This window comes from Limnohabitans sp. Jir61 (assembly GCF_003063545.1).
Classification (GTDB): domain Bacteria; phylum Pseudomonadota; class Gammaproteobacteria; order Burkholderiales; family Burkholderiaceae_C; genus Limnohabitans.
The window spans coordinates 281,279-737,105 of sequence record NZ_NESD01000001.1; the positions used below are offsets into that span (position 1 = coordinate 281,279).

General features: G+C 54.8%; 437 protein-coding genes, 8 tRNA genes, 1 pseudogene and 1 riboswitch (2 of these 447 cut by a window edge). Of the genes and pseudogenes, 247 read left to right on the plus strand and 199 right to left on the minus strand.

What is annotated here, in order from left to right; all coding sequences use genetic code 11:
* From recJ to B9Z35_RS01430, 9 genes are all read left to right on the plus strand, one after another.
* A protein-coding gene (gene recJ / locus B9Z35_RS01390; RefSeq protein WP_108281880.1) for a single-stranded-DNA-specific exonuclease RecJ crosses the window boundary here: on the plus strand, positions 1-1,180 show its 3' portion. The gene continues 530 nt to the left of window position 1, outside the view; the window shows 1,180 of its 1,710 coding nt (coding positions 531-1,710); its start codon lies off the left edge, out of view; it ends in the stop codon at positions 1,178-1,180.
* Positions 1,181-1,196: 16 nt separating this feature from the next.
* Positions 1,197-1,958, plus strand: a complete 762-nt coding sequence (locus tag B9Z35_RS01395) for a spermidine synthase (protein ID WP_108281881.1) — start codon at positions 1,197-1,199, stop codon at positions 1,956-1,958.
* A gap of 117 nt (positions 1,959-2,075) precedes the next feature.
* Positions 2,076-2,561 carry a tripartite tricarboxylate transporter TctB family protein gene (locus tag B9Z35_RS01400; protein ID WP_108281882.1) on the plus strand — a complete coding sequence of 162 codons (486 nt, stop codon included), beginning with the start codon at positions 2,076-2,078 and terminating at the stop codon, positions 2,559-2,561.
* Positions 2,562-2,578: 17 nt separating this feature from the next.
* Complete coding sequence (locus B9Z35_RS01405) at positions 2,579-4,090, plus strand: tripartite tricarboxylate transporter permease (RefSeq protein ID WP_108281883.1); 1,512 nt, start codon at positions 2,579-2,581, stop codon at positions 4,088-4,090.
* 102 nt (positions 4,091-4,192) lie between these two features.
* On the plus strand, positions 4,193-5,467 hold the full coding sequence (locus B9Z35_RS01410) for a DUF3422 family protein (protein ID WP_108281884.1): 1,275 nt from the start codon (positions 4,193-4,195) through the stop codon (positions 5,465-5,467).
* Positions 5,464-7,086, plus strand: coding sequence for a gamma-glutamyltransferase family protein (locus tag B9Z35_RS01415; RefSeq protein ID WP_108281885.1), 1,623 nt, complete (start codon positions 5,464-5,466; stop codon positions 7,084-7,086). The genes B9Z35_RS01410 and B9Z35_RS01415 overlap by 4 nt, the downstream gene beginning before the upstream one ends.
* A gap of 40 nt (positions 7,087-7,126) precedes the next feature.
* Positions 7,127-8,920, plus strand: a complete 1,794-nt coding sequence (ggt, locus tag B9Z35_RS01420; RefSeq protein ID WP_233246484.1) for a gamma-glutamyltransferase — start codon at positions 7,127-7,129, stop codon at positions 8,918-8,920.
* Positions 8,913-9,461, plus strand: coding sequence for an EndoU domain-containing protein (locus tag B9Z35_RS01425; RefSeq protein WP_108281886.1), 549 nt, complete (start codon positions 8,913-8,915; stop codon positions 9,459-9,461). Before ggt ends, B9Z35_RS01425 begins: the two co-directional genes overlap by 8 nt.
* 7 nt (positions 9,462-9,468) lie before the next feature.
* Entirely contained in the window at positions 9,469-9,882 is a 414-nt protein-coding gene (locus B9Z35_RS01430; protein WP_108281887.1) for a hypothetical protein, read from the plus strand.
* Between the two features lie 10 nt (positions 9,883-9,892).
* Here B9Z35_RS01430 and B9Z35_RS01435 read toward each other — a convergent pair whose 3' ends face one another.
* Positions 9,893-11,665 (minus strand): cation:proton antiporter, encoded by a 1,773-nt coding sequence (locus tag B9Z35_RS01435; RefSeq protein WP_108281888.1) that lies wholly within the window; start codon positions 11,663-11,665, stop codon positions 9,893-9,895.
* A 91-nt stretch (positions 11,666-11,756) separates the two neighbouring features.
* Here B9Z35_RS01435 and B9Z35_RS01440 point away from each other — a divergent pair, with 91 nt between their 5' ends.
* Positions 11,757-12,665, plus strand: a complete 909-nt coding sequence (locus tag B9Z35_RS01440) for a DMT family transporter (protein WP_108281889.1) — start codon at positions 11,757-11,759, stop codon at positions 12,663-12,665.
* Entirely contained in the window at positions 12,665-13,459 is a 795-nt protein-coding gene (locus tag B9Z35_RS01445; RefSeq protein WP_108281890.1) for an SDR family oxidoreductase, read from the plus strand. The genes B9Z35_RS01440 and B9Z35_RS01445 overlap by 1 nt, the downstream gene beginning before the upstream one ends.
* A 1-nt stretch (position 13,460) precedes the next feature.
* Here B9Z35_RS01445 and B9Z35_RS01450 read toward each other — a convergent pair whose 3' ends face one another.
* Positions 13,461-14,381: a DMT family transporter gene (locus B9Z35_RS01450; protein ID WP_108281891.1), complete on the minus strand. Its 921-nt coding sequence runs from the start codon at positions 14,379-14,381 to the stop codon at positions 13,461-13,463.
* Positions 14,382-14,493: 112 nt separating this feature from the next.
* Here B9Z35_RS01450 and B9Z35_RS01455 point away from each other — a divergent pair, with 112 nt between their 5' ends.
* The gene (locus B9Z35_RS01455) at positions 14,494-15,477 is read left to right on the plus strand and encodes a quinone oxidoreductase (RefSeq protein ID WP_108281892.1); all 984 of its coding nucleotides are present in this window, start codon (positions 14,494-14,496) and stop codon (positions 15,475-15,477) included.
* A 16-nt stretch (positions 15,478-15,493) separates the two neighbouring features.
* Here B9Z35_RS01455 and B9Z35_RS01460 read toward each other — a convergent pair whose 3' ends face one another.
* The 4 genes from B9Z35_RS01460 to B9Z35_RS01475 all read right to left on the minus strand — a co-directional run bounded on the left by B9Z35_RS01460 (position 15,494) and on the right by B9Z35_RS01475 (position 20,754).
* Positions 15,494-16,243 carry a 2OG-Fe dioxygenase family protein gene (locus tag B9Z35_RS01460; protein ID WP_108281893.1) on the minus strand — a complete coding sequence of 250 codons (750 nt, stop codon included), beginning with the start codon at positions 16,241-16,243 and terminating at the stop codon, positions 15,494-15,496.
* Between the two features lie 2 nt (positions 16,244-16,245).
* On the minus strand, positions 16,246-16,746 hold the full coding sequence (lspA, locus tag B9Z35_RS01465) for a signal peptidase II (protein ID WP_108281894.1): 501 nt from the start codon (positions 16,744-16,746) through the stop codon (positions 16,246-16,248).
* A 37-nt stretch (positions 16,747-16,783) separates the two neighbouring features.
* Entirely contained in the window at positions 16,784-19,663 is a 2,880-nt protein-coding gene (gene ileS / locus B9Z35_RS01470; RefSeq protein ID WP_108281895.1) for an isoleucine--tRNA ligase, read from the minus strand.
* A 116-nt stretch (positions 19,664-19,779) separates the two neighbouring features.
* On the minus strand, positions 19,780-20,754 hold the full coding sequence (locus B9Z35_RS01475) for a bifunctional riboflavin kinase/FAD synthetase (RefSeq protein WP_108281896.1): 975 nt from the start codon (positions 20,752-20,754) through the stop codon (positions 19,780-19,782).
* 109 nt (positions 20,755-20,863) lie between these two features.
* Between B9Z35_RS01475 and B9Z35_RS01480 the strand changes: the two genes are divergently transcribed.
* A complete protein-coding gene (locus tag B9Z35_RS01480) occupies positions 20,864-21,421 on the plus strand; it encodes an HNH endonuclease (protein WP_108281897.1) in 558 nt (185 codons plus the stop codon).
* 129 nt (positions 21,422-21,550) lie between these two features.
* On the opposite strand, the gene purN is transcribed toward B9Z35_RS01480, so the two are convergent.
* Both purN and B9Z35_RS01490 read right to left on the minus strand, forming a co-directional pair.
* Positions 21,551-22,141, minus strand: coding sequence for a phosphoribosylglycinamide formyltransferase (gene purN / locus B9Z35_RS01485; RefSeq protein WP_108281898.1), 591 nt, complete (start codon positions 22,139-22,141; stop codon positions 21,551-21,553).
* A gap of 45 nt (positions 22,142-22,186) precedes the next feature.
* Positions 22,187-22,423 carry a DUF1653 domain-containing protein gene (locus B9Z35_RS01490; RefSeq protein WP_108281899.1) on the minus strand — a complete coding sequence of 79 codons (237 nt, stop codon included), beginning with the start codon at positions 22,421-22,423 and terminating at the stop codon, positions 22,187-22,189.
* Between the two features lie 20 nt (positions 22,424-22,443).
* On the opposite strand from B9Z35_RS01490, the gene B9Z35_RS01495 reads away from it, so the two are divergent.
* Positions 22,444-23,778, plus strand: coding sequence for an RsmB/NOP family class I SAM-dependent RNA methyltransferase (locus B9Z35_RS01495; RefSeq protein WP_108281900.1), 1,335 nt, complete (start codon positions 22,444-22,446; stop codon positions 23,776-23,778).
* A 51-nt stretch (positions 23,779-23,829) separates the two neighbouring features.
* Positions 23,830-25,041: an acyl-CoA desaturase gene (locus B9Z35_RS01500; protein WP_108281901.1), complete on the plus strand. Its 1,212-nt coding sequence runs from the start codon at positions 23,830-23,832 to the stop codon at positions 25,039-25,041.
* Between the two features lie 60 nt (positions 25,042-25,101).
* Here B9Z35_RS01500 and rpmG read toward each other — a convergent pair whose 3' ends face one another.
* From rpmG to trxB, 3 genes are all read right to left on the minus strand, one after another.
* The gene (rpmG, locus tag B9Z35_RS01505; protein ID WP_100131508.1) at positions 25,102-25,272 is read right to left on the minus strand and encodes a 50S ribosomal protein L33; all 171 of its coding nucleotides are present in this window, start codon (positions 25,270-25,272) and stop codon (positions 25,102-25,104) included.
* A gap of 25 nt (positions 25,273-25,297) precedes the next feature.
* Positions 25,298-25,531 (minus strand): 50S ribosomal protein L28, encoded by a 234-nt coding sequence (rpmB, locus tag B9Z35_RS01510; protein WP_100131507.1) that lies wholly within the window; start codon positions 25,529-25,531, stop codon positions 25,298-25,300.
* Between the two features lie 114 nt (positions 25,532-25,645).
* Positions 25,646-26,602 carry a thioredoxin-disulfide reductase gene (gene trxB, locus B9Z35_RS01515; protein ID WP_108281902.1) on the minus strand — a complete coding sequence of 319 codons (957 nt, stop codon included), beginning with the start codon at positions 26,600-26,602 and terminating at the stop codon, positions 25,646-25,648.
* Positions 26,603-26,706: 104 nt separating this feature from the next.
* Here trxB and B9Z35_RS13075 point away from each other — a divergent pair, with 104 nt between their 5' ends.
* The 9 genes from B9Z35_RS13075 (at position 26,707) to B9Z35_RS01560 (ending at position 35,969) form a co-directional block, all read left to right on the plus strand.
* A complete protein-coding gene (locus B9Z35_RS13075; protein ID WP_108281903.1) occupies positions 26,707-29,058 on the plus strand; it encodes a DNA translocase FtsK in 2,352 nt (783 codons plus the stop codon).
* A gap of 40 nt (positions 29,059-29,098) precedes the next feature.
* Positions 29,099-29,731, plus strand: coding sequence for an outer membrane lipoprotein chaperone LolA (lolA, locus tag B9Z35_RS01525; protein ID WP_108282771.1), 633 nt, complete (start codon positions 29,099-29,101; stop codon positions 29,729-29,731).
* A gap of 8 nt (positions 29,732-29,739) precedes the next feature.
* Positions 29,740-30,267, plus strand: coding sequence for a DNA-deoxyinosine glycosylase (locus B9Z35_RS01530; RefSeq protein ID WP_108282772.1), 528 nt, complete (start codon positions 29,740-29,742; stop codon positions 30,265-30,267).
* 67 nt (positions 30,268-30,334) lie between these two features.
* Positions 30,335-31,624: a replication-associated recombination protein A gene (locus B9Z35_RS01535; protein WP_233246441.1), complete on the plus strand. Its 1,290-nt coding sequence runs from the start codon at positions 30,335-30,337 to the stop codon at positions 31,622-31,624.
* Between the two features lie 3 nt (positions 31,625-31,627).
* A complete protein-coding gene (locus tag B9Z35_RS01540; protein WP_108281905.1) occupies positions 31,628-32,557 on the plus strand; it encodes a branched-chain amino acid ABC transporter permease in 930 nt (309 codons plus the stop codon).
* Positions 32,558-32,562: 5 nt separating this feature from the next.
* Entirely contained in the window at positions 32,563-33,651 is a 1,089-nt protein-coding gene (locus B9Z35_RS01545; protein ID WP_108282773.1) for an ABC transporter ATP-binding protein, read from the plus strand.
* Positions 33,648-34,430, plus strand: coding sequence for an ABC transporter ATP-binding protein (locus B9Z35_RS01550; protein ID WP_108281906.1), 783 nt, complete (start codon positions 33,648-33,650; stop codon positions 34,428-34,430). Before B9Z35_RS01545 ends, B9Z35_RS01550 begins: the two co-directional genes overlap by 4 nt.
* 1 nt (position 34,431) lies before the next feature.
* Positions 34,432-35,160, plus strand: coding sequence for an ABC transporter ATP-binding protein (locus B9Z35_RS01555; protein WP_108281907.1), 729 nt, complete (start codon positions 34,432-34,434; stop codon positions 35,158-35,160).
* A 5-nt stretch (positions 35,161-35,165) separates the two neighbouring features.
* The gene (locus tag B9Z35_RS01560; protein ID WP_108281908.1) at positions 35,166-35,969 is read left to right on the plus strand and encodes a phytanoyl-CoA dioxygenase family protein; all 804 of its coding nucleotides are present in this window, start codon (positions 35,166-35,168) and stop codon (positions 35,967-35,969) included.
* Positions 35,970-35,986: 17 nt separating this feature from the next.
* On the opposite strand, the gene B9Z35_RS01565 is transcribed toward B9Z35_RS01560, so the two are convergent.
* Genes B9Z35_RS01565 through B9Z35_RS01580 form a run of 4 tightly spaced genes read right to left on the minus strand, consistent with a single transcriptional unit; the run spans position 35,987 to position 39,031 of the window.
* Positions 35,987-36,187, minus strand: coding sequence for a DUF2788 domain-containing protein (locus tag B9Z35_RS01565; protein WP_104801216.1), 201 nt, complete (start codon positions 36,185-36,187; stop codon positions 35,987-35,989).
* A 6-nt stretch (positions 36,188-36,193) separates the two neighbouring features.
* Positions 36,194-36,970, minus strand: a complete 777-nt coding sequence (locus tag B9Z35_RS01570) for a DUF2189 domain-containing protein (RefSeq protein ID WP_108281909.1) — start codon at positions 36,968-36,970, stop codon at positions 36,194-36,196.
* Between the two features lie 5 nt (positions 36,971-36,975).
* Entirely contained in the window at positions 36,976-37,986 is a 1,011-nt protein-coding gene (locus tag B9Z35_RS01575; RefSeq protein ID WP_233246442.1) for a tripartite tricarboxylate transporter substrate binding protein, read from the minus strand.
* 13 nt (positions 37,987-37,999) lie between these two features.
* Positions 38,000-39,031, minus strand: coding sequence for a CDP-6-deoxy-delta-3,4-glucoseen reductase (locus B9Z35_RS01580; RefSeq protein ID WP_108281910.1), 1,032 nt, complete (start codon positions 39,029-39,031; stop codon positions 38,000-38,002).
* Positions 39,032-39,065: 34 nt separating this feature from the next.
* Here B9Z35_RS01580 and B9Z35_RS01585 point away from each other — a divergent pair, with 34 nt between their 5' ends.
* Positions 39,066-39,980: an NAD-dependent epimerase/dehydratase family protein gene (locus B9Z35_RS01585; protein ID WP_108281911.1), complete on the plus strand. Its 915-nt coding sequence runs from the start codon at positions 39,066-39,068 to the stop codon at positions 39,978-39,980.
* 33 nt (positions 39,981-40,013) lie between these two features.
* Here B9Z35_RS01585 and B9Z35_RS01590 read toward each other — a convergent pair whose 3' ends face one another.
* From B9Z35_RS01590 to B9Z35_RS01605, 4 genes are all read right to left on the minus strand, one after another.
* Positions 40,014-41,015: a tripartite tricarboxylate transporter substrate binding protein gene (locus B9Z35_RS01590; protein ID WP_108281912.1), complete on the minus strand. Its 1,002-nt coding sequence runs from the start codon at positions 41,013-41,015 to the stop codon at positions 40,014-40,016.
* A 41-nt stretch (positions 41,016-41,056) separates the two neighbouring features.
* Entirely contained in the window at positions 41,057-42,178 is a 1,122-nt protein-coding gene (locus B9Z35_RS01595; RefSeq protein WP_108282775.1) for an NADH:flavin oxidoreductase/NADH oxidase, read from the minus strand.
* 92 nt (positions 42,179-42,270) lie between these two features.
* Entirely contained in the window at positions 42,271-43,716 is a 1,446-nt protein-coding gene (locus tag B9Z35_RS01600; protein ID WP_108281913.1) for a hypothetical protein, read from the minus strand.
* Between the two features lie 48 nt (positions 43,717-43,764).
* A tRNA-Leu gene (locus tag B9Z35_RS01605) sits at positions 43,765-43,849 on the minus strand.
* A gap of 562 nt (positions 43,850-44,411) precedes the next feature.
* Between B9Z35_RS01605 and B9Z35_RS01610 the strand changes: the two genes are divergently transcribed.
* Positions 44,412-45,668: a VCBS repeat-containing protein gene (locus tag B9Z35_RS01610; protein ID WP_108281914.1), complete on the plus strand. Its 1,257-nt coding sequence runs from the start codon at positions 44,412-44,414 to the stop codon at positions 45,666-45,668.
* A 187-nt stretch (positions 45,669-45,855) separates the two neighbouring features.
* Here the strand turns inward: B9Z35_RS01610 and B9Z35_RS01615 are convergent, their stop codons facing one another.
* Positions 45,856-46,677 carry a hypothetical protein gene (locus B9Z35_RS01615; RefSeq protein WP_108281915.1) on the minus strand — a complete coding sequence of 274 codons (822 nt, stop codon included), beginning with the start codon at positions 46,675-46,677 and terminating at the stop codon, positions 45,856-45,858.
* 127 nt (positions 46,678-46,804) lie between these two features.
* Between B9Z35_RS01615 and B9Z35_RS01620 the strand changes: the two genes are divergently transcribed.
* Both B9Z35_RS01620 and B9Z35_RS01625 read left to right on the plus strand, forming a co-directional pair.
* Positions 46,805-48,790, plus strand: coding sequence for a hypothetical protein (locus B9Z35_RS01620; RefSeq protein ID WP_146178924.1), 1,986 nt, complete (start codon positions 46,805-46,807; stop codon positions 48,788-48,790).
* A 3-nt stretch (positions 48,791-48,793) separates the two neighbouring features.
* Positions 48,794-50,101, plus strand: a complete 1,308-nt coding sequence (locus B9Z35_RS01625; RefSeq protein ID WP_146178925.1) for a hypothetical protein — start codon at positions 48,794-48,796, stop codon at positions 50,099-50,101.
* A gap of 46 nt (positions 50,102-50,147) precedes the next feature.
* Here the strand turns inward: B9Z35_RS01625 and B9Z35_RS01630 are convergent, their stop codons facing one another.
* Complete coding sequence (locus B9Z35_RS01630) at positions 50,148-50,714, minus strand: site-specific integrase (protein WP_108281918.1); 567 nt, start codon at positions 50,712-50,714, stop codon at positions 50,148-50,150.
* Positions 50,715-51,068: 354 nt separating this feature from the next.
* Between B9Z35_RS01630 and B9Z35_RS01635 the strand changes: the two genes are divergently transcribed.
* Positions 51,069-51,344, plus strand: coding sequence for a DUF6876 family protein (locus B9Z35_RS01635; RefSeq protein WP_233246443.1), 276 nt, complete (start codon positions 51,069-51,071; stop codon positions 51,342-51,344).
* Positions 51,345-51,929: 585 nt separating this feature from the next.
* Here B9Z35_RS01635 and B9Z35_RS01640 read toward each other — a convergent pair.
* Positions 51,930-52,250, minus strand: coding sequence for a hypothetical protein (locus tag B9Z35_RS01640; RefSeq protein WP_108281919.1), 321 nt, complete (start codon positions 52,248-52,250; stop codon positions 51,930-51,932).
* Between the two features lie 84 nt (positions 52,251-52,334).
* On the opposite strand from B9Z35_RS01640, the gene B9Z35_RS01645 reads away from it, so the two are divergent.
* The 4 genes from B9Z35_RS01645 (at position 52,335) to B9Z35_RS01660 (ending at position 55,096) form a co-directional block, all read left to right on the plus strand.
* Positions 52,335-52,757 (plus strand): hypothetical protein, encoded by a 423-nt coding sequence (locus B9Z35_RS01645; protein ID WP_108281920.1) that lies wholly within the window; start codon positions 52,335-52,337, stop codon positions 52,755-52,757.
* 105 nt (positions 52,758-52,862) lie between these two features.
* Entirely contained in the window at positions 52,863-53,303 is a 441-nt protein-coding gene (locus B9Z35_RS01650) for a DUF6641 family protein (RefSeq protein WP_108281921.1), read from the plus strand.
* 80 nt (positions 53,304-53,383) lie between these two features.
* Positions 53,384-54,412: a tyrosine-type recombinase/integrase gene (locus B9Z35_RS01655; RefSeq protein ID WP_108281922.1), complete on the plus strand. Its 1,029-nt coding sequence runs from the start codon at positions 53,384-53,386 to the stop codon at positions 54,410-54,412.
* Between the two features lie 123 nt (positions 54,413-54,535).
* The gene (locus tag B9Z35_RS01660) at positions 54,536-55,096 is read left to right on the plus strand and encodes a hypothetical protein (RefSeq protein WP_108281923.1); all 561 of its coding nucleotides are present in this window, start codon (positions 54,536-54,538) and stop codon (positions 55,094-55,096) included.
* A gap of 844 nt (positions 55,097-55,940) precedes the next feature.
* On the opposite strand, the gene B9Z35_RS01665 is transcribed toward B9Z35_RS01660, so the two are convergent.
* Positions 55,941-56,300 (minus strand): polymer-forming cytoskeletal protein, encoded by a 360-nt coding sequence (locus tag B9Z35_RS01665; RefSeq protein WP_108281924.1) that lies wholly within the window; start codon positions 56,298-56,300, stop codon positions 55,941-55,943.
* Positions 56,301-56,304: 4 nt separating this feature from the next.
* Complete coding sequence (locus tag B9Z35_RS01670; protein ID WP_146178926.1) at positions 56,305-56,688, minus strand: hypothetical protein; 384 nt, start codon at positions 56,686-56,688, stop codon at positions 56,305-56,307.
* An 802-nt stretch (positions 56,689-57,490) separates the two neighbouring features.
* On the opposite strand from B9Z35_RS01670, the gene cysM reads away from it, so the two are divergent.
* Both cysM and B9Z35_RS01685 read left to right on the plus strand, forming a co-directional pair.
* On the plus strand, positions 57,491-58,405 hold the full coding sequence (gene cysM, locus B9Z35_RS01680; RefSeq protein WP_108281927.1) for a cysteine synthase CysM: 915 nt from the start codon (positions 57,491-57,493) through the stop codon (positions 58,403-58,405).
* Positions 58,402-58,629 (plus strand): sulfurtransferase TusA family protein, encoded by a 228-nt coding sequence (locus tag B9Z35_RS01685; RefSeq protein WP_108281928.1) that lies wholly within the window; start codon positions 58,402-58,404, stop codon positions 58,627-58,629. The genes cysM and B9Z35_RS01685 overlap by 4 nt, the downstream gene beginning before the upstream one ends.
* Position 58,630: 1 nt before the next feature.
* On the opposite strand, the gene galU is transcribed toward B9Z35_RS01685, so the two are convergent.
* The gene (gene galU, locus B9Z35_RS01690) at positions 58,631-59,515 is read right to left on the minus strand and encodes a UTP--glucose-1-phosphate uridylyltransferase GalU (protein ID WP_108281929.1); all 885 of its coding nucleotides are present in this window, start codon (positions 59,513-59,515) and stop codon (positions 58,631-58,633) included.
* 39 nt (positions 59,516-59,554) lie between these two features.
* The gene (locus tag B9Z35_RS01695) at positions 59,555-62,482 is read right to left on the minus strand and encodes a valine--tRNA ligase (RefSeq protein ID WP_108281930.1); all 2,928 of its coding nucleotides are present in this window, start codon (positions 62,480-62,482) and stop codon (positions 59,555-59,557) included.
* A gap of 174 nt (positions 62,483-62,656) precedes the next feature.
* Here B9Z35_RS01695 and B9Z35_RS01700 point away from each other — a divergent pair, with 174 nt between their 5' ends.
* The 3 genes from B9Z35_RS01700 to queF are packed head-to-tail and all read left to right on the plus strand — an operon-like array spanning position 62,657 to position 65,927.
* On the plus strand, positions 62,657-64,246 hold the full coding sequence (locus B9Z35_RS01700; RefSeq protein WP_108281931.1) for an ABC transporter substrate-binding protein: 1,590 nt from the start codon (positions 62,657-62,659) through the stop codon (positions 64,244-64,246).
* A gap of 53 nt (positions 64,247-64,299) precedes the next feature.
* Positions 64,300-65,073 (plus strand): peroxide stress protein YaaA, encoded by a 774-nt coding sequence (gene yaaA, locus B9Z35_RS01705; protein ID WP_108281932.1) that lies wholly within the window; start codon positions 64,300-64,302, stop codon positions 65,071-65,073.
* A gap of 8 nt (positions 65,074-65,081) precedes the next feature.
* Positions 65,082-65,927 carry an NADPH-dependent 7-cyano-7-deazaguanine reductase QueF gene (queF, locus tag B9Z35_RS01710; protein ID WP_108281933.1) on the plus strand — a complete coding sequence of 282 codons (846 nt, stop codon included), beginning with the start codon at positions 65,082-65,084 and terminating at the stop codon, positions 65,925-65,927.
* Between the two features lie 42 nt (positions 65,928-65,969).
* Here the strand turns inward: queF and B9Z35_RS01715 are convergent, their stop codons facing one another.
* From B9Z35_RS01715 to argH, 11 genes are all read right to left on the minus strand, one after another.
* Positions 65,970-67,040, minus strand: coding sequence for an HD domain-containing phosphohydrolase (locus B9Z35_RS01715; protein WP_108281934.1), 1,071 nt, complete (start codon positions 67,038-67,040; stop codon positions 65,970-65,972).
* 2 nt (positions 67,041-67,042) lie between these two features.
* Positions 67,043-68,464: a sensor histidine kinase gene (locus B9Z35_RS01720; protein WP_108281935.1), complete on the minus strand. Its 1,422-nt coding sequence runs from the start codon at positions 68,462-68,464 to the stop codon at positions 67,043-67,045.
* A 1-nt stretch (position 68,465) separates the two neighbouring features.
* Positions 68,466-69,326 (minus strand): phosphate/phosphite/phosphonate ABC transporter substrate-binding protein, encoded by an 861-nt coding sequence (locus B9Z35_RS01725; RefSeq protein WP_108281936.1) that lies wholly within the window; start codon positions 69,324-69,326, stop codon positions 68,466-68,468.
* A gap of 53 nt (positions 69,327-69,379) precedes the next feature.
* On the minus strand, positions 69,380-70,603 hold the full coding sequence (gene dinB, locus B9Z35_RS01730; RefSeq protein ID WP_108282776.1) for a DNA polymerase IV: 1,224 nt from the start codon (positions 70,601-70,603) through the stop codon (positions 69,380-69,382).
* Between the two features lie 83 nt (positions 70,604-70,686).
* Complete coding sequence (locus B9Z35_RS01735; protein ID WP_108281937.1) at positions 70,687-71,217, minus strand: anti-sigma factor domain-containing protein; 531 nt, start codon at positions 71,215-71,217, stop codon at positions 70,687-70,689.
* Between the two features lie 54 nt (positions 71,218-71,271).
* Positions 71,272-72,426, minus strand: a complete 1,155-nt coding sequence (locus B9Z35_RS01740; RefSeq protein ID WP_108281938.1) for an alpha-hydroxy acid oxidase — start codon at positions 72,424-72,426, stop codon at positions 71,272-71,274.
* A gap of 116 nt (positions 72,427-72,542) precedes the next feature.
* Positions 72,543-73,085: a hypothetical protein gene (locus tag B9Z35_RS01745; RefSeq protein WP_108281939.1), complete on the minus strand. Its 543-nt coding sequence runs from the start codon at positions 73,083-73,085 to the stop codon at positions 72,543-72,545.
* Between the two features lie 6 nt (positions 73,086-73,091).
* The gene (locus tag B9Z35_RS01750; RefSeq protein ID WP_146178927.1) at positions 73,092-74,393 is read right to left on the minus strand and encodes a hypothetical protein; all 1,302 of its coding nucleotides are present in this window, start codon (positions 74,391-74,393) and stop codon (positions 73,092-73,094) included.
* A 60-nt stretch (positions 74,394-74,453) separates the two neighbouring features.
* Positions 74,454-75,392: a 1-phosphofructokinase family hexose kinase gene (locus B9Z35_RS01755; protein WP_108281941.1), complete on the minus strand. Its 939-nt coding sequence runs from the start codon at positions 75,390-75,392 to the stop codon at positions 74,454-74,456.
* Complete coding sequence (locus B9Z35_RS01760; RefSeq protein ID WP_108281942.1) at positions 75,385-75,864, minus strand: DUF2127 domain-containing protein; 480 nt, start codon at positions 75,862-75,864, stop codon at positions 75,385-75,387. Before B9Z35_RS01760 ends, B9Z35_RS01755 begins: the two co-directional genes overlap by 8 nt.
* 1 nt (position 75,865) lies before the next feature.
* Positions 75,866-77,314, minus strand: coding sequence for an argininosuccinate lyase (gene argH / locus B9Z35_RS01765; protein WP_108281943.1), 1,449 nt, complete (start codon positions 77,312-77,314; stop codon positions 75,866-75,868).
* A gap of 228 nt (positions 77,315-77,542) precedes the next feature.
* Between argH and hemC the strand changes: the two genes are divergently transcribed.
* The 4 genes from hemC to B9Z35_RS01785 are packed head-to-tail and all read left to right on the plus strand — an operon-like array spanning position 77,543 to position 81,632.
* Entirely contained in the window at positions 77,543-78,418 is an 876-nt protein-coding gene (gene hemC, locus B9Z35_RS01770) for a hydroxymethylbilane synthase (RefSeq protein WP_233246486.1), read from the plus strand.
* A complete protein-coding gene (locus B9Z35_RS01775) occupies positions 78,399-79,235 on the plus strand; it encodes a uroporphyrinogen-III synthase (protein WP_370444103.1) in 837 nt (278 codons plus the stop codon). The genes hemC and B9Z35_RS01775 overlap by 20 nt, the downstream gene beginning before the upstream one ends.
* Positions 79,232-80,332, plus strand: a complete 1,101-nt coding sequence (locus B9Z35_RS01780) for a uroporphyrinogen-III C-methyltransferase (RefSeq protein ID WP_108281945.1) — start codon at positions 79,232-79,234, stop codon at positions 80,330-80,332. The genes B9Z35_RS01775 and B9Z35_RS01780 overlap by 4 nt, the downstream gene beginning before the upstream one ends.
* A 1-nt stretch (position 80,333) precedes the next feature.
* Positions 80,334-81,632, plus strand: a complete 1,299-nt coding sequence (locus B9Z35_RS01785; protein ID WP_108281946.1) for a heme biosynthesis protein HemY — start codon at positions 80,334-80,336, stop codon at positions 81,630-81,632.
* 167 nt (positions 81,633-81,799) lie between these two features.
* On the opposite strand, the gene B9Z35_RS01790 is transcribed toward B9Z35_RS01785, so the two are convergent.
* A complete protein-coding gene (locus B9Z35_RS01790; RefSeq protein WP_108281947.1) occupies positions 81,800-84,745 on the minus strand; it encodes an Rne/Rng family ribonuclease in 2,946 nt (981 codons plus the stop codon).
* Positions 84,746-85,304: 559 nt separating this feature from the next.
* On the opposite strand from B9Z35_RS01790, the gene B9Z35_RS01795 reads away from it, so the two are divergent.
* From B9Z35_RS01795 to B9Z35_RS01810, 4 genes are read left to right on the plus strand one after another with little or no spacing between them, the layout of a single operon-like run.
* Entirely contained in the window at positions 85,305-86,318 is a 1,014-nt protein-coding gene (locus B9Z35_RS01795) for an RluA family pseudouridine synthase (protein WP_233246444.1), read from the plus strand.
* Positions 86,315-86,980 carry an HAD family hydrolase gene (locus B9Z35_RS01800; RefSeq protein ID WP_108281948.1) on the plus strand — a complete coding sequence of 222 codons (666 nt, stop codon included), beginning with the start codon at positions 86,315-86,317 and terminating at the stop codon, positions 86,978-86,980. The genes B9Z35_RS01795 and B9Z35_RS01800 overlap by 4 nt, the downstream gene beginning before the upstream one ends.
* Before the next feature lie 5 nt (positions 86,981-86,985).
* Positions 86,986-87,369 (plus strand): Rieske 2Fe-2S domain-containing protein, encoded by a 384-nt coding sequence (locus tag B9Z35_RS01805; protein WP_108282779.1) that lies wholly within the window; start codon positions 86,986-86,988, stop codon positions 87,367-87,369.
* Between the two features lie 19 nt (positions 87,370-87,388).
* Positions 87,389-88,357 carry a S49 family peptidase gene (locus B9Z35_RS01810; protein WP_108281949.1) on the plus strand — a complete coding sequence of 323 codons (969 nt, stop codon included), beginning with the start codon at positions 87,389-87,391 and terminating at the stop codon, positions 88,355-88,357.
* A 108-nt stretch (positions 88,358-88,465) separates the two neighbouring features.
* Here the strand turns inward: B9Z35_RS01810 and B9Z35_RS01815 are convergent, their stop codons facing one another.
* Together B9Z35_RS01815 and B9Z35_RS01820 are read right to left on the minus strand one after the other, a co-directional pair.
* Complete coding sequence (locus B9Z35_RS01815; protein ID WP_108281950.1) at positions 88,466-89,236, minus strand: SAM-dependent methyltransferase; 771 nt, start codon at positions 89,234-89,236, stop codon at positions 88,466-88,468.
* Entirely contained in the window at positions 89,233-89,838 is a 606-nt protein-coding gene (locus tag B9Z35_RS01820) for a Maf family nucleotide pyrophosphatase (protein ID WP_108281951.1), read from the minus strand. The genes B9Z35_RS01815 and B9Z35_RS01820 overlap by 4 nt, the downstream gene beginning before the upstream one ends.
* 2 nt (positions 89,839-89,840) lie before the next feature.
* Here B9Z35_RS01820 and B9Z35_RS01825 point away from each other — a divergent pair, with 2 nt between their 5' ends.
* The 21 genes from B9Z35_RS01825 (at position 89,841) to B9Z35_RS01925 (ending at position 107,815) form a co-directional block, all read left to right on the plus strand.
* Positions 89,841-90,404 carry a DUF177 domain-containing protein gene (locus B9Z35_RS01825; protein ID WP_233246445.1) on the plus strand — a complete coding sequence of 188 codons (564 nt, stop codon included), beginning with the start codon at positions 89,841-89,843 and terminating at the stop codon, positions 90,402-90,404.
* Between the two features lie 101 nt (positions 90,405-90,505).
* Positions 90,506-90,688, plus strand: a complete 183-nt coding sequence (gene rpmF, locus B9Z35_RS01830; protein WP_100131470.1) for a 50S ribosomal protein L32 — start codon at positions 90,506-90,508, stop codon at positions 90,686-90,688.
* A 75-nt stretch (positions 90,689-90,763) separates the two neighbouring features.
* Entirely contained in the window at positions 90,764-91,795 is a 1,032-nt protein-coding gene (plsX, locus tag B9Z35_RS01835) for a phosphate acyltransferase PlsX (RefSeq protein WP_108281952.1), read from the plus strand.
* A 12-nt stretch (positions 91,796-91,807) separates the two neighbouring features.
* Positions 91,808-92,809: a beta-ketoacyl-ACP synthase III gene (locus tag B9Z35_RS01840; RefSeq protein ID WP_108281953.1), complete on the plus strand. Its 1,002-nt coding sequence runs from the start codon at positions 91,808-91,810 to the stop codon at positions 92,807-92,809.
* A 40-nt stretch (positions 92,810-92,849) separates the two neighbouring features.
* Positions 92,850-93,800, plus strand: coding sequence for an ACP S-malonyltransferase (gene fabD / locus B9Z35_RS01845; protein WP_108281954.1), 951 nt, complete (start codon positions 92,850-92,852; stop codon positions 93,798-93,800).
* 15 nt (positions 93,801-93,815) lie between these two features.
* On the plus strand, positions 93,816-94,559 hold the full coding sequence (gene fabG / locus B9Z35_RS01850) for a 3-oxoacyl-ACP reductase FabG (protein ID WP_108281955.1): 744 nt from the start codon (positions 93,816-93,818) through the stop codon (positions 94,557-94,559).
* Between the two features lie 91 nt (positions 94,560-94,650).
* Positions 94,651-94,890 carry an acyl carrier protein gene (acpP, locus tag B9Z35_RS01855; protein ID WP_104801359.1) on the plus strand — a complete coding sequence of 80 codons (240 nt, stop codon included), beginning with the start codon at positions 94,651-94,653 and terminating at the stop codon, positions 94,888-94,890.
* A 16-nt stretch (positions 94,891-94,906) separates the two neighbouring features.
* Positions 94,907-96,151 carry a beta-ketoacyl-ACP synthase II gene (gene fabF, locus B9Z35_RS01860; protein WP_108281956.1) on the plus strand — a complete coding sequence of 415 codons (1,245 nt, stop codon included), beginning with the start codon at positions 94,907-94,909 and terminating at the stop codon, positions 96,149-96,151.
* Positions 96,152-96,161: 10 nt separating this feature from the next.
* On the plus strand, positions 96,162-96,596 hold the full coding sequence (locus B9Z35_RS01865) for a hypothetical protein (protein WP_108281957.1): 435 nt from the start codon (positions 96,162-96,164) through the stop codon (positions 96,594-96,596).
* A 14-nt stretch (positions 96,597-96,610) separates the two neighbouring features.
* Complete coding sequence (locus B9Z35_RS01870; protein ID WP_108282781.1) at positions 96,611-98,086, plus strand: DegQ family serine endoprotease; 1,476 nt, start codon at positions 96,611-96,613, stop codon at positions 98,084-98,086.
* 458 nt (positions 98,087-98,544) lie between these two features.
* On the plus strand, positions 98,545-100,353 hold the full coding sequence (gene lepA / locus B9Z35_RS01875; protein WP_108281958.1) for a translation elongation factor 4: 1,809 nt from the start codon (positions 98,545-98,547) through the stop codon (positions 100,351-100,353).
* A complete protein-coding gene (lepB, locus tag B9Z35_RS01880; RefSeq protein WP_108281959.1) occupies positions 100,353-101,348 on the plus strand; it encodes a signal peptidase I in 996 nt (331 codons plus the stop codon). The genes lepA and lepB overlap by 1 nt, the downstream gene beginning before the upstream one ends.
* Positions 101,345-102,064 (plus strand): ribonuclease III, encoded by a 720-nt coding sequence (gene rnc, locus B9Z35_RS01885; protein ID WP_108281960.1) that lies wholly within the window; start codon positions 101,345-101,347, stop codon positions 102,062-102,064. The genes lepB and rnc overlap by 4 nt, the downstream gene beginning before the upstream one ends.
* Positions 102,065-102,194: 130 nt before the next feature.
* Positions 102,195-103,154 carry a GTPase Era gene (gene era / locus B9Z35_RS01890; protein WP_199219774.1) on the plus strand — a complete coding sequence of 320 codons (960 nt, stop codon included), beginning with the start codon at positions 102,195-102,197 and terminating at the stop codon, positions 103,152-103,154.
* A 16-nt stretch (positions 103,155-103,170) separates the two neighbouring features.
* Positions 103,171-103,938, plus strand: a complete 768-nt coding sequence (gene recO / locus B9Z35_RS01895; protein ID WP_108281962.1) for a DNA repair protein RecO — start codon at positions 103,171-103,173, stop codon at positions 103,936-103,938.
* A gap of 8 nt (positions 103,939-103,946) precedes the next feature.
* Positions 103,947-104,696 (plus strand): pyridoxine 5'-phosphate synthase, encoded by a 750-nt coding sequence (locus tag B9Z35_RS01900; protein WP_108281963.1) that lies wholly within the window; start codon positions 103,947-103,949, stop codon positions 104,694-104,696.
* Positions 104,697-104,704: 8 nt separating this feature from the next.
* The gene (acpS, locus tag B9Z35_RS01905) at positions 104,705-105,103 is read left to right on the plus strand and encodes a holo-ACP synthase (protein ID WP_108281964.1); all 399 of its coding nucleotides are present in this window, start codon (positions 104,705-104,707) and stop codon (positions 105,101-105,103) included.
* Between the two features lie 13 nt (positions 105,104-105,116).
* Positions 105,117-106,199: a beta-N-acetylhexosaminidase gene (nagZ, locus tag B9Z35_RS01910; RefSeq protein ID WP_108281965.1), complete on the plus strand. Its 1,083-nt coding sequence runs from the start codon at positions 105,117-105,119 to the stop codon at positions 106,197-106,199.
* 37 nt (positions 106,200-106,236) lie between these two features.
* Positions 106,237-106,440, plus strand: a complete 204-nt coding sequence (locus B9Z35_RS01915) for a hypothetical protein (RefSeq protein WP_108281966.1) — start codon at positions 106,237-106,239, stop codon at positions 106,438-106,440.
* Between the two features lie 22 nt (positions 106,441-106,462).
* A complete protein-coding gene (locus tag B9Z35_RS01920) occupies positions 106,463-107,425 on the plus strand; it encodes a Bug family tripartite tricarboxylate transporter substrate binding protein (RefSeq protein WP_233246446.1) in 963 nt (320 codons plus the stop codon).
* Between the two features lie 3 nt (positions 107,426-107,428).
* On the plus strand, positions 107,429-107,815 hold the full coding sequence (locus tag B9Z35_RS01925; RefSeq protein WP_108281968.1) for a hypothetical protein: 387 nt from the start codon (positions 107,429-107,431) through the stop codon (positions 107,813-107,815).
* A gap of 69 nt (positions 107,816-107,884) precedes the next feature.
* Here the strand turns inward: B9Z35_RS01925 and lysS are convergent, their stop codons facing one another.
* Complete coding sequence (gene lysS, locus B9Z35_RS01930) at positions 107,885-109,426, minus strand: lysine--tRNA ligase (protein WP_108281969.1); 1,542 nt, start codon at positions 109,424-109,426, stop codon at positions 107,885-107,887.
* A gap of 107 nt (positions 109,427-109,533) precedes the next feature.
* Positions 109,534-110,640, minus strand: a complete 1,107-nt coding sequence (locus tag B9Z35_RS01935) for a hypothetical protein (RefSeq protein ID WP_108281970.1) — start codon at positions 110,638-110,640, stop codon at positions 109,534-109,536.
* 80 nt (positions 110,641-110,720) lie between these two features.
* Here B9Z35_RS01935 and B9Z35_RS01940 point away from each other — a divergent pair, with 80 nt between their 5' ends.
* The gene (locus B9Z35_RS01940) at positions 110,721-111,587 is read left to right on the plus strand and encodes a DMT family transporter (protein ID WP_108281971.1); all 867 of its coding nucleotides are present in this window, start codon (positions 110,721-110,723) and stop codon (positions 111,585-111,587) included.
* 114 nt (positions 111,588-111,701) lie between these two features.
* Here the strand turns inward: B9Z35_RS01940 and accD are convergent, their stop codons facing one another.
* The 10 genes from accD to leuC form a co-directional block, all read right to left on the minus strand.
* Positions 111,702-112,574, minus strand: a complete 873-nt coding sequence (accD, locus tag B9Z35_RS01945) for an acetyl-CoA carboxylase, carboxyltransferase subunit beta (protein ID WP_108281972.1) — start codon at positions 112,572-112,574, stop codon at positions 111,702-111,704.
* 62 nt (positions 112,575-112,636) lie between these two features.
* Positions 112,637-113,446 (minus strand): tryptophan synthase subunit alpha, encoded by an 810-nt coding sequence (gene trpA, locus B9Z35_RS01950; protein WP_108282782.1) that lies wholly within the window; start codon positions 113,444-113,446, stop codon positions 112,637-112,639.
* Between the two features lie 8 nt (positions 113,447-113,454).
* On the minus strand, positions 113,455-114,744 hold the full coding sequence (trpB, locus tag B9Z35_RS01955; RefSeq protein ID WP_108281973.1) for a tryptophan synthase subunit beta: 1,290 nt from the start codon (positions 114,742-114,744) through the stop codon (positions 113,455-113,457).
* 65 nt (positions 114,745-114,809) lie between these two features.
* Positions 114,810-115,490 (minus strand): phosphoribosylanthranilate isomerase, encoded by a 681-nt coding sequence (locus B9Z35_RS01960; protein WP_108281974.1) that lies wholly within the window; start codon positions 115,488-115,490, stop codon positions 114,810-114,812.
* Positions 115,487-116,284 carry a tRNA pseudouridine(38-40) synthase TruA gene (gene truA / locus B9Z35_RS01965; RefSeq protein ID WP_108281975.1) on the minus strand — a complete coding sequence of 266 codons (798 nt, stop codon included), beginning with the start codon at positions 116,282-116,284 and terminating at the stop codon, positions 115,487-115,489. The genes B9Z35_RS01960 and truA overlap by 4 nt, the downstream gene beginning before the upstream one ends.
* Before the next feature lie 5 nt (positions 116,285-116,289).
* Positions 116,290-117,831: a FimV family protein gene (locus B9Z35_RS01970; RefSeq protein WP_158268102.1), complete on the minus strand. Its 1,542-nt coding sequence runs from the start codon at positions 117,829-117,831 to the stop codon at positions 116,290-116,292.
* A gap of 123 nt (positions 117,832-117,954) precedes the next feature.
* A complete protein-coding gene (asd, locus tag B9Z35_RS01975) occupies positions 117,955-119,085 on the minus strand; it encodes an aspartate-semialdehyde dehydrogenase (protein ID WP_108281977.1) in 1,131 nt (376 codons plus the stop codon).
* Between the two features lie 319 nt (positions 119,086-119,404).
* Complete coding sequence (gene leuB, locus B9Z35_RS01980) at positions 119,405-120,490, minus strand: 3-isopropylmalate dehydrogenase (protein WP_108281978.1); 1,086 nt, start codon at positions 120,488-120,490, stop codon at positions 119,405-119,407.
* A 21-nt stretch (positions 120,491-120,511) separates the two neighbouring features.
* Complete coding sequence (leuD, locus tag B9Z35_RS01985; protein ID WP_104801555.1) at positions 120,512-121,156, minus strand: 3-isopropylmalate dehydratase small subunit; 645 nt, start codon at positions 121,154-121,156, stop codon at positions 120,512-120,514.
* Between the two features lie 12 nt (positions 121,157-121,168).
* Positions 121,169-122,590 (minus strand): 3-isopropylmalate dehydratase large subunit, encoded by a 1,422-nt coding sequence (gene leuC / locus B9Z35_RS01990; RefSeq protein ID WP_108281979.1) that lies wholly within the window; start codon positions 122,588-122,590, stop codon positions 121,169-121,171.
* A gap of 135 nt (positions 122,591-122,725) precedes the next feature.
* Here leuC and B9Z35_RS01995 point away from each other — a divergent pair, with 135 nt between their 5' ends.
* The gene (locus B9Z35_RS01995; protein WP_108281980.1) at positions 122,726-124,084 is read left to right on the plus strand and encodes a carbohydrate porin; all 1,359 of its coding nucleotides are present in this window, start codon (positions 122,726-122,728) and stop codon (positions 124,082-124,084) included.
* On the opposite strand, the gene B9Z35_RS02000 is transcribed toward B9Z35_RS01995, so the two are convergent.
* Positions 124,081-124,986, minus strand: a complete 906-nt coding sequence (locus tag B9Z35_RS02000; RefSeq protein ID WP_108281981.1) for a LysR family transcriptional regulator — start codon at positions 124,984-124,986, stop codon at positions 124,081-124,083. The genes B9Z35_RS01995 and B9Z35_RS02000 overlap by 4 nt on opposite strands.
* Before the next feature lie 113 nt (positions 124,987-125,099).
* Here B9Z35_RS02000 and B9Z35_RS02005 point away from each other — a divergent pair, with 113 nt between their 5' ends.
* From B9Z35_RS02005 to B9Z35_RS02020, 4 genes are read left to right on the plus strand one after another with little or no spacing between them, the layout of a single operon-like run.
* Complete coding sequence (locus tag B9Z35_RS02005) at positions 125,100-126,287, plus strand: CaiB/BaiF CoA-transferase family protein (protein ID WP_108281982.1); 1,188 nt, start codon at positions 125,100-125,102, stop codon at positions 126,285-126,287.
* On the plus strand, positions 126,284-127,222 hold the full coding sequence (locus B9Z35_RS02010; protein WP_108281983.1) for a hydroxymethylglutaryl-CoA lyase: 939 nt from the start codon (positions 126,284-126,286) through the stop codon (positions 127,220-127,222). Before B9Z35_RS02005 ends, B9Z35_RS02010 begins: the two co-directional genes overlap by 4 nt.
* Entirely contained in the window at positions 127,219-127,611 is a 393-nt protein-coding gene (locus tag B9Z35_RS02015) for a VOC family protein (protein WP_108281984.1), read from the plus strand. Before B9Z35_RS02010 ends, B9Z35_RS02015 begins: the two co-directional genes overlap by 4 nt.
* Positions 127,612-127,641: 30 nt before the next feature.
* Positions 127,642-128,619 (plus strand): tripartite tricarboxylate transporter substrate binding protein, encoded by a 978-nt coding sequence (locus B9Z35_RS02020; RefSeq protein ID WP_108281985.1) that lies wholly within the window; start codon positions 127,642-127,644, stop codon positions 128,617-128,619.
* A gap of 6 nt (positions 128,620-128,625) precedes the next feature.
* Here B9Z35_RS02020 and B9Z35_RS02025 read toward each other — a convergent pair whose 3' ends face one another.
* The 13 genes from B9Z35_RS02025 to B9Z35_RS02085 form a co-directional block, all read right to left on the minus strand.
* Entirely contained in the window at positions 128,626-129,615 is a 990-nt protein-coding gene (locus B9Z35_RS02025; protein ID WP_108281986.1) for a tripartite tricarboxylate transporter substrate binding protein, read from the minus strand.
* Positions 129,616-129,644: 29 nt separating this feature from the next.
* Complete coding sequence (locus tag B9Z35_RS02030) at positions 129,645-130,004, minus strand: cupin domain-containing protein (protein ID WP_108281987.1); 360 nt, start codon at positions 130,002-130,004, stop codon at positions 129,645-129,647.
* Between the two features lie 15 nt (positions 130,005-130,019).
* Positions 130,020-131,015: a zinc-binding alcohol dehydrogenase family protein gene (locus B9Z35_RS02035; protein ID WP_108281988.1), complete on the minus strand. Its 996-nt coding sequence runs from the start codon at positions 131,013-131,015 to the stop codon at positions 130,020-130,022.
* A 23-nt stretch (positions 131,016-131,038) separates the two neighbouring features.
* Complete coding sequence (locus B9Z35_RS02040) at positions 131,039-131,923, minus strand: 3-keto-5-aminohexanoate cleavage protein (protein ID WP_108281989.1); 885 nt, start codon at positions 131,921-131,923, stop codon at positions 131,039-131,041.
* An 18-nt stretch (positions 131,924-131,941) separates the two neighbouring features.
* On the minus strand, positions 131,942-132,709 hold the full coding sequence (locus tag B9Z35_RS02045; protein ID WP_108281990.1) for an SDR family NAD(P)-dependent oxidoreductase: 768 nt from the start codon (positions 132,707-132,709) through the stop codon (positions 131,942-131,944).
* Positions 132,710-132,740: 31 nt separating this feature from the next.
* The gene (locus B9Z35_RS02050; protein ID WP_199219749.1) at positions 132,741-133,646 is read right to left on the minus strand and encodes a dioxygenase; all 906 of its coding nucleotides are present in this window, start codon (positions 133,644-133,646) and stop codon (positions 132,741-132,743) included.
* Positions 133,647-133,658: 12 nt separating this feature from the next.
* Positions 133,659-134,729, minus strand: coding sequence for an amidohydrolase family protein (locus tag B9Z35_RS02055; protein WP_108281991.1), 1,071 nt, complete (start codon positions 134,727-134,729; stop codon positions 133,659-133,661).
* Between the two features lie 22 nt (positions 134,730-134,751).
* Entirely contained in the window at positions 134,752-135,729 is a 978-nt protein-coding gene (locus tag B9Z35_RS02060; RefSeq protein WP_108281992.1) for a tripartite tricarboxylate transporter substrate binding protein, read from the minus strand.
* Between the two features lie 112 nt (positions 135,730-135,841).
* The gene (locus B9Z35_RS02065) at positions 135,842-136,264 is read right to left on the minus strand and encodes a biopolymer transporter ExbD (RefSeq protein WP_108281993.1); all 423 of its coding nucleotides are present in this window, start codon (positions 136,262-136,264) and stop codon (positions 135,842-135,844) included.
* 2 nt (positions 136,265-136,266) lie between these two features.
* Complete coding sequence (locus B9Z35_RS02070; RefSeq protein ID WP_108281994.1) at positions 136,267-136,689, minus strand: biopolymer transporter ExbD; 423 nt, start codon at positions 136,687-136,689, stop codon at positions 136,267-136,269.
* A 3-nt stretch (positions 136,690-136,692) separates the two neighbouring features.
* Positions 136,693-137,430 carry a MotA/TolQ/ExbB proton channel family protein gene (locus B9Z35_RS02075; RefSeq protein ID WP_108281995.1) on the minus strand — a complete coding sequence of 246 codons (738 nt, stop codon included), beginning with the start codon at positions 137,428-137,430 and terminating at the stop codon, positions 136,693-136,695.
* A 39-nt stretch (positions 137,431-137,469) separates the two neighbouring features.
* Positions 137,470-138,084 (minus strand): energy transducer TonB, encoded by a 615-nt coding sequence (locus B9Z35_RS02080; RefSeq protein WP_108281996.1) that lies wholly within the window; start codon positions 138,082-138,084, stop codon positions 137,470-137,472.
* 91 nt (positions 138,085-138,175) lie between these two features.
* Positions 138,176-138,502, minus strand: coding sequence for a polymer-forming cytoskeletal protein (locus tag B9Z35_RS02085; RefSeq protein ID WP_108281997.1), 327 nt, complete (start codon positions 138,500-138,502; stop codon positions 138,176-138,178).
* Between the two features lie 121 nt (positions 138,503-138,623).
* Here B9Z35_RS02085 and B9Z35_RS02090 point away from each other — a divergent pair, with 121 nt between their 5' ends.
* Complete coding sequence (locus tag B9Z35_RS02090; protein ID WP_108282784.1) at positions 138,624-139,250, plus strand: ParA family protein; 627 nt, start codon at positions 138,624-138,626, stop codon at positions 139,248-139,250.
* 21 nt (positions 139,251-139,271) lie between these two features.
* On the opposite strand, the gene B9Z35_RS02095 is transcribed toward B9Z35_RS02090, so the two are convergent.
* The 4 genes from B9Z35_RS02095 to B9Z35_RS02110 form a co-directional block, all read right to left on the minus strand.
* Positions 139,272-139,619: a flagellar protein FlaG gene (locus tag B9Z35_RS02095; protein ID WP_158268103.1), complete on the minus strand. Its 348-nt coding sequence runs from the start codon at positions 139,617-139,619 to the stop codon at positions 139,272-139,274.
* Between the two features lie 103 nt (positions 139,620-139,722).
* Positions 139,723-140,961, minus strand: coding sequence for an ATP-grasp domain-containing protein (locus B9Z35_RS02100; RefSeq protein WP_108281999.1), 1,239 nt, complete (start codon positions 140,959-140,961; stop codon positions 139,723-139,725).
* Positions 140,962-140,975: 14 nt separating this feature from the next.
* Positions 140,976-141,962: a tripartite tricarboxylate transporter substrate binding protein gene (locus B9Z35_RS02105; protein WP_108282000.1), complete on the minus strand. Its 987-nt coding sequence runs from the start codon at positions 141,960-141,962 to the stop codon at positions 140,976-140,978.
* Positions 141,963-142,042: 80 nt separating this feature from the next.
* Complete coding sequence (locus B9Z35_RS02110) at positions 142,043-142,855, minus strand: hypothetical protein (RefSeq protein ID WP_146178929.1); 813 nt, start codon at positions 142,853-142,855, stop codon at positions 142,043-142,045.
* Between the two features lie 398 nt (positions 142,856-143,253).
* Between B9Z35_RS02110 and B9Z35_RS02115 the strand changes: the two genes are divergently transcribed.
* Positions 143,254-143,625, plus strand: coding sequence for a hypothetical protein (locus B9Z35_RS02115; RefSeq protein WP_146178930.1), 372 nt, complete (start codon positions 143,254-143,256; stop codon positions 143,623-143,625).
* A 101-nt stretch (positions 143,626-143,726) separates the two neighbouring features.
* Here B9Z35_RS02115 and acs read toward each other — a convergent pair whose 3' ends face one another.
* The 7 genes from acs to recC all read right to left on the minus strand — a co-directional run bounded on the left by acs (position 143,727) and on the right by recC (position 158,644).
* Positions 143,727-145,691, minus strand: coding sequence for an acetate--CoA ligase (gene acs, locus B9Z35_RS02120; RefSeq protein ID WP_108282004.1), 1,965 nt, complete (start codon positions 145,689-145,691; stop codon positions 143,727-143,729).
* A 135-nt stretch (positions 145,692-145,826) separates the two neighbouring features.
* Entirely contained in the window at positions 145,827-147,260 is a 1,434-nt protein-coding gene (locus tag B9Z35_RS02125) for an EH signature domain-containing protein (protein WP_108282005.1), read from the minus strand.
* Positions 147,261-147,269: 9 nt separating this feature from the next.
* On the minus strand, positions 147,270-148,022 hold the full coding sequence (locus tag B9Z35_RS02130; RefSeq protein ID WP_108282006.1) for an OmpA family protein: 753 nt from the start codon (positions 148,020-148,022) through the stop codon (positions 147,270-147,272).
* A gap of 25 nt (positions 148,023-148,047) precedes the next feature.
* Positions 148,048-149,598, minus strand: a complete 1,551-nt coding sequence (locus B9Z35_RS02135; protein WP_108282007.1) for a hypothetical protein — start codon at positions 149,596-149,598, stop codon at positions 148,048-148,050.
* A 57-nt stretch (positions 149,599-149,655) separates the two neighbouring features.
* Complete coding sequence (gene recD, locus B9Z35_RS02140) at positions 149,656-151,479, minus strand: exodeoxyribonuclease V subunit alpha (RefSeq protein ID WP_108282008.1); 1,824 nt, start codon at positions 151,477-151,479, stop codon at positions 149,656-149,658.
* Positions 151,476-155,084, minus strand: coding sequence for an exodeoxyribonuclease V subunit beta (gene recB / locus B9Z35_RS02145; RefSeq protein WP_108282009.1), 3,609 nt, complete (start codon positions 155,082-155,084; stop codon positions 151,476-151,478). Before recB ends, recD begins: the two co-directional genes overlap by 4 nt.
* Complete coding sequence (gene recC / locus B9Z35_RS02150; protein ID WP_108282010.1) at positions 155,081-158,644, minus strand: exodeoxyribonuclease V subunit gamma; 3,564 nt, start codon at positions 158,642-158,644, stop codon at positions 155,081-155,083. Before recC ends, recB begins: the two co-directional genes overlap by 4 nt.
* A 156-nt stretch (positions 158,645-158,800) precedes the next feature.
* Here recC and B9Z35_RS13010 point away from each other — a divergent pair, with 156 nt between their 5' ends.
* From B9Z35_RS13010 to B9Z35_RS02165, 3 genes are all read left to right on the plus strand, one after another.
* Positions 158,801-159,052, plus strand: a complete 252-nt coding sequence (locus B9Z35_RS13010) for a DUF333 domain-containing protein (protein WP_199219750.1) — start codon at positions 158,801-158,803, stop codon at positions 159,050-159,052.
* Between the two features lie 40 nt (positions 159,053-159,092).
* A complete protein-coding gene (locus B9Z35_RS02160; protein WP_108282011.1) occupies positions 159,093-160,952 on the plus strand; it encodes an AAA family ATPase in 1,860 nt (619 codons plus the stop codon).
* A gap of 137 nt (positions 160,953-161,089) precedes the next feature.
* Positions 161,090-162,424 carry an FAD/NAD(P)-binding oxidoreductase gene (locus B9Z35_RS02165; protein ID WP_108282012.1) on the plus strand — a complete coding sequence of 445 codons (1,335 nt, stop codon included), beginning with the start codon at positions 161,090-161,092 and terminating at the stop codon, positions 162,422-162,424.
* On the opposite strand, the gene B9Z35_RS02170 is transcribed toward B9Z35_RS02165, so the two are convergent.
* On the minus strand, positions 162,421-163,419 hold the full coding sequence (locus B9Z35_RS02170; RefSeq protein ID WP_233246447.1) for a tripartite tricarboxylate transporter substrate binding protein: 999 nt from the start codon (positions 163,417-163,419) through the stop codon (positions 162,421-162,423). The genes B9Z35_RS02165 and B9Z35_RS02170 overlap by 4 nt on opposite strands.
* Before the next feature lie 31 nt (positions 163,420-163,450).
* Between B9Z35_RS02170 and B9Z35_RS02175 the strand changes: the two genes are divergently transcribed.
* From B9Z35_RS02175 to B9Z35_RS02195, 5 genes are all read left to right on the plus strand, one after another.
* Positions 163,451-164,245, plus strand: coding sequence for a class III extradiol ring-cleavage dioxygenase (locus tag B9Z35_RS02175; protein ID WP_233246448.1), 795 nt, complete (start codon positions 163,451-163,453; stop codon positions 164,243-164,245).
* 129 nt (positions 164,246-164,374) lie between these two features.
* Complete coding sequence (locus tag B9Z35_RS02180) at positions 164,375-165,511, plus strand: ABC transporter substrate-binding protein (RefSeq protein ID WP_108282015.1); 1,137 nt, start codon at positions 164,375-164,377, stop codon at positions 165,509-165,511.
* 15 nt (positions 165,512-165,526) lie between these two features.
* Positions 165,527-166,369: a shikimate dehydrogenase gene (locus tag B9Z35_RS02185; RefSeq protein WP_108282016.1), complete on the plus strand. Its 843-nt coding sequence runs from the start codon at positions 165,527-165,529 to the stop codon at positions 166,367-166,369.
* Positions 166,370-166,372: 3 nt separating this feature from the next.
* A complete protein-coding gene (locus B9Z35_RS02190) occupies positions 166,373-167,194 on the plus strand; it encodes an amidohydrolase (protein ID WP_108282017.1) in 822 nt (273 codons plus the stop codon).
* 12 nt (positions 167,195-167,206) lie between these two features.
* A complete protein-coding gene (locus tag B9Z35_RS02195) occupies positions 167,207-167,716 on the plus strand; it encodes a DUF1993 family protein (protein WP_108282019.1) in 510 nt (169 codons plus the stop codon).
* A gap of 3 nt (positions 167,717-167,719) precedes the next feature.
* Here the strand turns inward: B9Z35_RS02195 and B9Z35_RS02200 are convergent, their stop codons facing one another.
* Together B9Z35_RS02200 and B9Z35_RS02205 are read right to left on the minus strand one after the other, a co-directional pair.
* Positions 167,720-170,794 (minus strand): efflux RND transporter permease subunit, encoded by a 3,075-nt coding sequence (locus B9Z35_RS02200; protein WP_108282020.1) that lies wholly within the window; start codon positions 170,792-170,794, stop codon positions 167,720-167,722.
* Complete coding sequence (locus tag B9Z35_RS02205; RefSeq protein WP_108282021.1) at positions 170,791-172,062, minus strand: efflux RND transporter periplasmic adaptor subunit; 1,272 nt, start codon at positions 172,060-172,062, stop codon at positions 170,791-170,793. Before B9Z35_RS02205 ends, B9Z35_RS02200 begins: the two co-directional genes overlap by 4 nt.
* Before the next feature lie 63 nt (positions 172,063-172,125).
* Here B9Z35_RS02205 and B9Z35_RS02210 point away from each other — a divergent pair, with 63 nt between their 5' ends.
* Positions 172,126-172,815 (plus strand): response regulator transcription factor, encoded by a 690-nt coding sequence (locus B9Z35_RS02210; RefSeq protein WP_108282022.1) that lies wholly within the window; start codon positions 172,126-172,128, stop codon positions 172,813-172,815.
* A complete protein-coding gene (locus tag B9Z35_RS02215; protein WP_108282024.1) occupies positions 172,812-174,236 on the plus strand; it encodes a sensor histidine kinase in 1,425 nt (474 codons plus the stop codon). The genes B9Z35_RS02210 and B9Z35_RS02215 overlap by 4 nt, the downstream gene beginning before the upstream one ends.
* Here B9Z35_RS02215 and B9Z35_RS02220 read toward each other — a convergent pair.
* From B9Z35_RS02220 to B9Z35_RS02230, 3 genes are all read right to left on the minus strand, one after another.
* Positions 174,211-174,825, minus strand: a complete 615-nt coding sequence (locus B9Z35_RS02220) for a flavin reductase family protein (RefSeq protein WP_108282786.1) — start codon at positions 174,823-174,825, stop codon at positions 174,211-174,213. The two genes, B9Z35_RS02215 and B9Z35_RS02220, sit on opposite strands and share 26 nt — an antisense overlap.
* Before the next feature lie 69 nt (positions 174,826-174,894).
* On the minus strand, positions 174,895-176,487 hold the full coding sequence (locus tag B9Z35_RS02225) for an ion transporter (protein WP_108282026.1): 1,593 nt from the start codon (positions 176,485-176,487) through the stop codon (positions 174,895-174,897).
* Complete coding sequence (locus B9Z35_RS02230; RefSeq protein ID WP_108282027.1) at positions 176,484-177,299, minus strand: ion transporter; 816 nt, start codon at positions 177,297-177,299, stop codon at positions 176,484-176,486. Before B9Z35_RS02230 ends, B9Z35_RS02225 begins: the two co-directional genes overlap by 4 nt.
* Positions 177,300-177,638: 339 nt before the next feature.
* On the opposite strand from B9Z35_RS02230, the gene B9Z35_RS02235 reads away from it, so the two are divergent.
* The gene (locus tag B9Z35_RS02235) at positions 177,639-178,670 is read left to right on the plus strand and encodes a potassium channel family protein (RefSeq protein ID WP_146178931.1); all 1,032 of its coding nucleotides are present in this window, start codon (positions 177,639-177,641) and stop codon (positions 178,668-178,670) included.
* Positions 178,671-178,728: 58 nt separating this feature from the next.
* Here B9Z35_RS02235 and B9Z35_RS02240 read toward each other — a convergent pair whose 3' ends face one another.
* The 15 genes from B9Z35_RS02240 to B9Z35_RS02315 all read right to left on the minus strand — a co-directional run bounded on the left by B9Z35_RS02240 (position 178,729) and on the right by B9Z35_RS02315 (position 194,264).
* Entirely contained in the window at positions 178,729-179,301 is a 573-nt protein-coding gene (locus B9Z35_RS02240) for a DUF4337 domain-containing protein (RefSeq protein ID WP_108282029.1), read from the minus strand.
* Complete coding sequence (locus B9Z35_RS02245; RefSeq protein ID WP_108282031.1) at positions 179,298-179,525, minus strand: hypothetical protein; 228 nt, start codon at positions 179,523-179,525, stop codon at positions 179,298-179,300. The genes B9Z35_RS02240 and B9Z35_RS02245 overlap by 4 nt, the downstream gene beginning before the upstream one ends.
* An 18-nt stretch (positions 179,526-179,543) precedes the next feature.
* Positions 179,544-180,500 (minus strand): ion transporter, encoded by a 957-nt coding sequence (locus tag B9Z35_RS02250; protein WP_158268104.1) that lies wholly within the window; start codon positions 180,498-180,500, stop codon positions 179,544-179,546.
* A gap of 7 nt (positions 180,501-180,507) precedes the next feature.
* Positions 180,508-181,419 (minus strand): ion transporter, encoded by a 912-nt coding sequence (locus tag B9Z35_RS02255; RefSeq protein ID WP_108282035.1) that lies wholly within the window; start codon positions 181,417-181,419, stop codon positions 180,508-180,510.
* An 84-nt stretch (positions 181,420-181,503) separates the two neighbouring features.
* Complete coding sequence (locus B9Z35_RS02260; RefSeq protein WP_108282037.1) at positions 181,504-183,144, minus strand: ion transporter; 1,641 nt, start codon at positions 183,142-183,144, stop codon at positions 181,504-181,506.
* 8 nt (positions 183,145-183,152) lie between these two features.
* The gene (locus tag B9Z35_RS02265) at positions 183,153-183,728 is read right to left on the minus strand and encodes a hypothetical protein (RefSeq protein ID WP_108282038.1); all 576 of its coding nucleotides are present in this window, start codon (positions 183,726-183,728) and stop codon (positions 183,153-183,155) included.
* A 197-nt stretch (positions 183,729-183,925) separates the two neighbouring features.
* Complete coding sequence (locus B9Z35_RS02270; RefSeq protein WP_108282788.1) at positions 183,926-184,693, minus strand: ABC transporter permease; 768 nt, start codon at positions 184,691-184,693, stop codon at positions 183,926-183,928.
* Between the two features lie 5 nt (positions 184,694-184,698).
* On the minus strand, positions 184,699-185,523 hold the full coding sequence (locus tag B9Z35_RS02275; RefSeq protein ID WP_108282039.1) for an ABC transporter ATP-binding protein: 825 nt from the start codon (positions 185,521-185,523) through the stop codon (positions 184,699-184,701).
* A 15-nt stretch (positions 185,524-185,538) separates the two neighbouring features.
* A complete protein-coding gene (locus tag B9Z35_RS02280; protein ID WP_108282040.1) occupies positions 185,539-186,573 on the minus strand; it encodes an ABC transporter substrate-binding protein in 1,035 nt (344 codons plus the stop codon).
* Between the two features lie 244 nt (positions 186,574-186,817).
* Complete coding sequence (locus B9Z35_RS02290; protein WP_108282042.1) at positions 186,818-187,507, minus strand: TerC family protein; 690 nt, start codon at positions 187,505-187,507, stop codon at positions 186,818-186,820.
* A 210-nt stretch (positions 187,508-187,717) separates the two neighbouring features.
* Positions 187,718-189,205, minus strand: coding sequence for a nucleobase:cation symporter-2 family protein (locus B9Z35_RS02295; RefSeq protein ID WP_108282043.1), 1,488 nt, complete (start codon positions 189,203-189,205; stop codon positions 187,718-187,720).
* Between the two features lie 317 nt (positions 189,206-189,522).
* Positions 189,523-190,773 carry a M20/M25/M40 family metallo-hydrolase gene (locus tag B9Z35_RS02300; RefSeq protein WP_108282044.1) on the minus strand — a complete coding sequence of 417 codons (1,251 nt, stop codon included), beginning with the start codon at positions 190,771-190,773 and terminating at the stop codon, positions 189,523-189,525.
* Between the two features lie 10 nt (positions 190,774-190,783).
* Positions 190,784-192,574: a 2-oxo-4-hydroxy-4-carboxy-5-ureidoimidazoline decarboxylase gene (gene uraD, locus B9Z35_RS02305; protein ID WP_108282045.1), complete on the minus strand. Its 1,791-nt coding sequence runs from the start codon at positions 192,572-192,574 to the stop codon at positions 190,784-190,786.
* A 16-nt stretch (positions 192,575-192,590) separates the two neighbouring features.
* Positions 192,591-193,562 (minus strand): allantoinase PuuE, encoded by a 972-nt coding sequence (puuE, locus tag B9Z35_RS02310; RefSeq protein ID WP_108282046.1) that lies wholly within the window; start codon positions 193,560-193,562, stop codon positions 192,591-192,593.
* A 33-nt stretch (positions 193,563-193,595) separates the two neighbouring features.
* Positions 193,596-194,264 carry a GntR family transcriptional regulator gene (locus tag B9Z35_RS02315; protein ID WP_108282047.1) on the minus strand — a complete coding sequence of 223 codons (669 nt, stop codon included), beginning with the start codon at positions 194,262-194,264 and terminating at the stop codon, positions 193,596-193,598.
* Between the two features lie 108 nt (positions 194,265-194,372).
* Between B9Z35_RS02315 and uraH the strand changes: the two genes are divergently transcribed.
* Both uraH and B9Z35_RS02325 read left to right on the plus strand, forming a co-directional pair.
* The gene (gene uraH, locus B9Z35_RS02320) at positions 194,373-194,729 is read left to right on the plus strand and encodes a hydroxyisourate hydrolase (protein WP_108282048.1); all 357 of its coding nucleotides are present in this window, start codon (positions 194,373-194,375) and stop codon (positions 194,727-194,729) included.
* A 99-nt stretch (positions 194,730-194,828) separates the two neighbouring features.
* Positions 194,829-196,304: an NAD(P)/FAD-dependent oxidoreductase gene (locus B9Z35_RS02325; RefSeq protein WP_108282049.1), complete on the plus strand. Its 1,476-nt coding sequence runs from the start codon at positions 194,829-194,831 to the stop codon at positions 196,302-196,304.
* Positions 196,305-196,310: 6 nt separating this feature from the next.
* On the opposite strand, the gene B9Z35_RS02330 is transcribed toward B9Z35_RS02325, so the two are convergent.
* On the minus strand, positions 196,311-197,129 hold the full coding sequence (locus B9Z35_RS02330) for a PPK2 family polyphosphate kinase (protein WP_108282050.1): 819 nt from the start codon (positions 197,127-197,129) through the stop codon (positions 196,311-196,313).
* A gap of 144 nt (positions 197,130-197,273) precedes the next feature.
* Here B9Z35_RS02330 and xdhA point away from each other — a divergent pair, with 144 nt between their 5' ends.
* The 4 genes from xdhA to B9Z35_RS02350 all read left to right on the plus strand — a co-directional run bounded on the left by xdhA (position 197,274) and on the right by B9Z35_RS02350 (position 203,269).
* Positions 197,274-198,746, plus strand: a complete 1,473-nt coding sequence (xdhA, locus tag B9Z35_RS02335) for a xanthine dehydrogenase small subunit (protein ID WP_108282051.1) — start codon at positions 197,274-197,276, stop codon at positions 198,744-198,746.
* Positions 198,747-201,107 (plus strand): xanthine dehydrogenase molybdopterin binding subunit, encoded by a 2,361-nt coding sequence (gene xdhB, locus B9Z35_RS02340; protein WP_108282052.1) that lies wholly within the window; start codon positions 198,747-198,749, stop codon positions 201,105-201,107. It abuts the gene before it with no gap.
* 7 nt (positions 201,108-201,114) lie between these two features.
* Complete coding sequence (gene xdhC, locus B9Z35_RS02345) at positions 201,115-201,951, plus strand: xanthine dehydrogenase accessory protein XdhC (RefSeq protein ID WP_108282053.1); 837 nt, start codon at positions 201,115-201,117, stop codon at positions 201,949-201,951.
* A 103-nt stretch (positions 201,952-202,054) separates the two neighbouring features.
* On the plus strand, positions 202,055-203,269 hold the full coding sequence (locus B9Z35_RS02350; RefSeq protein ID WP_108282054.1) for a D-amino acid dehydrogenase: 1,215 nt from the start codon (positions 202,055-202,057) through the stop codon (positions 203,267-203,269).
* On the opposite strand, the gene B9Z35_RS12840 is transcribed toward B9Z35_RS02350, so the two are convergent.
* On the minus strand, positions 203,266-204,513 hold the full coding sequence (locus tag B9Z35_RS12840) for a hypothetical protein (protein WP_146178932.1): 1,248 nt from the start codon (positions 204,511-204,513) through the stop codon (positions 203,266-203,268). The genes B9Z35_RS02350 and B9Z35_RS12840 overlap by 4 nt on opposite strands.
* Positions 204,504-204,962 (minus strand): hypothetical protein, encoded by a 459-nt coding sequence (locus tag B9Z35_RS02360; RefSeq protein ID WP_146178933.1) that lies wholly within the window; start codon positions 204,960-204,962, stop codon positions 204,504-204,506. Before B9Z35_RS02360 ends, B9Z35_RS12840 begins: the two co-directional genes overlap by 10 nt.
* A 282-nt stretch (positions 204,963-205,244) precedes the next feature.
* On the opposite strand from B9Z35_RS02360, the gene B9Z35_RS02365 reads away from it, so the two are divergent.
* The 5 genes from B9Z35_RS02365 to B9Z35_RS02385 are packed head-to-tail and all read left to right on the plus strand — an operon-like array spanning position 205,245 to position 209,345.
* Positions 205,245-206,456 (plus strand): urate hydroxylase PuuD, encoded by a 1,212-nt coding sequence (locus B9Z35_RS02365; RefSeq protein WP_108282057.1) that lies wholly within the window; start codon positions 205,245-205,247, stop codon positions 206,454-206,456.
* A 9-nt stretch (positions 206,457-206,465) separates the two neighbouring features.
* Positions 206,466-207,212, plus strand: coding sequence for a molybdate ABC transporter substrate-binding protein (gene modA / locus B9Z35_RS02370; protein WP_108282058.1), 747 nt, complete (start codon positions 206,466-206,468; stop codon positions 207,210-207,212).
* Between the two features lie 9 nt (positions 207,213-207,221).
* Positions 207,222-207,914, plus strand: coding sequence for a molybdate ABC transporter permease subunit (modB, locus tag B9Z35_RS02375; RefSeq protein ID WP_108282059.1), 693 nt, complete (start codon positions 207,222-207,224; stop codon positions 207,912-207,914).
* Complete coding sequence (gene modC / locus B9Z35_RS02380; protein ID WP_108282060.1) at positions 207,911-209,011, plus strand: molybdenum ABC transporter ATP-binding protein; 1,101 nt, start codon at positions 207,911-207,913, stop codon at positions 209,009-209,011. Before modB ends, modC begins: the two co-directional genes overlap by 4 nt.
* 13 nt (positions 209,012-209,024) lie before the next feature.
* Positions 209,025-209,345, plus strand: a complete 321-nt coding sequence (locus tag B9Z35_RS02385; protein ID WP_108282061.1) for a DNA-binding protein — start codon at positions 209,025-209,027, stop codon at positions 209,343-209,345.
* On the opposite strand, the gene B9Z35_RS02390 is transcribed toward B9Z35_RS02385, so the two are convergent.
* The 3 genes from B9Z35_RS02390 to B9Z35_RS02400 form a co-directional block, all read right to left on the minus strand.
* Positions 209,342-210,082, minus strand: coding sequence for an LrgB family protein (locus B9Z35_RS02390; RefSeq protein WP_108282062.1), 741 nt, complete (start codon positions 210,080-210,082; stop codon positions 209,342-209,344). The genes B9Z35_RS02385 and B9Z35_RS02390 overlap by 4 nt on opposite strands.
* Entirely contained in the window at positions 210,075-210,425 is a 351-nt protein-coding gene (locus B9Z35_RS02395; RefSeq protein WP_108282063.1) for a CidA/LrgA family protein, read from the minus strand. The genes B9Z35_RS02390 and B9Z35_RS02395 overlap by 8 nt, the downstream gene beginning before the upstream one ends.
* 67 nt (positions 210,426-210,492) lie before the next feature.
* Positions 210,493-211,896: an 8-oxoguanine deaminase gene (locus B9Z35_RS02400; protein WP_108282064.1), complete on the minus strand. Its 1,404-nt coding sequence runs from the start codon at positions 211,894-211,896 to the stop codon at positions 210,493-210,495.
* 101 nt (positions 211,897-211,997) lie between these two features.
* Here B9Z35_RS02400 and B9Z35_RS02405 point away from each other — a divergent pair, with 101 nt between their 5' ends.
* From B9Z35_RS02405 to B9Z35_RS02445, 9 genes are all read left to right on the plus strand, one after another.
* The gene (locus B9Z35_RS02405; protein ID WP_108282065.1) at positions 211,998-213,062 is read left to right on the plus strand and encodes a tartrate dehydrogenase; all 1,065 of its coding nucleotides are present in this window, start codon (positions 211,998-212,000) and stop codon (positions 213,060-213,062) included.
* A 25-nt stretch (positions 213,063-213,087) separates the two neighbouring features.
* The gene (locus B9Z35_RS02410; RefSeq protein ID WP_108282066.1) at positions 213,088-214,047 is read left to right on the plus strand and encodes a tripartite tricarboxylate transporter substrate binding protein; all 960 of its coding nucleotides are present in this window, start codon (positions 213,088-213,090) and stop codon (positions 214,045-214,047) included.
* A 25-nt stretch (positions 214,048-214,072) separates the two neighbouring features.
* Entirely contained in the window at positions 214,073-215,395 is a 1,323-nt protein-coding gene (locus tag B9Z35_RS02415; protein WP_233246449.1) for a glycerate kinase, read from the plus strand.
* 117 nt (positions 215,396-215,512) lie between these two features.
* Entirely contained in the window at positions 215,513-217,066 is a 1,554-nt protein-coding gene (locus B9Z35_RS02420) for an ABC transporter ATP-binding protein (protein WP_108282067.1), read from the plus strand.
* A complete protein-coding gene (locus tag B9Z35_RS02425) occupies positions 217,053-218,123 on the plus strand; it encodes an ABC transporter permease (RefSeq protein ID WP_108282068.1) in 1,071 nt (356 codons plus the stop codon). Before B9Z35_RS02420 ends, B9Z35_RS02425 begins: the two co-directional genes overlap by 14 nt.
* Positions 218,123-219,040 (plus strand): ABC transporter permease, encoded by a 918-nt coding sequence (locus B9Z35_RS02430; protein ID WP_108282069.1) that lies wholly within the window; start codon positions 218,123-218,125, stop codon positions 219,038-219,040. Before B9Z35_RS02425 ends, B9Z35_RS02430 begins: the two co-directional genes overlap by 1 nt.
* Before the next feature lie 44 nt (positions 219,041-219,084).
* Positions 219,085-220,227 carry a BMP family ABC transporter substrate-binding protein gene (locus B9Z35_RS02435; RefSeq protein ID WP_108282070.1) on the plus strand — a complete coding sequence of 381 codons (1,143 nt, stop codon included), beginning with the start codon at positions 219,085-219,087 and terminating at the stop codon, positions 220,225-220,227.
* A 36-nt stretch (positions 220,228-220,263) separates the two neighbouring features.
* Complete coding sequence (locus B9Z35_RS02440; RefSeq protein ID WP_108282071.1) at positions 220,264-221,085, plus strand: hypothetical protein; 822 nt, start codon at positions 220,264-220,266, stop codon at positions 221,083-221,085.
* Between the two features lie 99 nt (positions 221,086-221,184).
* The gene (locus B9Z35_RS02445) at positions 221,185-222,234 is read left to right on the plus strand and encodes an adenosine deaminase (protein ID WP_108282072.1); all 1,050 of its coding nucleotides are present in this window, start codon (positions 221,185-221,187) and stop codon (positions 222,232-222,234) included.
* Between the two features lie 79 nt (positions 222,235-222,313).
* Here the strand turns inward: B9Z35_RS02445 and B9Z35_RS02450 are convergent, their stop codons facing one another.
* Both B9Z35_RS02450 and B9Z35_RS02455 read right to left on the minus strand, forming a co-directional pair.
* Positions 222,314-223,684: an MmgE/PrpD family protein gene (locus B9Z35_RS02450; protein ID WP_108282073.1), complete on the minus strand. Its 1,371-nt coding sequence runs from the start codon at positions 223,682-223,684 to the stop codon at positions 222,314-222,316.
* 28 nt (positions 223,685-223,712) lie between these two features.
* A complete protein-coding gene (locus B9Z35_RS02455; RefSeq protein WP_108282074.1) occupies positions 223,713-224,687 on the minus strand; it encodes a tripartite tricarboxylate transporter substrate binding protein in 975 nt (324 codons plus the stop codon).
* 116 nt (positions 224,688-224,803) lie between these two features.
* Here B9Z35_RS02455 and dcd point away from each other — a divergent pair, with 116 nt between their 5' ends.
* The 3 genes from dcd to B9Z35_RS02470 are packed head-to-tail and all read left to right on the plus strand — an operon-like array spanning position 224,804 to position 227,723.
* Positions 224,804-225,379, plus strand: a complete 576-nt coding sequence (dcd, locus tag B9Z35_RS02460; RefSeq protein ID WP_100132599.1) for a dCTP deaminase — start codon at positions 224,804-224,806, stop codon at positions 225,377-225,379.
* Positions 225,380-226,213 carry a Rossmann-like and DUF2520 domain-containing protein gene (locus B9Z35_RS02465; RefSeq protein ID WP_108282075.1) on the plus strand — a complete coding sequence of 278 codons (834 nt, stop codon included), beginning with the start codon at positions 225,380-225,382 and terminating at the stop codon, positions 226,211-226,213.
* 37 nt (positions 226,214-226,250) lie between these two features.
* A complete protein-coding gene (locus tag B9Z35_RS02470; protein ID WP_108282790.1) occupies positions 226,251-227,723 on the plus strand; it encodes a DEAD/DEAH box helicase in 1,473 nt (490 codons plus the stop codon).
* A gap of 192 nt (positions 227,724-227,915) precedes the next feature.
* Here B9Z35_RS02470 and B9Z35_RS02475 read toward each other — a convergent pair whose 3' ends face one another.
* The 4 genes from B9Z35_RS02475 to B9Z35_RS02485 form a co-directional block, all read right to left on the minus strand.
* Positions 227,916-228,605, minus strand: a complete 690-nt coding sequence (locus B9Z35_RS02475; RefSeq protein WP_158268105.1) for a transglycosylase domain-containing protein — start codon at positions 228,603-228,605, stop codon at positions 227,916-227,918.
* Positions 228,541-229,047, minus strand: a complete 507-nt coding sequence (locus B9Z35_RS12945; protein ID WP_158268106.1) for a hypothetical protein — start codon at positions 229,045-229,047, stop codon at positions 228,541-228,543. The genes B9Z35_RS02475 and B9Z35_RS12945 overlap by 65 nt, the downstream gene beginning before the upstream one ends.
* A gap of 136 nt (positions 229,048-229,183) precedes the next feature.
* A complete protein-coding gene (locus tag B9Z35_RS02480) occupies positions 229,184-231,982 on the minus strand; it encodes a DNA methyltransferase (RefSeq protein ID WP_108282077.1) in 2,799 nt (932 codons plus the stop codon).
* Between the two features lie 180 nt (positions 231,983-232,162).
* Positions 232,163-232,972, minus strand: a complete 810-nt coding sequence (locus B9Z35_RS02485) for an IclR family transcriptional regulator C-terminal domain-containing protein (protein ID WP_108282078.1) — start codon at positions 232,970-232,972, stop codon at positions 232,163-232,165.
* Positions 232,973-233,070: 98 nt separating this feature from the next.
* Here B9Z35_RS02485 and B9Z35_RS02490 point away from each other — a divergent pair, with 98 nt between their 5' ends.
* Positions 233,071-233,937 (plus strand): shikimate dehydrogenase, encoded by an 867-nt coding sequence (locus B9Z35_RS02490; protein WP_233246450.1) that lies wholly within the window; start codon positions 233,071-233,073, stop codon positions 233,935-233,937.
* A gap of 41 nt (positions 233,938-233,978) precedes the next feature.
* Positions 233,979-234,995 carry a TRAP transporter substrate-binding protein gene (locus B9Z35_RS02495; RefSeq protein ID WP_108282079.1) on the plus strand — a complete coding sequence of 339 codons (1,017 nt, stop codon included), beginning with the start codon at positions 233,979-233,981 and terminating at the stop codon, positions 234,993-234,995.
* A gap of 60 nt (positions 234,996-235,055) precedes the next feature.
* Here the strand turns inward: B9Z35_RS02495 and B9Z35_RS02500 are convergent, their stop codons facing one another.
* A complete protein-coding gene (locus B9Z35_RS02500) occupies positions 235,056-235,913 on the minus strand; it encodes a symmetrical bis(5'-nucleosyl)-tetraphosphatase (RefSeq protein WP_108282080.1) in 858 nt (285 codons plus the stop codon).
* 41 nt (positions 235,914-235,954) lie between these two features.
* Here B9Z35_RS02500 and B9Z35_RS02505 point away from each other — a divergent pair, with 41 nt between their 5' ends.
* Entirely contained in the window at positions 235,955-237,256 is a 1,302-nt protein-coding gene (locus tag B9Z35_RS02505; RefSeq protein ID WP_108282081.1) for a hemolysin family protein, read from the plus strand.
* 9 nt (positions 237,257-237,265) lie between these two features.
* Here the strand turns inward: B9Z35_RS02505 and B9Z35_RS02510 are convergent, their stop codons facing one another.
* Positions 237,266-238,018 (minus strand): trans-aconitate 2-methyltransferase, encoded by a 753-nt coding sequence (locus tag B9Z35_RS02510; protein WP_108282082.1) that lies wholly within the window; start codon positions 238,016-238,018, stop codon positions 237,266-237,268.
* A gap of 86 nt (positions 238,019-238,104) precedes the next feature.
* On the opposite strand from B9Z35_RS02510, the gene B9Z35_RS02515 reads away from it, so the two are divergent.
* The 7 genes from B9Z35_RS02515 to B9Z35_RS02545 are packed head-to-tail and all read left to right on the plus strand — an operon-like array spanning position 238,105 to position 247,347.
* Entirely contained in the window at positions 238,105-239,802 is a 1,698-nt protein-coding gene (locus tag B9Z35_RS02515) for an NADH-ubiquinone oxidoreductase-F iron-sulfur binding region domain-containing protein (protein WP_233246451.1), read from the plus strand.
* Position 239,803: 1 nt separating this feature from the next.
* Positions 239,804-242,731, plus strand: coding sequence for a formate dehydrogenase subunit alpha (gene fdhF / locus B9Z35_RS02520; protein ID WP_108282083.1), 2,928 nt, complete (start codon positions 239,804-239,806; stop codon positions 242,729-242,731).
* 23 nt (positions 242,732-242,754) lie between these two features.
* Positions 242,755-243,939, plus strand: a complete 1,185-nt coding sequence (locus B9Z35_RS02525) for an ABC transporter substrate-binding protein (RefSeq protein ID WP_108282084.1) — start codon at positions 242,755-242,757, stop codon at positions 243,937-243,939.
* 2 nt (positions 243,940-243,941) lie between these two features.
* Positions 243,942-244,862: a branched-chain amino acid ABC transporter permease gene (locus B9Z35_RS02530; protein ID WP_108282085.1), complete on the plus strand. Its 921-nt coding sequence runs from the start codon at positions 243,942-243,944 to the stop codon at positions 244,860-244,862.
* 41 nt (positions 244,863-244,903) lie between these two features.
* Positions 244,904-245,878, plus strand: a complete 975-nt coding sequence (locus B9Z35_RS02535) for a branched-chain amino acid ABC transporter permease (RefSeq protein ID WP_108282086.1) — start codon at positions 244,904-244,906, stop codon at positions 245,876-245,878.
* Positions 245,875-246,633 (plus strand): ABC transporter ATP-binding protein, encoded by a 759-nt coding sequence (locus B9Z35_RS02540; RefSeq protein WP_108282087.1) that lies wholly within the window; start codon positions 245,875-245,877, stop codon positions 246,631-246,633. The genes B9Z35_RS02535 and B9Z35_RS02540 overlap by 4 nt, the downstream gene beginning before the upstream one ends.
* A gap of 3 nt (positions 246,634-246,636) precedes the next feature.
* Positions 246,637-247,347 carry an ABC transporter ATP-binding protein gene (locus B9Z35_RS02545; RefSeq protein WP_108282088.1) on the plus strand — a complete coding sequence of 237 codons (711 nt, stop codon included), beginning with the start codon at positions 246,637-246,639 and terminating at the stop codon, positions 247,345-247,347.
* A gap of 73 nt (positions 247,348-247,420) precedes the next feature.
* Here the strand turns inward: B9Z35_RS02545 and B9Z35_RS02550 are convergent, their stop codons facing one another.
* The 5 genes from B9Z35_RS02550 to B9Z35_RS02570 form a co-directional block, all read right to left on the minus strand.
* On the minus strand, positions 247,421-248,434 hold the full coding sequence (locus B9Z35_RS02550) for a class 1 fructose-bisphosphatase (protein ID WP_108282089.1): 1,014 nt from the start codon (positions 248,432-248,434) through the stop codon (positions 247,421-247,423).
* A 9-nt stretch (positions 248,435-248,443) separates the two neighbouring features.
* Positions 248,444-251,161 (minus strand): aminopeptidase N, encoded by a 2,718-nt coding sequence (pepN, locus tag B9Z35_RS02555; RefSeq protein ID WP_108282090.1) that lies wholly within the window; start codon positions 251,159-251,161, stop codon positions 248,444-248,446.
* An 8-nt stretch (positions 251,162-251,169) separates the two neighbouring features.
* Positions 251,170-252,274 (minus strand): peptide chain release factor 2 gene (gene prfB / locus B9Z35_RS02560; RefSeq protein ID WP_108282091.1). Its coding sequence is split into 2 segments (ribosomal slippage): positions 251,170-252,192 and positions 252,194-252,274, totalling 1,104 coding nucleotides; the frame shifts between segments, so codons are not numbered across the junction.
* Between the two features lie 59 nt (positions 252,275-252,333).
* A complete protein-coding gene (locus tag B9Z35_RS02565; protein ID WP_146178934.1) occupies positions 252,334-252,855 on the minus strand; it encodes a hypothetical protein in 522 nt (173 codons plus the stop codon).
* An 82-nt stretch (positions 252,856-252,937) separates the two neighbouring features.
* A complete protein-coding gene (locus B9Z35_RS02570) occupies positions 252,938-253,843 on the minus strand; it encodes an alpha/beta fold hydrolase (RefSeq protein ID WP_108282793.1) in 906 nt (301 codons plus the stop codon).
* Positions 253,844-253,868: 25 nt separating this feature from the next.
* Here B9Z35_RS02570 and B9Z35_RS02575 point away from each other — a divergent pair, with 25 nt between their 5' ends.
* From B9Z35_RS02575 to plsY, 3 genes are all read left to right on the plus strand, one after another.
* Positions 253,869-255,656 (plus strand): acyl-CoA synthetase, encoded by a 1,788-nt coding sequence (locus B9Z35_RS02575; protein ID WP_233246452.1) that lies wholly within the window; start codon positions 253,869-253,871, stop codon positions 255,654-255,656.
* Between the two features lie 85 nt (positions 255,657-255,741).
* Positions 255,742-256,809 carry an aldo/keto reductase gene (locus tag B9Z35_RS02580; RefSeq protein ID WP_108282093.1) on the plus strand — a complete coding sequence of 356 codons (1,068 nt, stop codon included), beginning with the start codon at positions 255,742-255,744 and terminating at the stop codon, positions 256,807-256,809.
* A 22-nt stretch (positions 256,810-256,831) separates the two neighbouring features.
* Positions 256,832-257,497 carry a glycerol-3-phosphate 1-O-acyltransferase PlsY gene (plsY, locus tag B9Z35_RS02585; RefSeq protein WP_108282094.1) on the plus strand — a complete coding sequence of 222 codons (666 nt, stop codon included), beginning with the start codon at positions 256,832-256,834 and terminating at the stop codon, positions 257,495-257,497.
* Between the two features lie 77 nt (positions 257,498-257,574).
* Here the strand turns inward: plsY and B9Z35_RS02590 are convergent, their stop codons facing one another.
* Positions 257,575-258,060 (minus strand): YajQ family cyclic di-GMP-binding protein, encoded by a 486-nt coding sequence (locus B9Z35_RS02590; protein ID WP_108282095.1) that lies wholly within the window; start codon positions 258,058-258,060, stop codon positions 257,575-257,577.
* 39 nt (positions 258,061-258,099) lie between these two features.
* On the opposite strand from B9Z35_RS02590, the gene murB reads away from it, so the two are divergent.
* On the plus strand, positions 258,100-259,152 hold the full coding sequence (gene murB / locus B9Z35_RS02595; protein ID WP_108282096.1) for a UDP-N-acetylmuramate dehydrogenase: 1,053 nt from the start codon (positions 258,100-258,102) through the stop codon (positions 259,150-259,152).
* Positions 259,153-259,156: 4 nt separating this feature from the next.
* Here the strand turns inward: murB and B9Z35_RS02600 are convergent, their stop codons facing one another.
* From B9Z35_RS02600 to B9Z35_RS02620, 5 genes are all read right to left on the minus strand, one after another.
* Positions 259,157-259,567, minus strand: coding sequence for a low affinity iron permease family protein (locus tag B9Z35_RS02600; RefSeq protein ID WP_108282097.1), 411 nt, complete (start codon positions 259,565-259,567; stop codon positions 259,157-259,159).
* A 91-nt stretch (positions 259,568-259,658) separates the two neighbouring features.
* Entirely contained in the window at positions 259,659-260,996 is a 1,338-nt protein-coding gene (gene argG / locus B9Z35_RS02605; RefSeq protein WP_108282098.1) for an argininosuccinate synthase, read from the minus strand.
* Positions 260,997-261,017: 21 nt separating this feature from the next.
* Positions 261,018-261,335, minus strand: coding sequence for a pyrimidine/purine nucleoside phosphorylase (locus B9Z35_RS02610; protein WP_108282099.1), 318 nt, complete (start codon positions 261,333-261,335; stop codon positions 261,018-261,020).
* Positions 261,336-261,450: 115 nt separating this feature from the next.
* Positions 261,451-261,990 (minus strand): glycine zipper 2TM domain-containing protein, encoded by a 540-nt coding sequence (locus B9Z35_RS02615; RefSeq protein WP_108282100.1) that lies wholly within the window; start codon positions 261,988-261,990, stop codon positions 261,451-261,453.
* A gap of 86 nt (positions 261,991-262,076) precedes the next feature.
* Positions 262,077-262,436, minus strand: a complete 360-nt coding sequence (locus tag B9Z35_RS02620; RefSeq protein ID WP_108282101.1) for an arsenate reductase — start codon at positions 262,434-262,436, stop codon at positions 262,077-262,079.
* A gap of 56 nt (positions 262,437-262,492) precedes the next feature.
* Here B9Z35_RS02620 and folC point away from each other — a divergent pair, with 56 nt between their 5' ends.
* From folC to B9Z35_RS02670, 10 genes are all read left to right on the plus strand, one after another.
* Positions 262,493-263,791, plus strand: coding sequence for a bifunctional tetrahydrofolate synthase/dihydrofolate synthase (gene folC / locus B9Z35_RS02625; RefSeq protein ID WP_108282795.1), 1,299 nt, complete (start codon positions 262,493-262,495; stop codon positions 263,789-263,791).
* Between the two features lie 12 nt (positions 263,792-263,803).
* Entirely contained in the window at positions 263,804-264,586 is a 783-nt protein-coding gene (locus tag B9Z35_RS02630) for an SPOR domain-containing protein (RefSeq protein ID WP_108282102.1), read from the plus strand.
* Between the two features lie 10 nt (positions 264,587-264,596).
* Positions 264,597-265,091: a CvpA family protein gene (locus B9Z35_RS02635; RefSeq protein ID WP_108282103.1), complete on the plus strand. Its 495-nt coding sequence runs from the start codon at positions 264,597-264,599 to the stop codon at positions 265,089-265,091.
* Complete coding sequence (gene purF / locus B9Z35_RS02640) at positions 265,091-266,605, plus strand: amidophosphoribosyltransferase (protein ID WP_108282104.1); 1,515 nt, start codon at positions 265,091-265,093, stop codon at positions 266,603-266,605. The genes B9Z35_RS02635 and purF overlap by 1 nt, the downstream gene beginning before the upstream one ends.
* Positions 266,606-266,612: 7 nt before the next feature.
* A complete protein-coding gene (locus B9Z35_RS02645; protein ID WP_108282105.1) occupies positions 266,613-267,824 on the plus strand; it encodes an O-succinylhomoserine sulfhydrylase in 1,212 nt (403 codons plus the stop codon).
* Between the two features lie 13 nt (positions 267,825-267,837).
* On the plus strand, positions 267,838-269,226 hold the full coding sequence (gene gltX, locus B9Z35_RS02650) for a glutamate--tRNA ligase (protein WP_108282106.1): 1,389 nt from the start codon (positions 267,838-267,840) through the stop codon (positions 269,224-269,226).
* Between the two features lie 34 nt (positions 269,227-269,260).
* Positions 269,261-269,336: transfer RNA gene (locus B9Z35_RS02655), tRNA-Ala, on the plus strand.
* 39 nt (positions 269,337-269,375) lie between these two features.
* A tRNA-Glu gene (locus tag B9Z35_RS02660) sits at positions 269,376-269,451 on the plus strand.
* 58 nt (positions 269,452-269,509) lie between these two features.
* Positions 269,510-269,586 (plus strand) — tRNA-Asp (locus tag B9Z35_RS02665).
* 273 nt (positions 269,587-269,859) lie between these two features.
* On the plus strand, positions 269,860-270,234 hold the full coding sequence (locus B9Z35_RS02670) for an RNA-binding protein (RefSeq protein WP_108282107.1): 375 nt from the start codon (positions 269,860-269,862) through the stop codon (positions 270,232-270,234).
* Between the two features lie 123 nt (positions 270,235-270,357).
* On the opposite strand, the gene B9Z35_RS02675 is transcribed toward B9Z35_RS02670, so the two are convergent.
* The 4 genes from B9Z35_RS02675 to B9Z35_RS02690 all read right to left on the minus strand — a co-directional run bounded on the left by B9Z35_RS02675 (position 270,358) and on the right by B9Z35_RS02690 (position 272,810).
* Positions 270,358-270,885, minus strand: coding sequence for a hypothetical protein (locus B9Z35_RS02675; protein ID WP_108282108.1), 528 nt, complete (start codon positions 270,883-270,885; stop codon positions 270,358-270,360).
* A gap of 82 nt (positions 270,886-270,967) precedes the next feature.
* Positions 270,968-271,225, minus strand: a complete 258-nt coding sequence (locus B9Z35_RS02680) for a hypothetical protein (protein ID WP_233246453.1) — start codon at positions 271,223-271,225, stop codon at positions 270,968-270,970.
* Positions 271,226-271,413: 188 nt separating this feature from the next.
* Positions 271,414-272,307, minus strand: coding sequence for a DMT family transporter (locus B9Z35_RS02685; protein ID WP_108282109.1), 894 nt, complete (start codon positions 272,305-272,307; stop codon positions 271,414-271,416).
* Entirely contained in the window at positions 272,304-272,810 is a 507-nt protein-coding gene (locus tag B9Z35_RS02690; RefSeq protein ID WP_199219752.1) for a methylated-DNA--[protein]-cysteine S-methyltransferase, read from the minus strand. The genes B9Z35_RS02685 and B9Z35_RS02690 overlap by 4 nt, the downstream gene beginning before the upstream one ends.
* 82 nt (positions 272,811-272,892) lie before the next feature.
* On the opposite strand from B9Z35_RS02690, the gene B9Z35_RS02695 reads away from it, so the two are divergent.
* Genes B9Z35_RS02695 through B9Z35_RS02705 form a run of 3 tightly spaced genes read left to right on the plus strand, consistent with a single transcriptional unit; the run spans position 272,893 to position 276,607 of the window.
* Positions 272,893-274,293, plus strand: coding sequence for a phosphomannomutase/phosphoglucomutase (locus B9Z35_RS02695; RefSeq protein ID WP_108282110.1), 1,401 nt, complete (start codon positions 272,893-272,895; stop codon positions 274,291-274,293).
* Positions 274,290-275,309, plus strand: a complete 1,020-nt coding sequence (gene waaC, locus B9Z35_RS02700) for a lipopolysaccharide heptosyltransferase I (RefSeq protein ID WP_233246454.1) — start codon at positions 274,290-274,292, stop codon at positions 275,307-275,309. Before B9Z35_RS02695 ends, waaC begins: the two co-directional genes overlap by 4 nt.
* Entirely contained in the window at positions 275,309-276,607 is a 1,299-nt protein-coding gene (locus B9Z35_RS02705) for a 3-deoxy-D-manno-octulosonic acid transferase (RefSeq protein ID WP_108282111.1), read from the plus strand. Before waaC ends, B9Z35_RS02705 begins: the two co-directional genes overlap by 1 nt.
* Here B9Z35_RS02705 and B9Z35_RS02710 read toward each other — a convergent pair.
* From B9Z35_RS02710 to B9Z35_RS02740, 7 genes are read right to left on the minus strand one after another with little or no spacing between them, the layout of a single operon-like run.
* Positions 276,604-277,983, minus strand: coding sequence for a TolC family outer membrane protein (locus B9Z35_RS02710; protein WP_108282112.1), 1,380 nt, complete (start codon positions 277,981-277,983; stop codon positions 276,604-276,606). The two genes, B9Z35_RS02705 and B9Z35_RS02710, sit on opposite strands and share 4 nt — an antisense overlap.
* A gap of 16 nt (positions 277,984-277,999) precedes the next feature.
* A complete protein-coding gene (locus B9Z35_RS02715; protein WP_108282113.1) occupies positions 278,000-278,341 on the minus strand; it encodes a rhodanese-like domain-containing protein in 342 nt (113 codons plus the stop codon).
* A 9-nt stretch (positions 278,342-278,350) separates the two neighbouring features.
* Positions 278,351-279,007: a protein-L-isoaspartate O-methyltransferase gene (locus tag B9Z35_RS02720; RefSeq protein WP_108282114.1), complete on the minus strand. Its 657-nt coding sequence runs from the start codon at positions 279,005-279,007 to the stop codon at positions 278,351-278,353.
* A gap of 42 nt (positions 279,008-279,049) precedes the next feature.
* Complete coding sequence (locus B9Z35_RS02725) at positions 279,050-282,232, minus strand: efflux RND transporter permease subunit (RefSeq protein WP_108282115.1); 3,183 nt, start codon at positions 282,230-282,232, stop codon at positions 279,050-279,052.
* Positions 282,233-282,247: 15 nt separating this feature from the next.
* Positions 282,248-283,432 carry an efflux RND transporter periplasmic adaptor subunit gene (locus B9Z35_RS02730; RefSeq protein WP_108282116.1) on the minus strand — a complete coding sequence of 395 codons (1,185 nt, stop codon included), beginning with the start codon at positions 283,430-283,432 and terminating at the stop codon, positions 282,248-282,250.
* Complete coding sequence (locus B9Z35_RS02735) at positions 283,429-284,094, minus strand: TetR/AcrR family transcriptional regulator (protein ID WP_108282117.1); 666 nt, start codon at positions 284,092-284,094, stop codon at positions 283,429-283,431. Before B9Z35_RS02735 ends, B9Z35_RS02730 begins: the two co-directional genes overlap by 4 nt.
* Before the next feature lie 34 nt (positions 284,095-284,128).
* Complete coding sequence (locus B9Z35_RS02740; RefSeq protein WP_108282118.1) at positions 284,129-284,926, minus strand: YdcF family protein; 798 nt, start codon at positions 284,924-284,926, stop codon at positions 284,129-284,131.
* 46 nt (positions 284,927-284,972) lie between these two features.
* Between B9Z35_RS02740 and msrA the strand changes: the two genes are divergently transcribed.
* Positions 284,973-285,533, plus strand: a complete 561-nt coding sequence (gene msrA / locus B9Z35_RS02745) for a peptide-methionine (S)-S-oxide reductase MsrA (RefSeq protein WP_108282119.1) — start codon at positions 284,973-284,975, stop codon at positions 285,531-285,533.
* A 45-nt stretch (positions 285,534-285,578) separates the two neighbouring features.
* A complete protein-coding gene (locus B9Z35_RS02750; protein ID WP_158268107.1) occupies positions 285,579-287,666 on the plus strand; it encodes a TonB-dependent receptor in 2,088 nt (695 codons plus the stop codon).
* On the opposite strand, the gene pdxH is transcribed toward B9Z35_RS02750, so the two are convergent.
* On the minus strand, positions 287,663-288,301 hold the full coding sequence (gene pdxH, locus B9Z35_RS02755) for a pyridoxamine 5'-phosphate oxidase (RefSeq protein ID WP_108282121.1): 639 nt from the start codon (positions 288,299-288,301) through the stop codon (positions 287,663-287,665). The two genes, B9Z35_RS02750 and pdxH, sit on opposite strands and share 4 nt — an antisense overlap.
* A gap of 134 nt (positions 288,302-288,435) precedes the next feature.
* On the opposite strand from pdxH, the gene B9Z35_RS02760 reads away from it, so the two are divergent.
* Positions 288,436-288,750 carry a high-potential iron-sulfur protein gene (locus B9Z35_RS02760; RefSeq protein WP_108282122.1) on the plus strand — a complete coding sequence of 105 codons (315 nt, stop codon included), beginning with the start codon at positions 288,436-288,438 and terminating at the stop codon, positions 288,748-288,750.
* Positions 288,751-288,827: 77 nt separating this feature from the next.
* Here B9Z35_RS02760 and gloA read toward each other — a convergent pair whose 3' ends face one another.
* Both gloA and B9Z35_RS02770 read right to left on the minus strand, forming a co-directional pair.
* Positions 288,828-289,217 (minus strand): lactoylglutathione lyase, encoded by a 390-nt coding sequence (gene gloA, locus B9Z35_RS02765; protein ID WP_108282123.1) that lies wholly within the window; start codon positions 289,215-289,217, stop codon positions 288,828-288,830.
* Between the two features lie 4 nt (positions 289,218-289,221).
* Complete coding sequence (locus tag B9Z35_RS02770; protein ID WP_108282124.1) at positions 289,222-289,995, minus strand: enoyl-CoA hydratase-related protein; 774 nt, start codon at positions 289,993-289,995, stop codon at positions 289,222-289,224.
* 69 nt (positions 289,996-290,064) lie between these two features.
* Here B9Z35_RS02770 and B9Z35_RS02775 point away from each other — a divergent pair, with 69 nt between their 5' ends.
* The 3 genes from B9Z35_RS02775 to B9Z35_RS02785 are packed head-to-tail and all read left to right on the plus strand — an operon-like array spanning position 290,065 to position 293,094.
* Complete coding sequence (locus B9Z35_RS02775) at positions 290,065-291,000, plus strand: 2-hydroxyacid dehydrogenase (RefSeq protein ID WP_108282125.1); 936 nt, start codon at positions 290,065-290,067, stop codon at positions 290,998-291,000.
* 13 nt (positions 291,001-291,013) lie between these two features.
* Positions 291,014-292,087 (plus strand): amidohydrolase family protein, encoded by a 1,074-nt coding sequence (locus B9Z35_RS02780; RefSeq protein WP_108282126.1) that lies wholly within the window; start codon positions 291,014-291,016, stop codon positions 292,085-292,087.
* 26 nt (positions 292,088-292,113) lie between these two features.
* The gene (locus B9Z35_RS02785) at positions 292,114-293,094 is read left to right on the plus strand and encodes a tripartite tricarboxylate transporter substrate binding protein (protein ID WP_108282127.1); all 981 of its coding nucleotides are present in this window, start codon (positions 292,114-292,116) and stop codon (positions 293,092-293,094) included.
* Positions 293,095-293,106: 12 nt separating this feature from the next.
* Here B9Z35_RS02785 and B9Z35_RS02790 read toward each other — a convergent pair whose 3' ends face one another.
* Positions 293,107-294,741: an FAD-dependent monooxygenase gene (locus B9Z35_RS02790; protein WP_233246455.1), complete on the minus strand. Its 1,635-nt coding sequence runs from the start codon at positions 294,739-294,741 to the stop codon at positions 293,107-293,109.
* A 137-nt stretch (positions 294,742-294,878) separates the two neighbouring features.
* Here B9Z35_RS02790 and B9Z35_RS02795 point away from each other — a divergent pair, with 137 nt between their 5' ends.
* From B9Z35_RS02795 to B9Z35_RS02835, 9 genes are all read left to right on the plus strand, one after another.
* Entirely contained in the window at positions 294,879-295,598 is a 720-nt protein-coding gene (locus B9Z35_RS02795; protein ID WP_108282129.1) for an alpha/beta fold hydrolase, read from the plus strand.
* Between the two features lie 62 nt (positions 295,599-295,660).
* Positions 295,661-296,434: a GntR family transcriptional regulator gene (locus tag B9Z35_RS02800; RefSeq protein ID WP_108282130.1), complete on the plus strand. Its 774-nt coding sequence runs from the start codon at positions 295,661-295,663 to the stop codon at positions 296,432-296,434.
* 27 nt (positions 296,435-296,461) lie between these two features.
* Positions 296,462-297,628: an ABC transporter substrate-binding protein gene (locus B9Z35_RS02805; protein WP_108282131.1), complete on the plus strand. Its 1,167-nt coding sequence runs from the start codon at positions 296,462-296,464 to the stop codon at positions 297,626-297,628.
* The gene (locus B9Z35_RS02810; RefSeq protein WP_108282132.1) at positions 297,628-298,506 is read left to right on the plus strand and encodes a branched-chain amino acid ABC transporter permease; all 879 of its coding nucleotides are present in this window, start codon (positions 297,628-297,630) and stop codon (positions 298,504-298,506) included. Before B9Z35_RS02805 ends, B9Z35_RS02810 begins: the two co-directional genes overlap by 1 nt.
* On the plus strand, positions 298,503-299,477 hold the full coding sequence (locus B9Z35_RS02815; protein WP_108282133.1) for a branched-chain amino acid ABC transporter permease: 975 nt from the start codon (positions 298,503-298,505) through the stop codon (positions 299,475-299,477). Before B9Z35_RS02810 ends, B9Z35_RS02815 begins: the two co-directional genes overlap by 4 nt.
* The gene (locus B9Z35_RS02820; RefSeq protein WP_108282134.1) at positions 299,474-300,247 is read left to right on the plus strand and encodes an ABC transporter ATP-binding protein; all 774 of its coding nucleotides are present in this window, start codon (positions 299,474-299,476) and stop codon (positions 300,245-300,247) included. The genes B9Z35_RS02815 and B9Z35_RS02820 overlap by 4 nt, the downstream gene beginning before the upstream one ends.
* The gene (locus tag B9Z35_RS02825; protein ID WP_108282135.1) at positions 300,240-300,977 is read left to right on the plus strand and encodes an ABC transporter ATP-binding protein; all 738 of its coding nucleotides are present in this window, start codon (positions 300,240-300,242) and stop codon (positions 300,975-300,977) included. Before B9Z35_RS02820 ends, B9Z35_RS02825 begins: the two co-directional genes overlap by 8 nt.
* Before the next feature lie 21 nt (positions 300,978-300,998).
* Entirely contained in the window at positions 300,999-302,039 is a 1,041-nt protein-coding gene (locus B9Z35_RS02830) for an aromatic ring-hydroxylating dioxygenase subunit alpha (RefSeq protein WP_108282136.1), read from the plus strand.
* Positions 302,036-302,350 carry a 2Fe-2S iron-sulfur cluster binding domain-containing protein gene (locus B9Z35_RS02835; RefSeq protein WP_108282137.1) on the plus strand — a complete coding sequence of 105 codons (315 nt, stop codon included), beginning with the start codon at positions 302,036-302,038 and terminating at the stop codon, positions 302,348-302,350. Before B9Z35_RS02830 ends, B9Z35_RS02835 begins: the two co-directional genes overlap by 4 nt.
* Positions 302,351-302,353: 3 nt before the next feature.
* Here B9Z35_RS02835 and B9Z35_RS02840 read toward each other — a convergent pair whose 3' ends face one another.
* Entirely contained in the window at positions 302,354-304,201 is a 1,848-nt protein-coding gene (locus tag B9Z35_RS02840; protein ID WP_108282799.1) for a DEAD/DEAH box helicase, read from the minus strand.
* 240 nt (positions 304,202-304,441) lie between these two features.
* Between B9Z35_RS02840 and ettA the strand changes: the two genes are divergently transcribed.
* From ettA to B9Z35_RS02860, 4 genes are all read left to right on the plus strand, one after another.
* Entirely contained in the window at positions 304,442-306,109 is a 1,668-nt protein-coding gene (gene ettA / locus B9Z35_RS02845; protein WP_108282138.1) for an energy-dependent translational throttle protein EttA, read from the plus strand.
* Between the two features lie 206 nt (positions 306,110-306,315).
* On the plus strand, positions 306,316-306,945 hold the full coding sequence (locus B9Z35_RS02850; RefSeq protein WP_108282139.1) for a response regulator: 630 nt from the start codon (positions 306,316-306,318) through the stop codon (positions 306,943-306,945).
* Positions 306,946-307,007: 62 nt separating this feature from the next.
* Positions 307,008-308,018: an LLM class flavin-dependent oxidoreductase gene (locus B9Z35_RS02855; RefSeq protein ID WP_108282140.1), complete on the plus strand. Its 1,011-nt coding sequence runs from the start codon at positions 307,008-307,010 to the stop codon at positions 308,016-308,018.
* A gap of 21 nt (positions 308,019-308,039) precedes the next feature.
* On the plus strand, positions 308,040-309,080 hold the full coding sequence (locus tag B9Z35_RS02860; protein ID WP_108282141.1) for a methionine synthase: 1,041 nt from the start codon (positions 308,040-308,042) through the stop codon (positions 309,078-309,080).
* Positions 309,081-309,102: 22 nt separating this feature from the next.
* On the opposite strand, the gene B9Z35_RS02865 is transcribed toward B9Z35_RS02860, so the two are convergent.
* The 7 genes and pseudogenes from B9Z35_RS02865 to B9Z35_RS02895 all read right to left on the minus strand — a co-directional run bounded on the left by B9Z35_RS02865 (position 309,103) and on the right by B9Z35_RS02895 (position 314,356).
* On the minus strand, positions 309,103-309,621 hold the full coding sequence (locus tag B9Z35_RS02865; protein ID WP_104799119.1) for a hemerythrin domain-containing protein: 519 nt from the start codon (positions 309,619-309,621) through the stop codon (positions 309,103-309,105).
* A gap of 157 nt (positions 309,622-309,778) precedes the next feature.
* Positions 309,779-311,110: pseudogene (locus tag B9Z35_RS02870) on the minus strand (MFS transporter); the annotation flags it as partial.
* 6 nt (positions 311,111-311,116) lie between these two features.
* A complete protein-coding gene (gene bktB / locus B9Z35_RS02875; protein ID WP_108282143.1) occupies positions 311,117-312,298 on the minus strand; it encodes a beta-ketothiolase BktB in 1,182 nt (393 codons plus the stop codon).
* Positions 312,299-312,379: 81 nt separating this feature from the next.
* Positions 312,380-313,039 carry an RluA family pseudouridine synthase gene (locus B9Z35_RS02880; protein WP_108282144.1) on the minus strand — a complete coding sequence of 220 codons (660 nt, stop codon included), beginning with the start codon at positions 313,037-313,039 and terminating at the stop codon, positions 312,380-312,382.
* 2 nt (positions 313,040-313,041) lie between these two features.
* Complete coding sequence (locus tag B9Z35_RS02885) at positions 313,042-313,347, minus strand: 2Fe-2S iron-sulfur cluster-binding protein (RefSeq protein ID WP_108282145.1); 306 nt, start codon at positions 313,345-313,347, stop codon at positions 313,042-313,044.
* Between the two features lie 10 nt (positions 313,348-313,357).
* Positions 313,358-313,639 (minus strand): hypothetical protein, encoded by a 282-nt coding sequence (locus B9Z35_RS02890; protein ID WP_108282146.1) that lies wholly within the window; start codon positions 313,637-313,639, stop codon positions 313,358-313,360.
* Between the two features lie 177 nt (positions 313,640-313,816).
* A complete protein-coding gene (locus tag B9Z35_RS02895) occupies positions 313,817-314,356 on the minus strand; it encodes a pseudouridine synthase (protein ID WP_108282147.1) in 540 nt (179 codons plus the stop codon).
* 78 nt (positions 314,357-314,434) lie between these two features.
* Between B9Z35_RS02895 and B9Z35_RS02900 the strand changes: the two genes are divergently transcribed.
* The gene (locus B9Z35_RS02900; protein ID WP_108282148.1) at positions 314,435-315,103 is read left to right on the plus strand and encodes an SOS response-associated peptidase; all 669 of its coding nucleotides are present in this window, start codon (positions 314,435-314,437) and stop codon (positions 315,101-315,103) included.
* On the opposite strand, the gene B9Z35_RS02905 is transcribed toward B9Z35_RS02900, so the two are convergent.
* The 3 genes from B9Z35_RS02905 to B9Z35_RS02915 all read right to left on the minus strand — a co-directional run bounded on the left by B9Z35_RS02905 (position 315,104) and on the right by B9Z35_RS02915 (position 318,300).
* A complete protein-coding gene (locus B9Z35_RS02905) occupies positions 315,104-315,742 on the minus strand; it encodes an NAD(P)H-dependent oxidoreductase (RefSeq protein ID WP_108282149.1) in 639 nt (212 codons plus the stop codon). It abuts the gene before it with no gap.
* Between the two features lie 210 nt (positions 315,743-315,952).
* Positions 315,953-317,752: a glutamine--tRNA ligase/YqeY domain fusion protein gene (locus tag B9Z35_RS02910; protein WP_108282150.1), complete on the minus strand. Its 1,800-nt coding sequence runs from the start codon at positions 317,750-317,752 to the stop codon at positions 315,953-315,955.
* A 65-nt stretch (positions 317,753-317,817) separates the two neighbouring features.
* Entirely contained in the window at positions 317,818-318,300 is a 483-nt protein-coding gene (locus tag B9Z35_RS02915; protein ID WP_108282151.1) for a helix-turn-helix domain-containing protein, read from the minus strand.
* A 177-nt stretch (positions 318,301-318,477) separates the two neighbouring features.
* Here B9Z35_RS02915 and B9Z35_RS02920 point away from each other — a divergent pair, with 177 nt between their 5' ends.
* Positions 318,478-319,335 carry an undecaprenyl-diphosphate phosphatase gene (locus B9Z35_RS02920; RefSeq protein ID WP_108282152.1) on the plus strand — a complete coding sequence of 286 codons (858 nt, stop codon included), beginning with the start codon at positions 318,478-318,480 and terminating at the stop codon, positions 319,333-319,335.
* On the opposite strand, the gene B9Z35_RS02925 is transcribed toward B9Z35_RS02920, so the two are convergent.
* The 4 genes from B9Z35_RS02925 to B9Z35_RS02940 are packed head-to-tail and all read right to left on the minus strand — an operon-like array spanning position 319,336 to position 324,606.
* The gene (locus tag B9Z35_RS02925; RefSeq protein WP_108282153.1) at positions 319,336-320,154 is read right to left on the minus strand and encodes an alpha/beta hydrolase; all 819 of its coding nucleotides are present in this window, start codon (positions 320,152-320,154) and stop codon (positions 319,336-319,338) included.
* Between the two features lie 5 nt (positions 320,155-320,159).
* Positions 320,160-320,987 carry a proteasome-type protease gene (locus tag B9Z35_RS02930; protein ID WP_108282154.1) on the minus strand — a complete coding sequence of 276 codons (828 nt, stop codon included), beginning with the start codon at positions 320,985-320,987 and terminating at the stop codon, positions 320,160-320,162.
* Positions 320,984-323,683, minus strand: coding sequence for a DNA mismatch repair protein MutS (mutS, locus tag B9Z35_RS02935; RefSeq protein ID WP_108282155.1), 2,700 nt, complete (start codon positions 323,681-323,683; stop codon positions 320,984-320,986). The genes B9Z35_RS02930 and mutS overlap by 4 nt, the downstream gene beginning before the upstream one ends.
* A 29-nt stretch (positions 323,684-323,712) precedes the next feature.
* Positions 323,713-324,606, minus strand: coding sequence for an inositol monophosphatase family protein (locus tag B9Z35_RS02940; RefSeq protein ID WP_108282156.1), 894 nt, complete (start codon positions 324,604-324,606; stop codon positions 323,713-323,715).
* Positions 324,607-324,710: 104 nt separating this feature from the next.
* On the opposite strand from B9Z35_RS02940, the gene B9Z35_RS02945 reads away from it, so the two are divergent.
* From B9Z35_RS02945 to B9Z35_RS02955, 3 genes are read left to right on the plus strand one after another with little or no spacing between them, the layout of a single operon-like run.
* Positions 324,711-325,487 carry an RNA methyltransferase gene (locus tag B9Z35_RS02945; RefSeq protein WP_108282157.1) on the plus strand — a complete coding sequence of 259 codons (777 nt, stop codon included), beginning with the start codon at positions 324,711-324,713 and terminating at the stop codon, positions 325,485-325,487.
* Positions 325,488-325,508: 21 nt separating this feature from the next.
* Positions 325,509-326,279, plus strand: a complete 771-nt coding sequence (cysE, locus tag B9Z35_RS02950) for a serine O-acetyltransferase (protein WP_108282158.1) — start codon at positions 325,509-325,511, stop codon at positions 326,277-326,279.
* 4 nt (positions 326,280-326,283) lie between these two features.
* Positions 326,284-326,676, plus strand: a complete 393-nt coding sequence (locus B9Z35_RS02955) for a hypothetical protein (RefSeq protein WP_108282159.1) — start codon at positions 326,284-326,286, stop codon at positions 326,674-326,676.
* A gap of 40 nt (positions 326,677-326,716) precedes the next feature.
* Here the strand turns inward: B9Z35_RS02955 and mog are convergent, their stop codons facing one another.
* Both mog and yjgA read right to left on the minus strand, forming a co-directional pair.
* Entirely contained in the window at positions 326,717-327,337 is a 621-nt protein-coding gene (gene mog / locus B9Z35_RS02960) for a molybdopterin adenylyltransferase (protein ID WP_108282160.1), read from the minus strand.
* The gene (gene yjgA, locus B9Z35_RS02965; protein ID WP_108282161.1) at positions 327,334-328,008 is read right to left on the minus strand and encodes a ribosome biogenesis factor YjgA; all 675 of its coding nucleotides are present in this window, start codon (positions 328,006-328,008) and stop codon (positions 327,334-327,336) included. Before yjgA ends, mog begins: the two co-directional genes overlap by 4 nt.
* A 79-nt stretch (positions 328,009-328,087) precedes the next feature.
* Here yjgA and pmbA point away from each other — a divergent pair, with 79 nt between their 5' ends.
* Positions 328,088-329,476: a metalloprotease PmbA gene (pmbA, locus tag B9Z35_RS02970; protein ID WP_108282162.1), complete on the plus strand. Its 1,389-nt coding sequence runs from the start codon at positions 328,088-328,090 to the stop codon at positions 329,474-329,476.
* On the opposite strand, the gene B9Z35_RS02975 is transcribed toward pmbA, so the two are convergent.
* The gene (locus B9Z35_RS02975; RefSeq protein ID WP_108282163.1) at positions 329,473-330,351 is read right to left on the minus strand and encodes a carboxylesterase; all 879 of its coding nucleotides are present in this window, start codon (positions 330,349-330,351) and stop codon (positions 329,473-329,475) included. The two genes, pmbA and B9Z35_RS02975, sit on opposite strands and share 4 nt — an antisense overlap.
* Between B9Z35_RS02975 and B9Z35_RS02980 the strand changes: the two genes are divergently transcribed.
* Both B9Z35_RS02980 and B9Z35_RS02985 read left to right on the plus strand, forming a co-directional pair.
* Positions 330,350-331,138 (plus strand): DUF4118 domain-containing protein, encoded by a 789-nt coding sequence (locus B9Z35_RS02980; RefSeq protein WP_108282164.1) that lies wholly within the window; start codon positions 330,350-330,352, stop codon positions 331,136-331,138. The genes B9Z35_RS02975 and B9Z35_RS02980 overlap by 2 nt on opposite strands.
* Positions 331,139-331,152: 14 nt before the next feature.
* Positions 331,153-331,911, plus strand: a complete 759-nt coding sequence (locus B9Z35_RS02985) for a MipA/OmpV family protein (protein ID WP_158268108.1) — start codon at positions 331,153-331,155, stop codon at positions 331,909-331,911.
* Positions 331,912-331,917: 6 nt separating this feature from the next.
* Here B9Z35_RS02985 and B9Z35_RS02990 read toward each other — a convergent pair whose 3' ends face one another.
* From B9Z35_RS02990 to ybiB, 5 genes are all read right to left on the minus strand, one after another.
* Positions 331,918-332,364, minus strand: a complete 447-nt coding sequence (locus B9Z35_RS02990; protein WP_108282166.1) for a GatB/YqeY domain-containing protein — start codon at positions 332,362-332,364, stop codon at positions 331,918-331,920.
* Positions 332,365-332,446: 82 nt separating this feature from the next.
* On the minus strand, positions 332,447-332,659 hold the full coding sequence (rpsU, locus tag B9Z35_RS02995; RefSeq protein ID WP_006296472.1) for a 30S ribosomal protein S21: 213 nt from the start codon (positions 332,657-332,659) through the stop codon (positions 332,447-332,449).
* 135 nt (positions 332,660-332,794) lie between these two features.
* A complete protein-coding gene (locus B9Z35_RS03000) occupies positions 332,795-334,045 on the minus strand; it encodes an NAD(P)/FAD-dependent oxidoreductase (RefSeq protein WP_108282167.1) in 1,251 nt (416 codons plus the stop codon).
* 20 nt (positions 334,046-334,065) lie between these two features.
* Positions 334,066-334,848, minus strand: coding sequence for a uroporphyrinogen-III C-methyltransferase (gene cobA / locus B9Z35_RS03005; protein ID WP_108282168.1), 783 nt, complete (start codon positions 334,846-334,848; stop codon positions 334,066-334,068).
* Positions 334,849-334,850: 2 nt separating this feature from the next.
* Positions 334,851-335,753 carry a DNA-binding protein YbiB gene (gene ybiB / locus B9Z35_RS03010; RefSeq protein WP_108282169.1) on the minus strand — a complete coding sequence of 301 codons (903 nt, stop codon included), beginning with the start codon at positions 335,751-335,753 and terminating at the stop codon, positions 334,851-334,853.
* Positions 335,754-336,293: 540 nt separating this feature from the next.
* On the opposite strand from ybiB, the gene B9Z35_RS03020 reads away from it, so the two are divergent.
* The 26 genes from B9Z35_RS03020 (at position 336,294) to B9Z35_RS03145 (ending at position 362,305) form a co-directional block, all read left to right on the plus strand.
* Positions 336,294-336,980: a response regulator transcription factor gene (locus B9Z35_RS03020; protein ID WP_108282171.1), complete on the plus strand. Its 687-nt coding sequence runs from the start codon at positions 336,294-336,296 to the stop codon at positions 336,978-336,980.
* Entirely contained in the window at positions 336,977-338,365 is a 1,389-nt protein-coding gene (locus B9Z35_RS03025) for a cell wall metabolism sensor histidine kinase WalK (protein WP_146178935.1), read from the plus strand. The genes B9Z35_RS03020 and B9Z35_RS03025 overlap by 4 nt, the downstream gene beginning before the upstream one ends.
* Positions 338,366-338,452: 87 nt before the next feature.
* Positions 338,453-340,420 carry a TerB family tellurite resistance protein gene (locus B9Z35_RS03030; RefSeq protein ID WP_108282173.1) on the plus strand — a complete coding sequence of 656 codons (1,968 nt, stop codon included), beginning with the start codon at positions 338,453-338,455 and terminating at the stop codon, positions 340,418-340,420.
* 57 nt (positions 340,421-340,477) lie between these two features.
* Entirely contained in the window at positions 340,478-341,518 is a 1,041-nt protein-coding gene (gene tsaD, locus B9Z35_RS03035) for a tRNA (adenosine(37)-N6)-threonylcarbamoyltransferase complex transferase subunit TsaD (protein ID WP_108282174.1), read from the plus strand.
* Between the two features lie 126 nt (positions 341,519-341,644).
* Positions 341,645-341,908, plus strand: a complete 264-nt coding sequence (rpsO, locus tag B9Z35_RS03040) for a 30S ribosomal protein S15 (RefSeq protein WP_108282175.1) — start codon at positions 341,645-341,647, stop codon at positions 341,906-341,908.
* A gap of 195 nt (positions 341,909-342,103) precedes the next feature.
* Positions 342,104-344,236, plus strand: a complete 2,133-nt coding sequence (gene pnp, locus B9Z35_RS03045; protein ID WP_108282176.1) for a polyribonucleotide nucleotidyltransferase — start codon at positions 342,104-342,106, stop codon at positions 344,234-344,236.
* 28 nt (positions 344,237-344,264) lie between these two features.
* A complete protein-coding gene (locus B9Z35_RS03050) occupies positions 344,265-345,266 on the plus strand; it encodes an NAD(P)H-quinone oxidoreductase (RefSeq protein ID WP_108282800.1) in 1,002 nt (333 codons plus the stop codon).
* Positions 345,266-346,024, plus strand: coding sequence for a triose-phosphate isomerase (gene tpiA / locus B9Z35_RS03055; protein WP_108282177.1), 759 nt, complete (start codon positions 345,266-345,268; stop codon positions 346,022-346,024). The genes B9Z35_RS03050 and tpiA overlap by 1 nt, the downstream gene beginning before the upstream one ends.
* Positions 346,025-346,049: 25 nt before the next feature.
* The gene (gene secG, locus B9Z35_RS03060) at positions 346,050-346,388 is read left to right on the plus strand and encodes a preprotein translocase subunit SecG (protein ID WP_104799153.1); all 339 of its coding nucleotides are present in this window, start codon (positions 346,050-346,052) and stop codon (positions 346,386-346,388) included.
* 108 nt (positions 346,389-346,496) lie between these two features.
* A tRNA-Leu gene (locus B9Z35_RS03065) sits at positions 346,497-346,581 on the plus strand.
* A gap of 88 nt (positions 346,582-346,669) precedes the next feature.
* Positions 346,670-347,029, plus strand: a complete 360-nt coding sequence (locus tag B9Z35_RS03070; RefSeq protein ID WP_108282178.1) for an NADH-quinone oxidoreductase subunit A — start codon at positions 346,670-346,672, stop codon at positions 347,027-347,029.
* Positions 347,030-347,038: 9 nt separating this feature from the next.
* Positions 347,039-347,515 (plus strand): NADH-quinone oxidoreductase subunit B family protein, encoded by a 477-nt coding sequence (locus B9Z35_RS03075; RefSeq protein WP_100132916.1) that lies wholly within the window; start codon positions 347,039-347,041, stop codon positions 347,513-347,515.
* A gap of 13 nt (positions 347,516-347,528) precedes the next feature.
* Positions 347,529-348,140: an NADH-quinone oxidoreductase subunit C gene (locus tag B9Z35_RS03080; RefSeq protein WP_108282179.1), complete on the plus strand. Its 612-nt coding sequence runs from the start codon at positions 347,529-347,531 to the stop codon at positions 348,138-348,140.
* Between the two features lie 2 nt (positions 348,141-348,142).
* The gene (locus B9Z35_RS03085; protein ID WP_108282180.1) at positions 348,143-349,396 is read left to right on the plus strand and encodes an NADH-quinone oxidoreductase subunit D; all 1,254 of its coding nucleotides are present in this window, start codon (positions 348,143-348,145) and stop codon (positions 349,394-349,396) included.
* Positions 349,393-349,908 carry an NADH-quinone oxidoreductase subunit NuoE gene (gene nuoE, locus B9Z35_RS03090; RefSeq protein WP_104799157.1) on the plus strand — a complete coding sequence of 172 codons (516 nt, stop codon included), beginning with the start codon at positions 349,393-349,395 and terminating at the stop codon, positions 349,906-349,908. Before B9Z35_RS03085 ends, nuoE begins: the two co-directional genes overlap by 4 nt.
* 2 nt (positions 349,909-349,910) lie before the next feature.
* On the plus strand, positions 349,911-351,266 hold the full coding sequence (gene nuoF / locus B9Z35_RS03095) for an NADH-quinone oxidoreductase subunit NuoF (protein WP_108282181.1): 1,356 nt from the start codon (positions 349,911-349,913) through the stop codon (positions 351,264-351,266).
* Positions 351,267-351,280: 14 nt separating this feature from the next.
* A complete protein-coding gene (gene nuoG, locus B9Z35_RS03100) occupies positions 351,281-353,377 on the plus strand; it encodes an NADH-quinone oxidoreductase subunit NuoG (protein ID WP_108282182.1) in 2,097 nt (698 codons plus the stop codon).
* Positions 353,377-354,459, plus strand: a complete 1,083-nt coding sequence (gene nuoH, locus B9Z35_RS03105) for an NADH-quinone oxidoreductase subunit NuoH (protein ID WP_108282183.1) — start codon at positions 353,377-353,379, stop codon at positions 354,457-354,459. The genes nuoG and nuoH overlap by 1 nt, the downstream gene beginning before the upstream one ends.
* Before the next feature lie 3 nt (positions 354,460-354,462).
* On the plus strand, positions 354,463-354,975 hold the full coding sequence (nuoI, locus tag B9Z35_RS03110; protein WP_108282184.1) for an NADH-quinone oxidoreductase subunit NuoI: 513 nt from the start codon (positions 354,463-354,465) through the stop codon (positions 354,973-354,975).
* Positions 354,976-354,986: 11 nt separating this feature from the next.
* On the plus strand, positions 354,987-355,745 hold the full coding sequence (locus B9Z35_RS03115) for an NADH-quinone oxidoreductase subunit J (RefSeq protein WP_108282801.1): 759 nt from the start codon (positions 354,987-354,989) through the stop codon (positions 355,743-355,745).
* Positions 355,742-356,050, plus strand: coding sequence for an NADH-quinone oxidoreductase subunit NuoK (nuoK, locus tag B9Z35_RS03120; RefSeq protein ID WP_104799163.1), 309 nt, complete (start codon positions 355,742-355,744; stop codon positions 356,048-356,050). The genes B9Z35_RS03115 and nuoK overlap by 4 nt, the downstream gene beginning before the upstream one ends.
* A 6-nt stretch (positions 356,051-356,056) precedes the next feature.
* Complete coding sequence (gene nuoL / locus B9Z35_RS03125; RefSeq protein ID WP_108282185.1) at positions 356,057-358,090, plus strand: NADH-quinone oxidoreductase subunit L; 2,034 nt, start codon at positions 356,057-356,059, stop codon at positions 358,088-358,090.
* Positions 358,091-358,102: 12 nt separating this feature from the next.
* On the plus strand, positions 358,103-359,581 hold the full coding sequence (locus tag B9Z35_RS03130) for an NADH-quinone oxidoreductase subunit M (protein WP_108282186.1): 1,479 nt from the start codon (positions 358,103-358,105) through the stop codon (positions 359,579-359,581).
* A 15-nt stretch (positions 359,582-359,596) separates the two neighbouring features.
* Complete coding sequence (nuoN, locus tag B9Z35_RS03135) at positions 359,597-361,087, plus strand: NADH-quinone oxidoreductase subunit NuoN (RefSeq protein WP_108282187.1); 1,491 nt, start codon at positions 359,597-359,599, stop codon at positions 361,085-361,087.
* A gap of 45 nt (positions 361,088-361,132) precedes the next feature.
* Positions 361,133-361,723: an NUDIX domain-containing protein gene (locus B9Z35_RS03140; protein ID WP_108282188.1), complete on the plus strand. Its 591-nt coding sequence runs from the start codon at positions 361,133-361,135 to the stop codon at positions 361,721-361,723.
* Between the two features lie 24 nt (positions 361,724-361,747).
* The gene (locus tag B9Z35_RS03145) at positions 361,748-362,305 is read left to right on the plus strand and encodes a DUF1178 family protein (RefSeq protein ID WP_108282189.1); all 558 of its coding nucleotides are present in this window, start codon (positions 361,748-361,750) and stop codon (positions 362,303-362,305) included.
* On the opposite strand, the gene miaA is transcribed toward B9Z35_RS03145, so the two are convergent.
* Genes miaA through mutL form a run of 3 tightly spaced genes read right to left on the minus strand, consistent with a single transcriptional unit; the run spans position 362,286 to position 366,377 of the window.
* Positions 362,286-363,287 (minus strand): tRNA (adenosine(37)-N6)-dimethylallyltransferase MiaA, encoded by a 1,002-nt coding sequence (gene miaA, locus B9Z35_RS03150; RefSeq protein WP_108282190.1) that lies wholly within the window; start codon positions 363,285-363,287, stop codon positions 362,286-362,288. The two genes, B9Z35_RS03145 and miaA, sit on opposite strands and share 20 nt — an antisense overlap.
* Positions 363,280-364,467, minus strand: a complete 1,188-nt coding sequence (locus B9Z35_RS03155) for a multidrug effflux MFS transporter (protein WP_108282191.1) — start codon at positions 364,465-364,467, stop codon at positions 363,280-363,282. The genes miaA and B9Z35_RS03155 overlap by 8 nt, the downstream gene beginning before the upstream one ends.
* Positions 364,467-366,377 (minus strand): DNA mismatch repair endonuclease MutL, encoded by a 1,911-nt coding sequence (mutL, locus tag B9Z35_RS03160; RefSeq protein WP_108282192.1) that lies wholly within the window; start codon positions 366,375-366,377, stop codon positions 364,467-364,469. The genes B9Z35_RS03155 and mutL overlap by 1 nt, the downstream gene beginning before the upstream one ends.
* A gap of 33 nt (positions 366,378-366,410) precedes the next feature.
* Here mutL and B9Z35_RS03165 point away from each other — a divergent pair, with 33 nt between their 5' ends.
* Positions 366,411-367,076, plus strand: coding sequence for a DedA family protein (locus tag B9Z35_RS03165; RefSeq protein WP_108282193.1), 666 nt, complete (start codon positions 366,411-366,413; stop codon positions 367,074-367,076).
* Here the strand turns inward: B9Z35_RS03165 and B9Z35_RS03170 are convergent.
* Genes B9Z35_RS03170 through tsaE form a run of 3 tightly spaced genes read right to left on the minus strand, consistent with a single transcriptional unit; the run spans position 367,073 to position 369,232 of the window.
* On the minus strand, positions 367,073-367,324 hold the full coding sequence (locus B9Z35_RS03170; RefSeq protein WP_108282194.1) for a VF530 family DNA-binding protein: 252 nt from the start codon (positions 367,322-367,324) through the stop codon (positions 367,073-367,075). The genes B9Z35_RS03165 and B9Z35_RS03170 overlap by 4 nt on opposite strands.
* Before the next feature lie 4 nt (positions 367,325-367,328).
* Positions 367,329-368,774, minus strand: coding sequence for an N-acetylmuramoyl-L-alanine amidase (locus B9Z35_RS03175; protein ID WP_108282195.1), 1,446 nt, complete (start codon positions 368,772-368,774; stop codon positions 367,329-367,331).
* Positions 368,771-369,232, minus strand: a complete 462-nt coding sequence (tsaE, locus tag B9Z35_RS03180; protein ID WP_199219781.1) for a tRNA (adenosine(37)-N6)-threonylcarbamoyltransferase complex ATPase subunit type 1 TsaE — start codon at positions 369,230-369,232, stop codon at positions 368,771-368,773. Before tsaE ends, B9Z35_RS03175 begins: the two co-directional genes overlap by 4 nt.
* A 34-nt stretch (positions 369,233-369,266) precedes the next feature.
* Between tsaE and queG the strand changes: the two genes are divergently transcribed.
* Together queG and B9Z35_RS03190 are read left to right on the plus strand one after the other, a co-directional pair.
* Positions 369,267-370,376 (plus strand): tRNA epoxyqueuosine(34) reductase QueG, encoded by a 1,110-nt coding sequence (gene queG, locus B9Z35_RS03185; protein WP_108282197.1) that lies wholly within the window; start codon positions 369,267-369,269, stop codon positions 370,374-370,376.
* 59 nt (positions 370,377-370,435) lie between these two features.
* Positions 370,436-370,768 carry a hypothetical protein gene (locus tag B9Z35_RS03190; RefSeq protein WP_146178936.1) on the plus strand — a complete coding sequence of 111 codons (333 nt, stop codon included), beginning with the start codon at positions 370,436-370,438 and terminating at the stop codon, positions 370,766-370,768.
* A 64-nt stretch (positions 370,769-370,832) separates the two neighbouring features.
* Here B9Z35_RS03190 and B9Z35_RS03195 read toward each other — a convergent pair whose 3' ends face one another.
* Together B9Z35_RS03195 and mltB are read right to left on the minus strand one after the other, a co-directional pair.
* Positions 370,833-371,522 (minus strand): hypothetical protein, encoded by a 690-nt coding sequence (locus B9Z35_RS03195; protein ID WP_146178937.1) that lies wholly within the window; start codon positions 371,520-371,522, stop codon positions 370,833-370,835.
* A gap of 75 nt (positions 371,523-371,597) precedes the next feature.
* Positions 371,598-372,725 (minus strand): lytic murein transglycosylase B, encoded by a 1,128-nt coding sequence (mltB, locus tag B9Z35_RS03200; RefSeq protein WP_108282200.1) that lies wholly within the window; start codon positions 372,723-372,725, stop codon positions 371,598-371,600.
* Between the two features lie 97 nt (positions 372,726-372,822).
* Between mltB and B9Z35_RS03205 the strand changes: the two genes are divergently transcribed.
* The 8 genes from B9Z35_RS03205 to B9Z35_RS03240 all read left to right on the plus strand — a co-directional run bounded on the left by B9Z35_RS03205 (position 372,823) and on the right by B9Z35_RS03240 (position 381,149).
* Entirely contained in the window at positions 372,823-373,776 is a 954-nt protein-coding gene (locus tag B9Z35_RS03205; RefSeq protein ID WP_108282201.1) for a histone deacetylase family protein, read from the plus strand.
* Between the two features lie 3 nt (positions 373,777-373,779).
* The gene (locus tag B9Z35_RS03210) at positions 373,780-375,024 is read left to right on the plus strand and encodes a mechanosensitive ion channel family protein (RefSeq protein ID WP_108282202.1); all 1,245 of its coding nucleotides are present in this window, start codon (positions 373,780-373,782) and stop codon (positions 375,022-375,024) included.
* 122 nt (positions 375,025-375,146) lie between these two features.
* Positions 375,147-375,896, plus strand: a complete 750-nt coding sequence (locus B9Z35_RS03215) for an electron transfer flavoprotein subunit beta/FixA family protein (RefSeq protein ID WP_108282203.1) — start codon at positions 375,147-375,149, stop codon at positions 375,894-375,896.
* Between the two features lie 12 nt (positions 375,897-375,908).
* The gene (locus tag B9Z35_RS03220) at positions 375,909-376,841 is read left to right on the plus strand and encodes an electron transfer flavoprotein subunit alpha/FixB family protein (protein ID WP_108282204.1); all 933 of its coding nucleotides are present in this window, start codon (positions 375,909-375,911) and stop codon (positions 376,839-376,841) included.
* A 64-nt stretch (positions 376,842-376,905) separates the two neighbouring features.
* Positions 376,906-378,696, plus strand: coding sequence for an acyl-CoA dehydrogenase (locus B9Z35_RS03225; protein WP_108282205.1), 1,791 nt, complete (start codon positions 376,906-376,908; stop codon positions 378,694-378,696).
* Between the two features lie 74 nt (positions 378,697-378,770).
* Positions 378,771-379,721 carry a nitronate monooxygenase family protein gene (locus B9Z35_RS03230; protein WP_108282206.1) on the plus strand — a complete coding sequence of 317 codons (951 nt, stop codon included), beginning with the start codon at positions 378,771-378,773 and terminating at the stop codon, positions 379,719-379,721.
* Between the two features lie 22 nt (positions 379,722-379,743).
* Positions 379,744-380,352, plus strand: coding sequence for a hypothetical protein (locus B9Z35_RS12845; RefSeq protein ID WP_146178938.1), 609 nt, complete (start codon positions 379,744-379,746; stop codon positions 380,350-380,352).
* Positions 380,353-380,363: 11 nt separating this feature from the next.
* Complete coding sequence (locus tag B9Z35_RS03240) at positions 380,364-381,149, plus strand: MlaD family protein (RefSeq protein ID WP_108282208.1); 786 nt, start codon at positions 380,364-380,366, stop codon at positions 381,147-381,149.
* A 1-nt stretch (position 381,150) separates the two neighbouring features.
* Here B9Z35_RS03240 and B9Z35_RS03245 read toward each other — a convergent pair whose 3' ends face one another.
* Positions 381,151-384,126 (minus strand): CHAT domain-containing protein, encoded by a 2,976-nt coding sequence (locus B9Z35_RS03245; RefSeq protein ID WP_158268109.1) that lies wholly within the window; start codon positions 384,124-384,126, stop codon positions 381,151-381,153.
* Positions 384,127-384,233: 107 nt separating this feature from the next.
* Positions 384,234-384,677 carry a universal stress protein gene (locus B9Z35_RS03250; RefSeq protein ID WP_108282210.1) on the minus strand — a complete coding sequence of 148 codons (444 nt, stop codon included), beginning with the start codon at positions 384,675-384,677 and terminating at the stop codon, positions 384,234-384,236.
* A gap of 106 nt (positions 384,678-384,783) precedes the next feature.
* On the opposite strand from B9Z35_RS03250, the gene B9Z35_RS03255 reads away from it, so the two are divergent.
* From B9Z35_RS03255 to B9Z35_RS03290, 8 genes are all read left to right on the plus strand, one after another.
* Positions 384,784-387,039 carry a cation-translocating P-type ATPase gene (locus B9Z35_RS03255; protein ID WP_108282211.1) on the plus strand — a complete coding sequence of 752 codons (2,256 nt, stop codon included), beginning with the start codon at positions 384,784-384,786 and terminating at the stop codon, positions 387,037-387,039.
* Positions 387,039-387,176 carry a cbb3-type cytochrome oxidase assembly protein CcoS gene (gene ccoS / locus B9Z35_RS03260; protein WP_108282212.1) on the plus strand — a complete coding sequence of 46 codons (138 nt, stop codon included), beginning with the start codon at positions 387,039-387,041 and terminating at the stop codon, positions 387,174-387,176. Before B9Z35_RS03255 ends, ccoS begins: the two co-directional genes overlap by 1 nt.
* A gap of 62 nt (positions 387,177-387,238) precedes the next feature.
* The gene (gene ccoN / locus B9Z35_RS03265; RefSeq protein WP_108282213.1) at positions 387,239-388,666 is read left to right on the plus strand and encodes a cytochrome-c oxidase, cbb3-type subunit I; all 1,428 of its coding nucleotides are present in this window, start codon (positions 387,239-387,241) and stop codon (positions 388,664-388,666) included.
* Positions 388,667-388,676: 10 nt separating this feature from the next.
* The gene (gene ccoO / locus B9Z35_RS03270; RefSeq protein ID WP_108282214.1) at positions 388,677-389,300 is read left to right on the plus strand and encodes a cytochrome-c oxidase, cbb3-type subunit II; all 624 of its coding nucleotides are present in this window, start codon (positions 388,677-388,679) and stop codon (positions 389,298-389,300) included.
* A 12-nt stretch (positions 389,301-389,312) separates the two neighbouring features.
* Positions 389,313-389,450: a cbb3-type cytochrome c oxidase subunit 3 gene (locus tag B9Z35_RS03275; RefSeq protein WP_108282215.1), complete on the plus strand. Its 138-nt coding sequence runs from the start codon at positions 389,313-389,315 to the stop codon at positions 389,448-389,450.
* 31 nt (positions 389,451-389,481) lie between these two features.
* Positions 389,482-390,399: a cytochrome-c oxidase, cbb3-type subunit III gene (gene ccoP, locus B9Z35_RS03280; RefSeq protein ID WP_108282216.1), complete on the plus strand. Its 918-nt coding sequence runs from the start codon at positions 389,482-389,484 to the stop codon at positions 390,397-390,399.
* A gap of 84 nt (positions 390,400-390,483) precedes the next feature.
* On the plus strand, positions 390,484-391,854 hold the full coding sequence (ccoG, locus tag B9Z35_RS03285; protein ID WP_108282802.1) for a cytochrome c oxidase accessory protein CcoG: 1,371 nt from the start codon (positions 390,484-390,486) through the stop codon (positions 391,852-391,854).
* Positions 391,855-391,860: 6 nt separating this feature from the next.
* Positions 391,861-392,130: a FixH family protein gene (locus B9Z35_RS03290; protein ID WP_108282217.1), complete on the plus strand. Its 270-nt coding sequence runs from the start codon at positions 391,861-391,863 to the stop codon at positions 392,128-392,130.
* A gap of 14 nt (positions 392,131-392,144) precedes the next feature.
* Here B9Z35_RS03290 and fnr read toward each other — a convergent pair whose 3' ends face one another.
* Complete coding sequence (gene fnr / locus B9Z35_RS03295; protein WP_108282218.1) at positions 392,145-392,861, minus strand: fumarate/nitrate reduction transcriptional regulator Fnr; 717 nt, start codon at positions 392,859-392,861, stop codon at positions 392,145-392,147.
* A gap of 88 nt (positions 392,862-392,949) precedes the next feature.
* On the opposite strand from fnr, the gene hemN reads away from it, so the two are divergent.
* Entirely contained in the window at positions 392,950-394,338 is a 1,389-nt protein-coding gene (hemN, locus tag B9Z35_RS03300; RefSeq protein WP_108282219.1) for an oxygen-independent coproporphyrinogen III oxidase, read from the plus strand.
* Entirely contained in the window at positions 394,338-395,051 is a 714-nt protein-coding gene (locus B9Z35_RS03305) for a sulfite exporter TauE/SafE family protein (RefSeq protein ID WP_108282220.1), read from the plus strand. The genes hemN and B9Z35_RS03305 overlap by 1 nt, the downstream gene beginning before the upstream one ends.
* On the opposite strand, the gene B9Z35_RS03310 is transcribed toward B9Z35_RS03305, so the two are convergent.
* The 3 genes from B9Z35_RS03310 to B9Z35_RS03320 all read right to left on the minus strand — a co-directional run bounded on the left by B9Z35_RS03310 (position 395,052) and on the right by B9Z35_RS03320 (position 396,617).
* Entirely contained in the window at positions 395,052-395,867 is an 816-nt protein-coding gene (locus B9Z35_RS03310) for a sulfite exporter TauE/SafE family protein (RefSeq protein WP_199219754.1), read from the minus strand.
* Positions 395,868-396,087: 220 nt separating this feature from the next.
* Positions 396,088-396,393, minus strand: coding sequence for a cell division protein ZapA (locus B9Z35_RS03315; RefSeq protein WP_108282222.1), 306 nt, complete (start codon positions 396,391-396,393; stop codon positions 396,088-396,090).
* A complete protein-coding gene (locus B9Z35_RS03320; protein ID WP_108282803.1) occupies positions 396,390-396,617 on the minus strand; it encodes a DUF904 domain-containing protein in 228 nt (75 codons plus the stop codon). Before B9Z35_RS03320 ends, B9Z35_RS03315 begins: the two co-directional genes overlap by 4 nt.
* Before the next feature lie 35 nt (positions 396,618-396,652).
* Positions 396,653-396,898, plus strand: a riboswitch (cobalamin riboswitch).
* A gap of 74 nt (positions 396,899-396,972) precedes the next feature.
* Here B9Z35_RS03320 and B9Z35_RS03325 point away from each other — a divergent pair.
* The 7 genes from B9Z35_RS03325 to B9Z35_RS03355 are packed head-to-tail and all read left to right on the plus strand — an operon-like array spanning position 396,973 to position 404,395.
* Positions 396,973-398,847: a TonB-dependent receptor domain-containing protein gene (locus B9Z35_RS03325; RefSeq protein ID WP_108282223.1), complete on the plus strand. Its 1,875-nt coding sequence runs from the start codon at positions 396,973-396,975 to the stop codon at positions 398,845-398,847.
* Between the two features lie 5 nt (positions 398,848-398,852).
* Positions 398,853-399,656 (plus strand): ABC transporter substrate-binding protein, encoded by an 804-nt coding sequence (locus tag B9Z35_RS03330; RefSeq protein ID WP_108282224.1) that lies wholly within the window; start codon positions 398,853-398,855, stop codon positions 399,654-399,656.
* Positions 399,649-400,548 (plus strand): ABC transporter substrate-binding protein, encoded by a 900-nt coding sequence (locus B9Z35_RS03335; RefSeq protein ID WP_108282225.1) that lies wholly within the window; start codon positions 399,649-399,651, stop codon positions 400,546-400,548. Before B9Z35_RS03330 ends, B9Z35_RS03335 begins: the two co-directional genes overlap by 8 nt.
* Positions 400,545-401,558 carry an iron ABC transporter permease gene (locus B9Z35_RS03340; RefSeq protein WP_199219755.1) on the plus strand — a complete coding sequence of 338 codons (1,014 nt, stop codon included), beginning with the start codon at positions 400,545-400,547 and terminating at the stop codon, positions 401,556-401,558. The genes B9Z35_RS03335 and B9Z35_RS03340 overlap by 4 nt, the downstream gene beginning before the upstream one ends.
* On the plus strand, positions 401,555-402,328 hold the full coding sequence (locus B9Z35_RS03345; protein ID WP_108282226.1) for an ABC transporter ATP-binding protein: 774 nt from the start codon (positions 401,555-401,557) through the stop codon (positions 402,326-402,328). The genes B9Z35_RS03340 and B9Z35_RS03345 overlap by 4 nt, the downstream gene beginning before the upstream one ends.
* A 15-nt stretch (positions 402,329-402,343) precedes the next feature.
* Positions 402,344-402,913 (plus strand): cob(I)yrinic acid a,c-diamide adenosyltransferase, encoded by a 570-nt coding sequence (gene cobO, locus B9Z35_RS03350; RefSeq protein WP_108282227.1) that lies wholly within the window; start codon positions 402,344-402,346, stop codon positions 402,911-402,913.
* 15 nt (positions 402,914-402,928) lie between these two features.
* Positions 402,929-404,395 (plus strand): cobyric acid synthase, encoded by a 1,467-nt coding sequence (locus tag B9Z35_RS03355; protein WP_108282228.1) that lies wholly within the window; start codon positions 402,929-402,931, stop codon positions 404,393-404,395.
* A 5-nt stretch (positions 404,396-404,400) separates the two neighbouring features.
* On the opposite strand, the gene nth is transcribed toward B9Z35_RS03355, so the two are convergent.
* Entirely contained in the window at positions 404,401-405,039 is a 639-nt protein-coding gene (gene nth, locus B9Z35_RS03360; protein ID WP_108282229.1) for an endonuclease III, read from the minus strand.
* A 33-nt stretch (positions 405,040-405,072) separates the two neighbouring features.
* Here nth and B9Z35_RS03365 point away from each other — a divergent pair, with 33 nt between their 5' ends.
* Positions 405,073-406,263, plus strand: coding sequence for a PLP-dependent aminotransferase family protein (locus B9Z35_RS03365; RefSeq protein ID WP_108282230.1), 1,191 nt, complete (start codon positions 405,073-405,075; stop codon positions 406,261-406,263).
* 117 nt (positions 406,264-406,380) lie between these two features.
* Here B9Z35_RS03365 and gcvH read toward each other — a convergent pair whose 3' ends face one another.
* Both gcvH and B9Z35_RS03375 read right to left on the minus strand, forming a co-directional pair.
* Entirely contained in the window at positions 406,381-406,743 is a 363-nt protein-coding gene (gene gcvH, locus B9Z35_RS03370; RefSeq protein WP_108282231.1) for a glycine cleavage system protein GcvH, read from the minus strand.
* 5 nt (positions 406,744-406,748) lie between these two features.
* Positions 406,749-408,434: an electron transfer flavoprotein-ubiquinone oxidoreductase gene (locus B9Z35_RS03375; RefSeq protein ID WP_108282232.1), complete on the minus strand. Its 1,686-nt coding sequence runs from the start codon at positions 408,432-408,434 to the stop codon at positions 406,749-406,751.
* Positions 408,435-408,533: 99 nt separating this feature from the next.
* Between B9Z35_RS03375 and B9Z35_RS03380 the strand changes: the two genes are divergently transcribed.
* Positions 408,534-409,316, plus strand: coding sequence for an SDR family oxidoreductase (locus B9Z35_RS03380; RefSeq protein ID WP_108282233.1), 783 nt, complete (start codon positions 408,534-408,536; stop codon positions 409,314-409,316).
* Positions 409,313-409,735, plus strand: a complete 423-nt coding sequence (locus B9Z35_RS03385) for a thioesterase family protein (protein WP_108282234.1) — start codon at positions 409,313-409,315, stop codon at positions 409,733-409,735. Before B9Z35_RS03380 ends, B9Z35_RS03385 begins: the two co-directional genes overlap by 4 nt.
* On the opposite strand, the gene B9Z35_RS03390 is transcribed toward B9Z35_RS03385, so the two are convergent.
* From B9Z35_RS03390 to B9Z35_RS03400, 3 genes are read right to left on the minus strand one after another with little or no spacing between them, the layout of a single operon-like run.
* Positions 409,732-410,631 (minus strand): metal-dependent hydrolase, encoded by a 900-nt coding sequence (locus tag B9Z35_RS03390; protein WP_108282235.1) that lies wholly within the window; start codon positions 410,629-410,631, stop codon positions 409,732-409,734. The genes B9Z35_RS03385 and B9Z35_RS03390 overlap by 4 nt on opposite strands.
* Positions 410,632-410,659: 28 nt before the next feature.
* A complete protein-coding gene (locus B9Z35_RS03395) occupies positions 410,660-410,932 on the minus strand; it encodes a YkgJ family cysteine cluster protein (protein ID WP_108282236.1) in 273 nt (90 codons plus the stop codon).
* On the minus strand, positions 410,933-411,517 hold the full coding sequence (locus B9Z35_RS03400) for a peroxidase-related enzyme (RefSeq protein ID WP_108282237.1): 585 nt from the start codon (positions 411,515-411,517) through the stop codon (positions 410,933-410,935).
* Positions 411,518-411,597: 80 nt separating this feature from the next.
* On the opposite strand from B9Z35_RS03400, the gene B9Z35_RS03405 reads away from it, so the two are divergent.
* A complete protein-coding gene (locus B9Z35_RS03405; RefSeq protein WP_108282238.1) occupies positions 411,598-411,996 on the plus strand; it encodes a carboxymuconolactone decarboxylase family protein in 399 nt (132 codons plus the stop codon).
* A 6-nt stretch (positions 411,997-412,002) separates the two neighbouring features.
* Here B9Z35_RS03405 and B9Z35_RS03410 read toward each other — a convergent pair whose 3' ends face one another.
* A complete protein-coding gene (locus B9Z35_RS03410; protein ID WP_108282239.1) occupies positions 412,003-412,554 on the minus strand; it encodes a PAS and helix-turn-helix domain-containing protein in 552 nt (183 codons plus the stop codon).
* A gap of 95 nt (positions 412,555-412,649) precedes the next feature.
* Here B9Z35_RS03410 and B9Z35_RS03415 point away from each other — a divergent pair, with 95 nt between their 5' ends.
* Both B9Z35_RS03415 and B9Z35_RS03420 read left to right on the plus strand, forming a co-directional pair.
* Positions 412,650-413,351, plus strand: a complete 702-nt coding sequence (locus B9Z35_RS03415) for a CoA transferase subunit A (protein WP_104799229.1) — start codon at positions 412,650-412,652, stop codon at positions 413,349-413,351.
* A 10-nt stretch (positions 413,352-413,361) separates the two neighbouring features.
* Positions 413,362-414,000: a 3-oxoacid CoA-transferase subunit B gene (locus tag B9Z35_RS03420; protein ID WP_108282240.1), complete on the plus strand. Its 639-nt coding sequence runs from the start codon at positions 413,362-413,364 to the stop codon at positions 413,998-414,000.
* 64 nt (positions 414,001-414,064) lie between these two features.
* On the opposite strand, the gene B9Z35_RS03425 is transcribed toward B9Z35_RS03420, so the two are convergent.
* Positions 414,065-414,138, minus strand: a tRNA-Gly gene (locus B9Z35_RS03425).
* Positions 414,139-414,352: 214 nt separating this feature from the next.
* On the opposite strand from B9Z35_RS03425, the gene B9Z35_RS12850 reads away from it, so the two are divergent.
* Positions 414,353-416,581: a hypothetical protein gene (locus tag B9Z35_RS12850; RefSeq protein WP_146178939.1), complete on the plus strand. Its 2,229-nt coding sequence runs from the start codon at positions 414,353-414,355 to the stop codon at positions 416,579-416,581.
* Between the two features lie 32 nt (positions 416,582-416,613).
* Here B9Z35_RS12850 and B9Z35_RS12855 read toward each other — a convergent pair whose 3' ends face one another.
* The 6 genes from B9Z35_RS12855 to B9Z35_RS03460 all read right to left on the minus strand — a co-directional run bounded on the left by B9Z35_RS12855 (position 416,614) and on the right by B9Z35_RS03460 (position 423,742).
* Entirely contained in the window at positions 416,614-416,820 is a 207-nt protein-coding gene (locus tag B9Z35_RS12855) for a hypothetical protein (RefSeq protein WP_146178940.1), read from the minus strand.
* 314 nt (positions 416,821-417,134) lie between these two features.
* On the minus strand, positions 417,135-420,149 hold the full coding sequence (locus B9Z35_RS03435; RefSeq protein ID WP_108282242.1) for a plasmid replication protein, CyRepA1 family: 3,015 nt from the start codon (positions 420,147-420,149) through the stop codon (positions 417,135-417,137).
* A 142-nt stretch (positions 420,150-420,291) separates the two neighbouring features.
* Positions 420,292-421,359, minus strand: coding sequence for a site-specific integrase (locus B9Z35_RS03440; protein WP_108282243.1), 1,068 nt, complete (start codon positions 421,357-421,359; stop codon positions 420,292-420,294).
* Between the two features lie 372 nt (positions 421,360-421,731).
* Complete coding sequence (locus B9Z35_RS03450) at positions 421,732-421,938, minus strand: hypothetical protein (RefSeq protein ID WP_108282245.1); 207 nt, start codon at positions 421,936-421,938, stop codon at positions 421,732-421,734.
* Positions 421,939-422,026: 88 nt separating this feature from the next.
* Positions 422,027-422,827 carry a hypothetical protein gene (locus B9Z35_RS03455; protein ID WP_146178941.1) on the minus strand — a complete coding sequence of 267 codons (801 nt, stop codon included), beginning with the start codon at positions 422,825-422,827 and terminating at the stop codon, positions 422,027-422,029.
* 105 nt (positions 422,828-422,932) lie between these two features.
* Complete coding sequence (locus B9Z35_RS03460; protein WP_146178942.1) at positions 422,933-423,742, minus strand: hypothetical protein; 810 nt, start codon at positions 423,740-423,742, stop codon at positions 422,933-422,935.
* A gap of 465 nt (positions 423,743-424,207) precedes the next feature.
* Here B9Z35_RS03460 and B9Z35_RS03465 point away from each other — a divergent pair, with 465 nt between their 5' ends.
* Positions 424,208-424,462 carry a hypothetical protein gene (locus B9Z35_RS03465; RefSeq protein ID WP_146178943.1) on the plus strand — a complete coding sequence of 85 codons (255 nt, stop codon included), beginning with the start codon at positions 424,208-424,210 and terminating at the stop codon, positions 424,460-424,462.
* 51 nt (positions 424,463-424,513) lie between these two features.
* Here the strand turns inward: B9Z35_RS03465 and B9Z35_RS03470 are convergent, their stop codons facing one another.
* On the minus strand, positions 424,514-424,861 hold the full coding sequence (locus B9Z35_RS03470) for a hypothetical protein (RefSeq protein WP_108282249.1): 348 nt from the start codon (positions 424,859-424,861) through the stop codon (positions 424,514-424,516).
* Positions 424,862-424,971: 110 nt separating this feature from the next.
* On the minus strand, positions 424,972-426,450 hold the full coding sequence (locus tag B9Z35_RS03475) for an NAD-dependent succinate-semialdehyde dehydrogenase (RefSeq protein WP_108282250.1): 1,479 nt from the start codon (positions 426,448-426,450) through the stop codon (positions 424,972-424,974).
* An 89-nt stretch (positions 426,451-426,539) separates the two neighbouring features.
* Here B9Z35_RS03475 and alaS point away from each other — a divergent pair, with 89 nt between their 5' ends.
* The 3 genes from alaS to B9Z35_RS03490 all read left to right on the plus strand — a co-directional run bounded on the left by alaS (position 426,540) and on the right by B9Z35_RS03490 (position 431,025).
* On the plus strand, positions 426,540-429,164 hold the full coding sequence (gene alaS, locus B9Z35_RS03480; RefSeq protein WP_108282251.1) for an alanine--tRNA ligase: 2,625 nt from the start codon (positions 426,540-426,542) through the stop codon (positions 429,162-429,164).
* Between the two features lie 5 nt (positions 429,165-429,169).
* Positions 429,170-429,772 (plus strand): TlpA disulfide reductase family protein, encoded by a 603-nt coding sequence (locus B9Z35_RS03485; RefSeq protein WP_158268110.1) that lies wholly within the window; start codon positions 429,170-429,172, stop codon positions 429,770-429,772.
* A 128-nt stretch (positions 429,773-429,900) separates the two neighbouring features.
* Positions 429,901-431,025, plus strand: coding sequence for a transglutaminase-like domain-containing protein (locus tag B9Z35_RS03490; RefSeq protein WP_108282253.1), 1,125 nt, complete (start codon positions 429,901-429,903; stop codon positions 431,023-431,025).
* Between the two features lie 7 nt (positions 431,026-431,032).
* Here the strand turns inward: B9Z35_RS03490 and B9Z35_RS03495 are convergent, their stop codons facing one another.
* Genes B9Z35_RS03495 through B9Z35_RS13020 form a run of 5 tightly spaced genes read right to left on the minus strand, consistent with a single transcriptional unit; the run spans position 431,033 to position 435,702 of the window.
* Positions 431,033-431,929 (minus strand): pseudouridine synthase, encoded by an 897-nt coding sequence (locus tag B9Z35_RS03495; RefSeq protein ID WP_108282254.1) that lies wholly within the window; start codon positions 431,927-431,929, stop codon positions 431,033-431,035.
* Between the two features lie 20 nt (positions 431,930-431,949).
* Positions 431,950-432,675: a tRNA (guanosine(46)-N7)-methyltransferase TrmB gene (gene trmB, locus B9Z35_RS03500; protein WP_108282255.1), complete on the minus strand. Its 726-nt coding sequence runs from the start codon at positions 432,673-432,675 to the stop codon at positions 431,950-431,952.
* A 27-nt stretch (positions 432,676-432,702) separates the two neighbouring features.
* A complete protein-coding gene (gene gluQRS, locus B9Z35_RS03505) occupies positions 432,703-433,626 on the minus strand; it encodes a tRNA glutamyl-Q(34) synthetase GluQRS (RefSeq protein ID WP_233246457.1) in 924 nt (307 codons plus the stop codon).
* Between the two features lie 21 nt (positions 433,627-433,647).
* Positions 433,648-434,715: an NAD(P)/FAD-dependent oxidoreductase gene (locus tag B9Z35_RS13015; RefSeq protein ID WP_199219756.1), complete on the minus strand. Its 1,068-nt coding sequence runs from the start codon at positions 434,713-434,715 to the stop codon at positions 433,648-433,650.
* Between the two features lie 9 nt (positions 434,716-434,724).
* Entirely contained in the window at positions 434,725-435,702 is a 978-nt protein-coding gene (locus tag B9Z35_RS13020; protein ID WP_199219757.1) for a LysR substrate-binding domain-containing protein, read from the minus strand.
* Between the two features lie 113 nt (positions 435,703-435,815).
* Here B9Z35_RS13020 and B9Z35_RS03515 point away from each other — a divergent pair, with 113 nt between their 5' ends.
* The 4 genes from B9Z35_RS03515 (at position 435,816) to B9Z35_RS03530 (ending at position 438,324) form a co-directional block, all read left to right on the plus strand.
* Positions 435,816-436,511 carry a pirin family protein gene (locus B9Z35_RS03515; RefSeq protein ID WP_108282806.1) on the plus strand — a complete coding sequence of 232 codons (696 nt, stop codon included), beginning with the start codon at positions 435,816-435,818 and terminating at the stop codon, positions 436,509-436,511.
* 32 nt (positions 436,512-436,543) lie between these two features.
* The gene (locus B9Z35_RS03520; protein ID WP_108282256.1) at positions 436,544-436,945 is read left to right on the plus strand and encodes a DoxX family protein; all 402 of its coding nucleotides are present in this window, start codon (positions 436,544-436,546) and stop codon (positions 436,943-436,945) included.
* A gap of 51 nt (positions 436,946-436,996) precedes the next feature.
* Entirely contained in the window at positions 436,997-437,530 is a 534-nt protein-coding gene (locus B9Z35_RS03525; RefSeq protein WP_108282257.1) for a flavodoxin family protein, read from the plus strand.
* Positions 437,531-437,625: 95 nt separating this feature from the next.
* Positions 437,626-438,324, plus strand: coding sequence for a DUF599 domain-containing protein (locus B9Z35_RS03530; protein ID WP_108282258.1), 699 nt, complete (start codon positions 437,626-437,628; stop codon positions 438,322-438,324).
* On the opposite strand, the gene B9Z35_RS03535 is transcribed toward B9Z35_RS03530, so the two are convergent.
* Positions 438,290-439,081: a sulfurtransferase gene (locus B9Z35_RS03535; protein WP_108282259.1), complete on the minus strand. Its 792-nt coding sequence runs from the start codon at positions 439,079-439,081 to the stop codon at positions 438,290-438,292. The genes B9Z35_RS03530 and B9Z35_RS03535 overlap by 35 nt on opposite strands.
* Before the next feature lie 42 nt (positions 439,082-439,123).
* Between B9Z35_RS03535 and dnaE the strand changes: the two genes are divergently transcribed.
* The 12 genes from dnaE (at position 439,124) to B9Z35_RS03595 (ending at position 451,252) form a co-directional block, all read left to right on the plus strand.
* Positions 439,124-442,597 (plus strand): DNA polymerase III subunit alpha, encoded by a 3,474-nt coding sequence (gene dnaE, locus B9Z35_RS03540; protein WP_108282260.1) that lies wholly within the window; start codon positions 439,124-439,126, stop codon positions 442,595-442,597.
* An 8-nt stretch (positions 442,598-442,605) separates the two neighbouring features.
* A complete protein-coding gene (gene pgsA / locus B9Z35_RS03545; RefSeq protein WP_108282261.1) occupies positions 442,606-443,169 on the plus strand; it encodes a CDP-diacylglycerol--glycerol-3-phosphate 3-phosphatidyltransferase in 564 nt (187 codons plus the stop codon).
* Positions 443,169-444,056, plus strand: a complete 888-nt coding sequence (locus B9Z35_RS03550) for a DMT family transporter (protein WP_108282262.1) — start codon at positions 443,169-443,171, stop codon at positions 444,054-444,056. The genes pgsA and B9Z35_RS03550 overlap by 1 nt, the downstream gene beginning before the upstream one ends.
* A gap of 17 nt (positions 444,057-444,073) precedes the next feature.
* Positions 444,074-445,159, plus strand: coding sequence for a tartrate dehydrogenase (locus B9Z35_RS03555; protein WP_108282263.1), 1,086 nt, complete (start codon positions 444,074-444,076; stop codon positions 445,157-445,159).
* 140 nt (positions 445,160-445,299) lie between these two features.
* Positions 445,300-445,572, plus strand: a complete 273-nt coding sequence (locus B9Z35_RS03560; protein ID WP_100146174.1) for an HU family DNA-binding protein — start codon at positions 445,300-445,302, stop codon at positions 445,570-445,572.
* Positions 445,573-445,587: 15 nt separating this feature from the next.
* A tRNA-Val gene (locus tag B9Z35_RS03565) sits at positions 445,588-445,663 on the plus strand.
* Between the two features lie 70 nt (positions 445,664-445,733).
* Entirely contained in the window at positions 445,734-447,629 is a 1,896-nt protein-coding gene (locus tag B9Z35_RS03570) for a SurA N-terminal domain-containing protein (protein ID WP_108282264.1), read from the plus strand.
* A gap of 13 nt (positions 447,630-447,642) precedes the next feature.
* Positions 447,643-447,718, plus strand: a tRNA-His gene (locus B9Z35_RS03575).
* A 131-nt stretch (positions 447,719-447,849) separates the two neighbouring features.
* Entirely contained in the window at positions 447,850-448,290 is a 441-nt protein-coding gene (locus B9Z35_RS03580; protein WP_108282265.1) for a LexA family transcriptional regulator, read from the plus strand.
* A 3-nt stretch (positions 448,291-448,293) separates the two neighbouring features.
* Complete coding sequence (locus tag B9Z35_RS03585) at positions 448,294-449,142, plus strand: endonuclease (protein ID WP_108282266.1); 849 nt, start codon at positions 448,294-448,296, stop codon at positions 449,140-449,142.
* Positions 449,139-450,401 (plus strand): Y-family DNA polymerase, encoded by a 1,263-nt coding sequence (locus B9Z35_RS03590; RefSeq protein WP_108282267.1) that lies wholly within the window; start codon positions 449,139-449,141, stop codon positions 450,399-450,401. Before B9Z35_RS03585 ends, B9Z35_RS03590 begins: the two co-directional genes overlap by 4 nt.
* 197 nt (positions 450,402-450,598) lie before the next feature.
* The gene (locus B9Z35_RS03595; protein WP_108282268.1) at positions 450,599-451,252 is read left to right on the plus strand and encodes a cupin domain-containing protein; all 654 of its coding nucleotides are present in this window, start codon (positions 450,599-450,601) and stop codon (positions 451,250-451,252) included.
* A gap of 54 nt (positions 451,253-451,306) precedes the next feature.
* Here B9Z35_RS03595 and B9Z35_RS03600 read toward each other — a convergent pair whose 3' ends face one another.
* Positions 451,307-452,206: a spermidine synthase gene (locus B9Z35_RS03600; protein ID WP_233246458.1), complete on the minus strand. Its 900-nt coding sequence runs from the start codon at positions 452,204-452,206 to the stop codon at positions 451,307-451,309.
* A gap of 171 nt (positions 452,207-452,377) precedes the next feature.
* Here B9Z35_RS03600 and B9Z35_RS03605 point away from each other — a divergent pair, with 171 nt between their 5' ends.
* Together B9Z35_RS03605 and B9Z35_RS03610 are read left to right on the plus strand one after the other, a co-directional pair.
* The gene (locus B9Z35_RS03605) at positions 452,378-453,112 is read left to right on the plus strand and encodes a hypothetical protein (RefSeq protein ID WP_199219758.1); all 735 of its coding nucleotides are present in this window, start codon (positions 452,378-452,380) and stop codon (positions 453,110-453,112) included.
* 21 nt (positions 453,113-453,133) lie between these two features.
* A complete protein-coding gene (locus B9Z35_RS03610; protein ID WP_108282270.1) occupies positions 453,134-454,906 on the plus strand; it encodes an ABC transporter transmembrane domain-containing protein in 1,773 nt (590 codons plus the stop codon).
* A gap of 94 nt (positions 454,907-455,000) precedes the next feature.
* Here B9Z35_RS03610 and B9Z35_RS03615 read toward each other — a convergent pair whose 3' ends face one another.
* Positions 455,001-455,507, minus strand: coding sequence for a MarR family winged helix-turn-helix transcriptional regulator (locus tag B9Z35_RS03615; RefSeq protein ID WP_108282271.1), 507 nt, complete (start codon positions 455,505-455,507; stop codon positions 455,001-455,003).
* Positions 455,508-455,646: 139 nt separating this feature from the next.
* Here B9Z35_RS03615 and badH point away from each other — a divergent pair, with 139 nt between their 5' ends.
* Positions 455,647-455,827: the start of a 2-hydroxycyclohexanecarboxyl-CoA dehydrogenase gene (gene badH / locus B9Z35_RS03620; RefSeq protein ID WP_108282272.1), read on the plus strand. Its footprint extends 587 nt past the window's final position; the window shows 181 of its 768 coding nt (coding positions 1-181); the start codon lies at positions 455,647-455,649; its stop codon lies off the right edge, out of view.

A 455,827-nucleotide genomic window follows, 5' to 3' on the forward strand; every position in this document is an offset into this window, starting at 1 on the left:
CCAACCCGGTTGCACGTTTGAAAGCAAAGCGCTTGCGGGCGTGGGCGTGATGTTTTATGTGTTGCTCGTTTTGCGTGCCGAGTTGCGCAAGCGCGGTGTGTTCACAGCGGAACAACAGCCAAAACTAGACACCTTGTTGCCACTCGTTGCGCTGGGCACAGTGGCCGACGTGGTGAAGCTCGATGCCAACAACCGCCGTTTGGTGGCCCAAGGTTTGGCGCGTGTGCGCAAAGGTCAAATGCCTGCGGGCATGACCGCTTTGTTTGCGGCAGCCGGACGCACCAGTGAGAAATGCACCTCGCAAGATTTTGGTTTTGCCGTGGGCCCGCGTATCAATGCGGCTGGCCGTTTGTCTGACATGACGTTGGGTATTGAATGCCTCACCACCGACGACGTGGGCCGCGCCACCGAGCTGGCCACGCAGCTAGACCGTATCAACCGCGAGCGCCGCGAAATTGAAGGCGACATGCGCGAGCAAGCCCTAGAGCTGGCGCAAGAAATGTTTGATCCCGAAGAAGAGCCGCCCTCAGCCCTGTGCGTGTTCGACCCCGACTTTCACGAAGGCGTGGTGGGCATCGTGGCGGCCAAGCTCAAAGATTTGCACCACCGCCCCACGTTTGTGTTTGCGCCCAGCCAAGCGGCGGGTAAGGGGCATGAGCTGAAGGGTTCAGGTCGCTCTATTCCCGGTTTTCATTTGCGCGATGCACTCGACCTCGTGGCCAAGCGTCACCCCGGTGTGTTGCTGCGCTTTGGCGGTCACGCCATGGCGGCGGGTTGCACTTTGGACGAGGACAGCCTCGCCACCTTTGAAGAAGCCTTGCAACAAGTCGCGCAAGAGTGGCTCGATGAAGCCACTTTGCAACGCCGTCTAGAAACAGACGGCCCCTTGTTGCCCGAATACCGCCGCCCCGAGTTGGCCGACACACTGGCCCGCGAAGTGTGGGGCCAAGGCTTTGCGCCGCCCACGTTCAGCGAAGAGGTCGAAGTGGTGGGGCAGCGCTTGGTGGGCGAAAAGCATTTGGCGCTCAAGCTGCGCCACCAAGGGCAGCCTGTGGATGGCATTTGGTTTGGTCGTGTCGACCCATTGCCCGCGCTGGCGCATTTGGCGTTTCGCCTAGAGGCGGATGAATGGCAGGGCAACAAACGCGTGCGCTTTGTGGTCGAAGGCATGGCTGGATAAAAAACAAAACAACGCAATGGCAACTAAGAAAAAACTCCAACTCCCCGAAGTCAATTTCTCTGACTACGGCGACACCCGCTACCTGCACCTTGGCACGCCGTGGGTGCAAGGCTCGATGAACATTGATAAGCCTTTTGACATCGACCTTGAATACGTGCAACGCATGATGGCGTGGCTTTTGTTTGTGGACATCGACAAAGTGGGCAAGCTGCACGCCATGCAGCTGGGGCTTGGCGCTGCGTCGCTCACTAAGTTTTCGTTCAAGCACCTGCGCATGAAAACCACCGCGATTGAACTCAACCCTCAAGTGGTGGCTGCTTGTCGCCTATGGTTCAAGCTGCCTGCCGACAGCGCGAAGCTGCAAGTGGTGTTGGGCGATGCCGCTGAGGTGGCCAAGCACGACCACTGGCGAGGCCAGATCGACGCACTGCAAGTGGATTTGTACGACCACGAAGCTGCTTCACCTGTGTTGGACAGTGCAGAGTTTTATGCTGACTGCCGCAGTTTGCTCACCGATGATGGCTGTATGACAGTTAACTTGTTTGGCCGCAGTTCAAGCTACGAGCAAAGCTTGGGCAAGATGGCTGCCGCTTTTGGTGCGGATGCGTTGTGGGCCTTCAAGCCCACGCGTGAGGGCAACACCGTCGTGCTGGCGCAGCGCACGCCGAACCATCCCAAGCGTCCCGAATTGATGGCGCGAGCCGAGGCGATTCAAGCGCGTTGGCCTTTGCCTGCGACCAAATGGCTGCGTGTCTTCAAACCCTTGAAAGCCTCATGAAATAAGGGTTTACCCCTTGTTTTTGCCCTGTACAAAATAGGTGTAACCCACATCAAAAGTGCTTCAGGTCGAACTCCATAATTCAACGCATATTTGCTTTTGGATATAGGAGACGAAATGATCAAAAGTCAAAAAGACTTTTTCTCCGGCCTGATGTTCACATTGGTCGGTGGTGGCTTCGCGTGGGGTGCAACCAATTACACGATTGGTACAGGCGCTCGCATGGGCCCTGGCTACTTCCCCATGTTGCTCGGCATATTCTTGGCCGTGTTGGGTGCATTCATCACGTTTTATTCTTTGGTGGAACACACCGAAGACGGTGAACCCATCGGCAAGTTTGCTTGGAAGCCTATCGTGTTCATCTTGGGTGCCAACATTGTGTTTGGCATCTTGTTGGCAGGCTTGCCCAGCTTTGGCGTTCCCGCCATGGGTTTGATCGCTGCTATTTTTGCTTTGGTCATCATCGCCAGTAAAGCGGGTGACACCTTTGTTCTCAAGGAAGTGTTGTTGCTTGCCACCATTTTGTCGGCGGGCAGCTACTTGGCTTTCATCGTGCTGCTTAAATTGCAGATGCCCGTGTGGCCCACCTTCATCACTGGTTGAGCCTGGAGAAATAAAAAATGGATTTGATTGCAAACCTCTCACTAGGCTTTGGCGTAGCCTTCACGCCGATCAACCTGATGTACGCCTTGATCGGCTGTATCTTGGGTACGCTCATTGGCGTGTTGCCAGGCATTGGCCCTGTGGCCACCATCGCGATGTTGCTGCCAGCGACATACGCGTTGCCACCTGTGTCAGCGCTGATCATGTTGGCCGGTATTTATTACGGCGCTCAATACGGTGGTTCAACCACTGCGATTTTGGTGAACTTGCCCGGTGAATCGTCTTCGGTGGTCACCACCATCGACGGTTACCAAATGGCCCGCAAAGGCCGCGCAGGTCCCGCCTTGGCAGCTGCTGGCTTGGGCTCGTTCTTCGCCGGCTCTGTGGGCACTTTGATCTTGGCGGCTTTCGCGCCTCCTTTGACAGAACTCGCGTTCAAGTTCGGCCCTGCTGAATACTTTTCGCTCATGATTTTGGGCTTGGTGGGCGCGGTGGTGTTGGCTTCGGGCTCTTTGCTCAAAGCGATTGCCATGATCGTGTTGGGTCTTTTGATGGGCTTGATCGGTACCGACGTCAACTCTGGTGTCGCACGTTTCAGCTTTGACATCCCAGAACTCACCGACGGCGTCGGCTTCGTGGTGGTGGCGATGGGTGTGTTCGGTTACGGCGAAATCATTTCGAACTTGTCACAACCCGAAGACGAACGTGAAGTGTTCACTGCCAAGGTGGAAGGTTTGTTCCCCACCAAGGAAGACTTCAAGAACATGTTGCCTGCGGTCATTCGCGGTACGGCTTTGGGCTCGTTGCTCGGCGTTTTGCCTGGTGGCGGCGCGTTGTTGGCTGCGTTTGCGGCTTATACGATCGAGAAGAAAACCAAGTTGCGTCCAGGTGAAGTTCCATTCGGTCAAGGCAACATCCGCGGTGTGGCTGCGCCTGAATCGGCCAACAACGCCGGCGCACAAACCTCGTTCATCCCATTGCTCACCTTGGGTATCCCACCCAACGCCGTGATGGCTTTGATGGTGGGTGCGATGACCATTCACAATATCCAACCCGGCCCACAGGTGATGACCAGCAACCCCGAGTTGTTCTGGGGTCTGATTGCCTCGATGTGGATTGGTAACTTGATGCTCGTGATCTTGAACTTGCCATTGATCGGCATGTGGATCAAGTTGTTGTCTGTGCCTTACCGCTTCTTGTTCCCCGCCATCGTGCTGTTCTGCGCGATCGGCGTGTACTCGACCAACAACAACACCTTCGACATCTGGATGGTGGCGGGCTTCGGTTTGGTGGGCTACACCTTCATGAAGCTGGGTGTAGAACCTGCACCTTTGCTGCTGGGCTTCATCCTCGGGCCAATGATGGAAGAAAACCTGCGTCGTGCCCTGTTGCTGTCGCGTGGTGACTGGACAGTGTTTGGTACACGTCCCCTGTCTGCTGGCTTGTTGGCTGCTGCTGCGATGCTCTTGGTGATCGTGCTGTTGCCGTCCATCAAGTCCAAACGCGAAGAAGCCTTCGTGGAAGAGTAATTCAGTTCAAACTGTTTCACCCTCAAACGGCACCTTCGGGTGCCGTTTTACATTGGTCTTCGCTTATATTGAAGCTTGACGAGTTTTCTTGGAAAGACTGCGATGATCGACCATCCCCAACGCTTGGCCCTGCACAACGAAGTGCACGCCCGCCCGCCAGAGCCCATGCAAGCACCGCAGGTGATATCGCGTGTGGTCATGTGGGTGGACCGTGCCAGCGCGCAAGCCAGTCGTGATCATTTGGCGCAACTGTTACGTGACAACCATTTGCCTGCCCCCGATGCCCATACCAATCATGTGCGCATGGATTTAGGTGCGTATCGCCTGCGTTGGGAGCTGCACACTGAGTTTGTGTCGTGGACTTTTATGCGGCCCGTGAGCCCAGATGTCTTTGCGCAACCAGACCCCATGACAGCGGTACAAGCCGTTCCTCAAAAATGGCTGACCCAGTTACCAGGCGAATGCTTGGCGCGTTTGCATGTGTGGCTGTTGCCTTCGTCGACGGTGGACATTCATGAAGACATGCCCAAGGTGCTGCATGACGACACCTTGGTGGCCTCCACCGTGGCTGAAGGTCATGGCGAGGTCTACACCGACTTCCAGTTGCACCCCGATGGCTATTCACGCATTGTGTTGCTCACGGGTTCGCTAACACCGCGTCGTCAAGGTCGCTTGGTGCAGCAAATGCTTGAAATTGAAACCTACCGCATGGCCGCCTTGTTGGGTGTGCCTGCGGCCCGTGAAGCCTCACATGCGTTGGCTGACGCTGAGCGCGAATTGGCTGCATTGGCCAATGCGATTCGCAATGCCAGCAGTGCCGATGAAGCGGGCTTGCTAGATCGCCTCACGCGTTTGGCGGGTGAAGTGGAAGGTCAATACGCCAGCACCCATTCGCGCTTCTCTGCGACTCGCGCTTACTTTGAATTAGTCGATCGCCGCATTCGAGACATTGCTGAATCGCGCATGCCGGGAATGCAAACTATTGCCGAATTCATGGAGCGGCGTTTGTCACCCGCACGTAGTACCTGTGATTGGGCGGCGCGTCGTCAAAACGCTTTGTCTGAGCGCGTCTCTCGCATGAGCAACTTGTTGCGCACCCGCGTTGACTTTGAGCAGCAGCAAAGTAGCCAAGAGTTGCTCACCACCATGAACCAACGCCAAGACGTGCAGCTCAAGTTGCAGTCCACGGTGGAAGGTTTGTCGGTAGCGGCCATCACCTATTACTTCACGGGCTTGGTCAGCTACTTAGCCAAAGGTGCCGAGAAAGTAGGCTGGCCGTTCTCGCCGGATATCACGGCCGCCTGTGCGCTGCCCTTTGTGGGCTTGTTGGTGTGGTTGTCAATGCGTCGTTTGCACAACAAGGTATTCAAAAAATGAACTTCAATTCGCCCAACCCCTACACCTCCACACGCTTGCCTGTGTTTGCGCGCAATGTGGTGTCTACCTCACACCCTTTGGCTGCACAAGCGGGTTTGCGCATGTTGTGGCAAGGCGGCAATGCGGTAGATGCGGCCATCGCCGCTGCGGCTGCCATCACCTTGACCGAGCCAGTGAGTTGCGGCTTGGGCTCGGACGCATTTTGTATTTTGTGGGACGGTCAGCAGCTTCATGGTTTGAATGCATCTGGCACCGCGCCCCAAGCGTGGACGCCTGAGTATTTCAAACGCAAATACGGCGATGGCATTGCCACACCGCCAAAGCGCGGCATGGACTCTGTGACGGTGCCTGGTGCCGTGGCAGGCTGGGTGGCAATGAGCGAGCGCTTTGGCAAGCTGCCCTTTGAAGACCTCTTGCAACCCGCCATCGAGATCGCTGAGCGCGGCTATTTGTTACCCGTGGTGGTGCAACAGAAATGGGCTGCGGCCACGCCAGAGTTGCAATCGCAACCGGGTTTTGCGCAAAACTTTTTGCCTTGGGGGCGTGCACCCAATGTGGGTGAGTTGTTCAAGTTTTCTGCGGCAGCCAAAGGCTTGCGCGCCATTGCGAAGAGTCAGGGTCAAGCCTTGTATGGCGGCGAAATTGCGCAAGCCATTGAAGCGTTTTCTAATCAACACGGCGGCAGCATCACCGCGCGTGATTTTGCCAACTACAAGGCCGAGTGGGTCGCACCCATTGCACAAAACTACCGCGGCTATACGCTGCACGAAATACCTCCGAATGGCCAAGGTATTGCCGCACTCATTGCACTCGGTATCTTGGAACACTTTGACATCGCCAGCATGGCAGTGGATGGTGTGGACTCACAACACTTGCAAATCGAAGCCATGAAGTTGGCTTTTGCAGATGTGTACCGCTACGTGGCCGAACCCTCGGCGATGGACGTCACGCCCGCGCAAATGTTAGACCCCGCGTATTTGAAGCAACGCGCCCAGTTGATCGACATGCAACGAGCACAAGACTTCGGGGCGGGGAACCCCGTCAAGGGCGGCACGATTTACCTCAGCACGGCCGATGAAAACGGCATGATGGTCAGCTTCATTCAAAGCAACTACATGGGCTTTGGCTCAGGCTGTGTGGAGCCAACCTACGGCATCAGCTTACAAAACCGTGGTCATGGTTTCAGCGTGAATGCCAACGGCTTGAATCCAGCCAATTTGGTGGCCCCTGGCAAGCGTCCGTTTCACACCATCATCCCTGCCTTTCTCAGCAAAGACGGAATGCCTGTGATGAGCTATGGCGTCATGGGCGCCAACATGCAGCCGCAAGGCCACATGCAAACACTGGTACGTATGCTTGACTATGGGCAGCACCCTCAAGCCGCATGTGATGCGCCACGCTGGCGCTACAACGCAGGCTTGGAGATCAATGTCGAAGCCTCGCTCCATGCGCAAACAGCAAGTGGTTTGCAAGCGCGGGGTCATCAAGTGGGTGTCATCAATGACAGTTACCAAGACTTTGGTGCAGGCCAATTTATTTGGCGTATGGGTGACCCCAAAGTAGAAGGCTATGTGGCCGCCAGCGATGCACGCCGCGATGGTTTGGCTGCGGGCTTCTGACGTGAGCGCGACGCGCCTCAAGATGCTTCAGCGTGTCAGTATGTGTGTTGCAGTGTTGGTCCTATTGGCCGCTTGCACCTTGCCAATCAATACTGCGCCATTGCAGCCCGAAATTGCAACAGGCTTCACACGCAAAGCGGATGTGGTCACGCAAAAATTTGCAGTGGCCGCTGCCAATCCACTGGCCACGCAAGCAGGCTTTGATGTATTGAAAGCCGGCGGCTCGGCGGTAGATGCTGCCATCACCGTGCAAATGGTGTTGGGCTTGGTGGAGCCGCAATCGAGTGGCATTGGTGGTGGTGCGTTTTTGTTGCACAGCGCAGCGGGTGAGGGGGCAAACAAAGTACAAGCCTTTGATGGCCGCGAGACTGCGCCTGCTGCGGCCACAGAAGACATGCTTCTCAATGCGGAAGGCAAACCGCTTGCGTTTCATTCGGCGATGGTGGGTGGCCGTTCGGTGGGCACGCCCGGTGTGTTGCGCATGTTGGCGCAAGCCCATGCACAACACGGCAAACTGCCGTGGGCTAAGTTGTTTGAACCCGCCATCGCCTTGGCTAGTCAAGGCTTTGCCATCAGTCCGCGCTTGCATGCGCAGCTCAAGGCCGATGCCTATTTGCGTTTAGACCCAACGGCACGCGCCTACTTTTACCAAGCCAATGGCGAGCCTCATGTGGTCGGTCATGTGTTGCGTAACCCAGAACTGGCAGCTGTGCTGCAACGCATTGCTAAGGAGGGTGTGCAAGCGTTTTACAGCGGCGAGGTGGCCGAGGCGCTGGTGCGCAAAGTACAGCAGCACCCCAGCAACCCCGGCCGCTTGGCATTGAGCGACTTGGCCAACTACCAAGCCAAAGAGCGCACGCCTGTTTGCTTTGACCATGCTGCGGCAAGTCGTGTGTACCGCGTGTGTGGTTTCCCGCCACCCAGCTCAGGTGCGATTGCGATTGGCCAAATATTGGGCATGTTGCAGCACACACCTGCGTCGTTGATGTCCTCACCCGCTGAGGCTGTAGACGGCACACCCGACCCGCGTTGGTTGCATCTGTACACCGAGGCTTCACGCTTGGCGTTTGCCGACCGTGCGCAGTATGTGGCCGATCCTGACTTTGCTCCCGCGCCTAGTGGCGAGTGGCAAAGCTTGCTGGCCCCAGCGTATTTGCGCGAGCGTGCCAAACTCATTCGGCCCACGGCCATGCCGCAAGCTTTGCCCGGCGTGCCCGTGCATGCGCAACGCAGCAGCTTTGCACCGATGGTGGATCAGCCCGAGTACGGCACATCGCACATCAGCATCGTTGACGGGTACGGCAATGCCTTGGCCATGACGACCACCATTGAAGATGCGTTTGGCTCACGCCAAATGGTCAAAGGTTTTTTGTTGAATAACGAGCTGACCGATTTCAGCTTTGCGCCCCGCGATGCACAAGGGCGCCCAGTGGCCAACCGTGTGCAGCCCAATAAGCGCCCACGCTCATCGATGTCGCCCACTTTGGTATTTGACAAAGCCACGGGCCAGTTGGTGATGAGTGTGGGTAGTCCTGGCGGCGCAATGATCATTCACTTCACTGCCAAAACTTTGTATGGCGTGTTGAACTGGGGCATGAGCCCGCAGCAAGCCATTGCGCTGCCCAACTTTGGCAGTGTGGGCGGACCACTCGTGTTGGAAGGTGGCCGCTTTGCACCTGCTACGCTTGCGGCCTTGCGCGAGCGCGGGCACGAGGTGAAGGAACTTGCATTGACCAGCGGCCTGCAAGCCGTGGTCAAACAAAACAAGAATGGACAAAACGTGTGGGTGAGCGGTGCTGACCCACGACGCGAAGGTGAGGTGATGGGTGAATAAAGTGATTCGTATCGCAGTGGCTTTGGTGATCGTCGCGCTGTCGGCGTTTTTTTCTTACAAAGCGCCGCACAGTCCCACGCATGCAACGCCGCATGAGAAAACTAAGTCAGTCGCTGAGTTACCCGTCAGCAATTCACCGATTGATTTCAAACACATCATCGGCGCGGATTACAAACGTCACACCGGTGAACCCACAGGCGGTCACACCCTGCTCAACGGCGATGTACGTGTGATTGAAGGCACGGCATCTGCACCCGATGCCACAGGCGTGTACCGCGCCCAAGTGCAAATGGCAGACCCACAGCGCGCAGGGCAGTGGATCACCAAAACCGACCGCAACGGCAACCCCATGCCCAACACCATGTTTCCCAAAGACTGGACAGCGGAGCAAGTGGTGAGCGAAGTGAACGCCGCGTGGTTCAGCCCCACCAAAACTATTCGTGGTGACAAGTGGAGCGCACTTACACCCAGCGGTGTGCGTGTGGAAGGTTACCTGGAGCCCCGGGTCACGGCATACCCCGTTTACAGCAAGCGCCACTGAGCAAGCCATGTCACTGCGCTGCTTCATCCAGACACAAGCACCTGTGCCCGGCACTGGTGCGCAGCCTGTGCACTACACCGCGTGCGAATGGGTGAACGAGGATGGCTCTGTGAATCTGCAGCATCCGCTCAACCGATTTGTGTGTAGTTGGCTCACCAGCGACATGTCTGAGTTGCATCGCTGTGATGAGGTGTTGTATGTGATAGCGCAGATAGAAGCAGCTAATCGCCAAGAATGGTTTGTCGATGGCGACGCATTCACTGTAGATATGCAGATCAACGGTGTGCAGTTCAATCAGAGCAATGTCGCACCAGATGATGCAGCGTATTGGAATCAGCCTGAAGGGCGGTTCACCTTGACTGAGGTGAATACATTATTGCTTGCGTGGCGAGATTATTTATCTGCCTCAGCGCAGCCTTGATAGCTTGCGCTTATAAGCGCGGCTCGATATCGCCTAGTCCCTCTTTGTGCTTCAAAGCATCACGCATGAGCGCGTAGCGCGTCATACGCTGGCCTTGTACCAAACGAATCACACGTTTCAAGGGAATGCCAATGTGGGCCAAGGTTTGGCTGGCGAGCATGAGGCTGCCTTCAATCACTTCGGGCACCACTTCGGCTGCGCCTGCGGCGCGCAGGTCTTCAAGGTGTTCGTCGTCGTGCGTGCGCACGATCACGGGCACATGCGGCGCATGTTCTTTCACCCATGCCAATACCTTCAGAGCAGAAGGTAAGTCGGGGTAAGTCACGGCCACAGCGGCAGCGCGCACCAAGCCTGCAGACATGAGGCTAGAGAAACGAGTCGCGTCACCAAGCTCCACATGATGGCCGTGGTCACGCCCCATTTGCACTTTCTCTGGGTCAGAGTCGAGGGCTACATATGGAATTTTTTCGAGCGTCAACAAATCGGCCAAGTTGTGGCCGCTGCGACCGTAGCCGCACACGATGACGTGGTGCTCAATCTTGAGTGTGCGCTGCGCCATGCCCGTGAGCGCCAATGACTGCAGCAGCCAATCGTTGCTGATCAGACGGTTGACGATGCGGTCGGCGTTCATCACCAAGAACGGCGTGGCAATCATCGACAACACCATCGACGCCAAGATGGGGCTCATCCATGCAGCAGGGATGAGTGAGTTTTGAACGCCGAGCGACAAAAGCACAAAACCGAATTCACCTGCTTGTGCCAGATACAGCGCCGTACGCAAGCTCACACCCGCAGGAGCACCCGTGATACGTGCCAACACAAACACCAAGCCCGCTTTGAGAAACAACGGAACAAGCGACAGCAACAGCACCCAGCCCCAGCTGTCGATCAACACTTCCCAATCGAGCTTCATGCCGATGGTGATGAAGAACAAACCCAGAAGCACATCGTGGAAGGGCCGAATGTCGGCTTCCACCTTGTGTTTGAAATCGGTTTCGGCAATCAGCATGCCTGCCAAAAATGCGCCCATGGCCAGCGATAAGCCTGCCAGCTCGGTGAGCCAAGCCAAGCCTAGCGTCATCAACAACAGGTTGAGCATGAACAGCTCATCGCTCTTGCGGCGTGACACGATGTGCAACCAAGCTCGCATCACGCGTTGGCCACCCCACAGCAGTAAGCCCACCAGCACGGTGGCTTTGAGCATGGCAATGGAAAGCACACGCCAAATGTTGTGCTCACCCATGTCTGCCAGTGCAGGAATCAGGACCAACAGGGGCACTACAGCCAAGTCTTGAAACAGCAACACGCCCATCACGCGTTGACCATGAGGCGACTCCATCTCCACGCGGTCAGACATGAGCTTGACCACAATGGCCGTGCTCGACATAGCCAGCGCGCTACCCAATGCAATCGAGGCTTGCCAACTCAAGCGCCAGATGTAGCCCAACTCTTTGAGCGCAAAACCCACAGCGATGTTGAATAAAAATGCGCCCACCAGCGTGAGCACCACTTGACCCAACCCCAAGCCAAATACCAACTTGCGCATGCGCATGAGCTTAGGCAGGTTGAATTCCAAGCCGATGACGAACATCAAAAACACCACGCCAAACTCGGCCAAGTGTTCCACCGCCACCGAGTCATTGGCCAGCGCCAAAGCGTTAGGACCAATCACCACCCCCGCAAATAAATAGCCCAACATGGCGGGCAAATGCAGCAGACGACACCCTACCACGCTGACGACAGCCGCGCACAAATACAAGAGGGTAAGTTCGAGGGAAGACATACCCCCTGATGGTACTGAGCGTTTGTGACACGCTTGTACGAAGGCCTCACATAAACTCTGGTTTTCTTCAGTGAAAACCACTACTTTTTCCATGCCCCATTCACAACGTCCTGCGCTCTCAGGGCTTTTGCTTGCTACAGCAGGTGCGATTGCCTTCAGCGGCAAAGCCATCATCGTCAAACTGTCTTATTTGTATGGGGTGGATGCGGTCACGGTCATCATGTATCGCATGCTGTTTGCGCTACCGTTTTTCATTGCCATGGGCTTGTGGGCTGAGCGCCAAGTCATTGCGCGTGAGAACCCGCTCACACGTCGCGATGTGATTGACATTGTGGGCCTCGGCTTTGTGGGCTACTACCTGTCGAGCTACTTGGACTTTTTAGGTTTGCAATACATCACGGCCAGTCTTGAGCGACTCATCTTGTATCTCAACCCCACGCTGGTGGTGTTGCTGGGTTGGGCGGTTTACAAAAAACCAATTCACCCCATCCGTATGTTGGCCATGGCCATCAGCTACAGCGGTGTGATGCTGGTGTTCTCACACGAGCTCTCATTGGCTGGCGCGAATGTGGCTTTGGGCAGTAGCTTGGTGTTGGCTAGCGCGGTGAGCTACGCCGTGTACTTGCTCTACAGCGGGCAGTTGGTGCAACGCATTGGCGCCTTGCGATTGGTGGGTTGGGCCACCAGCGTGGCGTGTGTTTGCTGCATTTCTCAGTTTTTGCTGCTGCGTCCCTTGTCTGCGGCCGTGGTGCCTGTGGAGGTGTTGTGGTTGGGTGTGCTCAACGCAGTGGCTTGCACGGTAGCCCCTGTCCTCATGGTGATGATGGCCATTGAACGCATTGGTGCTGCACTGACCGCACAAACTGGCATGATTGGCCCCATGTCCACTATTACCCTTGGGGTGTTGCTGTTGGACGAACCTCTCAACGCTTGGATTGGTCTGGGTACTTTGTTGGTGGTGGGTGGTGTTTTTATTGTTTCGAAATATGGAGCGAAGTGATGGATTTAGGACTCAAAGGCAAATGGGCATTGGTGGGTGGCGCAAGCAAGGGCTTGGGCTTTGGTTGTGCGCAATCACTGGCGCGTGAGGGCGTCAATGTGGTGATCGTCGCGCGCGGTGGTGAAGCGCTAGAAGCTGCAGCTACTGAGCTACGCAAGCTGGGCACCACCATCCTCGCGGTGGCGGCAGACATCACCACAGAGCAAGGGCGTGAAGCCATTTGGACGGTGGCAGGTGGTCCTGGGAAAAACTTTGACATCGTGGTGACCAACGCAGGTGGCCCTCCTCCAGGTGACTTCCGCACGTGGGATCGTGAGGCATGGATCAAAGCGGTAGATGCCAACATGCTCACCCCGATTGAACTCATCAAAGCCACGGTGGACGGCATGGCAGATCGAAAGTTTGGTCGCATCATTAACATCACTTCGAGTGCGGTGAAAGCACCCATCGACATCTTGGGCTTGTCTAACGGTGCGCGTTCGGGTCTTACAGGCTTTGTGGCGGGCGTAGCACGCACACAAAAGCTGGCAGGCAATAACGTGACCATCAACAACCTGTTGCCAGGTAAGTTTGACACCGATCGTTTGGCCACCACGCATAAAGCCGCTGCCGAAAAAACTGGCAAAAGTTTGGCAGACATTCGTGGGGTGCAGCAAGCGCAAATCCCAGCAGGACGCTTTGGTACGCCCGATGAATTTGGTGCGATTTGCGCGTTCTTGTGTTCAGTGCAAGCCGGTTACATGACTGGCCAGAACATCTTGCCCGATGGTGGCCTGTACCCAGGCACGTTCTAAGCTATTTGCGTGACGACACCACGATACCGCTGATGATCAGCGCAAATGCCGCAGCGTGATACACCTGCGGCATTTCGCCGAGGACTAAGGCGGACAAGGTGGCTGTGAACACGGGAATGAGGTTCACAAAAAAGCCAGCGATGTTGGGCCCTACGTTTTGCACGCCCAAGCCCCAAAAGCGGTAGGCCAGAACCGCTGGGCCCACAGACACATAAACCAGCGCAGCCACCAACGGCCAGCTCCAGCGGATGTGTGCATCGGCAATGCCCGTCAGCCCCGCCCACTCCGCACCACTGAACGCGGCTGACCAGAACAAGCCAAACACCATTTGCGCCATCAAAAAGTTGGCCCAGTTGCTACGCGCTTCTGTGGGCTCTTGGGTGCCCGACAACAACCAGCTGTACCAAGACCACGCGGCTGTGGCCATGAGCACAAACACATCGCCGATCACCAAATGCACGTTGGCCAGTGCCTGCCAGTCACCACGACACAGCACCACCATCACACCGAGGATCGACAGCACTGCACCCGTCATTTGCCGCTTGCGCACGGTTTGCTTGAAGAACAACGCACCCACCAGCAACATGAACACAGGCATGCTGGAGCCGACCAAAGTCACGTTGATGGGTGTGGAGGTTTGCAGCGCTAAATACAGAAAGCTGTTGTACAAGCCCACACCCAGCAAACCTAGCAAGGTGTAGCGCTTCCAGTGCGCCCACAAGGGGCTGTCGCGGCGCAACAAGTTGTGCGCCAAAGGCAGCACCAGCACAAAAGCCAAGGCCCAGCGAAAGAAATTGAGGGTGATGGGCGGAATTTGGTCGGCAATCATGCGGCCAATCACAGCGTTGCCTGCCCACAAAAGGGGAGGGATCAATAAAAGCGCCGCATTGCGCGGCGTGAGGGCGTGAGGAACAACTGGCATAAGGGCAAGACTGTACCTGAGCCCCCCAATAACCTGTGCGACAGGAGAGGCACCAATTTCATGGCAGGATTCAGCGTCTGAAAAATTTCACCCATATCTGGAGCATCACCCCATGACCAAAGCAGTCATCATCGAAAAAAACGGCGGCCCTGAAGAACTCAAGCTCATTGACGTGACCGTGGGCCAACCTGGCCCAGGCGAAATTCGCATTCGCCACAAAGCCGTTGGCTTGAACTTCATCGACGTGTACCAACGCAGTGGCGTGTATGCACTGCCCATGCCTTTGCATTTGGGCATGGAAGCCTCCGGCATCATCGAAGCCGTGGGCGAGGGCGTGACCCATTTGAAAGTAGGCGACCGTGCCGCGTATGCCAGCCAGCCACCCGGCAGCTACTGCGAAGAGCGCGTGATGCCCGCCAAGTGCGTGTGCAAATTGCCAGACGCGATTTCGTTTGAAACCGGCGCAGCCATGATGCTCAAAGGTTTGACTGCTCAATATTTGTTGAAGCGCACCTTGCCACAAGGCGGCTTGCACAAGGGTGACTTCATCTTGTTCCACGCAGCCGCTGGTGGTGTGGGCCTGATCGCTTGCCAGTGGGCCAAGGCCTTGGGCTACCAACTGATTGGTACGGCTGGCAGCGATGCCAAGTGCGAATTGGCCAAAGCCAATGGTGCAGCCCACGTCATCAACTACAACACAGAAGACTTCCTTGTGCGTGTGAAAGAAATCACAGGCGGCAAAGGCGTGAAAGTGGTTTACGACTCGGTGGGTAAAGACACGTGGGACAAATCACTGGACTGCTTGGCACCGTTTGGTTTGATGGCCAGCTTTGGTAACGCATCTGGTGCACCAGCACCAATGGCTCCCGGCATCTTGGGCCCTAAGGGTTCGATCTACCTCACACGTCAAACCTTGTTCAGCCACATCGTCACGCGCGAAAGCACGCAAGAAATGGCAGACGATTTGTTTGAAGCCGTGACCAGCGGCAAGGTGAAGATCCACATCGACCAAACTTACCCCTTGGCCGACATTGCCCAAGCGCACCGCGACTTGGAAGCCCGCAAGACCACGGGTTGCACCATCATCACTTTGTGATGACAGCGCAGCGGTTTCAGGCGCTGGGTTCGGCGTCCTGAAACTTGTCTGCGCGGCAGGTGAGCACCAGCGTATCGCGATGACCGCCCTCAGCCAATGGCTGAATGGGCGTGCTTTCGTGAATCATGCGGGTGTCGTCTAACAACATCAACGACCAAGGTTCGCTCAGTGTGAAGCGTTCGCCTTGTGGGCCGTTGGCTTCAAACACGCGGGTCTCGCCGCCTTTGATGTCGGTGCGGTTGACCATGAACACCGCCACAAAATCCACGCCATCGCGATGTGCGCCTTCGGGTGTAGGGCGGCCAATGCCGTCGGTGGTGTCGATGCGGAACTGATGGGCTTCGATGCACCACTTAGTGAGAGGTGTACCGCGTACTTCGCTTGCTGTTTTGGCTAAGGCTGTGAGCAGCTTGGTCCACGCAGGCGTGGCCACCGTGGCCTCGTGCATGGGTTCAAACCAGCGCTCCATGCCGCCGTGCAGCGCGTTGTAGTCGAGGGACTGCCAATGCGCACGATGCGGCACTTGGCTGAGCGTGTTGCGCTCAAACACAAAGCTGCTGTGCAAACGGCGGCGGTAGCGGCCACCGTCTTTGAGGTAGTTGTCGGGCGGCATGTTGTCCCAGCTGGGCGACAGCGCTTGCAGCTCGCTCAATGCACATCCGGCCCATTCAGCCACGCTGGCAGCACTGAGCATGCCGTAGCCTTTTTGAGAAATGGCAGTGTTCAGTTCGGCAATGCCAACTGTTTTTGGGGGAAGTATTTGCATGTTTAGTTTCCGCGGCGCACGCGCAACACTTCATCCAAGATGAGGCAGGCTGCACCCACGGTGATGCCGCTGTCGGCAATGTTGAACGCGGGGAAGTGAATGCCTGCGTAATAAAAATCAAGGAAGTCGATCACGTAGCCGTAAAGCACGCGGTCAATCACATTGCCCACTGCGCCGCCCAAGATGCAGGCGATGGCAAAGCCAAATAGTTTTTGGCCTGAGTGTTTTTTCAGCATCCACACCATCGCCAAGGTTGCCAAAACGCCAAGGCCGGTGAAGAACCAACGCTGCCAGCCACCCGCCGTGGCGAGAAACGAAAACGCAGCGCCTTCGTTGTGCACGCGCACGATGTTGAAAAAGTCAGTGACAGGAAAACCTTCCCCTAGCTGATACGTGCTGACGATGAGCAGTTTGGTGAATTGATCGGCGATCAACACCAACGCGGCAATGCCGAGCCACACCCAATACGAGGTGGTGTTGCGGATGAAGGTGTGGCGTGCCATCTATTGCTTTCGTTGAGTGCTGAGACTTAGACGATGCTTAAGCGAAGTGACGCACTTCACCGTCGCCGTGCAAGTTGCTGTCGCAACGGCCGCACAGGGTTGGGTGAGCGGGGTTGTGGCCCACGTCGTCGCTGTAGTGCCAGCATCGCTCACACTTGGTGGCTTCGCTGGCTTTGACTTCAATGCCAATGCCTGCGCCAGCTTTTTTCACCAAAGTGACTTTGGATGTGATGAACACAAACTTCAAGTCGTCGCCAAGAGATGCAAGTGCGTCAAACAAAACGCCATCGCAATTAATTGTTAGCTCGGCTTGCAGTGATGCGCCCATCAAACCTTCCGTGCGTTTGTTTTCGATTTCTTTGTTAGCTAGTTCACGCACTTGTTGGATGCTGATCCATTTGTCTTTCAGTGCGTTGTTCGTAGCGCCAAGATCAGTGAAGGTCTCCAAGAAGATCGACTCAGACTTGCCAAACGTGGTCCACGCTTCTTCAGCGGTGAAGCTGAGGAACGGGGCCATCCAGCGCAACATGGCGTGGGTGATTTGGTGCAACGCGGTTTGGGCGCTGCGACGAGCGAGCGACTTGGGTGCTGTGGTGTACAGGCGGTCTTTGAGCACGTCCAAATAGAACGCGCCCAAATCTTCCGAGCAGTACAGCTGCAACTTCGACACCACGGGGTGGAACTCATACGCATCGAAGTGCTCGCGAATTTCGGCTTGCACTTGCGCAGCACGAGACAGCGCGTACTTGTCGATTTCCAACAAGTCGTCAAACGCCACGGCGTCTTTGGCTGGGTCAAAGTCGCTCACGTTGGCGAGCAAGAAGCGCAGCGTGTTGCGGATGCGGCGGTACGCATCAACCACGCGGGCCAAGATTTTGTCGTCGATGTTCAGGTCGCCCGAGTAGTCGGTGCTGGCCACCCACAAGCGCACGATCTCGGCGCCCATCTTGTCGCTCACCTCTTGCGGCGCGACGGTGTTGCCCAAGCTCTTGCTCATCTTGCGGCCTTGGCCGTCGGTGGCAAATCCGTGGGTCAGCAGGCCTTTGTAGGGCGCGCGGTCGTACAAGGCGCAGCCGAGCAACAACGAGCTGTGGAACCAGCCACGGTGTTGGTCGTGGCCTTCTAAATACAAGTCGGCTTCTTGACCATCTTCGTGATACGGCTTACGGTCGTAGGCGTCTTTGTGGCTGCCGCGCAGCACGTGTTGGAAGGTCGAACCTGAGTCAAACCACACTTCCAAGATGTCGGTGCTCTTGGTGTAGCTGGCTGCGTCGTCGCCGGGTTGGTTGAGGATGTCTTCCACCGTCACGCGGCTCCATGCTTCGATGCCGCCTTTTTCAACGATGTCTGCCGCTTGGTCCATGATGGCCATGGTGCGTGGGTGCAACTCGCCGCTGTCTTTGTGCAAGAAGAACGGCACGGGCACACCCCAGCTGCGTTGGCGCGAGATGCACCAATCGGGGCGGTTGGCAATCATGTCGCGCAAACGTGCGCGGCCGTTTTCTGGGTAGAAGTGCGTGTCGTCAATCGCTTTCAACGCGAGTTCGCGCAGCGATTTGCTCGACTTGTCGGTGATGAACTTGCCCGTGGTTTTTTCGGTGGTGCTGTCAAACGCATCCATGCGGATGAACCATTGCGCCGCTGCACGGTAGATGACGGGCGTTTTGTGACGCCAGCAATGTGGGTAGCTGTGCGTGATGGTTTGTGTGGCCATCAAGCGGCCTGCGTTTTGCAACGCTTCCAGAATGACGGGCACCGCTTTCCAAATGTGCTGGCCACCGAACAACGGGAAGTCAGCGGCGTATGCGCCGTTGCCTTGCACGGGGTTCAAGATGTCGGTGTACTTCATGCCATTGGCCATGCATGAGTTGAAGTCATCCACGCCGTAGGCAGGTGCGCTGTGCACGATGCCTGTGCCGTCGGTTTCACCCACGTAGTCGGCCAAGAACACGGGGGCGGTGCGTTGGTAGCCAGCGTCCACATGTGACAGTGGGTGGTTGAACTCAATGAGTCCGAGCTTGTCGCCTTTGGCGGTCGCAACAACCTTGCCTTCGAGCTTCCAACGCTCCAAACATTTCTCGACCAACGAAGCCGCGCACAAGAACAAACCACGCTCGGTGTCCACCAACGCGTAGTTGATTTCGGGGTGTATGTTGAGTGCTTGGTTGGCGGGGATGGTCCACGCGGTGGTGGTCCAGATGACGGCGAAAGCTTCTTTGTCGAGCTTGGGCAAACCAAATGCAGCAGCGAGTTTCTCGGGCTGAGCGCACAAGAAGGCCACGTCCAAGGTATCGCTATCCTTATTGGCGTATTCAATTTCAAACTCAGCTAGTGACGAGCCGCAGTCAAAACACCAGTACACGGGCTTCAAGCCGCGGTACACAAAGCCACGTTCCATCACGCGTTTGAAGGCGCGCAGTTGGCCGGCTTCGTTGGCAGGGTCCATGGTGCGGTAGGGGCGCTCCCAGTCGCCCAGCACGCCCAAGCGTTTGAAGTCTTCGCGTTGTTGTTCGATTTGCTCGGTGGCGAAGGCGCGGCTCTTAGCCTGCATGTCGTCGCGGCTGAGTTTGCGACCATGCAGTTTTTCGATGGCGTTCTCGATGGGCAAACCGTGGCAGTCCCAGCCGGGGATGTATTGCGCGTCAAAGCCGCCCAATTGCTTGGACTTGACGATCATGTCCTTCAGCACTTTGTTCAGCGCGTGGCCGATGTGCAGTTTGCCGTTGGCGTAGGGCGGGCCGTCGTGCAACACAAACAGCGGTGCGCCTTGGCGAGCCACGCGCAGTTTTTTGTACAAGCCTTGTTCGTTCCATTGCTTGGCCCAAGCGGGTTCGCGTTTGGGCAAGTCACCACGCATGGGGAACGGGGTGTCCATCATGTTGATGCGGGTGTCAGGGGTCTGGCTTTTGTCAGTCATGGCTATCTCAGGTCGGAGGCATTAAGAGGGGCTGGCTGCTAAACCCAAAAGCGGGGCAGCTCGCTAAATCAGGCAGATGCGGGGCAATGTGCAGCAAGAGGGGGCTGCACGCCCCGTCAAATTCGGGCTGCGAGCCAGGCGCGTGCATCGTCGCAGTCTTTGTGTATGCCTTGCATCAAGGCGTCCAGACCGTCGTACTTCAGCTCGTCGTGTAATTTGTGCAGCAGTTCCACGCGGATGATTTTACCGTAGCCCCCCTCAGCGCCTAGGCTGGCTGGCCAGTCGAGGCAATGGGTTTCTAGCAGCACGCGGCCGCCGTTCACATCGGTCGGGTCAAGCGAGGGGCGAATGCCCAAATTGGCCACACCGGCCAAGGGCTGGTCGGCCAAACCGTGTACCTGCACCACGAAGATGCCGCTGGCAGCAGGCTTCCAGTGGCTAAAGCGCAAATTGAGCGTGCGGCAGTTCAGCTCGCGGCCCAGCTTGCGGCCATGCACCACATGACCCGAAATGGCATAAGGGCGGCCCAGCAACTGCGCCACCTCTTGCATCGCGCCACGGCCCATGGCCTCACGCACGGCAGAGCTGGACACGCGCAGGTTCTTCACCTCGTAGCTGTTCATGCGGGCCACGTCAAAACCGTGCGCTGTGCCTGCGGCGTCCAGCATGGCGTAGTCGCCCGCACGTTTGGCCCCAAAGCGGAAGTCGTCACCCACCAGCACGTATTTCACGCCGAGGCCTTTGACCAGCACGTCTTCGATGAAAGCCTGCGGTTCTTGCGAGGCAAAGCTTTGGTCAAACGGCAGCACCACGCATTGGTCTACACCGCAAGCGGCCAGCTCGTTGAGCTTGTCGCGCAGGGTGGCAATGCGGGCAGGGGCGAGGTCGGGCTGTTGGTGCTGCTTGGCGAAGAAGTCGCGCGGGTGCGGCTCGAACGTCATCACGCAACTGGGCACGCCGCGGTGACGTGCCTCATTTTTCAGCAGGGCCAGCATGGCTTGGTGGCCACGGTGCACGCCGTCAAAGTTGCCAATCGTCAGCGCACAGGCTGAAGCCAATTGGGGGTGATGAAAACCTCGAAAAATTTGCATGGTTTGAGTGTGGGGCGACGAACATAAAACTGTCACCCAATAAAGGTATATTGTCAGCGATAGATGTGCATTCCCGATCGGTCGTTTTAGAAGCGAATGGAGGTGAGGTGTGAAGGTCTTGAAACTGTCTGCCCAAGGGCTACCGCAGTCGTGGATATCGCTGGAAGAAGCGGTTCTCCACTACGCGGCCGACGAAGTACGCTGGGAATCTGGCGGCGAGGTGGCGGTGTTTCATGGCGGCACCAATGCCATCACGGGCCAGCAGTCGATCATCACGGTCAACAGCATCATCGGCACGAAAGGTGTGCCCAAGATCAACCCGTTTGATTTGAAATCGGGTCTGACCAACGACAAGCTTTTCAGTCGCGACCGCAATGTTTGCGCTTACTGCGGCGACCACTTCGTTGAGTCAGAACTCACCCGCGAGCACATTCGCCCCGTGGGCCAAGGCGGCCCCAATGTTTGGATGAATGTGGTGACAGCGTGCAAATCGTGCAACCACCGCAAGGGCAACCGCACGCCCGAGCAAGCGCGTATGCCGCTTCTTTACACACCTTATGAGCCATCGTTGTGGGAGGACTTCATCTTGCGTAACCGCCGTATCTTGGCGGATCAGATGGAGTTTTTGATGGCGCATGTGCCTAAGAGTTCTCGGCTCTTGGCTTAGGTTTTTGCGTTCGCTCTCTCGAGTTGGCTGTTGCTCCGCCGAGAGGCGCATGGCCAGCTTCCTCATGTTGGAGTACCAGAAATCGTCAGCTGGCCATACCCCTCTCAGCTGCGAGTTCCTTCACTCGGACTAATTGGCTAACAACTCCGCCACAGCCTTCGGATAAATCAAATGCTCCTGCGTCAACACCCGCGCAGCCAGTGTGTCTGCGGTGTCGTCAGGCAGCACGGGCACAACCGCCTGCGCGAGGATGGGGCCGTGGTCTAGTTCAGCAGTCACGCGGTGCACAGTGGCTCCGGCAAATTTGCAGCCAGCTTCGATGGCGCGCTCATGCGTGTGCAGGCCGGGGAAGGCGGGCAGTAGCGAGGGGTGGATGTTGAGCAGTCGGCCTTCGTAGTGCGCCACAAAGCCTGGGGTGAGGATGCGCATGAAGCCAGCCAGCACCACAAGGTGGGGCTGGTGTTTGTCGATCTCGGTCATCAAGGCGGCGTCAAAGGCTTCGCGGGGTTGGGGTTCACCTGCGAAGGCTTTGTGGTCGATGACGGCTGTGGCGATGCCGTGTTCTTTGGCAAAGGCCAAGCCTTTGGCATCGGCTTTGTTGCTGATGACGGCGCTGACCTGCGCGTTGAATTGCTTGGCCCAGTTTTGGGCTTGCGCGGTGCGTACGATGGCGGCCATGTTGGAGCCGCCGCCAGAGATCAAGATGACGATGTTTTTCATTGCCGCGAATTATCGCGGGGCTGGCAATACCGCTGCATACAAGGCTTAGTTTGTTTTGACGAAGCGCGGCTGCATCACACCATCAATCAGCACTTGTTCGTTAAACATGGCAGCAGGGCGCACCCACAGGCCGTGTGCGCCGTAAAGGGCGCGGTAGAGGGTCATGGGTTCTAGTGTTTCGCTGTGGCGCACGGTGCCAATCACCTCGTATTGGCCGCCTTTGTAGTGGCGGTAGAGGCCGATGGGAGTTTCTTGCAGTGGGGGGAGGTCTTGGTCGTTCATAGGATGGGACAATACACCCTATGCATCCAAAAGCCCTTGTTGAAGCTTGTACCGAGCTTGTCCGCCTCACTTTGAAGTTTGACCACCCTGCTGATGCGGTGGTGTCTAAGTTTTTCCGTGACTACCGTAAAACCTATGCCTTCGGCCCGCGCGAGCGTGCGGCCTTGGCCGAAACCACCTACAACGTCTTGCGCAACAAGCTGCGCTACGACCACTTTGCGCCTTCGGGCTCTGGCCCCAAAGAGCGCCGCCTGGCCATCCTTGGCTTTGCCCAGCACTTGAAAGACCAAGCGCCTGCCAACAACGCGCCCAAGAGCGCCAAGCACGCCAACAACAGCCCGCTCGACTTTTTGTTCAGCGCGTTGAACAAGCAAGAAGTCGCTTGGCTCGAAGCCTGTGAAGCGGTGAACCCCACCGACCTGATGGAACGTCATCGCCACAATATGCCCGAGTGGTTGGTCGAGCCGCTCAAGGCCCAAGTGGGCGAGGGCTTTTGGCCCTTGGTCGAACGCCTCAACGGCGGTGCACCGTTGGACTTGCGCGTGAACACCTTCACCGACAAACGCGCCGATGTGCAGCATGAGTTGAAGCTCGCCGGCATCAAGGCGGTGGACACACCGTTTTCGCCTTGGGGTTTGCGCATTGAAGGTAAGCCGGCTTTGTCGGGCCTCGACGCGTTTGCGCGTGGTGCGATTGAAGTGCAAGACGAAGGCTCGCAGTTGTTGGCCTTGCTGCTTGATGCCAAGCGCGGCGAGATGGTGGTGGACTTTTGCGCAGGCGCTGGCGGTAAAACGCTGGCCATTGGTGCGTCCATGCGCAGCACCGGCCGCTTGTATGCGTTTGACACATCGGGCCATCGCTTGGAGTCGCTCAAGCCCCGCTTGGCACGCAGCAAGTTGTCAAACGTTCACCCATCTGCCATTGCGCACGAGCGCGACGACCGCGTGAAGCGCCTGAGCGGCAAGATTGATCGCGTGTTGGTAGATGCCCCCTGTTCGGGCCTCGGCACTTTGCGCCGCAACCCTGACCTGAAATGGCGTCAGTCGCCCAAGGCCGTTGAAGAGTTGACAGTCAAGCAAACCTCCATCTTGGCCAGCGCTGCGCGTTTGGTGAAGTCGGGCGGCCGCTTGGTGTACGCCACTTGCAGCGTGTTGCCCGAAGAGAACGAGGCGATTGCCCAGGCCTTCAGTGCAGCCCACCCTAACTTTGTGCCGTTGTCAGCAGCCGACACCCTGACAGAGCTGAAAGTAGCCAATGCAGGCAGTTTGTGTACTACAGACGGTTTGTATTTGCGTCTTTGGCCCCACATACATGCAACAGACGGCTTTTTTGCTGCTGTTTGGGTAGCCAAATAAGGCCCAAAACTTTAAAATTGACAGTTAATTTCCACGAGTTGAAAGACATACATGTTGTTACCCAATTGGGCTTGGCTTGACGCCACGTTGAACTGGCTGAGCTACGGCTTGCTGCATTTTTCTGGCTGGCAAGTCTTCATCGTCACGATGGTGCTCACACACATCACCATCGCCAGCGTGACCATCTATTTGCACCGCCACTCGGCGCACCGTTCGCTTGACTTGCATCCGATTGCGTCGCACTTTTTCCGTTTCTGGTTGTGGCTCACCACGGCCCAAGTGACCAAAGAGTGGACCTCGATTCACCGCAAGCACCACGCAAAGTGCGAGCAAGCGGAAGACCCACACAGCCCTCATGTGCACGGCATCAAAACCGTGTTGTTCACAGGCGCTGAGCTGTACCGCAAAGAAGCTGAGAACCTCGAAACCCTCGAGCGTTTTGGCCACGGCACACCCAACGACTGGATTGAGCGCAACCTGTACACCCCTCACTCGGTTTGGGGCGTGGCCTTGATGCTCATCATCAACTTGGCCCTGTTCGGCGCCTTGGGCCTGACCGTGTGGGCCGTGCAGATGATGTGGATTCCCGTCACAGCGGCTGGCATCATCAATGGCGCAGCGCACTACTGGGGCTACCGCAACTTTGAGGCGCCAGACGCCAGCACCAATATTTCGCCTTGGGGCATCATCATTGGCGGCGAAGAGTTGCACAACAACCACCATACCTACCCCACATCGGCCAAGTTGTCGGTCAAGCCCTATGAGTTCGACTTGGGCTGGTTGTACATCCGTATTTTGGAAACTGTGGGTTTGGCCACGGTCAAAAAGACGCCTCCAAAGCTCGCCTTTGGCGACATCAAGCCAGTGGCCGACGAAAAGACCTTGGAAGCCGTCATTGCCAACCGATACGAAGTGATGGCCAATTACGCCACCCAACTGCGTTTGGCCATGAAACAAGAGCTCGACAAGATGAGCACCTTGCCTGCTGACTCTGTGCTGGCTGCTGCCAAGCGCTGGATGCACCGTGATGCCGAGAAAGTACCAGCTTCGGTGGCGGCTCAATTGGCCCAAGCCCGCGCTGCCTTGCCTGATGTCGACACCATGGTCAAGATGCGTGAAGAGCTGCGCCAGTTGTGGCTCAACACCAACCACAACCGTGCGCAATTGGCGCTTGACCTGCAAGCTTGGTGCAAACGCGCCGAAACCAGCGGCATTGCTGCATTGCAAGAGTTCTCGATGCACTTGCGTGCTGCACGCGTGTAAACACAACGCACAGACAATAAAAAACCCGCCTAGGCGGGTTTTTTATTGGGCCAATCTGAATTACTTCAGTTTGGTTTCCTTGTATTCAACGTGCTTGCGAGCTTTGGGATCAAATTTCATGATCAACATTTTCTCGGGCATTGTTTTCTTGTTTTTGCTGGTCGTGTAGAAGTGACCTGTGCCGGCTGTCGATTCCAGCTTGATTTTTTCGCGTCCGCCTTTGGATGCCATGATCGTGTCCTTTCAGTAACTGGAATTAAGCTTGACCGCGTGAACGCAAGTCAGCCAACACGGCGTCAATGCCGTTTTTGTCGATCAAACGCAGAGCTGCGCTAGAAACGCGCAAGCGAACCCAACGGTTTTCAGTCTCTACCCAGAAACGGCGGTATTGCAGGTTAGGCAAAAAACGGCGTTTTGTCTTGTTGTTTGCGTGGGAAACGTTGTTCCCAGACATTGGGCCTTTGCCCGTTACTTCACATACGCGTGCCATGTGGACACTCCATATCAACGGCGGTCGTTCCCACGAGCGCCTCACCTCGCCAAAAAGGGTGGCGGTAACCCATCTCTTCGCTGAATTCAGCAAAGCCTGAGATTGTAGCGCGTTTTAGTGGGCGCCTTGCTCTAAGAAGCGCTGGGCGTCCAAGGCAGCCATACAGCCCGTGCCGGCGCTGGTAATGGCTTGGCGGTAGATGTTGTCTTGCACGTCGCCCGCCGCAAAGACGCCGGGCACGCTGGTCATGGTGGCAAAGCCCTCTGAGCCGCTTTTGGTCAGCAAATAGCCGTTTTTCATGGCCAGTTGGCCTTCAAAAATGCCGGTATTGGGTGAGTGGCCGATGGCAATGAAGCAGCCTTGGGTGGCGATGTCGCGGGTGCTGCCGTCAGCGGTGCTCTTCAAGCGAATGCCGGTCACGCCTGAGGCGTCACCAAGCACTTCGTCCAAAGTGCTGTTGGTTTCGAGCACGATCTTGCCTGCGGCGACCTTTTCCATGAGCTTGTCGATCATGATGGCTTCGGCCTTGAAGGTGTCGCGGCGGTGCACCAAGTGCACTTTAGAGGCGATGTTGGAGAGGTACAGGGCTTCTTCCACAGCGGTGTTGCCGCCGCCGACCACGCTGACCACTTGGTCGCGGTAGAAGAAACCGTCACACGTGGCGCAGCCCGAGACGCCACGGCCCATGAACGCTTCTTCCGAAGGCAGGCCCAAGTACTTGGCCGAAGCGCCGGTACAAATGATGAGGCTGTCGCAGGTGTAAGTGCCGCTGTCGCCGGTCAAGGTGAAGGGGCGCTTAGAAAAATCGACCTTGTTGATGTGGTCAAACACGATTTGGGTGTTAAAGCGCTCAGCATGTTGCTGAAAGCGTTGCATCAGCTCTGGGCCTTGCACGCCGTTCACATCGGCAGGCCAGTTGTCCACTTCGGTGGTGGTCATGAGTTGGCCGCCTTGGGCCATGCCGGTGATCAACAGAGGCTTCAGGTTGGCGCGGGCTGCGTAAACGGCGGCGGTGTAGCCAGCAGGGCCGGAGCCGAGAATCAAAACTTGGGCGTGTTGGTTGGTAGACATCTGAAGAGGGCAATCAAAGAGACAATAAAGGCAAGATTGTAAGAACCTATCCCTTTACCCCTGACGGTGCATGGTTGCCGCTCGGGTAAGCTCTGCCTCTAGACATGACTTACTCGCTCAATACATTAAAGAACGACCCTCGCGCCTCTGCTGCCGAGGGGGACAACAAGCCCACAGGTTTTCGCCGCTTTGCGCAAGAGATTGCGCTGACGGCAGGCTTTGTGTTCATGACCTTTTGGTTGCTGGCACTGCTGACCCACTCGCCGCTGGACCCTGCATGGACCACCTCGGGTGCGAGTGGCACGGTGCGCAACTTTGGCGGCCGTTTGGGCGCTTTGTTTGGCGATTTGAGCTTTTTCTTACTTGGCTATTCGGTTTGGTGGTGCTATGCCGCAGGCTTGGTGGCATGGTTGTCAGCCTTGGCCAACCGCTTGCGCGACGAAGACGAGCCGGCTCCAGAGCACACAGGCTGGCGCTACACGCGCTTTGCGTTTTGGGCAGGTTTGGCGTTGTTGTTGATTTCCAGTGCGGGCCTAGAGTGGACGCGCATGTACCGCTTTGAAGACCGATTGCCCGGCCACAGCAGTGGTGGCGTTTTGGGCTACCTGGTTGGGCCATCAAGCCTGAACTGGCTGGGCTTCAATGGTTCGGGCTTGATTTTCATTGTGTTTGGCGTGGTCGGTGCTTCGTGGGTGTTCCGTTTTTCATGGGGGCAAACCGCTGAGAACATTGGCGCTTTGCTAGATGGCTTGTACGAAAAATGGCGTGAACGCCGTGAGCGCGAAGAAGATGTGGCCTACGGTTTGGTGGCTGCGCGCGAGCGCGAAGAAGTTGTCTTTGAAGAGCGTGTGGAAATCAAAGAGCATCCGCCCATCACTGTGCATATTGAGCCTGAGATCATCGAAGTGCCCAAGAGCGCACGCGTGGCCAAAGAGCGCCAAAAAACGCTGTTCACCGATGCCGCGACTGACTCGCGTTTGCCGCAAGTCGACTTGTTGGATGACCCGCTGATTCGCCAAGACACTGTGGCCCCCGAAACGCTGGAAATGACCAGTCGCATGATTGAGAAAAAACTCAAAGACTTCGGCGTGGAAGTTCGTGTGGTGGCCGCATCCCCCGGCCCTGTGATTACCCGCTACGAGATTGAGCCCGCCACAGGCGTGAAGGGCTCGCAAGTGTTGAACCTTGCCAAAGATTTGGCGCGCTCACTCTCGCTGGTGTCCATTCGCGTGGTGGAGACCATCCCAGGCAAAAACTACATGGCGTTGGAATTGCCCAATGCCAAGCGACAGTCCATCCGCTTGAGCGAAATTTTGGGCTCTGACGTGTACAACGAATCCAAGTCCATGCTCACCATGGGCTTGGGTAAAGACATTGTGGGCAATCCCATCGTCGCCGACTTGGCCAAGATGCCCCACGTGTTGGTGGCGGGTACGACCGGCTCAGGTAAATCGGTGGGTATCAACGCGATGATTTTGTCCTTGCTCTACAAGGCCGAAGCCCGCGATGTGCGCTTGCTCATGATTGACCCCAAGATGTTGGAGATGTCGGTCTACGAAGGCATTCCACACTTGCTGGCTCCCGTGGTGACCGACATGCGCCAAGCCGCACACGGCTTGAACTGGTGTGTGGGAGAAATGGAAAAACGCTACAAGCTCATGAGTAAGCTGGGCGTTCGTAACCTCGCGGGCTACAACGCCAAGATTGACGAAGCTGCTGCGCGTGAAGAGTTCATCTACAACCCGTTCAGCTTGACACCCGAACAGCCTGAGCCGCTGCAACGCCTTCCACACATCGTGGTGGTCATTGACGAATTGGCCGACTTGATGATGGTGGTGGGTAAGAAGATTGAAGAGCTGATTGCACGCCTCGCCCAAAAGGCGCGTGCTGCCGGTATCCATTTGATTTTGGCCACACAGCGTCCCAGCGTGGACGTGATTACTGGTCTGATCAAAGCCAACATTCCCACACGTATTGCGTTCTCTGTGGGCTCCAAAATTGACAGCCGCACCATCCTTGATCAAATGGGCGCAGAGGCGTTGTTGGGTATGGGTGACATGCTTTACATGGCCAGTGGCACAGGCTTCCCCGTGCGTGTGCACGGCGCGTTTGTGAGCGATGAGGAAGTTCACCGCGTGGTGAATTACTTGAAGAGCCAAGGCGAACCCGACTACATCGAGGGTGTGCTCGAAGGCGGCACGGTCGATGGCGATGGCAACCCATCAGGCCCCGATTTGTTTGGCGAAGTGTCGGCCGAAAAAGACCCGATGTATGACCAAGCGGTTGAGGTGGTGTTGAAGAACCGCAAGGCCAGTATTTCACTGGTGCAACGCCATTTAAAGATTGGCTACAACCGCGCCGCACGTTTGGTGGAAGACATGGAGAAGGCCGGTATGGTCAGCGCCATGAGCAGCAATGGCCAGCGTGAAATTTTGGTGCCCAAACGTGATGAATAAACGCATCGTCATTTCTGCTTGGCGTCATGCGGGTGTGGCGATGGCAGCGTTTGCCCTCAGCACCAGCGTTGTGTGCGCTAGCAGTTTGGACGCGCTAGAAACGTTTTTGAAATCGACCAAAAGTGGCCGCGCTGATTTCACGCAAGTGGTGACACCGCCTGTCAAAGCAGGTCAGACAATGGTGCGCAACAAAACGTCGATTGGCCAGTTTTCATTCATGCGTCCCACGCGTTTTCGTTTCGATTACGTCAAACCTTTTGCGCAAGTCATCGTTGCAGATGGTCAAACCTTGTGGTTGTATGACGCCGACCTAGAGCAGGTGACGGCTCGCAAACAAGCGCAAGCCTTAGGCAGCACACCGGCTGCTTTGGTGGCGACAGCTGTGGATGTGAGTGCGCTGCAAAAAGAGTTCGCTTTAGAAGCTCAAGCCGATAGTGATGGTTTGCAATGGGTTCAAGCCACGCCAAAGAATCGAGAGAGCACCATTCAATCGGTGCGCATGGGTTTGCGTTCCGATGGCGCTCAGGTGAGCCTCAGCAAGCTTGAGATTTTTGATGCAATGGGTCAACGCTCAGTTTTGAGCTTTGAACGCTTTGAGGTGAATCCAGTCAACCTCGGTTTAACGCAGTTCAACTTTGCGGTGCCCAAAGGCGTGAGCGTCATTCGCCCTTGAGTGCGCGCATGACACAGGCCACGCCCGTGTTGCAAGGTTTGCCGCCATTGCTGGATGCCCATACCCGCTTGGTGGTGCTGGGCAGTTTTCCAGGTGTGGCTTCGCTGCGTTCGCAGCAGTACTACGGCCATCCGCAAAACCAGTTTTGGAAAATCATGGCCACGCTGCTCTCACCCAATGCCGCCGAGGTGTTGGCCATGCCTTATGTCGAAAGAGCGCAATGGTTGCTCAGTCAAGGCGTGGGCTTGTGGGATGTGTATGCCCAGTGCGAACGCGTGGGCAGCTTAGACGCCCATATTCAAAACGCGCAGCCCAATGATTTGCTAGGTCTGCGCGAACGTTGCCCTCGCTTAGTCGCAATAGCGCATAACGGCGGTGAAAGCTTCAAGCACGCCAAATTCACCCGCACTTTGAGCCTGCCTGTGCATCGACTGCCGTCAACCAGTCCTGCACATGCCAGTTGGACGTTTGAACGTAAATGCGAGGCTTGGCGTGAGGTACTCGAGGCTGAGGGTTTGTTGGGCTCATTCGCCTGATGTCACAAGGCTAAAGCCAAGCCCTTCGCTACACTCAGAGCATCTAAGCATCAAAGCCTTTCAAAGCGTGTCTTCAACCCACATTCCCCTCGCTGAACGCCTGCGCCCGCGCACGTTGGGTGAAGTCATTGGCCAGCAACACCTGCTGGGCGAGGGCATGGCACTGCGCGTGGCATTTGAATCGGGCCAGCCGCACAGTTGCATTCTGTGGGGGCCGCCTGGTGTGGGCAAAACTACCATCGCCCGTTTGATGGCTGATGCGTTTGATGCACAGTTCTTGTCCATCAGCGCCGTGCTGGGGGGTGTGAAAGAAATTCGTGAGTCGGTTGAGCAGGCGATTGCTGCTCGCGATTCGCTCGATCCCAAGCGCACCATCATGTTTGTGGACGAGGTGCACCGCTTCAACAAAAGCCAGCAAGACGCGTTCTTGCCGCATGTGGAGTCGGGCTTGTTCACTTTCATAGGCGCGACCACCGAGAACCCGTCGTTCGAGGTGAACTCGGCGTTGCTCTCGCGTGCGGCGGTGTATGTGCTGCAGTCGCTCAGTGTGGACGACCTCACGCAAATCATTGCCAAAGCGCAAGCCATTGGTGCCGTGCCTGCTTTGGAAGACGCAGCGCTTGAGCGATTGATTGCCTATGCCGACGGCGATGCACGTCGCTTGCTCAACACGCTTGAGACCTTATCGGTGGCTGCCAACCGCGAGAAGCTCGAAGAAATCAACGACGCATGGCTCATGCGCGTGTTGGGTGAGCGCATGCGCCGCTACGACAAAGGCGGCGAACAGTTTTACGACACCATCAGCGCGCTGCACAAATCGGTGCGCGGCTCTGACCCTGATGCCGCTTTGTATTGGCTGGTGCGCATGCTCGACGGCGGGGCTGAGCCCAAATACATGGCGCGCCGTTTGATTCGCATGGCGGCTGAAGACATTGGCTTGGCTGACCCGCGTGCCTTGCGTCTGGCGTTGGATGCGGCAGAGGTGTACGAGCGTTTGGGCTCGCCCGAAGGCGAGCTGGCGCTGGCCGAGTGCGTGGTGTATTTAGCCGTAGCGCCTAAGTCGAACGCGGTGTACAAGGCCTACAACGAAGCCAAAGCCCTCATCAAAAAAGACGGCACACGCCCCGTGCCCATGCACTTGCGCAACGCCCCGACCAAGATGATGAAAGACATGGATTGGGGCAAAGGCTACCGCTATGCCCATGACGAAGAAGATGGCTTTGCAGCGGGCGAAAACTACATGCCCGAAGGCTTGGAGAATACGGGCTTTTACCGCCCTGTGGAGCGCGGTTTAGAGATCAAAATTGCTGACAAATTGCGCCACTTGCGCGACAAAAACAAACAAGCAGGTAAATAACAAATGGACGTCTTGCTTCAACAAGTCATCAACGGCTTGGTGCTCGGCAGCATGTACGCGCTGGTGGCTTTGGGCTACACCATGGTCTACGGCATCATCAACCTCATCAACTTCGCGCATGGCGAGGTGTTGATGATTGGTGCCTTGTGCAGCTGGTCTGTCATTGGCTTTTTGCAACCGCTCATGCCCGACACACCGGGGTGGGTGTTGCTGCTCATCTCCATGGTGTTAGCTTCCATCGCTGCGGCGGCGCTGAACTTTGCGATTGAAAAAATCGCGTATCGCCCGTTGCGCAATGCACCTAAGTTGGCGCCGCTGATCACTGCCATTGGCATGTCTATCTTGCTGCAGACCCTTGCCATGATTGTGTGGAAGCCTAGCTACAAACCGTTTCCCTCGCTCTTGCCCACTACCCCGTTTGAAATTGGCGAGGCGGTGATCACGCCTACGCAGTTGATGATTTTGGGCCTGACGGTGGTGGCTTTGGCCGTGTTGTCTTGGTTGGTCAACCGCACCAAGCTAGGTCGCGCCATGCGTGCCACAGCAGAGAACCCACGTGTGGCCAGCCTCATGGGCGTGAAGCCAGATGTGGTGATTTCAGCCACCTTCATCATCGGGGCAGTGCTCGCCACCATCGCGGGTGTGATGTGGGCCATGAATTACGGCACAGCACACCATGCGATGGGTTTCTTGCCAGGCCTCAAAGCTTTCACGGCGGCGGTGTTTGGCGGCATTGGCAATTTGGCTGGTGCAGTGGTGGGCGGCTTACTGTTGGGCTTGATCGAGTCGATTGGCTCTGGGTACTTGGGCGACCTCACAGGCGGTGTGCTGGGCAGTCACTACACCGACATCTTGGCTTTCATTGTGTTGATCATCATGCTCACGCTGCGCCCATCGGGCCTGCTGGGTGAGCGCGTGGCAGACAGGGCTTGATCACCATGACGCACAAACTTTTCTCAAATCGTTGGCTCATGGCTGTGCTGTTGTTGGCTTTGCCGCTGCTGCTGCAAAGCTTTGGCAATGCATGGGTGCGTATTGCAGACATGTCCTTGCTGTATGTGCTGCTGGCGCTCGGCTTGAACATTGTGGTGGGCTACGCGGGCTTGCTCGACTTGGGCTACGTGGCCTTCTTTGCCGTGGGCGCTTACATGTTTGCCTTGTTGGCTTCGCCGCATTTGACCGAGGTGTTTCCTTGGGTGGCGGTGATGTTCCCTGATGGGCTGCACCTGAGCTTTTGGTTGGTTCTGCCACTGGCCGCTGGTTTGGCAGGTTTGTTCGGTGTGCTGTTGGGCGCGCCCACATTGAAGCTGCGTGGCGACTACTTGGCCATCGTCACCTTGGGCTTTGGCGAAATCATCCGTGTGTTTTTGAATAACCTTGATAACCCCGTCAACATCACCAACGGGCCGCGAGGGTTGGGTCAGATAGATGCGGTGTCCATCTTTGGCTACTCGCTCTCGAAGCGCTTGGACCTGGGCTTCATCGAGCTGCCGTCTGTCACCTTGTATTACTACCTGTTCCTCACGTTAGTGGTGGTGAGTGTGGTGATTTGTCATCGCTTGGAATACTCACGCATTGGCCGCGCATGGATGGCGATTCGCGAAGACGAGATTGCCGCCAAAGCCATGGGCCTGAACACACGCAACTTGAAGCTCATGGCCTTTGGCATGGGGGCGTCGTTTGGTGGTGTGTCAGGAGCGATGTTTGCATCGTTCCAAAGTTTTGTGTCGCCTGAGTCGTTCAGCCTCATGGAGTCGGTGATGATTGTGGCGATGGTGGTGTTGGGTGGTTTGGGCCATTTGCCGGGCGTGATTTTGGGCGCCGTGTTGCTGGCCGCTTTGCCCGAGGTGCTGCGCTTTGTAGCGGGCCCGATTCAAGAGATGACCGATGGCCGATTGGACGCTGCCATCATGCGCCAGTTGTTAATTGCGTTGGCCATGGTCACCATCATGTTGTGGAAGCCACGCGGTTTGTGGCCCACGCCTGAACATGGCAAAAACCTCAACCCACAAGGAGGTGCGCGATGAGCGACCTCGTGTTGAATGTCTCTGGCATTTCCAAACGCTTTGGTGGTTTACAAGCCTTGAGCGATGTGGGTATGCAGATTGAGCGTGGCCAAGTCTATGGTTTGATTGGCCCCAACGGCGCTGGCAAGACCACGTTCTTCAACGTCATCACAGGCCTGTACACGCCCGACAGCGGCAGCTTTGAATTGGCTGGCAAATCGTATGAGCCCACCGAGGTGCACTTGGTGGCGCAGGCGGGCATTGCACGCACGTTTCAAAACATCCGTTTGTTTGCTGAGATGACTGCGCTCGAAAACGTGATGGTGGGCCGCCATGTACGTACAGGCTCGGGCTTGCTCGGCGCGATTTTTAGAACCGCCAAATTCAAAGCGGAAGAGTTGGCGATCGAGCAGCGCGCGCGTGAGCTGTTGGATTACGTTGGCATTGCCAGCTTGGCAGACTACAAAGCACGCACGCTGAGCTATGGTGACCAACGCCGTTTAGAAATTGCGCGTGCTTTGGCCACCGACCCGCAACTCATTGCGCTCGATGAACCCGCAGCGGGCATGAACGCCACCGAAAAAGTGCAACTGCGTGAGCTGATCGACAAAATTCGCCACGACCACCGCACCGTGCTCTTGATCGAGCACGATGTGAAGTTGGTCATGGGCTTGTGTGACCGAGTGACCGTGCTTGACTACGGCAAGGTGATTGCCCAAGGCACACCGGCCGATGTGCAGCGCGACCCACAAGTGATTGAAGCCTATCTCGGCACGCAATCAGAACATGGGGTGCATTGAGATGAAACATGACAACGCAGCCGTGCTGTTGAGCGTCAACGATGTGAAGGTGGCGTATGGCGGCATTCAAGCCGTCAAAGGCGTGAGCCTAGAGGTGCGCGAAGGTGAGTTGGTTTCGCTTATCGGCTCTAACGGCGCAGGAAAAACCACCACCATGAAAGCCATCACCGGGCTGTTGGCCTTAGGTGGTGGCCACATTGAATTGGCTGGCAAAACGATTGACAGACAAGGCCCTTGGGACTTGGTGCAACAAGGCCTAGCGATGGTCCCAGAAGGCCGTGGCGTGTTCACCCGCATGACTATTGTGGAGAACCTGCAAATGGGTGCGTACATCCGCGATGACAACGCAGCCATTGCCGAAGACATTGAGCGTGTGTTTACCACCTTTCCGCGTTTGAAAGAACGTCGCGATCAATTGGCGGGCACGATGTCGGGTGGTGAGCAACAAATGTTGGCCATGGGCCGTGCGTTGATGAGTCGCCCAAAAGTGCTGTTGCTCGATGAGCCTTCGATGGGCATGTCACCCATCATGGTGGACAAAATTTTTGAAGTGATTCAAGAAGTGTCAGGGCAAGGCGTGACGATTTTGTTGGTAGAGCAAAACGCCAGCCGTGCACTGCAAATTGCCGATCGTGGCTATGTGATGGAGTCAGGGTTGATTACCCTGAGTGGTGATGCGCATGAGATGCTGCATGATCCGAAGGTGCGGGCCGCTTATTTAGGGGAGTGACGACCATGAGCCTGCGACTGAGTTCTGATGACATCGAGCATTACCAATCGCAGGGTTACGTGATACCACGCTACCGACTGGAGCCAGAGCTGTTGCAGTCGTTGCAAGTTGCACTCAACACCCTGATTGCCAACAACCCAGGCGTTCGTCCTGAAAAACTTGTGAGTGCGCACATCGAAGGTCGCAATGACGAAGGCGTGCATGGCAGTCAACGGTTTTTAGAACTCGCGATGCATCCACCCATCGTGGACTTGGTGGAGCAATTGATTGGCCCAGACATCATCTTGTGGGGCTGTCACGTGTTTTGTAAACCTGCCAGCGAAGGCTTCGAGACGCCTTGGCATCAAGACGGTCACTATTGGCCCATTCGTCCTTTGGCTACTTGCACCGTGTGGGTAGCGCTCGAACCCAGCACGCGTGATAACGGATGCTTGCGTGTCATTCCCGGCTCGCATCGCAACAAGACATTGCATGAGCATTTGCACGAAGATCGCCAAGATGTGGTGTTGAACCAGCGTATGGCCGTTGGCACGTTTGATGAAGCTCAGGCGGTGGACTTAGAGTTGCAGCCAGGCGAGATGTCCATGCATGACGTGTACATGATTCACGGCGCGAAAGCCAACACATCGACGCAACGCCGCACGGGTGTGGCCTTGCGTTTCATGCCCGGCAGTTCTTTGTTTGATCGCAACTTGCGCCCAGTCGATGGCAAGTCAGGTGTGCCCGTGAGTTTTGGCACTCGGCCTTTGTGGCTGTTACGTGGGCAAGATCAAACGGGTCACAACGATTTCCAAGTTGGACATCGTTAGTGTGCGTGGGAACGGGTTTAGCCTTCCATCATCCAAATCAAGACTTGTTTGGCGACAAAGCCCAGCATGCCAAACGCAAGTACCAAGAACAACACAAAGGTGCCGAACTTGCCTGCTTTGGATTCACGTGCGAGCTGAAAAATAATGAACAGCATGTACAGCATGAAGCCGCCCACGCCAAAGGTCAGCCCGAATTGGGCGAATTGTTCTTCTGTCATAAAAACTCAGTGGACCGTGGGGTCATAAGAGACCAAGTCCCGATAGGCGTGCCAGCTGGCGTGGCCGAGCATCGGCACCACAGCTAACAAACCTAAGAACGCTGAGCCAATGCCCAGCGCAGTAAATAAACACAACAGCCCAGCCCAGCAGGCCATCGCAAAAGGGTTGACGGACACCACGCGCCAGCTGGTGAGCACCGCTTGTTGCAGTGTGAGCATGGGGTGATCCATGAGCAGCGGGATGGTCACCAAGGTAGAAGCAAACATGGGTGCGGCAATGAGTGCGCTCATGAGCACCCACATCTCAAACAAACCAAAGTGTGATTGCAACACCACTAAGCGTACAAAATCGGCAGGGGTGTGAACGCTGGCGGGCAGCATCCAGTGCACCAAGGCGGCCGAACATACCAGCCAAGCACCGCTGCACAAGGCCAATAGAAAACCAAATTTGATAATGCGCCTGTCGCCGCATGTCCAAACGCGAAATGCATCGGCCAAGGTGGCTTCTTCATCGCGTTCCAAGCGGCGACTGATGTCGTATAAGCCCATGGCCAACAAAGGGGCCACGATCATGCATGCAGACAGCATGGCTGCAATCCACCAAAACTCATGGCGCGCAAACCAAAATAAGCCAGCGCAAACCAGCGCCAAGATCAAGCCATGCGTGACGCCTGCCGTAGGGCAGCGCTCCATGTCTCTCCAAGCCAGCGCAAGCCAGTGGAGGGGCCTAGACATTTCAATGTCTTTGGCTTCGAGATCGGGGTGTGGTGTGATCAGGTTCATGTGACTCAGTCTATACGCGCGCCAGAGCGTTTGATGATGGGGGCCCATTTGACGGATTCGTCTTGAATCAATTTAGCGAATTGTTCAGGCGTTCCACCAACAGGTTCTAAGCCAGCGGCTTTCAGTCGGTCTTTGACGGCTGCATCGTGGATGGCGTCATTCAAGGCGCTGTTGATGCGATCCACTACAGCGCGTGGTGTTCCAGCAGCGACCAACACACCGTTCCAGGCTAAGGCTTCAAAGCCTTTGAGCTCTGGCGCACCGCTTTCTGAAACGGTTGGTACATCTGGCAACAGCGGATAGCGGTGTGCGCTGGTGACGGCTAAATATTTCAAACGCCCTTGTTTCACTTGCGGCGCAATGGCTGTTGGCACTGAAACCATGAATTGCGTTTCACCCGACATGGTGGCCATCACGGCCGGTGGGCTGCCGTTGAAGGGGATGTGCACCGAATAGGTGTTGGTCACCGCCTTGATGTATTCCATCGTCAAGTGCGACGAACTGCCGTTGCCTACCGACGCAAAGTTGTATTTGCCGGGGGCGGCTTTCATCAACGCGATGGCTTCGCGCATTGTGCTCACAGGTACTTGGGCATTGATCGCAATCACATTGGGCTGTGATGTGGTGGTCATCACGGGCTGCAAATCTTTGAGCGGCTGATACGGCAGCTTTGGATAAAGGTGGGGCGCAAATGACAAGGGGCCGTTGTAGGACATGACCCACGTGTAGCCATCGGGGGCTGACTTGGCCACCTCGTTGGTGCCTAGTGTGCCGCCCGCCTGGGGTTTGTTTTCGATGACTACGGTTTGGCCCAAGTTGTCTTTGAGCTTGTCTTGCATCGCCCGCGCAATGACGTCGAGTGACGATCCTGCAGGTGCAACAACGAGCCAACGGATGGGTTTATTAGGAAAGCTTTGAGCTTGAGCAATAGGAATGCAAGACCCTGCAGCCAAACTCGCCATCACAGGTAACAAACGGCACAGGTGTCGGCAAGTGAAGGCGATGAGATCTTGCATGAATTGCCAGTGTTTAGGCTTTGTCTGCCGCAGAGGTGAACGAGTCTGCATAGAACTCGTCCGATGGCAAGCCTGCTTGCGTATAAGTAGCGCGGGCCGAATCCACCACGATGGGCGCACCGCAGGCGTAAACCTGATAGCCGCTGAGGTCGGCGTGGTCTTGCAATACAGCAGCGTGCACAAAGCCTGTGCGGCCGGTCCAGTTGTCTTCAGGCAGGGCATCAGACACCACAGGCACATAGGTGAGGTTGGGCATGGCAGCGGCTTGAGCTTGGACCCAGTCGTTCATGTAGAGGTCGGCAGGGCGACGGCCACCCCAGTAGAGGGTCACAGGGCGTGTGATGCCCTTATGGTGCATATGCTCCAAAATGGCTTTAATAGGCGCAAAGCCTGTGCCAGAGGCCAAGAACACCAAAGGCTTGTCAGAGTCCTCGCGCAAGAAGAAGCTGCCTTGTGGGCCTTCGATGCGTTGGATTTCTTTTTCTTTCATCGCACCAAACACGTGGTCGGTGAACTTACCGCCGGGCATGTGGCGGATGTGCAGCTCAATCGCGGGTGAGCCTTCGACAAAGGTATGCGGTGCATTGGCCATCGAGTAGCTGCGGCGGTCACCGTCGCGCAACAAAAAGTCAACGTACTGGCCTGCATGGAATTTCATCGGGTCGGTGGCGGGCAGTTGCAGCTTGACGATCATCACGTCGTGCGAGGCTTTCTCCAGCGAGACCACACGCACGGGCATCTTCTTGATGGGGAACGCGCCTTCTTCCACCACTTGGCGAGATTCCAACACCACATCGCTGTGCGCGGTGGCGCAGCAGGTCAGGACAAAGCCGTTGGCCGCTTCTTCAGGGCTGAGGGCTTTTTCTTGGTGTTTGCCGTGCGTCACTTCGCCCGAAATCTTTTTGCACTTGCAAGAGCCGCATGCGCCGTCCTTGCAGCCGTAGGGCAGGCCGATGCCTTGGCGCAGGCCAGCAGCCAGCAAGGTTTCGTCAGAAGTGGCGGTGAATGCGCGGCCGCTGGGTTGGACCGTGATGTTGAAACTCATCTTTGGGTATCCTTGAACTTTTATAGGGTGTATTTTGCCTTCCAATCAATTCCCCCTCGGCGCTTTGCCTTCTCGCTTCAAACGCGAGCGTTTGCTCATCATCGGTTGCGGTGATGTGGGCCAGCGCTTGGTGCGAGTGCAGCGCCATGTGCGTGTGGTCGCGCTCACCTCCAGTCCTGAGCGAGTGGGGGCCTTGCGTGCCCAAGGCGTGACGCCTGTGGTGGGTAACTTGGATGAACCAGCTTCACTGCAACGCTTGGCAGGTTGGGCGACGAGGGTGCTGCACTTGGCCCCGCCGCCCTTGCAGGGCAGCACAGACCCGCGGACTTTGGCGCTTACTCGTTTATTGATGCGCCGCAGTGCGCCACGCAGCGTTGTGTATGGCTCGACCAGTGGCGTGTATGGCGACTGTGCAGGCGCGTGGGTGGATGAGAGTCGGATGGTCAACCCCATCACGCCCCGAGCGCAACGCCGTGTAGATGCCGAAGCGCGTGTGCGCCATTTAGGGCGTTTGCGCTCTAGCGCTGTGCGCGTGAGTGTGTTGCGTATTCCCGGCATCTATGCGTCTGACCGCGAGGGCGGCACACCGCGTGAGCGTTTGCTGCGCGGCACGCCCGTGTTGGCGCGTGAGGATGATGTGTTCACCAACCACATCCATGCCGATGACTTGGCGCGCGCCTGCCAGTTGGCGCTGTGGTACGGCAAGCCGCAACGCACGTACAACGTGAATGACGACAGCCAACTCTTGATGGGTGATTACTTTGACATGGCGGCAGGCTTGTATGGTTTGCCCAAGCCTCCACGCATCGGCCGAACGCAAGCGCAAACCGAGCTGCCGGCGATGCAGCTGAGTTTCATGAGCGAGTCGCGCCGCATGGTGAACAAGCGCATGAAGCGCGAGCTGCGTTTGCAGCTGCGCTATGCGCAGGTCGAAGATGGTTTGAGGTGAAACGGCTTGTTCTCCAAGTCGCCCGCACAGGCATCAATCAAACTTGATGTTGCCCGCCTTGATGGCTTTGGCCCAGCTCACAGTGTCGCGGTCTAGCAGCTTGGTGGTGTTTTCTGGCGTGAGGTAACGCACTTCCACACCAGCGGCATCGGCGCGTTGCTTGGTCTCAGGCAGTTCCATGCTGCGCTTCACATCAGCCGACAGCTTTTGCACCACGTCTTTGGGTGTGCCGCTGGCCACATACAAAGCGACCCATGACTCCAACTCAAAGCCACTCAAACCAGCCTCTGCTGCAGTGGGTACTTGGGGCAGCTGTGGGTGGCGTGTTTTGCCGGTGACGGCCAAAGCCTTGAGCTTGCCGCTTTGCACATGGCCCATCACCGAGGGGGGCGTGCTGATGAACACTTGCACTTGACCCGCCAACACGTCTTGAATGGCTTGGCCTGAACCCTTGTAGGGCACGTGCGTCATGTCAATGCCGGTTTGTTGTTTGAAGATTTCCGTGCCGATGTGCGACACCGAGCCATTGCCTTGCGAGGCGTAGTTGAGCTTGCCTGGGTTTTGTTTGGCCCATGCAATGAACTCTTTCAAGTTGTTAGCGGGGACGGACGGGTGCACCGCAATCACGTTGGTGGCCACTGTGATCAGGCCAATGGGCGTGAGATCTTTCAAGTCCCAAGGCAGTTTGTCCATCAGGATGGGGTTGGCAATGTGATAGCCCGAGTAGGACACCAACACGGTGTAGCCATCTTTAGCGCTGCGTGCCACTGTGGAGTAGGCCAAGTTACCGCTGCCACCTGGCTTGTTGTCTACCACCACCGATTGCCCGATGACGCGAGACAAAGGCTCGCTCACCAAGCGGGCGGACGTGTCCACCAAGCCGCCGGGTGGATTGGGTACCACCAAGGTGATGGGCTTGCTGGGGTAAGCATCGGCTTGTGCATGCGCGACCATTGGCGCGAAGAGTGCGCCTGTGGTGACGACGGTGGCGGCGAGCAATGTGGCATTGAGTTTGCTGCGTGTGATGTGCTTCATACCTTGTCTCCTGTTTGTTGTTTATTCTTGGCTTTTAGTTTTTAGCGCTGACCCATTTGCACTGCTTCAAAAATACCCTGCGCTTCACGCGGCATACAACGCCAGTACTGTGGACTGGCTTGTACTTTGCCGTTCAAAGCGGCAGCTGCCTCCCACACCCAGCGGGGTTTGTAGAGGAAGGCGCGGGCTAGTGCAATTAGATCGGCGTCGCCACGCACCAAGATGTCCTCGGCTTGTTGGGGCTCGGTGATCAGTCCAACCGTGATGGTGGGCATGCCTGTCTTTTGCTTGACCAACTTGGCGAAGGGCACTTGGTAGTCGGGGCCGATGGCAATTTTTTGTTGCGCAGCCACGCCGCCTGATGAGATGTGCACAAAGTCTGCGCCTGCGAGTTTGAGGCGCAGAGAGAAGTCGGCCGTTTCTTCAGGTGTCCAGCCGTTATCCACCCAGTCAGACGCAGAGATGCGCATACCCAACGAGCCTTTAAACACCGCACGTACGGCCTCAAAAACTTCCATGGGGAAGCGTGTGCGGTTGTCAAAGTTGCCACCATAGGTATCGGTGCGATGGTTCGCGATCGGCGACAAGAATTGGTGCAACAAATAGCCGTGTGCGCCATGCAGCTCGATGGCTTCAATGCCCATCGCTTCTGCGCGTTGCGCGGCTTTGGCAAAGGCTTGTTTGATGCGCTCAAGGCCTTTGCCATCTAGCTCATGTGGTGCGGTTTCTTGCGCTAAGTGCGGGATGGCAGAGGGTGCTTCTGTGGTCCAGCCGCCTTGTGCTGGGGCCAACAACTGGCCACCTTGCCAAGGTGCTGCGCTCGATGCTTTGCGTCCCGCGTGAGCGAGCTGAATGCACACGGGGACATTGGGAGCCAATTTGCGTGCGCGGTGCAATTTGTCTTTTAAGGCTGCAGCAGTGGCGTCATCCCAGAGACCTAAGCACAAAGGCGTGATGCGACCTTCAGGTACCACGGCTGTGGCCTCGATGATGAACATGGCTGCGCCGCTGTTGAGCAAGCTGCCCCAATGCATCAAATGCCAGTCGGTGGCTTGGCCGTTGTCGGCCGAGTATTGGCACATGGGGGCGACGATGGCGCGGTTGGCCAAATTCAATGGGCCGCGTGGCGAAGTGAGGGTGAATTCAGAAAAGAGGTGGCTCAAGGGAACTCCAAAAACAAAAATGCCTGCGGAAGTGGCAGGCATGCATCGTAAACAGGGTGATGCCAAAAGCGTGGCATCTGGGTGACAAGGCCCTAATCGAGGTCGATATTGAAATCTTCGGGGTTGCCTTTTTCAAGCTTACCGTCTTCTTTGTGAACTTTGTCTTCAAAGTCAGTCAAACGGTTGTTCAGCGCATCCACGTTGTGTTTGATGCCAGCGAGTCGGCCATGAAAGGCATCGTGCATTTGTTCGCGCTTGAGCTTGGCGAGTCGTTGCTGCTCGGCCGCTGTCAAAGGCACACGGGGTGCTGATGGCGCTGCTGTTGTCTTTGTGGCAGCGGATGCAGCAAAGTTGGCCGCGGTTTGTGAGTCACTGCTAGGCGTAGCTGTTGGGAAGTCCACTTTGTTACGCACAACGCCGCCGGAAGGCAGCTGTTCAAAGTGGGATTCAATTTTGCCGTTGTCTACGCCTTGACGATTGGGGCCGGGCGGCGCATCTTGCGGTGCGGCTTGTCGGTTAAGTGAAGCTGCATCTGTCCCCACAGCTTGGTTATTGGGTGTGAAGCCGGGTGTGGGGGTCAGAGCTTGCTTGTTGGCTTGAATACCAAGCTTGGCCACCTGTTGCTCGTTCTTGCCTGTGGCATCCGTAGCAATACTGGCGGTATTTTTGGTGTCCCCATCCTTGCCTAGTGCTTGGCGATTGGGTGCCAAATTGTCTTGGGGTAGGGCTTGCAAATTGGCCGCAGCTGCTGGGCCGTTGTCGATGCCTTGACGGTTAAGTCCGAGGGAATCTTCGGGAATCGCTTGGTTGTTAGCGCCTATTGATTTACCGCCAATGTCTTGTACGTTGGCCGCAATCACATCTGTTGGGATTCCTTGGCGATTGGCTTCAATGGCTTTTTCGCCTGCGATGTTTTGCTTGTTAGCCGCAATGTTGCCGCCACCCACGTTTTGTTGGTTGGCTGCAATGACATCGTTAGGGATGCCTTGGCGATTAGCTTCAATGGCTTTCTCGCCCGCGATGTTTTGCTTGTTGGCAGCTATGTTGCCGTTGCCAACGTTTTGTAGGTTCGCCGCTATGGCATCTGTAGACAAGTTTTGCACATTGGCTGCAATGCCTTTGTCGGCGCCGATGTTTTGCACATTGGCTTGGATGCTGTCTGTGCCAATGTTTTGGATGTTGGTGTCGAGTACGTCTGTTGAGACGCTTTGAACGTTAGCTGGAGCCGTAGCACCTGCAGCAATGGCTTGGCGATTTTGAGCGGCTTTGTCCGCTGCAATTTTTTGGATGTTCGCGTCTTCGGCTGTATCGTCTGTGGCGATATGTTCTGTGTGTTCGGCCAGTGCAGCTGCTAAAGCCTTTTCAGCTTCTAGTGCAGCTAAGGCTTTGTCTTCAAACGCGCGTTTGCGCGCTTCAGTCTCTTCAGCGTCAGAAGTAACGATGTTTTTGGGATTTTTAGCATTGCCAGTGTGCTCAGAAACCGAAACACTGTGCTTTGAGCCACTTCTGACTAAGCCGGAAAAGTCGTCGTCATTCATAAGGTCTGAAAGCGTCGCTATCGAGTCAGGACGGTAAAGCTTTACCGATGGTGCCCGGGGCCGGAATCGAACCGGCACGCCTCGCGGCGGGGGATTTTGAGTCCCCTGCGTCTACCAATTTCACCACCCGGGCACGGGAGAGAAGACCGATATTATGACACAGATTTTTCATCGTTCGGGCTGGCGGTGAGAAAACTTGCGTCATGGTGTGTTGTGGGCGGCTATCAGGATGGGGTGGGCAGTGGTCGGATAGTGCTGGACCCTTTGGGGGCATGCTTGTCTGTTGTATCGGCGCGAGCGGGGCAGGCTTGAGAGGTGGCCGTAGGTGCAGGGATGATTTAGTCCTCTGCATCTATAGGGTGGCTAGCGTTTGTGCGGGTTCAGGCCAAACTCTCAAAATGAGAGTTTGATGGGGCTCAGGTGGCTTAAAAACTCGGTACCGAATTTGTTAGCAAATAAGGTTTGTTAATAATTAAAAACTAACTATGACCCTAGAATTCAATTCAATTCAATTCAATCTGAGACCTATTGAAATAGGACGATTTATGGAAAAAAAGCCTACCAAATGAACGCAATCCAGATTGATAACTTTGTAAAGATTGAAAACTAAGCGTAATCACTAGTCGGAAATTAGTTACGAATCACCTAATAATAATTTATTGTCAAAAAGACGAGTAATTATCCAGGGATTGGCTATGAACGCAAAAAATCTTGCTGTTTTTGTTTTGGTTGCACTTCTTGCTGCTTGCGGTGGAGGTGGTGGTGGTGGTGGCGGCTCCGGAAGTGGAAGTGGAAGTTCTGGCGGAAGTCCTACTTCATCAATTTCAGCAGTAAATAACCAAAGCGGTCTTTATGCTGGCGTAAGTAATTGGGTTGTTGGCGATTTGAACGGTGATGGCCTTGATGATGTTGTCTTTGGAGGATGGAATGGTCCAAGCAATACAGCAAATGTAACGATTTTCATTCAAAATACAGACGGTACCCTAACTGAAAAGACAACTGCATTATTAGATAACAGTGTGTATTCAGGAAGTCAGCGATTATTTATTTCCGATTTCGATCATGATGGTCGCGCTGATATTTGGATACCTGGATTTAACGATGGTTGTGTAGGTGGTTGCACTGCAAATAGCGTAATGTTGTGGGGGACAACAGGAAAATACACAAGACAGGATTTTACGGATGGGCTAGATAGCCATGGCGCATGCTTAGCTGATATGGATGGCGACGGTTACTTAGATATGATTGTTCGTGGCGCTTACGTTTTTGGCCAAACAACTAGTGGTTATTATTTGAATAACCATAACAGAACATTTACTTTTATTCCTAGTTCTCAAGTAACAGCAGGAGCTACGTGCAGTGTAGTAAAAGATCCGGGCAGTAACAACTTTGCAATCTTGCAAGGAAATACAGCTGGTGTAGCCGGATACAGTTCTTACATTTCAGTTCTAGACTCAAATTTAAACTTGATTAACGCAATCGGTGTTACAAGTCATTCAAACGTAGCTAATGACCTAATAAATTCGCAAGCATTAGATGTTAATGGCGATGGGTATATTGACTTCGTGATGGTATTTAATCAAATTGCAGGAGGTGTGGCTGGCGTTAAAGAGGTTTGGCTCAATGATGGTAATGGAGGCTTTGCATATGCATATACGATTGATAGCAGTACAAATAATCAGTATTCAATATTTAAAACGAATTTGGCGGGTCAAGACTATCTGATGTTCGATGCACCAAATGGTGATGCACAGCTGTATAAGTTAAATGCGGGCGCATGGACTCTATTTGGGAAGAGTAGTTTTGATACTATGGCAACCGAAGCTGGAGGACGCCCTGGAGTTGCTGACTGGAGTATTAAGACTGGTTTAGTATATATGAATAGAAATTCAAATAAGATTTATATGATGCAATATGTAAATGGAAATTTTTATACAAAACTATTGCAGTAATGTTGAAAGATTTTAATTTCCTAATAAAAATTAACGAGCTTCATTAATGAGCATTTCGTTATTTCAAGTCCAATTTAATTGGATAACGATATATGAAGGTCAAGAACGCACGATCTAACTCATCGTGCGTTTTTCATTCTGCAACTCTCAAAATGAGAGTTCCCAACGCTACTTACTAGCTTTACATCTAGTTCGGGCGATTAAAAAACATATCTTCGCCAGTGGCTGAGTTCTTCTCATGATCAATTACCCAAGGGTGATCATCCGTAGAAGGAAAAACTCCTTCAGTTGCGTTGGCCATAAGTCTTCTTGCCAATTTCAATGGATCGCTAACTGAATTAGTTAAGGTTCGCCTTTCAGGTGGTGGCACGATAACCCCGCCACCATACTGACGTGACAATTCAGGACACAGCTTGTGTTCGAGTGCAAACTCCCACATGGCTAATTTAGGACGCAATGCTTTTGAGCGAGTCCAATCCGAGTAAACCTTCAACCATCTAGAGATTGATGCATAGGTAATTTTTGTTTCGCCAGATTGGTGAACTGGGGCCGTGCTGAATCTCCAACGATCAAAGCGATCAACATAATTTTCATGCTCACGCAGGATTTTCTCAAACTGGAGTTTGAGTAGCTTTGGATCGAGGTTTAGTGGAATTTCAAGCTTAAGCATTGGCGGCAGGTTGTCATCATCACCATGCTCTACTTTGATGCTTATGTTCTGAATTTCAGTGTATGGAACTTTTTCGGCAAATATTTGGAACCCTTTTTCGTTCCACCACTGCTCGAAGTTAGTCTTTTGCAGATTGCCGAAATCTAGCCAATTTTTTTTAGCTTCATCACTTTTGAACTCGCCTGTACGTTCCATTTCCTGATACCAAGGCGATGATTGCAGGGTGTCAAACCATGCTTCGTATAAGGTTCCACGAGCAAGACGGGCAGCTTGCTCAGGATGCTGCCCAAATGTCCGATCTTCAGGGGGGAGTCCCTTGTAAAAGAACTTATTGGTCATCTGTAGGGAGTTGGTGAAACGCTCAATTACCTGCAAAGCGAATTGACCCTATCCAAATAATTTCCTTACCGGCTGAGAACAAACCAACCTTTTTTAACCCCGTTCTTGCCGGAATAAAGGAAACAAAATGGAAACGATCCAAACTGCAATCGAAAATCAATCTAACTTTGACAGCAACGTAAATACAAGCTGTAACGAAGTTGTATCTCATTCTAATGTCGATAACTCTCAAAATGAGATTTCGTCTCAAGCATCTAACATTTCTATTGCGCCGAATAACGCGGTTGCGGCAGTTAATGTGAATGTTGCAGCTACTGATGACAGCTCATTCATTGCTGGTGACTATGTTGCCGATGAGGTCGCAGTGAAGCAGCAGGCGGCGGCAATGGATGTGGAGCTGGACAACATGAAGCAATCTGCGGCTAATGTTGAAAAACAGTACAAGCTTAGCAACAAGTCACATTACATGCACTTGGTTGAATTGGTGCTGTTCTGGCTTAAGGCGCATTTGATCCAAGGCTACTTGGACACGATCTGCACTTCAAAACTGAGTAAATCGTTCAAAAAGAAAGTTGATCATGGCATCAACTTCGCACCTTTGCTTGCAACGGTATGGGAAGGTGTCGGTAAATCCAGCGTGATGACTAACAAATACAACCGCAACTCTCGTGCGATGAATGTCATTTTGAATGAGTACAACGCCAATCCGCATAAGTATGCAGTCAACACTGTGGATCAATTGGTCGCCTTTGTGGAGGGTAAAGGCGGTATCAGCGGCCTGATTGATACTATGAAAGCGGCGACTGATGAAAACACATCAGACTTTGATTCCGATCTTAAGTTGTGTAAAGCTGCAGTAACTCAAGATGCAGAAACGATTGCAAAACTGGCACAAGAGGGCTTGAAGCACATTCAGAACTCCACCTCATATCCAACTGCGAGCTTTCCTGCAAACGTTGTCTTGAATAAAGACAATTGCTCACTGGTATTGATCAGCAAAACACACAATGGTCAATACGCTGTAGTTGACCAGATCACAGACACAGCGTTGATCAATCAATCGCTTGCAAAGCAATACAGCGGCGATTTCAGCTCGTTTCCTAAATCTTTGCGTGTGATTGCAGAAACCGTAGCAACGCAGTGCCTACCTAACTCGTTGCAACACACATACATGCACTTGATCGAAGAGGCGGGGAAATTCGAAGATGGCGAGAAGCGTCATATTGCACGCCGCCTCATCTACAAATCATCTGAGGGTCAATTTTTGTTGAGCTCGATCCGTACAGACAGTTGTTTGGTGACTGTTGCGAAACCCAAAGAGCAAGTCATTGAAGAGGTTGATTACGATTTGCAATTGTCGTCTGTTGCGCGACGTGATCTGGAGTTGAAAGTCATCAGCCCTCGGATGTTCAAATCCTACAAATTGGAAGATTTGGATGACAAAGACATATTCCCTGCAAATGGCACAAGTTTTTCGCATCAGCTGGTTTTGGAATCTGTTGCGACTGATAAAGACTCAAAAAAAGATCGTATCAATGTGATCATGGATGCTGAGTTAACAAAAGCAGAGTCATTCCGTCAAGTTGACGTTGCTGACTTGAACAATAAAGCGCCGCTGTGGGAACGCACAGTAAGCCCTTCATGGATTCAAGAGTTCAACGCTTGCTTTACTAACAATTGGGTGGAAAGCCATGGAAAACACATCAAACGCCCACACCAAACTGTTTTGGAGCTGGAGTTCAAACGCCGCATTGTTCAAGTTAACTTTTTTAAGAAGGGGGCGGACTACGACTTCGACTTGACGGTTCCTGTTCCTATTTTGGATGGACCTAACTATGGCACTCCTTGTACTGTTTTGAGCAAAGACTTTGCAATGGCAATGCACGCCTTGGGTGATTTGCCTCTAGTTAACGATGTCGTCCTGCAAGTCTTAGAAGGTTTCCTGAAAATTTCGTATGAAACGGATGCTGCTATCTACGAGTTGTATGTTCCGTTCGCAAGCGAGGCGGGTCAACGTTATTCGACAGGCTTTACGAAGTATCAACTGGTGCGTAATCAAGCGTCTCCGGAGGATGACCCTTCTTATCAAACTGAAGCGGAAATGTTGGAGTAAAAAATGGAAGCATTGCATAACACTAACTATGCAATCTACCTCCCTGCGGTTAACACCGGTTATATCTCAACAGTAGCCAGTCCCTTGCCGCAGGGGCGTCGATTTCCATCTGGTTTGATGCCCAAAGACTTGATGTTTTGGGAGCCAAACAATCTCTGGCATTACAGGTATATGCTGCACAGTATTGGGCAGTATTCAGTTGGTAAAGCACCTCATAGTGCAATCAACACGGCAAATCGCAGCCAAAGCACATTGGTTGGTGATAGCGGCGGCTATCAAATTGGCAAAGGGACTTTAAAAGGCTTGAAATACGTTCAAAGCAAGCAGATGAAAGCCGCTGATGCACTTGCAGCATGGCGCAATGAGTCTGCTGCACGTGCATGGATCACAAGCTGGTTATCGTCGGAATGTGACTATGCGATGACGATTGACATGCCCTTGTGGGCCCGTGCAAGTAAAGGTGTCAATTCGCCATTTCATTTGTGCAGCCCTCAAGAATTGATTGCAATGACGGTTCAAAATCTTCATTACATCGATGCATTCAGTCCTGAGCACGTTAAATGGCTCAACGTCATTCAAGGTGGCCCAACAGTTGTTGACGCATTCGCTTGGTGGGATCAAGTTAAATGGTTCCGAAAGGGTGGTTGGGCAATGGCAGGTTCAGCAGGAATGGCTGGTGGATTGTTCAATATGCTTGCCATTTTGTTGATGATGCGTGATAAGAACGCATTTGATGCTGGCCAAGACTGGTTACATGTGCTGGGCGTTTCAACTCCATTTTGGGCAGTGGCATTGACTTCTATTCAAGAAGGTTTGCGTCACACCAATCCGGCATTGAAGGTTAGTTTCGACTCTAGCAGTCCGTTCTTGGATGGTGGCCGTTTTGAAGATGTTGCATTGACTCCAGCTTTTGGCAATTCAACAGCTTCATGGGCTATTAAAAAGGTTAATGCACCGCAGCAGCCCTCATATGCAAATGCCAATTGCACTGTGTCATTTCCTCATCAACAAAGCCCGCTGGGCAAGGTGTTGATGGTGAATGAACTGTGCGTACAGGCTGGTATGTGGCAAAACCGTCAATACGACAGTTTAAGCAATGCATTGCTTACTAATCACAACATTTGGGTTTATCTCGATGCATTCAAACAAGCCAATGACATTGTTGTTGCGCGAAATGCAAATCGCATTCCAGCAGACTACTTGCAATGTTTTGACTTGATCAAACACTTGTTCACTATGACAGGTGACTGGACGATTGAATTGGAAAACAACAAGGCTCTGTTAGACAAGGTCGCGCCGTATTGTTTGTGATGATTCGTCCTTATTAGCTAACTCTCAAAATGAGAGTTAGCTTTTTTCATATCAGTTCAACGGCATTGCGTTTCATATCGTCATTCACATCAATGTATTTCTGAGTGACTGCAATACTGCGATGACCTGCAAGACTTGCCAGCACACGAACGCCAACCCCTTTGGCGGCTAAGTTAGTGATGAAGCTACGGCGCATGGTGTGGCTGCTTGCACCCGCAATGCCCGCATTTCTAAATAACCAGAAAAAGTGCTGCGTCATGCCATTAGAAGTGAATCCTTTTCGCCCTGCTGTAATGAACAAGGGGTGAGTCACATTGACGGGCTGACGTAGGTCTATGTAGTGTTGCAATTCATCGCGTAACTTTTGCGAAACGAAGACAGTACGCGGTTGACGCCCTTTAGTTTGTTCGGCAGTTAACCGAATTTCAGATTTAACGGTCCCATCTGTATTCATTACATCGCTTATTTTGAGACTTGCAATTTCGCCAACACGCATACCTGACCAGTAGCCAGTTAGCAGCATGATGCGATTTCGTAGTGCAAATTTGCGTGATGCAATGTATGCAAGAACTTGTTCAAGTTCTGCTGGGGTGAGGGTTTTTGCTTGTGCCATTTGTTGTGTCCTTTGTATAAATAAAAACGCACGAGCAAGTGTGTTTTCTTAAACAAATAGAAGCGACCAAAACCCGATGCACTGGTGGGTTGAAAAATTCTTAATGGAATCAACGCTGAAAAGAAGAGTGTGATTTTCTTAAGTGCTTGTATTTACCAGCATCCCAAGTGGTCTGTGGGACAAAAGCGACAACGCTGCTGCGATTGCATAAAGCAACGTAGCAGCGTTTTTTCTTGCTCCCGCCATCTACATGCTGCTTTACAAAGATCGTTGCTTGTAGGGCTGATTTGACGTGTTGTTTGTGCCGCACAAATACAGGTCGCAAGTTTGTGCAGCTGAAAAAAAACTGTGTGCATGAAACACTTTGACCCTAAACAACTTGGATTTTTTACAGGTACAACCGCATATCACCTGCATGCCCCACGTGTAGTGCTTACAGATGGAGCCAAATACCTTGCAGAGTACGCAGAAGCGTACTGGTTGATAGATGCGATTGCCAGCTACTTACCAGCACTCATTAATCGAGAGCACTTTGTGGCAGCTTCGCTTGAAGTGAAAAATTCTTCAGCAGTGCTATCGCTGACAGATGGAAATTACAAAGACATTGCCTCCCAACGAATCCCATACTAAGACTTTCCAATGCTCGAAATAACTTTATTTGCTTGCTGGTCAGGTGACTATTGGGTGCTGATGCTAACAAGTGAGTACTAGGTTAACTTGGTCGTGGCATGCCATATCTCTAAGCTTGACGTATAGCTAACTCTGATTTTGAAGTGAGCGTTGCTCACTTGTGCTTGCATGAAACGCATTCTGCGTTTCACTTCGCACATGAATTTTATTGATTTGAAGTAGTAGGAGTCGAATGCGACGCTTGCGTTGCATGAGATGCATTAGGTTCATCTAGATAGATTAGATTGGCCATACGACGGCTATACGCTGGTCAAAACCAAACGCATAGCCATCGTCGTGAAGTTTCATCTGAGTGAGTTGAGTCGTACTGCACGAATGCATTAGAGTTTTACGCAAGACGTATGTATTAAAACTTGCAATCTGCAGCGTGTGCAGCAACTCCTCGGCTTCCACTGTTGGTCACATGTAATGCAAAGGCATGTGCAGTGCGGGGCCATTAGCCGTCATATTACAACCCGCGTTTTTACCCTTTTTTGAGCAGTGGTTTTTCTGCTGTTTTGCTTGTTAGCTATTGTTGCTTTGGGTTTAGTTTTTCTTTTTAATTTTTCGTTTTTTCTCTGCCATTTTTCGAATTACGCTTGTGTTGATGTTCATCACACTGAAACATGATGCATCGGTTATGCGATCCCTAGTGCGTCTGTTGCAGCAATTCTTTTCAAACTCTACTAGAGAGTAAAGCTGCTTAACACTTAGAAATTCTCTGTGTTGTGAAAGTAATTTATGCGCCATTCTTTGTGCTCTAACAACGTTTAGTTTGATGGTGTCAAAAGTTCGATGATTCATTCCGTTGTCACGCAACCAATCTGCCGTCAATGCATCGTCTTTGAAGTTCTTGTATTTGTTCATACAAATATTTATCCCGCACCAAATAAAACCATGTTTTTTCTAATCAAAAGTTAGGTAATTTCACGGCAGTCAATAAATACTTATATGAGATTTATTGAATTCGAAACCAACACAAACGAGGGAAGGCAGTGGACTGCTAACGATGAAACGCAGCAGATAGTGCAGCAGATGGATAGGCAGGACAACATTCGTGCGTTGAATGTTTATTTCCAAGATGTACACATCACCAACGCCGTAAAGGTTCTCGCATCACGTCCCGACTGCAAGTGGTTTTTTAACTTGATGGCTTTAAAGCTGCATCAACTAGATGCTGATGGTGTAAGTGGTGTTTATTTCTGTATGCACAAGCACGGTGACGATTGGCACATATGGTCACTAGACGATGATGACCACGGAATTGCTTACGAACAAGGGGCAAAGGGCACTTTCCCACTTTTAGCAATTGCACTGCGTGCAGTCAACGAAGCTAACTTTTGGCATGTAAGTCTTGCCGAATACGAAATCTAAGCTCTTTAAGAATATCCCGCCAATCTGGCGGGTTTCAGGTTGCGCGGTCAATGCTCTCGATCACATACTTACCTGTGCTTTATCAACATTTGAAAGGAAAAGCACATGGCAACTCTCGCAAGTCTCAAGCTGTCAACAGCACAAAAAGCAACTACTGTTACTGGTGTCCTAATTCGCCGAGCCAAGATGGTCAAGGCACTTGCTGAACAAGTGGCATTAGCTAGGGCGCAGCAAAATGGCGATAGTTATGCAGCTGTTAAATTTCGTAGCGTCGTTGATCCTGATACAGGCGTTCGCAAGTTAGTGGAGTCAACTAAACGAGTTAAGCAATGGTGGTTTGCTACTGACAACGGCAAGATGGCTATCAACATTCGTTATGGCGCACGTATGTTGGAACTGGCCAAGGGGAAGTTTGCAATCGAGGTAGCCAGCGATAAAGAGTTGGTGCCCACCCTAGAAGCACTCAAGACTATCGCTTTGAGTGGTGAGTTAGATGCCGCTATCGAAACTGCGTCTATCAAGCTCCGCGAGGGCTTTGGTAAGTAAATAGCATGTGGGAATGCACTCAGCAATTGCTGGGTGCAGCGTTGCATTCGGCAACAGTAGAGTCTTTTTTTTGAGAGTTTATGACCTACGAGATCCAAACATCCCCGAGCACATTCATCAACACACGCCTGAGTCGTCGAGTAAATATTAAAGGTATTGAATTTCCCGAAGACTTACTTGCTGAATTGATTGCCAACCACATCAACTCAAAAGGCATTATCAGCAAGCCGACCTTTGCCACTGCATTTGAGATTTATATGCGTGAGAGCAATGCGCCAGCTCGTCGCAAGTTCACTGAAAACGCCACCCGCAACTTCAATTACTTTCAAGCCCAGTTTGGGGACTTACCACTTGATGAACTTCGCCACATACATGGCACACAGTTCCGCGATGCCCAGCTAGCTCGTGGTTTAAACCCAACCAGTGTTCGCAAGCAATTCGCCACATTGAACGCTGTACTGAACTTGGCATTCAGACACTTGGACATTGATCGCTTGAGTCCATTCCGCGCGATGTACATACATGGCGTTGGGGACATCAAGCGACACATGGAAACCATCACGCCTGAGCTGCTTCAGTCCGTCAAACAACGCTTGCTTAGCCACGATGCGCCTTACAGACTTATTGGATTAATTCAACTCAATACGGGTCTTCGCTTGTCCGAGCCTATCTTTGCAAGGCTTGAAGACTGTGTGCTTGACCATGAAATACCGCATTTGTGGATTCGCAAAAACTCACTGTCCGACCGTAAAACTAAGTCCAGTATTCGTTGTGTCCCGTTAGTTGGCGTTTCACTTCAAGCTGCCAAAAAGCTCCATGCACTTGCAGTTGACGAAGGCAGCGAATGGTTTGTCCCTCATTACGCTCGTTACAACGGGAGCACCACCTGCTCTGCCACTATGAACAAGTGCTTGCTTGATTTGAACTTTAGAACCCACATGTTTCGTCACGCACTCATTGATCGAATGAAGGCTTGCAATGACATCCCAACTCGGTTGGCTGAGAGCATTACAGGGCATCACAGCGGTGGTTCTGAATTTAATTCGTACGGGACAGTGGGCTACACGCTAGAACAAAAGCTAGCTGTCATAAAGCGAGTCGAAATCTAGTTCGACCCCTATAGCCACCATCGAACTGATGTGTGGCTGTGTCGCACCCATTAATTTGTGTTGAGTAGACTAATTACATTCACATAGTGAACTCCTATATTTCGACTCTTGGTTGGGAAAGTTATGAAACTAGTTGAATTTCTCTGGGCCGCTGAGGCTTTGGATGAAATGCTCAATGCCAAAGACGTGGAGCGTTATGAGAAAGCGTGGATTGATTACCTTCACTACCTTGACCGAGCTTGGAACAAATTGCATGACTATTGCAACGTCAATAAAGTTGGTCAAAAGTACGTCAGCACAGTTGAGCACTTGAGAAAAAAAGATAAGTTGCTTCAATACCTTAAGCAGGCAAGAGATAGCCATGAACACTCAATTCGCGAAGTTGTCGCTGTTGAAGCTGCAAAAACAACTATCACTGGTGGTGTTGGTGGTGCAACTATTGTGCGAGGTGTCATTCATGGCTCAGGCCAGACTCATGGGCTTGTCACAAGTGGCAATGTGGAAATCAAGTTCCACCCAGAGCATTTGGTGGTTATCCCAGTTAGTAGCTGCGGCAACCACTTTGAAGTGCCAACGCAGCATTTAGGACATGCCATTGAGACGAAGCTGCCGCATGAGCTTGCTCGTATGGGCTTGGACTATTACTCTGAAATCGCCAAAAAGATCTTGCCCCAAGGTAACTGAGCCCTAGCAATTTCTTCCATTGCGGCTAGAAATTTCATTCCATCAACCTGCCAGTGCAATGAGCATTTGTTGCCCAATAGCTGTCATTGCACAGTGGCTCTACAGTTTTTGCAGGGGGAGGGGCGTGGGTGTTTGCCAGTCGAGTGCCAACGGTCTACCAACTTGCGTTAAATGGTCATTTGCAGCGTTAAGACAGGATTTTTTGTACAGTTTGCAATACAGAAAAAGTAACCGTTGCGGATACCGTTGCAAACCGTGAAGTAAATCGCAAGTATTACTTTTTTGAGTCCCCTGCGTCTACCAATTTCACCACCCGGGCACGGGAGAGAAGACCGATATTATGACACAGATTTCGTCCCATAAATGAAAAATCTCCCCGTGAATTCATTGCCAGCCTGTTTTTTAGTTTCAAAAATTTTCTGATGGCTCAGTTCAGCGAGGGTCCACTTTTCTTAAACCCTGAAGAACTCTGCTGCCACGGAGCCTGACGTTGCCGACCACACGCGGATTCATCACTTAACTGAGCGGTTAATCTGGCTGCCATCACCCAAGATGGCGTGCCACTGATCTATGTATCGGCACCAAATGGGAAAACTTGTGGGGTGGCGTAAAGATGTCGGTTAAACCGACATGGCGACAGAAGAGGGGATGTCGTAGTCCTCTAAGTCTATAAATTTAGACTAGCTTTAGTGGAAATGTATAGAACTAGCAGCGCAAGATCGAGCTGAACTATCAACCATCAGTAATTCAAGTCAATCTGCTTGGTACCCCCTGCCGCGCCGTGCGTCCATTTTGTCGATACGATTTAGATTGCCAACAGGGCTTTTTTTACTATTTTTAGAAATTAGCGTTGTTTCATCGTGCCAGCAAACTTGCCGCCGCGTTCAATGACTAGTTCACCGTATTCCATGGAGCCCTCTAAGTGACCAGTCGAGTGAATGGTTAACAAATTGCTACAAAAAACTGTTGATTTCAACTCACCTTTGACTTGAATATCCGTGGCAGTACAAGTACCTGACATAACACCATCAGCATCCACGATAAGTTCACGAGCAGTCAACTCTCCATTAAACGACCCGTTGATTACTGCTCTATTTGGGACAACCACAGAACCAGTAAAGCTAACGCCTTTGCCGATAATTAAATCATTTGCTTTGTGTGTGTCTTGTGATTGATCAATCGGAAGTTGTAGGTGTTCGTTCATAGTTTTATTCGTTGGAGTTGATTAAGTGCTGTGGTGTCAAGTCAGGGAACATGGTTCGAAATATTCTGAAAAGTTCATCATCAAGTTTTTCTTTTGTTGACTCATCAATAATTTCAGCATGCATTAATCGCTTCGTAATTACGCACAAATGATCAAAATCAGGTGCAGTTAAAAATCGATTTTGTTGGGCTATTTCTAAAACTTGCTTGCCAAGCAGACCTCGCAATGAGCCAAGTATGGTGTTGATCAACCTAATTTGATGTGAAAGAAACATTTGATGGGCAGTTCGGCTGCCGCCAACAAGTGCTAATAAATTTAATGCTGTTGGTTCGTAGTAATGAGTAACTACTAGTGGCAAAGTAACAGGGGGTTTGAATGACTTGAGCATAAATGGCGATTCAGTCCCCTGCTCGAAAAATAAGCAGATAGTGCATTATGGCTGTTTAATCAATTGCTAGCTATTGGGAGCTTTGACGACTAAATTGAATTCATTGTTAGCAAGAAAGTCCAGCCCATTTGCTCGGACTCAGGTTGCCCTGCGCAACAGTAGAAATTACGCTGTGCGCTTTGGGCTAGAACTTGAAGCAAACGCAAATCGGGTACTTGCTGCTAGCGTGCAAGCTGCAAGAACAAACTGGGGTGCTCAATCCTCAGCCACTCATCAATAGTCTCCGGGTCAGCGCCAGAAAAGAAACTAACTACCCATGAAAAATTAAATGATTCATGGAATAGCCTAAAACACGATTTTTGAGCGCCTAAATCAGTTCCGAGGGGTACTCCATGCCCCCCGCCAAAAACAGCGTCTTGGGTCGTCATGCAGGCTCATCGCACAGGTGCTCTACAGAAAATCTAATCCACCAAATGTGTGAACTATTCCAGTAACTAGCCAGTAACAGTTTGAGAATTTAGCGGGTTGGTTTTGCACAGCGTGAAGGACAATTTTTTGTAACCTTGCTGCTACCCGCATATTTACTTATTAGTACTAAGGGTTTCAACTTTTTGAGTCCCCTGCGTCTACCAATTTCACCACCCGGGCACGGGAGAGAAGAGCAATATTATGGCACAAATTTTTGCTGGTTTTAGCTTGCGTTGAATTTGTGTGTTTTCTTGGCTGCTTGATAGCGCTGTAGGGTTTGACACAAGGCCTTGTGTGGCGTGATGACGCATGACTTATGGCACAGTAACGTACTATGAGTTCACAAAAGAGTTACCCCACGATCGAAGACGCCATTGGTAGGACGCCTTTGGTCGCCCTGCAGCGCATTGGTGCGGCTGACAACGCCAAGCGTGGCAACGTCATTTTGGGCAAGCTGGAAGGCAACAACCCTGCGGGTTCAGTCAAAGACCGTCCTGCTTTGTCCATGATTCAACGCGCCCAAGAGCGCGGTGACATCAAGCCAGGCGACGCACTGATTGAAGCTACCTCTGGCAACACCGGCATTGCTTTAGCGATGGCTGCTGCTATCAAGGGTTATCGCATGGTGCTCATCATGCCCGAGGACTTGTCCATCGAACGTGCGCAAACCATGAAGGCGTTTGGTGCTGAGCTCATCTTGACGCCCAAGAGCGGCGGCATGGAATACGCCCGCGACTTGGCCGAGCGCATGCAAGCCGAAGGCAAAGGTCGCATGCTTGACCAGTTTGCTAACGAAGATAACCCACGCATTCACTATGAAACCACAGGTCCCGAGTTGTGGGAGCAAACACAGGGCCGTATCACGCACTTTGTGAGCGCCATGGGAACGACGGGCACGATCACCGGTGTGTCGCGCTTTTTGAAAGAGAAGAACCCGGCTATTCGCATCATCGGCGCACAGCCTTCCGAGGGGTCTCGCATCCCTGGCATTCGCAAATGGCCGCAAGAATACTTGCCCAAAATCTATGACGCCAGCCATGTGGACGAGTTGGTCTACGTGAGCCAAGACGACGCTGAAGAAATGTGCCGCCGGATAGCCCGTGAAGAGGGTATCTTTGGAGGCATTTCCGCTGCAGGTGCGTGTTGGGTGGCCATGCAAATTGCGCAACATGTCGAGAACGCGACGATTGCCTTCATCGTCTGCGACCGTGGCGACCGTTACTTATCTACAGGCGTATTTCCCTCATGAACATCGACTTAGAAATAGACACGCGCGGTCTGAATTGCCCGTTGCCGATTTTGAAAGCCAAGAAGGCTTTGACTGCCATGGCGAGTGGTCAGGTGCTCAAGGTGGTGTCTACGGATACGGGTTCGGTGCGTGACTTTGCGGCGTTTGCCAAACAAACCGGTAATGAGCTGTTGTCACAAACCACAGAGGGCAGCGACTTCATTCACGTTCTAAAGAGACGTTGAATTACGCGAGGTTGAGTTGTTTGAGGTAGTCGCGGAATTCTGCACCTACTTCGGCGTGCTCTAAGGCCAGCTCGACACTGGCCTGCAAGAAGCCCACTTTGCTGCCGCAGTCGAAGCGTTTGCCTTCGTACGAATACGCCAACACTTTTTCGGTGGCCAACAAACCAGCAATGCCGTCGGTGAGTTGAATCTCGCCTTGCACACCACGTCCGCCAGCGCGGATGCGCTCAAACACCGCTGGCGTCAAGATGTAGCGGCCAGCCACGGTGGTGCGTGAAGGCGCGACTTCGGCTTTGGGCTTCTCCACCATTTTTTGGATATCAACCAGACCATTACCCAAGTCATTACCAGCCACCACACCGTAGCGGTGGACGTGTTCCAACGGCACTTCTTGCACGGCCAGAACAGAAGATTGCGTGCGCGCAAACACGTCAGCCATTTGTTTGAGAACGCCAGGACCGCCTGCTTTCCCGCGCATCAAATCATCAGCTAGCAGCACAGCGAAGGGTTCATTGCCCACTAAACGTTCAGCACACAAGACTGCATGGCCTAACCCGAGTGCACGGGCCTGACGCACATAGACGCATTGCATGTCAGAGGGCTGCACGCTGCGCACGATATCGAGCAAGGCTTGCTTGCCAGCAGCTTCGAGTTCGGTCTCCAATTCGTAGGCCATGTCAAAGTGATCTTCGATGGCGCGTTTGCTGCGACCTGTGACAAAAATCATTTCACGAATGCCTGCCTCATAAGCCTCTTCCACCGCATATTGGATGAGCGGCTTGTCCACCACGGTCAGCATTTCTTTTGGGCTGGCTTTGGTAGCGGGCAAAAAGCGTGTGCCCATGCCTGCGACAGGAAACACGGCTTTGGTGAGTGGTTTAGTCATATGCGTGAATTTGATATTTTTGCCAAGTGTAGCGAAGCTTTATTTCCCTAATTTGACAAGCTGCTCCTGCACCTTGGTCAAGGTGGCGGTGAACTCGGCCACTCGCTTCTTGGCTTCTTCAATCACGGCCGGTGGTGCTTTGGCCACGAAGGCTTCGTTGCTGAGTTTGGTGCCTGCTTTGGTGATTTCGTTTTGCAAGCGTTCCACTTCTTTGCCCAAGCGAATTTTCTCTGCGGCCACATCTACCTCGATGAACAGGCACACACGCAATTCGCCAATCACGGCCACAGGGGCAGCTTGAGCGGCGGCAGACCATTCGGCTTCGTTGTCAAACACTTTGACTTCGCTGAGCTTGGCCAAGGCCTGCAACACAGGCGCGACGCCTTGCATGAAAGCGTGTTCTTCGGCGTTGCCAGCCAGTGCAAACAAAGGCATGCGCGTAGCGGGTGACACACCCATTTCGCCGCGCAAGTTGCGGCAAGCGTCCACCAATGATTTGACGCGTGCCACATGGGCTTCAGCTTGTTCGTCGATGCGTTCAGGCTGGCTCACGGGGTAGGCCGAGATACTGATGGATGCCGTTTTGTCGTCAGCCTTGACGCGACCGGCCATAACAGCCACCGTTTGCCACAGCTCTTCAGTGATGAACGGTGTGATGGGGTGAGCCAAACGCAGGATAGTTTCGAGCGTGCGGATCAGTGTGCGGCGCGTCGCACGTTTTTGTGCATCGTCACCGGTGTTGATTTGCACCTTGGCGATTTCCAAATACCAATCGCAGAACTCGTTCCACACGAAGTCGTAAATCGTGTTGGCCACGTTGTCGAGGCGGTACTCGGCAAAGCCTTTGGCGACTTCCGCTTCCACGCGTTGCAGCTTGGACACAATCCAGCGATCCGCTTGGCTGAAGTTCAAATAGCCGTGTGATGGGCCGCCCACAGCGCATTCTTCTTTGGTGTGTTCTTTGAGGCCGCAGTCTTGGCCTTCGCAGTTCATCAGCACAAAGCGTGAGGCGTTCCACACCTTGTTGCAGAAGTTGCGATAGCCCTCGCAGCGCTTGCTGTCAAAGTTGATGCTGCGGCCCAGTGTGGCCATGGCGGCAAATGTGAAGCGCAGTGCATCTGCACCGTAGGCAGGGATACCCTCTGGAAATTCTTTTTCAGTTTGCTTGCGCACCTTTGGCGCAGTCTCGGGTTTGCGCAGACCTTGAGTGCGTTTTTCGAGGAGTGGTTCGAGCGTGATGCCGTCGATCAAGTCCACAGGGTCAAGCACGTTGCCTTCAGACTTGCTCATCTTCTTGCCTTGAGCATCCAGCACAAGACCGTGGATGTAAACATGCTTGAACGGCACTTTGCCCGTGAAGTGGGTCGTCATCATGATCATGCGGGCAACCCAGAAGAAGATGATGTCGTAGCCGGTGACAAGCACGCTGCTCGGCAGGTATAGGTCATAGTCAGGCGTTTTCTCTGGCCAACCCATGGTGCTGAAAGGCACCAGCGCAGACGAGTACCAAGTGTCCAAAACGTCTTCGTCACGCTTGAGTGTTTTCCCCGGCGCCTTGGCTTGCGCCTCTGCCTCGTCACGCGCCACATACACGTTGCCGTCTTCGTCATACCAAGCTGGAATTTGGTGACCCCACCACAGCTGCCGCGAGATGCACCAGTCTTGGATGTTGTTCATCCACTGGTTGTAGGTGTTGACCCAGTTCTCGGGCACAAAGCTCACTTCGCCAGATTGAACGGCGTCAATGGCTTTTTGCGCGATGCTCTTGCCTGTCGGGTCTTTGTCGCTGACTTTGTTCATGGCGACGAACCATTGGTCAGTCAACATGGGTTCAATCACTTGGCCGGTGCGGGCGCAGCGGGGGACCATGAGTTTGTGTTTCTTCACTTCCACCAAAGCGCCTGCGGCTTCGAGGTCGGCTACGACTGCCTTGCGGGCCACGAAGCGGTCGAGGCCACGGTATTTCTCTGGCGCGTTGTTGTTGATCGTTGCGTCCAAGTTCAGCACGCAGATCATTTCCAACTTATGGCGCTGTCCAACTTGGTAGTCGTTGGTGTCGTGCGCAGGGGTGACCTTCACCACGCCTGTGCCGAAGTCTTTGTCCACGTAATCGTCGGCAATCACGGGGATGGTGCGGCCGCAAAGTGGCAGGTTCACTTGCTTGCCGATGAGGTGTTTGTAGCGCTCGTCTTCGGGGTGCACCATCACGGCCACGTCGCCCAGCAGGGTTTCGGGGCGGGTGGTGGCCACCGTCAAGCTGCCGCTGCCATCGGCCAAGTCATAGCGGATGTGCCACATCGAGCCGTCTTCTTCTTCGCTCTCGACTTCAAGGTCAGACACCGCGCTCATCAGCACCGGGTCCCAGTTGACCAAGCGCTTGCCACGGTAGATCAGGCCTTGTTCGTACAGCTGCACAAAGGTTTCGGTCACGGTTTTGGACAGCTTGGGGTCCATCGTGAAATATTCGCGGCTCCAGTCCACGCTGTCGCCCATGCGGCGCATTTGGCTGGTGATGGTGTTGCCGGACTCTTCTTTCCACTCCCACACCTTGCTCACAAAGTTCTTGCGGGCTTCAGCGGGGCTAGTGCCCATGTCGTGGCGGCTGATGCCTTTGGCTTGCAACTGGCGCTCCACCACGATTTGCGTGGCAATGCCCGCGTGGTCAGTGCCGGGGATCCAAGCCGTGTTGAAGCCCGACATGCGGTGGTAGCGCGTCAAGCTGTCCATGATGGTTTGGTTGAACGCGTGGCCCATGTGCAGGGTGCCGGTTACGTTCGGAGGTGGCAACTGGATAGCAAACGCGGGTGCGTCAGCCGCCGGTGCGCCTGTGCCACGAAAGCCAGCCACGCCGTAGCCGCGTTGTTCCCACTCGGGGCCCCAATGGGCTTCAAGGGCTGCGGGCTCGAACGATTTGGACAAGCCCTCAAGGCCGGGTTGTTCGAGGGGGAAGGCAGGCGTGTTGCTCATAGGACTATTCAGGCAAAAGAAAAACGGCAGGCTTGGTGCTGCCGTTGGGCGCAAGATGCGTCGAATTCGCATTTTACCTAGAGGAAGTCTTAGGCTTTTAATGCGTTGCTATGTGTTGCTTTGCTTAATTTCAATTAAATTACCACTAATAAATTACTTTTAATTGGGTGGTGTATGGGAAAAATCTTGTTGATGGTGTTCGCCGCTTGTTGGAGCATCAACGTGGTGGCTGCGGACAAAACTTTGATTTTTTGTTCAGAAGGTAATCCAGAGTATTTCACCCCTGGATTCAATGTCACGGGTACATCCTTTGATGTGACAGGGCAAATTTATGACCGTTTGGTACGTTTTGAGCAAGGCAGTACGCAGTTAAGACCTTCTCTAGCACAACGATGGACACTGTCGAATGATGGACTCACGTATGTTTTTTCGTTACGACGTGGTGTCAAGTGGCACAGCAATGATAGTTTCAAACCTACACGCGATTTCAATGCGGATGATGTGCTGTTTACGTTGTTACGCCAATGGAAGGCGGAGCATCCTTATCACGACATCACGCGCAGCAAATATCCATATTTCGAAAGCTTGGGCTTGCACAAGTTGTTAAAGAATATTCGAAAGGTGGATGACTACACAGTTGAAATCGTATTAAACCAGCCAGATGCCACATTTGTTTCGAGTTTAGCGATGCAGTGGGCAGGTATGCAGTCTCAAGAATATGCACAAGCCATGTGGCGTGCGGGAACGCCGGAGCGTATAGATCAACAGCCCATCGGCTCTGGCCCCTTCCAATTTGAACGCTATCACGCAGGACGTGAAGTTGTATTTCGCACCTTTGACGCTTATTGGGAAGGGCGCTCTAAGTTGGACGGGTTGATATTTAGCATCACGCCAGACGCATCTGAGCGTTGGAAAAAAATCAAAGAGGGTCAATGTCACGTCATGCCATACCCCAACCCTGCAGAGCTTCCAGAAATGCGGCGGACAAATGGTGTGGTGGTCTTGGAGCAAACGGGCGTGAACATTGGCTATATGGCCTACAACACCAGCAAAAAACCGTTTGATGATGTGCGCGTGCGACGCGCGTTGAACATGGCTATTGATACACGCAAAATATTGCGTCAGGTCTACAAACATACGGCTTTGCCGGCAACCAACCCGATTCCACCCATTCAGTGGGGCTACAACCGTGACATTCAAGACGATGTCTACGCACCTAATCGAGCTAGAGTTTTGTTGCAGGAGGCTGGCTACCCCAACGGCTTTAGTGTGGATCTATGGGCAATGGATGTGCAGCGTCCGTACATGCCGAATGGCGTTTCAGTGGCCAAACTAATTCAAGAAGACTTGGCTGAAGTAGGCGTTAAAGTGAGCGTTAAAACCATTGATTGGTCTGAATACACGCAGCGTTTGCGTACGGGCGAACATGACATGGCCTTGTACGGATGGACGGGAGACAACGGTGACCCTGATAACTTTCTCAACAGCTTGCTGAGTTGTGATGCGGTGGGTGGTAATAACTTGGCAAGATTTTGTAATGCAAGCTATGACGCTTTGGTCAAAAAAGCAAAAGCATCGTCAGATGTGATGGAGCGCACGCATTTGTATGCGCAAGCGCAAGTGATATTTAAAGACCAAGCACCTTGGCTTACCATTGCGCACGCTAACCAATACAAGGTGCTTCGCGCTGAGGTGAAAGGTTTTCACATCACAGCGCTAGGTCGCCACTGGTTTTATGGTGTTGATTTGATTTCCCAACCATGATTCGTTAACACCTCATAATTCAGACTTCTCTCGAGAAGCCTTTTTTGTGACCTATGCTGTTTTTACTCTCACCCGCTAAAGCCCTTGATTACGACACCCCCGCGGGTGCCGTACCGCACACGCAACCTTTGTTTGTGAAGCAGTCGGCCGAGCTGATTGACATCTTGCAAGAAAAAACGCCGAAAGACATTGCTAGCTTGATGAGCCTGAGCGATGCGTTGGCTGGTTTGAATGTGGCGCGCTACCAATCATGGAGTCCAAAATTCACAGAAAAAAACTCCAAACAAGCTGTGCTGGCTTTCAATGGCGATGTCTACGAGGGCTTGAATGCCAAGACCTTGAAGCCCAAAGACTTGGACTGGGCGCAAGCGCATGTGGCCATTTTGAGCGGCCTCTACGGTGTACTGCGCCCACTCGATTGGATGCAGCCTTACAGGCTCGAAATGGGCACGGCCTTAGCCAATGAGAAAGGCAATAACCTCTACAAGTTTTGGGGTGCTCAGATAGCCAACTATTTGAATGAACGTTTGAGTGATGAGCGAGAGCCGATCATTGTGAACTTGGCCTCGCAAGAGTATTTCAAGTCAGTGGATCGCAAAGTTTTGAAAGCTCGTGTCATCGAGTGCGTCTTCGAAGACTACAAAGGCGGCAAGTACAAAATCATCAGCTTCAACGCCAAGCGTGCGCGTGGCTTGATGACGCGCTATGCCGTGACACAGCAAATCAAAACACCTAAGGGCTTGGAAGGTTTCAACCTAGAAGGCTATGCTTTTGATGCAGCGGTATCTGAGCCCGATCGCAAAGTGTTTCGCCGCAAACTGGACTGATGAAATTTATGAACACGCCTGAACAATCGCAGCTGGGCAAATCATCGTCGTATGTGGATCAGTACGACGCGTCTTTGCTGTTTCCGATTCCGCGCCAAGCCAAACGCGATGAAATTGGTGTCCCCGCACAGCCTCCATTTTTTGGCGCTGACTTGTGGACCGCGTATGAGTTGAGCTGGCTCAACACGCGAGGCAAGCCGCAAGTGGCGCTGGCTCGCATCACTGTGCCGGCTGAGTCGACACACATCATCGAAAGCAAATCGTTCAAGCTGTACCTGAACAGCTTTAACAACACGCAAATCGATGACATCGCTGATTTACAAGACCGCCTGCGCCAAGACCTGAGTGCTGCCATTTGGCATGGCGAGCCCGTCAAAGCTAGTGTGGGTGTACAACTCGTCTTGCCCGAAAACTTTGACCGCGAGCCTGTAAATGAACTCGACGGTTTGAGTTTGGACCGTTTGGATTTGGAATGCGATCAGTACCAACCCAACCCTGAGCTGCTCACTGCCAATTTCAATGAAGCGCCAACGACAGAAACCTTGACAAGCAATTTGCTCAAAAGCAATTGCTTGGTCACAGGCCAGCCTGATTGGGGCAGTGTGCGTATCAGCTACACCGGGCCACAAATTGACCAAGCGGGTTTGCTGCGCTACATCGTGAGCTTTAGAAATCACAACGAGTTTCATGAGCAATGCGTGGAGCGCATCTTCATGGACATCACGCGGCGCTGCAAGCCGTTGCGCCTTGAGGTGTATGCGCGTTACACGCGTCGCGGTGGTTTAGATATCAACCCGTGGCGCACCAGCCATCCGCAGGCCATGCCGTCTAACGTGCGCACAGCGCGTCAGTGAACAAGCAATCAAAGAGCGCGAAGAGCCTAGCTCTTTGAAGTTTTAGCCTCGCAAAGCCTTCACAAACACGTCGGTCATCTCGGGGCAAAACAGCTTGCCTTTGTTGCTCAAGATCACGCGTACGGCGTCGGCGGGGCTGCTTTCAGCTTTGGCGTAATCACCTGACTGCAGCTCTTCGTAGGCTTCCACAATCGCCACAATGCGTGCGCCTATGGGAATGTCCTTACCCGACAGTGCATCTGGAAAGCCTGTGCCGTTGAAGTATTCGTGATGTGAGCGAATGATGGCAGCTACCCCCTGCATATCGTCCAATGTGTTGAGTGTTTTCTCCCCCATCGTGGTGTGTGTGCGATACAACTTGGCATCGGCCAGTGGTAATTCGATGAACTTGGTGTTGAGTACTCGATCGCTCAAACCAATCTTGCCGATGTCGTGTAGGAGGCCAGCAATGTAGATCGACTGACATTCGTCGTCGCTTAATCCAGCCAACTTGGCCATCTTCATCGACATCGTGGCCACGCGGCGTGAGTGTGGCAGTAGGTCGGGGCGGCGCAACTCCAAGATGTTGGAGAAGGCCTTGATCGACGCGACATATGCCGCGCGCAAATCTTGCGTCCGTTCTTGCACGCGCGACTCGAGTGTGTCCACCATTTCATTGAGTGACTCTTTTTGTGCGACGGTGAGTGCTTCTAGGCGGTCATGTTCGTTGGCCAGCGTACCGAATGCAATGGCTGATTTGAGCGTGCCCAGCAGTTCTTCGTCGTTCCAAGGCTTGGCGGTGTAGCGGTAAATCGCACCTTGGTTGATGGCATCAATCGCGCCTGACACATCGGATGCGCCTGTGAGCATGAGGCGCATGGTGTGCGGCCATTGCTGACGCACTTTTTCAAGCAGCTCAGTGCCGTTCATGCCTGGCATTTGCATGTCCGAAATGATGACGTTCACAGACTCTTTGGCCAGCAGGTCCAAGGCTTGCTGGCCACTATCGGCGGTGAAGACCTCAAAGCCTTCGAGCGACAACATGCGGCGCAAGGCCGACAAAATATTTGGTTCATCGTCCACGCACAACACTTTGTATTGGCTGGCATCAAATGCATCTTGTGTGTCGCTCATCGTTATCCTTTGGCCGCAGGGCGTTTGATGGGGAGTGTGATTTTGAAGGTGGTACCCACCCCGACCGTGCTGTCTACGGTGAGTGTGCCGCCATGTTGCTGAATGATGTTTTGCGACACCGACAGGCCAAGCCCTGTGCCCGTGCCCGGGTCTTTGGTGGTGAAAAACGGATCGAAGATTTTCTTTAACACGTCGGGTGGAATGCCCGGGCCGTTGTCTTTGACCTCAAACCACACCTGCTGGTCATCGCAGTCGGTGCGAATGTCTATCAAACCCATCTTGCCGTCGGGCATGGCCTGGGCGGCATTGACGATGAGGTTCAAGAACACTTGGTCAATTTGAGCGGGCGCACATTCGACCAAGGGCAATTTGCCTAACTCTAGGCGCACATCGGCCTTATTTTTGAGTTGAATACGGGCAATGTTGAGCGTAGATTTCAATCCAACTTGGATGTCAGATGCCACGTAGTGTGTGGCGGCATTTGTGCGGGCGTAATCTTTCAAGTCTTGAATGATGGTCTTCACGCGGCCCACGCCCTCTTGGGTTTCTTTCACCAAGTTTTGCAAATCGTCGCGGATGAACGCGTAGTTGAGCTTTTTCTTGAGCGCAGCCATGTCAGCGCTGTCGACCTCGGGGGCGTCCAGCACTTTTTCATAGACTGCCAAATACTTTTGCAAGGTGGTGAGGTTGGACGACACATAGCCCACTGGGTTGTTGATTTCGTGAGCCACGCCAGCAGCCAACTCACCGAGCGAAGCCAGTTTTTCAGACTGCACCAAGCGCTTGGTCGCTTCGTCGAGCTTGACTTCAAACATGTGCTCACGCTTGACCACAGTGAAGTAAGCACGCCACAAAAACACACCCAAGATGACGATGCCCGAGAGGACCGACAGCACCGACAGCAATAAGTTTTGTTGCCTCAAACTGCCTAGGTCTGCACTGTCGAGTTCGTTGTAGGTTTGTAGGCGAACCCAGCCCAAGTCCGAGCCCAAATTCACTTTGGCCCAAGTCGTGATGAATGCGTCATCACGTGATTGCAACACCGGTAGCGCTGTTTCTGGTGTGGCAATCCAGTAAGGGTCAAACATCAGGCGCGGCTCTTCACCTGGCGCTCGCTTGAGGGCTGATAGCACCTTGCCTGTGGTGTCAGTCAGCATGACCGATGCCACTTCGGCGTTGGACATGGTTTGCAAAATGCGCGACTCAACCGAGGCGTAGTCTTTGAGCACCATTTGGTCTGCCACGGCTACCACCAAGCCACGCGACAGGTTTTCAGAGGTTTGGTACTTACCTTCCCACAGCAAACTTTTGGATTGGTAATACGCTGCCACGCCCGAGCCAATTTGTAGGAGAGCCAATGCCAGCCCAATCAAGAGAGCGGGCTTGATGCTTTTCCACTGCGCAGACGTTAGGCGATCACGCATATCACGGGCCCGTCAACACCAAAAACTTTTCGAGTTGCAAGGACTCTAAAGGTTTGTAGTTCTTGGCGTAAGTCACGGCTTGGGGTTTGCTGAGGTTGATGCCATCAAGCAACTTGCGACCTTCTTCGTCTTGCGTTAGCTTGAGCATGGCTTTGAGGAAACGTTCGCGCACTGCAGCGGGCACGGATGGGTGCGTCACGATGGGGTGAGGCGTGTAGGCGGGTGTTTCAAACAACACGCGCAACTGCTGGCGTACTTCGGGCGCTTCGTTGTCTAAGGTGTTGTTCACACCACCACCCGCGAGGGCGTCTTTACCGATGACCGAGCGGTACACGTTGCTATGGGTTTTGACGAACACGGGGTTGATGTCAATTTTCTTTTTGGCTAACTCGGCGCGTATCAACAAGGAGGCGGCAAACGCGTTGGGCGCAGGGAAGGTGATGTTTTTCCCTTTCAACTCATCCAAGCTTTTGATGGGGCTGTCTGCACGCACCACCAAGATGCCGGTCAGCAAGTCTTGGCTGTCGGCCAGTAATGGCTGATATTTTTTCTTTTGGTTGGCCAGCACGGCGTGGTACGGGTTGAGAAATACAAACTCAGGTTCGCCTTTGAGTAGTTTTTGCTCGAACTCAGGAATGGTGGCGGACACGCGCAACTCAAAGCACAAACCAGCCTCTTGGCCCACACGTTGCAACAGAGGCGACCATGTGGTGTAAATTTTGGCAGCAGTCAGTTGGGGAACCACATCAAACGTGTAGGTTTTGATGGTGTTTTGTTCGCCCAAACATGCGGAATGCGCCGAGCTGATTAGCAGCAAAGTGGTGGCAATAAAGCCTATGAGATTTTGTTGAAGTGCGCGCATTTGCAAAATCCATTTTTGTTGATATTGTTATTTTCACCTGAGTCGGATGTTTATCACTTTGGCGTTATTTCATCCCCAAATAAGGATTCGGTATAGGGCTGTGTGGGCGCTTCCTCGGCCTTGAGCCCTTGGGCTTGCCAGTCTTCTTGCTTCATCAGTGTGCCCACCCGAACGCCCAATAGACGCAAGCGGCGCTTGAGGTCTACCCGCTTGAGGCATTGGCCCGCTGCGGCTCGAATGGTTTGGGCTTTGTTGACGTAGGTCTCTAGGGTTTGGTCGCGTGTGACGCTTTGAAAATTGTCATAGCGCAGCTTGATGCCAATGGTTTTGCCCACATAGCCTTTGCGCTGCAAATCAGCGGCGACTTGTTCGCACAGCTTGGTGAAGATAGCGCTCAGCGCTTCACGGTCACGCACGGCGTGCAGGTCTTGCTCAAATGTGGTTTCGCGGCTGATGCTGACAGGCTCATTTTCGGTTTCCACGGGGCGATCGTCTTTCCCGTGTGCGGCGTCGTATAGCCATGCGCCGTAGCTTTTGCCAAAGTGCTCCATGAGCCAGTAAAGGTCGCGTTGAGCCAAGTCGCCAATGATGTGAATGTGATGCTTGGCGAGTTTGGCCTCGGCCTTGGGGCCAATGCCATTGATCTTGCGGCAGGGCAGGGGCCAGATCATACTTTCCAAATCTTCGGGTTGAACGATGGAAATGCCGTTGGGTTTGTTGAACTCACTCGCCATTTTGGCTAGCAGTTTGTTGGGCGCAACGCCCACCGAGCAGGTAAGGCCGGTGTCGTCAAAAATCGCTTTTTGTATGAGCCGAGCCAACACGCGCCCGCCCTCGCGTTGCCCGCCTGGCACATGGGTGAAGTCGATGTACACCTCGTCTACGCCCCGGTTTTCCATGAGCGGCGCGATGTCGGTGATGATGGATTTGAAGCGCTGCGAGTAATGGCGGTATTGGTCAAAGTCCACCGGCAGCAATATTGCATCGGGGCACAGCTTGGCCGCCTTCATCACCCCCATCGCCGAGCCCACGCCAAACTGCCGAGCTGCGTAGGTGGCGGTGGTGATAACGCCGCGTCCTGTGTAGCCTGCGATGCGAGGAAAGAAGTCGAGTGGGATTTCGTGCAGCTTGTCTTCTGACCATTCGTAGTCGGGGTGAGCCTCACGCAAGCGGGCCAGCATGTCGTCAATGCGGCGGCGACCGCCGCCAATCACCACGGGCAAGCCTTTGAGTTGCGGGTAGCGCAGCAACTCGACAGAGGCGTAAAACGCATCCATGTCGAGGTGGGCAATGCGGCGTTGCGGAGCGGTGTCAGGAGATGCGGTCACGGATCAAAATCCTCAACCTAGGCTGAGCCGAATCAAATGGCTTTTTGTACCAACCAGCCCTTGAATAACAAAGGCTGACGTGGCTTACCGTCCCGAGGGCCACGGTCTTTGTTTTCGACGCTGATGGCCAACGCGCGTGCGCCTTCGAGTGCCTGTGCCGGCACATCAAGTTGTTGTGTTTTGTAGCGGTCTGTGAGAACGCCCAACAAACGAGGCACATCATCTTCTGCAATCGCCCAAACGTGTAGGGCTTGTTCGCGGCCTTCTTTGACCTCGTTCAAGCGCTGCACTTGCAGCTTTTGATTTTTCGGGTCGTAGGTCAGCAACATGGCGGGCGCTTGCGCCTCATCAAGCAACACCGACACATCGCGTACTTGCGGAATTTCCACCAGCTTGGCTTCTAGGTGGTGAATTTGCGCCTTGAACTGCTCATACATGCTGGCGCTGAACGCCCAGCCGATGAACACCACGAGAGTTAGAAAAATGCTCAGGGCACGCCACCAAGCGCTGACGCCGGTGGGTGCTTTGGGGGTGACTTCAGGGGATGTTGTTTCTTCACTCATCCCTGAAGTGTGCCTCAATCCACATGCCCTGATGCATGCGCCTCAATCAGAGGCTCAAGCTGTTGGGAAGGTGCCTGGCAACAAGATGTTGGTGTTAACGTTTTGGATGTTGGTGTGGCCGCAAAACGCCATGGTCACATCCAACTCTTTGTGGATGATTTGCAGCGCTTTCGTCACGCCTTCTTCACCCATTGCGCCCAAGCCGTAGACCATGGCTCGGCCAATCAGAACGCCACGAGCGCCCAAAGCCCAAGCCTTTAGCACGTCTTGGCCCGAGCGAATGCCGCCGTCCATCCATACCTCAATTTGGTCGCCCACCGCAGCCACGATGGCGGGCAGGGCTTCGATGCTGGACTGAGCGCCGTCCAACTGACGTCCGCCGTGGTTGCTCACCACAATCGCGTCCGCACCGCTTTGCGCGGCCAGCTTGGCGTCTTCCACATCTTGAATGCCTTTGAGGATGAGCTTGCCGCCCCATTGGGCTTTGACCCAAGCCACGTCTTCCCACGACAAGCGTGGGTCAAACTGTTCGTTGGTCCAAGAGGAGAGCGACTTCATGTTGCTCACACCTTTGACGTGGCCGACCAAGTTGCCAAAAGTATGGCGCTTCGTGCCTGCCATCCCGAGGCACCAACGGGGCTTGGTCATCAGGTTGATGATGTTCGCAATGGTGGGGCTTGGTGGCGCAGTCAGGCCGTTTTTCAAGTCTTTGTGGCGCTGGCCAATCACTTGTAAATCAAGGGTCAGCACCAAGGCGCTGCACTTGGCTTTGCGCGCGCGCTCAATCATGTTGGCCATGGCTTCGCGGTCGCGCATCATGTAGAGCTGGTAAATGAATGGGGCGGTGGTGGCAGCGGCAACGTCTTCCATAGAGCAAATGCTCATGGTCGAGAGAATGAATGGAATGCCAAACTTTTCAGCAGCGCGTGCGGCTTTGATTTCGCCGTCGGCGCTTTGCATGCCGGTCAAGCCCACGGGCGCAATCGCCACGGGCATCTTCACATCGAGGCCGACCATCTTGGTGGCGGTGGTGCGGTTTTCCATGTTCACCGCCACGCGCTGGCGCAGCTTGATTTTTTGGAAGTCCTCTTCGTTAGCACGGTAGGTGCCTTCGGTCCAGCTGCCGGAGTCGGCATAGTCATAGAACATGCGGGGCACGCGTTTTTCGGCCAAAACACGCAAGTCTTCGATGTTGGTAATCACGGGCATGGGGTGTCTCCTGTATTTGAGACGGATGGTAGCGGTTGCCTACGATCAAAGACGTGAAAAGTGTACCGTTTGGTTTGAAATTATTTGGGATGGATGCAGTTCGAACTCTTTTTCATTCAAGGACGAACAAAAATCGCGGATGGCGTGGATGTGCCGATAGGGTAGCCATCGTCATCCATTTGGTCTGAATCTAAATGTGTGTCTTCAAACAATTTCAGTTGACCGCCAGCGGGGACAAACAAGACTTTTAAAAGGAACGCTGGGGAAAATGGTGGCGTATCCCCGCTGCTGCCCAGGTAAATGAGTTGAGCAGTAACGCCATTGCCTAAACTAGGGAGTACCCATTCATTGATTTGATAGAGCTGTTGGTATTGCGCGATGCTGTTGGTGCATGCGGCATCGTTGTAAGTCTTGTAATCAAATATTGCTGTGTAGTCGACGGTGAGTTCTAGTGCGGACTTTTTGATGAAATAAACCGTATCTGGACCTCCAGTTGTTAATCCGGAGCCTATGGCGATCGCGATTTCACAAGGCGCCTCGAGAGTCTTCCATTTCCATAAGATATTGCTTAGATCAAATTTTTCGGGAATGGGGTCCGTGCCACCGCCGCCACAGGCAGAAAGCAGCGCAGTGATGACCGTCAGAAGAAACTTCTTCATGTGCTTTTAGTACTGATAGCCGAATCTCAGGCCGATGGCATATCCATTCGACGGAGTTCTTGTTGTAACCGCTGAACTTGTAAGCTCTGTTGCATGCAGAGCTTTGATGAATTGCATGCTGGTGAACACACCTTTTGCCCAATCGTGCCTCCAAGCAAGATTGAGCTGTTTGATGTTTGTTTCCCGTATTTGATTTTTGAAAAAAAAGTCGTAGGACAAGAAAACACTTTGCGTGTAGCGATAAATAGTCTCGCTCAGTCCGATCCCGATCATGTCTTGAGATGAGACCCGCGAGGTGGCTTCGACGGATGTAAATTCTTTTTTAAAGTTGTAGTTCAGATTGCAAGCGCCAACGGCTGCAACATCAGAAAGACAAGTAGCGTCTTGCGATTGGTGAAAACGTGTGAATCTGCCAAAAACTGTCGTTGAGATTGGAAATGACAATGCCGCATAGACAGCTTGGTTGCTCTGTTTTGTCGTTCCAAGTTTGTCGTCGTCGGGTGTGAAAGCGCGATGTGTGCCTTTAATGACCGATAAACGAGCTTCAACTGCATTGTTCAAGTTCAGCACATTGATATTGAATCCGGCTTTCTTATTCGACTCAACAATGTAGGGGTCATTTGGTGAGGGGGCTGGCACAAAATCACCAAATTCTTTTGCTGCGTAATCGAACATGAGTGGCCTATAAACGCCTAATTGGAATTGAGTTAAATATGCTCCCCATGGTTTTCTGACAAACAGCTGGACGCCAGGCGCACCTCCAGTTACATCTCTGAAATTCTGAAAGTTGCAGATGGGCTCTACATCTCTGATCCAGACACTGTCTGCCTCGTACGTGCGACACCAACTTGTTTTGTAGTCAACAACTCCAAACCGAAACCCTAAAAACGGTGAGATATGAGTTTCTATTTGCGCTTCATCAAGTCTGGCGCCTAAGGATTGGTTAGCTTGCGCTTTGAAGCTAAATTTTGTTGAACCCGTCAGAGGTTTGTTGCCTACAACCCAACCATACAAAGACGCGCTCTTGTAGGGGCGTTCGGTATGCGTGTCTGGTAAGAGTAAAAATGATCGTTCATCAACCAAACCTAAATTTGAATCAGTTTCGGTGCTTGCAGAAATACGCCAGGTGTCTACTCCTAGCTGGTAACTCCATTGGGTGTTTGATGTGTCATCTGTGTTTAATAAAGCGTGAGCGCTTGGCCAGCTCAATAAACCGATTAAGAAAAAGCATGTTGTTGCTCCATAGCGCATTAAGCCGTGTAGGGCCAAATGTGATTCACTGATCGCTAGGAGCCAAGATAGACGCATGACGTCTATTTTATTGGTTTATATTAAAAATTAGTTACTTTTAATTATTTAATGGTTGTTTTACAAATACGGGTTTAAAACTAACAGTGGCATCAACTGCGCAATATCGGCAGCTTGGCTTAATGATGTGCCAGGTGCTAACAATGCCGCTGCGCCTGATGCCATGCCGAATTGAAAGGCTTTGCGCAAACTTTCGTCACGATTTAGTGCCCACACCATTGCCGCCACAAAGCTGTCGCCCGCGCCAATGGTGGTTTGCACGTCTACCTTGATGCTGCGCGCGCACCAGTGCTCGCTGGCACTAACGACCATCGCGCCTTCTGCGCCCAGCGAGACCGCCACAATTTCGGCTTGCCCACTTTGAATCAACTGTTGTGCCGCTTCCATTTGGCTAGCTTCATCCGGCAAGGCTTGACCCGTGAGGTCACGCAGCTCACGCAAACTGGGCTTGAATAAATACACCCCTACCTTCAAGGCCTCGGCCAATGCTGGGCCGTTGGCGTCGAGCACCACGCGGACGTTGTGTTGTTTGGCGAGTGTTGTTAAACGTGCATAGAAGTTCTCAGGTACGCCCGGTGCTATGCCACCGCTGATGACCAAAAACTTTTTGGGCATGTGTTTCGCCACAAAGTCAAAGCAAGCTTCGTATTCAGCCGCGGACACATGGGGGCCGGGCAATACAAAGCGGAAGTCGTTGCCGCTCGACGTCTCGTGTGCTGTGAAGCTCTCGCGCGTTTCTTCGGCAATGGGTATGACATGGCAGCGCACTTTTTCGGCGCTCATCAGTTTGTGGTGGCGCTCGCCAGTCACACCGCCTGCCAAATACACAGACACACAGTTGGCACCTAAGCGGTGCAACACACGTGCGACGTTGACGCCACCACCGCCTGGATGTTTGAGGGTGGGGCCGCAACGCATCTTGTGGGTATCGCTCACCTTGTCGATGGTGGTCAATACATCCAAGGCTGGGTTGATGGTGATGGTGAGAATGTCAGTCATGCATTTGATTTTGTTGATGGCGTTGCCATAGGGCGTGCGTGAGGTAGCCCACGATGACTGCATTCAACACCACGATGAAAGCGTTCAACCACGAAGGCTCGCGCACCCAGTGCACCACTTCAAATGGAATATAAATACCGCCCGATAACGCGCCCAAGTACTCGCCCCACACCTTGCTTAACCACAAACCCGTGGCTTCGATGAAGCGCAGTGCAATGTAGGCCGATCCGAGCCCGACCAACATTTGCACATCGGTTTCAGGCAGCAAATCGGCGTAATGCAGTAGCAACGAGGGGTAGTGGCCTTCGGGGTTGAGTCCAAAGCGGCCAATGAGTGTCATTGCAGCTGCACGCGCATCGTGGTGCAGCAGGTCAAGAACACCAATCAAACCTGCCAGTGCGGCCAAGCCTTTGGTCGCTTCAAAGATCGCGATGGCGCGAAGGGCGCTACGCGGATCTTTGATGTCAGACATCTCAGGCGAGGCGTTTGTGATGACGTTCAATCTGTGCCCGCACCTGCACAGGCGCTGTGCCACCCAAGGTGTTACGCGCATTGAGTGAACCATGCAGGCTCAAGCAGTCGTACACATCTTTTTCGATGGCAGGGTGAAAGCTTTGCAGCACTTCCAGTGGCAGCTCAGACAAGTCGCAGTTGTGGCTGGCGGCTGCCTTCACTGCGTGAGCCACGGTCTCGTGGGCATCGCGGAAGGGCTGGCCTTTTTTCACCAAGTAGTCGGCCAAGTCGGTTGCTGTGGCAAAGCCTTTTTTGGCCGCGTCTTCCATGGCTTGGGCGTTGACGGTGATGCCGCCTTCTTTTTGGCTCGTGGCTGGGTTGACTTGGCCGCCCACCATTTCGCTGAAGATGCGCAGGGTGTCTTTGAGTGTGTCCACCGTGTCAAACAAAGGCTCTTTGTCTTCTTGGTTGTCTTTGTTGTAGGCCAGTGGCTGGCCTTTCATCAAGGTGATGAGGCCCATCAAGTGGCCGACCACACGGCCTGTTTTGCCGCGTGCGAGTTCAGGCACGTCTGGGTTTTTCTTCTGCGGCATGATCGAGCTGCCGGTGGTGAAGCGGTCGGCAATTTTGATGAAACCAAAGTTTTGGCTCATCCACAAAATCAACTCTTCCGACATGCGGCTGATGTGCACCATGCACAGGCTGGCGGCGGCGGTGAACTCAATCGCGAAGTCGCGATCGCTCACGCCGTCCAAGCTGTTTTGGCAGACTTGGGCGTTGCCGTGTTCATCGACCATGCCCAGTGTGCGGGCCACGCGTTCGCGGTCCAGTGGGTAGGTGGTGCCAGCCAAAGCGGCGCTGCCCAATGGCAAGCGGTTGGTGCGGCGGCGCACGTCGATCATGCGTTCGGCGTCACGGGCAAACATTTCCACATAGGCCAACAGGTGGTGGGCAAAGCTCACGGGCTGGGCCACTTGCAAGTGGGTGAAGCCGGGCAGGATGACTTCGACGTTTTTCTCGGCCACTTCGACGAGTGACTTTTGCAAATCGACCAACAAGTCGATGATCAGGTCCATCTCGCTGCGCAACCACAGGCGCACGTCGGTGGCCACTTGGTCGTTGCGGCTGCGGCCCGTATGCAGGCGTTTGCCCGCGTCGCCCACCAGTTGGGTAAGGCGCGCTTCGATGTTGAGGTGCACGTCTTCAAGGTCGAGCTTCCACTCGAATTGGCCGGATTCAATTTCAGACCAAATTTGCGCCATTCCTTTTTCAATAGCGGCTTGATCGTCTTTGCCAATGATGCCTTGGTGGCCCAGCATCTCGGCGTGGGCCAAGCTGCCCGTGATGTCGGCTTGCCACAAGCGCTTGTCAAAGAACACACTGGCGGTGTAGCGCTTGACCAACTCGCTCATGGGTTCAGAAAATAGGGCGGACCACGCTTGGGATTTTTTGTCGAGTTGGTTTGTCATATAGGCCAGATTTTATCGGGCTTGCGACGGTTTCCTGCCACGACGTTTTGCTTTCGTCTTGGCAGCGAGCGCTTTCTGCAAGCCAAACGCCAAGGCCCGCCTGCTAACATTTGTCGCAATTGATTTCGCCACGCGCCTCGTGGCCCTGAAAAAGCGAGTTTTGTTTTGTCCACTGCCTCTACTTCCCCTGTTTCCTTGACCATCGCCACCCGCGAAAGCCGCTTGGCCATGTGGCAAGCCGAGCACGTGCAAGCTTTGCTACAGGCTCAAGGCCACAGCGTGGCGCTGTTGGGCATGACCACACAGGGTGATCAAATCCTGGACCGCAGTCTCAGCAAAGTAGGCGGCAAGGGCTTGTTTGTGAAAGAACTTGAAGTTGCATTGGAAGAAGGCCGCGCCAACTTGGCCGTGCATTCGCTCAAAGACGTGCCCATGGATTTGCCCGAAGGCTTTGACCTGGCCTGCGTGATGGAGCGCGAAGACCCGCGTGATGCGTGGGTGTCGTCCAAATACGCGCACCTCAATGATTTGCCGCAAGGCGCGGTGGTGGGCACGTCTAGCCTGCGTCGCACCGTGCTGCTGCGTGCTCTGCGCCCCGATTTGAAGATCGAGCCCCTGCGTGGCAACCTCGACACCCGTTTGCGCAAGCTCGACGAAGGTCAGTACGACGGCATTGTGTTGGCCGCTGCAGGTCTCAAGCGTTTGGGCTTGGGCGAGCGCATTCGTCACATTTTTGAAACCACCGAAATGTTGCCCGCTGCAGGGCAGGGCGCCTTGGGCATTGAGGTGCGCAGCAACCGCGCCGACGTCGCCCAAGCCTTGGCCCCCTTGGCCGATGCCGCCACATGGCTGACCGTGACCGCCGAGCGTGCCGTGAGCCGCGCCATGGGCGGCAGCTGCTCTATGCCTTTGGCCGCACACGCCACTTTGACAGACGGCGTGCTGCACTTGCAAGCCGCTTGGGGCGACCCATCGGGCGCGCCCGTGTTGCTGCGTGCTGAAGTCAAGCAAGCTTTGAATGCGGCTGACCCTGCTTCGCGCGATGCAGCCAATGCATTGGGCGAATCGGTGGCGGCTCAGTTGCGTGCGCAAGGCGCTCACTAAAACCACCTTGCTGGCCATGCGCGTCATCATCACCCGACCTGCAGGCGATTCGCTCGCGTGGGTCGATGCACTGCAAGCCGCTGGCCACCAATCGCTGGCCTTGCCTTTGATTGATGTAGGCCCCGTGAGCAATTCGCAACCCGTTTTGCAGGCGTGGGCGCAGTGGCCCAACTTTCAAGCAGTAATGTTTGTCAGCGCACAAGCTGTGCGTTATTTCTTTGAATGCCAACCCGCCGCGCTGCAAGGCAGCAACGCCACTTGGACGAACGGCCCGCGCTGTTGGGCCACCGGCCCCGGCACGCACAAAGCCTTGCTGCAAGCGGGTGTGCCCGAGGCGTGCATGGATAGCCCTGCTGCTGATGCCGCGCAGTTTGACTCGGAAGCCTTGTGGCAACGGGTGTCAGCCCAAGTTCAAAGAGGCAAACCTGTGCTCATCGTTCGGGGCTTGGATGTCAACACCCAGCCGGATGCCGCGCTAAATGGCACAGGCCGTGATTGGCTTGCTCAGCAACTGCAAGCCGCGGGCGCATCGGTCCAGTTTGTGGTGGCCTATGAGCGTCGCGCACCCGAGTGGACAGCATCGCAAAGAACGCAAGCTGCCCAAGCCGCGATGGACGGCAGCCTGTGGTGCTTTAGCAGTTCCCAGGCCATCCAGAATTTAGCGCTGGCATTGCCAGCCCAAAGCTGGGTCCGTGCCCGCTGCATCGCCACCCATCCACGCATTGCACAAACTGCGCAGACTTTGGGTTTTGGTGAAATTCATCTGTCTAAACCGTCTCTGGCAGATTTATTAGTCTCATTAGAATCTCTGGCATGAAGCCAGAGCACGACGACACCCACAACCTCCCGCCTTTGGGCCACACCACAGAACCGCTTGCGAGCGCAAGTGAGTTCAACAGCGCGAACACGGACCAGACAACCGACACCAGCAAGTGGCTCACGCGCAGCATCGGCGCTTTGGCGGTGGTCGGCGCTGTGGGCTCGGGTCTGATGTGGGCCAAGCTCTCGGGCATTCAAGAACAACTCGCACGCCAAAGCGCTGACACCGGCAGCCAAGCCGTGGAAGCGCGTGTGACGTCTAAGCAAGCCGAAGAGCTGGCGCGCGAAACTGCGGCACGTTTGGCAGTGACCGATGCCAAGCTCAGCGAAGTGTCTCTGCAACGCAGCCAACTCGAAGAGCTGATGCAAAGCCTCTCACGCTCACGTGACGAAAACTTGGTGGTCGACATCGAGTCTGCCATTCGTTTGGCCCAGCAGCAAGCTCAGCTTACGGGGAGCGTGCAGCCGTTGTTGGCTGCGCTCAACTCTGCTGAGCAACGCTTGACCAAAGTCGCGCAACCGCGCCTCGCGCCCGTGTTGCGTGCTGTGACCCGTGATATCGAACGCATCAAATCCACCGCTGTGGCCGACACGCCTGCACTGTTGTTCAAGCTTGACGAGTTGGTGCGCGTGGTGGACACCTTGCCCATGGTCAACGCGGTGGGTGTGGTCAACAAAGACAAGCCATTGCAACCCGTGCCCGCCACTAGCTGGGCCAAAGCCATCAGCATGAGCTGGTGGGAGAAGGTGTTGTCGGATGTGTGGGATGACGCGCGAAGCCTGATTCGCGTGAGCCGCATCGACAAGCCTGAAGCCAGCATGCTCGCACCCGATCAAAGCTACTTTGTGCGTGAAAACCTGAAGCTGCGTTTGCTCAACGCCCGTTTGGGTTTGTTGGCCCGCCACTTTGATGTGGTGCAGTCCGACATGAAGCAAGCCAACGACGATTTGGCGCATTACTTCGACATGCAAACCCGCCAAGGCCAAACCACTTTGGCGCTGGCGCGTGAGGTGCTGACGCAGTCCAAGCAAATCGAGATTCCGCGCGTGGACGACACCATCGCGGCCCTCACCACTGCTGCAGCGGGGCGCTGACATGAGAGCAGCTTTGTGGTTTGTGGCCTTGTTTGGCGTGGCCGTGGCTTCGGCCTTGTTGGCCGGTGGTAATCAAAGCACGGTCACTGTGTTTTGGTCGCCGTACCGTGTCGACTTGTCGCTCAATTTGGTGTTGCTGGCACTCGTGGTGTTGTTCGTCATGTTGCACTTGGCATGGCGTGCTATGACGGCTTTGTTTGAATTACCGCACCAAGCTCGTCGCTGGCGCTTGCAACAAAAAGAGCGTGCCATGCACGCCGCTTTGTTAGATGCTTTGTCCGAGCTGTGGAGTGGCCGCTATGTGCGTGCCGTGAAGTCGGCCGATAAAGCGCTGGCTTTGGAAAGCCTATTGGCCTCGGTGCGTACCCCTGATGACCCTGCACCTCGTCACGCGCATCAGTTGCGCGCGGTGGCGCATTTGGTGGCTGCTGAAAGTGCGCACGCTTTGCGTGACCGTGACACACGCGTGTCGCACCTGCAAGCCATCATGGCGATGAACCGTGATGAGTCTGGCGAGACCGTGGAAGAAACCATGGAGTCCGCCTACTTGGCCGCTGCTCGTTGGGCTATGAGTGACCGCGATGCACCCGAGGCCATGCGTTGGTTGGATGGACTGCGTCATGGTGCTGCACGCCGTATGCTGGCCTTGCGCATGCGCCTCAAAGCAGCACGCCTAAATCAACAACACCGCACGGCATTAGAGACGGCGCGTTTGTTGTCTAAGCACGGTGCGTTTTCAGAAACCGCAGGTCAAAGCTTGTTACGCGAGTTGGCTGTTTCCAGTTTGAACGAGGCGCATGACAGCGCCCAATTGCAACGCGCGTGGGAAGGCTTAGAAGCTTCTGAGCGCAACCAACCCGAAGTGGTGCTGCATGCTGCACAACGCATGCTCAAACTCAGCGGCGAAGCCACGGCCGTGATGCCTTGGCTCACACCGTTGTGGAACCGCATGGTGCAGCAGCCCGACAGCTGCACACCCGCCATTCGCGAGCGCGTGGCCCAAACCTTGGCCCGTGCTTTGTTGATGTTGCCCACTGACCCCGAGTGGTTGGCAAGCATCGACCGCGCACGTCAAACTTACCCACGCTGGGTGGAGTTGCAGTACTTGGCTGGCATGGTGTGCTGGCATCACGCCTTGTGGGGTAAGGCCCAACAGATGCTGGAGCAAGCTGCACCGCAACTCTCCCATGCCGACATGCAGCGCCAAGCGTGGCGCACCTTGGCTCAATTGGCTGAGCAAAAAGAAGACACGGCACGTGCCCAGTTGTGTTGGAAACGAGCCGCTGAAGTGGCTGCATAAAGCAGCAGTGCTTTAGTCATGCCATCACCTGTACATGGCCGTAGCTGCTGCGCAGCATGTTTTACCTAGAGGGTCAAACATCACTACACACCACAAACAAAAACGGCCTAGATTTCTCTAGGCCGTTTTCTTTTGGGACTCACCACCCCTTGCGGGGTGAGGGTGGTTTACAGATCCTTGCGGGTCTCAACCAACACCAGTGGGCCTTCATCCAAGATCACCAGCGGTGGACGCTCACGTGGCACATGCACGGGCTTAGGCTCGGCTGCGATGGCGGCTTGCACGGCTGCGATGCGTTCTGGATTGGAGTTGACCCATTCCAAACCGCTGCCTTGGGCCACGGCTTGCATGTCGGCCACAGGCAATGTGAACGCTTGAACGCGTGGCATGCCAGAGCGGGCGGGGGCTGCAGGTGCAGCTTGCGGCGCTTCATCACGGGGTGCGTGACGTGGAGCGCGCTCTTGACGCTCAGCACGAGGTTCGCGTTGCTCGCGTGGTTCACGCGGTTGGCGTGGCTCACGTGGTTCGCGGGCTTCTTGTGGCGCTTGCTCGTTTGATGCGTGGTCATGAGCTGCGTGGTCGTGCTCAGCAGTGTGGCCGTTGTCGGCGTGTTCTGCAGAACCTTCTTCACGTGGTGCGCGGTCGCCACGCTCGCGGCGGTCACGGCCGTAGCGGTCGCGTGAGCGGCGCTCACGACGCTCGCCACCGTTCTCGTCGGTTTGCGGGGCTTGGCCTTCAGCAGCTGCTGCGTTGTCGAGCGGCAAGACTTCTGGGTTGCCGTTCTCGTCCAAGCGAGGTGCGCGTTCACGGCGACCCTCGTTGCGCTCGCCGCGTGGGCTGCGTTCGCGACGGCCTTGACCACCTTCACCACGTTCTGCACGATCACCGCGCTCTGCGCGAGGTTCGCGTTGCTCATTACCGCCTTCGGTGCTTTCGCCACGCTCTTCGCGGGCCATGCGCTCGTTGCGTGCTTTGGCGCGTGCTTCGGCTTGGGCTTCAGGTGAGGCGTTGTTGTCGAGGGCGGCTTGGCCTTCGGCATTACGAACTTCACCATTTCGGCCTTCGCCGCGTCCACCGCGGTTGCGGTCTTGGCGTGGAGCGCGACCTTCGCTGCGACCACCTTCACCGCGCTCGGTACGCTCGCCGCGCGCTGGGCGCTCGCCACGGGCCTCAACGCCTTCAGCGTTGCGATCGTTACGGCCTTCAGCGTTGCGACCTTGACCTTCAGGGCGCTCACCGCGCTCGGCACGGTCACCACCACGGCCACCGCGACCACCACGGCCGCCTCGGCCATTGGCGCTGCGGCCATCACGGCGCTCGCCGCGTTCGCCTGGCTTTTTGTCGCCCACGGCTGGCTTGGCTTCTTCTTTTGAGTCGCTGCTGAACAAACCAGTGAACCAACCCCACAATCCGCCCGATTTAGCTTCGGGTGCTTTGGCCGCAGGCTTAGCGCCACGTGCTTGTGCAGGTGCTTTCGTAGGTGCAGCAGGCTTTGGCTCATGTGCTGGCGCAGGTGCATCAGGCAACACGCCTTTGATGACGGGCGTTTGCTTGTTGGTAGGTTCTTGTGAGCGGCGTGTCACGGCGGTTGGGTCTTCAAACTCCTCGGCCATTTTGTAGCTGGCTTCCACGCGGTCGAGGCGTGGGTCGTCGTGTTTGAGACGCTCCAACTTGTAGTTCGGTGTTTCCAGTGTCTTGTTAGGCACGAGCAACACGTTCAAGCGTTGTTGGATTTCAATCTTGGCAATTTCAGTGCGCTTTTCGTTCAACAAGAACGAGGCCACTTCCACCGGCACTTGGGCGTACACGGCGGCCGTGTTGTCCTTCATGGACTCTTCTTGGATGATGCGCAAGATTTGCAGCGCCGAGCTCTCGGTGTCACGCACGTGGCCAGAGCCACCGCAGCGTGGGCAAGGAATCGAAGCACCTTCGCTCAGTGCAGGACGCAGGCGTTGGCGGCTCATTTCCATCAAGCCGAATTTGCTGATGGTGCCAAATTGCACGCGGGCGCGGTCGTGGCGCAAGGCTTCGCGCAAGCGGTTTTCCACGTCACGGCGGTTGCGGCTTTCGTCCATGTCAATGAAGTCGATGACGATCAGGCCGCCCAAGTCGCGCAAGCGCATTTGGCGGGCCACTTCGTCGGCGGCTTCCAGGTTGGTGCGAGTGGCAGTTTCTTCGATGTCGCCGCCTTTGATGGCGCGTGCCGAGTTGACGTCCACCGATACCAACGCTTCGGTGTGGTCAATCACAATCGCGCCGCCTGATGGCAGGTTGACGGTACGGGCATAGGCCGACTCGATTTGGTGTTCGATTTGGAAGCGGCTGAACAGCGGGGTTTCGTCGCTGTAGCGCTTCACGCGAGCGGCGTGCTCAGGCATGACGTGGGCCATGAACTGGTGCGCTTGCTCATAGATGTCATCGGTGTCGATCAAGATGTCGCCGATGTCATGGTTGAAGTAGTCGCGGATGGCACGAATGACCAAGCTGGATTCTTGATAAATCAAGAACGCGCCTTTGGCACCCTTGGCACCATCGATGGCAGTCCACAACTTGAGCAAGTAGTTCAAGTCCCATTGCAACTCGGGGGCGCTGCGGCCAATGCCAGCAGTGCGCGCGATGATGGACATACCTTTGGGGTATTCCAATTGGTCCATCGCTTCTTTGAGTTCTGCGCGGTCGTCGCCCTCGATGCGGCGGCTAACGCCGCCACCACGCGGGTTGTTGGGCATGAGCACGACATAGCGACCGGCCAAGCTGATGAAGGTGGTCAGGGCTGCGCCCTTGTTGCCACGTTCTTCTTTTTCCACTTGGACCAAGAGTTCTTGGCCTTCTTTGATGGCGTCTTGGATACGGGCTTGGCTCGCAGACACGCCTTCGGCGAAATACTGCTTGGAGATTTCTTTGAATGGCAAGAAGCCGTGGCGGTCTTCGCCGTAGTCCACAAAGCAAGCTTCGAGCGAAGGCTCGACGCGGGTCACGACTGCTTTGTAAATGTTGCCTTTGCGCTGTTCGCGACCTTCGATTTCGATTTCATAGTCGAGCAGTTTTTGGCCGTCGACGATGGCCAGGCGGCGTTCTTCCGACTGGGTTGCATTAATGAGCATCCGTTTCATGATGCGGTTCCTTCACGAGTCAAATCATCACAGGCCCATGACGGGCCAACGATGCCTGAGGGACGTCAGAGAACGAAGGGAATTGCCGCTGAGACCGTCGCCTCCACGCTAATCAATGTGAGATCAGCGCAGGGGACGGTGGGTGGGCGCGTGGATAAGGGCAAGAAGTCGCGGTTGTCCTGTTGTCGAGTGCGTGGCTTGATGAGCCGGTGCAGGGGAGACAGGGCTGGTCCAGCTGGCAAGGGTGCGACGCGCAACGCTGCACACAGTCGGTGGCAAAAGCCACTCTGTGCAGAGTTCCATCAACATCAACATTGCCACAACCATCGTTTTTGCTTCTTGCAGTAATCCGTCATGAAGGCTTTTCAAAAGAGCCTCCACAACTTGGGGTATTCCGTTTCAGTGTTTTCTGAGCGTCGGCTCAACTTTTGGGGCGAGGGCCACTCAGTCTCTTGGGTACTGGGTCTGCGTCTCGGGCACAAAAGGGGCATCGACCTTACCGCGTTCGTCAGTACATGGTCTAATCTCTGTTAAATCAAGCACTTAGAGCAAAACGCTGGTGAATCACATTATAGGGGCTTCGGCCCCAACCCCCGCCCCCTCGGTAAAAACACTGACTGTCGACGAAGACTCGGCTGGTCAGCGCCTAGACAACTTCCTCATGCGCCACCTCAAGGGCGTGCCAAAAACCCACGTCTACCGCATCATTCGCTCCGGCGAGGTGCGGGTGAACAAGGGCCGCGCCTCTGCCGAGCAGCGCGTGGAGGCGGGCGATTTGGTGCGCTTGCCGCCGGTGCGCGTGTCCGCCCAAGTGCAGGCCAAGGCTGATGCGCCTGCCCCAGCCCGTGAATTTCCGGTGCTGATGGAGGACGAGGCCATGATGGCCATCGACAAGCCCGCAGGCGTGGCCGTGCACGGTGGCAGTGGCGTGAGCTTTGGTGTGATTGAGCAACTGCGCCGTGCCCGCCCAGCCTCGACCAATTTAGAGCTGGTCCACCGCTTGGACCGCGAAACCTCAGGCGTGCTGCTGGTGGCTAAAAAGCGCAGCGCCCTCAAACACCTTCAAGACCAGTTCCGCGACCGCGAAACAGGCAAAACTTATTTGGCCTTGGTGCTGGGCCTGTGGCCGTCTAACAAGAAGGTGATTGACTCGCCTCTAATGAAATACACCATTCCGAACGGCGTGGGTGAGGGCGAACGCCGTGTCAAAGTGGTGGGCAAGGACGACCCCAATGGCATGCGCTCCATCACGCTCGTGCGTGTGGCACGCACCGTGGGCCCTTACACGCTGCTGGAAGTGACCATCAAAACCGGCCGCACCCACCAAATTCGTGTGCACTTGGCCAGCCAAGGCCACCCGATTGCGGGCGACGACAAATACGGCGACTTCGAACACAACAAACTCTTGCAGAAGATGGGCCTCAAGCGCATGTTCTTGCACGCGTGGCAGCTCAAGTTCCAGCATCCGCAAAGCCACCGCCCCGTCAGCCTGCAAGCGCCGCTGCCGCCGGAGCTGAAAAACTTTGTGGACGGCATTCAGCCACCCATCATTCAACCGCACCTCGACGTATGACCACACGCCCGCGCCAGTTTGATTTGATTGCCTTCGATTGGGATGGCACGCTGTTTGACTCCACGCAAATCATCACCCGCTGCATTCAAGCCGCGGTTGTGGATGTGGGTGGGGTCAAGCCCACAGATGAGGCGGCGTCTTATGTGATTGGCATGGCCCTGATGCCTGCGCTGGCCCATGCCGCACCCGATGTGCCGCATGACAAATATCCGTTGTTGGGCGAGCGCTACCGCTTCCATTACATGAAGCACGCCAACGACATCGCTTTGTTTGAAGGTGTGTTGCCCTTGCTGGCCGCTTTGCGTGAACGACACCACTGGCTCGCCGTGGCCACCGGCAAAAGCCGCCGTGGCTTGGACGACGCTTTGCACACCGCTGAACTCAAAGGCGTGTTTGATGGCTCGCGCACGGCAGACGAAACCGCCGGCAAGCCCCACCCACGCATGCTGCACGAGCTGATGCGTGAGTTTGGCGTAGAGCCCGAGCGCACCTTGATGATTGGCGACACCACACACGACCTGCAAATGGCCGTGAATGCGGGCTGCGCCAGTGTGGGTGTGAGCTATGGTGCGCACGACCACGGCCAGTTTGAACCCTTGAACCCACGATTCATCGCGCACTCTGTGAAGGAGTTGCACGACTGGTTGTTAGCCAATGCTTGATCGCCATGACTGACCTCGCTTCGCAAATCATTCCTCTTTGCAACAGCGCCGATTTGGCCGAAGGTGGCCGAGCTGTGCCGTTTGACGTTGTGTTTGCTGGCCAAACCTGCCGCGCCTTTGCCATCCGCTTTGAAGGCCAGCCCCACGCTTACCTGAACCGCTGCACCCATGTGGCCATGGAAATGGATTTCCAGCCCGACCAGTTCTTTGATGCCTCAGGCCGCTGGCTGATGTGCGCGACCCACGGGGCCGAGTACGCGCCTGACACGGGCGAGTGCGCAGGCGGCCCGTGCCGCGGTGGCTTGGTCAAAATTGACCTCTCTGAGAACGATGGCGTGGTCCACTGGCATACTGCGTACAACTTGAAGCCTTTCGAATTTCTAGATTAATTTGCGAAAACCCACTGACATGTCCGAGTACCACGAAAACCAAGAAAACCCCAGCCACAAAACGGTGTGGGAGCGCGACACCTTGGAGCGCTTGGCGTTTGCTACGCTGGCCGAGCAACGCGCGAGCCGCCGCTGGCGCATCTTTTTCCGCTTTGCATGGTTGGCGCTGATCATTGTTTTGCTGTGGACGGGCGCACACAAGGGCGGCATGGGCGGCTCTAGTCCCAGCCAGCCGCACACCGCTGTGGTGGCCATCAAAGGCGAAATCGCCGATGGGGCAGATGCCAGCGCCGAGTGGGTGGTGACGGCTTTGCGCGCTGCGTTTGAAGACGAAGGTTCGCAAGCGGTGGTGTTGCAAATCAACTCGCCCGGGGGCAGCCCTGTGCAAGCGGGCATCATCAACGACGAAATTCGCCGCTTGAAAGAAAAACACAAGAAGCCCGTGTACGCCGTGGTGGAAGAGTCTTGCGCCTCTGCCGCGTATTACATTGCGGTAGCAGCGGATGAAATTTACGTGGACAAAGCCAGCATCGTGGGCAGCATTGGCGTGCTGATGGACGGTTTTGGCTTCACTGGGTTGATGGATAAGCTGGGCGTTGAGCGTCGCTTAATGACTGCTGGCGTGAACAAGGGTTTCTTAGATCCTTTCAGCCCCCAAACCAAAAATCAACGCGCCCATGCGCAAACCTTGCTGGATCAAATTCATCAACAGTTCATCAAAGTGGTGCGCGAAGGGCGTGGCAAACGTTTGAAAGAAACCCCAGAGTTGTTCAGCGGTTTGTTCTGGAGCGGTGAGCAAGCGGTGGACCTTGGCTTGGCTGATGGTTTGGGTAACCTCGACTACGTGGCCCGCGAAATTGTGAAAGCCGAAGACATCATCGATTACACCCGCCACGACAACGTGGCCGAGCGTCTGGCCAAGCGCTTTGGCGCTGCCATGGGTGAAGGTGCTGTGCGTGCGATGCAAACCATGCCTGCCGTGCGTTGATTCGTGTTGATCCGCGCTGATATTTAAAGAGCTGCGAGCGACTTGGTCGCTTCGGCTCAAAGCAAAAAGGCTCCGAAAGGAGCCTTTTTTCATGATGCCTGTGTCGCGTTATTTACCAATCAAAAACACAGTCGGTTCACCCGAGATTTGGGCCTTGCCCGCACTGCGCCACGCTTGCACAGTTTTGCAGTGCACTTGCATGCTGGCCATGGTCAAGCCGCTGGCGCGGGCCAAGCGGGTGTTGCCTTGCAGGCCGTTGACCAACGCATCCCATAGGGCTTGGTTGCGGTAGGGGGTTTCGATGAACAGTTGAGTTTGGCCGTGTTTGGCCGCGAGGTTTTCCAACTCGCGCAAACGCTGCGTGCGTGCTGCGCCGTCTTGCGGCAAGTAGCCCACAAACGCAAAGTTTTGCCCGTTCAAACCACTGGCTGCCAAGGCTAGCAGCAACGACACAGGGCCAACCAGCGGAACCACGCGAATGCCTAGTTCGTGTGCGGCGCGTACCACCGACGAGCCAGGGTCAGCCACTGCAGGCATGCCCGCTTCGCTGACCAAGCCCACATCGTGGCCAGCCAACGCTGCTTTGAGCATGGGCTTGGCATCAAACTCGCCCGTGTGGTCGCCTTTTTTGTGCACCTCGCGGGGCAGTTCGGTGATGGTGTTTTCTTGAATCGTTTTGGCCAAGGGCACTTGGGCATCGACGCGCTTTAAAAAGGCGCGGGTGCTTTTGGCGTTCTCGGTAATCCAGTGCGTCATGCCCGCTGCCACGCGCAAGGTTTCTTGCGGCAGCACATCGGTGATGGGGGCTTGGGTGTCACAGCCAAAGTCCAGCGGTGTGGGCACGAGGTAGAGCGTGCCTTTTTGCGTACTTGTGGTCATGGCTTCATGGCTCCTAACAAGTCAATGCCAGCGGCACGCAGGAGGCGGGCGGTGCGGATCATGGGCAAGCCAATCAGGGCAGTGGGGTCGTCGTTGTCAATGGCGTCAAGCAGAGCAATGCCTAGGCCTTCGCTTTTGGCGCTACCGGCGCAGTCGTAAGGTTCTTCGGCGCGCAGGTAGGCTTCAATTTCGGCATCGCTCAGCTCGCGAAAGCGCACCTTGATTTGTGCGAGTTCGGTTTGTTCAAAGCCGCTGGCTTGGCACACCACCGACACGGCGGTTTGAAACACCACGGTTTGGCCGCGCATGAGTTGCAGTTGCGACACGGCGCGTTCGTGGGTGCCGGGCTTGCCCAAGGGTTCGCCGTTGAGGTCAGCCACTTGGTCTGAGCCAATCACCACCGCGCTGGGGTGAAGCGCGGCTACGGCTTTGGCTTTGGCCAGCGCCAAGCGGGTGGCGAGGGCTTGCGGGGCTTCGCTAGGTAATGGCGTTTCGTCCACATCGGGGCTGACCACGTCAAAAGGCACGCGCAAACGTTGCAGCAGTTCGCGGCGGTATCGGGAGGTAGAGCCCAAAATCAGGGCGCGTTGTGCAATAGACATGGATGGATTCTCTTACACTGGCGCGCATGCAAAAACCAAAGAACCTTCACAGCCTTGATGTCAAAGCCTTTGCCAAGGCGCAAATGCACCTGGAGGGTGACACCCCCGTGGTTGAATTTGAGCGCTTGGCCGCAGACTGCAGCGGCGAGGTGACGGGCCACGTGACTTGGTCGGCGCAAGGTGCGATTGATCCCGAGCAGCGTGGCAAAGACGATGCTTGGCTGCACCTCGAAGCCAAAGCCACTGTGCCCTTGACCTGCCAACGCTGCTTGCACCCCGTGCCGGTTGAGTTGCTGATTGAGCAAGATTTCCGTTTCGTGGCCGATGAAGCCACAGCTGTGGCCGAAGACGATGAGTCTGAAGAAGACCTCTTGGTGCTGGAAGACAGCTTTGATTTGATGGGGCTGATTGAAGACGAACTGCTGATGAGCTTGCCTTTGGTCCCCATGCATCCAGCGTGTCTGAGTGAGCAGGCGCCAACTTCAAAAGAAGAAGAGGCCATCATGGCCGAAGCCAAACCCAACCCGTTTGCCGTGCTGGCATCGCTCAAAACACGCAAGCACTAAGACCTGAGGAGTTGGGCTATAATTTCAGGCTTCGCGTCACGCTGACCCTTGGTTAGTTAGTGGCCAAACGGTTTACCAACATTTAGTTCCAGGAGCCAATCATGGCTGTTCAACAAAACAAAAAATCTCCTTCCAAGCGCGGCATGCACAACTCGCACACAGCGTTGACAGCTCCCGGCACAGCCGTTGAGCCAACGACTGGTGAAATCCACTTGCGTCATCACATCAGCCCCACCGGTTTCTACCGTGGTCGCAAAGTGTTGAAGACCAAGTCTGAAGCTTAATTACTTCATACCTCATTGGCCCGTGGCTGTCTTTGGCGCCTCGGGCTTTTGTTTTTTTGACGAGAAGAAACCTGCATGACCACTCTTGCTGTTGATTGCATGGGTGGCGACCATGGCCCGCGTGTCACGCTGGTGGCCTGTCGCCGTTTCTTAGATACGCACCCAGACGCCAAACTCTTGTTGGTCGGTCTGCCTGATGCGCTGTCAACTTTCTCCCATCCCCGTGCTCAAGTCGTCGCGGCCTCTGAAGTGGTGGCCATGGACGACCCCATTGAAGTGGCATTGCGCCGCAAAAAAGATTCGTCCATGCGTGTGGCGATTGAGCAAGTCAAGACCGGTGCCGCTCAAGCCGTGGTATCTGCTGGTAACACGGGTGCATTGATGGCGATCGCACGTTATCTTCTTAAAACCATTGACGGCATCGATCGCCCAGCCATTGCGGGCCGCATGCCCGACTTCAAAGGCGGCGGCACGACCATGCTTGATTTGGGTGCCAATGTCGATTGCACGCCGCATCACTTGCTGCAGTTTGCTGTGATGGGTTCTGCCTTGGTGTCGGTGCTCGATAACATCGAAAGCCCCACCGTTGGTTTGTTGAACATCGGCGAAGAAGACATCAAAGGTAACGAAGTTATCAAGAAAACCGGCGAATTGCTGCGAACTGCTGCTAACTCTGGTGATTTGAACTTTTATGGCAATGTCGAAGGCACAGACATTTACCAAGGCACAGTCAATTTGATCGTGTGCGATGGTTTTGTGGGCAACGTGGCCCTGAAAGCCAGCGAAGGCTTAGCGCACAAGATCAGCGAAACGCTTAAAAATTCGTTTACGCACAACATCTTCACGAAAATTGCAGCCATCTTCGCTTATCCTGTGCTTTCTGACTTCAAAGACAAGGTCGACCACCGCCGTTACAACGGTGCGGCCCTGTTGGGGCTCAATGGCATCGTGTTCAAGAGCCATGGATCTGCCGATGATGTAGCCTTTGGTACTGCTTTGAACCGCGCGTATGATGCAGCTCACCATAACTTGCTCGAACGTGTGCGTTCTCGAATTGCCCATGCGGCTCCTTTGTTAGCCCTAGGACAATCAGACGTCTCGGCCTGAGCCACCTGATTAATGACCCTTTTCTCCCGAATCACTGGCACTGGTAGTTTTCTCCCTCCCCGCCGGTTGACCAACGCAGACTTGGTCGCGGAACTTGCCACACAAGGTGTGGAAAGCTCTGACGAATGGATTGTTGAGCGCACAGGCATCCGTGCCCGCCACTTTGCCGCCCCCGAGGTGAGCAGCAGCGACCTGGCCTTTGAAGCTTGCAAGCAAGCCTTAGAAGCCGCGGGTCGCCGCCCCCAAGACATTGACCTCATCATTGTTGCCACATCCACACCCGATATGGTGTTCCCATCGACCGCGGCCATCTTGCAGCACAAACTCGCCCAGTTGGACGAAGATGCAGCTGGCATTGCTGGCGCTCCCGCGTTTGACGTGCAAGCGGTGTGTAGCGGCTTTATTTATGCCCTGACCGTGGCGGATGCCATGATTCGCGCGGGTAACGCCAAGCGTGCCTTGGTGGTGGGTTCTGAAATTTTTTCGCGCTTGCTCGACTTCCAAGACCGCACCACTTGCGTGTTGTTTGGTGACGGCGCTGGCGCTGTGGTGCTGGAGGCTTCTGATACGCCCGGCATTTTGGCGACCGATATTCACGCCGATGGCAAGCATGTGGGCATCTTGTGTGTGCCTGGCCATGTGCGCAACGGCAACATCTTGGGCGACCCTGTGCTCAAGATGGACGGTCAAGCTGTGTTCAAGCTGGCAGTGGGCTTGCTCGAAGGCGCGGCCCGCACCGTGCTGGACAAAGCTGGCTTGACAGAGGCCGACATTGATTGGTTGGTGCCGCACCAAGCCAACATCCGCATCATCCAAAGTACAGCCAAAAAGCTGAAACTACCTATGGAAAAGGTCGTTCTGACCGTTCACGATCATGGCAACACCTCGGCGGCTTCCATTCCGCTGGCGCTGGACAAAGCCGTACGCAGTGGCCAAGTGAAAAAAGGCGAAACCCTCATGCTCGAAGGCGTGGGTGGCGGCTTCACATGGGGTGCGGTGCTGGTCAAGCTGTAAGTCTGCGCAAGACTTGGTGTGACAAACTTCTAAATACGTTATGACTTCATTTGCTTTTGTATTTCCAGGTCAAGGCTCTCAATCCGTCGGCATGCTCGACGCTTGGGGCGACAACCCTGTGGTGGCTCAGACTTTGGCTGAGGCGTCTGACGCTATGGGCGAAGACATTGCCAAGCTGATCCATGAAGGCCCCAAAGAAGCTTTGGGCTTGACCACCAACACGCAACCTGTGATGCTGGTCTCAGCTGTGGCCGCGTATCGTGCTTGGTTGGCCGAAGGTGGCGCCGTGCCTAGCCTGGTGGCTGGCCATTCCTTGGGTGAATACTCCGCCTTGGTCGCTTCTGGCGTGTTGACTTTGGCGCAAGCCGCGCCTTTGGTGCGCTTTCGTGCGCAAGCCATGCAAGAAGCCGTGCCCGTGGGTACAGGCGCCATGGCTGCTATTTTGGGTATGACTGCTGCGCAAGTGATTGCTGGCTGTGCCGAAGCACAAGCCACATTTGGTGCAGGTTCTGCTGAAGTAGTGGAGGCTGTCAACTTCAACGACCCCGGTCAAACCGTGATTGCTGGCAGCAAAGCTGCTGTGGAAAAAGCTTGCGAAGTGCTCAAAGCCAACGGTGCCAAGCGCGCCTTGCCTTTGCCCGTGTCTGCACCTTTCCATTCCAGCTTGATGAAGCCAGCGGCTGAGCGCCTCAAAGAAAAACTCGCCGCCACAAGCTTTGCCGCAGCGCAAATTCCTGTGGTGAACAACATCGACGTGACGGTGGAAACCGACGCCGACCGCATGCGTGACGCCCTCTACCGCCAAGCCTTTGGCCCTGTGCGTTGGGTCGAGTGCGTGGCAGCCATCAAGGCACGCGGCGTGACCACTTTGGTCGAGTGCGGCCCAGGCAAGGTCTTGGCTGGCATGGCCAAGCGCATTGATGCAGATTTAACAGGCTTGCCTTTGTTTGACCCCGCCAGCATGGCCGAAGTCAAAACTGCGCTGGCTTAACCCAAAGAGAAGAACATGAGCGAACACAAACAACACATTGCCTTGGTGACTGGCGCTTCGCGCGGCATCGGTGCAGCCATTGCCCAAGAGTTAGCCCAACAAGGCTATTTGGTCATTGGCACGGCCACGTCAGATGATGGCGCGGCCAAAATTACCCAAGCTTTGTCAGCTCACGCAGGTTGCCGCGGTGCGAACCTGAATGTGAATGACTCAGCTGCGATTGATGCTTTGTTGGAACAAATCACCAAAGACCATGGTGCTTTGCATGTATTGGTGAACAACGCTGGCATCACCCGCGACACCTTGGCCATGCGCATGAAAGATGACGATTGGGATGCTGTGCTCGACACCAACCTCAAAGCCGTGTTCCGCATGTCACGCGCCGTCATGCGCCCCATGATGAAGCAGCGTTATGGCCGCATCATCAGCATCACCAGTGTGGTGGGCGCATCGGGCAACCCCGGTCAAGCCAACTATGCAGCTGCTAAGGCCGGTGTGGCTGGCATGACCCGCGCATTGGCGCGTGAGTTGGGCAGCCGCGGTATCACGGTCAACTGTGTGGCTCCAGGCTTCATCGAAACCGACATGACGGCCTCATTGCCTGAAGAACAACAAAAAGCCTTGCTGGGCCAAATCCCGTTGGGACACCTCGGCAAGCCTGCAGACATTGCACACGCTGTGGCCTATTTGGCGGGCGCGCATGCCAGTTATGTGACGGGCCAAGAACTGCACGTCAACGGTGGCATGTTCATGGCGTAAAGCCATTTGCATCAAAACACACAACAGAATCAATACGGTCAGTCCGTCCGGTTAAAATAGCGGTCTTATTCACAACCCTTAGAGGGAATCCATGAGCGATATCGAACTACGTGTCAAAAAAATCATTGCTGAACAACTCGGCGTTGAAGAGTCTCAAGTTACCAACGAAAAAGCCTTCGTGGCCGATTTAGGTGCTGACTCCCTGGACACAGTGGAATTGGTGATGGCATTGGAAGATGAGTTTGGTATTGAAATCCCAGACGAAGATGCCGAAAAAATCAACACCGTGCAAAACGCGATTGACTACGCGTTGACACACAAAAAAGCCTAACTACTAGGAACACCGCATGAGCCGTCGTCGCGTCGTCGTGACCGGCCTGGGTTGTATCAGCCCCGTGGGTAACACGGTGGCAGACGCTTGGGCCAATCTTTTAGCTGGTAAATCTGGCATTGCCAACATCACGCGCTTCGACGCGTCCGGCATCAATTGCCACTTCGCTGGTGAAGTGAAAGATTTAGACCTTGACCAATACATCCCTCCAAAAGAGGCGCGTGCAATGGACAAGTTCATTCATTACGGCATTGCTGCGGCGGTGCAAGCGGTTCAAGACTCAGGCCTCGCCACTGGCGAAGCCCTGAGCGAAGAAGAAGCGACGCGCATTGGCGTCGTGATTGGCTCTGGCATTGGCGGCTTGCCGCTGATTGAAAGCATGCACGACGAAATGTTGGCCAAAGGCCCACGTCGTATTTCGCCTTTCTTCGTGCCAGCGTCCATCATCAACATGATTTCTGGTCACGTGTCCATGCGTTACGGCTTCAAGGGCCCTAACTTGGCCGTGGTCACAGCCTGCACCACAGGCTTGCACAGCATCGGCGAAGCCGGTCGTCACATTGAGTACGGCGATGCCGACGTGATGATCGCTGGCGGTTCTGAGGGCTGCATGTCGCCCTTAGGCGTGGGTGGCTTTGCCTCCATGCGAGCACTGTCAACCCGCAACGATGACCCTGCGACTGCCTCACGTCCTTGGGACAAAGACCGCGATGGTTTCGTCTTGGGCGAAGGTGCTGGCGTCATGGTGCTCGAAGAATACGAACATGCCAAAAAGCGTGGTGCCAAAATTTACGCTGAACTCGGTGGCTATGGCCTGAGTGCAGATGCGGGTCACATGACCGCACCTAATATGGACGGCCCACGTCGCGCCATGCTGAGCGCTTTGCGTAATGCTGGCGTGAATGCTGATCAAGTGGACTACTTGAACGCACACGGCACATCCACACCGCTGGGCGACATCAACGAAACCAACGCCATCAAGGCTGCCTTGGGCGATCACGCCAAGAAGACGGTGGTCAACTCGACCAAGTCGATGACTGGCCACTTGTTGGGCGGCGCTGGCGGCATTGAGAGTGTGTTTACGGCTTTGGCGATTTATCACCAAAAGAGCCCACCCACCATCAACATCTTCAACCAAGACCCTGAGTGCGACTTGGACTACTGCGCCAACACCGCACGCGACATGAAGATCGATGTGGCTCTCAAAAACAACTTCGGATTTGGCGGCACCAACGGCGCGTTAGTTTTCAAACGCGTCTAAGGCTTTTGCCATGTACAACGCCCCATCGGTTTCATATCCGGTGGGGCGTTGTGCTTTTCAGCATTGGCTTTTTGTTGGGTTTGCCGTGTTCACGTCAGCGGTGCTGTTGGCTTGGGCGCTGAACCAGGGTTTGACTGCAACTTGGTATGTGGCTGTTGCCGCCGCAGTACTCGGCTTACTTTTGGGATGGTGTGCATTGGGTCAAGCAGGCACGCTCACCTGGGATGGCCAAGTGTGGTGTTTGCACGACCAACGCTTAGGTCTCGAAGATGCTTTGGGCGACGTGCATGTGGCGCTTGATGTACAAAAAGCCTTGCTTTTACGCTGGCAACCCACATCTGACAAACTGAATGCAAAACCGCAGTGGTTGTGGTTGGGCTCGCAAGCCTCAGACTACCGTTGGCAAGATTTACGTCGCGCTGTGTACCAGCGCACGGATAAGTGATTAAGGAAACAAACATGGCGCGTCCATTTGTATTGAAACGTTCGCTCTCTCTTGGCGTGTTGTGCGCCTCTTTATGGGCCACAGGCCTGCAAGTAGCTATGGTGCAGCCTGCTGCTGCGCAGATTGTGAAAGGCTTGCCTGACTTCACTGAGTTGGTCGAGCAAGTCGGCCCCTCGGTGGTGAACATCCGAACGCTTGAGAAGGCGGCGACGCGTGAAGCTCAAGGTAACGAGCCCGATGCTGAGATGCAAGAGTTTTTCCGTCGGTTTTTTGGCGTGCCCATGCCCATTCCCAACAATCCCAATGCGCCGCGTCAGCAACGCCGTGGTCAGTCTGAAGAAGCGCAGCCTAGAGGTGTGGGCTCGGGCTTCATTCTGTCGACCGATGGTTTTGTCATGACCAACGCACACGTGGTCGATGGCGCAGACCAAGTGATGGTGACCTTGCCTGATAAACGTGAGTTCAAAGCACGCATCGTGGGCTTAGACAAGCGCACCGACGTCGCTGTGGTGAAGATTGACGCTACTGGCTTGCCAGCTGTAAAGATTGGCGATGTCAACCGACTCAAAGTGGGCGAGTGGGTCATGGCCATTGGTTCGCCTTTCGGTTTGGACAACACGGTGACCGCCGGCATCGTGAGCGCCAAACAACGCGACACGGGTGACTACTTGTCTTTCATTCAAACCGACGTGGCCATCAACCCCGGCAACTCAGGTGGGCCGCTCATCAACATGCGCGGCGAAGTTGTGGGCATCAACAGCCAAATCTATTCGCGTTCTGGCGGCTTCATGGGTATCTCGTTTGCTATTCCTATTGACGAAGCTGTGCGCGTGAGTGAGCAGCTGCGTGCCACAGGCAAAGTACAACGTGGTCGCTTGGGTGTGCAGATCGACCAAGTCAACAAAGAAGTGGCCGAGTCGTTGGGTCTATCCAAAACGCAAGGTGCTTTGGTGCGTGGGGTGGAGCAGGGCTCGCCAGCGGAGAAGGCTGGCATAGAGCCGGGTGACATCATTCTGAAGTTCGAAGGCAAGACCATCGAGAAGTCGACTGACTTGCCTCGTATGGTTGGCAACACGAAGCCGGGCACACGCAGCGCCATTCAGGTTTGGCGTCGTGGCAGCACGAAAGAGATGCACATCACGGTGGGCGAGTTTGAAGCAGATAAGCCTGTCAAGAAAGCGGCTGCTGAAGAAAAACCCCAAGCCAGTAACGTTGCAAAGGTGTTGGGTCTGACAGTGGGTGAATTGACGGATACCCAAAAGAAAGAGCTCAAATTGCGCGGTGGTGTCCGCGTGGATGCTGTTGCAGAGCCTGCTGCACGCGCTGGTATTCAAGAAGGTGATGTGATTTTGGCCTTGGCTAACATCGAAACGCCCAATGTGCAGAGTTTGGAAGCGCTGACTGCCAAACTCGATCGCAGCAAGCCTGTGAGCCTCTTGATTCGTCGAGGTGAGTGGGCGCAGTACACGGTCATACGTCCTGTGCGTTAAATCCCTTTGCGAAAGTCGGAAATAGGGGCATCAAAAAAATATTTTTTTGGGTCACAAAAATAGTTTTTAAGTTGGTGCTTACTAATTTAAATAATGTGTTCAAGCCCTTTTTGTATAGAATCGAGGGGCTGAATGCGTTTTTGCGATATATCGCAAGCCCAAAACTCCACGATACGGGATTGGCTGATCAACTCCACAGGTGTTCCACAGATCACCCACAAGTTGCCCCCAAACCCCTTTGTCAAAATGTTAATAAGTTGTGGATAAATTCATGTTGCGAACCCGCAACGAGGCCTCACATGCGTCGAGGTCTCTATGCAAATCGGGGTTTTTGCCTACAATGAACTCCCAACTTATGCAGTTGCCATTGCTTGTTGGTTCCGGGCGCGTCAGCGAATGACGCGCCCTTTTTTCTTGGCGCTCTCCCTTTGAATTCAATCACTTAAGTGCTCCCGTTGATGAACAACATCAGAAACTTTTCAATCATTGCCCACATCGACCACGGCAAATCAACGCTTGCAGATCGTTTGATTCAGCGTTGCGGAGGACTTGAAGAGCGCGACATGTCTGCGCAAGTTCTCGACTCGATGGACATCGAAAAAGAACGTGGGATAACTATCAAAGCACAGACCGCTGCGTTGCAATACAAAGCGAAAGATGGACAGGTCTACAACCTGAATTTGATCGACACACCGGGTCACGTTGACTTCTCATACGAAGTGTCGCGTTCACTCTCTGCATGCGAAGGTGCGTTGCTTGTTGTCGATGCTTCGCAGGGTGTGGAAGCACAAACGGTTGCTAACTGCTACACCGCACTCGACCTCGGTGTGGAAGTGGTCCCCGTGCTCAACAAAATGGATTTGCCCAACGCAGATCCAGAGAACGCCAAAGCAGAAATTGAAGACGTCATTGGTATTGATGCCACCGACGCTATTCCATGCTCAGCCAAAACAGGCTTGGGAATCGATGAAATCTTAGAAGCCGTGGTGGCCAAAATTCCGCCACCGCAAGGCAACAAAGACGCGCCCCTGCGCGCCATGATCATTGACAGCTGGTTTGACAGCTACGTGGGCGTGGTGATGTTGGTGCGTGTGGTCGATGGTCGTTTGGGTAAAGGCGAGCGTTTCAAGATGATGGCCACCGAGGCCGTCTACAACGCCGACAACCTCGGTGTGTTCACCCCTGCCAACGAGCCACGTCAGTCGCTCGAAGCTGGCCAAGTGGGCTACATCATTGCGGGCATCAAAGAACTGCAAGCCGCCAAGGTGGGCGATACCATCACTTTGGAAAAGAAGCTGCCTAACAACTTAGGCCCAGCAGAGCAAGCCTTGCCTGGCTTTAAAGAAATTCAGCCACAGGTGTTCGCGGGTTTGTACCCCACCGAAGCCAACCAATACGACGGCTTGCGCGATGCGCTGGAAAAGCTCAAGCTCAACGACGCATCGTTGCAATACGAGCCTGAAGTGTCGCAAGCGCTGGGCTTTGGTTTCCGTTGCGGCTTCTTGGGCCTGTTGCACATGGAAATCGTGCAAGAGCGCTTAGAGCGTGAGTTTGACCAAGACCTGATTACCACCGCGCCTAGCGTGGTGTACCAAGTGGTCATGCCCGGTGACGAAGTGGTGATGGTTGAAAACCCATCCAAGATGCCCGACCAAGGCAAGCTGCACGAAATTCGCGAGCCCATCGTGACCGTGCACCTTTACATGCCGCAAGATTACGTGGGCGCAGTGATGACACTGGCCAACCAAAAGCGCGGCATTCAAATGAACATGGCGTACCACGGTCGCCAAGTGATGTTGACGTATGAGATGCCTTTGGGCGAAATCGTGCTTGACTTCTTTGACAAGCTCAAATCGGTCTCGCGCGGCTATGCCTCGATGGACTATGAATTCAAAGAGTACCGCGCCTCTGATGTGGTGAAAGTCGACATCTTGCTCAACGGCGAGAAGGTCGATGCCTTGTCCATCATCGTGCACCGTTCACAGTCACAGTACCGTGGCCGTGCCGTGGTGGCCAAGATGCGCGAGATCATCAGCCGTCAGATGTATGACGTGGCGATTCAAGCCGCCATTGGTGCCAACATCATTGCGCGTGAAACCATCAAGGCTTTGCGCAAGAACGTGCTGGCAAAATGCTACGGCGGCGACATCAGCCGCAAACGCAAGCTGCTTGAGAAGCAAAAAGCAGGTAAGAAGCGCATGAAGCAAATCGGTTCGGTGGAAGTTCCGCAAGAAGCCTTCTTGGCGATCTTGCAGGTGGAGGATTAATGGCTACGTTGACCGCATTCGTACTGGCAGCCTTTGTGGGCTACGCTGGTTCTTGGTATCTGGGCATGATCGAAGGCAACTTTGCCTTGCTCATGTTCATGGCCACCGTCGTCACCGGCATTTACTGGTTGGCCGAGCAGTTCTACTTCTTGCCCCAGCGTAAAGCTGCGGCTGAAGCCCTGCAAGCCCAAGCCGACAAACGCACCGCTGAGTTGAATGCCCAGGGTATTACTCAAACCGATGTAAACGTGACCGAGGCCAAAGAGCGTCTGTACATGCAGCCTTGGTGGCTGGATTGGACAGCGGGCCTGTTCCCCGTCATCGCCGTGGTTTTTGTGTTGCGCTCATTTTTGTTTGAGCCCTTCAAAATTCCATCGGGTTCCATGATTCCCACTTTGCATGTGGGCGACCTGATTTTGGTGAACAAGTTCCACTACGGCGTGCGTCTGCCTGTGCTCAATACCAAGCTGACCGATGGCAACCCTGTGCAGCGCGGCGATGTCATGGTGTTTCGCTACCCACCCAAACCTAGCCTCGATTACATCAAGCGCGTCATTGGCGTGCCCGGTGACGAAGTGGCTTACTTGAACAAGCAGCTCACCATCAACGGTCAACCCGTTGCCAAAGCACCGCGTGCGGATTTCTTTGAGCAAGACAGCATGCGTTACATCACGCAGTTTGAAGAAAAGCTGCCTGTGGGTTCCAAGCCTTCCGAGATGAAGGACATGCGCATCCACAACCTTTTGAACGACAAGGACCGTCCTTCGTTCATTCCGGGTGCGGAAGACTTCGCATTCAAAGACAACTGCCACTACACCGTCGAAGGCGTGACCTGCAAAGTACCAGCTGGCCACTACTTCATGATGGGTGACAACCGCGACAACTCACTCGACTCGCGCTATTGGGGCTTTGTGCCTGAGCAAAACATCGTGGGCAAAGCCTTCTTTGTTTGGATGAACTTTGGCAGCCTCTCGCGCATCGGCGCATTTCAATGACATCGCGCGCACGTTCAGACCGACCCAGCCCGTCTCAACAACAAATCCTTGAGACGCTTCAAGCGCGCTTGGAGTACACCTTTCAAAACCCTGCGTTACTCACGCAGGCGCTGACGCACCGCAGCTTCAGCTCTGACCATTACGAGCGCTTGGAGTTCTTGGGTGACTCGGTGCTCAATTTGGCCGTAGCCAATATGCTCTACAAGCAGCTCGGCACTTTGCCTGAGGGCGACTTGTCCCGCGTGCGCGCCAACTTGGTCAAGCAAGACACTTTGCACCACTTGGCGGTTGAGCTGGGCTTGTCTGGCATCCTGCGTTTGGGCGAGGGCGAGATGAACTCTGGCGGCCAAAAGCGCCCCTCCATCTTGGCTGATGCCCTCGAAGCTGTGTTGGGTGCGGTGTATCTCGACGCAGGTTACGTGGCTGCAGACGCTTTGGTGCAACGCATTTTTGCCAAGGTTGAAATCAACCCCGACATGCAAGCCGTGGGCAAAGACGCCAAAACCGAATTACAAGAATGGCTGCAAGCACGCAAGTTCAAGCTGCCTATCTACCGTGTGGTGGGCACCTTGGGTGCAGCGCACAAACAAACGTTTGATGTGGAATGTGAAGTTCCAGAACTAGCCCGCTGCGAGCGTGGCATTGGCGGCTCGCGCCGCGCAGGAGAGCAAGCCGCCGCAGCAGCCATGCTCCAAGTGATTAAAGAGAATCTATGAACCCCCACGCACATCACTTCGTGTATTCGCTGCCCCCCGAGGGGGCGCTGGCCTCCTTAGAGGCGGCTCGTCAGGAGGCCACAGCATGACCACTCCAAACAACGAACAAACCTTGCAAGACATCGATGCCATGCTGGCTGCCAGCAAAGGCAACCGTGTTGTCGCCAGTCAAGCGGTGGTGGCACCTGCCGACCAACGCTGTGGCCTGATTGCCATCGTGGGCAAACCCAACGTGGGCAAGTCCACCTTGCTCAATGCTTTGGTCGGTCAAAAAATCAGCATCACTTCACGCAAGGCACAAACCACGCGCCACCGCATCACGGGCATGCACACCCAAGGCGCGGCGCAATATGTGTTTGTGGATACGCCCGGTTTTCAAACCATCCACGGCAACGCCTTGAACAAATCGCTCAACAAAGCTGTGCAAGGCGCAGTGGGCGATGTGGACGTGGTGTTCTTGGTGGTCGAGGCGGGTAGCTTTACTTCGGCGGACGAAAAAGTGTTGTCGCTCTTGGCCCCCGGCATTCCCACCATCTTGGTGGCGAACAAGCTCGACACCATGAAGAACCGTCCCGAGATCATGCAGTGGCTGCAGGCCATGCAAGACCGTCATCCCTTTGCCGAAATCGTGCCCATGTCGGCCAAGAACGACAAAGATGTGCAGCGCCTCTTAGGCATTGCCGAAAAATACCTGCCCGAGCAAGCGTGGATGTACGCCGCTGACGAGCTGACCGACCGCAGCGAAAAATTCATGGCCGCCGAAATGGTGCGCGAAAAATTGTTCCGCCTCACCGGTGACGAATTGCCCTACACCTCGACCGTCGTGATCGACAAGTTCGAAGAAGAAAAGGGCAAGACCAAAGGCGTTAAACGCTTGGTGCGCATTGCCGCCACCATCGTGGTCGAACGCGATGGTCACAAAGCCATGGTCATTGGCGACAAAGGCGAGCGCTTGAAGCGCATGGGCATGGAAGCCCGCACCGAGTTGGAAAAACTCTACGACGCCAAAGTGTTCTTAGAGCTGTGGGTCAAAGTGCGCTCGGGTTGGGCCGACGATGCAGCGCGGGTGCGTAGCTTTGGCTACGAGTAAATCCAGCACCTTCACAATGACGCGGGGCATTCCCCGCATCCATGACGAGCCCGCGTTCGTGGTGCACCGCTACGACTGGAGCGAGTCCAGCTTGATTTTGGAAACCTTCACCCGCCACTTTGGTCGAGTGGCTTTGGTGGCCAAAGGCGCTAAAAAACCCACCTCCAACTTTCGCCCTGTGCTGCTGCCTTTGCAGCCGCTGTACGTGAGCTATTCGGGCGATGCCGAAATTCGCACCTTGAAGGGCGCTGAATGGGTGGGCGGCCACATCATGCCCACGGGCGAGGCGCTGCTGTCTGGCTATTACATCAATGAGTTGTTGCTTCGCCTGCTGGCGCGTGATGACCCGCACCCCAACTTGTTTGATCTGTACCGCCAAGTGGTGCAAGTATTGGCCTCGGGCCATGAGGGCACGATAGCCCCCGCACTGCGCGCCTTTGAGCTGCTGCTGTTGCGCGACATCGGCTTCTTGCCCGAGCTCAACGCCCAAACCCTCACGCTTAGCCCTTTGCAGCCCGACGCCTTGTATGTGCTGGTGGCTGAGGGTGGCTTGCGTACCCATAACGCGCAAGACCGCACAGGCCTAGCCGGCAGCGTGTGGTTGCAGCTGCACGACAGCCTGTCTACAGACGCGCCATTCACCGCCACGCTGCGTTTGTGCGCCGAGATGCCACCCGAGCATCGCAACGCCTTGCAGGGCCAGTTACGGGCCTTGCTGCACTACCATTGCGGGGTCAAAACACTGCGCACGCGGCAGATGATGATTGACCTGCAATCCCTTTGATTTACGCAATGTCCAAACACACACAAACAGCCCTGTCGGTCAACCTCAACAAAGTGGCCTTGGTGCGCAACACGCGCCATTTGGGTATTCCCAGCGTCACACGCGCAGCCACGCTGTGCTTAGAGGCGGGCGCTGCGGGTATCACCGTGCACCCACGCCCTGACGAGCGCCACATTCGCGCTGGCGATGTGCACGACTTGGCGACTTTGCTCAAAGCTTGGCCCGACCGCGAGTTCAACATCGAAGGCAACCCGTTTCACAACCTGATGAACTTTGTGCGCCAAGTGCGCCCCCATCAAGTGACCTTTGTGCCCGACAGCGAAGGCCAGTTCACCAGCGACCACGGCTGGACATTTCCGCAAGACGCTGAGCGCTTGAAGCCGCTCATCGACGAAGCTAAAGCTTTGGGTGCGCGTGTGAGCTTGTTCATGGACCCGATCCCTGAAGCGATGGCTGCGGCTAGAGCCGTGGGCGCTGACCGCGTAGAGCTGTACACCGAGACTTATGCCTCGACCTATGGCACACCCCAACAAGCAGACGTGCTGGCCGCCTTCAAAGCCACGGCAGAAGCCGCTTTGGCTGCAGGCCTTGGCATCAACGCCGGCCACGACCTGAACCGCGACAACCTGCACACCTTCCTCACCACCGTGCCCGGCGTGCAAGAGGTGTCGATTGGACACGCCTTGATTGCCGACGCGCTAGAGCTGGGCTACACAGAAACCATTCGCGCGTACAACGCGTGCATGCCGCAGGCTTGAGGCGACGCATGATTTACGGCATCGGCACTGACATTTGCGACATTCGCCGTATCCGTGCGTCTTTAGAAAAGCACGGCGAACGCTTTGCGCAAAAAGTGCTGAGCGACAACGAGCTAAACACTTATCGCGTCCGCAGCGAGCGTTGGCCCGAGCGCGGTGTGCGCTATGTGGCCACACGTTTCTCGGCCAAAGAGGCGTTCAGCAAAGCCATTGGCATGGGCATGCGCATGCCCATGACGTGGCGCTTGTGCGAAGTGGCCAAGCTGCCGAGCGGTCAGCCTACCATCGTGCTGCACGGCGTGCTCAAAGAATGGTTTGAAGCCAAAGGCCTCACCGCCCACGTCAGCGTGAGCGACGAGTCCGACTACGCCACCAGCTACGTGGTGGTTGAAACACACACCGCCTAAGAACATTCGATTTATGTCTCACCACGCCCCCCTCATTCTTGACATCGTAGGCACTCAGCTCACCGCGGCTGACCGCAAGCGCTTGCTGCACCCGCTCACAGGCGGCATCATTTTGTTTGGCCGCAACTGGGCCAATCGCCAACAGCTCACCCAGCTGTGCGCCGACATCAAGGCCGTGCGCTCTGACTTACTCATTTGCGTCGACCATGAAGGCGGGCGCGTGCAGCGCTTTCGCAACGATGGCTTCACGCACATCCCACCCATGCGCGCCTTGGGCGAGCTGTGGATGAAAGACAAAAAGAACCAGCCTGGCAGCGGTGCGATGGCCGCCATGGACGCCGCCACCGCCAGCGGCTACGTGCTGGCCAGCGAGCTGCGTGCGTGCGGTGTGGACTTCAGCTTCACCCCCGTGCTCGACCTCGACCACGGCGAGAGCAGCGTGATTGGCGACCGCTCATTCCACCGCGACCCACGCGTGGCCACCACGCTGGCCAAGAACGTCATGCACGGCTTGTTGTTAGCGGGCATGGCCAACTGCGGCAAACACTTTCCTGGCCACGGCTATGTGAAGGCTGATTCGCATGTGGACATTCCCGTGGACAAGCGCAGCCTCAAAGCCATCTTGGGTGACTGTGCTTTGCCTTACCAATGGCTCACCACCACGCTCAACAGTGTGATGCCCGCCCACGTCATTTATCCCAAGGTCGATGTCTTGCCCGCAGGCTTCTCGCCACGTTGGTTGCAAGACATCTTGCGTGGTCAGTTGCATTTCAATGGTGCGATCTTCAGCGACGATTTGTCGATGGAAGGCGCACGTCGCATTGAAGGCCGCTCGGTCAGCTTTGCCGAAGCCGCAGTGGCTGCGCTGAACGCAGGCTGCGACCTGGTGCTCTTGTGCAACCAAAGCGTTGGCGACGGCCATGCGGTGGACGAGATGCTGGAAGGCTTGACCGAACGCCTCGTTAAAAACCAATGGCACGCCAGTGACGCGAGCGAACAACGCCGTCGCGCACTGCTGCCCAAAACTTCGCCGCTAGCTTGGGACGCGCTGATGACTCACCCCGCATACTTGCGGGCTTTGGACTTGTTGCCTTAAACCGCACACACGTCCACCACCACCCACGAAAGCTCCCATGGCAACGCCCAATTACAACTACGAAAAACGCCAACGCGAGTTAGCCAAGAAGAAGAAAAAAGAAGAAAAGTTGCGCGAGCGTGATGCCCGCAAAACTTCACCCGATGGTGAGTTTGGTCAGAACCCAGACATGAACGCTGAGCCAGACCACAGCCAAAACCCAGATGGCGAAGCGCCTGTCGCGCCTCAAAGCCAACCTTGAGTTTTTAACCAGGAGTTCAGCCGTGTTTCCATCACGTCGTCACCTTGTCGTTTTAGCCTTGGCCTTGAGCTGCTGCTTTGCTGCTGCTCAAAACACCAAGCCCATCAAACTGATGGTCGGCTTTCCGCCCGGCGGTGGCACTGATGCGGTGGCCCGCATCTTGGCTGAAAAACTCAAAGACGAGTTGGGCACCGCCGTGGTGGTCGAGAACAAACCCGGCGCGGGTGGCCAGTTGGCAGCACAAGCTTTGAAGGCCGCATCTGCGGATGGCACAGTGTTGTTCTTGTCGCATGACCACACCATTTCCATCTTGCCTTTGGTGGTCAAGAACCCAGGCTATGAGCCATCGAAAGACTTTGCACCCGTGGCTGGCTTTGCCACGTTTGTGAACGCCTACGCTGTGTCGGGCGGCACACCTGCCAAGACATTCAGCGAATACGTGGCATGGGTCAAAACTCAGGGCGGCAAAGGTGCGGTGGGTATTCCTGCACCAGCCTCCACACCAGAGTTTTTGGTCAAAGTAGTGGGCGACAAGTTCAAGCTCGATTTGGTCTCTGCGCCATATCGCGGCAGCGCACCCATGATGGCTGACATGTTGGGCAATCAAATTGCCGCAGGTGTGGGCTCAGTGCCTGACTTCATCGAGAACCACAAAGCTGGCAAAGTGCGCATCGTTGCTGTGTTGGGTGCTAAGCGCCAAGCCGCATTGCCCGATGTACAGACGTTTGGTGAACTGGGCTTGAGCGGCTTGGACGACATGCCTTACTACGGCATCTTCGCGCCTGTAGGCACACCACAAGCCACCATCAACCAATTTGGCGCGGCCTTGTCCAAAGTGTTGGCCATGCCCGATGTGCATGACCAGCTCACCAAAATGGGCCTGACCGTGGGCTACATGAACTCACACCAGCTCGAGCAACGCGAACGCGCCTACACACAGGTGTGGACCAAGCTCATCAAGAACAGCGGCTTTCAGCCGCAATAAAACATGGCAATACCTTGGCTCTCCGCACTCAAAGTCATCCCATGGGGTGATGTAATTTCTCACGCGCCCAGCGTGCTTGAAAAAGCGCGCGATCTGATGGCCCGCAAACCTGCGGATGTGCCCCCTCACTCGATGGCCACACCCAACGTGCACGACGATGTGCCAAGTTTGGGTGAGTTGAAAAACCGTTTGCTTGCAGCTTCGGTGCAACTCGATGAGTTACAACAGCGCCAAATACAACTCACACAAACCGTGAGCGAGCTGGCCGAGCAAAACGCGGGCTTGGTGTCTGCCGTGAGTGGCTTGCGTCAGACGCTGCGCCTCATGGTGGTTGGGCTGGCGCTGTCTTTTGTGGGCCTAGGCGCTGTGGCGTACAAACTGTTTTTCTAAACTGAACACGCCCAATAAAAAACGCCTCCTAGCGCATCGCTAAGAGGCGTTTTGTTTTGCGCAGCGTGTTTATGCTTCGCGGCGCAATGCGGGGAACAAAATGACGTCGCGGATGCTGGGACTGTCGGTCAACAACATCATCAAGCGGTCAATGCCAATGCCGCAGCCGCCGGTGGGTGGCATGCCGTATTCGAGGGCGCGCACAAAGTCGTGGTCGTAGAACATGGCTTCGTCGTCGCCGCTGTCTTTGGCGGCCACTTGGGCGTGGAAGCGGGCGGCTTGGTCTTCGGCGTCGTTCAACTCGCTAAAGCCATTGCCGAACTCGCGGCCTGTGATGTAGAGCTCAAAGCGCTCGGTCACATCGGGCTTGCTGTCGCTGGCGCGGGCCAAGGGTGAAATCTCGACAGGGTGCTCGCAGATGAAGGTGGGCTGCCACAGCTTGTCTTCCACCGTCTCTTCAAAGTACATCACTTGCAAGCTGGCCAAGCTGCGTGTGCTAAGTTTGTCTTTCTCTTCTTTGAAACCGAGCTTTTGCAAAGCGTTGATCAACCATGTGATGTTGTCCACGTTGTCGCCAGCTTCGGTGTGCTTGAGGATGGCTTCACGGATGGTGAGGCGCTCGAATGGTTGGCTCAGGTCCACAGCTTTGCCGCCGTAGGTGAGTAGCAATGTGCCAGCGGCCTTCATGGCGGCGTCGCGCACCAGCTCTTCGGTGAAGTGCATCAGGTCTTGGTAGTTCCAATACGCGGCGTAGAACTCCATCATGGTGAACTCGGGGTTGTGGCGCACCGAGATACCTTCGTTACGGAAGTTGCGGTTGATCTCAAACACGCGCTCAAAGCCACCCACGATCAAGCGCTTCAAGTACAGCTCAGGCGCGATGCGCAAGAACATTTCTTGGTCCAGCGCGTTGTGGTGTGTGGTGAACGGCTTGGCATTTGCACCGCCTGGGATGGGGTGCAGCATGGGCGTTTCAACTTCGAGGAAGTTGTGTTGCACCATGAAGTCGCGAATACCGCTGACCGCTTTGCTGCGCGCCATGAAGCGTTTGCGTGCGGTTTCGTCCGTCATCAAATCGACGTAGCGTTGACGGTATTTGATCTCTTGGTCAGCCACGCCGTGGAACTTGTCGGGCATGGGGCGCAGGCTCTTGGTCAGCATGCGGATGCTGGTGGCGTGAATCGACAATTCGCCTGTGCGGGTTTTGAACAGCTTGCCTTCGCAAGCCACGATGTCGCCCAAATCCCAGTGTTTGAAATCGGCGTACAGCTCCTCGCTCACGTCATCGCGTGTCACGTAAATCTGGATGCGGCCTGTGCTGTCTTGCAGCGTGGCAAAGCTGGCTTTGCCCATCACGCGCTTGAGCATCATGCGGCCTGCAACTTTGGCGAACTGACCTTCTTCGGTCAACACCTCGGCGGTCTTGTCGCCATGCAGCTCGTGCAAGGTGGCGGCGTGGTGCGCGGGTTTGAAATCGTTGGGGAAGGCAACGCCTTGGCCCGCAGCTTGACGCTCGCGCATGACCTTGAGCTTTTCGCGGCGCTCGGCAATGAGTTGGTTTTCGTCGACGGGAGCGGCTTCTGGCGTGGCGGGGGTGTTGTTGTTAGACATCTAAAGGGGCGTGTGTAGGGAAAGGGCTGCCCAAACGGGAAGAGCAGCAAACCACATATTTTAAGAGTAAGGCGAGTTAGTTAATGAGCTAATGATTTGGAAGGCCATTAGAAGGGGATGTCATTGCTAAAGTAAAAAGAACCTTCGTATCTAAATACTTTTTTTAGAGCGCCTGCAACGTGAATGTTGACTTTTTCATTGTGGTTTAAGAAGTCAATTACATCGTCTTCTGGGTTTAATCCAATCCATACTTTCTTGCTTTTAGCATCCCAGTTTAGGGAAGGTTTACCAATGTCTGAGGACATGTTCGTTTCGTGAAGTAGTTGAAGTGAGATGTACCACTGAACTAAACGATTGAAATTATCTAAGAGCAGAGAAACTTTTTCTTGATTTCTGAAGATGTCTTTGTAAAAAGCATCGCACTCTTTATCCATCCATTCGCAGTTGGCTGTGTGCAGTCTGCCGTAATCTTTTAACGAGGAACTAAAAGCGGTTGCTTTGATAAATCGAATTCTTGAAAAAGCCTCTCTCTTTCGAACGATATATCGTGCGAGATAGTGCTCCGTGTCTAGTTCTGAGCTTTCAATTTTTTCATCTCGAAACATTAGTCGAACAAGGTCAGCGTCTACAACTGAGAGAAGATTAAATTGATATACGGCTGGTGCTTTTTTTCGATTTGGCAATGTAGAAAGTTCATAAGCTTGAGCTTTCATTAACGATGTCACAGCGCTAAAAATTGGTTTGTCGTTCTGAGCTTTACCCGTAGCTTTGTCCATTTCTTGAAAAGCGAAAACCTCAACAGTTGGCACACTTAGCACCTCATTGACGCCCATCGCATTTAGTTCCTCGTGATAGCGCTTAGGCGCTCCCGTCTCCGTTAATTGATGGCTTAGCGCCTTGTCATTTGACCATGTGTGCAATGGCCACCAGTCTGAGTTAGGGTCTTTTAAATTGACATCTCTCGCAAGAAGTGCCCATGCATTTGATTCACTTTTTTTACAACTAATAATTAGCGCGGTGTAAACATCGAGATGCTGAACTTTGCTAACTTTGTATGCAACAAGATCTATTTCGCGTATTGTTTCCTCAGAGTCATCGACATAGTATTTGTTGCTGATCACAGTCCAGCCGCACTTCTTAAGTTCTTGAGCTACTTGGTTTTCTAGCACGAACCCTGTTTTGCGAATTTCTGAGGCAAAGATTGAGCTTTTCATTTTTTAATCAAAAGTGGTTACATATTTTATTTGAATCATTAATGACTAATTTCATTGCAGACGAATAACATCTGTTTCTTATGTCAATGCATTTCTCATCTGTACGCGCCGCATTTCTAACCCTCGTGACGATGCTCGCCTTCGCAGGCAACTCGGTGCTGTGTCGCATGGCGTTGAAGCACACCACGATTGACGCGGCCACGTTCACATCCATTCGCTTGGTGTCGGGGGCGGTGGTGCTTTGGTTGATTGCTCGCTTTGCGCGTGCAGGGCGCACGGGCGCTGGCAACTGGTGGTCGGCGTTGGCTTTGTTTGTGTATGCGGCGGGGTTTTCGTTGGCGTATGTCAGCCTCAGTGCGGCTACGGGGGCGTTGCTGTTGTTTGGCTCGGTGCAGGCCACGATGATTGGCCGTGGCATTTGGCAGGGTGAGCGTTTGGCGCGTTTGCAGTGGCTGGGCCTTGTGCTGGCGTTGGCAGGTTTGGTGGGATTGATGCTGCCGGGTTTGGCTGCGCCACCGTTGCTGGGTGCAGCGCTGATGGTGTTGGCCGGTGCGGCGTGGGGCGTGTATTCGCTGCGCGGCAAAGGCGCGGGTGACCCAACGCTGGTCACAGCGGGTAACTTTTGGCGTGCGGCGGTGCTGGCTTTGGTGCTGAGTGCGGTGATGCAAGCCAGCGCACTTTTAAATGCAAGCTGGGATGCTGAAGGGCTGGCTTATGCCGTGGCTTCGGGCGCTGTCACATCGGGCCTTGGCTACGCGCTTTGGTATTCGGTGCTGCCCGCGCTCAAAGCCACGCAAGCGGCCACCATTCAACTGAGCGTGCCTGTGCTGGCTGCCTTGGGTGGCGTGGCTTTGCTGGGCGAGGTGATGAACGAGCAGTTTGTCTTAGCCTCGGTGGCCACGCTCGGCGGTATTGCACTGGTGATTTGGGGTAAGCGCACAAGTTAAGGCGCCCCAAGAAAAAAGCCACCGCTTTTCAGCGGTGGCCCATCCAACTTAGCCTAGCACCCAATGCAATCATCCAAGGCTACAAAGTGCATCAACCAAGGGCTACATCATATTTCAAGCCACTGCGTCTGCAGGCTGGCGTTGCAACATAGCCAGAGTGCTGGCAATGGTTTTGCGCAGTTCGCGGCGGTCACAAATCATGTCGATGGCGCCTTTTTCTTGCAAGAACTCTGAGCGTTGGAAGCCTTGTGGCAAGGTCACGCGCACGGTGTTTTCAATCACGCGTGGGCCGGCAAAGCCAATCAACGCGTTAGGTTCGGCGATGACCACATCACCCACAAACGCGAAGCCTGCTGACACGCCGCCCATGGTGGGGTCGGTCAAAACGGCGATGTAGGGCAAACCTTTTTTGGCCAAGCGGGTGAGCGAGGCGTTGGTTTTGGCCATTTGCATGAGCGAGAGCAAGCCCTCTTGCATGCGCGCGCCACCCGTGGCGGTGAAGCAAATGAACGGTACTTTTTGTTCGATGGCAGCGTGCACACCGCGCACAAAGCGCTCGCCCACGACCGAGCCCATCGAGCCGCCCATGAAGTCAAATTCAAAACTGGCCACGACCACATTGATGTTGTGCACTGCACCGCCCATGACCACCAAGGCGTCTGTCTCGCCGGTGTTTTGCATGGCTTCTTTGAGGCGCTCGGGGTACTTGCGGCTGTCTTTGAACTTCAAGGCGTCCACAGGCAGCACTTCTTGACCGATTTCATAGCGGCCTTCGGCGTCGAGGAACATGTCCAAACGATCACGGGCGCTCATGCGGTGGTGGTGGCTGCAAGTAGGGCAGACGTTGTGGTTGGCTTGCAAGTCGCTCTTGTAGAGCACGGTTTCGCAGCTGGGGCACTTGACCCACACACCTTCGGGGACGCTACGGCGGTCCGAGGGGTCGGTGTGTTGAATTTTTGGGGGAAGCAGTTTTTCGAGCCAACTCATGGTGAGCCTTTCGTCAGTTCTTTTGGAATCGGTTGATTTTAACGGGCGGGGCCGCTTGTGAGTTAAGCGTCCAAAGCCTTGCGAATACCCGCCAAAAACTCGTGCGCAGCAGCCACTTCTTGGCCTGCTGGCGCGGCTTCGAGTAGCTGAATGATGCGGCTGCCAATCACCACGGCGTCGGCCACGCGGCCCACGGCAGTAGCGGTGGCAGCATCGCGAATGCCAAAGCCCACACCCACGGGGATGTGCACGTGCTGACGAATGCGCGGCAGCATGGCTTCCACGGCATCGGTGTCAAGGTTGCCAGCGCCCGTCACGCCTTTGAGCGAGACGTAATACACATAGCCGCTGGCAATGCGTGCCACTTGCTCCATGCGTTTGTCGGTGCTGGTGGGCGCGAGCAAGAAGATCAGGTCCATGTTGTGCGCGCGTAGGGTGGCGGCAAATTCTTCGCACTCTTCCGGTGGGTAGTCGACGATGAGCACGCCGTCTACGCCAGCGGCAGAAGCATCTTTGACGAACGAATCTGCGCCGTGCTTGAGGTTGTAGCACTCCACGGGGTTGGCGTAGCCCATCAGCACCACGGGGGTGGTGTTGTCGGTCTTGCGGAACTCGCGCACCATATCCAGCACTTGGGCTGTGCCAATGCCAAAACGCAGCGCGGCTTCGCCTGCTTTTTGAATCACAGCGCCGTCGGCCATGGGGTCGCTAAAGGGCACGCCCAGTTCGATGATGTCAGCGCCTGCGTCCACCATGCCGTGCATGAGGGCGGGCGTGATGTTGGCCTGCGGGAAGCCTGCCATCACATAGGGGATGAGGGCTTTGCGGCCTTGGGCTTTTAGGTTTTTAAGGGTGGCGTCAATGCGGCTCATGGTGCGGTTCACTTCACAAATTTCATGGTTTGTTCGGCAGGGCCGCCCTTGACCGTTTGGCCTTGGCAGCTGGGGCGGCAGAAAAAGTCTGCGTTGCTCAGGTCGGCCACCGTGCCAATGTCTTTGTCGCCACGGCCAGAGAGGTTGACCAAGATGGACTGCTCAGGCTTCATGGTCTTGGCCAGCTTCATGGCGTAGGCCACGGCATGGCTCGACTCCAGCGCGGGGATGATGCCCTCGGTGCGGCACAGGTAGTGGAAGGCTTCCAGCGCTTCTTTGTCGGTGACGCCCACGTACTCGGCGCGGCCAATGTCCTTGAGGAATGCGTGCTCGGGGCCCACGCCAGGGTAGTCCAGGCCAGCGCTCACGCTGTGCGTCTCAGTAATTTGGCCGTTCTCGTCTTGCAAGATGTAGGTGCGGTTGCCGTGCAACACACCAGGCGCACCCAGCTGCAACGAGCACGAGTGACGGTCGGTGTCCATGCCTTCGCCAGCGGCTTCTACGCCAATCAGGCGTGTGTTGGCGTGGTTGATGTACGGGTAGAAGATGCCCATGGCATTGCTGCCGCCGCCCACGCAGGCGATGACGGCATCGGGTTGCTGCTCAGCCATTTTCAGGCTCTTGAACATCTCAGGCATTTGCGTGAGGCACTCTTCACCAATCACGCTTTGGAAATCGCGCACCATCATCGGGTAGGGGTGTGGGCCCGCCACCGTTCCGATGATGTAGAAAGTGTTGTCCACGTTGGCTACCCAGTCGCGCATGGCTTCGTTCAAGGCGTCTTTGAGGGTGCGGCTGCCGCTCTCTACAGGCACAACAGTCGCGCCCAAGAGCTTCATGCGGTACACGTTGGGGCTTTGACGCTTGACGTCTTCTGCGCCCATGTAGACCACGCATTCCAAACCGTAGCGTGCGCAAATGGTGGCGGTGGCCACACCGTGTTGGCCTGCGCCGGTTTCGGCAATCACGCGGGGCTTGCCCATGCGCTTGGCAAGCATGGCTTGGCCGATGGTGTTGTTGATTTTGTGAGCGCCGGTGTGGTTCAGATCTTCACGCTTCAAGAAAATTTGCGCACCGCCCATTTCGCGGCTCATGCGGGCTGCGTGGTAAATGGGCGAAGGGCGGCCCACAAAGTGCGCCAACTCGTTTTTGAACTCGGCAATGAAGTCGGGGTCGTGTTGGTATTTGGCGTACGCGTCTTTGAGCTCTTCAATCGCATGGGTCAGCGTTTCGCTGATGAAGCTGCCGCCGTATATGCCAAAGTGGCCTTTGGCGTCGGGTTGTTGGTAGTTCGACATAGGTTGCCTGCAATAGTTGTCTTGAGGCGTCTGCCTCAAGTGCTTCAAAAAAAAGGGAAGGTGGCTTAGAGCGGGTGCTCTGCGTCTGCTGCGCGGACGGCTCTGACGAACTCGTTGATCTTGGCCGCATCTTTGATGCCTTTGGCCGATTCCACGCCAGAGCTCACGTCCACTGCCAATGAATGGCCGTGGTTACGCAGCGCGCGTATGCCATCGGTCACGTTGGCAGCGTTGAGTCCACCAGACAAGACGAGGTGAGCGTTGACGTTTGGAGGAAGCTGTGACCAATTGAATGTTTTGCCGCCGCCGCCGTAACCGTCGACATGGGCGTCGAGCAGCACCGCTTGGGCGTCTGAGTAATCTTGCGCGTATTTTAAGAGGTCGAAAGGTTCTTCGCCCGCAGGGGTTTCTAGCGGTATGCGGGCAGCGCGCATCCAGCGGCGGCCCAAGGTGCGCGCAATCTTGCGGCAGTGGTCAGGTGTTTCATCGCCGTGGAACTGCAGCCACGCGCCCGGCACTTGCACACAGGCGTGGGCAATGGCCTCGGCCGTTTCGTTCACAAACAGCAGCACGGGCGTGACGAAGGCGGGCAGGCGCAAGGCCAGCTCGGCGGCGCGCTCTACCGTCACAGCACGGGGGCTAGGGGCGTACATGACAAAGCCAATGGCATCCACGCCAGCGGCCACGGCGGCGTCGACGTCTTGCTCACGGGTGAGTCCACAAATTTTGATACGCGTGCGGTTCATGGCAATCCATCATACGCAGGGGTACGGTCAGGCAAATCCCACTGTGCGCCGTAGCGGGGGCCCAAGAAATACAAACCATCGGGGCTGAATGTGGGGGCGGCGGCATCGCGGTCGCGGGCGGCCAGCACGTCGGCCATCCACTCCGGCGGTTTGTCGCCACTGCCAATCTTCACAAAGCAGCCCATGAGGTTGCGAATCATGTGGTGCAAAAACGCGCTGGCTTCAAACTCAAAGCGCCACACGGCTGAGTCGGGTTGCGTGCTTTTGCGGGTGATGTCGATGCGCGTCATGGTTTTGACAGGTGTGAGGGCCTGGCAGCTGGAGGCGCGAAACGAGGTGAAGTCGTGCTCGCCCATCAAATACTGCGCGGCTTTTTGCATGGCTTCAAGGTTGAGCGGGCGGTACACCCAGCCCACGCGGCCCACTTCGACGCTGGGGCGAATGGCAGATTCCAGCACCACATAGGCGTAGCGACGCGCAATGGCGCTGCCACGGCAGTGAAATTCACGCGGCATTTCACGCGCCCATTGCACGGCGATGTCGAGAGGCAAATAGCGGTTGGTCCCGCGCACCCATGAGTAGGGTGTGCGTTCGAGCTCGGTGTCAAAGTGGATGACTTGCATGAGGCCGTGCACACCGGCATCGGTGCGGCCAGCACACAAAGTAGAGACAGGGGTTTGGGTGAATTTGGACAACGCTTTTTCAAGCTTGTCCTGCACCGTTTTGCCCGAAGACTGGCTTTGCCAGCCTTCGTAGGCTTGGCCGTTGTAGCTCAAGCCCATCGCAATGCGCATGAGGGTTAGCCTCGTTCAGCCAGCCACTTGAGGGCTTTTTCTTTGTCAACGCCCGAGGCTTCGGTGGCCACTTCTTCCATCAATGCTTTGCTGGTGTGCAGTTGGCCCAAGTTCCACAGCTCGTTGGCCAAATCAATGCGCACTTGGTAAGGGCTGTGGGTGTCGATCTCGGGTTCGTCCAAGTCTAAAGAAATGTTGGGCATTTCCATCGTTGGGCGAGTGGCGTGCACGTCGTGATGCGCATGTGAATCTTCTTGGTGCTCGTGATCGTGAGGATGCTCGTGCGTGTCGTTGACGTGTGTTCTGACATCGTGGACGTAGGCGCGTTCAACAGGCTCTTGGCTATGGTCATGCTCGGGGAGGTCAAGGTTGAACTTGACGTTCAGCGGTGGCAAACCCTGAATGTCGTCTTCATCCTTGTTCGCAGCGCGACGGCGCCATAAGCCGAGCAACACCAGCACGGCAACCAAACTACCTGCGCCGACGGGCGTCAGTGTGTTGTCACGCAATTCATTGAGCCATTCGCCATTGGCTTGGGCTGCACTGGCGGGCACATCCACGGCCAACACGCCCGCACCGGATGCAGCATCAGAGGCGGGCGTCACAGCGCCACCCACAGCGGCGGCTGCAATTTTGCCGAGCTCGGCAATGTTGCGGCTGAGTTCGGCAGCGCGGTTGGCCACATCTTGGGCTTCGCGCTGCTGTGCGATTTTTTCTTCAGCTGCGCTGTCTTTTTTGCCGGGCTTGGCCAATGTCAACTTGTCTTGGTTGGCTTTGGCGTTGTTGTTTTGTACTTTGGCTTCTAGCTTGCCTGCTGCATCGCGGGCCACTTTGGGCACGGTGCCGCCAGGGGCGCGGGCGGCTAGCTCGGCGCGGTAGGCTTCAAAGTCTTTGGTTTGTACTTGGATTGCTTTGCGCGCATCTTCACGCGACACAGCTTTGGCTTCTTGCTCGGTTGGCAACGTGAGCAAAGTGCCTTCTTTCATGCGGTTGACGTTGCCCTCCACAAAAGCGTCGGGGTTGTTGCGCAACAAGGCCACGAGCATTTGTTCTAACGACACGCTGTCGGGAGTTTTGCCGACGGTCAATTCACTGGCGGTATCGCCGCGTTTGACGCGAATGCGGCCTTCTTCATTGGCTTTGAGCGTGGGCATGGCCGATTTGCCACCACGACCATCGGCTGAGCCGGGCATCACAGGAGCCGTTGTTTTTTGGCTGCGGCCATCATCAATGGACAAGCTCACATCACGCAGCAGTCTGCCTGTGGCCCAGCGCAAATCAATCAACAAATCCAAAAAATTGCTGTTGATGGACTGTTTGCTGGTGATTTTTAAATAGGGCCAACCGTGGTCTCGGCGCAACAGTTGCACCTGCACATCTAGGGGTTGGCCGTTGACCATCGGCACTTCTAGCTTTGCAGCTTTGTAAACCTCGGGTGTCGCAATCTTGGCTTCAAGCTCGATTTGTTCGGCGATGGTGATTTCGCTGACATCAATCTCTACGCGCAAAGCCTCGCCCTGCTTGCTTTGTACGACGGGACGACTCAAGGTCAGCGCCTGCGCACTGCCGAAAACCGACAGTGACAGAGCTGCCCACAAAGCAGATCTCTGGAACAAACTTGAAGCTTTACGTTGAACTTGAGTCATAACCAGAGATATTACTTGGTTTTTTTACGCTTCCAAGAGGATGCGCAGCATGCGACGCAATGGCTCGGCAGCGCCCCACAAGAGCTGGTCACCCACGGTGAACGCGCCCAAGTAGTCATTACCCATGGCCATTTTGTGCAAACGGCCCACTGGTACGGTCAAAGTGCCGGTCACGGCTGCGGGTGTCAGGTCACGTTCGCTGATTTCGCGCACGTTAGGCACCACTTTGACCCAGTCGTTGGCGCTGGCCAAGATGCTTTCGATCTCGTCCATCGGCACGTCTTTTTTCAGCTTGATGGTCAAGCCTTGTGAGTGGCAGCGCATCGCGCCAATGCGCACGCACAAACCGTCGATCGGGATAGAGCCCGCAGTGCGGAACGCTGGGTTGCCCAAGATCTTGTTGCACTCAGCGCCGCCCTTCCACTCTTCCTTGCTTTGGCCGTGCTCGACAGGCACGTCGATCCAAGGGATCAAGCTGCCAGCCAAGGCGGTGTTGCGGAAGTTTTTGGTGGGGAACTCAGCGCTGCGCATAGTGGCCGACACTTTGCGGTCGATGTCCAAGATGGCAGAAGAGGGGTTGGCCAAGTCGTCTTTGACGGCATCGTGCAAAGCGCCCATTTGGCTCAGCAATTCGCGCATGTTTTGTGCACCCGCGCCCGAAGCCGCTTGGTAAGTCATGGCGCTGACCCACTCAACCATGTTGTGTTGGAACAAGCCGCCCAAGCCCATCAGCATCAAGCTCACGGTGCAGTTGCCGCCGATCCAGTTTTTGCCGCCTTTGCCCAGCGCGCTGTCTATGACGTTGCGGTTGACGGGGTCCAAGATGATCACGGCATCGTCAGCCATGCGCAGGCTAGAGGCTGCGTCAATCCAGTGGCCGTTCCAGCCCGCTGCGCGCAGCTTGGGGTACACCTCTTTGGTGTAGTCGCCGCCTTGGCAGGTGATGATGATGTCGCAGCGCTTGAGCGCGTCAATGTTGTTGGCGTCTTGGAGCGTGGTTTCGTTCTTGGCTTGCGCGGGGGCTTTGCCACCTGAGTTAGACGTGGAGAAGAACACGGGTTCGATCAGATCGAAATCCTTCTCTTGAACCATGCGGTCGATCAACACTGAGCCGACCATGCCGCGCCAACCGACTAAACCTACTAACTTGCTCATTTTTCAACGCCTTTTCAAATGTAGAAAACAGTGCCAGACCTGACTGTTTGCCCGGCTCGTCTGGCCGGGGGGCGCACGACGAACCGGAGCTGTTTAGCCCTTAATGGTCGTGGTTTTGATGGTGTTCACGCGCGCGAACGCAGCCACCAGTGCGGGGGCTGCGAAGTTCAGAGAGAACGAGCGGGCGTAAAACATGACAACTATTGTAGTGGATGGGGGCTTGTGGCTGGCTGACAGATTTAGAGGATGAACTCTGATTGGGATGTAACGAAAAACGCGCCTCAAAAGGCGCGTTTTTCGTTAGCAAGGTCGCGTTGAATTAACGCAAAGCTTTCACCACCGCATCACCCATCTGAGCGGTACCCACTTTGGTCGTGCCTTCGCTGTAGATGTCGGGGGTGCGCAGGCCTTGGGCCAACACCGCTTTCACAGCTGTCTCAATACGATCAGCCGCTTCGGTTTGGTTCAAGCTAAAGCGCAACATCATCGCGGCGCTGAGGATGGTGGCCAAGGGGTTGGCCACGCCTTTACCAGCGATGTCGGGGGCGCTGCCGTGGCTAGGTTCGTACAAGCCTTGGTTCTTTGAGTTCAAGGAAGCAGAAGGCAACATGCCAATAGAGCCCGTGAGCATGGAGGCTTCGTCGCTCAAGATGTCGCCAAACATATTGCCGGTCACCACCACGTCAAAGCGCTTGGGCTCTTTGACCAGTTGCATGGCTGCGTTATCCACGTACATGTGGTCGAGGGCGATGTCTGGGTACTCTTTGCCCACTTCGCTCACCACGTCTTTCCAGAACTGGAAGGTTTCCAACACGTTGGCTTTATCCACGCTGGTCACGCGGCCTTCGGTGCCTGCGGCTTTGCGCTTGCGGGCGGCTTGGAAAGCCACGTGGGCAATGCGCTCGATCTCGGGCTTGGAGTAGCGCATGGTGTCAAACGCTTCTTCAGCACCTGGGAAGTGGCCATCCGTGGCCACGCGGCGGCCGCGCGGTTGGCCAAAGTAAATATCGCCGGTCAGCTCGCGGATGATCAAAATGTCCAAACCAGAAATCAGCTCAGGCTTCAAGCTTGATGCGCCCACCAACTGCTCGTAGCAAATAGCAGGGCGGAAGTTGGCAAACAAACCCATGTTTTTGCGCAGGCCCAAAATGGCTTGCTCGGGACGCAGTGGGCGGTCGAGGGTGTCGTATTTCCAGTCGCCCACAGCGCCGAACAACACGGCATCAGCATCCATTGCCAACTTGAGGGTGGCTTCTGGCAGGGGGTGGCCATGTGCGTCAAACGCTGCGCCGCCGACCAAGGCTGTTTCGGATTCAAACTTGAGGTCGAGGACGTTCAAGACCTTGACCGCTTCGGCCACGATTTCTGGGCCGATGCCGTCGCCGGGGAGGATTGCGATTTTCATGTGTTGTTCTTCTAAATGGGTTTACATCGTGTGAGCCAACCAAGGCTTGGTGGCCAAGCGCTCGGCTTCAAAGGCCTTGATCTTGTCGGACTGGCGCAGGGTCAGGCCAATGTCATCAAAACCGTTGAGCAAGCAGTATTTGCGGAAGGCTTGCACGTCAAATGGAATGGTCTCGCCTTGTGGGCGCACGATGACTTGGTTCTCAAGGTCAATCGTCAACTCATAGCCTGGGAAGGCATGCACTTCGTTGAACAACAGGTCAATCGCAGCTTCGGGCAACACGATGGGCAGCAAGCCGTTTTTGAAACAGTTGTTAAAGAAAATGTCGGCAAAGCTCGGCGCAATCACAGCGCGGAAGCCGTATTGGTCAATCGCCCAAGGTGCGTGTTCGCGTGACGAGCCGCAGCCAAAGTTCTTGCGGGCCAACAGCACCGACGCGCCTTTGTAGCGGGGCTGGTTCAGCACGAAGTCTGGGTTGGGCTTGCGGCTGGCGGGGTCTTGGCCTGGCTCGCCGTGGTCCAAATAGCGCCACTCGTCAAACAAGTTAGGGCCAAAGCCCGTCTTGCGGATGGACTTCAAAAACTGCTTGGGGATGATGGCGTCGGTGTCGACGTTCTCGCGGTCCATGGGGGCCACGATGCCTTTGTGGAGGGTGAATTTCTGCATGATTTTTATCCCTTAGGCGAACTTGCGCACGTCCACAAAGTGGCCGTGAATGGCAGCAGCAGCAGCCATGGCAGGGCTGACCAAATGCGTGCGGCCACCGTTGCCTTGACGGCCTTCGAAGTTGCGGTTGCTGGTAGAGGCGCAGCGCTCGCCGGGCTCTAAGCGGTCGGCGTTCATGGCCAAACACATGGAGCAGCCGGGCTCGCGCCACTCAAAGCCAGCGGCTTTGAAAATCTCGTGCAGGCCTTCTTTCTCGGCTTGTTCTTTGACCAATCCTGAGCCGGGAACCACCAAGGCGAGCTTGATGTTCTTAGCCACTTTTTGGCCAAGCTTCTTGACCACGGCTGCGGCTTCGCGCATGTCTTCGATGCGGCTGTTGGTGCAAGAGCCAATGAACACTTTGTCTACAAACAAATCGTTCAAAGCTTTGCCTGGTTGCAAGTTCATATACGTCAACGCGCGTTCAATCGCACCGCGCTTGTTGGCGTCTTTTTCTTTGTCTGGGTCAGGCACGATGCCGTTGATGTCGAGCACCATTTCGGGCGACGTGCCCCAAGTGACTTGCGGCAAGATGTCTTCGGCCTTGAGTTCGACCACGGCGTCAAACTTGGCGTCGGGGTCTGAGTGCAAGGTTTTCCAATACGCCACGGCTTGGTCCCATTCCACGCCGGTGGGTGAGAGAGGGCGACCTTTGACGTACTCAATGGTTTTGTCGTCCACCGCCACCAAGCCAGCGCGCGCGCCGCCTTCGATGGCCATGTTGCACACCGTCATTCGGCCTTCCATGCTGAGTGAGCGAATGGCAGAGCCCGCAAACTCAATGGTGTAGCCCGTGCCGCCGGCTGTGCCGATCTTGCCGATGATGGCCAGCACCACGTCTTTGCCAGTCACGCCTTTGGCCAGCGTGCCTTCGACTTTGATGAGCATGTTCTTGGCTTTTTTGGCCAACAGGGTTTGTGTGGCCATGACGTGCTCGACCTCAGAGGTGCCGATGCCGTGGGCCAACGCAGCAAACGCGCCGTGGGTGGAGGTGTGGCTGTCGCCGCACACCACAGTCATGCCGGGCAGGGTGGCGCCGTTTTCAGGGCCAATCACATGGATGATGCCTTGGCGCTTAGACATGAACGGGAAGAACGCGGCAGAGCCGAACTCGGCCATGTTGCTGTCAAGCGTGGTGATTTGTTCTTTGCTGATGGGGTCGGTGATGCCGTCGTAGCCCAGCTCCCAGCCGGTGGTGGGCGTGTTGTGGTCTGCGGTGGCCACGATCGAGCTGACGCGCCAGACCTTGCGGCCCGCTTGGCGAATGCCCTCAAACGCTTGTGGGCTGGTGACTTCGTGCACCAAATGGCGGTCGATATAGAGGATGGATGTGCCATCTTCTTCGGTGTGGACGACGTGCTCGTCCCAAATCTTGTCGTAAAGGGTGCGTCCCATGAGTCTTCCTTAGGTGGAGCCCGCGATTTTATGCGGGAGCAGGCCGCGAATTCACTGAAATGAAATAAAGGCTTCCTACAATGATCCATCGGCGACATCTTGATGTGTTGGCCTTGTCTACTTTTACCCTTGTTCATGCCCCACTTTTTGCTTCAACGACTCACCGCCTGCGTGCTGTGCAGCTTGGCTGCGGCAGGCGCGTGGGCGGAGAAAGTAGAAACTGAAGACACCACGGCCCGTTATCAGCTGACCTACAACTGGCAACACCACGATTCGTTCAGGGCGGCCTACTCAGGCGCGAACAGCCTCTCGCCGCAAAGCGAGCGCATGTACACCTTCAGCACCACCGCTCACTGGGGCTTTCGCCCATGGCAAGACGGTGAGCTGTATTTCAACCCAGAGGTGGCAGCAGGCGTGCCGTTCTCGGGAAACTTGGTGGGCATGGGGGGCTTTACCAATGGCGAGATCACCCGCGCGGGTGGCAGCACGCCCAAGCTCTACCGACAACGCCTGTTTCTGCGCCAAACCTGGAACCACGGCGGCGAGCAAGAACAGATCGAACCTGATTTCAACCAAATGGCAGGGCTGGTCGATAAAAACCGCTTTGTCTTGACCGCAGGCAACTTTTCCACGCTCGACGTGTTTGATGACAACGCCTACGCCAAAGAGCCCCGCACTCAGTTCATGAACTGGGGCAACTGGACTTATGCCTCGTACGACTACGCGGCCGATGCCCGTGGTTTTGGTTGGGGCTTTGCGGGCGAGTGGTACCAAGACAACTGGGTGTTGCGCTTTGGCCGAATGACCGGCCCCAAAGAACCCAACGGCTTGCCCGTGGACTTTGCGATTGGCAAACACTACGGTGACCAAGTGGAAATTGAACGCGGCCACATGTTGGCCGATCAGCCCGGCAAGGTGCGCGTGTTGGCGTGGCGTAACCGCGCGCAAGTGGCGAGCTTCAACGACGCGACGCAATGGCTACAAACACAACAAGGTGTGCAGACTACGCCGCAGGCGTTGATTGCGGTGCGCAGTGGTGAAAAAATCAAATACGGTTTAGGCGTGAACATCGAGCAAGCCATCAGCAATAGCGTGGGCTTCTTCTTGCGTGTCATGAAGGCCGATGGCAAAACTGAAACCTACGCTTTCACCGAAGCCGATGGTTCACTATCCATGGGTTTGGTTTTCAAAGGCGGCTTATGGGGCCGAGCTGACGATACGGTAGGCGTGGCCTTCATGCGTAACACCTTGTCGCCTGAGCGCCGTGGTTTCTTGGCAGCAGGCGGTATGTCTTATTTCATTGGCGACGCATCAGCGAGCTCAGCCACGTCATTGACCTATCAACCAGAACAAATTTTGGAAGCTTTCTACAGCTTTCAAATGACACGCGGCACTTGGCTGACTACCGATTACCAACGCATCCAAAACCCTGCGTATAACGCTGACCGCGGGCCGGTCAATGTGTATGCGATGCGGTTTCACGCTGAGTTCTAACTTCTTTTCAGAGCCGCTAAAAGGAGTTGCGCAGAAGGTGACAGTTCGCGCTTAGGGTTGTAGGCCGCCACCAACTCACGCTGTGCCCATGCGTTTTTGAGGCGAACCACTTTGAGTTGAAGTGCCTGCACTTGGCTGACACAGGCACCTAATGGCAGCACGCCAATGCCTAGGCCTGCGGCAATCATGTGGCACATGGCATCAAAGCTTCTCACCTGAACGCGCATGTGCATGTGCATGCCTTCTTTCTCAGCTACACGTGATGTGAGTTCAAGTAATGAACTACCTTGATTCAAGCCCACAAAGTCGTATTGCAAGCAGGTTTTGAAATCCACGGCTTTGCGTTTGGCCAACGGGTGACTGGCGTGACACAACACGACCAGTTCGTTGGTTTTGAATGGGATGACGCTCAAGCCATCCATCGAGGTTTCATGCGCCAGAACGCCAATGTCGGCAATACCGTCCACCAAGGCGCGGGCAATGTCACCGCTGAGCTGCTCTTCCAGTTCCACCACGATGTCCGAATGGTCAGTTAAAAAATCATGCAGGATGCTGGGCAGGTATTCGGTCAGCGATGACATATTGGCCCACAGCCGCACATGGCCTCGAATGCCTTGCGAGTAATCGCTCAACTCACTGTTGAATCGCTCCAAGCCTTGAAACAAGCGAATGCAGTGTTGCAAGGCCAAGTGACCAGCAGGGGTGAGCTGTACGCCTTTTTTGCTGCGCTCCAAAAGCTGCGAGCCAGTGGCTGATTCAAACTCAGACAAGCGGCGGCTGGCAGCTGACAGTGCCAGGTGGCAGGTCTCGGCCCCTTTGGTGATGCTGCCAGTCTGTGCGACCGCACAAAACAGCCGCAGCGTGACAAAGTCGAACCGGCTTAAGGTGAAGCTCTTTTTCATGGTGTGATTTTCATCCTTCGCGGAATGCGAAGGAAATTCTACTTATTAGCAATTCCTCGCGTTGGGCTTTGTTTTTATAGTGGCCTCATGTTTGATTTATTGACCTTAAAACCATGAGCGCGTTAACTGGATTGAAAGTGGTCGAGTTGGGGCAACTGATTGCGGGCCCCTTCGCAGCCAAAACACTGGCTGATTTCGGCGCAGACGTGGTGAAGATTGAAACGCCCAAGACGGGAGACCCCCTGCGCAAATGGCGCTTGCTCAAAGACGGCACTTCGGTTTGGTGGCAGGTGCAGTCGCGCAACAAGCGCTCGGTGGCCCTTGATTTGAAAGATGCTGCGGCGCAAGACATCGTGCGTCAACTGGTCAAAGACGCGGATGTGTTGATCGAGAACTTCCGTCCAGGCGCGATGGAAGGTTGGGGCTTAGGCCCTGACGAATTGTTGGCCATCAACCCTCGCCTCATCATGTTGCGCATCAGCGGCTATGGACAAACTGGCCCTTACCGAGACAAGCCAGGCTTTGGCGTGGTGGCTGAGGCCATGAGCGGTTTGCGCCATCTCACCGCAGAGCCCGGCCGTGTGCCCGTGCGTGTAGGCGTGAGCATTGGCGACACACTGGCTTCGTTGCATGGGGTGATTGGCATTTTGATGGCGCTGCACGAACGCGAAAAGAGTGGTCAAGGCCAAGTGATTGACGTTGCTTTGTACGAAGCCGTCTTTAACTGCATGGAAAGCTTGCTGCCCGAGTACAGCGCGTTTGGTGCGGTGCGCGAAGCCGCAGGCAGTGCCTTGCCCGGTATTGCACCCAGCAACGCCTATCGTTGCAAAGACGAGGGCTATGTGTTGATCGCAGGCAACGGCGACAGTATTTTCAAACGCCTCATGCACACGTTGGATCGCGACGATTTGGGTAACGATCCGGCACTGACGGACAACGCAGGCCGCGTCAAACGGGTGGCCGAAATCGACGCCGCCATTGGTGCATGGGCTGCGCAGTTGACGGTAGATCAAGTTCTAGAGGCCTTGGACAAAGCGGCAGTGCCTGCTGGGCGTATCTACACCGTGGCCGACATTGCGGCAGACCCACACTATCAAGCGCGCGACATGATTCAACACGTGCAGATGGATGACGGCACTTCGCTGGCTGTGCCCGGCATCATTCCGAAGCTCTCACGCACGCCCGGCAGTCATCGCCGCAACGCGCCAACCATTGGGCAAGACACAGATGCTGTGTTGCATGAAATTGGTTTGACACCTGCGCAAATCCAAGACCTCAAAGACAAAGGAATCGTGGCATGACACGCATTTATTTCAACGAAGTCGTCACGCGTGACGGCTTTCAAATCGAACCCAACTTCATTCCGACCGACGACAAGATCGCGTTGATTGATGCGCTTAGCCAATGCGGCTACGCCAAGATCGAGACGACCTCTTTCACCTCGCCCAAGTCCATCCCCATGCTGCGCGATGCCGAAGAAGTGATGGGGCGCATCCAACGCGTGCCAGGCGTGGAGTACACCGTGCTTGTGCCCAACCTCAGGGGTGCAGAGCGTGCAATGGAATCGCGTGCCGATGAGCTCAATTTGGTCATGTCCACCTCAGAGACGCATAACCTTGCCAATTTGCGAATGACCCGCGCCAAGAGCTTTGCAGCCTTAGAAGATGTGATTAAGCATGTGGATGGCCGCACGCCGATCAACGTGTCACTGTCGGCTTGCTTTGGTTGCCCGATGGAAGGCGATGTGCACTTAGAAGTCGTTCAGCAGTTTGCCCAACGTTTTGCAGACTTAGGTGTGCGTGGCTTGACCATTTGCGACACCACGGGCATGGCTCATCCAGCGCAAGTCAGCCGCATGGTGGAGGTGCTGCAAACACAGTTGCCGCACAAGCAGCTCACTCTGCATTTCCATAACACCCGTGGCATGGGATTGGCCAATGTTTTGGCGGCAGTCCAGGGGGGCATCACTCGTTTTGATGGTTCCTTGGGCGGCTTGGGTGGCTGTCCTTATGCGCCAGGCGCGAGCGGCAATATTTGCAGCGAAGACGCGATTCACATGTTGGATGCCATGGGTTACGACACCGGCATTGATTTGAACAAGTTGCTCAATGTGGCGCGCTATCTGCCAAGCATCGTGGACCACGAAGTACCAAGTCAAGTCGCCAAGGCTGGTCGCATTACTGACCTGCATCCGGCCCCTGACTATGTGCATGAATTGAAAGGAGAGACTGCATGATTGACCACCTCGACCACTTGGTGTTGACCACCTTCAACGAAGACGCTTGCGTGGATTTCTACACACGCGTCATGGGCATGACCTTAGAGAGCTTTGTCGGCGGTACGCCGCCTGTCACGCGTAAGGCGTTCAAGTTCGGCAATCAAAAAATCAATTTGCACGTGCGTGGCAAAGAGTTTGAGCCCAAGGCCCATGTGCCCGTGCCGGGTGCGTTGGACTTGTGCTTCATTGCTTCAATTCCACTTGATGAGGTGATTGCCAAGCTCGGTGCTGCGCAATGGCCGATTGTGGAAGGCCCAGTCATGCGCACAGGCGCAACGCAAAAAATCAGATCGGTCTACGTGCGTGACCCCGACTTGAATTTGATTGAGATTTCAGAACTGGCCTAAAAGGCAGCAAACGAATAACTAGGAGACAACATGAAACGACGTCATTTAATGGCTTTAGGCGCATCGGCAGTGGCTGCAGGCTTGAGCCCCTTGAGTTTTGCGCAAGCCAAATTTCCGCAACGCCCCATCACCTTGGTCGTGCCCACGCCCCCAGGCGGCAGCACAGATTTCACGGCACGTTTGATCGCCGAGCCGCTCACGCGTGCTTTGGGACAATCGGTCATCGTTGACAACAAGCCTGGCGGTTCAGGCAATATTGGCAACCAATTTGTGGCGCGTGCCAAGCCCGATGGCTACACCTTGTTGATGGCCTACAGCGGCTATCAAGTAGGTAACCCGCATTTGTTCAAAGATGCAGGCTGGGAACCCATCAAAGACTTCGTGCCCGTGGCCATGGTCACGCGCGCACCTCAAGTTGTGGTCATTCACCACGCGTTGCCAGTGAACACGTTGCAAGAGCTGGTGGCCTATGCCAAAAAGAATCCAGGCAAGTTGAACTACGCATCATCTGGCAACGGTTCCATTCAACACATTGCAGGTGAGTTGTTCAAGCAGCTCACTGGAACCTTTATCACGCACATCCCTTACCGTGGCTCAGGCCCTGCAGTGCAGGACTTGTTGGCGGGTACGGTGGATTTGCACATCACCACCCCTGCGTCGGTGGTGGCGCATATCAAGTCAGGCCGTTTGCGCGCGTTAGCTGTGACCAGTCCTAAGCGTTTGACGTCATTGCCTGATGTGCCTACCGCCACTGAAGCAGGTCTGAAAGGCTACGACCTTGATTCTTGGTTTGCGTTGTATGCACCTGCGGGCACGCCAGCTGCGGTGGTTCAACAAATCAACGCAGAGGTGAACAAAATTTTGCAAACACCAGAGGTGCGCAAGAAGGCAGAAGACTCAGGCACAGCCGTAGAGGCCATGACACCTGCCCAACTGGGCGAGTTCACACGCAAAGAACTCGACTATTGGGGCAATGTGATCAAGTCAGCCAAGATCACAGCGGATTGATACCGCTTATTCGATGCGAATGCCCGCAGCTTTGACGAGTTGTGCGGCAGCCAAGGTTTCGGCGTCGAGGTATTTTTCAAACGCATCTTGTGGCATGGGCATGCCTGCCGCGCCGAGTTTTTCTAGGCGGTCTTTCACGTCTGGCATGGCCAACACACTCATCACTCCTGCATGCAGTTTTTGCACGATGGGCTTGGGTGTTTTGGCTGTGACAAATAGGCCTACCCAAAATGTGTAGGCTGCGCTCGCGAAACCTGCCTCTGAAATAGAGGGCACATTGGGCAGCAGGGGAGAGCGCGTTGCCGTGCTCACTGCCAAGGCTTGCAGACGGCCACTTTGAATCAAAGGCAAGGCAGACACCAGCGGCGCAAAGAACCAATCGATGCGACCCGATGCCGTTTCGGTCAATGCCTCGGGCGTGCCGCGGTACGGTACATGCTGAGCTTGCACGCCTGCAGCCACGCGAAATTTTTCAGCGTTCATGTGTGTCGCAGAACCATTGCCTGCTGAGGCGTAGTTCAGCACGCCCGGTTGCGCTTTGGCTTTGGCCACCAAGTCAGCCACGTCCTTGTAGCCCTTGCTGGGTGACACCACGATGACGTTGGGCAAACTTGCCAGTGGGCTGATGCCATCAAAGTCTTTCAACGTGTCGTAGCTGAGCTTGGGGTACAGCGCAGGATTGACCACATGGCCCGAGCTATGAACCAACATGGTGTAACCGTCGGAAGGTGCTTTGGCCACTAAGGCTGCACCGACCGTGCCGCCAGCACCGGTTCGGTTGTCGATGACGATTTGCGCGCCCAAGATGGGGCCGAGTTTTTCAGCCACGGTGCGTGCAATCACGTCAGTGCCACTGCCCGCCGTGAAGGGCACGATGAAGGTGATGGTTTTTTCTTTTGGCCATTCCGATTGTGCAAAGCTGGGCAGTGATGAACCTGCTGCTAAAGCAGCGGCCCATTGCAAACTCTGTCGGCGTGTGAAGGGGGCGTTATGCATGGTTTTGTCTCCTGTTGTTTTTTATCGAGTCAAGCAGCGGGGGGATCAAAAGGCATGGCCAACAAGATCCGCGCAACTTGCTGGGTGTGGTTGATGATTTGTCGTTTTTCACCAGGTGCGAATCGGCAGGAATCAAAGGTGTGCAGCACCTCGCGTGTCTCCACGCCGTCGAGTTCACTCACCAAGGTGAGTTCACCTTGCAGCACCACGTAATGCTTTTCAATCGGTGAGCCATCCAATGAGGTGTGACCACCCGGCTTCAAAATGGACATGCCCATCCACAGTTGAACAGCAGGGCCTGCTTCGCGTCCTTGCAGACGTAAACATTGCATGTCGAAGTGGTTGGGTGCAACGTATTCAGGCGCTTGGTTGAGTCGAGTGATGTTCATGGTGTGCTGGAACGATTAAGGGTTGAAGACCACGCGACGGCTCGCGCCGCCCAGCACTTCTTTGTAAACAGCCAACACTTGGTCGAGTGAGAACACCGCATCTGCACTCACTTCGAAGGGGTGCAGCGTGCCTGCTTCAAAGCCTGCACGCATGGCCTCCATGCGGTCGTTGGTTTCGATGCAATTAAGCGCCAAGGTGTCGATGCCCACATAGGTGTGCATGCCGCGGTAGAACGTGAAGATGTCAAACGGCACAGGGCGTTCGATGGTGGAGATAAAAATTTGTGTGGCCCCTTTGGCCATGGCTTTGTTGGCCGCTTCAAAGTAAGGGCTGCCCACGGTGTTGAACACGATGTGTGCGCCTTTGCCATCACTCAACTCACGGATGCGTGCCGCCACATCTTCGGTTTTGGCGTCGATGGCGTGCACGCCTTTGGACGGGCCGTCCCATTCACCGCCGCCGCGTCTCACCGCAATCACGTTGGCACCCGCTTGTGCCGCGAGCTGCACGGCCGCTTGGCCCACCTTTCCGTTGGCACCCATGATGGCCACGGTTTGTCCGCGTTGCGGCATGCCGCTGCGACGAAAGCCTTCATAGGCGGTGATGAAGGGCACACCCACCGAGCCTGCTTCTTCAAAGCTCAAGTTCTTAGGCTTTTCGCGCAAGGCGGCTTCTGGCAACACCAACCAACCTGCATGTGAGCCATCGCGCGTGATGCCCACATCGCCGCCCGAACCCCACACTTCTTTGCCCACCCATGCACTGGGACCATCCACCACCAAGCCTGCAAAGTCGCGGCCAGGTGTGCGCGGAAAAACCGCTTGCGGCATGATGCCCAGAGCGGCCTTCACATCACTCGGGTTCACACCAGCGCTGCGCACGCGCACCAAGGCTTCGCCTTTTTGCAATGCAGGAGGTGATTGTTTTTCAATGGTGGGTGACAGCTCGTCCGCAGAGGCTGCTTTGGCATTCACGCGCACGGCGCGCAAGTCTTCTTTGTGAATCGACATTCTTTGTGTTCCTTGTGTGTGGTTCAAGCGCGGCTAGGCAAATTCAACATGGCGCGTGCTTCGCGTGGGTTGGCCAGTTCGCCGCCTAAGTCGTGGATGATGCGTTTGGCCTTGGTCACCAACTCGGCGTTGCTCTTGGCGAGCACGCCTTTTTCCAAATAGATGTTGTCTTCCATGCCCACGCGCACATGGCCGCCTGCAAACCAAGCTTGCGCGACGATGGGGAATTCAAAGCGGCCAATCCCAAAGGCTGACCAAATCGCGCCTGCAGGCAGCAAGCTGCGGGCGTAGAGCAAGGTTTCGGGTGAAGGTGAAAAACCGTACTTCACCCCTGTGACAAACGTCCACATACCAGGTCCGTCGAGCGTGCCATCGGCAATCAGGTCGCGCGCCAAATGCATGTCGCCTGAGTCAAAAATTTCTAGTTCAGGCTTCACGCCTGCTTCGCGCATGATCTTGGCCATGATGCGTACATTGCGCGGTGTGTTGATGACCACATCGCCACCCGAGTTCATCGTGTTGAGGTCGAGCGAGCAGACATCGGGTTTCAAAATGCGCACATGCTCCACACGCTTTTCGGGTTGCACCAAGGTCGAGCCAGGTGCTGCCACGCGCGGGTCTTCCACGCTCGGAATGAAGCGACCGCCGGGGCCTGTGGTGAGGTTGATGATCAGTTCTGGATTGGCACGACGCACTTTGTCAAACACTTCACGGTAGAGCTCTAACTCCATCGAGGGCTTGCCAGTTTTGGGGTCGCGCACATGGATGTGCACGGCCGCTGCGCCCGCTTCGGCGGCGGCCAAACATTCATCCGCAATTTGTGCGGGTGTGACAGGCAGATGCGGCGTTTGGTCAGGCGTGGTGATGTTGCCGGTGACCGCGCAGGTGAGAAAAGTTTTTTGGCTCATGTCTTGTTCGCTTTCAAATCAAAGATGACGGCCACCATCGACCACGATGCGTGTGCCCGTGACATAACGCATGGTGGTGGCGCAGGCTTGAACCACGGCGGCCACATCGTCTACCGTGCCAATGCGGCGCAGTGGAATCGTGGGGGCGACTTTGTCGTTGAAGTCCGCACCGCGTCCCGGCACAAAGGTAGAGTCCACCACGCCGGGCGAGACCGAGATGACGCGCACGAACGGCGCAAAGGCTTTGGCCAGTGCATCACCCACCACGTCGATGCTGGCTTTGGCAGCCACATAGGCCAAGTTGCTGCCCGTGCCTGTGAAGCCTGCAATGGACGAGATGTTGACGATCAAACCGTCTTCTGATTTTTTGAGCAAAGGCATGAAGGCGCGGATGGTGGCCATCACACCGCGAAAGTTCACTTTCAAAATATCGTCAATCAAGTCGTCGCTCAGCGCGTCTAAATCGGCAGCAGGCACGGCCTTGGTGTAGCCCGCGCTGTTGACCAAGATGTGGACCACGCCACACAGCGCCGCCACTTGGTCTGCCACGGCTTGCAGCGAAGCACTGTCAGTCACTTGGGCTTTGAAGCTCAGGTGTCCAGAGCCAGGCAAAGCAGCTGCTTTGGCCGCAGCCGATTCGGGTGCTTCTGAGTTGTAGAGCAGCACACAACGTGCGCCCAGTTTGGCCAAGCGCTGTGCGCAGGCCAAACCAATGGCACCCGTGCCGCCGGTGATGACGGCGACTTTGCCGGTCAAAGAATCTGTAGGTTCGAAACTAGAGGTCATGGATTTGTTGTTGTTCTGAGGTTGAAGGGCATTACGGAATTGGCGGGTGAGGAAAAGTCATCTCACCCTCAGTCAAGTGAAAGTCATGGGTGAGCGTGGCGTGGGTCTTGCCATTTGCTGTGTGTTCTTGGAAGTCTCCGACCAAAGGGGCCGTCACACCAAACACAGGGTCGCTGGTGAGGTTGTCATCGCCATCAGCAAACACTTGGGTGATCAGCACTTTGTGGCCCGGCGTAGACACCATGAAGTGCAAATGGGCTGGGCGGTTGGGGTGGCGCAGTTGTGCGCGCAGCAAATCGCCGCATGGGCCGTTGGTGGGGACTGGGTAGCCCGCAGGACGCACGGTTTTGAAAAAGTAGGCGCCGTGCGCATCGGTTTTGAAGCGGCCGCGCAGGTTCATGTTTTCTTGTGCATCGTCTTGGTTCTCATACAAGCCGATGGGTGAGGCGTGCCACACGTCCACCGTGGCATTGGCCAAAGGCTTGCCGTGTTTGTCGTACACCACGCCACGCACGTCGAGTGGCATGCCTTGTGTGTTGCCGCGGGCAATGTTGGCGCCGGCTTCGCAAAAAGGGGCATTGGCCCGCCAGAAGGGGCCCAGCAAAGCGGCGTGTGAGGCAGCTTCAGCTTGGGCATGTGCATCGTTGTGATTGGCGGGATTGTTGAGCACCGCCACCAAGGACGACACACCCAGCAAATCGGCAGCCAAGATCACTTCGTTGGTTTTTTCGCCTGTGGCTTGACCGATGTCGATTAAAAATTTCACAGCGCGTTCAAACTCTTCTTCGGTGACTTTGGTCTCCAGAATGAAAGCGTGCAAGTGCGAGGTGAGCGAGGCCATCAGTTCACGCAATCGGGCATCGGGTGTGCGCGACATGGCCTTGAGGACCAGAGGCAAGATAGATTCGGGCGTGGTGGGGAGCGTCACGTTTGACATGGTTGTTTCCTGTTAGGCGCGTCCGAGGATGCGCTGCGCATTGCGGCTTTCAATGGCTGTGAGGTCGTTCATGCTGAAGCCCATGGCCATGAGGCCTTTGACATGGTCGAGCGAGGTGCGGTAAGGGAAGTCGGTACCAAACACCACTTGCGACACATCGACCAAATTCAGCAGCGACAGCAAAGCGCCGGGGTGCGACGCTTGGGCCGTGTCGTAATAGAAGCTGCGCAGGGTGGGCAGCACTTGATCGCTGGGCAAGATCTTGCCGAAGTTGGCGTTGAGCTTGGGCAGCATGACAAGACGCTCCACCAAAAACGGCATCGTGCCGCCCGCATGCGAGAAGATGAACTTGATGTCCTTGCAACGCGTGGCCGTGCCACTGAACAACAAGCTGGTGATGGTGCGCGTGGTGTCGGTGGCGAACTCGATGGTTGAGCCCGGCACGCCTTCTTGCAAGTTTTGACAACACTGCGTGTTGGACGGGTGGGTGTAGACGATCAGCTTGCGACGGTTGATCTCGTCCATGATGGGCGCGAACGCTTTGTCGCCCAGCCACTTGCCGTTGTAGCTGGTGAGCATGGCAATGCCATTGGCTTTGAGCACGTCGCAGCTGTAGGCAATTTCAGCCAGTGCGCCATCGACATCGAGCATGGGAAGCGTGGCAAAGAAGCCAAACTGGTTGGGGTAATCGCGGGCGAGTTGTGCACCGTATTCGTTGCTGATGCGCGCCATGCTGCGCATGGTGGCCACATCACCAAAGCCTGCCGCTGGCGTGGTGGGTGATGTGAGGGTGTAGGTCACACCGGCTTTGGCCATGTCGTCCATGGTTTTGTTGAGCGACCAGTTGCGTGCAGGCGGCTCGGCCAGTTTGCGCGTTTCTAGTTCTTTCAAAAACGCAGGGGCCCACACATGGTGATGCACATCTACCAACGCGCGCTTGGCGTCTGCTGGCATGGGGGCATCTTTGGAGGTGGTGGCACATGATGGCAACACGGTAGCGGCGGTGGCTGTGAGCAAGCCGGTTAAAAAACTGCGACGCGGTGCGCAGTGGTTGCAAGAACTGTCGGTGGTGGTGTGAAACATCGAAGTCTCCTAGAGGTTTGAGTTACTGCGTGAAGTCCACGCGTGTGGCTAACTTTTTGTTCATCGCAATTTCATCAGCAATGACCTTGCTGAACTCTGCAGGTGTTGAAGCTACGGTGGCAAAACCTTGCTCGGCAAACGCGCGTTTGATTTCTGGCTCTTCCAAGAGTTTGCTCACTTCATTGCGCATGCGCGTGACGTGCTCAGCGGGCACGCCCGCTGGAAACCAAAAGCCATACCAAGGTGTGTAGACAAAGCCCTTCACTGCCGCTTCGTCAATGGTGGGCACATCCGGCAACTCGCTCCAACGTTTGCGTGCGGTGATGGCCAAGGCTTTGAGCTTGCCAGCCTTGATCAAAGGCAAAACAGCCGTAGGTGCGCCTATGACAAAGTCGATGCGGCCTGCCACCAAATCGTTGAGCGATTGACTCACGCCTTTGAAGGGCACATGGGTCATCTTCACATCCGCACTGGTGCATAAAAACTCGGCTGCAAAGTGCATCACGTTGCCCACACCGCCTGAGCCGAAGGTGTATTTGCCTGGGTTCGCTTTGGCATCGACCAGCAACTCTTTCAAGTTCTTCACAGGAAGGTCAGGGCGCGCGGCCACCACGAAGCCGACGCTGTTGGCCACCAAGGTGATGGGCGCGAAATCTTTGATGGGGTCGAAGGGCAAGCTCGCTGACACCACGGGCAAACTGGCGTGGCTGGATGAGGTGTTGAGCATCGTGTAGCCATCAGGCGTTGACTTGGCCACCACGTCGGTGCCAATCGCGCCGCCTGCACCGGCTCGGTTGTCAATGACGATGGGTTGCCCTAGGTTCTGCGCCAAGCGGGGGGCAAGCGTGCGGCCAATGAAATCCATCGGGCCGCCCGCTGCATACGGAATGACCATTTTGATGGGGTGATTGGGGTAGTCGCGAGCTGGCGCTGTTTGCGCATTCGTGTTGAATGCTAAGAAGCAAATGCTGAGTACGCCGAAGACTTTGAAGAACCGCATGAAACACCTTTGACACTTGCAAGCGAAGTGAACAGGCGCATGCTATCGGCAGCTTTACGCTGTGCCAGTCACCCGTGCAACACGCGTGACAGGACTTGGTAGTTACCCGAAGTTAAGGCGCGGCAAATTGCTCTGTGCCCACAATGCCAATCTTGGTCAGGCCCTGACGTTGTGCGCTGGCCAACACGCCGGCGACGGCTTCGTACTTGGCTTTGCCTTGCGCCTTGATGTGCAGCTCGGGCTGTGGCTCTTGGGCTTTGGCCTCTAGCAGCAGCGCTTCCAGCGCAGCTCGGTCAGCCAAGGGCTTGCCGTTCCAGTTGACCACGCTGCGTGCATCCACTTCGATGCGAACCACGTTGGGCTTTTTGGTTTGCGGTGTGGCGCTTTGCGGCATGTCGAGGTTGACCGAATGCAGCTGCACCGGGATGGTGATGATGAGCATGATCAGCAGCACCAGCATCACGTCGATCAACGGCGTGGTGTTGATGTCCATCATCACTTCGGGTTCGTCTTGGGTTTGCAGTTTCATCGCCATGCTTATTTCCCCTGCGGGTCCGTTACGAACCTCACCTTGGTCAACCCAGCCACCTGCGCGGCATACAGCACACGGCCCACAGCTTCAAAGTCGGTCTTGGCGTCACCGCGAATTTGCACTTCGGGCTGCGGCGTTTTCTCGGCAAAGGTTTGCAGCTGTTTGATCAGGTCTGCATTGCTGCGCACCGGCGCGTCATACAAATACGCTTGGCCTTGCGCGTTGACCGACAAGATGATGTTGTCGGGCTTGGTCTCGCGGGGTTGCTGCACTTCGTGTGGCAATTCCACTTTGACAGAGGTGGTCACCACCGGAATGGTGATGAGAAAGATGATGAGCAGCACCAACATCACGTCCACCAGCGGTGTGGTGTTGATGGTGGTTAGCAGCTCGTCGTCACCCTCACTGGGGCCTAGGTTCATGGCCATAATTTATTTTTGTGCCGAACCTAAGAGCACCGCATGCAAGTCTGCGCCAAAGGCGTGCACTTCTTCCATCGCCACTTTGTTGCGGCGCACCAGCCAGTTGTAGCCCAACACCGCAGGCACAGCCACCGCCAAACCAATGGCGGTCATGATGAGCGACTCGCCCACAGGTCCCGCCACTTTGTCGATGCTGGCTTGGCCTGACATGCCAATCTTCACCAGCGCGTTGTAAATACCCCAGACCGTGCCAAACAAACCGACGAACGGTGCAGTCGAACCGACGGTGGCCAACACGGCCAAGCCATCTTGCATCCGGCTTTGCACATTGTTCATGGCTCGTTGGATGCTCATGGTCACCCAGTCGTTGAAGTTGATGGAGCCCAGCAAGCCAGTGTGTTTGCTGGCGCCTTCCAAGCCTTTTTCAGCGATGAAGCGGAAGGGGCTGTCGACCTCTAAGCCATCAGCACCTTGGCGCACATTGCCTGCGTTCCAAAAGTTGTCTTGCGCGGTTTGGGCATAACGCATCACACGGTTTTGCTCAAACAACTTGGTGAAGATCACATACCAGCTGCCCATGCTCATGATGACCAAAATCAATAGCGTGGCCTTAGCCACCACATCGCCTTGTGCCCACAGGGCAGACAAACCGTAGGGGTTCTCAACGACTTCTTCCGCCATGACGCTGGCGCTAAAGGCCAGTGTTGAGAGTGCCGCAGCGGCGCGTGTGAAGGTGTGTTGCAACATGGGTGTTTCCTTGTGACTGACTTTGTGTGGGTGCGGCGCTTATTCCAAGCGCCAGGTGTATTTGATGCTGGCCCAGCTTTGCTCAGGCTTGCCGTCAACTGTGCCTGGGCGGAACTGGCATTTCGACAATGCATTGCGTGCAGCTTCGTCTAGGCGTGTGAAGCCCGATGTTTTTTCAATGTCGGCTTGAATGACCTTGCCATCCACACCAATCAAAAACTTCAGCGTCACTGTGCCTTCTTCTTCCATGCGGCGCGAGGCGCTGGGGTAGTCGGGCTTGGCACAGTGCGCACCAGCTTGAATGACTGCGCCTGTGCGTATGGCGGGGGCGGTTGGTGCAGCGGCAGGCGGTGCTGTCGGTTGAGTGATGGCGGGTGCCGTGCTCGTAGGTGCGGGCGGTGGTGGCGTGGGTGTTTTTAGCGGAGGTGTTTTGGGTGTCGGTGCTGGAGCAGGCGGCGCTTCTGTCAACAACACAGCCTCCACCGTGTTCTCGGTCATGCGGACAATATTGCGAGCTAAGCCAGACGAGATGGCCCACAGCAGTAATGCATGCAGCAACACAACCAGGCCGATGCCTGTGAGGTGTTTACGCGGTGAGCGTTGGCGCGCTGCGTAAGGGCTAGCAGCTGAAGCCGAGGATGGCGATAGAGACAAACGAAGCAGCCTAAAAAATTTCGCCAATTTTAGAGGCGCTGTGTGAAGCTTCTGTACACAGCACCTGAGCAAGCCTTGAGGCTTGCTGCTATCACACCTGCTTCATGTTGCCTTTGATCTTGCCGCCGCGCTCGATTTCGAGTTCGCCGTAAGTTACATCGCCCGTGACCTTGCCTGTCGAGCGAACGATCAGCACGCTTTTGCTGGTGACAGACTCATTGAGTTCACCTTTGACATCGATGAATTCAGCAGCGGTTGTGCCAGACACAATGCCCGATGCTCCGATGAGAACGTCTTTGGCAACCAAGTCACCTTCAACCGTGCCAGAAATGATGGCTTGGTTTGGGGCGCTGATGGAACCTTTAAAGGTCACGCCATTGCCAATGAAAATGCTTTTGTCTTTTGTGCCTTCGCTCATAGGTTTGCCTCAAAAAGTGATGTTTGTTAGTTTATATTGATATTGTTGATTTTAACAAGCGTATACGCCATTTGGTGTATTTAATCTATCTGATACTTCCAGCATGAATGCAAAGGAGCTTATGAAAGTTGTTGTCATTGCAAATCCCAAAGGTGGCGCTGGTAAATCTACGCTTTCGACCAACATTGCTGGCTACTTTGCTTCGCGTGGCCATCACGTCATGCTGGGTGATGCAGATATTCAGCAGTCCTCGCGCTTTTGGTTGAGCCAACGTCCTGCAACCTTGCCCTCGATCAGCACTTGGGAGTTAGAGCCAGGAAAGATACCCACGGTGAAACCGCCAAAGGACACCACACATGTGGTGATCGACACGCCCGCAGGCTTGAGCGGCGCACAGCTCAAAGAACTTGTTCAGCGCGCTAACAAAATCATTGTTCCTGTGATGCCTGGTGTTTTTGACATGCAAGCAGCCCATGCTTTTTTGCAGGAGCTGTCCGTACTCACGCGTAAGTTGCCTGCGAAAGTGGGAGTTGTCGGTAATCGCGTAGATGCGCGTACCATCGCTGCCGCTCATTTGCATGAGTTTGCTGAGTCTTTGGATGTGCCCATCTTGGGCTATCTACGCGACACGCAGTATTACTTGCACATGGCTGCACATGGGTTATCCATGTTCGACATCACGCCGTCCCAAATAGAAAAAGACTTAGAGCAGTGGGCGCCTATTTGCCACTGGCTCGACAAAAACTGAGTTTTGATGAATGCAGCTTACTTAGGCTGCGTTATCGACGACACGACCTTTGTAGCCGTGGGTGGAAAACTCCATGGCATGAAAGCCCTTGAAATCGATCTGGCGAATGAAGTCACCCGACTGCTTGTTGACCACTTTGAGCGACAAGACGCTGGATTGTTTATCAAATGAATAGTTCAACTGACTCTTGTCGAGCGATTGGTTCAGGCGTTGGACCCGAACCTCTTTGTCAGCTTGTATTTCTGCAGTGACATCTGTTTTTTTCGCCTGCAGTTCAGCCGGCGCTTGGGGCGCCTTGGACACGCTTGGCTTCACGGGCGCCGCAGCGAGCGTGGGTGGCGTATGGACTGGAGGTGCGATGGTGTTCACAGAAAATATTTTTCGGTGGTTTGATTTTAATTTTAAGTAAAGTCAATTGTAATTTCCACCCTAAAAACCCTCGGGGAGCCACAAAATACGTGGCTTAGCCAATTTATGAGTACAAAAGAATTGATTCATTGATGAAATTTTCTGCGGCCTGGTCAGCTTCTTGGCGCGTTGGCGCGCAACTCATCACATAGCCGATCCGATCGGCGTTCTCCATCGGGGGGCGAACAGGGGCGCCCTTGTGCTTCAGGATTTCAACGCATGCAATACGGGAATCGGTGGTTGTGGGCAGTTTGACCTCGGCCAAGGTGCCAATTTCTGCTGCGACCAGCCAGCGTGTGACCGCGACTTCGGTTGCTTCAGAAAATGGTGCAACGGGGCGACCGAGGTGCAAGTCAATCAAGTCAGAGTGAATGGACCTCTTACAAGCCAAGCTGATGAGGCGTGGAATTTTGGCACCCACCAACCGTGGGTTGATTTCAATCAGGCTCAAGCCATCCGCATGCAGCATGAGCTCAATGTGTGTGGCCCCGCAATCAAAGTCAACCGCATCGAGCAAAGCAAACACATAGGCCTCGATAGCTTTGAACTGCCCCTTGTTGGGCATGAAGCACCCACCACGAATGGCAAACGAGGGCGGCTCGAAAAATAGCTTTTCGTTCACACCTACCAAGGTGTGTTGACCGTTTTGAGTGAGTGTGTCGCAACCAATCACCACGCCTTGCATGTATTGCTCGACCAGCAAACGGTCGTTGGCTTTCACACCCAAGCCGTAGTCGGCACGTGAGGGCAGCATGTCTTCGAGGGGAGACATCCAAGGTGCGAGGTCGTCTTGGTGCTCTATCACCACAATGTTTTGCGAGCCGTAACCATCGGATGGTTTGATGAGTACCGGTAAGCCTATGAGGTCTACCGCTTGTTTCAACTCTTGGTTTGACGTGGCCAGTGCGAACAAGGGTTGTGCAATGCCACGTTCTTGCAAACGCTGACGCACGCTGAACTTGTCGCGTAGCAATTGGGCTGAATTCAGGTTGAGGTACTTCAACCCCATTGCTTGGGCCAGTGTGGCCGTTTCAATCAAGCGAATGTCGAGCAAACACAGCACGGCATCAAAAGGCTTGGCTTTGTGCGCCGCAAGTACTTGTGATTCAACGGCCTGCATGTCAAAACTGGGGACGTTGATGCAAGCGTGTGCATGTTGCAACAGAGCATTCACAGCGGGTTGCTGTTGGTACAACGCGAAGTCGGCAGTGAGAAACGTGAAGCTATCACCGCGGTCTATCGCTGTTTGGATGATGTCTGTGTCATTGCCACCGGGCAACTCGATGATAAGCAAATGTGCCATGTGTGTGTTCGTCTTTATTCCGCTTGCAGGCCCGCACTTTGAATGGCGGTGTGCCAAGCTTTGTGCTGTTTTTTGGCATAGGCATCGAGTTTGTCTGGCGAGGAACCAAAAGGCTCAAACCCCAGCTTGACAAACTCTGCGTTGACCTCTTCGCGCAACAAAACTTCTTGGATGGCTTGCGACAAATGACGCGCCATGTCTTTAGGTAATTTGGCGGGGCCAAACACACCCGCCCAAGGCACGATGGGTAAGTCGCGCATGCCTGCTTCGTGCCACGTAGGGGTTTCAGGTAGCAGCGGGCTGCGTCTGTCTGACAAGGTGGCAAACACTTTGAGCTTGCCTTCTTTCACAAACGGCAGCGCGTTGGCAGGTGTGGCAAACATCAGCTGAATGCGACCTGCCACAAAGTCGGTCATCGCGGGCACTTCGCCTTTGTAGGGCACTTGCGTCATGTGCAACTTGGCTTGCGATTCCATCTCAGCTGCCATCACGATCGAGGCCACATTGCCCGTGCCGTAGTTCACCTCGCCCGTGTGAGCGTGCTCGTAAGCAATGAATTCGTTCAATGTTTGTGCGGGCACGCTGGGGTGCGCAAACAAGAACATGGAAAACTTACCCGCGGTGCTGATGGGCGTGAAGTCTTTGACGGGGTCATAGTGCATGGCTTTGTGCAATGACGGCACAGCCGACATCGCACCATAGGTGGCCATGAACAAGGTGTAGCCATCGGGGGCGGCGGCAGCCACTGCTTCGGCAGCAATTGCGCCATCTGCGCCGGGCTTGTTGTCAATCACGACAGGTTGGCCGAGTTTGTCACCAAGCGGTTTGGCCATGATGCGCGCGACCAAATCGGCGCTGCCGCCTGCAGGGAAGGGCACGACCAAGTGAATGGGTTTGTTGGGGTACGTCGGCGCTTGTTCAGCAGCCACGGCGTGTTGCATCCACAGCAGTGCTGCAAAGCCCAAGACGTTGAGAAGTTTGTGGGAATGGATGCGAATCATGGTCACGGTTGATTGATCTTTTATGTCTTCAGGTCAGGTGTATGGCCTTGCGAGCTTTCACCCGCAAGGCCATCGTCGCGTTAAGCGGTGGTGTTCACCCCGCCTGCGGCATCCATGCTTTTCAACTTGTCATCTAAGCTTTGTAAAAAGTTAGTGACGTTCGCTGTCGAGCTATTGCCACCCATCGACCCCATCAGATTTGCAAAACTCGATTGCAAATTGTTGGTGAGCGCTGAGTTGGTAGAGGCTGCTGTGGTGGCGTCTGCCGTCACACCTGCTGTGCCACCCATTTGTTGAATCAAGCTTTCCAAGCTCGCTTCTAACTGCGCGTTAGAAGGTGCGCTGGAGGCTCGACTACCCAAAAAGGCCTGCGTGGTCGCGGTGCTAGACACTGCTGCATTCGCCGTCGCTTGTGGCGGCGGCGGTGGCATGTTCAGCAAGAAGCTCCCCTGTCCATTGGGGCCTGTGGTGGTTTTGCCTTGTTGCTCCAGCGCAGCTTCTAGGTTTTGGATAAAACTGTTGAACGCTGTGTCGGTGCTAGTGGCTTCCGCCGTGGTCCCTGTGGTGGTGGATGACGTGCTGTTGGACGCTTGGGTCGCCGCTTTCGCGTGATGGTGACCGCCACGTGCCGCATGCATGGCTTTGGCCGCTTGCTGAGCGCCTGCCAAGTCGCCAGCTTGCAAAGCATCACCGACTTTCGTCAGCGGGCTGTTGCTAGAGCTGGTAATGGTTTGGACGCTTGCAAATGCTTTTTGAGCACTCGCAAGATCGCCCGACTGCAATGAAGAAAATAAATCCTTCATGCCTTGTTGGCGTTTTTGCCAACCGTTGACTGAAGAGCTAGTTTGTTGACTAGTCCAGTTAACGCTTGAGCCGCCGACTCTCATACCCATGGTGCTTCTCCTTCAAGAGATTGATTGAATGCAAACCTGATCCATGTAAATCCATGATTTGCAACAGATCAGGCCCGCAATATCCGCGCCATCGGTAGGGGTTTACAGAGTAAAGATTCTTTACAGAGCTGAAGGTATGCATTGGTACTCGTTCTGCTTATTGCCTGTGCAGATTTGTACTTTCAACGCAGCAATGTTTGGTTTTGATGTGTGCGTCAACGTACTTTTTAGGCCGATCTTTGCCATATGAGCGGCACCCCTTTGCCGCAGGGGCAAGCCTATGCCGCAGCGTATTTGTCTTTACAAGGTAAAGACATTCAAGACTCCTTCATTCAGACCGATCTTGAGAGATGTACAGAAGCGATTTTCTGCTTCTCGTCCACATAAAGGAAATCATCATGGGAATGCGCGTCGGAAGTTCATCGGCTTCGATGGCCAGTCAAGCACCAGCCGTGAGCGGTTGGCAACAACGCCAACAGGGAATGAAAGACCTGTTTGCCACGCTCAACGCAGGCGATTTGGCAGGTGCTCAAAAAGCCTATGCCTCATTTGCAACAAAGAACAACATCAAGAGTGATAGCCCCATGGGCCAACTTGGAGATGCATTGAAAAATGGCAATTTGGCAGCGGCTGAAAAAATTGCGCAGTCTTTGCAAAAGAACCGCGCCACTAGCCCCGCCTCTGCACAAGCCAACGCCAACAACCAGCAAGTGGCTTCCACGCTGAGCATGTTGCGCGGTCAAGGCGGACAGATCGACACCTTGGTTTAAAACTGAGTTTCTTTTTAGCCAACAAAAAACCCGCCGGTGCAAACTGGCGGGTTTTTTGTTGGAGCCAGCCTTTTTTGAAGGCTGGCATCACAGGGTGTTGATCAGTGGTTGTCTGTCAACTGGTCCAGAATCGCTGGGTTTTCCAGTGTCGAGGTGTCTTGAGTGATCGCCTCGTTCTTGGCCAAGCTGCGCAGCAAGCGGCGCATGATCTTGCCAGAGCGAGTCTTGGGCAAGTTGTCACCGAAGCGGATGTCTTTTGGCTTGGCGATGGGGCCAATTTCTTTGCCCACGTGGTCGCGCAAGATTTTGGCAATTGCTTTGGCTTCGTCGCCTGTGGGGCGTGAACGCTTCAACACCACGAACGCGCAGATGGCTTCGCCCGTGGTGTCGTCAGGACGACCCACCACAGCGGCTTCAGCCACCAACTCGGTGCAGCTCACCAAGGCAGATTCGATTTCCATCGTGCCCATGCGGTGGCCAGACACGTTCAACACGTCGTCGATACGGCCCGTGATGGTGAAGTAGCCAGTCTTCTCGTCGCGGATTGCGCCGTCGCCAGCCAAGTAGTACTTGCCCTTGAATTCTTCTGGGTAGTAGCTCTTGACGAAGCGGTCTGGGTCACCCCAAATGGTGCGAATCATCGAAGGCCATGGGCGCTTGACCACCAAGATACCGCCTTGGCCGTTAGGCATGTCGTGGCCAGCTTCGTCCACCACAGCGGCTTGAATGCCGGGGAAGGGCAATGTGCAAGAGCCGGGAACCATCGGTGTCACGCCTGGCAGAGGGGTGATCATGTGACCACCAGTTTCTGTTTGCCAGAAGGTGTCGACGATAGGGCAACGGCTGCCGCCCACGTGCTTGTAGTACCACTCCCAAGCAGCTGGGTTGATGGGCTCGCCCACTGAACCCAACAAACGCAAGCTAGACAAGTCGTAGCTCTTTGGATGCACAGCATCGTTGGCTTCAGCAGCTTTGATCAATGAACGGATCGCTGTTGGTGCTGTGTAGAAGATCGACACTTTGTGGTCTTGGATCATCTTCCAGAAGCGGCCAGCGTCTGGGTAAGTAGGCACGCCTTCGAACACGATTTCAGTGCCGCCCAAAGCCAATGGGCCGTAGGTGATGTAGGTGTGGCCCGTGACCCAGCCGATGTCGGCAGTACACCAGAACACATCGTTGTCTTTCAAGTCGAATGTCCACTTGGTGGTCAATGCTGCGTGCAGCAAATAACCGCCGGTGCTGTGTTGCACGCCTTTTGGCTTGCCAGTCGAGCCCGATGTGTAGAGCAAGAACAGGGGGTGCTCAGCGCCCACCCATTCTGGTTCGCAAGTCGTGGCTTGCTTGTCAGCCAAGTCGGCCAACCATTGGTCACGGCCTGCGACCATGGCGATGTCGCCACCGGTGCGCTTGACCACCAACACGTTTTTCACAGAGTCGCAGCCGCCCAAAGTCATGGCTTCGTCAACGATGGCCTTCAAGGGCAGGTGTTTGCCACCGCGCACTTGTTGGTCAGCGGTGATGATGGCCACAGCGCCTGTGTCTTCGATGCGGTCACGCAAAGATTGGGCAGAGAAACCGCCGAACACCACAGAGTGGGTTGCGCCGATACGTGCGCAAGCTTGCATCGCGGCCACGCCTTCGATCGACATGGAGATGTAGATCATCACGCGGTCGCCTTTTTTCACGCCGATGGATTTCAAGGCGTTGGCGTATTGGCAAGTCTTAGCCAGCAATTGGCTGTAAGTGGCTTTGGTCACTTCGCCGCCGTCGGCTTCGAAGATGATGGCGGTCTTGTCGCCCAAGCCTTTTTCGATGTTGCGGTCCAAGCAGTTGTAAGAGGCGTTCAATGTGCCGTCTTCGAACCACTTGAAGAAAGGTGCGTTGCTCTCGTCGAGCACTTTGGTGAAAGGGGTCTTCCAGCTCAGAAGTTCGCGTGCTTGCTCGGCCCAAAAGCCTTCGTAGTCAGTCTCAGCTTTTTTGCATAAGGCTTCGTAAGCGGCCATGCCTGACACGTTGGCTTGTTTAACGAACTCAGCTGATGGCTGGTGAATGGTAATGTCGCTCATGAACCGGTCTCCTCTTATATGGCGGTATCTGTCAAAACCCCGTGACTGTGAGGTGGCGCTCTTACAAGGGTCTGACTTATTCGGGGCTGACAAACCCTCGGATTGGACAGGGGTTTGTGTTTTATCAATGTAGCCTTATTTAATGGGCGTTTCGCTCGGCATGAGCTCATTGAGAGATAGGTGAATACCCAGGTGCTGAATGATGAATTGACGCGCAGTTTCTTGCCAGCCACCCAGCTCGGATTCGTAATGCAGCAGACCTGGGTCGTCCAATTGGCCTTCGTTGAAGTCCAGCGTGGTGGGGAAACGCAGCTGGAAGAGTTCGTACTCGTTTTGGTAAAGCTTGGGCGCTTGCTTGGCGTTGTGTGCAATGGCACGCAAACGGCCTTGGTGGCTCCAGTCGCAAAACAAGATATTGCCCATGCGCAGCATCAACACACATTGGTTGGGCGCGATCTTTCCCAAGATCTTGGCGTAGCTCAGCTCGCCTGTCGGGTCGATTTTTTGCAGTTCTTGAACGGCTTGCTCGCCCAAGGCAATCCACGCTTCCAAGATGTGCCCGGCGTGGAAATAGGCTTCCCAAAAGCGGCGGCGGTAGGGGCCAATGTCGTCTTCGGTGTGGCGCAAGATTTCAAAAAAAGCGTCCATGGTGCGGCTGGTCAGCCAGCGGCTGGCCGTTTCGATGGCTTCGCGGCGCACGCCCAGCCAGCCTGCGTGGTTGTGGCGCGAATCGCCCAAGGTGCGCAGCAGCTCAGACAGCAGCGCGTTCTTGATGTCTTGCGGCGGGTTGCGATCAAACCAAGGCGAGAGCAGGCTGTAGGCAAACTCGTCGCGGCACAGCGGGTAGCGCAGGCGCTGCGTGGGCTTGCCGATGTCGTGCATGGCCCATTCACACATGCGCTTCACGTAGCCGATGGAACTTCGAATTTCTTCGGGCGCTTGCAAGGCTTCTAAAAACGCTTGTTTGCAAAAGTTATTGAGCCAAAAGCCTTGGGTCAGCGCATGGCGCTCTTGCCACTGCGCCAGTGTTTTGTCGGCAGGCATGCCCAAAATGTCATTGGCCACATGCACGGGGCCGTTGAGCGGGTCCAGCACATCGAGGGCGCTGATGAGGCGCTCTAAGCCATTGGCTTCGGTCTCTGACAACGAGGCCAACACGCGTGGGTCTAAAAAGAACGCGCGTGCGGTGTGGGCCAACTTCAAGAACACAGGGTTCTCTGGGTTGAAGCCCTGCAAATAGGTGTGCAGCAAACCACGGCCCCACTTGAGCGGGCGGCGTGAAGCCAACGCCTCGGGCACAGCCACTTCAAAGTAGCGGTCGGTCAGCGGTGTGTGGGTATGCAGACCGCGCTCGGCGTCTAGCCACAACGCGTAGGGAATGTGTCGCCAATCGCGCTGGCGCGGAGCGCTGCTGTTGGGCGCAAACTGCACGCGTTCAAACGCGCTGTAGGTGCGCTCGCCCACGGTGCGCAAGTCTGGGTCTTTGCCAAAGCCGCCGCCGCGCTTGGTGCGCGCAGCATGGGCCAGCTGGTCAAAGTCTTGCGGCAGGGGGGCGAAAAACTCTTGCATAGCTATGGATCAGCGCACCGTCTCTTGCATCTTCTTCAAGGTGCTGCTCGGGCCTTTGGCCGCGCCGGTATCGGTGGGCTGGAATGCCAACACAAAGCGCAGCTCGACGCGGCGGTTTTGTGTGTCGTTGTCTTTGCTGTTGGGGCGCTCGTCCGCATACGAGCTGATGCCAAACACCGGCTGCTCGCGCTCGTTGCGGTAGCTTTGCATGCCTTCAGAACCCAGCACTTTGTAAACCGCGCGTGCGCGGTCAAGGCCCAAATGCCAGTTGTTGTAGTCGCCACGGTGCAGGGGCACAGAGTCGGTGTGGCCTTCAATCAGGATGGTTTCAATCTCCACCTGTTGCGGGTTGGGCGGGCAGTCGTCTGGCAGGCGGCGGCGTTGTGAATAGATATAGCAAGGCAACACTTGCTGCAGTTGCTCTGCCGATTGACGCAGCGTGCGCACGCCCAAGGTTTCTAGCTCGGCGCTGCCGCGTGCAAACAAGGTGTCGGCTGGCAAGCTGATGACGCCCGACACTTGGTTGATCGTCACCGGCACACCTGCGTTTTGCAGCTTGGTTCCGATGGTGTGCACCACGGTGGCCAGTGGGTCGGCAGGGGGCTCGGGTGGTTGCTCTGGCTTGCGCGAGAGCAGCACCATCACCATCACGATGAAGATGAACAGCAGGCCAATCATCAAGTCACTGGCCGAAGCCATGTAACCCGACTCTTCCACCTGCTCGTTGGTGGCTGCGGTGTTGCGGCGTGTTTTGATGAACATGATTGACGCGTTTAACTTTTAGGCTTTAAGCCTTGGGTGGCAAAGCGTCGATGAACTCGTCCAACACTTCTTCCAGGTTGGTGATGCTGCCGCTCAGCTGGTTTACCGCGCTGGCCAAGTGCTGGTCCATCTTGGTGTGCAGGTCAGAAATCTGAGTGCTGTAGCCCGACACACCTTTGGTCAGTGCATCCACTGTGCCGGTGAGTGCTTTTTGTGCGTCTTGCAAATGCGTTCTCACATGGCCCAGCGCTTCTTCGGCAGACACCGCGCTTTGTTTGAGCGTGTCCACGGTTTGGCCCAAGGCTTGGTTCATCGGAATCAAGGCTTCTTTAAAGTCAGTGGCCGCAGCACGCTGCAAGCCCACCGCGCCTTCGATGGCGTTGGCGCTGTCTTTGAACTTCTCAGCCGTTTGGTCAATGCGCTCGACCGTGCCTTGCAAGCCCGACATTGCCCCTTGCACCGTTTGCACGGTTTGGCCCAAGTTGCCCAGCAAGCTTTCGAGTTGTTGCGTGCCGGTTTTGCCCATCGCGCTGGCGCGTGCCAACGATGCATCCAGCTCGGTGATGGTGGTGCGGGTGTTTTGAATGGTTTGCGCCAAAGTGCCCACTGCATCGCCAAACGAAGCGAGGCCGGTTGAGATGCCTTGGGTCAAGGTCTCGCCAGCTTTGCTCAGCTCGACCGCCGCTTGGCTACCAGCATTGCCAAAGCTTTGGCTCGAAGTTTGAATGCTGTCGGCCAGTTGGGCCAGCTTGTCAAACGCGGGCTGCATATTGCGTGAGAGGGCGTCACCAATCGCGTTGGCAAAGTCGCCCTCAAAGCGGCGCAGTTGGCTGACCTGTGAACGGTTCTCGTCCAAGATGTCTTGGAACAAAGCCAGCTGCATGCGCACGCTGGCTTCGGCTGCGTTGTCGGGCACTTTGCTGCGCAACGTGTGGCACAGCGTGTCGATGCTGGACTGCAAGTTTTCCAGCGCTACTTTAGCGCGCCAGTTCCACACCAGCGAACACAACAAGCCTGCGATAGAGGTGATGAACTTACCGCCTGCCGTGGCAATGAGGGACTGCAACGCTTGGTCTTGCTGACGTGCCGACACATCCAGCGCATTGAGCGCCAAGCCCGCTTGTTGCAAGGCCACCGCCAAGAAGATGAAGGTACACATCAAACCAAAGCCAATCAGCAAATTGGGCATGGTCTCGAACAAGGCCAAGTTCATGCGGCCACCGAGCACGCTGCGCACCGTCCAAGTGTCGGCATGGCTGCGAAAGCTATAACTGCTGCGTGGGCCTTGGCTCACACCGTGTTGCGTGGGCAGGTCAATCAGGCCCGCCTCGGTTTCGCGCAACAAAAACTTCAGCTCGTCGTCAGTGGTTTTGGTCTCGGCCAAAGCCAGCGCTTCGCGGCTGCTGCCCTTGTGTGCGCCAAGGCGGGCATCGAGCCCCACCACCTCGGCACGCACGCGGCGAATGCGCGAAGCCCACACGCCGAAGCTGATGAGCGAGAACACAAAAATCACGGCCGCGATGGCCAGTGGCACAGCCAACTGTTCGAGTTGGGCGAGGTATTGATTCGTAGGCATGCCTCTATTGTGAACAAGTCTGAGGCACTACTTGCCAAGTGCGATGCAAGCTGTTGTTCAGTCGCCCAAACCACCGCTGCGCAATACGCGCCGCGCACAGCCATTCCACAACACACCCAGCTGCGGGGCCCACAGCGTGAGGCGCTTCTTGGCCCGCGTGAGGCCGGTGTACACCAGCTCGCGGGTGAGCACGGGTGACTCTTGTGCGGGAATCACCAGCAGTACATGCGCAAACTCCGAGCCCTGCGATTTGTGCACCGTCATGGCAAACACAGTCTCAACACTGTCAAGGCGCGATGGCATGACCCAACGCACGCCGCCATCCACGGCAGGGAATGCCACGCGCAGCACACCATCGGGGCCGGGTAGGCACAGGCCAATGTCGCCGTTCATCAGATCCAACGCGTAGTCGTTGCGCGTGACCATCACAGGGCGGCCTGCGTACCAAGCGCTTTGGCCCAAGCCCAGCGCGTGTTCGACCTGTGTGTTGAGCTGCGTCACACCCAGCGGGCCTTCGCGTACCGCGCACAACACGCAAAACTCGGTGAAGGCTTTCAGCAATGCCACAGCTTGTGCATCGCTGCACTGCGCAGCTGGCGCTGTTTTGCTGGGGCGATGTGCATCCAGCAAGGCCAGCCAGTTGCGCCAACCGTAGCGCAGGCCCACGGCCAGCTTGGGGTCGCTGGCGCTGGTCAGTTGCAGGCGGGTCACGTCGGGTTCTGCGGCATCACCCTCAATGGTTTGTTGCAAAGGCAACGTGGCCAGCCAATCGGGCGCGGCATTCCACAGCGCTTTGAGGGCGGGTGTGTTGTCGGCCACATCCGCGTTCACGGTGCGCGCCCATTGGCCAATGCCACTCTTGGCATCAAAACGGTGGCTGTGAATGAGCGTGACGGTTTGAGCTTTCAGCAAACTGCCCGTGCACAACTGCGACATGACAGCACCGGCTTCCACCGACGCCAACTGGTCTTTGTCGCCCAGCAAGATCAAGCGTGCCGTAGACGGCACGGCTTGCAGCAAACGGGCCATCATTTCTAGGTCAATCATCGACGCTTCGTCGACCACCACCACATCGGTAGCCAGCTGGTGCACCTGTGCTGCTTTGCTATTGGTTTGCAACAAGCGGTGCAGTGTTTGCGCTTGGGTGGGGATGCGCGTTTGCACATCGGCAGGCATTTTGGTGAGCGCGTTGCTGATGGACTCTGTCAAACGCGCCGCCGCTTTGCCCGTGGGCGCGGCGAGGTGAATTTGCAATTCGTTTGCTGCCGTACCCACCAAGAGCGACAGAAGCTTCACCACCGTGGTGGTCTTGCCCGTGCCGGGCCCACCGGTGATGAGTGTGATGCGGTTTTGTGCGGCCACTTCGCAAGCCAAACGTTGCATGTCGGGCTCGCCATCGCTGGCTGGTGTGAACAACGCATCCAAACGTTGTTGCAAATCTGCAGGCACGTCGCAAGGCAGTGCCAAACGCTGCGCGATGTTTTGACGGATGTTTTGCTCCGCTGTCCAAGCGCGGCGCAAATACAAGCGCGCGCCTTTTGATGCATCACCTTTGTCATCTGTCAGCACCAAGGGGCTGGCGTCGCCCTGCGTCCAAGGCAAGGTGCTGGCGGCTTGATTCAGGTCTGCGGGAAGGGCAGCGGTTTGTTCGTCACTCCACCCCAGCAACGCCGTGGCTTGGGTCTGCAAAGTGGCCAAGTCAAGGCAAGCATGGCCGCGTCCCCATTGGTGGCTGGTGAGGGCTGCTAGCCACAGGTGGCGTGGGTCATCGCTGGGTTGCTTGCTGTGCAGCAAGTTGGCCAAGGCTGTGTCTAAGCCGGTCAGCGGCGTGGCGTGCGCTTGTCCCCAAGGTTGTTTCAGCAGGTCTTTGAGCATGGTCATGCGGAGCCTTTCTCAAACAACGCATCCAACGCTTCAATCAGCGCCTGCGGTGGGCGCTGCAAATGCACACCCGCACCTTCTGCGTGAATACCGCGCAAGAACATGTACACCGCGCCGCCCATGTGTTGGGCGTAGTCGTAGCCGGGTAGGCGCACTTTGAGCAAGCGGTGCAGCGCCAAGGTGTACAACACGTATTGCACCTCGTAGCGTTTGTGCAGCACCGCATCTTGCAAGGTGGCGCTGTCGTAGCTAGGCAGTTTGTTCGACTTGTAGTCCACCACCCAATAGCGACCATCGTGTTGCAACACCAAGTCCATCGAGCCGGTGAGCATGCCTTGCATCACACGCGCTTGCAGAGCAGGGCGTGGTGTGCCTTCAAACACATGGCTTTGAATGAGTTGGTCCAGCGCGGTGGCGCTGACGTGGCTCACTTCTAAGTTGAACTCCATCTCGGGCCACATGTGCTCGGTGCTCAGGTTACGCAATGTCAAAGGTGTAGCGTTGAGTTCGTGCAAAGGCAGCGGCGTTTGCACCACGGCTTGCAGCCACGGTTCTAGTTGAGCGCGCGGTGCGTCGTCCAGTTGCAACCAGCTGGCTTTGCGTTCTAGCAAATTGGCCCACGCTTGCTTGGCCCAATCGGGCGCGTTGTCATTCGCCACAGGCCAATTGTTTTGCGACAGCCATTCCAACAAATCGTGCAGCAGCGTGCCGTAGCGCGCACCCGCGGGGAAGCTTTGCCATGCGCTGATGCTCTCGGGCTCTGGCGTAGGGGCGGCTGCAGCCACTGCATAGGGCTGAGCATCCAAGCTTGCGTCTGTGATGGCATCGGCCACCGCTTCGTCGCGTTTCGATTCCGACACCAGCCCACGCGTGATGGCGCTAAAGCTGGCCGTCCACCACAGGCTGTGGTGGGTGCGTGTGGGGGTCAGGGCATCTTTGGGTGCGCTGATGGCAGCGGGGGCTTGGTAGCGAATGCCTTGCAGCGCTGGCAAGTCGGCCACTTGGATGTGGTTACACGTGCCCCACAAGGCGTGCAGCTGGTTAGATAAATCGCCGCGCTCTTTGCGCATCAGCAATTGCGACAAGGCACTCAGCTTTAGATCACTCTTGGTAGTGGCCCTGCTCAAATCATTTTTGGTTTCGGCCACGCCCATCCACAAGCCACGTTGCGCACGGGTGAGGGCCACGTACAGCAGGCGCATGTCTTCTTCCACCGAGGTGGCGGTTGGGTCGCTGTCGTCCTCGCCTTCGTCGTCTTGTGCGAAGTTGGTCTTGGCTTTTTTCTCCACCGCAAACGAGCCTGCAAACGGCACAAACACCAACGGGTATTGCAAGCCCTTGCTCTTGTGATACGTGATGACTTTCACGCACAAGGCATCGGTTTCTAAGCGTGCTTGCTGTGCATCGCTGTCGTGGTGTTGGCTTTGAATTTGTTCGCCCAGGTGGCGCACCAGCGCGTGCTCGCCTTGCAGACTTTGTTCGGCGTGTTGCAGCAACTCGCCTAAGTGCAGCAGGTTACTCAAGCGGCGTTCACCATCGGGCTGCGCCAACATGCGCTGCGCTACGTGTTGGCTGTGCAGCCACTGGTGCAGCATGGGCAGCACGCCGTGTTGTTGCCACAGGCCATGCCATTGGTGGAACTGTTCTAGCAGTTGCTCCCACTGCGCCTCGTCTTGCGTGGTGGCCAGCACCTCGTGCAAGTCCAGTGCCCATAGACGGCTGCCTACTGCAGCACGCACCCAGCCTGTTTGGCGGGGCGAAGCCACCGCACGCAACAAGCGCCACAAGTCTGTGGCCTCGGTCGATTGGTACACGCTGGTGTGGTCCGACAAATACACACTAGGTATGAGTCGCGCACGCAGGCCGTGACGCACCGCATCGGCTTGCTTTTGGCTACGCACCAGCACGGCCATATCGCCGGGGGTGGCTGCACCTTTGTTCAGCAGGTCTGCCATTTGGTCGGCAAACACTTGTGCTGTGTGGTTCAAGTAGCTGGTGCTGCTCACTACTTCGCTATCACCTTGCGGGTGCATTTGCCACACGGTGAAGGGTGGGCACTCTTCGCCGTTCACCACCAGCGCAGGCTCTTTGCCTTGGGCTGACACTTCCACAAACTCAATCTCGCCTTGTGTCGATGCAAATGGTTGCTCGGTTTGCATGAACACATGGTTCACCGCTTGCACCAAGCCCACGCTGGAGCGGTGGTTGCCGGTGAGGGTGTGCAGCGCGTCGGTATTTGTGGCTTGTGCGTCGTTGCGCGCTTGCAAGTATGTGCCCAAGTCTGCGCCACGGAAGCTGTAGATGGCTTGCTTGGGGTCGCCAATCATCACCAGCGCGTTGGCTTCGTTGCAGGCGTCTGGCGCATAGATTCGGTTGAGCGTACCGTACTGCCAAGGGTCGGTGTCTTGAAACTCGTCCACCAAAGCCACGGGGTATTGCTGGCGAATGGCGGTGGCCAATCGGCCATCGTCGGCCATCACCGCGTGATGCAGGTTTTGCAACAGGTCCGAAAAATCAAACGCGGCGCGTTGTGTCTTGGCAGCTTTGTAGGCTTCGCCCACTGCGTGTGCTGCGTGCAGGGCAATGTGTTTGTCAGTGCTTGGCTTGGCGCTAAATAAATCAACATAGTTTTGCATCGCTGCAAAGAAAGCAAATCCTTCAGCCTCGGTCCAGCCTTTGTCTTGCAGGGCTTGGGTGGTGAAGCGCTCCAGCGCTTTGAATTCTTCTTTGCTGACTTGTGCCTTCGCGCTTTGCGTGGCCCACGCTTGCAGCGCTTTGAGCCAGTTGGCAAAGTAGTCGGCACGCAAGCCTTTGATCTTTTTCTGCGCGCCCGCTTCTTGCAGTGCTTGCAACACTGCATCACTCCATGCCTCACGCGCAGCTTGTACCGCAGCTTCCACCTGTGCTTGCCACCCCATGTGCGTGTCAATGGCTTGTGTGGGTGTGATGTCGGGTGCAACCACTTCGCGTGGTTTGCGCTCTTGTTCCTTCCACATCTCGCTCAAGGTTTTCAGCAGCTTGGCTGGGTCTTGGCCGATGAGGGGTGTGATGTGTTGCAGCGTGTCGCCGCTGAGTGGGTAAAACCATTCGCGCCAATAGTCTTGCACCAGCGTGAGTTTGAGTTGGTCGGCGTTCTCAAGCCGCGTTTGCTCAAACAGGTTGTGGCTCTCTAGCGCGTGCTGCGTGAGCATGCGGCGTGACCAACCATGAATGGTGTAGATGGCCGCATCGTCCATCCACTCGGCCGCGCAGTTGAGCTGCAGCGCACAGCGTGGCCACTGCACTTCGTCAAAACTGTCGCGCAGTGTTTCTAAAAATGCATCCACCTTCAACGATGCAGGGTAGTCGCGGCCTTGCGCGCTCAAGTCAAAGTAAGTGGCGGCTTGGCTTAGGCGTGTGCGAATGCGTTCGCGCAGCTCGGCGGTGGCGGCGTCGGTGAACGTCATCACCAAAATTTGTGGGGGCAGCAAAGCCTCGGTGCGTTCGTGGCCCAGCACCAGGCGCAAGTACAGCGCAGCGAGTGTCCATGTCTTGCCTGTGCCTGCGCTGGCCTCTATGACTTGGCGGCCGTGCAGCGGCAGTGTGTGTGCGTTGAGGGCTTTCATGCGTCAGCCTCCTCGGCGTGGTCAGCACTCAGGTGAATCACCTTGGCGGCTTTGAACATGGGTTCGTACAAGCGAGTGGCCCAATGGTTCAGGCCAGCCTCCACATCTTCAAAACTCGTGAACACACGTTGCAAGGCGGGCGAGCCTGTGTATTCGCCGCTCTTGCCAAAGCCGCCTTCAAACGCAGCTTGCGCTTTGCCCATTGCATCTTTGCTGCCGCCGTACACGCCCATCACAAACGCGCAGGCAGTTTTGGCGGCCACGGGCAGGGGCTGCGCCCATGCTTCTAAATAGGCATCGCACAGGTCTTGCAAATGTTCTTGCGCTTGTTCTGTTTTGATGGGATTGAGTTCGATGGCCGCATCAAAACCAATTTGCACACTGGTGGTGGGTGTGCCACTGGCGCACGCGGCCAAGTGGTGCAGCCACAGTTGGCTGAGTGTGTCGATGCGGATGACTTGGTTTTCTTTTTTGCCCTCAGTCACCGCGCCTGGGCGCAGCGCCACTTGCAGCCAATGCTGCCCAGCGTCATGCGCTTTGCCGTTCGTGTGCCACATGGTTTGGCCATTGGCCCACTCGGCACTCAGGTGCGTGTGGCCCAGTTGCCAGTGGGCAGATTGCACGCTTAAGTGCTGGGGCCACTTGGGCAACAACACATCCAGTTGCTCGCGTAGTTTTTCGCGGTCGTTCTCAAAAAGGTGTTGCTGCGCTTCGCCAAAACCGGCCATGGCCAGTTGGCCACTTAGGCGCAGTTGGTCTATGGCTTGCTGCGCATCTTCGGCCTGTGCAATGCGTTGGTTGAGTTTGTATTTTTCTAAACCGTCCAGCGAGAAAGGCTCTTCTTCCTCGGCAGCTTCTTCGGGTTGGTCTAGGCGCAAGCGCAAGCGGTCTACCAAAAACACTTCCACGGGTTGGCGCAACAAGCGCTGCAAATGTTGCAGCGTCAGCTCGGTGGGTGCTGTTTCGCTTTGCGTTGCTTCGTTTGATGCCGTTGGCGCAGACGAAGCAGGCGACGACAACAACGCACGCTGCCAATCATCCGCATAGGTTTGGAATGTGGAGCCTTGCGTGAAGTACTTGGGCGAAAACGCTTGCAGCGGCTGCAACGGCGCAACGCACGCCAATCCACCATCGTGCGTCCACACCGCATTGAGGTAGTCCATCAGCTGCGCCACCAATACCGACGGTGGTTTGATTTCGTGGTCCGTCGTGCGTCGCCCTTGCCAGCTGATGTAGAGCTTGTCGCGTGCGGATAGCAACGCCTCTAAAAACAAATAGCGGTCGTCCTCGCGGCGCGAGCGGTCGCCTGCGCGCCAGTGTGATTGGGTGCTGCCCGCGTGTGCGGCGTCACTCATCAAATCAAAGTCGCGTGGGGTTTGGCTGCGTGGGTAGTCGCCATCGTTCATGCCCAACAAGCACACGCACTTGAAGGGGATTGAGCGCATGGGCATCAGCGTGGCGAACTGCACACCACCACCAAAGAAGCGGCGTTGCATGGCGGGCTGTTGCAGTTGGGCCATCCAGTGTTCGCGCACCACCACCAGTGGCAGCGGGCTGTCGAGGCGGGCCAGTTGGCATTCGGCCAGCCATGTTTCTAGCGGGGCCATCACGCGCTCGATCAAACGCTCATCCGCTTCGTCGCTGGGCTTGAAGAACAAACTCACCAACTGCTGCAACACCGCCACCCATTCGGTAGGTGTGTGTTCTTGGCGCAGTTTGATTAGCGCAATTTGTGTGTGGCGCAGCCACTGCAATAGGCCATCGACCACGCGTGCGTCTAGCCCGCCCACGCCTGCTTGCGGCAGTGTGTCGGCCCACGGTGTGGCGAGGTCGTCGCTTGCGCCTGTGGCGTAGCCCAGCAGCAAACGCTCGATGCCAAACAGCCAACTGTTTTGGTTGGCGTCGGCCATGTCGGGTGCAATGCCCCACGGCTTGCGGTGTGGTGCGTCTAGGCCCCAGCGCACGCCGGCGTCGGCCAGCCAAGTGTCGAGTTGGGCCACGTCGTGTTCTTCTAGGCCAAAGCGTTCGCGCACAGCGGCCACTTCAAACAGGCTTTGCCACTCCACGCGTGTCACGCGCAGTTGGGGCAGTTGCAGCAGGGTGTCAAGGGCCTGCACCAGTGGCTCGGTGCGCGGTGTGGTGTCGGCCACGGTGTAGGGCAGGTGGCGAGCGTCATTGCTGGCAAAGCGGCCAAACACCGCATGGATGTGCGGCGCAAAGTTGGCCATGTCAGGCACCATCACCATGATGTCGGCAGGCTTGAGCGTGGGGTCAGCATCCAGCCACGCCAGCAGTCGGTCGTGCAGCACCTCTACCTCGCGCTGGGCCGAGTGCGTTTGCACAAAGCGCACGCTGGTGTCGTCTGCGGGCACGTCGGTTAAGTGGTCGGGCAGTGGCGCAAGGTTGAGCAGGGACGACTGCAAGTGCTCCAGCATCGTGGGCTCGCGGCCTTCGTCGGCGGCTGTGTCTGCGGGGTCGACAAACACATCCACGCGGTTGAACTGGCCTTTGTATTGGTCCACATCGTCAAAGCCATCCAGCAAGTGCAAATAGTCGCGGCCATGTTTGCCCCATGCGGCTAGCAGGGGGTGCGTGTCGGTGTGCAGGGTGTATTGGTCGGCCTCACTCAATGAACCATCGTCTTGCGGCACGGGCAAACCGGCTTTGTGCGCTTGACGTTGCTTAGACAACTTAGCCAATGGCACACGGCTTTCCACCACATGGCCCCAGTAGTGCTGACAGGGGTTTTGCACCAGCATGAGCACTTGGCACACGCGGCCCAAAGCGGCCAGCGCCTGCACGGTTTGCATGGGCAGCGACGTCACGCCAAACACCATGATGCGATGCGGCACACCCGCAGGGCGTTGGCCTTCGGGGAGTGATGCCATCTTGGCCATGAAGGCCTCGTGCACTTTGGCGCGTGAGCTGTAGCTGTGTTGTAGCTCTGCTTTGACTTCGGCGTCAGCCGCTAGGTCGTCCAGCAAATCACGCCACAGCTCGGGCTGCCAGCTTTGTGCGGCGGGCAGCGGTGTGGCCATGCCCGTTTGCGTACGCAGTGTGTCTTTGTGATTGGCCCAGTCTTCTAGCCAATCGGCGCGGTAGTTTTGGTAGCCGTCCAGCACGTCGGCCAGCTGCGCGGCCAACTGATACGCGCGGCGGTTCATGGGCGACGCGTCAGCTTCGGCTTGGCCTAGGTAGTTTTTCAGTGGCGCAAAGCTGGGCTTGGCCAACAAACTGGGGAGCAAACGCATGATGCGCCACACCAGTGGCGACTTGTCCAGCGGCATGTGCGCGGGCACATTGCTGGGTCCCAGCACGGCACGGTAAATCTGCCACAGCTTGGCAGACGGCAGCTCGACCTGCGTGGCCGCGCAAATGCCAAGGTCTTTGGCCAAAGCCAGCTCTAGCCAATGCTTCATGCCGTTGCTTTGCACCAGCAACACCTCGGGCGCGAGCACGGGCAGCGGGTGGTTGCGGATGAACTGCACCGCCAACTCGCGCAGGCCCTCTAGCTGGTTGCTATGAAGCACCATAAAACCGGTGGCGTGGGGGCTAGACATGTGGGGCAGAACGGGCGAAAAAAGGGGCTAAATATTTGCGTGAGCCAGTGAGCATACTGGATGGCTGGGTGCAAACCATGAGCCTGTGAAGTGTCAAAAAATTAACACAATAGAATTGTTTCCAGTTTAAAAATAGAAACATGACGGTTAATTGACATGCATCCAGTGCAAATTGCCACCCTATTCACCACCGCTATCGCCATCGCCCTAGCCACCAGCGCCTGCACCCCGTCTGAACCAGCCACCAAGCCCGCTACTGAAATGGCCAACCCCGCGTCGGTGCACTGCATCAACGCAGGCGGCAAGCTGACCATCCAACGCACGCCGCAAGGCGAATTTGGGATGTGCAAATTGCCCTCGGGCAAGGTGTGTGAGGAGTGGGCTTTGTTTCGGGGGGAGTGTTCTTGAAGCTAGTGTTGATTGATATGAATAAAGACAAGGTTTTTCTATGGCATTAATCGAATTTTTTTTTGTTCCGCTAGATGAGTTAAGAGGTACTGGACTAGCTGAGATAAATATGAAACGGCTTGGTCGTTTCGTTGCATTAGCTGGAAAAAATGGGGCTGGTAAAAGCAGGCTATTAGCATCTCTTAGAAATTTTGTTTCGGTTCGTGCTGGGAACTTCCCGCTTCTTCATGAGATAGAGCAATCAATTGTTCAACTTGAGATCGCGTTGACCTCCACTCCTACGAGTCATGCGGCAAATAGATGGAAAGCTGATCTTGAAACACACAAAAAATCTAAAGCATTAGCGCTCGACAGAGTTGTTACTTCGTCATTAATTGCTGAGATCAAGGCCATCAACTTTGTTCCAAAAAATTTGAACTTGCATGATCCTCGTCAGTCTGCTATTCGCGAAATAGTTAATCGGTCAAGGCAGGCCCAAGTTCCAGGGGTAGATGGGTATGAATCAAGTTGCCTTTTCTACATTCAAAGCCTTCAAGATAGATGGTGGAATGCAAGTCATCAGCTATCTAGTGTTTCAGATCATGAGAAAAATGAAGCTTTAACTAATTACGAGAGTTTCTGTAAATTAGTTAAAGCTTTGCTAGGCGAGCCACTAGTTAGAGACTTAAATGGTGATCCCATCCTTTTCGAAAAACCGATTTCAGATGCTTTCCTTTCAGATGGCCAAAAAGTTATCCTTCAGCTCTGTGTTGCGCTGCATGCCCAGAAAAGCGAATTAAAAAATACTGTGTTCCTTCTCGATGAGCCAGAGAACCACTTACATCCCTCGGCTGTTATTGATTTGTTGAAGAAGCTTTATGACGTAGCCGAATCAACCCAGATTTGGGTTGCCACACATTCAATCCCATTGCTTGCTTATATTGCTAGCGTTGAGCCGATGTCTATTTGGTATGTCAACGATGGAAAGGTTGCTAATGCAGGGCGTAATCCAAAAATTGTTTTGGATAGTTTGTTAGGTGATGAGGATCGAATCGCTCAACTCTATGCTTTCACGGGACTACCCGCCCAACTTGCGGCTGTTAATTACGCTTCTGAAAGTTTATTGCCGCCCCAAGTTATTGCTACGGGTGCCAATGACCCTCAAGTAAATCAGATTGAAAAACTTATACGAAAGGTTGCTACGTCGGATATCGTTAATCTCCTAGATTACGGGGCTGGTAAAGGACGACTATTGCAAGGGCTTGCAGCGCCCTTAGAGGAAGCTAGCAAAACAGTCGCTACGAGCATTAGTTATTTTGCATTTGATGTGTATGCAGACGATAAAAATGAATGTCTCAAAACAATTTCTGAAAGCTACCAAGATTCAGAATCTAGGTATTTCAACGATGACAACGAGTTTTTTTCGAGTAAAGATGAAAAGAGCATTGATGTAGTTGTCATGTGTAACGTCCTGCATGAAATTCCACCTCAAAAATGGCTTCCGATTTTTTCTATTGATGGCTTAATTAGTAGAGCACTGAAAGATGATGGGTACCTATTGATCGTTGAAGATCAGAGGATTCCTGTTGGAGAAAAAGCTCACGATTATGGATTTTTAGTCCTCGATACAAGTCAAATAAAAACATTGTTCTGCATAACTGAAGCGGAGATGAAGTCTGATTTGTTTTGTGTGGATGATCGGCGAGGAGATGGGCGGTTGAAGGCTCATTTAATTAGTAAGTCATTGCTGAATCGGATTACGTCCGATAGCCGTAAGGCTGCGCTTACTCAATTGTGTCAATCAGCAAAGCAAAATATTCAGAAGCTAATGGTCAGTGAGCCAAGTTACGCGAACGGGCAAATTTATGCTTTCTGGCTTCAACAGTTCGCGAATTCTTCATTGTTCCTGACTGAAAACTAATTTAGTTGTTGTTTCTTTCCTCAACTAATATAGGTACTCTCACCCGCCCCCGCCGGTGACCAACCTGCCTTCGAGGCATTGAAGCCCAGCTTCTCGTATGCGCCGACAGGTTTCCTTTCACATTCACGGAGTCCTTTATGACCACCGCACGTCGCACCCTCATCAAGGGCGCGGCAGCATTGGGCGCGCTGTCTGCTGCGTCTAGTTCTGTCATCGCTCAGCCTTTTCTTTTTTCGCCTTCCACCGAGTTGTTGCCTAAGGGCAAAAAGCGCCGCGTGGTGGTGTTGGGTGGTGGTTGGGGTGGCCTAGCCACTGCGCGCCATTTGCGCGAAGATGCACCCGACCTTGAAGTGGTGTTGCTAGAGAAGAACCCCATCTTCTGGTCTTGCCCTTTGAGCAACAAGTGGTTGGTGGATGTGGTGGACACCTCGTTCCTCGTGCACTCGTACACCGCCGCTGCCGAGCGCATGGGCTACACGTTTGTGCAAACCGAAATCACCGACATTGACCGCGACAAAAAGCGCGTGCACACGGCGCAGGGCTTTGTGGACTACGACTGGTTGGTGGTGTCTGCCGGTATTCGCGTGACGTACGAGCCTTGGTTTGGCAACGACCGCGCCGCAGCGGCGTACACACAGAAGCATTTCTCTAGCGCGTATGTGCCCAGCTCTGAGCATTTGGCGTTGAAGCAAAAAATCAAAGGCTTCAAAGGTGGCACGTTTGTCATGACGCTGCCACCACCGCCTCACCGCTGCCCACCGTCGCCCTACGAGCGTGCGTGTTTGATGGCCGACTATTTCAAGCGCAACAAAATTGCCGCGAAGATTTTGATTCTCGACCCCAAGCCGCGCATCATGCCCATTGGCGGCGGCTATCGCATGGCGTTTGACGAGCTGTACGAAGACATCATCACCTACGTGCCCAACGCTGGCGTGAAAGAGCTAGACCCGTACAACAAAGTGGTGAAGACGATGGCGGGCGACTTTAAGTTTGACGACGCCATCTTCATGGGCCACCACCAAGCGGCCGACCTCGTGTGGAAGATGGGTGCGATTGGCAAGAACGCCGAAGGCAAGCCCACCACATGGGCGGCGGTGCATCCTGAGTTTTACAACTTGAAGGACGACCCCAATGTGTTTGTGATTGGTGACAGCGTGGGCGCTGTGTCACCGCAGTTTGGCCACTACCCCAAGAGCGGCCACGTGGCCAACCGCATGGGGCGCAGTGTGTCGACCTACATCGCGCAGCAGTCCAAAGGCAAAGAGATGAAGCCCGTCATCATCGACAACCTTTGTTACATGTTGGTCAACACCGAACCACTCGAAGCCATCAGTGTGAAGTTTGATTACAAGATGGGTCCAGAGGGCCACATCTTGCAAACCGTCACCGACGACAACTTCCGCCGCCAAGGCCTGTGGCAAGAAGACTTGCAGTGGTACGGCAATATGGTGAAAGACTTCACGGGCGATTAAATACCCTCGGGCTTGATCTGAGCCCGAGCAATGACAGGCTTCCAACGCGCTTGTTCGAGTTTGATGAAGGCTTCAAACTCGGCACGCGTGTTGCCAATGGCCAGCGCGGTGTCTTGGCTGAGTTTGTCGTGCACCACTTTGCCACGCGCGGCAGCGATGGCTTCTTTCTCTAGTTTGTCGATGTGGGCCTTGGGCATTTTGCTGGGGGCCATCAGGCCGTACCACTGCGTCATCTCAAACCCTTTGAAGCCTTGCTCGGCCACGGTGGGCACATCGGGCAACAAAGGCAAGCGCGCGCTGCTGCCAGTGGCAATGCAACGCAGCTTGCCTGCTTTGATGAACTGCAACAGCGCAGGTGCGCCTGCGGCGGCTGCATCCAATCGGCCAGCCATGAGGTCGGTCAGCATCGCGCCTGTACCACGGTAGGGCACGTGGAGCATGAAGGTGTCGGTGGCCATCTTCAAATATTCAAACGCCAAGTGGCCCGCGCTGCCGTTGCCAGCCGAGCCGTAGCTGAGCTTGCCTGGATTGGCTTTGGCGTAGGCCACAAATTCTTTGAGGTTCTTCACGGGCAAGTCAGGGTGCACCACATACAAGCTGGGCACTTTAGAGATGAGGGTGATGGGTGTGAAGTCTTTGTTGGGGTCGTAAGGCAGCTTGGGGAAGATGTATTGGTTCACCGCCAGCGTGCCGATGTGGCCCAAGATGAGGGTGTGGTCGTCGGTGGCGTTGGCCACTTCTTGCATGGCGATGTTGCCTGCGCCGCCGGGCTTGTTGTCCACAAACACGTTTTGGCCAATGGTTTTGGCCATCTCGCCCGCCAAGGCGCGCGCCACAATTTCACTGCTACCACCGGGGGCAAAGGGCACGACCAAACGCAAAGGCTTGGTGGGCCATGCGGCTTCGGCATTTGCGAAGGCAGGTGACAGAGCCAATGCAGAGGCTGCGGTGTTGGCTAGTAGTTGGCGGCGTGTGATGTGGAGATGCTGAGTCAAAATAAAGACCTCTGTATTTGAAAGACGCGCGATGAGCTTAACCCGAATGCCCGCCATGTATTTGCCTCACGGTGGTGGCCCCTCATTTTTTATGACGGGTGAGCGCAAATCGCGTTATCAAGATACAGAAAATTTTTTGCGTGGCATTCACAACATCTTGCCTGCAACACCCAAGGCAATTTTGATCGTCACGGCGCATTGGGAAACACACATCCCCACGTTCACGGGCGGCGCGGCACCATCTTTGATTTACGACTATTACGGTTTCCCGCCCGAGACTTACGAGATTCAATACCCTGCACCCGGCCAACCAGAGGTGGCCAAGCGCGCTGCCGAGTTGCTGCAGCAAGCAGGCTACCCCGTGCAAGTGGATGACGACTATGGTTGGGACCACGGTGTATTTATCCCGCTGAAAGTGATGTTCCCCGAGGCGAATGTGCCAGTGGTGGCCATGTCAATTCACCCCAGCTTAGACCCTGTGCTGCATTGCAAACTGGGCCAAGCGCTGAGCAGCTTGCGAGATGAGGGTGTGTTGGTGATTGGGAGTGGCATGAGCTTTCATAACCTACGCAATTTTGCGCAAGGCGGGCCTGCATCAGAGCAGTTTCATGCGTGGCTGGACCTCGCGCTCAGTGGCAACCAAACCGAGCGCACCGAGCGCTTGATGCACTGGAGCACCGCACCCGGCGGTGCAGAGTCGCACCCACGTGAAGAGCACCTGATTCCCCTGATGGTGGCCAGCGGTGCTGGCAGCGATGCACCGGGGCGAAGGATGTGGGCGGGCATGGTGGGCCCAACGCATTTGGGTGGTTGGATATTTGAATAAGTAGCTAGGGTTTGCCCGAGGTGTCAATCACGACACGCCTGGGACATTGGCATCTGTTTGTCGTGATTTGCAGGCAGAATGCAGGTTCATTTTCCAAAGTCCACAGAGATTCTTTTACAGGAGACAAAGATGAAATTATTCAAGCAACTTGTGTTGTCGTCATTGATTGGCGTTGCGTCGATCGCGAGTGCGCAAAACGTGAAGATCATTGGTTTGGTCGAACTCACAGGCACCGGCACAACATCGGGCACCAACTTTGACAACGGCATCAAGCTGGCCGTGAAAGAGATTAACGCCGCAGGCGGTATCTTGGGCAAGAAGATTGACTATGTGTCTTACGACACGCAGTCCAACCCAGGCGTGGCCAAAGGCCTGACCGACAAAGCGGTGGACGAGGGCGCTTACGTGGTGATGGGCCCCGTGTTTTCTGGCTCCATCATGGTGAGCATGGCCTCGACCAAGCGCGCTGAAATTCCAAATTTCACAGGCGGTGAAGCTGCTGCGATCACGCAGCAAGGTAACCCCTATATCTTCCGAACCTCGTTCACGCAATCCACAGCGATGCCCAAGATTGCCAACTACATCCGTGACAAGGTGAAAGCCAAGACTGTCGACGTGGTGTACGTGAACAACGACTTTGGTAAGGGCGGCCGTGACTTGATCATCAAGTCACTCGAAGCGCGCGGCATCAAGATTGGCGCAGACATTTCGTCTGAGCCAGGTCAAGTCGACTTCAGTAGCGTTGTGGTGAAGGCCAAGCAGTCCAATGCCGATGCCTTGTTTGCCTACACCAACGAAGAAGAGTCCGCACGTTTGCTGCGCGAGTTGAAAAAGCAAGGCTATAAAAAACCAGTCATTGGCGAGACGGTGTTGACCAGCCAAAAAGTGATCGAGCTCGCAGGCGATGCAGCCAACGGCGCGATTGCCCACGTGGGTTTGACTGCGGATGCGCCACAAGCTGGTGTGAAAAAGTTTGATGCAGCGTTTCAAAAAGAATACAGCTCACGCTCTGACCACAATGGCTTGAAGGGCTACATCGGCATGTACACCATCAAAGCGGTGACAGAGAAAATTGGCAAGTTCGATTCCAAGGCGTTTGCAGCTGCGATGAAAAACATCAGCTTGTCTGCTAAAGCCAACCCAGGTTTGTTGCTGGATATTTCCTACGACGAAAATGGTGACTTGGACCGCGAAAGCTACTTGACCACGGTGGTCAATGGCAAGCAAGTGGTGAGCGAGATCTTGCCACCGGTGAACAAAAAGTAAAACAAGGTTTGAAGAATGTCAGATAGCAATCAATTCAAGTTAGTAGGCATCATGGGGATGCCCGTGTTTCAATCACGCTCCCCAGTTATGCACAACTACTGGATTAAAAAGTACAACTTGAAAGGTGCCTACGGGCACTTTCCAGTGCAGATTGAAAACGTAGAAGCGGCAGTTAGAGGTCTGTCGGCTTTGGGTATTACGGGTTGTAATATCACGCAGCCGCACAAGTTGATGGCTATGAAGCTGATGGATCAACTTAGTCCTATGGCGCAACGCATCGGCGCGATCAACTGCATCGTGGTACAGCCGGATGGCAGTCTTCATGGCTTTAACAACGATGGCTTTGGCTACATTCAAAGTTTGAAAGATGTTAAACCCACTTGGCGTGCAGACGATGGCCCCATTGTGGTGTTGGGCTCGGGTGGTGCAGCGCGTGCTGTGGTGATCAGTTTGCTCGATCAAGGGGCGAAAGAAATTCGCCTCATCAACCGCACACGCGCCAAAGCCGATGAGTTGGCCTCTGTCGATACATCTGTGGTGAAGACCTACAACTGGGACGAACGCCATGCAGCACTCGAAGGTGCCGCCCTGTTGGTCAACACCACCAACCAAGGCATGTATGGTCAACCACCTTTAGAAATCAAGTTAGATGCCTTGCCTAAAACAGCGATGGTGTCTGACCTGATTTACATTCCACTCGAAACGCCGTTGTTGGCGGCAGCTCGGGAACGTGGCAATTTGACGGTGAACGGCTTGGGGATGTTGCTGAATCAAGGCATTCCAGCGTTTGAAGCATGGTTTGGTGTGAAGCCTGAAATTACCGAAGATTTGCGCAATGCAATTTTGGCTACGTTTTAATTGATGAGCGTCCTCACAGAACCAAAGATTGATTCGCACTGCCATGTGCTGGAGCCGAGTCGATTCCCCTATGGTGAAAACACATCGTATCGACCTGCAGGGCAGGAGATGGGCAGTGCCAAATACTTCCAAGAAGTGATGGCCTGTTACGAGGTGAAGCACGCCTTGCTGGTGGGGCCAAATTCTGGCTACGCCACAGACAACCGATGTTTGCTAGACGCCATTGCATGCGCGCCTGATGTTTTTAAAGGCATTGCGGTGGTGCCCAATGACATCAGCCTAGAAGAGCTACAACAGTTCAAAGCGCAGGGCGTGATTGGCGTGGCCTTCAACCCTTCGCTGATGGGATTTGATTTTTATTCCAACATCGAGCCGTTGTTGCAGCGTTTGAAGCAGCTCGATATGTGGGCGCAGTTTCAAGTGGAGCACGACGGTTTGCTGGACTTCTTGCCCATGCTCTCGCGTGTGGATGTGAAGATGATGGTCGACCACTGTGGCCGTCCCAATGCGCATGCCGGTCTGTCGCAAAAAGGTTTTGAAGCTTTGTTGGCCCTTGGGCGCGAAGGTCGCGCCGTGGTGAAGATTTCGGGTTTTGCCAAGTTCTCACAAGTGGGTTATCCATTTGCAGACACGCGACCATTCACCGAGGCGTTGGTGCGTGAATTTGGCTTAGGCCATTGTGTTTGGGCGTCTGACTGGCCCTACCTCAAAGCACCCTATCGCTTGGATTACGGTCCCATGTTGAAGGTGTACGAAAACACATTTAGCGTTTCAGAACGTCACGCCATGATGTGGGAGGCTCCCCAAAAATTGTTCAACTTTTAATAAAGACGATCCATGATTGCGCAAGCTATTCCCGATTTCATTCGCACCCTCAATGCCCTGAGCGGCATTCTAGAAAAAGGCGCAGCCTCTGCCCAAGCCCGCAAGATTGACCCACTGGTGCTCACCAGTGCACGCTTGGCGCCTGATATGTTTGCATTGAGCAAGCAAGTGCAAATTGCGTGTGATGTGGGTAAATTGGGGTTTGCGCGTTTGAGCGGCATCGAAGCGCCTAAATTTGCAGATACCGAAACCACCTTTGAAGAACTGCAAGCACGCATTGCGAAAACGATCGACTACTTGCGTACGGTCACTGCCGAGAGCTTGGCAGGCATGGAAGACAAAGTGGTGTCGTTTCCTGCAGGCCCTGATCGCGTGTTGAAGTTGAAAGGCCGCGACTTTTTGTACCAGTGGATGCTGCCTAACGTGTATTTCCACACAGTCACGGCTTATGCCATCTTGCGCCACAACGGTGTGGATGTGGGCAAGATGGATTACCTCAAAGGCGCAGATCTGCTGCCTTGAGGTTTAGGCTTTGGCTGGGTTGGTGGACTTAGAAAACCAAGACACATACAGCGCAGGCAACACCACAAGCGTCAGCAGTGTGGCGGTGACCAAGCCACCAATCACCACGATGGCCAAGGGGCGTTGGGTCTCAGACCCAATGTCGTGGCTCAAGGCCATTGGCAATAGGCCCAAGGCTGCGAGCATGGCAGTCATTAGCACGGTGCGTAAGCGTTGCAGCGCCCCTTCTTTGACCGCATCAATCACGGTATAGCCTGCATTGCGAAGTTGTTGGAACACCGACAACATCACCACACCGTTGAGCACGGCTTGACCCGACAGCGCAATAAAGCCAATCGCTGCAGACACCGATAGCGGAATGCTGAAAATCCACAAGGCAACAAAGCCGCCAATCAAAGCCAATGGCACGTTGAGCAAAATCAAGCCGGCCGTTTTGAAAGAGCCAAAGGCATCAAACAACAGCACAAAAATCAGCAGCAATGAAATAGGCACCACCACGCCTAAGCGTTTCATGGCACGTTCTTGGTTTTCAAATTCGCCCGACCATGTGACGGCATAGCCTTCGCTGATCGTCACGTTCTTTTCAACGCGCGCTTGCATGTCAGCCACCACTGAGCCCATGTCACGGCCCTTAACAAAGATACCAATGGCCATGGTGCGTCGGCCTGCTTCACGGGCAATGTTCATTGCGCCGCTGCCTTGGCGAATGGTGGCCACGTTCTCAAGGGTGGCGTATCCGCCACCAGGCAGAGCGATTTGGGTGGCTGGTAGGTTGATGACTGAGCGGCGGTCGCTGGCCAAACGCAGCACCACAGAGAACTTGCGTTCGCCTTCCCAAATTTCGGTGGTAGCACGGCCAGCCAAGGCGGATTCGATGACGTCTTGAATGTCACCCACATTGAGGCCCAAACGCGCAGCGCGGTCGCGATCGATGTCCACAATGAGTTGTGGCACTTCGCCTAAGCGGTCAATCTCGGCACGCTGGACGCCCACGACTTGCTTGAACTCGCGCTGCATGGCTTCGGTGGTTTTGCGAAGCACATCAAGGTCGTCACCCGACACCTTGACCACGATTTGCCCTTTGATCTGAGAAATCGATTCGAGCACGTTGTCACGAATGGGCATGGAGAACGCCGGATCAACACCGGGGATGATGGCCAGCTTTTGGTCCATCTCTTCAATCAGCAGATCACGCGTCATGCCTTTGCGCCATTCTTCAACAGGCTTCACATCCACAAACACCTCAGCCATGCTGAGGGTTTTGGGGTCCGTGCCGTCTTCGGGTTGGCCAGCTTTAGAAACCACGGTGCGAACTTCAGGAATGGTCATCAGCTGCAAGCGTGCTTTGCGCAACACTTTGGCGGCTTCTTCTTGCGAGACGCTGGCAGGCATGTCCCAGTTGACCCAGAACGTGCCTTCGTTCAACTCAGGTAAAAATTCTGAGCCTAGGCTGGCTGCTGCAACGATGGATGCAGCAAAACAGGCGAGTGCAATCTTCACCACTTTGGCAGGTTGTTCGAGCGCCCAGTTCAGCACCGGCTCATACACACGCTTGGCCCAAGACACCAAACCGTTGTCGCCATGCGGTACACCTTTACGCAACAACCAATAGGCCAACAAAGGCACCAAGGTGAGAGAGAAGATGAGCGAGCCAATGAGCGCAGTCGTGACTGATAAAGCCATGGGCTGGAAGATGCGACCCTCGTGGCGTTGCAGCGCAAAGATAGGGATGTGTGCCGCAATGATGATGAGCATTGAGAACAAAGTGGGGCGACCCACTTCGTTGGCCGCGTTGGTGATGAGGGTGCGACGCTCTTTCTCGTTCATGCCTTCGCCGCGTTCGGCCAAGCGATGCATGATGTTTTCAATCACGATCACTGCCCCGTCCACGATGATGCCGAAGTCCATCGCGCCCAAGCTCAGCAAGTTGGCAGGCACGCCCATGATCTTGAGGCCCAAGAAGGTGGACAACAAGGCCAATGGAATGACCACCACCACAGCCAATGAGGCGCGCATATTGGACAAGAAGAGGTACAACACCAATGACACCAGCAACGCACCTTCGACCAAGTTTTTAAACACGGTGGTGAGGGTTTTGCCCATCAACCAAGTGCGGTCATAGAACGGCACGATTTGCACGCCCTTGGGCAGCACACGGTCGTTGAGGTCGGCAACTTTCTCTTTGATGCCTTTCAACACCACGCTTGGGTTTTCGCCCTTGCGCATGATGACAATGCCGGTGACCACATCGTCGTCCATGTCTTGACCAACTGTGCCCAAACGTGGCACAGCACCAATGACCACAGTGGCGACGTCTTTGACCAGCACGGGTGTGTTGCCGCGTGCAGTGACCACGATGTTGCCAATGTCTTGCGGCGAGTGCAGCAAACCAATGCCACGAATGGCGAACTGTTGTACGCCTTGAGCTACGTAGCTACCACCCGCGTTGGAGTTGCCTCGCGCCATGGCGTTTTGGAGGTCTTGAAGTGTGAGCTTGTAGGCACGCAGCTTTTGCATGTCGGGCTGCACTTCGTATTGTTTGATGTAGCCGCCCATGCCCACCACGTCGGCCACGCCGGGGATTTGGCGCAGCGCACGCTCCACAGTCCAGTCTTGGATGGTGCGCAGATCAGTGGATGTTTTGCCATCGCCCTTGAGGCGGTAGCGCATGACTTCGCCTACTGGGGTGGCGTTGGGCATGACGTTGGCTTGTACGCCCGGCGGTAGGTCAACGCCATTCAAACGCTCGTTGACTTGTTGGCGTGCGAGGTTGACTTCGGCTTTGTCGTCATACGTCACCACAGTGAATGACAAACCAAACTGGGTGTGTGAAAACACACGGATGGAGTTAGGCAAGCCAGACAGTGCCACTTCGATGGGCAAAGAGACTTCTTTTTCTACCTCTTCAGCAGCACGGCCGGGGTAAAGGGCAATCACCGTCACTTGGGTGTCGGTGACATCGGGAAAAGCTTCAACAGAAAGGTTTTTAAAGGCGAATACGCCTGCCATTACAAACAGCAGGGTGCCCAGCAGAATGAACAGCGGCTGGTTCAGCGCATAGTCAATGAGACGCTTCATTTTTTGCCTGCGCTGCTAGCGGGGGTATCAGAGCCGGGGGCTGGGGTGTGTTGCATGGCTTCATCTTGGGCGTTGCGGAACTCACGTGCCAAGAGCAAGCTGTTTTCTTTCACCACCAGTTCGTTTGCTTGCACGCCTTCGACGATGAGGACTTCTTGCAAGCCTTCATAGCCCAGCTTGACGCGGCGTGGTTCAAACACGCCTGGCTCGGTTTGCACATAGGCCCAGTGCTCAGTGCCGCGCAACTGCACAGCACTCGCAGGTACCAATACACCTGCGCCGAGTTTGCGTTCGATACGGGCGGTACCCAGCATTTCGGCCTTGAGGATGCGGTCTGCATTGTTGATGGTGGCGCGCACTTTGATGGCGCGGGTGGTGCTATCGATGAAGTCACCGGCAGCAGTGATCTTGGCTTCAAAGGTTTGGCCAGGCAAGTTGGGCAAGGTCAATGAAACTTTGGTGCCTGTTTTGAGTGCCGCAGTGTCTGATTCGCGCGCATCGATTTGTACCCACAGCACACTGGGGTCGCTCACAACAAATAGCGCTTGGTTGCCAGGGCCGCCTTGGTCGGGGCGTACTTCTTGGCCTGCACTGAGGTTACGTTCGACCACCACACCCTTGACGGTGGCGGCGAGGCCGAGTTGCTGGTTCACGTTGTTGGTGCTGCTGCCGTACATGCGTGTGCGGGCTTGGGCGCGCGACAGCTCGGCGCGGGCGCGCATGGTGTCTGCTTCAGTCAGGTCGAGTTCTTTGCGCGAGATGACGTCGGCTTCAAACAAAGTTTGGTGACGAGCCAAGGCACGCTCGGCCACTTGGGCGTCCGCTAGGGCTTTGGCGGTGTCGGCTTGGGCAGCGCCAAATTCGGGTGAGGCCAAGGTGGCCAGCACTTGACCGGCATTCACGCTTTGGCCAATGTCGGCATTGAGGCTCAGCACACGTCCGGCAAATGCAGGGTAGATGCGCTGGGTGCGTTCTTCGTTCCACACCAAGCGCGCTGGCAGCTCGATGGTCACACTTTCAGCAGACTTGGCTTCGACAGTGCTGAGCAATGCGAGCTGAGGATGGTCTGCTGGAAAACGCAGCTGTTGGCCTTGCACGATCGGCAGTGGCACTGGGGGTTTGTGCGGTGCTTCTTGGTTCAGCAGGGTGTAGACCAGCACAGCGATGGCTAAAGCTGTACCACCAGCAACGTAGCGCTTGGTAGGTGTGTTCAGCAGTTGTTGGGTGGTTTCGCGGAGGCGATCTTGCAGGTTATGTCGTATGCTCATGCCACGTTTATCGTTCACAGTGGCTGACCAGTCCCTGACTTAACTTTTATTTGAGTCCTTCCTGTGCGAATTTTGCTGATTGAAGACGACGCCGTGCTGCAAGCGGTGATGCTGCGTAGCCTGACTGATGCAGGTCATCGCGTGGACGCGGCCAGCCATTTGGAAGAAGGCGCACACTTTTGGCAGGTGCAGGCTTATGACGCCGTGCTGCTGGACCTGAACTTGCCGCTTAACGGCCAGCTTCACGCTGCCCAAGGCAGTGGTTTGCAGCTGCTGCGCGAAGCGCGCGCGCGAGGTGACCGCACGCCCGTGCTGGTGCTGACCGCGCGTAACCGCACAGATGAACGCATTGCCGGCCTAGATGCTGGTGCAGATGACTATTTGGGCAAGCCCTTTGATTTGGAAGAAGTTGAGGCGCGCTTGCGTGCATTGGTGCGCCGCACCCAAGGTGTGAGTGACGAGGTGCAGGTGGGGCGCTTGCGCCTGAACCGCAAGCTGCGCCGCATTTTTGTGGGCGATGCTGATCTGGCTTTGCCCGCGCGCGAGTTTGAAGTGCTGTGCGAGTTGATGACGCCACCGGGCCGTGCGGTGAGTAAACGTGTGTTGTCTGACAAGCTTTCTGATTTTGATGAGGCTTTGGGCGACAACGCACTTGAAGCGTTCATTTCGCGCTTACGTAAAAAATTGGCCGAGAGCGGGGCGAAGATTCGCACCTTGCGCGGCATTGGTTATGTTTTAGAGGAGCAGGTATGACCGACGCACCACGCAAGCCTTCGCTGCGCAACCGATTGATGCGCCATGTGCTGATGCCTCTGGCCGTGACTTGGCTGGTGGGGTCAGCTTTGGTGGTGGGCATTGCGTCGTATTTCGCGCAGCAGGCATTTGACCGCTCGTTGTTGGACGATGCGTATTTGGTTGCCAGCCATGTGCGACGTGCCCCAGACGATACGGGCACTTTGGACTTGAGCCTCTCGGCACAAGAAATGAGCACGGTGTTGTTTGACCAAAGCGAGTCGCTGTACTTTGCTGTGCTGAGCCCCTCGGGTAATTTATTGGCAGGTCATGCAGGCTTGAGACCCGATCAGTTTGGATCGACGGTGAAGCCTCAGTTTGCAGCCATGGAATACCAAGGACGCATGTTGCGCACGGTGACGATTCACCGCCAACAGCCTGGTGACTTTTATGTGGTGATGGCGCAAACCACCGTGAGCCGAGACCGATTGCTGCAACGCTTGTTCACTTTCTCCATCGTGCCGCAGTTGTTGTTGCTGGTGTTGTTGGCGGCATGGTTGCAACGCGCAATTGAAGACGACTTGACGCCCTTGGCCGACCTTGAAGACGCCGTGGGTCAACGCGATGCGCGCGACCTCACTCCCGTGCCTGTGACGGCCACCACGCGTGATGTGCAACGCTTGGGTCAAGCCATCAATGCGCTCTTGGGGCGCATTGCGTACAGCGTGCAAGCGCAACGCGAGTTCTCGGGCAATGTGGCGCACGAGTTGCGTACACCACTTGCAGGTATTCGCGCATTGGCCGATTACGGCTTGCGTCAAAACGACCCGCAGGTGTGGCGTGAGCAATTGCAAGGCATTGCACAAAGCCAAGAGCGAGCCAGCCATTTGGTGGACCAACTGCTGGCTTTGGCCTTGGCCGATGAGGCTAAGCAAACCTTAGAAAACGTACCTGTGGCTTTAGATAGCTTGGTGGGTGAGGCTGTGTTGCGCTTCTTGTCGCGTGCCGATGCGACCGGTGTGGACCTAGGCGCCAAAGGCATTGACCATGCTGTGATGGTCCAGGGCAATGCAGCATTGATTGAAGGCATTTTGAATAACCTGATTGACAACGCCTTGCGCTATGGACGCGCACAAGAGGGCGAGAGCCACATCACGGTATCACTCGAGCAAACCTACCAACACGTGACCTTATCTGTCACTGATAACGGTGCAGGTGTGCCACCTGACAAGCTCAAGCAAATCAGCCAGCGCTGGGTGCAGGGCTCAGCAGGCGAGGCGCTCAAAGCAGGTATGGGCTTGGGTCTTGCCATCGTTGGCAGCTATGCCAAGCTGCTGAGTGCTCGGGTGGCGTTTAAATCTGTTGAGCCACACGGATTTAGTGTGAGTGTGGCGTTTCCTCAACCCTCAGCCTCGATTAAGCCTGAGGACGCCACATCTTGAAGAGTTGCTCTGGCCCAATGCTGAAGTAGTCGGCTGGGCCGCCACCACGCAAGATGTGACCTGCATTGGCCGTGTCATAGATGCCGTCTTTGAGCAAATGGCTGGCAATGTGCACACCCACCACTTCGCCCAGCACCAACCATGTGGGCACCTTTTGCTTGTCTAAGCCTTCGAGCTGAATGATTTGCGTGCTGCGGCACTCAAACGACACAGGGCTCTCGGCCACGCGCGGCACATCGACCACGCGTGAAGGGGCGGTGGCTAAGCCGGCCAACTCAAACTCATTCACCTCAGGGCCCACAGGTGCGCAAGTTTGGTTCATGGCTTCTGCCAAGGGGCGAGTGACGAGGTTCCACACAAACATGCCGTTTTCTTGCACGTTGCGCAGCGAGTCTTTGGGGCCGGTGCTAGAGAAGCCCACGATGGGCGGGATGTAGTTGAAGGCGGTGAAAAAGCTGTAGGGCGCGAGGTTCAACACGCCATCGTTGCTGCGGGTGGACACCCAGCCAATGGGGCGAGGGCCAACAATGGCGTTGAAGGGGTCGTGTGGCAGGCCGTGGCCGTTTTTAGGTTCGTAAAAATGTGTCATGGCCATACGGTAAACGCAAACGCACAAGCAGGCTGTCGCCTACTTGTAAAACCGCAAGCGCTGTGTGCTTTAGAACGTGCGTTTGGCCACGATGGCCAGCACATCCAATTCCGCTTGGTGGTCGGCTTGGCTGTCTTTCAAACTTTTGCGCAAGGTGTCTTCGCCTGTGGCTTGTGTGATCAAGCTGAGTTGATCTACCAAAAGCTTGAACTGGGCAGCGGCGAGGCCGGGGTGCGCTTTGGCGTCGAGCACCAAACCGTTGGCATGGGTGTGATCTTCTGCCTCTTTGGCTTCAAACTCGGCACGTGCTTCATCGGTGAGGCGTTTGACTTCGTCGCTTGATAAGTGCAAGCGCTCGGCTTCGGCCACGATGAGTTCTTTTTCGGCATGGTCAAGAATGCCATCCTCAAAAGCGAGCATCAAGCGTTGTTTGAAAGCTTCACGGTCAATACGCAGCTGGTCAGTGAAAGCAGATGCCAGCAAACCTGCAGGGATGGCAAAAATACCAATGCCAATCAAGGCTACGACAACCGTGAGCAATCGTCCCAAAGGTGTGATGGGCGAAATATCCCCGTAGCCCACAGAAGCCAATGTGATGATGGCCCAGTAGATGGACTGAGGTATGTTTTCAAATTTGTCGGGCTGTGCGTCATGCTCTAGCAAAAAGCCCAAGCTGGCAGTTAGCACGACCAACAACATCATGACGAACACCGAGGCAAAGATGACTTGCCATTCACGTTGAACGACTTTGTAGAGCGTTTGTAGTGCCGATGTGTAGCGCGTGAGTTTGAGCAAACGAATCAAGCGGAAGACGCGCAAGAAACGCAAGTCAATGTGTTGGCTGACCAAGGCCTCGAGGACGAATGGCAAGATGGCCAACAAATCAATGATGGCTGAACCCGAGCGAATGTGCGCCCAACGACGCATGCGCAAGTGCTTGTAGTCGGGGTTTTCGGGGGCGGTGTAAACGCGCGCGATGTATTCGATGGTGAAGATCGTGAATGCCATCAAGTCAATGACATGAAACTCCACCGCAAACAATGCACGGATTGACTCAACGGATTCAAAGATTACGCAGGTGATCGACAGAGCCACCCAGAACACTACGAAGTTATCGACGTAGGCATGTAGGCGACCCGAGTGTCCTGTGGGTACAAGCAAGGCAAACAACTTGGCGCGGAAGCTTCGATCGGCGTTGAGCTCTTGAAACTCATGCCAAGCTGGAATGATTTGGCGTGAGAGCTTGAACATTCGCGCCAATCGCATGATTCGCAGAACGCGCAACATTTCCACATCCACATCGACAAAGCGAGCAAAGTAGAAGGGTGCGATGGCGATCAAGTCAATCAGCGCATAAAAGCTAAGCGCATAGCGCAGGCGTGGAAAACTTTTACCCGCGTAATCTGGGTTTAGGTGCGCTGTTGCTATACGCATCACATATTCGGCGGTGAAGATGCCAACGGTGATGACGTCAAACAAATGGAACCAGTGTTTGTAGTCGTTGTAGATCTCGGGTGTGTTTTCGATGAGAACTGCAATCACACTCGCCACGATCAAGAACGCAATGGTGCGCTCAACTTGGCGTTGAAAGCCATGCTTGAACTCTGGGTCAAATACCCATTTGTAAAAACTGGCGAGAGGCGAGGTGTGATGTGTGGTCATCGTTTGTTTTGTTCAATGATGAGTTCACGCAAGGCGGTCACTTCTTTACGCAACTCTTGCAATTCATCTTGTACGCTGAGTTGGTGGCTGTGATCACGATGGTCTTTCTCTTTGTCAGCGGTGATCGAATCTACGATCACAGCAATGAACAAATTGAAAATGATGAACGTGGCGATCAAGATGAAGAAGATGAAAAATACCCAAGAGTAGGGGAACACTTCCATCACAGGACGGGCAATGCCGTCAGCCCAACTCTCGAGGGTCATCACTTGGAATAAAGTGAAAGCGCTAGTGCTCAAACTGCCAAACCAATCTGGAAAGTCTTTGTGATACAGATTGGTGGCAATGACCGAAGCAACGTAGAAGATGATCATGATCAGGCCAAATACAGAGCCCAAGCCTGGCAATGAACTGAGCAAGCCACCCACAACCTTGCGCATGCTCTCGACCTTGTTGATGAGGCGCAGTACCCGCAATACGCGCAGTGCACGCAACACAGCCAGCGAGCCAGAAGCAGGCACCAAGGCAATGCCGACGACGATGAAGTCAAACACGCACCAAGCGTCTTTGAAGAACGAGAAGCCGCGTGCTGCAATGAGCAACACGATTTCTAAAATGAAAATGCCCAAGATGACGTGGTCGAGCAAAAACAATTCATGACCCCATGTGTCCATCACCTCATGGTTCGTCTCAATGCCCAGAATGGCAGCGTTGATGACGATGAGAAAAACCAAGAAATGTTGAATGGCATGGTGTGTGATGAATTGTTCAATTCGTCCGCGCCAAGTGAGCGTATCGGTAGTGCTTTGCATAACTAAATCAGAGTCAGAAATGTTGGATGGAAAATAACCGCTCACTCTACCTGATTGCGTTGGGTATGCTTTGATTTGGTGCAGCTAAGGTGTTGTTTTGCGATGTTGTGAGCAACTCAAAAACTTTCAAATTTCTCAGAAATATTTACGTTCTGTTTTGTAATCTTTTGAAGTAAAAAATCTCATTGAGACAGTTGTATTTCATTCTCCATATACGGAAATAAATCCTAATTTGTTATTGCATGAGGGCTTACGCCAAGTTTTCAGCTGGCGAGTGATTCTTAAAATCTCTGCCAGTCCAAATTTTCCGTTTGGTTTACTTAAAGGAAAGATACACATATGCATGCAAATGTGCGTTACGAAGAGAATTCAGACAGCGTGATTCAACGCGTCTTCACAGACCCCACCAGCAAAGCGTTCACACGTTGGGTGGCCATGATCAACTTCTGGATTTTGATTTCGTGTTTGTCATTGGCTGGTGAGACCGTAGAGCCTTATGCCACCGTTCATGCGAGCTTGTTCAATTACATTGAATATGCCGCAGTGTTGTTCTTCACGATCGACTACCTCGGCAATTTGTACTTCGCCAAAGACCGCGTGAAGTACTTCTTCAGTTTCTGGGGCTTGGTTGACTTGATTTCGATCTTGCCAACTTACTTGAGCATCATGAATTTGACCGCCTTGCAAGGCTCTAAAGTTCTCCGTGTGTTACGCGTGGTTCGAGTGCTCCGAGTGTTGAAGATGGCACGTATTGCCTTGCAGCAGTTGGAAAAGAAGTTGGAAAGCTCCAACCCTATTCTGACCAACCTCAAGATCTATTTCATCGCTTTGTTCTCCGTGGTGATGATCTCCAGCACCTTGATGTACTACGTGGAAGGTGACTTGTACTCTGCAGATGCCATCACTTTGGGTCAAGCCAAATTGGATGCAGAAATCAAGGCCAACCCATTACCTGCTGACGCGCCTCCAGAAGCTGCCAAGTTCATGCCTGTGGACCCCATCAGTGGCAACCCAATCCCAGAAGATAAGCGTTTCTTTACATCTATCCCTGCAGCGATGTGGTGGTGTATGGTGACTTTGACCACCACTGGCTATGGCGACATGTTCCCACTCACCTTTGGTGGACGTGTGATTGCAGCGGTCACCATGTTGATGGGCTTGGTACTGTTTGGTATTTTGTTGAACATCGTGGGTAAAACCATCATGGTGTTGTTGTTCGGTGAACAACTCACAGAAGACAACACAGCACCTGCCACACGCGAAACGATTTTGCGCATGATGGTGAGCCGCAAATGGATTTCAGAGCACCGCGCTTATGAGTTGGAATTGATGTCTGAAGAAGAGATCAAGAACCACGCTAAGAACCTGTAAAGGTTTTGCCAACAAAAAGGCCGCTCTTAGAGCGGCCTTTTTTTTATGTCTGTTTAATTTATATGAACAACATAAATCCATTGATGGTGGAGAAGATGCCCATCAAGCCCAAAATGCAGGGCACCCAGAACAGCGCAGTGGTCCCAGTCAAAATGGCCACCGAGGTCAACACAATGGCTATTTGAAGCAGAGCTTCTGCGTAATCAAACCATGGGTCTTGGCGCAGGGCGATGTCACGCTCATGCTCGTGCTCTTTGGCTTTTTCCATCAGCTCTTTTTTGCCGTCACCGGTTTCAGGCTCAGACTCGTAGCGAGCAATGTTCTTCTCATAAGCTTCCAGCTTTTTCTCAGCCATTTGTTTGGCAGCAGGCGAAAGCTTGTCGCTGGCGAGTTGAATGCGTAGTTCATCCGCTGCGATTTTGTAATCGGTCTGACGAATGTTCTTGGCTTGGTAGAACGAGTAGGCGTTCGCAGCCAAGATGTTGTTGCTCATGCTTTCTTTAGAGGCATTGTTGCCGCCTAGGCTGGCAATGGCCAAACACATGGCCAAACTCGACACCAACATGGCGCAACGGGTGCGGAATGGATCGTTGCCGTGCTCTGGCAATTCGGTTTCTGGAGCTTCACTCATAGGTCTTCCTTTTTAGGGTTAGTCTGTTCTTCTGAGGATTTATTTTTGCGTTTGACAAAAATCTTATAGATAGCAAATACAGCCAATAGCACTGCCAAAACGCAAATCACCAGTTCGGCTGTGGTGAGTTGGTCTACAAACTGGTCGACATAGTCATACGTCGATAAGGGTGTGTAAACGTCTGGATTTTCTTGCTTGTATTTCTCGTAGGCGCGGTGGTCCATGGTGGCTCTCGCTTCGTTTTATTTAGATTGCTTATTGGCGTCAGAGATTTGTTTCTCTTCTTCCATTTGGTGTTTGATGGCTTCCACTTGCTCATCAGACATGCCCAGTTTGGCTTGCATGATTTTAAGTTGGGCTTGTTCTTCTTCTGTGACAACGCCGTCGGAAAGTACGTTTCTCACTTCCATTTCGTACAAAGCTTGACGTCGCTCAACTTGTGCGGTGTAGGCGGTGGCCACCACACCCGTCAAGATAGCCGCTAAGGCGATGGACAAGATTTGCGTGAAGATCACCAAGATCGTGCCAAAGAAGGTGACAGGGTCAACGTTGCCCCAGCCCGACACAATGGTGATGACAAACCAATGCATGGCTGCTGGAATGGAGGGGAAGACTTCAGGTTGTTCGTGACCTTCGATGATGTAGATCAGCGAGGAGAAAAGCAAGCAGCTGATGAACAGCAAGAACACGGCTGATGAGAAAGAGTCTTTCTCGGCTTTGACAGCAGCCACCATGTCTTCAAACGCGCTGTTGTAGCGAGAGAGTTTGAAAATTCGCATCAAACGGAACATCCGCAGCACGCGCAAGTCAGCGCCTGGGAAGAGCAGTTGCAAATAGAAGGGCACTGTACTTACAAAGTCGATGATGCCGTAGAAGCTGAATACGTATTCTTTGCGGCCATCCCATTGCGTGCCACCTGTACGCAGGTATTTTTCGCCGTAAGACCAGACGCGCATGACGAATTCGACCGAGAACACGGCCACGCTGAACATGTCGAATAGGTGAAACTCGTGCTCGAAGGCTTCATGGATTTCGGGGACCGATTCCAAGATGATGCCAATCACGTTGGCTACTACCAGCAAGGCAATGAAAATTTCAACGAAATGGCTGTACTTGTCAGGCACTTCGCCTTCCATGATTTCGTAGGTGCGGCGCTTGATGCGTTGATAAGTCGAGGGGATAGGAACTGCTGTGGTCATGGTGCGCTCATTCATTGGCGGACGATTTGTTTTTGGCGCGGAGCATCATGGCTTCGACTTGCTCATCGGTCAGGCGGTAGTGGGCTTGCAGTCGTTGCAGCGTTTCTTGCTCTTCTTCAGACATATTGCCATCTTTGAAAACTTCACGCAGCTGAGCTTCAAATGCTGCCTTCTTGCGTGCCACTTGGTTTGAGAAGGCCGAGGCCACGATACCCGTCATGATCGCGGCCATACACACGCCCAAAAAGCCGGTGATGAGCGCAATGGCTTCACCTGCCTTGGTCATGGGTTCAACGTTACCGTAGCCTGAGGTGATAGTGACGATAGACCAATAGATCGAGTGGGGGATCGTGCCGAAGAACTCAGGTTGCTGATGGCCTTCAGCGAAATGCATCAACGAGGCCGACACGATGGTGGCGATGGTCAACAAGAACACCGCAGAGCCAAACGCTTGGCGTTCTGAATGAATGGCATGAAACAAATCTTGCAGGGCCGTGTTGTACTTAGACAGCTTCAAGATTCGCAGCAAACGTAAGACGCGCAAAATGCGCAAGTCCAAGCCTGGCAAGAACATGTGCATGTAGTAGGGCATGGTGGCAAAGAAGTCAACCAAACCGAATGCGCTGAACATGTATTCAAAGCGACCTTTCCAAGCGCCGCCGTTTTCGCGGCTGTACTTGGCGCCCAATGACCAGACGCGAGAGATGTATTCACCCGTGAAGAACATCACGCTCCAAAATTCCAACTCATGGAAGAACTCTTTGAATTCAGCGTGAATTTCTGGGACGGAATCAAGGATCACAGCCGAGCAGTTGACGAGCACCACAAGGGTGATCATCCACTCAACGTAGCGGCTGGCCGTGTGCTTGGGCGAGCCGTCCAAGATTTCCATCAGGGAGGTTTTAAATCCTGTAGTCATGGCGAGGGTCTAACGAGTTTGATGTATGTCGTGTTGGAATAGAAAAGCGGCCACACATTGAAGCGTGGCCGCTTTGTTTGTGGCTTAAGCCTTACCTTGAATTTTTTGCCACAAGGCAAATTCGTTGGCAGTCAGGCGCTCGCCTTGCTGAGCCGCTTGGTCAAACTGCGTCGCATCCACTTGCACGCCCAGTTGTCGGATCTGGCCCAGCAACACTTTGTAGTGTTCCACGGCCAAGGCTGGGTTTTCGGCAATCTTGTGAATCGGCAGTGGGTTGCGCTCTTCGAGCTCGTGCTCTTTGATCACCACTTCAATCAGCTTGTTCACTTCTTCCACGGTCAAGTGCAAGCGTTTGGCTTCAGCACGGATGATGGCGGCTTCCGATTCGCTGATGTGGCCATCTTTCAGGATGGCGAACAAGTTGGCTTTCAACTGATCACGTTCTTTGACCAACTCATCGCTGAAGGCCGAGGCCAACAACGCAGCGGGGATCGCGAAGATACCAATACCCAACAGCGCCAAGACGCTGGTCATGGCACGGCCCATCGGTGTGACAGGTGAAATATCGCCATAGCCCACAGAGGCCAAAGTAATGACCGCCCAGTAGATAGAGGTAGGGATGTTCTCGAACTTCTCTGGCTGAGCGTCGTACTCAAACAAGTAGCCCAAGCTGGCGGTCAAGACCAACAGCAACATCATGATGAAGGTGGCAGCGCCCATAACTGGCCACTCGCGGACCACCACTTTGACCAATACCGCTGTGGCATCGCTGCCGCGGGTGAGTTTGAGCAATCGTGCCAAACGGAAGACTCGCAAGAAACGCAAGTCGATCAGGTGGTGCAAGAACACTTCTAAGAAGAAGGGCAAGATGGCCAAGAAGTCGATGAAGGTGGATGGGTTCTTGGCTTGTTTGAAGCGACCCAAGAAGGCGCCTTTGTAGCCAGGCTCTTCCACGCAAGCGTACATGCGCATGAAGTATTCCACCGTGAAGATGGCGACAGCCACTGCGTCCAGGATGACGAATTGCAGATGTAAAACGTAGTTGATGCTCTTGACCGATTCCAAGATCACGGCCATCACAGACAAGATCACCCACACACCGATGAACACTTCAAAGATGTGTTGCATGGTGCCGCCGTAGTTGCTGGGGAAAACCAATGCATGTACTTTTTGGCGGAAGGTGCGGCCTTTGTTGAGTTCTTGGAATTCAGCAATGGCTGGAATCAAGACACGGAACAACTTCAAAATCCGCAAGAGTCGCAGGAATCGGAGCACGCGCAAATCGATTGGGATGAAGGCCTTCAAGTAGAACGGCGCAACAGCCAAGAAGTCGATGATCGCAAATGGGCTGGTGACGAAACTGAAGCGCGCATTTTTGCGGTTCTTAAACTCTTCGTCTTCGGGGGCCAAGTACAGACGCAAGGCGTATTCAATGGTGAACACAGCCACAGAGAAGATGTCGAACAGCTCAAACCATGTGCGGTAGGGCTCGTACACCGCTGGCACGTGTTCAAACATCAAGCTGAACAAGTTACCGATGATCAGATAGCTGATCCACTTGTCGAGTTCTTTTTGGAAATTGCCAGGGATGTTTGGATCCAGCAACCACGAGTAGAGCCACTTGCGCATGGGCAAGTTGCGGTCAATGTTGGCTTCCTCGTCTTGACCCAGAATGGAATGGACGTCGAGGTCTTCTAGGAATTTGTCTTGTTTAGGGGTGTGCATGTCAGACCTCAGAATTCAAATTCAGCAACTTTGATGGCGTAGCCACCTTTATCGCAAACGGACAAGCGCAATTGCATCTTGTAGTCAATGGGATCGGCGTCGATTAACTGAGAAGCCACGAAAGGGGTGGCTGAGCCGGGAGGCGTAGGCATCAAGTCTTCCAACAGAATCGCGCCCATCAAGGTGCGGTCTTTGGGGTCACAAGCCGCCACAAAGTGTGGCGCCACGTTGAAGAATGGGTTGATCTGGTCTTTCAGCTCGGTGGTTTCCATGATGTGAGCCAAGCAAGCGCCCCATGTACCAGGCGTGCCAGGTTTAGCGTCTGCCGCTGGTTTGACGCCGCCCTTGCAAGCAGGGTGCTGTGTATTGGCTTCAAAGCGTGTGGTGCCGGTTTCGGTCAGCCAGGCGACCCAAGCTTCACCATTGCTTTTGGAGGTTTCAACCTTGATGGCTTCCTTGTAGTTGACGACTCCGAGCAGGGTGACTGCTACAACGACGAGAACTAAAAAGGCCAAAAAGAGCTTGTCTGCGGTGGTTGTGCCGAGGTTTTGATGCTCGGACGTGTGATCTGCGGAAGATGCCATGGATATCGCCATTGAAATGGTTGAAATCCGGCGGTTTTACTAGGTTTGAACAGCCGGGCGAAAGTGGCTTTGATGATATTCGCAAATGTTATGAATTTATCGAATTAACACTAGATATTCGGCGAACTTGCTGTTTTTAATGAATATTAAAGATGTAAAAAAAGCCGCTTTTGAAGCGGCTTTTTTATTTATCAAGATCAATGGTTTTGTGAGCCTCGATGCGCCCAACCTGTGGTGTGTTTTTCAATCATGCTGAACAACTCGTACATGATCATGGCCATTGCGCCCACCACGACTAAACCTGCAAAGGCCAAGCCCATTTGCATGGCTGAGCCTGCAGAAATCAGCAAGTAGCCAATGCCTTCGTTGGCGGCGGTCATCTCAGACACAGTGGTGCCTACAAACGCCAAGGTGATGGCGACTTTGAGCGAGCCGTAGAAGTAAGGCATGGAGCGGGGCAGGCCCACTTTGATCAACACGTCCCAGCGCTTGGCGCCCAGCACGCGCAACACGTCTTCGAGCTCGGGCTCAAGCGTGGCCAAGCCGGTGGCGATGTTCACCATGATGGGGAAGAAACTGATCAAGAAAGCTGTGAGGATGGCAGGGCCCACGCCAATGCCAAACCACACGACCAAGATCGGCACAAACGCAGCTTTGGGCAAAGCATTAAAGCCGGTCATGAGCGGGTAGACGGCGGCATAGGCCAAGGGCGAGCTGCCAATGACAAAGCCGAGCAAGACGCCCACCACGATGGCAATGCCAAAGCCCACCATGGTCACCCAGAAGGTGCGCCAAGCGTGGCCCGCAATGACGTCGCGGTATTCGACCATTTGTTCCCAAATGCGCAGTGGCGAAGGGAACACAAATTCGGACACGTTAAAGAGCGAACAGGCGGCTTGCCAAATCAGCAAGGTGGCCACGAGCAAGCCCCATGGGGCCCAAGTTTCAAGTTGTTTTTGATTCATGGTGTTCACTGCCCGAGGTTGGTGCCGTCTTTACGCATCGCGCCAATGTGGCCTCGCAGCTCGTGGACGATGTTGGTGAACTCGGGGGTGTAGGTCACCTCCAAGTCGCGGGGGCGAGGTAAATCAATGTCGCGCTTGACCACAAAGCGGCCTGGGCTCTTGCTCATGACATACACGGTGTCGGCTAAAAAGACGGACTCGCGCAAATCGTGGGTGACCAAGATGACGTTGAACTTTTGCATGGCGTGCAAATCACGCAAGATGCACCACAGCTCTTCGCGGGTGAAGGCATCAAGCGCACCAAACGGCTCGTCGAGCAACAACATCTTGGGCTCGTGAATCAAGGCGCGGCAAATGCTGGCGCGTTGTTGCATGCCGCCTGAGAGCTCCCACGGAAACTTGCGCTCATAGCCACTCAAACCCACGGTTTGGAGCAACTGAATGGCGCGGGCTTCGTACTCAGCCTTCTTCTCTTTGAAGTTGGAGCGGTAAGGCTCCACGATTTCCAAGGGCAGCAACACGTTGTCGAGCGTGGTGCGCCAAGGCAAGAGCGATGGGGACTGAAACGCCATGCCACTGATTTTGAGCGGGCCGTTGACGGGCTGGCCATCCACATAAATCTCGCCACGGCTGGGTTTCTTCAAACCCGTGGTGAGTTTCATGAAGGTGGATTTGCCGCAACCCGAAGGGCCAACAATGGCGATGAACTCGCCTTGTTTGACCTGCAGGTTGATGTCTTCCACCGCAAAGTGGTTTTGCGCCAACAACTCATCGTTGTAGGCAAGCCAGACGTTTTGAAAATCGACGAAGTGTTCGGGAGATGCGGTCATGCAGCAGGGCCTAGATTACTTCTTACCCTTGGGCAACACGTCGAGTTCTTTGGCGGTTGGCAAGAAAGAACCGTTCCACACATCGTCTGCTTTGACGCGGGTTTTGGTGTTGAACGCGTCAGACACTTGAGAAGCCATCAAGCTCAGGCGTGGGCCTTTGACTTGACCAAAGCCTTCAGCGCGTGCGTCTGGGCTGTTGATGACGGTGTCGATGGCCAGCTTCAAGCGGCGTGTTTCGAGTTCGCTGTTGATGATGCCGTCGCGGGCTTTGACTGTTTCGATGGCTTTGGCTGGATCAGCGATCACGTCCTTTGCACCTTTGGCAAATGCTGCCAAGAAGGCTTTGAGGGCGGCTGGGTTTTCTTTGATCAGCTTAGGCGAAGCGATGATGGCGTTGCCATACAGCTTCACGCCGAAGTCTGGGTATTGCATGACGACCACATCGTCAGCTTTGACGCCGCGGGCTTCGATGTTGAGCAATGACGTGAATGTGAAGCCAGTGATGGCGTCCACATCGCCACGGACCAACATGGTTTCGCGCAAAGGTGGGTCCATCGACACCCAATTCACAGCGCCGATGCTGTTGGCTTTGGCGAAGATGGGGAATGCGCGACGGCCAGCGTCGAACACGGGCGCACCGAGCTTTTTGCCTGCCAAGTCGGCAGTGGTTTTGATACCAGATTTTTTCAACGCCATCACCGAAGCTGGTGTGTTGTTGTAAACCATCATCACGGCTACAGGCTTGTTAGGTGCGTCTGGGTTGTTGGCGTGGAATTCCATCAAGGCTGCCAAGTCAGCAAAGCCAATGTCATAAGCACCTGAGGCCACGCGGTTGACCGCGCCGCCAGAGCCGTTGCCTGCATCGACGGTCACGTCGAGCTTGGCGTCTTTGAAATAGCCTTTGGCCACAGGCACCAAGAAGAAAGCGGCAGGGCCTTCAAATCGCCAGTCGAGTTGAAATTTCAATGGGGTGGTTTGTGCAGAAGCGCCTGCAAAACTGGCGGCCAGTGCCAAGCCGAGGGTGGTTTTGATGAAGGTGCGTTTGATCATGTGTGCCTCTGAAAAACAAAATAAAGAAAGGTGATTGCGTCCTACCTTGCAATAAAGGTGCCCATTGGAAAGCGCCTTTTTGCTCTTGCTGGGCGCGAATTGTGCGCGACTTTGGTTTGTATACAAGCTGACGACGCACCAACACGGTGAGGTGCACATCCGTGGTGCGCATCTCTGCTTTTGTTTGCACATGAAAAAAGCCAGCGCAGTGGCTGGCTTTGGAAGGGTTGAACAGCTGGGCGGCTTATTCAGTGTCCACAGTTTTGTGGTGCTGCGCTGATTTGAGTTTGCCCCAAGCCAAGACAATCACGGCACCAGCAGCCGCGCAAGCAAAGTGGAACCACTGGTTGGCTTGGCCGAATTCGCGAAGCACCACGTCGTTGGCCACAGTCTCGCCACCCACCCAACCGATCAAGCATGCACCCAAGGTGATGATGACGGGGTAACGCTCCATGAGTTTGATCATCAAGGTGCTGCCAAAGATCACCAGTGGGATGCTAATGGCCAAGCCGATGATCAACAGCACTTCATCGCCTTTTGCGGCAGCGGCCACGCCAATGACGTTGTCCAAGCTCATCACCAAGTCTGCGATCAGGATGGTGCGAATGGCAGAGAACAAATTACTGTGCTCGCTGGCTTCTTCTTCGTTTTCTTCTTCTGCTTCCAACAGTTGTGCACCAATCCACAGCAGAAGCAAGCCGCCGATGATTTGCAGGTATTCCAAAGCCATCAACTTGGCGGCAATCACGGTCAAGCCAATACGCAGCACTACAGCTGCGCCTGAACCGAACATGATGGCTTTCTTTTGTTGCTCAGGTGGCAGGCCGCGCGCAGCTAAGGCGATCACCACAGCGTTGTCGCCAGACAAAAGGATGTTGATCCAAGTGATCAGCAGCAAGCCTAGCCAAAAGTCAGTGCTTTGCAGGTATTCCATGTGTAATTTGCTCCAAGGGGGAATTTTTGTAACGGCAGGCCTCATGGGCTGCTCTTAATGAGTGATAAGTGTAACGGCGCTGTTTTGCAAGCATCGTTGGTATTACTGCTTATGCGACAGACCGTGGAAACACTAGGTACACAAAGGCTTTGGCCAAATAAAAAGCCCGCTGCAAACAGCGGGCTTTTGACAAGCAAGTGCTTGAGGGGTTTAGTGGCTGTCGGCTTGACGCGCTGCTGCTACTGCAGCTGAGTCGTCTTCGGATGCACCGTTGAAGAACAGGTTCAACAAGACGGCAGAGATAGACGCCAACAAGATGCCCGACTCAATCAGTGGGTGCAAGTTGTGTGGCATCCATTGCTTGAAGTTAGGGGCGATCAGCGGAATCATGCCGATGCCAATGGAGATCGCCACCACCAAGCTGTTAAAGCGGTTGGTCTTGAAGTCCACGCCGCCCAAGATGCGAATGCCGGTGGCGGCCACCATGCCAAACATCACCAAGCCAGCGCCGCCCAACACCACAGTGGGCAAGGACTCAACCAAAGCAGCCATCTTAGGAATGACACCCAAGATGATGAGGATGATGCCGCCGGCCACGCACACAAAGCGGCTCTTCACGCCAGTGACGGCGACGAGACCAACGTTTTGCGAGAAGCTGGTGTAGGGGAAGGTGTTGAAGATGCCGCCAATTAGCGTGCCCAAACCATCGGTTCGCAAACCGCGGGTGAGTGCGGCGCGGTCCACATGACGGTCGGTCATCTCGCCCAAAGCCAAGAACATGCCGGTGGATTCGATCATCACCACGATCATGACCAAAGTCATGGTGAGGATGAGCACGGGGTCAAACACAGGCATACCAAACTGGAATGGAGTGACGATGCCAAACCATTCAGCCTTGCCCACTTTGTCAAAGTTCATCAAGCCCATGCTGGTAGCCACGACGCCACCAATGACGATGCCCAAGAGGACGGAGATGTTGGCAATGAAGCCTTTGGCGAACTTAGAAATCATCAAGATAGACACCAGTACCAAGGAAGCAATGCCCACGCCAGTGAGGTCGGCGTATTTGGGATTAGGCATCTTGGCCATCAGGGCCAAATCTTTGGGCACGGCTGGCAAAGTTGAGCCAGGCGCAGAGGCTGCGGCTGCAGCGTCGGCCAGCCACTTGGCGTGCTCTGGGTTGACGATGGAAGGCGCTGTGGGGCCGAAGGGGTTGCCGAAAATCCAGTTGATGCCAATGCGCATCAAGCTGATACCGATGACGGCAATGATGGTGCCCGTCACAACGGGCGGGAAGAAGCGCAACATGCGGCTCACCAGCGGCGCGATGAGGATGGATATAGCACCCGCGCCCATGATGGCGCCGAAGATCATTTGTGCACCTGTGTCGCCAGGGTTAGCACCGGCCATGGCCACCATTGGGGCGACGGCAGCAAAGGTGACGCCCATCATGACGGGCAAGCGAATGCCAAACCATTGGGTCGCACCCCAAGACTGAATGAGCGTGACCAAGCCACACACAAACAAGTCAGCAGAAATGAGCATGGCCACTTGTTCAGGGCTGAGCTTCAAAGCGCGGCCCACGATGAGTGGCACAGCCACAGCGCCTGCGTACATGACGAGCACGTGTTGCAAGCCTAAAGCGGCGAGCTTGCCAGTGGGCAAGTGTTCGTCGACGGGATGGGCGGATTGGGTCATCGTTTTTCCTTTGGAATTTTTCGCATACAAAACTGTATACAAAATATGCTCGGGTTGTTTTACGGAGAAACCCTATTTTTTGGTTTCTTTGCTGTGCTCGCTGTAGGCGAAGGCAGTGGGCAGGTTCCTCATGCTGGGGTACCAGAAATCGTCACCTGCCCACTGCCTTCACCTACAGACTGCGGTGAGCAGTTTTTCGGATGAAACAGTTGAGCCGCTTGGGTGCGGCGGCCAACGATTTCTGGTACTCCAGCATGAGGCGGCCGCCGCACCCAAGTGGCTCAACGCTCTCCGGAGAGAGCCCTCACGAGTTAAATTTAGTTCAACAAATCCAAGAGAGTGCGCGCCACCACCTTGGTCGCCCGACGCACATCTTCCAACATCACGCGCTCATCGTTGCGCTTGGCGTGGCTCTCCAGCACGGTGCGAGGTCCCGCGCCGTAGATGACGCCAGGAATGCCTTGCGCCACATACAAGCGCACATCTGTATAAAGCGGTGTGCCCACAGCGGGGATGGGTTCGCCAAACATGTGTTCGCCGTGTTTTTGGATGGCATCTACCAAGGGCTTGTTGCCAGCCAGTGGGACCATGGCCTTGGCAAGCAACAGGCGTTTGATGTCGACCTTGAGTTGTTTGCCGCCACGGGGCGGGTTGAACGAAGCGGCTGCGTCTTCGATGGTTTTGCGAATGGACGCTTCCACTTCAACGGGGTTCTCTTCTGGAATCATGCGGCGGTCGAGTTTGAACACGACCTTGCCGGGCACGACGTTGGTGTTGGTACCGCCGGTGATTTGGCCCACGTTGAGGTAGGGGTGGGTGATGCCTTCGATCTTCGATGTGGTTTGTTTGTACCCCTCATTGAGCGCGTGCAGGGCGTTCAAGATGTGCACCGCACCTTGCAATGCATCTGTGCCGCTATCGGGAATGGCGGCGTGGGCCATTTCGCCTTGCACGGTGACTTCCATTTGCAAGCAGCCGTTGTGGGCGGTGACCACTTGGTAGCTAAAGCCTGCGGCAATCATCAAGTCGGGTTTGGTCAGGCCGTGTGACAGCAACCAGCCTGGACCTTTTTCGCCGCCAAACTCTTCGTCGTAGGTGAAGTGCAGCTCGACGCCGCCTTTCAACGGCAAGCCCAAAGATTCGAGTGCGCGTGTGGCAAAGGTGAAGGTAGAAAAATCGCTCTTGCTCACCGCCGTGGCTCGGCCGTACATTGCGCCGTTTTCGATTTCAGCGCCGTAGGGCTTGTGCGTCCAGCCTTCGCCCGGAGGGACCACATCGCCATGTGCATTGAGCGCAATGGTTTTGCCGCCCTCTGCAAACTTGCGGCGCACGATCAGGTTGGTGATGCTTTCCAAACCATAGGCTTTCACTTCGTCAGCAGGCACGGCGTGCTTTTCGGCTTCGTACCCAAAGCTGTGCAGCAACTCGGCGGTGCGCTCGGCGTGCGGGGCGTTGTTGCCGGGCGGGGTGTCGGTGGGGACTTGCACCAAGGCTTGCAAGAACTTCACTTGCTCGTCAAAGTGCGCGTCGATCCAAGCGTCGAGTTGGGCGTATTGGGTTTGGCTCATGGTGTGTCTCTTATAAGTTGTGCAGCAAGTGCATGAAGGCGTCGACGCACAGTTGCATGTCATCGCTCGTTGTCGATTCAAGCGGGTTGTGGCTGATGCCAGCGTTTTGGCCGCGCACAAACAACATGGCTTGGGGCATCACCTCATGCAGCTTCATCGCGTCGTGGCCAGCGCCGCTGGGTAGGTGGAACACAGGCACGCCCAAGCTTTGCACGGCGTTTTCCCATGCGGCTTGTAGCTTGGCGTCGCTCGGTGCGGCGCTGGCGCGCATGGTTTCTTCGAGGGTGTAGTGCAGGCCACGGCGTTCGCAAATGGCTTTGAGTTCGGCCAGCACATCGTGCATCAGGCTGTCACGCAGTTCATTCGTAGTGGCACGTAGATCGAGGCTGAATTGGCAGCGGCCGGGCACCACGTTGATGGAGCCATTGGGCACAGTCAGCATGCCGATGGTGCCTACCAAGTTTGGTACTTGGGCGGCGCGCTTTTCAACGTACAACGCAAGTTCGGATACAGCGGTGGCAGCATCGCGGCGGCGGTCCATCGGCGTGGTGCCTGCATGGCTGGCCATGCCCACCACTTCGCCCACAAAACGCACGCTGCCGTTGATGGAGGTGACCACGCCCAGTGGAATATCCAGCTCGTTGAGCACAGGGCCTTGTTCGATGTGAACTTCCACAAAGCCCACATACTCGGCTGCATTGCGGGTGAGCTTGGGAATGTCGTTGATGTTCAAACCTGCGTGCTTCATGGCTTGGCGCATCGTGATGCCATCTGCATCTTTTTGGTCCAGCCACTCGTTTTTAAAGTCGCCCACCAAAGCGCCAGAGCCGAGGAAGGTGGCTTTGTAGCGTTGGCCTTCTTCTTCGGCAAAGGCCACGACTTCGAGGTTGAAGGGCAAACGCTTGCCCGCACGTGCCAGTTCGCGCACACAGGCCATGGGCACAAAGATGCCTAGGCGGCCGTCGTACTTGCCGCCGTTGCGCACGGTGTCGTAGTGCGAGCCGGTCATCAGGATTTTGGCGTTGTGTGACGCTGCTTTGTAAACACCCACCACGTTGCCCACGGCGTCGATGTGCACCTCGTCAAAGCCACAGGCCTTCATGCCCAGCTTAATCGTGCGGGCGCATTTCAGGTGTGCGTCGGTCAGGTAAGTCACGGTCAGTTCTTCGCGTGCGGCGTGCGGTGCTTGTTTGTTCATCGCACCGACATCGCTGAATTGGGCCAGCCATTCGTGCCAGTCCCACACCTCGTGTCCCAGCGCGGGTTCGTAGCCCAGCTTGTCGTTGAGGCGAATCTCCACGATGCGGTGGATGTTGCGCAAGCACTCGGCCAGCTCGTAGTCGGGGTGGTTGTGCAGGCGGCGCTCGAAGGTGCTGATGATTTGCTGTTTGTTGAGGCCAGAGCCACGCGGGCCGCGCACGGCCAAGATGAACGGGAAACCAAACTTGGCGTTGTAGCTGGCGTTGAGTTGCTGGATGTGCGCGAACTCTTCAGGGGTGCAGTGGGTCAGGCCCGCTTTGGTCTGTTCGTTGGTCGATTCAGCAGTGAGGCTTTTGGTCACCATCGCTTTGCCAGCCAACTCAGGGTGGGCACGCACCAAGGCGAGCTGGGGTGCGCGGCCTGCGTGTTCGAGCACTTTGACCATCGCGTGCTTGAGCGCAGCGGCTGAGGCAAAAGGGCGCTCGTCTAGGGCTTGGGCTGCAATCCAGTCGGAGTGTTCGTACAAGCCTGTCAGCAGGGCTGCAGCCTCAGCATGGGGGAGGGTGTTGATTTGGTTCAGCGTGATGTGCGAGTGGCTCATGTGTTTGTCCTGCTAATTAGTTGCCGCTGTACGGATGCACTTGCTTCCAGTGGCGCGCGATGTCGATGCGGCGGGCCACCCACACGCGGTCGTGCTTGGCGATGTGGTCTAAGAACTTTTGCAGTGCCACGATGCGGCCGGGTTTGCCCAGCAAGCGGCAGTGCATGCCGATGCTCATCATCTTGGGGGCTTCATCACCCTCGGCATACAGCGCATCAAAGCTGTCGCGCAAATACACAAAGAAGTCTTCCGCTTGGCTAAAGCCTTGGGGCAGGGCAAAGCGCATGTCGTTGCAGTCAAGGGTGTAAGGCACGACGAGTTGGGGCACGACGTCGCCATTGGTTTTTTTGACCTTCATCCAAAAGGGCAGGTCTTCGCCGTAGTAGTCGCTGTCGTATTCAAAGCCGCCGTGGTCGGCCACAAGGCGGCGGGTGTTGGGGCTGTCGCGGCCGGTGTACCAGCCTGCGCCATGAATGCTGTTGCCGTGCGTGGTGTGGGTCAGGCGTTCGATGATTTCGATGCCTTTGTTCATGTGTGCACGCTCGGTGGTTTCGTCGGTGGTTTGGTAGTTGATCCAGCGGTAGCCGTGGCAGGCAATTTCGTGGCCCAGTTCTACAAACGCAGCGGTGAGTTCAGGGTGGCGCTCCAGCGCCATGCTCACGCCAAACACGGTGAGTGGCAGGCCACGTTTTTCAAACTCGCGCAAGATGCGCCACACGCCCACGCGTGAGCCGTATTCGTAAATGCCTTCCATGCTCAGGTGGCGGTCGGGAAAGCTGGGTGGGTTGAACATCTCGCTCAAAAACATCTCGCTGCCGGCGTCGCCGTGCACCGTGGCGTTCTCGCCGCCTTCTTCGTAGTTCAGCACAAACTGCACCGCAATGCGGGCTTGGTTGGGCCATTGCGCGTGAGGCACTTCGCGACCGTAGCCCACGAGGTCACGAGGGTAGGCGGCGGTGCTGTCGTAGGTGGCGTTGGGGTTTGACATGCAATAACTCCGTATTTGAATAAGCGCAAGCGCTTAGGCCAACGCCATAGCGATGTCGTTGCTAGGCACTTTGCGGTCGAGGGCCAAGCCTTCTTCCACGTTGCGCAAGTGGTCGTCCATCAGCTTGACGGCCAAGGCTTCGTCTTTGGCGATGATGGCTTTCAAAATGTCTGAATGCTCTTCGGCCGAGTGCTCAGCGGCATTGGCGCTTTGGTACATCAGCGTGATCAGGGCGCAACGTGAAATCAACTCGCCCAAAATTTGCGCAAGCACTTGGTTGCCCATCAGCTCGGCCATGCGCACATGGAAGTCACCCAGCAAGTCGGTACGACCGGCCACGTCGCCGCGGCTGACGGCGGCTTTTTCTTCGGCCACGTGGTCTTTGAGGGCTTTGATTTGTGTGGGCGTGACGTTGCGCACAAAGCTGCGTGTCATTTCTATTTCGATCATGCGACGCACGGCAAACACTTGGCGGGCTTCATCCGAGGAAGGGGTGGCCACAAACGCGCCGCGAGCGGGCTCCATGCGGATGAGGCGTTTTTGCACCAGTTGAAACAGCGCTTGGCGAATGAGCGTGCGCGACACGCCAAAGTGGTCGGCCAGTTTTTGTTCAGCCAGTTTGGTGCCGGGGTGCAGGCGATGCTCCACAATGGCTTTGGTGAGGGCGTCCACAATGCTGCGGGTGGCGGTTGAGCTGTCCATTTGGAATCTCCGGCAAATTCACTAGAGTCTGATGATAGACCCAAATGGAAAAATTGTATACACTTTCGGTCGACCAAGCCGGTCGCTAACCAATTTTCGGAGCATTTCATGGGATTGAGCACACACGTTTTAGACACCATGCATGGCGGCCCCGCAGCCGGTATGAAAGTGTCCCTGTTCACCACCACCGATGACGGCCAAGCCACTCTGGTCAAGTCGTTCACCCTGAACCACGATGGCCGCAACCCCGATGGCCCGCTGTACGACAACGACAGTTTGAAAAAAGGCACTTACCGCTTGGTGTTTGACGTGAAGGGCTACTTCGCTTCAAAGAACGTGCAGTTGCCTGAGCCCAATTTCTTGAACCAAGTCAGCCTTGACTTTGGCGTGGCCCACACCGACCAGCACTACCACGTGCCTTTGTTGGTGAGTCCTTGGAGCTACTCCACCTATCGTGGTTCGTAAGTCGCACTTACGGGTAACTCCCGTCAAACTTTCATCTAAAGACAACAACTTCACCAATAATGACGAATTAATCAATTTCGTCGTTATTGGAGATTTGCCTTGGAGAAGTTTGACCTCTGCGTGATCGGCTCTGGCCCATCTGGTTTTGCGGCCGCGATGCGCGCCATCGACTTTGGCAAACGCGTCGCCCTGATCGAGCGCGGCAAGGTGGGCGGGGCGGGTATTTTTGACGGCGCACTGTCATCCAAAACGCTGTGGGAGCTGTCGGAGAGCTACAAGCTCACCCACAACACCAACCTTGGCTACACGGTGTACGACTCAGAGGTGCACTTTGGCAGCGTGATGCAGCAAGCGCACCGCGCGGTGGCTGAGAAGCATGTGCAACTCAAGCAGCAAATTGCGTATTTTCAAAAAAGTGGGCAGCTCAAGTTTTTCAATGGCCACGCCAAGTTCGCGTCTAAAAACGAAGTCAACATCATCGACGCCGAAGGCAAGATCCAAACCATTTGGGCCGACAACACGGTGATGGCTGTGGGCAGCCGCCCACGGTATTTGCCCAACATTCCGATCGACGAAAAAATCATCATGACCAGCGACGGTGTGTCGTCGTTGCCGGATTTCCCGAAGAGCATCGTGATCTTGGGTGCGGGTGTGATTGGTTGTGAATTCGCCACCATCTTCTCGAACTTTGGCAAAACCAAGGTGTACTTGATCGACAAAGAAGAGCGCATCTTGCCCTTCGAAGACGAAGACATTTCTCGCGCCGTGGCTGCCAACATGGAAGGCAATGGCGCGGTCATTCACCACGGTGCATCGCTCGAAAAAATGAGCGTGGTCAATGGCAAGGTCGAGTACGTGCTCAACTTCAAAGATGGACGCAAAGAGACCCACACCGTTGAGAAAGCTTTGATTTCTGTGGGCCGCGTGTCCAACAGCGAAAACCTTGGCCTCGAAGCCGCAGGCGTGGTCTTGAACGACCGAGGTTGCATTGACGACGAGCACACCCGCTCGAATGTGCCCAATATTTATGCCGTGGGCGACTTCACGGCCGACATCTCGTTGGTCAACGTGGGCGAGTTGGAAGGCCGCCATGCGGTGGAGCGCATGTTTGGCCAGCCAGCCAGAGAACTGGTGTACGAAAACATTTCCACCATCATGTTCTTGAACCCCGAGGTGGCGGCAGTGGGCTTGAACGAAACCCAAGCCCGTAAAAAGAAGATCCCTTATCGCGTGGCGCAGATGAACTACCGCTATGTCAACCGCGCCATTGCGATGAGTAAGGTCGATGGGTTCTTCAAAATTTTGGTGTCAGATGACGCAGACATGAAGATTCTGGGCTTGCGTGTGATGGGCAACCACGCGTCCAGCACCATCATGGCCGTGGCTTTGATGATTTCGATGGACATTGGCATCGAGCATTTGGCCGAGCTGATCTTCCCGCACCCGTCTATACCCGAAGGTATTCAAGAGTGCGCGCGCATGCTGATGGGCAATTCGATCGTCAAACCAGAGGTGTTTAACCTAGACGTGCGCTGCTACCGCGTGGACGCGGAAGGTCGCGTCGAAGACCTGTGATCGTGCTCAGTCGAGTTTGACCTTGGAGAGGTCAAACAACGGCTTGGGCATTTCCAGCTTCATGCCTTCCAAGGTTTGCACCAACAGCTCGGCTACAAACAAATCGCGGTAGGGTTTGGAGTCGGCGGGCACGATGTACCAAGGCGAATCGGTGGTGCTGGTCGCTGCAAGTGCGTCTTCGTAGGCCTCGGCAAACTTGGGCCAGAGTTGACGGTCTTCAAAGTCGGAGGGCTGGAGTTTCCAGTGCTTTTGCGGGTCGTCTAAGCGTGATTGCAAACGTTTCTTTTGCTCGGCTTTCGAAATGTGCAAATAGCACTTGACCACGGTGATGCCCGCGTCGTGCATTAGGGCCTCAAAGTGTTTGATGTTTTCGTAGCGTTTTTCGCAGGTGTCTTTTTTGACCCAGCCCCGCACACGGGTGACCAGCACGTCTTCGTAATGGCTGCGGTTGAAGATGACCATTTCGCCCAGAGTTGGCGTTTTTTGGTGGATGCGCCACAAAAAGTCGTGGCTTTTCTCTAAGTCGCTGGGGGCGCCAAAAGCTTCGGCCCGCACGCCCAAGGGGCTGATGTGGGTAAACACACTGCGGATTACGCCGTCTTTGCCGGCTGTATCCATGCCCTGAAACACCACCAACAAGCCTTGTTGCTTGCCTGCATGCAGGGTGCCTTGCAACTTGTTGAGCTTGTCGCCAAGCTTGCGCATGCTGCTTTGCCACGCCTCGTCTGTGGGCAAATCTTTGGCTTTGGGCAAGGTGTCAAAGTCGTGGAGCTTGAAGCTGCCTTTGGGTTTGACACGCCAGTGGGAAAAGTCTTTGTGTTCCATAGGCTCAGTGTAGGGACTTTGATTTAGCTATTTAGTCCGCTGAACTCCTAAATATTTGTATACCAAGCGGCATACCTGGTGCGGATTTGGGGTGCTTGTCACTAAAATTAGGGGTTCTTTCCCCAGATTCCCACACCCCACACCATGACCCAAGTCACCAACACCGTGCGTTTTGTGCTCGACGGCAAAATTGTCGAAGCCCAAGGCGCCCGTCGCACCACCACCGTTCTCGATTACCTGCGTGAGCAGCTCCACCGCACTGGCACCAAAGAAGGTTGTGCCGAGGGCGACTGCGGCGCTTGCGTGGTGATGGTGGGTGAACTCAATGCCGCTGGCACGGGCGTGGACTATGTGGCCACCAACGCGTGTATCCAGTTGTTGCCTTCGCTCGATGGCAAATCCATCAAAACCGTAGAGAGCTTGAAGAAGGCCGACGGCACGCTGCACCCCGTGCAAGACGAGATGGTCAAGTGCCACGGCTCGCAGTGCGGCTTTTGCACTCCGGGCATCGTGATGAGCTTGGTGAACTTGGTGCAAACCAACACCTCGCCCGTGCGCCAAGAAATCACCGACGCCCTGAGTGGCAACTTGTGCCGTTGCACAGGCTACGCGCCCATCATCGACGCGACAGCCAAAGCTTGCGAGAAAAAGTCGGCTTTGAAAGTAGACGACAGCGCCGACTTGCCATTGCTCAAAGAAATCAAGCGTGCCAGCACACCGACCATGAGTTTGGACGGCGAGATCATCGTCCAGCCCGTGGTGCGTACCCGCAAGGGCAACGAGTTTGTGTCACCCGCCACCTTGGCCGAAGTGGCTGACTATTTGGTCAAGCACCCCACCACCACTTTGTTGGCAGGCAGCACCGAAATCGGTTTGCAAGTGAACAAGCAGTTCGCACGCCCTGACCACATCATGTACTTGGGCAACGTCAAAGAGCTGCGCCAAGTGGCAGAGACTGACAAGGTTTGGCGCATTGGCGCAGCGGTGTCGCTGGCCAAAGTGGAAGAGCTGGTCGCCAAGGCTTACCCCGACTTCGCCGAAGTGCTGCGCCGCTTTGGCTCGCCCCCCATCCGCTCCACGGCGACGCTGGCAGGCAACATTGCCAACGGCTCGCCCATCGGTGACTCCATGCCTTGCTTGCTGGCGCTGGGTGCTAACTTGGTGTTGCGCCGTGGCGAGAAGACCCGCAACGTGTTGCTGGAAAACTTCTACACCGGCATGAAGAAAAGCGTGCTCGAAGCCGGTGAGTTCATCGAAGCGGTCGAGCTGCCCAAGCCAGTGGCTGGCCAAGTGTTCCGCGCCCACAAGGTGAGCAAGCGTTTTGAGCAAGACATTTCGGCCACGTGTGCCGCCATTAGCTACACGCTCAAAGGCGACAAGCTGTCTGGTGTGAAGCTGGCCTACAACGGCCTGAGCCCATTCCCAGCGCGTGCGCCAAAACTCGAAGCCGTGCTGGAAGGCAAATCACCAGCCGACGTGAAAGCCGCTGATTTGGATGCCGTGATTGCATCCAGCTTCACCGCTCGCGACGGCTTGCGTGCCACATGGGCATACCGCGCATTGGTGGCTCGCAACTTGGCTTTGGAATTCATCGAAGAACAGAAAGAGGTGGCTTGAATGAACGCTCCTACCGCACTCAAAAACCTGCAGCCTGTTTCAGGCGTTCAGCAAGGCACCGACGTGGTCCACGAGTCTGCCCACTTGCACGTGACTGGCTCTGCCACTTACATCGACGACATCCCTGAGCACGCGGGCACTTTGTATGCCGCGCTCATCTTGTCGCCCGTGGCGCATGGTGAGTTGATTGGCGACGGCATTGACCGCGAAGCCATCCTCAAAGAGCACGGCGTCGTAGCCGTCTACACCGCCAAAGACATCCCCGGCGAAAACAACTGCGGCCCCATCGTGCATGACGACCCCTTCCTCGCCGCTGGCAAGGTCGAGTTCGTCGGCCAAGCCGTGGCCGTGGTGGTGGCGCGCGACATGCTCTATGCACGTGAAGCCGCTAAAAAAGCTAAGGTGTTGGTGAAAGAACTCAAGCCCATCTTGACGGTGGAAGAGGCGATGGAAGCTAGCAGCTTCATCATGCCGCCCAAAGGCATCACACGCGGTGATGCCGCCGCTGCCATTGCGAATGCACCTCACAAAATCAAAGGCACAACCCGCACCGGCCAGCAAGAGCAGTTCTATCTGGAATGCCAAATCACCTATGCGGTGCCTAAGGAAGACGGCCAGCTCACGTTGTACGTGTCAACCCAGCACCCCGACGGCAACCAACGCGAAGCCGCACATGCATTGAACCTGCACACCAACGACGTCGAAGTGATTTGCCGTCGCATGGGTGGTGGTTTCGGTGGCAAAGAGGGCAACGCCAGCATCTTCAGCCAAAGCGCCGCCTTGGCTGCGTTCAAACTCAACAAGCCCGTCAAGCTGCGCATCAACCGTGATGACGACATGACCATCACCGGCAAGCGTCACGATTTCCGCATCGACTACGAAGTGGGCTTTGACGACAACGGCCGCGTCTTGGGCGCAGACATCACGCTCATGTCACGTTGCGGTTACAGCACCGACTACTCAGGCCCTGTGAACGACCGCGCTTGCTTGCACATCGACAACAGCTATCACATCCCCGCGTTGAAGTTGGTGAGCCACCGCTGCAAAACCAACACGCAAAGCGCCACCGCTTTCCGTGGTTTCGGCGGCCCACAAGGCATGTTCGGCATCGAAACAGTGATGGACGAGATTGCGATGACTTTGGGCAAAGACCCATTGGAAGTGCGCAAGCTCAACCTCTACAAAGACCCCGCCATCAGCGGCACGCCTGACACCATGACCACCCAATACAACCAGCTCATCGAAGACTGGGTGGGTGACAAGGTGATCGCGCAAGTCGAAGACGAGTCTAAATACGCCGAGCGCCGCGCAGCGGTGCAAGCCTTCAACGCCAAGAGCAAAACACGCAAGCGTGGTTTGTCGCTCGTGCCTTTGAAGTTCGGTATCAGCTTTACCGCCACACACTTGAACCAAGGCGGCGCGCTGCTGGTGGTGTACATGGACGGCTCGGTGAGCTGTAACCACGGTGGCACCGAAATGGGCCAAGGCCTGAACACCAAGATGGCGCAGGTGTGTGCCGATGGTTTGGGCATCAGCGTGGACCATGTGCGCATCACTGCCACCGATTCACAAAAAGTGCCCAACGCTTCTGCCACTTCCGCTTCAAGCGGTGCTGACATCAACGGCGCGGCCATTATGAACGCCACCATGCAAATGCGTGAGCGCTTGAAGCCTGTGGCGGCCCGCATGTTGGGTTGCGCCGAAGGCGATGTGACCTTCGCCAACAACGAAGTCCATGGCGGCGGCAAAGCTGTGAAGTGGGCTGACGTGACCAAGCAAGCGTACATGGAACGTGTGGGCTTGTCGGTGACTGGCTTCTACATGACGCCCGAAATCAAATACGACTTCGCGACCCTGAATGGCCGCGCTTTCTATTACTACTGCTACGGCGCTGCCGTGAGCGAAGTGGAGATCGACACGCGCACCGGCGAGTGGTGGCTCAAGGCTGTGGACATCGTGCACGACGTGGGCCGCAGCATCAATCCCGCATTGGACAAAGGCCAAATCGAAGGCGCTTACGTGCAAGGCATGGGTTGGCTCACGATGGAAGAGTGCATTTGGGACAAGAAGGGCAAGCTGCTCACGCACGGCCCAAGCACCTACAAAATCCCAGTGGCTGGCGACATTCCTGAACACTTCAATGTGTCTTTGTTCGACAACGCCAACTTGAAGCCCACGCCTTTCAACAGCAAGGCCACGGGCGAACCACCTTTGATGTTGGGCCTGTCTGCCTTCTTCGCCTTGCGCGATGCGGTGGCCGCCAGTGCCGACCACAAAGCTGTGGTGTACATGGACGCACCCGCCACGCCTGAGCGCATCTTGATGGCGTGCGAAGCCGTCAAGGCCAAGGCCGCGGCTTAAACCCTTCGTGCCACGCCACACCGCTGAGCTATTGAACCAACTCCAACATGCCGACGGCGTGTTGGTGTCGGTCGACAGCGTGCAGGGCTCTGGCCCACGCGAGGTGGGGGCTTGGATGGCGGTGTTTCCGCAGACCTTGGTCAACACCATTGGTGGTGGGCACTTGGAGTTTCAGGCGATCGCAGAAGCGCGTGCTTTGATGGCACGTCCCGTTTCTGAAAATGCCGCAAGCACAGCGACCCACGAAGACAACGCACTCACAACCCGCTACGCCCTAGGCCCCGCCTTGGGCCAATGCTGCGGCGGCGTGGTGCATTTGAAGTTCGAGCGCATCAGGGCCGCTGATGCACCCGCACTCAAACAACGACTCTTGGCCAACGGTCAACCTCTCGCACTCTTTGGCGGCGGCCATGTGGGCCGCGCTTTGGTCAACGTGCTCAGCACCTTGCCCTACAACGTGCAGTGGATCGACAGCCGAGACGAAATCTTCCCCGCTCAGCTGCCTCCCAACGTGGTGTGCGAACACTCCGACCCCGTGCATGCCGCCGTAGCCGATTTGCCCAGCGGCGCGAGCGTGTTGGTCATGAGCTTTAGCCATGCAGAAGATTTAGATGTGGTGGCCGCTTGCTTGAAGCGCCAACGCTTGCACGGCGATTTGAAATTTGTGGGCCTCATTGGCAGCAAAACCAAGTGGGCGACGTTTCAGCACCGCCTCGAAGCCAAAGGCTTTACTGCCAAAGAGTTGGCTTTCATCACTTGCCCCATTGGTGTGAGCGGCATCACGGGCAAAGAGCCTGAGGTGATTGCGTTGTCGGTGGCGGCACAACTGCTGCAACTTCGCTAGTTTTTGTATGCAAGAGGCCAAGGCCTCTTCCTAGAATGAATTGAACAAGGCATGCGTATTGCATGGTCTATTTCAGTTGCCACGTTCTAGAGGAGGCATGCATATGAAAACAATCGCCATCATCGGCGGTGGCATCACCGGTGTGACCACCGCTTATGCCTTGGCCAAACGCGGCTTTGCTGTGACCTTGTTTGAACGTCACCGCTACGCCGCCATGGAAACTTCGTTTGCCAATGGTGGCCAGCTCTCGGCCTCGAACGCAGAGGTGTGGAACAACGGGGCCACCATTCTCAAAGGTCTCAAGTGGATGCTCAAAAACGATGCACCGTTGTTGGTCAACCCTGCACCGACTTGGCACAAATTGTCTTGGTTCGCCGAGTTCATTGCGGCCATGCCCCATTACGAGCGCAACACGATTGAGACCGCGCGCATGGCTGTGGCCGCGCGTGAGCATCTGTTTGCTTGGGCGGCGGAAGAAGGTATTGACTTTGACCACAAGCGCGAAGGCATTCTGCATATTTACCGAGACAAAAAAGGCTTTGACCATGCTGGCAAGGTGTCGGTCATGTTGGCCAAGGGAGGCTTACCACGCCGCGCGGTGACGCCTGCTGAGATGAAAGCGATTGAGCCCACGTTGGCGGGCACGTATTACGGTGGTTACTTCACAGAGAGTGACTCGACGGGCGACATTCACAAGTTCACCCACGGTTTGTCGTTGGCAGCTGTGCGTTTGGGCGTGCACACGTTGTACGAGCAAGACGTCACACAGGTCAACAGCGATGGCCAGAAAGCTGTGGTCATAGTGGGTGAGGGCGCTGCGCAAACCGTGCACACCTTTGATGGGTTGGTGGTGTGCGCCGGTGTGGCCAGCCGCAACTTTGCCGCACAGCTGGGTGACCGCGTGAACATTTACCCTGTTAAGGGCTATTCCATCACCGTGAACTTGCGAGACGAAGCCAGCCAAGTGGGTGCGCCGAATGTGAGCCTGCTCGATGATGAAACCAAATTGGTGACCAGCCGCCTAGGCGTAGATCGTTTTCGCGTGGCGGGCACAGCCGAGTTCAACGGCATTGACCGCGACATTCGCGACGACCGCATTCAACCCCTCATCAAGTGGGTTGCAGAGTGCTTCCCCAACATCAACACCCGCTCGGTCATTCCATGGGCGGGTTTACGGCCCATGATGCCCAACATGATGCCTCGCGTAGGCAAGGGCTTAGCACCCAATGTGTTCTACAACACAGGTCATGGACACTTGGGTTGGACGCTTTCTGCGGTGACTGCCGAGATGATTGGCAATGTGGTTGCAAGCAATTAATAGCGGTAGCCTAAACGTAAGCCAATAGCTTTTCCAGAGGATGGAAGTGGCGCTTCTCCGTAATACCCCATCGTTTGGTTGACGTAGCTGTACTGCAGAGTTGTAAATACCGCATTGTTCCAATTCCGTCGCCATGCCATAGCGCTTTGTCGATGGCTTTGAGCAAAGAAATTGTCGTACGTTCCATAGTCTGAAGTTTCAGTTGGGTATCCAGTCAATGTGGATTGGATGTTGTATTTTGTTTTTGCGAAGGCAAAAGTGTCTTTAGGGGTGACTTGATAAAGCATCTCTAAAGTTTTGACGGTCCGCTTGTCGTTGATTTGATCCAGACATTCAAAGTGTTCGCCAATTGACGATATGCAGGTATTACCCATCTTGAACAGCGAATAGGTTCCACGCAAGCTCAACTTCTCCGTTAAGTAGTAGTTGGCAGCTGCGTAATAAAGATCGGTTTTTTGTTTTGTGACCCCTAAGACTTGAGGTTCAGGGCTAAATGCAGACTGCTGGGTATGTATCCAACTAAGGCGAATTTCATTGCCTGTGCTCATTTGCATTGCATTGAATGAGATGCCTGCCTTGTGGTTTGACGTGACGTAATAGTTTGGCGTTGGATCCCAATTTGAGAACTCGCGCGGGGCGTAATTAAATGCCTTTGGCCAATAGGCACCAGTAAGCGCTTGATATCGAAAATCACCACGTTCTAAATTGACGTAGCTTTGAATGCCTGGCGCACCACCGCGAAGATCTTTGCGAGTAGATGTACTACAGAAAAAGTCAGGTTCTCGCATCCATGGTGAATCAGTTTCATAAGTTCTGCACCAGGTGGTTTTGTAATTTACAAGCCCGGCTCTGATGCCTAGCAATGGTGAGATCGACCAGTCAAAATTCAACTCATCAAGTCGTGCTCCGACTGATTGATCGGCTAGATATTTAAAGTTGAGTAGTGTATTTTGTGTAACTTTTAAGTCCCCAGAAATCACGATCCAAGGAGAGACGCTGCGATAAGTCCATTTTGAATAGGCATTAGGTAAAAACAAAAAAGTGTTTGCCCTTCGGTTCAGTGTTGGGTTGCTATCGTTTGCTACCGAAGGCATTAATTTCCAAGCATCTATCCCCATTTGCATTGATAGATTGGCATTGTTTGTAACGGACTCATCCCATTCAATCGTTTTAGATAAATTCGCAGATGCTTGGCTAGTGACGAAACACAGAGCGACAAGCAGTGTGCTGCGAATTAGAAGCATGGTGCAACTTGCGCAGTCTCTGTTGACTGAGATAGGTAACCTACAGCTGGAAAGTGTCGTTGAATGCATTGCAGCATTTGTCTTTCGTCGACAACGGAATACAAATTGCTTTGAACAATGGTGCTTTTTCTTGAGAGCGATTGAATCGCTGCAGGCTGCATGCCGAGTGATTTCAACGCAGATGACGTCATGGACTCATTGCCCAACACAAAGCATGCCGATAACTTTTCTCCGCCCAATTGCACGGGTGCGCCGCTGTAGATGTCTATCAAATCACGGATAGACACACTGATCACATCGCTTGCATAACCTACCGCAGCAATGGAAAAACTATCTTCTTTTGCCGCGACCTGTGCGGCTGGCATATCCTGGTTGCGCGAGCAATGCCAGACAGGGTCTGCCCAGCTATTGCTTGAGAAGCAAATAACGAAGATCAAGATGGCTTTCATGCTGTGGGTCCTTGCGTGAATTGGTGTATTTTTCGCAATACTTGCCCTATATATAACTAGTTAATAGTTTAATGTTAAATAATTAGTATTTATTGAGTGCGGAGTTGAGAGTTTTTGCATAGGTGAATGCCTCTTTGCAGTGGCGACCAAAACTGTATACACTTGCTGTAACCTGTCGCAGCGGAGCAGGGCAGTCATCAGCCCTTGTTCGCGACCCTCGTGTCATTCACAGCGCCCGCAGTGGTGAATGGCAACTTTGACTAAAAAGACTGAGGTCTCGACATGGACACCTATTTCTTAGACTGGGCCAACCTGCTGTTGCGTTGGGTGCACGTCATCACCGCCATCGCTTGGATTGGCTCCTCGTTTTACTTTGTCTTCTTAGACAACAACCTCATCAAACCCAATTCACCCGACCTGCTGGAAAAAGGCGTGGACGGCGCGATGTGGGCGGTGCACGGCGGTGGTTTTTATAACCCGCAAAAGTACATGGTGGCGCCGAAGAAGATCCACACCAAGCTGCACTGGTTCTATTGGGAAAGCTATTCCACTTGGCTCACAGGCTTTGGTTTGTTTACCGTGCTGTACCTGTGGAACGCGGGCACGTTCTTGATTGACAAGTCGCTCATGGACTGGTCGCCTGCTGCGGCCATCACGGCAGCATTGAGCTTTTTGGTTGCGTTTTGGTTCATCTACGACGCGGTGTGTCGCGTGTTTGGCTTCCGTGAAAACGGCGAGCGCATTGTGGCCCTCACCATGATCGTGGTGGTGGCGTTTGCATCGTGGTTGTCGTGCCAGTTGTTTGCAGGCCGCGCAGCCTTCTTGCTGGTGGGCGCGATGATCGCCACCTCCATGAGTGCCAACGTGTTCTTCTGGATCATCCCAGGCCAACGCAAGGTGGTGGCCGCCATGACATCAGGCGTGGCGATGGCCCCCAAAGAGCTGGCCACGCACGGCAAGCGCGGTAAGCAGCGCAGCGTCCACAACACCTACTTCACGCTGCCCGTCATCTTTGCGATGCTGAGCAACCACTACAGCTTTCTCTACACCTACGAAAACAACTGGGTCATCTTGGTGATGATGATGTTGGCGGGCGCTTTGATTCGCCAGTTCTTCGTGCAACGCCACGGCTACCACTTGGGCCGCGCCAAGAACCCATTGCCGTTTGCTATTGCAGGTGTGGTGATTTTGCTCAGCGTCATTGTGTGGATGCGCCCTGCGCCATCAGCCACAGCGGCGGTGAGTGATGCGCCTGTGACGTTTGCAGAAGTCAATGCCATCTTCGTGCAACGCTGCCAAAGCTGCCACGGCGAACAAGTGCAAATGAAGAACGTGCGCTTTGACACAGCCGAAGGCATCAAGCAACACGCCTTGGGTATTTACCAACAAGCCGTGGTCACACGCCAAATGCCGATGAACAACGCCACGGGCATCACCGAGGCAGAGCGCACGACCATCAAGCGTTGGTATGAAGCAGGAGCCGCGCTGAGATAATCAGCGTCTATGAAATTACGCCTGATGCTGGCAGCTGCCAGCACTCTTTTTTTTGTTGCTGCACAAGCAGGTGAAGTGACGGTGGCTGTCGCCGCCAACTTCACCGCCCCCATGCAAAAAATCGCCAAAGCGTTTGAGCAAGACACGGGGCACAAAGCCCAGTTGGCTTTTGGCGCAACGGGCAAGTTCTACGCGCAAATCAAAAACGGTGCGCCGTTTGCCGTGCTGCTGGCCGCGGATGACGAAACCCCCGCACGCTTAGAAAAAGAAGGTCTCGCCATGGCAGGCACGCGCTTTACCTACGCCACGGGCCGCTTAGCGCTGTGGACCAAACAAGCCAACGTGGTGGATGACAAAGGCGAAGTGCTGCGCAGCAGCAGCTTTAACAAGTTAGCCATTGCAGACCCTAAGTTCGCACCCTACGGCATTGCGGCGATGGAGGTCATTAACAAACTGGGCGTGCAAGCCAACGTTGTTCCGAAGCTCGTGCAAGGCGAAAGCATTGGCCAAACCTACCAATTCGTCAGCACCGAAAACGCACAGCTTGGTTTTGTGGCCTTGTCGCAAATCTCGGTTGATGGTCGTATCACCCAAGGCTCGGCATGGGTTGTGCCGCAACACTTGCACACACCACTCAAGCAAGACGCTGTGCTGCTCAACGCTGGCAAAGACAACGCAGCCGCACACGCGCTGCTGAAATACCTGCAGGGCGACACTGCCAAAGCCATCATCACCCGCTACGGCTACGCCCTGTAAAGTGTGGGCATGAATTTAAGCGCCGAAGATTTCCAAGCCATTGCGTTGACGCTGCAACTTGCTAGCGTGGCTACGGTGTTGCTGTTGTTGCTCGCCACGCCAGTGGCGTGGTGGTTGGCGCACACGCGGTCGGCTTGGCGTGCGCCTGTTGCCTCGCTTGTCGCGCTGCCTTTGGTGTTGCCGCCTACGGTGTTGGGCTTTTATTTGTTGGTGGCGCTTGGGCCCAATGGCCCGATCGGCCAGTTCACGCAATGGGCGGGCTGGGGCACGTTGGCCTTTAGCTTTTGGGGCTTGGTGTTGGGCTCAATCGTGTATTCGTTGCCGTTTGCTGTGCAGCCTCTGGTTAATGCTTTTGAGGCGATGGGCCCACGCCCGATGGAAGTGGCCGCCACCTTACGAGCCAGCAAGCGGGATGCCTTCTTCACGGTGGCAGTGCCTTTGGCCAAGCCTGGTTTTGTGATGGCTGCCATGCTGAGCTTTGCCCACACCGTGGGCGAGTTTGGTGTGGTGCTGATGATTGGCGGCAACATCCCCGACAAAACGCGCGTGGTGTCCACCCAAATTTACGGTCATGTGGAAGCGATGGAATACAGCCAAGCACATGGTTTGGCGGGTGTGATGCTGGTGTTTTCGTTTGTGGTGTTGTTGGGTTTGTCGTGGTTTAACCGTCGTACCACTCGTCATCAAAAGGTGGGCGCATGAACATCCACCTAAAGCTAGACATCGCGCGTGCCGACTTTGATGTGTCGGTCGATGTGCAGTTGCCCGCGCACGGCATCACCGTCATCTTTGGCCCATCGGGTTGTGGCAAAACCACTTTGTTGCGTTGTGTCGCAGGGCTAGAGCCCTCAGCGCGTGGCGTGGTGCAACTGGGCCACGAAGTTTGGCAAGACGACGGTCTTCATGGCGGAAAAGGCGTGCGCCTGCCTACGCACCAACGTGCCTTGGGCTATGTGTTTCAAGAGGCGTCGTTGTTTGACCACTTGGACGTGGCGGGCAACTTGGCCTATGGCCACCAACGCGCTGAAAAGCAGAGTCGCAACGCGATGAGCCAAGCCGTGGTGCAACAAACCATCGAGCTGCTGGACATTGGCCACTTGCTCAAACGCCGCAGCCACGAGCTGTCGGGTGGCGAGCGCCAACGCGTGGCCATTGCCCGCGCCTTGGTCACGCAGCCACGCTTGCTGTTGCTCGACGAACCCTTGGCCGCGCTCGACCACGCACGCCGACAAGAAGTGCTGCCGTGGTTAGAAAAACTGCGAGACGACTTGAACATCCCCATGCTCTACGTCACCCACGCGGTAGACGAAGTGACCCGCTTGGCCGACACACTGGTGGTGATGAACGAAGGCCGCGTACAAGCCAACGGTCCTGTGGCCGATGTGCTGACCCAAGCCAACTTACCGGTGGTGGTGGGCGAGGATGCTGGCGCCTTACTCACTGGCATCGTGCTGGCCATCGACACCCAATGGCACTTGGCTCAAGTCGGCTTTGCCGGTGGTGCGCTGTGGGTGCGCGACAGCGGCTTAGTCGTAGGCCAAACCGTGCGCCTGCGCGTGCTGGCCCGCGACGTGAGCGTGACCTTGCACGAAGCCACACACACCAGCATTCAAAACCACGTGCCCTGCGTGGTGGACGCCATCACGCCAGAGGCACATCCGTCACAAATGCTGCTGCGTTTGCGTTGCGGCGATACCGTGCTGCTGGCCCGTGTCACTGCGCGTGGCGTGCATGAGCTGGGGTTGCAGGTGGGCATGCCTGCGTGGGCGCAGGTGAAGTCGGTGGCGCTGGTGAAATAAGGCGATGGCATAAATGGTTCAACCTTTGACGACTAAGAAAGCAGTGTTAGAGCGCTTGCAAGCTGATACATCGTTTGCACACGCCTTGCTCGACGAAGCCGCTACTTTGTTTTTGAATGGGGAGCCAGAAACCGCACGCCTCATCTTGCGCGACCTCGTCAACGCAACGATTGGGTTTGAGCAACTCGCCACGATGACGCATAAACCTAGCAAGAGCTTGCACCGCATGTTGTCGCCCACGGGGAACCCGAGCATGGACAACTTGGCAGCTATCTTTTTGGCGATGCGCGAGAAACTGCAAGTGAGCTTGTCTGCCCACTCAGTGGCGGTTTAAAACCACCAAGCCACCGCATAAGGAATCACCACCGCACCCACAATGCCGTGCAGGCCCATGCCTAGGCTGGCGTAGGCGCCGGCTTCGGGGTGCACGCTGAAGGCGCGTGAAGTGCCTATGCCGTGTGCGGCCACGCCGAGGGCAAAGCCGCGTTGCCACCATGGCGTGACGCGCAGGGCGTCAAGCACGTAGCGACCAAGAATGGCGCCCAAGATGCCGGTGCTCACCGCAAAGATGGCGGTCAAAGTGGGCGAGGCTTGCACGCGTTCGGCAATGCCCATCGCAATCGGTGCGGTGACCGACTTGGCCACCAAGCCGCGCACCAAGGATTCGTCCACACCCAACCAACGCGCCATGCCTACGGCGGTGAACACCGATGTCACGCCACCCGCCACCAGCGACAGCAGCAACACGCCCATGCGGCCCTTGAGCGACGCAAAACCTTTGTAAATCGGAATGGCCAGCGACACCGTGGCTGTGCCCAGCAAGAAGTGCACAAACTGCGCGCCTTCGAAATACTTGGCATACGGCATGTCGAGCACGCTGATGCTGAGCGTGACCACCACCACCGCAATCAACACAGGGTTGGCCAGCGGGTTGCGCTGGCTGCGCTCGTACAGCGTGAGGCCCAGCAAATACGCGCTCAGCGTTAGCACCAAGGCCAACAGCGGACTGCCCGAGAGGTACACCCAAATGTCAGAGATGGGCGGCAAGTGTGTTTGGAACTCGTCACTCATCGGTCGGCTCCTTCTTGGCCAACACTTTGAGCAAGCCCGCCGTCACCGCCACCGTGGCCACGACGCTCACCACCAGCGCCGCGCTGATGGCCCACGCGTTGGCCTGCAACACGGGTAAGTAAAGCACCACGCCCACCGACGCTGGGATGAACAGCAACCCCAAGTGCTGCAAAACGCTGCCACCCACCAAATCAATTGCCGCAGGCACGTGGCCGCGAACGCTGAGATACGCCAGCAACAACACCAAGCCCAACACGGGTCCTGGGATGAAGGGCAGGGCGAACTTAGAGACGAGTTCGCCGAGGGCTTGGAAGATGAAGAGTTGGACGAGGCCTTGGATCATGGGACCAGTGTAGACAAGACATCCCTAGATGACTTGTCAAAACACTTGTGATGAAAACAAAGACGATTTAGTGCGCAGCTAACGCCAACTGCATAGCCAGTTGGTTATGCCTCTCAATCAACGGCCCCATATCTACCGTTGCAATCTCACCTTTACGCACCACCACACGGCCATTCACGATGGTGTAGTCCGCGTTGTCGCTGGCGCACAGCAGCAGCGCGCCCACAGGGTCGTGCACTGCGCCGCCGGCCATGCTGAGTGTGTCGGTGCGGAACATGGCGATGTCGGCGCAATAGCCCTCTTTGATTTGCCCCAGCTCGTGGGCGCGGCCCAGCACTTCTGCGCCGCCGCGTGTGGCTAGGCGTAGGGCGTCGCGAGGTGTCATCTCGGCAGGGCCGTGGTTGCAGCCAAAGTCATCTAGTGCTCGTCCCACGCGTGCCAGCAGCATGGCTTGGCGTGCTTCGTTCAGCAGGTGGGCGGCGTCGTTGCTGGCGCTGCCGTCTACGCCCAAACCAATGGGCACACCGGCGTCTAGCATTTTGCGCAGGGGCAAGATGCCGCTGGCCAATCGCATATTGCTGCACGGGCAGTGGGCAATGCCCGTGCGCGTACGTGCAAACAAATACGTGCCTTCGTCGTCCAGCTTCACGCAGTGGGCGTGCCACACGTCGCTACCCACCCAGCCTAGGTCTTCGGCGTATTGCGCGGGCGTGCAGTTGAATTTTTCTTTGGTATACGCAATGTCGTGGTCGTTCTCGGCCAAGTGCGTGTGCAGGCGCACTTTGTGTGCGCGGGCCAGTTTGGCTGCTTCGCGCATGAGGTCTTGGCTCACGCTAAAAGGCGAGCAGGGGGCCACGGCCACATGCGTCATCGCGCCAAAGCTGGCGTCGTGATACGTCTCAATCAAGCGTTGCGTTTCTTTGAGGATGAAGGCTTCTTTTTCCACCACGCGGTCGGGCGGCAAGCCGCCTTGGCTTTCGCCCACGCTCATGCTGCCGCGTGTAGCCGTAAAGCGCATGCCAATCGTGTGCGCGGCTTCAATGCTGTCGTCCAGTCGCACGCCATTGGGGTAGATGTACAGGTGGTCGCTGCTGGTGGTGCAGCCGCTCAGCAGCAGCTCGGCCATGGCCACCTGGTTAGACACCAACACCATCTCGGGCGTGAGTCCCGCCCAAATCGGGTACAGCCCTTTAAGCCAGCTAAACAGCTCGGCGTTTTGCACCTGCGGCACGGCACGCGTGAGGCTTTGCACCATGTGGTGGTGTGTGTTGATGAGGCCAGGCACCACCACGTGGCGGCGGGCGTCAATCACCTCATCCACTTGCTTCAGCAGTTCGTCGATGTTTTCGTCGGCGGGAATGATGCGTTCAATGCGGCCACCCTTTAGCAGCAGCGAGGCGTCGTTGAGTTCTGTATTCGCATCGTCTTGCGTGGCGATGCAGCGGGCGCGGTGGATGAGCAAAGTGGTCATGAAACATGAGGGTTTATGCGAATGTCGCCACTTTAACTCTGTCGGCTTGCGTCTTCGCCTCAAACGCTTAAAGTGGCTCAGAACTTTTTGAAAGAGAGCCCATGAAGACCTACAACATCGCATGCATCCCCGGAGACGGCATTGGCAAAGAAGTCATCCCCGCTGGTCAGCAAGTGCTGCAAGCATTGGCTGCGGCCAATCATGAATTCAAATTCGAGTTCACAAGTTTTGGCTGGGGTGGCGATTGGTACCGTGCCCACGGCGAGATGATGCCCAAAGACGGCTTGGATGCGCTGCGCCACATGGACGCGATTTTGTTTGGCTCAGCGGGTGACCCACACATTCCCGACCACATCACCTTGTGGGGCTTGCGCCTAAAAATTTGCCAAGGCTTTGACCAATACGCCAACGTGCGCCCCACGCGCATTTTGCCCGGTATTGATGCACCCTTGAAGCGTTGTGCCCCCAAAGACCTCGATTGGGTCATCGTGCGTGAAAACTCAGAGGGCGAATACTCAGGTGTGGGTGGCCGTGCGCACCAAGGCCATCCGATTGAGGTGGCCACCGATGTGTCGATGATGACCCGCGCAGGTGTAGAGCGCATCATGCGTTACGCCTTCAAGCTGGCGCAGTCACGCCCCCGCAAGCTGTTGACTGTGGTGACCAAGTCCAACGCACAGCGTCATGCGATGGTGATGTGGGACGAAATAGCCGTGGAGATCAGCAAAGAGTTTCCAGATGTGAAGTGGGACAAAGAACTGGTCGACGCCGCCACTGCTCGCATGGTCAACCGTCCCGCCACCCTAGACACGATCGTGGCCACCAACTTGCACGCCGACATCTTGAGTGACTTGGCTGCCGCACTGGCTGGCAGCTTAGGCATTGCCCCCACCGGCAACATAGACCCCGAGCGTCGTTACCCCAGCATGTTCGAGCCCATCCATGGTTCAGCCTTTGACATCATGGGCAAAGGTCTGGCAAACCCTGTAGGCACATTCTGGAGTTGTGTCATGCTGCTAGAGCATTTGGGCGAGCACGCTGCTGCGCAAAAACTGATGCATGCCATCGAGCAAGTCACAGCCAACCCCGCGCTGCACACCGGCGACTTGGGCGGCAAAGCCACCACCGCGCAAGTCACACAAGCCGTGTGCGCTTTGATGGCTTAAATCATTCAAAACAGGAGACAAAACCATGCGATTGAATTTTTCTTTACGAGTTTTGATGACCGCGTCTGCGTTGCTAAGTGCGGCGGCCTTTGCCCAGCCTTGCCCCGATAAGAACGTGCAGTACTGGCAGGCTTTTCCTCCTGGCGGCGAGTCAGACCTGTCTGCCCGTCACCAACAAATGGTGTTGAAGAAAAAATGTGCTGCCATTGAAACCGTGGTGCAGTACAAAGCGGGCGCAGGCGGTGCGCTGATGTGGACGCAGATGAACACCTTGCCTGCCGATGGTGTGAACGTGGTGGGCATCAATTTGCCGCACATCGTGTTTCAGCCTATCGAAGGCCAGGTGCAATACAAAACGTCAGATGTGACGCCTGTGTATTGGTTTCACTACACACCCGACATCTTGGTGGTCCCTGTGGCCAGCCCCATCAAGACCTTCGCGGAATTCTTGACGGCGGCAAAGAAAGAGCCAGGCAAGATGTCGTTCGGTGGCTCGGGTTTGAACTCCGCCAACCATGCCGCACACGAACGCCTGAACGCTGCATTCAACGTGAAGACGATCTACATCCCCTTCAAAGGCACGGGCGACATGACCACGGCGGTGCTCGGCAGCCAAGTAGATGGCGCTATTACTTATGTGCCCTTTGCCATCACGAACAAAGCACGCGTTCGCCCACTGGCTGTGGCCATGGAGCAGCGCCACCCGCTCATGCCAGAGGTGCCCACCTTCAAAGAGTTGGGTGTCAACTGGGTGGACGGTGCTTACCGCGGCATTGGCGTGCCAAAATCTGCCACGCCCGAACAGAAGAAGCGTTTGTCTGACCTGTGGGCCAATTTAAACAACGACCCCGAGATGAAAGAACTCGCTGCCAAAAATGGCTTTGAGTTGGTCAACGTTGGCGTGGAGCAAATGGACGCGTTCATGAAAGAACGTACCCAGCTCTACACCGAAGGTGCCGCACGTTTGGGGTTAGGAAAAAAGTGAGTTAACTCTGTCTACTTCATCTTCCATGCCGTTTGCTAACCCTGAGGCTGTGATGGCGCAGCCTCAGGGTTTTTTACGCCAGCTCTACGACGCAGCTGTGCTGCGCGCCTTGCCCCTGCACAACACCGCCGCCTATTTGCCCACGCCACCCAAAGGCCGCACCATCGTTTTGGGCGCAGGCAAAGCTGGTGGCGCGATGGCCCAAGCGGTCGAGGCGTTGTGGCCTGCCGACAAACCTTTGTCCGGTCTTGTGGTCACACGCTACGGCCACATGCCAGAGCGCCCTGCAGGTGTGCCCGAACGCATTGAAGTGGTCGAGGCTTCGCACCCCGTGCCTGATGCAGCGGGCCTTGCGGCGGCTGAGCGCATCTTGGCGTTGACACAAGGGCTCACCGCTGACGACTTGGTGCTGTGCCTGATTTCTGGCGGGGGCTCTGCTTTGCTCACGTTGCCAGCTGATGGTTTGACGCTGGAAGACAAGCAGCGCATCAACAAAGACTTGCTCAACAGCGGCGCAGGCATTGGCGAAATGAACTGCGTGCGCAAACACCTCTCACGCATCAAAGGCGGCCGCTTGGCCGCCGCGTGTGCGCCCGCGCAAGTGGTGACGCTCACCATCAGCGATGTGCCGGGCGACGACCCTTCGGTCATCGCCAGCGGCCCCACCGTGCCCGATGTGACGACCTGTGCCGATGCATGGGCCATCCTGCAACGCTACAAAATCGAAGTGCCCGCAGCCATTGAGGCCGCGTTGAAAGCAGGCGCACTCGAAACACCCAAGCCCAGCCCCGAGTGGGACAAGAATCCAGTGCACCTAATCGCCACACCCCAACAGTCGCTAGACGCCGCCGCCGAGCTGGCCCGCGCTGCTGGCCTGAACGCCTATGTGCTGAGCGACGAACTAGAAGGTGAGTCGCGCGAAGTGGGCAAAGTACACGCCGCGCTGGCGCGTGCTGCTGCGCAAGGCAAAGGCCCGTTTCAAAAGCCTTGCGTCATCTTGAGCGGTGGCGAAACCACGGTGACCATTCGCAAGCAAGCACCGGGCACACCCAAGGGCCGTGGCGGCCGTGCAGGGGAGTTTTGCCTCGGCCTAGCCGTGGCCTTGCAAGCGCAACCCAACGTGTGGGCCATCGCCGCCGACACCGACGGCATTGACGGCATCGAAGACAACGCAGGTGCACGCGTGTCGCCCGAAACCTTGGCCCGCGCCGAAGCCGCAGGCGTCAAAGCCGCCGACTGCCTTGACCGCAACGATGCATACGGTTTCTTTGAGGCCGTGGGCGATTTGGTGGTGACTGGCCCCACGCACACCAATGTGAACGACTTTCGCGCCATGTTGGTGCTTTGATTCAGCTTGAACCTAGGGTAAACGCGGGCACGTTGTTTGCAAGAAGACATACAGCCAGTGCTGGTAACCTTGCTCCCGTTTTGTAAAACATTGACTTCAATAACGCCCACTCCTGCGATGACCCAAGCCCGCCTGCAACTTGCCCACATCACCAAGCGCTACCCCGCTGTGGTGGCCAACGATGGCGTGAGCCTGACGGTGCAGCCCGGTGAAATTCACGCCGTGTTGGGCGAGAACGGCGCGGGCAAATCCACGCTGATGAAAATCATCTACGGCGCAGTCAAGCCCGACGCGGGCGAGATTCGTTTCAACGGCGAGGTGGTGAACATCCGCAACCCGCAAGAGGCGCGGCGCTTAGGCATCAGCATGGTGTTTCAGCACTTCAGCTTGTTCGACACCCTCAGCGTGGCTGAGAACGTGTGGCTCGGCCTCGACAAGTCGCTCAGCTTGGCTGAGGTGACGCAGCGCATCACTGACACCGCCGCGCAATACGGCCTCGACATTGATCCCGCCCGCCCCGTGCACACCCTAGGCGTGGGCGAGATGCAGCGCGTGGAAATCATCCGCGCCTTGCTGACCAACCCGCAGCTGCTCATCTTGGACGAGCCCACCTCGGTGCTCACACCGCAGGCGGTGGATAAGCTTTTTGTGGTGCTGCGTCAGCTTGCGTCTGAGGGCCGCAGCATTTTGTACATCAGCCATAAGCTGCACGAAATTCGTGCGCTGTGCACCGCCTGCACCGTGGTGCGTGCCGGCCGCGTGACCGGCGTGTGCGACCCGCGCCAAGAAACCAATGCCTCGCTGAGCCAACTCATGATTGGCAGCTTGCCGCCCGAGTTACATGTGCGCGAGCACAAGCCAGGCGCTGCCGTGTTGAGCGTGCACGACCTGCGTCTGCAAGCCGACGATCCGTTTGGTGTAGACCTCAATGGCGTGAACCTGCAAGTGCGCGCAGGCGAGGTGGTGGGCATTGCCGGTGTGTCTGGCAACGGCCAGCGCGAGCTGCTGTTTGCTTTGTCAGGCGAAGACATGCGTGCATCGGCTGACAGCATTCAGCTTGAGCGTCAAGCCGTGGGCCACTTCAACCCAGACCAACGCCGCGACCTCGGCCTGCACTTTGTGCCAGAAGAGCGCCTAGGCCGTGGCGCAGTGCCTAGCCTGAGCCTCGCGCAAAACCTGTTGCTCACCCGTCATGACGCCGTGGCATCCAGCGGCGCAGCCGGTGCTTTGGGTTGGCTCAACTTGAATACGCTGCACACCCAAGCGGCCAACATCATTGCCAAATACCAAGTGAAAGCGGGCGGCCCTGATGCTGCGGCGCGTTCGCTGTCGGGCGGCAATTTGCAAAAGTTTTTGGTGGGCCGCGAGATTGAGGCGGCGCCTAAGTTGCTCATCGTGTCGCAACCCACATGGGGTGTAGACGTGGGCGCTGCCGCGCAAATTCGCGCCGCACTGCTGGCCCTGCGCGATGCAGGCTGCGCGGTGTTGGTGGTGAGTGAGGAGTTGGACGAATTGTTAGAGCTGTCAGACCGTTTGCATGTGATGGCCGAGGGCCGCTTGTCGCCCGCGCTCACCCGTGAAGAGGCCAATGTGTCGCGCATCGGTGCGTGGATGAGTGGCTTGTGGGATGCACCCGCTGCAACGCAGGAGGTGAACCATGCTGCGTCTTGAGCCGCGTGCCCAGCCGTCGAACCTGTGGCGCTATGCCTCGCCTCTGCTGGCGCTCGCCATCACCGTGGTGTTGGGGGTGATTCTTTTTGTGGCGCTTGGCAAAGACCCGGTGCGTGGTTTGCAGGTGTTCTTTTGGGAACCCATCAAGAGCGTGTATGCCTTGTCCGAGTTGATGGTCAAGGCCACGCCGTTGTTGCTGATTGCGTTGGGGCTGGCCGTGTGCTTTCGCTCCAACGTTTGGAACATCGGCGCTGAAGGCCAGTTCGTCATGGGCGCGGTGTTTGCCTCTGGTGTGGCGCTTACGGCAGATGCCAACACGGGCGCAGGCTTTTGGGTGCTCATCTTGCTCGCGGGTATTGCGGGCGGTATGGTGTGGGCGGGCATCACCGCTTTCTTGCGCGACCGCTTTCATGCAAGCGAAATTTTGGTCAGCCTCATGCTGGTGTACGTGGCCATCATGGCGCTCAACTTTTTGGTTTACGGCCCTTGGAAAGACCCACTGGGCTACAACTTTCCGCAAACCAAAACCTTTGATGCCATCACGCAAATCCCCAAGCTCATCACTGGCACACGCGTGAACATTGGCGTGTTGTTGGCACTTGCCGGTGTGGGCGCGCTGTGGGTGTTTTTGTTTCGCACACACGCAGGCTTTGCGCAGCAAGTGGGTGGCTTGGCCCCTGATGCGGCGCGTTATGCGGGCTTCTCGTCGCGCAAGGCTTTGTGGCTCGCGCTGCTCACCTCGGGTGCAGCGGCTGGTTTGGCGGGCGCTTTAGAAGTGGCAGGGCCCCTGCGTCAGCTCACGCCGTTTGTGCCGGTGGGCTACGGCTTTGCAGCCATCATCGTGGCCTTTGTGGGGCGTTTGCACCCCGTGGGCATGGTGTTCTCGGCCATTTTGATGAGCATGTTTTACATCGGCGGCGAGCTGGCGCAATCGCGCTTGGGGCTACCCCGTTCTCTCACAGGCGTGTTTCAAGGTTTGTTGTTGTTCACGCTGCTGGCGTGTGACACCTTGATGCAATACCGCGTGCGCTGGGTTATGAAAGCGGAGGCACTGTGATGGAGACTTACGCACTGTTGTGGGCCGCCACCATGAACGCGGGCACTGTTTTGGCGCTGGCTTCGCTTGGCCTTTTGATCAACGAAAAGGCGGGCATCGTCAATTTAGGTGCCGAGGGCATGATGTTGTGTGCCGCCATTGCTGGCTTTGCCACTGTGGCCAACACGGGCAGCGACACGCTGGGCTTTTTGGCCGGCATGGGCGCAGGTGCGTTGATGGCTGCGCTGTTTGGCGTGCTGGTGATTTGGATGAACACCAACCAATACGCCACAGGCTTGGCGCTTAGCCTGTTTGGTGGCGGCTTCTCGGCCTTTGTGGGCACAAGCTATGTGCAGGCCAAACTGCCTGAACGCATTCAGTACGAAATACCATTTTTGGCGGACATTCCTTGGTTCGGTTCGGCTTTGTTCAAGCACCATCCACTTGTCTACGGTGCAATTGCGCTTACTTTAGGTTTGATTTATTTCCTCTATCGAACACGTTCGGGCTTGGTTTTGCGTGCCGTGGGCGAGTCGCCCGAATCGGCCCATGCTTTGGGCTATCCCGTGCGTCGCATCCGTTTGCTGGCTGTGGTTGTGGGTGGTGCGCTGTGTGGGTTAGCAGGGGCTTACATCTCCATCATTTACACACCGCTGTGGGTGGAAGGCATGATTGCGGGCAAGGGCTGGATCGCTTTGGCCCTCACCACGTTTGCAACGTGGCGTCCGGCACGCGTATTGCTAGGTGCTTATCTGTTCGGTGGGGTCACCATGTTGCAGTTCCATTTGCAGGCCACGGGCGTGGATGTGCCCAGCCAGTTCTTGAGCATGTTGCCCTACTTGTCTACTATCGTTGTACTGGCATTGATTTCAAAAAATCCGCGCTGGTTAAGGATCAATATGCCTGCTTCAATCGGAAAACCATTCTTTCCTGGTTGATAATTTCACTGCTTTTTTTCACCACTTTTCTCTAAAGGTTTTGCATGACAAATTTATTAAAACGTCGCTGGTTGCAAGCTGCAGCCTTGACCGCAGTCTCTGCCGCCGTGTTGGTGGGCTGTGGCAAAAAAGAAGAAGCCAAGCCTGCTGAAGCGCCTGCTGCCGCAGCCAAGGCTGAGCCATTGAAAATTGCATTTGCCTACGTGGGCCCTGTGGGCGACGGCGGCTGGACATTTGCGCACGACAACGCACGCAAAGCCCTCGAAAAAGAATTCGGCGACAAGATCCAAACGTCTTTCGTGGAAAACGTACCCGAGTCTGCTGACGCAGAGCGCGTCATTCGCGACATGGTCGGCCAAGGCAACAAGCTGGTGTTCGGCACCACCTTCGGCTACATGGAGCCCATGCTCAAAGTGGCTGCCGACACACCTGATGTGAAATTCGAGCACGCCACCGGCTACAAACAAGCCCCCAACATGCGCACCTACGACAGCCGCACCTACGAAGGCGCATACATGGCTGGCGTGATCGCAGGCAAGATGACCAAGAGCAACACCTTGGGCGTTGTGGCTTCAATACCAATTCCTGAAGTTATCCGTAACATCAACAGCTTCACCTTGGGCGCTCAATCCAGCAACCCCAAAGTCAAGACCAAAGTGGTGTGGGTCAACGAGTGGTTCAACCCACCAAAGGAAACAGAAGCTGCCACATCGCTCATCAACGGCGGTGCAGACATCTTGTTCCAAAACACCGACTCTCCAGCTGTGTTGAAAACAGCCCAAGACAAAGGCAAGCGCGCCTTCGGTTGGGATTCAGACATGACAGCCTACGGCCCCAAAGCTCACTTGGCTTCAGCCGTGATCAACTGGACGCCTTACTACATCAACGCCACCCGTGCAGCCTTGGAAGGCAAGTGGACAGGCGGCAGCCACACATGGTCTGGCGTGAAAGACGGCGCGATTGACATCGTGTCTATCGCCGAAGACGTCCCAGCTGACACCAAAGCCAAGATCGACGAAGTGAAAAAAGGTTTGAAAGATGGCAGCTTCGCCATTTGGAAAGGCCCACTCGTCGACAACGCTGGCAAAGAAATCTTGAAGAAAGATGAAGTCGCTGATGACAAGTTCTTGAGCGGCATCAACTTCTACGTCAAAGGCGTGGAAGGCAAAGTGCCAGGCGCTAAGTAATCCCCCTATTTTTTTAACCTTGAAGGAAACTTAAAAATGAAAAAGAAAATTGCTCTCGTTTTGTTGGCTGCTATGGCTGCTGGCGTGCAAGCCGCTGATTGGAGTGCTAACAGCGTTGGTTACCGCTACGCACCTAAGTCGATTGAGAAAGGTCTTGATCCTGTTCGTAAAGACATCTTCAACTACACCAGTATTACTGGCGACAAGTTGGGCACCAATATGTTCTCTATTGATTACCTCAAGTCTTCAGAGGGTGATCCTGCTACTGGTAAAGATGGTAAACAAGGTGCTCACGAGTACTACGGTTTTTTCCAACGTAACTTTTCAACAACCAAGTTGACAGGCAAGCAACAAGGTTTTGGTTACTTCAAAGACATCAATTTGAACTTGCGTTTTGATGCTGGTTCTAAAAATACAACATTCGGTGGCTCACCCATCAAATTCCGTCCAGGCGTGAACTTTGATATGCCGGTGTCTGCAGGTTTCTGGAACGTTGGCGTGGACATTTACAAAGAGTGGAACCAGCAAGGCGTTAGCGCTAGCACTGTTCCTTCTCAAGTAACTTTCGACACCACGTTGGCATTGGGCTCTGCCTGGTCTATCCCAGTCGGCCCAGGCACTTTCGGTGGTCTCGTTGGTATCGTTGGTCCAAAAGGTAAAGATCAATTTGGTGCGCAAACTGAAACTGAAACATTCATTCGTGCCACCTACATGATGGGTGTTGACGGTCCTAAGAGCGATTTGCAAGTCGGCGCTGGCTTTGATTACATCCGTAACAAGTTTGGTAACAACGCTACGAGCTGCACCAAAGGTTGTACAGGTACAACTCCTTTGCTGTTGGTTCAATACGCACTCTAATCAAGTGTGATTCCCATCAAAAAGACCGCCCTCGGGCGGTCTTTTTGTATTTGTGGGACGCTATTTTGGTTAGCATGAAGCCTCGTCGAAGGAAAAGCCATGTTCAAAGTTCACGCCGTTGCCCCCCACCGTTTGCCTCAGCTCTTGCGCGAGATGCCCAAGGCCGAGCTGCACATTCACATTGAGGGTTCGCTAGAGCCTGAGCTTATCTTTGCGCTGGCCCAGCGCAATGGTGTGAAGCTGCCTTATGCCAATGTAGAAGCCCTGCGCGCGGCTTATGCTTTCACCAACCTGCAAAGCTTCCTTGACATTTACTACGCGGGTGCAAGCGTGCTGCTGCACGAGCAAGATTTTTACGACATGGCTTGGGCCTACTTGGAGCGTGCCAAGGCCGACCATGTGGTGCACACCGAAATGTTCTTTGACCCCCAAACGCACACCGAGCGCGGTGTGCCCATGGCCACGGTCATCAACGGCTTGCACCGTGCGTGCGTGGATGCGCAAGCGCAGCTGGGTGTGAGTGCGCAGCTCATCTTGTGCTTCTTGCGCCATCTGAGCGAAGAGGCTGCGTTGCAAACGTTCAAAGACGCGCTGCCCTTCAAAGACAAGTTCATTGGTGTGGGCTTAGATTCCAGCGAAGTTGGCCACCCGCCAGAGAAATTTAAAAACGTGTTTGCTTTGGCGCACGCGCATGGTCTGCACCTCGTGGCTCATGCAGGCGAGGAGGGGCCACCTGCCTACATGTGGAGCGCTTTGGATGTGTTGCACGTCGAGCGCATCGACCACGGCGTGCAAGCCGTGCACGACGCTGCCCTCATGGCCCGCTTGGCCAAAGACCGCACGCCGCTCACCGTGTGCCCACTGTCTAACCAAAAGCTGTGCGTGTTTCCTGATTTGAAAAACCACAACATTGGCCAGTTGCTAGACGCGGGCCTGTGCGTGACCATCAACTCAGACGACCCAGCCTACTTTGGTGGCTACATGAACGACAACTTTGTACAAACCTTCGAGGCCACAGGCTTGAATGCGCAGCAAGCTTACGCGCTGGCTAGCAACAGCTTTGAAGGCAGCTTTGCGACAGAGCAGCAGAAGAACCAATGGCTGCATGCGTTGAAGCAAACCTTTCAGAAGTTCTCGGAACAAGATTGATTCAACACCGAAGCCGCAAAAGCAAAACGCCCCGAGAGGGGCGTTTGCATATGTGGCCAAGTTTGAGCTTGAAGCTTAATTAAGGCTTGAGCAAAGCCAGCAAGTCTTTCAAGTTGGCAGCCTTGCTGAGGTTCCAGCAAGCTTTGAGAATTTGATTGCTGCGTTCAGCGCCCAAGATCGGATCAGCCAAGTCGTGGAACTTGGTTTCCAACATGGCGTCAGTCATGGGGCGTTGCAATGAGCCAATGGCGTGCTCCACATGCACGTCCACTTTGCGTCCGTCTTTCAAATGCGCAGTGACATACACACTCTCTTCGCGCACCGATGGGTCGACCACGGCATTGACCTTGTCACGCAAGGCCACCACGTCATCACGGCGCACGATGTGGTCGGAGAACTCTTCTTCGCCCGCACGGCCAAAAATCAAGCCCACCGCACAACCGTGGTACACGCTGAACTTGCCTTGCAAACCATCTTGCGGAGTTTTCTTGCCTGTTAACTCCAACACCAATGGGTGCACGCGCAAGTCGATGCGCGTCACGTCTTCGGCTTTGACACCTTGTTCACGCAACTGGGCGCAAGCGTCAATGCTGGGGTGAATCACGATGCCGCAAGCAAAGGGCTTGTAGGCGTTGAAGCTGATCTCAAAGCGTTGGCCCAATTCGTCTTGCGCTTCGCGCCAGTCGAACTTGGTGGACACCACTTGCGCCCAGCCGCGCGGTGCTTCGAGTGAGCGCGCGCTTGAGGTGAATCCATGCTGCGCCATCAGCGCAGCCATCATGCCTGCGCGTGCTGCTGCACCTGGGTGGAAAGGTTTGGTCATGGTGCCAAATTGTTCGCGCAAGCCAATGGGTTGCGAGGCGGCAATGCCCAAGGCCATGGTGGTTTGTTGTTCGTTCAAACCCAGCAAACGTGCGCAAGCTGCTGCTGCACCCAGCGTGCCGGTAGAGCCGGTGATGTGCCAGCCGCGGTCGTAGTGTTCGGGGTAAACCAAGTTGCCCATGCGGCAAGCCACGTCAATACCCAACACGATGGCGTCAATCACTTGGCGGCCCGAGCAGTTTTGGTGTTCTGCCAAAGCCATCACTGCAGAGGCAACAGGGCCTGCTGGGTGAATGATGGTTTTGAGGTGGGTGTCATCGTAGTCAAACGTGTGTGACGAGATGCCATTGATCAGCGCAGCGTTGGCCATGTCCACGCGCTCTTTGCGTCCCGCCAATGTGGCTTGGGGGGCTGGGTCTAGCATTTGCACTGCTGCTAAAGCGGCATCGACCGCTTCGTGTTGGGCTGCACCAATGGCGCAACCGAGCCAGTTCAAAAAGGTGCGATGGGCTTCGTGCTCCACCGCATCGCTCCAACCTTGGGTGGGGTGCTGCGAGACGAAGTGGGCGAGTTGAGCGGTGATAGCGGGGGCGTGGTGGTCTGCCGCGACGGCTGTGTTGACTGTCATGTGTGAAGGTCCGTTTCAGTTTTAAAAATCAGCTGTTGTCCAAGTTGATGTTGCGTTCACGCGCCAGAGCAGTCCAGCGCGCCAAATCTTTTTTCATGTAGTCGCCAAATTGCGTGGGGCTCATGGGCATCAGCTCGACAGCTTCAGCACTGAGCTTATCGCGTAAATCGGGCATGGCCAGTACTTGCGCCATGGCGTTGTTGAGCTGTGTCACTACAGCGGCTGGCATACCAGCGGGGCCGACCACGCCATACCACTGCTGGGCATCGAAGCCTTTGAGACCAGCTTCTTCCATGGTTGGCACATCTTTGAGGGCAGGGTGGCGTTGGGTGCCTGTGACGGCGATCGCGCGCAAACGGCCATTGCGGATGTGAGGCAACGCAGCAGCCAAGCCGGGGAACATGCACTGGGTTTGCCCAGCAATCACATCGGTCGTCGCGGGGGCAATGCCGCGATAAGGAATGTGCACCATGAACACGCCCGTCTGCGACTTGAACAACTCCGCTGTCAAATGCGTGAGCGAACCTGCGCCTGATGACCCATAAGCCACCTTGCCCATGTTTTTCTTGGTGTATTCAATGAATGATTTCAGGTCTGTCACGGGCAGCGCTGCGTTGACCACCAAGACGTTGGGTGTACTGCCAATGAAGCCAATGGGGGTGAAGTCTTTGACGGGGTCGTACGCCAGTTTGCGGGTGGCCGGTGATGTGCCGTGCGTGGCCACATAGCCTTGCATCAGGGTGTAGCCATCAGGGGCCGCCCTGGCTGTGGTTTGCGCGGCAATCACGCCGCCGCCGCCGCTTTGGTTGTCGACCACCACGGTTTGGTTCAACACTTTGCCAAGGCGCTCGCAAAAGGTGCGTCCAATCATGTCCGAACCACCCCCTGCAGACACGGGCACGATGTAGCGAATGGGTTTGCTCGGATAGTGCGCTTGTGCCAGTGCAACGTCGGACAAGCCGAAGAGCAATGGCGATGCTTGTAAGAGGGTGCGGCGTTTCATCGTGTCTCCTTGATGGACCAAAAATCATCCTATGCGATAGTTCGTCGCCTAGGGGGCATCCACAGTCCACGAGGTGACACGTGTCTAAAATACAAACCTTCTTCAAAGGTTGAACGATGAGCATCAAGAGCGACAAATGGATCCGCCGCATGGCCCAAGAGCACGGCATGATCGAACCCTTCGAGCCAGGCCAAATCCGCCAAAACGCTGCGGGCGAAAAAATCGTCAGCTACGGCACCAGCAGCTACGGCTATGACATCCGTTGCGCGCCCGAGTTCAAGGTGTTCACCAACATCTACAGCACCGTGGTGGACCCGAAAAACTTTGATCCCAAAAGCTTTGTGGACATCGAGTCTGACGTTTGCATCATCCCGCCCAACAGCTTCGCGCTGGCCCGCACCATGGAGTACTTCCGCATCCCACGCAATGTGCTGACCGTGTGTTTGGGTAAGAGCACCTATGCACGCTGCGGCATCATCGTCAACGTCACGCCGTTCGAGCCCGAGTGGGAAGGCTATGTGACCTTGGAGTTCTCCAACACCACGCCACTACCCGCCAAGATTTACGCAGGCGAGGGCTGTGCCCAAGTGTTGTTCTTCGAGAGCGACAAAGACGACGTGTGCGAAACCAGCTACAAAGACCGTGGCGGCAAGTACCAAGGCCAAGTGGGCGTCACACTGCCCAAGACCTAATTGATCACTCTCAACGTCATCGGTTGCGGCCGCGTGGGTCAAACCCTCGCGGCCTTGTTACATCAGCGCGGTCAAGCGCAAGTGCAAGACCTGTATTCGCGCAGCTTCAGCAGCGCCGAGCAAGCGGCTCAGTTTGTGTGCGCTGGTCAGCCCGTGCCTGAACTGGCCCAGATGCGCACCGCCGATGTGTGGTTGCTCAGCGTGCCCGATGCCCAAGTGGGCGCAGCCGCGCAGGCTTTGGCTGACGCGCAGGGCAGCAAGATGGCTGGCGCTATCGTGTTTCACAACAGCGGCTTTTTAAGTGCTGCCGTGCTGCAGCCCTTGCAAGCCTTGGGCTGCCATGTGGCCAGCGCACATCCGGTGCTCAACTTTGCGTCTCCCGACACAGGCGTGCGCCAGTTTGCAGGCACGCCTTGCGGGCTTGAGGGCGATGCACCTGCACTGGCTTGGCTGCACACCGCACTCACCGCCATTGGCGGGCGTTGCTTTGAGATTGCCAGTGCCGACAAGCCGCTGTACCACGCCGCTGCGGTGTTCAGCAGCAACTTCACTGTGGTGTTGCAAGGCATTGCGCAAGACGCTTGGCACAGCGCAGGCGTGCCGCCCGAGCTGATGCGCCCGCTGACCGAGGCTTTGCTTAAAAGCACGGTGGACAACGTGCTGGCTATGGGCCCTGCACAGGCTTTGACTGGCCCAGCCGCCCGTGGCGATACGGCCGTGGTGCAGGCGCAGGGTGAGGTGGTGAAGCGCTGGAACGCGCCTGCGGGTGACCTGTACAAAACCCTCAGCGAGCTGGCTGCCCAGTTCAAAAAACACGGCAAAACACGGGTTTGAGGGCCTGTCGCCCACAATGCGACAATATGCCCCAGACATGACGACCTCTTTTTCCAATTTGCAGCTGGCCCCCGCGCTGGCACGTGCCGTAGCCGAAATGGGCTACGAATCCATGACCCCCATCCAAGCCCAGGCCATTCCCGTGGTTCTGACCGGCCAAGACGTGATGGGCGCCGCGCAAACCGGCACCGGCAAAACCGCAGCGTTCTCGCTGCCACTGCTGCAACGTTTGCTCAAACACGAAAACAGCTCCACCTCGCCAGCACGCCACCCCGTGCGCGCACTGGTGCTGTTGCCCACCCGCGAGCTGGCCGACCAAGTGGCCCAGCAAATCAAACAATACGCCGTGCACACCAACCTGCGCAGCGCCGTGGTGTTTGGCGGCATGGACATGAAGCCCCAAACCATCGAGCTGAAAAAAGGCGTCGAAGTTTTGGTGGCCACCCCTGGCCGTTTGCTCGACCATATCGAAGCCAAGAACGTGGTGCTCAACCAAGTGGAATATGTGGTGCTCGACGAAGCCGACCGCATGTTGGACATTGGCTTCTTGCCAGACCTGCAACGCATCTTGAGCCACCTGCCCAAGACGCGCACCACGCTGTTGTTCTCGGCCACGTTCTCCACCGAGATCAAGCGCTTGGCTGGCAGCTATTTGCAAAACCCCGTCACCATCGAAGTGGCGCGTCCGAACGAAACAGCCGCCACCATCACGCAGCAGTTCTACAGCGTGAGCGTGGACGACAAGTACAACGCCTTGCGCCACCTCATCAAAGCCAACGGCATGAAGCAAGCCTTTGTGTTTTGCAACAGCAAGCTCGGCTGCGCCCGGTTGGCCCGCTCGTTAGAGCGCGACGGTTTTCGCACCAGCGCCTTGCACGGCGACAAGAGCCAAGACGAACGCCTGAAAGCCCTCGAAGGCTTCAAGCAAGGCGAGGTGGACTTGTTGGTGTGTACCGATGTGGCCGCACGCGGCTTGGACATCAAAGACGTGCCAGCGGTGTTCAACTTTGACATCCCCTTCAACGCCGAAGACTACGTGCACCGCATTGGCCGCACAGGCCGTGCCGGTGCGTTGGGCCACGCCATCAGCTTTGTGTCGGGCAGCGACCAACGCTTGGTGGGTGACATTGAGAAACTGCTCAAGACCAAGATCACGCTAGAAACCGTGAGCGTCGAGCAAGACCGTTCGCGTGAGCGTCGTGAGCCTCGCAATGATTCACGCGAATCTCGCGGTGGTGATCGTGGCGAGCGTTCAGAGTCTTCAAGCCGTCCACGCGACAGCGCCTTGTCACGCGACTCGCGCCCACGCGAACAAGACAGCCGCCGCAGCCGCGAAGTGGGCTACGTGCCCGCACCGCGCATCAAGAACGATCCGTTCTTTGACAAGCCCTACGAAGCGCCTGTGCGCAGCGCAGAGGCTGCAGCACCTGCCGCACCCGACCCACTGCGCAAGTCGGCCAACATCAAGCCCAAGCGGGTGATGGCGGCTTTGTTCAAGTCGACTACTTAAAAGAAAACGCGCAAAAATTTTGCGCGTTTTTTTTTGGTATGCGGGCTACCCCTTACCGCGCATTCAACACCTTCACGCCGCACCCATGAATCAGACCAGATTGGTGTGTGCGAATCTATGTGAGTCGGCTTGATGGAATAAGTCTTCCTTGACAAGATCTCACTGAGATTGCGATCTTAGATGTTCTTATTTTCAGTGATTCAAGATCCAGTCATTTGCCGTCTCTAAACGTCTTGAAATCCGTAATGTTCTGCTGATGCGCCGCCGATCGCACTGTTCGTCAGAAGTAGCATGTCGCGGGTATTTAAGATGAGAAATCAAATATGCGCATGCATGATTTTGAATTGATGTTGGCGTCTGAATTTTTAATGTCGCATCCTGAATTCCATATATTCCTTGCCCGAAGTGAGCGACGGAAAGATAAGCACTAAGAATTTCGGCCTTACTGAAACGATCTGCAAGTGTTGTAGCAATTAATGCTTCCCTTGCCTTTCTACGAAAACTGATTCTGTAGTCTCTTAGCAAGCTCCGTACAAGTTGTTGCTCGAGGGTACTTGCTCCTTCCAATCTGCCACCGAGCGTCCTTATGGTTGCGCGTGCAATTCCTATTGGATCAACACCACGATGAAAAAGAAACCGATGGTCTTCACCTGCTATCAAGGCTTGAGTCAGATTTACATCAAGGGGTGACAGTAGCGTTAATCCATGAATTCTTCTCTGCAGATTTTTAACCTCTGTCGGCAATAGTAGTCGAGCTAGTAGTGCAGACAGCACGCCAACCCCGTGGGCAAATAGTTGATAGGCAGCTTTCCTCACTTTACAAAACACGCTTCCATGAAGCAACACCCTTGCTGTTTGCTGCTGTACTGCTGAAGCTGCCAAATAGATTGCCGTTATTTTTCGATCCAGATACACGCAACTGATCCAAAGTCGTGGATTGGCGTCGTTCACCGTCTTCTTTCCAATGCAGGTGGATGCGGTCTGAGCTGGTGATCCGCTTCTCAATTTTTCCAGTTATTTCAATGAAAATTCGCCCCTTGCCTGTATAAGTTCGAACTCCCGTGGATGAGTCTTCGCGATCCTTCTCGCCTGTTCCGAATATTCTTTCGTTGTCTTGCCATAAGACAATCCGGTACCAAACAATCATCCCGGTATATGGGCGATAGTCGGTAGTAGCTACAACATGTTTACATTCCCAGACCCCCACTAGATTGGGCATGGTGAAGATGTGTTCTCTCAGTACAAAAAAGAGAATAGATAACGCAACCCCGCCCGCGATGTTAGCGGCCAGACCTGGCCAAAATTGAGAAAGAAAGGTTTCCATATTTGATTTTTTAATTCACTGTACTTTTATGACTCAAGCTTCAAGCCTCAAGCAACGCATGTCAGCTTTCGCTGCAAAGAGGGCACTCTCGTAAACGTGCAAACTTTCGAAACTTTGCTCAATGCGGTCATATTTATTAGCTTTCTTTGGATTTGCGTGTTTTCTTGGCGGCTATCGCAGGGAGCAAGCTGGTGATGCGTTGGTACAACTCGAATAGGAAGGCCACGCGTTCGGCGTCGGAGGCGTAGGACTTTTTGCCGCCGCTGGGTTGGTAGGCGGCGTCTACGGCGGTGTCTAGTTTTTGGTGGGCCTTGAGCAGGGCCGTGGGCATGGTCAGCGGGTCGTACAGGTCGGCCAGTGATGCGTCTGCAAATTGAGTGCGGGCGTCGAGCACGCACTGCGCGGCTTGCTCGATAGCATTGCGGTGTTTGTCGCTGAGTGCTTCGCCAGCGAAGCCGGGCCAGGGGTAGTTGTTGTAAACGTTGCTAGCTGAGTATTGATAGTCACTCTTCATTCGACCGCAAACCGAACGAAGCCAACTCATATGCATTGCAGACTGAAGAACACCCATTTCTAAAAGTCCAGCGCTAGGGACTATGAGCGAACTACCGTTGGCAATTACATCGGGTGACATGAACCCTATTGGTAAGTATTTGCGATTCTCAGACGAAACTTTCGGCAGAAATAAGTAGCTTGAATTAGGCTGTCGGATCTCTCCAAACAGTGATGGTGTTTCAGCTAGTTTCTTTGTTGCTACGCGATTGCTTTGAGTTCTAAATTTTTTAACAGAGTTAATTCGTTCAAGAATCGGTGGTGTCGATTTAATGAGGCTTGGGTTTGCATCCTTAAGCCACAAACACCAACGTAGCTCAGCGTTTAGAAACTCTTGGCCGCCCATGAATGGTCGGATGAGTTTAAGGACTTCAGGGTGCGTGCCCGCTAGTTCGTCTTTTTCCTTGCTATCGAGTAACAAGTGACCATCGTCATTCGCCATGCTCCCATATTGCATTTCTGGCACATTGCAAATTGGCGTGCTTCTTTTGCTTAGTGCAACGTTAGTTGCATCCACCAAATACGGATTGATGTTTTTAGCAGGCACAGCCAACGGCTCGCCTTTGATGTCCGCGTATTCAAATATGGTTTTATCTTTGCGATCTTCTAAGCCAAAGCCCACGATCACGCAATGCACAGCTGCATTGCCTCTGGCTTCGTTTGACCACGAGAACGTGCGGTGTGCAAACTGAATGTGCACGCCTTGCGCCACCATCCAAGCCCACAGCACGCCCACCTGTTCACCTTGGGTGATGCTGTTGGTAGACACAAAGGCCACGCGAGGCGCTGCTTCGTTTTCGACGCTGCGCAAGTAGCAGGCAGCTTTGACATACCAAGCGGCAACGAAATCTAAAACGCCAAAGCCTTTGATGCAATTCATCACGGGTTCAAAGTCGGCTTTTTGTTGCGGCGTTTGTTCTTTCTTTCCGATGAACGGCGGATTGCCCAACACATAGCTGCACCGCTGCGCGGGCAGTACATCGTTCCAGTCCACGCGCAGGGCGTTGCCGTGTTGGATGTGCGGCGTGCTTTTGAGTGGGATGCGTGCAAAGTACAAACCAAACTCCACGCTCACGCGTAGGTTCATTTGGTGGTCCACCAGCCACAGGGCCACTTGGGCAATTTGCGCGGGAAACTCTTCAATCTCAATGCCGTAAAACTGGTCCACGTTCACGCCAATGAGGTTGTTCACGTCCACGCTCAGCTGGCCTTTGTGTGCGCTCAGCTCGTTGTCTGCACGCAGCACTTGCAGCTCTAGCTCGCGCAGTTCTCGGTAGCTGATGACCAAAAAGTTGCCACAGCCACACGCGGGGTCAAAGAAGGTGAGTTGTTTGAGCTTGGTATGAAACTCCACCAGTTTGTGGCGGTTGCCTTTGATGCGCTCAAACTCGGCGTGCAGCTCGTCCAAAAACAAGGGCTTGATGAGCTTGAGGATGTTGGCCTCTGACGTGTAGTGCGCGCCCAAGTTGCGGCGGGCCTTTTCGTCCATGATGCTTTGAAACAAGCTGCCAAAGATGGCGGGGCTGATGGCCGACCAATCGAGCGCACACGCATCCAGCAGCGCTTCGCGCATGGCGGTGCTGAAGTCGGCCATTGGCAATGTTTCTTCAAACAGTTTGCCGTTGATGTACGCAAACTTAGCTAGCTGTTCGTCAATGTGTTTGTTGCGGCTGGCTTCGTGCGTGTTGAGCACTTGAAAGAGTTGGCCTAAGCGTGGCCCAAGGTCAGAGCCATCGGGCGCGGTGCGCTCTTCTACAAAGTCACGAAACGATTGCGCGGGCTGGAAGATGCCGGTGTCGTCCGCAAACAAACAAAACAGCAAGCGCACCAGCAGCACCTCTAGCGCGTGGCCTTCGTAGCCGCTGGCCTTGAGGGCGTCGTGCAAGCGGCCCATGCGTTCAGCCGCTTTGATGTTGACGGGGTCTTCTGCCCGAATGTCTTGCACCTTGTAGCCCGCCAGTAGGCCAAACAGCTTGACGTGTTTGTGCAGGTGCTGAAGTTCAAACTCCACGGTTTCGCCCGTGGCCAAGATGCGCACGCGAAAGCGGGCAAAGTCGCACACCACCACCAGCTGCGGCAGGTCGCGCTCTGGCAGGTTGTGCAGGTAGCCCACGGCTTGGTCTACCGCGTCGTCTAAGTTTTTGCCGCGTGACTTGTGCTCGACCAGCAGCACGCCCGGCCAAAACAAATCGACAAAGCCTTGCGAGCCACCCAGCTTTTTAACGTTCAGCTCAAAGGTGGCAACGCGTTTGTCGGTGATGCCGAATATTTCAAAGAAGGCAATCCAGAAGGGTTTGGCTTCACTGTCTTCGTTACTTGCGTCGGCCCAGGTTTTGCTGAAAAGCAATGCCCTAGATTTAATTTCGTTCCAATTAAGACCCATTTAGTGCTCATTAAGTGAGCTTGGATGTTAACTGAAAGTATTCTATTTTTTGACTGTGGTAGCTCTGGAGGAGTAACTAAATGGCCTATGTGGGGCAATGGCGGCCAAACTGCCTGACCTTGCCTGCTTTTGTCATGGACTGCAGTGAAATCGTCTGGCTTGAATCCGCCATTGAAGTTGTTAGATAACCGATCGCAAAATCTGTGCAGTTTCGATGACCAGTGGAAGTAACTTCTCGACAATCAAAGCTTCATCCCATAAAGAAGATTGCAAGGTCAAGCTCAATGCCGCTTTGCATTCGCCATGTCGATCCCGTAGTGGTACAGCTACACCTACGAGTCCTTGGTCCAAGTTGCCAGCCGAAATGCAATAGTTATTCTTGCGTGCGTTCAGCACCATCTTTTCAAACTTTTTCGGTGTGAGCACGGCGTTGCTGTTGAAGTTAGAAAACTCATGCGCTGCAATCCATGCTTTCAAAGCGTCATCACTTAGCGTTGACAACATGGCTGGACCTGGCCCCACCACATGTGCAGGCACCCGCGCTCCTGCATAAAAACCAATCGACACCACACGCGGACTGTTGCTGCGTGCCACGTAGACCAACTCGTGTCCATCGAGCACAGACACATTGACCGTCTCACCCGAAGACATGGCCAAGCGTTGAATGAAGGGTTGCACCAATCGTGGCAAACGCGCGCCATCCAAATAGCCTTGACCCAATCGAAGTACGCGCGGCGTGAGCCAATAAAACTTGCCATCGGTGTCGCCATAGCCGAAGTGACATAGATTGAGCAAATAGCGTCGCGCTGCCGTGCGCGGAATGCCTGTGCGTTCTGCCACCTGTGACACCGTCATGCGTCCGTACTCATCGTTGAACGCTTCGATCACTGCCAACGCACGACCCACGCCCGTAATCAAGTCGCCAGAGTCGATGGGGAATTCTTTGTTTGAGGGTTTAGAGACCAACGCAGACGCATTAGGAGAAACCATAGTTTTAACCGCCTTTCGGACGTAATTGTCCGTTATTCGGTTGGAGAAGGTCAAGCCACGCTTGAGACATAGGGCAGGTGCAAATACAGTCCACTCCCATGGCAAACAGCAACATTCAACCAGCTATTACATCGATCACCGGCAAGACTCGCGTCTTCATGGTGGCGGGCGATCCTGTTGGTCAAGTCCAAGCACCTGCGATTTTCAATCGTGTGTTTCAAAAATTCGATGTCGACGCGGTGTTGGTCCCTGTACAAATTGCACCAGATCGCTTTGTCGATTTCGCCACAACGGTCCTCGAGGCCGGAAACATTGATGGTTTGTGGCTAACCATTCCACACAAACCCAAGCTCATGCCCTTACTTGACAAATTAGATCGCGCCAGTCAAATGGCAGGCTCGGTCAATGCCGTCCGTCGCCATGCAGATGGCACGCTCGAAGGCGGCATGTTTGATGGCAATGGTTTGGTCCGTGCTCTGCGCCACTTTGGCATAGAGCCAAAAGGACTGCGGGTGTTGCTGCTGGGAACCGGTGGAGCTGGTGCAGCAATTGCAACCGCCTTACTCGAAGCAGAGGTCGCAGAACTCGCCTTGCATGATTTAGGAGATCGAGCCCATCGACTTGCCCAACGCTTGAACCACCAGTCCGTCACGTTGCACGGCGCTGACCCTGCGGGTTTTGACTTGGTGATCAACGCTACGCCCCTTGGATTGAGTACAGACGATCCTCTGCCCGTCGATGTGTCGCGTATAGATGCTGACGCCAAAGTTTTTGACATCTTGATGAAGCACACCCCCACGCCGTTGTTGCGTGCCTGCGCTAAACGAAACATTCAAGCCCACTCAGGATTTGAAATGTTGGTGCAACAAGTACCCGACTATCTGCGATTTTTTGGAATGCATGAAATCGCAGACCAAATCAAAGATGAGTTGTCGGACATCCGCGATCACTTACTGATTGCATAGAAATTTCTTTCATTCTTTTTAACCACCCTCGGAGACTTCTTATGAATCCATTACGTCGCGTTCTTTCGCTGTCACTCTTGACCGCTGCTCTTGCTTCCACAGGCTTGGCTTACGCTGCTGACTTTGAAACGCGTACCGTCAAGTTCCCATCGGCTAGTAATAAAGGTCACCCTCAAGTGCAAGGCGTGGAAAAGTTTGCCGAGCTGATGGCTAAGAAAACCAATGGCAAGTTCAAAGTGCAAGCTTTCCCTGGTGGCGCCTTGGGCCCAGATTTGCAAACTGTGTCAGCCATGCAAGGCGGTACGGTTGAAATGACCGTGATGAATGCTAGCTTGTTGGCTGGTGTGGCTAAAGAAATGGCCATTTTTGATTTCCCTTTCCTGTTTAACAACACCAAAGAAGCTGACGCTGTGTCTGACGGTCCCGTCGGCCAAAAACTATTGGATAAGTTGCAAGAAAAAGGCTTGGTTGGTTTGGCCTATTGGGACTTGGGCTATCGCCAGGTACATACCGGCAAAAAGCCTATCGCTAAAGCAGATGACTTCAAAGGCATGAAGATGCGTGTGATCCCTACGCCCATCTATGTGGACTTCATGAAGTCTTTGGGCGCATCTCCCGTGCCTATGGCTTTCACCGAAACCTACACAGCCTTGGAGCAAGGTGCGATTGACGGTATGACTAACCCCTTGCTCAACATCTTGGACAGCAAGTTTGATGAAGTATCCAAGTACCTCACCATTACCAATCACATGTACACCCCACAAGCTGTGGTGGTGAGCAAGAAGTTTTGGGACAAGCTGACACCTGCTGAACAAAAGTTGATGCGCGAAGCTGCTCAAGAAACTGCCGTGTACCAACGCAAAGTTGCGCGCGATGAAGCCGCTAAAGTATTGGCTGAAATTAAACGCAAAGGCATGACTGTGTTTGAGTTGCCACCTGAAGAAATCGCCAAACTGCGCGAACGCTCGAAGCCCGTGATTGACAAGTACACCAACGAATTGGGTCCTATCGTGGGTGAGATGTACGCAGCGGTGGACAAAGCGCGTAAAACGAAATAAGCGTTCACACGCGCAATAAAAAAGGAGCCGATAGGCTCCTTTTTTTATTCCACAGAGTGATTAAGCCAACGGGTCCATGGTTTGCGGACACCTCACACTCTGGCGCTCCCACGCAGGTGCATCACTCACATTCACAAGCGTGTCTTTGGCTTCCAGCTTCGCCGCACTGAGGCAACCACCCCACACACACCCATCGTCTAAGCACACCACATCAGGGCGGTCTGCCATGTGCACGGTAGACCAGTGGCCAAAGGCCATGCGCACATTGGCGCTCAGTCGGCCCGGTACATCAAACCACGGCATCAAGTGGGCGGGCGCTTTGTCTGCGCTTTCTTTCACGCTGAAATCCATCGCGCCCTGTGCATCACAAAAGCGCAAGCGGGTGAGGGCGTTGACGATCACGCGCAAGCGGTCTGCACCCGCTAGGTCATCACGCCACACATTGGGCATGCCGCCATACATCTGCGGCATGAAGTGCACCCAGTCGTCGCTGCGCAGCACGGCTTCTACTTCGCCAGCCAGCGCCATGGTTTGCTTGGCAGTCCATTGCGGCAGCACGCCTGCGTGCACCATCAGCACTTGGCCCACTTGAATGGCCATCTGTTGGTGGCGCAGCCAGTGCAGCAGCTCGGCGCTGTCGGGTGCGGTGAGGATGTCTTGGGTGGTGTCTTGCTTGTTGGGCTTGCGCACGCCCTGCGACACGGCCAGCAAATGCAAATCGTGGTTGCCCAGCAGGCATTGCGCGCTGCTGCCCAACGCCATCAAGCGGCGCAGCACGCCCGCGTTGTCGGGGCCGCGGTTGACCAAGTCGCCCAGCAAATAAAGCGTGTCGCGGCTGGGGGAGAACGCGATGTGCGTCAACAAACGTTCTAAGGCTTCGTCGCAGCCTTGTACGTCGCCAATCAAGTAAAGTGCCATGTGTTGATTGTCTCTATTATTTTTGACTGTTTGATTTCGCAATGGACGTTCTGCTAATCGTTTTCCTCACCTTGCTCAATGGCTTGTTTGCCATGTCTGAGATGGCGCTGTCGTCTAGCCGCAAAGCGCGCCTGGCCGCATTGGCCGAGACGGGCGATGGTGGCGCGTATGCCGCGTTGGTGTTGATGGAGCAGCCCACACAGTTTTTGTCGACCGTGCAAATTGGCATCACGTCCATCGGCGTGCTCAACGGCATCGTGGGTGAGGCCGCGTTCAGCGATGATTTTTCGTATTGGTTGTTGGCCCAAGGCGTGCCCGACAACTTGGCCTCGGGCCTGGCCACTGCGTTTGTGGTGACCATCATCACCTTCAGCACCATCTTGTTTGGCGAGCTGGTGCCTAAGCGCATTGGCCAGTTGTTTCCAGAATCAGTGGCCCGCGTGGCCGCGCCCGCCATGTTGGCCTTGGCCACCTTGGCTAAGCCCTTTGTGTATTTGCTCTCGGCCAGCACCAGCGGCATGTTGAAGTTGTTGCGTGTGGATGTGCATGGCGCACGTACCGTGACAGAAGAAGAAATTTCAGCCAGCTTGGTTGAAGGTGTGGATGCAGGCTTGATCGAACAGCACGAACACCAAATGGTGCAAAACGTGTTCAACCTTGACGAGCGTCCGCTCACCTCCATCATGGTGCACCGCTCGGACATCGAGTGGCTCGATGCCAAGCTGCCCGTGCCTCAAGCCTTGGCGCAAGTGGGTGCGAGTGGCGCGCACTCGTGGTACCCCGTGTGCCGTGGCGACCTTGACAACGTGGTGGGCGCAGTGAGCGTGTCTCAGCTCTTGCGTTTGCCACCCGGCACTGACATGACGGTGGAAGCCTTGGCCAAGCCTGTGGCCTTTGTGCCAGAAACCTTGAGTGGCATGGACTTGCTCGAACAATTCCGCAAACCCGCCGAACGCGCCACTGCACATGGCCGCATGGTGTTGGTGGTGGACGAGTACGGCGTGGTACATGGTTTGCTCACACCGCGTGATTTGCTCGAAGCCATCACGGGTGAACTGTTGCAAGCCACGCCCACAGATGAAGCTTGGGTCACGCAACGTGAAGATGGCTCGTGGTTGGTGGACGGCATGATGCCCGTGACCGAATTTAAGGCTCGCTTGAGCATCAAAGAGTTGCCAGACGAAGACCGCGGCATTTACAACACGGTGGCTGGCTTGGTGATGGCCATCTCGGGCGAGCTACCCGCCGAGGCCGATGTGGTGAGCTATGGTGAATGGCGCTTTGAAGTGGTCGACCTCGATGGCCGCCGTATCGACAAACTACTGGTCAGTCGCACCAACTAGGCAAGCCGCTTAAACGCGGCTGCTGTTGCGTCGGTTAAACGGCACCTGATACATCCACACAGGTCGGCCGTCGTTGCAAGTCAGAATAGCGCTGGGCACCAGCTCAAGTGCTTCAAACTCTAAGCTCACCAGCCACGCGCCACGGCGCAATTCGGTTTCCGCTTTTTCTACGGCGCGGGGCATGCTCTCGGGGCGTTGGAACATGTAGACCATGTCAAAGCTACGCCAGTCCACCAGCCAAATATCGCCTTGGCGAATGCGCGCAAACGAGCAACGCATGGCGCTCATCACGCGCAAGGGCCAGCTCATCTCCACGCCATGCAGCTCGGCACGCGGAAACGCATCGCGCAAAGCCAGCAGGCCGTCGCCCAAGCCACTGCCCGCATCCAAAATGCGCGCGCCTGCAGGCAGGGTGATGTGCTGCTGCATTTCACGCAGCGCTTTTTTAGGTGTGGGAAACAGCGGCGCATCGCGCCATGCTTTGCGGGGGTAAACCAAAACGATGAGCCCGAGCAAGAACAACCAGCCAATGGGCGGCACGTTCAACGTGGCTGAAGACGCCGCCATGGACAGCGGAAAGCCCAACACAATCAATGCTTTGCGCATGGTTGTGTGCACTAAGGCGCTCAAGAAACCACCCCAACACGTCGCGGCAATGAAGGCGATGGTTTCGCTCAAGCCGACCATTTGCAGGCCTTTGAAGAGCAACCAAGACGAACCCCAAGCGAGCAGGGCGGGAACGGGCCAAGTCATGAATTTCATGAGTGGGAATCATAGAGCTAACGCGACAGCTTCTGGCGTGAATTTGACTGAGAATCAAAGCTTATGGAATCCGTTGAAGCGCACACATGAACCAGTCCACCACACACACGCTCAGCACCGTCGATGAGATGCGCGATACCTTGCGCCGCATCAGCCACCTCAAGGGGCGACAGCCCGATGCACAGTCGCTGCAAGAGGTGCGTGATTTGGTGTCGGCGTTTGATCGACGCGATTTGTTGATCGAGCATTTGCATGCGCTCAACGACACCTACCGTGGTTTGTTTGAGCGGCACTTAGTGGCCTTGGCGCATGAGATGCGTTTGCCCATGGCCGAGGTGTTTGAGGTGGCCACTTTCTATCACCACTTCGAGGTGTTGCCCAACGACGCCAAGCCTGCCGCCCTGACCGTGCGCGTGTGCGATGGCTTGAGCTGCGAGATGGGCGGCGCCAAACAACTGCTGGCCAAGTTGCCCAGCATCTTGGGCGCTGACATGCGCGTGATCAGCGCGCCTTGTGTGGGCCGCTGCGAACAAGCGCCTGTAGCTGTGGTGCACCAAAACGCTGTGCCGCACGCCACGCCAGATCGCGTGTTGGCCGCTGTCAGTGCAGGCGATACACACCAAGCCTTGCCCGACTATGTGGACTTGGATGCCTATGTGGCTGATGGTGGTTATGCCTTGGTGGCGGCTTTGGCCAAAGGTGAAACCCAATCAGATGATGTGCTGCAAGCCATGGAGGCCTCGGGCCTGCGCGGCTTGGGTGGTGCTGGTTTTCCGGCAGGGCGCAAGTGGCGCATTGTGCGTGAGCAAACTGCACCGCGTGTGATGGCCGTCAACATTGACGAAGGCGAGCCCGGCACATTCAAAGACCGCACGTATTTAGAGCGTGACCCGCATCGCTTTTTAGAAGGCATGTTGGTCGCAGCGCAAGTGGTGGGCATTGAAGCCATCTACATCTACCTGCGTGACGAGTACCACGGCTGCCGCGACCTGCTGCAGCACGAGCTCGGAGCTTTGCAAGCCAACCCGCCGTGCGCGTTGCCGCACATCGAACTGCGCCGAGGCGCGGGTGCGTACGTGTGCGGCGAAGAGTCCGCCATGATTGAAAGCATCGAAGGTAAACGCGGCGAGCCCCGCATGCGCCCGCCCTACATTGCGCAAGTGGGTTTGTTTGGCAAGCCCACGCTTGAACACAATTTTGAAACACTCTACTGGGTGCGCGACATCGTGCAAAAAGGCCCCCAGTGGTTCACCAGCTTTGGTGCGAATGGCCGCGTGGGCTTGCGCAGCTTCAGCGTGAGTGGCCGCGTTAAGCAGCCGGGCGTCAAGCTCGCACCCGCAGGCATCACGGTGCAGGCTTTGATTGACGAGTATTGCGGTGGCATGTTGGACGGGCACACGCTGTATGCCTATTTGCCTGGCGGTGCATCGGGCGGCATCTTGCCTGCACGACTCAACAACGTGCCACTCGACTTCGACACGCTGCAAGAGCACGGCTGCTTCATCGGCTCTGCCGCCGTGGTGGTGCTGAGCCAGCACGACACCGCACGGGATGCGGCGTTGAACGCCATGCAATTCTTTGCACACGAGAGCTGCGGCCAATGCACCCCGTGCCGCGTGGGCACAGCCAAGGCGGTGCAGCTCATGCAAGCGCCTAAGTGGGACAACGCCACGCTGGAAGACTTAAACCAAGTGATGGTCGATGCATCCATTTGTGGCCTCGGCCAAGCAGCACCCAACCCTGTGCGTTGTGTGCAAACCTATTTCGCTCACGAGGTGGCTTGAGATGAATGCACCCTTGAAACACCTGCCCACGGTTGAGTTCAAACTCAACAACCAATCCGTTCAAGCGTATGAGGGCGAGAGCATTCTCAAAGCCGCGCAACGCAACGGCGTAGACATTCCTCACCTCTGCTACACCGACGGCTTGCGTGCTGATGGCAACTGCCGTGCGTGTGTGGTGGAAATCAAAGGCGAACGCACCTTGGCCCCTAGCTGCTGTCGCACGGCGACGGCTGGCTTAGAGGTGTTGGTGAGTGACCGCGCGGTGAAGAGCCAGAAGATGATTCTTGAAATGCTGCTGTCGGATATGCCTGATGTTGGGTACAAGTGGAACGACGCTTCTTCTCTCGCTGCTGCGACGGGAGATACGCCGGGCGCCTCATGCGGCGAGCCAAAATCGTTGCCCGGCGCATCCCCCATCGCAGCGGGTGTGGGTGAGCACGGCGAACTCAGCGACTGGGCTGCGCGTATGGGCGTGACTGTGCGCCCTGAGTTGCGCGCACTGCGCCGCGAGCAACCCACCAGTGATGTGTCGCACCCCGCGATGGCTGTGAACTTAGACGCTTGTATTCAGTGCAACCGCTGTGTGCGTGCGTGCCGTGAGGAACAAGTGAACGACGTGATTGGCTATGCCAACCGTGGTGCGCATTCGCAAATCGTGTTTGATTTGAACGACCCCATGGGCTTGAGCAGTTGCGTGGCGTGTGGCGAGTGCGTGCAGGCGTGCCCCACGGGCGCGTTGATGCCTAAGACGCAAGTTGGCTCACAAGTTGTCGATAAGACAGTGGACTCAGTCTGTCCGTTCTGCGGTGTGGGCTGCTTGCTGACCTACAACGTGAAGGACAACAAAATTGTCAGCGTGGATGGGCGCGATGGCCCCGCCAACCACAGCCGCTTGTGTGTGAAGGGCCGCTTCGGGTTTGACTACATTCACAACCCACAACGCTTGACCGTGCCGCTGATTCGCAAAGCGGGTGTGCCCAAAGACCCAGAGGCTTTGAACGCGCTCAACATCAACGCCGCTGATTGGTCGCAAGTGTTCCGCGAAGCCACGTGGGAAGAAGCGCTTGACCTGGCAGCGTCTAAGCTCAAACACCTGCGTGACACGCACGGCAAAAAAGCACTGGCGGGTTTTGGCTCGGCCAAGGGCAGCAACGAAGAAGCGTATTTGTTCCAAAAGCTGGTGCGCACCGGTTTTGGCTCGAACAACGTGGACCACTGCACACGCTTGTGCCACGCGTCTAGCGTGGTGGGTTTGCTCGAAGGTGTGGGCTCGGGCTCGGTGACCAACCAAGTGAATGATGTCGAGCACTCTGACTTTATTTTTGTCATTGGCTCCAACCCCACATCCAACCACCCCGTGGCGGCCACGTGGATGAAGAACGCCGCCAAACGCGGCGCCAAGATTGTGGTGGCTGACCCGCGTGGCACAGACCTTGGCAAACACGCGTGGCGTGCGCTGCACTTCAAGGCCGACACCGATGTGGCCATGCTCAACGCGATGCTGCACGTCATCATCGAAGAGGGCTTGGTGGACGAAGCGTTCATTCACAACCGCGCCAACAACTACGACGCACTCAAAGCCAACGTGAAGGACTTCAGCCCCGAGGCGATGGCCCCTATTTGCGGCATCGACGCCCACACGCTGCGCGAAGTGGCGCGTGCGTATGCCACTGCCAACAGCGCGATGATTTTGTGGGGCATGGGCGTGAGCCAGCACGTGCACGGCACAGACAACGTGCGTTGCTTGATTGCGCTGTCGTCCATCACCGGGCAAGTGGGTAAGCCGGGTTCTGGCTTGCACCCACTGCGCGGCCAAAACAACGTGCAGGGCGCGAGCGATGCGGGCCTCATCCCCATGATGTACCCCAACTACCAACGCGTTATCAATGCGGATGCACATGCGTGGTTTGAAAAGTTTTGGAACACGCCGCTCGACGACAAGCCCGGCTACACCGTGGTGGAAATCATGGGCAAGATCTTGGCCGACGAGACCGATCCACACAAGATTCGTGGCATGTACATCATGGGCGAGAACCCAGCGATGAGTGACCCGAACCTCAACCACGCGCGTCACGCTTTGGCCACGCTAGAGCACTTGGTGGTGCAAGACATCTTCATGACCGAAACTGCGTGGCTCGCCGATGTGGTGTTGCCCGCCACTGCGTGGCCTGAAAAAACAGGCACGGTCAGCAACACTGATCGCATGGTGCAACTCGGCAAGCAAGCCATCGACCCACCGGGCGATGCGCGTGCTGATTTGTGGATCATTCAGCAAATAGCAAAACGCATCGGTTTGAATTGGCACTACGCAGGCGAGCACCACGGCGTGGCCGAGGTGTACGACGAAATGCGCCAAGCCATGCATGCCGCCATTGGTGGCATCACATGGGAACGCTTGCAGCGAGAAAGCAGCGTGACCTACCCCTGCCACTCCGAGGATGACCCAGGCGAGCCCACCGTGTTCAAAGAACACTTCGCCACCGACGATGGCCGTGTGCACTTGGTGCCCGCAGGTTTGATACACGCCAACGAACAGCCTGATGCGCAATACCCGTTTGTGCTGATTACCGGTCGTCAGTTGGAGCATTGGCATACAGGGAGCATGACGCGCCGCGCCACCGTGCTAGACGCCATCGAGCCCATGCCCACCGCCTCGATGTGTGGCGCAGATTTGCAAGCTTTGGGTGTGCAAGCGGGCGATGTCATCACCGTGGCCTCGCGCCGTGGCCATGTGAGCCTGCGTGTGCGTTTGGACGAGGGCACGCCAGAAGGCGCGGTGTTCATCCCATTCGCCTACCAAGAGGCGGCTGCCAACTTGCTGACCAACCCTGCGCTTGACCCCTTTGGCAAGATTCCAGAGCTGAAATACTGCGCTGTGTCGGTGACAGCCGGCGGTCAGCTGGCGCACCCCGCTGGTTTTAAAATCTAACTCTTATATTTGGAGACACGTTCATGCACGCTTTTCGCCGTTCTTTGATTGCCCTGAGTTTGGGCTTGGCTTGCGCATCTGGTTTTGCGCAAAACGACGCGACTGTGAAGGTCGGTTTGCTCAGCACTTTGTCAGGCCCCGGCGCGGGTTTGGGCGTGGACATCCGTGATGGCTTTCAGCTCGCGGTCAAACTCTCGGGTGGCAAGTTCAGCGGTAAGGCCGTGGACGTCATCGTGGCCGACGACCAAGCCAGCCCCGATGTGGGCCGCCAAACCGCAGACCGTTTGGTCAAGCGCGACAAGGTCGACTTCATGACCGGCATCGTGTTCTCCAACGTCATGCTGGCTGTGGGCGCGCCTACCTTCCAATCGAAAACTTTCTACATCAGCGCCAACGCTGGCCCTTCGCAATACGCGGGCGAGCAGTGCAACCCTTACTTCTTCAGCGCGTCCTACCAAAACGACAACATGCACGAAGCCGTGGGCAAAGTGGTGACCGACAAAGGCTTTAAGAAAGTGGCTTTGATCGCGCCTAACTATCCAGCAGGCAAAGATGCGATTGCTGGCTTCAAGCGTTTCTTCAAAGGCGAAGTGGCATCAGAGACCTACACCACTTTGAACCAACTCGACTACGGCACAGAGCTGTCTAAGCTGCGTGCGACCAAGCCAGACGCTGTTTACATCTTCTTGCCCGGCGGCATGGGCATCAACTTCATCAAGCAGTTTGTGGGTGCGGGCTTGTCCAAAGACATCACCTTGTTTGGCCCCGGCTTCTCAGGCGATGAAGACGTGATCAAAGCGGTGGGTGACCCCATGCTCGGCATGTTCAACACCTCGCAATGGGGCCACGACATGGACAACGCAGCCAACAAAAAGTTTGTGGCCGAGTTCGAGAAGGCCTATGGCCGCTTGCCCACGCTCTACGCAGCCCAAGGCTACGACGCTGCACGTTTGATCGAAGCCGCCGTGCGTGACAGCAAAGGCAACTTGGAAGACAAAGCAGCCGTTCGCAAAGCTTTGGAAGCCGCCAAGTTTGATTCGGTGCGTGGTGCGTTCAAGTTCAACAGCAACCACTTCCCCATTCAAGACTACTACTTGCGCGTCATCACCAAAGATGCCAAAGGCCGCGTGACCAACCGCACATTGAGCCCTGTGTTTAAAAACCATGCGGACGCTTACGTAGCCAGCTGCAAGATGCCTAGCCTGTAAGCATGGATGGGATTTTGCTGTTTGAGCAATCGCTCAACGGCTTGCAGTTTGGGTTGATGTTGTTCTTGCTGGCCGCGGGCTTGACGCTCGTGTTTGGCATCATGGACATGATCAACCTCGCGCATGGCTCGCTCTACATGGTGGGCGCTTACCTGATTGCCACGGTGGCTGCGGCCACCGATTCTTTTTGGCTGGGGCTGGGCGCGGGTGTGGCGGGTGCTGCGCTGTTTGGCGTGTTGCTAGAAGTGTCTATCTTGCGCCGCCTGTATGAGCGTGACCACCTCTCGCAAGTGCTGGGCACCTTTGCCATTCTCTTGATGTGCAACGAAACCGTGCGCTTGATTTGGGGCGCACAGCCCATCACCCTAAACCCGCCTGCTGCATTGAGTGGCCCTGTGGAATTGGTGAGTGGTTTTTTCTATCCCGTCTATCGTTTGTTCATCATTGGTGTGGGCTTGGCTGTGGCTTTGTTTTTGTATGTGCTCATCACGCGCACACGCGTGGGCATGCAAGTGCGTGCGGGTGCGGCCAACCGCGAAATGGCTTTGGCCATGGGTAGCAACGTGACGCGTTTGTTCACAGCGGTGTTTGGTGTGGGCGCTGCACTGTGCGCTATTGCGGGTGGCATGCTCGGGCCACTGCTGGCGGTGCAAGTGGGCATGGGCGAGAGCATTTTGATTTTGGCGTTTGTGGTCATCGTCATCGGTGGCATTGGCTCAATACGCGGTGCGTTTTTGGGTGCGATGTTGGTGGGTGTGGTCGACACAGCAGGGCGCACTTTGGTGCCGATGGTGTTTGATTCGCTGCTCAGTGCAGAGGCAGCATCCAGTGCTGGGCCCGCTGTGGCGTCGATCTTGATTTACATGCTCATGGCCACTGTGTTGTTCTTTAAACCGCGCGGGTTGTTTCCAACGCACGGTTAAGTAACACACGACTTAGCAACACACCGCACAACAATATTCGCATGGCCCATTCACCTCGCTCCACATCTTTAGACCACTCTTTGCAGTGGCGCTGGAGCGTGCCTGCGTTGTTGCTGTTGGTGGCGTTGCCATTCATCGCCAACGCGGTGGGTGAGGGGTTTTACATTGCCTTGGCCAGCCGCATTTTGATTTTTGCTTTGGCTGCCACCAGCCTCAATTTCATTTTGGGTTTTGGCGGCATGGTCAGCTTTGGTCATGCGGCGTTTGTGGGCGTGGGCGCTTACAGCGTGGCCATCCTCACGCAAATGGGCATCACGGATGCGTGGGTTTTGTGGCCTGCGGCGATGGTGGTGAGTGCTTTGTTTGCTTTGCTGATTGGCGCAATCAGCCTGCGCACACAGGGCGTGTACTTCATCATGATCACGCTGGCATTTGCCCAGATGATTTACTACCTCACCATTTCCATCAAAGCCTATGGCGGTGACGATGGTTTGTCATTGGCTACTCGTTCGCAAATTCCGTTGGTGGACATCCATGACGAGACCTCGTTTTATTACGTGGTGCTGGCTGTGTGCGTGGCGGCCATCTACGCCGTGGCCCGTGTGTTGAACGCACGCTTTGGCCATGTGCTGCAAGCCATTCGCGAGAACGAAGTGCGCATGCAAGCGCTGGGCTACGCGGTGTACCGCTACAAGCTGGCTGCATTTGTGATGGCGGGTGCGTTGGCTGGTTTGGCCGGTGCGCAGCTGGCCAACCAAGGCGGCTTTGTCAGCCCCGCGCTCATGCAGTGGAGCCAGTCGGGCCTGTTGATGATGATGGTCATCTTGGGCGGTGTGGGCCACTTGTATGGCGGCGTGTGGGGCGCGGTGGTGTTCTTGCTGCTGGAAGAAACACTGAGCCACTTCACCATCCATTGGCAACTCGGCCTCGGTGCATTGCTGTTGGCTGTGGTGCTGTTGGCACCCAATGGTTTGACCAGCGTGTTGCAACGCCTGCAGCGAAAGAGTCAGTCATGAGCGCGTCCTTGCTGCACGTGGACAACTTGGTTAAACGCTTTGGCGGTTTGGCGGCCACCGACCACGCCACCTTGCAAGTGAAGCACGGTGAAATTCATGCGCTCATTGGCCCCAACGGCGCGGGCAAGACCACACTCATTCACCAAATCTCGGGTGCGTTAGCGCCTGATGAAGGCCGCATTGTGTTTGATGGGGCAGACCTCACACACACGGCGATGCACCAGCGTGCAAGGCTTGGTTTGGTGCGTTCGTATCAAATCACCAGCGTGTTTACACGCCTCACGGTGCAAGACAACTTGGCGTTGGCTATCCAAGCGGGCAATTCGCAAGCTGTGGAAACTAGCTTTAAGTTTTGGCGCTCCGCACGCAGCGAACACGCGCGTTATGCACGCGCCGCCGAGGTGGCCGAGCGTGTGGGCTTACAAGCACAGCTCATGCAGCCCGCAGGTGTGTTGTCGCACGGCGAACAACGCCAGCTTGAAGTGGGTTTGGCTTTGGCCACTTCGCCAAAGTTGATGCTGCTCGACGAACCTATGGCCGGCATGGGCCCTGATGAATCTGAACGCATGGTGCAACTGCTGCAAAGCTTGCGCGGTGACACCACGCTGCTGCTGGTTGAGCACGACATGGATGCGGTGTTTCGTTTGGCCGACACCATCTCGGTGTTGGTGTCGGGCCAAGTCATCGCGTGTGGCACGGCAGAGCACATCAAAAACGATGCGGCTGTGAAGCGCGCTTACCTAGGCGACGAATAAACCATGAGCGCCTTGTTAGAAGTTCACGACTTGCACAGCGGCTATGGCAGCAGCCAAGTGTTGTTTGGCGTCAGCTTGTCCATCGAAGCAGGCGGTGTGTCTACTTTGCTCGGCCGCAACGGCATGGGCAAAACCACTACCGTGCGTTCCATCTTGGGTCTCACACCTGCGTTGTCGGGCACGGTGCGTTTTTGTGGCGAGCGTGTCGAGGGCTATAGCCCCGACCGTATTGCACGCATGGGCCTGGCCGTTGTGCCCGAAGGTCGGCAAATTTTCCCAACACTCTCTGTGCAAGAAAACCTGTTGGCCTTTGCCGCCAACCGCAACAGCAGCGCTAACCCATGGACGCTAGAGCGTGTGTACGCCTTGTTCCCGCGCTTGGCCGAACGCCATCGTCACATGGGTAACCAGCTCTCGGGTGGCGAACAACAAATGCTGGCCATTGGCCGTGCCTTGATGACCAACCCGCATTTGCTGGTGCTAGACGAAGCCACCGAAGGCTTGGCCCCTTTGGTGCGTGAAGACATCTGGCGCTGCCTGCACACCTTGCGCGGTGAGGGCCAAAGCATTTTGGTGATCGACAAGTATGTGCAAAAGCTTATTCAATTGGCCGACCAGCACACCATCATCGAACGCGGGCAGGTGGTGTGGCAGGGGGCGTCTGCAGAGCTAGAGGCTGACCACAGTTTGTGGCATCGCTACATTGGTGTGTAGTACGTCACAGAGTCGAAAAAAAGCCCGCATCAAGCGGGCTTTTTGTTTGGCATACGCCCCATGAGCGTTGCGTTTATTTTTGCGTGTGATAGCTCGTCACACGTTCCACTTCGTTCTTAGAACCCAAGACCACGCTCACACGCTGGTGCAGTTGTGTGGGCTGAATGTCCAAGATGCGTTGGCGTCCGTCAGTGGCAGCGCCACCGGCTTGTTCGATCAACCAGCTCATGGGGTTGGCTTCGTACATGAGGCGCAGCTTGCCGGCTTTGCCTGGCTCGCGCTTGTCCCAGGGGTACATGAATACACCACCGCGTGTGAGGATGCGGTGCACGTCGGCCACCATAGAAGCGATCCAACGCATGTTGAAGTTTTTGCCGCGTGGGCCTTCTTCGCCTTGCAAGCACTCGTCGATGTAGCGCTTGACGGGCTCGTCCCAGTGGCGCATGTTGCTCATGTTGATGGCGAACTCTTTGGTGTCGGCAGGCACTTTGACGTTTTCTTGCGTCAACACAAACGAGCCTTGCTCGCGGTCCAAGGTGAACATGCACACGCCATCACCCACGGTCAGCACCAAGGTGGTTTGTGGGCCGTACACGCAGTAGCCAGCGGCTACTTGTTGGGTGCCTGGCTGCAAGAAGTCGTCTTCGCTCACACCTTTGCTGGGGTCAACTTTTTTGAGCACGCTGAAGATGGTGCCGATGCTCACGTTGACTTCAATGTTGCTTGAGCCATCGAGTGGGTCAAACATCAAGAGGTATTCGCCTTGTGGGTAGCGGTTGGGCACGACGTGGATGCTGTCCATTTCTTCGGACGCCATGGCGGCCAAGTGACCACCCCATTCGTTGGCTTCGATCAACACATCGTTGGCGATGATGTCGAGTTTCTTTTGCACTTCGCCTTGCACGTTCTCGCTGCCGGCCGAGCCCATGACATCGCCGAGTTCGCTGCCCAAGGCGCCTTTGTTCACAGCGTGGCTGATGCTCTTGCAAGCACGTGCCACAACTTCGAGCAACAAGCGAAGCTCTGAGGGAATGAGGCCTTTGGCGCGTTGTTGTTCGACCAGATAGCGGGTGAGAGAAATGCTCATGACAAGTCCTTAGTTGGAAAGGGCGCGGGAGACAACCTCACGCACATCGTTGCTTAAATCAGTTTTAGCAGCAACGCGTTTGATGGCTTCGTGCGCAGCGGTGCGGTAGGGTTCGGCCAGTTTGCTCCAACGGTCCAAGGCGCGCGCCAGACGTGCGGCGACTTGGGGATTGATGGCGTCGAGCTCCAACACGCGTTCACTCCAGAACACATAACCTGCCGCATCGCTGCGGTGGAATGCGCCGGGGTTGGCACTGCAGAAACTGAAGATCAGGCTGCGCGCGCGGTTGGGGTTTTTGATGTGGAAGTCGGGGTGCAACATGAGGTTGCGCACCAGCGACAAGATGTTGCCACCACGGTCGGTGCTGCCAGCTTGCAGGGCAAACCACTTGTCCATCACCAAGGCTTCGTTGTGGAACAGGTTGTAGAAGCGTTGCAAGGCATCGCTTGCCAGCTCATGACCTGCGCTGACCAAAGCGCTCAACGCATTGAAACGATCGGTCATGTTGTGTGCGTCTTTGAAGCACTGGTAGGTGCGGCCTGGCCACACCACGTCGCCAGTGGCGCGTGCATCCAAACACAACATGGTGAGCGCCATGCCGCTCAAAGCGCGACGGCCACTTGACACGGGGTCGGGGCTGAAAGCACCGTTCTCACTGTGCGCTTCAAAAGCCCAAGCCCAGTCGTCGTGCAACTCGCGGGCGAGTTGTGCGCGCATGGATTCACGCACGGCGTGGATGCGTTGAGGGTCGACCACATCGAGCTGTTCGGCGATGTAGGTTTCTGAAGGCAAGGTGAGCACCAAGTCTTTGAAGGCTGCGTCCAACGCTGGGTTGCGCAGCACAGTGCGAAGGGCTTGCACCAAGGCGGCATCCAACACCTGTGTGGGGGCGTCGCTGGCTGCTACTGCGGTGAGCGCTGCATTCAGGCACAGGCGTTGAGCCGCTTCCCATTGGTTGAATGGGTCGGTGTCGTGTGCCAAGAGCGTGAGCAGTTGCGTGGACGTGAACTCTTTCTGCAGCACCACAGGGGCGCTAAAGCCACGCAGGATAGAAGGCACTGGCTCTTCGCCCGCTTGCAATGACAAGTCTTTGAACTCAAAGCTTTGCTTGCTTTCAGTGAGCACCAAGAGTTGCGTGGGCAACACTTCGCGGCCATCGGCGCCCAATAAACCAAATTGCACCGGAATGACAAACGGCTCTTTGTAGTCTTGGCCGGGGCTGGGTGGGCAGCTTTGGCTCAAGGCGAGTGTGTAGGTGCGTGTGTCGGCGTTGAAGCTGCCAGCGGCTTGCACGCGTGGTGTGCCTGCTTGTGCGTACCAACGCTTGAACTGCGTCAAGTGTGCGGCCAGTGCAGAGCCAGGGTTGGCATCGGCTATTGACTGTGCGAAGTCATCGCATGTGACGGCTTGGCCATCGTGGCGTTCGAAGTAGAGCGACATGCCTTTGGCAAAGCCTTCGCGACCCGAAATATTGGAAGCTGGCGTTGCCGCCAGCGTCTGCATCATGCGCACAACCTCAGAGCCTTTTTCGTAAATCGTGACGGTGTAGAAGTTGTTGATCTCTACATAGCTGTCAGGACGCACCGGGTGGGCCATGGGGCCTGCGTCTTCGGGGAACTGTGCGGTGCGCAACAAGCGCACGTCTTCGATGCGCTTGACAGCTTTGGCCGAGGCGGCAGCAGTTGGGTTGTCTTTCAACGCTTCAGCAGCCAAGTCTTGGCTGAACTCTTGGTCGCGGAAAACCGTGAGGCCTTCTTTGAGTGAAAGCTGGAACCAGTCGCGGCAGGTGACGCGGTTACCCGTCCAGTTGTGAAAATATTCATGACCGACCACGCTCTCGATGTTGGCGTAGTCCATGTCGGTGGCGGTGGCGGAGTTGGCCAACACAAACTTGGTGTTGAAGATGTTGAGACCTTTGTTCTCCATCGCGCCCATGTTGAAGTCGCTGGTGGCGACGATCATGAAGCGCTCGAGGTCGAGGCTCAAGTTAAAGCGCTGCTCGTCCCACTTGATGCTGGCCATGAGTGAGTTCATGGCGTGTTCGGTTTTGTCCAAATCGCCTGAGCGCACAAACACTTGCAGCAAATGCTCTTTGCCTGATGGCGCTTTGACGCGCTGCTCACGGCACACAAACTGACCTGCGACCAAAGCAAACAAGTAGCAGGGCTTTTTGTGTGGGTCGACCCACTTGGCGAAGTGGCGGCCTTCTTCGAGGTTACCTTCTTCCACCAAGTTGCCGTTGCTCAGCAACACAGGGAACGCCTTTTTGTCGGCGCGCAGCGTGACGCTGTAGTTCGACATCACATCGGGACGGTCCAAGAAGTAGGTGATGCGGCGAAAGCCTTCAGCCTCGCATTGCGTGAAGAACGAGTCGTTACTGACATACAAGCCCATGAGCTTGGTGTTCTTCGCAGGGTTGCAGGTGGTGAAGATTTCCAGATCAAAGGCATCGTGGCCTTCGGGCAAGTTCTCCAGCACCAACTGGCTGCCGTCCATCTTGAACGACGTACCTTGGCCGTTGACCAACACGCGGGCGAGGTTGAGCTCGTCGCCATCCAAACGCAGAGGCTGAGCCGCCACATCCGCGTTGCGTCGCACGCGCATTTTGTTGAGCACGCGGGTTTTGGCGGGGTCAAGGTCAAACGTCAAATCGACGGTGTCGATCCAAAACGCGGGCGCAGTGTAGTCAGCGCGCTGAATCAATGGGGCTGTGCCTTCACGGAACATAGTTTTCCTTAGATACCTTGCTTGAGTGACGCTTCGATGAAAGCATCGAGGTCGCCGTCCAAGACTTTTTGTGTGGCCGAGACTTCAACGTTGGTACGCAAGTCTTTGATGCGGCTGTTGTCGAGCACGTAGCTGCGAATTTGGTGACCCCAGCCCACATCGGTCTTGGTGTCTTCGAGCTTTTGCTGTTCTTCTTGGCGCTTACGCATTTCAAAGTCGTACAAGCGCGAGCGCAGGCGTTTCCACGCCACGTCACGGTTGCTGTGTTGGCTTCGGCCGTCTTGACACTGCACCACGATGCCGGTGGGCATGTGGGTCAAACGCACGGCAGAGTCGGTTTTGTTGATGTGCTGACCACCCGCGCCTGAAGCACGGTAGGTGTCGGTGCGCACGTCGGCGGGGTTGATGTCGATTTCGATCGAGTCATCAATCTCGGGGTACACAAAGACGGAGGCGAACGACGTGTGGCGACCACCCGAGCTGTCGAACGGTGACTTGCGCACCAAGCGGTGCACACCAGTTTCGGTGCGCAGCAAACCAAAGGCGTATTCGCCTTCGATCTTGATGGTCGCGCCTTTGATGCCGGCCACGTCGCCTGCAGATTCGTCTTCAACAGTAGTTTTGAAGCCTTTGCGTTCGGCGTACTTGAGGTACTGGCGCAGCAGCATGCTGGCCCAGTCGCAGGCTTCGGTGCCACCGGCACCGGCTTGGATGTCGAGGAAGCAATTGAGCGGGTCGGCTTCGTTGCTGAACATGCGACGGAATTCGAGCTCTTCAATGGTTTTGACCAAGCCTTGGGTGTCTGTCTCGATCGTGATCAAGCCGTCTTCGTCGTTGTCGGCTTTGCTCATTTCGAACAACTCGGCGTTGTCTTCCAGCTCTTGGGTCAGGCGGGTGAGGGTGACGACGACGCCGTCGAGGGCTTTCTTTTCACGACCCAGCTCTTGCGCTTTTTTGGGGTCGTTCCAGATGGTGGGGTCTTCTAGAGATGCATTAACGGTGCGAAGGCGTTCAGCTTTGGCATCGTAGTCAAAGATACCTCCGGAGATCTACCGTGCGCACGCTCAGGTCGGCGAGGGTAGATCCAATGAGGTTGATGCGTTCTGCTTCCATGATGCGGTCTTCTTTAGGTGTCTAAGTAACCGCATATTTTCTCACGTTCAAGGGCGAGTTCAGAAGCTGCGGGTATAGGCGAACAAAAGCCCTGCATTACCCAGTAAATAGGCTTGTGCCGAATCTTTTGGGGTGAAGTAGTAGCCGATGGACGGAATGATGGCAGGCGCGATGCCAGCTTGGTTGAACGGAATTTTGTCCTTGTATTCGCCACGGTAGCCCCAGAGCAAACCTGCTGACACTTTAGAGAACAGTTTTGGGTTGCCCAAAATGCCATCCCATTGCTTGCCCACATAGACATAGGTGGAAGCTTGTCCAAAAGAGTTCGTGAATACGGCCATGCCGCAGAAACGTCCGCCCGCGACATGGCTGTCCATTGCCACCAACTTTACAGGGCGGTGTTCGGCGCTGTAGTGCCAGTGATAGGTGTAGGGGGAGAGGGTTAAATCCCACTTTTTGGCAGGCGCTGCGCCACCTTCCTCTGCAAGGCTGTCAGGGCAAGGCTGCCAGTCATACAGGCCACCATCACCAGCGAAAGCATTGCCAACGCTCAAAGAGCCAGTGAGAACTAAGGCTGCCATGACAGCTTGAAGTTTTTTAAGGGATGTCATTGAAGTTTGTATTCGAAGCTAGATATCGAATTTTAGTGGGGCATATGACAAATCAAAGACTTAAAAAGTTTTCAATCAATTTGGCGAGTTGCTCAGGCTGGTCGTGGTGCAGCATGTGGCCCGCATCCTCGATGACCGCATGGGTGATGTTGGGCACGGCGGCAATGCGTTGCATGAATTCGTCCAAGGTGTAGCTTTCACGCCACCATTGGCTCATGCTGTCATCGCGGGCGACCACACACAAGGTCGGCGCGGTGATGCGCTCATAAATGGCTTGGGTCTCATCGGTTTTGAATAACTGGGCATTGACCACTTTGTGAGCGGCATGACCCAAGATGCGCCATTCGCCTTGATCGTTGGCGCGCGCCCAATGTTGAGCTAACCAATGTCCCTTATCCGAACCCAGTCGGGGGTTGTTTTTGATCAACCGCTGCGCCACTGCTTCAAGGTTGGGGTAGGACTTGAGATTTATTTCGCCGCGTTGCATGGCTTTGAGTTCGTCCATCCACTTGGCCAAGCGGCCAGGGGCTTGGGCTGGACGGGTGGCGGGCATGCCAAAGCCTTCGAGGTTGATGAGTTTTTGAATGCGTTGAGGCCGTATGCCAGCGTACATGGTTGCCACATGACCACCCATGCTGTGGCCTAGCAGGTTGATCTGCTGTTCGCCTACGAAGTGGTCTAGCAGTTGGTCAAGGTCAGCTAGATAGTCGGGAAACCAGAAGTTGTCAGTGTTGGACGTGTCGGTGAGGCCAAATCCGCGCCAGTCGGGAGCGATGACCCAATGGTCGTCTTTCAAGGCGTCGATGACGAACTGGAACGAGGCTGCCACATCCATCCAGCCATGCACCATGACGAGTGGTGTTTTGTCGGGCGAGGGCGTGCCCCACTGCATGACGTGGTAACTCAGGTGACGGATTGGGACAAACTCGCTGCGGGAAGGCTTTTGGATTGGGTACATTGTTCGAATCATAAGGACACGAGACATGGCTGATTTTTACGAAGCAATGCAACAAGGCTTTGGCTGGGATGTGCCAGAGCACTTCAACATGGCCGAGCTGTGCAGCCGTCGTTGGGCGGCCCAGCCCGATGCTGCTGAGCGTGTGGCCATCGTTGAGCACGCTGCCGCCGATGCGAGCGGCCGTACCGTTGCACCTCACAGCTACAACTATGCCCAGTTGCAGCAAGCCGCGGATGCGCTGAGCCATGTGCTGAGCGATCTTGGCGTGCAGCGCGGCGACCGCGTGGCCATCGTGCTGCCGCAACGCTTTGAGACAGCCGTGGCCTACGTGGCCGTGATGCAAATGGGTGCGGTGGCCATGCCGCTGTCGCTGCTGTTTGGCCCCGAAGCTTTGGAATACCGTTTGCAAGACAGCGAGGCCGTGGTGGCCATTGCAGATGCATCGTCCATCAGCAATGTGTTGGCAGTGCGTGCGCAATGCCCCGCTTTGCGTGAGGTGGTGGGTGTTGACCTGAGCAATGCGTCTGACATGCTGCACGTGGATGTTGATTACGCCAGCGCCATTGCCGCGCAGCAACGCGCCTTCACAGCGGTGCAAACCAAAGCGGACGAAGGCGCGGTGTTGATTTACACCAGTGGCACAACCGGTCCGCCCAAAGGCGCACTGATTCCGCATCGGGCCTTGATTGGTAACTTGACTGGCTTTGTGTGTAGCCAAAATTGGTTTGGGTTTGCAACGCAAGCCACTTCAGCTCAACCCTCAAACGCCGCGCATTTGCCCACGGGTAGCGATGCGGTTTTTTGGTCGCCCGCAGATTGGGCCTGGACGGGCGGATTGATGGATGCTTTGTTGCCAACGCTCTACTTTGGCCGCCCCATCGTGGCGTGGAATGGGCGCTTTAGTCCAGAGTTGGCATTCACGCTGATGCAGCAGCACGGCGTGACGCACACGTTTTTGTTCCCCACCGCGTTGAAGGCCATGATGAAGGCTTACCCCAAGCCGAGCACTCAGTTCAAGCTCAAGCTGCAAGCCATGATGAGCGCGGGCGAAGCTGTGGGTGATGCGGTGTTTGGCTATTGCCAAACGCAGCTGGGCGTGACGGTGAACGAGATGTTTGGCCAAACCGAAATCAACTACATCGTGGGCAATTGCGCGATGGAGTGGGCCACGCAAGGTGAAGGCGTGAAAGCGCATCGCACGAACGTGGGCTGGCCTGCCAAACCCGGCAGCATGGGCAAGGGCTACCCTGGCCACCGTGTGGCGGTGATTGATGACGAAGGCCAAGAATGCCCCACAGGCGTGCCCGGCGACGTGGCGCTCAACCGTTACAACCAACACGGCCAGCCAGACCCGATTTTCTTTTTGGGCTATTGGAAAAACGAAAAATCAACCTTGGGCAAATACACGGGCGACTGGTGCCGCACGGGCGATATGGCGGTGCGCGATGAAGATGGCTACCTTTGGTACCAAGGCCGTGCGGACGATGTGTTCAAAGCGGCCGGCTACCGCATTGGCCCGAGTGAGATTGAAAACTGTTTGGTCAAACACCCAGCGGTGGCCAACGCAGCGGTGGTGCCCAAGCCCGATGCTGAGCGCGGTGCGTTGGTCAAAGCCTATGTGGTGCTAGCCCCAGGGCACGAAGCCAGCGATGCGTTGGTGGCCGACTTGCAAACGCACGTGCGCGGCAAGCTCGCACCTTATGAATACCCCAAGGAGATTGAGTTCATCCGCGAGCTACCCATGACCACCACGGGCAAGGTGCAACGCCGTGTGTTGCGCTTGCAAGAAGAAGAGCGCGCCAAGGCCAAATAAGCCAAATCAGCAAAACCAATTCAAGCACCTGCAAGGCTTTAGACTTGTCGGGTTTTTCATCAGCGTCCAACCTCGGAGTCAACCCATGACTTTTCCTCTCGTTCAGCTCGGTACCAGCGATTTGCATGTCACCCCCATTTGCTTGGGCACCATGACTTTTGGCGAACAAGTGAATGAAGCTGATTCGCATGCCATCCTCGACCACTCGCTGGCGCGCGGCGTGAACTTCATTGACACGGCTGAGATGTATTCGGTACCGCCCAAGGCTGAGACCTGCGGCCACACCGAAACCATCATTGGCAACTGGTTTGCCAAGAACCCAGGTGCACGCCAAAAGCTGGTGGTGGCCACCAAAGTGGCTGGCCCCTCACGCGGCATGCCATGGATTCGGGACCACTTGAACTTGACCGTCAAAGACTTCGTCACCTCCTGCGAAGGCAGCTTACGCCGCTTGCAAACCGATGTGATTGACCTCTACCAAATCCACTGGCCCGAGCGCCATGTGCCGGCTTTTGGCGCTGTGTACTACGACCCTCAAAAAGAAAATTCTGAAATCACCATTCACGCCCAGCTCGAAGCGCTGGCGCAATTGGTGAAGGCGGGCAAGGTGCGCCATGTCGGCTTGTCGAACGAAACCCCATATGGCGTGCACGAGTTTGTACGCTTGGCTGAGCAGCATGGTTTGCCACGCGTGGCCACCACGCAAAACCCGTATTGCCTAATCAACCGCACCTATGAAAACGGCTTGGACGAAACCTGCCACCGTTTGAATGTGTCGTTGTTGGCGTATTCACCCTTGGGCTTTGGCTTGCTCACAGGCAAGTACGATGCGAGCGGCATCACCGGCCCAGACGCACCTAAAGGTGCGCGCATCTCTGGTTATGAGAGCGTGCGCAAGCAACGCTGGGGCCGTCCTGAGTCGTTGGTGGCTTCCCGCCGCTACAACGCATTGGCACAAGAAAACGGCATGACACCGTCGCAAATGGCGCTGGCGTTTTGTTACACCAAGTGGCAAGTGGCCAGCACCATCATTGGTGTGACGTCGATGGCGCAGCTCGATGCAGATTTGGATGCATGGGGCACTACCTTGTCGCCTGAAGTGTTGGCTGCGATTGATGCCATCCGTTGGGAGATGCGCGACCCCGCGCAATAAAAATTAAAAAAAGGAAAGTTAGATGTTTGCAGACGCTTCAGTCTTAGTTTTGTTGGCCGTGGGCGGCTATTTGATTGGCTCTTTGTCCTTCGCGGTCATCGTGAGCCGTGTGATGGGTTTGGATGACCCACGCACCTACGGTAGCCAAAACCCAGGCGCGACCAACGTGCTGCGCTCTGGCAATAAAAAAGCGGCCATCGCTACCTTGTTGTTTGATGCGCTCAAGGGCTACTTCCCCGTGTTGCTGGTCAAGCTGTATGGCTCAGCTTTTGGGTTGGATGACCAAGCTGTGGCTTTGGTGGCCATCTCGGCGTTCATCGGCCACTTGTGGCCCGTATTCTTTGCCTTCAAAGGCGGCAAGGGCGTGGCCACTGCTGCTGGCGTGTTGTTTGGTGTGGAGCCTTTGCTGGGTGCTGCGGTGATGGGCACTTGGTTGCTGATGGCTGTGGTGTTTCGCTATTCGTCGCTGGCTGCTTTGTCAGCCTCGTTGCTGGCGCCTGCCTATTATTTGATGGGTAACCAAGCGGTGTGGCAAATGAGCGAAGCCGAATTGCTGGCTGTGATGGTGATGAGCGCCTTGCTGCTCATGCGCCACAAAGACAACATCCAGCGTTTGGTGTCGGGCCAAGAGTCAAAGATTGGTGCGAAGAAAGAAGCACCAGCTGAAGAGTCAGAAGCACAGGCATAAACGCTTGCTGCCATGTGCAGACACAAAACAAAAGGGCCTCTGTTGAGGCCCTTTGTGTTTGAAGCGTAAAACGCTGCTTAGTCGCGGAAGTTGTTGAACGACAAAGGCAAATCGGTCATGTCTTTGCGAATCAAGGCCATGGCAGCTTGCAAGTCGTCGCGTTTGGTGCCGCTCACGCGCACTGCGTCGCCTTGGATGGCGGCTTGCACTTTGATCTTGCTGTCTTTGAGCAAGCGTTGAATTTTTTTGGACACTTCGGTTTCAATGCCGTTGCGGATTTTGATGACTTGCTTGACCTTGTCACCGCCCACTTTTTGCACATCACCTTTATCGAGGAAGCGCACGTCGACTTCGCGCTTGGTCAGTTTGTTGCGCAGCACGTCTTCGACTTGCACCAACTGAAAGTCGGCATCGCCAAACATGGTGATCTCTTTGTCTTTGAGTTCAACGGCAGCAGACGTGCCTTTGAAGTCAAAACGGGTGGCGATTTCTTTGGAAGTGTTTTCAACGGCGTTTTTCACTTCGACCAAGTTGGGTTCGAGTACGGTGTCAAAAGAAGGCATGGCAGTCGGCTTTCAAATTCAGAATGAGACAATCGCCCTATGTTAGTGGAACCCAATACCCCCCTTCAAGCGCACAACACCTTTGGCATTTCAGCCAAAGCGCTGCAACTGGTCCGTGTGCACACCGAAGCCGACGTGCAGGCGGTGCTGGCCGATGCGGCCTTGGGCGAAGCACCCAAGTTTGTGCTGGGTGGTGGCAGCAACATCGTGCTGACGGGGGATGTGAAACCTTTGGTGCTCAAGGTGGAAATCAAAGGCATGCGCTTGGTCGAAGAAACCGACAAGGCTTGGGTGGTCGAAGCCGCCGCTGGCGAAAGCTGGCATGACTTGGTGGCATGGACCTTGGACAACGGCTGGCCCGGCTTAGAGAACATGGCCCTCATTCCTGGCAGCGTGGGCGCGTCGCCCGTGCAAAACATTGGTGCATACGGCGTGGAGCTGCAAGACCGCTTTCACTCGCTGGACGCGATTGACCTGACCACCGGCCAAACTTTCAGCCTCGATGCCGCGCAATGCGCGTTTGGCTACCGCGACTCGGTGTTCAAGCACGTGAGCAGCGGCCCGAATGGTTTGGGCTTGGCAGGCAAAGCTTTGATTACCCGCGTGCGGTTCTTGTTGCGCAAAGACTGGAAGCCCGTGCTGGGCTACCTCGACCTTGAACGCAAAATGGCTGAGACCAGCATCAGCAACCCCACGGCACAACAAATCTTTGAATGGGTGTGTGCCATTCGCCGCGCCAAGCTGCCAGACCCAGCCGTCATTGGCAATGCAGGCAGCTTCTTCAAAAACCCCACCGTCACCCAAGACCAGTGCGACGACATCATCGCGCGTGAGCCCAAGGTGGTGCACTACCTGCTGGACGACGGCCGTATCAAACTGGCAGCAGGTTGGCTGATCGATGCTTGCGGCTGGAAAGGTAAAACCGTGGGCAATGCGGGCGTGTACGAAAAACAAGCCTTGGTGTTGGTCAACGTCGGTGGCAAAGAGCACCCTTGCACGGGGGGCGAGGTGATGACCTTGGCCAAGGCCATTCAAACCAGCGTGTATGAGCGGTTTGGCATTCGCTTAGAGCCAGAGCCTGTGGTGGTGTGAGGCTTTATGCCTCTGGCGTGCCCGTGTCTAAGCCGCCTTCAACGAGCTGACGCCTGGCATCTTGTGCGAGCGCTTGGTATTTCTTTTTGAACACTTGCAGATTTTCCTGTTCGAGTTCTTCCAAATCTAGCAGGGCGTTGTGTGCGCCTTGGGTCGCGCGGATCAGTTCGTCGAGTTTGAGTTGGATGGCTTCGGTGTCGCGGTTTTGTGTGTTTTGAATCAGAAACACCATCAAGAACGTGACGATGGTGGTGCCCGTGTTGATGACCAATTGCCACGTGTCGCTGAAGTCAAACAAAGGACCAGTGATGAGCCAAATCCCGATCACACCCACAGCCAGTGCAAACACATAAGAGCGACCGCTTGTGCGCGCCGTTTGCTTGGCGAAACGTGCGTACCAGTTTGGATTTTTCATGGCGATCTCCGTGCAATGCAGATGTGGCCATCATCCTCCAAATAAAAAAAGCGACCCAAAGGTCGCTTTTTGATTGGGGGTGCAGAAGTGATTACTTCTTGCCACCTTCCAACTTGATCATGTCAGCACCTTCGCCCAACGACAGCAAGCCGGTGTGTGCGTAGATGCCCAGCTTGGCGCGTGTGTCCACGATGTCCAAGTTGCGCATGGTCAGTTGGCCAATGCGGTCGAGCGGGCTGAATGGGGCGTCTTCCACCTTTTCCATGCTCAAACGCTCGGGGGCGTAGGTCAGGTTGGGGCTTTCGGTGTTCAAGATGCTGTAGTCGTTGCCACGGCGCAGCTCTAGGGTCACGGTGCCGGTCACGGCGCGTGCTACCCAGCGTTGGGCGGTTTCGCGCAACATGATGGACTGTGGGTCGAACCAGCGGCCTTGGTACAACAAGCGGCCCAAGCGCAGGCCGTTGATGCGGTATTGCTCGATGGTGTCTTCGTTGTGAATGCCTGTCACCAAACGCTCGTAAGCGATGTGCAACAGAGCCATGCCTGGGGCTTCGTAGATGCCGCGGCTCTTGGCTTCGATGATGCGGTTCTCGATCTGGTCGCTCATGCCCAAACCGTGGCGGCCACCGATTTCGTTGGCTTTCAGGAACAGCTCAACAGGGTCAGCGTATTCGACACCGTTCAAGGCAACGGGTTGGCCTTCTTCAAAACGGATGCTGATTTCTTCGGCTTTCACCACACAGTCGTCACGCCAGAAGGGCACACCCATGATCGGGTTGACGATCTTCATGCCGCTAGAGAGGCTCTCGAGGTCTTTGGCTTCGTGGGTTGCGCCCAGCATGTTGCTGTCGGTGCTGTAGGCCTTCTCGGCGCTCATCTTGTAGCCAAAACCGTTGGCGGTCATGAAGGCTGACATTTCAGCGCGGCCACCGAGTTCGTCGATGAACAGTTGGTCCAGCCAAGGCTTGTAGATTTTCAAGCTGGGGTTGGTCAACAAACCGTAGCGGTAGAAGCGCTCGATGTCGTTGCCCTTAAAGGTGGAACCATCGCCCCAGATGTTGACGTCGTCTTCCTTCATCGCAGCCACGAGCATGGTGCCTGTGACGGCACGGCCCAAAGGCGTGGTGTTGAAGTAGGTGATGCCGCCGGTGCTGATGTGGAACGCACCGCACTGAATGGCGGCAATGCCTTCGTGGGCGAGTTGTTTGCGGCAGTCGATGAGGCGGGCTTTTTCAGCGCCGTATTCCATCGCTTTGCGTGGGATTTCGTTGTAGTCCGACTCGTCGGGCTGGCCGAGGTTGGCGGTGTAAGCGTAGGGCACAGCGCCCTTTTGCTTCATCCACAGCAAGGCGGCAGAAGTGTCGAGGCCGCCTGAGAAGGCGATGCCGACTTTTTGGCCCTTGGGGAGGTGTTGGAGGATGGTGCTCATGGTGTTTATGTCCGCCGTCGATCAACCGAAGTGGCAGATGTAGTGGTAAGGCTCGGTCACGCGAATGTCGAACTTCGAGTTGCCTGGCACATTGAATTTTTCGCCAGCGCTGGACTTGACCCAGTCTTGGCTGCCGTCGAGTTTGTATTCACAAAAACCAGCCACGCACTCCATCACTTCGGGAGCTGCAGTATTGAAGGTGAGGGTGGCAGGCAAGATGACGCCGACCGACAGCTTGGTGCCGTTGGCTGTGGTGATGGCGTGGCTGATGCACTTGCCGTCAAAAAACACATTGGCTTTGGTGGTGATGCTGACGCTGTCGATTTTTTCTGTGGTCATGGTGTGCGCTCGGTATGAATTGCAAAACCGTAGATTTTAGGTGACCCAAAACAACAAAAGCCGCTGAAGGCGGCTTTTGCTTATGAATCACACCAAAACTGGCGTGATGACTGGCTTAGTAGCGTGGTGCAGAGCCGGGTGGCGGCACGTTGCTGTAGCTGGTGTTGGCCGCTGGGGCCATGGGGGTGATTTGCAAACGCACGGTTGGGCCTGGGTCTTGAGGCATTTGCACGGTGTATTGCTTGCCAGCGAACTCGTAAACCACGTTGTATGCCATGGTGCGGTTCTCATAGAACATTTGCTGACTGCAGCTTTGCACGTTTTTCACTTCCGGGGTGCCAGGGCCTTCAACGTTGTCACCCATGATGGCACCGCCAAAAATACCAGCCATAGTGGCCAAGGCGCGACCTGAGCCATTGCCGATTTGGTTACCAATTGCACCACCTGCGATGGCACCCATTGCAGCACCTGCACCGGACTTTTGACCACCGGTCACCACTTGTTGGTTGTTACACACTTGGCGTGGCACGGCTACTTGTTGAATGATGGGGGTGCTGGAAATGACTTTGCCCACTTCTTGAGCTTGCACTGAAACAGATGCGAACACGGTCATCAAACCGGCGAGCAAGGTGTTTTGAATAGATGATTTTTTCATGGGGTATCCCTTTTTAACTTGGCAGAAGTGTAGTGCGTTGCTTGCGATGCACTGTAAAGCGGTGGTAAAACTTGCTTGGAAAAAGATCACCCTACAACGCGAGTCCAAGCTTCTGGGTTGACGCCCGCGATCACGGTTTGCCCTTTGACCAAGACGGGGCGCTTCACCACACTGGCGTGTTCCAACATCAAGGCGCGGGCGGATGCGTTGTCCACCACGCTGGCTTGCAAGGCAGCGTCTAGCTTGCGCCACGTGGTGCCTTTGCGGTTGACCAGCACATCCCAGCTCACATGTTTGAGCCACAGGTCGACGGCCTCGGGCGGCACGCCTTGTTTTTTGAAATCATGAAACACGTAATCAACGCCATGATCTGTCAGCCACACGCGGGCTTTTTTGACGCTATCGCAGTTGGGAATGCCGTAAACGGTAATGGTAGTTTTGCTCATGGGGCTGAATCATGCCGCAAACCGAAGGGGCGACGGCAGTGGGCGACAATTGGATAATGAATTCACTAGCCAGTTGGCTCGCGCATTGCGAGCGTTTGCACCCCAAAAACATCGACATGGGCCTAGAGCGTGTGCGCACCGTGGCCGAGCGCATGGCGCTTAAGTTTGATTGCCCCGTCATCACTGTGGCGGGCACCAACGGCAAGGGCTCGACCTGCGCCATGTTGGAGGCCTGTTTGCTTGAAGCGGGCTACCGCCCCAGTGTCTACACCTCGCCGCATTTGGTGCATTTCCAAGAGCGCTGCCGGGTGCATGGCGAAACCGTCCAGCCCGATGACTTGTTGCCGCATTTTGAAAAAGTAGAAGCCGCGCGTACCCAAGACAGTGAGGTGTCACTCACTTACTTCGAGTTTACGACCTTGGCGATTTTGAGTTTGATGGCCTCATCGCCCATCGACGTGGCGATTCTTGAAGTGGGCTTGGGCGGCCGCTTGGATGCGGTGAATGTGATTGACCCGACTTGCTCGATCATCACCAGCATCGATTTGGATCACATGGATTTTTTGGGCGACGACCGCGAAACCATTGGCCGCGAGAAGGCGGGCATCATGCGCACGGGCCGACCCGTGATCGTGAGCGATCCAGTGCCGCCGCAAAGCGTGATTGACCACGCCACCGAAATTGGCGCAGACCTGTGGCTGTTTGGCCGTGACTTCAACTTCACCGGCGACAAACAGCAGTGGGGCTGGGCAGGGCGTGGCCGCCGTTACAGCGGCTTGGCTTATCCCGCGTTGCGCGGGGCCAACCAGCTGGTGAACGCCAGCGGCGTGTTGGCCGCGCTTGAAGCCTTGCGCAGCGAGATGCCAGTGACTGCTCAAGCCATCCGCAACGGGCTGGCGATGGTGGAGTTGCCAGGGCGCTTCCAGATCGTTCCGGGTCAGCCCGCGCTGGTGTTTGACGTGGCGCACAACGCACACGCCGTGGCGGCACTGACCGAAAACCTAGATGCCATGGGCTTTTATCCCACCACCCATGTCGTGTTTGGCGCCATGGCCGACAAAGATGTGGCGCCTATGCTGGCGCGTGTGGGCCCTTTGGTGGACCGTTGGTATTTTTGCGATTTGCCTACCGAACGCGCAGCCAAAGCCACGCAACTGCAAGAAGTTTGGCAGGCTGGTAACACCCGCAAAGACGTGCAAGCCAGCACACACCCCGGCCCACAAGCTGCGCTGGACGCCGCGGTGGCTGCGGCAGACCCCGCTGATAGAATTGTGGTCTTCGGATCGTTCTTCACGGTCGGGGGGATTTTGGCGAATGGCATCCCCCGTTTAGACGCCCCACATTTGAGCTCCTGAGACCCCATTCACATGGCTTTTTTCAAGTTTCGACTGCCCGGTCAAGCGACCAGCGAGCCGCAAGGCAACTCCAGCAACACCCCCGCTGAGAGCGTCGACGCCATGCGTCGACGCGCCCGCCACCGTTTGATTGGCGCTTCGGTGCTGGTCGTGTTAGGCGTGATTGGTTTCCCTGTCTTGTTTGACACCCAGCCACGCCCAGTGTCAGTCGACATTGCGGTTGACATTCCAGACCGTGCAACTGCCAAGCCTTTGGTGGATACCTCTAAGCAAAAACCGCTGTCTGCTTCTGCAGGGTTAGATGCCAAAGAAGAGGTGGTGCCTGATGCCAAACCTGAAGTGCAGACCGAGAGCAAGCCCGAGCCAAAAGCAGAAGCCAAGGCCGACGTGAAGCCTGAAGCAGCCTTGGCTGCTGCAGCGGCAGTGGCTGCTGTTGTGCCCAAGGCTGAAACGAAGCTGGAGCCAGCCAAAACGGAAACCAAGCCCGCCGTTAAGCCAGAAGTCAAAGCCGAAACAAAGGCTGACGCTAAACCTGCATCTAAGCCCAGCGATACCAAAGACACAGGCGCTCGCTTTGTGGTGCAAGCAGGCACCTTCTCGGACGATGGCAAGTTGCGCGAAACGCGCAGCAAGCTAGAAAAGGCAGGCATTACCACGTATACCCAAGTCATCGAAGGTAAAGATGGCCGCCGCGTGCGTGTGCGCGTAGGCCCATTCACCAGCCGCGACGAAGCCGACAAAGTGGCACGCAAGATCAAGCAGCTGTCTTTGCAGCCGCAAGTCTTGACGCTGTAACGCGCCCGTTATGCAGACGCTTTCGGCCGTAGATTGGATTCTGCTGGCCGTTTTGGGCCTGTCGTTGCTGCTCGGTATGTGGCGCGGCATCGTGCAAGAGGTGTTGTCTCTCGTCGGTTGGGTGGCTGCGTTTTATGTGTCGCAGATGTATGCCCCAGTCGCAGCCGCTTGGTTACCCATGGAGGGCAGCAGCCAGATGTTGCGCTACGCCGCTGGCTTTGTGGTGGTGTTTGTGGCGGTGCTCGTGGTTACGGCATTGGTCAGTTGGACCATCAAGAAGCTGTTGTCAGCGGTTGGCTTAGGTTTATTGGACCGATTCCTCGGCAGCTTGTTTGGATTGATGCGCGGCGTGGTTATTTTGTTGGCTGTGACTGTGTTTGTGGGCATGACGCCCATGCGTGAAACCGAGGCTTGGAAGCAAGCGCAGGGCACGCAATGGTTGCAACAGTTTTTGCATGTGTTGAAGCCGGTGTTACCGGCTGATTTTGGAAAGTACCTCCCCTAATGTGTGGCATCGTCGGCGTTGCAAGCAACGCACCTGTGAACCAGTTGATTTATGACGCCTTGTTGCTCTTGCAGCACCGAGGCCAAGATGCCGCAGGCATCGTGACCCAGCTGGACCGTAAATTCTTCATGCACAAAGCCAAGGGCATGGTGCGTGACGTGTTTCGCACCCGCAACATGCGCGCCTTGCCTGGCAACAACGGCTTGGGCCAAGTGCGTTATCCCACTGCGGGCAATGCCTTCAGCGAAGAAGAAGCGCAGCCTTTTTATGTGAACGCGCCGTATGGTTTGGTGCTGGTGCACAACGGCAATCTGACCAACGCCCATGCTTTGAAAGCCGAGCTGTTTTCTGAAGACCATCGTCACATCAACACCGAGAGTGACTCTGAGGTCTTGCTCAACGTATTGGCGCACGAGATTGACAAAACCACACGTGGCTTGCCTTTGAAGCCAGCTGATGTGTTTGAAGCCGTGCGACGCGTGCACCGCCGCATCAAAGGCTCTTACGCCGTGGTGTCCATGATTGCCGGCCACGGCTTGTTGGCCTTCCGCGATCCGTTTGGCATTCGCCCTTTGTGCATTGGCCGTGGCGCAGATGGCACCTACATGGTGGCGAGTGAATCAGTGGCGTTGGATGGCACAGGCCATGTGTTTGAGCGGGATATTGCGCCGGGCGAAGCGGTGTTCATTGACCTCGCAGGCCAAGCCCACTTCATGCAATGCGCCGATGCGCCGCAGCTCAAGCCTTGTATTTTTGAATACGTGTACTTGGCCCGCCCTGATTCGACGATGGATGGCATTTCTGTGTACCAAGCCCGCTTGAACTTGGGCGAGACCTTGGCCAAACGCGTGATTTCGGTTGTGCCGCCAACCGACATTGACGTGATCATCCCGATCCCTGAGTCCAGCCGCCCCAGCGCCACACAGCTGGCGCATCTGTTGGGTGTGCCTTACCGTGAAGGGTTTGTAAAAAACCGATACGTGGGCCGCACCTTCATCATGCCTGGTCAAGGCGTGCGCAAAAAATCTGTGCGCCAAAAGCTCAACGTGATTGCCAGCGAATTCAAAGGCCGCAACGTGCTGCTGGTGGATGATTCCATCGTGCGTGGCACAACCAGCCGCGAGATTGTGCAAATGGCCCGCGACGCCGGTGCGCGCAAGGTGTACTTGGCCAGCGCTGCGCCGCCTGTGCGCTTTCCTAACGTGTACGGCATCGACATGCCTACGCCCGAAGAACTGGTGGCGCATGACCGCACCATCGACCAAATTCGTGAGTTGATTGGCTGCGACGCCTTGATTTACCAAGACGTGGATGCCATGAAGCAAGCTGTGCGCGATGCTACAGCAGGCTCTGCACCCAAGCTTGATGGCTTTGATGCCTCATGCTTTGACGGCGTGTATGTGACGGGCGATGTGTCTGTGGGCGATATCGCGCGCTTGAACGAAAAACGCGTGGGTACGGAAGAGGGCGCTGAAGATAACTCGCGCCTCGCTTTGCCCAACCACTCGGAGTAAACAAGCCATGAGCCAACACCCTTTGCCCACTGATTTGCATTTAGAAACTTTGGCCGTGCGCTTGGCTGCTGATCGCAGCCAATACGGTGAAAACTCAGAAGCTTTGTACCTGACCAGCGGTTATGTGCAGCCTTCAGCCGAAGCCTCGGCGCGCCGCTTTGCAGGCGAAGAAGACGGCTACACCTACGGACGTTCGGGTAACCCCACGGTGAGCAGCTTTGAAATGCGCTTGGCCGCCTTAGAGGGCAGCGAGGCCGCTTTGGCTACATCGTCCGGCATGTCTTCGGTCATGTTGATGTTGTTCAGCTTGCTCAAAGCAGGCGACCATGTGGTGTATTCGCAGTCGATGTTTGGCTCGACCTTGAAGCTCATTGGTTCTGAGTTCGCACGCTTTGGCGTGGAGTCCACCGTGGTGTCGCAAACCGATTTGGGCGCATGGAAAGCGGCCATTCGCCCCAACACCAAAATTTTGTTTGCCGAAACGCCCACCAACCCCTTGACCGAGGTGTGCGATATCGCTGCCTTGGCTGACATGGCACACAACGCTGGCGCTTTGCTGGCGGTCGACAACTGTTTTGCCACGCCTATCTTGCAGCGCCCCATGGCCATGGGCGCAGACATCGTCATGCACTCAGGCACCAAGTATTTGGATGGCCAAGGCCGCGTGATGGCGGGTGCTTTGTGTGCCAGCGAAAAGCTCATCAAAGAAAAGCTGCTGCCTGTCATGAAAAACAGCGGCATGGTGCTTTCACCTTTCAATGCATGGGTGGTGCTCAAAGGTTTGGAGACGCTCGACATTCGCATGCGTGCCCAAAGTGCGCATGCCCACGCGATGGCCCAGTGGTTGGAGCAGCATCCTGCTGTGTCCCGCGTGTATTACCCAGGCTTGGCCTCTCACCCACAGCACGACTTGGCATTGAAGCAAATGTCGGGCATGGGAGGCGCGGTGTTGTCGTTTGATGTGAAGGCAGCTGACCCACAGCAAGCGCGCACCCGTGCGTTCCATGTGCTCGACAGTTTGCGCACGCTCTCGCTGTGTACCAACTTGGGCGACACCAAAACTTTGCTCACACACCCCGCTAGCACCTCGCACGGCAAGCTGTCGGAAGACCAACGCCAAGCCGCTGGCATTGGTCAAGGCATGATTCGCTTGGCCGCCGGCCTTGAGCATTTAGACGACATGAAGGCCGACTTGTTGCGCGGCCTCGATACCCTTTGATTTTTATTTCTGCATGACCAAAATTCGTACCCGTTTCGCGCCATCTCCCACTGGCTTTATTCACCTCGGCAACATTCGCTCGGCTTTGTACCCATGGGCGTTTGCACGCGCCACCGGTGGCGACTTTATCTTGCGTATTGAAGACACCGACCTCGAGCGTTCTAACCAAGCCTCGGTGGACGTCATCATCGAAGGCATGAAGTGGTTGGGCCTCGATCACGACGAAGGCCCGTTCTACCAAATGCAACGCATGGACCGCTACAAGGCTGTGTTGGAAGAACTCAAAGCCGGTGGTCATGTCTACCCCTGCTACATGAGCATGGAAGAGCTCGACGCACTGCGCGAGCAGCAAATGGCCAACAAAGAAAAGCCACGCTACAACGGCACATGGCGCCCCGAGCCAGGCAAGACCTTGCCTGCGATTCCCGAAGGCGTGAAGCCTGTGCTGCGCTTTAAAAACCCACAAGGCGGCTCGGTCGTGTGGGAAGACAAAGTCAAAGGCCGTATTGAAATCAGCAACGACGAGTTAGACGACTTGGTCATTGCCCGCCCCGACGGCACACCCACCTACAACTTCTGCGTGGTGGTGGACGACATTGACATGGCCATCACCCACGTCATTCGTGGCGACGATCATGTCAACAACACACCGCGTCAAATCAACATTTTCAAAGCACTGGGCAAAGACACGCCTGTGTATGCCCACTTGCCCACCGTGCTCAACGAGCAAGGCGAGAAGATGAGCAAACGCAATGGCGCAAAAGCCGTCACGCAATACCGCGACGAAGGCTACTTGCCCGATGCCATGGTCAACTACCTCGCACGTTTGGGTTGGAGCCACGGTGATGACGAAATTTTCAGTCGCGCACAGTTCTTAGAGTGGTTCAACCTTGACCACCTCGGCCGCAGCGCTGCACAGTTTGACGAAGCCAAGCTCAAATGGGTGAACGCCCAGCATTTGAAAGCCATGGCCGATGACGCGCTCGCACCTTTGGTGAGCGCCGAGTTGGCCAAGCGTGGCATCACCGCCGACGACCGTTTGCCTGCCATTTGTGGCTTGTTCAAAGACCGTTGCGACACCTTGTTGGTCTTGGCCGACTGGGCAGGTGCTTTCTACAACGACGTGACCCCGCAAGCTGACGATGTAGCCAAACACATCACACCTGCTGTGTTGCCTGCACTCGATGCCTTGGCTACCAAGCTCGGCTCATTGGCCGAGTGGAGCACAGCCAACGTGAGCGCAGCGTTCAAAGAAGTGTTGACAGAGCAGGGTTTGAAAATGCCGCAGCTCGCCATGCCAGTGCGCGTGTTGGTCATGGGCACGCCTCAAACACCGTCTGTGGATGCCGTGCTTTTCCTGTGTGGAAAAGAAAAAGTTTTAGCGCGTTTGACCAAACGCTAAAATTCTTGATATACTATCGTTCTCGACACCCAACGGGGGTATAGCTCAGCTGGGAGAGCGCTTGCATGGCATGCAAGAGGTCAGCGGTTCGATCCCGCTTACCTCCACCAAAAATGTCGAGAAGTTTCTAAAGAAACAGTCCAGGTTTTGACCCTATCGTCTAGAGGCCTAGGACATCACCCTTTCACGGTGAGTACCGGGGTTCGAATCCCCGTAGGGTCGCCAAGTTTTGTAGCACTTGGCTTTGGTTGCGAAAGCAGCTGAGCAAAAGTTACAGCTACCAGGAGTGGTAGTTCAGTTGGTTAGAATACCGGCCTGTCACGCCGGGGGTCGCGGGTTCGAGTCCCGTCCACTCCGCCAAATAAAAAGCCTAAGTAGTTCGCTACTTAGGCTTTTTTCTTGTGTCTTTCAAATTTGAACTCACTTGATTAGCTTGTGCTTTAGCTGTTAAATGGAATTAAAAGTCCCTCTTATATTTTAAATAGTGAAAAGACGTGCATAATGCCCTTGCGCTGGTAATAAAACGCCAGCGCAATTCAGGTGATAGGTCAGTTTCGCGCGTTACGGCGTTACTTTTCGGTTTGTTGTGCTTTCGGGACCCCATCGCTTTTCTAATGTATTCAAGGAGTCCTCATGGGCAATAAACTTTACGTCGGCAATCTGCCATACACGGTTCGCGATGGCGACCTCGAGCAATCTTTCGGTGAATTCGGTTCTGTTACCAGCGCCAAAGTCATGATGGAGCGCGACACAGGCCGCTCAAAAGGTTTCGGCTTCGTCGAAATGGGCAGCGATGCCGAAGCACAAGCTGCTATCGAAGGCATGAATGGTCAATCATTGGGTGGTCGTAGCATTACTGTGAACGAAGCACGCCCAATGGAGCCACGTCCTCCACGTTCAGGTGGCGGTGGCTACGGTGGTGGCGATCGCTCCGGCGGTGGCGGCTACGGCGGCGGCGACCGTTCAGGTGGTGGCGGCTACGGTGGTGGCGGTCGCGGCGGTTACTAAGCCCTGCAGATCTTTTGACTCAGCCTTGCGCTGAGCCAAACAAAAAGGCCTCGGAACTTTGGTTCCTAGGCCTTTTTTTCATACATCAGCGGTGCCCCACTGCTGTATTTGGATCAAGGGCGGTCAGCGGATTTCCACGACAGCCGATGGTTGATTCGACACATAGATGTCGAGGCAGTTATCCCGTTGGTCCGTGATCACCCAAGGGTGAGTTTGGAACGTGGGTTGTGTGTAGTTACCGTTAGGCGGAATGGCTTTGTAGAACACACGGCGACCGTTGTAATCCAACCAGTACGAGCGAACTTCGTGGTTGGTACGGTTCACAAACTTCATGGATGTGTGAACATTACCTTGTACTGAGCGCAGACTGCGTTCGTCGCGGCAAGAGGTGTTGCTATCGTTGTGCTGGTCGTTGTCTTGACGGCCGTGGTGATCACGGCGACCGTGGTGTTCACGGTCATCTTTTCGGTCGCTGTATCGTTCGTTGTCAGAGCCGCGATCGTTACTGCGTTCGTTGCCGCGTTGCTGCAACTTTTCCACGCCTTGGTTGACGATTTGTTCGAGCGGGTTGGCCGCGTGGGCTGCACCAGACAAGGTCAGTGCAGCCATGAGGCCCAACGTGATCAGTGGGACTTTTGCTTTCAAGCTCATTTGCTTTCTCTCTCAAGTTGTTAGAAAGAACGTAACGAGTAAAGAATTATTTAGGTTGACTAAATTTAATATCAATTAATACTTAATGACTTTTTGTGGTGGGTCTTTGGTATTGATTGACCCAATCAATGCCTTGGGCCAAGGCGTAAATGGCAGCGTCATCGTGTGTGGCGAAGTGATCGGTGAACGACATGATGCGTGCGGTGCTGGCACTGCCTTGACCGCTGGCCACAGACACTTGGGCTGTGAAGCGGCCGCAGGGCAGGGCGCGTGGGCTGGCGGCGATGCGGTATTTGCCATGCGTGATGGCGGGATGTTGTGTATGAATAACTGGAATCATGAAAATCTTAAAAAATAGAACGACAAAACGCAGTGCTGTTTGCACCGGTTAGAAATACGCGTAGAAGTGGGAATTTACTTAAAACGCCCCTTTGCTAAGGGGCTGCACGCGCTTAGGTAGAGGTAGCGTGCTAGAAGTCGACTAAAGCGATCAAGTACTGTAACAGGCTTCGCTATGCTGTGACGCTTTTATTTTCGACCGACCAAACCAGAAGCCAATGCCGTACCCGCCACGATGACCACGGCGCAGCCCATCATCCAATGGGTGACGACTTCGTCTAGGAAGATCACACCCAATACATTGGCGAAGACAGGGATCAAATAGGTAACAGTCATGGCGCGTGCAGGGCCTGTGCATGTCATCAAGCGGAAATACAGGACATAAGCCAAAGCCGTGCATAGCAAGCCCGCGATTCCCAAAGCGGCCCATGCGTGTTGTGAAGGTGCTTCATCGGGCCACATGAGCCATGCAGGAATGGCTAGGCCAATACTTGCGCCCCACAAACTACCTGTGGTGGTCACGAGCGTAGGTACGTTGTGCAAATAGCGTTTGGTGAGACTGCCAGCAATGCCATAGCAAAACGTGGCAACCAAACAAGCCAGCACAGCCAATCCTGAGCCGCCTGCTTTGAATGAAATGCCACCCTCTACATCGCTGGCTAGCAAGACCACGCCTGTAAAACCAAGTGCCAACCCCAAAGCGCGTGCGGCAGTGAGTTTGTCACCCAACCAAGCCCAAGCGATGAGTGCGCCAAACAATGGGGTGGTGGCATTCAAGATGGACGACAGGCCTGTGCTGATGTGCATCAATGCATAGGCGTAGCATGCGAAGGGGATGCCTGAATTAAGCAAGCCCGAAGACAAAACAGGGCGCCAATGCGCGTGCAAGACAGGAATTTGATGGCGCCATAACAAAATAGGTGTGAGCATGAGGGCGGCAAGGGTGACCCGTACCCAAGCGGTTGGAAAAGGGCCAAAAGCATGGGCACCTTCGCGCATGAACAAAAACGAAGAGCCCCACAGCAACGCCAACAGCACAAACTCAGGCACCCATTCGCGCCAATGCAGATGATGCTCGGTCATGCGTGCGTGGCCTCGTGTGCAAGCAAGTGTTGTTTACGGTCTACGCCACCTGCAAAGCCCGTGAGTGAGCCGTTCGCGCCCAACACACGGTGGCACGGCACGATGATGGTGTGTGGGTTTTGCCCGATGGCTGCTCCTACCGCACGCACAGCTTTTGGGTTGCCAATGTCGCGTGCGATGTCAGCATAGGTGCTGATACGTCCATAGGGAATACGCTGCAAGGCTTGCCACACGGCACGCTGAAACGGTGTGCCCCAAGCGGGCTGCACTGGCAGATCGAAGTTGTGGCGTTGGCCTGAAAAGTAGTCTTGCAATTGCTGGGCTGCGGCCAGCAAGGTGGGGTGTGCCTCATCGGTCGTCCACTGGCTGCTGTCGGGCATATGTCGTTGACCTTGTACAAACCACACCCCTGCCAAGCCTTGCTCGGTGGCGGCTAACAGCACATCGCCTAAGGGCGAGGTGGTGTGGCTTTGGACAATGCGACGGAGGGGTGTAGCTGGCACGAGAAGGTGTTTTAGAGGCTGGTGTTAGATCATCATAATGGGCTAAAGAAAGCGGAGTTGGGCTCTCTACAATCTGATCACTATGCAAGTAAACGCCTCTATCTTCAAAGCCTACGACATCCGCGGTGTCGTGCCCTCCACCCTCAATGTCGAAGTCGCCGAAGCCCTGGGCAAAGCATTTGGCACACATGCCGCTGCATGTGGCGAAACCACCGTCGCCGTGGGCCGAGATGGCCGCCTGAGCGGCCCTTCGCTGGTTGAAGCGCTGATGCGTGGTTTGGTCGCCGCAGGCGTGCAGGTGATTGATGTGGGCGCGGTGACGACCCCCATGCTGTACTTTGCAGCCAGCACGCTGTGCAAGAGCGGCATTCAAGTCACTGGCAGCCACAACCCCAAGGACTACAACGGTTTCAAAATGGTCCTCGGTGGCCGCGCCATTTACGGTGATGAAATTCAAGGTTTGCGCGAGATCATGCAAGCCGAGAGCTGGACGCTCAAAGCCGGCGGCAGCATCCAACATGTGGATGTGACTGCCGATTACGTGGCCCGCATCGTGGGCGATGTGCGCCTGAGCCGACCCATGAAAGTGGTGGTCGATTGCGGTAACGGCATTGCCGGTGCGACAGCGCCTGGCATCTTCCGCGCCTTGGGCTGCGAAGTGATTGAGCTGTTCAGCGAAGTGGATGGCAACTTCCCCAACCACCACCCAGACCCCAGCAAGCCCGAGAACTTGAAAGACGTCATCGCGGCGTTGAAGACCACAGGTGCTGAATTGGGCTTGGCGTTTGATGGCGATGGCGACCGCTTAGGCATCGTCACGAAAGACGGCGAAACCATTTACCCAGACCGTCAAATGACGCTGTTTGCGCAAGACGTGCTTTCGCGCGTGCCAGGCGGTGCGATTGTGTTTGATGTGAAGTGCTCGCAGCGTTTGGCTCCAGCCATTCGCGAAGCCGGCGGCCAAGCCTTGATGTTCAAAACCGGCCACTCGCTGATCAAAGCCAAGATGAAAGAAGTCGACTCACCTTTGGGTGGCGAGATGAGCGGCCACATCTTCTTCAAAGAGCGTTGGTTTGGTTTCGACGATGGCACCTATGCGGGTTGCCGTTTGCTCGAAATCGTGAGTCGCAGCCCCGATGCCAATGCGGTACTCAACGCCTTGCCCACCAGCTTCTCCACGCCTGAATTGAACGTAGGCTGTGCCGAAGGCGAGCCACACCGTTTGAGCGCTGAGTTGCAACACATCGTGTCTAGCGAAGCCTTGCCTTCGCCCGAGTTCAAGCCAGAAGCTTGTGTGATTGATGGCTTGCGCATTGACTGGGCCGATGGCTTTGGTTTGATTCGTGCGTCTAACACCACACCTGTTTTGGTACTGCGCTTTGAAGGTCAAACCCAAGCAGCGCTGGACCGCATTGAGCACGACATGCTGGCGCTACTGCGTCGCGTCAAGCCCGATGCGAAGTTTCAAGAGGCGGCGCATTGAGCTTCGCCTTGCATGACCGGCAAGCACCTTTGAAGGTGCTGATCGTCAAGCTCTCGTCACTGGGTGACGTGGTGCACACCATGCCCGCGGTGATGGACATTCAAGCTGCGTTTCCCAATGCTCAGATTGACTGGGTGGTGGAACGTGGTTTTGCACCTTTGGCCGCACGATGTGCGGCGGTGCATCGTGTGATTCCCTGTGACCTGCGCCGCTGGCGCAAAGCTTTTTTGAAAGCGAACACCCGCGCCCAAACACGTGCCGAGTGGCAAGCCTTCAAAGCCGATTTGCAGCAAGATGCGTATGACGTCATCCTCGATTTACAAGGCCTGACCAAGTCAGCCTTGGTGGCATGGCTGGCGCGCAAAGCTAAAGGCGGCAAGCGTTATGCCTTGGCCAACCGCACCGATGGTTCAGGTTACGAACGCCCCACACGTTGGGTGGCTGATGTGGCTGTGCCCATCACGCCGCACATCCATGCGGTGGAACGTGGCCGCGTGCTCTGCGCCAAAGCCTTGGGCTACGACGTGCCCGCGCATGTGAACTATGGCTTGGGTCAAGCGGCAATGCAGCGCAAGCCTTTGGTGGCTTTGGTGCACGGCACCTCGCGTGCCGACAAAGAATGGCCCTTGTCGCATTGGCATGACCTAGGTTTGCGTTTGAAACAACAAGGCTTTGATGTGGCACTGCCCCATGGCAACGAAGCTGAACGCCTGCGCAGCGAAGCCATGGCCGAGATGCTGCCGGGCGCGGTGGTGTGGCCCCGCTTGTCGCTGGACCAGCTCACCACCGAGATGGCGCAATGCACGGGTGTGATCGGGGTAGACAGCGGCTTGAGCCATATTGCTGTGGCGCTGGATTTGCCTCATGTTCAGATTTACAACTTCGACACCGCATGGCGCACCGGCCCTGAAGGTTTGACACGTCAACGCAGCGTGGTTGATTGCCCCACGCCTAGCGTGGATGCCGTGTGGGATGCGTGGCAAGCGTGCTTGCACGCCGAGGGCTCAGTACCGTGATGCTGCCAATTTACAGCGCGGTCATGTGGGCCCTGCAAACTTTGTTGCGTCGCAAGCTGCAACGCCGTGGGCGTGAAGAGGCAGGCTATTTGCAGGCCATTGACGAACGTTTTGGACATTACACACAAGCCCCCACTGAGGGTGGCTACGTGTGGGTTCATGCCGTGTCTTTGGGCGAAACACGCGCTGCTGCCGTGCTGCTGCAAGCCTTGCGTGCGGCGCACCCAGGCATTCGCATCTTGCTCACCCACGGCACAGCCACAGGACGTGCGCAAGGTGTGAGCTTTTTGCAAGAAGGCGATGTGCAAGTGTGGCAACCGTGGGATACCCCCGCCGCTGTACAACGTTTTTTGACGCAGTTCAAACCACGTGTCGGCATCATCCTAGAAACCGAGCTGTGGCCCAACTGGGTGGCGCAATGCAACAAGGCTCACGTGCCGTTGGTGCTAGTGAATGCACGCATGAGCGAGAAAAGCATGCACCAAGCGCAACGCTTGTCGTGGTTGTCACGCCCCGCGTACCAAGGCTTGTCGGCTGTGCTTGCGCAAACGCAGGCAGATGCCGAGCGCTTGCAAAACTTGGGCGCCAAGGTCGATGCGGTGTTGGGTAATTTGAAGTTTGATGCAAAGCCGGATGCCACACAGTTGGCAACCGCTTTGGTGTGGAAGCAAAAACTCAAGCGTCCCGTGGTGCTCTTCACCAGTTCTCGCGAGGGCGAAGAGGAGATGTGGCTGGATACGTTGCAGGCCTTGAAAGATGTGCCCTTAGATGCTCATGACCATATCAATGCCGTGCATTGGATGGTTGTGCCACGTCACCCGCAGCGTTTTGAAGAAGTCGCTGCATTGATCGAGCAACGCGGCTGGCACGTGTCGCGTCGCAGCGAATGGCGCGATGGTCCAGAGTTGGATCATCAAGACGATGTCGACACCATTTGGTTAGGCGACTCACTGGGCGAAATGGCTTTGTATTACGGCTTGTCAGATGCCGCTTTGCTGGGCGGCAGCTTTGCGCCATTGGGGGGGCAAAACTTGATTGAGTCCACAGCATGCGGCTGTCCCATCATCATGGGCCCCCATACTTTTAACTTTGCAGAGGCAGCCCTGTTGGCCGAAGAGGCCGGTGCGGCCTTGCGCGTCGAAAGCATGGCACAAGCGGTGACGACGGCCCTGCAAATGGTGAGTTCTGGCCCAGATGAGAATGCACACGTCCAAGGGTGCTTGGCGTTTTCACAAGCGCACCGAGGGGCAGCTCAGCGCACGGTTCAAGCGCTGCTCCCCTTTTTGAAAACCCATTAAGGTGCGAGCAAGTCGTTGATCGGCTGCAAGTCAGCAGGTGTCAACGTGCCAGCGGCTTGGCGCAGTTTCAAGTTAGTCACCAACACGTCGTAACGCGCTTTGGCCAAATCACGCTTGGTTTGGTAGAGCTGGCTTTGCGAGTTCAGCACATCGATGTTGATGTTCACGCCCACCGAATAACCGAGCTTGTTCGCATCCAAGGCGCTTTGGCTAGAAGCCTCTGCCGCTTCATACGCTTTGACTTGGCTCAGGCCAGCAACCAAACCGAAATAAGCGGTGCGTGTGGCTTGCGCTGTCGCACGGCGTGCATTTTCGTAATCCGAGCGGGCCTTGTCTTCCAAGGCCACGGTTTCTTTTACGCGGTACATGGTGCTGAAGCCGGCGAAGATGGGCATGTTAAGAACGATCGCTGCCGAGGGGTTGTAGATATGCGATGGAATCGCACTTGTGGCGCTTCCGTCAACATTTCGTACACCAGAGTATGAGAGTTGAGCATCAATAGTTGGTTTGTGACCTGCTGTAGCTTTGTTCACTTCAAGTGAAGCAATTTCTAATCCGAGTTGCGCTTGACGAACTGCAGGGCTACTCGTTTCAGAAAGGCTTACCCACGCACTGACGTCCTCTGAGGGCGGCGCAATTAGTTTTGTGTTGTTGGCTAAGCGATTTGGTTTTGCGTTCGTCAAACCTACGGCGAGGTCAAGAGCGAGTCGCTTGATGCGCAAATCGTTTTCGCCTGCAATTTCTTGGGCGTTTGCGAGATCAAAGCGTGCCTGTGCATCACGCACACCAGTGATGGTGGCTGTGCCAACTTCAAAGTTACGTTGGGCTGAAGCGAGTTGCTCTCCCACTGCTCTCTTTTGAGCTTGAACTAGGGCCAAACTTTCTTCGCCAATTAACACATCAAAGTAGGCTTGTGTGACTCGAACGAGCAAGTCTTGCTCTGCAGCTTCGTATTGAGCAGCTGCTTGTTGCAGTAGATGACCGCCTTGACGGTAAGCAGCCCACGCAGCTGGGCGGTAAATAGGTTGACTGAGAGTAATTGCGCCAGAGCCTGTGCCATAAATACGCTGTGTTGCAAGTTGTGAGCCTGTGAGGCCTGCTGCCGAAGCCGCTGCGACGTTATCTACGCGATAGTCAAAATTTGTCCGCGTCGCACTCGCCGACAACGCAATGTTGGGCAAGATGCCGCCTAGCGTTTGGTTGGCCTTAGCCAAGTTCGCTTCAAACTGCGCCTTGGCTGAAATAAAACCTGCGTCATAGCCACGCGCTGCGTCAAACATCTCCACCAAGCTTTGGGCCTTTGCACTGGATGCAAAAGCCAAAACCATTGCAGCGGTGAGGGGGAGGGTGCGAAACACAGTGCGAGAGAGAGACATTCAGTTCTTTCAAAAATCAATATGTGGGCACAGAGGCATCCACTTGCGACGACCAAGCGTTGATGCCGCCCGCGATGTTGGCCACATGGCTAAAACCTTGCTGTACCAAAAATGCGGCCACTTGCATGCTGCGACCACCGTGGTGGCACAACACAGCAATCGGTTGATCACGGTCGAGCTCAGTGATGCGAGGTGGAATGGTATGCATGGGAATCTTCACCAGCTCAAACCCTTGTGCGGTCACGCAGGCGGTTTGCACTTCCCAGGCTTCACGCACATCCAGCACCACGGTTGTGCCGTTGGGTGCTTGCGATGCGATCCAGTCTTGCAACTGAGCGGGTTGGACTTGGTCAATCATGCCGCGCTTTTAGAACTTGAAGCGTGTGGGCTCTGTAAAGCCTTGTAAACGTGGAGCCGTGTGGTCCCACAAAGCTTTGCTGCTCCAAGCGGCGTCAGCGGTGCGTGTGAACAATGTGGCAGCCATGACATGGTCGTGGCCAACGATGGCCAACAGGTGACCACCGACTTTGATTTGTTGCAACAAGGCTTGTGGCACTTCGGCCACCGAGCCGCCGAGCACGATGGCGTCAAACGGGGCATCGCCCGAAGCGCCCGTGCTGCCGTCAGCCACGCGCACATCGACGTTGGTGATGCCAGCGCGTTGCAGGTTGTTGCGGGCGTTGCTGGCCAGCTCGGGGTTGATTTCCAAGCTCACCACGCGTTGGGCGCGGCCGGCCAACAGAGCAGCCATGTAGCCGCTGCCCGTGCCGATTTCCAAAACTTTCTCTGTGCCAGTCAGGTGCAGGTCGTGCATCAAGCGTGCCGCCACGCGGGGAGGGGCCATGAATTCGCCGTGGCCCAAAGGGATGTCGGTGTCGGTGTAGGCCATGGCTTGGTAGGCCTGTGGCACGAACAGTTCGCGTTGCACGTTGGACAACACGGTCAGCACTTGGGGGTCGAGCACCTGCCAAGGACGAATTTGTTGTTCGACCATGTTGAAGCGGGCTTGTTCTTGGGTATTCATCTCAAAACTCCGAAATCAGTTCAGTTAAAGCTGGGCAAAATTTTAACGGGCGGGGCTGTCAAAGCCTGACGCCCATTTGCGTTTCATCCATTCGGCCAAATCGTCCAAATAGCAGAACACCACGGGTACGACCACTAAAGTAAGCAAGGACGAGGTAATCACCCCGCCAATCACGGCTTGACCCATGGGGGCGCGCTGTTCAGAACCCTCAGACAGGGCGAATGCCAAGGGCACCATGCCAAAAATCATGGCCAAGGTGGTCATCAAAATGGGTCGCAAACGCACTTCAGCGGCCAGCAGCAGGGCATCGTGGCGGCTGAGGCCTGGTTTGATGGAGCCATCGGGCTGCTCTTGGGGTTCACGAGAGCGAATGGCAAAGTCGACCAACAAAATCGCATTTTTGGTGACCAAGCCCATCAGCATGATGACGCCAATGACCGAAAACATCGACAAGCTAGAGCCAAACAGCAGCAAAGCCAGCACCACGCCAATGAGGGTGAGGGGCAGGGCGGTCATCAAGGCCATAGGCTGCAAGAAGCTTTTGAACTGGCTGGCCAGAATCATGTAAATGAACACTACGGCTAGCACCAAGGCCGAAATAGCATAGCCAAACGATTCGGCCATGTTCTTGGTGGAGCCGCTGAATTGGTAGCGGTAGCCAGGTGGTAATTGGATGCTGTCCATGGCTTTGCGAATGTCGCCTGACACTTCGCCAGCGGAGCGGTTGTACACGTTGGCATTGATGGCCACTTCACGCATCAGATCGCGGCGGTTGATTTGGTTGGGGCCTGTGCCTTCTTCGACCTTGGCCACTTGGTTCAAGCGCGCCACACGGGGGCTGCCGTCGGCGTTGACGCCGAGGGTGAAGGGAAGGCGTTCCAAGTCTTGCATCGCGTTGCGAGCGTTGGGTGCTAAGCGCACGTTGACGTCGTAGGTTTGGTCGTCGGCGGCACGCCAATTGGTGACGGTGGTGCCAGCGACCAACACGCGTAACTGGTTGCCAATCGCACCGAGCGACAGGCCTAGGTCGTTGGCCGCTTCGCGTTGTACCTTTACCTCAATGGTGGGTTTGTTGGGCTTCACGCTGGAGTCCAAATCGACCAAGCCTGGGATGTTGCGAATTTTGTCCATGGCCTCGGTGGTGAGGCGTTCAAGCTCGCGCAAGTCGCTGCCTTGGAGTGAGAACTCCACTTGCTTGTTGCCACCCACTGCATCCAGTAAGCCGGCATGTGTGACGGTGATACCCGGCACTTGGCGCAAGCGCTCTCGCAGCGTGGCCGACATTTGGTCGACATTGCGTTTGCGGTCTTTGCGGTCAACCAAACGGATGTAAATGCTGGCGTAAATTTTTCCGTTCGCTGCACCCGTGTTGATGGTGGACAGTGTGTAGCGCACTTCTGGAAATTCACGCACGATGGCTTCGACTTGTTTGGCTTTGGCCTCGGTGACTTCGAGTGACGAACCTACCGGCGTGTAGAAATTGACCGTCGTTTCAGAGAAGTCTGCCTTAGGCACAAACTCTGTGCCCAGAAGCGGCACCATGAAGATGCTCAGCGCAAAGATGCCAACGGCTAAGCCCACAGTTGAACGTTTGTGTACCAGCGCCCATTTCAGAATGCGCTGATAAATCAAAATCAGTTTGTCCGTGGTTTGTTCAAACCAAGCAGTGATCGGACCAACCGTGCGGTCGTAAAACGCATTGGATTTACCTTGCTCACCATGGGCATGAATGGTGGGGTCATGCCAGATGGACGAGAGCATGGGGTCGAGCGTGAAGCTGACAAACATCGAGATGAGCACCGCAGCCACGATGGTGATACCAAACTCATGGAAGAACTTGCCGATGATGCCGCCCATGAAACCAATAGGCAAAAACACCGCCACGATCGACAGCGTGGTGGCCAGCACGGCCAAGCCAATTTCTTGTGTTCCATCCATCGCGGCTTGGTAGGGCGTTTTGCCCATTTGCACATGGCGCACGATGTTTTCGCGCACCACGATGGCGTCGTCAATCAACAAGCCCACACACAGCGACAAGGCCATGAGCGTGATCATGTTGATGGTGAAGCCAAAGATGTACATGAACAAAAACGTGCCGATGATGGCAATCGGAAGCGTGAGGCCGGTGATGACCGTGGAGCGCCATGAGTTCAAGAACAAGAACACGATCAGCACCGTCAGCAGCGCACCTTCAATGAGCGTTTGGCGCACGTTGGCCACCCCCACACGGATGGGGCGTGAGCCATCTTGCACTTGCTCCAAGCGTAGGCCTGGGGGCAATTGCGCTTTCATCTCGGCCACGGTTTTGTTCAGGCCATCAATCACGTCAATCGTGTTTTCGTCTTGTGCTTTTTGCACCGTCATCAACAGTGTGCGTTGGCCGTTGTAGAGCGCCAAACTCTCGACCTCTTGTGCGCCGTCGTTCACAGTGGCCACTTGGTTCAAGCGAATCGGCGTGGTGTTTTTACGCGCCACGATGATTTGCCCAAAGTCCTCGGGGCGCAGCATGCGGCCTTGGATTTGAATCACGCGGTCTTGTTGTAACGAGCGCAAGCTGCCCACAGGCAAGTCTTGGGTTTCGGTTTTGACCGCGTTCACCACTTGGTCGGCGCTGATGCCCAACGACTCCATGGCTTGCGGGTTGAGGTACAAATTGATTTCGCGTTTGGTGCCGCCCACCAACGAGACTGAACCTACACCGCGTACGTTTTCTAGACGTTTTTTGAGGACCTGGTCGGCCCAGTTGGTCATCTCCACCGGCGAGAGAGGTTTTCCACTTTCAGCTGTTGTGGGTACCACGGCCAGAGACCAAATCGCTTTGCTGGATGGGTCAAAGCGCAAGACCTTGGGCTCTTTTACATCGTCGCGCAAGGTAGGACGAATCGATGCCACTTTTTCACGCACGTCGTCAGCGCCTTTGCGGCCATCCACATAGAGCTGAAACTCAATCACCACCACCGACATACCCTCGTAGCTGCGTGACGTGAGGGCGCTGATGCCGGCAATTGAATTGACGCCTTCTTCAATCTTTTTGCTAACTTCGCTCTCCACAATCTCAGGCGATGCACCAGGATATTCAGTGGTGACCACCACGACGGGGAAGTCAATGTTGGGGAATTGATCAATCTGTAAACGTTGGTATGAAAACAAACCGAGCACAACGAAGGCGAGCATCAGCATGGTCGCGAAGACCGGATTTTTAAGGCTGATTTTGGTGAACCACATGCGTCGTCTGTCGTCTTATGGCGCTGAACGAGAAGGTGTTGCAACATCGCTTGCTGCAATTGCGGTGTACTTGACGACCAAACCTTCACGTAAGGCGCCGACTTGTCCTTTGAGGACCGTGCTGCCCTCAGCTAAGCCCGTGACGCCCACCATGGTTTCTGATTCTGGCTTGCTTAAATCTAAGCCGCGTATGCCTAATGTGACTGTTTTGTGCGCGACTTTTTGTTGGTCGCCCATTTGCTCAACGACTTGCACATAAGGTTGTGCGCGGTCTGTGCGAACGGCGGACAAAGGCACAGCCAACACTTGGCTTTTGCCTAAACCTAAGATACCTTTGGCGAACAAACCGTGGCGTAAGCCTTCTGCTTTGTCTAGCCCTAAATAAATCAACACACTGCGCGTGCCAGTCTGGGCACTGGGGCTGACGCGCTTGACTTTTGCGCCTACGTTTTCTTTGCTGTCTTCCAGTTGCAATGAGGCAACTTGGCCCACGCGCACATCCATAGATTCACTGGGGCTTAGCGGCACTTCCACTTCAAGTTGGCTTAAATCGATCAGCTCCATGAGCTTGGCATCAATGGCCACACGCTCGCCCACTTGTGCGGTTCGCCCTGAAATGACACCTGCAAAGGGTGCGCGTAAGCTGGCATCATCCAATGCTTTGCGGGCAACATCGGCACCTGCTATCGCGGCTTTGTGGCTGGCGATGGCGCCTTGGTAGGACGCAACAGAGTTGTCCATTGCAGCTTTGGATATAAAGCCTTGATCTACCAAAGCTTTATTGCTGTCCCATGCACGTTGCGCAATTTCCATTTGTGATTTGGCTGCGCTGGCTTGTTCGTCGGCTTGTTGCCAGCGACGCTGGTATTCGGTGGGGTCGATGCGTGCCAATACATCACCTGCTTTGACGGAGTCGCCTTCGCGCACAGTGATGACTTTGACTTCGCCTGCCACACGTGCTTTGATGACGGCGTAGTTCACGGCCTTGACCGTGCCTGAGACATCTAGGCCTTGTGTGATGTCGCGCAGTTCTGCTTTCAGGACATCGCTTGTGGCCAATTCAATTTGCGAAATGGTGTTGGCTGGTGCAGCGGCCGCGGCTTGCTTTGCACTTTTGTTGCTCAGTGCACGAAGTACGCCGCCTAGCAAAGCGATGATCACAACACCAATCACAATCCAACGGGTTGGGATTTTTTTCATTTCTTTTTCTTTGCAGTGATGCCATTCAACAGCACTTCGACTTGCATTTGAATGAATTTTTCAGGATCTAACGCCTTGGCTGAAACGGCACAGGCGCCCATGGAATGTTTCCACATCATGAGGAAAATCATTGGCGCAATCACGATATGTACGGCTTGATCGAGATCCAAGTCATGAAACTCACCGCTTTGTAATCCGCGCTCCAAAATACGACGTATCAATGCATTTCCAGGTTTGATGACTTCATCTTGGTAGAAGGCTGCAATTTCTGGAAAGTTTTGCGCCTCACTCATCACCAATTTAGCAATGCCACTGGCCCGAGTTTTGCCGATTCGTTCCCACCAAGAAACCATGGCATAGCGAAGCATGTCGGCACTTGAACCATTAAATGTTTCGAGCTCTTCTTCCCAGGTCGGAAAATTATTTGCAATGTTTTCTCGAACAACTGCTTTGAATAAGTCTTCTTTGCTTTGAAAGTACAAAAACAGCGTGCCTTTAGACACGCCTGCACGTGCGGCGACTTCATCAGCGCGTGTCGCTGAGAAGCCTTTCTCTACGAACAAATCCAACGCAGCATCTAGCAGCTCGCCTGGACGTGCTTCTTTGCGACGTTCCCGCTTGGGCGAGGTTTCTGAGTGAAGAGATTGAATTTCGGTTGCCATGATTTAATGACTGGTTGGTTATTAATATACCAGCTTAATCCTTTTGAAGCACTTTAAGAATCCAAAGCCCCAAGCATTCGCGCAATACCCAAGCACTGTCGCGAAGTCCTTTGCCACTCGGTAGCCATTGCAATAAAGGTTTGACATCATTTTGTATGTAGCCCATGGGTGCAGGGGTCACTTCCAATCCTGCAGATTCGAATTCGCGAAGGCTACGAGGCATATGCCAAGCATTGGTGATCAGGGCAATACGAACAATGCCATCCCGTTGAAGCATTGCTGCGGTGTGTGTGGCGTTTTCATGCGTGTCACGTGATACGTTCTCACGCCACCGAAGTGAGGGTGCTCCGATTCGCGATAAGGCCAATGCTGCCACATCGGCTTCTGATAATTGATCGGCTGGTCCACTCCAACCTCGGCCACCTGTGTAAGCCATGGGTAGATTTGACTGGCGTGATAAGTACACACCGAAGAGCAAACGCATCATGGCATCTGGCGATAAAGTGGCTTCGCTGTACTCAGGTGCATTGCTTTCGACACCACCCCCCAGAACCACAATGGCTTGCACACCTTGATCCTTGAGTTCATGCAAGCTGACGGGCGACACCTGTGGCAATAAATTCAAGGCGAGCCAGATGGCCACAGCTTGGCAACTCAAGAGCCACAGCATCAGCGTTGTCAGCATTGCCAAAGCCAGCGGTAGGCGAACGCTCGCTCTCACGATGCTGCGTCGCCAAGCCCATGCGATCAGGGCAAATAGAAGCAATAAACCACTGGTGGCGGGAAGTGCCAGGGCGGTTAACAAGGGCTTGATGGAGAAAAGAGAGTCCATGTTCAGTCGTCAGGGTGAGATTGATCGTGATCATAGAATCAAGCCTATGGAACATACATACCAACCCGAGGACAGTGACACCAAAGTGATGACCTTAGGTGGGGGGTGCTTTTGGTGCACAGAAGCTGTATTCGTTCGTGTACGTGGCGTTATTGATGTCGAATCTGGCTATTGCAATGGCCACACCTTGAAACCCACCTATGCGCAAGTGTGTGAAGGCGATACAGGGCACAACGAAGTGGTGCGAGTGGTGTACGACCCAAAGCGCATCAGCCTGCGCGAACTGCTCGAAATTTTCTTTGTCATTCACGATCCGACCACGCTCAACCGCCAAGGCAATGATGCTGGTACGCAATATCGCAGCGGCATTTACTGGAGCGATGAGGCCGACCGAGAAGTGGCGCAACAGGTATTGGATGAATTGAATGTCGCTTTGTCTGATCGCGTAGTTACTGAGCTTGAGCGCTTGGACAACTATTCGAAGGCCGAGGACTACCACCAAGACTATTTTGCAAACAACCCACACCAAGGCTATTGCGCGTTTGTGGTCGCACCCAAGGTGCAAAAGTTTGTGCAAACTTTTACGGATCGACTCAAGCTTGATTGACGCGCCAGTAGCGATGGTGCGATGTCTTGTGCAGACAAGTTAGATATGCCTTACTTTTTTCAACTTAGTGTCTTGAACGCGGCAGCCTGTGGCGTGCTAGGCGTGTGTTGCGGCTTTGCTCACGCGCAAAGCGTGGGTATAGACGATGCCACGCACCTTGATGAAGTCACCATCACGGCACGCTCTTTAGAGAGCCGACGGTGGGTGCAGCCTGTGCAACAGCTCTCAGGTGCTGCACTCACTCAGCGACAAGGCAGCAACTTGGGCGAGACACTCGACAACTTGCCGGGTATTGCCAACAGTTCGTTTGGGCCAAACGTGGGGCGCCCTGTCATGCGTGGCATGGAGGGTGATCGCATCAGCCTGTTGCAAAACGGTGGCGCAAATATGGATGTGTCTGGTCTCAGTGCTGACCACGCCGTACCGATTGACCCTCTCACCACAGAGCGCATTGAGGTGCTTCGTGGCCCATTGACTTTGCTGTACGGCAACAGTGCCATGGGTGGTGTTGTGAATCTGATCGATAACCGCATCGCGCGTGAACGAGTGTTTGGCTCAGAAGGCGGCGTCATGGGAAGGGCGGAAGTACGCTCGGGTGGGGCTGCTGACGAGCGCAGCACTGGCGCCATGGTGGAAGCCGGTCATGATCGATTCGCCCTGCACGTCGATGCGTTTGAGCGAACTACTCAAAATTTGCGTGTACCAAAGGACATGACTTGTGCAGGGACGCCCAATGGCAGGCGCGTATGCAACTCTGTGAGTGACTCTCATGGCGCTGCCGTTGGTGGGACGCTGATATTCGACCGTGGTTATTTGGGCTTGTCGACCAGTGAGTATCGAAGCACCTACGGCACAGTGGCAGAACCCAATGTGAGCATTGGCATGGCGCGTCGCCATAACGTCATGGAGGGAGTGTTGCGTGATGCAGGTCCAGCTATTGAAGATCTCAAAATTCAGCTCGGTCATACCAACTACACCCATACCGAATACGACAATGCTGTGGTGGGCACGCGCTTCGATAACCAAGGCGATGACTTGCGGCTGGAAGCGCGACAAAGACGGATGCAACTCAACCCCGACTTGCAGCTTGATGGCGTGGTGGGTGCGAGTCGAGAACGTAACACCTTGCAAGCCGTGGGCGATGAAAAGTTCATGGGACCGAGCCGCACCCACAGCGCTGCAGTGTTTAGTCTTCAATCCTTGAAAACCGCATGGGGGCAGATCAATGCAGCGGCCAGAGCTGAGTCGGTGCAAGTGGAGCTTCTTGAGGTATTCAACGGTACAGCTGCACAAAGCAAACATTTCAACCCACTTAGCGTTTCCATGGGTGTTGTGCGCAACGATCGCCATGGTGAGGCGCAAAACGGCTGGCAATTTACTAGCAATTTAACGGCTAACCAACGCGCGCCCAAAGATTATGAGTTGTTTGCCAATGGCCCCCATGTAGCGACCGCCTCGTACGAAAGAGGGGATACTCATCTGGGGTTAGAGAAAGGCACACAGTTGGATGTTGGGGCAGAGTGGAAGTATGACGCACACACGGTAGCGTTGACCAGCTTTAGCTCACAGTTTTCCAACTACCTGTCTTTGCAGCCGACAGGGCAAGACGCTGGAGCTCCCAACCATTTGCCCATCTATACCTACGCAGGTGTGCGCGCGCGTTTGTATGGACTGGAGTCGAGCGCCAAACTACGCATGGTCGGTGGTCAACAAGCGATTTGGTCGCCCCACAGCACGCATGGAACGATGGACTTTGAGCTGCGCGCCGATGCAATCCACGCCCAAGACTTGACGAATAACGCGCCCTTGCCACGCATTGCGCCTCTGAGATTGGGGGCTGATGCAGTGTGGTCGCGCAACGCGTGGGGCGCCCGCTTGGGCTTCATGCATGCCTCTGCGCAAAACCGCGTGCCCGAAAACGGTGTTGCTACTGCTGGGTACACGTTACTGAACGCTGGCCTTAATTTTCATACACACACTGGGCCGACGCATTGGCTTTTATTTGCCAAACTTGACAACATCACGAACAAGTTGGCTTATTCATCGACGTCTGTGTTGACGCAAACCATGAGTAGCAACGCGCCGCCTCTAGCCGGGCGCAGCTTGAAAGTTGGAGCGCAGATGAGTTTTTAAGGGGCCAAGCGTTCACGCAGCCAAGAACCTTGTGCGTCTTGGCGGTAACGTAGGCGGTCATGTAAACGACTCTTTCGGCCTTGCCAAAATTCAAACAACTCGGGCATCAATCGGTACCCGCCCCAGTGTGGCGGCCGAGGTGGCTGTAGCAAGAATTGAGCGCCGTATCTGGCCGCATTGGCCACCAATGTGCCGCGCCCCTCAATGACTTGACTTTGTGGGCTGGCCCATGCGCCAATGCGCGAGTCGAGGGGGCGACTGTTGAAGTAGTCGTCACTCTCTGTATCGCTGACTTTCTCCACCCGGCCCTCGATGCGTACCACGCGCTCAAGCTCAACCCAATGAAATTGCAAGGCTGCAAATGGGTTGCCCGCCAATTGTTGCCCTTTGCGGCTGCTGTAGTTGGTGAACCAAACTATGCCGCGCTCGTCGTATCCTTTAATAAGCACGATACGGGTACTGGGCCGCAAGTCGCTGCTAACGGTGGCCAAAGTCATGGCGTTAGGCTCGGGTACTTCACTGGCAATAGCTTCATTCAGCCATTGGTCAAACTGCTGCATAGGGTCGGCTGCAGAAGCGGATTCGTTAAGTTCAGCGCGTTCGTAGCTTTTTCGGATGTGGGCAATGTCGGTCATGTGCTAAGGATAGCGCGTAGATGCAGATAAACCCTGTGATTTGATGTCAATCAATTTAGAGGCCAAGTCTGTCGTTAAGATATGGCCTGTCAGTATGTTCTGACCCAATTTAAAACTTTCCCAAGGGGATATTGATGAACAAACCTACCAATCGCCGCGTATTCATGATGCAAACCATTTCTGTTGCGGGTGTTGCTGCTTTCGCAACAACAGCTGCTCAAGCCGCTATGGTTGACGAGAAAGATCCACAAGCTGCAGGCTTGGGCTACAAAGCTGATGCCACCAAAGTGGATAAAGCCAAGCAACCCAAATACGCAGCTGGTCAGCATTGCGGTAATTGTGCATTGTTCCAAGGCAAAGCAACCGATGCAGCTGGCGGTTGCCCCTTGTTTGCTGGCAAACAAGTCGCTGGCAATGGCTGGTGCTCTGCTTACGCCAAGAAGGCTTAATCGCACTAGTTTTGGCTTGTCGTAAGCCATATAAAAAGGGAGCCAAGTGCTCCCTTTTTTGTGCGACCACCAACCCCTTACAGTGCGGGGCGTTGAATCAATTCAATCTTGTAACCATCAGGGTCTTGCACAAAGGCAATCATGGTGTTGCCTCCTTTAACGGGGCCCGGTTCGCGGGTGATTTGACCACCAACGGCCCGGATTCTGTCGCAGGTCGCCACTACGTCTGGCACGCCAATGGCAATGTGTCCGTAAGCGTTGCCTAAGTCGTAAGAGGATACGCCGTAGTTGTAGGTGAGTTCAATCTCAGCATGTTCGGGGTTGGTGCCGTAGCCCACAAACGCTAAGTCATAGTTTTGTTCAGGGCGTTGGGTGATGCGCAGCAGCTGCATACCCATGGCTTGGGTGTAGAAGTCAATCGCGCGTTGAAGGTCGCCAACGCGTAGCATGGTGTGAAGCAGTCTCATGGTGTTACTTTCCGGTAAATCGTGGTGTACGACGCTCGGCAAATGCCGCGCGTCCTTCAACAAAGTCTTGGCTGTAAACCGAGTGTCGTGAACGTTCTTTGAGGGCAGGTTCGTTATAGAGCCCTGCTGCAATTTCATTCAAGCTTTTTTTAGTGCTTGTTAGGGCGATAGGCGCCATGCCTGTGAGCGTGCTGACTAAGTTATGCACAGAGCTTTCGAACTCATCAGAGCTGACCAAGGCTTCAAACCCCCCAAGCTTATCAAGCGCCTCATAAGGAATTGACTGGCCGAGTAAAAACGCGCGTTTGCTCATTTGTAAACCGAAGCGGTTCACGTAGCGGCGCAAGCCACTGGGATAGTAATGCAAGCCAAGTGCCGCAGCTGGCATGCGCCATGTCATGTTGTGTTGGGCCACGATGAAGTCGCAGGCCAGCACCAAGTCTGTTGCACCGCCATACACGCTGCCGTTCAAGGCGCAAATTGTGATGGGTCGCAAACGTTCCAGCGCTTCTGGTATTTGTTCAAAGAACAACGGAGCCATGGGGTCGTTGTCAAAGCCGCCCACGTTGTAGCCCGAGCTGAATACCGCCTGTTTTTGTCCCATCGTGTCTGCGCGCAGCACGACCACGTGTATGGCTGAGCTTTTCTGGATGGCGTCGAAGTGAGCCAGTAGCGCATGGAGGTCAGCGTCGGTCAGGCTATTGCGCAGCGAAGGGCGCCGTAGCGTCAGAGTGGCCACAGCGCCGTCGATTGTGAGAGTGGGAGAGCCTTCAGTCATAGGCTGTCATGTTAGCCAATCAGCGGGTAGAGTAGGCATTATCAAAAGAAATCAGCTGGAGGATGCTGTATGGCTCAAGAAATCTTGCAAGTTTCGCCCTTGCCCCCCTTCATGATGAAGGCGCTGCATGAGGCCGAATACATCGTGCATGACCACACCCACATCAAAGACCCGGGTGCTTTGAGCAAAGTAACGGCTATCGTGGGAACGGGTGCAGCTAAGGTCGACAAGAAACTACTGATGATGTTGCCCAACGTCAAATTGATTGCCATTTGTGGCGTGGGTTACGACGGTGTGGATGTGGCTGCGGCAAAAGAAAAAGGCATTCTGGTCACGCACACGCCCGGTGTACTGACCGACGATGTAGCTGACTTGGCTTTTGCCTTGGTCTTGTCGATTGGGCGACGTATTCCGCAAGCCGATAAGTTTGTGCGCAACGGTGACTGGGTGGATGACGCATTCAACCTCACGCACAAAGTCTCTGGCGCACGTTTAGGTGTGGTGGGGATGGGCCGTATAGGACGAGCCATAGCCAAGCGTGCGACAGCGTTTGACATGCCCATTGCCTACACAGGCCGTGCGGCCAAGACCGACTTGCCTTATCCCTTTTACAAAACTGTCGGCGACTTGGCTGCGCAGGTGGACTATTTAGTGGTGGCCGTGCCTGGTGGTGATGACACCAAAAACTTGATTGGTGCACAAGTGCTGCAAGCCTTGGGCAACACGGGCTATCTCATCAACGTTGCGCGCGGCTCCGTGGTAGATCAAGCGATGTTGGTGCAAGCGCTGAAAGAGAAAACCATTGCAGGCGCAGCGCTAGATGTGTTTTGGGATGAGCCCATCATCGATCCTGAATTGCGCCGCTTGCCCAATGTGGTGCTAACGCCGCATATCGCCAGTGCGACAGTCGAAACACGCCAAGCCATGGCAGCATTGACCCTTGACAACTTGCAGGCCTTCTTTGAAAGGAGAGCTTTGCTAACGCCAGTACCTGAGTGCCAATAATCAAAGGAAATCCATGAGCGCCCCTTCATCCTCTTTGCCCGCGCGACCCTACCGACGCATCGCCACAGAGGAGGCGTTCTCTCCGCCAGAAATGTTGGAGATTTACAAGCGCATCTTGGCCAAAGACGATGTGGACGTGGGCTTCAAACACTTGATGGGTTTTTACATGAGCAGCCCGAGTGAGCGCGCCACGCACATCATGCGCTGCTTGACCGACTTAGACGCACTGCGCTTGCAGCATATGGACGAAGCGGGTGTGGATGTGCAAGTCATCGGGCTCACATCACCTGGTGTGCAGATCATGGACAAAGGCACGGCCGTTTCTTTTGCGCCCGTGGCCAACGACATCTTGGCTGACGCCATGCGTCGCCACCCTGATCGTTTGGTGGGCATGATTGCCGTTGCACCACAAGACCCTTCAGCCGCAGCCAAAGAAATTCAGCGTGGTGTGAACCAGTTGAACATGCATTCAGTGGTGATCAACTCTCACACACAAGGTGAGTATTTGTCCGATCAAAAGTTTTGGCCCATCTTTGAAGCTGCCGAGGCAATGGACACCCCCATTTACTTGCATCCCAATGCCATGCCCGCGAGCATGATTCAGCACTTCATCGAAGCGGGCTTGGATGGTGCGATTTACGGTTTTGGTGTGGAAACGGGCTTGCATGCTTTGCGCTTGATTACCTCAGGGGTGTTTGATCGCTTCCCTAAGTTGCAAGTTATTTTGGGCCACATGGGTGAGGCATTGCCTTTTTGGGCCTATCGCTTGGACTACATGCATGCAGCCACCGTTAAATCCAAGCGCTATGCCAGCATGCAGCCCATCAAGCGTAAGCCCAGTGACTATCTGCGTGAGAATTTCCACATCACCAACAGTGGTGTGGCCTGGGGCGCGGCCTTGAAATTCACACAAGACTTCATGGGACCAGATCGTGTGCTCTATGCGATGGACTACCCTTACCAATACGTGCCAGAAGAGGTTGCGATGCTAGAGAACCTCGACATGGCACCGCAGGTGCGCAAAGCATTCTTCCAAGATAACGCTGAGCGCTTGTTCAAAATTCCACCTGCTTCCAAAGCTGGCTGAGTTACAGATCTATTGGAGAACATGGAATGATGAACGTTGACCGTCGGCAACTGGCCGTGCTTATGTTGGCTGCGATGAGCTTGCTGAGCCTTGGTGCATCTGCACAAGGCACTTATCCGAATCAAGCTATCAAAATCGTGGTGCCTTTCACACCTGGCACAGGCATGGACACCATTGCACGTGTCGTTGGCCCACGTTTGAGTGAGCGCTTAGGGCAGCCTGTGGTGGTGCAAAACCAGCCCGGTGCAAGTGGGAACATTGGTGCAGAGGCCGTGGCCAAATCGAACCCCGATGGCTACACGTTGTTGATGGGGGCCAACACCATGTTGATCGCCTCACAGCTTTACAAGAATGTTGGCTTTGATCCTGTCAAAGACTTTGCACCTGTCTCGATGGCTGCATATGGTTCGTTGATGTTGGTGGCCAATCCGAAAACGGTTATCAAGTCTTTGGCGGATTTGATCAAAGAGGCCAAGTCCAAGCCGGGTGCGATTAGTTTTGGTTCGCCTGGTGTTGGCACACCGCATCACATGGCGATGGAGTTGTTCAAGCTTGAATCCAACACCTTCATGCTGCACGTGCCGTATCGCGGCACGGCGGGCTACACGCAAGACCTGTTGGGCGGTGAGCTCAATGTCGGCTTCTTGCCTGTGCACATTGCTCAAGGTTTTGTGAAGGGTGGTCGCTTGAATGCTTTAGCAACGGGTAGCCCCAAGCGTCACCCAGTGGCGCCCGATGTGCCAACGTTTGAAGAGGTGGGTGTCAAACGCATTGACGTTGACCTTTGGTATGCCTTCTTTGCCCCTAGCAAGACACCTGCTGCTGTGATCACACGCTTGAACACAGAGATGGCAGCCATCTTGCGCCAACCTGAAGTGAAAGACATTTTGGGAAAAGCCGGGCTGGATGCATCAGCGTCGAGCCCTGCCGAGTTGGCCGCGATCGTCGCCAAAGACTATCCCCGATGGGGCACTGTGATTCGCACCAAGCAAATCACAGCAGATTGACATGCCTCATTTTTAATGCGCTGCGTTGTCGTGTTGACCGCGCAGGCGCTTGAACAACTGATGGGCTAAGTCTGGGTGGATGGTTTTCTCTTCGCTGACCCACGCCACGAACTGATCCGGGCGCACCAAAATCCAATGTGCTTCATAACGGTCAGCTTGTGAACCTGTTGGTTCGTGAATCACGGTCAGTGGCACGCCTGCAGCAGCGGCGGCATCAATCAGCACTTGCGTGTCGTTTGTTGCGGCACCCAAGGCGAGCAGGGTAAAGCCATTGCCCAATTCTTCAAAAACATTCTTCCCGTTGGATAGAGCTGCAGGCGTCAAGTGATGCCCTGCGCGTGCTTTGAACTGGTGCGAGCCTTTGGCACTGCAAACGTGGTGTCCCACATGGTTGTGCCACACCACGGGCGAGCCTTCGTAGTTGGGTTCAAACGCGTGTACTTCACCCACCGCACCTTGTGATCTTTCTGCCCAAGCTTTTTCGAAGGCGGCTTGGTCTTGCTGAGGATCAAATTTTTCTAAAAATTCTTTATCCGTTTCAATCGACTTCGCAATGAAGTCATCAATGGTGGAGGCAAACACCGGACGGCGTTCAGCGTCATACGAGTCGAGCAGCGCATCATCGCCCCAGCCTTGCAAAGCGGCTGCCAATTTCCAGCCGAGGTTGCGTGCGTCTTCAAACCCTGAGTTCACGCCATAGCCGCCATAAGGCGGGTGGCTGTGCGCTGCATCGCCCGCAATGAAGATGCGGCCTGCGCGGTATTGGTCGGCCAAGGCAAAGCGCAAATCCCAAAAGCCAATGTGTTGAAACTCAATTTCAAATTCAGCCCCCACGGATTCGTGGAGGTATTTTTTGAAGTCATAGTTGTCTGCCTTGGTGCCCATTGGCACAGGGGCGTGAAAGAACCATGTGTTGCCAAGGTCGACGCGGCCAAAAAATTTCCAATAGCCTTTGAGCTCAGGGTGCAGCACGTTGTAAAACGATTTACCAGGAAAGCGTGCCAGAAGTGTGTGCAGCTCTTGTGATTTGAAAACCAGCAGCACCATGCATCGGTCATGGTCAGACAGAGTTTGTGTGATGCCCGCTTGCTCTCGGCTTGGAGATCGGCTGCCATCGCAGCCCACCACATACGAGGCACGGATGGTTTGTTGTTGCTTGCTGCTGCGCTCTGTCAGTGTGACGGTGGTACCTTCGTCGTCTTGCGTGACGTGTTCTGCCCCCCAACCAAACAGCGTCTTCACAGTGGGTATCGAAGCCACGCGTTGACGCAATACTTTTTCAGTCTCGTACTGCGGCAAGCGCTCGTTGTCTTTGAAGTAATACGGCTTCACCAGTTCACGCTGCAGCCAGTCGTAGTGGTGGTTGCTCAGCAATGAGCCATAAGCGGTTAAGCCACCAATGCCGTATTCAGGGGGAATGGTGCGCGCCGCGCGCAGCTGTGGTTCTGCGCCCCAAAAATGGAAGTGCTCCATCGTGCGCTGCGTCAGGTTCTGTCCCCTTGGAATAGGCTGGGTTTGCGTGTGGCGCTCAGCCAAGATGCAGCGAATGCCGCGTTGACCGAGTTCAATGGCTAGGCCTAAGCCGACTGGGCCGCCGCCGATGATCACTACATCGGTGGCATGAGAAGTGTGAATGCTGTCAGTCATATGCGTCATTTCTAAAGCACGCATTGTTGCGGTGTTCGTATCGGGTTCCTGTCGCGAACTTGCCACCGACTTCTTGCTGATTGCGTTACAAGCTGTGTGTGAGAACTGTCTCACGTTTGGATTATGAAGTGATACGAATGACTGCCTTGCCTCTCTTGTTAGTCCCCGGATTGATGTGTGACCACACCGTGTGGGACCCACTTTTGCCTCAGCTATCGCCTGTGCATGCATGCACGGTGGTCGATCACGGTCATGCCAATTCGCTGTCGCAGATGGCGGTTCAGCTCGTGGCTGATGCACCGTCTCAGTTCTATATCGCCGGCCATTCCATGGGCGCACGCGTGGCGCTGGAGGTGTTGCGCATTGCGCCTGACCGCGTGGCAGGCGTGGCGCTTTTGGACACAGGTTATTTACCGAAGCTCGCCGGTGCCGCGGGAGAGGAAGAGGTGCGCAAGCGCATGGCGCTGTTGCAGATTGCTCAAGACCAAGGTGTTCGCGCCATGGCCCGTGAATGGGTGCAAGGCATGGTGCACCCCGATCGCTTAAAAGATGTTGAGTTGATCGAGCGCATCTTGGTCATGTTCGAGCGCAAGGATGCGACTATCTTTGCCAATCAACTCCATGCCTTGATTCACAGACCCGATGCCAACGATGTGCTGTCTGCCATTCGTGTGCCAACGCTGATCTTGTGTGGGCGACAAGACTTTTGGTCTCCGCCGTCGCAGCACGAGGCCATGCATCAACTTGCGCCGCACGCCCGTTTGGCGGTGGTTGAGGAGGCTGGTCACATGGCACCGATGGAACGGCCCGAGGCGGTGGCAGCTGAAATGCTTCGCTGGTTGGATACAGAAACCTAGGATTTACCCTTTAAATGCCTATTTATTGAGCTAAATCAAGTGTCAATGTATACAATTTTCGAATGCGAACGGATTTTGTAACTGCCACTCAAGCCTCTGTCGGCGAACCTTTTGAAGAGGGTGGGTCGCAGGCTGTCAAGGTTCAGTTGAAGTTACGTGAGATGGTTTTGGCTGGCGAGTTGCAGGCCGGATCACGCATCACCGAGTTGGCGCTGGTTGAAAAGCTTGGTGTTTCCAGAACGCCCATCCGTGCCGCTTTGATCCGACTTGAACAAGAAGGGTTGCTGCAACAAATGCCCAGCGGTGGTTTTGCTGTGCGCAAGTTCTCAGAGGCCGATGTGGCCGATGCGATTGAGCTGCGGGGCACGGTGGAAGGTTTAGCCGCGCGTGTGGCAGCAGAGCGTGGCGCGTCTAGCGAAGAGCTGACCCGTGCCAATGATTGCTTGGATGGCATTGATCTTTTGTTGCAAGCGCCCGTGCTGAATGAAGAAGCGTTCTCTCGTTATGTTGATTTGAACGCCCAATTTCACAGCTTGCTAGGCGCACTGGCCGCGTCACCCGTGATTCAGCGTGAGTTAGAGCGCGTGGGTAGTTTGCCCTTTGCCTCGCCGTCTGGTTTTGTGGGCGTGCAAGCCAATTCGCCCAAAGCCCGCGACATGCTGGTCGTGGCCCAAGACCAGCACCGGCAAGTGATGCAAGCCATTGGCCAGCGCGAAGGCGCAAGGGCTGAGGCTGTTATGCGCGAACACTCGCGCTTGGCACAAAGAAATTTACGTGAAGCGGTGCGAAGCCCGCTTCATTTGCCGGGTGCACATTTGATTTCCCCCAGTTCTTGACGACGATTATTTCAAAGGAGACAGTTCATGCAAAAACGTTTTTTCCTCAGCGCTGTAGCGCTTGCTTTGTTGGCTGCACACGCCGGCACGGCCTTGGCTCAAGAAAAATTCAAGATCGGTTTGATCTTGCCCATGACCGGCCCTTTTGCCTCAACAGGTAAACAAATTGAAGCTGCAGCTCGCTTATATATCGCGCAAAACGGTGACACCGTCGGTGGTAAAAAAGTGGAACTGATTGTCAAAGACGACACCAGCGCACCCGATGTGACCAAGCGCATTGCGCAAGAACTGGTGGTGAACGAAAAGGTCAATGTGTTGGCCGGTTTTGGTTTGACGCCTCTGGCCATGGCCACGGCGCCTTTGGCCACGCAATCGAAAACACCCATGGTGGTGATGGCAGCAGCCACCTCTAGCATCACGCAGGCCTCGCCTTATGTGGTGCGCACCAGCTTCACCTTGCCTCAAGCATCGGTGGCGATGGCAGATTGGGCCCCCAACAACGGCATCAAAAAAGTGGTGACCTTGGTGTCGGACTACGGTCCTGGCATTGACGCTGAGAAGTTTTTCAAAGACCGCATGCTTTTCAATGGCGCACAAGTGCTCGACACTTTGCGCGTACCCATGCGCAACCCAGACTTCGCCCCGTTCTTGCAAAAAGTGCGTGACTTGAAGCCAGATGCCGTGTTTGTGTTTGTGCCATCAGGCGCAGGCGCTGCACTGATGAAACAGTTTGCAGAGCGTGGCATGGACAAAGCGGGCATCAAGTTGATCGGCACGGGTGACATCACCGATGACGATATCTTGAACAGCATGGGCGACGTTGCCAACGGCGTGGTGACTTCTCACCATTACTCAGCATCACACAATTCCCCACTCAACAAGAAGTTTGTCGCTGCGTTTGAAAAGGCCAACGCTGGCTTGCGTCCCAACTTCATGGCTGTGGGCGGCTACGACGGCATGCGCGTGATTTATGAAGCTGCCAAGGTCACCAAAGGTGGCAACGGCGAGGCATTACTTAACGCGATGAAAGGCCAGTTGTTTGAAAGCCCACGCGGCCCCATGTTCATCGATGCGCAAACGCGTGACGTGGTGCACAACATCTACATCCGCAAAGTGGAGAAGGTGGGTGGTCAGCTCTATAACCAAGAGTTCAGCACCATCACTGACGTCAAAGACCCAGGTAAAGCCAAGTAATGCTCACCCTGTTGTTTGACGGGGTCGCGTACGGCATGCTGCTGTTTATTCTGGCAGTGGGTTTGTGCGTGACCATGGGGTTGATGAACTTCATCAACCTCGCGCATGGCGCGTTTGCCATGCTGGGCGGCTATGTCACCGTGGCGCTGATGCAGCGTCATGGTGTGCCGTTCTTGGTGTGTTTGCCGTTGGCCTTCTTGGCATCGGCGGCGGTGGGCGTGGTGCTAGAGCGCACGCTATACCGACCTATGTATAAAAAAACGCACTTAGACCAAGTGCTGTTTTCAATTGGTTTGGCCTTCATGGCCGTGGCTTCGGCCGATTATTTGATGGGCTCGCAACAGCAAATCATGCAGCTGCCTGATTGGCTGCGCGGCCGCACCGAGTTGTTTGCCGACACGCCGTTTGTATTGGGCATGGGCCACTACCGTTTGTTCATCATCGCGGTGTGTGCGGCGTTGACGGTGGGATTGCAATATGTGTTGTCGGCCACGCGTTTTGGCAGCCGCTTGCGCGCCAGTGTGGACGATGCACGCGCGGCGTCGGGCTTAGGCATCAATGTGAATGTGGTGTTTGCAGCCACCTTCGCCGTGGGCTCTGGTTTGGCAGGTCTAGGTGGCGCATTGGGCGCTGAGGTGTTGGGGCTTGACCCAACCTTTCCTTTGAAATTCATGGTGTACTTTTTGATCGTGGTTGCCGTCGGTGGCACAACCTCCATCACAGGGCCATTGCTGGCAGCTTTGTTGCTGGGCATTGCCGATGTGGCGGGCAAGTACTACATCCCTAAATTGGGTGCATTCATCGTGTACGCCTTGATGATCGCGATTTTGATTTGGCGTCCGCAAGGCCTCTTTGTGCGCCAAGGAGGTAAGTCATGAATGCGCAGACATCTTTGTTGCGTGCGGCGTGTTGGCAACCTCTAGAGCTGGTGTTTTGGGTGCTTGCGTTTGCCTCGCCTTGGGCGTTGGCACAACACTCGCTCATCATCAACGAGATTGCCATCGTGGCTTTGTTTGCCGTCTCGCTGGACTTGGTGTTGGGCTATACCGGCATTGTGTCGCTGGGGCATGCGGCGTTTTTAGGATTTGGTGCGTACTCGGCAGCTTTGTTTGCCAAACACATCCATCCCGATCCATTATTGGGTTTGGTGGTGGGTATGGCTGCAGCTACTTTGCTGGGCGCTGTGTGTTCGCTGTCCATCATGCGAGGCAGTGATTTGACGCGTTTGATGGTCACCTTGGGCACTGCGCTCATCTTGCTGGAATTGGCGAATAAGTTCAGCGACTTGACAGGCGGGGCTGATGGTTTGCAAGGTGTCATCATGGGGCCGTTACTGGGGCAGTTTGAGTTTGACCTGATGGGACAAACCTCAGCTTGGTATTCATTGGCTGTGCTGTTGGTGTTGTTTGTATTGGCGCGACGTTTGGTGCATGCGCCTTTGGGGGCGACGCTCAAAGCGGTGCGTGACAACCGTTTGCGTGCCATGGCCATAGGCATTCCAGTCACCGCACGGTTGGCAGTGGTCTATACCGTTGCCGCAGGCATTGCAGGTGCTGCGGGTGCTTTGATGGCGCAGACCACAGGCTTTGCGTCGCTTGATGTGTTTGCGGTGGACCGCTCTGCCGATGTCATGCTGATGTTGGCGATTGGTGGTGTGGGTTGGTTGTATGGCGGTATCGCAGGCGCTGTCGCGTTCAAGCTGATGTACGACGTGATTGCCAACATCACCCCGCAGTACTGGACGTTTTGGATGGGGCTGTTCTTGGTGGTGTTGGTGTTGGTTGGGCGCGAACGTTTGATTCGCCCATGGACTTGGTTTTCAGCTCCACGCAAAGAGGGACAGTCATGAGCGCGGCGTCTTCCAACCACAGCGGGTATGCCTTGCAAACGCAAGGGCTGGTCAAACGTTTTGGGGGCATCACGGCCACTGATCACGTCAACCTCAACATTGCACATGGTGCGCGTCACGCGTTGATTGGTCCTAACGGTGCAGGTAAAACCACGCTCATCAACTTGATGACCGGCGTATTGCCGGTGACCGAAGGCCGAATTGTGTTGCAGGGCGAAGATATTTCGCACTTAGCTCCGCATCAACGTGTTTCACGAGGCATGGTGCGTACGTTCCAAATCAACCAACTGTTCAACTCGCTCACGCCTTTAGAGACCTTGGCGATGGTCGTCACGCAGCACCGCGGCGAGGGCACACGTTGGTGGCAACCGCTGGGTCACAACGCGGCCATCACCGAGCGGGCTGAAGCATTATTAGAACAGTTTCACCTCACCGATGTGATGGAGCAACGTACCGAGCATCTGGCCTACGGCAAGCGCCGCTTGCTGGAGATGGCGATTGCTTTGGCTTGTGAGCCTCGGGTCTTGTTGTTGGATGAGCCTGTGGCGGGCGTGCCCGCGGGCGAGCGAGATGAGTTGCTCAACACTGTGGCAGCTTTGCCCAGCGATGTATCCATTGTGTTGATTGAGCACGACATGGATTTGGTGTTTAACTTTGCCGACCGCATCACGGTGCTGGTCAATGGTGCGGTGCTGACTGAGGGAACGCCGCAAGAAATTGCGCATGACCCCCAAGTCAAAGCCGTCTATTTAGGGACCAGCCATGACTAAAGCGACAGAACTGTTGCGCATTGAAGGTTTGAGCGCGGGCTATGGCGAAGCTGTGGTGCTGCACGATATTTCACTGCGTGTGAACGAAGGTGAAACATTGGCGTTGCTAGGCCGAAACGGCACAGGTAAAACAACGCTGATAGACACCTTGGTGGGTGTGACCACACAGCATGGTGGCACGATTCAATTGGGCGGCGCTGCCCTGCATCGCTTGGCCCCTCATGAACGCGCTGCAGCTGGCATTGGCTGGGTGCCGCAAGAGCGCAATATTTTTAAGTCACTCACCGTGCACGAAAACCTCACGGCGGTGGCACGTGGTGCGAACGACACCAAGCATCGCGCTTGGACGCCCGAGCGGGTGTATGAGTTGTTCCCACGTTTGGCCGAACGCCAAGACAACTTGGGCACGCAGCTCTCGGGTGGTGAACAACAAATGTTGGCAGTGGGCCGCGCCTTGGTGCTTAACCCGCGTCTGCTGTTGTTGGACGAGCCACTAGAAGGCTTGGCTCCCATCATTGTGGAAGAGCTGTTGCGCGCCATTGCACGCATCACCCGCGAAGAGGGCTTGAGCGCCATCATCGTTGAGCAACACCCGCAAGCGATTTTGAAAATCAGCCACCAAGCCGTGGTGCTTGACCATGGCGCGTTGGTGCATAGCGGCAGTGCACAAGCGCTGTTGGATCAACCCGAATTGTTGGATCGTCTGTTGGGCGTAGCCCATGTCGATTGAAGATTGAGAAAGTGAGTGCGTATGTTCATTAAAAATGCTTGGTACGTGGCAGCGACTGCTGCTGAAGTGCAAGACAAACCATTGGGCCGAACCATTTGCGGCGAGCCCATGGTGTTTTACCGTGGCGAAGCCAACAAGGTGGCTGCACTCGAAGACTTTTGCCCCCATCGTGGCGCGCCCTTGTCCTTGGGCAAGGTTTGTAACGGCAAGTTGGTGTGCGGCTACCACGGCTTAGAGATGGGCTGTGACGGCAAGACTGTTTCCATGCCAGGGCAACGTGTGCGCGGTTTTCCTGCTATTCGCAGCTTTGCCACTGTGGAACGCTATGGTTTTATTTGGGTGTGGCCTGGCGATGTGGCCGAGGCGGATGAATCCAAACTGCCCGTGTTTGAGTTCTTTGATAACCCCCAGTGGGCTTATGGCGGTGGGCTTTATCACATCCAATGCAATTACAAGTTGATGATCGATAACTTGATGGATTTGACGCACGAAACCTACGTGCACTCCAACAGCATTGGGCAAAAAGAAATTGACGAAGTGCCTTGCACGACCAAGGTCGATGGCGACCACGTGGTGACCAGTCGCTTCATGGAGAACATTGAAGCACCACCGTTTTGGAAGATGGCGCTGCGTCACAACAACTTGGCTGATGATGTTCCGGTGGATCGCTGGCAAATTTGCCACTTCACACCACCCAGCCATGTGATGATTGAAGTGGGCGTGGCGCATGCAGGCAAAGGCGGCTATGACGCACCCGACGAGAGCAAGGTGTACAGCATGGTGGTGGACTTCATCACGCCAGAGACTGAAACATCCATTCTTTATTTCTGGGGCATGGCTCGTAAGTTCCAACCTCAAAACTCTGAGCTGACAGATGCGATTCGTGAAGGCCAAGGCAAGATTTTTGCTGAGGACTTAGACATGCTGGAGCGTCAGCAACGCAACTTGACTCGCTACCCAGACAGAGCCTTGCTGATGCTCAACATCGACGCGGGTGGTGTGCAATCACGCCGCGTCATCGAGCGACTTTTGACCCAAGAAAAAAACGGAGTTGCCGCATGAGCGATCACATGAATGAAGGCGCATCTACCCCAGTGGGGCCAGATGGCGTATTCACGCTGGCCTTGGTGAAGTCGGGAAAGCAGCTGCAAGTACCCGCAGATCAAACCGCACTTCAAGTGCTGGAGTCTGCAGGCATTGATGTGCCCATGTCATGTGGGCAGGGCATTTGCGGCACATGCTTGACCCGCGTTGTGGGCGGTGTGCCGGATCACCGCGATATGTATTTGAGCGGGGAAGAGCAAGACGCGAACGATCAGTTCACGCCTTGTTGTTCACGCAGCAAAAATGCGGTGTTGATGCTTGATCTTTGAGGCTTAGCGGCCGTAACCGCCGCCGCCACCAAAACCGCCACCACTGCGGCCGCCGCCTGAGCGGCCACCACCACCGCCGCCGGAGCGATTGCCGCCGCCGCCGCCGCTAGGACGACGGCCAAAGCCACCACCACCGCCGCGTTTGCGTTCGGTCATGAGGTCCACGCTGGTGCGTGTGGGGTCAGGTTGGCGTTGACCGCCACCTTGAGTTTTATGGCCAAAGGCGTTTACGCCGCTTTGGGTGCCCAAGTGCGCGTTGGCACGGGGTTGGAAGTCATCGTCGTCACGGCGAGGTGCGCGAGGCGCATCAAAGTCGCGGGGTGGACGTGGTGCGTCGTTGCGCGGGCCACGGTTGTCAAACTGACGGGGTGGGCGCTGACCTTGGCCTTGAGGACGGTTGTTGCTGCGAGGTGGGCGATCACCAAATTGTTCAGTGCGCTCACCGTCGCGTGGAGGACGATCACCCACACGGTCTCGACTCACGTGGCTGTTGGGGCGAGGGGCACGGCCACCTTCACCACCTTGGCCACCACGGCCGCCGCCACCATTGCGACCACCGCCAGCGGCTTTGGTGTCGCGAATGCGTTGCATCATTTCACCGCGTGCGGCTTTGGCAGCAGCTGCCATCACGTCACGGCCTGGGGGCTTGCCTAAGCCGCCCCACAGAGTTTGGCGACCCATCGCAATGGGCTCAGCCTTTTCGTCGGCCTCAGGGCCAAAGCCCTCAACCGCCACGACAGGTACTTGCTGTTTGGTGAAGATTTCGATGTCGCGCATGAAACCTTGTTCATCCAACGACACCAAGCTCACGGCTTCACCGCTTGAGCCAGCGCGGCCTGTGCGGCCAATGCGGTGCACATAGTCTTCGCTGATGTTGGGGATTTCGTAGTTGACCACGTGTGGCAACTCGTCAATGTCAATGCCACGTGCAGCAATGTCGGTGGCCACCAAGGCGCGGATTTCGCCGCTCTTGAAACCAGCCAAGGCTTGGGTGCGTGCGGTTTGGCTTTTGTTGCCGTGCAGCGCCATAGCGCTGATGCCGTTCTTGGTCAAGAACTCGGCCACGTTGTTGGCGCCAAACTTGGTGCGTGTAAACACCAGTACTTGGCTCCAGTTGTGCTCGTTGATGATGTGTGCGAGCAAAGCCTTCTTCTTGCCGCGGCCCACAGGGTGAACCACTTGCGTGATGCGTTGCACCGTGGTGTTACTGGGGGTGACTTGAATGCTCTGTGGGTCTTTGAGCAGGTTGTTGGCCAGTTCGCGAATTTCGTCGCTAAAGGTGGCTGAGAACAGCAAGCTTTGTTTGTCTTTGGGCACCAAGGCCAAGATCTTCTTGACGTCGTGGATGAAGCCCATGTCCAACATCCGGTCGGCTTCGTCGAGCACCAAAATTTCCACGGTGGACAAATCGAGCAAGCCTTGCTGTTGCAAGTCGAGCAAGCGGCCGGGGGTGGCCACCAAAATATCCACGCCTTTTTTGATGCGGGCTACTTGGGGGTTCATGCCCACGCCGCCAAAAATGACGGTGGAGGTGAGTTGCAGGTATTTGCCGTAGTTACGCACGGACTCTTCCACTTGGGCTGCGAGTTCGCGGGTGGGGGTCAGCACCAGGGCGCGCACGCCATACACGCCAAACTTGTTTTCTTTGCTGCGGCTCATGGTGAGCTTGTGCAGCATGGGCAGTGTGAACGCCGCTGTTTTACCCGTGCCGGTTTGGGCACCTGCCAACAAGTCGTGGCCAGCGAGAACCGCTGGAATGGCTTGGGCTTGGATAGGGGTGGGAGTTTCGTAGCCCTGTTCGGCCACAGCTTTTTGGATGGCCGGAGCCAAATTTAAATCTTCAAATTTCATGATGGAGCGCTTTATGTCAGCGCATGACACCAACCCGCTTGGCCCGAAGGCCACCCAGTCAAAGGTCGGCAATATTTACAGGTGAGCTCAAAAATCACAAACAGAAGTGTTTGGAACCAGCTCCAGCAGAAGTGCTGATGTTGCGGCAACTGGCGGCGGCAACGATGTGAATTGTCGCACGGATCCAGATAGCTGGGATAATCCACGTTTTATTGCTTCTGCTACCCGAAAGAAAAACAAATGGCTCAGTACGTTTTTAGTATGAACCGCGTCGGCAAAATCGTGCCGCCCAAGCGTCAGATCTTGAAAGACATCTCCCTGTCCTTCTTCCCCGGAGCCAAGATTGGCGTGCTGGGCACCAACGGTTCAGGCAAGTCCACCTTGCTCAAAATCATGGCGGGCATCGACAAAGAGATCGAAGGTGAAGCCATTCCCATGACGGGCCTGAAGATCGGATATTTGCCCCAAGAGCCACAACTCGACCCTGAGCACACCGTGCGCCAATCGGTCGAAAGCGGCATGGGCGAGGTCAAAGAAGCACAAGCTCGCCTCGAAGAGGTGTATGCCGCCTACGCCGAAGAAGACGCTGACTTTGACGCCCTGGCTGCCGAACAAGCCAAACTTGAAGCCATCATTTCCGCCTCTGGTGCGGGTGACGGCTCAGACCACTTGCTGGAAATCGCCGCCGACGCGCTGCGTCTGCCCGCATGGGACGCCATCATTGGCAAGCTCTCTGGTGGTGAAAAACGTCGCGTGGCTTTGTGTCGCTTGTTGTTGTCTAAGCCCGACATGCTGTTGCTTGACGAACCCACCAACCACTTGGACGCCGAATCGGTGGACTGGCTGGAGCAGTTCTTGGCTCGCTTCTCAGGCACAGTGGTGGCCATTACCCACGATCGTTACTTCCTCGACAACGCCGCCGAGTGGATTTTGGAACTCGACCGTGGCCACGGCATTCCTTACAAAGGTAACTACTCCACCTGGTTGGAGCAAAAAGAAGCCCGTTTGGCCACTGAGCAGCGCACCGAAGACGCACGCACCAAGGCCATGAAGAAGGAATTGGAATGGGCGCGTCAAAACCCCAAGGGTCGTCAAGCCAAGAGCAAGGCCCGTTTGGCCCGCTTTGAAGAGTTGTCCGATCACGAATACCAAAAGCGCAACGAAACCCAAGAAATTTTCATTCCAGTGGCCGAGCGTTTGGGTCATGAAGTGTTTGAGTTCAAGAACGTCAGCAAGTCTTTTGGCGACCGTTTGTTGATCGACAACCTCAGCTTCCAAGTGCCAGCTGGCGCTATTGTGGGCATCATCGGCCCCAACGGTGCGGGTAAGTCGACCTTGTTTAAGCTGATTGCTGGCAAAGAGCAGCCAGACAGCGGTGAGGTCAAGATTGGCCAAACCGTCAAGATGGCGTTTGTGGACCAGTCCCGCGACGACCTGAACGACAACAAAACCGTGTGGGAAGACATCTCGGGTGGTTTGGACATCATGAACGTGGGCAAGTTCCAAATGCCAAGCCGCGCGTATTGCGGCCGCTTCAACTTCAACGGTGGCGACCAACAAAAGAAAGTCGGCATGTTGTCCGGTGGTGAGCGTGGTCGCTTGCACTTGGCCAAGACCTTGATCGAAGGCGGTAACGTGTTGCTGCTGGATGAACCATCCAACGACTTGGACGTGGAAACTTTGCGTGCGTTGGAAGACGCGCTGCTGGAGTTTGCCGGCTCAGTCATGGTGATCAGCCATGACCGCTGGTTCCTTGACCGTATTGCCACCCACATCTTGGCTGCTGAAGGCGATAGTCAATGGGTGTTCTTTGATGGCAACTACCAAGAATACGAAGCGGACAAGAAGAAGCGTTTGGGTGAAGAGGGTGCTAAACCTAAGCGCGTACGTTTCAAAGCTTTGAAGTAATTTTTTACTTTTCCCTGTGAAAGCCCAGTCACCTCGGAGGTGATTGGGCTTTTTTGTTTTCTAGGTGTGAATATTTCATATTTCATGAGTTTCACTTCATCATTTTTAATACTTTGATGGGTTTAATTGACTATACAATGCATACAAACGGTTACATATTTTGTATGTGGCTTTCCTCAGATTAGTTAAGAGAACAGGAACTTGTAATGAATATGCCTCCTTCTAAAGAGCCGTACGACGGCTACTGCGGTACCAGCTATGCAGCCAAAATGTTGGGTATCTCTGTGGGTACCGTTCAGGGTTTGGTTGAAAAGAACGACCTCAAAGCTTGGAAGACCCAAGGAGGTCACCGTCGCATTTCATTGCAATCCATTCAAGACTACCAACGTCGTCATAACTTGGCCCCTGCTTCCATGATGCAAGGTGAAGACCGTTTGCGCGTGTTGGTGGTGGAAGACGACGAAAACACCCGTTTGATGTTGCAAGCAAACTTTGACCAATGGGGTTTGCCTTTGGATGCGGTCATGTATTCATCCGCCATGGAAGCATTGCTGGATATGCCGAGCTTGCAGCCTCAAGTGTTGTTGACCGATTTGAAGATGCCGAATGTGGACGGCTTTGAGTTTTTGAAAACCCTGAGCACCCACAACCTGTTCAGCAATTTAGCTGTTGTTGTCATGACGGGCATGAGCCCGCAAGACGTGCAAGCCAAAGGCGGCTTGCCAGATGGCGTGCAAATGTTACAAAAGCCCATCGACATGGACTGGTTGCATGGTTTCTTTGATGCACTCATGTCAGTGCGTCAAATCAACCGTCGCGCACGCCAAGTTGCCTAATTTATCAGCGCCCAGCGCCTGGGTGACAGCAAGGGGATTCAGAGCCAGTTAAGCTCTGCCCCGTGCTTAAACTATCTGCCCTCGATCAATCTGTTGCTGCCGCTGGCCGAAGCCAAGACGCGGCCATTCGCCAAACCTTAGACCTCGCTACTCAATGTGAGGCATGGGGCTATCACCGCTTTTGGGTGAGCGAGCACCACAGCCACCCCAGTATTGTGGGCACTGCGCCCGAGGTGTTGATGGCTGCTATTGCCGCACGCACCACGCGCATTCGGCTGGGCAGTGCAGGAGTCATGCTGCCGCACTACGCGCCGCTCAAAGTGGCAGAACAATTCCGTGTGCTCGATGCTTTAGCACCGGGTCGTATCGACCTTGGCGTGGGCCGCGCCCCCGGCAGCGATGGACGCACCGCGCAGCTGCTCAATCCCGATCGACATGCCTCTGACAACTTCCCGCAGCAAGTGATGGAGTTGCAGGCTTGGGTCACGGGTGATCCTATTCCCGCTGGCCACCCCGGCCACGGCGTGTATGCCTATCCCAGTGGCCCCACATCACCCGATGTCTGGATGCTCGGCAGCTCTAACTACGGCGCACAGTTGGCCGCGCATTTGGGCCTGCCTTATGCCTTTGCCTACTTCATCACCGAAGGTCAGGGCGTAGACAACGCGTTCAACCTCTACCGCGCCAACTACCGCCCCAACGAACGTAACCCCAAGCCTCGCGCCACCGTGTGTGTATGGGCCCTGGCCGCAGACACAGAGGACGAGGCGTGGCGTTTGTTCCAAAGTCGCGCGCGCTGGAAGATGGACCGCAACACAGGCCGCATCGGCGCTTTGCTGCCCCCCGAACAAGCTGTGCGCGACTACAACGCATCAGAAGAAGTGGCTATGGCCGAGCTGCGTGCAGGCGCTTTGGTGGGCAGTGGCCGCCAAGTGGCCGACAAACTACGCAAACTTGCAGAACGTTTGCAGCTCGACGAAGTGGTGATCATCACTTGGACGCACGAGCCCGCTGCACAGGCCCGTTCGTATGAGCTGCTGGCCAAAGAGTTTTCATTGACGACATCAACTTAAAACCAAAACGGAGACCAAACCATGTTTTCAACCGCAATCGCAGGCAGTTTGCCCAAACCCGAATGGTTGGCCGAGACCAACAAACTCTGGCCCAAGTGGCAAGCCGAAGGCGATGCGCTCTTGCAAGCCAAAGCCGATGCCACGCTGTTGTGGATCAAGGCGCAAGAAGATGCTGGCCTTGATGTGATTGGTGACGGCGAGCAATCGCGCCAACACTTTGTGCACGGCTTTTTAGAGCAGGTGGAAGGCATCGACTTTGAAAACAAAGTGACGATGGGAATTCGTAATAACCGCTATGACGCGCAAGTGCCACAAGTCATCGCCCCCCTGCGTCTCAAAGGCCGTGTGCACGCGTTTGAAGCGCAGTTGGCCCGCGCCCACACCAAGAAGAAACTCAAGTTCACCTTGCCCGGCCCAATGACCATCGTCGACACCGTGGCCGACCGTTTTTACGGCAAGGGCAAAGACGCTGTGCAAGGCCGCATCGACATGGCGTTTGCTTTTGCTGAGCTGCTCAACCAAGAAGCCTTGGCTTTGCAAGCCGATGGCGTGGACATCATTCAGTTTGACGAACCCGCGTTCAACGTCTACCTAGAAGAAGCAGCAGACTGGGGCGTTAAAGCGCTAGAGCGCGCCGCGCAAGGTTTGACCTGCACCACCGCTGTTCACATTTGCTACGGCTACGGCATCGAAGCCAACAACAACTGGAAGAAGACCTTGGGCGACGAGTGGCGTCAATACGAAAAAGTATTGCCCGCCTTGGCCAAGAGCAGTATCCAACAAGTGAGCTTGGAGTGTTACCACTCGCATGTGCCGCCAGAGATGATGGCTTTGCTAGAAGGCAAAGACGTGATGGTGGGTGTGATCGACGTGGCCAGCGATGTCATTGAAACGCCAGAGCAAATTGCCGACACCATTGGCATGGCGTTGAAGTACGTGCCTAAGAACCGTTTGATTGCGTGTACCAATTGCGGTTTAGCGCCTATGAGTCGCGAGGTGGCCATGAAGAAGCTGCAAGCGCTGGCCGATGGCGCAGCGCTGGCGCGTCAACGCTACGCTTAAAGCAAAGTATTCAAGCGAAGGTTTAAGCGCAGCCGCTGTCACCGCAGCTGCCGCTGCCGTGAATCTCGTCTTCAGGCAATGCCTCAGGCGCTGAGACGATGCCAGTCTCAGCGTCGTAGCCTACACGGCGCAGGTGCAGGGCCAAGGCCGCGTCCATGGTTTGCGCGTGTTGCGGAAACCAAATGCCCAGCTCATGTGCCATTTGGCGCATCACGGCCATGTCGCCTTTTTCACGGCCACGGCGCAAGCCTTCACGCATCACTTCGAGGATGACGTTGTGCTGCATGGTGTGGCAGTTGCTGGATGAAAACTTGGTGTCTTTCATCCACTTGTCTTCGCCGCCAAAGTGCTCTTCGGTGTGCTCGATCAGGGCAGCGAAGCGCTCGGTCAAGGTGTCGTCATCGGCCAGCTCGGTGGCGGCTAATAAGTCGACAAACTCACGGTGCGTGTCGTCCATGAAGTCCAGCTCGAGTGACAAAGCGTCAGACCAAGCGAGGGTGACTTCGCGGGTGGGCAGTGTGGCGGTGAGTGTGTCGGTCATGAGAGCTTTTGAGAGAGGTTACGGTTAGCGCTTGCTTGAGCGTTGGCAAATAGGCCATGCGCCAAGTTGGTCAGGCACGGTCATCGCAAGATGCTTGAGTTGCAACAATATTAATTGTAAGAAGCCGCCACGCCCTTGCGTTGGGTCAAACCCCGCGCAGCCAAGCTGCAAATCGGTGCAAATAACTGGGCTCGGCCATGAAGATGGCCAGCGTCACCGCCGCGTTGGCCACGCCGGTCCACAAGAAGATGTCGGGGATAGAAAGACCAGCGCTCAGCATGGCCCCAGCAATGAGCGAGCTGGCAATCATGAAGATGGCATTGATGATGTTATTGGCCGCAATGATGCGTGCCACTTCATGGGCTTTGCTCTCGATTTGAATGAGCGCATACATGGGCACGCTGTAAATGCCGGTGAATAGACTCAGCAGCAGTAAGTCGGCCATGATGCGCCAGTGTGCGCTCTGCGCCACGAAGGCGCTGATGCCCATCAGTTCAGATACTGGCAAGTCGCCGGCGGCCACATACAAATCCACGGCAAACAGTGCCATGCCGATTGCGCCCAATGGGCTCAGACCCATCTCCACACGTCCACGGCTGAGGTATTCGCACAAGAGCGAGCCCGCGCCAATGCCCACTGAGAACAACACCAGCAGCAGCGAAGCCACTTGTGCATCGCCGTGCAACACCTCTTTAGCAAAGCTAGGGAACTGGCTTAAAAACACCGCGCCAAAAAACCACATCCAGCTGATGCCCAGCAGGGTTTGAAACACCTTGGCGTTGGCGCGTGCCAAGCGCAGGTTGCGCATGGTTTCGGTGATGGGGTTCCAGTTGATGGGCTCATCAGCGTGGGTTGCTGTGAGCGCAGGCATGCGCCCACTCATCCAGCGGCCAAACACCGCCACAGCCACGCAAGCCACAGCCACTGAGGCGTGGCCAATGTCAGGAATCGCCACCAACAAACCGCCTGCCACATTCCCCAGCAAGATGGCCACAAAGGTACCCATCTCGGTCATGCCGTTTCCACCTGTGAGTTCGTGCTCATCCAGCACGCGTGGCAAGTACGAATATTTAGCCGGCCCAAACACGGTGGAGTGCAGGCCCATCAAGAAAGTGCAAGCCAACAGCACGGCAGCTTGCTGGGTCATAAAGCCCACAGCGGCGAGCAGCATGATGGCGATTTCACAGTTTTTCACCCATCGCATGATGGTCGTGTCTGAATACTTTTCAGCCAGTTGCCCACTGGTGGCGGAGAACAACAAATAGGGGAGGATGAACAGTGCCCCAATCACCAAGCCCGCTAAAGAGACGGGCAACCAGCTCACGCTGAGCTGGTAGGTCACCATCACGGTGAAGGCGAACTTGAACAGGTTGTCGTTCGCCGCACCGCAAAACTGCGTCCAGAAAAACGGCCCAAACCGACGTTGATTTAACAGTGCGAACTGGTTGGCTTCGCGTTGGATAAAGCTGTCGTCGTTTGGGCTGGTCATAGAAGATTAAAGGCGCTCAAAAATAGCAGCGATACCTTGGCCGCCACCAATACACATGGTGACCAAAGCGTACTTGCCGTTGATGCGTTGCAGTTCGTACAGGGCCTTAACTGTAATCAAAGCGCCGGTCGCACCGATGGGGTGACCCAAAGAAATGCCAGAACCGTTGGGGTTGACTTTGGCAGGGTCGAGGCCGAGCTCTTTGCTCACGGCGCAAGCTTGTGCAGCAAAGGCTTCGTTGGCTTCAATCACGTCCATGTCGTTGGTGGTGAGGCCGGCCTTTTGCAAAGCGAGGCGAGACGCCGACACAGGGCCCATGCCCATGATTTTTGGGTCGAGGCCGGTATGGGCGTATGACACCAAACGTGCCAGTGGCTTCGCGCCGCGTGCTTGCGCTGTCTTGGCATCCATCAACACCACAGCGGCAGCTGCGTCGTTGATGCCCGATGCGTTACCCGCGGTGACCGTGCCGTTTTCTTTGATGAAAACTGGCTTCAGTTTGGTCATGTCTTCGAGCTTGCAGTTGGGACGGAAGTGCTCGTCAGTCGCGTAGGCCACATCGCCTTTTTTGCTCTTGAGCATCACAGGCAGGATTTGGTCTTTGAAATAGCCAGCCTCTGTGGCGCGTTGGGCACGGTTGTGGCTCTCGACGGCTGCTGCATCCTGCATTTCGCGGGTGATGCCAAATTTGGCCGCCACGTTTTCAGCGGTCACGCCCATGTGGATGTTTTGGAAGGGGTCGTGCAAAGCGCCCACCACCATGTCGACCATCTTGGTGTCGCCCATGCGTGCGCCCCAGCGTGCGCTGAGAGAGGCGTAAGGGCCGCGGCTCATGTTTTCTGCGCCGCCGCCAATGGCGATGTCGCAGTCACCCAGCATGATGGCTTGGCTGGCAGACACGATGGCTTGCAAGCCTGAACCGCACAAACGGTTCACGTTGAAAGCTGGCGTGCCTTCGGCGCAACCGCCGTTGATGGCTGCCACACGAGAAAGGTACATGTCTTTGGGTTCTGTGTTGACCACATGGCCAAACACCACATGGCCCACATCTTTGCCTTCGACGTTTGCGCGTGCCAATGACTCGCGCACCACTTGGGCAGCCAGCTCGGTGGGGGGAATGTCTTTAAGGCTGCCGCCGTAAGTACCAATTGCCGTACGAACACCGCTGACCACAACTACTTCACGCATTTCTGTCTCCAGTTATAAAAATTGAACCGAAGCAGTTTGCGCCGCTATTGCTACAGATCTCTTACAAAAATGCGAGAAAACCTAGGGGTTTACAGCAGACCACACCACCGGCGCACTGAAAAACAGCGGTTCTTCCGTAAACGGGTGGGGAAAACCGATGTCTTGAGCATGCAGCATCAAGCGCGGTGTGAGCGCTTTGATGTCTGGCGGCGCATACAGCGAATCGCCCAGCATGGGGTGCCCTAGGCTTTGCATGTGCACACGCAGCTGATGGGTGCGGCCGGTGAATGGCTCTAGCTCAATCAAGCTGGCTGTGTCGCCTACTTGCACCATGCGCCACAGGCTCAGGCTGGGTTTGCCGTCAGGATGAATGATGTGAATGGGGCGACGCTCCCAGTCGAGCATGATGTTGCCCTCAATGGCTCGCCAGCCTTCTTCGTTGGTGGGCACATGCGTTTGGGTGACCAGGGGGTTGCCCGCCACCACAGCCATGTAGCGCTTGCTCACCTGACGGGTTTCAAACAAACGGCTGATGCGGCGCTGCGCCTCAATGCCACGCGCCATCACGATCAGACCCGAGGTGTCTTGGTCGAGGCGGTGCACCACCAGCGCGTCGGTGTAAATGTCTTGCACGCGCTTAGACAAGCAGTCTTGCTTCTCAGGCCCACGGCCCGGTACAGACAGCAGGCCGCTGGGTTTTTCGAACACCAGCAGGTGTTCGTCTTCGTAAATCGGGTTCATGTTTAGGTTGTGCGAGCCTGTGTTTGCTCTAGCACCACGTTCGAGGTGGGGCGAGCCACGCATGGCAGCACATAGCCCTGGGCTTTTTCTTCGGCGCTCAGGCCTGGCCACTCGATGGTGTAGGTTACTTCGCCACTCACAAGGCGGCACACACAGGTGCGGCATGTGCCATTGCGGCAAGAGCTGGGTAGCTCGATGCGTGACATCTCGGCGGCTTCTAGCAAGGTGAGGTCACCCTCGACGTCGTATTGCAGGCCAGCGGGCTCCACCTTGACGGTGAAGATTTCAAAATTCTCTGGGGCAGTCATGCTTAGATGGTTAATTCGAGGCGGTTAATTTCGCTTCCGCTTTGTCCAGCACCAGCGCGAGGTTATCTAGCAAATCGGTTTGGCTGAATGAGCAGCTTTCTTCGCTGAACAAAGCACTCGATTCCAGTCGGTCCACCAGCTCTAACCACACCTCTGCAAACTTGGGCGGCAGGGCTTTGAACAAAGCTTCTTGCGAGCGGGCGGTTTGTATGAACGCACGGTCCGTCAGTGCGTTGTTGCGCAAATCAGTCAGTGCAATGCGAAGGGTGGCGAGAGCAAGGGTGGCAGACATTACTTGTTCTTAATTTTGCCGCGTGGCGCGACGTAAGTGGTGGGAGGGTTAGGACGATCCGAAGTGGAGGTCTTGGGAGGTGACGTGTCCTTTTTAGGCTTCTTTGTCATTTTGTTGCTGTGTTGTTCGCCTTTGGCCATATCACCTTCGTTGTAGTTATCTCGGATTGAGATAGGGTCATGGTAATTCAGTCTCTTGCCAAGTTGCCAGCGGTAAATCCTGCACGCTGAAGGGGCCAATGTGGGTGCGTATCAAGCGCAGCGTGGGCAGGCCCACGGCGGCGGTCATGCGGCGCACTTGGCGGTTGCGGCCTTCGCGGATGGTCAGCTCTATCCAAGACGTAGGTTTGGTTTGCCGCACACGGATGGGCGGGTCGCGTTCCCACAGGTAGGCTGGCGCTTCTGCTGCACGGGCGCGGGCGGGCAGGGTCATGCCGTCGTTGAGCATCACGCCACTGCACAGGGCTTGCAGCGCGGCGTCATCGGCAATGCCTTCGACTTGCGCGAGGTAGGTTTTCTCCATCTTGAAGCGCGGGTCGGCAATGCGGGCTTGCAGCTGGCCGTCGTCGGTGAGCAGTATCAGGCCTTCGCTGTCGGCGTCTAAGCGGCCGGCCACGTACACGCCGGGCAGGGTGATGAAATCTTTCAGGCCGCGCCATTTTCCCTCGGGGGTGAACTGGCTTAGCACGCCGTAGGGCTTGTTAAAACGAATCAGCATGGCACATAAAAAGCGAACGAAGGCTAGAGCGTATCAGGCGCGGTGCAGTGCTTTGGTGCAGGCGGCTAACATGGCCGCATGACCGCCCATTTTGAAAGCGTGCAAAACGCCGCGATGTACCCCGATGCCTTTGATGTGGCTGCCCCCGAAATTGCCTTTGAGCGCGACCTGTGGCCCCGCAAGCTGGGCGTGTTTGTGCGCAATGCGCCTGAGGCTGAAGGCGTTGAGGTTGATGCAAAGCCGGTGCGCGAACTAGCCGTGGGCCAGTTTGGTTTTGTACCCCAGTGGGTCAAGTCTGCATCTGACGCCAAGCTTCGCTCCACCAAGATGGTCAATGCCCGCTCAGAAACCGTCACCACATCCAACAACTTTCGTGATGCGTGGCTGGCGGGGCAGCGCTGCATCGTGCCCATGATGGCGTTTTTTGAAGACGACTGGCGCAGCGGCAAAGCCGTGCCCACGCGCATCACCCGAGTGGACGGCAAGCCCATGGGTGTGGCGGGCATTTGGGAGCGTTGGGCCAAGGACGGCACAGAAATCATCAGCTTCACGCTGCTGACAGTGAATGCCAACAGCCACGCCTTGCTGCACCGTTACCAACAAAACGGCAACGAAAAACGCATGCCCGTCATCTTGGGCGAAGGCGCGTATGACGCGTGGCTCAATACAAAAGCCGAGAAAGCCCGCGAATTCATGCGCGCTTACTCGGCTAACTTGTTGACGGCCAATCCCGTCGAGAAGAAGTAATTACTTCACTTCAGTCACGAACTGCTCGCGTGGGCGACGCACTTTCTTGAGTGGTGCGAGCCAGTCTTGCTCAGCCAAGCGGTAGCCCAAAGGCATGATGGCCACGCTGCGCAAACCGCGTGCGTGCAAGTTCAAAATTTCGTCCACGGCTTTCGGGTCGAAACCTTCCATTGGCGTAGCGTCCACTTCTTCAAACGCTGCAGCGATCAACGATGCGCCCAAGCCAATGTAGGCTTGGCGAGCGGCGTGTTCAAAGTTCACATGTGCATCACGCGCAGGGTAGTTGGCCAACAACATTTGGCGGTAGTTTTCCCAGCCTTCGTTTGTGCCGCCGCGTTGGGTGTTGGTCAGGTCAAACATCATGTTGATGCGGTCAGCCGTGTAGTTGTCCCACGCAGCAAACACCAACAGATGAGAGCCTTCGGTGATCTGTGCTTGGCCGTGTGCGCTGGCTTGAATCTTGGCGCGAACTTCGGGGTTGGTAACCAAAATAATTTCAAACGGCTGCAAGCCGCTCGATGTGGGGGCTAAGCGAGCTGCTTCGATGATGCGCTCCACTTTGTCTTGAGGCACCACTTTGGTGGCATCCATTTTTTTAGCGGCGTAGCGCCATTGCAATTTATCGAGAAGAGTAGACATTGATTAAGTTCCTTTACGGGGGGAAGCATAGCCAAGCCAGCGGTGGTTTGCTGGTTTGGGGATATTGTGTGATTGGTACTAACAGGTGGTGATTTATTGCCTGTTTTCAAGGCAATGCTTGCCAAGCCTTATGAAAACTAGGCTTTAAGAGATATCCAAGATGTTGTCCACAGCTTCATGCACAGCTGAGGGGGACAACATCTTGTCTATTTATTTCGCCCAAGTGTCTTTCAAGCCCGTGATCTTGTTAAACACCAACTTACCCCCCGCATGGTCCATGCGGTCGGTCACAAAGTAGCCGTGACGTTCAAACTGAAAGTGCGCACCTGCGGGCACGTTGGCCAATGATGGCTCCACATACGCGGTCACCACTTTCAGGCTGTCGGGGTTGAGGGCGGCTAGGAAGTCTTTGCCGCCTGCGTCGGGTTGTGCATCGGTGAACAAGCGGTCATACATGCGCACTTCTGCTTGCAAGCCGTCGTTCACGCCCACCCATGTGATGGCGGCGCTGGCCTTGACGGTGGCGCTGCCGGGTGTGCCGCTCTTAGTGTCGGGGATGACGGTGGCAAGCACCTCGGTGATCAAACCATTTGCGTCTTTTGTGCAGCCCGTGCACTCGATGACGTAGCCGCCTTTGAGGCGCACTTTGTTGCCGGGGTAGAGGCGTTTGTAGCCTTTGGGCGGCACTTCGGCGAAGTCGTCACGCTCAATCCACACTTCTTTGCCAATTTTGAAATGGCGTGTAGGTACTTCAGCGCCTTCGTCTGCGTGGGGCAGTGCAGGTTGTGTGCAAGGCTCAAGGTGGTCAGCACCCATCACTTCGTCCCAATTGGTGAGCACGAGTTTGACGGGGTCCAGCACGGCCATGGCGCGGTGTGCGGTGTTTTCTAGGCTTTCGCGCAAGCAGCCTTCGAGGGTGCTGTAGTCAATCCAGCTGTCGCTCTTGGTCACGCCAATGCGTTCGGCAAACAGTTGCAGGCTCTCGGGTGTGTAGCCACGGCGGCGCAGGCCGACGATGGTGGGCATGCGGGGGTCGTCCCAGCCGTTGACTTTGCCTTCGTTCACCAGTTGCGCCAGTTTGCGTTTGCTGGTGATGACGTAGGTGAGGTTGAGGCGCGAGAACTCGTATTGCTTGGGTGCAGGTGCAGCCAGCAGGCCGCACTCGCACAGGCGGTCCATCAGCCAGTCGTAGAACGGGCGTTGGTCTTCAAACTCCAGCGTACAAATGCTGTGTGTGATTTGCTCCAACGCGTCTTCGATGGGGTGGGCAAAGGTGTACATCGGGTAGATGCACCAGGTGTCGCCCGTGTTGTGGTGTGTGGCGCGGCGAATGCGGTAGATGGCTGGGTCGCGCATGTTGATGTTGGGCGATGCCATGTCAATCTTGGCACGCAGAACGGCTGCACCATCAGCCAACTTGCCGTCGCGCATTTCGCGAAAACGTGCAAGGTTTTCAGCAGGTGTACGCGCGCGGAAAGGGCTGTTGACGCCGGGCTTAGAAAAGTCGCCACGGTTGACGCGCATTTCTTCTGGCGTTTGTTCGTCCACATAGGCGTGGCCTGCTTCGATCAATGACTCGGCAGCGCGGTACATGAAGTCGAAATAGTCGCTGGCTTGGTAAGCCGCATAGTTGCCAGGTTGGCTCCAGCTAAAGCCCAGCCACTTCACCGCGTCGATGATGGAGTTGACGTATTCGGTGTCTTCTTTTTCGGGGTTGGTGTCGTCAAAGCGCAGGTGGCACACGCCACCGTAGTCACGCGCCAAACCGAAGTTGATACAAATGCTTTTGGCGTGGCCCACGTGCAAGTAGCCGTTGGGCTCGGGTGGGAAACGCGTGCGAATCTTGGCAGGGTCTGGCTCGCCTTTAGCGTGATGCGCTGCGTCTCCTGGGCTGCCCGCCCAGCGGCGGCTGGCGTAAGTGCCTTGGGCCAAATCGTTTTCGATGATTTGGCGCAAAAAGTTGCTGGGCTTGTTGTCTTGTTCTGTCGCGGGGGTTGCGGGTTTCGTCATGCCATGATTTTAGGCGGGGCAATGCACGTTCTTACGCCGCGCATGCCCTTTGTCTCCGGTAGAGCTTAGATTTTTCGCCCCAACCGTTTTTCGACTTCTTTCTTTTCCCAATCCGCGCCAAATGGGCTGAAGCGCTCGAACACGCGCAAGCCGTGAAACAGCACGCCAATGCCCCAGCCCATCGCCACCCAGCCCACCCACAAGTACTGAGGGTGTGTCCAGAGATTGATACCCAGCAAGAGGGTGACGACGATGAGGTATTGGGCCAAGTGCAGGTAAAAGCCCTTGAGCTTGCGCACTTGGGCAAAGGCCAAGGCTTCTTCTGCATCAAAGGCATGGGGTGTTGTGGGGGCTGTTGCGGTGTTCATGTCGGGCTCCTGAAGTGTTGAGAAATCAATTTCAAACACGGCAGCCAGAGATTTCAATGATTCAGTGCTTGCCACTTGTCCTTGTTCAAGACGTTGAATGGTGCGCACGCTAAGACCACTGAGGTCAGCCAATTGTTGTTGTGACCAACCGCGTTGGAGTCTGAGTTTTTGAATCAACATGTGAAGTTCCTGTTTGCCGAGGGCCGTAATCTAGCGGTTTGCCTTGTAGTTGAACACGTCACGGCACGCCAGCAGGGCGACTTTGGCACGACAGCGCCATGACAGTGGCGTTTGGCGCTACAAAATTTTAGGTGGCGCAAGGGCAGAGGGGATAATTCAACCCATCTAAGGAGTTGTATGGATATCGTTTTATTGCTCAAAGCTGCAGCCATGGGTGTGGTGGAAGGTTTGACCGAGTTTTTGCCTATTTCATCGACAGGTCACCTGATCTTGGCTGGCGCATTGCTGGGTATGGATGACGACAAAGCCAAGGTGTTTGACATCGCCATTCAGACCGGCGCTATCTTTGCCGTGATCATTGTTTACTGGCAAAAGATTTTCAGCACCGTGGTGGCTTTGCCTACGCAGGTTGAGGCGCGCCGCTTTGCTTTGAACGTGTTCATCGCCTTTGTGCCCGCCGTGGTGCTGGGCTTGTTGTTTGGCAAGTTCATCAAAGCGCATTTGTTCACGCCCACCGTGGTGGCTAGCACCTTCATCATTGGTGGCTTCATCATCTTGTGGGCCGAAGGCTGGGGCCGAGCCAAGCCTGAGGGCGAGGAAGAGCAAGCGGTTGAGCCCTCGCGCATTGAAACGGTGGAAGCCATGTCGGCTACTGACGCTTTGAAAGTGGGCTTGGTGCAGTGCTTGGCCATGATTCCTGGCACGAGCCGCAGCGGCGCAACCATCATTGGTGGCATGTTGCTGGGCTTGTCGCGCAAAGCAGCCACTGACTTTTCGTTTTACTTGGCGATTCCAACGCTCATTGGCGCGGGTGCGTACAGCCTTTACAAAGAACGCGATTTGCTGAGCATGGCCGATGCGCCCGTGTTTGCCGTGGGCTTGGTGTTCTCATTCATCAGCGCGTGGATTTGTGTGCGTTGGTTGCTGCGCTACATCGCCAGCCACAGCTTCATTCCATTTGCTTGGTATCGCATTGTGTTTGGCATCGTGGTGCTGGGCACCGCGTGGACCGGCACGGTGACTTGGGCGGCTTAATTAGCCCATCAAGTTCAGCAGCGCGGTTTCCACAGCCGCCGCTGCCACCAACGGATGCTCCATCGGAAACAGATGTGTGCCATCAATCTTCATCACGCGGCCATGTGTGACGCGGCTGCTGAAATCTAAGCCTACTTGTTTCAACTCACGCGATTGCAAGCCGCCAACCAAGGCGGCTTTGCATTTGAGCGGGTGGCGTTTGAAGTAGGTTTCCAAGTGGTCGGGCAGGCCGTTGTAAATCGCGCTTTCCACATCGCGGTCAAAGCTCAACACGCGGCGTGTGCCTTGTGCGGTTTGTTCGTCGTGCGTGCCGTACTTCACGTAGTCTTGCAGCACTTGTGGGTGCCACTTGGCAAATGCTTTTTTGTGTTGAAAGTGTTCCAATACTTCCGCTTCGCTGGCCCATGTGGTGCGGCGTTTGCGGCTGATGGCTGCCGGTGAGAACGCTTCTGCACCGGGCACGCGTTTACCTACTTTGAGCAGCTTGGCTTTCCAGCCACCCAGCATGGGCGAATCGAGCAGCACCACACCGCGCACCAGCTCGGGATGCTTGGCTGCCACCATCATGCTGAGGATGCCGCCCAACGAGTGGCCCACCAAAAACACGGGGCCGCTTTGCGCAGCCAAGGGTGTTGCAAAATCGGTCAGCTGCTGCACCAAGTGCGGCCAGTTGTCTGTGACGGGATAGCGCGGGTCGTGGCCAAATTTGTCGATGGCTTCCACATGAAAGCCGCGCGCGCGAACCGCGTCCAACATGACGCGATAGGTGCTGGCTGGAAAACTGTTGCCGTGCGAGAAAACGATGAGCGGTTGTGTCATGCCGGTCAGATGAGTTTGTCGTCTGGGGTTTGAATTTTCTTCAATGCTTGCACACGCTGTGCGGGTTGCAGCAAGGGCGTGGCAGTGGCCGCACCGTTCCACACGGGATCTTCAATGCCGTCAAACACTTCGCGCAGTTTGACGCCCCATGTGTTGTGCATCATCTGAAAGTACGGATTGTTTTCGTCAATGCAAACCACCTTGTCGCTCTCAAACTTGTCGGCTTCGTAAACCACCATATCGAGCGGCAGACCAACAGAGAGATTGGACTTGAGGGTGGAGTCCATCGATACCAGCGCGCACTTGGCGGCTTCGTCCAGCGGAGTGTCTGGGTGCAACACGCGGTCAAGTACGGGCTTGCCGTATTTGGATTCGCCAATTTGGAAGTAGGGCGTTTCTGCCGTGGCTTCGATGAAGTTGCCGGGTGAGTACACCTGGAACAAACGCATGCCTTCGCCTGCAATTTGCCCACCAAAGATGAGCGACACATTGAAGTCCACGCCCGAGGCTTTGAGGGCTGCCGCATCGCGCTCGTGCACGCGGCGAATGGCTGCGCCCAAGACGCGCACCGCATCAAACATGCTCTTGGCGTTCCAGATGGTGATGGGTTCGCTCTCGGGTGTGTCTTTGAGTTGCTCGACTTGCAAGATCTCACGCACCGATTGCGAGATGGACAAATTGCCGGCCGACAACAGGACCATGAAGCGGTCGCCCGGCTTTTCGTACACGATCATTTTGCGGAAGGTGCTGATTTGGTCGAGGCCCGCGTTGGTGCGTGAGTCAGACAAGAACACGAGGCCCGCTTTGAGTTTGATGCCGACGCAGTAGGTCATAAAAGTTTCTTCAGTTGATACAGGGCGTCCAACGCATCGCGTGGACTGAGTTTGTCGGGGTCGATCTCGGCCAGCTTGGCTTGCAGCGGGCTGGGGCCCACATCGTCTTGCAACGGAGGTGGGGCAAAGAGGTCGACTTGAACCTTCGATGCATCAGCCCCCGCTTCGAGCGAGGCCAATGCATGGCGGGCATGGCTGAGTACTGCAGAAGGCATGCCAGCTAAGCGAGCCACTTGGATACCGTAGCTGCGGCTGGCGGGGCCGGGTTGAATTTCGTGCAAGAACACAATGCTTGCGCCGCTTTCGGCCGCACTCACATGCACGTTCACCGCAGCGCGGTGGTTGGCAGGGAACTCGGTGAGTTCAAAGTAATGCGTGGCAAACAGCGTGAAGGCTTGGGTCTTGTCGTGCAAGTGCGTGGCAATGCCGCTGGCCAAGGCTAAGCCGTCGAAGGTGGACGTGCCGCGGCCAATCTCGTCCATCAACACCAAGCTGTGCGGCGTGGCAGCGTGCAAGATTTGCGCGGCCTCGGTCATCTCGAGCATGAAGGTGGACTGCGCGTTGGCCAAATCGTCGGCCGCACCAATGCGGGTGTGGATGGCGTCAATCGGGCCTAAGCGGCAAGCGGTGGCTGGCACGTGGCTGCCAATGCTGGCCAGCAACACGATGATGGCCACTTGGCGCATGTAGGTCGACTTACCGCCCATGTTGGGGCCAGTGATGACTTGCATGCGGTGCAGGTGGCCCAGCCGCGTGTCGTTGGCAATGAAGGTTTTGGCAGCGCCGCCAGCCACCACGCCGTGTGTTTCGGCCAAGCGGGCTTCCACCACGGGGTGGCGGCCTTGCGCGATTTCAATGCACGGTGTTTTGACAAACTCAGGTGCGCACCAGCCGAGTGTGAGCGAGCGTTCGGCCAAGGCGCACAGTGCGTCGAGCGTGGCCACGGCTTGCGCCAAGCGGGTGAGGGCGGGCACAAACTGCTGCAAGGTGTCGAGCAGTTGCTCGAACAAAAACTTCTCGCGTGCTAGGGCGCGCTCTTGAGCGCTGAGTGCTTTGTCTTCAAAGGCTTTGAGCTCTGGCGTGATGAAGCGCTCGGCGTTCTTCAAAGTTTGGCGGCGCGTGTAGTCGGCCGGCACTTTGTCGATCTGGCCTTGCGTGACCTCGATGTAAAAGCCGTGCACCTTGTTGAACTGCACGCGCAGGTTGGCAATGCCAGTGCGTTCGCGTTCTCGGGCTTCGAGTTCGAGCAAGAAACCGTCGCAGTTGTTTTGGATGGCGCGCAGCTCGTCGAGGTCTGCGTCATAGCCGTGGCCGATGACGCCACCATCGCGCACCAAGACGGCGGGCTCGGGCAGCAAAGCGCGTTCGAGCAATGCACCGCATTCGGGCGGTACGCACATGTCTTGGGCTATCTGCACTAAAAGCGTGGGCGGCAGACCGCTCTGCTGCGTGTCCCCCGCTCGCTGCGCGAGCTCCTCCTTGACCTCCGCAGAGCGGCCTGCCGCCCCCGCTTTTGGTGAAGTAGGAATGAGCGGCTGAATGCGTAACGCCTTTTGCAGTGCTTGGCCCAGCGACACCAATTCACGCGGACGTACTTGGCGCAGCGACACGCGGGCGCTGATGCGCTGCACATCGCCTGAGCCTTTGAGGGCGTCGCGCAGCACTTTGTAGCTTTGCGTGCGGTTGTCTTGCAGCGCTTCAATAGCAGCCAAGCGGTGCATGGCTTGGCTGCGATCTCGCTCGGGCGAGAGCAACCAGTTTTTGAGCTGGCGGCTGCCCATGCCCGTCATGCAGGTGTCGAGCAACGAGAACAAGGTGGGCGAGTCTTCGCCACGCAGGGTTTGGGTCAGCTCTAGGTTGCGGCGGGTGGTGAGCGGCAGGTCGATCAGCGCATCGTTGCGTGCCACGTACACGCCATGCACGTGTGTGAGTGCGCGGCCTTGGGTGTGTTCGGCGTAAGCCAGCAGTGCGGCGGCGGCGGCATGGGCTTGCACCACATCTTGCGCGTTCCACGCATTGAGTGACGCGGCTTGCAAATGCTCCAGCAGCTTGCGGCCACCTAAAGCGGCATCAAACTGAAACGCCGGACGCACTTGGGCGGGCAGGCCAAGGTTGCTGCAAAAGTTTTTCAGCTGTTGCTCAAACGCAGGGCTAACCTCGGCGCTGTAAATGATTTCGCTGGGGGCCACGCGGGCAATCCAGTTGGGCAACTCAGACGTGTCGCACTCGGCCAAATGCACCAAGCCTTGGGTGACGCTGAGCCACGCCAAGCCGCAACCGGCGCGGTCGCTTTGGTGAATGGCCAATACGTAGGCTTCGGTTTTGTCGCTGAGTAGCGCACTGTCGGTCAGCGTGCCTGGCGTGACCACGCGCACCACTTTGCGCTCGACAGGGCCTTTGCTCGCACCCACATCGCCCACTTGCTCGCAAATCGCCACGGATTCGCCGAGCTTGATCAGGCGTGAGAGGTATGTTTCGAGAGAGTGAAATGGCACACCGGCCATCACCACGGGCTCGCCGTTGGATTGGCCGCGTTGCGTGAGCGTGATGTCGAGCAGGCGCGTGACCTTCTCTGCATCCGCAAAGAACAACTCGTAAAAGTCGCCCATGCGGTAGAACAACAGCGTCTCGGGGTGGTCAGCTTTGAGCCCCAAGTACTGCTGCATCATGGGTGTGTGCCCAGACAAATCACGCATCGCAGTGCCTGCCAGAAGTATGGAACGAGTTACAGCGGCGCGTCTGGCGCTTGGCGTGAGATGCTCAAAGTTTTGGCCGCTGTGCTGGCCGCACGCTTGTCGTCTGCGCCTGCAAACTTGGAGTACTTGGTGGTGAGTGGCACCAACTGTGCGTAGATGCGGGGAGGTGCGGCCAAGCACTCTTCGTGCTCAAGGTAAGGGCCTTCGCCTGTGAAGTTGCTCACCAAACCACCGGCTTCGGTGATGAGTAATGCGCCTGCGGCCATGTCCCAAGGCTTCAAGCCGAGTTCAAAGAAACCATCGCTGAAACCTGCGGCCACATAGGCCAAGTCGAGCGCAGCAGCACCAGGGCGGCGCAGGCCAGCGGTGCGTTGCATGATGTCGCCCATCAAGCTGAGGTATTTGTTGAAGTCGTCACCTGGGCGGAAAGGAAAGCCCGTGGCCAGCAAACACTCTTCCAAGCGGGTGCGCTTGCTCACGCGGATGCGGCGGTCGTTCATGAACGCGCCACGGCCTTTGGTGGCGGTGAACAAGTCGTTGCGGGTCGGGTCGTAAATGACGGCTTGCTCTAAGCGGCCTTGCACTTGCAAAGCGATGCTCACGCAGTAGTAGGGGAAGCCGTGGATGAAGTTGGTCGTGCCATCGAGCGGGTCGATGATCCAGATGTGGTCTGCGTTAGGGTTGCCGTGCATGCTGCCGGACTCTTCGGCCAAGATGCCGTGGTCGGGGTAGGCGGTGAGCAGGGTTTCGATAATGACGCGTTCGCTGTTTTGATCAACTTCAGTCACAAAGTCGTTCACTTGCTTCTGTGAAATACGCACAGCTTCCACGTCGAGCGCAGCGCGGTTGATGATGGCGCCTGCGGCGCGTGCAGCCTTGACGGCCACATTGAGCATGGGGTGTACAGAAGAAGAGGACGACATAGATTTTGTGAAGAGCTGGCCTTGGCAGACCGAAGATGAACGCCCGGCGATGCGGGCGGCGACAATGGGGCAGATTTTACGCGCTAAGACTTACAAAAACATCTATGAAAACCCGCTTCATCCTAATAAACACCAGCCACGCCGGCAACGTGGGCGCTACCGCCCGCGCCATGAAGGTGATGGGTTTCACCGATTTGGTGCTGGTCGCGCCCCGTTGGGACAACGTGCTGCGCCGTGAAGAGACCATCCAACGTGCCAGCGGCGCCCTAGACGTGCTGGCCAATGCCCGTGTGGTGGCGACTTTGGATGAAGCGATTGATGGACTGCACCACCTGTGCGCCACTGCCATGACGCCCCGCGACTTTGGCCCGCCCACGTTGGAGCCGCGCCCCCACTTTGCCGCCTTGGCCGCCGAGCACAAGCACAACGCCGACTTTGGCGTGGGTTTTTTGTTTGGCTCCGAGCGCTTTGGCATGCGCAACGAAGATGTGTACCGCTGCCACACCTGCCTGAGCATTCCGACGGACCCGAAGTTTGGTTCGCTGAACTTAGGCGCTGCGGTGCAGGTGTTGGCTTATGACTGGCGGGAGGCATTGGGCGGGCTTGCCACGATGTTGCCTTCTGAAGAAATTGCGCCCGCAGCGCAAGAATCCACACCCTTGGCCGATGCCCAACAACTCGCAGGCTTGCTCGACCACTGGCAGCAGTCGCTGACGGACATTGGCTTTTTAGACCCAGAAGCGCCGAAGAAACTCATGCCACGCTTGAACCAGCTGTTCAACCGTGCACAGGTCACACAAGAGGAAATTCACATCTTGCGTGGCATTGCCAAGACCATGTCGCAAGTCGCCAAAACCGCTGCTGAAAAAAGTAGCGGGTGAGGCAACGATAATCAAGCCACTATGTTTTCACGCCTACGCTCTGATGTTCAATGCATTTTGGACCGCGACCCAGCTGCTCGAAGCCGCTGGGAAGTGCTGACTTGCTACCCTGGCTTGCATGCGGTGTTGCTGCACCGCTTGGCACACGGTTGCTGGAACATCGGCTTCAAGTGGTTGGGCCGCTTCATTTCGCACATTTCGCGCTGGTTCACCGGCATTGAAATCCACCCCGCCGCCAAGATTGGCGACCGCGTGTTTTTCGACCACGCCATGGGCGTGGTGGTGGGCGAGACCGCCGAAATTGGTGACGGCTGCACCATTTACCAAGGCGTGACCTTGGGTGGCACGTCGCTCTACAAAGGCGAAAAGCGCCATCCCACCTTGGGCAAAGACGTGGTGATTGGCGCAGGCGCCAAAGTGTTGGGCGGCTTCACTGTGGGCGACGGTGCCAAAGTGGGCAGCAATGCAGTGGTAACCAAGCCCGTGCCTGCTGGCGCGACCGCCGTGGGCAACCCTGCACGCATCATTCAAGCTGAGACGGACGCAAAACGCGAAGAGGCCGCTTCGAAGATGGGCTTCTCAGCTTACGGCGTCACACAAAACGACGACCCCGTGAGCCAAGCCATGCGTGGCTTGATTGACAACGCGACGTCACAAGAACACCAAATTGCTTTGTTGTGGAAAGCCATTGAACAGCTTTCTTCAGGTCAAGCCAAACCCGATTGCGTGCCCACTGACGCCGCTCGTCAAGAGCACTTTGAGGCGGCACGTATCAACCAATTGCTAGATTGAAACTATGGCGATGTTTTTGAATGTTTTCCCAAAACGCATTTGGGCTACGCTAAATCCTGAAGGCGTGTTTGAAGGGCAAATGACTTTCAATTTAGAACAATATGGATTGGTATTGACCGATTCAGTATGTGATCTCACGATCGCACAAGATTCGGTGATCATTGATCAATGGAAGATTTTTGTGAAACCAATTCACAGTGTTGATATGCCGCATTTCGATCAATTTGTGAAAGCGTTAAATAGTTATGTGTTCGATGTATTGAAGTTTCAGCCCAGCAAGTCAGCCACTGGCAACGATTTGCCCATGGTGAAATTATTTTTCGATGGCATTTATTTTGATATGTCAGGCGTTGAGCCAGTCGTTCAAAAAATACCGACAGCGCCAAGTCAAAAGTAAAAAAGCCCGCAGTTGCGGGCTTTTTAATTAGGTAAGTTTCTTAAACGCGTTTCGAATTCAGTGCCGTTTTGGGACGCCAGCCTTTACAAAACTCGTCACGCGTTTCCATGTACGGGCCGCCGATCAAGTCGATGCAATAGGGCACAGCCGCAAACACGCCGTCTACCAGTTGCTTGCCATCTGCGTCTTTCAACCCGCCCAAGGTTTCTTGAATGGATTTGGGCTGGCCTGGCAAGTTGATGATCAGCGTCTCATCGCGAATCACCGCCACTTGGCGTGACAGGATGGCGGTGGGCACAAACTTCAAACTCACTTGGCGCATTTGTTCGCCAAAGCCCGGCATTTCTTTGTGAGCCACGGCCAACGTGGCCTCGGGCGTCACGTCACGCTTGGCGGGACCTGTGCCGCCGGTGGTGAGCACCAAGGCGCAACCGGCATCGACCAACTCAATCAGCGCTTGGCTGATGGTGGCTTGCTCGTCGGGAATCAGGCGCTCGACGTATTCAATCGGGTTGTACAAAGCATGGCCCAGCCAATCGCGCAGGGCGGGCAGGCCTTTGTCTTCGTAAGTGCCGCTAGAGGCACGGTCGCTGATGGACACGATGCCAACCTTGATGGTGTCGCAACGGGCATCGGTGGTTGGCAAAGTGTTATCTGTCATGGCTTGTAGCTTTCTTCGTCGTCTTCTGGTCTGTGCATCGCGTCTTCGGCCAAGTTCATCTGTTCTTTGATCAATTGAAAAATCTCACGATACGAACGGCTTTGGCGCGGTAGCAAACCTTTGGCAATGTCGGCTTTAGACGTGACATCGTCTTTGCGCGCTTGTCGCACCAAAGCACGCAGCTGTTGGCTGTCAGTGCTGGGGTAGTCGTTCATCCACTCTTGCAAAGCGGTGTCTTCGGCCAGCAGGCGGTCACGCCAGCTCTCAGCCAAGTGCAGGGCTAAGGTGTCTTTGGTGCTGCCCATGCGTTGCTCGTTGAGCGCGTCTTTGACGGCTTCCACTGATTCTTCGCTGAGCTTGCGCATGAGCTTGCCGACAAACTGCATTTGACGGCGCTTGCCTTCAAAGTTGGTGATGCGGCGGGCTTCGGCCAATGCTTCGCGCAACAGGTCGGTGATGTGGCCTTGGGTGTTCAGGCGGTCCATCAGTTCGGTACGCAGCGTGAGCAACTCGACGCCCAAGTCTTGGCGGTCGTCGCTGTCTTTTTTGCGGTCGGTGCGGCTCAGGCCCTCTGTGCCTTTGAGTTCGGCTTTGAGTTCGAGGTCGAGTTCGCTGCCTTCAGCTACAAACTGGCCTCGGACAAAGTAACCTTTTTTGGGTTTACGTGACATAAATTGGGGGGCTTTAAATAGATCGGTTTGCCCTTCAAAACAAAGAGCAAACGCTGTGACAAGTATCATAGCCGCCGATATGACCAAAGCCACCAAATCCCAAGCCTCATCCCACACGCCTGCCCAAGGTTTCAGCTACAGCCGCGAGCACTTCGAGTCTCTCGTCGATGCAGCCCTGAAGCACGCCAAAAAGCTGGGGGCCACCGATGCGGGGGCCGATGCGTCAGAAGGCTGTGGTTTGAGCGTGTCGGTGCGCAAAGGCGAGCTAGAAAACGTCGAACGCAACCGCGACAAATCGCTAGGTGTGACGGTGTATTTGGGTCACCGCCGAGGCAATGCCAGCACGTCAGACTTTTCGCAAGCTGCGATTGAGCGCACCGTGCAAGCGGCCTACGACATTGCCCGCTTCACCGCAGAAGACCCCGTGGCTGGCTTGCCCGACGAAAAAGACATTGCCACCCACCACCCCGATTTGGATTTGTTCCACCCTTGGAACATCACCAGCGCAGACGCTGCCACCCTCGCCCTGCGTTGCGAAGCTGCCGCCATGCAAACCGACAAGCGCATCACCAACAGCGAAGGTGCAGCGGTGTCGGCCCAGCAAAGCCATTTTTTCAGCGCGCACACCCACGGCTTTCGCGGTGGCTATGCCAGCTCACGTCACACCATTTCGGTAGCCCCGATTGCGGGCAAAGGTGACAGTATGCAGCGCGACGCGTGGTACAGCTCCATGCGTGACGCCCATGAATTGGCTTCACCTGAGTCCGTTGGCCGCTATGCCGCAGAGCGTGCGTTGAGCCGTTTGAAGTCGCGCAAGATTGCTACGATTGAATGCCCCGTGTTGTTTGAAGCGCCTGTGGCCGCAGGTTTGCTGGGCGGTTTTGTACAAGCCGTGAGCGGCGGTGCGCTGTACCGCAAGAGCACCTTCTTGCTCGATTCGTTGGGCACCACGGTGTTCCCCCAACACATCGACATTTCAGAAGACCCGTTTGTCATGCGCGGCAAAGGCAGTTCGCCGTTTGACGACGAAGGCGTGACCGTTCGCGCACGCCGCGTGGTGGATGCTGGCCGTGTGGAAGGCTACTTCCTCAGCAGCTACACCGCGCGCAAACTGGGTATGCCCACCACGGGTAACTCGGGTGGTTCACATAACTTGGTGATGTCCTCACGTCTCACACAAAGCGCAGACGACCTGGATGCCATGTTGAAAAAACTGGGTACGGGTTTGTTTGTGATTGAGTTGATGGGCCAAGGCGTGAACTACGTGACGGGCGATTACTCACGCGGTGCCAGCGGCTTTTGGGTGGAGAACGGGCGCATTGCGTACCCCGTGCAAGAGATCACCATTGCGGGGAACATGAAAGACATGTTCCAAGGCATCGAAGCCATTGGTGCTGACGCTTACACGATGGGGGCCAAGACGATTGGTTCCGTGTTGATCAATCGCATGAAGGTGGCTGGCAGTTAAGCGCGTTTACGCAACATGCGACGCAACTCAGGCGACTGAATAGGTGCTACATCGAAGGCTGGAATGTCCAAAGCATCGTTGACGGTTTTCTTGAGGAAACGCACGGTTTCCTGATTGACCGTTTCACGCTCGTTGTCCACGGTGATCATGTGATAGCTGTCGCCTAAATAGATGAACTCCTTGTTGGCTGAGCTGATGTTGTCGTAGGCCCATTCGGCATTGCGCATGTGCACGGTTTCGTCATCGGCAGCATGAATGAACAAGGTGGGGCAGTCAATTAACCGTACGTTGTTGCGCACCTCCTTGATCAACGCGCGACCTTCCGAAACATATTTGAACGGAAGGTAGTCAGCGCCTGATTCAGAAATGTGGTCTTTTTGCAAAGCGCGTTTGACCATGGCACGCATCTCTGGGTTCTTAATTCCGAACGGCTCAGCTTCTGCATAGCGATAGCGGCTGGCAAAAGGCAACCAGTTCGCAAAATTCAATAAAAAACTGTACCAAGGAATGGCCCAGCCGTCATAAGCCAGTGCCGTGGAGAGCAACACCATGCTGGTGATGGACTCACGTTGTGCGAGCGCGATCGACAAGGTGGCTCCCATAGACAGCCCGACCACCGATACGGTCGTATATCTGGGGCGCAGATCCCACAAATATTGTTCTGCGTGTTGCACCCAGTCTTGCCAGTCACCACATTCGGTACCGTAGGAATAGTTGGGGATGTTTGGTGCAAAGACCGTAAACCCCGCCGTGTTCAAATCATTGGCGAGTCGTGACAGCTCAAGGGGGCTCGCACCCAGCCCATGTAACATCAGCACACAATGTTCCCCGCCCTCGAGCTCAATGTCTTGTTGTGGCTTTATAGATTGACTCATGCGTATTCAAAATTCCAGATCGTGGGTGAAGTATTCGTTCCTCGACGCAGTGCTAGGTAGCTTCACGCTTTTGTTCAGCGCCTTCATTCTGCGTTACCTTTTGCAACCGGTCATCGAGCCTTATGCACCGTTCCATTTTTTCATCGTAGCATGTCTGTTTATTGCTTATTTGTATGGTTACGAGCTGGCTTTGTTGGCTGTGTTGGTCAGTGCGTTTTTGGGTAGTTTCTTTTTTGTGAAACCTTATTTCACGTTGGGACCGGCCTCGGTGTCTGATGTCATTCAGTTTTTAAACTTTACATCTGTCACAGTCATCGCTATTTTGATCATTGAAAGATTGCAGCGCACGATATACGGGCGTGAGATTGTTTTAAAGATCATGGGCTCGCGTCACAAAATCTCGTTGTATCGAGAAAATGATCGCATTTATTTCGCCAAATCTAACAATGAAGTTTGGGCAGTTTTAGATGAAATCTTGACTGACTTTGATGACATTATTTTGTTTCAGTACGGATCAGGTGACGTCAAACTTGAGCCGTTGTTCATGGCGTTGACGCTATCAAGTCAACCTATTTTGTCCGAGCAAGAGTGGCAGTCTTTGATTCACCCAGAGGACATGAGCTTGTTGTTGCTCAAGTTGTCTCAACCCATTGCCAAATCACGACAGATGGAGGAGTTTGCATTGCGTTTCACGCAGCATGAAAACGTTGCGACTTACAAAGTTGGGCTCGAATCTTTCTTGTTTCTTGGAAAGCCATTAAAAATTTTGCGATTGGCGGCGAGCTAAACATGAGGGCGACTTTGCTCCTTGCATGCGTATTCGCTTTGCCCATCATGGGACGTGCGGATGACGCAGTGCTGCCCGATAAGTTGGAAGTCACTGCTGGCTTGAGTCGAACCAGTCAATCCTTGGTTCATGGGGTGCTTATTACCTTTGAAAATGAGCCAACTCTGAATGTGAATTACGAAACAGCGCAAGGTTTTGCGAGCGTGCAAAACGGGGTAGGCGTCTGGCTGGTGCGTGATGAGTTATTCAAAGCAGGCTTATCGGTGAACTACATGATGGGCCGTCAAGAGAAAGCCGATGTTCGTTATTCAGGCATGGGCAATGTGGCGGGGTCTGCCATGAGTTATGTGTGGGCGGAATGGCAACCGATCAAAGATGCCATCACCTTGTATGGCAATGCGGGCAATTCATGGCACAGCGGTAGCGGCACGCTAGTGCAATGGGGCGCGACCATTGGCTTTCCGCTGATCAACCAAGTCAATGGTTTTGTGGATGTGTCACGTTATTGGGCCAACCAGCGTTATGTGCAGACGTATTACGGCGTGACTCAAAGCCAGTCGCAAGCATCGCACTATGGTGCATTTAATGCGCACATGTCGGGCACCTTGTACGCGAATGCGCAAATGGGTGTAGCGATTGAGCTGGATCGTGACATTGATTTGATTGCGTCGTTCGGACGATCCACAGCCAGCAGCATGTTGATGGAAAGCCCCTTACTTAACCAAAAATCGCAAACACTATCTGCGTTGGTGTTGAGTCGGCGCTTTCCTTGAGGTGTCTTAGCCAGCCAATGCGGCTTTAACTGCAGCAGACACCAAGCCCATATCAGCCTTGCCCGCCAACTGCGCCTTCACAGCGCCCATGACCTTGCCCATATCGCCAGGTCCTGCAGCACCCACTTCAGCCACGATGGCCTTAACGGCTGCTGTGATTTCTTCGGCGCTCAAACGCTGAGGTAAATAGACCTCCAGCACTTTCATCTCGGCGCTTTCGATGTCAGCCAAGTCTTGGCGCTGGGCGGTGAGGTAAGCAGCCACCGAGTCTTTGCGTTGCTTAATGAGCTTGTCCACGATGGCGATCACCATGGCATCGTCCAGCTCCACGCGTTCGTCGACTTCTTTTTGTTTCATTGCGGCTTGCAGCAAGCGGATGGTGCCCAAGCGCACGCTGTCTTTGGCGCGCATGGCGGTTTTCATGTCTTCGGTGATTTGTGCTTTGAGGCTCATGGTGCATTCCTAAAGGGAAAAATGATTCGAAAAAAAAGCCCGCTGAGGCGTCCCTAGCGAGCTTTTTTGGGGCAGAGGCTGCTTAGTACAGCTTCTTGGGCAACTGCATGCTGCGGATGCGCTTGTAGTTGCGTTTCACGGCTGCTGCTTTTTTGCGTTTACGTTCAGCGGTTGGCTTCTCGTAGAACTCGCGAGCGCGCAAGTCGGTCAACAGACCCAATTTTTCAATGGTGCGCTTGAAGCGACGCAGAGCGACGTCAAACGGTTCGTTTTCTTTTACACGGATGGTGGTCATTACCAAAATTTCCAATTATTTGCAGTCAGAGGGTGCCTAGGAAGATCGTGCCTAAGCGCCATGCCTGCGGTGTTCCCCAACATTAAGTTGATCAGGCCGTTGGGGGTTTGCCAGCAAAGACCTAGATTATAGCGACTAAACCGCCGGTTTCAAACGGGCGCCCAAGGCTTTTGCGCAGGCATGCGCGCTGGACCAGGCCCACTGGAAGTTGTAGCCTCCCAGCCAGCCCGTGATGTCAACCACTTCGCCAATGAAATACAGGCCTGGCTGCTTGGATTCCATGGTTTGTTGCGACAAATCGCGCGTGTCCACGCCGCCCACGGTGACTTCGGCTTTTTTGTAGCCTTCTGTGCCCGTGGGGGTGAGGGGCCACGCGCTCAGGCGCTGGGCCAACAGGTTCAGGGCTTTGTCGCTGGCTTCAATAACTGGGCGTTGCCAAGCTGGGTCCTGGCTGGCCCATGTGTCAGCCAAGCGCGAGGGCACCCACGCGTTGAGTTCGTTGGCGATGAGCTTTTTAGACTGCTGCTTGGCGTTCATGAGTGCTTCTTGCAGGTCAACCTCGGGGGCGAGGTTGATGCGTAAGTCAGTGCCCGCTTGCCAATAGCTTGAGATTTGCAGCACGCCTGGGCCAGACAGCCCTCGGTGGGTGAAGAGCAAATCCTCATCAAAGCTTTGCAGGGTTTTTTTCGTACCCGTTTCGATGCGCACGGGCAGTGACAGGCCTGAGAGCTGGGCATAGGGCGCCCAAGCTTTGTCGTCAAAGGTGAGAGGCACAAGGCCTGGACGGGGCTCGACCAAGCGCAGGTTGAATTGCTTGGCCAGTCGATAGCCAATGTCGGTCGCGCCGATTTTTGGGATGGACAAGCCGCCGGTGGCGACCACCACAGCTGCGGCCTGCACCTTGCCTTGGCTGGTGTCGACTTCGTAGCGTTGTGACTCGGGTGCAGCATCTGAGTAGCGAATGTCTTTGAGGCTGCAAGGCTGCCAGCGAGTCACGCTGCCGCCATTGGCTGAGCCGTTGCATTCTGCCAAGAGCATTTGAATCAGGTCTTCGGCGGAGCGGTCGCAAAACAGCTGGCCTTTATGCTTTTCGTGAAACGGGATGCCATGCTTTTGCATGAGCGCCACAAAGTCTTGCGGCGTGTAGCGCGACATGGCGCTGCGGCAAAACTGCGGGTTGTCGCCCAAGAAGTGTTTGTGTGGGGCGCGCACATCGAGCTCGCGGTTGGTGAAGTTGCTGCGGCCGCCGCCTGAGATGCGAATTTTTTCGGCCACTTTCTCGCTGTGGTCCAGCACCAGCACCTGCAAACCTTGTTGCGCCGCCACGCCTGCGCAAAACAAGCCAGCAGCACCGGCGCCCACAATCACAACGTCAAAGGTTTTCATGCAGTGAGTTTAGTTCGCACTCAGCCTGCAGAGGCTTGCAACTCCGAGCCACTTTGCATAGCCAACAAGCCCTTGAACACATCGCCAACAACGATGACCGAAGGGCTAGCCAACTGCTCGCGGACGATGGTGTCATGCAACTCTTGCAGCTCACACACCACATGACGCTGCGTGGGTAGGCTCACTTGGTGAATCACGGCCACTGGCGTATCGGCGCGCATACTTTGTAGCAGCGCTTCTTGCAGCTGCGCTGCGCCAGTCACGCCCATGTAAATCACCAGCGTGAGTTTGGCTTGTTGTGCGGTTTGGCCCAATGCCACCCAGTCCACACTGTCAGCCGCACCTTGTTTGGCGTGGCCTGTGATGAACACCACGCCATGCGCGTGCTCACGATGGGTGAGGGAAATTCCTAATGAAGTCACGCCAGCCAAGCCGGAGGTGATGCCGTTGATAACTGTGACCGTGATGCCTTGCGCCTGCAAGTGTTCGACCTCTTCGCCGCCGCGACCAAAGATGAAGGGGTCGCCACCTTTAAGGCGCACCACAGTTTCTCCGGCCTGCGCTTCTTGCGCCATGAGCTTTTCAATGAAGGCCTGCGGGGTTGATTTGCAGCCGCCACGTTTGCCCACATGGATGATGCGGGCGTCGGGCGAGGCGTGGGCGGTGATGGCGTCGCTCACCAAGTCGTCGACCAACAACACGGTGGCCGAGGCAATGGCTTTGACGGCTTTGAGGGTCAGTAGCTCAGGGTCGCCAGGACCAGCGCCGACGAGCGTGACATGGGGTTGGTGTGGGTGGGTCATGGTCAAAGGCTCAAAGCTTTCAGGACGGCTTGGACTTGGGCAGCCAGTGGTGCAGGTACGGGCAAATCACCCTTGAGCACGGCCTGTATGTAGTGTGCTGTGCTGGTGGCGTCGATGTCGGTGGGCAACTCGGGCAGCTTGATGAGCGAGCCAGCCTGTGTTTCAACCAAGGGTGTGCGCGTGCCACGCACAAAAGCGTCCATCTGTGGTGTGCGGCGGGCATCAGCCACCACTTCGCCTTCGGTGCCGCGAAGTAACAAGGCTCGTGCGCCGGTCAGCTCAAAGGTAGCAGCCATCGAGACGGCGTATTCGGGGTGGGTGTAGCTACTCACCAGCAGTGCGTCGGGTGCCGTGGTGGGGTTCATCAGCTTAACCAAACTGTGTGCGGGGTTGCGCAGACCGACGACGCGGCGCACATCGAGCAAGCGCTTGAGGCCGTGGCACAACACCTCGGTGGGGGCAAACACCACTTCGCTAGCCTGCACCGCGCGTGCTTGGGTCAAGGCTTGCACGCCCATGGCGCTCAGCACTTCTTGGCTGGTGATACGCGTGGATTCTGTGGCCGTGCCGTGCATGACCACGGCCAAGCCTTCGCGGGCCAGCAGGTGGGCCAGCAAGGGTGTGAGCACGGGCAGCTTGCGCGCACCGTTGTAACTGGGGAGCACCACCACTGGGCTTGAGGCACTGATGTGTTGAATGCGTGCGTGCGTGGCATCTAGAAAGCCGGCCATCTCTTGGTCGGTTTCGCCTTTGATGCGCATGGCAATGCAAAAGGCACCCAGCTCTAGATCGGTCACTCTGCCATCCAAGATTTGCCCCATCAAATCAGCGGCTTGCGCGCGATCTAGCGCGCGCGCGCCGTCGCGTCCGCGCCCGATTTCTTTGATGTAGTGGCTGATGCTCATGCTGCGATTGTCTCGCAGGCTAGATAACTTACGGCTATAAGCTTAATGAATCAGGCATTCATGCCCAAACGCTTAAGCGAATTGGTCTAGCAAGAGGCCGTGCAGCTGATCAGAGCGATGGACATCGATTGGTAGATGTGAATATGCGATCTTTCGAACTACTTCGCCAGAGGTTTTATCTGTGATCACGACTTGGAGAGACTTGGTCACGATGTCGAAAGCAAATGAGAGTGCGACATTGCCTGTCGACGTGTTCGGCGACTGCGGCGGCGCTTTCACTGGCGTAGGTTTGGTTGGTTTGAAGGTCATGTCCCCAACTGCATCGTCCTGATGCGCAGGGGCAATCGGTGGCAGAGAAAGGGGCGAGGGCATAAAGAGCTTTCGACATTGAGTTCAATCTATGGATCGACATACGACACCAGATGATGAGCTGCAACCCGAATATGACGGTCAGGATGACGCAGATGTCATTTTTTGGAGCTCCGTGGGATGATTAGCTTGCCGAAAATGAAATCACTAAATCTACAAAGGTGACTGAAATTGAAAATTCTGTTGATTGAGGACGAGCACAAGATCGCGGAATTCGTCATAGAGGGGTTGACTGCTGCAGGCTACACGGTCTCCCATGCGGATGACGGCGAAAAAGGTTTAGAGGCCCTTTTGTTGGGTGCGCATGATCTTGTGATCTTGGATCTGATGTTGCCCAAGATCAATGGATTCGATGTCTTACAGCGTGCTAGACAAGCTGGCAATACAACGCCTGTGATCATTCTCAGCGCGAAAGTCGATTTGTCTGACCGCTTGATGGGATTTGATATGGGGGCGGAGGATTATTTACCTAAGCCGTTTTTTGTAGAGGAGCTGATTGCACGTATCAAAGTTGCTTTGCATCGACATGCGCCAGAGCAGGTGCGCGAAATTTCTGTCAGCAACCTGATGCTAGATGTGGTGAACCACAAGGTGCAGTGGTTTGATGTAACGGCGGTACTGAGTCAGCGCGAATTTAGTTTGCTCGCGTTCTTGATGCGGTCTCCTGGGCATATTTATTCGAGGCAACAAATCCTCAAACATGTTTGGGAAATCAACTTCGACCCCGAGACCAATGTTGTGGATGTATGTGTTCGCCGCATCAAAAGGAAACTCGAACGAGGATCAAATTCACGCCTATCACCTATTGAGTCCGTGCGTGGCGTAGGCTATCGCTTGCGTATGGAGGTAGAAGCGTGAAGCGGTCGTTCAAGGTTCATTTATTCCTACGCTTGTTGGTGATCATCTTCGTGATCATTGGTGCGAATCGCATGATTGCCCAGCATTTTTTATCGGAGCAACTGCGCGAACAAATTCATCAAGAAATGGGGCTTGCCTTGAGTCGTTGCGATGCCTCGATCAACGACCGACAAGCTTTTTTGAATTGTTTTAAAGCGCATGAGCCAGGAAGCTTGTTGAGCAATGTGGCTGACTACTATGTCATTTGTTCTGCGACTGCTAAGTTGTCGGATGTGCGTCAAGAAGTCTGTCGACATGAAGACCAAGTTGATTTTTGGCTCAGCAAAGCGTCATTTGTCCAAGATGATCTTCAGTTTTCTAGTGGTGAAGTTTCAGAGCAGTTGTGGATGGCTGTGAAATTTTCTGCCCGCCAAGTCGGATCGGAAATATGGATCAAACAAACCGATGCCGATCGCATCGTCTCTCAAATGTGGGCGCTACGCGATCGCAATTTGATACGTGTGTTCCCAATTATTTTGTTCATGGTTTTTCTGTTAAATATCTACATCACGCGCGAACTGATGAAGCCTGTCAATCGTATTCAAGACACGATGTCAGGGCTCAACGCTTCTAATTTGGATCGATCCATGCCGTTGGATGCGCCATATCGAGAGTTCGAAAAAATCGTAGAGGTGTTCGTAGATTTGCGTGTGCGCTTAAGCAGTAGTTTCAACAAAGCTCGTCGATTTGCGTCTGATGCTTCCCATGAGTTGCGCACGCCGCTGACAATTTTGCGAGGCAACGCTGAAAAATTGATACGTGATTTACCTCTTGGCTCGGATGCACAAATTCGTGTCCGTTCAATGGGTGATGAAGTTGAACGGTTAATTGACATCACCGAAAAATTGCTTCTCTTATCACGTGCGGACGCCAATGGCCTACAACAAAATTTATCTGATGTGAATTTGAGTGACTTGTTGACTCAGTTGATTCATGACGCGCATTCGTTTCAATCAAGTTTGAAGATCTTGAGTGACATTGAGCCTGATGTGATGTGGCGATGCGACAAAACGTTAGTACGCCAATTGATCAGCAATTTGTACACCAATGCTGTGAACTACAACTTAGCCAATGGATGGTTACGAATTGTTCTCAAGCGGACGCCAGGGCAGTTTGAACTCACGATTGAAAATCCGACAGAGACCCTGCCATCTGATTTGACTGATCACGCTTTTGAGCGCTTCTATCGAGGGGATGCTTCACATGCACGACACATTGATGGTTTGGGCTTGGGATTGAGCATCTGCCTAGAAATTGCGCATTTGCACCAAGGATCTCTTAACTTAAGTGTTACACAGAAGCAGGCCGTACTAGTGCGTTTAAAGGCACCACTCTCGAGTCGTTAAATTTTCTGAAAATGACAAATGTGTCATTTATTCTGTCTATGACATAGTTGTCACCCAAAAAATTACCAAAATGACTAAATTGGGTTCATGGCAGCCCTACCCCTTGAAATCAATCCGTTAGAAAGTGTTGGCAGTGAAAGCGATTTCACTGTGGTGGGTGCAGGCGAAGAAATATTGCTAACGCCGTATTTAACGCTCGCGTGCGCCCTGCTTTACATGATGGCGGCAGACGGGAAATTAGGTGACCAAGAGAGTAGCCATCTACAAGGCGTATTGGGGGGGGATGACAAGGTCCTTGCTTATGCCGTGCGCTACGTACAAACTGTTCCGCTGGATAAATTTTTAATTGATGCCCCAGAAGTTCTGAGTACAAAAGACAAGTGGTGCATTTTGGTCAACGTCTGCGATGCGTTGTTATCTGATGGCCATGCTGATGAAGAAGAACTGGCATTGTTTGCTCGCCTGATCACTGCGTTTGGGATCAGTGAACAGACGTTCAAGCCTTATTTAAAGATATTGAACCTTAAGAACGACAAGACTGTCTTGGGACGTTACACGGGTGTGAAGGAAGAGCGGCAGTCCATGACGCCGCATTTCGCACTTGCTGTCTCGTTGTTATATATGTTGACGGCGGATGGCTCGATTGGCGCGGAAGAGATTGGTCAGTTAGAAGCAGTAATTGGTGAGTTTGATGGATTGCAAGCAGTCGCTTTGAAATACGTCCGCTCAGTCAAATTGAAACCGTTTTTAAGCGAAGCTGCTGTAGTTCTTAAGCCCGAGCAAAAGATTTACATCCTCACCAATGTGTGTGATTCGATGATGGCAGATGGATCTGTGGCGCGTCTGGAAGACAAGGTTTTTGTCTCCATGCTCAATGGATTCGGCATCACTGAAAAATCTTTTGCAATTTATCAAAAGGTCATAGAGACAAAAAATTTCAAGCCGTTTGACTGCACGTTTAAAAATCGCAGTATGCAGACATTGGGTATCGGTGGAGCCAATGGTGATGGGCCAACCGTACAAAATGAACAAGCAGGTGCCAACGGCCAAAAAATCGCTTCAGATGGCTTAGGTGATGCAGCCAATCAAGGCGTCTGGGACGCTTCTAATGAAGAGCTAGTGATGTCTAGCTTCATCAGCAAAACAATGCAAGAGAACATCCAAAGCGTAAAGGATGATTTCGGTTCTCAAGACAACGTTGTGCAAATCGGACGCAATGCAACGGATGAGCTCAATCTTCAGAAAATTGATGCCGACGGCGGTGAAAAAAATAGGCAAAAACTTGGCGATGATGTGGGTCCTGATAACCGACAAAAGCTAGATGATCAGTCAGATCTAAAAAATAGACAGAAATTATCGCAAGAGGCGGAGGGCTTAAATCGTCAACAGCTCTTGGATGAGCAGATTGCTGCAAATCACCAGACCATAGACTTGAATGCTTCAGTTGTGAATCGTGCGGTTATTCCACCTGAGGTGCGCATGCAAAATATCGAAGAGGTCGTTCAGGAAGTCACGGAACGACTAGATTCTTTTGAGCAAAAAAATTACAGTTTTTTACAGATCGGCCGTGTCGAACGTTACGACGATTCATTTGCGTTGATCGACGAAAGTGATTCAGGGCTTAATCGTCAATTGATAAATGAGTCCTACTCGCGGATGGGGATTGGGGCATTCTTTGCAAAAGCTGCTTCAACAACTCAGGCTGTGGATGCCACATTGGGATCCAATCAGTTGATCCACATGACGTCACATCAGCAGGTGCATGCTGATGGCGCATTGATGTCGCATCTAAAGAATTCTGAGATGGGTGCTAAGTCCAATCGACAGAAAGTTAGAAGTTCAGCATGGCCGCAACAGGCTTTAGGTTCTGCGCGACTTAAAAAGCTGAACTTTGTTCACTTGTTTGCAGCTTTTGCACTTTTGACATTTGCTGCGCCAATTAGCACTAAACCAGTTTTAAGTCGTGCTGCAATTGGTCATTTAGTGGTGATTTATTCGGAGGTGGCCGCGCAACAAGCCCTGGTAGATCGAGCTCTGACGCCCAGCGATCGATAATCAATCCTGTCGACGTTGCTAAGCGTGGCATGCTCATGCGCATAAACTTGGCCGCTTATGTTGATCCTCGGTATTGAATCTTCCTGTGACGAAACGGGTGTGGCACTGGTCCGCTCAGACGGCCATGCCTTACCCACGTTGTTGTCGCACGCGCTTTACAGTCAAGTGGCCATGCACGTGGCCTATGGTGGCGTCGTGCCCGAGTTGGCGAGTCGCGACCACATTCGACGCGTCATTCCGCTGGCGCGAGATGTAATGGCCGAGGCCAAACAAGCTTTGCAAGATGTCGACGTAGTGGCCTATACCCGTGGCCCCGGTCTGGCTGGCGCTTTGCTGGTGGGAGCGGGCGTGGCCTGCGCCTTGGGCGCTGCGCTGAACAAGCCCGTGCTGGGGGTGCACCACCTAGAAGGTCATTTACTGTCGCCTTTTTTGAGCGAAGACCCACCCGAGTTTCCGTTTGTGGCTTTGCTGGTCTCTGGCGGCCACACCCAGCTCATGCGTGTCGATGGGGTGGGGCGCTACGAGTTGTTGGGCGAAACGATTGATGACGCTGCAGGTGAAGCGTTTGACAAATCGGCCAAGCTCATGGGCTTGGGCTACCCCGGTGGCCCTGCACTCTCCAAGCTGGCCGAGCAGGGCGACCCAGCCGCGTTCAAGTTGCCGCGCCCCTTGCTGCACAGCGGTAATTTAGATTTTTCGTTTGCAGGACTCAAAACCGCGGTGATGACCCAAGCCAAAAAGCTGGGTGATGAGTTTGAAGCTCGAAAGGCCGACTTGGCGGCGTCTACCGAGGCTGCCATCGTCGAGGTACTGCTGAAGAAGTCGCTCACAGCGCTGCGTGAGACCGGCTTGAAAAGGCTGGTGGTAGCGGGTGGTGTAGGCGCCAACCGGCATTTGCGTGAACAGCTCAATGCGGCTTGCAAGCGCCAAGGCGTGCGGGTGCATTACCCCGAGCTTCACTTGTGCACTGACAACGGAGCCATGATTGCCATGGCAGCTGCCATGCGACTGCAAAGCGGCGAGGGCGGAATGGCCCAAGCCCAGCCGCGCTACAGCTTTGACGTCAAACCCCGCTGGCCGCTGGTCGAATTGGTCTGATTTAGGCCCTTCGCCGCAAGGCGGCTACGCCTGCTATACTCTGCGGGCTTTACCTTTTGGGGTAAGCAAAGCACGTTGCACCAAATTCCACGGTGTAACGCAAGTCAAATATTTAAGGAAAAAACCATGTTGACAGCAACAAAAGCCGTCGTCGTCAAAGACAACGCACGCTCAGCCGGCGATACAGGCAGTCCCGAAGTCCAAGTGGCTTTGTTGACCGCTCGTATCAATGAACTCACACCTCACTTCAAACAACACGCCAAAGACCACCACGGTCGTCGCGGTTTGTTGCGCATGGTGAGCCGTCGTCGCAAATTGCTCGACTACCTCAAGTCGAAAGACTTTGACCGTTACGCTGCTCTGATCGCCAAACTTGGCCTGCGCAAGTAATCGTTAAAGTTCTAACGACAAACGCCTGAGTTTTCAAAAAGCTCAGGCGTTTTGCACTTTTAAACACGCTTTTTCACCCACGGCAAGACAACAAGGCGCAGATTCGACAGCTGTGTCATTCCAAAAAAGCCCCAACTTTTCTGGAATGGCATCGTGTGCTGCACCGGTTGATTGCTAATTTCACAAGGAAATCACATGTCCATTTTCAATAAAGTTACCAAGACATTCCAATGGGGCCAACACACGGTCACCATGGAAACCGGCGAAGTTGCTCGCCAAGCTGGCGGCGCTGTGCTCGTCAACATGGACGACACAGTTGTGTTGGCCACAGTTGTGGGCTCGAAGATCGCCAAAGCTGGCCAAGACTTCTTCCCCTTGACTGTTGATTACATCGAGAAAACATACGCTGCAGGCAAGATCCCTGGCAGCTTCTTCAAGCGCGAAGCCAAGCCTAGCGAACACGAGACATTGACCAGCCGTCTGATCGACCGCCCCATCCGTCCTTTGTTCCCAGAAGGTTTCTACAACGACGTGCACGTGGTGATTCACACCGTGTCATTGAACCCAGAAGTTGATGCTGACATCGCTGCTTTGATCGCTGTGTCTGCTGCTTTGAGCATCTCTGGCATCCCTTTCAACGGCCCCATCGGTGCCGCGCGCGTGGGTTACATCAACGGCGAATACGTCTTGAACCCAGGCCAAACACAACGCAAAGACAGCCAGATGGACCTCGTGGTCGCTGGTACAGAGGCCGCTGTGTTGATGGTGGAATCTGAAGCTCAACAGCTGTCAGAAGAAATCATGTTGGGTGCTGTGGTGTTCGGCCACGAGCAAGGCAACATCGCGATCAACGCCATCCACGAATTGGTGCGCGACGCTGGCAAACCAGCATGGGACTGGGCTGCTCCTGCCAAGGACGAGCCACTGATTGCCAAGGTTCAAGTACACGCCGAAGAAAAACTGCGCGCTGCCTACCAAATCCGCAACAAGCAATCACGCACTTTGGCTTGCCGTCAAGCCTACGCTGCTGTGATGGAATCCCTCAAGGCTGACGGCGTTGAGTTTGATTCGGTCAAAGTCGAAAACATGTTGTTCGACATCGAAGCCCACATCGTTCGCAGCCAAATCTTGGCAGGCGAGCCACGTATCGACGGCCGCGACACACGCACTGTGCGCCCCATCGAAATCCGTAACAGCGTGTTGCCACGCACCCACGGTTCAGCCTTGTTCACACGCGGCGAAACTCAAGCTTTGGTGGTCACCACTTTGGGTACCGAGCGCGACGCACAACGCATCGACGCTTTGGCCGGTGAGTACGAAGACCGTTTCATGATGCACTACAACATGCCTCCCTTTGCCACTGGCGAAGTGGGCCGCATGGGCTCTACAAAGCGCCGCGAAATCGGCCACGGCCGTTTAGCCAAGCGTGCTTTGGTGGCGGTGTTGCCAACCAAAGAAGAGTTCCCGTACACCATGCGCGTGGTGTCTGAAATCACAGAATCCAACGGTTCTTCATCAATGGCTTCGGTCTGCGGTGGCTGCTTGTCCATGATGGACGCAGGCGTGCCCATGAAAGCACACGTGGCCGGTATCGCCATGGGCTTGATCAAAGACGGCAACCGTTTTGCTGTGTTGACCGATATCTTGGGTGACGAAGATCACTTGGGCGATATGGACTTCAAAGTGGCCGGTACCACCAACGGTATTACTGCTTTGCAAATGGACATCAAGATTCAAGGTATCACCAAAGAAATCATGCAAGTGGCATTGGCTCAAGCCAAAGAAGCTCGCATGCACATCTTGGACAAGATGCAAGCAGCCATGGGCGAAGCCAAGACCGAAGTGTCTGACTTCGCACCTAAGTTGTTCACCATGAAGATCAACCCAGAGAAGATCCGTGACGTGATCGGTAAAGGCGGCGCCACCATCCGTGCGTTGACCGAAGAAACCGGCACGCAAATCAACATCGAAGAAGACGGCACCATCACCATCGCTGCCACAGACGGCGCGAAAGCTGAAGAAGCCAAGCGTCGCATCGAAGAGATCACAGCTGAAGTCGAAATCGGCAAGGTCTACGAAGGCCCCATCACCAAGTTGTTGGACTTCGGCGCTTTGGTTAACTTGTTGCCAGGCAAAGACGGTTTGTTGCACATCAGCCAGATCGCGCACGAGCGCGTCGAGAAGGTCACTGACTACCTCAGCGAAGGTCAAATCGTGCGCGTCAAAGTGCTCGAGACTGACGAAAAAGGTCGCGTGAAGTTGTCGATGAAGGCTTTGATCGAGCGCCCTCAAACTGACCACGCACACGACGCAGCACCTCACGCCTAATTGGGTTTGAGAGGCGGTTGCGCACATGATGCACATCGTTGAAATCACCACGTACGGCACCCCTGAGGTGCTGCGCGTTGGCCAGCGGCCTGTGCCGCAGGCAGGAGAGGGTGAGTTGCTGATTCGCGTCAGCGCCAGTGGCGTCAATCGCCCTGACGTGTTGCAGCGAATGGGCAATTACCCCGTGCCTGCTGGTGCGTCAGACGTGCCGGGCCTTGAGGTGGCAGGTGTCATCGAATCAGGCGATGCCGCAGCTTTGGCTGCTGCCGGTCTGAAAGTGGGTGACCGTGTGTGTGCCTTGGTGGCCGGTGGTGGCTATGCGCAGTATTGCGTGGCGCCCGTGGTTCAGTGTTTGCCAGTGCCCGCAGGGTTGAGTGATGTCGAGGCAGCGTCGTTGCCTGAGACATCCTTTACCGTGTGGAGCAATGTGTTTGACCGTGCGCAATTGCAAACGGGCGAGACATTGCTGGTGCAAGGCGGCTCTAGCGGCATTGGTGTGACGGCGATCCAAATGGCCAAGGCCATGGGCGCGACCGTCATCGTGACTGCGGGTAGCGACGACAAATGTGCAGCTTGTTTGGCGCTGGGCGCAGACCATGCGATCAACTACAAAACCCACGACTTTGCGGCCGAGGCCATGCGCCTGACCAACGGCAAAGGCGTAGATGTGGTGCTCGATATGGTCGCTGGCGACTATGTGGCGCGTGAGGTGGATTGCTTGGCAGAAGATGGCCGTTTGGTCATCATTGCTTTGCAAGGTGGCACCAAAGCCGACTTTGATGCGGGCAAAGTGCTGCGTCGTCGTTTGCACATCACGGGCTCGACATTGCGTCCGCGGCCCGTGGCATTCAAAGCGGCGATTGCGCGCAACTTGCGTGAGCGCGTTTGGCCATTGATTGAGTCTGGGCTTATCAAGCCTGTGATTCACGCCACGTTTGATGCGGCTTCAGCGGATGGTGCAGCGAATGCGCACCGTCTGATGGAGTCCAATCAGCACATTGGCAAGATTGTTTTGACTTGGAGTAAGTGATGAAGCAAAAACTTATTGCAGGCAATTGGAAGATGAATGGCAGCTTGGCTGCCAACGAAGCTTTGGTGCACGGTGTGCAGCAGGGCTTGGCGCAAGCCTTGGGTGGCAAACACGCGCAAGTCGCAGTGTGCGTGCCTGCAGCGTATTTGTCGCAAGTTCACCAGCTGGTCAAAGGCTCTGGCATAGCCTTGGGTTCCCAAGATGTGTCGGCACACGAGCAGGGCGCATACACGGGTGAGGTTTCTGCAGCGATGTTGAAAGACTTTGCTGTGCGTTACGCCATCGTGGGCCATTCAGAGCGTCGCCAATACCACGGTGAATCCGATGAGCAAGTGGCGCACAAAGCGCAACGCGCTTTGTCGGCGGGCATCACGCCCATCGTGTGTGTGGGCGAAACTTTGGATGAACGCGAGGCGGGTAAAACCGAAGAGGTGGTCAAGCGACAATTGGCGGCTGTGATTCACACCAACGGTCATTGCATCAGCGAAATCGTGGTGGCTTACGAGCCAGTCTGGGCGATTGGCACAGGAAAAACTGCCTCGCCAGAGCAAGCGCAAGCGGTGCATGCCGTGTTGCGCGCGCAGCTCAAGGCGGCGACTGAACATTCGGATCGTGTGCACATCTTGTACGGCGGCAGCATGAACGCGGCGAATGCGGCTGAATTGCTGGCCCAACCCGACATTGATGGCGGCCTGATCGGTGGCGCAGCCCTCAAAGCGGCAGATTTCTTAACCATCATCGCGGCTGCGGCGCGTTGAAAGTAATATTTTTTTCGGAGTTTTTATGAGTTTGATTTTGAATATCGTTCAAGTGGTCCAGTTGTTGTCTGCTTTGGGCATGATTGGTTTGATCTTGGTGCAGCACGGCAAAGGTGCGGACATGGGCGCGGCTTTCGGCAGCGGTAGCTCTGGCAGCTTGTTTGGTGCCAGTGGCGGCGCGAACTTCTTGTCTCGCACCACCGGTGTCTTGGCTGCTGTGTTCTTTGTCTGCACATTGGCCTTGGCTTACTTCGGTAATCTGCGTCCTGTCAGCTCGGGCAGCGTGCTTGAAGGTGCTGTGGTCGCGCCTGCGCCAGTGGTTGAAGTGCCTGCTTCTGGTGCAGCACAAATTCCTACAAAGTAATCACAAAACCTTCACGCCTCAGAGCGAACGGGGCCCTTTTCAGGGTAAACTCTGAGGCTGTTCAGGAAGCGTTATACCTCTTCGCTTCTGTAGAGCAAACAACCCAAAGCCGTCGTGGTGAAATTGGTAGACACGCTATCTTGAGGTGGTAGTGGCGAAAGCTGTGCGAGTTCGAGTCTCGCCGACGGCACCATCCAAAAAAGTCTGCTGTAACTCTGGTGTCAACCAGTTACGGCAGACTTCGCAGACTAAAAACCAGATAGTCAGACCGCGAGATTGCGATGAGCTTAGAACAATACCTTCCCGTCCTCTTATTCATCCTTGTGGGCCTTGGCGTGGGGGTTGCACCTCAAGCGATCGGCTTCTTCTTGGGTCCTCGTCGTCCTGACGAAGCAAAAAACTCCCCATACGAATGCGGTTTTGAAGCGTTTGAAGACGCGCGCATGAAGTTCGATGTGCGTTACTACTTGATCGCCATTCTCTTCATATTGTTTGATTTGGAAATTGCATTTTTGTTTCCTTGGGCTGTGGCGCTCAAGGAAATTGGTTTCATTGGCTTCATCGACATGATGATCTTCCTTGCCATCCTCGTTGCAGGCTTTGCCTACATGTGGATCAAGGGTGCCATCGATTGGGAATAAGGATCAGCTATGTCACTAGAAGGCGTTTTTAAAGAAGGATTCATCACCACATCGTATGACTCGGTGGTGAATTGGGCCAAAACAGGCTCCTTGTGGCCGATGACTTTCGGCTTGGCTTGCTGCGCGGTTGAGATGATGCATGCGGGTGCTGCCCGTTATGACATCGACCGTTTTGGCATGTTGTTCCGTCCAAGCCCACGCCAGTCCGATTTGATGATCGTGGCTGGTACCTTGTGCAACAAGATGGCCCCCGCTTTGCGTAAGGTGTACGACCAAATGTCTGAGCCACGTTGGGTGTTGTCCATGGGCTCATGCGCCAACGGCGGTGGTTACTACCACTACAGCTACTCAGTGGTGCGCGGTTGTGATCGCGTGGTGCCAGTAGACGTGTATGTGCCAGGCTGCCCACCCACGGCTGAGGCTTTGTTGTACGGCATCTTGCAGCTGCAAAGCAAGATTCGCCGCGAAAACACCATTGCTCGCTGATTAGGAAAAACAGATGAGTCATTCCATTCAAACGCTTGAAGCTGCCTTGCACGATGTGCTGGGCGGCAAAGTCAAGCTTCTCGAATCCGCTTTGGGCGAATTGACCTTGACGGTCTCTGCGGCCGATTACCACGGTGTGTGCCAAACCTTGCGCGACGATTCGCGTTTGGGCTTTGAGCAGTTGATGGACCTGTGTGGTCTTGATTACTCCAGCTACAAAGATGGCGCCCATTCCAAATTCACCGATGGCCCGCGCTATGCAGTGGTGAGCCATTTGTTGTCGGTCAGCCATAACTGGCGTCTGCGTGTGCGCGTGTTTGCTGTGAGCGAAGACGTGCCTGTGGTCGCTTCGGTCAACGATTTGTGGAACTCTGCCAACTGGTTCGAGCGCGAAGCTTTTGACTTGTTTGGCATCGTGTTCGAAGGTCACCTCGACTTGCGTCGTTTGTTGACCGATTACGGTTTTGTGGGTCACCCCTTCCGTAAAGATTTCCCAACCTCGGGTCACGTGGAAATGCGTTACGACGCCGAGCAAAAACGTGTGGTGTACCAACCCGTCACCATCGAGCCGCGCGAAATCACGCCGCGCATCATTCGTGAAGACAACTACGGCGGTACGCACTGACCATGGCTGATATCAAGAACTACACCCTGAACTTGGGCCCTCAACATCCTGCAGCACACGGCGTGCTGCGCTTGGTGTTGGAACTCGACGGCGAAGTGGTCCAACGTGCCGATCCACACATCGGTTTGTTGCACCGCGCCACTGAGAAGCTGGCCGAGAGCAAAACCTACATCCAATCGCTGCCTTACATGGACCGTCTCGACTACGTGTCCATGATGTGTAACGAGCATGCTTACTGCTTGGCCATCGAGAAAATGATGGGCATTGAAGTGCCAGAGCGTGCGCAGTACATCCGTGTGATGTATTCCGAAATCACCCGTTTGCTCAACCACTTGTTGTGGTTGGGTTGCCATGGTTTCGACTGCGGCGCGATGAACATCTTAATTTACTGCTTCCGCGAACGTGAAGACTTGTTCGACATGTACGAAGCAGTCTCTGGCGCTCGTATGCACGCGGCTTACTTCCGTCCAGGCGGCGTGTACCGCGACCTGCCAGACAGCATGCCTCAATACAAGGCCAGCAAAGTGCGCAACGCCAAGTCGGTGGCGCGTTTGAACGAAGGCCGTTCAGGCTCTCTGCTTGACTTCATCGACGACTTCACCAAGCGTTTCCCCAAGTTGGTCGATGAGTACGAAACACTCCTGACCGACAACCGTATTTGGAAACAACGTACCGTCGGTATCGGCGTTGTGACGCCAGAGCGCGCGAAAAACCTCGGTTTCTCAGGCGCAATGTTGCGTGGCTCAGGCATTGCTTGGGACTTGCGCAAGCACCAGCCTTATGACGTGTATGACCGCATGGACTTCGACATCCCTGTGGGCAAAACCGGTGATTGCTACGACCGCTATTTGGTGCGCGTCGAAGAGTTGCGTCAGTCCAACCGCATCATCAAGCAGTGCGTAGACTGGTTGCGCGCCAACCCAGGTCCTGTCATCACGGACAACCACAAAGTGGCTGCACCCAGCCGTGAAGGCATGAAGTCCAACATGGAAGAGTTGATCCATCACTTCAAACTCTTCACTGAAGGTTTCCACGTGCCCGAAGGCGAGGCTTATGCCGCCGTCGAGCATCCCAAAGGTGAGTTTGGTATCTACCTCGTGAGCGATGGTGCCAACAAGCCCTACCGTATGAAGATTCGCGCACCTGGCTTTGCCCACTTGGCAGCCATGGATGAAATGGCGCGTGGCCACATGATCGCTGACACCGTGGCGGTGATTGGCACGATGGACATTGTGTTCGGGGAAATTGACCGATGAGTTCTGTAAACACCCACCACAGCGCACCGCTGTCGGCCGAGGCTCAGGCGCGTTTCGCGCGTGAAGTCGCCAAATACCCAGACGACCAGAAGCAATCTGCCGTCATGGCTTGCTTGTCCATCGCACAGCAAGAGCAGGGATTTGTCAGCGCCGAGAGCGAGCGCGTGATTGCTGAGTTGCTTGGTATGGCCCCCATGGCTGTGCACGAAGTGACCACCTTCTACAACATGTATAACCAGCAACCGGTTGGCAAGTTCAAGATCAACGTGTGTACCAACCTGCCATGCCAATTGCGCAACGGACAGGGCGCTTTGATGCACTTGGTGAAGACCTTGGGCATTGAAGTTGGCGAGACCACGGCTGATGGCATGTTCACCGTGCAACCCGGCGAATGCATGGGCGCTTGCGCCGATGCGCCTGTGTTGTTGGTGAACGACCGCACCATGTGCAGCTACATGAGCGACGACAAGATCGACCAAATGGTCGCAGGCTTGCGCGCGGTGAAGGAATAAGCATGACTACCTCTAGCCAAGCTTTACAAGTTCTCTCCCAATTCCAAACGACCGCAGTGGAAACTTGTTTCCACGACCGTCACATCGGCCCACAAATTTTGGCTGGTTTGGACGGTAAAAACTGGTCGTTACAAGACTACGTCGCACGCGGCGGTTACCAAGCCCTGCGCAAGATCTTGACCACCGGCATGACGCAAGACGAAGTCATCGCCACAGTCAAAGAATCAGGTTTGCGTGGTCGTGGTGGTGCGGGTTTCCCAACGGGTTTGAAGTGGAGCTTCATGCCTCGCCAGTTCCCAGGCCAAAAGTACTTGGTCTGTAACTCGGACGAGGGCGAGCCCGGTACTTGCAAAGACCGCGAGATCTTGCAACACAACCCCCACATCGTGATTGAAGGTATGGCTATCGCTGCTTTTGCCATGGGCATAAGCGTGGGCTACAACTACATCCACGGCGAAATCTTCCAAACCTACGAGCGTTTTGAAGCCGCCCTCGAAGAGGCCCGCGCAGCAGGCTTCTTGGGTGACAACATCTTGGGCTCCACGTTCAGCTTCCAGTTGCATGCGGCTCACGGTTTTGGCGCATACATCTGCGGCGAAGAAACCGCTTTGCTCGAGTCGCTCGAAGGCAAAAAAGGTCAACCCCGTTTCAAGCCACCGTTCCCAGCGAGCTTTGGTTTGTATGGCAAGCCCACCACCATCAACAACACCGAAACATTCGCAGCGGTGCCTTGGATCATCAACAACGGTGGTCAGGCTTACCTCGAATGCGGCAAGCCCAACAACGGCGGCACCAAGATCTTCTCGGTCAGCGGTGACGTCGAGCGTCCCGGCAACTACGAAGTGCCCATGGGCACACCGTTCTCCACATTGTTGGAGTTGGCCGGTGGCGTTCGCAAGGGACGCAAGCTCAAAGCGGTGATTCCTGGCGGTTCTTCCTCGCCAGTGGTTCCTGGCGACTTGATGATGAAGCTCACCATGGACTACGACAGCATCGCCAAAGACGGCGGTTCAATGTTGGGTTCAGGTGCGGTGATCGTGTTGGACGACTCACGCTGCATGGTCAAGAGCCTGCTGCGCTTGAGCTACTTCTACATGCACGAGTCATGCGGCCAATGCACACCTTGCCGTGAAGGTACAGGTTGGTTGTGGCGCATGGTCGACCGCATTGAGCGTGGTGAAGGACGCGAAAGCGACTTGGCTTTGCTCGACAACGTGGCAGAGAACATCATGGGCCGCACGATTTGCGCCCTCGGAGACGCAGCAGCCATGCCCGTGCGCGGCATGATCAAGCACTTCCGCCATGAATTTGAACACCACATCACGCACAAGACCTGCACGGTCTCTGCCTACGTTTGACACGGATAAGTGCCATGATTGAAATCGAACTCGACGGTAAAAAAGTTGACGTCCAAGAAGGCTGCATGATCATGCACGCAGCTGAAAAGGCCGGCACTTACATTCCGCACTTCTGCTATCACAAGAAACTCAGCATCGCGGCCAACTGCCGCATGTGCTTGGTCGACGTGGAGAAAGCTCCTAAGCCCATGCCCGCTTGCGCCACACCCGTGACGCAAGGCATGATTGTTCGCACCAAGAGCGAACGCGCCATCAAGGCTCAACAGTCGGTGATGGAGTTTTTGCTCATCAACCACCCACTGGATTGCCCAATTTGCGACCAAGGCGGTGAGTGCCAGTTGCAAGATTTGGCGGTGGGCTACGGCGGTTCTACTTCACGTTACGAAGAAGAAAAGCGTGTGGTGCACCCGAAAGACGTGGGTCCTTTGGTGAGCATGCAAGAGATGAGCCGCTGTATCCAATGCACACGCTGCGTGCGCTTTGGTCAAGAAGTGGCCGGCATCATGGAATTGGGTATGTCCAACCGTGGTGAGCACGCTGAGATTGAAACCTTCGTGGGGCAATCGGTCGATTCCGAGCTCTCAGGCAACATGATCGACATCTGCCCCGTGGGCGCGTTGACCAGCAAGCCATTCCGTTACAGCGCACGTACTTGGGAATTGAGCCGTCGCAAGTCGGTCAGCCCACACGATGCAACAGGTGCCAACCTGATCGTTCAAGTCAAGAACAACAAAGTCATGCGTGTCGTGCCTTTGGAAAACGAAGACGTCAACGAATGCTGGATTGCTGATCGCGACCGTTTCAGCTACGAAGCTTTGGAGAGCGCAGACCGCTTGACCAAGCCCATGCTCAAGCAAGGCGGCGAGTGGAAAGAAGTCGATTGGCAAACCGCCCTCGAATACGTGGCCAACGGCTTGCAAGGTGTCAAAGCCCAGCACGGCCCTCAAGCCATCGGCACTTTGGCCAGCCCACACAGCACCGCTGAAGAGTTGTTCTTAGCTGCTAACCTGACGCGTGGTTTGGGTAGCCAAAACATCGACACACGTTTGCGCGCTGCAGACTTCCAACACGACGGTAAAGCTCGTTGGTTGGGTACTTCTGTGGCGTCTCTCACCACGCTGCAACGTGCATTGGTGATTGGTTCAAACATCCGTAAAGACCAACCTTTGTTGGCCCAACGTCTGCGCCAAGCTGTGCGCAACGGCGGCAAGGTCAACGCCTTGAACGCACAAGCCTACGACTGGGCCATGCCTGTGGCCAACACCTTGGTGGCAGATGCCGCCAACTGGGTACAAGCCTTGGCTGATATCGCTGCGGCCGTCGGCGCCATCACCGGTGCTGCTGCACCTGTCGCGGGCAATGCCAATAGCGCAGAAGCACAAGCCATCGCCAAGTCATTGACAGGCGGTGAGCGCAAAGCCATTTTGTTGGGCAACGCAGCGGCACACCATGCCAAAGCATCGAGCTTGCTCAGCTTGGCCAACTGGATCGGTTCACAAACCGGCGCGACTGTGGGTTACCTCGGCGAAGCTGCCAACACGGTGGGTGCTCAAGTGGTGGGTGCCTTGCCAAAAGCGGGCGGTCAAACTGCAGGCCAAATGTTGGCAGGTGGTTTGAAGGCGGTGGTGTTGCTCAATACAGAGCCAGCATTCGACGCTGCCAACGGCGCTGCTGCTGCACAAGCCATCGGTCAAGCCGAAATGGTGGTCACCTTGTCTCCCTTCAAGGCCAATATGGACATCAGCGATGTGCTGTTGCCTATCTCGCCCTTCACTGAGACTGCTGGCACGTTCATCAACACCGAAGGTCGCGCACAAAGCTTCCACGGCGTAGTCAAGCCTTTGGGCGAAGCGCGTCCTGCATGGAAAGTCTTGCGCGTGTTGGGCTCCATGCTCCACGTGCCTGGCTTCGACTTCGAGACCATCGAAGAAGTGCGTGCCCAAGCCATCCCTGCTGACGTGCAAGCCTTGTTGTCCAACGCTTGCTCAGCAAGCGTGGACGTGAGTCCAGCTGCAGGTCAGCCTGCCTCTGCGGCGATTTACCAACTCGACAGCTTGGTGCGTCGCGCACCATCGTTGCAGCTCACGGCTGATGCGAAAGGAGGCCTGTGATGGTTGATAACATTTACAACGCAGGCTTTGGCTTGATGTCTGATGTCTGGTGGACCACACTGGCTTGGCCCGTGCTGTGGGCTTTGCTCAAGATCGTGGCAGTGCTGTTGCCTTTGCTCGGTTGTGTGGCTTACCTGACTTTGTGGGAACGCAAAGCCATTGGTTACACCCAAATTCGTAAAGGCCCGAACCGCACAGGCCCTGGTGGTTTGTTGCAACCCATCGCTGACGCGCTGAAGTTGCTCACCAAAGAGATCATCATCCCAACCCAAGCGACCACCAGCTTGTTCTTCTTGGGTCCGATCATGACCATCATGCCAGCCTTGGCTGCATGGGCTGTGGTGCCTTTCGGTCCTGATGTGGCTTTGGCTAACGTCAACGCCGGTTTGCTGTTCTTGATGGCTATCACTTCTCTCGAGGTGTATGGCGTGATCATCGCGGGCTGGGCATCTAACTCCAAGTACGCTTTCATTGGTGCCATGCGTGCATCGGCCCAAATGGTGAGCTACGAAATCGCGATGGGCTTTTGCTTCGTGATCGTCTTGATGATTTCGAACAGCTTGAACATGACTGACATCGTCATGGGCCAAGCCAAAGGCAGCATGGCCAACGCAGGTCTGAACTTCTTGTCTTGGAACTGGTTGCCTTTGTTCCCCGTGTTCATCATCTACTTCATCTCCGGTTTGGCTGAAACCAACCGTCACCCGTTTGACGTGGTGGAAGGTGAGTCTGAAATTGTGGCTGGCCACATGATCGAATACTCGGGCATGTCTTTCGCCATGTTCTTCTTGGCTGAATACGCCAACATGATCTTGGTCTCTGTCTTGACCGTGGTGATGTTCTTGGGCGGCTGGTTGTCACCTATCGACAACGCACTGTTCAACATGATCCCTGGCTGGATTTGGCTTGGCATCAAGACCTTCGTGGTCGTGACCATGTTCTTGTGGGTGCGTGCTACTTTCCCACGCTATCGCTATGACCAAATCATGCGTTTGGGTTGGAAGATCTTCATTCCACTCACTCTGATCTGGTTGTTGGTGGTGGGTGTTTGGATCCAAACACCTTGGAATATCTGGAATTAAGTCATGACAACAACTACACATTCCGTTCCCTTCTCGTTGCGCGACTTTTTGTCGAGCTTCTTGCTGCTCGAGCTGTTCAAAGGCATGGCCCTCACAGGCAAATACATGTTCTCACGCAGCATCACCATTCAGTTCCCGGAAGAGAAGACACCTTTGTCACCTCGCTTCCGTGGTCTGCATGCTTTGCGTCGTTATGAAAACGGCGAAGAGCGTTGCATTGCTTGCAAACTCTGCGAAGCCGTGTGCCCAGCGATGGCGATCACCATCGAATCTGACCAGCGCGCAGACGGCAGCCGCCGCACCACCCGCTACGACATCGACTTGACCAAGTGCATCTTCTGCGGTTTCTGCGAAGAGAGCTGCCCCGTTGATTCGATCGTTGAAACACACATCTTTGAGTACCACGGCGAAAAACGCGGTGACTTGTACTTCACCAAAGAAATGTTGTTGGCAGTGGGCGACCGCTACGAACCCGAAATTGCTGCCAACAAAGCAGCTGACGCCAAATACCGTTGAAAGATTTCATGATGGACGTTCAATCGGCTCTTTTTTACGCGTTCTCAGCAGTCATGCTGTTTGCGTCATTCCGCGTCATCACGGCGCGTAACCCTGTGCACGCTGCGCTCTATTTGGTCTTGGCTTTCTTCCAAGCCTCGGGTATTTGGATGTTGCTCAAAGCAGAATTCCTCTCTATCGCTCTCGTGCTCGTGTACGTGGGCGCGGTGATGGTCTTGTTCTTGTTCGTGGTGATGATGCTCGACATCAACATCGACAGCATCCGTCAAGGCTTCTGGAAGCATTTCCCACTCGCAGCGACCATCGGTGCTGTGATTGCCTTGGAATTGGCTGCGGTCTTATTGGGTGGCTTCCGTATCAGCGAGCCTCAAAAACAAGTGACTGCTCAAGTCATTTCGCCTGCTGCAGTGTCAGCTGTCGCTCCCGTGGACGCAGCCTCTGCTGCCATGGATGCTGCATCGGCTGCAGTGACCTCAGCGTCTGCCGCAGATGTGGGGCACGTGGTGGTGGCGCAAGCCTCCAATACCAAAGCCTTGGGCATCTTGCTCTACACCGAGTATCTGTACCCCGTGCAAGTGGCGGCGTTGATTTTGTTGGTGGCTTTGATTGCTGCCATCGCTTTGACCTTGCGTGCACGCAAAGACAGCAAATTCCAAAATGCGGGTGACCAAGTTCGCGTCAAGGCCCGTGACCGTGTGGAACTGGTGAAGATGGATGCGGTCAAACCCGCACCTGCAGCACCAGCCGCCGCCGAGGAGACAAAAGCATGAGCATCACCTTAGGCCATTACCTCACGCTGGGTGCGATTCTGTTCGCACTCTCTGTGATCGGCATCTTCTTGAACCGTAAAAACCTGATCGTCTTGTTGATGGCGATTGAATTGATGTTGCTCGCGGTCAACATGAACTTCGTGGCGTTCTCTCACTACTTGGGTGACTTGAACGGCCAAATCTTTGTTTTCTTCATCTTGACCGTGGCGGCTGCTGAATCTGCCATCGGCTTGGCGATTCTGGTTCAGTTGTTCCGCAACAAGTCCAGCATCAACGTGGATGAACTCAACACGCTCAAGGGTTAATTCATCATGTCACAAACCCTGCAAGCTTCTACATTGTTGGCAGTGCCTATGGCACCGCTGGTGGGCTCTGCCCTGGCTGGTATTTTTGGTACGCGCTTTGGCGGTAACAAAATTGGCCGCGGCTTGACCCACTCCCTCACCATCTTGGGCGTGTTCATCGCCTTCGTGTTGTCTGCCATGACGCTGCAAAGCGTGGCCATGGACGGCGCGCGCTTCAACGAAACCCTCTACACCTGGATGGTGGTGGGCGATCTCAAAATGGAAATCGGCTTCATGGTCGATGGCCTGACCGCCATGATGATGTGCGTCGTGACCTTTGTGTCATTGATGGTTCACCTCTACACCATTGGCTACATGCAAGAGGACGAAGGCTATAACCGCTTCTTCTCTTACATCTCCTTGTTCACTTTCTCGATGTTGATGCTCGTCATGAGCAACAACATGCTCCAACTGTTCTTCGGTTGGGAAGCGGTGGGCTTGGTGTCTTACCTGTTGATCGGTTTCTGGTTCAACAAACCAACCGCAATCTTCGCGAACATGAAAGCCTTCTTGGTCAACCGCGTGGGTGACTTCGGCTTCATCTTGGGTATTGGTTTGATCGCTGCCTATGGTGGCACTTTGAACTACACCGAAGCATTTGCCAAAGCTGGTGAATTGGGTGCGCTCACATTCCCAGGCACCGACTGGATGCTGGTGACGGTAATTTGTATCTGTTTGTTCATCGGTGCGATGGGTAAGTCGGCTCAGTTTCCACTGCACGTGTGGTTGCCTGACTCCATGGAAGGCCCAACACCTATCTCTGCGTTGATTCACGCAGCGACCATGGTGACGGCCGGTATCTTCATGGTCACCCGCATGTCGCCTTTCTTTGAATTGTCAGACACTGCGCTGAACTTCATCTTGGTGATCGGTGCCATCACAGCCTTGTTCATGGGCTTCTTGGGTCTGATCCAAAACGACATCAAGCGCGTTGTGGCTTATTCCACACTGTCGCAACTCGGTTACATGACCGTGGCCTTGGGCGCGTCGGCTTACTCTGTGGCTGTGTTCCACTTGATGACGCATGCGTTCTTCAAAGCTTTGCTGTTCCTTGGTGCCGGTTCCGTCATCATGGGCATGCACCACAACCAAGACATCCGCTGGATGGGCGGCGTGCGCAAGTACATGCCTATCACTTGGATTACCTCGTTGTTGGGTTCGCTGGCGTTGATCGGTACACCGTTCTTCTCTGGCTTCTATTCCAAAGACAGCATCATCGAAGCTGTGGCTGAAAGCACCTTGCCCGGTGCAGGCTTTGCTCACTTCGCCGTGTTGGCTGGTGTGTTTGTGACGGCCTTCTACTCGTTCCGCATGTACTTCCTCGTGTTCCACGGCGAAGAGCGTTACGACCAAAACCCTGATGCACACCACGACGACCATCACGCGCATGATGACCACCACGGTGATCATGGTCATGACCACGGCCCACACGAATCCCCCTGGGTGGTAACAGTGCCTTTGGTCTTGCTGGCGATTCCATCTGTGCTGATTGGTTTTTACACCATCGACCCACTGTTGTACGGTGAGTTCTTCAGCGACGCCATCTTCATCAATGCGGACAAGCACCCAGTGATGCACGAGTTGGCTCATGAGTACCACGGCGCTGTCGCCATGGCCTTGCATGCCCTCAGCACCGCACCGTTCTGGTTGGCTGTGGCCGGTGTTGCATCGTCTTACTACATGTACATGATCAACCCAGCAGTGCCTGCGGCGATCAAGCGCGTGTTCCACCCCATCTATGTCTTGTTCGAGAACAAGTACTACTTGGATTGGATCAACGAAAACATCTTGGCCCGTGGCGCTCGCGCATTGGGTACGGGTCTGTGGAAGGGCGGCGACCAAGCCATCATTGAAGGTGGTGTCGTGAACGCTTCTTGGAAATTGGTGGGTTGGGTATCCATGCTGACACGTCAGTTGCAGTCGGGTTACCTTTACCACTACGCCTTGGTCATGATCTTGGGCGTGTTCGTGCTGATGACGTGGTTCGTCTGGCTCAAATAAGGAGAATAAAAAATGGGTTTATTGAGCCTTGCCATTTGGGTGCCAATTTTCTTTGGCGTCATCTTGCTCGCCTTGGGGCGTGACGAACATGCAAAGGTCGTGCGTTGGATCGCATTGATCGGTTCTGTGGTCAGTTTGGCGGTCACTGTGCCGCTCTACAACGGTTTTGACAACAGCACAGCTGCATTGCAATTTGTTGAGAAATCCATGTGGATTGAACGCTTCAATGTGTTCTACCACTTGGGTGTGGACGGTTTGTCCTTGTGGTTCGTCTTGCTGACCGCTTTCATCACCGTGATCGTTGTGATCGCCGGTTGGGAAGTGATCACCGAACGTGTGAACCAATACATGGGCGCGTTTTTGATCTTGAGCGGCTTGATGGTCGGCGTGTTCAGCGCGGTCGACGGCATGCTGTTCTATGTGTTCTTCGAAGCTACTTTGATTCCGATGTACTTGATCATTGGTATTTGGGGTGGCCCTAACAAGATCTATGCGGCGTTCAAGTTCTTCTTGTACACCTTGCTCGGTTCTTTGTTGATGCTCGTGGCCTTGATCTATCTGTATACCCAATCGGGTGGCAGCTTTGATTTGGCGACTTGGTACAAATTGCCATTGCCAGCGCATGCACAAACCTTGTTGTTCTTTGCGTTCTTCGCTGCGTTTGCTGTGAAGGTTCCGATGTGGCCTGTGCACACCTGGTTGCCAGACGTGCACGTGGAAGCGCCGACTGGCGGCTCTGCCGTGCTGGCCGCGATCATGTTGAAGCTCGGTGCTTATGGCTTCTTGCGCTTCTCATTGCCGATTGCCCCTGATGCCGCACGCGAATTCGCCTGGTTGATGATTGCCTTGTCTCTCGTGGCGGTGGTCTATGTTGGCTTGGTGGCCATGGTGCAAGAAGACATGAAAAAGTTGGTGGCGTATTCATCCGTCGCACACATGGGCTTTGTGTCCTTAGGCTTCTTCATCTTCAACGACATCGGTGTGTCTGGTGCTTTGGTGCAAATGATTGCCCACGGCTTTGTGTCTGCTGCCATGTTCTTGTCCATCGGTGTGTTGTATGACCGCGTGCACTCACGTGAAATCGCTGCCTATGGCGGCGTGGTCAACACCATGCCTAAGTTCGCCGCGTTTGCTTTGTTGTTCGGTATGGCCAACTGTGGCTTGCCAGGCACAGCCGGTTTCGTGGGCGAGTGGATGGTCATCTTGGGTGCCATCAAGTACAACTTCTGGATCGGCTTTGCTGCTGCTTCAGCATTGATCTTCGGCGCTGCATACACCTTGTGGATGATCAAACGCGTGTACCTCGGCCCAGTGGCCAATGACCACGTCAAAGAATTGGACGACATCAATAGCCGTGAATTCTTGATGCTGGCCTTGTTGGCAATCGCCGTGTTGGCCATGGGCGTGTTCCCTAAGCCGTTCACTGATGTGATGGATGTCTCCGTGGCTGAGTTGCTCAAGCACGTAGCCTTGTCCAAGTTGCCCCAATAAAGAGGGATAGACCCAATGATTGAAAAATTCAACTTAGCAGCGCTGTATCCCGAGCTGTTGTTGCTTGTGATGACGATCGTCATCGCGATGCTCGACTTGTTCGTGAAATCGCCACGTCGCACCCTCACTTATGTGTTGTCCTTGTCGACTATGGCTGTTGTGGCCGCGATGCAAGCGCATGATGCCAGCAGTGGCACAACCGTCTACAGTTTTGGCAACATGGTGGTGTCAGACCCGATGGGCAACTGGCTCAAGTGTTTCTCCACGTTGTCTGTGTTTGTGACCTTGGTTTATGGCCGTCCTTATGCTGCTGACCGCGACATGCTCAAGTATGGTGGTGAGCTGTTCACCTTGGGGCTGTTTGCCTTGGTGGGCATGTATGTGATGATTTCTGGCAACAACTTCCTCGTGCTGTACCTCGGCGTGGAATTGTTGGCGCTGTCTAGTTACGCTTTGGTGGCCTTGCGCCGCGACAACGCCACAGCTTCTGAAGCCGCCATGAAGTACTTCGTGCTCGGCGCTTTGGGTAGCGGCTTCTTGCTCTACGGCATGTCCATGCTCTACGGCGCCACAGGTTCACTCGACATCAGTACCGTTTTCAAGGCTGTGTCGTCAGGTCAAATCAACCACCGAGTGTTGGTGTTGGGCTTGGTATTTGTGGTTTGCGGCTTGGGCTTCAAGTTTGGTGTCGTGCCATTTCACATGTGGGTGCCTGATGTGTACCAAGGCGCCCCAACGGTGGTGACATTGCTGATTGGTGGCGCGCACAAGCTGGCCGCATTCGCGATGACCATGCGTTTGTTGGTGGAGGGCTTGATGCCTTTGGCCATCGACTGGCAACAAATGTTGATGGTCTTGTCGGTTGCTTCTTTGCTGATTGGTAACTTGGCCGGTATCGCTCAGACCAACCTCAAGCGCATGATCGCTTTCTCCACCATCTCTCAAATGGGTTTTGTGTTGATTGGCTTGTACTCAGGCGTGGTCAATGGCAACACGGCGGCGGCAGCCAATGCTTACAGCTCCGCCATGTTCTATGTGGTCACGTATGTGCTCACAACCTTGGCAGTGTTCGGCATCATCATGTTGCTCGCTCGTGAAGGTTTTGAGAGCGAAGAAATCGCTGACTTTGCTGGTTTGAACCAACGCAGCCCCTTGTACGCAGGTGTCATGGCCTTGTGCATGTTCTCTCTCGCTGGCGTGCCACCGATGGTGGGCTTTGCGGGGAAGTTGTCGGTGTTGCAAGCCTTGGTGGCGTCTGACCAACCTGGCGCGATTGCCTTGGCAACCTACGCTGTGATGATGTCCTTGTTGGCTGCGTTCTACTACTTGCGCGTGGTCAAGGTCATGTACTTTGATGCACCGCTGACAGCCAGCACAGTTTCTGCTGGTAAAGACGTGCGTGTGGTCTTGCTCATCAACAGCGGTTTGCTGTTGGTCTTGGGCTTGTTGCCAGGCGCATTGATGACCTTGTGCGCACGCGCCATCGTCAGCACCTTGGGCACTTAAGCACGCCATGCTCTAACAAAGCCAGCTTTCGAGCTGGCTTTTTTCATGATTACTATGAAAAACATCTCCGATGACCATCTGATCGAACACACCGTTGACCACGTCGAGTTGCTCAAGGGCCATTTTCTGCACGCCTTTCGCGACACTGTGCGTTTGCCGAGTGGCGACACCACCACGCGTGAGTTTGTGATTCACCCCGGCGCGGTGATGATCATCGCCATGCGTGACGATGGCCGCTTGGTGATGGAGCGCCAATACCGCTACCCCGTGCAACAAGTGATGATTGAGTTCCCTGCAGGCAAGCTCGATCCGGGTGAGGATCGTTTGGTCTGTGCTCAGCGCGAGCTGCTGGAAGAAACAGGTTACAGAGCCACCGAATGGGCACACGCGGGTGTGTTGCACCCCGTCATCAGCTACTCCACCGAATTCATCGACATTTGGTTTGCTCGCGGACTGACACAAGGCGAACGTCAATTAGATGAAGGTGAATTTCTGGATGTGTTTGATGCCAGCATGGACGAGTTGCTAGCTTGGTCACGCGATGGTCAACTCACCGATGCGAAGACATTAACTGGCTTGCTTTGGCTGCAAAACCATCTCAGTGGCGCTTGGCCCCTGCAATGGCAGCGTATCTGATGCGCGCTGCAGGATAATTGAGCCATGAAAGTGTTAGACCTTCAATGTGCCCAACACCATGTTTTTGAAGGCTGGTTTGGTTCTGAGGACGATTATCAAAGCCAGCTCGCACGTGGTTTGCTGAACTGCCCCATGTGCGGCGATGCCAGTGTGACCAAAAAGCTCAGTGCACCGCGGTTGAACCTCAGCACCACACGCGGTGATCGCGATACAGCAGCTTCTACTTCGCAAACCTCGTCTGCAAATACCAACCATGGCACAGACACCGCAGCGCCTATGCCAGCGGCTACCGATGACACTGCCAACGCAGTGTCTGCGCTGCCCAGCTTGCAAGAGGTGGCCAACTTAGAGCCTGCACAGCTGCAAGCTGCGTTGCTGAAGATGGTGCGCCATGTGATGGCCAACACCGAAGATGTAGGCGGCAGCTTTCCCGAAGAAGCCCGCAAGATGCACTATGGTGAAACTGAGGCACGCAACATTCGCGGCCATGCGACGCCCGAAGAAACAGAAGAGTTGATTGACGAAGGCATTGCCGTCATGCCCTTGCCTCTACCTGACGTGCTCAAAGAGCCGCTGCAGTAAACCGCTGCACAGCGGTCAGTGTTTGTGCCAAAGCATCTGACGCATCACATGGAATCACGATGCGCTCATCCATCCCACGCAGCCACGTGAGTTGACGCTTGGCTAACTGGCGCGTGGCTGCCACACCCAGCTCATGTAACTGCGGCAAGATGCTTTCAGGGGGTGCTCCGGCAGCTTCAGCCGCATCAAGCAACTCCCACGCTTGGCGATAGCCCACACAGCGAATGCTGGGCAAATCAATGTGCAGATCACCTCGCGAACGCAGGGCTCGCACCTCGGCCAAGAAACCGCCAGCCAACATCACATCAAACCGTTGCGCAATGCGCGCATGTAGCCATGCACGGTTAATCGGTTCAAGCGACAAAAGCGGCATGTTCAACGCAGGCTGTGCGGCACGAGTGGCTTCACCCTCTGCAAACCATTGCGACAAGGCTTTGCCACTCACGCGCCACACTTCGAGGGCGCGTGAAATGCGTTGTGCATCGTTAGGTGCCAAACGTGCCGCCGTGATGGCATCTATCTTGGCCAACTCGGCATGCATCGCTGGCCAGCCTGCGGCGAGGGCTTGTTGCTCAATCTCCGCGCGCAGCGCGGGCTGTGCTGTGGGCAAATCGTCAATGCCATCGCGCAAGGCTTTGAGGTACAGCATGGTGCCGCCCACCAGCAATGGCAGCTTGCCGCGTGCGCGGATACCGGTCATCAGCACAGTGGCGTCACGCGCAAACTCAGCGGCGCTGTAGGCGTGCAGTGGATCGCGAATGTCAATCAGATGGTGCTGTACGTGTGTCAGCTCTTCGGTATTTGGTTTGGCTGTGCCAATGTCCATACCGCGGTAGACCAGGGCCGAGTCAATGCTGATGATTTCAATTGGCCAATGTTTGGCAATGGCCAAGGCGGCGGCCGTTTTCCCGCTGGCTGTCGGGCCAACTAAGGCGATGGCGTCTACCGTCCAACCTTGTGCGAGATGAGGCGCGTTAGGCACGCGGACCTCCTCGGCGCAACACCAGCAACCAAGCGGATAAGGCCGTCAAGATCGACCAAAATGCAATGCTTTGGACCATGGGCATGGCCGAGCCATCTTTCACTGCACCGAGCCACAAGCCCGTGGCAAAGGCGGCCATCATCATCAAAAAGCCACCGAGTGCAGAGGCTGCGCCCGCAGCTTTTGGGAAAGGCCCGACAGCACCACTTTGACCGCAAGGTTGATGAATGCCATGCGCCAAGATGAACAAGTAAAACGGCCCCATCAAGCCCAATACGCTTTGCCAACCCAACCACGTGTTGAGCGCCATCCAGCAGCCTCCGGTCAAGCTGAATGCGCCGCCAATTGCCACAGTTAGCGCAACCCCAAAACGTGTGAGCAATCGGCGACACAGAACGGTACCCAACAAATACGTGAAGGCCATCGAAAACAACAGCAAGCCGTATTGCCAACGCGCTAACCCCAGCAAGCTGATGAAAACAAACGATGACGAAGCCAAGAATGTAAACAGCCCACCGTAAGAGCCAATCGACACGCAGGTAAACGCGACAAACGTAGGATGACGCAAGATGTGCCACCAGTTTCTTGCTAACACTGCGAACTGAAGTGCATTTGAATTTTTGCGGTGCAGAGTCTCTTTGAATGTGAACGCGACCAACACCAGCGCAATGGCACCAAAGCCCATCACCAAGCTTAGCGCTGCATGCCAACTCCACAGGTCAGTTAACAAGCCTCCCAAAGGCGCACTGGCGCAAGCTAAAAAGCCTAGGCCGGTGAGTGCCTTGGACATCACGCCCGCACCTGTTTCAGGTGTGTACAGATCGCGCACGATGGCGCGAGCGCACATCACCACGGCACCCATGGCAGCCCCTTGCAAGACGCGCCATACGATGAGCTCTTGCATGCTGTTGGCCAAGACGCAGCCCAAACCAGCCATGGTGAATGTGGCCAAACCACATAACAAAATAGGACGACGGCCAAAGCGGTCAGACAACGGACCCCACACCAGTTGCGAGGTGCCAAAAGCTAAAAGTAAAGCACTGAGTGTGAGCTGCACTTGCGAGAGCTCTGCATCAAACTCCGCCTTGATAGCTGGCAGGGCAGGCAAATACAAGTCGGTGGCCACGGGCTGAATGCCCAGCAGCATCGACAACAACACAATGATGAGTGTGGGTGACATCAACGACCGCGCAAAAACAGCGCGTCGAGTTCACGCATCGACAGTTGTCGCCAAGTGGGGCGGCCGTGGTTGCATTGGTCCGAGCGTTCGGTCACTTCCATTTGACGCAGCAAGCCGTTCATCTCGTCGATGGTTAGCTTGCGGTTGGCGCGCACTGCACCGTGGCAGGCCATGGTGGCCAGTAATTCGTTGCGTGCGCGTTGCACCACGGTGCTTGCATCGTGTTGGCTCAATTCCGCCAAAACACTGCGCGCCAGTGCGACGGCGTCGCCTTGTGCCAAGGTGCTGGGCACTGCACGCACGGCGAGGGTTTTACTCGACAGCGTGGAGATTTCTAAACCGAGTTCTTGCAGTGCATCTGCACAGGCTTCGGTGGTTGCGACCTCTTGCGCGGTGGCAGGGAAGGTGGCTGGAATCAACAGCGGTTGACTGCTGATGCGTTGCGCATCAATTTGTGTTTTGAGTTGTTCGTACACGATCCGCTCATGCGCGGCATGCATATCGACCAATACCAAGCCTTGTGCGTTCTCCGCCAAAATGTAAACGCCATGCAGCTGTGCGATGGCTTTGCCCAAGGGCCAAGTTTCAGGTGTTGCATCTTGCAACGAGGCTGTGGGCGTATTGGCTGCGCTGAAGGCGTTGGTAGCAAAGCTTTGTGCACCTTGTTCTTCAGCTGGAAGAGCCGTGCGTGGTGTGGACTGCCACAGAGCACCCATATCCACCACGCGCGTGCCAGCCAAGGGCATAGGCGCTTGTTGCCAATTGGCATTGGGCCAAGTGGGTGATGTCAATGCACCCAACTCAGATGTACCTGTCATCGGCAACTCATGGTTTTGTAGCGCGTTGGCCATAAGCATATTGGCGCGTGGCACAGCCAAAGCATTTTCAACCGCGTGGCGCACCGCTTGATGCACCTCGCGACCATCGCGAAAACGCACTTCAATCTTGGTGGGGTGCACGTTCACGTCCACACGCGTTGGCTCAATCTCCACGTACAGCGCATAGATGGGTTGGCGGTGGCCATGCAGCACATCTTCATAGGCGCTGCGTGCGGCATGTGTAATCACCTTGTCGCGCACATAGCGGCCGTTCACATAGGCAAACTGGTGGTCAGCGCGTGAGCGGGCTGCATCAGGAATGCCAGCGCGTCCTACCACGGTTACGTTGCCCGATTGGTAATGCACGGCGACGGAGTTTTGCAAAAAGTCGTCGCCCAACAGATCGGTCAAGCGGCGGTCTAGCGCGGCTTGGTATTGTTTGTTCAGGTCTTCACCCGATGCGGCATCCATCGTTTGCGCACGCCATTGCTCCACCAATTTGCCCTCATGCCAAATGGCAAAGCCCACCTCGGGGCGGGTGAGGGCGTGGCGACGCACAGCTTCGACGCAGTGGGCTAGCTCTGTGTTGTCAGTCTTTAAAAATTTGCGGCGTGCGGGTGTGCTGTAAAACAGTTCTTTCACTTCTACCGTGGTGCCTTGTGCCCGGGCGGCAGGTTGCAACTCGCCGCTGCGGCCATCGAGCAACATGGCGCTGTCTTGCGCAGCGGTGCGTGACAGCACTGACAGCTCGGACACCGATTGAATGGCGGCCAGTGCCTCGCCACGAAAGCCCATCGTCCCCACCGATTCCAACTCATTCAAGTTGGTGATCTTGCTAGTGGCGTGGCGCTTCAAGGCCACAGGCAGCTCGTTGGCAGGAATGCCTACCCCGTTGTCTTCCACGCTGATCAAGCGCACACCACCGGCCAGCAAGCGCAGGGTGATTTGTGTGGCTCCGGCATCTAGCGCGTTGTCCACCAGCTCACGGACAACGGATGCAGGTCGTTCGACCACCTCGCCAGCGGCGATTTGGCTGATCAGTTCATCTGGGAGTTCGCGGATAGCGCGTGGGGGTTGAGTAGCAGGGTGCACAGGCTCATTTTAGAGGCAGGGATAATGCTGGCTATGGAATACATCACACTTCTTCTCGACTTCATTCTTCACATCGACCGCTACATCGAGGGCTTTGTGCAAACCTATGGGACTTGGGTCTACGCCTTGCTGTTTTTGATCATCTTTGTAGAGACCGGTTTGGTGGTCATGCCCTTCTTGCCTGGCGACTCGCTGTTGTTTGTGGTGGGTGCCATGTGCGGTGTGGGGTTGATGGACTACGGCTTGTCTGTCGCATTGCTGCTGACAGCAGCAGTGGCAGGTAATCAAACGAATTACACGATTGGCCGTTTCTTTGGCCCCAAGGTGTTTGCGTGGGAAGACTCCAAGTTTTTCAACCGCCGCGCTTTTGATCAAGCCCATGCGTTTTACGAGCGCTACGGTGGCGTGACTTTGATTGCTGCACGCTTCATGCCCTTTGTGCGAACCTTTGCTCCGTTTGTGGCTGGCGTGGCGCAAATGACGCGCCGCAAGTTCACCTTCTTTGACGTCACGGGAGGCGCTTTGTGGGTGGGCGGCATCGTCACCGCAGGCTATTTCTTTGGCAATATTCCGTGGGTGAAGGCCAACCTCGAGAAAATCATTTGGGGTTTGATCTTGGTGCCCAGCGCGCTGGCGGCTTATGGTTCGTGGAAAGCCTCACGCGCGTCACAAGTCAATGCAGAAGCGGCGCAGTCTTAAAAACCACGCTCAGCGCGACGCGTGTCGCGCAACATGAACAAATACAAACTTTCCACTTTGTCGCGTGCCCAAGGTGTTTTGCGCAAAAACTTGAGGCTAGAGCTCACGCTTGGGTCGTGTGTGAAGCAGCGGATGTTGATGCGCTCGCCCAAGCCTTCCCAGCCATAAAAATCAGCCAGCTCGGTGACGAGTGCTTCTAAGGTCTTTCCATGCAAGGGGTTGCGTGGCTGCGCTGTCGTGTTGGTCATGGCTTTAGGTGTTGCGGGTTTTAGCCAGCGGCGGGTTGCGTGAGAAATAGCGTTCAATGCCTTTCATTAGGGCATCGGCCAAGTCGTTCTGGTATTGCGCGCTGATCAATCGTTTCTCTTCTTCAGGGTTGCTGATGAAGGCGGTTTCTACCAATACGCTGGGAATGTCTGGTGCTTTCAAGACGGCAAAGCCTGCTTGCTCTACACGGCCTTTGTGCAGTTTGCCAATATGTTTGATTTGTCCCAGCATCGCGCTGCCGAGTTTGAGACTGTCTTTGATTTGGGCCGTGGTGCTCATATCAAGCAAGGCGCGCTGTAATGCGGCATCTTGGGTTTTGATGTTCAAGCCCCCAATCAAGTCGGCGCGGTTTTCTTGCTTGGCCATCCACTTGGCGGCAGCGCTTGATGCTGCGCCGTCGCTTAAAGCAAATACGCTGGCCCCTTTGGCATCTGGAGTTTGAAACGCGTCGGCATGGATGCTGACGAACAAATCGGCCTGCACGCGTCTGGCTTTTTCAACGCGCTGTTGCAGCGGCACAAAGTAGTCGGCATCACGCGTGAGGTATGCCCGCATTGGCAAGTTGCCGTTCTTGGTTTTGATGGTGGTGTTGTTGATGCGGTCACGCAGGCGGTGCGCAATTTTCAGCACCACATCTTTTTCGCGTGTGCCACTGGGACCTGAGGCTCCCGGATCTTCACCGCCGTGGCCGGGGTCGAGGGCTACGACGATGAAGCGTTCGCCCTCTTGATTTTGATTCACAGACGCGGCGGTGGTGATGGGTGCAGACGCTGAGGAAGCCGCAGGCGTGGCCGGCTCAGAGGCCGCGTTGGGCTTGACCATCAAATCGCCCACTGGGTCGGTATGTGTACCGAGCTTCGATGCGGAAGGGGGCGTAGGAGTTGCCGTCATGGAAGGCGCGTTGTAAGTGGTGCCGCCTTTGAGCTTGTCCACGATCAAAGCTTCAAGCGGGTCGGCCACTTCGGAGGGGTAGAGGTCGAGCACCAAGCGGTGTTGGTACTGTGTGTTACCCGTTCTGACAGGCTGCAAGTTGAACACTTGCGGCTTGACCATACGGCGCAAGTCCAGCACTAAGCGCACAGTTTTATTGGCAAATTGACCCACGCGCACGCCCGTGATGTAGGGGTCGTCTGAGCGCACTTTGCCCACCAGCTCTTTAAGGGCGGGGTTGAGCTCAATGCCTTCAATGTCCACGGCCAAGCGCGGCGGGTTGGCCACAAAGATGGGCACTGTTTTGAGTGCTGTATCGCTTTCAATCGTCACGCGTGTATAGGCCGCAGCGGGCCACACGCGCACGGCCACGATGCTGGCACCCCATGCAATGTCAACACTGCCCAGTAGTAACGCTAGTGAGCCACCTTGCAACAGGGTGCGCCGCTGAATGCCATGTCGGTCTTCAGGGTGGATTGGATCGCTGTGGTGCTGTGTCATCCCAGCAGTTCCTGTCCGCGTGTCGTGAGCGCGTTGATCGTCACTTGGCGTTGTTCGTCGCCAACTACCTCGATATGGAGTTCGAGGTCGGGTGCGGGCATCACGCCTGCGGCGTTTTGTGGCCATTCGCACAGCTTCAGGCCAGCGCTGGCGAAGATGTCGCGAAAGCCTGCGTCCTCCCACTCGCGTGGGTCGCTGAAGCGGTAAAAGTCAAAGTGCCACACCTCGCCCGCATTCACGGTGTAGGGTTCGACCACAGCATAGGTGGGGCTTTTGATGCGGCCCTCAACACCCAAGGCGCGCAGCAGGTGGCGCACAAAGGTTGTTTTGCCCGCGCCCAAATCGCCATGCAAGGCGATGCAAGCATTCAGGTTGGCGTGTGTCAATGCGGCGGCCAGCTGCGTGGCAAACGCAGCGGTGGCGGCTTCATCGGGCCAAACAAGAGTTTTTACAATCACAGCATTACTCAGGCGAATTATTCAAAGGTGTGCGTTGTCTATCGATTACCAATTGTTGCTCAGGCAAATTCAGGCTCTAGGGCAATCACTGGGATTTTCGCAAATTGCGGTGGCCCCTTTGGATTTGTCCTCGGCCGAGCCACATTTGCAGAGTTGGTTAGCCCAAAACTTCCACGGCAGCATGGACTATATGGCCCGCCATGGGGTAAAGCGCGCACGTCCTGCCGAGTTGGTGCCGGGCACCTTGAGCGTATTGACCGCCCGCATGAACTACCTGCCGCGCGACACCGCTGAGGGCTGGCAAGATGCCGAGTGGCAACGCCTGCACAACCCTGCTGAGGCGGTTGTGTCGGTTTACGCCAGAGGGCGTGACTATCACAAGGTGTTGCGCAATCGACTCGACACACTGGCCCAGCAAATTGATGCCTTGTTGGTTGACACCTTAAAGCCCAATGGTTTTGAATACCGAGCCTTTACCGATTCAGCCCCGGTTTTAGAAGCTGAACTGGCCACACGCAGTGGCCAAGGCTGGCGTGGCAAACACAGCTTGGTGCTCAACCGTGAAGCGGGTTCGATGTTTTTCTTGGGCGAGATTTTTCTGAATGTGGCCTTGCCTGCGTCTGAGCCCACCAGCGCGCACTGCGGCCAATGCACTGCTTGCATGGATGTGTGCCCCACACAAGCCATCGTGGCTGAAGGCTTGGTGGATGCGCGCCGCTGCATTTCGTATTTGACGATCGAGCACGAAGGTGCGATTGAAGAAGCGCTGCGTCCCTTGATGGGCAACCACATTTACGGCTGTGACGATTGCCAACTGATTTGCCCTTGGAACAAGTTTGCCCAAAGTTCAAGCTTGCCCGATTTCGATGTGCGTGCGGGCTTGGTGGGGCAGGGCATGGCGCGCTTGTTGGCGTGGACCGAAGAAGAGTTCTTGCGTTACACCGAGGGCAGCCCTATTCGTCGCATTGGTCATGTGCGTTGGTTGCGTAACTTGGCGGTGGCTGCAGGCAATGCGCTTCGGCAAGCCGATGAAGTGGCAATTGACCGTGCGGCATTGTGTCAAGCGCTGCAAGCTCATCTCACGCACCCCAGCGAGGTAGTGCGTGAGCACGTGCAGTGGTCTTTGGCTCAGCAACAATTGTGAGCCAGCGCAGCATTAGCCTTTTGAATCGCCAAGTGACACGTCCCAGTTAACATCAAGTCATGGCTTTTTTTACGCGTTTGCTATTCACGATCTTGGGCATGGCTTTCGCTACGTTATTTGCCGTAGGCGTGTTGTTTTGGTTGGCCTTGTATGTGGCATTTGCCTGTGTGCGTTGGCTGTTGACGGGGCAAAAGCCACAAGTGCTGATGATGTGGCAACAAATCCAAGCAATGCGCAAAGGCATGCAGTCTGGACAAGGAGCTCGCTGGTCTAGGGGGGCTCACACCAGCGACGGGCGATGGCATGAAGAGCAAGGACACACACAGCGTTGGGATGCCAAGTCCGATGTGGTCGAAGATGCGGTTGTACGTGAAATTCAAGACAAGCGGTAACTGCCGAAAGAATGGGTGACGCAGGTTGACCGGCCTTCAATTACTTGACTGTCACGGCCTCACCTCATTTATCTGCTTCTAAGTTTTGCAAAGTGCTGTCGACGTTGCGCACTTGCTTCTTTAATTTCTTAACCCGCATTTGAAATGCACTGTCTTTGTTGGACATTTTTTTATCTTTAAGCGATTTATCTGAGGTTTTTATTTCTGTCGCTTGGGTTTCACATTCATCTGAATCGAGGCCGCTGTGACTTGCTCTATTGGGTATGACCAAGTTTGGATCTGAACGCTCGGTTGTGGTTTTCGAAATCAACTGCCGTTTGCTTGTGATAGATTTTTTCTCGAGGTAGAGTTTGTTTTCTTCTATCGATCGCGAAGCACCAAGGCTTTGGATATTCTGATTGAACTCATCGGCGGTAACCGTCTGGCGGTTGTCCGCATGCGCTAAGTTTTTCAATGCCTGAATGTTGTCTCGAATATGAGACTTTATGTTTGTCAGTGTGTCGTTTGCGGTTAGCTTGTCGTTAGAGACTGGGTAATTTGGTTCTGCTTGTGGTGCGGGTTTGCTAGACGTGAGGTTGACCTCGCTGGAGGAATCTCGATTCACGAGGGAGGGTACAACATCACCCATACCTGAGTCACGAAGAGCTGATGCTTCGTCTTTGATAAATATGTTTTGCGGCAAGACAGCATTGTGAGTCACCAAACTGGTGGTCACGTTGTGCGGAACGCCATTGCGCAAAACTTCATCAGTCACAAGAACTCCAAGCGTTGAACATCTGTAAATAATGATGCTAGCAGCATACGTTGAGCATGAGCATAGACGGTGGTGTCAACGCACGTTGGATGCTGTGGAGGCCAATGCACGATTCGCTTTGACTGCCTGCCCCAACTCAATCACCGCCAGCGCATAGTAGCTACTCCAGTTGTAACGGGTGACCACATAAAAGTTGTCAGTGCCCGCGACATAGCTGGGCGCCTCGTCGCCGTTGAACAGTTCCACCAACGCCAGTTGCCCAGTGTGTTTTAAAGCTTGTTCGTCTAGCACCGCGCCTTTGGCAGTGAAGTTGTTGATGCTGAATGAAGGCAAGATGTCTGGTGCCAGGAGGCTGGTTTTGTCTAAGCGTGCTTCGTCGAAGCTCACGGGGTAGTGGGTGGGCATGCCGGTTTGCCAGCCAAAGGCTTTGAAGTAATGGGCCACCGAACCAATCGCATCCACAGGGCTGTTGCGCAAATCAATGCGGCCATCGCCATCAAAGTCGACCGCAAACTTGGCCACGCTCGACGGCATGAACTGGGGCCAACCCATGGCACCTGCAAAGCTGCCGCTGATGCTGGCATCGCCTTGTTGATGGGCTTGCACCAAAAAATGCCCCAGCTCTGATTTGAAAAACGCTTGGCGTTCAGCTGCGCGTGGGTGTGAGGCAGGGAAGTTGAGGGTGAGCGTGGTCAGGGCATCCAGCACACGGTAGTTGCCCATGTTTTGACCATAAAAGGTTTCCACGCCGATGATGCCCACCACCATTTCAGCGGGCACGCCATAGACTTGTTCGGCGCGGCTGAGAGCGTTTTGGTAAGTTTGCCAAAACTGCGTGCCTGCATCGATGCGGCGTGGCTCGATGAAGCGCTCGCGGTAAGCGCGCCAGTTTTTCGCGGTGGGCAACGCGGGTGGCAATACCATCTTGGGCACACCCTTGAGATATTTCGCTTGGCTGATTTGCTCGCGTACCCATGTTTTGGGCAGGCTGTACTGCTGGGCCAGCTCGTCCGCTAGGGTCATGGCCTCTGCGGTTTTTCCATAGGCGGGGCCGTGCGTAGAGGCTTTGTGTGCTGCTGCTTTATGGTGCGCCGCTGAGCGAGCTTTCGTATGTGGTTTGGTGGCAGCATGGCCCGTCAATGCCGCCAGTAGTAAAAACACGGCGGTGAATTGACGTAACGCAAGACTGGGCTGCAAAGCCATATAAAACGGGGGGTGATGTGGTTTCACGCTGTGTTTGCAAGGGAAAAAGCAAGGTCTACATGGTAAGCTGACTTGAAGAAGAACCGAGGCAGATGAGATGAGCAAAACAGGTTATTACACACATCCCCTGTGCATGAAGCACGAGATGGGCGAGGGGCACCCCGAGTGCCCTGAACGACTCAGTGCCATTCAAGATCGCTTGCTCATCAGCGGGGTGGATTTGGGTCTCACAGCCATAGAGGCGCCCGAAGCGCCTTTGGCCGACATTGAGCTGGCGCACGACCGTATGTACATCGCGTCCTTGCGTGGGTTGTCCGATCAATTGGTGGAAGACATGGCCGCTGGCGGCCCCGCTTATGGCCACTTGGATTCCGACACCAACATCAATAGCTTCACTTGGAAAGCTGCCTTGGCCTCAGCAGGCGCCGCCGTCGCCGCGACGGATGCGGTGATCGCGGGTGAGTTGGCCAACGCGTTTTGCGCTATTCGTCCGCCCGGCCATCACGCCACGCGTAACAAAGCAGGCGGTTTTTGCTTTTTCAACAACATTGCCATTGCGGCCAAGTACGCGCTTGAGCGCCACGGCTTAAAGCGTGTCGCAGTGGTGGACTTTGATGTGCACCATGGCAACGGCACGGAAGACATCCTCAGTGGTGATGAGCGCGTATTGATGGTCAGCTTCTTCCAACACCCGTTCTATCCCCACAGTGGCACCGAACATCCCGCTGCCAATATGCTCAACATTCCGGTGCCAGCCTATACCAAGGGCATGGAAGTGCGTGACTTGATTGAGACGCATTGGGTGCCTCGTCTAGAAGAATTCAAGCCCGAGATGATTTTCATCAGCGCTGGCTTTGATGCTCACCGCGAAGACGACATGGGCCAAATGGGGTTGACCGAGCAAGACTACGCTTGGATCACCCATCGCTTGCGTGACATTGCGGCGCGTCATGCCAAAGGGCGCATCGTGTCTTGCCTTGAAGGCGGGTACGATTTGAGTTCGCTGAGTCGCAGCGTTGAAGCGCATGTGCGCGTATTAGCCGATATTTAATCCATGAATGAATTGCAAGAATTGTTGCTGGACCTGCAAAGTCCAGCGATAGCGTTAGAGCTCGCCGGCTTGGCAATATGTTTGGTTGTGGCTTGGGCCTTGAGTTGGGGTTTGGGGCGACGTTACACAGGGCAGAGTTCGATCTTGTTTGGCCGTCGTTTGTTGGACGGTGTTTTATTTCCTGCATTGGCTTTGGTATTTACCTACGGTTTGAAGCTGGGCTTGATGAAGTTGCAGCGGGTGTCGGTGCTCAAGGTGGCCCTGCCAGTGTTGGTGTCGCTGGTGCTGATTCGACTGATTGCGCGCGTGTTAGCGGCTGTATTTCCTAATTCACGCGGCGCGCGTGCCATTGAACAAATCGTGTCTTGGTTGGCTTGGGGTTTGGTCGTGCTCTGGGTCACGGGGTTGTGGGGCCCCATGATGGACGAGCTCGACGGCTTGGATTTCATGTTGGGCAAAACGCGCATCAGCATCTCCCACATCTTGGAAGTGGTGCTCACCTCTGGCTTTGCGCTGGTGCTAGCGCTGTGGCTATCGGCCACGATTGAGCAGCGTGTCCTCACGCGTGCGTTTGATGACTTATCGATGCGCAAAGTGGCGTCCAATGCCATGCGCGTGTTGCTGCTGGTCATCGGCACCTTGTTTGCCTTGTCTTCCTTAGGCTTTGACTTGACAACGCTTTCTGTGGTGGGCGGCGCATTGGGCGTGGGTATTGGTTTTGGCTTGCAAAAACTCGCAGCCAACTATGTGAGCGGCTTTGTCATCTTGCTGGAGCGCTCGCTGCGTATCGGTGATTTTGTGCGTGTGGATGGTTTTGAAGGCCGCGTGACCGACATCAAAACCCGCTATACCTTGGTGCGCGCCAGTAATGGTAGCGAATCGGTGGTGCCTAACGAGTTGCTGCTGTCGCAGCGCGTAGAAAACTTATCGTTAGAAAGCCGGCATCTCTTGCAAACTTGCACTTTTTGGGTGGGGCTGGAGAGTGACGTCGAGCGCGTGCAAGCGCTTTTGATACAGGCGGCCTTGAGTGTGGAATGGGTGTTGCCCATGCCTGCGCCGCTTCCTTTGTTGGCTGAAGTGGCGCCTCAAGGCTTGCGGTTCAATTTGAATTTCTGGATGGAAGATCCAGTGAATGGGCAATCGTTGACGCGTTCACGCGTCAACATCGCTGCGCTGAGCGCTTTGCGAGCGTCTGGTGTGGTGCTGGTGCATTCGCCTCAAGAGGTGGTTTTGCGCTATCCCGCCTAAGTTTTACCTAGGGACTTCCCTAAAAAAGCACGGTCGTTCGATAAAATACGTTCTTTGATCTCTACAATGTTACGTTTACGTAAACGTCAATCTGTTTAATTCTAAAAATTGGAGCTTTTGCCATGAAAGTTTTGGTCGCTGTCAAACGCGTGGTGGACTACAACGTCAAGGTCCGCGTCAAGTCGGACAACTCGGGCGTTGACATTGCGAACGTCAAAATGAGCATGAACCCCTTTGACGAAATCGCGGTCGAAGAAGCCGTGCGCCTCAAAGAAAAGGGCGTGGTCACCGAAGTGATCGCTGTCTCTTGTGGCGTCACCCAGTGCCAAGAAACCTTGCGTACTGCGATGGCCATCGGCGCAGACCGTGGCATCTTGGTCGAGACCGCTGAAGAGCTGCAACCTTTGGCTGTGGCCAAACTGCTCAAAGCTTTGGTGGACAAAGAGCAACCAGGTCTGGTGATCTTGGGTAAACAAGCGATTGACGATGATTGCAACCAAACAGGTCAAATGTTGGCGGCCTTGGCGGACATGCCCCAGGCCACATTTGCCTCGAAGGTCGAGTTGACGGCCGACAAAGCCAGCGTGACCCGCGAAGTCGATGGCGGTTTGGAAACCCTCTCTGTCAGCTTGCCAGCGGTCATCACCACTGACTTGCGTTTGAATGAACCACGCTATGTGACCTTGCCCAACATCATGAAGGCCAAGAAAAAGCAACTCGATGTGTTCAAGCCTGAAGACCTCGGCGTGGACGTGGCCCCTCGCATCAAGACCCTCAAAGTGATGGAGCCTGCCAAGCGCAGCGCCGGCATCAAAGTGCCAGACGTCGCCACTTTGGTGGAGAAGCTCAAGAACGTGGCAAAAGTTATCTAAGGAAAAACGACCATGACATCCCTCGTTATTGCAGAACACGACAACGCCTCCATCAAAGGCGCTACTTTGAACACCGTCACAGCCGCAGCCGCTATTGGCGCTGACGTGCATGTGCTGGTGGCTGGCCACAACGCTGGCGCAGCCGCTGCTGCTGCCGCGCAAATCGCTGGCGTGAGCAAAGTCATTCACGCCGATGGCGCAACGCTCGAAGCTGGTTTGGCTGAGAACGTGGCAGCCCAAGTGTTGGCCATTGCTGGTAACTACACACACATCTTGTTTCCCGCCACAGCCAACGGCAAAAACGTGGCTCCTCGCGTGGCTGCCAAGTTGGACGTGGGCCAAATCAGCGACATCACCAAAGTGGACAGCCCAGACACGTTTGAGCGCCCCATCTACGCAGGTAACGCCATTGCCACTGTGCAATCAAGCGATGCCGTCAAAGTCATCACCGTGCGCACCACAGGTTTTGATGCTGCTGCTTCAACTGGTGGCTCAGCCGCTGTAGAAACTGCAGCCGCCGCGAATGACTCCGGCAAGAGCAGCTTTGTGGGCCGTGAAGTCACCAAGAACGACCGTCCAGAACTGACCGCCGCCAAGATCATCGTGTCGGGTGGCCGTGCGTTGGGCAGTTCAGAGAAGTTTGACGAAGTCATGATTCCACTGGCCGACAAGCTCGGTGCTGCCATTGGTGCAAGCCGCGCTGCGGTGGACGCGGGCTATGCTGCCAACGACTTGCAAGTGGGTCAAACCGGCAAGATTGTTGCGCCTCAGTTGTATGTGGCTTGCGGTATCAGCGGAGCCATTCAACACTTGGCCGGTATGAAAGACAGCAAGGTCATCGTGGCCATCAACAAAGACCCAGAAGCGCCGATCTTCAGCGTGGCAGACTTCGGCCTAGAGGCTGATTTGTTTGTTGCAGTGCCAGAGCTGGTCGCAGCGCTTTAATCCTTCTGTGAAAAGGCACTCTTCGGGGTGCCTTTTTTTGCATTGAATTTTGGAGACTTAAAACATGAGTTACATCGCCCCCATCAAAGACATGGTGTTCAACATGGAACACTTGGCAGGCCTCGAACAAGTGGCCCAAATTCCTGCGTTCGAAGACATGGGCGTAGAAACCGCCCAAGCCGTGCTCGAAGAATGCGCGAAGTTGAACGAGTCTGTGCTCGTGCCGTTGAACTGGGAAGGCGACAAGAACCCATCGTTCTTCAAAGACGGCCATGTCACCACCACACCTGGTTTCAAAGAAGCCTACCAACAGTACTGCGAAGGCGGCTGGCAAAGCTTGCAACACCCTGCAGACTTCGGCGGTCAAGGCTTGCCCAAGACCATTGGTGCGGCGTGCGGCGAAATGCTCAACTCAGCCAATATGAGCTTTGCCTTGTGCCCCATGTTGACCGATGGCGCGATCGAAGCATTGCTCACGGCTGGCTCTGACGAGTTGAAAGCTACATACCTCGAGAAGCTCATCTCGGGTGAGTGGACTGGCACGATGAACTTGACCGAGCCACAAGCGGGCTCTGACTTGGCTGCTGTGCGCACCCGCGCAGAGCCACAGCCAGACGGCACCTACAAAGTATTCGGCACCAAGATTTACATCACCTACGGTGAACACGACATGGCCGAGAACATCATTCATTTGGTGTTGGCGCGTGTGCAAGGCGCGCCTGAAGGCGTGAAGGGCATCAGCTTGTTTGTGGTGCCAAAGTTCATGGTCAACAAAGATGGTTCTTTGGGCGCACGCAACGATGTGCATTGCGTGAGCATCGAACACAAGATGGGCATCAAAGCCAGCCCCACAGCGGTGTTGCAGTATGGCGACCACGGTGGTGCACTTGGTTTCTTGGTCGGCGAAGAAAATCGTGGCCTCGAATACATGTTCATCATGATGAACGCAGCCCGTTACGCCGTTGGTGTGCAAGGCATTTCGATTGCCGAACGTGCCTACCAAAAGGCAGTCGCTTTCTCACGCGACCGCGTGCAAAGCCGCCCTGTGGATGGCAGCATGAAAACCAGCGCGCCCATCATTCACCACCCCGATGTGCGCCGCATGTTGATGACCATGCGTGCTTACACCGAAGGCTGCCGTGCCATGGCCACGGTGGCTGCGGCGGCTTATGACGCATCGCACCACCACCCAGATGCCGACACGCGCAAAGACAACTTGGCGTTCTATGAATTCTTGGTGCCATTGGTCAAAGGCTTCAGCACGGAGATGAGTTTGGAAGTCACCAGCCTGGGCGTACAAGTGCACGGCGGCATGGGCTTCATCGAAGAAACGGGCGCGGCGCAGTACTACCGCGACGCGAAAATTTTGACGATTTACGAAGGCACAACAGCGATTCAAGCCAACGACTTGATCGGCCGTAAAACAGGTCGTGACGGTGGCCAAACCGCCAAAGGCATTGCAGCGCAAATCGCCAACACCGAAGCCGACTTACTCAAGAGCGGCAGCGCCAACGCCAAGGCGATGGCTGCACGTTTGAAAGCAGCACGCGAAGCCTTCTTGAATGTGGTCGACTTCGTGGTGGCAGGCGCCAAAGCCAGCCCCAATGCCGTGTTTTCAGGCAGCGTGCCTTACCTGATGCTCACTGGCAACTTGGTGGCTGGTTGGCAAATGGGCCGCGCATTGTTGGTGGCTGAGGCTGAACTGGCCAAAGGCAACGACGCAGTATTCATGCAATCCAAAATCACCACTGCACGTTTCTATGCCGACCACATCCTGACCAAAGTGCCAGGCATGCGCGACAGCATCGTGGACGGTGCGGATAGCGTGACTGAGTTGGCGCTCGACGCGTTCTAAGTTTCAATCGTCACAAAAACTTGCAATCAATCTCAGGGCACTTCACGTGCCCTGAACTTTCTAAAGGGTCTGATATGTCGCGTTTGCCTCCGGTTTTGCAGTCTCTCAAGTTCCCTGTCATCGCTTCACCTTTGTTCATCATCAGCAATCCCAAGTTGGTAATTGCGCAGTGCAAAGCCGGTGTGGTGGGCTCTATGCCTGCGCTCAATGCGCGTCCTGCTGAACAGCTAGAAGATTGGTTAATTGAGATTACCGAGGCACTGGCTGCCCATAACCGTGAGCATCCAGATCAACCAGCAGCGCCCTTTGCCATCAACCAAATCGTGCACAAAAGCAATGACCGCTTAGAGCACGACATGGCCTTGTGTGTGAAGTACAAGGTGCCGATCATCATCACTTCGCTTGGTGCGCGTGAAGATGTCAATGCAGCTGCCCATAGCTACGGTGGCATCGTGTTGCACGACATCATCAACAACAAGTTCGCCAAGAAGGCGATTGAAAAGGGCGCAGACGGTCTCATCGCAGTTGCGGCTGGCGCAGGTGGTCATGCGGGGGTGAAGAGCCCGTTTGCCTTGATTCAAGAAATTCGCGAATGGTTTGATGGGCCAATAGCCCTAAGTGGTTCGATTGCCACCGGCGGTGCCGTGTTGGCGGCGCAAGCGATGGGCGCAGACTTTGCCTACATTGGCTCAGCCTTCATTGCCACCGAAGAGGCGCGTGCCGCAGATGACTACAAACAAGCTGTGGTGGATGGCACCTCCGACGATATCGTGCTGAGCAATTTGTTCACAGGTGTGCACGGCAACTACTTAGCCCCGTCTATCCGCAATGCGGGCTTGGACCCAGAGAACTTGCCAGAGAGTGACCCTAGCAAAATGAATTTTGGTGGCGGCGCTCAAAAAGCGTGGAAAGATATTTGGGGTTGTGGGCAGGGCATAGGTGCAGTGAAGGCTGTTGTCCCTGCATCGGAATTAATCGCTAGACTCAAGCGTGAATACGAATCGGTAAAACAAAAATTGCAGTGAGTTAGATTAAAAAGTAATTCGAATGAATTTGGTTTTCCATTGGGCAGAAAAACTAGCTCGCGGTTGCGGATGGTTTGCTTTATGTGTGGGTGTTTTGCTAGGTGGAGCTTTTGGTTTTGCAACGCAGCTTAGCGTATCGTTGGATCCCAATTTGATTCATCAAGTGTTAACGCATTTTTTGTTTGGTCATCTGCCTACTTTTTTAGTTTCATCATTTGTCTTATTGCGAGTTAGCTTTCAACTCACCACAGAGTCTGAAATGAGAGTTGATTGGGTGCAGGGTCAGCAGGCTGCTGCATACAGTTTGGCTTGTGCACTCGTCTGTCTGATGGCCTGGGTGTGGTTCTTTTTATCTGCCATGCTTGGATGCTGGCTTGGAATGATGTTTGCCTTGAATGGGTATGCAATGCCTGTCTGGGACGCTTTTTGGTTTGACTTTGATTTGTCACACTTGTTTCACGCTGCATTGAGGATGCTACTGCTCGCACTTTCATTGAGCGTGATGACATTGGTTGAGGTGTTTTTTTTGCAAGCACGTCGCCACCAACTAGGATTGTTAATGTCACGGTTTATGACAATAGGTATGTTCTTGATCGTGGCGATTGAATTGTTAGACGTAACTCTGATGTAACGGGAAAAACCATGTTTGAAGTTGATGCATCGAAACGTACTTTTCGCTGGCGTATTGCATTGTCGGTACTATCCATATGCTTGACCTTGGGTTATTTGGCACATCTCAAAGGCATATTTGAGTCTAGGTTAGTGCTACGGATAGAAACTGATTCAGCGGTTGGCTTGTATGAGGGAATGAAAGTCACCTATAAAGGTTTTGAATTAGGGCGTATGACTCAGCTGGTTTTGACGCCTCAAGGTGAAGTAAAAGGGGAATTACAAATCCGACCCCAACATTCGACGTTTTTCACGGCGGGGGCTGTTTTGAAGCTCTCTAAAGAAAAAATCGTCACTTCTGAGTTGGTGTTGGTCCGTGATGAATCTCAAGCGACGCTTTTAGCGCCGATGTCTCACATAAAAATCGTGAAGGACGATGTAACTGCAGATGTTACAAAGCGTTTAGATCCCTTACTGCAAAAGCTTCAGCAACTTTTGACGCAAATGGCGGATCCTGATGAGGGGGTTCAAGCCAGTTTGGGACAGTCGCGAAAGGTCATGATTCAAACTGTTCAGACCCTCGAACTTACAAGCCATGCCATGAAGCAGTTGAGTGATGAGAAAAACGGCTTGCCTGCAGTGCTAGGTAAAACACGCGACACGATGGTGGAGTTGGAGAAGTCACTGGTACAGACACAAAAAACGATGGGCAATGCAGATCGGCTGATTCAAAATGTCGATCACACCGTGAGTGACGTTAAATCTGCTCCCGTCTATCAGTGGCTAGTTCCTAAAAAGTCAGAGCAGAAGTCACCCTGACTCATCGAGCCCCCTCGCCAACCAGTGCGTAAGGCGCCCAGTAGGTAGGGTGCGCATACATTGGTGTTTGCATCAAGCTCAACATAGACTGGCGCAAAGCCTGCGCACGGCTGATTTGGGGTTGGTTTTTGTAGACCTCAAATGTTTTTGTTGTCAAACGCATCGCACTTTCGCTCTCGACCGACCAATGCGTCACTAGCAAGCTTCTGCCACCAGCGTAGAAAAATCCACGTGCTAGCCCCGATAAAGCTTCTTCGACTTTTCCATCTGCACCCGCTGTATTGCAAGCGGATAGGACTACCCAATCTGCATTCAATCTAAGACCCATCACATCTTCAAGTGTAAGTAAGGGTGAGCTATTAGGCTCTGACACGGCTGACATAGCGAGTGCAGGTTGTTCCAATTTGGGAAGATCGCCAGGAAGAAGGCCATGTGTTGCGAATACGATGATTTGTCTTTCAGCCAATGAGTTGTTGTCGCTGGCTTTGATGACGGAATCGCGCGTGGCATCTTTGCCTAAATAAATGTCTGTTGTGGCATTTGCATTCAGAACTTTGGCAAGTGCTAGCACCTCATCCTTGGTTTCAGGCAGAGGTGGCAGTGTGGCGTATTGAAGTTGATCGACAGCATTTTTTTCCAAATCGCCACGTGCAGAACGTTTGGTTAGAACCGAGCGAACAGCGTGCTTGTCGCTGTTGCTTGCTTCGTTGAGTGCAAAGGTCGGGTCACCCCAAGCCATAAGTGGTTTGGTGCCTGATGGCGTTTTACTCAGTTGTTTGAGTGCGACCCATGCATTAGGCGACGACACATGACTGATGGCCATGTCACGAATCAACCAAGGTGCTTGGGCGTAGTCGTTCTTGTTCCAAGGTTGTTTGACCAGAACTGCAAATGGAAGTTGTCCCAACGCGCCTGATGTGGCGACGATGAGATGCTCTTTGCCTGTTAATAGATCTTCAATCGGTCCCAACAGCTGTTGATAGAGCCTGTAGGACTCATCAAATCGAAATTTAGGGGCTTTAGGCCCAAGATCAGCTACATCGAGTGTTGTCCGAATCGATTTGACCAACTGGGCAATTTGCTGCTTGTTCAGTGTGCTGCGCTGCAACCGCGTTTTTCCATCTTTCGAAATTCCAAAAATGTATGTTTCACCATCCATGGGTACCAAACTAACAAACACATCTTTGGGCGAAAGTAGGTTTGCAATTTCGTTGGGTGTTGGCGCCTTAGGTTGCAGCAGCTGAAAGTATTCCGGAAACTCTTTTTGAATCTGAGATTTGTATGTTTTTCTCAAGCCTTCAAGTTCGATCACACGCTGACGCATAGTCTTGACAACCTCAGGTGTGAGTCGTTGTTGTTGTGATTCGCCCGCTTGAGAAACGATATAGCCGTAAAGTGTGGTGAGTTCAGTTTTTGCGTCTTGGTCAAGTCTGGCAACTTCACCCAATCCCGGCTTTTTAATGGCTGCGCGTGCAGCGGCTTCTGAAATGGCCTGCTGGACACCAGAGGCCATTAAATGTGTCGAAGCGGCAAATGCTTTGCCTGCAGCTTCGGGATTTGACGCTTGCGTGTTTGCCAGCAAGCGAATATATGTTTTGTAAATATCTTGTCGAAGCGATAAGCGAAATGGCGACTCTTCGAATTGAGTGGACAGGGTGTCAGGCGCACTCAAATCTCGCACAGCTTGCTCAAGTTCTGTCAGGGCTAGCTCTTGCTGTGATTTGTCTTGCGCCAATGACATGCCATACAAACCACGTTTGAAGGCGGTGAAGTAGTGATTCGCACCGAAGTTGTTGCTGGCCCAATCTAGCGTGCCCTTAAACATTTCGGCGGCATCACTTGCTCTGCCATTGTTTAGAAGCGTTAACCCTCTCAAGTCCACCATTCTCGCGATTGGCTTGATCCGTACATTGCTGCCAATAGCACTGTCAATGCTGTCGAACTCTTGCATGGCATCTTTCCAGCGGCCTTGTGCAATCAAACCTTTGTTGATGCGCATGCGTGTCCAAACGGATTGTGCAGTTGCATCAGAAAGTCCGGACTTGAGTTGAACGCTGCGAACCATTTGCGCAACTCGTAGAGAATCGTTGTAACGTCCTTGTGCGAAATACAAGTCGGAAACCCAACGGTAAAAGAAGACCATTTGATCTTCCGTAAATTGGTAATTTTTATATATAGCCAGTGCTTCACGCAAAGACTCTTCAGCTTCGAAAAGACGGCCAGCATTTATTTGAGCGACTGCTACTTCTACGGCAGAGCTTGCGTGCCAAGACCTTCCGTATTGCACTTGTCGTGCAGGCGCTAGATTTTCCCATTGACGCAATTCAAGCCCTTTCGCTTGCGCTGTTTTGGCGGCATCAATCGACGCATCGAAGTGTCCCTGACGTATCAGCAGACGAGCTTTGGTTTTATAGAACTCCATCTCTGCGCGAATCGACCAGTAACCAATGGCATTGCTTCTGAATCGGCCGAACTCGCGCGCAATCATGGGCTCAGCTTCGTCTAATAATGCTTTTGCTTTTTTGAGTTGATGCTCTTCAATGTAGCCTTCGGCGAGGCGAGCGCGTACACGAACCATGTGCACTGGGTGCGTTTGCTGACGCAACACTTCCTCCATCAAAGCGAAACCTTCGGCTGTGTTGCTAGATGAATTCATCAAAAATGACCCAAGCGTCCACTTCGCATCGATGCCTGGAGATGCGGCTAACCAAGCGCGAAGGACGCGCTCTCGTTCGTTGGGGTCACCTAAACGAAAGGCGGCGGCATCACGTGCTTGGTACCACTGATCGAGTGAGTTGTAAGTGAGTCCCTCAGGTTGTGGTTGCTGAAGCAACGTGCGCAGCTCTTGCGCCTCGGCTGGAGATATTTTTTGAAGTGCCGTGAGTTCCTGCGCATGTAAAGCGACGCTGGCAAATATGCAGCAGAGAAATGCGCTGCAGCAGCGATTGATCAAACGATGGAGGTGTGGCGTCAGCATGTTCATTTGATAAGCATACCAATTGCCAAAGCAAATGGGGAGTGGTTTTTACGACGCCCATGAAAAACGCCCAGTCAGAACTGGGCGCTTTTATTAATCAATAAGGATCAACGAAGTACCAGAACTGGCACACTGGCGTGCGTCAAGACTTGTTGTGTTTCGCTGCCCAACAGCAAACGCTTGATGCCACGGCGACCGTGTGAAGCCATCACGATCAAATCTACTTTGTGTTTTTTCGCAGCGGCAATCAGTGCATCAGAGACAATGTCAGACTTGACGACCACGGCCTTGGCGGTCACGCCTTTGGCTTTGGCAGCTTTCAGCACAGCGTCCAACACTTTTTGAGCACCGTCAGTCCAGCCTGTCTCAATTTTGGAAATCTCAGTGGCAGACAAAGGCAACGAGCCTTCGAAGTAGCTTTGTGGGTAACGTGGTGTCACTTTGACGGCAATCAATTCAGCGCCACTCAAAGCAGCCAGTTCGATGGCGCTAGAAATGGCTTTCTTTGACAATGTCGAGCCGTCGGTGGCCACCAAAATTCGTTTGTACATAAACTGCTCCTTTTGTTGATTTCGCATTGAGCTTACTCTGTTTGGCTGCGAGGGTTTTGACCCAAGTCAAGTTCAGATCAGGGCGAACCGTTAGGCTATGGACCTTATGCATTCAGATTCTTCGATGGCTGTTTTGCTGGATGACCGCCAAGAGTGGTTGCGATTCAGCCAACCGCACAAAGTCAAAAACTCCCAAGATAGCGGTGACAACTGGGATTCCCATGTGGTGATTCAAGGCATGCACTGTGCCGCTTGTGCCTTCACGGTGGAAGAGGCATTGCTCACTGTGCCGGGCGTCCGCTCTGCCGAAGTCAATGCGTCGACACACCGCGCCAAAGTGGTGTGGTCAGCGGATGTGGTCAAACCTTCCGAATGGATAGCCGCCATTGCCAAAGCAGGCTATGGCGCACTTCCTGCTGCTGACAGTAGCTTGCGCCAAGCGCGCCACGAAGAAGGTCGCCGCGCCCTGTGGCGTTGGTTGGTCGCTGGCTTTTGCATGATGCAAGTCATGATGTACGCCTATCCCGCATACGTGGCGCAAGACGGCGACATCACTCCCGATATGGTTTTTTTATTGCGCTGGGCTTCATGGGTGCTGTCGTTGCCAGTCGTCTTATTTTCGTGCGGACCCTTCTTCAGCAATGCTTGGCGTGACATTCGTGCGCGTCGTGTGAGCATGGATTTGCCGGTGGCGCTGGGCATGGCAATCACGTTCTTGCTCAGCACGGTTGCCACGTTTGAGCCGAATGGCATGTTTGGTGCTGAGGTGTATTACGACTCGCTCACCATGTTCGTGTTCTTCTTGCTCACAGGCCGGTGGCTTGAGCTGCGTGTGCGCGACCGCACGGCGGGCGCTCTGGAAACCTTGATGAACCGCTTGCCCAACAGTGTGGAGCGTCAGCTGCCAAATGGTGAGTTTGAGCGCGTGGCCGTTCGCCGTGTGCTGGTAGGCGATGTGATTCGTGTGTCGCCTTCAGAAAGTTTTCCTGCAGACGGTGTCATTCTGCAAGGCCAGACCTTGGCGGATGAGGCCTTGCTCACCGGCGAGTCACGTCCGCAAGCTCGTGCAGTGGGTGACTCGGTAGTGGCGGGTAGCCACAACCTGAGCGGCATCGTCACCGTGCGGGTGGTGCAAGTGGGCGAGGGTACGCAGTTCTCGCAAATCGTGTCCTTGATGGAAAACGCTTCGCTACAAAAGCCGCGCTTGGCCCAGTTGGCAGACCGAATTGCCAAACCTTTCTTAATTGGGGTGTTGGTGCTGGCTGCGTTGTCCGCTGTGTATTGGTGGCCTACCAATCCCGGCCACGCCTTGATGGTGGCGGTGGCGGTGCTGGTGGTCACGTGCCCTTGTGCTTTGTCTTTGGCGACACCGGCTGCGATGTTGGCGGCTGCTGGCAACCTCGCACGCCACGGGGTGCTGGTTCGTAACCTGCAAGCCCTAGAGTCCTTGGCTGAGATTGACACGGTAATTTTTGACAAAACCGGCACGCTCACCCAAGACGGCCAACGCATCACGCAGGTCATCACAGCGGAGGGTGTGGCACCTGAATACGCCTTGCGCTTAGCAGCCGCATTGGCCAAGCATTCCTTGCATCCTTTGTCGCGCGCTTTGGTTAAAGCACAAGAAGCGTCAGGGCAGGTTGATGCTGTGCAAGCGCAAGATGTAAACGAAATGATTGGTCTTGGCTTAGAGGCACATGTGGATGGCTTGTTGCGCTTGGGTTCTGCCAAATTTTGCTCACCAAAAACTAAGGGAATACCCGACAAAGCCAGTGTTTGCCAAGTACACTTATGCACTGAAAACGAGTGGCTAGCCAGCTGGCAACTGTCTGAAGATGTCCGTGCTGATGCGGTGCAAACCGTGCAAGCGCTGAAAAGTCTGAATCTGGATGTGTGGTTGTTGTCTGGCGATCGGCCTGAGTCAGCCCAGCTTGTGGCCCAAGAAGTGGGCATTACCCAAGCATTTGGGGCGTGTACACCGCAAGACAAGCTCTCTCGCATGCAAGCTGCGCAGTCGCAAGGCGCGCGGGTCGCAATGGTGGGGGATGGTCTGAATGACGGCCCTGTCTTAGCTGGTGCGCATGTGTCCATGGCATTTGGTAATGCAGTGCCCTTGGCTCAGTCCAAATCGGACTTGGTCTTGATGGGCGGCAGCTTGTTGGTGGTGGCGCAAAGCGTTAAGTTGGCCAGACACACCCTGCGGGTGGTCAAGCAAAACTTAGTGTGGGCTGCTGCTTACAACGCTTTGTGCGTGCCGTTGGCGGTGGTGGGTTTGTTGCCTGCGTGGCTGGCTGGACTTGGCATGGCGCTGAGCTCGTTGTGGGTCGTACTGAACTCTTTGCGACTCACCAAAGGATTTTGATGGATATCTTGTATTTGTTGATCCCGCTGTCAGTGCTTTTGGTGCTTTTTATATTGGGTGGCCTCTGGTGGGCCATTCACAAAGGCCAATTTGACAGCGTGGAGCAAGAAGGCGAGCGTATTCTTCGAGACGATTGATTTGAATCAATAACTCCTTGGAGTTATTTGAGGATACTGGTTTGAAAAATGAAAGGTGACCGATGAACTCATCACAGCACGCTGTTTACAACGACTCAGTTGTACGGCAGTTTTCCATCATGGCGGTGGTTTGGGGTGTGGTTGGCATGTTGGTAGGCGTGATCATCGCTTCTCAACTCGCTTGGCCAGAACTGAACTTTGGTATCCCTTGGTTGACTTACGGCCGTCTGCGTCCGTTGCACACCAATGCGGTGATCTTTGCGTTCGGCGGTTCTGCGCTGTTCGCCACCAGCTACTACGTGGTGCAGCGCACCTGCCACACAGCTTTGTTTTTGCCTAAGCTGGCTTCCTTCACCTTCTGGGGTTGGCAGTTGGTGATCTTGGCTGCAGCTATCAGCTTGCCTTTGGGTTTCACACAAGGTAAGGAATACGCTGAGCTCGAGTGGCCCATCGACATTTTGATTGCTGTAGTGTGGGTTGCCTACGCTGTGGTGTTCTTCGGTACCGTCGGTACACGTAAGGTCAAACACATCTACGTGGCCAACTGGTTCTACGGTGCGTTCATCATTGCAGTGGCTTTGTTGCACATCGTCAATAGCGCTGCGATTCCTGCAGGCATGATGAAGTCTTACTCTGCTTACGCTGGCGCACAAGATGCGATGGTGCAGTGGTGGTACGGCCACAACGCAGTGGGCTTCTTCTTGACGGCCGGCTTCTTGGGCATGATGTATTACTTCATCCCTAAACAAGCGGGTCGCCCTGTGTACTCGTATCGTTTGTCGATTGTTCACTTCTGGGCTTTGATCTTCACTTACATGTGGGCGGGTCCTCACCACTTGCATTACACCGCTTTGCCTGACTGGACTCAGTCCGTCGGTATGGTGTTCTCCTTGGTGTTGTTGGCTCCCAGCTGGGGCGGCATGATCAACGGCATCATGACCTTGTCTGGCGCATGGCACAAACTGCGTGATGACCCTATCCTGCGCTTCTTGATCGTGTCTTTGTCGTTCTACGGCATGTCCACCTTCGAAGGCCCCATGATGGCCATCAAAACTGTGAACGCGTTGAGCCACTACACAGACTGGACCGTCGGCCACGTGCATTCAGGTGCTTTGGGTTGGGTGGGCTTGGTGTCCATGGGTTCGATCTACTTCTTGATTCCTAAGTTGTTCGGCCGCAAGGAAATGTTCAGCGTCAAGGCCATCGAAGTTCACTTCTGGTTGGCCACCATCGGTATCGTGTTGTACATCGCTGCGATGTGGATTGCCGGTGTGATGCAAGGTTTGATGTGGCGCGCTATCAACGCCGACGGCACATTGACATACACCTTCGTTGAGTCTGTCAAAGCCACTTATCCGTTCTACGTGATTCGTGTGTGCGGTGGTCTGCTGTACTTGAGCGGCATGATCATCATGTTGTGGAACGTTGCAAAGACAGCTCTCGGCGGTCAAACCGTTAGCGTTGCCATTCCAGCACCTGCACACGCCTGAGGAGAAATAAATGTCTGATAACAATTCCAAAGGCTTCTCCCACGCTAGCGTGGAGACCAATAACTTTTTGATGATCGTGTTGATCTTGATCGCGGTCGCCTTCGGCGGCTTGGTTGAGATCGTGCCTTTGTTTTTCCAAAAATCCACCACTGAACCTGTGACCGGCGTGAAGCCTTTGACAGCGTTGCAGTTGGCGGGGCGCGATGTGTACATCCGCGAAGGTTGCTACAACTGCCATTCACAAATGATCCGTCCTTTCCGGGCAGAGACACTGCGCTACGGTCACTATTCAGTAGCAGGCGAGTCTGTGTATGACCACCCCTTCCAATGGGGCAGCAAGCGCACAGGTCCAGACTTGGCTCGCGTAGGCGGCAAGTACAGCGACGAATGGCACCGTGTTCACTTGAACAACCCACGTGATTTGGTGCCTGAGTCCAATATGCCTGCATATCCTTGGCTGACCACCGCGTTGGTCGATGCCGATGCATTGCCAGCACACATGAAGGCTTTACGCACAGTGGGTGTGCCATACACGGATGAAGAAATCGCTAAGGCGACAGAAGAAGTCACGGGTAAAACTGAGATCGAAGCTGTTGTTGCTTTCCTCCAATCTCTGGGCCTTGCGCTCAAATAAGGAGACTCATCCATGGATGTCAACGATCTGCGAATCATCACCACGGTGCTTTCATTCACGGTATTCATCGGCATCATGGTGTGGGCTTTTTCTCGACGTAACAAAGAAGATTTTGAGGCAGCATCGAAGCTGCCCCTCGATCAAGACTAAGGCCTAGAGGTCTTTGTAAAGGAATCGAATCATGAGTGATTTCACAAGTAATTTTTGGTCGATCTTCGTATCTGCCATCTCCATTTTGGGCATCGTGTACTGCGCGTTTTTGCTGTGGTTCTCGGCCAAAGTTAAGGTTTCGGCACACGAAGAAGACGGCACAACTGGCCACGTGTGGGATGAAGACCTGCGCGAAATGAACAACCCTTTGCCACGTTGGTGGTTGTGGCTGTTCATCATCACCATGGTGTTTGCTGCGGTGTATTTCATTGCCTACCCCGGTTTGGGTAGTTTTGGCGGCAAATTGGGCTGGACCTCACAGAACCAATACGAAGCCGAAGTGGCCAAGGCCAACAAAGACCTCGAGCCTTTGTATGCAGCCTTCAACGCACAAACACCTGAGCAACTGTCTCAAGACCCCAAAGCCATGGCTGTGGGTGAGCGTTTGTTCATGAACAATTGCGCACAGTGTCACGGCTCTGACGCGCGTGGTTCAAAAGGCTTCCCTAACTTGACCGACAAGGACTGGTTGCACGGCGGCACACCCGACAAAATCAAGGAAACGTTGACCAAAGGTCGTATTGGTCAAATGCCTCCCATGGCTGCTGCCGTAGGTACACCTGACGATGTTCGTAACGTTTCTCACTACGTGTTGAGCTTGTCTGGTAGCCCACACGACTCCGTGCGAGCTGCATTGGGTAAAGGTAAATTCGGCGCGTGTGCTGCATGTCACGGTCCTGATGGCGCTGGTATGCAAGCGGTTGGCTCTGCCAATCTGACCGACAAGATTTGGTTGCACGGTTGGGGTGAAGCGGCCATCACGGCCATGATCAACAACGGCAAAATCAACCAAATGCCTGCACAAGAAGGTCGTTTGACTACGTCACAAATTCACGTGTTGACTGCTTATGTTTGGGGCTTCTCTAACAAACCTACTGTCACGAAGTAATCTGCTTTGAATTCTGCTGACGACTCTAAGCAGCGCAAAACCATCCCCATCGTTCCAGAGCCTTCGGGCTCTGCGGACGAGGTGATGGTTTCGCTTTATGCTGCATCTAAAAAAATTTACCCTCGCTCTGTCGAGGGTATCTTTGCTTATTGGCGCTGGATTTTTGTTGTCCTGACGCAATTGATTTTTTATGGCTTACCTTGGATTGAATGGGGTACACGCCAAGCGGTGTTGTTTGATCTAGCATCGCGCCGTTTTTATATATTTGGTTTGGTCTTGTACCCGCAAGACTTTATTTACCTCACCGGCTTGTTGGTGATTTCGGCATTGGCGCTGTTTTTATTTACTGCAGTAGCAGGGCGCTTGTGGTGTGGCTATGCCTGCCCGCAAACGGTGTACAGCGAAATTTTCTTGTGGATTGAGCGCAAGATTGAGGGCGATCGTTCAGCCCGCATGCGTTTGGATGATGCAGATTTTTCACTCGAGAAACTGGTTAAAAAATGGTACAAACATTTCATCTGGATCTTTCTTTCGATCTGGACAGGTTTTACCTTTGTCGGCTACTTCACACCCATCCGTGAATTGGTCATGGAGTTTTTCCTAACGCAAATGTCGTCGTGGGAACTCTTCTGGGTCTTCTTCTATGCGTTCGCCACCTATGGCAACGCCGGCTTCATGCGTGAGCAGGTTTGTAAATACATGTGCCCGTATGCTCGCTTTCAAAGCGCGATGTTTGATAACGACACGCTCATCGTCACCTATGACGCAGAACGTGGAGAACCACGCGGTCCACGTGCTAAAAGTGCCGATGTGGCAGCTTTGAATTTAGGTGCATGCGTGGATTGCACTTTGTGCGTGCAGGTGTGCCCTACGGGTATTGATATTCGAGATGGTTTGCAATACGAATGCATTGGCTGCGGTGCGTGTGCTGACGTGTGCGACACCGTGATGGACAAGCTGGGCTATGCCAAAGGTTTGGTGAGGTATTCCACGCAAAACGCACTTGACAACAAGTGGACGCCCCAACAAATCTGGCAGCGCGTGATGCGCCCAAAGGTTCAGATTTACACCATGATTTTGGTGGCGGTCACCTTGGGGCTGCTGGTCTCACTTGGTTTGCGAACGCCGTTCAAAGTCGATGTCGTGCGTGATCGTTCCACTTTGTCGCGCATCACAGAAAGCGGCACGCTCGAAAACGTGTATCGCTTGCAAATCATGAACGCGGCAGAAGTTCCGCGAACATACCATTTGTCTGTGAACGGCTTACCCAATCTCAAAATTACCACTCAAACAGATGTCACTGTCGAAGCAGCGCAAGCTCGGTGGGTTGTGCTGAGTGCTGAAATTCCTTATGGTTCAGCAGACAGCGGTTCACACAAAATTCAATTTGAAGTGCAAGCCATAGGCAGCGATGACTTCGTCATCGAAAAATCAGTCTTCATTGTTCCAAGATAAATCATCATGAAAAACGAAACACCAGATACCAAACCTTGGTGGCAATACGGTCACGTGTGGCTCATCATTGCGGGGCCTGCGGCTGTGGTGGTGGCAGGCTTTGTGACACTGGCCATTGCCATTCGCACGCCTGACCCTGTCATTGCGGAGGACTATTACAAGCGTGGTTTGGACATCAACAAAACATTAGCTGCTGAAAAAGACCTTCAGCTCGCACCCGCCATGGAATCTCGCAACCATGTGGTGACACCTAAGTCAGAACCCGCCAAGCCCTGAGCGGGGGCTGTTTTTTAGCAGGTTTGTGAGTTGACAATGAGCTTGAGCCCGTCTGGGTTCAAGATGCGCACATGGCGTTGTTTGACCTCGACAATGCCGTCATCAACAAACTTCGAAAAGGTGCGGCTCACGGTTTCTAACTTGAGGCCCAAGTAGCTACCGATTTCTTCGCGTGTCATACGCAGAACCAACTCTGATTGAGAGAATCCACGCGCGTGCAAGCGTTGCACGAGGTTGAGCAAGAAGGCTGCCAAACGCTCTTCAGCGCGCATGCTACCCAACAGCAACATCACGCCGTTTTCGCGCACGATTTCACGGCTCATGATTTTGTGCACGTGGCGTTGTAGCGAGGTGATTTCGCGAGATAGCTCTTCAATGCGGTCAAACGGCATGACGCACACCTCGGCGTCTTCCAATGCCACGGCATCACAGGTATGGTGGTCGCTCACGATGCCATCCAAGCCAATGATTTCACCAGCCATCTGAAAACCAGTCACTTGGTCGCGACCGTCCTCTGCTGAAATACGTGTTTTAAAGAACCCTGTGCGAATGGCGTACAAGGCATTGAACTTGTCACCATTTCTAAACAGGTTGTCGCCACGTGCCACCTTACGGCGGGTGGCTACCACTTCGTCCACGCGTTCCATTTCGCTCTCATTCAAGCCAAGTGGCATGCAGAGTTCGCGCAAATTGCAGTTGGAACAGGCGACTTTGATACTGGTGAGACTCATTGGAACAGACGGACGTTTGTGTTGATGCAGGTCAACTTTTTGAAGCTGTTGAACCCCTATTATGGAGCGCAAATATAGATGTGAACTTATGCATTCTCTTGTGTTAAATCCAGAACTCTTGCAACGCTACGATGTGGCGGGGCCGCGTTACACCTCGTACCCCACAGCGGATCGATTTGTGGAGGCGTTTGGTGAAGCAGATTATCTGCAAGCACTTGAGCAACGCCGTGATGGGTTGGGCGCCAAAGCCTATCCGTTGTCACTGTACGTGCACATCCCGTTTTGTGAATCGCTTTGTTATTACTGTGCGTGTAACAAGATCATCACCAAGCATCATGAGCGAGGTGCCGAGTATTTGCATTACCTCGCGCGTGAGGTTGACCTCAACATTGCGCACCTAGGCCAAGGACAGGTGGTCTCACAGTTGCATTTGGGCGGTGGCAGTCCCACGTTTTTGAATGACGCTGAATTGACGCAGTTGATGACCATGCTGCGACGCAACTTTCAGTTCACGCCAGGCGGTGAATATTCGGTAGAGATTGACCCTCGCACCGTGACGCGTGAGCGCTTAGCTCATTTGGCAGAGCTTGGCTTTAACCGTTTGAGCTTTGGCGTGCAGGACTTTGAGCCTGCTGTGCAAAAAGCCGTGCACCGCATTCAACCTGCGGAGCAAGTGTTTGACTTGGTCGCTGCTGCTCGAGAGCTTGGTTTTGAGTCTATCAATGCGGACTTGATTTATGGCTTACCTATGCAAACGCCAGAAACCTTTGAGCGCACGCTAGAGCAAATCACACAGCTGCGCCCAGACCGCATTGCCTTGTACGCCTACGCCCATTTGCCCGAGCGCTTCAAGCCGCAGCGCCGCATTCACACCCAAGATTTACCGCCTGCGGCGTCTAAGCTGGTGATGCTCTCGAGTGCCATGCGCGTGTTGATGGCTGCGGGCTATGTCTATGTGGGCATGGATCACTTCGCTTTGCCAAACGATGCTTTGGCTGTGGCCAAACGCCAAGGTCGCTTGCATCGCAACTTTCAGGGCTACAGCACACAACCCGATTGCGACTTGATTGCTTTGGGCGTCTCGTCGATCGGCCGCGTGGGCCCGACCTTCAGTCAAAACGTGAAGACCTTAGACGAGTACTACGACTTGCTCAACCAAGGCCGCCTGCCTGTCGTGCGTGGCATGGCCTTGAGCCGTGATGATTTGGTGCGTCGTACCGTCATCATGGCGCTGATGTGTCAGGGCAGCGTATTGTTTGAATCGGTGGAGTTGGCGCATTTGGTTGATTTCAAGCAGTACTTTGCGCCGGAGATGGAAACCTTAGTTGCCATGCAAGACCAAGGCTTGTTGAGCATCGACGACACTGGCATTCATGTGACCGAACTGGGCTGGTTCTTTGTGCGTGGCGTCGCCATGGTGTTTGACAAATACCTTCAAGCCGACAAGAACCGCGCAAGGTTCTCTAAAATCATCTGATGAACACAACTTTGGCCCTCACCGCACTCCTCATGGGGCTAGCGGGTGGGCCGCACTGCTTGGCCATGTGCGGTGCGACCTGTGCAGGCATTGGGCGTGCCGCCCAAAAGCAAACAGGCGGGCAGGGCGTGTCCGCCATGCTCTTATTTCAACTCGGCCGCATCATTGGCTACAGTGCATTAGGCGCCTTAGCCGCCAGCACCATGCAGGGCGTGGGTTGGCTCAGCACGCAATCGGCTGTTTTCCGTCCCGTATGGACCTTGATGCACATCGTGGCCTTCATGGTGGGTGGCTTGTTGCTGTGGCGTGGTGAACAACCTATTTGGCTGGAAGACTTTGGACGTGGCATTTGGCGTCGTGTGCAAAGCATGACGGCCCACCTCAAATTGCGCAATGGCGGCGCGGTCATTCTTGGTGTCTTGTGGGCTTTGATGCCTTGCGGTTTGCTTTACGGTGCGCTCTTGGTGGCGGCACTTAGCAACAGCCCGCTAGAGGGCGCAGGCGTGATGGCCTTGTTTGCCTTGGGTAGCGCTGTGGTGCTGACGATTGGGCCTTGGGTCTGGCTGCGCCTGCGCGGTGGGCAAAGCATCACCACAGGGAGCGGTGCATGGGGTGTGCGTTTGGCTGGCTTAGCCCTAGCCGCTAGTTCGGGTTGGACCTTATGGATGGGTCTGGTGGAGTACCAAGCTCCGTGGTGCTTGGTGCCTCAGTAATTAGCTCGCGATGCCTTTGTAAAGCATGTAAGCCGCCAGCACATACAAGACGCTGGCAAACACGCGTTTGAGTTTTTTCACGGGCAGCATGTGTGCCGCCTTGGCACCTAAAGGGGCAGTGAATACGCTACAAGCCGCAATCACCACCAAGGCGGGTACCCAAATAAAACCAAAGGCATCGTCAGGCAAACCTTCTACCGACATGCCGCTGATGATGTAGCCCGCCACGTTGGCCACCGCAATGGGGAAGCCCAAAGCTGCACTGGTTGCTACGGCGTTGTGAATGGCCACGTTGCACCATGTCATGAACGGCACGCTGATAAAACCACCGCCCGCGCCGACCAAGCCAGATATAAACCCAATCACACCACCTGCGCCCATCAGGCCTGCTGTGGCGGGCACTTGACGTGTGGGCGCTGGTTTTTTGTCTAAGAACATTTGCGTGGCTGAGAAGCCCACAAACAAACCAAAGAAGATCGCCAAGTAAGAGCCTTTGAGCCAGTAAAACACGCCCAAGCTGCCAATCATGCTGCCCAACACAATGCCGGGGGCCAAGCCTTTGACCAAATCCCAACGCACTGCGCCGCGCTTGTGGTGCGCGCGCACGCTAGAGACAGAGGTGAAGATGATGGTGGCCATGGAGGTGGCAATGGCCATCTTGACGGCGAGGTCTGCATCGACACCTCGGTGCGAGAGCATGAACGTGATGAAAGGCACCATCACCATCCCGCCGCCAATGCCCAGCAGGCCTGCTAAAAAGCCGGTGCAAATACCAAGCGTGGCAAGTTCAAGAATCAGTTGGGGTTGGAGGTCCATCGGGATGCCGGCCTTAAAGATTAAAAGGTGTCTGCAAGGCTCCCCGAGGCCGTCATCCTGAACCGGGGGTTCAGGTGGGCGAGGTCAGGTCAACGTTGGGTTCATCTGACGCGAGACGATCACGCTCATCAACCGATGTTCCAAGCCCGAGCTCTATGAGCATTGGTTCAAGGAAATATAAAGCCTCAAGGACTTGCAGACGCCTTGATTGTAGGCGTGCTTATATGAGTTGGTTGTCGCGTGCGAGCACTGCATCCATGCGCTGCAGCAAGCTGTGCAGATCGGTGCTGGAGGTGCCGCTATCGCCACTGGCTTGAACAGTAGCAGGGCGGTCGGTCAAGTCGAAAGCCAAGTTGAGAGCGGCCAAGACCGCAATGCGGTCACGGGCTTTGATTTTGCCAGCATCGCGAATCTTGCACATGGCTTCGTCCACTTTGCCCACGGCTTGCCCCAAACGCGTTTCGCCACCTTCGGGGCAACCCAGCACATAGCCTTGGCCCATGATTTGAACTTCGATTTGCTTCACGCGGTGTCCTTTGTCTGAGCCTCTGTGCCTTGAGGCAGGCGATCAATCAATGCGTCAATGCGGTGGCGGGCAGCGCCTAAGCGAGACTTGAGTAAGTCGCGCTCATGCGTGAGCTCTTGCACTTGGGCTGCCAGCAATGCATTGGTGCGTTGAAGTTCTTCGTGACGCAGCAGCAAGTGCTCGACGCGCTGGGCAATTTGATCGATCAGGGGTGTTTGTGACATGGCCATCGGATTTTAAGGTGGCTGCAAGGTAAATCGTTAAAATTATCAATGTTGGTGCTCGAGGTGTGGTTCACACGCCTCAGTTCAACGGGAAGCAGGAGGGTTGCGTCGACCAGCTCGACAAAAACCAAACCTGCGCTGCCCCCGCAACGGTCAAGCGGACGAGCCCTTTGGCTCCGCTTCTGTCACACAAGCCACTGAGCGCCTTGAACAAGCGCTTGGGAAGGCGACAGAGGTAGTCTCCGCCAGCCCGGATACCGGCCAACAAGGTGGCGGTGCGTCTAAACGCATCGCTAAATCGCTCAAGCACTGTCGGGGAAGGCGGTGAGAGCATGTAAGTGTTGGTATTTAAATCATGAAGAAATCTATTCGCGCACGCGCGTTTGCTCCTGCGCTTTCCGTTTTGTCACTGGCTGTTGCTGCGTCTGTGCAGGCACAGGGGATTGAAATTAATCCGGTGGTTGTGTCTGCAACACGTATGGAGCAGCCTTTGTCGGAGGTGTTGTCTTCGGTGTCTGTGATTACTCGCGCAGACATCGACAAGTCGCAAGCGGCCAGCCTGGCAGACTTAATTCAAGGCGAAGCAGGTTTTGAGTTTGGTCGTAATGGCGGGCCTGGGGCGACCACTTCGTTTTTTATGCGTGGTCAAGAAAGTAAAAACGTGTTGGTATTGATTGACGGTGTTCGCTCACAAATCGATGGCAACGGCTCTTTGACAATCACGGACTTGCCTTTGGCTCAAATTGAGCGCGTCGAAATATTGCGTGGCAACGCCGGTGCCATGTACGGCGAGTCTGCAATCGGTGGCGTGATCAACGTCATCACGCGTACGGGTAAGGGCACGCCAAAAGCATACGGTTTAGCGACTGTTGGATCGCATAAGACGGCAGAGTTGAGCGTTGGCTATGGTGGGCAATTGGATGGCACAAGTTTTGATCTGAACGCAGGTAGCTCGGGTACGAGCGGTTTCTCGGCCATGGATGCGAATCAAAACGTTCATGTGAATCCAGACCGTGACAGCTACCGCAGTCAATATGTCGCTGGCAAAGTGGATCAAAAAATTGACCGAACTTTGCAGGTTGGTTTGCGCGCCAATCTGAAAAATGCAGTTTCTGACTATGACAGTGGCAGCAACAGTGCATTGAAAACAGATGCGCATCAATTTCAAGTCAAGACAGATGCCGTGGGTGGATATGTACGCAAGTTGTTGACGCAGGATTTTTCGACAAATTTAGACATCACATCTTCTAATTTTTCATATGACGATTTGAAAAACGGCGCTCGTTTGTCAGATGGCTTGTATCGGGGGCACCAAGATGCCTTGCGTTGGTCTAACAGCTATGAGCTTTTCTCATCTACCAATGCCGTGTTTGGCTTGGATCGTTCCCGTGAAAAGTTCAATCAGTTGAGTACCTATGACATGCAGCGTAATACAACAGGTTACTTTGCGGGTATCACATCCAAACTTAAGAGCTGGACCTTGCAGGCCAATGCTCGTCGAGACTCGCTGACGATGGGCCGTGTTGCGAGTGGTGCAGGAACTGTCAACGATTTCTCTGCAAATACTTACTTGCTCGGAGCAGGTTATCAACTGGACAAGCAGTGGCGATTGACCTCGACAGTCTCTAATGGTTTTCGCGCTCCAACTGCGGGTGAATTGTTTGGCTGGGGCGGAAATCCGAATTTGGTGCCAGAGACACATCGCTCCCAAGAGCTTGGGCTTGTCTACAGCGTCGAAAAAGCGCTGGCCCGTTTGGTTTACTTTCAAACCCGTACACAAAATGCAATCAGTTCGGATAGTAACTGGGTCAATGCCAATATTGGCGAGGTTCGAAACAAAGGTTATGAGCTGACGGTTCGAGCGGACCTCTTGGGTAATAACGTGAAGGGCGCTTTGGTTTTCCAAGACCCTTGGAATGTTACCGATGGCTACGTACCTGGTCGTCGTGCCAAGCAGTACGGAACACTTGATGTGTCTCGTTGGATTCATGGGCATGAAGTCGGCGCTAAATTGATTGGTTCTGGTGAACGGGGCAATTTTAATGAACCTCAATCACAAATGCTGGCTGGCTATTCCACTTGGACTTTTTACGCCAGCCGCAGGATCGACGCAAATTGGACGGGACGTGTGAAATTAGAAAATGCCTTTAATCGCAACTACGAACTGGCTGGCGGCTACAACACCCCAGGTCGCGGTATCTTTGCAACCTTGCAATACCAACCCAAGTAATTTGAATGCTTGATCTATACCCCCAACGCATCGTCTGCCTCACCGAGGAAACGACGGAGTGGCTGTATATGCTGGGGGAAGAGGCGCGTATTGTGGGCATCTCGGGTTACACCGTGCGCCCGCGTCGTGCACGTGATGAAAAGCCCAAAGTCAGCGCGTTCTTGAGTGCCAAGATTGACAAGATCTTAGAACTCAAGCCCGACTGCGTGTTTGGGTTCTCAGACTTGCAGGCCGACATCGCGGCCTTGCTTATCCGTGCTGGTGTGCAGGTCACGGTGTTCAACCAGCGCAGTGTGGACGAGATTTTTTCGATGCTCTATCAAGTGGCTGCAATGGTGGGCCAAGCAGAGCAGGGCTTGCAGCGACTGCAGCAAATGCGTGAGCAGTTGGATTCCATTCAACAAACCGCCGCCAAATTCAAGCGTCGGCCCAAGGTGTATTTTGAAGAGTGGGACGATCCGCACATCAGTGGCATCCGTTGGGTGTCTGAGCTGATTGGTATTGCCGGTGGTGACGATTGTTTTCCTGAGTTGGCGCAAATGCCGATGGGCAAAGACCGCATCATTGCCAACGGTCAAGCCATTGTGGATCGTGCACCCGACATCATCATTGGCTCTCTGTGCGGTAAGAAGTTTCGTCCTGAGAAGGCCGCCGCGCGCGATGGTTGGCAAGACGTGCCAGCGGTTCGCAAAAACCAAATTTTTGAAATTAAATCGGCCGACATCTTGCAGCCAGGCCCTGCATCCTTGACAGACGGTGTGGCGCAGTTGCACCGCATCATTCAGCAGTGGGAGGCGGCTTATGCTTAAACGTTTCCTCGCGTTATCCGTTTTATGGCTTATTGCCAGCGCCGCGCAAGCCTTGGTGTTGCGAGATGACCGCCAAGTCGAGGTGACCATTGCCAAGCCGCCGCAGCGCATCGTCAGCTTGTTGCCGTCACTTACCGAAACCGTCTGTGCTTTAGGTCAATGCCAAAAGTTGGTAGGCGTAGATCGCTACTCCAACTGGCCCGACAGCATTGCCAAGTTGCCACGCATGGGCGGTGGCATCGACCCCAATATTGAAAGCGTTGTAGCTGCTAAACCTGATTTGATATTAATGGCTACATCTGCACGTGGGGCAGAGCGCTTTGCCGCCTTGGGCCTAACGGTTTTGGCTCTAGAGCCGCGTTCGCATACCGATGTGCAGCGCGTCATGCGCATCGTGGCGCAGGCCTTGGATGTGCCGGTGGCTGAGAGTGACCGCGTGTGGCGTCACATCGATGCAGCGGTGAATGCGGCTGCACAGTCAATTCCTGCGCAGGCCAAAGGCCAGCGTGTGTACTTTGAAGTCAGCCGTGCGCCCTATGGCGCTAGCGAGTCGTCGTTCATTGGTGAAACTTTGCAGCGCTTGGGTGCTCGCAACATCTTGCCTGCTGCGCTTGGGCCGTTTCCCAAAATCAATCCAGAGTATGTGGTGCGTGCTCAGCCCGACATCATCATGGTGGGTGACAGCAACTTTGCCGACATGACTACACGCCCTGGATGGCAAAACATGCGAGCCATGCGCACTCAGCGTGTTTGCCATTTCAAATCAGAAGAGTCTGATGTGTTGGTGCGCGCTGGCCCTCGTATGGCAGAAGCTGCGCGCTTGATGGCCAAGTGCATGACTGACAAAGCCGAGGCAAGCAAAGTCAACGACAAACCGAAAGGTCAGCCATGACGATTCAAGGTGCGCGTTGGTCGCCATTGCTAGTGGTATTGAGCCTGTTGTTGCTCAGTGCACTCGGCATTGCACTCGGCAGCGCCGTGGGTAGCACTGGCTTTGAAAGCTGGCTCACCGTCATGCAAGACGACACTGCATGGCAAATCGTGTGGGACATTCGTTTGCCGCGCAGCGTGGGCGCATGTGCAGCGGGTGCATTGCTTGGGCTTGCAGGTGCATTGGCGCAAGGCTTGTTTCGTAACCCTTTGGCTGATCCGTATTTGCTAGGAAGCGCATCGGGGGCCTCGCTGGGTGTTGCTGTGGCCTTGACGCTGTTTGGTGGCAATCCGTTTGCGACTGAATTTTTGGTGCGTTTGGGTTTGACAGGCTCAGCGTTTATCGGGGCGGTGTTGGCTGTGTTGCTCACACTCGTGCTGGCGCGTGGCGTTCAACACACGTTGCGTTTGTTGTTGGCGGGCGTGATCGTGGGTGTGGTGCTGGGCGCTCTTGCTTCGCTTATTACCCTCATGCGCCCCGATGTGTTGCAAGGCATGCAAGGCTTCTTGTTGGGCTCAACCAGCTTCATTGGTTGGAATTCCTGTGCGTTGATGTTGGGTGTATTGCTCGTTTGCGTGGCAGTCTCATTTGCATTGAGCCGTGTGCTGGATGCTTTGAGCTTGGGTGAATCCACTGCATTGAGTTTGGGTTTACCGCTCGCGCCCGTACGAGTGGCGCTGGTGTGTGTGTTGGCGCTGGCCACGGGGACGGCGGTTGCTCAAACGGGCTTGGTTGCTTTTGTCGGCTTAGCTGCGCCGCACTTGGTGCGCTCGCTGGTGAAGACCAAGCACAACTGGATTGTGTTGCTGTCGGCTTTAATGGGCGGTGTCTTGCTGCTGGCCGCTGACTTGTTGGCCCGCATGCTGTTGTCGCCTCAAGAGATGCCCGTGGGCGTACTAACTGCCGTGTTGGGCGGTGGCTATTTGCTGTGGCTGATGTATCGCGGTCAAACAACGAGGGCTGCACGATGAATTCGCCGCTGATGGCTTTGCGTGTGCGCGATGTGCATGTGTCTCTTGCGGGGCAAGAGGTGTTGCACGGGATTGATATCTCGTTTGTAGCAGGGCGTTGGACCAGCATCGTTGGCCCCAATGGTGCTGGCAAGTCCACCTTGCTCAAGGTCATGGCTGGGTTGTTGCCTTTCAGTGGCCGCATTTTTTTGTTTGACCAAGAGTTAATGGCGATGGACCGCAAGCAGCGCGCGCAGCAGCTGTCGTGGTTGGGTCAAAACGAATCAGTGTCTGATGACTTGCGTGTGTGGGATGTGGTCATGCTCGGGCGCATGCCTCATCAAGATTGGCTGGCTGCGCCCAGTACGCATGATCATGCGGTGGTGGAAACTGCTTTGAAAGCCACACAATCTTGGGAATGGCGCGAGCGTTCCATCGGTCAGCTCTCGGGTGGTGAACGTCAGCGCGTGTTGCTGGCCCGCGCCATGGCTGTGCAAGCGCAAGTGATGTTGATGGACGAGCCGCTTGCCAACCTAGACCCACCCCATCAAGTGGATTGGCTAGAGCAAGTGCGCTGCCTCACCGCGCAAAGCACCACCGTCATTAGCGTTCTGCACGAAGTGGGTATGGCCTTGCATGCGGATGACATGGTGGTCATGCAAACTGGCCGTGTGGTACACCAAGGTGCCTGCTCGGATGCGGCGACGCACCGTGCTGTTGAAGCCGTGTTTGACAAACGCATTGCCATTCATTCCCTAGATGGCCAGTGGGTGGCTGTGCCCAAGCTGTAACCAAAGCGCTGCAACATGAATATCGAAAAACCGCCTGTCAATTACGCGCGTGTCACGCCGCAAGTTGAGCGACGTGGCTTGCTCATCGTCAACACTGGGGACGGCAAAGGTAAAAGCACTGCAGCATTTGGCTTGGCCCTGCGCGCGCATGGCCGAGGTAAAGCGGTGAAGATTTACCAGTTCATGAAGGTGCCCACGGCGCGCTTTGGCGAACACCGCATGTTTGAACAACTCGGTATTTCGGTAGAAGGCTTGGGCGATGGCTTTAGTTGGAAAAGCAAAGACCTTGAACACTCGGCGCAACTCGCGCGCGACGGCTGGCAAAAAGCCAAGGCTGCGATTTTGAGTGGCGAGTTTTTCTTGGTGGTGTTGGATGAAATTACCTACCCACTCATTTACGGTTGGTTGCCGCTAGACGATGTGTTGGCTACCCTGCGTGCGCGGCCCACTGACGTGCATGTGTGCATGACTGGGCGTCGTTGTCCGACAGAGTTGATTGAGCTAGCCGATACGGTGACCGAGATGACCAAAATCAAACACGCCTTCAATGCAGGCATTCCCGCGCAACGCGGTATCGAAGATTAAATTTAAGGACTCGCCATGACGGCCAAGTGTGTGATGGTGTTGGGCACATCCAGCGGCGCTGGCAAAAGCTGGTTGACCACAGCGTTGTGCCGCTGGTATGCGCGTCAAGGCTTCAAAGTGGCCCCGTTCAAAGCGCAGAACATGAGCAACAACGCTCGCGTGGTGGCGTCGCACAACGGCCTAGGTGAAGTGGGCTCTGCCCAATACTTTCAGGCCCTCGCTGCCAAAGCCGAGCCCGATGTGCGAATGAACCCTTTGCTGCTCAAGCCCGAAGCCGACACGCACAGCCAAGTGGTTTTGCTGGGCAAGGTGAACAACGAACTAACGAACACGCCATGGCGCGGTCGAAGCGAAAAAGTTTGGCCGCAAATTGCAGCGTCTCTCGATGCTTTGCGTGCCGAAAACGATGTGGTGGTAATTGAGGGCGCGGGCTCGCCAGCCGAGATCAACCTCATGGCCAACGATATCGTCAATCTACGCGTCGCGCGTCATGGCGATGCGCGCTGCTTGCTGGTGACCGACATTGACAAAGGCGGTGCGTTTGCCCACTTGTACGGCACATGGGCCTTATTGCCACCAGAAGATCAAGCACGCATCACAGGCTTTGTACTCAACAAGTTTCGCGGCGATGCATCGCTGCTTGCGCCTGCACCTGAGATGATGCAAGAGCGCACAGGCGTGCCCACGGTGGCCGTGCTGCCCATGTGGTGGCAACATGGCTTGCCTGAAGAAGATGGTGTGTTTGATGACCGAAGTCGCGCCACAGGTGTAGTGAATAAAACCGTGGCCGTCATTGCCTACCCACGCATCAGCAACCTCGACGAATTTCAACCGTTAAAGAACGTGCCCGGTGTGCGCCTGTTGTGGGCGCGTAGCCCCGCCGATTTGGCTGGCTTGCAGGCTAGCGATTGGGTCATCTTGCCTGGCTCGAAGCACACCAGCAGCGACCTTGCTTGGTTGCGCAGCCAAGGCCTTGACGCTGCCATTGCTCAACATGCAGAGCAGAGCGGTGGGGTGTTGGGCATTTGTGGTGGCTTGCAAATGTTGGGCGAGGCTTTGATTGACACACACAGCATTGATGGCAATGCAGCCGGCTTGGGGCTGTTGCCTGTGGTCACGCAATTCGCCGCAGACAAAACCGTGCGGCGCACCGCAGCCAAGTTTGGCCAACTGCGCGGTGCTTGGTCTGCGCTGTCGGGCGTGCAGGTGAGTGGTTATGAAATTCACCACGGACAAACACAAGCCCACGCTGCCATGGCTGCCGCAGGACAAGTGGTACATGAGGTGATGCCAAGCTTGGCTTGGCAAAACGATGCAGGCAATGTGATGGGCTCGTACTTGCACGGTTTATTTGAAGACCCTGCCGTGTTGCAAGCCATGTTTGGTGCGCAAACGCCCACGCTAGAAACTGTGTTTGAAGGCTTGGCCGATTACCTAGATCAACACATGAGCACCGATGTGCTGCGTGGCCTTATCGCCTAAGCGGTTCAAGGCTTCGTCGTCTTCGGCTTGAAGCTACAAAACTCAGACACGCCACATTGCCAGCACAGTGGTTTGCGCGCTTGGCAAACATAGCGGCCATGCAAGATGAGCCAATGATGTGCGTCCACCAAGTACTGAGCAGGGATACGCTTCATCAGCTGCATCTCCACCGCGAGTGGCGTCTTGCCTGGTGCTAAGCCCGTGCGGTTGCCCACGCGAAAGATGTGCGTGTCCACCGCCATGGTGGGTTCGCCAAAGGCCACGTTTAGCACCACGTTGGCCGTTTTGCGACCCACGCCGGGTAGGGCTTCTAGCGCTTCGCGTGTGCGGGGGATCACCCCTTGATGTTGCTCCACCAAGATGCGGCAGGTTTGCATTAGGTGCTTGGCTTTGCTGTGATACAGGCCAATCGTCTTGATGTAGCCCTCAAGGCCTTCTAGGCCAAGGTCCAAAATTTGTTGCGGCGTATTGGCCACCGCAAACAGCTTGCGCGTGGCCTTGTTCACACCCACATCGGTGGCTTGGGCACTCAGCAGCACAGCGGCCAACAACTCGAACACGCTGGTATATTCCAACTCGGTATTGGGCTGCGGATTGGCTGCTTTCAGCGTCGCGAAAAAAGGCTCAATGTGCTGTGTTTTCATCCGTCCATTATTCCCCACGCTATGCCCTCAACTATGAAGTTTGCTGACCGCCTCAACAACGTTGAAACCTCCGCTATTCGTGAGCTGTTCAAGCTGCTGGGCAAGCCCGGCATCATCAGCTTTGCTGGCGGCTTTCCTGACAGCGCCATGTTTGACGTGCAAGGTATCCGTGAAGCCAGTGAAGCAGCGCTGACCCAAGAGCCAGGTGCTGCGCTGCAATACGGCGCAACGGAGGGCTACAACCCACTGCGCGAACAACTTGCGGCCTTCATGGCCAGCAAAGGTGTAAAGGGCTTAGACGCCAACGGCCTCATCGTCACCACCGGCAGCCAACAAGCGCTGGACCTGATTGCCAAGACTTTGCTCAACCCAGGCGATGTGGCTTTGGTCGAAGGCCCCACGTTCTTGGCCACCATCCAGTGCTTCCGTTTGTACGGCCCGCAAGTGGTGGGTGTGCCCATCGACGCGCACGGCGTGCAAGTGGACAAGCTCGAAGAAATGATGGTGCAACACAAGCCTAAGCTCGTGTACCTCATTCCCACTTTTGGTAACCCAAGCGGTGCCACCTTGAGCCTTGAGCGTCGCCTGCGCGTGCTCGAACTCGCCGTGAAATACAAAACCGTGGTGGTTGAAGACGACCCCTATGGCGACCTGTACTTTGGCGAAGCGCCACCGCCTTCGTTGCTCGCTTTGAGCGACCAAGTGCCGGGCAGCCGTGAGTGGCTGGTGTACTGCGGCTCGCTCAGCAAGGTGTTGTCACCCGGTCTGCGCGTGGGCTGGATGATTGCCCCGCCCGAGTTGTTGGCGCGCGCCACCATGTGCAAGCAGTTCAGTGATGCACACACCTCCACCTTTGCGCAAGCCACCGCCGCGCACTACCTCAAAGCAGGCCGCATGCCTGCCAACTTGGCGCATGTACGCAGTGTGTACGCTGAGCGCGCACAAGCCATGGGTGAAGCCCTGAAGCGCGAGCTGGGCGATGCCTTGACGTTCACGCAACCACAAGGCGGTTTGTTCTTCTGGGCCAACCTCACAGGCGCAGGCAGCAAAGTGAAAGACGGTAGCGAACTGGCCAAACGCGCGATTGAAAAAGGCGTGGCATTTGTACCGGGCGCACCGTTCTTTGCGAGCAACCCAGACACGACAGCGATTCGTTTGAGCTTTGCCACGGCGGATGTGGAGAAGATTAACGAGGGTATCGCCCGCTTGGGGCTGGCGCTTTAAAAAACGACCCGCAAGAAACTGCTTGGGGTAGGCAGCGCCGACCGACGCAATTGTGACGAAGTCTCTGAGGAGGGCGGCGCTGCCTGCCACAAGCAGCGCCTCGTCAACGAGAGAAAGTTAGCCTGCGATAGCCTGATAAGCCGCCGCATCCATCAACCCATCCAACTCAGCAGCATTGCTGAGCTTGACCTTGTAAAACCAGCCCGCACCCTCGGGGTCGCTGTTGGCCAGCGATGGGTCGGCGCGCAGGGCTTCGTTTTGCTCAAGGATTTCCACACTCGCGGGCATGTGCACATCAGCAGCGGCTTTGACCGACTCGACCACTCCGGCTACGGTGCCTTGTGCAGCGGCGGTGCCTACGGGTGCAAAGTCAACAAACACGATGTCGCCCAGCGTGTCTTGTGCGTGTTGGGTGATGCCCACCAAAGCGGTGTCGCCTTCGATGCGCACCCAAGTGTGTTCTGCGTGATATTTGTTCATAGTCTTTACATGCCGCTGTAGTTAGGGCCGCCACCACCTTCAGGCGTGACCCACACGATGTTTTGTGTGGGGTCTTTGATGTCGCAAGTTTTGCAATGCACGCAGTTTTGCGCGTTGATTTGCAAGCGGTCGGAGTTGTCTTCGTTCTTCACGTACTCATAAACACCAGCAGGGCAATAGCGGCTTTCAGGGCCAGCGTATTTGGCGAGGTTGATGTTGACAGGCACCGACGCGTCTTTGAGCGTCAAGTGCGCGGGTTGGTTTTCTTCGTGGTTGGTGTTGCTGATGAACACGCTACTCAAGCGGTCAAACGTGAGCTTGCCGTCTGGCTTGGGGTAGTTGATCTGGGCGTGCTGTGCCGCAGGCTCCAAGTTCACATGGTCGGGCTTGTTGCCGTGCAGTGTCCATGGTGGCGTGTCGATGCCGAGCTTGGGCAACAGCCATTGTTCGATGCCAGTCATCAAGGTGCCAACCAACATGCCTTTTTTGAACCACAGCTTGAAGTTGCGGTATTGGTTGAGTTCTTTGCTGAGCCAGCTCTTCTCGAACGCAGCGGGGTAAGCGCTCAGCTCATCGTTGGCACGGCCTGCAGACACGGCCTCGTAGGCAGCATCAGCAGCCAACATGCCGCTCTTGATGGCGGCGTGGCTGCCTTTGATACGGGCAGCATTCAAGTAGCCGGCATCGCAGCCAATCAGTGCGCCGCCTGGGAACACGGTCTTGGGCAGAGCTTGTGGCGTGCCGTTGTTGATGGCGCGTGCGCCGTAGCCAATGCGTTTCGCGCCTTCGAGGTGAGCTGCAATGGCTGGGTGTGTTTTCCAACGTTGCATTTCTTCAAAGGGGCTGAGCCATGGGTTTTTGTAGTCGAGGCCGAGCACAAAACCGAGCGTGACTTTGTTGTCTTCGAGATGATACAAAAAGCCGCCGCCAAAGGCGTCGTCTTGCATGGGCCAGCCAGAGGTGTGCACCACCAAGCCTGGCTTGGCTTTGGAGGGATCAACTTCCCACAGCTCTTTGATGCCGATGGCATAGCTTTGTGGGTCGCGGCCTTCGGCCAAGTTGTATTTGGCAATGACTTGTTTGCCCAAGTGGCCGCGCGCACCTTCAGCGAAGATGGTGTACTTGGCGTGCAGTTCCATGCCGAGTTGGAAGTTGTCGGTGGGTTCGCCGTCTTTGCCGATGCCGAGGTTGCCGGTGGCAACGCCTTTGACAGCACCTTGCTCGTCATACAAAACTTCTGCAGCCGTGAAGCCTGGAAAAATTTCAACGCCGATGGATTCCGCATGCGCCGCCATCCACTTCACCACATTGCCGAGCGCCACCACATAGCAGCCGTCGTTGTGGAAGTTGCGGGGCAGCAGCCAATCGGGGGTGCGTTGTGCGCCTGTTTCACTGAGGAACAACACATCGTCGCCCGTGACTTCTTGGTTGATAGGGCAGCCGAGTTCTTTCCAATTGGGGATCAGTTCAGTGATGGCCTTGGGGTCCATCACGGCACCTGACAAGATGTGTGCGCCGGGCTCAGAGCCTTTTTCCAGCACCACCACAGACACGTCGTTGCCTTTTTCAGCGGCGAGTTGTTTGATGCGGATGGCCGTGGCCAAACCACCGGGGCCGCCACCAATCACGACCACGTCGTATTCCATGGCTTCGCGTGGTCCGAACTGGGCGAGGATCTCTTCTTGTGTCATTTGTTTTGTCTCAGTCTGTTGTCAGAGGTGAGACAGATTTTAGGGCCTGTCATAGACGCACTTGTCATAATGAAATAACTCAACATTCAGGAGCTCAGCATGGCGTACAGCATGGATTTGTCGGGCCGCGTGGCTTTGGTCACCGGTGCATCCAGTGGTTTGGGGGCGCAATTTGCCCGCACCTTGTCACGCGCAGGCGCTGCCGTGGTGCTGGCCAGCCGCCGTGTGGAAAAACTCAAAGAGCTACGCGCTGAGATTCAATCCGAGGGCGGCGACGCCCATGTGGTGCGCTTGGATGTGACCACGCTGGGCAGCATCAAGTCCGCCGTGGCTCACGCTGAGACTGAGGTGGGCAGCATCGACATTTTGGTGAACAACTCAGGCGTGAGTACGACACAACGCGTACAAGACGTGACCGAAGAAGACTTTGACTTCACCTTCAACACCAACGTGCGCGGCTCGTTTTTCGTGGCGCAAGAAGTGGGCAAACGCATGTTGGCCCGTGCCAAGGGCGCAGCGCCCGGGACTTACACAGGCGGTCGCATCATCAACATTGCCTCGGTCGCAGGATTGCGTGTGTTGCCGCAGATTGGCCCGTATTGCATGAGCAAAGCCGCCGTCATTCAAATGACCAAGGTGCTGGCCATGGAGTGGGGGCGCTTTGGCATCAACGTGAATGCGATTTGCCCGGGCTACATCGACACCGAAATCAACCACCATCATTGGCAGACCGAGCAAGGTCAAAAACTGGTGAGCATGCTGCCACGCAAGCGCATTGGTCATCCAGAAGATTTGGATGCCTTGTTGGTGCTGTTGGCCAGTGCCGAGAGTTCTTTCATCAATGGGGCCATCATTTCGGCCGACGATGGGTTTGCGGTATGAGATACGAAATTCCAGAAAAAAAGAAACTGGTCTACGAATGCAACATTCCCATTCGCTGGGGCGATATGGATGCAATGGGGCATATCAACAACACGGTTTACTTCCGTTATCTTGAAATTGCGCGAGTGGATTGGTTGCACAAGTTCAATGCCGCGCCCGGCCCCGAGGGTGAGGGCCCTGTGGTTGTGAATGCGTTTTGCAACTTTTATAAGCAGCTCGAATATCCAGGCGATGTGCTGCTCAAGATGTACACCAGCGACCCAGGCCGCACCACGTTTGAAACCTGGGCCACGATGGAGCAAGCCGCCAACCCAGGTGTGATTTACGCCGCGGGCGGGGCTACTACGATTTGGGTGGACTTTCCCAATAAAAAAGCGGTGGATTTACCTGCGTGGCTGCGTGAGATCGTCACACCCTAAGTTTCTTGAGCCGTTGGGCTCCCAACGGCTTGCCATTGACTTTTGTTGGTCTCTTGCCATTCGCGCATATGTTTTTCGCTACCCATTTGGTTGGGGTGAAAGTCTTTGCGGAAATAGGCCGCGAAACGCGGTGTGCATCGCCATAACCAGCCATAACGACCAAAACAAAATTTAACTGCGGACCACCAAGTGCTGGGCTTATGAAGCGTGCGATCGTGCCAGAGGTTGTTGATGGTTTGGCGTATCACATCGGTCGTGAAGTGGATGGAGAGGTACACAACCCATAACAAGCGCCAAGTGTGGTTGCCGCCGAGTTGTTGGTACAAATCAAACGCTACGGCTTTGTGTTCACACTCTTCTGCAGCATGCCAGCGCCAAAGTGTTTGCTGTGACGTATCGGCGTCTTGAAGCCAATCACTTTCTTTGCCAATGCTTTGCAGCGTCAGATCACCCAGCACGGATGTGAAATGCTCATAGCCTGCTGTGATGGCCAACTCATGCAGGTGGCGCTTGGTAGATTTCAGGAACAAGCGACGTGCACGTGTTTTTCTTTTCACGATGCGTGGCCCCCAATGGTTCTTAAGGCCTTGCGCTTCTAGCTGGATGTTGTACTGGGCGTGCAAATGTCGGTGCGTGGCTTCTTGGCCAATAAAGCCTTGGATCGTGTCGTGAAAGGCGGGGTTACAGGTCTCTGCATCAAGGTGTTGCACACCATTACGGACGGATTCGATGAAGAACTGTTCACCTTCTGGAAAGCTGAAAGACAGCGCGTTGTAGAAAGCGGTTAAAAAAGCATCACCACCGTTCCAGTGTCGGCGCATGGGCGTAGACAGATCAACGCTCAACCGCCGAACGATCAGGCGTGGCGTGAAATCAGGTGATGGGATGTTAGACATAGAGGCGATGGCTAATTTCCAATAAGTATCACCTAGCTTGCTTGATCGTTGGGGTGGTGGATGTTTCGAGCTGTGTAAGCCAGAGAATTGCGGCATCACGGTTTGCACCGCACATGTCTGCTGAGGGCTGCAGTCCGCCACAAAACGACGGCCGCTCTGGTTTACCAAATACCGCGCAGCGCATATCTGGCAGCAGTTGCGCACACGGCACGCCTGCTTCTTTGCCATGTGGCATGCCGGGTAGGGCGCTGGTGATGGAGGGCGCGATGCAGCACGCCCCGCACCCGTTGCGGCATTGCATTTACTTTTGCTTGGGCACACGACCCATCACATAAAACTCGGGGTTGGGCATCATGTTGCTGAAGCTCGCAACGCGATTGCTCAAACCAAAGAAAGCGGTGATGGCGGCAATGTCCCAAATGTCTTCGTCATTGAATCCATGGGCGTGTAGGGCGGTGAAGTCGGCGTCTTCCACCATGTCGCTGTGCAGGCAAACCTTCATAGCAAAGTCGAGCATGGCGCGTTGGCGTGGGCTGATATCTGCCTTGCGGTAGTTCACGGCCACTTGGTCGGCCACCAGTGGTTTTTTCTCGTAGATGCGCAAAATCGCGCCGTGCGCCACCACGCAATACAAGCAGTTGTTGGCCGCGCTGGTGGTGGTGACGATCATTTCGCGGTCACCTTTGGTGAGGTTGCTTTCGCGGCCCACCGACTCAGGCACCATCAAGGCATCGTGGTACGCAAAAAAGGCACGCCACTCGGCCGGGCGACGGGCCAGCGCCAAGAACACATTGGGTACAAAGCCTGCTTTTTCTTGCACTTCCAAAATCTTGGCGCGAATGTCGTCGGGCAAGTCTTTGAGTTCTGGGTGTGGGTAGCGGCTCATGGGGTGTCTCCAAGTGTTAAGTCATCTCAGGCGATTATCCTTGGGTCTATTTCTGACTTGATTGAACTTGAGGGACGCACATGACAAACAAACACAGCCACCCCACCGATGCCGCTTTTCAAAATGGTTTGACCAAACGCACCCAAGTGATGGGCCAGGCCTTTGTAGACAAAGCGTTTGCAGGTGCGAGCGATTTCACATTGCCCATGCAGCACCACATCACACGTGCCGCGTGGGGTGATTCATGGCAGCGCGATGTGTTGGATTTGAAAACCCGCAGCCTCATCACCGTGGCCATGTTGACGGCACTGGGCAAAACGCATGAGCTCAAAGGCCATGTGCGCGGCGCGTTGAATAACGGTGCGACCAAACAAGAATTGCAAGAGGTGTTGTTGCATGCTGCCATTTACTGTGGCGTGCCTACGGCTGTGGAAGGCTTCAGAGCTGCTGCTGAAGTGGTGGACGCACCTCAAGCCTAAGACGGCTTAACCCACCACCAGCTTGTGCACCAAGTCTGCAGTGGTCGATGCCTTGTATTTGCGCATGAGCTTGGAACGGTAAATCTCCACCGTGCGGTGGCTGATGCCCAGTACCTTGCCAATTTCTTTGGAGGTCATGCCCTCCATCAAGAAAGCGGCCACTTCGCGCTCACGTGCAGTGAGCTCAGCGCGCACAGGACGCGTGGCGCTGAGGTCTTCAAAACTCCAAATGCCCGCTTCGTGGGGCGACTCCAGGTTCAAGGCTCGGCCTGTCACATGACACCAAAACGGCTCACCTTTCAGGCGGCCATCGATGCGCTTCATCAAACGGTCGTCGGCATACAGCCCCTTGGCGTTGAGGCTTAGCTTGATGCGCGCACCCGTGCGCTCATATTCATCTGCGCTGGGGTAGAGCACTTGAAATGACTGGCCAATCAACTGCTCGCGTGTGGCGCCAAACATGTCACACACGTGTTGGTTGCAGTCCACCATGGTGCGGTTGCGTGACAGCACTAGCCCGACGGGGGCGAGGTCAAAGGCTTGGCGGTAATCAATCATGTGGGTGGCCTAGGGGGTCTGTGCTTACGAAAAACTACGTAGTTCAATACGTAGTATCGTATCGTCATTCTGTTGTACTTTGACTGGAGCATCCCTTGAACAAAGTTTTTCCTTCTGCTGCTGAAGCACTCAAAGACATCGTGGCCGACGGCCAACTGATGGCTGTGGGTGGTTTTGGCTTGTGTGGCATTCCTGAAGCCCTGATTGACGCCTTGCGCGACAGTGGTGTGAAGGACTTGACCGTCATTTCTAACAACGCTGGCGTGGACGGCTTTGGTTTGGGCAAGTTGCTCGAAACCCGTCAAATCAAAAAAATGATTTCCAGCTACGTGGGCGAGAACAAAGAGTTCGAACGCCAATACCTCTCTGGCGAGTTGGAGCTCGAATTCACACCCCAAGGCACACTGGCTGAAAAGCTGCGTGCAGGCGGCGCTGGCATTCCCGCCTTCTTCACCAAAACTGGCGTGGGCACCTTGGTGGCCGAAGGTAAAGAACTGCGCGACTTCGACGGCGAAACTTACGTGATGGAACGCTCACTCGTGCCTGAAATCTCGCTCATCAAAGCGGATGTGGCTGACCGTTCAGGCAATCTGCGCTTCAACATGACCGCGCGCAACTTCAACCCAGCCGCAGCGACCGCTGGCCGAATTTGCGTGGTGGAAGTCGAGCGCATCGTGGCCACGGGCGAGCTGGCCCCTGACGACATTCATTTGCCTGGCATTTACGTGCACCGCATCGTGCACAACCCCACGCCCGAGAAGCGCATTGAAAAGCGCACCACCCGCGACCGTAAATAAGGACACCATCATGGCTTGGACTCAAGACGAAATGGCCGCACGCGCGGCAAGCGAACTGCAAGACGGTTTTTATGTGAACCTCGGCATCGGTATTCCCACGCTGGTGGCCAACCACGTGCCAGACCACGTGGAAGTGTGGCTGCAAAGCGAAAACGGCATGCTCGGAATTGGCCCGTTCCCCTATGAAGACGAAGTCGACGCCGACCTCATCAACGCAGGCAAGCAAACCGTCACCACCATCAAAGGCTCTGCCATTTTTGGCAGCGACCAATCGTTTGCCATGATTCGCGGCGGCAAGATCAACCTCTCCATCCTTGGCGCAATGCAAGTAAGCGAGAAGGGCGATTTGGCCAACTGGATGATCCCCGGCAAGATGATCAAAGGCATGGGCGGCGCGATGGACTTGGTCGCGGGCGTCAAGCGCGTGATTATCTTGATGGAACACGTGGCCAAGAAAAAAGACGGCACCGAAGATTTGAAAATCTTGAAAGACTGCACCTTGCCTTTGACGGGCGTGGGCGTGGTAGACCGCATCATCACCGACCTCGCGGTGATGGACGTGGTGCCTGAAGGCTTGAAAGTGATTGAGTTAGCACCAGGCGTGACCCGCGACTTCTTGCAAAGCAAGACAGGTGTGACGCTGATTTAATTCAACGTTGCACCCACGAAAAAGCCGCTCAGTTCACGTTAGTGAGCAGAGCGGCTTTTTTAATTGGAGCGGGTGATGGGAATCGAACCCACGTTATTTGCTTGGGAAGCAAGAGTCCTACCATTGAACGACACCCGCAGAGGTGCTGGCATTGTAGGTGTGTGAGCCTCTGCCTTGTGCGTGACTGGTTCTGTAGTGCTTTGTGTGATGTGCGACTTGGGTGTAGTGGGGGGGGGTGTGCGATAGCTTCCACCGTTGTTGAGTTGATGTTGGTTAAAAATCTTACCAATGTTGTTGTTTTTATCAAATTTAGATTTAGACTGTTATCTATCTTACAAATACAAGAATAGCTATGACACGTCCTCTGATTGCCATTACTCTGTTTGCAGTTGCACTAATTGGGTGTGGCGGTGGAGGCGGTGGCGGTGGCGGTGGTCCAGCAGGTGGTTCCCCAGCTCCATCAGGTTTTTCTGGTGTTGCGGTTGATGGGTACCTTACTAATGCTCGAGCCTTCCTAGACTTAAACGGTAATGGAGCGTATGACGCTGGAGAACCTTCGTCCCTAACTGGAGCAGACGGCTCTTTTAATTTGAATGCGACGCAAGATCAAATCAATAGTCACTCGGTTATTGTTCAAGCGATTTCAGGCACAACGATCGACCAAGATACACCTAACACTCCGCTGGCAGCTGGATTCACGATGATTGCGCCAGCCGGATACCCCTCAGTGGTTTCTCCATTGACTACTCATGTCGCTGCAAAAATGGCGACAGGTCTTTCTATTGATTCTGCAAAGTCTGCAGTTCAGTCGGAGTTGGGGTTGACGTCAATCGATGTTATGAAGAACTTTGTGGCTGAGAAAACGACTAACACAGCATATGCTGATGCACACAAGGTAGCTGTTTCTGTTGCGGAGCTACTGAAGACGGTTGATGCAAATTCGAACTCGTCCACGTCAATGTCGGAAAAATTGGCTAGTTTGACAACTAAGGTAACAAATCAAGTCGTTCCGCAATTAACACAAATAAAAACATCAATAACGATTAATGATGCTAAAAACGTCACAATTAATATTATTAATAATGTTTCAGTGGCCGCTATTTATAATCTTGCTGGTTCAATAAGCGGATTAACTTCGAGTGGTTTGGTTTTATCCAATGGAACAGATAATTTTAGCCCTGCATTAAATGCAACATCTTTCACTTTTAAAAACAAACTTTCAAATGCTGATGTTTACGAGGTAAAGATAAAAAATCAACCTGAAGGACAAATCTGCTCCCTGTTAAATGGATTTGGTGCAATTAATAATCAGTCAGTCACAAATATATCGGTGCGATGTGCGGATGCTCCAGGTGTATTGGGAGGTGTAATATCTGGACTCACTACATCGGGGCTTATTTTAAAAAATGGCTCTACTCAATTGTCTATTAACTCAGGAAGTAGTAGTTTTCAGTTTCAAGATAAAATAAATTCTGGTGATGGATATAGTGTGACAGTGCATCAGCAGCCTTTAGGTAAAACTTGTAGTGTTTCAGCGGCATCGGGTGTAATGACACGGAGTGGAATTAGTAATATACAAGTTACTTGTTCAGCGAATTCCTATAAGATTGGTGGTGCTGTTTCCGGTCTAATTTCAGCCGGATTAAGGTTGAAGAGTGGTAGTGAAATAATTGATATTTCATCCGGCGTCGGAAGTTATACCTTTACATCTCCAATCGCCTATGGATCTAATTACAATGTAGAGGTAGTTAATTCTCCTGCAGGTTTCACATGTGTTGTTGATTCAGCATCTGGAACGATGGGGGCGTCGAATATATCTAGTGTTAACGTATCGTGCGCAGATGGTCGGGCATTTGTGGGGGGGACTTTTACAGGGACTATTGCTAGTGGTCTAAAAATAAAAAATGGTTCTGAAATACTATCCATTCCAGAGAATAGTACGCAATTTCGTTTCAGCAGTAGAGTTTCTAATGGAGCTGCATATAACATATCAGTAGAAACACCACCCGATGGTTATCAATGTGTTGTGTCTAACGGAAGTGGTTTTGTGGCTGGGGGAGACGTGACTACGCCAAATATTAACTGTTTCCTATACAGTCCTCAGTATTTTAAATACACGGCTGATGCTTGGGGTCAGCTATTAAACTATACAACCAGAACTGGAATTTGCGGTCAAGACATAGCAGTAGTCAGCTGCCTTACCATGAGTATCAACGAGCAGTATGTTGATATGAAGGTTGGTGATAGGATTATTATTGATGGATCTGGTTTCTATTTCTCAGTACTTTTACTCAACGATGATGGCAGTTTTTGGGATACTCCACGCATGTCATTCAGAGGGTTTCAGCTCGGTATTAGTGATAGCGACTACGATGCTGGTGTTGCTATTCACGTAGGCGAACCAGCTCTTCCGGGTGTTGCAGCGAGTTGGGGCTATTTTTCAAATAATTATGATCCACCTATATCTCCTAAATCTGCCATGATTATTTTGAAAAAACCTGGCATCTATAGCTTGTCAATCGATCATCCCTTATGGGGGGTTAGACGATTGTTTGTAAAGTTGCGGGTCACTTATCCATAGTCCCTAATCGCTTACGCCACTTCAACCACTGTTTAAAAGTCATCATAGTAGTCATCCTTGGCAATCACTAAAACCATTGCCTTGTTGTCTTCTGTGATGGCGAAGCTGTAGAAGTCGCTGTTCATCTCACGAATCATTTCAATCACACGGTCTTGGTTCCCCCTAAACCCGTGGTCATGGACCTTGTGGGCAATCTGAGTGATGGGGTTGGGGATTGGTGGTTTTGTTTTCTTTGCCATAAGTACCTCCTTTTAGTGGCGTTGCGGGTACTTATGACGTTTCAAATCCCCAATTAATTAATCCTCGTAGGTTCAAACCAACGGTTTCGTATGGGTGGTTTCCACCATATCGGTTTAAGTCAACCTAGTTTGGTTGCTAACTAAGCAAACGACACACCCTTCAAATGACGCATTTTTAGGGGGTTTACGGGCGTTTCCCATAACAGCTGGTACGGTTTTCGTCGATTTTTGGGTCGTCAAAATCCAGGGAGGGGATAACAGATGTGTGTTTTTAGTATTTTTATATAAATTAGCTCAGTTATCCCCGCCCTTGGTCAAATGGTCGGTTGGGATGGCGTAAACCCATGGAGTTGGTTGATGAATATCCAATCGTCTTGGATGGACTCTCGGAGGGTTCTAAGTTCGACCATCGTGTTGTAGGAGTCAGGGTCGATCATGTACTGGTAAATCTTGTCTTTGCCATTCTTTTTGGTCGATTTGATGGTTGATATTCCAACCATTTTCAAGAACCAATGCAGTTGTGTCGTTGGTTTAGATATGAGGTCACTCCTAAGTGGGTGATTGAACTGCCCTTGAACGTAGGCGCTTAGTTTTTTACAAGTCCGAATGAATTCAGTGAGATCAGACATCGTATAAATTGAAGTCAGATCAAAGTGACCATCTTTGAATGGAGGCGTGCTTGATAGCAGTGTGTTCATCAACTCAACCTTTGCTTCCCACTCTTTAAGCCGATCAAACGGAATTGTTTTGTTACCTACGAAATACTTGATATTTTTTTGCTTCTTAATTTCTTTGATTAGGCTAGAGTCGGTGATAGCGTTGAAGAGTCTAAACTGGTTTCGTAGTTCTCCTCGTTGGTCTTTGCTGATAACACTCTCACTCAAGGGGCACTGATAAAACGCCTCAAGAGTCATGCGTCGGAATGACCAATAGCTATCTTCCGAGAGATTAGAGTCATCACCTAGAGCCTCTTGAATTACATCGAAGTCGGTTTTAGATATTGGTTTCGCATTTAATATATTTTGAATAAATTGTTCGTTATCAAGGCGTTTGCCTAACGCAATTGCATCCTTGCCTTGATCTGCAAATGCATCATTTTTTGCAATCAAAGTTGGAACCCAGCCTGTCTTGATTTTGTAATCAATGAAGTTCTTTTTTAGGTTGTTCTGTGAACGTCGCTGGTCAGAAACGATATGAGTTGCCATTGTTAAGAATGGGTCAGTCTCGTTGTAAATCTGCTCTCGTTTGATTGGATCAAATCCAACAAATGTGTTGGCAATTACTTGGTCAACTAGCAATTGACGCTTGATGACACCGAACTCAGTTTCGAAATCAAACGTCCTTGGACTGAGCCAGACTCGTACATTTTTTGGGTGTCGGACACGGCGAATTTGTTGGTCGATATCTAGGTGGGTGTTGATTAAAGACTCAAAGAAACCGTAGCAGCAATCAACAATTTTTTCATTATTTTCAAAAGTGAAATCAATTCCTGTTCCTAGAGATGGACTGCACATGAATACATTGAATTTTTTGAATGTTTCCTGAAAAAATGAGGTGTTGTACTGCGCCTCATCTGTCCTCGAATTGGCAGAGGTCACAGCAAACGAAACACCATCACCGAACTTCTCCCTGATGCCTGCATGCAGGCGTTCAATCAGTCGTTTCGAGTTGGCAGCAACAAACAACTTTTTGCCATCGGCAACGTCCATCATCATTCGACCTATTAGGTCGTCCTTGGATGAATAAATCTCAATCTGAGACTTGTCCGCTATGTGTTCATTGATGATTAACCACAGACGATTGTCTTTTGCCGCCGTGGGGGTAGTAATGCCACGCATCTCTGTTAACGTGAGGTATGAAGTCCAACCCAAGTCAGCATCAAGTGCTACTACGTTGGTTGCAGAGCTGATGACGTAACGCAACATCGAATAGATCGATTCCCGTCTTTTCATTGTGTCTGACAACAGATGGGCGAGAACTTGTTCGCATTCATCAATGACTATGAGGTCATAGTCAATGTCTCTGACTTTCCAGAGACTGTCCAAGCAAACGCCATAACGTTTTCTTCTACGTTTGACCTCTTGAAAATCAAACTTGTCGTCGTCGAGGTAGCAGTTCAGACCCAGGCGGTTGCATAGCTGACGAATCAATGCTTGTCGATGACCAATCAATAAAATTTTGTAGTTGTTGGTAAGTAATCTTGGGGGTTCATCAGGATCGACATTTTCGACATCTTCAAGGGTCCGAAAGTCTTTGCTAACAATAAGATTTCTAATAATCTCAGTCAGTGATTCAGTCTTTCCTGAACCTTTAGGACTTCTTATGAGTGTGAGCCCGTTGTGCAAACCGTCAACTTCTAGATACTGGTGATTAACTATCTCTACAGATCCAATTCCCAGCGTTGGCATCTTTTTCGGATCAATGTGGTCGGGAAATACACGTAACTCTGACTTGGCATCTACCAGTTCACGAGATTGCTTGATGATCTTCACAAATTCATAGTCATCGTGCGTTCGTATGGCTTCCTCTTTTTCTGACTCAACCCACCAAGTCGTGCGACATACGATGCAAAACATGTAGGTTGATCCATGCGCATTTTTGTTGGTAAATGCACTGGCATTGCCATCGTTATGGAATTTGCAATGAATTTGAGTTTGTTGATTGAGATCGACAAGTCTTGTTAGAAGACCTGCTTTGGTAAACGCCTCAAAATCACGTGGAAGCTTTTTTGTGCATCTTCTCGTGCCTGTATTGAAGTCTCCTGTTATTGAGTCAGTTTTGCTGATGATGGGGGCTGCTCGACCGAGTTCGATTAATTCGTCAATTACGTCAGTCGGGATGTACCCATCAAAAACTTCATATCCTGCTGAACGATTGCCATATGAAATTCTCGATGCGTCGTGTGTACTGGGATCTCCGCAGAACTTCAATCCCAATGCTCGTTTGATAGCAACGTATTCGCTCGGATCAGTTAGATCACGTTCTAAGAGAAATCCCAGACGGAATCGATTCTCTTCAACTGTGTGTTTGACTGTCGTGTAGAAGAAGGTGAGGTGACTTCTTGCAAACTCATCCTCCAACACATCCTTGATGGTTGTGCCAGCATCGACATCGATCGATACGAGGTTTGTTAGTGAGTAGTTTTTGTTTGATCTGCTGCCATGTAATTGGGCGCAGAAGGCGTGTCCGTCATGAGCGACGGTATTGATGAGTTCATCGATCTTGAGTTCGACGTTTTCCCACTCTTTTGCCAAGTAGTAGAGATTGCCGCCGATGTTCTTGTCGACGATGTGGCGGTTGATGGCAACCTTAGCTAGTTTTTGATTCATAAATCCCCCGTGTATAGGTCGAGTCCGATTGACCTGTGACCGTGAATACTTGCAGGGGAGGGGGATGAGTTCGGACTCAGCGTCCCCTGCAAGTATTCCGTGTCTGAGGGTATTTATACAGTATTGATATGCTTTAGCTAAGTTATTTGTCTAGATTCATCTTGTTGATGAGGTCAGTTGCCTTACGTGAGACCTGTGCTTGCTCAATGTGGGCATAACGCATGGTTGTCTTGATGTCCGAGTGACCAAGGATTTCCTTGACCTCGTATAGGTTCATGCCATTCTGGATTAGACGGGTGGCAAGCGTATGGCGAAGGGTGTGTGCTGAGCAATCAGGCAACCCAGCTCGTTGGAATGCCTTGTGAAACGTCATGTTGATGTGTTTTCTTGCCTCACCTTGTGCATTTGTAAAAACGAACTTGGAATTCCTGCTGACAAATCGTCTCAACAGCACTTTATGAACTCTGTCGCTCATGTAGAGGACTGATTCGTTTTTAACTTTAGAGCGCCACAGAGCTATTGTCTTTCTTGCCATGTTGATTTGGGACCACTCAAGCGTGCAAATCTCACCATGGCGTGCCCCTGTATCCAGCAAGATGATGATGAAGTCGTGGACATCTTGCATCTGCTTTTTAATGCGTGGTATCCGTTTTTCATAGGTTGCTAGACCCTTGACCTCACGCTTGGGATCAACTGCCTCAAGGAGGCGCTGCTCTTCTTCCACCGTCAGATAACGTAGGCGACCTCGGGACAGTTTGATACTGGGGATTTCGACCTCAGGGACTTGATACCCCATCCGCTTGGCATATTTGATGGTGCCACCAACTTGGTTCAAGGCATGTTTGATCGTCTGATTGCTGTACGCCTTGCGTTCCATGTCGATCTTGAAGCGTTCAATGTCACGACTCTGCAGTAAGTGCAGGTGTGGAACGTATGAGAAGAACTCTGCTGCACGCATCGACCAGAGATTGACAACGTAGTGACTGACGATCTTTTTCTTGGATGCTGAATACTCTTTGAATGCTTCCAGCGTGTCGATCGTTGGTTTGATGCCGAGTTGATATTGCTCGATTAGCTGCTTGCGCCAATTGGATTCGAGGCGTTCCGCAAGTTCTTTGTCAGTGGTCTTGGATGACTTGATGTACATCTTGCCGCCATACTGGAACTGGATGTACAGGTACTTGGAACCTTCACGTTTGACGATTGCCATGGGATGTGTCCGTTAAATGCGGTCACTGTCCAGTCAAATCACTGCTTGGGCAACGGGAGTGAAACCGTCAATTTAATCGACGCTTCTAGTGGGTGATAGCCCCCACTAGAAGGTGAGGGCGATCAGTCTGCCTTCTGCTTACGGAACTTGCGGCTGATGTTGTAGTAATAGGTAGGGGAACCCTTGGGCGTTACGTCTGCCCCCTCGACGAATGCTCGGAGGACAACCTCACGATGCTCGTCATGGATTAGGCGAAAGATTGCCCTTGCTGCGTCTGCTTTGCTGCCCCCATTAGTCAGGATGGTTCGACCTTCTTGAACTGCCTTGGTATAGCGGTTCTTGTCCTTGGGTTCAATCTGTTGTTTAGGGGTTTCAGGGGTAGGTGTTGGCACTGTATTTCTTCCACAAAATGTTGATGATTTCCATGGCATTTGGGGTCGATATGCCCTCCATGCCAGAGATGTCCTCAAACAAGTCAAAGGCGACTTCTGTGAAATGACTCTGTGTCAAATTGAACCCACACTTCTCACGAATGACGTAGATAAGTCGGTATTGTTCGGCAGGGGAGAGTTGGTCCATAGGTCACCTTGGTTGCTGAGGTGAGGGGACCATCCCTGAGATTTAGTTGAAAGACAACTGGTGTTTATTAATTACCGAGGCTAATTGATCATGAACTTTTAGGAGGGCTCTTACTGCTTTCCTTTTTATTTCCCCTGTTCGACTTGTCTCTAAGTATTGATCTGTATTCAAGCACTTCAGGAATGATGTGTGATTTGCCTCCCCAATCCTGCTTGTTTAGCTCTTTACCTACGTTCGGATTGGCATCATCTAGAAACAGAGATTGATTGATGTTCGATTTTGATAACACGCTTGTAATGTAGGCATCAAATGCCTCATTAATTTTCGAACGACATGCCTGCGTAACGGATTCTGCAATTACGTCGGCGCCGCTTAATCCGTCATCCATTTTTACGATTGCGGACTTTACACACTTGTCTCTTGCGTTGAGTGCATCTAATGCAGCAAGGTCATAGGTTTTTTGAACTGCCTTGGATACTTCGAATTCATCTCTCTTAAAGTCGATTCTGATGGAGTTTTTTTGCGCTGTTGCGTCCATGGTTTTCACAAGCTCATTTAACCAATTTGATGTGCAAACTTCAGCTTCTGAATTAGGTAATAAGCTGCAGCTCCTCAAGTTATTGATGTTTAATTTTTTTAATTTTTGTAGATCGTTCAACTCTACTGTTGACCTGAATACTTTGAGTTGTTGAAAAGCAAAGTCGATAGCTTTAGCCTTTTCAATGAGTACTGGATTCAAACAAATTTGTTTCATGTGTGGGTGCAGACCAAGCGTTTTGTTGAACTCGCACTCCGATGGAATTGAGCCTGCAAACGCCCATCCGACGGGCAATAAAAGAAGATTGACCGCCAATACGGTCTTTTGTGCTGATCTGAAGATGACTTTCATTTGGACGCTGAACATGAACTTTATCGCTCTGTGTTATGGCTGGATCCACACGGCTGTTGAGGTGTGCGGACCCTACCTGTGATCATGAATGAGGACAATAGGTTTTCAATCAAGTTTGCAGTTTTCTAAAGCTGCAGCTTGTTTTAAGAACCCCAATAACCAGTGCCATTTTTCTCGTTGTTTAGGTTCAAGATGTGTGTTGTTTACTTGCTGTTCCATTTTCGACTGTAATCTTGAATACCATGATGAGAGTTTTTTTGGCGATTCATTTGGGGCGAAAAATAATGAAGGCGTGAATGTGTTGACTGTCCAGTGTCCTTGATATTCGATCACCATACGGTTCATTGTTCCTGATGCTATGTCGATCCAGTATTTTGTCGCTTCTTTTCCAAGGATGACTCTAGGGAAAATCGCTTCCTTTGACTCCAGTTCATAGGCGTCAATGAATGCCGGACCAACGATATTTGTCTTTGTGTGCCAAACATCGCCTATCTCTAGTCCCCCTCTCAGGAGAAAACCGTGATTCAGGAAAACTAACGAACACTGAATAATACGAGTGACTACGTCTTGGAATCCGTCAATGTCTTTATGTTCAGGTTGCTCTAGTCGTTGCGACAGGATGAGACTATCCGACACCTGTAGATATCGAGGGAATATCTCAGGGTGATTTTGTGCTCGAAATAGACCAAGTGTTGTTGCCTGCAGAAGGTTGCTTCTAGGAATCGCTGAGTTCAATAAATTGATGATTTGATTGATAGCCTCAAGGTTGCCTTGCTTAACTTGAGAGGTGAATCCGAGAGCATCAATAAAGGCAACGACTGATTTCTCGTAACAGACTTCTAACTTCTCAGTGTTCGGGTGCGAATGGTCAGGCTTTGGAAAAGCTGGAGATAAAAAAGTCATGCTACTTGTCATGGCCTGATTGTCCAATATGCTCGCCGCTGCGGAAAACCAGTCTGGGTGATGATTGGCTAGACCCATTCCTTCAAACTGTTGAAGTTGGTCTAGGGATACAACAGACGACTTCTCTATATAAAAATCAAAAACACAGACCTGTTAGCCCCATCCGGAATTTGGAAGAAACAAGGTTGGTTGATGTTGACTTACACCTTGGAATGTTGGAAGGTGTAGGCATAACTCCCTGCGGAAATCCAGTCTGGGTGATGACTGGGGTAACCCAATCCACCACCTGTATGTGTGGAACTGCTGGAACAGGTTAGTGGCGTCTCACTGCGGAAGACCTGTGGACGTTACGACACGTCATTAGGGGGTTGGGAAGCAAGAGTCCTACCATTGAACGACACCCGCAGAGGTGCTGGCATTGTATCGGGGCGTGATCTAAACTGAACGCACGACATGGTTTGAATATGGAGACGCACTTTGAAAAAAATAATCCAATGCTTGTGTTTGTTGGTCAGCGTTGCGGCAAACGCGCAAGGCTGCAACGATATCAAGGACAAAGACAAAGCCAACTATTGCCGTGCAATCGACACGAACGACAAATCACATTGCCAAAAGATAGGCAGTAACGATTTGCTGAATCTGTGCATGGGCAAGGTTGAGAACGACATCAAATACTGTCGTCGTATTGCTACTGACAAAATTAAGAAGCGATGTGAGAACAGCATTCGCTGAAAACAAAACAGCATCCAATAGGGATGCTGTTATGGGGGCGCGCAGCAAGACTTAGGCGTGTGCGAGTACCTGCTTCATCACGTCACCGACTTGGGCAAAGTAGTCGTGAGCGACTTGCGTAGGGACTAAGTATTTGGTGCGGCGATTTTTACCTTCAAACACGGTGTCGATCATGCCGATCTCGCGCAGTTGGTCAATTTTTCGATGCAGTGTTGCAGGCGATGCAATACTGCTCAAAGCCATGGCGTCAGTGACCGTTAAGGGTTTTTCCTCTGCATGACGAACAGCGATCACTTCGAGAAGTTTTTTTGCATCCAAGTCCATCACAGGGGCGTGTTCTGCTCCATCCAAGGCATGAATGAGATTCAGAAAACGCAGATAGATTTGCTTAGAGTCCATGTTTAGGTATGTCTTTCCATGCATAAGTTACGCATACAAGGATTGTATACATAGATCCTGTTAAAAAATAAGCAAAACCACGTAGACCTTCATTTTTAAAGGCTTTGACGTTATTTGAGGATGTCACCCAAGCAGAGGTATTTCATCTCTAAGTACTCATCCATGCCGTGGCTAGAGCCCTCGCGACCAAGGCCTGATTGCTTCACGCCGCCAAAGGGCACGTGTTCTGTGGCGATGACGCCCACATTGATGCCCACCATGCCGTACTCCAACGCTTCGCTCACACGGTAGATGCGGCCAATGTCACGGCTGTAGAAGTAGCTGGCCAAACCAAATTCGGTATTGTTGGCGGCATCCACGGCTTCTTGCTCTTTGTGAAAGCGAAACACGGGAGCGAACGGGCCAAAGGTTTCTTCACGGGCGCACAGCATGTCGGCGCGGGCGTCGGCAATGACGGTAGGTTCAAAGAACTGACCGTCTAGTTTGTGGCCACCCACCATGACCCTGCCGCCTTTAGCGATGGCGTCTTGCACATGGCGTGCAACCTTTTCAACGGCCGCGTCTTCAATCAGCGGGCCTTGCACCACGCCCTCATCAAAGCCGTTACCCACTTTGAGGGTTTTGACTTTGGCCGAGAACTTTTGCACAAACTCGTCGTACACGGCGTCTTGCACGTAAATGCGGTTGGCGCACACGCAGGTTTGACCAGCGTTGCGGTATTTGCTGGCCATTGCGCCTTCCACGGCGCTGTCAATGTCGGCATCGTCAAACACGATAAAGGGTGCGTTGCCACCTAACTCGAGAGCGAGCTTCTTGATGCTGGGTGCAGACTGTGCCATCAAGATGCGGCCTACTTCGGTGGAGCCGGTAAAGCTGATGTGGCGCACGATGTCGCTGCTGCAAAACACTTTGCCAATGGCAATGCTGTTGTCGCTGTCGGCCGTGATGATGTTCACCACGCCTGCTGGAATGCCAGCGCGAATGGCCAACTCAGCAGCAGCCAGGGCGGTGAGGGGGGTTAGTTCGGCGGGTTTGATGACCACGGGGCAGCCAGCAGCCAAGGCAGGTGCCACTTTGCGGGTGATCATGGCCAGTGGGAAGTTCCACGGTGTGATGGCGGCGCACACGCCGATGGGCTGCTTGAGCACCATCAAGCGGCGGTTGTTGTCAAACTGGGGCAGGGTTTCGCCGTTGACGCGCTTGGCTTCTTCGGCAAACCACTCGACAAAGCTCGCGCCGTAGGCCACTTCGCCTTTGGCTTCGGCAAAGGGCTTGCCTTGCTCGGCGGTCATGATGCGGCCGAGGTCTTCCTGATTCGCCATAAGCAGGTCGAACCACTTGCGCAGGAGGATGCTGCGCTCTTTGCCGGTTTTGCTGCGCCATGCAGGCCATGCTGCATTGGCCGCATCAAGGGCTGCTTCGGCGTCTTTGGCGGTGAGGTTGGCGACATCGGCCAGCTTTTTGCCGGTGGCGGGGTCATGCACATCAAAACGGCTGGCCCCTTGCACCCAATGGCCGTTGATCAAGGCATCGGTCTTGAGCAAAGTAGGGTCGTTGAGCAAAGAAAGAGGCGCTGTCTTCATGTCCATAAGGGTCTCCAAATTTATTTACCCAGAGCATACCGCTGCCCCAGTGCCCGCGATGACTCTGGGGTGACACCGAAACCTATAATTTGAGGATGACTACACCCAAATTCACCGTCGCTGATATTCGCAAAACATTCTTGGACTTCTTCGAGTCCAAAGGCCACACCGTGGTGGCCTCTAGCCCATTGGTACCGGGCAATGACCCCACCTTGATGTTCACCAACTCGGGCATGGTCCAGTTCAAAGACGTGTTCTTGGGCGAAGACAAGCGCTCCTACGTGCGTGCCGCATCAGTGCAAGCCTGTTTGCGCGCCGGTGGCAAACACAACGATTTGGAAAACGTGGGCTACACCGCGCGCCACCACACCTTCTTCGAAATGTTGGGCAACTGGTCGTTTGGCGACTACTTCAAACGCGAATCGCTCAAATGGGCGTGGGAGTTGTTGACCGAGGTCTACAAGCTGCCAGCCGACCGTTTGCTGGCCACCGTCTACCAAGAAGACGACGAAGCCTATGACATTTGGACCAAAGAAATTGGCCTGCCACCCGAGCGCGTGATTCGCATTGGCGACAACAAAGGTGGCCGCTACAAGAGCGACAACTTCTGGATGATGGCCGACACGGGCCCTTGCGGCCCTTGCTCTGAAATCTTCTACGACCACGGCGACCACATCCCTGGCGGCCCTCCTGGCAGCCCTGATGAAGACGGCGACCGCTTCATCGAAATTTGGAACAACGTGTTCATGCAGTTCAACATGGCCGAAGACGGCAGCGTCACGCGCTTGCCCGCGCCTTGTGTGGATACAGGCATGGGCCTGGAGCGTTTGGCTGCCATCTTGCAGCACGTGCACAGCAACTACGAAATCGACATCTTTGATGCCCTCATCAAAGCCGCTGCACGCGAAACTGGTTGCCAAGACTTAGGCCACAAGAGCCTGCGCGTGATTGCCGACCACATCCGTGCCACCTCGTTCTTGGTGAGCGATGGCGTGGTGCCTAGCAACGAAGGCCGTGGTTATGTGCAACGCCGTATCATCCGCCGCGCCATTCGCCACGGGTATTTGTTGGGCCAGAAAAAACCGTTCTTCCACAAGCTCGTGCCTGACTTGGTCAAGCTCATGGGCGATGCGTACCCCAACATGGCTTCACAGGCTGAACGCATTGCGTCGGTGTTGAAGGCTGAAGAAGAACGCTTCTTTGAAACCCTCGAAGTGGGCATGTCAATTTTGGATGCCGCATTGCAAGGTGGCGCAAAAGTGTTGCCGGGCGAAGTGGCGTTCAAGCTGCACGACACCTATGGCTTCCCACTCGACTTGTCGGCCGACGTGTGCCGCGAGCGGGACTTAAGCGTTGACGAAGCAGGCTTTGCAGCTGCGATGGAAAAACAAAAGAGCCAAGCCCGCGCCGCAGGCAAGTTCAAGATGGACAAGGCTTTGGAGTACACCGGCGCAGGCAATGCGTTTGTGGGCTATGACGATCTCAAAGCGACTGCCAAAGTGGTGGCGGTGTATTTGGATGGCAACTCTGTGGCCGAACTCAAGCACGGCCAATCAGGCGTGGTGGTGTTAGACACCACACCGTTCTACGCCGAGAGCGGCGGTCAAGTGGGCGATGCTGGCGTGTTGGTCAGCGGCTCTGCCAGCTTTGCAGTGGAAGACACCTTGAAGATCAAAGCCGATGTCTACGGCCACCACGGCACTTTGACTCAAGGCACTTTGGCCGTGGGCGACCACGTGGATGCGCAAGTCGACACGCAAGTGCGCGCTGCGACCGTGCGCAACCACTCCGCCACCCATTTGATGCACAAAGCCTTGCGCGAAGTGCTGGGCGATCACGTGCAACAAAAAGGCAGCTTGGTGAATGCCGAACGCACACGTTTTGACTTTGCGCATAACGCACCCGTGACGGATGCGCAGATTCGCGAGATCGAAGCCAAGGTCAACGCCGAAATTTTGGCTAACGCCGCGGCACAAGCGCGTGTGATGGACATCGAATCCGCTCAAAAAACCGGCGCCATGATGTTGTTCGGCGAGAAGTACGGCGAGACCGTGCGCGTGCTCGACATTGGTTCCAGCCGCGAGTTGTGCGGTGGCACACACGTCAAAGCGACAGGCGACATTGGCTTGTTCAAAGTGGTGGCCGAAGGTGGCGTAGCAGCTGGCGTGCGCCGTATTGAAGCTGTCACAGGTGCCAATGCGCTGGCTTATTTGCAGTCGCTCGAAGACTCAGTAGCCCAAGCGGCTGGCGCACTCAAAGCCCCACCTACCGAGCTCAACTCACGTTTGGCCCAAGTGTTGGAGCAAGTCAAAACGCTCGAAAAAGAAGTGTCAGCCCTCAAAGGCAAAGTGGCTTCTGCGCAAAGCGACGAATTGCTGACGCAAGCCGTGGACATCAAAGGCACCAAGCTTTTGGTGGCCAAGCTCGAAGGGGCTGACGCCAAAACTTTGCGCGACACCATGGACAAGCTCAAAGACAAGATGAAGTCTGCCGTCATCGTGTTGGCTGCTGTGGACGGCGAGAAGGTCAACATCGCCGCTGGCGTGACCGCTGATAACACAGGCAAAGTCAAAGCGGGCGAGATGGCCAACTTTGTGGCTCAGCAAGTCGGCGGCAAAGGCGGTGGCAAGCCTGACATGGCGATGGCTGGCGGCACCGATGCCGCGGCTTTGCCCAAGGCTTTGGCCAGCGTGCAAGCTTGGGTGACTGAGCGCTTGTGATGCGCATGAACGCAGGTTCTTACGACATGCAAACAAAGGCCCAACCCGTGTTGGGCCTTTTTATTGGCGTTTGCCTTGCTGTGTTGTCTTTGAGTTTTGTGCCCACCCAAGCATGGGCGCAGTTCGACAAAACTCCATGGCCTGCCAAAGTGGACACGCCCAAAATTGAAGCCATCGATTTGCAAGGCAAAGCTTGGACCACAGCTGAGCTAACAGGCAAAGTGGTAGTGCTCAACTTTTGGGCCACGTGGTGCGCACCGTGCAAAGACGAACTGCCCACTTTGCAAACTCTGCATGACATCAGTGACAACCAAACCGTGGTGCTCACCATCAATGTGCGCGAGCCTGCTGCACGCGCGTCGCGTTACATGCAAAGCACGGGCATGACATTCCCTGTCATTTCTGACGCCAAAGGCGAACTCGCCAAACGTTGGGGTGTGGCGGTGTATCCCACCACCATCCTCATCGCGCCCAATGGCCAAGCCCGTTGGCGCGTGGTGGGCGATGTGGACTGGAGCGGACCGCAGGCCAACGCGTGGTTGACTGAACTACGTCAAAACGTTTCACCCGCTCAGCCGCCGTCAAAGGCAGCCACCCCCAAGCGATAATTGGCGTACCCCGCGCACTTTGCGCGAGGTGACCTGCCTTCGGGGCATGGGTGCTGCGAGATGTTTCATCTTGCTCATGCACTTTGTATGTGCCGACAGGTCTCACTCATTATTCGGAGCTCTCTTTCATGACTCTCGTGCGTCGTTCCCTTCTCAAGGGGGCCGCAGCTGCGTGTGCCCTCAGTGGTGTGCCCAGCTTTGCTTTGGCCCAAACCTCATCTTCAGCTGCTCGCCGCTTTGAGCCACAAGCGGGCCAATGGCGCACGTTTGAAATCACCACCCGTGTGGATTTGGCTGACGCCAAAGGCGCTGCCTCACGCGTGTGGTTGCCAGTGCCCAGCATCAATTCCGATTGGCAGCGTTCGCTGGAAAGTAATTTCAGCAGCAACGGCACCTCACGCATGACCAGCGACGGTACCGAAGGTGCGCGCATGGTCTACACCGAGTTCGCCGCAGGCGTGACGCCGTTTGTTGAAGTGACCAGCCGCGTGCAAACACAAAGCCGTTTTGTGGATATCAGCAAACCAGCCGCTCAAGCGTTCACGCGCGAAGACGCTGGAACTTTGCACCACTACACCCGCGCCACCAAGCTGTTGCCCACCGACGGCATCGTGCGCACCACGGCTCTCAAAGCCACGCAAGGCGCAAAGACTGACGCACAAAAAGCGCGTGCCATTTACGACTGGGTGGTGGCCAACGCCTGGCGTGAACCCAAGACACGTGGTTGCGGCGAGGGCGATATCAAAACCATGTTGGAGACCGGCAACCTCGGCGGCAAGTGCGCTGATATCAACGCCTTGTTTGTGGGCCTGTGCCGCTCAGTCGGTGTGCCTGCACGCGATGTGTATGGCATTCGCTTGGTGCCTTCGGCCTTTGGCTACAAAGAGTTGTCGGGCAACCCCGCCAGCTTGAAAGGCGCGCAACACTGCCGCGCCGAGGTGTATTTGCAAGCCAACGGCTGGGTGGCGATGGACCCCGCTGACGTGGCCAAGGTCATGCGCATGGAAACCCCAGAGTGGATCAAGCGCACCGACAACGCCGTGGTGCAGCCCGTGTACAACCGCTTGTTCGGTGGCTGGGAAGGTAACTGGCTGGGCTGGAACACCGCGCACGATGTGGCTTTGCCCGGCAGCAAAGAAGACCGCTTGGGCTTCTTGATGTACCCCGTGGCTGAAACGGTGGATGGCCGCGCAGACTCATACGCGCCTGACACCTTCAAGTACCAAATCACGGCACGCGAAATCAAGGCGTAACGTTTTTTCACAGCGCGATGCTCAAACGCATCGCGCTGTGAAACTCTCTGGCTTTACCCGTGACGGGGTCGGTGAACGCCACGCTTTTCGCCAGCAGCTGCAACGGGTTGCTGAAGTCTTCTTCCGCATCTGGCCCGCGCAACACGGTGGGATAAAACTGGTCACCCTCTAGCGGCAAGCCCAGCGCCATCATGTGCACGCGCAGTTGGTGGCGTTTGCCACTGATGGGCTCTAGCTGGTACAGCGCACGCGTGCCTTTTGCTTTGAGCAGGCTGATGCGTGTTTCGCTGTTGGGCTCACCAGCTACCTCTTGGGTTCTGAAAAAAAGTTCGTCGGGTTGCAGACGGCTGGTGTGCGTGCGTGGCAGCTCAAGCGAAGGGTTGTACGCCGCCACAGCTTCGTACACCTTGTGCATTGCTTTGTCGCGAAATAGCGCGTGGTAAGCATCGCGGTCTTGCAGGCGCTTGCCAAACATCACGAGGCCAGCGGTTTCGCGGTCGATGCGGTGCAAGGGCACGAGGTCGTCGTTGCCTGTGAGGTGCTTGAGCTGGACCAACAGGCTTTGCTGCACATAGCGGCCCGCAGGTGTGACGGGCATGAAGTGCGGTTTGTCCGCCACGATCAAGTGCTCGTCTTCAAACACGATGCTGGCCTTTTGGGGTAGCACAGGCTCGTTGGCAATGTGGCGGTAGTAGTAGAGTTTGGTGCGCGGTGTGTAGGTCTGTGTGGCCGCCACGGGCTGGGCCTCTTCGTTCAGCACCAAGCCATGTTCAAAGCGATGCAGCCACTCGTCACGCGAGATGTCGGGCATGCGCTCTAGTAAGAAGTCCAGCACCGTGGGCCAAGGCCCAACGGGCAGCGACACGCGGCTGGCGCCTACGCCGTTGCGCGTGGGGATTCGCATAGGCGTGGCTTTCAGACGCCTTAGACCTTGGTGAACACCAAGTCCCACACACCATGGCCGAGCTTCAAGCCACGGTTTTCAAACTTGGTGAGCGGGCGGTAGGCGGGCTTTTCGGCAAAGCCACTCGCGTCGGTGGCTGTGTTTTTGAGCAAAGGCTCGGCAGACACCACTTGCATCATTTGTTCCGCATACGGCTCCCAATCGGTGGCCAAGTGCAGGTAGCCGCCGGGCTTGATGTGTTTGGCCAAGCGGTTGACGAAGGCGCTTTGAATCAAGCGGCGCTTGTGGTGACGGCTCTTGTGCCAAGGGTCTGGGAAGAAGATGTGCACGCCGTCTAGGCTGTTTTCGCCCAGCATGTGGTCCATCACCTCCACTGCGTCGTGCTGCAAGATGCGGATGTTGCCAATGCTTTCTTCGCCGCAGCGCTTGAGCAATGCTCCCACGCCTGGGGCGTGAACCTCGCAGCACAAAAAGTTGTCGTCAGGGCGCGTGTGCGCAATCTTGGCCGTGGCGTCGCCCATGCCAAAACCGATTTCCAAAATCAATGGGGCAGAGCGGCCAAAGGCGGCAGCCACATCCAAACGCTCAGGTGTGTAGGGCACCAAAAACTTGGGGCCAAATTGTTCAAACGCCCGCACTTGGCCCGAACCCATGCGGCCAGCACGCAGCACATAGGTTTTGATGACGCGCATGAATGGGGCGTCAGTTATTGGGGTGTCGGGGGTGGTGGGCGTATCAGCAGTCATGGCAGCAAGTCTTTGAATAACCAGTGATTATCGCGGGACTGGGCTGTCCATCTCTTGCCATGCTTTTGTCCACTCGGCTAACGCCTGCGCTATCGATGTGTCATCGCTGGGCTTGGGCAGGCCTAAGGCTTGCGCAGCAGTTTGCAGTGCCTTCAGTGGGTGGCTCGCATCAAAGGCGGTTGCGCCGTTTTGTTTGCTGAGCTTCTCGCCGTTTTCACCCAACACCAAGGGCGTATGCATGTAGCAAGGTGTAGCCAAACCCAACGCACGTTGCAACACGATTTGGCGTGCGGTGTTGTCGGTCAAGTCTTCCCCGCGCACGATGTGGGTGATGCCTTGCGCAGCATCGTCCACCACCACGGCGAGTTGGTAGGCCCACAGGCCGTCGGCGCGGCGCAGCACGAAGTCGCCCACGTCCTTAGCCACGTCTTGTTGTTGGCTGCCTAGCAAACGGTCTTGCCAAGTGAGCGGTGTGTCGAGTTGCAACTCGTCGATGACGCGTTGCACATTCAGTCGCCATGCGCGTGCGGCTTTGCCATTCAAGCCGTCGCGGCATGTGCCGGGGTAGACCGCTGCTGTGTGGCGCTCACGCGTGTGACCCATCAGGGCTTGTGCGTCTTCAATCTCTTTGCGTGAGCAGCCGCAGGGGTAGGCCCAGCCTTTGGCGATCAAGCTATCGAGAGCCGCTTGGTAGGCATCGCTGCGTTGCGATTGCCACATCGCAGGCGCATCGGGCACAAGTCCGCAGGCGGCAAGCTGCTGAAGAATGAGTTGGTCTGCAGCTGTTATGCAGCGCGGTGCGTCCACGTCTTCGATGCGAACCAGCCATTGGCCGCCGTGGGCACGCGCGTCTAGCCAACTGGCGAGGGCTGCAACGAGCGAGCCCGCATGCAGCGGGCCCGTAGGGGAGGGAGCAAATCGACCGATGTAGCGCACAAGAACTTCACGCACGTCGCGCGTGCGTGAACCGTTTTACAAACGCTTGGCGGATTGGCAAACAGCCAAGGCGAGTTCAAGGCCAGAGACAAACGCGTCTTCCACGCGGTGGCCCAAGTGCCAGTCGCCACAGGTGCCCAAGCCGTTGGCTGGGTTGTACTGGTGCGAGACGCCCAAGGGCTTGACCGTTTTCGCATACAGCCAGCGGTGCAGTTCGGCATGTGCGGGTTCAGCGCGGATGCCTGTGAGTTCCGAGAAAGCGCGAAGCAATTTGGCTTTCACGCGGGCTTCGGTGTCGGTGATGTGTTCAGCCGACCATTCGGCGCTGGCTTGTACGGTCCAGCGCTCCACTTTGCCGCGGCCTGGTTTGGACGACTCGCGTGCCAACCATGCAATGCGGTGGTGAATGCTGCGTGCGGCGTTCCACTGTGGGCCAATGTGCAAGTTCGGTTGTGTGGCATTGGGGAAGGCCACCATCATGGTCCAGCATGGGGCCACGTCGACGGCGTCCATGGCTTTGATCCAATGGGCATTGGCTGCTTCTTTGCCGGAGGCTTTGAGCAAGTTCTCGGCTTGTACCGAAGGAATAGCGAGCAACACATGGTCAAAACCAGTGTGCTTTTGCGCCACTTCTTTGCCCGAGGTGCTGTTGACGGTGTGCAATGTCCACAAGCCTTTGGCAGCGCGCTCAAGGCGGTTGACTTGCGTGTTGTAGGTAACGGCTTTGCCCAGTGGTTCGGCCCAGTGGCGCACCAAGGCGTTCATGCCGGGCTTGGCCACAAAGTGCGCGTCTTTGGTGGCACGAGCAGCTTCAAACACATGACCTAGAGGGTCAAGCACGCGCACGGCGTTGGCGCTCCATGGGCGGCAAATGTCTGTGGTGCCGGGAACGGTTTGCAAGGCCAGCGAAAAGCGCGGGTCACGCACGGTGAAGTATTGGGCGCCGTGGTCAAACGTGCCAAAGTTGCTGAGGCGGGTGGACATGCGTCCGCCTGCGCCTCGGCTCTTTTCAAACACATGCACATGGTGGCCAGCTTGGGCCAAAGTGCGGGCTGCTGTGATGCCAGCAATGCCGGCTCCGATGATGGCGATGTTTAAGGTCATGGTTGCACTCTACACCTTCCTAAGGGCTGATTTGGGTCGGGGGTTCACCAATAGCGCGGAGCGTGTGGTGGTGCTCTTGAGTTGTTTGAGCCACCACTGCAGAGCGCGCCCACCGCGCTCGCCCTCGCTGCCATCGGGGATGCGCCAAGCGTAACTGAGTTGGGCCACGCGTCGCGGGCGATCCACCTCGCGCACCACCAACACACCTTGGTCAATCAAGGGCTGCACCATCAGCTCGGGCACAAAACCCACGCCGAGTCCGCGCACTTGCGCCTCAATTTTGCTGTGCATGTTGGAGACGGTGAACACGTCTTGGCCTGGCAGCAAACCAATGGTCACGCCTGCACCGCGTTGCACCGAGTCAGCCACGGCCACGGCGCGGTATTGGCCAATGAGTGCATCGCTCAAAGGCTCTGGCGCTTGTGCCAACGGATGGTGTGGGGCGACCGCAAACACAAACTTCATAGGTCCAAGCGCGTGGCTGTGAATGCCAGACGCTGTAACGCTCTCACTGAACGAGCCTGCGATGCCCAGCGCTAAATCGGCTTGGCCGCTGGTGAGCGCTTCGAGCGTGCCGGTGAGTGTTTCGTCGCGCAGCTTCAAGCGGGTGGGTGCATTCAAGGCCATGAAGGCTTCGCACAACTCCATCACCGTGGTGCGGTCGATGATGCCGTCCACCGCAATGGTGAACTGGCTTTCCCAACCCGTGGCCACGCGCTTGACGCGGTTGGCAATGGCATCCATGTCGGCCAGCAAGCGTTCGCCTTCGCGCAGCAGCTCACGCCCTGCGGCGGTCAGCTTGGCTTGACGCGAGCTGCGATCAAACAGCAGCACATCCAGTGCATCTTCGATTTGGCGCACACGGTAGGTGAGGGCGCTGGGCACCAAGCCTAGCGCTCGGGCTGCGGCAGCAAAGCTGCCTGCTTTTTCAATCGCGTGCAGCATGGACAGCGAATCGGGGGTGAGGACGTCACGGGGAGAAGTCATGCAATGAGGCTTTGATCGTTCAAATAATTTGAATGATGCCATCAAATGCGGTGCATGGCAAAAGCATGTGCGGAATCTACAGTTCATGCCATACCCAGCAAGGAGCACACGCTATGTTGACCATTCGCAAATCACAAGACCGAGGCTACGCCGATCACGGCTGGCTCAAGTCGTTCCACAGCTTTTCATTTGCCCACTACTACGACCCCGAGTTCATGGGTTGGGGCAATTTGCGCGTCATCAACGAAGACCGCATTGCACCAGGCACGGGCTTTGGCACTCACGGTCACCGCGACATGGAAATCATCAGCTATGTGCTGAGCGGCAACTTGGCCCACAAAGACAGCATGGGCAACGTCAAAGGTATTCCGCCCGGCGACGTGCAGCGCATGAGCGCGGGCAGCGGTGTGCAGCACAGCGAGTTCAACCACGCGCCAGACGAGACCACGCACTTCTTTCAAATTTGGATTGAGCCCAATGTGCGTGGCATTCCCGCGAGCTATGAGCAAAAGCAAGTGCCGCCAGTCTCCAAGCGCGGCGCACTCAGCCGAATTGCAGCACCCGAAGGCGGTGTGGTGAAGATTCACGCCGATGCCGCTTTGTACGCGGGCTTTTTTGATGGCGACGAGGCTGCCACGTTGCAAATCGCATCAGGCCGTAAAGCTTATGTGCATTTGATTCGCGGCAGTTTGCAAGTCAACGGTGTGGCTTTGGCCACAGGCGACGCTGCTTTGTTGGACAACGAACCGACCATTCACCTCACGCATGGCGAAGATGCCGAAGTGCTGGTGTTTGACTTGGCCGCTTAATTTCTTCATTCATTCTTAACAGGAAACTTCTCATGAATAACGCACTCAACCTCATTGGCCGTCTTTTGATCGCTGCCCTCTTTTTACCTGCAGGCTTAGCTAAATTGGCTGGCTTTGACGGTACCGTTGGATACATTGAATCTGTCGGTTTGCCCTTGCCAGCTGTTGCGGCTACAGTGGCTTTGGCTGTCGAAATCTTAGGTTCTGTGGCTTTGATCTTGGGTTTTCAAACCCGCGTTACGGCTTCTGTGCTCGCGGTGTTTACTATGGTCGCTTCAATATTTTTTCACGCGTTTTGGGCCGCCGCGCCTGAGCAAGCTTTTGTGCAACAACTCTTGTTCTTCAAGAACATTGGCGTGATCGGTGGCTTGTTAGTGTTGGTGTCTTCAGGCGCTGGCGCTTGGAGCCTTGACGCTAAAAAAGAAGCTCAATAATTCACACCTGTATTTCGAAACCCTCTTTCAATCACATCAAGGAAACACACCATGACTAAAACTGTCGTCGTTTACCACTCAGGCTACGGCCACACACAACGCGTGGCGCAATTCGTGGCCGAGGGCGCGAAAGCCACCATCGTCGCCATCGACGCAGACGGCAACATCACCGACGCCGAGTGGGAAGCCCTCAACGCAGCCGACGCCATCATCTTTGGCTCACCCACTTACATGGGCTCGGTGTCATGGCAGTTCAAGAAGTTTGCAGACGCCACATCCAAGCAATGGTTTGGCAGCGCATGGAAAGACAAAGTGGCCGGTGGCTTCACCATCTCCGCCAGCCCCAGCGGCGACAAACTGTCGACCATCCAATACTTCATCACCTTGGCCATGCAACAAGGCATGGTGTGGGTGGGCCAGCCCGCCATGAACGACGGCAGCATCAACCGCCTCGGTTCTAACTCTGGCGTGATGGCGCAAGTGGGCCCCACAAGCCCGGCTGCTGACATTCCTCAAGGCGACTTGGACACGGCCAAAGCCTACGGCGAGCGCGTGGCTGCTGTGGCTGCTAAGTTGCGCGGTTAATTCATCATCAGCCGAAACGCATCCGTGATGAGCGGGTGACGAAATAAAAGGGCAGTTCAACAGAGCTGCCCTTTTTCTTTGGTTAGTATCAACGCATGAAAATCATTCAACTGCTGCCTTGGACCGATTGGGTCGCTCTCGGGTTTTTTGTGTTGGTGTGGGTGGGCTATGCCATGTTCGCCAAATACTGGAGCGACGGCCAGCATTCCATCTTGGCTATGACCAACCGTTATCGCCATCTATGGATGCTGCAAACCACAGCCCGTGATCCGCGCATGTTGGACGGCATCATCACGCAAACCTTGTCAGCTACCCCTGCATTTTTTTGTTCCACCACCATTTTGATTTTGGGTGGTTTGTTTGCGTTGCTGGGCACCACTGACAAGGCGGCTGAGCTGGTGCGCGAAATACCGTTTGCCGAACAAACGCCTATTCTTGTGTTTGAGTTCAAGATCTTGGTGTTGGTGGTGATTTTTGTGTACTCGTTCTTTCGCTTCTCGTGGTCGATGCGTCAGTACACCTTTGTGGCGCTACTCATTGGCGCCATGCCACCTCCTGAGACCTTTGAGCACGAAGGTGCTCCGAACCGTCAACACTATGCCGATCGTGCCGCTGCCATGACAGGCTTGGCAGCTGAAACCTTCAACGGTGGTTTGCGCGCGTACTATTTTTCGTTTGCAGCCTTGGGTTGGTTTTTCTCACCCGCCATGTTTGTCTTCGCCACGTTGTTGGTGGCCGGTGTGTTGTACACCCGTGAATTCAAGTCTGAGGTGTTGGCGCTGTTGGAAGAGTAGTGGGGAACGTGCCATCCGGCGCCAAGCCCGTGGCGCTCAGGTCTGCGCCTACAGCGCGACGCTCATCAAACACAAAGCAGCCGCCGTCGTAGTGGTCATTGCCCACTTCTTCAAAGTATTTGAGGATGCCGCCTTCCAGCTGGTACACATGGGGCAAGCCAGCGTTACGCATGTAGATGGCTGCTTTCTCGCAGCGAATCCCGCCGGTGCAAAAGCTGATCACGGTTTTGTCTTGCAACTCGTCTAAGTGGGCTTGCACTGCATCTGGAAATTCTGTGAACTTGGTGATGCCCCAGTTGATGGTGTTCTTGAATGTGCCAGCATCCACTTCAAACTGGTTGCGCGTGTCTAAGGTCACCACAGGGCGACCGTCGTCGTCGTGGCCTTGGTCTAACCAACGTTTCGCGGTCTCGGGGGTGACAGCGGGTGCACGGCCTTCGAAGGGGCGAATGCTGGGGTGGTTCATGCGGATGATTTCGTTTTTCACCTTCACCAGCATCTTGCGAAACGGCTGGGTGTCAGACCAGCTTTCTTTGGGGGCGAGGTCGGCAAAACGGGCGTCTGAGCGCAGCCAGTCCACAAAGCCGTGCACATCGTCGGCGCTGCCGGCCAAAAAGAAATTAATGCCTTCTTCTGCAATCAGAATCGTGCCTTTGAGCTTGCGCGCCATAGCGTTGTCTAAACAAGGCTGGCGCAGGTCTTGGGCGTCGGGCAGGGCGACGAATTTGTAGCAAGAAATATTCAGGATTTGGTTCACCCAGCCATTCTAAGTAACGGGGTGTCCCTACAATCTCAACCCATGTTTGTTCACTTGCGCCTTCACTCCGAATTTTCTGTCGTTGACGGGACCAACCGCATCGACGAGGTGGTGAAAGCAGCCGCAGCCGACCAGCAGCCCGCGCTGGCCATCACCGACATCAATAACCTTTACGGTGCCATCAAGTTTTACAAAGAAACCCGTGGCAAGGGCGTCAAGCCCGTCATCGGCGCAGAGATTTACCTAGAAAGCCTCACCCAAGACGCTGCGCAGACCTCGCGCATGGTGCTCTTGGTGCAAAACCATCAGGGGTACTTGAACCTGTGCGAACTCATTAGCCGTGGCTGGACGCAAAACGTGCACAAGGCTGTGGCCGTGACCAAGCTGGAATGGCTGCAAGAGTTATCGCAGGGGTTAATCGCTTTGTCGGGCGCACAAGCCGGTGCGGTGGGCCAAGCCTTGGTGCAAGGCGATACCACGCGTGCGGGCGAAGTGGCCTTGCAACTGGCAGGCATCTTCCCGCATCGCTTTTACATTGAGCTGCAACGCGCTGGCCGTGCGGATGACGAAACCCATGTGTCTGGTGCCGTGCAACTGGCCGCGCGCTTGAGCCTGCCCGTGGTGGCGACACACCCTGTGCAGTTCACAGAGCCCGACGATTACGAAGCGCATGAAGCGCGTGTGTGTATTGCCGAAGGCGAGATCTTGGGCAACCAACGCCGTGTGCGCAAGTTCACGCGCGAGCAGTATTTCAAATCATCTGCACAAATGTGCGAGCTGTTTGCCGATGTGCCCAGCGCCATTGCCAACACCGCCGAAATTGCCAAGCGCTGCAACCTGACCTTGGTGTTGGGCAAGCCGCAGTTGCCCAACTTCCCCATCCCGCCCGTGAACGGTGTGGTGATGTCAGTGGAAGACTATTTCCGCCATGTGTCGCACGAGGGCTTAGAGGCCCGCTTAGCTCATTTGTATCCCGTTGAAGCCAAGCGCGATGAAGAACGCCCACGTTATGTGGAGCGTTTGGAGTTTGAGCTGAACACGATTTTGAACATGGGCTTTCCCGGCTACTTCTTGATCGTGGGTGACTTCATCCAGTGGGCCAAAGCCAATGGCTGCCCTGTGGGGCCCGGCCGTGGTTCGGGTGCGGGCTCGCTCGTGGCGTATGCCTTGAAGATTACTGACCTTGACCCGCTGCAATACAACTTGCTGTTCGAGCGTTTCTTGAACCCAGAGCGGGTATCGATGCCCGACTTCGACATTGACTTTTGCCAAACCAACCGCGACCGCGTGATTGACTACGTGAAAGACAAATACGGCCGCGAAGCCGTGTCTCAAATTGCCACCTTCGGCACCATGGCCGCGCGTGCCGCGATTGGTGACGTGGGCCGTGTGCTTGACATGAGCTACACCTTCTGCAAGGGCATTAGCGGCTTGATTCCCAACAAGCCTGGCCAGCACATCACCATTGCCGGTGCGATTGAGGTCGAGCCCATCTTGGCCGAGCGTTTGGCCAAAGAAGATGAAGTCAAAACATTGTTGGAATTGGCGCAAAAGCTAGAAGGCATGACGCGTAACGTGGGCATGCACGCCGGTGGCGTGTTGATTGCTCCAGGCAAGCTCACCGACTTCTGCCCGCTGTACCAACAGCCCGGCAGCGAATCGGCGGTGAGCCAGTTTGACAAAGACGACGTGGAAGCTGCGGGCTTGGTGAAGTTCGACTTTTTGGGCTTGGCCACGCTGACCATTTTGGAGATCGCGCGCGAGTTCATCATGGCGCGTCACAAAGGCCAAGAGAACTTCGCATTCGAGAACATTCCGCTCGACGACAAACGCACGTACGAACTGTTCCAAGACGGTAAGACCGAGGCTGTGTTCCAGTTTGAAAGTCGCGGCATGCAGGGCATGTTGCGCGACGCGCGTCCCACGCGCTTGGAAGACTTGATTGCGCTGAACGCTTTGTACCGTCCAGGCCCAATGGACTTGATTCCAAGCTTCGTCGCACGTAAGCATGGCCGCGAAGAGATTGAATACCCGCACCCCATGGTGGCGCAGATGTTGTCCGAGACCTACGGCATCATGGTGTACCAAGAGCAGGTGATGCAGACTGCGCAGATTCTGGGCGGCTACTCACTCGGCGGCGCTGACATGTTGCGCCGTGCGATGGGTAAGAAAAAGCCCGAAGAGATGGCGGAGCACCGCGAAATCTTCCGCGCAGGTGCATCCAAGAACAACATCAGCCAAGACAAAGCCGACGAGATCTTTGACTTGATGGAGAAGTTCGCGGGCTACGGCTTTAACAAGTCGCACGCCGCCGCTTACTCGCTGCTGGCCTATCACACCGGTTGGTTGAAGGTGCATTACACGGCTGAGTTCTTCTGTGCCAACATGACGGTGGAAATGGACAACACCGACAAACTCAAGGTGTTGTTTGAAGATGCGCACAAGATGGGCCTGACGTTTGAAGCGCCCGATGTGAACCGTGGCTTCTATCGCTTCGAGCCCATCTCAGACAAAGTCATTCGCTACGGCCTAGGTGCTATCAAAGGCTCAGGCCAACAAGCGATTGAAGCTGTCGTGGCCGCACGCGAAGAGGGTGGCCCGTTCACCAGCTTGTTTGATTTCTGCCGCCGTGTGGACCGCAGCCGTTTGAACAAACGCACGGTCGAAGCCCTGATCAAAGCTGGCGCATTTGACAACTTGCACCTCAACCGCGCCGAGTTGTTGGCCAGCGTCGAGCGCGCGTTTGACTTTGCCTCTGCCAGCGAAGCCAACGCCAACCAAGGCGGCTTGTTTGACATGATGGGTGACGATGCCCACGGGTCTAGCACGCAAGAACCTGAATACGTAGAGATGTTGCCTTGGGGCGTGAAAGAACGCCTCACGCACGAGAAGGTGGCGCTGGGCTTTTACTTGTCCGGCCATTTGTTTGACGAAGTCGAGCGCGAGGTGCGCCGCTTTGCCCGCACCCGCATTGAAGACTTGATGGACTCACGCGAGCCGCAGTTGCTGTCGGGCATCGTGAGCGACATGCGCGTGATCAACGGTCAGCGCGGCAAGCTGGCCATCTTCAAGCTGGACGACAAATCAGCGGTGATCGAAGCCACGGCAGACGAGGCCACCATCAACACCTATCGCAACACCTTGAAGGATGATGAGCTGGTCATCATCATGGGCAAGGCGCAGCCAGACCGTTTCTCGGGCGGCTTGCGTTTGTCTATCCAGCAGGTGTGGAGCTTGGAGCAAGCGCGTTGCCGCTTTGGCAAATACCTCAGCGTCACGGTCAACGGCAATTCGCCTGACATTGCGCGTATGTTGCGCGACCACCCCGCCAAAGTGGAGCAATCCGAGCAGGGCGAGTTGGTGCGCGGGATGGGCGTACGATTGAAGCTGTTACGCGAGGGCGCAACGGCTGAGGTTCAATTAGGCGACAACGCCAAGTTTTTCCCTAGCGATGCCGCCTTGGCCAGTTGGATGGCACAGGCGCACGACGGGCAATCACACATCATTTACGAGTAAACACATCTATGTGGACCATTCCTACGCTCATGACACTGGCGCGCATTGCGGCCATACCGCTCATCGTGGGGTTGTTCTATTTACCGATCGACACCGCAGAGCGCAACCTGTGGGCCACCGTGATGTTTGTTGTGTTTGCGTTGACTGACTGGCTCGATGGCTACTTGGCTCGCAAACTCAATCAGTCCTCAGCCTTTGGTGCGTTTCTCGACCCGGTGGCTGATAAATTTTTGGTGTGTGCCTCGTTGCTCATCTTGGTGCACCTCGGCCGCGCTGATGTGCTTGTGGCGCTCATCATCATCGGGCGTGAAATTGCCATCTCAGCTTTGCGCGAGTGGATGGCGCAAATTGGCGCGTCCCGCAGCGTGGCGGTGCACGTGTTGGGCAAATTGAAAACCACCGTGCAAATGGTCGCTATCCCGTTCTTGCTGTTTGATGGCCAACTGTTTGGCGTAATTGACACGGCCTTGTGGGGTACGGTGTTGATTTGGATTGCGGGCGTCTTGACCGTTTGGTCGATGGTGTATTACCTGCAAAAGGCGTGGCCTGATATCGTGGATCACGCCAAGTAATGAGTGAGTCACGCAACCAAGCATGGATCAATGCCATGCCTTGGCTATTTGTGTTGATCTGGAGCACCGGCTTCATCGTGGCGCGCTACGGTATGCCCAACTCGCCGCCCTTTACTTTCTTGTTGTGGCGTTACATCTTTTCTATTGTCTGTTTTGTGCTGTGGGTCAAATGGGCGCATGTGCCCTGGCCGCAGGGCAGGGGGCAGTGGTGGCATTTGGCCGTCACGGGCGTGTTGATGCATGCGGGTTATTTAGGTGGCGTGTGGGCTGCGGTGAAGGTGGGCATGGGCGCAGGCCTGACCGCTTTGATCGTGGGTTTGCAACCCGTCATCACGGCTATTTGGCTATCAGCGCGGGGCGGTCATGTGACTCGCCGTCAATGGCAAGGCTTGGCTTTGGGCTTTGTGGGCTTGGCCATGGTCGTGTCGCGCAAACTTGAAGGGGGCATTGAAGTCACGCCTTGGAGTCTGACCATGATCACCATGGCATTGGCGTCCATCACCACGGGTACGCTCTATCAAAAACGATTTGTCCAGCCCTGCGATGTGCGCAGTGCCAATGCCGTTCAGCTCATGGCTGCTTATTTGGTGACCTTGCCATTGGCCTTGATGGAATCCGAACCTGCGTTGTGGAACGCCGAGATGACTTGGGCCATGGTGTGGGCCGTGTTGGTGTTGACCTTGGGCGGCAGCTCCCTGTTTTACATCCTCATTCAGCGCGGTGCAGCGGCTTCGGTCACCAGCTTGTTGTACTTGGTGCCACCCACCACGGCAGTGATGGCTTGGATTTTGTTCAATGAGCCCATCACCTTGGTGACACTGGCAGGCATTGTGGTAACCGCAGCTGGGGTGAGTTTGGTCGTGCGGCCTCCTAAAATAGTTACTTGATTTTTTAAAGGTTCAAGATGAGTCAAAAACGCATTGCAGTGATCGCCGGTGACGGTATTGGCAAAGAAGTCATGCCAGAAGGCATTCGCGTCATGGATGCGGCTGCTCGCAAGTTTGGCATTGACTTGAAGTTTGACCACTTTGATTTTTCGAGCTGGGACTATTTCGAGAAGCACGGCAAGATGCTGCCCGATGATTGGAAAGATCAAATCGGCGGCCACGATGCTTTGTTCTTTGGTGCTGTAGGTTGGCCCGACAAGATTCCAGATCACATCTCACTCTGGGGCTCGCTCCTATTGTTCCGTCGTGAGTTTGACCAGTACATCAACCTGCGTCCTGCGCGTTTGATGCCAGGCATCATCGCGCCCGTGGTGCGACGTGACGGCACGCCGCGTCAGCCCGGCGAGATTGACATGTACATCGTGCGTGAGAACACCGAAGGTGAGTACTCCAGCATTGGTGGCCGCATGTACCCAGGCACTGAGCGCGAAATCGTGATGCAAGAAACGGTGATGTCACGCATTGGTGTCGACCGCGTGTTGAAGTTTGCGTTTGAGTTGGCCCAAACCCGTCCTAAAAAGCATTTGACCAGCGCCACCAAGTCCAACGGCATTGCCATCACCATGCCCTACTGGGATGAGCGTGTGGTTGAAATGGCCAAGAACTATCCAGGCATCAACGTGGATAAGTTCCACATCGACATCTTGACTGCGCACTTCGTGCAACGCCCCGACTTCTTTGATGTGGTGGTGGCCAGCAATTTGTTTGGTGACATCTTGAGCGACTTAGGCCCCGCGTGCACAGGCACCATTGGCATTGCGCCCAGCGCCAACCTCAATCCCGACCGCAAGTTCCCATCGTTGTTTGAGCCTGTGCATGGCTCAGCGCCAGACATCGCTGGCAAAGGCATTGCCAATCCGATTGGGCAAATTTGGTGTGGCGCGATGATGCTTGAGTTCTTAGGCCATAAGGATGCACACGATGCAGTGATGGCCGCGATTGAGAAAGTACTCGATCCAAAGAGTGGCGCGCCTAAGACACCAGACATTGGGGGTAACGCTAGTACATCTGATTTAGGGCGTGCAATTGCTGAAGCCTTGTAATTTTTAGCTTCAAAAAACGACTAGAATTTCAATCATGTTGCGACACAAGGCGAGACACCTTCAGCAACGCTACATACCGTAGAGCTAGTAAACTAGCATCATCATTGACTAACATCACATCTCATTGAGAGGGGATCTTTGTGAATAAAACAGAACTGATTGAGCACATTGCTAAGCACGCAGATATTTCTAAAGCTGCAGCCACTCGCGCACTTGAGTCCACCATTGGTGCAGTGAAGACTACCTTGAAAAAAGGCGGCACAGTTTCTTTGGTTGGTTTCGGTACTTTCGCAGTGGGCAAGCGTGCCGCTCGCACTGGCCGCAACCCACGCACTGGCGCAGCGATCAAGATCAAAGCAGCCAAGGTGCCTAAGTTCCGTCCAGGCAAGGGTTTGAAAGACGCCTTGAACTAATTCGCGGTTTCGGTTGGGTGCTTAGCTCAGTTGGCAGAGCGGCTGCCTTACACGCAGTAGGTCGGCGGTTCGACCCCGTCAGCACCCACCACCCATTAAAAAGGCGAACGCACGGTTCGCCTTTTTTCTTGGCTTCTCACACGTCACGATGAGTCCATCACATGTTTGATTTTGTTCGCAAGCACACACGGGTCATGCAGTTTTTGCTGTTCCTGTTGATCTTTCCATCTTTTGTTTTGTTTGGACTTGAGGGTTACAACCGTTTTCGCGAAGGCGGAGCCACAGTCGCGACCGTGGACGGCCACAGCATCACGCAAGCTGAATGGGATGCCGCACATCGCAGCCAAGTTGAACGCATGCGCAGCAGCATGCCGAATGTGGATGTCAAGATGTTTGATACGCCTGAAGCGAAATACAGCACGCTTGAGCGCATGGTGCGTGACCGTTTGTTGCAAGTTGCAGCTAGCAAGCTTCACCTAGGCTCCAGTGATGCACGCCTAGCCGCAGAGCTTCAACAAAATCCCAATATTTCTGCGTTGCGCCGTGCCGACGGCACGTTGGACATGGAACGCTATCGCCAATTATTGGCATCGCAAGGGATGTCGCCAGAATCATTCGAAGCTCAGGTTCGCGCTGATTTGGCTTCACGCCAAGTCATGTCTGGCGTGGGCGTGACCAGTTTTAGCGCCAGTGCGCTGGCTGATGTGACCTTGAATGCTTTTTACGAGCAACGCCAAGTGCAAGTGGCGCGTTTTGCGCCCTCTGACTTTGTGGCGCAAATCAGCCCTAGCGATGCGGAACTAGAGGCTTATTACAAAGCCAACGCAGACAAGTTTCAGTCTGTTGAGCGTGCAGACATCGAATACGTGGTCTTGAACTTGGCTGCTGTGCAAAAAGACATCGTGGTGCCTGAGGCTGAACTCAAGACGTATTTCGAACAAAACTCAGCCCGTTTGGCTGGTTTGGAAGAGCGCCGTGCGAGCCACATTTTGATCAATGCCGACAAAGCAGCCTCCGCTGCCGAACGTGATGCTGCACGCGCCAAGGCACAAGCGCTGTTGGCAGAAGTGCAAAAGTCACCGACTCAGTTTGCTGAACTGGCCCGCAAAAATTCCCAAGACACAGGTTCTGCTGCCAAAGGTGGCGACCTCGACTTCTTTGGCCGTGGTGCCATGGTGAAACCCTTTGAAGACGCTGCATTTGCTTTGAAAAAAGGTGAGACCAGCGGTTTGGTGGAAACTGAATTTGGCTTTCACATTATTCGCCTGACTGACATCAAGCAGCCAGAGCAAAAAAGCTTTGAATCACAACGCGCCAAGCTGGAGCTTGAAGTGCGTGCCCAATTGGCTCAGCGTAAATTTGCCGAAGCGGCTGAGCAATTTACCAACCTCGTTTACGAACAATCGGATAGTTTGAAGCCTGCTGCAGATCGACTGAAGCTTGACGTGCAACGTGCGACCAACCTTAGCCGTGAGGTAGTGGCTGGCAATACGGCGGTGAACAATCCCAAGCTATTGGCGGCAGTGTTCTCGCAAGACTCGATTGAGAAAAAACGTAACACCGAAGCGGTGGAGTTGGCCCCCAATGTATTGGCTGCTGCCCGCATCATCAGCTACAACCCTGCACGCACCTTGCCTTTGGATGAAGTCAAAGCACGCGTGCGCGAGCAAGTGGTTGCCCAGCAAGCTGGCGAGCGTGCTCGTTCTGAAGGTGCTGCTAAGTTGGCCGAGTGGAAGGCCAGCCCAGATGCGGCAAAGTTGCCTGCTGCCATCGTGGTGTCGCGTGAATCTAAGCAAGCGCAGCCCACCGCTTTAGTTGAAGCGGCCTTGCGTGCCAGCACTCAAGCGCTGCCAGCTTGGGTCGGGGTTGATTTGGGTAGCAGCGGCTATGCCGTGGTTAAGGTCGAAAAAGTCTTGCCTCGTGGTGATAAAGACGCCACTGCTACTACCCGTGAACGCGAGCAGTATGCACAGTGGTGGGCTTCAGCCGAAGGCTTGGCCTACTACAAGCTATTAAAAGAAAAATTCAAGGCAGAAATCAAAATAGCTAGGTTATAATTTTGCCTCTACGGTGGCTGTAGCTCAGTTGGTAGAGTCCAGGATTGTGATTCCTGTTGTCGTGGGTTCGAGCCCCATCAGCCACCCCAAAATTTAAAGGGTTCCCATTCGGGAACCCTTTTTTATTTGCAGTAAAGCGTCGTTCACTGACAGTCAGTTCAGGTTGACTAATTATGCGGCCCCTTTGTGAGGCTGTTTATTTGTACAGTATTATCGCGTTATGGAAACAACGTCTGTATCTCACAATCATCCAGTGTTGCTAGACCCTAGCCCTTTATGGTTGGATGTCTGCGGCTGGCTCGTTCCTGCAGGCTTTCCTTCACCTGCAGCAGATCACACAGAAGAGCGGATTGACCTCAACAAGCAGTTGATCCGTAACAAAGCCGCAACCTATGTGTTTCGCGTCAAGGGCGATTCCATGACGGGGATCGGTATCTACGAGGGTGATGCGCTCTTGGTTGACCGCAGCATGGACCCTAAGCACAACCACATCGTCGTTGCGCTGTTGAACAACGAGTTCACGGTAAAGCGGCTTTACCGACGGGGCGGCGTGGTCAAGCTCATCGCTGAAAACCCCATTTACCCCGCACGCCTCATCAAAGAAGAGGACGACTTTGTGGTCTGGGGTGTGGTGACCAATAACATTCACAAGCTGTGTTGAGTCATGCCGTCCACCAACGTCAAGCTGCTCGAACACAAGATTGATGCGGATAGTCTGGCAGTGTTGCCGCGCAACCCTGGTGTTTACATCTTCAAAGGCGAGGGGACACTGCCGCTTTACATCGGTAAGAGCGTTGATATTCGCACGCGTGTCTTGAGTCATTTGAGAACGCCAGAGGAAGCCAGCATGATTGCTCAAACGCGTCGTATCGACTTCATCGAAACTGCAGGTGAGATTGGGGCTTTGTTACTGGAGTCTCGAATGATCAAAGAACAAACCCCTTTGTTCAATCAGCGCTTGAGGCGAATAAGGACGCTCTGCTCGATAAGGCTGAATCAAACCAATGCAGGCGCTTTGCCAGAGGTTGTGGACAGCAAGCAAGTCAACCTAGGCTCCACGCCTGAGCTTTACGGTTTGTATTCTTCAAGTCATGCCGCCAAAGCCAAGCTCAAGGAGCTGGCTCAGCAGCACATGCTGTGCCTCGCGCTCTTAGGCTTAGAGAAAACATCCACGCGAGGGTGCTTTGGCTTGCAGATCAAAACATGTCTTGGTGCCTGTGTGGGTAGAGAAGACCGACCCACACATGACCAAAGGCTTTTTTCTGCCTTGGTGGACTCGCAAGTCGAAGTGTGGCCGTTTGATGGCCCGATTGATTTGATTGAACAAGCTGGTGAGTGGGTACAACGCCATCGCGTGAACAACTGGTGCTACTTGGGGACGCAGTGTTCTAAGTCGAGCCATCCAAGTCAGATCAATGCGTACCAGCAGCATGACTTTGATTTGGATAGTTACAAGATTTTGGTCAAGCCCATCATGCTCAAAACCGTGAAGGTCGAAGAAGTTGAGCTATGACACCGCAAATAGCTTTGGTGGACTGCAACAACTTCTATGTGAGTTGTGAGCGTGTTTTCCGTCCTGATTTAAAAAAAGTACCGATCGTTGTGCTGTCAAACAATGATGGCTGTGCAGTCTCACGCTCTAACGAGGCGAAAGCTTTGGGTATTCGCATGGGGCAGCCATGGTTCGAGTGCAAACACCTTGCAGAAGAAAGTGGCATTCTTGCTTTGAGCTCTAACTATGCTCTTTATGCAGACATGTCGAACAGGGTGATGTCTATCTTGAGTGACTACTCGCCCAAGCACGAGGTTTACTCCATCGACGAATGTTTCGTTGACCTCACAGGCACGCCAAAGCTCAGAGATGCGAGCTACGAAATGCGTGAGCGTGTGATTGCGTGGACAGGCATCCCTGTGTGCGTTGGCATTGGACCAACCAAAACATTAGCCAAGTTGGCGAACCACATTGCGAAGAAGCACCCTAGGTCGAAAGGTGTTTTCAACTACAACGATTTGTCTGAAGCTCAGCAGGTGAAGTTGCTCAGTCAAATTGAAGTGGGCGAGGTGTGGGGGGTAGGGCGCAGGATGACAGTTCGGTTGGCCGAACACGGTATTCATACCGTTCAAGATTTGCGCGCCGCACATTGCGCGACGCTAAGAGCCGAGTTTGGTGTGGTGATGGAGAAAACTCAGCGTGAGTTGCAAGGCGTGACTTGCATTGAGCTACAGGAACTAGTGCCAGACAAAAAGCAAATCGTGAGCAGCAGATCGTTTGGCCATACTGTGCGTGACGTCGCCGTTCTCAAAGATGCCATGAGCACGTTTGTGGCCAACTCTTGCGCCAAGTTGCGCGCTCAAGGCTCGCATGCATCGTTGATTCAAGTGTCTTTGTACACAAACCGTTTTCGCAAAGACCTGCCGCAATACAACCCGACATTTACTGTGCCTTTGCCGCAGCCAACGAACGACAGCCTTGTGGTGAATCGCTGGGCTGACTATCTTGTTGAGCGATTATTCAAGCCTGGGTATGAATACAAAAAGGCAGGAATCATGCTTGGGGAGATACACCCGACAGGAAGGTATCAAGCTGATTGGTTGGAGCCAGCTCAGGCGACGGACAAGAGGTTGATGGATGCGGTGGATGGACTGAATAAACGTTTTGGGCGAGGCACAGTGAAGGTGTCAACGCAAGGGGCCTACAAAGAGTGGCAGATGAAGCAAGAGCGGAAGTCACCGAGTTACACAACGGACTGGGAGCAGGTGCCTTATATTTAATTGGCTATGAGAGCCAAGTTGATGTTGGGGAAGTTCTTCAAGAAGTTAGGGTTTATGCGTCTGATTCCTAACAATACTTATGATGCTGTGTAGATTAATTGATGTGGTGTAAAAATCCCTAATAGTGGGATGTCTTAAACATCTGATCGATCGAAATTTAGGTTACTGCTCATTCCATCCAAGTTTTATCAAGACAAATGAACATCAATGCTGATTACAGTGAAAAAGTCGTGATCAATCATCATGACCTTCCTTGGATTCCGAGCCCCGAATCAGGGGTTGAAAGGCGAATGCTTGAGCGCTTTGGTGACGAGGTGGCTAAGGCAACTTCTATCGTTCGGTACAAGCCAGGATCTACGTTTCAAAAGCATCACCATGAATTTGGGGAAGAGATATTTGTTTTGGATGGGACGTTCAGTGATGAGACAGGCCACTATCACGCTGGCACATACATCATGAATCCACCAGGTTCATCACATGCGCCATTTAGTAAGTCTGGGTGCACTCTGTTTGTGAAGCTGCGGCATCTTGGCTCAGATCAGGTCGTGCGTGAAGTCATGGATACAACAACATCCCCTTGGTACCAAGGTATGGTGCCTGGTCTTAATGTCATGCCTTTGATGCAACAGGGGAGTGGGTCGACTTTAGTGAGATGGGCGCCACAAACTTATTTCAATCCACACAGACACTATGGCGGAGAAGAAATCTTTGTCGTGGATGGGGTGTTTGAGGATGAACACGGACGCTATCCAGCAGGTTCGTGGATCAGAAGTCCCCATATGAGTCTTCACAAGCCTTTTAGTAAAGAGGGCTGCACGATCTTTGTGAAGACTGGGCATCTACTGGATTAGGTAGCGAAACTACTTTCAATTTCTTGGCGCAACCTAGGTTAATGCGTAGCTTAATTAACTTTGCAATGGCGCTAATTCTTTTAACCATTTTGTCGCTGGCAAGGGCCAGCGTGTTTGAATTTTTTGCGCTTGTGAAAGCAAAGTGTTCTTGTCCAATGCCCGAGGCGTACGAAACGCCAGCACGATCGTGTTGCCTGCTGTTGTAGGCTTGAAGGCCCACATAGCGTCAGGGCCAAACGCCTTACCAATCCGCTGCATGCTAGTTTCTGCGCTTGAATCACGGCCATACAAATTGACAGCCATGCAACCTTGGGCTGTCAGTAGTTGTCTACAGTCGGCGTAAAACCCTTCACTGTCTAGCGCAGGGTGAGCGGCCTCTTGGTCATACAAGTCGACTTGGAGCGCATCAATTTTTCCACGCCATTCATGATGACTTGCAATATTTGCGGCGTTAGCAAGCAATACTTTTAATTTGGCATTGTCCTCGGGCAGGTAGAACCAGTTTCTACAAGTGTCTATGACTTGTGGGTTCAGTTCTACAGCCGTGGTGTGCATGCCCAATTGAAGATGGCAAAACTTGGTCAAAGATGCCGCGCCTAAACCTAACTGCATCGCTTGCAAATGACAAGTTTGGTCTAAATCTACAAATAACAGCCAGCCCATCATGCGTTGAACGTATTCGAGGTGAATGTCATACGGCTTGCTGATCTTCATCGAGCCTTGTACCCAAGGTGTTCCCAGATGCAAAAACCGCATGTCGCCGTAGTCGATGTGGTTGACTTGCGGTAAATTTTCATGGCCTGGCTGTTCGGCGTCGCTGCCACTATTGGGTTGGCCCTTGTAGGTGTTAGCTTGTTTTTTAGCGAGCGAAATTCCAATCCAAATGGCAGCAAGACAAGCGATGCCCCCAAAGATCAGATCGTTTGTGGTGATCTCTGTGCTGAATACATCCATCTGCTGTTTGCTCCATTCCCGCTACCTTAGCTTGTCAAATGTTAAGTCATGGCATTTTCATGGCTAAGACCCTTCAGTGCGATATGTCACGTGAATGAGTTACAACTGACATAGTTGTAGAAGTTATTTTTTAGATCGAGATCAATTTAAGTGGTTAATAAATTAAATGTTGTGCTGATTATTGGTAGCGCCCCAGATGCTGTGTGTGTGAAGAATTGGGACTTATCTATTTTTTCTAGCTGCGTTGCGATCAACAATGCGTGGCAACTATTTGATGGATGGAATTACTTAATTTATCCGGAAGATTTTCCGAGCAATCGGTTGCCTGCCGAAAAAGATCAAATAGGTAAGAAGCTGATTGCAGCAAACGAGTTTGTACCGCAGCAAAACTATTTTGGTGGGTTTGTTTATGCAGGTGGAACGATGGCTTTCACGGCGGCATATTGGGCGCTTGGTGCCTTAAAGCCTGACCTCATCGCATTTGTTGGATGCGACATGGTTTACTCTGCAGAAAAAGGCAAGTCAACGCACTTTTATGGGAATGGGACCGCTGATCCGCTTAGACCCGATGTGACCTTGCAGTCGTTAGAGGCAAAGTCTGTTCGATTTATGGCAATTGCACATGAGCAAAATTGCGGAGTTGCCAATCTTTCTCAGCTGCCTGAGTCGCGCCTGCTTTTTCCTCGTATGTCTCTGAAAGAGTTTGACCATGAGAGGCAACTTTTACAACTTCTAAAAGAGCAAAAGACTTTAATTAAACATGATGTGGTCACCAAAGCGCTGCAAACAGAGCAGAATTTAGGATACATGGTCCCTTCAGGAAAATATTGGGAAGTTCTAGCAAGCTTTGATAAAGACAAGCTAAGTGCAATTGATGCCATGTGGCTTGAAGCGGTGCAAGTTTAAAAAGAGTTAGTAGGTCCTCGTTTGAAATCATCTCCTAAATCACTGTCTGGGCTTTTACCATTTGTACGTCCCTATCGTGTACAAGTAGCATTTGCCGCTGTCTTCTTAATTTTGGCTGCAGCGACCACCTTGGCTTTCCCATGGGCCTTACGCAATATGATTGATCAAGGGTTGGCTGCGCCTGCTGGGGAAGAGGTTTTGGTTGGGAAATTTATCAATCTCTTCATGGTCGCCGTTGCTTTAGCGCTCTTTTCTTCCGCTCGGTTTTACACAGTGAGTTGGTTGGGTGAAAAAATTATTGTTGATCTTAAAAATCAAGTCTATGCGCATGTGTTACAGCAAAGTCCTACGTTTTTTGAAACCACGCAATCTGGCGAAGTTTTGTCTAGGTTAACCAACGATGCAACTTTGATTCAAACCGTCGTTGGTTCATCGTTGTCGATGGGATTAAGAAACTTTGTCATGGGCATCGGGGCAATGGTCATGTTGGTATGGACCAATCCATTGCTCATGCTTCAAGTCATGACAGTCTTGGTTGTGGTGATCTTTCCGAGTGTTTATTTAGGCCGGCGAGTACGTCGTTTATCGCGTGCAAGTCAAGATCGAGCTGCTGATTCAAGTGCAATTGCGTCAGAAGTTCTAAATGCTATTTCAGTCGTTCAGAGTTACACCGCTGAGCACAGAGAAGCTGAGCGCTTTCGCACTTCGACAGCGCAAGCGTTAGCAACTGCATTGCGGCGAATCCGTGCGCGTTCTGCACTGGTAGGCTTCATCATCATGGCCTCAAGCGCAGCCTTACTTTGGGGATTGTATTTAGGGGCACTGTCAGTGCGTGCTGGCACCACGACCGCTGGTGAGCTGGGACAGACGGTTATTTACGTTATTTTGTTAGCCAGCGCATTCGCTGTATTGGGCGAAGTTTATGGTGATGTATTGCGAGCAGCTGGGGCTACTGAGCGATTGATGGAGCTGTTGCATACACGCTCAGACGTGCGTTCGCCTGTTCATCCTCAGCATGCGGCGTGGCCAAAAAATGGGTCGAATCTTGCGTTGCGCGGCGTGAGCTTTAGTTACCCATCACGTCCTATGCAGCAAGCATTGAATGGTGTAACAGGTGAGATTCTTGCTGGACAAACGGTTGCTATCGTGGGACCGAGCGGTGCAGGCAAGACAACATTGTTTTCTTTGTTGATGCGTTTTTATGCGCCTCAACAGGGGGGAGTCATATTAGACGGTGTGCCAATTGAGCTTATGGACTTGAATGACCTGCGACAACGCATTGGCGTAGTTCCGCAAGAGTCAGTGGTGTTTTCTGGAACTGTGATGGAAAACATTAGATATGGCAAACCCGATGCGACAGACGAAGAGGTTCATGTCGCGGCAGAGGCGGCGTTTGCTATGGAATTTATCTCAGAATTGCCGCAAGGATTCGATACGTATTTAGGGGACAGAGGCGTACGCCTGTCTGGTGGGCAACGTCAGCGCATCGCGATTGCCCGTGCAATCTTAAAAAACCCACCTATGCTTCTACTAGATGAAGCCACCAGCGCATTGGACGCAAACAGCGAGCGTATGGTGCAAGCTGCGTTGGAAAAAGCGATGCAAGGCCGTACTACTTTGGTCATTGCGCATCGGTTGTCGACAGTCCAGCGGGCCGATAGTATTTGGGTTCTAGACCATGGTCGCCTGGCAGAGAGAGGAACGCACGCAGAGCTGATGGCCAACGGAAGTGTTTACTCTCGCTTGGCTCAATTACAGTTCAGCAACTCCCCTGAGTTAAATCGAATTGTGTGAGTACGGCAAAAATTTATCGAATAACTAGAGTAGTTTTATTGACAATTCATATTGCTATTTAGACTTTGTGATATTTGCAATTGTTCATGCACTATTAAAGATCGTCATTGTTTGATTCAATGGACTTGTCAATTTTTTCCATGTTGTCGAGCAACTTCATCAGGTAGTGCAAGGTGTGGGTTAGGTCTCCTGTCGAGAAGTCGGTCAGCGCAGCTTCGTAGTATTCACGAATTTTTGGCTGTGCATCTTTTTCCCATACCTTACGACCATTTGCTGTCATGGTGATCAATTTCGCGCGTCGATCACGATCGTTTGTAGTCAGTTCAATATGGCCGTCGCGCTCCATACGCCCAAGCAGCCCTGATAGGTTTTGTCGGCTGACTTTTAGATAACGCGCTAAATCACCCACGCTCAAGCCTTCCTCTGCGCCTGTGCGTGACAGTGCGCCCAACACCGCCCACTGTTGCGTGGTTAAGCCTTCTTTTTCCACAGCGCGGGTACCTGTTTTATGCAACATATTTGCACATTGATACAAGCGGAAAAACAACCGGTTGGCAATGTCTAGTCGAGATTGTTTGCTATTTTGTTTAGGGAAAACCATTGTAAAAAATTGAAAAATAAGGTTTGTGAATTGATGCCGACCTCACATAATATGACAACACATTGACATAAATATGAGATTTTTAAAAAGTTTGATGTTGGTGTCAAGCATAACCACCTTGTAAAACTTGGAGAGCAGCATGAATCATTTGAAAGACAGAACCGTCATTGTTACTGGTGGTGCGGGTGGTATTGGTGGCGCCACTTGTCGCCGATTTGCCGCGCAGGGCGCCAAGGTCGCGGTGTTTGACATGAATTTAGATTCTGCCCAAAAAGTAGCCGAAGCCATCCAAGCCTCGGGTGGCACAGCGGTTGCCTACA

Bases quoted from the DNA above. Each gene is read 5' to 3' on its own strand.
- B9Z35_RS01395 (WP_108281881.1), top strand. From the start codon at position 1,197: ATGGCAACTAAGAAAAAACTCCAACTCCCCGAAGTCAATTTCTCTGAC.
- B9Z35_RS01400 (WP_108281882.1), top strand. From the start codon at position 2,076: ATGATCAAAAGTCAAAAAGACTTTTTCTCCGGCCTGATGTTCACATTG.
- B9Z35_RS01405 (WP_108281883.1), top strand. From the start codon at position 2,579: ATGGATTTGATTGCAAACCTCTCACTAGGCTTTGGCGTAGCCTTCACG.
- B9Z35_RS01410 (WP_108281884.1), top strand. From the start codon at position 4,193: ATGATCGACCATCCCCAACGCTTGGCCCTGCACAACGAAGTGCACGCC.
- B9Z35_RS01415 (WP_108281885.1), top strand. From the start codon at position 5,464: ATGAACTTCAATTCGCCCAACCCCTACACCTCCACACGCTTGCCTGTG.
- ggt (WP_233246484.1), top strand. From the start codon at position 7,127: ATGTGTGTTGCAGTGTTGGTCCTATTGGCCGCTTGCACCTTGCCAATC.
- B9Z35_RS01430 (WP_108281887.1), top strand. From the start codon at position 9,469: ATGTCACTGCGCTGCTTCATCCAGACACAAGCACCTGTGCCCGGCACT.
- B9Z35_RS01435 (WP_108281888.1), bottom strand. From the start codon at position 11,665: ATGTCTTCCCTCGAACTTACCCTCTTGTATTTGTGCGCGGCTGTCGTC.
- B9Z35_RS01440 (WP_108281889.1), top strand. From the start codon at position 11,757: ATGCCCCATTCACAACGTCCTGCGCTCTCAGGGCTTTTGCTTGCTACA.
- B9Z35_RS01445 (WP_108281890.1), top strand. From the start codon at position 12,665: ATGGATTTAGGACTCAAAGGCAAATGGGCATTGGTGGGTGGCGCAAGC.
- B9Z35_RS01450 (WP_108281891.1), bottom strand. From the start codon at position 14,381: ATGCCAGTTGTTCCTCACGCCCTCACGCCGCGCAATGCGGCGCTTTTA.
- B9Z35_RS01455 (WP_108281892.1), top strand. From the start codon at position 14,494: ATGACCAAAGCAGTCATCATCGAAAAAAACGGCGGCCCTGAAGAACTC.
- B9Z35_RS01460 (WP_108281893.1), bottom strand. From the start codon at position 16,243: ATGCAAATACTTCCCCCAAAAACAGTTGGCATTGCCGAACTGAACACT.
- lspA (WP_108281894.1), bottom strand. From the start codon at position 16,746: ATGGCACGCCACACCTTCATCCGCAACACCACCTCGTATTGGGTGTGG.
- ileS (WP_108281895.1), bottom strand. From the start codon at position 19,663: ATGACTGACAAAAGCCAGACCCCTGACACCCGCATCAACATGATGGAC.
- B9Z35_RS01475 (WP_108281896.1), bottom strand. From the start codon at position 20,754: ATGCAAATTTTTCGAGGTTTTCATCACCCCCAATTGGCTTCAGCCTGT.
- purN (WP_108281898.1), bottom strand. From the start codon at position 22,141: ATGAAAAACATCGTCATCTTGATCTCTGGCGGCGGCTCCAACATGGCC.
- B9Z35_RS01490 (WP_108281899.1), bottom strand. From the start codon at position 22,423: ATGAACGACCAAGACCTCCCCCCACTGCAAGAAACTCCCATCGGCCTC.
- B9Z35_RS01495 (WP_108281900.1), top strand. From the start codon at position 22,444: ATGCATCCAAAAGCCCTTGTTGAAGCTTGTACCGAGCTTGTCCGCCTC.
- B9Z35_RS01500 (WP_108281901.1), top strand. From the start codon at position 23,830: ATGTTGTTACCCAATTGGGCTTGGCTTGACGCCACGTTGAACTGGCTG.
- rpmG (WP_100131508.1), bottom strand. From the start codon at position 25,272: ATGGCATCCAAAGGCGGACGCGAAAAAATCAAGCTGGAATCGACAGCC.
- rpmB (WP_100131507.1), bottom strand. From the start codon at position 25,531: ATGGCACGCGTATGTGAAGTAACGGGCAAAGGCCCAATGTCTGGGAAC.
- trxB (WP_108281902.1), bottom strand. From the start codon at position 26,602: ATGTCTACCAACCAACACGCCCAAGTTTTGATTCTCGGCTCCGGCCCT.
- B9Z35_RS13075 (WP_108281903.1), top strand. From the start codon at position 26,707: ATGACTTACTCGCTCAATACATTAAAGAACGACCCTCGCGCCTCTGCT.
- lolA (WP_108282771.1), top strand. From the start codon at position 29,099: ATGGCAGCGTTTGCCCTCAGCACCAGCGTTGTGTGCGCTAGCAGTTTG.
- B9Z35_RS01530 (WP_108282772.1), top strand. From the start codon at position 29,740: ATGACACAGGCCACGCCCGTGTTGCAAGGTTTGCCGCCATTGCTGGAT.
- B9Z35_RS01540 (WP_108281905.1), top strand. From the start codon at position 31,628: ATGGACGTCTTGCTTCAACAAGTCATCAACGGCTTGGTGCTCGGCAGC.
- B9Z35_RS01545 (WP_108282773.1), top strand. From the start codon at position 32,563: ATGACGCACAAACTTTTCTCAAATCGTTGGCTCATGGCTGTGCTGTTG.
- B9Z35_RS01550 (WP_108281906.1), top strand. From the start codon at position 33,648: ATGAGCGACCTCGTGTTGAATGTCTCTGGCATTTCCAAACGCTTTGGT.
- B9Z35_RS01555 (WP_108281907.1), top strand. From the start codon at position 34,432: ATGAAACATGACAACGCAGCCGTGCTGTTGAGCGTCAACGATGTGAAG.
- B9Z35_RS01560 (WP_108281908.1), top strand. From the start codon at position 35,166: ATGAGCCTGCGACTGAGTTCTGATGACATCGAGCATTACCAATCGCAG.
- B9Z35_RS01565 (WP_104801216.1), bottom strand. From the start codon at position 36,187: ATGACAGAAGAACAATTCGCCCAATTCGGGCTGACCTTTGGCGTGGGC.
- B9Z35_RS01570 (WP_108281909.1), bottom strand. From the start codon at position 36,970: ATGAACCTGATCACACCACACCCCGATCTCGAAGCCAAAGACATTGAA.
- B9Z35_RS01575 (WP_233246442.1), bottom strand. From the start codon at position 37,986: ATGCAAGATCTCATCGCCTTCACTTGCCGACACCTGTGCCGTTTGTTA.
- B9Z35_RS01580 (WP_108281910.1), bottom strand. From the start codon at position 39,031: ATGAGTTTCAACATCACGGTCCAACCCAGCGGCCGCGCATTCACCGCC.
- B9Z35_RS01590 (WP_108281912.1), bottom strand. From the start codon at position 41,015: ATGAAGCACATCACACGCAGCAAACTCAATGCCACATTGCTCGCCGCC.
- B9Z35_RS01600 (WP_108281913.1), bottom strand. From the start codon at position 43,716: ATGAATGACGACGACTTTTCCGGCTTAGTCAGAAGTGGCTCAAAGCAC.
- B9Z35_RS01610 (WP_108281914.1), top strand. From the start codon at position 44,412: ATGAACGCAAAAAATCTTGCTGTTTTTGTTTTGGTTGCACTTCTTGCT.
- B9Z35_RS01615 (WP_108281915.1), bottom strand. From the start codon at position 46,677: ATGACCAATAAGTTCTTTTACAAGGGACTCCCCCCTGAAGATCGGACA.
- B9Z35_RS01620 (WP_146178924.1), top strand. From the start codon at position 46,805: ATGGAAACGATCCAAACTGCAATCGAAAATCAATCTAACTTTGACAGC.
- B9Z35_RS01625 (WP_146178925.1), top strand. From the start codon at position 48,794: ATGGAAGCATTGCATAACACTAACTATGCAATCTACCTCCCTGCGGTT.
- B9Z35_RS01630 (WP_108281918.1), bottom strand. From the start codon at position 50,714: ATGGCACAAGCAAAAACCCTCACCCCAGCAGAACTTGAACAAGTTCTT.
- B9Z35_RS01635 (WP_233246443.1), top strand. From the start codon at position 51,069: ATGAAACACTTTGACCCTAAACAACTTGGATTTTTTACAGGTACAACC.
- B9Z35_RS01640 (WP_108281919.1), bottom strand. From the start codon at position 52,250: ATGAACAAATACAAGAACTTCAAAGACGATGCATTGACGGCAGATTGG.
- B9Z35_RS01645 (WP_108281920.1), top strand. From the start codon at position 52,335: ATGAGATTTATTGAATTCGAAACCAACACAAACGAGGGAAGGCAGTGG.
- B9Z35_RS01650 (WP_108281921.1), top strand. From the start codon at position 52,863: ATGGCAACTCTCGCAAGTCTCAAGCTGTCAACAGCACAAAAAGCAACT.
- B9Z35_RS01655 (WP_108281922.1), top strand. From the start codon at position 53,384: ATGACCTACGAGATCCAAACATCCCCGAGCACATTCATCAACACACGC.
- B9Z35_RS01660 (WP_108281923.1), top strand. From the start codon at position 54,536: ATGAAACTAGTTGAATTTCTCTGGGCCGCTGAGGCTTTGGATGAAATG.
- B9Z35_RS01665 (WP_108281924.1), bottom strand. From the start codon at position 56,300: ATGAACGAACACCTACAACTTCCGATTGATCAATCACAAGACACACAC.
- B9Z35_RS01670 (WP_146178926.1), bottom strand. From the start codon at position 56,688: ATGCTCAAGTCATTCAAACCCCCTGTTACTTTGCCACTAGTAGTTACT.
- cysM (WP_108281927.1), top strand. From the start codon at position 57,491: ATGAGTTCACAAAAGAGTTACCCCACGATCGAAGACGCCATTGGTAGG.
- B9Z35_RS01685 (WP_108281928.1), top strand. From the start codon at position 58,402: ATGAACATCGACTTAGAAATAGACACGCGCGGTCTGAATTGCCCGTTG.
- galU (WP_108281929.1), bottom strand. From the start codon at position 59,515: ATGACTAAACCACTCACCAAAGCCGTGTTTCCTGTCGCAGGCATGGGC.
- B9Z35_RS01695 (WP_108281930.1), bottom strand. From the start codon at position 62,482: ATGAGCAACACGCCTGCCTTCCCCCTCGAACAACCCGGCCTTGAGGGC.
- B9Z35_RS01700 (WP_108281931.1), top strand. From the start codon at position 62,657: ATGGGAAAAATCTTGTTGATGGTGTTCGCCGCTTGTTGGAGCATCAAC.
- yaaA (WP_108281932.1), top strand. From the start codon at position 64,300: ATGCTGTTTTTACTCTCACCCGCTAAAGCCCTTGATTACGACACCCCC.
- queF (WP_108281933.1), top strand. From the start codon at position 65,082: ATGAACACGCCTGAACAATCGCAGCTGGGCAAATCATCGTCGTATGTG.
- B9Z35_RS01715 (WP_108281934.1), bottom strand. From the start codon at position 67,040: ATGAGCGACACACAAGATGCATTTGATGCCAGCCAATACAAAGTGTTG.
- B9Z35_RS01720 (WP_108281935.1), bottom strand. From the start codon at position 68,464: ATGCGTGATCGCCTAACGTCTGCGCAGTGGAAAAGCATCAAGCCCGCT.
- B9Z35_RS01725 (WP_108281936.1), bottom strand. From the start codon at position 69,326: ATGCGCGCACTTCAACAAAATCTCATAGGCTTTATTGCCACCACTTTG.
- dinB (WP_108282776.1), bottom strand. From the start codon at position 70,603: ATGGATGCGTTTTACGCCTCTGTCGAGTTGCTGCGCTACCCGCAACTC.
- B9Z35_RS01735 (WP_108281937.1), bottom strand. From the start codon at position 71,217: ATGAGTGAAGAAACAACATCCCCTGAAGTCACCCCCAAAGCACCCACC.
- B9Z35_RS01740 (WP_108281938.1), bottom strand. From the start codon at position 72,426: ATGCCCGTGATTACCAACATCGAAGACTTGCGTGTTTTGGCCGAAAAA.
- B9Z35_RS01745 (WP_108281939.1), bottom strand. From the start codon at position 73,085: ATGAAGAAGTTTCTTCTGACGGTCATCACTGCGCTGCTTTCTGCCTGT.
- B9Z35_RS01750 (WP_146178927.1), bottom strand. From the start codon at position 74,393: ATGCGTCTATCTTGGCTCCTAGCGATCAGTGAATCACATTTGGCCCTA.
- B9Z35_RS01755 (WP_108281941.1), bottom strand. From the start codon at position 75,392: ATGACTGACATTCTCACCATCACCATCAACCCAGCCTTGGATGTATTG.
- B9Z35_RS01760 (WP_108281942.1), bottom strand. From the start codon at position 75,864: ATGTCTGACATCAAAGATCCGCGTAGCGCCCTTCGCGCCATCGCGATC.
- argH (WP_108281943.1), bottom strand. From the start codon at position 77,314: ATGACAAACCAACTCGACAAAAAATCCCAAGCGTGGTCCGCCCTATTT.
- hemC (WP_233246486.1), top strand. From the start codon at position 77,543: ATGTGGCAAGCCGAGCACGTGCAAGCTTTGCTACAGGCTCAAGGCCAC.
- B9Z35_RS01780 (WP_108281945.1), top strand. From the start codon at position 79,232: ATGAAGCCAGAGCACGACGACACCCACAACCTCCCGCCTTTGGGCCAC.
- B9Z35_RS01785 (WP_108281946.1), top strand. From the start codon at position 80,334: ATGAGAGCAGCTTTGTGGTTTGTGGCCTTGTTTGGCGTGGCCGTGGCT.
- B9Z35_RS01790 (WP_108281947.1), bottom strand. From the start codon at position 84,745: ATGAAACGGATGCTCATTAATGCAACCCAGTCGGAAGAACGCCGCCTG.
- B9Z35_RS01800 (WP_108281948.1), top strand. From the start codon at position 86,315: ATGACCACACGCCCGCGCCAGTTTGATTTGATTGCCTTCGATTGGGAT.
- B9Z35_RS01805 (WP_108282779.1), top strand. From the start codon at position 86,986: ATGACTGACCTCGCTTCGCAAATCATTCCTCTTTGCAACAGCGCCGAT.
- B9Z35_RS01810 (WP_108281949.1), top strand. From the start codon at position 87,389: ATGTCCGAGTACCACGAAAACCAAGAAAACCCCAGCCACAAAACGGTG.
- B9Z35_RS01815 (WP_108281950.1), bottom strand. From the start codon at position 89,236: ATGACCACAAGTACGCAAAAAGGCACGCTCTACCTCGTGCCCACACCG.
- B9Z35_RS01820 (WP_108281951.1), bottom strand. From the start codon at position 89,838: ATGTCTATTGCACAACGCGCCCTGATTTTGGGCTCTACCTCCCGATAC.
- B9Z35_RS01825 (WP_233246445.1), top strand. From the start codon at position 89,841: ATGGATTCTCTTACACTGGCGCGCATGCAAAAACCAAAGAACCTTCAC.
- rpmF (WP_100131470.1), top strand. From the start codon at position 90,506: ATGGCTGTTCAACAAAACAAAAAATCTCCTTCCAAGCGCGGCATGCAC.
- plsX (WP_108281952.1), top strand. From the start codon at position 90,764: ATGACCACTCTTGCTGTTGATTGCATGGGTGGCGACCATGGCCCGCGT.
- B9Z35_RS01840 (WP_108281953.1), top strand. From the start codon at position 91,808: ATGACCCTTTTCTCCCGAATCACTGGCACTGGTAGTTTTCTCCCTCCC.
- fabD (WP_108281954.1), top strand. From the start codon at position 92,850: ATGACTTCATTTGCTTTTGTATTTCCAGGTCAAGGCTCTCAATCCGTC.
- fabG (WP_108281955.1), top strand. From the start codon at position 93,816: ATGAGCGAACACAAACAACACATTGCCTTGGTGACTGGCGCTTCGCGC.
- acpP (WP_104801359.1), top strand. From the start codon at position 94,651: ATGAGCGATATCGAACTACGTGTCAAAAAAATCATTGCTGAACAACTC.
- fabF (WP_108281956.1), top strand. From the start codon at position 94,907: ATGAGCCGTCGTCGCGTCGTCGTGACCGGCCTGGGTTGTATCAGCCCC.
- B9Z35_RS01865 (WP_108281957.1), top strand. From the start codon at position 96,162: ATGTACAACGCCCCATCGGTTTCATATCCGGTGGGGCGTTGTGCTTTT.
- B9Z35_RS01870 (WP_108282781.1), top strand. From the start codon at position 96,611: ATGGCGCGTCCATTTGTATTGAAACGTTCGCTCTCTCTTGGCGTGTTG.
- lepA (WP_108281958.1), top strand. From the start codon at position 98,545: ATGAACAACATCAGAAACTTTTCAATCATTGCCCACATCGACCACGGC.
- lepB (WP_108281959.1), top strand. From the start codon at position 100,353: ATGGCTACGTTGACCGCATTCGTACTGGCAGCCTTTGTGGGCTACGCT.
- rnc (WP_108281960.1), top strand. From the start codon at position 101,345: ATGACATCGCGCGCACGTTCAGACCGACCCAGCCCGTCTCAACAACAA.
- era (WP_199219774.1), top strand. From the start codon at position 102,195: ATGCTGGCTGCCAGCAAAGGCAACCGTGTTGTCGCCAGTCAAGCGGTG.
- recO (WP_108281962.1), top strand. From the start codon at position 103,171: ATGACGCGGGGCATTCCCCGCATCCATGACGAGCCCGCGTTCGTGGTG.
- B9Z35_RS01900 (WP_108281963.1), top strand. From the start codon at position 103,947: ATGTCCAAACACACACAAACAGCCCTGTCGGTCAACCTCAACAAAGTG.
- acpS (WP_108281964.1), top strand. From the start codon at position 104,705: ATGATTTACGGCATCGGCACTGACATTTGCGACATTCGCCGTATCCGT.
- nagZ (WP_108281965.1), top strand. From the start codon at position 105,117: ATGTCTCACCACGCCCCCCTCATTCTTGACATCGTAGGCACTCAGCTC.
- B9Z35_RS01915 (WP_108281966.1), top strand. From the start codon at position 106,237: ATGGCAACGCCCAATTACAACTACGAAAAACGCCAACGCGAGTTAGCC.
- B9Z35_RS01925 (WP_108281968.1), top strand. From the start codon at position 107,429: ATGGCAATACCTTGGCTCTCCGCACTCAAAGTCATCCCATGGGGTGAT.
- lysS (WP_108281969.1), bottom strand. From the start codon at position 109,426: ATGTCTAACAACAACACCCCCGCCACGCCAGAAGCCGCTCCCGTCGAC.
- B9Z35_RS01935 (WP_108281970.1), bottom strand. From the start codon at position 110,640: ATGAAAAGCTCAATCTTTGCCTCAGAAATTCGCAAAACAGGGTTCGTG.
- B9Z35_RS01940 (WP_108281971.1), top strand. From the start codon at position 110,721: ATGTCAATGCATTTCTCATCTGTACGCGCCGCATTTCTAACCCTCGTG.
- accD (WP_108281972.1), bottom strand. From the start codon at position 112,574: ATGAGTTGGCTCGAAAAACTGCTTCCCCCAAAAATTCAACACACCGAC.
- trpA (WP_108282782.1), bottom strand. From the start codon at position 113,446: ATGAGCCGCATTGACGCCACCCTTAAAAACCTAAAAGCCCAAGGCCGC.
- trpB (WP_108281973.1), bottom strand. From the start codon at position 114,744: ATGTCGAACTACCAACAACCCGACGCCAAAGGCCACTTTGGCATATAC.
- B9Z35_RS01960 (WP_108281974.1), bottom strand. From the start codon at position 115,490: ATGAACCGCACGCGTATCAAAATTTGTGGACTCACCCGTGAGCAAGAC.
- truA (WP_108281975.1), bottom strand. From the start codon at position 116,284: ATGCGCATTGCGATGGGCTTGAGCTACAACGGCCAAGCCTACGAAGGC.
- asd (WP_108281977.1), bottom strand. From the start codon at position 119,085: ATGAGCAAGTTAGTAGGTTTAGTCGGTTGGCGCGGCATGGTCGGCTCA.
- leuB (WP_108281978.1), bottom strand. From the start codon at position 120,490: ATGAAAATCGCAATCCTCCCCGGCGACGGCATCGGCCCAGAAATCGTG.
- leuD (WP_104801555.1), bottom strand. From the start codon at position 121,156: ATGCAGAAATTCACCCTCCACAAAGGCATCGTGGCCCCCATGGACCGC.
- leuC (WP_108281979.1), bottom strand. From the start codon at position 122,590: ATGGGACGCACCCTTTACGACAAGATTTGGGACGAGCACGTCGTCCAC.
- B9Z35_RS01995 (WP_108281980.1), top strand. From the start codon at position 122,726: ATGCCCCACTTTTTGCTTCAACGACTCACCGCCTGCGTGCTGTGCAGC.
- B9Z35_RS02000 (WP_108281981.1), bottom strand. From the start codon at position 124,986: ATGAAAAAGAGCTTCACCTTAAGCCGGTTCGACTTTGTCACGCTGCGG.
- B9Z35_RS02005 (WP_108281982.1), top strand. From the start codon at position 125,100: ATGAGCGCGTTAACTGGATTGAAAGTGGTCGAGTTGGGGCAACTGATT.
- B9Z35_RS02010 (WP_108281983.1), top strand. From the start codon at position 126,284: ATGACACGCATTTATTTCAACGAAGTCGTCACGCGTGACGGCTTTCAA.
- B9Z35_RS02015 (WP_108281984.1), top strand. From the start codon at position 127,219: ATGATTGACCACCTCGACCACTTGGTGTTGACCACCTTCAACGAAGAC.
- B9Z35_RS02020 (WP_108281985.1), top strand. From the start codon at position 127,642: ATGAAACGACGTCATTTAATGGCTTTAGGCGCATCGGCAGTGGCTGCA.
- B9Z35_RS02025 (WP_108281986.1), bottom strand. From the start codon at position 129,615: ATGCATAACGCCCCCTTCACACGCCGACAGAGTTTGCAATGGGCCGCT.
- B9Z35_RS02030 (WP_108281987.1), bottom strand. From the start codon at position 130,004: ATGAACATCACTCGACTCAACCAAGCGCCTGAATACGTTGCACCCAAC.
- B9Z35_RS02035 (WP_108281988.1), bottom strand. From the start codon at position 131,015: ATGTCGATTCACAAAGAAGACTTGCGCGCCGTGCGCGTGAATGCCAAA.
- B9Z35_RS02040 (WP_108281989.1), bottom strand. From the start codon at position 131,923: ATGAGCCAAAAAACTTTTCTCACCTGCGCGGTCACCGGCAACATCACC.
- B9Z35_RS02045 (WP_108281990.1), bottom strand. From the start codon at position 132,709: ATGACCTCTAGTTTCGAACCTACAGATTCTTTGACCGGCAAAGTCGCC.
- B9Z35_RS02050 (WP_199219749.1), bottom strand. From the start codon at position 133,646: ATGTCAAACGTGACGCTCCCCACCACGCCCGAATCTATCTTGCCTCTG.
- B9Z35_RS02055 (WP_108281991.1), bottom strand. From the start codon at position 134,729: ATGTTTCACACCACCACCGACAGTTCTTGCAACCACTGCGCACCGCGT.
- B9Z35_RS02060 (WP_108281992.1), bottom strand. From the start codon at position 135,729: ATGCGGTTCTTCAAAGTCTTCGGCGTACTCAGCATTTGCTTCTTAGCA.
- B9Z35_RS02065 (WP_108281993.1), bottom strand. From the start codon at position 136,264: ATGGCGATGAAACTGCAAACCCAAGACGAACCCGAAGTGATGATGGAC.
- B9Z35_RS02070 (WP_108281994.1), bottom strand. From the start codon at position 136,689: ATGGCCATGAACCTAGGCCCCAGTGAGGGTGACGACGAGCTGCTAACC.
- B9Z35_RS02075 (WP_108281995.1), bottom strand. From the start codon at position 137,430: ATGTTGCAACACACCTTCACACGCGCCGCTGCGGCACTCTCAACACTG.
- B9Z35_RS02085 (WP_108281997.1), bottom strand. From the start codon at position 138,502: ATGAGCGAAGGCACAAAAGACAAAAGCATTTTCATTGGCAATGGCGTG.
- B9Z35_RS02090 (WP_108282784.1), top strand. From the start codon at position 138,624: ATGAAAGTTGTTGTCATTGCAAATCCCAAAGGTGGCGCTGGTAAATCT.
- B9Z35_RS02100 (WP_108281999.1), bottom strand. From the start codon at position 140,961: ATGGCACATTTGCTTATCATCGAGTTGCCCGGTGGCAATGACACAGAC.
- B9Z35_RS02105 (WP_108282000.1), bottom strand. From the start codon at position 141,962: ATGATTCGCATCCATTCCCACAAACTTCTCAACGTCTTGGGCTTTGCA.
- B9Z35_RS02110 (WP_146178929.1), bottom strand. From the start codon at position 142,855: ATGGGTATGAGAGTCGGCGGCTCAAGCGTTAACTGGACTAGTCAACAA.
- B9Z35_RS02115 (WP_146178930.1), top strand. From the start codon at position 143,254: ATGGGAATGCGCGTCGGAAGTTCATCGGCTTCGATGGCCAGTCAAGCA.
- acs (WP_108282004.1), bottom strand. From the start codon at position 145,691: ATGAGCGACATTACCATTCACCAGCCATCAGCTGAGTTCGTTAAACAA.
- B9Z35_RS02125 (WP_108282005.1), bottom strand. From the start codon at position 147,260: ATGCAAGAGTTTTTCGCCCCCCTGCCGCAAGACTTTGACCAGCTGGCC.
- B9Z35_RS02130 (WP_108282006.1), bottom strand. From the start codon at position 148,022: ATGTTCATCAAAACACGCCGCAACACCGCAGCCACCAACGAGCAGGTG.
- B9Z35_RS02135 (WP_108282007.1), bottom strand. From the start codon at position 149,598: ATGCCTACGAATCAATACCTCGCCCAACTCGAACAGTTGGCTGTGCCA.
- recD (WP_108282008.1), bottom strand. From the start codon at position 151,479: ATGACCATGCTCAAAGACCTGCTGAAACAACCTTGGGGACAAGCGCAC.
- recB (WP_108282009.1), bottom strand. From the start codon at position 155,084: ATGAAAGCCCTCAACGCACACACACTGCCGCTGCACGGCCGCCAAGTC.
- recC (WP_108282010.1), bottom strand. From the start codon at position 158,644: ATGTCTAGCCCCCACGCCACCGGTTTTATGGTGCTTCATAGCAACCAG.
- B9Z35_RS13010 (WP_199219750.1), top strand. From the start codon at position 158,801: ATGCATCCAGTGCAAATTGCCACCCTATTCACCACCGCTATCGCCATC.
- B9Z35_RS02160 (WP_108282011.1), top strand. From the start codon at position 159,093: ATGGCATTAATCGAATTTTTTTTTGTTCCGCTAGATGAGTTAAGAGGT.
- B9Z35_RS02165 (WP_108282012.1), top strand. From the start codon at position 161,090: ATGACCACCGCACGTCGCACCCTCATCAAGGGCGCGGCAGCATTGGGC.
- B9Z35_RS02175 (WP_233246448.1), top strand. From the start codon at position 163,451: ATGAGCTTAACCCGAATGCCCGCCATGTATTTGCCTCACGGTGGTGGC.
- B9Z35_RS02180 (WP_108282015.1), top strand. From the start codon at position 164,375: ATGAAATTATTCAAGCAACTTGTGTTGTCGTCATTGATTGGCGTTGCG.
- B9Z35_RS02185 (WP_108282016.1), top strand. From the start codon at position 165,527: ATGTCAGATAGCAATCAATTCAAGTTAGTAGGCATCATGGGGATGCCC.
- B9Z35_RS02190 (WP_108282017.1), top strand. From the start codon at position 166,373: ATGAGCGTCCTCACAGAACCAAAGATTGATTCGCACTGCCATGTGCTG.
- B9Z35_RS02195 (WP_108282019.1), top strand. From the start codon at position 167,207: ATGATTGCGCAAGCTATTCCCGATTTCATTCGCACCCTCAATGCCCTG.
- B9Z35_RS02200 (WP_108282020.1), bottom strand. From the start codon at position 170,794: ATGAAGCGTCTCATTGACTATGCGCTGAACCAGCCGCTGTTCATTCTG.
- B9Z35_RS02205 (WP_108282021.1), bottom strand. From the start codon at position 172,062: ATGAGCATACGACATAACCTGCAAGATCGCCTCCGCGAAACCACCCAA.
- B9Z35_RS02215 (WP_108282024.1), top strand. From the start codon at position 172,812: ATGACCGACGCACCACGCAAGCCTTCGCTGCGCAACCGATTGATGCGC.
- B9Z35_RS02220 (WP_108282786.1), bottom strand. From the start codon at position 174,825: ATGACACATTTTTACGAACCTAAAAACGGCCACGGCCTGCCACACGAC.
- B9Z35_RS02225 (WP_108282026.1), bottom strand. From the start codon at position 176,487: ATGACCACACATCACACCTCGCCTCTCGCCAGTTTTTACAAATGGGTA.
- B9Z35_RS02230 (WP_108282027.1), bottom strand. From the start codon at position 177,299: ATGCAAAGCACTACCGATACGCTCACTTGGCGCGGACGAATTGAACAA.
- B9Z35_RS02235 (WP_146178931.1), top strand. From the start codon at position 177,639: ATGCATGCAAATGTGCGTTACGAAGAGAATTCAGACAGCGTGATTCAA.
- B9Z35_RS02240 (WP_108282029.1), bottom strand. From the start codon at position 179,301: ATGAGTGAAGCTCCAGAAACCGAATTGCCAGAGCACGGCAACGATCCA.
- B9Z35_RS02245 (WP_108282031.1), bottom strand. From the start codon at position 179,525: ATGGACCACCGCGCCTACGAGAAATACAAGCAAGAAAATCCAGACGTT.
- B9Z35_RS02250 (WP_158268104.1), bottom strand. From the start codon at position 180,500: ATGACCACAGCAGTTCCTATCCCCTCGACTTATCAACGCATCAAGCGC.
- B9Z35_RS02255 (WP_108282035.1), bottom strand. From the start codon at position 181,419: ATGACTACAGGATTTAAAACCTCCCTGATGGAAATCTTGGACGGCTCG.
- B9Z35_RS02260 (WP_108282037.1), bottom strand. From the start codon at position 183,144: ATGCACACCCCTAAACAAGACAAATTCCTAGAAGACCTCGACGTCCAT.
- B9Z35_RS02265 (WP_108282038.1), bottom strand. From the start codon at position 183,728: ATGGCATCTTCCGCAGATCACACGTCCGAGCATCAAAACCTCGGCACA.
- B9Z35_RS02270 (WP_108282788.1), bottom strand. From the start codon at position 184,693: ATGAATCAAAAACAACTTGAAACTTGGGCCCCATGGGGCTTGCTCGTG.
- B9Z35_RS02275 (WP_108282039.1), bottom strand. From the start codon at position 185,523: ATGACCGCATCTCCCGAACACTTCGTCGATTTTCAAAACGTCTGGCTT.
- B9Z35_RS02280 (WP_108282040.1), bottom strand. From the start codon at position 186,573: ATGATCAAACGCACCTTCATCAAAACCACCCTCGGCTTGGCACTGGCC.
- B9Z35_RS02290 (WP_108282042.1), bottom strand. From the start codon at position 187,507: ATGGAATACCTGCAAAGCACTGACTTTTGGCTAGGCTTGCTGCTGATC.
- B9Z35_RS02295 (WP_108282043.1), bottom strand. From the start codon at position 189,205: ATGACCCAATCCGCCCATCCCGTCGACGAACACTTGCCCACTGGCAAG.
- B9Z35_RS02300 (WP_108282044.1), bottom strand. From the start codon at position 190,773: ATGAGCCAAACCCAATACGCCCAACTCGACGCTTGGATCGACGCGCAC.
- uraD (WP_108282045.1), bottom strand. From the start codon at position 192,574: ATGAGCCACTCGCACATCACGCTGAACCAAATCAACACCCTCCCCCAT.
- puuE (WP_108282046.1), bottom strand. From the start codon at position 193,562: ATGTCAAACCCCAACGCCACCTACGACAGCACCGCCGCCTACCCTCGT.
- B9Z35_RS02315 (WP_108282047.1), bottom strand. From the start codon at position 194,264: ATGGACAGCTCAACCGCCACCCGCAGCATTGTGGACGCCCTCACCAAA.
- uraH (WP_108282048.1), top strand. From the start codon at position 194,373: ATGGGATTGAGCACACACGTTTTAGACACCATGCATGGCGGCCCCGCA.
- B9Z35_RS02330 (WP_108282050.1), bottom strand. From the start codon at position 197,129: ATGGAACACAAAGACTTTTCCCACTGGCGTGTCAAACCCAAAGGCAGC.
- xdhA (WP_108282051.1), top strand. From the start codon at position 197,274: ATGACCCAAGTCACCAACACCGTGCGTTTTGTGCTCGACGGCAAAATT.
- xdhB (WP_108282052.1), top strand. From the start codon at position 198,747: ATGAACGCTCCTACCGCACTCAAAAACCTGCAGCCTGTTTCAGGCGTT.
- B9Z35_RS02350 (WP_108282054.1), top strand. From the start codon at position 202,055: ATGAAAACAATCGCCATCATCGGCGGTGGCATCACCGGTGTGACCACC.
- B9Z35_RS12840 (WP_146178932.1), bottom strand. From the start codon at position 204,513: ATGCTTCTAATTCGCAGCACACTGCTTGTCGCTCTGTGTTTCGTCACT.
- B9Z35_RS02360 (WP_146178933.1), bottom strand. From the start codon at position 204,962: ATGAAAGCCATCTTGATCTTCGTTATTTGCTTCTCAAGCAATAGCTGG.
- B9Z35_RS02365 (WP_108282057.1), top strand. From the start codon at position 205,245: ATGGACACCTATTTCTTAGACTGGGCCAACCTGCTGTTGCGTTGGGTG.
- modA (WP_108282058.1), top strand. From the start codon at position 206,466: ATGAAATTACGCCTGATGCTGGCAGCTGCCAGCACTCTTTTTTTTGTT.
- modB (WP_108282059.1), top strand. From the start codon at position 207,222: ATGAATTTAAGCGCCGAAGATTTCCAAGCCATTGCGTTGACGCTGCAA.
- modC (WP_108282060.1), top strand. From the start codon at position 207,911: ATGAACATCCACCTAAAGCTAGACATCGCGCGTGCCGACTTTGATGTG.
- B9Z35_RS02385 (WP_108282061.1), top strand. From the start codon at position 209,025: ATGGTTCAACCTTTGACGACTAAGAAAGCAGTGTTAGAGCGCTTGCAA.
- B9Z35_RS02390 (WP_108282062.1), bottom strand. From the start codon at position 210,082: ATGAGTGACGAGTTCCAAACACACTTGCCGCCCATCTCTGACATTTGG.
- B9Z35_RS02395 (WP_108282063.1), bottom strand. From the start codon at position 210,425: ATGATCCAAGGCCTCGTCCAACTCTTCATCTTCCAAGCCCTCGGCGAA.
- B9Z35_RS02400 (WP_108282064.1), bottom strand. From the start codon at position 211,896: ATGACCACTTTGCTCATCCACCGCGCCCGCTGCATCGCCACGCAAGAC.
- B9Z35_RS02405 (WP_108282065.1), top strand. From the start codon at position 211,998: ATGAAGACCTACAACATCGCATGCATCCCCGGAGACGGCATTGGCAAA.
- B9Z35_RS02410 (WP_108282066.1), top strand. From the start codon at position 213,088: ATGCGATTGAATTTTTCTTTACGAGTTTTGATGACCGCGTCTGCGTTG.
- B9Z35_RS02415 (WP_233246449.1), top strand. From the start codon at position 214,073: ATGCCGTTTGCTAACCCTGAGGCTGTGATGGCGCAGCCTCAGGGTTTT.
- B9Z35_RS02420 (WP_108282067.1), top strand. From the start codon at position 215,513: ATGACCCAAGCCCGCCTGCAACTTGCCCACATCACCAAGCGCTACCCC.
- B9Z35_RS02425 (WP_108282068.1), top strand. From the start codon at position 217,053: ATGCTGCGTCTTGAGCCGCGTGCCCAGCCGTCGAACCTGTGGCGCTAT.
- B9Z35_RS02430 (WP_108282069.1), top strand. From the start codon at position 218,123: ATGGAGACTTACGCACTGTTGTGGGCCGCCACCATGAACGCGGGCACT.
- B9Z35_RS02435 (WP_108282070.1), top strand. From the start codon at position 219,085: ATGACAAATTTATTAAAACGTCGCTGGTTGCAAGCTGCAGCCTTGACC.
- B9Z35_RS02440 (WP_108282071.1), top strand. From the start codon at position 220,264: ATGAAAAAGAAAATTGCTCTCGTTTTGTTGGCTGCTATGGCTGCTGGC.
- B9Z35_RS02445 (WP_108282072.1), top strand. From the start codon at position 221,185: ATGTTCAAAGTTCACGCCGTTGCCCCCCACCGTTTGCCTCAGCTCTTG.
- B9Z35_RS02450 (WP_108282073.1), bottom strand. From the start codon at position 223,684: ATGACAGTCAACACAGCCGTCGCGGCAGACCACCACGCCCCCGCTATC.
- B9Z35_RS02455 (WP_108282074.1), bottom strand. From the start codon at position 224,687: ATGAAACGCCGCACCCTCTTACAAGCATCGCCATTGCTCTTCGGCTTG.
- dcd (WP_100132599.1), top strand. From the start codon at position 224,804: ATGAGCATCAAGAGCGACAAATGGATCCGCCGCATGGCCCAAGAGCAC.
- B9Z35_RS02470 (WP_108282790.1), top strand. From the start codon at position 226,251: ATGACGACCTCTTTTTCCAATTTGCAGCTGGCCCCCGCGCTGGCACGT.
- B9Z35_RS12945 (WP_158268106.1), bottom strand. From the start codon at position 229,047: ATGGAAACCTTTCTTTCTCAATTTTGGCCAGGTCTGGCCGCTAACATC.
- B9Z35_RS02480 (WP_108282077.1), bottom strand. From the start codon at position 231,982: ATGGGTCTTAATTGGAACGAAATTAAATCTAGGGCATTGCTTTTCAGC.
- B9Z35_RS02485 (WP_108282078.1), bottom strand. From the start codon at position 232,972: ATGGTTTCTCCTAATGCGTCTGCGTTGGTCTCTAAACCCTCAAACAAA.
- B9Z35_RS02490 (WP_233246450.1), top strand. From the start codon at position 233,071: ATGGCAAACAGCAACATTCAACCAGCTATTACATCGATCACCGGCAAG.
- B9Z35_RS02495 (WP_108282079.1), top strand. From the start codon at position 233,979: ATGAATCCATTACGTCGCGTTCTTTCGCTGTCACTCTTGACCGCTGCT.
- B9Z35_RS02500 (WP_108282080.1), bottom strand. From the start codon at position 235,913: ATGGCACTTTACTTGATTGGCGACGTACAAGGCTGCGACGAAGCCTTA.
- B9Z35_RS02505 (WP_108282081.1), top strand. From the start codon at position 235,955: ATGGACGTTCTGCTAATCGTTTTCCTCACCTTGCTCAATGGCTTGTTT.
- B9Z35_RS02510 (WP_108282082.1), bottom strand. From the start codon at position 238,018: ATGAAATTCATGACTTGGCCCGTTCCCGCCCTGCTCGCTTGGGGTTCG.
- B9Z35_RS02515 (WP_233246451.1), top strand. From the start codon at position 238,105: ATGAACCAGTCCACCACACACACGCTCAGCACCGTCGATGAGATGCGC.
- fdhF (WP_108282083.1), top strand. From the start codon at position 239,804: ATGAATGCACCCTTGAAACACCTGCCCACGGTTGAGTTCAAACTCAAC.
- B9Z35_RS02525 (WP_108282084.1), top strand. From the start codon at position 242,755: ATGCACGCTTTTCGCCGTTCTTTGATTGCCCTGAGTTTGGGCTTGGCT.
- B9Z35_RS02530 (WP_108282085.1), top strand. From the start codon at position 243,942: ATGGATGGGATTTTGCTGTTTGAGCAATCGCTCAACGGCTTGCAGTTT.
- B9Z35_RS02535 (WP_108282086.1), top strand. From the start codon at position 244,904: ATGGCCCATTCACCTCGCTCCACATCTTTAGACCACTCTTTGCAGTGG.
- B9Z35_RS02540 (WP_108282087.1), top strand. From the start codon at position 245,875: ATGAGCGCGTCCTTGCTGCACGTGGACAACTTGGTTAAACGCTTTGGC.
- B9Z35_RS02545 (WP_108282088.1), top strand. From the start codon at position 246,637: ATGAGCGCCTTGTTAGAAGTTCACGACTTGCACAGCGGCTATGGCAGC.
- B9Z35_RS02550 (WP_108282089.1), bottom strand. From the start codon at position 248,434: ATGAGCATTTCTCTCACCCGCTATCTGGTCGAACAACAACGCGCCAAA.
- pepN (WP_108282090.1), bottom strand. From the start codon at position 251,161: ATGTTCCGTGAAGGCACAGCCCCATTGATTCAGCGCGCTGACTACACT.
- B9Z35_RS02565 (WP_146178934.1), bottom strand. From the start codon at position 252,855: ATGGCAGCCTTAGTTCTCACTGGCTCTTTGAGCGTTGGCAATGCTTTC.
- B9Z35_RS02570 (WP_108282793.1), bottom strand. From the start codon at position 253,843: ATGTACCCAATCCAAAAGCCTTCCCGCAGCGAGTTTGTCCCAATCCGT.
- B9Z35_RS02575 (WP_233246452.1), top strand. From the start codon at position 253,869: ATGGCTGATTTTTACGAAGCAATGCAACAAGGCTTTGGCTGGGATGTG.
- B9Z35_RS02580 (WP_108282093.1), top strand. From the start codon at position 255,742: ATGACTTTTCCTCTCGTTCAGCTCGGTACCAGCGATTTGCATGTCACC.
- plsY (WP_108282094.1), top strand. From the start codon at position 256,832: ATGTTTGCAGACGCTTCAGTCTTAGTTTTGTTGGCCGTGGGCGGCTAT.
- B9Z35_RS02590 (WP_108282095.1), bottom strand. From the start codon at position 258,060: ATGCCTTCTTTTGACACCGTACTCGAACCCAACTTGGTCGAAGTGAAA.
- murB (WP_108282096.1), top strand. From the start codon at position 258,100: ATGTTAGTGGAACCCAATACCCCCCTTCAAGCGCACAACACCTTTGGC.
- B9Z35_RS02600 (WP_108282097.1), bottom strand. From the start codon at position 259,567: ATGAAAAATCCAAACTGGTACGCACGTTTCGCCAAGCAAACGGCGCGC.
- argG (WP_108282098.1), bottom strand. From the start codon at position 260,996: ATGAGCACCATCCTCCAACACCTCCCCAAGGGCCAAAAAGTCGGCATC.
- B9Z35_RS02610 (WP_108282099.1), bottom strand. From the start codon at position 261,335: ATGACCACAGAAAAAATCGACAGCGTCAGCATCACCACCAAAGCCAAT.
- B9Z35_RS02615 (WP_108282100.1), bottom strand. From the start codon at position 261,990: ATGAAAAAATCATCTATTCAAAACACCTTGCTCGCCGGTTTGATGACC.
- B9Z35_RS02620 (WP_108282101.1), bottom strand. From the start codon at position 262,436: ATGAGCAAAACTACCATTACCGTTTACGGCATTCCCAACTGCGATAGC.
- folC (WP_108282795.1), top strand. From the start codon at position 262,493: ATGAATTCACTAGCCAGTTGGCTCGCGCATTGCGAGCGTTTGCACCCC.
- B9Z35_RS02630 (WP_108282102.1), top strand. From the start codon at position 263,804: ATGGCTTTTTTCAAGTTTCGACTGCCCGGTCAAGCGACCAGCGAGCCG.
- B9Z35_RS02635 (WP_108282103.1), top strand. From the start codon at position 264,597: ATGCAGACGCTTTCGGCCGTAGATTGGATTCTGCTGGCCGTTTTGGGC.
- purF (WP_108282104.1), top strand. From the start codon at position 265,091: ATGTGTGGCATCGTCGGCGTTGCAAGCAACGCACCTGTGAACCAGTTG.
- B9Z35_RS02645 (WP_108282105.1), top strand. From the start codon at position 266,613: ATGAGCCAACACCCTTTGCCCACTGATTTGCATTTAGAAACTTTGGCC.
- gltX (WP_108282106.1), top strand. From the start codon at position 267,838: ATGACCAAAATTCGTACCCGTTTCGCGCCATCTCCCACTGGCTTTATT.
- B9Z35_RS02670 (WP_108282107.1), top strand. From the start codon at position 269,860: ATGGGCAATAAACTTTACGTCGGCAATCTGCCATACACGGTTCGCGAT.
- B9Z35_RS02675 (WP_108282108.1), bottom strand. From the start codon at position 270,885: ATGAGCTTGAAAGCAAAAGTCCCACTGATCACGTTGGGCCTCATGGCT.
- B9Z35_RS02680 (WP_233246453.1), bottom strand. From the start codon at position 271,225: ATGATTCCAGTTATTCATACACAACATCCCGCCATCACGCATGGCAAA.
- B9Z35_RS02685 (WP_108282109.1), bottom strand. From the start codon at position 272,307: ATGACCGAGCATCATCTGCATTGGCGCGAATGGGTGCCTGAGTTTGTG.
- B9Z35_RS02695 (WP_108282110.1), top strand. From the start codon at position 272,893: ATGCAAGTAAACGCCTCTATCTTCAAAGCCTACGACATCCGCGGTGTC.
- B9Z35_RS02705 (WP_108282111.1), top strand. From the start codon at position 275,309: ATGCTGCCAATTTACAGCGCGGTCATGTGGGCCCTGCAAACTTTGTTG.
- B9Z35_RS02710 (WP_108282112.1), bottom strand. From the start codon at position 277,983: ATGTCTCTCTCTCGCACTGTGTTTCGCACCCTCCCCCTCACCGCTGCA.
- B9Z35_RS02715 (WP_108282113.1), bottom strand. From the start codon at position 278,341: ATGATTGACCAAGTCCAACCCGCTCAGTTGCAAGACTGGATCGCATCG.
- B9Z35_RS02720 (WP_108282114.1), bottom strand. From the start codon at position 279,007: ATGAATACCCAAGAACAAGCCCGCTTCAACATGGTCGAACAACAAATT.
- B9Z35_RS02725 (WP_108282115.1), bottom strand. From the start codon at position 282,232: ATGTGGTTCACCAAAATCAGCCTTAAAAATCCGGTCTTCGCGACCATG.
- B9Z35_RS02730 (WP_108282116.1), bottom strand. From the start codon at position 283,432: ATGAAAAAAATCCCAACCCGTTGGATTGTGATTGGTGTTGTGATCATC.
- B9Z35_RS02735 (WP_108282117.1), bottom strand. From the start codon at position 284,094: ATGGCAACCGAAATTCAATCTCTTCACTCAGAAACCTCGCCCAAGCGG.
- B9Z35_RS02740 (WP_108282118.1), bottom strand. From the start codon at position 284,926: ATGGACTCTCTTTTCTCCATCAAGCCCTTGTTAACCGCCCTGGCACTT.
- msrA (WP_108282119.1), top strand. From the start codon at position 284,973: ATGGAACATACATACCAACCCGAGGACAGTGACACCAAAGTGATGACC.
- B9Z35_RS02750 (WP_158268107.1), top strand. From the start codon at position 285,579: ATGCCTTACTTTTTTCAACTTAGTGTCTTGAACGCGGCAGCCTGTGGC.
- pdxH (WP_108282121.1), bottom strand. From the start codon at position 288,301: ATGACCGACATTGCCCACATCCGAAAAAGCTACGAACGCGCTGAACTT.
- B9Z35_RS02760 (WP_108282122.1), top strand. From the start codon at position 288,436: ATGAACAAACCTACCAATCGCCGCGTATTCATGATGCAAACCATTTCT.
- gloA (WP_108282123.1), bottom strand. From the start codon at position 289,217: ATGAGACTGCTTCACACCATGCTACGCGTTGGCGACCTTCAACGCGCG.
- B9Z35_RS02770 (WP_108282124.1), bottom strand. From the start codon at position 289,995: ATGACTGAAGGCTCTCCCACTCTCACAATCGACGGCGCTGTGGCCACT.
- B9Z35_RS02775 (WP_108282125.1), top strand. From the start codon at position 290,065: ATGGCTCAAGAAATCTTGCAAGTTTCGCCCTTGCCCCCCTTCATGATG.
- B9Z35_RS02780 (WP_108282126.1), top strand. From the start codon at position 291,014: ATGAGCGCCCCTTCATCCTCTTTGCCCGCGCGACCCTACCGACGCATC.
- B9Z35_RS02785 (WP_108282127.1), top strand. From the start codon at position 292,114: ATGATGAACGTTGACCGTCGGCAACTGGCCGTGCTTATGTTGGCTGCG.
- B9Z35_RS02790 (WP_233246455.1), bottom strand. From the start codon at position 294,741: ATGACTGACAGCATTCACACTTCTCATGCCACCGATGTAGTGATCATC.
- B9Z35_RS02795 (WP_108282129.1), top strand. From the start codon at position 294,879: ATGACTGCCTTGCCTCTCTTGTTAGTCCCCGGATTGATGTGTGACCAC.
- B9Z35_RS02800 (WP_108282130.1), top strand. From the start codon at position 295,661: ATGCGAACGGATTTTGTAACTGCCACTCAAGCCTCTGTCGGCGAACCT.
- B9Z35_RS02805 (WP_108282131.1), top strand. From the start codon at position 296,462: ATGCAAAAACGTTTTTTCCTCAGCGCTGTAGCGCTTGCTTTGTTGGCT.
- B9Z35_RS02810 (WP_108282132.1), top strand. From the start codon at position 297,628: ATGCTCACCCTGTTGTTTGACGGGGTCGCGTACGGCATGCTGCTGTTT.
- B9Z35_RS02815 (WP_108282133.1), top strand. From the start codon at position 298,503: ATGAATGCGCAGACATCTTTGTTGCGTGCGGCGTGTTGGCAACCTCTA.
- B9Z35_RS02820 (WP_108282134.1), top strand. From the start codon at position 299,474: ATGAGCGCGGCGTCTTCCAACCACAGCGGGTATGCCTTGCAAACGCAA.
- B9Z35_RS02825 (WP_108282135.1), top strand. From the start codon at position 300,240: ATGACTAAAGCGACAGAACTGTTGCGCATTGAAGGTTTGAGCGCGGGC.
- B9Z35_RS02830 (WP_108282136.1), top strand. From the start codon at position 300,999: ATGTTCATTAAAAATGCTTGGTACGTGGCAGCGACTGCTGCTGAAGTG.
- B9Z35_RS02835 (WP_108282137.1), top strand. From the start codon at position 302,036: ATGAGCGATCACATGAATGAAGGCGCATCTACCCCAGTGGGGCCAGAT.
- B9Z35_RS02840 (WP_108282799.1), bottom strand. From the start codon at position 304,201: ATGAAATTTGAAGATTTAAATTTGGCTCCGGCCATCCAAAAAGCTGTG.
- ettA (WP_108282138.1), top strand. From the start codon at position 304,442: ATGGCTCAGTACGTTTTTAGTATGAACCGCGTCGGCAAAATCGTGCCG.
- B9Z35_RS02850 (WP_108282139.1), top strand. From the start codon at position 306,316: ATGAATATGCCTCCTTCTAAAGAGCCGTACGACGGCTACTGCGGTACC.
- B9Z35_RS02860 (WP_108282141.1), top strand. From the start codon at position 308,040: ATGTTTTCAACCGCAATCGCAGGCAGTTTGCCCAAACCCGAATGGTTG.
- B9Z35_RS02865 (WP_104799119.1), bottom strand. From the start codon at position 309,621: ATGACCGACACACTCACCGCCACACTGCCCACCCGCGAAGTCACCCTC.
- bktB (WP_108282143.1), bottom strand. From the start codon at position 312,298: ATGCGTGAAGTAGTTGTGGTCAGCGGTGTTCGTACGGCAATTGGTACT.
- B9Z35_RS02880 (WP_108282144.1), bottom strand. From the start codon at position 313,039: ATGAACCCGATTTACGAAGACGAACACCTGCTGGTGTTCGAAAAACCC.
- B9Z35_RS02885 (WP_108282145.1), bottom strand. From the start codon at position 313,347: ATGACTGCCCCAGAGAATTTTGAAATCTTCACCGTCAAGGTGGAGCCC.
- B9Z35_RS02890 (WP_108282146.1), bottom strand. From the start codon at position 313,639: ATGTCTGCCACCCTTGCTCTCGCCACCCTTCGCATTGCACTGACTGAT.
- B9Z35_RS02895 (WP_108282147.1), bottom strand. From the start codon at position 314,356: ATGCTGATTCGTTTTAACAAGCCCTACGGCGTGCTAAGCCAGTTCACC.
- B9Z35_RS02900 (WP_108282148.1), top strand. From the start codon at position 314,435: ATGACCGCCCATTTTGAAAGCGTGCAAAACGCCGCGATGTACCCCGAT.
- B9Z35_RS02905 (WP_108282149.1), bottom strand. From the start codon at position 315,742: ATGTCTACTCTTCTCGATAAATTGCAATGGCGCTACGCCGCTAAAAAA.
- B9Z35_RS02910 (WP_108282150.1), bottom strand. From the start codon at position 317,752: ATGACGAAACCCGCAACCCCCGCGACAGAACAAGACAACAAGCCCAGC.
- B9Z35_RS02915 (WP_108282151.1), bottom strand. From the start codon at position 318,300: ATGTTGATTCAAAAACTCAGACTCCAACGCGGTTGGTCACAACAACAA.
- B9Z35_RS02920 (WP_108282152.1), top strand. From the start codon at position 318,478: ATGGATATCGTTTTATTGCTCAAAGCTGCAGCCATGGGTGTGGTGGAA.
- B9Z35_RS02925 (WP_108282153.1), bottom strand. From the start codon at position 320,154: ATGACACAACCGCTCATCGTTTTCTCGCACGGCAACAGTTTTCCAGCC.
- B9Z35_RS02930 (WP_108282154.1), bottom strand. From the start codon at position 320,987: ATGACCTACTGCGTCGGCATCAAACTCAAAGCGGGCCTCGTGTTCTTG.
- mutS (WP_108282155.1), bottom strand. From the start codon at position 323,683: ATGCGTGATTTGTCTGGGCACACACCCATGATGCAGCAGTACTTGGGG.
- B9Z35_RS02940 (WP_108282156.1), bottom strand. From the start codon at position 324,606: ATGTCGTCCTCTTCTTCTGTACACCCCATGCTCAATGTGGCCGTCAAG.
- B9Z35_RS02945 (WP_108282157.1), top strand. From the start codon at position 324,711: ATGAAAACCCGCTTCATCCTAATAAACACCAGCCACGCCGGCAACGTG.
- cysE (WP_108282158.1), top strand. From the start codon at position 325,509: ATGTTTTCACGCCTACGCTCTGATGTTCAATGCATTTTGGACCGCGAC.
- B9Z35_RS02955 (WP_108282159.1), top strand. From the start codon at position 326,284: ATGGCGATGTTTTTGAATGTTTTCCCAAAACGCATTTGGGCTACGCTA.
- mog (WP_108282160.1), bottom strand. From the start codon at position 327,337: ATGACAGATAACACTTTGCCAACCACCGATGCCCGTTGCGACACCATC.
- yjgA (WP_108282161.1), bottom strand. From the start codon at position 328,008: ATGTCACGTAAACCCAAAAAAGGTTACTTTGTCCGAGGCCAGTTTGTA.
- pmbA (WP_108282162.1), top strand. From the start codon at position 328,088: ATGACCAAAGCCACCAAATCCCAAGCCTCATCCCACACGCCTGCCCAA.
- B9Z35_RS02980 (WP_108282164.1), top strand. From the start codon at position 330,350: ATGCGTATTCAAAATTCCAGATCGTGGGTGAAGTATTCGTTCCTCGAC.
- B9Z35_RS02975 (WP_108282163.1), bottom strand. From the start codon at position 330,351: ATGAGTCAATCTATAAAGCCACAACAAGACATTGAGCTCGAGGGCGGG.
- B9Z35_RS02990 (WP_108282166.1), bottom strand. From the start codon at position 332,364: ATGAGCCTCAAAGCACAAATCACCGAAGACATGAAAACCGCCATGCGC.
- rpsU (WP_006296472.1), bottom strand. From the start codon at position 332,659: ATGACCACCATCCGTGTAAAAGAAAACGAACCGTTTGACGTCGCTCTG.
- B9Z35_RS03000 (WP_108282167.1), bottom strand. From the start codon at position 334,045: ATGAAAACCTTTGACGTTGTGATTGTGGGCGCCGGTGCTGCTGGCTTG.
- cobA (WP_108282168.1), bottom strand. From the start codon at position 334,848: ATGACCCACCCACACCAACCCCATGTCACGCTCGTCGGCGCTGGTCCT.
- ybiB (WP_108282169.1), bottom strand. From the start codon at position 335,753: ATGAGCATCAGCCACTACATCAAAGAAATCGGGCGCGGACGCGACGGC.
- B9Z35_RS03030 (WP_108282173.1), top strand. From the start codon at position 338,453: ATGGCAGCCCTACCCCTTGAAATCAATCCGTTAGAAAGTGTTGGCAGT.
- tsaD (WP_108282174.1), top strand. From the start codon at position 340,478: ATGTTGATCCTCGGTATTGAATCTTCCTGTGACGAAACGGGTGTGGCA.
- rpsO (WP_108282175.1), top strand. From the start codon at position 341,645: ATGTTGACAGCAACAAAAGCCGTCGTCGTCAAAGACAACGCACGCTCA.
- pnp (WP_108282176.1), top strand. From the start codon at position 342,104: ATGTCCATTTTCAATAAAGTTACCAAGACATTCCAATGGGGCCAACAC.
- B9Z35_RS03050 (WP_108282800.1), top strand. From the start codon at position 344,265: ATGCACATCGTTGAAATCACCACGTACGGCACCCCTGAGGTGCTGCGC.
- tpiA (WP_108282177.1), top strand. From the start codon at position 345,266: ATGAAGCAAAAACTTATTGCAGGCAATTGGAAGATGAATGGCAGCTTG.
- secG (WP_104799153.1), top strand. From the start codon at position 346,050: ATGAGTTTGATTTTGAATATCGTTCAAGTGGTCCAGTTGTTGTCTGCT.
- B9Z35_RS03070 (WP_108282178.1), top strand. From the start codon at position 346,670: ATGAGCTTAGAACAATACCTTCCCGTCCTCTTATTCATCCTTGTGGGC.
- B9Z35_RS03075 (WP_100132916.1), top strand. From the start codon at position 347,039: ATGTCACTAGAAGGCGTTTTTAAAGAAGGATTCATCACCACATCGTAT.
- B9Z35_RS03080 (WP_108282179.1), top strand. From the start codon at position 347,529: ATGAGTCATTCCATTCAAACGCTTGAAGCTGCCTTGCACGATGTGCTG.
- B9Z35_RS03085 (WP_108282180.1), top strand. From the start codon at position 348,143: ATGGCTGATATCAAGAACTACACCCTGAACTTGGGCCCTCAACATCCT.
- nuoE (WP_104799157.1), top strand. From the start codon at position 349,393: ATGAGTTCTGTAAACACCCACCACAGCGCACCGCTGTCGGCCGAGGCT.
- nuoF (WP_108282181.1), top strand. From the start codon at position 349,911: ATGACTACCTCTAGCCAAGCTTTACAAGTTCTCTCCCAATTCCAAACG.
- nuoG (WP_108282182.1), top strand. From the start codon at position 351,281: ATGATTGAAATCGAACTCGACGGTAAAAAAGTTGACGTCCAAGAAGGC.
- nuoH (WP_108282183.1), top strand. From the start codon at position 353,377: ATGGTTGATAACATTTACAACGCAGGCTTTGGCTTGATGTCTGATGTC.
- nuoI (WP_108282184.1), top strand. From the start codon at position 354,463: ATGACAACAACTACACATTCCGTTCCCTTCTCGTTGCGCGACTTTTTG.
- B9Z35_RS03115 (WP_108282801.1), top strand. From the start codon at position 354,987: ATGGACGTTCAATCGGCTCTTTTTTACGCGTTCTCAGCAGTCATGCTG.
- nuoK (WP_104799163.1), top strand. From the start codon at position 355,742: ATGAGCATCACCTTAGGCCATTACCTCACGCTGGGTGCGATTCTGTTC.
- nuoL (WP_108282185.1), top strand. From the start codon at position 356,057: ATGTCACAAACCCTGCAAGCTTCTACATTGTTGGCAGTGCCTATGGCA.
- B9Z35_RS03130 (WP_108282186.1), top strand. From the start codon at position 358,103: ATGGGTTTATTGAGCCTTGCCATTTGGGTGCCAATTTTCTTTGGCGTC.
- nuoN (WP_108282187.1), top strand. From the start codon at position 359,597: ATGATTGAAAAATTCAACTTAGCAGCGCTGTATCCCGAGCTGTTGTTG.
- B9Z35_RS03140 (WP_108282188.1), top strand. From the start codon at position 361,133: ATGATTACTATGAAAAACATCTCCGATGACCATCTGATCGAACACACC.
- B9Z35_RS03145 (WP_108282189.1), top strand. From the start codon at position 361,748: ATGAAAGTGTTAGACCTTCAATGTGCCCAACACCATGTTTTTGAAGGC.
- B9Z35_RS03155 (WP_108282191.1), bottom strand. From the start codon at position 364,467: ATGTCACCCACACTCATCATTGTGTTGTTGTCGATGCTGCTGGGCATT.
- B9Z35_RS03165 (WP_108282193.1), top strand. From the start codon at position 366,411: ATGGAATACATCACACTTCTTCTCGACTTCATTCTTCACATCGACCGC.
- B9Z35_RS03170 (WP_108282194.1), bottom strand. From the start codon at position 367,324: ATGACCAACACGACAGCGCAGCCACGCAACCCCTTGCATGGAAAGACC.
- B9Z35_RS03175 (WP_108282195.1), bottom strand. From the start codon at position 368,774: ATGACACAGCACCACAGCGATCCAATCCACCCTGAAGACCGACATGGC.
- B9Z35_RS03190 (WP_146178936.1), top strand. From the start codon at position 370,436: ATGGCTTTTTTTACGCGTTTGCTATTCACGATCTTGGGCATGGCTTTC.
- mltB (WP_108282200.1), bottom strand. From the start codon at position 372,725: ATGGCTTTGCAGCCCAGTCTTGCGTTACGTCAATTCACCGCCGTGTTT.
- B9Z35_RS03205 (WP_108282201.1), top strand. From the start codon at position 372,823: ATGAGCAAAACAGGTTATTACACACATCCCCTGTGCATGAAGCACGAG.
- B9Z35_RS03210 (WP_108282202.1), top strand. From the start codon at position 373,780: ATGAATGAATTGCAAGAATTGTTGCTGGACCTGCAAAGTCCAGCGATA.
- B9Z35_RS03215 (WP_108282203.1), top strand. From the start codon at position 375,147: ATGAAAGTTTTGGTCGCTGTCAAACGCGTGGTGGACTACAACGTCAAG.
- B9Z35_RS03220 (WP_108282204.1), top strand. From the start codon at position 375,909: ATGACATCCCTCGTTATTGCAGAACACGACAACGCCTCCATCAAAGGC.
- B9Z35_RS03225 (WP_108282205.1), top strand. From the start codon at position 376,906: ATGAGTTACATCGCCCCCATCAAAGACATGGTGTTCAACATGGAACAC.
- B9Z35_RS03230 (WP_108282206.1), top strand. From the start codon at position 378,771: ATGTCGCGTTTGCCTCCGGTTTTGCAGTCTCTCAAGTTCCCTGTCATC.
- B9Z35_RS12845 (WP_146178938.1), top strand. From the start codon at position 379,744: ATGAATTTGGTTTTCCATTGGGCAGAAAAACTAGCTCGCGGTTGCGGA.
- B9Z35_RS03240 (WP_108282208.1), top strand. From the start codon at position 380,364: ATGTTTGAAGTTGATGCATCGAAACGTACTTTTCGCTGGCGTATTGCA.
- B9Z35_RS03245 (WP_158268109.1), bottom strand. From the start codon at position 384,126: ATGCTGACGCCACACCTCCATCGTTTGATCAATCGCTGCTGCAGCGCA.
- B9Z35_RS03250 (WP_108282210.1), bottom strand. From the start codon at position 384,677: ATGTACAAACGAATTTTGGTGGCCACCGACGGCTCGACATTGTCAAAG.
- B9Z35_RS03255 (WP_108282211.1), top strand. From the start codon at position 384,784: ATGCATTCAGATTCTTCGATGGCTGTTTTGCTGGATGACCGCCAAGAG.
- ccoS (WP_108282212.1), top strand. From the start codon at position 387,039: ATGGATATCTTGTATTTGTTGATCCCGCTGTCAGTGCTTTTGGTGCTT.
- ccoN (WP_108282213.1), top strand. From the start codon at position 387,239: ATGAACTCATCACAGCACGCTGTTTACAACGACTCAGTTGTACGGCAG.
- ccoO (WP_108282214.1), top strand. From the start codon at position 388,677: ATGTCTGATAACAATTCCAAAGGCTTCTCCCACGCTAGCGTGGAGACC.
- B9Z35_RS03275 (WP_108282215.1), top strand. From the start codon at position 389,313: ATGGATGTCAACGATCTGCGAATCATCACCACGGTGCTTTCATTCACG.
- ccoP (WP_108282216.1), top strand. From the start codon at position 389,482: ATGAGTGATTTCACAAGTAATTTTTGGTCGATCTTCGTATCTGCCATC.
- ccoG (WP_108282802.1), top strand. From the start codon at position 390,484: ATGGTTTCGCTTTATGCTGCATCTAAAAAAATTTACCCTCGCTCTGTC.
- B9Z35_RS03290 (WP_108282217.1), top strand. From the start codon at position 391,861: ATGAAAAACGAAACACCAGATACCAAACCTTGGTGGCAATACGGTCAC.
- fnr (WP_108282218.1), bottom strand. From the start codon at position 392,861: ATGAGTCTCACCAGTATCAAAGTCGCCTGTTCCAACTGCAATTTGCGC.
- hemN (WP_108282219.1), top strand. From the start codon at position 392,950: ATGCATTCTCTTGTGTTAAATCCAGAACTCTTGCAACGCTACGATGTG.
- B9Z35_RS03305 (WP_108282220.1), top strand. From the start codon at position 394,338: ATGAACACAACTTTGGCCCTCACCGCACTCCTCATGGGGCTAGCGGGT.
- B9Z35_RS03310 (WP_199219754.1), bottom strand. From the start codon at position 395,867: ATGGACCTCCAACCCCAACTGATTCTTGAACTTGCCACGCTTGGTATT.
- B9Z35_RS03320 (WP_108282803.1), bottom strand. From the start codon at position 396,617: ATGTCACAAACACCCCTGATCGATCAAATTGCCCAGCGCGTCGAGCAC.
- B9Z35_RS03325 (WP_108282223.1), top strand. From the start codon at position 396,973: ATGAAGAAATCTATTCGCGCACGCGCGTTTGCTCCTGCGCTTTCCGTT.
- B9Z35_RS03330 (WP_108282224.1), top strand. From the start codon at position 398,853: ATGCTTGATCTATACCCCCAACGCATCGTCTGCCTCACCGAGGAAACG.
- B9Z35_RS03335 (WP_108282225.1), top strand. From the start codon at position 399,649: ATGCTTAAACGTTTCCTCGCGTTATCCGTTTTATGGCTTATTGCCAGC.
- B9Z35_RS03340 (WP_199219755.1), top strand. From the start codon at position 400,545: ATGACGATTCAAGGTGCGCGTTGGTCGCCATTGCTAGTGGTATTGAGC.
- B9Z35_RS03345 (WP_108282226.1), top strand. From the start codon at position 401,555: ATGAATTCGCCGCTGATGGCTTTGCGTGTGCGCGATGTGCATGTGTCT.
- cobO (WP_108282227.1), top strand. From the start codon at position 402,344: ATGAATATCGAAAAACCGCCTGTCAATTACGCGCGTGTCACGCCGCAA.
- B9Z35_RS03355 (WP_108282228.1), top strand. From the start codon at position 402,929: ATGACGGCCAAGTGTGTGATGGTGTTGGGCACATCCAGCGGCGCTGGC.
- nth (WP_108282229.1), bottom strand. From the start codon at position 405,039: ATGAAAACACAGCACATTGAGCCTTTTTTCGCGACGCTGAAAGCAGCC.
- B9Z35_RS03365 (WP_108282230.1), top strand. From the start codon at position 405,073: ATGAAGTTTGCTGACCGCCTCAACAACGTTGAAACCTCCGCTATTCGT.
- gcvH (WP_108282231.1), bottom strand. From the start codon at position 406,743: ATGAACAAATATCACGCAGAACACACTTGGGTGCGCATCGAAGGCGAC.
- B9Z35_RS03375 (WP_108282232.1), bottom strand. From the start codon at position 408,434: ATGACACAAGAAGAGATCCTCGCCCAGTTCGGACCACGCGAAGCCATG.
- B9Z35_RS03380 (WP_108282233.1), top strand. From the start codon at position 408,534: ATGGCGTACAGCATGGATTTGTCGGGCCGCGTGGCTTTGGTCACCGGT.
- B9Z35_RS03385 (WP_108282234.1), top strand. From the start codon at position 409,313: ATGAGATACGAAATTCCAGAAAAAAAGAAACTGGTCTACGAATGCAAC.
- B9Z35_RS03390 (WP_108282235.1), bottom strand. From the start codon at position 410,631: ATGTCTAACATCCCATCACCTGATTTCACGCCACGCCTGATCGTTCGG.
- B9Z35_RS03395 (WP_108282236.1), bottom strand. From the start codon at position 410,932: ATGCAATGCCGCAACGGGTGCGGGGCGTGCTGCATCGCGCCCTCCATC.
- B9Z35_RS03400 (WP_108282237.1), bottom strand. From the start codon at position 411,517: ATGAGCCGCTACCCACACCCAGAACTCAAAGACTTGCCCGACGACATT.
- B9Z35_RS03405 (WP_108282238.1), top strand. From the start codon at position 411,598: ATGACAAACAAACACAGCCACCCCACCGATGCCGCTTTTCAAAATGGT.
- B9Z35_RS03410 (WP_108282239.1), bottom strand. From the start codon at position 412,554: ATGATTGATTACCGCCAAGCCTTTGACCTCGCCCCCGTCGGGCTAGTG.
- B9Z35_RS03420 (WP_108282240.1), top strand. From the start codon at position 413,362: ATGGCTTGGACTCAAGACGAAATGGCCGCACGCGCGGCAAGCGAACTG.
- B9Z35_RS12850 (WP_146178939.1), top strand. From the start codon at position 414,353: ATGACACGTCCTCTGATTGCCATTACTCTGTTTGCAGTTGCACTAATT.
- B9Z35_RS12855 (WP_146178940.1), bottom strand. From the start codon at position 416,820: ATGGCAAAGAAAACAAAACCACCAATCCCCAACCCCATCACTCAGATT.
- B9Z35_RS03435 (WP_108282242.1), bottom strand. From the start codon at position 420,149: ATGAATCAAAAACTAGCTAAGGTTGCCATCAACCGCCACATCGTCGAC.
- B9Z35_RS03440 (WP_108282243.1), bottom strand. From the start codon at position 421,359: ATGGCAATCGTCAAACGTGAAGGTTCCAAGTACCTGTACATCCAGTTC.
- B9Z35_RS03450 (WP_108282245.1), bottom strand. From the start codon at position 421,938: ATGGACCAACTCTCCCCTGCCGAACAATACCGACTTATCTACGTCATT.
- B9Z35_RS03455 (WP_146178941.1), bottom strand. From the start codon at position 422,827: ATGAAAGTCATCTTCAGATCAGCACAAAAGACCGTATTGGCGGTCAAT.
- B9Z35_RS03460 (WP_146178942.1), bottom strand. From the start codon at position 423,742: ATGACAAGTAGCATGACTTTTTTATCTCCAGCTTTTCCAAAGCCTGAC.
- B9Z35_RS03470 (WP_108282249.1), bottom strand. From the start codon at position 424,861: ATGGACTCTAAGCAAATCTATCTGCGTTTTCTGAATCTCATTCATGCC.
- B9Z35_RS03475 (WP_108282250.1), bottom strand. From the start codon at position 426,450: ATGGACATGAAGACAGCGCCTCTTTCTTTGCTCAACGACCCTACTTTG.
- alaS (WP_108282251.1), top strand. From the start codon at position 426,540: ATGACTACACCCAAATTCACCGTCGCTGATATTCGCAAAACATTCTTG.
- B9Z35_RS03485 (WP_158268110.1), top strand. From the start codon at position 429,170: ATGAACGCAGGTTCTTACGACATGCAAACAAAGGCCCAACCCGTGTTG.
- B9Z35_RS03490 (WP_108282253.1), top strand. From the start codon at position 429,901: ATGACTCTCGTGCGTCGTTCCCTTCTCAAGGGGGCCGCAGCTGCGTGT.
- B9Z35_RS03495 (WP_108282254.1), bottom strand. From the start codon at position 431,929: ATGCGAATCCCCACGCGCAACGGCGTAGGCGCCAGCCGCGTGTCGCTG.
- trmB (WP_108282255.1), bottom strand. From the start codon at position 432,675: ATGACTGCTGATACGCCCACCACCCCCGACACCCCAATAACTGACGCC.
- B9Z35_RS13015 (WP_199219756.1), bottom strand. From the start codon at position 434,715: ATGACCTTAAACATCGCCATCATCGGAGCCGGCATTGCTGGCATCACA.
- B9Z35_RS13020 (WP_199219757.1), bottom strand. From the start codon at position 435,702: ATGACTTCTCCCCGTGACGTCCTCACCCCCGATTCGCTGTCCATGCTG.
- B9Z35_RS03515 (WP_108282806.1), top strand. From the start codon at position 435,816: ATGTTGACCATTCGCAAATCACAAGACCGAGGCTACGCCGATCACGGC.
- B9Z35_RS03520 (WP_108282256.1), top strand. From the start codon at position 436,544: ATGAATAACGCACTCAACCTCATTGGCCGTCTTTTGATCGCTGCCCTC.
- B9Z35_RS03525 (WP_108282257.1), top strand. From the start codon at position 436,997: ATGACTAAAACTGTCGTCGTTTACCACTCAGGCTACGGCCACACACAA.
- B9Z35_RS03530 (WP_108282258.1), top strand. From the start codon at position 437,626: ATGAAAATCATTCAACTGCTGCCTTGGACCGATTGGGTCGCTCTCGGG.
- dnaE (WP_108282260.1), top strand. From the start codon at position 439,124: ATGTTTGTTCACTTGCGCCTTCACTCCGAATTTTCTGTCGTTGACGGG.
- pgsA (WP_108282261.1), top strand. From the start codon at position 442,606: ATGTGGACCATTCCTACGCTCATGACACTGGCGCGCATTGCGGCCATA.
- B9Z35_RS03550 (WP_108282262.1), top strand. From the start codon at position 443,169: ATGAGTGAGTCACGCAACCAAGCATGGATCAATGCCATGCCTTGGCTA.
- B9Z35_RS03555 (WP_108282263.1), top strand. From the start codon at position 444,074: ATGAGTCAAAAACGCATTGCAGTGATCGCCGGTGACGGTATTGGCAAA.
- B9Z35_RS03570 (WP_108282264.1), top strand. From the start codon at position 445,734: ATGTTTGATTTTGTTCGCAAGCACACACGGGTCATGCAGTTTTTGCTG.
- B9Z35_RS03580 (WP_108282265.1), top strand. From the start codon at position 447,850: ATGGAAACAACGTCTGTATCTCACAATCATCCAGTGTTGCTAGACCCT.
- B9Z35_RS03585 (WP_108282266.1), top strand. From the start codon at position 448,294: ATGCCGTCCACCAACGTCAAGCTGCTCGAACACAAGATTGATGCGGAT.
- B9Z35_RS03590 (WP_108282267.1), top strand. From the start codon at position 449,139: ATGACACCGCAAATAGCTTTGGTGGACTGCAACAACTTCTATGTGAGT.
- B9Z35_RS03595 (WP_108282268.1), top strand. From the start codon at position 450,599: ATGAACATCAATGCTGATTACAGTGAAAAAGTCGTGATCAATCATCAT.
- B9Z35_RS03600 (WP_233246458.1), bottom strand. From the start codon at position 452,206: ATGGATGTATTCAGCACAGAGATCACCACAAACGATCTGATCTTTGGG.
- B9Z35_RS03615 (WP_108282271.1), bottom strand. From the start codon at position 455,507: ATGGTTTTCCCTAAACAAAATAGCAAACAATCTCGACTAGACATTGCC.